This window comes from Streptomyces sp. QH1-20, from assembly GCF_041283565.1.
Lineage (GTDB): Bacteria > Actinomycetota > Actinomycetes > Streptomycetales > Streptomycetaceae > Streptomyces > Streptomyces syringius.
Genome location: NZ_CP166299.1, coordinates 740,503 through 1,201,875, shown reverse-complemented (window position 1 = coordinate 1,201,875; position 461,373 = coordinate 740,503). Strand labels below are relative to the sequence as shown.

At 71.4% G+C, this 461,373-nt stretch carries 373 protein-coding genes, 14 pseudogenes and 1 riboswitch (2 of these 388 cut by a window edge); of the genes and pseudogenes, 211 read left to right on the top strand and 176 right to left on the bottom strand.

Annotation, left to right across the window (positions count from 1 at the left end):
- The 3 genes from AB8O64_RS05405 to AB8O64_RS05395 all read left to right on the top strand — a co-directional run.
- Positions 1 to 511: the final stretch of an AAA family ATPase gene (locus AB8O64_RS05405; protein ID WP_370418122.1), read on the top strand. The gene continues 2,273 nt to the left of window position 1, outside the view; the window shows 511 of its 2,784 coding nt (coding positions 2,274-2,784); the start codon falls outside the window, past its left edge; its stop codon occupies positions 509 to 511.
- Positions 512 to 789: 278 nt separating this feature from the next.
- A complete protein-coding gene (locus AB8O64_RS05400) occupies positions 790 to 1,998 on the top strand; it encodes a cytochrome P450 (protein WP_370418121.1) in 1,209 nt (402 codons plus the stop codon).
- Between the two features lie 184 nt (positions 1,999 to 2,182).
- Positions 2,183 to 3,781 (top strand): GMC oxidoreductase, encoded by a 1,599-nt coding sequence (locus AB8O64_RS05395; RefSeq protein WP_370423799.1) that lies wholly within the window; start codon positions 2,183 to 2,185, stop codon positions 3,779 to 3,781.
- A gap of 78 nt (positions 3,782 to 3,859) precedes the next feature.
- Here the strand turns inward: AB8O64_RS05395 and AB8O64_RS05390 are convergent, their stop codons facing one another.
- From AB8O64_RS05390 to AB8O64_RS05380, 3 genes are all read right to left on the bottom strand, one after another.
- Positions 3,860 to 6,028 (bottom strand): PIG-L family deacetylase, encoded by a 2,169-nt coding sequence (locus tag AB8O64_RS05390; protein ID WP_370418120.1) that lies wholly within the window; start codon positions 6,026 to 6,028, stop codon positions 3,860 to 3,862.
- A gap of 406 nt (positions 6,029 to 6,434) precedes the next feature.
- Positions 6,435 to 7,115 (bottom strand): response regulator, encoded by a 681-nt coding sequence (locus tag AB8O64_RS05385; protein WP_370418119.1) that lies wholly within the window; start codon positions 7,113 to 7,115, stop codon positions 6,435 to 6,437.
- The gene (locus tag AB8O64_RS05380) at positions 7,112 to 8,359 is read right to left on the bottom strand and encodes a sensor histidine kinase (RefSeq protein WP_370418118.1); all 1,248 of its coding nucleotides are present in this window, start codon (positions 8,357 to 8,359) and stop codon (positions 7,112 to 7,114) included. The genes AB8O64_RS05385 and AB8O64_RS05380 overlap by 4 nt, the downstream gene beginning before the upstream one ends.
- 167 nt (positions 8,360 to 8,526) lie before the next feature.
- On the opposite strand from AB8O64_RS05380, the gene AB8O64_RS05375 reads away from it, so the two are divergent.
- Entirely contained in the window at positions 8,527 to 8,754 is a 228-nt protein-coding gene (locus tag AB8O64_RS05375; RefSeq protein WP_365207453.1) for a hypothetical protein, read from the top strand.
- Between the two features lie 106 nt (positions 8,755 to 8,860).
- Complete coding sequence (locus AB8O64_RS05370; RefSeq protein WP_370418117.1) at positions 8,861 to 9,253, top strand: VOC family protein; 393 nt, start codon at positions 8,861 to 8,863, stop codon at positions 9,251 to 9,253.
- A 78-nt stretch (positions 9,254 to 9,331) separates the two neighbouring features.
- Here AB8O64_RS05370 and AB8O64_RS05365 read toward each other — a convergent pair whose 3' ends face one another.
- Positions 9,332 to 10,258 (bottom strand): zinc-binding dehydrogenase, encoded by a 927-nt coding sequence (locus AB8O64_RS05365; protein ID WP_370418116.1) that lies wholly within the window; start codon positions 10,256 to 10,258, stop codon positions 9,332 to 9,334.
- Between the two features lie 252 nt (positions 10,259 to 10,510).
- Here AB8O64_RS05365 and AB8O64_RS05360 point away from each other — a divergent pair, with 252 nt between their 5' ends.
- Positions 10,511 to 11,545 (top strand): hypothetical protein, encoded by a 1,035-nt coding sequence (locus AB8O64_RS05360; protein WP_370418115.1) that lies wholly within the window; start codon positions 10,511 to 10,513, stop codon positions 11,543 to 11,545.
- Positions 11,546 to 11,800: 255 nt separating this feature from the next.
- On the top strand, positions 11,801 to 12,949 hold the full coding sequence (locus tag AB8O64_RS05355) for an alpha/beta hydrolase (protein ID WP_370418114.1): 1,149 nt from the start codon (positions 11,801 to 11,803) through the stop codon (positions 12,947 to 12,949).
- Positions 12,950 to 12,983: 34 nt separating this feature from the next.
- On the opposite strand, the gene AB8O64_RS05350 is transcribed toward AB8O64_RS05355, so the two are convergent.
- Positions 12,984 to 13,745 (bottom strand): SDR family oxidoreductase, encoded by a 762-nt coding sequence (locus tag AB8O64_RS05350; protein ID WP_356453166.1) that lies wholly within the window; start codon positions 13,743 to 13,745, stop codon positions 12,984 to 12,986.
- A 157-nt stretch (positions 13,746 to 13,902) separates the two neighbouring features.
- Here AB8O64_RS05350 and AB8O64_RS05345 point away from each other — a divergent pair, with 157 nt between their 5' ends.
- Genes AB8O64_RS05345 through AB8O64_RS05335 form a run of 3 tightly spaced genes read left to right on the top strand, consistent with a single transcriptional unit; the run spans position 13,903 to position 16,635 of the window.
- Positions 13,903 to 14,547 carry a helix-turn-helix domain-containing protein gene (locus tag AB8O64_RS05345; RefSeq protein WP_370418113.1) on the top strand — a complete coding sequence of 215 codons (645 nt, stop codon included), beginning with the start codon at positions 13,903 to 13,905 and terminating at the stop codon, positions 14,545 to 14,547.
- On the top strand, positions 14,544 to 15,980 hold the full coding sequence (locus AB8O64_RS05340; protein WP_370418112.1) for an MFS transporter: 1,437 nt from the start codon (positions 14,544 to 14,546) through the stop codon (positions 15,978 to 15,980). Before AB8O64_RS05345 ends, AB8O64_RS05340 begins: the two co-directional genes overlap by 4 nt.
- A 22-nt stretch (positions 15,981 to 16,002) precedes the next feature.
- Positions 16,003 to 16,635, top strand: a complete 633-nt coding sequence (locus tag AB8O64_RS05335; protein ID WP_370418111.1) for a GNAT family N-acetyltransferase — start codon at positions 16,003 to 16,005, stop codon at positions 16,633 to 16,635.
- 27 nt (positions 16,636 to 16,662) lie between these two features.
- Here the strand turns inward: AB8O64_RS05335 and AB8O64_RS05330 are convergent, their stop codons facing one another.
- Positions 16,663 to 17,565 (bottom strand): LysR family transcriptional regulator, encoded by a 903-nt coding sequence (locus AB8O64_RS05330; RefSeq protein WP_370418110.1) that lies wholly within the window; start codon positions 17,563 to 17,565, stop codon positions 16,663 to 16,665.
- A gap of 102 nt (positions 17,566 to 17,667) precedes the next feature.
- On the opposite strand from AB8O64_RS05330, the gene AB8O64_RS05325 reads away from it, so the two are divergent.
- The 8 genes from AB8O64_RS05325 (at position 17,668) to AB8O64_RS05290 (ending at position 34,436) form a co-directional block, all read left to right on the top strand.
- Positions 17,668 to 18,600 carry an NAD-dependent epimerase/dehydratase family protein gene (locus tag AB8O64_RS05325; protein ID WP_370418109.1) on the top strand — a complete coding sequence of 311 codons (933 nt, stop codon included), beginning with the start codon at positions 17,668 to 17,670 and terminating at the stop codon, positions 18,598 to 18,600.
- Positions 18,601 to 18,679: 79 nt separating this feature from the next.
- On the top strand, positions 18,680 to 19,600 hold the full coding sequence (locus tag AB8O64_RS05320) for an aldo/keto reductase (protein ID WP_370418108.1): 921 nt from the start codon (positions 18,680 to 18,682) through the stop codon (positions 19,598 to 19,600).
- A gap of 869 nt (positions 19,601 to 20,469) precedes the next feature.
- Positions 20,470 to 23,631 (top strand): amino acid adenylation domain-containing protein, encoded by a 3,162-nt coding sequence (locus AB8O64_RS05315; RefSeq protein ID WP_370418107.1) that lies wholly within the window; start codon positions 20,470 to 20,472, stop codon positions 23,629 to 23,631.
- Positions 23,632 to 23,639: 8 nt separating this feature from the next.
- Entirely contained in the window at positions 23,640 to 31,010 is a 7,371-nt protein-coding gene (locus tag AB8O64_RS05310; RefSeq protein ID WP_370418106.1) for an amino acid adenylation domain-containing protein, read from the top strand.
- A gap of 1 nt (position 31,011) precedes the next feature.
- Complete coding sequence (locus AB8O64_RS05305; protein ID WP_370418105.1) at positions 31,012 to 32,202, top strand: hypothetical protein; 1,191 nt, start codon at positions 31,012 to 31,014, stop codon at positions 32,200 to 32,202.
- 16 nt (positions 32,203 to 32,218) lie between these two features.
- Entirely contained in the window at positions 32,219 to 32,557 is a 339-nt protein-coding gene (locus AB8O64_RS05300; protein ID WP_370418104.1) for a nuclear transport factor 2 family protein, read from the top strand.
- 164 nt (positions 32,558 to 32,721) lie between these two features.
- On the top strand, positions 32,722 to 33,291 hold the full coding sequence (locus tag AB8O64_RS05295) for a TetR/AcrR family transcriptional regulator (protein WP_370418103.1): 570 nt from the start codon (positions 32,722 to 32,724) through the stop codon (positions 33,289 to 33,291).
- 23 nt (positions 33,292 to 33,314) lie between these two features.
- A complete protein-coding gene (locus AB8O64_RS05290; RefSeq protein ID WP_370423798.1) occupies positions 33,315 to 34,436 on the top strand; it encodes a GDSL-type esterase/lipase family protein in 1,122 nt (373 codons plus the stop codon).
- 33 nt (positions 34,437 to 34,469) lie between these two features.
- Here the strand turns inward: AB8O64_RS05290 and AB8O64_RS05285 are convergent, their stop codons facing one another.
- Entirely contained in the window at positions 34,470 to 35,627 is a 1,158-nt protein-coding gene (locus AB8O64_RS05285) for an FAD-dependent monooxygenase (RefSeq protein ID WP_370418102.1), read from the bottom strand.
- Between the two features lie 88 nt (positions 35,628 to 35,715).
- Between AB8O64_RS05285 and AB8O64_RS05280 the strand changes: the two genes are divergently transcribed.
- Positions 35,716 to 36,273 carry a TetR/AcrR family transcriptional regulator gene (locus AB8O64_RS05280; RefSeq protein WP_370418101.1) on the top strand — a complete coding sequence of 186 codons (558 nt, stop codon included), beginning with the start codon at positions 35,716 to 35,718 and terminating at the stop codon, positions 36,271 to 36,273.
- 177 nt (positions 36,274 to 36,450) lie between these two features.
- Positions 36,451 to 36,924, top strand: coding sequence for a carboxymuconolactone decarboxylase family protein (locus AB8O64_RS05275; RefSeq protein ID WP_370418100.1), 474 nt, complete (start codon positions 36,451 to 36,453; stop codon positions 36,922 to 36,924).
- 129 nt (positions 36,925 to 37,053) lie between these two features.
- Here the strand turns inward: AB8O64_RS05275 and AB8O64_RS05270 are convergent, their stop codons facing one another.
- Complete coding sequence (locus AB8O64_RS05270; RefSeq protein ID WP_370418099.1) at positions 37,054 to 37,527, bottom strand: hypothetical protein; 474 nt, start codon at positions 37,525 to 37,527, stop codon at positions 37,054 to 37,056.
- A gap of 160 nt (positions 37,528 to 37,687) precedes the next feature.
- Between AB8O64_RS05270 and AB8O64_RS05265 the strand changes: the two genes are divergently transcribed.
- Entirely contained in the window at positions 37,688 to 38,215 is a 528-nt protein-coding gene (locus AB8O64_RS05265; protein WP_370418098.1) for a hypothetical protein, read from the top strand.
- 565 nt (positions 38,216 to 38,780) lie between these two features.
- Here AB8O64_RS05265 and AB8O64_RS05260 read toward each other — a convergent pair.
- The 4 genes and pseudogenes from AB8O64_RS05260 to AB8O64_RS05245 all read right to left on the bottom strand — a co-directional run bounded on the left by AB8O64_RS05260 (position 38,781) and on the right by AB8O64_RS05245 (position 41,325).
- Positions 38,781 to 39,179: a hypothetical protein gene (locus AB8O64_RS05260; RefSeq protein ID WP_370418097.1), complete on the bottom strand. Its 399-nt coding sequence runs from the start codon at positions 39,177 to 39,179 to the stop codon at positions 38,781 to 38,783.
- A gap of 72 nt (positions 39,180 to 39,251) precedes the next feature.
- A pseudogene (locus AB8O64_RS05255) lies at positions 39,252 to 40,088 on the bottom strand (IS5 family transposase).
- Between the two features lie 40 nt (positions 40,089 to 40,128).
- Positions 40,129 to 40,734, bottom strand: a complete 606-nt coding sequence (locus tag AB8O64_RS05250; protein ID WP_370418096.1) for a GNAT family N-acetyltransferase — start codon at positions 40,732 to 40,734, stop codon at positions 40,129 to 40,131.
- A 93-nt stretch (positions 40,735 to 40,827) separates the two neighbouring features.
- The gene (locus AB8O64_RS05245) at positions 40,828 to 41,325 is read right to left on the bottom strand and encodes an N-acetyltransferase family protein (protein WP_370418095.1); all 498 of its coding nucleotides are present in this window, start codon (positions 41,323 to 41,325) and stop codon (positions 40,828 to 40,830) included.
- A gap of 327 nt (positions 41,326 to 41,652) precedes the next feature.
- Between AB8O64_RS05245 and AB8O64_RS05240 the strand changes: the two genes are divergently transcribed.
- From AB8O64_RS05240 to AB8O64_RS05220, 5 genes are all read left to right on the top strand, one after another.
- The gene (locus tag AB8O64_RS05240; RefSeq protein ID WP_370418094.1) at positions 41,653 to 42,171 is read left to right on the top strand and encodes a hypothetical protein; all 519 of its coding nucleotides are present in this window, start codon (positions 41,653 to 41,655) and stop codon (positions 42,169 to 42,171) included.
- Positions 42,172 to 42,281: 110 nt separating this feature from the next.
- Entirely contained in the window at positions 42,282 to 43,127 is an 846-nt protein-coding gene (locus AB8O64_RS05235; protein ID WP_370418093.1) for a DUF4097 domain-containing protein, read from the top strand.
- Between the two features lie 59 nt (positions 43,128 to 43,186).
- Positions 43,187 to 44,203, top strand: coding sequence for an ATP-binding cassette domain-containing protein (locus tag AB8O64_RS05230; RefSeq protein ID WP_370418092.1), 1,017 nt, complete (start codon positions 43,187 to 43,189; stop codon positions 44,201 to 44,203).
- Positions 44,200 to 44,988 carry an ABC transporter permease gene (locus tag AB8O64_RS05225; RefSeq protein WP_370418091.1) on the top strand — a complete coding sequence of 263 codons (789 nt, stop codon included), beginning with the start codon at positions 44,200 to 44,202 and terminating at the stop codon, positions 44,986 to 44,988. Before AB8O64_RS05230 ends, AB8O64_RS05225 begins: the two co-directional genes overlap by 4 nt.
- Positions 44,989 to 45,039: 51 nt before the next feature.
- Positions 45,040 to 45,564, top strand: a complete 525-nt coding sequence (locus AB8O64_RS05220; protein ID WP_370418090.1) for a hypothetical protein — start codon at positions 45,040 to 45,042, stop codon at positions 45,562 to 45,564.
- Positions 45,565 to 45,595: 31 nt separating this feature from the next.
- Here the strand turns inward: AB8O64_RS05220 and AB8O64_RS05215 are convergent, their stop codons facing one another.
- Positions 45,596 to 45,925 carry a branched-chain amino acid transporter permease gene (locus AB8O64_RS05215; protein ID WP_370418089.1) on the bottom strand — a complete coding sequence of 110 codons (330 nt, stop codon included), beginning with the start codon at positions 45,923 to 45,925 and terminating at the stop codon, positions 45,596 to 45,598.
- Positions 45,918 to 46,706, bottom strand: a complete 789-nt coding sequence (locus AB8O64_RS05210; RefSeq protein WP_370418088.1) for an AzlC family ABC transporter permease — start codon at positions 46,704 to 46,706, stop codon at positions 45,918 to 45,920. Before AB8O64_RS05210 ends, AB8O64_RS05215 begins: the two co-directional genes overlap by 8 nt.
- Here AB8O64_RS05210 and AB8O64_RS05205 point away from each other — a divergent pair.
- A pseudogene (locus tag AB8O64_RS05205) lies at positions 46,633 to 46,895 on the top strand (Lrp/AsnC family transcriptional regulator). The gene AB8O64_RS05210 and the pseudogene AB8O64_RS05205 sit on opposite strands and share 74 nt — an antisense overlap.
- Positions 46,896 to 46,903: 8 nt before the next feature.
- Here AB8O64_RS05205 and AB8O64_RS05200 read toward each other — a convergent pair.
- The gene (locus AB8O64_RS05200; RefSeq protein WP_370423797.1) at positions 46,904 to 48,031 is read right to left on the bottom strand and encodes a serine hydrolase domain-containing protein; all 1,128 of its coding nucleotides are present in this window, start codon (positions 48,029 to 48,031) and stop codon (positions 46,904 to 46,906) included.
- A gap of 194 nt (positions 48,032 to 48,225) precedes the next feature.
- A complete protein-coding gene (locus tag AB8O64_RS05195) occupies positions 48,226 to 49,122 on the bottom strand; it encodes an alpha/beta hydrolase (RefSeq protein ID WP_370418087.1) in 897 nt (298 codons plus the stop codon).
- A 251-nt stretch (positions 49,123 to 49,373) separates the two neighbouring features.
- On the opposite strand from AB8O64_RS05195, the gene AB8O64_RS05190 reads away from it, so the two are divergent.
- Together AB8O64_RS05190 and AB8O64_RS05185 are read left to right on the top strand one after the other, a co-directional pair.
- A complete protein-coding gene (locus tag AB8O64_RS05190) occupies positions 49,374 to 49,928 on the top strand; it encodes a hypothetical protein (protein ID WP_370418086.1) in 555 nt (184 codons plus the stop codon).
- Between the two features lie 685 nt (positions 49,929 to 50,613).
- A complete protein-coding gene (locus tag AB8O64_RS05185) occupies positions 50,614 to 50,934 on the top strand; it encodes a hypothetical protein (RefSeq protein ID WP_370423796.1) in 321 nt (106 codons plus the stop codon).
- A gap of 18 nt (positions 50,935 to 50,952) precedes the next feature.
- Here AB8O64_RS05185 and AB8O64_RS05180 read toward each other — a convergent pair whose 3' ends face one another.
- Complete coding sequence (locus AB8O64_RS05180; RefSeq protein ID WP_370418085.1) at positions 50,953 to 51,810, bottom strand: class I SAM-dependent methyltransferase; 858 nt, start codon at positions 51,808 to 51,810, stop codon at positions 50,953 to 50,955.
- 114 nt (positions 51,811 to 51,924) lie between these two features.
- Between AB8O64_RS05180 and AB8O64_RS05175 the strand changes: the two genes are divergently transcribed.
- Positions 51,925 to 52,512 (top strand): TetR family transcriptional regulator, encoded by a 588-nt coding sequence (locus tag AB8O64_RS05175; RefSeq protein WP_370418084.1) that lies wholly within the window; start codon positions 51,925 to 51,927, stop codon positions 52,510 to 52,512.
- 91 nt (positions 52,513 to 52,603) lie between these two features.
- On the top strand, positions 52,604 to 53,137 hold the full coding sequence (locus AB8O64_RS05170; RefSeq protein WP_370418083.1) for a DUF4396 domain-containing protein: 534 nt from the start codon (positions 52,604 to 52,606) through the stop codon (positions 53,135 to 53,137).
- A gap of 26 nt (positions 53,138 to 53,163) precedes the next feature.
- Here AB8O64_RS05170 and AB8O64_RS05165 read toward each other — a convergent pair whose 3' ends face one another.
- The 3 genes from AB8O64_RS05165 to AB8O64_RS05155 are packed head-to-tail and all read right to left on the bottom strand — an operon-like array spanning position 53,164 to position 55,822.
- Positions 53,164 to 53,910: an SDR family NAD(P)-dependent oxidoreductase gene (locus AB8O64_RS05165; protein WP_370418082.1), complete on the bottom strand. Its 747-nt coding sequence runs from the start codon at positions 53,908 to 53,910 to the stop codon at positions 53,164 to 53,166.
- Positions 53,907 to 54,899, bottom strand: a complete 993-nt coding sequence (locus AB8O64_RS05160; RefSeq protein ID WP_370418081.1) for an alpha/beta hydrolase family protein — start codon at positions 54,897 to 54,899, stop codon at positions 53,907 to 53,909. Before AB8O64_RS05160 ends, AB8O64_RS05165 begins: the two co-directional genes overlap by 4 nt.
- 2 nt (positions 54,900 to 54,901) lie before the next feature.
- Entirely contained in the window at positions 54,902 to 55,822 is a 921-nt protein-coding gene (locus tag AB8O64_RS05155) for a zinc-binding dehydrogenase (RefSeq protein WP_370418080.1), read from the bottom strand.
- A gap of 89 nt (positions 55,823 to 55,911) precedes the next feature.
- Here AB8O64_RS05155 and AB8O64_RS05150 point away from each other — a divergent pair, with 89 nt between their 5' ends.
- Positions 55,912 to 56,850: a LysR family transcriptional regulator gene (locus AB8O64_RS05150; RefSeq protein ID WP_370418079.1), complete on the top strand. Its 939-nt coding sequence runs from the start codon at positions 55,912 to 55,914 to the stop codon at positions 56,848 to 56,850.
- A 139-nt stretch (positions 56,851 to 56,989) separates the two neighbouring features.
- Here AB8O64_RS05150 and abc-f (AB8O64_RS05145) read toward each other — a convergent pair whose 3' ends face one another.
- Positions 56,990 to 58,636, bottom strand: coding sequence for a ribosomal protection-like ABC-F family protein (gene abc-f, locus AB8O64_RS05145; protein WP_370418078.1), 1,647 nt, complete (start codon positions 58,634 to 58,636; stop codon positions 56,990 to 56,992).
- Positions 58,637 to 58,944: 308 nt separating this feature from the next.
- On the opposite strand from abc-f (AB8O64_RS05145), the gene AB8O64_RS05140 reads away from it, so the two are divergent.
- Positions 58,945 to 59,904: an SDR family oxidoreductase gene (locus tag AB8O64_RS05140; RefSeq protein WP_370418077.1), complete on the top strand. Its 960-nt coding sequence runs from the start codon at positions 58,945 to 58,947 to the stop codon at positions 59,902 to 59,904.
- Between the two features lie 77 nt (positions 59,905 to 59,981).
- On the top strand, positions 59,982 to 61,589 hold the full coding sequence (locus AB8O64_RS05135; RefSeq protein WP_370418076.1) for an ankyrin repeat domain-containing protein: 1,608 nt from the start codon (positions 59,982 to 59,984) through the stop codon (positions 61,587 to 61,589).
- On the opposite strand, the gene AB8O64_RS05130 is transcribed toward AB8O64_RS05135, so the two are convergent.
- The gene (locus tag AB8O64_RS05130) at positions 61,586 to 61,711 is read right to left on the bottom strand and encodes a hypothetical protein (RefSeq protein ID WP_370418075.1); all 126 of its coding nucleotides are present in this window, start codon (positions 61,709 to 61,711) and stop codon (positions 61,586 to 61,588) included. The two genes, AB8O64_RS05135 and AB8O64_RS05130, sit on opposite strands and share 4 nt — an antisense overlap.
- A gap of 100 nt (positions 61,712 to 61,811) precedes the next feature.
- Entirely contained in the window at positions 61,812 to 62,159 is a 348-nt protein-coding gene (locus AB8O64_RS05125; RefSeq protein ID WP_370418074.1) for a hypothetical protein, read from the bottom strand.
- Positions 62,160 to 62,499: 340 nt separating this feature from the next.
- Between AB8O64_RS05125 and AB8O64_RS05120 the strand changes: the two genes are divergently transcribed.
- The gene (locus AB8O64_RS05120) at positions 62,500 to 62,694 is read left to right on the top strand and encodes a hypothetical protein (RefSeq protein ID WP_370418073.1); all 195 of its coding nucleotides are present in this window, start codon (positions 62,500 to 62,502) and stop codon (positions 62,692 to 62,694) included.
- A gap of 86 nt (positions 62,695 to 62,780) precedes the next feature.
- Here AB8O64_RS05120 and AB8O64_RS05115 read toward each other — a convergent pair whose 3' ends face one another.
- Both AB8O64_RS05115 and AB8O64_RS05110 read right to left on the bottom strand, forming a co-directional pair.
- Positions 62,781 to 64,262, bottom strand: coding sequence for a SulP family inorganic anion transporter (locus tag AB8O64_RS05115; RefSeq protein WP_370418072.1), 1,482 nt, complete (start codon positions 64,260 to 64,262; stop codon positions 62,781 to 62,783).
- A gap of 64 nt (positions 64,263 to 64,326) precedes the next feature.
- Positions 64,327 to 64,932, bottom strand: coding sequence for a carbonic anhydrase (locus tag AB8O64_RS05110; RefSeq protein ID WP_370418071.1), 606 nt, complete (start codon positions 64,930 to 64,932; stop codon positions 64,327 to 64,329).
- Positions 64,933 to 65,516: 584 nt separating this feature from the next.
- On the opposite strand from AB8O64_RS05110, the gene AB8O64_RS05105 reads away from it, so the two are divergent.
- The 3 genes and pseudogenes from AB8O64_RS05105 to AB8O64_RS05095 all read left to right on the top strand — a co-directional run.
- On the top strand, positions 65,517 to 65,726 hold the full coding sequence (locus tag AB8O64_RS05105) for a hypothetical protein (protein WP_370418070.1): 210 nt from the start codon (positions 65,517 to 65,519) through the stop codon (positions 65,724 to 65,726).
- A gap of 365 nt (positions 65,727 to 66,091) precedes the next feature.
- Positions 66,092 to 66,853, top strand: coding sequence for a hypothetical protein (locus tag AB8O64_RS05100; RefSeq protein WP_370418069.1), 762 nt, complete (start codon positions 66,092 to 66,094; stop codon positions 66,851 to 66,853).
- Positions 66,854 to 66,977: 124 nt separating this feature from the next.
- A pseudogene (locus AB8O64_RS05095) lies at positions 66,978 to 67,088 on the top strand (PhnA domain-containing protein); the annotation flags it as partial.
- A gap of 116 nt (positions 67,089 to 67,204) precedes the next feature.
- On the opposite strand, the gene AB8O64_RS05090 reads toward AB8O64_RS05095, so the two are convergent.
- The 3 genes from AB8O64_RS05090 to AB8O64_RS05080 form a co-directional block, all read right to left on the bottom strand.
- The gene (locus AB8O64_RS05090) at positions 67,205 to 67,636 is read right to left on the bottom strand and encodes a VOC family protein (protein ID WP_370418068.1); all 432 of its coding nucleotides are present in this window, start codon (positions 67,634 to 67,636) and stop codon (positions 67,205 to 67,207) included.
- A 216-nt stretch (positions 67,637 to 67,852) separates the two neighbouring features.
- Entirely contained in the window at positions 67,853 to 68,566 is a 714-nt protein-coding gene (locus AB8O64_RS05085; protein WP_370418067.1) for a response regulator, read from the bottom strand.
- Positions 68,563 to 69,756: a sensor histidine kinase gene (locus AB8O64_RS05080; protein WP_370418066.1), complete on the bottom strand. Its 1,194-nt coding sequence runs from the start codon at positions 69,754 to 69,756 to the stop codon at positions 68,563 to 68,565. The genes AB8O64_RS05085 and AB8O64_RS05080 overlap by 4 nt, the downstream gene beginning before the upstream one ends.
- Positions 69,757 to 70,022: 266 nt before the next feature.
- Between AB8O64_RS05080 and AB8O64_RS05075 the strand changes: the two genes are divergently transcribed.
- Complete coding sequence (locus AB8O64_RS05075; protein WP_370418065.1) at positions 70,023 to 72,242, top strand: MMPL family transporter; 2,220 nt, start codon at positions 70,023 to 70,025, stop codon at positions 72,240 to 72,242.
- A 106-nt stretch (positions 72,243 to 72,348) separates the two neighbouring features.
- Here the strand turns inward: AB8O64_RS05075 and AB8O64_RS05070 are convergent, their stop codons facing one another.
- The 4 genes from AB8O64_RS05070 to AB8O64_RS05055 all read right to left on the bottom strand — a co-directional run bounded on the left by AB8O64_RS05070 (position 72,349) and on the right by AB8O64_RS05055 (position 76,790).
- The gene (locus AB8O64_RS05070; protein WP_370418064.1) at positions 72,349 to 73,215 is read right to left on the bottom strand and encodes a TauD/TfdA dioxygenase family protein; all 867 of its coding nucleotides are present in this window, start codon (positions 73,213 to 73,215) and stop codon (positions 72,349 to 72,351) included.
- 15 nt (positions 73,216 to 73,230) lie between these two features.
- Positions 73,231 to 74,277: a pyridoxal-phosphate dependent enzyme gene (locus AB8O64_RS05065; protein ID WP_370418063.1), complete on the bottom strand. Its 1,047-nt coding sequence runs from the start codon at positions 74,275 to 74,277 to the stop codon at positions 73,231 to 73,233.
- Positions 74,271 to 75,050 (bottom strand): GNAT family N-acetyltransferase, encoded by a 780-nt coding sequence (locus AB8O64_RS05060; protein WP_370418062.1) that lies wholly within the window; start codon positions 75,048 to 75,050, stop codon positions 74,271 to 74,273. Before AB8O64_RS05060 ends, AB8O64_RS05065 begins: the two co-directional genes overlap by 7 nt.
- 357 nt (positions 75,051 to 75,407) lie before the next feature.
- Positions 75,408 to 76,790, bottom strand: coding sequence for an erythromycin esterase family protein (locus tag AB8O64_RS05055; RefSeq protein ID WP_370418061.1), 1,383 nt, complete (start codon positions 76,788 to 76,790; stop codon positions 75,408 to 75,410).
- A gap of 117 nt (positions 76,791 to 76,907) precedes the next feature.
- Here AB8O64_RS05055 and AB8O64_RS05050 point away from each other — a divergent pair, with 117 nt between their 5' ends.
- The gene (locus AB8O64_RS05050; RefSeq protein ID WP_370418060.1) at positions 76,908 to 77,735 is read left to right on the top strand and encodes a 3-hydroxybutyrate dehydrogenase; all 828 of its coding nucleotides are present in this window, start codon (positions 76,908 to 76,910) and stop codon (positions 77,733 to 77,735) included.
- Between the two features lie 80 nt (positions 77,736 to 77,815).
- Complete coding sequence (locus tag AB8O64_RS05045) at positions 77,816 to 79,747, top strand: helix-turn-helix domain-containing protein (RefSeq protein ID WP_370418059.1); 1,932 nt, start codon at positions 77,816 to 77,818, stop codon at positions 79,745 to 79,747.
- Here AB8O64_RS05045 and AB8O64_RS05040 read toward each other — a convergent pair.
- From AB8O64_RS05040 to AB8O64_RS05030, 3 genes and pseudogenes are all read right to left on the bottom strand, one after another.
- A pseudogene (locus tag AB8O64_RS05040) lies at positions 79,718 to 81,084 on the bottom strand (MFS transporter). The gene AB8O64_RS05045 and the pseudogene AB8O64_RS05040 sit on opposite strands and share 30 nt — an antisense overlap.
- 155 nt (positions 81,085 to 81,239) lie before the next feature.
- Positions 81,240 to 81,656 (bottom strand): annotated as a pseudogene (locus tag AB8O64_RS05035) (helix-turn-helix domain-containing protein); the annotation flags it as partial.
- 87 nt (positions 81,657 to 81,743) lie between these two features.
- Positions 81,744 to 82,109 carry a VOC family protein gene (locus AB8O64_RS05030; RefSeq protein WP_018091439.1) on the bottom strand — a complete coding sequence of 122 codons (366 nt, stop codon included), beginning with the start codon at positions 82,107 to 82,109 and terminating at the stop codon, positions 81,744 to 81,746.
- Positions 82,110 to 82,204: 95 nt separating this feature from the next.
- On the opposite strand from AB8O64_RS05030, the gene AB8O64_RS05025 reads away from it, so the two are divergent.
- From AB8O64_RS05025 to AB8O64_RS04980, 10 genes and pseudogenes are all read left to right on the top strand, one after another.
- Positions 82,205 to 83,170 (top strand): helix-turn-helix transcriptional regulator, encoded by a 966-nt coding sequence (locus tag AB8O64_RS05025; RefSeq protein WP_370418058.1) that lies wholly within the window; start codon positions 82,205 to 82,207, stop codon positions 83,168 to 83,170.
- Positions 83,171 to 83,382: 212 nt separating this feature from the next.
- Positions 83,383 to 86,613, top strand: coding sequence for a BTAD domain-containing putative transcriptional regulator (locus tag AB8O64_RS05020; protein ID WP_370418057.1), 3,231 nt, complete (start codon positions 83,383 to 83,385; stop codon positions 86,611 to 86,613).
- A 208-nt stretch (positions 86,614 to 86,821) separates the two neighbouring features.
- Entirely contained in the window at positions 86,822 to 87,334 is a 513-nt protein-coding gene (locus AB8O64_RS05015) for a hypothetical protein (protein ID WP_370418056.1), read from the top strand.
- Positions 87,335 to 87,500: 166 nt separating this feature from the next.
- On the top strand, positions 87,501 to 88,742 hold the full coding sequence (locus AB8O64_RS05010) for a hypothetical protein (protein ID WP_370418055.1): 1,242 nt from the start codon (positions 87,501 to 87,503) through the stop codon (positions 88,740 to 88,742).
- Positions 88,739 to 89,323 carry a hypothetical protein gene (locus AB8O64_RS05005; protein WP_370418054.1) on the top strand — a complete coding sequence of 195 codons (585 nt, stop codon included), beginning with the start codon at positions 88,739 to 88,741 and terminating at the stop codon, positions 89,321 to 89,323. Before AB8O64_RS05010 ends, AB8O64_RS05005 begins: the two co-directional genes overlap by 4 nt.
- A gap of 15 nt (positions 89,324 to 89,338) precedes the next feature.
- Positions 89,339 to 90,085: an ABC transporter ATP-binding protein gene (locus AB8O64_RS05000; RefSeq protein WP_370418053.1), complete on the top strand. Its 747-nt coding sequence runs from the start codon at positions 89,339 to 89,341 to the stop codon at positions 90,083 to 90,085.
- A 52-nt stretch (positions 90,086 to 90,137) separates the two neighbouring features.
- Positions 90,138 to 90,377, top strand: a pseudogene (locus AB8O64_RS04995) (transposase); the annotation flags it as partial.
- Positions 90,356 to 90,616 carry a hypothetical protein gene (locus tag AB8O64_RS04990; RefSeq protein WP_370418052.1) on the top strand — a complete coding sequence of 87 codons (261 nt, stop codon included), beginning with the start codon at positions 90,356 to 90,358 and terminating at the stop codon, positions 90,614 to 90,616. The pseudogene AB8O64_RS04995 and the gene AB8O64_RS04990, both read left to right, overlap by 22 nt.
- 445 nt (positions 90,617 to 91,061) lie before the next feature.
- Entirely contained in the window at positions 91,062 to 91,349 is a 288-nt protein-coding gene (locus tag AB8O64_RS04985; protein WP_370418051.1) for a terpene synthase family protein, read from the top strand.
- A pseudogene (locus tag AB8O64_RS04980) lies at positions 91,264 to 91,548 on the top strand (terpene synthase family protein); the annotation flags it as partial. The gene AB8O64_RS04985 and the pseudogene AB8O64_RS04980, both read left to right, overlap by 86 nt.
- A 111-nt stretch (positions 91,549 to 91,659) precedes the next feature.
- Here the strand turns inward: AB8O64_RS04980 and AB8O64_RS04975 are convergent.
- Entirely contained in the window at positions 91,660 to 91,956 is a 297-nt protein-coding gene (locus AB8O64_RS04975; RefSeq protein WP_370418050.1) for a hypothetical protein, read from the bottom strand.
- Between the two features lie 814 nt (positions 91,957 to 92,770).
- On the opposite strand from AB8O64_RS04975, the gene AB8O64_RS04970 reads away from it, so the two are divergent.
- Positions 92,771 to 93,013 carry a hypothetical protein gene (locus tag AB8O64_RS04970; protein WP_370418049.1) on the top strand — a complete coding sequence of 81 codons (243 nt, stop codon included), beginning with the start codon at positions 92,771 to 92,773 and terminating at the stop codon, positions 93,011 to 93,013.
- Between the two features lie 348 nt (positions 93,014 to 93,361).
- On the opposite strand, the gene AB8O64_RS04965 is transcribed toward AB8O64_RS04970, so the two are convergent.
- Positions 93,362 to 93,862 (bottom strand): hypothetical protein, encoded by a 501-nt coding sequence (locus AB8O64_RS04965; RefSeq protein WP_370418048.1) that lies wholly within the window; start codon positions 93,860 to 93,862, stop codon positions 93,362 to 93,364.
- 164 nt (positions 93,863 to 94,026) lie between these two features.
- A complete protein-coding gene (locus AB8O64_RS04960) occupies positions 94,027 to 94,554 on the bottom strand; it encodes a peroxiredoxin (protein ID WP_370418047.1) in 528 nt (175 codons plus the stop codon).
- A gap of 666 nt (positions 94,555 to 95,220) precedes the next feature.
- Here AB8O64_RS04960 and AB8O64_RS04955 point away from each other — a divergent pair.
- Together AB8O64_RS04955 and AB8O64_RS04950 are read left to right on the top strand one after the other, a co-directional pair.
- Entirely contained in the window at positions 95,221 to 95,445 is a 225-nt protein-coding gene (locus tag AB8O64_RS04955) for a hypothetical protein (protein WP_370418046.1), read from the top strand.
- 697 nt (positions 95,446 to 96,142) lie between these two features.
- The gene (locus AB8O64_RS04950) at positions 96,143 to 97,093 is read left to right on the top strand and encodes a hypothetical protein (RefSeq protein ID WP_370418045.1); all 951 of its coding nucleotides are present in this window, start codon (positions 96,143 to 96,145) and stop codon (positions 97,091 to 97,093) included.
- Positions 97,094 to 97,243: 150 nt separating this feature from the next.
- Here AB8O64_RS04950 and AB8O64_RS04945 read toward each other — a convergent pair whose 3' ends face one another.
- The 3 genes and pseudogenes from AB8O64_RS04945 to AB8O64_RS04935 form a co-directional block, all read right to left on the bottom strand.
- A complete protein-coding gene (locus AB8O64_RS04945; RefSeq protein ID WP_370418044.1) occupies positions 97,244 to 97,516 on the bottom strand; it encodes a hypothetical protein in 273 nt (90 codons plus the stop codon).
- 90 nt (positions 97,517 to 97,606) lie between these two features.
- Positions 97,607 to 97,864: pseudogene (locus AB8O64_RS04940) on the bottom strand (DUF1048 domain-containing protein); the annotation flags it as partial.
- Between the two features lie 181 nt (positions 97,865 to 98,045).
- A complete protein-coding gene (locus tag AB8O64_RS04935; RefSeq protein WP_370418043.1) occupies positions 98,046 to 98,237 on the bottom strand; it encodes a hypothetical protein in 192 nt (63 codons plus the stop codon).
- Between the two features lie 211 nt (positions 98,238 to 98,448).
- On the opposite strand from AB8O64_RS04935, the gene AB8O64_RS04930 reads away from it, so the two are divergent.
- Positions 98,449 to 98,808: a transposase gene (locus tag AB8O64_RS04930; RefSeq protein ID WP_370418042.1), complete on the top strand. Its 360-nt coding sequence runs from the start codon at positions 98,449 to 98,451 to the stop codon at positions 98,806 to 98,808.
- Positions 98,809 to 98,987: 179 nt separating this feature from the next.
- Here the strand turns inward: AB8O64_RS04930 and AB8O64_RS04925 are convergent.
- Both AB8O64_RS04925 and AB8O64_RS04920 read right to left on the bottom strand, forming a co-directional pair.
- Positions 98,988 to 99,701 (bottom strand): annotated as a pseudogene (locus tag AB8O64_RS04925) (alpha/beta fold hydrolase).
- Between the two features lie 231 nt (positions 99,702 to 99,932).
- Positions 99,933 to 100,868, bottom strand: a complete 936-nt coding sequence (locus AB8O64_RS04920; protein ID WP_370418041.1) for an oxidoreductase — start codon at positions 100,866 to 100,868, stop codon at positions 99,933 to 99,935.
- A 104-nt stretch (positions 100,869 to 100,972) separates the two neighbouring features.
- Between AB8O64_RS04920 and AB8O64_RS04915 the strand changes: the two genes are divergently transcribed.
- Positions 100,973 to 101,593, top strand: a complete 621-nt coding sequence (locus AB8O64_RS04915) for a TetR family transcriptional regulator (protein WP_370423795.1) — start codon at positions 100,973 to 100,975, stop codon at positions 101,591 to 101,593.
- Positions 101,590 to 101,832 (top strand): hypothetical protein, encoded by a 243-nt coding sequence (locus AB8O64_RS04910; protein WP_370418040.1) that lies wholly within the window; start codon positions 101,590 to 101,592, stop codon positions 101,830 to 101,832. The genes AB8O64_RS04915 and AB8O64_RS04910 overlap by 4 nt, the downstream gene beginning before the upstream one ends.
- 47 nt (positions 101,833 to 101,879) lie before the next feature.
- Here the strand turns inward: AB8O64_RS04910 and AB8O64_RS04905 are convergent, their stop codons facing one another.
- The gene (locus tag AB8O64_RS04905) at positions 101,880 to 103,919 is read right to left on the bottom strand and encodes an NACHT domain-containing protein (protein WP_370418039.1); all 2,040 of its coding nucleotides are present in this window, start codon (positions 103,917 to 103,919) and stop codon (positions 101,880 to 101,882) included.
- Between the two features lie 653 nt (positions 103,920 to 104,572).
- Positions 104,573 to 105,091 (bottom strand): DUF3515 domain-containing protein, encoded by a 519-nt coding sequence (locus AB8O64_RS04900; protein WP_370418038.1) that lies wholly within the window; start codon positions 105,089 to 105,091, stop codon positions 104,573 to 104,575.
- 350 nt (positions 105,092 to 105,441) lie between these two features.
- Between AB8O64_RS04900 and AB8O64_RS04895 the strand changes: the two genes are divergently transcribed.
- Together AB8O64_RS04895 and AB8O64_RS04890 are read left to right on the top strand one after the other, a co-directional pair.
- Positions 105,442 to 105,831: an RICIN domain-containing protein gene (locus AB8O64_RS04895; RefSeq protein ID WP_370418037.1), complete on the top strand. Its 390-nt coding sequence runs from the start codon at positions 105,442 to 105,444 to the stop codon at positions 105,829 to 105,831.
- Positions 105,832 to 106,273: 442 nt separating this feature from the next.
- Entirely contained in the window at positions 106,274 to 106,720 is a 447-nt protein-coding gene (locus tag AB8O64_RS04890) for a hypothetical protein (RefSeq protein WP_370418036.1), read from the top strand.
- A 167-nt stretch (positions 106,721 to 106,887) separates the two neighbouring features.
- Here the strand turns inward: AB8O64_RS04890 and AB8O64_RS04885 are convergent, their stop codons facing one another.
- Positions 106,888 to 107,094, bottom strand: coding sequence for a hypothetical protein (locus AB8O64_RS04885; RefSeq protein WP_370418035.1), 207 nt, complete (start codon positions 107,092 to 107,094; stop codon positions 106,888 to 106,890).
- A gap of 224 nt (positions 107,095 to 107,318) precedes the next feature.
- On the opposite strand from AB8O64_RS04885, the gene AB8O64_RS04880 reads away from it, so the two are divergent.
- Entirely contained in the window at positions 107,319 to 107,465 is a 147-nt protein-coding gene (locus AB8O64_RS04880) for a hypothetical protein (protein ID WP_370418034.1), read from the top strand.
- Positions 107,466 to 107,576: 111 nt separating this feature from the next.
- Here AB8O64_RS04880 and AB8O64_RS04875 read toward each other — a convergent pair whose 3' ends face one another.
- Entirely contained in the window at positions 107,577 to 107,687 is a 111-nt protein-coding gene (locus tag AB8O64_RS04875; RefSeq protein WP_370423794.1) for a PQQ-binding-like beta-propeller repeat protein, read from the bottom strand.
- A gap of 138 nt (positions 107,688 to 107,825) precedes the next feature.
- Here AB8O64_RS04875 and AB8O64_RS04870 point away from each other — a divergent pair, with 138 nt between their 5' ends.
- A complete protein-coding gene (locus AB8O64_RS04870) occupies positions 107,826 to 108,902 on the top strand; it encodes a hypothetical protein (RefSeq protein WP_370418033.1) in 1,077 nt (358 codons plus the stop codon).
- A gap of 399 nt (positions 108,903 to 109,301) precedes the next feature.
- On the opposite strand, the gene AB8O64_RS04865 is transcribed toward AB8O64_RS04870, so the two are convergent.
- Positions 109,302 to 110,234 carry a hypothetical protein gene (locus AB8O64_RS04865; protein WP_370418032.1) on the bottom strand — a complete coding sequence of 311 codons (933 nt, stop codon included), beginning with the start codon at positions 110,232 to 110,234 and terminating at the stop codon, positions 109,302 to 109,304.
- Positions 110,231 to 110,623 carry a hypothetical protein gene (locus AB8O64_RS04860; protein ID WP_370418031.1) on the bottom strand — a complete coding sequence of 131 codons (393 nt, stop codon included), beginning with the start codon at positions 110,621 to 110,623 and terminating at the stop codon, positions 110,231 to 110,233. Before AB8O64_RS04860 ends, AB8O64_RS04865 begins: the two co-directional genes overlap by 4 nt.
- Positions 110,624 to 110,728: 105 nt before the next feature.
- Here AB8O64_RS04860 and AB8O64_RS04855 point away from each other — a divergent pair, with 105 nt between their 5' ends.
- On the top strand, positions 110,729 to 115,624 hold the full coding sequence (locus AB8O64_RS04855; RefSeq protein WP_370418030.1) for a CHAT domain-containing protein: 4,896 nt from the start codon (positions 110,729 to 110,731) through the stop codon (positions 115,622 to 115,624).
- A gap of 267 nt (positions 115,625 to 115,891) precedes the next feature.
- On the opposite strand, the gene AB8O64_RS04850 is transcribed toward AB8O64_RS04855, so the two are convergent.
- Both AB8O64_RS04850 and AB8O64_RS04845 read right to left on the bottom strand, forming a co-directional pair.
- Positions 115,892 to 116,878, bottom strand: coding sequence for an alpha/beta fold hydrolase (locus AB8O64_RS04850; protein ID WP_370423793.1), 987 nt, complete (start codon positions 116,876 to 116,878; stop codon positions 115,892 to 115,894).
- Between the two features lie 503 nt (positions 116,879 to 117,381).
- Complete coding sequence (locus AB8O64_RS04845; RefSeq protein WP_370423792.1) at positions 117,382 to 117,852, bottom strand: MarR family winged helix-turn-helix transcriptional regulator; 471 nt, start codon at positions 117,850 to 117,852, stop codon at positions 117,382 to 117,384.
- A gap of 212 nt (positions 117,853 to 118,064) precedes the next feature.
- Here AB8O64_RS04845 and AB8O64_RS04840 point away from each other — a divergent pair, with 212 nt between their 5' ends.
- The 4 genes and pseudogenes from AB8O64_RS04840 to AB8O64_RS04825 all read left to right on the top strand — a co-directional run bounded on the left by AB8O64_RS04840 (position 118,065) and on the right by AB8O64_RS04825 (position 120,708).
- Positions 118,065 to 119,507, top strand: a complete 1,443-nt coding sequence (locus AB8O64_RS04840) for an MFS transporter (RefSeq protein WP_370418029.1) — start codon at positions 118,065 to 118,067, stop codon at positions 119,505 to 119,507.
- Positions 119,508 to 119,918: 411 nt separating this feature from the next.
- Positions 119,919 to 120,161 (top strand): hypothetical protein, encoded by a 243-nt coding sequence (locus AB8O64_RS04835; protein WP_209513636.1) that lies wholly within the window; start codon positions 119,919 to 119,921, stop codon positions 120,159 to 120,161.
- Position 120,162: 1 nt separating this feature from the next.
- Positions 120,163 to 120,351, top strand: a pseudogene (locus AB8O64_RS04830) (Clp protease N-terminal domain-containing protein); the annotation flags it as partial.
- On the top strand, positions 120,352 to 120,708 hold the full coding sequence (locus AB8O64_RS04825; protein ID WP_370423791.1) for a Clp protease N-terminal domain-containing protein: 357 nt from the start codon (positions 120,352 to 120,354) through the stop codon (positions 120,706 to 120,708).
- Between the two features lie 316 nt (positions 120,709 to 121,024).
- Here AB8O64_RS04825 and AB8O64_RS04820 read toward each other — a convergent pair whose 3' ends face one another.
- Positions 121,025 to 122,086, bottom strand: a complete 1,062-nt coding sequence (locus AB8O64_RS04820) for a PLP-dependent aminotransferase family protein (RefSeq protein WP_370423790.1) — start codon at positions 122,084 to 122,086, stop codon at positions 121,025 to 121,027.
- A gap of 165 nt (positions 122,087 to 122,251) precedes the next feature.
- Positions 122,252 to 122,500, bottom strand: a pseudogene (locus AB8O64_RS04815) (GntR family transcriptional regulator); the annotation flags it as partial.
- A 46-nt stretch (positions 122,501 to 122,546) separates the two neighbouring features.
- Here AB8O64_RS04815 and AB8O64_RS04810 point away from each other — a divergent pair.
- Positions 122,547 to 123,959 carry an MFS transporter gene (locus AB8O64_RS04810; RefSeq protein WP_370418028.1) on the top strand — a complete coding sequence of 471 codons (1,413 nt, stop codon included), beginning with the start codon at positions 122,547 to 122,549 and terminating at the stop codon, positions 123,957 to 123,959.
- 280 nt (positions 123,960 to 124,239) lie between these two features.
- On the opposite strand, the gene AB8O64_RS04805 is transcribed toward AB8O64_RS04810, so the two are convergent.
- Positions 124,240 to 124,524, bottom strand: coding sequence for a hypothetical protein (locus tag AB8O64_RS04805; RefSeq protein ID WP_370418027.1), 285 nt, complete (start codon positions 124,522 to 124,524; stop codon positions 124,240 to 124,242).
- A gap of 314 nt (positions 124,525 to 124,838) precedes the next feature.
- Here AB8O64_RS04805 and AB8O64_RS04800 point away from each other — a divergent pair, with 314 nt between their 5' ends.
- A complete protein-coding gene (locus AB8O64_RS04800) occupies positions 124,839 to 125,564 on the top strand; it encodes a trypsin-like serine protease (protein ID WP_370418026.1) in 726 nt (241 codons plus the stop codon).
- A gap of 184 nt (positions 125,565 to 125,748) precedes the next feature.
- Here the strand turns inward: AB8O64_RS04800 and AB8O64_RS04795 are convergent, their stop codons facing one another.
- Positions 125,749 to 126,030 (bottom strand): hypothetical protein, encoded by a 282-nt coding sequence (locus AB8O64_RS04795; protein WP_370418025.1) that lies wholly within the window; start codon positions 126,028 to 126,030, stop codon positions 125,749 to 125,751.
- 140 nt (positions 126,031 to 126,170) lie between these two features.
- On the opposite strand from AB8O64_RS04795, the gene AB8O64_RS04790 reads away from it, so the two are divergent.
- The 6 genes from AB8O64_RS04790 (at position 126,171) to AB8O64_RS04765 (ending at position 132,111) form a co-directional block, all read left to right on the top strand.
- Positions 126,171 to 127,982 (top strand): glycosyltransferase, encoded by a 1,812-nt coding sequence (locus AB8O64_RS04790; protein WP_370418024.1) that lies wholly within the window; start codon positions 126,171 to 126,173, stop codon positions 127,980 to 127,982.
- A complete protein-coding gene (locus AB8O64_RS04785; RefSeq protein WP_370423789.1) occupies positions 127,874 to 128,359 on the top strand; it encodes a glycosyltransferase in 486 nt (161 codons plus the stop codon). The genes AB8O64_RS04790 and AB8O64_RS04785 overlap by 109 nt, the downstream gene beginning before the upstream one ends.
- Positions 128,360 to 128,617: 258 nt before the next feature.
- Positions 128,618 to 128,971 (top strand): ArsR/SmtB family transcription factor, encoded by a 354-nt coding sequence (locus AB8O64_RS04780; protein WP_370418023.1) that lies wholly within the window; start codon positions 128,618 to 128,620, stop codon positions 128,969 to 128,971.
- Between the two features lie 21 nt (positions 128,972 to 128,992).
- On the top strand, positions 128,993 to 129,511 hold the full coding sequence (locus tag AB8O64_RS04775) for an N-acetyltransferase family protein (protein ID WP_370418022.1): 519 nt from the start codon (positions 128,993 to 128,995) through the stop codon (positions 129,509 to 129,511).
- 165 nt (positions 129,512 to 129,676) lie between these two features.
- Positions 129,677 to 130,159, top strand: a complete 483-nt coding sequence (locus AB8O64_RS04770; RefSeq protein WP_370418021.1) for an ArsI/CadI family heavy metal resistance metalloenzyme — start codon at positions 129,677 to 129,679, stop codon at positions 130,157 to 130,159.
- The gene (locus AB8O64_RS04765; protein ID WP_370418020.1) at positions 130,141 to 132,111 is read left to right on the top strand and encodes a ricin-type beta-trefoil lectin domain protein; all 1,971 of its coding nucleotides are present in this window, start codon (positions 130,141 to 130,143) and stop codon (positions 132,109 to 132,111) included. Before AB8O64_RS04770 ends, AB8O64_RS04765 begins: the two co-directional genes overlap by 19 nt.
- Here the strand turns inward: AB8O64_RS04765 and AB8O64_RS04760 are convergent.
- From AB8O64_RS04760 to AB8O64_RS04740, 5 genes are all read right to left on the bottom strand, one after another.
- Positions 132,069 to 132,872: a GNAT family N-acetyltransferase gene (locus AB8O64_RS04760; RefSeq protein ID WP_370418019.1), complete on the bottom strand. Its 804-nt coding sequence runs from the start codon at positions 132,870 to 132,872 to the stop codon at positions 132,069 to 132,071. The genes AB8O64_RS04765 and AB8O64_RS04760 overlap by 43 nt on opposite strands.
- Positions 132,873 to 133,206: 334 nt before the next feature.
- On the bottom strand, positions 133,207 to 134,445 hold the full coding sequence (locus AB8O64_RS04755; RefSeq protein ID WP_370418018.1) for a protein-glutamine gamma-glutamyltransferase: 1,239 nt from the start codon (positions 134,443 to 134,445) through the stop codon (positions 133,207 to 133,209).
- Positions 134,446 to 135,194: 749 nt separating this feature from the next.
- Positions 135,195 to 136,088 (bottom strand): hypothetical protein, encoded by an 894-nt coding sequence (locus tag AB8O64_RS04750; protein ID WP_370418017.1) that lies wholly within the window; start codon positions 136,086 to 136,088, stop codon positions 135,195 to 135,197.
- Between the two features lie 127 nt (positions 136,089 to 136,215).
- On the bottom strand, positions 136,216 to 137,118 hold the full coding sequence (locus tag AB8O64_RS04745) for a serine hydrolase (protein WP_370418016.1): 903 nt from the start codon (positions 137,116 to 137,118) through the stop codon (positions 136,216 to 136,218).
- Positions 137,115 to 138,017 (bottom strand): LysR family transcriptional regulator, encoded by a 903-nt coding sequence (locus AB8O64_RS04740; protein WP_370418015.1) that lies wholly within the window; start codon positions 138,015 to 138,017, stop codon positions 137,115 to 137,117. Before AB8O64_RS04740 ends, AB8O64_RS04745 begins: the two co-directional genes overlap by 4 nt.
- A 165-nt stretch (positions 138,018 to 138,182) precedes the next feature.
- Between AB8O64_RS04740 and bla the strand changes: the two genes are divergently transcribed.
- On the top strand, positions 138,183 to 139,109 hold the full coding sequence (bla, locus tag AB8O64_RS04735) for a class A beta-lactamase (protein WP_370418014.1): 927 nt from the start codon (positions 138,183 to 138,185) through the stop codon (positions 139,107 to 139,109).
- An 84-nt stretch (positions 139,110 to 139,193) separates the two neighbouring features.
- Here the strand turns inward: bla and AB8O64_RS04730 are convergent, their stop codons facing one another.
- Complete coding sequence (locus AB8O64_RS04730) at positions 139,194 to 140,105, bottom strand: hypothetical protein (protein WP_370418013.1); 912 nt, start codon at positions 140,103 to 140,105, stop codon at positions 139,194 to 139,196.
- Positions 140,102 to 140,434 (bottom strand): PadR family transcriptional regulator, encoded by a 333-nt coding sequence (locus AB8O64_RS04725; protein WP_370418012.1) that lies wholly within the window; start codon positions 140,432 to 140,434, stop codon positions 140,102 to 140,104. The genes AB8O64_RS04730 and AB8O64_RS04725 overlap by 4 nt, the downstream gene beginning before the upstream one ends.
- Positions 140,435 to 140,648: 214 nt before the next feature.
- Between AB8O64_RS04725 and AB8O64_RS04720 the strand changes: the two genes are divergently transcribed.
- From AB8O64_RS04720 to AB8O64_RS04700, 5 genes are all read left to right on the top strand, one after another.
- Positions 140,649 to 141,188 carry a hypothetical protein gene (locus AB8O64_RS04720; RefSeq protein WP_370418011.1) on the top strand — a complete coding sequence of 180 codons (540 nt, stop codon included), beginning with the start codon at positions 140,649 to 140,651 and terminating at the stop codon, positions 141,186 to 141,188.
- A 333-nt stretch (positions 141,189 to 141,521) separates the two neighbouring features.
- Entirely contained in the window at positions 141,522 to 141,800 is a 279-nt protein-coding gene (locus tag AB8O64_RS04715; RefSeq protein WP_370418010.1) for a hypothetical protein, read from the top strand.
- A 260-nt stretch (positions 141,801 to 142,060) separates the two neighbouring features.
- Entirely contained in the window at positions 142,061 to 143,584 is a 1,524-nt protein-coding gene (locus AB8O64_RS04710) for a peptidoglycan DD-metalloendopeptidase family protein (protein WP_370418009.1), read from the top strand.
- A complete protein-coding gene (locus tag AB8O64_RS04705; RefSeq protein ID WP_370418008.1) occupies positions 143,581 to 145,104 on the top strand; it encodes a hypothetical protein in 1,524 nt (507 codons plus the stop codon). Before AB8O64_RS04710 ends, AB8O64_RS04705 begins: the two co-directional genes overlap by 4 nt.
- A 68-nt stretch (positions 145,105 to 145,172) precedes the next feature.
- Complete coding sequence (locus AB8O64_RS04700) at positions 145,173 to 147,206, top strand: family 43 glycosylhydrolase (protein ID WP_370418007.1); 2,034 nt, start codon at positions 145,173 to 145,175, stop codon at positions 147,204 to 147,206.
- A gap of 45 nt (positions 147,207 to 147,251) precedes the next feature.
- Here the strand turns inward: AB8O64_RS04700 and AB8O64_RS04695 are convergent, their stop codons facing one another.
- Both AB8O64_RS04695 and AB8O64_RS04690 read right to left on the bottom strand, forming a co-directional pair.
- Positions 147,252 to 147,656: an isochorismatase family protein gene (locus AB8O64_RS04695; RefSeq protein WP_370418006.1), complete on the bottom strand. Its 405-nt coding sequence runs from the start codon at positions 147,654 to 147,656 to the stop codon at positions 147,252 to 147,254.
- A 1-nt stretch (position 147,657) separates the two neighbouring features.
- Entirely contained in the window at positions 147,658 to 150,216 is a 2,559-nt protein-coding gene (locus AB8O64_RS04690; RefSeq protein ID WP_370418005.1) for a SpoIIE family protein phosphatase, read from the bottom strand.
- 706 nt (positions 150,217 to 150,922) lie between these two features.
- Here AB8O64_RS04690 and abc-f (AB8O64_RS04685) point away from each other — a divergent pair.
- Positions 150,923 to 152,557, top strand: coding sequence for a ribosomal protection-like ABC-F family protein (gene abc-f / locus AB8O64_RS04685; protein ID WP_370418004.1), 1,635 nt, complete (start codon positions 150,923 to 150,925; stop codon positions 152,555 to 152,557).
- Between the two features lie 25 nt (positions 152,558 to 152,582).
- Here the strand turns inward: abc-f (AB8O64_RS04685) and AB8O64_RS04680 are convergent, their stop codons facing one another.
- Positions 152,583 to 153,131, bottom strand: a complete 549-nt coding sequence (locus AB8O64_RS04680) for a GNAT family N-acetyltransferase (RefSeq protein WP_370418003.1) — start codon at positions 153,129 to 153,131, stop codon at positions 152,583 to 152,585.
- A gap of 199 nt (positions 153,132 to 153,330) precedes the next feature.
- Between AB8O64_RS04680 and AB8O64_RS04675 the strand changes: the two genes are divergently transcribed.
- Positions 153,331 to 154,155, top strand: a complete 825-nt coding sequence (locus AB8O64_RS04675; RefSeq protein ID WP_370418002.1) for a hypothetical protein — start codon at positions 153,331 to 153,333, stop codon at positions 154,153 to 154,155.
- On the opposite strand, the gene AB8O64_RS04670 is transcribed toward AB8O64_RS04675, so the two are convergent.
- The 3 genes from AB8O64_RS04670 to AB8O64_RS04660 all read right to left on the bottom strand — a co-directional run bounded on the left by AB8O64_RS04670 (position 154,156) and on the right by AB8O64_RS04660 (position 157,846).
- A complete protein-coding gene (locus AB8O64_RS04670) occupies positions 154,156 to 155,526 on the bottom strand; it encodes an ATP-binding protein (RefSeq protein WP_370423788.1) in 1,371 nt (456 codons plus the stop codon).
- Positions 155,526 to 156,224, bottom strand: coding sequence for a response regulator transcription factor (locus AB8O64_RS04665; protein WP_370418001.1), 699 nt, complete (start codon positions 156,222 to 156,224; stop codon positions 155,526 to 155,528). Before AB8O64_RS04665 ends, AB8O64_RS04670 begins: the two co-directional genes overlap by 1 nt.
- A gap of 77 nt (positions 156,225 to 156,301) precedes the next feature.
- Positions 156,302 to 157,846 carry an alpha/beta fold hydrolase gene (locus tag AB8O64_RS04660; RefSeq protein WP_370418000.1) on the bottom strand — a complete coding sequence of 515 codons (1,545 nt, stop codon included), beginning with the start codon at positions 157,844 to 157,846 and terminating at the stop codon, positions 156,302 to 156,304.
- A 234-nt stretch (positions 157,847 to 158,080) separates the two neighbouring features.
- Here AB8O64_RS04660 and AB8O64_RS04655 point away from each other — a divergent pair, with 234 nt between their 5' ends.
- Positions 158,081 to 159,247 carry a GDSL-type esterase/lipase family protein gene (locus AB8O64_RS04655; protein ID WP_370417999.1) on the top strand — a complete coding sequence of 389 codons (1,167 nt, stop codon included), beginning with the start codon at positions 158,081 to 158,083 and terminating at the stop codon, positions 159,245 to 159,247.
- Positions 159,248 to 159,272: 25 nt separating this feature from the next.
- Here AB8O64_RS04655 and AB8O64_RS04650 read toward each other — a convergent pair whose 3' ends face one another.
- Complete coding sequence (locus tag AB8O64_RS04650; RefSeq protein WP_370417998.1) at positions 159,273 to 160,559, bottom strand: M14 family metallocarboxypeptidase; 1,287 nt, start codon at positions 160,557 to 160,559, stop codon at positions 159,273 to 159,275.
- Between the two features lie 334 nt (positions 160,560 to 160,893).
- Here AB8O64_RS04650 and AB8O64_RS04645 point away from each other — a divergent pair, with 334 nt between their 5' ends.
- From AB8O64_RS04645 to AB8O64_RS04595, 11 genes are all read left to right on the top strand, one after another.
- Positions 160,894 to 162,309 (top strand): chondroitinase-B domain-containing protein, encoded by a 1,416-nt coding sequence (locus AB8O64_RS04645; protein ID WP_370417997.1) that lies wholly within the window; start codon positions 160,894 to 160,896, stop codon positions 162,307 to 162,309.
- Positions 162,310 to 162,623: 314 nt separating this feature from the next.
- On the top strand, positions 162,624 to 163,982 hold the full coding sequence (locus AB8O64_RS04640) for a phosphatase PAP2 family protein (RefSeq protein ID WP_370417996.1): 1,359 nt from the start codon (positions 162,624 to 162,626) through the stop codon (positions 163,980 to 163,982).
- Between the two features lie 393 nt (positions 163,983 to 164,375).
- Positions 164,376 to 164,486, top strand: coding sequence for a keywimysin-related RiPP (locus tag AB8O64_RS04635; protein WP_130876455.1), 111 nt, complete (start codon positions 164,376 to 164,378; stop codon positions 164,484 to 164,486).
- A gap of 25 nt (positions 164,487 to 164,511) precedes the next feature.
- Positions 164,512 to 166,356: a lasso peptide isopeptide bond-forming cyclase gene (locus AB8O64_RS04630; RefSeq protein WP_370417995.1), complete on the top strand. Its 1,845-nt coding sequence runs from the start codon at positions 164,512 to 164,514 to the stop codon at positions 166,354 to 166,356.
- A 76-nt stretch (positions 166,357 to 166,432) separates the two neighbouring features.
- Positions 166,433 to 166,690 (top strand): lasso peptide biosynthesis PqqD family chaperone, encoded by a 258-nt coding sequence (locus tag AB8O64_RS04625; protein ID WP_365207048.1) that lies wholly within the window; start codon positions 166,433 to 166,435, stop codon positions 166,688 to 166,690.
- The gene (locus AB8O64_RS04620; RefSeq protein ID WP_370417994.1) at positions 166,687 to 167,121 is read left to right on the top strand and encodes a lasso peptide biosynthesis B2 protein; all 435 of its coding nucleotides are present in this window, start codon (positions 166,687 to 166,689) and stop codon (positions 167,119 to 167,121) included. Before AB8O64_RS04625 ends, AB8O64_RS04620 begins: the two co-directional genes overlap by 4 nt.
- A 75-nt stretch (positions 167,122 to 167,196) precedes the next feature.
- On the top strand, positions 167,197 to 169,077 hold the full coding sequence (locus tag AB8O64_RS04615) for an ABC transporter ATP-binding protein (protein WP_370423787.1): 1,881 nt from the start codon (positions 167,197 to 167,199) through the stop codon (positions 169,075 to 169,077).
- Positions 169,078 to 169,141: 64 nt separating this feature from the next.
- Positions 169,142 to 169,690, top strand: a complete 549-nt coding sequence (locus tag AB8O64_RS04610; protein WP_370417993.1) for a phosphatase PAP2 family protein — start codon at positions 169,142 to 169,144, stop codon at positions 169,688 to 169,690.
- 91 nt (positions 169,691 to 169,781) lie between these two features.
- Positions 169,782 to 170,216, top strand: coding sequence for a DUF3618 domain-containing protein (locus tag AB8O64_RS04605; protein ID WP_370417992.1), 435 nt, complete (start codon positions 169,782 to 169,784; stop codon positions 170,214 to 170,216).
- Positions 170,216 to 170,482 carry a DUF4235 domain-containing protein gene (locus AB8O64_RS04600; RefSeq protein ID WP_370417991.1) on the top strand — a complete coding sequence of 89 codons (267 nt, stop codon included), beginning with the start codon at positions 170,216 to 170,218 and terminating at the stop codon, positions 170,480 to 170,482. Before AB8O64_RS04605 ends, AB8O64_RS04600 begins: the two co-directional genes overlap by 1 nt.
- A 130-nt stretch (positions 170,483 to 170,612) precedes the next feature.
- Positions 170,613 to 170,747, top strand: coding sequence for a hypothetical protein (locus AB8O64_RS04595; protein WP_370417990.1), 135 nt, complete (start codon positions 170,613 to 170,615; stop codon positions 170,745 to 170,747).
- Positions 170,748 to 170,774: 27 nt separating this feature from the next.
- On the opposite strand, the gene AB8O64_RS04590 is transcribed toward AB8O64_RS04595, so the two are convergent.
- The 8 genes from AB8O64_RS04590 to AB8O64_RS04555 form a co-directional block, all read right to left on the bottom strand.
- Positions 170,775 to 171,809 (bottom strand): methyltransferase, encoded by a 1,035-nt coding sequence (locus tag AB8O64_RS04590; protein WP_370417989.1) that lies wholly within the window; start codon positions 171,807 to 171,809, stop codon positions 170,775 to 170,777.
- Positions 171,810 to 171,814: 5 nt separating this feature from the next.
- Positions 171,815 to 172,561, bottom strand: coding sequence for a class I SAM-dependent methyltransferase (locus AB8O64_RS04585; protein ID WP_370417988.1), 747 nt, complete (start codon positions 172,559 to 172,561; stop codon positions 171,815 to 171,817).
- A complete protein-coding gene (locus AB8O64_RS04580; RefSeq protein WP_370417987.1) occupies positions 172,558 to 175,698 on the bottom strand; it encodes an amino acid adenylation domain-containing protein in 3,141 nt (1,046 codons plus the stop codon). The genes AB8O64_RS04585 and AB8O64_RS04580 overlap by 4 nt, the downstream gene beginning before the upstream one ends.
- Before the next feature lie 54 nt (positions 175,699 to 175,752).
- Positions 175,753 to 176,202, bottom strand: a complete 450-nt coding sequence (locus AB8O64_RS04575) for a pyridoxamine 5'-phosphate oxidase family protein (protein ID WP_370417986.1) — start codon at positions 176,200 to 176,202, stop codon at positions 175,753 to 175,755.
- A 184-nt stretch (positions 176,203 to 176,386) separates the two neighbouring features.
- On the bottom strand, positions 176,387 to 176,752 hold the full coding sequence (locus AB8O64_RS04570) for a DUF488 domain-containing protein (protein ID WP_370417985.1): 366 nt from the start codon (positions 176,750 to 176,752) through the stop codon (positions 176,387 to 176,389).
- Positions 176,753 to 176,835: 83 nt separating this feature from the next.
- Positions 176,836 to 178,269, bottom strand: coding sequence for an NAD-dependent malic enzyme (locus AB8O64_RS04565; RefSeq protein ID WP_370417984.1), 1,434 nt, complete (start codon positions 178,267 to 178,269; stop codon positions 176,836 to 176,838).
- 68 nt (positions 178,270 to 178,337) lie between these two features.
- On the bottom strand, positions 178,338 to 179,810 hold the full coding sequence (aspA, locus tag AB8O64_RS04560; RefSeq protein WP_370417983.1) for an aspartate ammonia-lyase: 1,473 nt from the start codon (positions 179,808 to 179,810) through the stop codon (positions 178,338 to 178,340).
- A 65-nt stretch (positions 179,811 to 179,875) separates the two neighbouring features.
- Positions 179,876 to 180,883 carry an asparaginase gene (locus AB8O64_RS04555; protein WP_370417982.1) on the bottom strand — a complete coding sequence of 336 codons (1,008 nt, stop codon included), beginning with the start codon at positions 180,881 to 180,883 and terminating at the stop codon, positions 179,876 to 179,878.
- Positions 180,884 to 181,089: 206 nt separating this feature from the next.
- Between AB8O64_RS04555 and AB8O64_RS04550 the strand changes: the two genes are divergently transcribed.
- The 5 genes from AB8O64_RS04550 to AB8O64_RS04530 all read left to right on the top strand — a co-directional run bounded on the left by AB8O64_RS04550 (position 181,090) and on the right by AB8O64_RS04530 (position 184,885).
- On the top strand, positions 181,090 to 181,545 hold the full coding sequence (locus AB8O64_RS04550) for an Lrp/AsnC family transcriptional regulator (RefSeq protein WP_365208206.1): 456 nt from the start codon (positions 181,090 to 181,092) through the stop codon (positions 181,543 to 181,545).
- A 76-nt stretch (positions 181,546 to 181,621) separates the two neighbouring features.
- Positions 181,622 to 182,833: a cytochrome P450 gene (locus AB8O64_RS04545; RefSeq protein ID WP_370417981.1), complete on the top strand. Its 1,212-nt coding sequence runs from the start codon at positions 181,622 to 181,624 to the stop codon at positions 182,831 to 182,833.
- Between the two features lie 119 nt (positions 182,834 to 182,952).
- Complete coding sequence (locus AB8O64_RS04540; protein WP_370417980.1) at positions 182,953 to 183,552, top strand: 2'-5' RNA ligase family protein; 600 nt, start codon at positions 182,953 to 182,955, stop codon at positions 183,550 to 183,552.
- A gap of 182 nt (positions 183,553 to 183,734) precedes the next feature.
- Entirely contained in the window at positions 183,735 to 184,121 is a 387-nt protein-coding gene (locus AB8O64_RS04535; protein WP_370417979.1) for a VOC family protein, read from the top strand.
- A gap of 221 nt (positions 184,122 to 184,342) precedes the next feature.
- A complete protein-coding gene (locus AB8O64_RS04530; protein WP_370417978.1) occupies positions 184,343 to 184,885 on the top strand; it encodes an RICIN domain-containing protein in 543 nt (180 codons plus the stop codon).
- A gap of 113 nt (positions 184,886 to 184,998) precedes the next feature.
- Here the strand turns inward: AB8O64_RS04530 and AB8O64_RS04525 are convergent, their stop codons facing one another.
- Positions 184,999 to 186,321: a YhgE/Pip domain-containing protein gene (locus AB8O64_RS04525; protein ID WP_370417977.1), complete on the bottom strand. Its 1,323-nt coding sequence runs from the start codon at positions 186,319 to 186,321 to the stop codon at positions 184,999 to 185,001.
- A gap of 134 nt (positions 186,322 to 186,455) precedes the next feature.
- Between AB8O64_RS04525 and AB8O64_RS04520 the strand changes: the two genes are divergently transcribed.
- Positions 186,456 to 187,118, top strand: coding sequence for a MerR family transcriptional regulator (locus tag AB8O64_RS04520; RefSeq protein WP_370417976.1), 663 nt, complete (start codon positions 186,456 to 186,458; stop codon positions 187,116 to 187,118).
- Between the two features lie 22 nt (positions 187,119 to 187,140).
- On the opposite strand, the gene AB8O64_RS04515 is transcribed toward AB8O64_RS04520, so the two are convergent.
- The 4 genes from AB8O64_RS04515 to AB8O64_RS04500 all read right to left on the bottom strand — a co-directional run bounded on the left by AB8O64_RS04515 (position 187,141) and on the right by AB8O64_RS04500 (position 192,538).
- Positions 187,141 to 187,689, bottom strand: coding sequence for a hypothetical protein (locus AB8O64_RS04515; protein WP_370417975.1), 549 nt, complete (start codon positions 187,687 to 187,689; stop codon positions 187,141 to 187,143).
- A gap of 77 nt (positions 187,690 to 187,766) precedes the next feature.
- Entirely contained in the window at positions 187,767 to 188,771 is a 1,005-nt protein-coding gene (locus AB8O64_RS04510) for a response regulator transcription factor (RefSeq protein ID WP_370417974.1), read from the bottom strand.
- A gap of 95 nt (positions 188,772 to 188,866) precedes the next feature.
- Positions 188,867 to 191,530, bottom strand: coding sequence for a pyruvate dehydrogenase (acetyl-transferring), homodimeric type (gene aceE, locus AB8O64_RS04505; RefSeq protein WP_370417973.1), 2,664 nt, complete (start codon positions 191,528 to 191,530; stop codon positions 188,867 to 188,869).
- A 165-nt stretch (positions 191,531 to 191,695) separates the two neighbouring features.
- Positions 191,696 to 192,538 carry a dienelactone hydrolase family protein gene (locus tag AB8O64_RS04500; protein WP_370417972.1) on the bottom strand — a complete coding sequence of 281 codons (843 nt, stop codon included), beginning with the start codon at positions 192,536 to 192,538 and terminating at the stop codon, positions 191,696 to 191,698.
- Positions 192,539 to 192,638: 100 nt separating this feature from the next.
- On the opposite strand from AB8O64_RS04500, the gene AB8O64_RS04495 reads away from it, so the two are divergent.
- The gene (locus AB8O64_RS04495) at positions 192,639 to 193,613 is read left to right on the top strand and encodes a GlxA family transcriptional regulator (RefSeq protein ID WP_370417971.1); all 975 of its coding nucleotides are present in this window, start codon (positions 192,639 to 192,641) and stop codon (positions 193,611 to 193,613) included.
- A gap of 16 nt (positions 193,614 to 193,629) precedes the next feature.
- On the opposite strand, the gene AB8O64_RS04490 is transcribed toward AB8O64_RS04495, so the two are convergent.
- The gene (locus AB8O64_RS04490) at positions 193,630 to 194,283 is read right to left on the bottom strand and encodes a maleylpyruvate isomerase N-terminal domain-containing protein (RefSeq protein WP_370417970.1); all 654 of its coding nucleotides are present in this window, start codon (positions 194,281 to 194,283) and stop codon (positions 193,630 to 193,632) included.
- A 167-nt stretch (positions 194,284 to 194,450) separates the two neighbouring features.
- On the opposite strand from AB8O64_RS04490, the gene AB8O64_RS04485 reads away from it, so the two are divergent.
- On the top strand, positions 194,451 to 197,207 hold the full coding sequence (locus tag AB8O64_RS04485) for a discoidin domain-containing protein (protein WP_370417969.1): 2,757 nt from the start codon (positions 194,451 to 194,453) through the stop codon (positions 197,205 to 197,207).
- Positions 197,208 to 197,413: 206 nt separating this feature from the next.
- Positions 197,414 to 198,448 carry a helix-turn-helix domain-containing protein gene (locus AB8O64_RS04480; protein WP_370417968.1) on the top strand — a complete coding sequence of 345 codons (1,035 nt, stop codon included), beginning with the start codon at positions 197,414 to 197,416 and terminating at the stop codon, positions 198,446 to 198,448.
- 57 nt (positions 198,449 to 198,505) lie between these two features.
- On the opposite strand, the gene AB8O64_RS04475 is transcribed toward AB8O64_RS04480, so the two are convergent.
- From AB8O64_RS04475 to AB8O64_RS04425, 11 genes are all read right to left on the bottom strand, one after another.
- On the bottom strand, positions 198,506 to 199,198 hold the full coding sequence (locus AB8O64_RS04475) for an aspartate/glutamate racemase family protein (RefSeq protein WP_370423786.1): 693 nt from the start codon (positions 199,196 to 199,198) through the stop codon (positions 198,506 to 198,508).
- Positions 199,199 to 199,305: 107 nt separating this feature from the next.
- Positions 199,306 to 200,181, bottom strand: a complete 876-nt coding sequence (locus AB8O64_RS04470) for an alpha/beta fold hydrolase (RefSeq protein WP_370417967.1) — start codon at positions 200,179 to 200,181, stop codon at positions 199,306 to 199,308.
- Complete coding sequence (locus tag AB8O64_RS04465) at positions 200,178 to 201,773, bottom strand: ABC-F family ATP-binding cassette domain-containing protein (RefSeq protein WP_362216012.1); 1,596 nt, start codon at positions 201,771 to 201,773, stop codon at positions 200,178 to 200,180. The genes AB8O64_RS04470 and AB8O64_RS04465 overlap by 4 nt, the downstream gene beginning before the upstream one ends.
- A 167-nt stretch (positions 201,774 to 201,940) precedes the next feature.
- Positions 201,941 to 202,858, bottom strand: a complete 918-nt coding sequence (locus AB8O64_RS04460) for a cyclopropane-fatty-acyl-phospholipid synthase family protein (RefSeq protein ID WP_370417966.1) — start codon at positions 202,856 to 202,858, stop codon at positions 201,941 to 201,943.
- Between the two features lie 55 nt (positions 202,859 to 202,913).
- The gene (locus AB8O64_RS04455; protein WP_370417965.1) at positions 202,914 to 203,888 is read right to left on the bottom strand and encodes a diiron oxygenase; all 975 of its coding nucleotides are present in this window, start codon (positions 203,886 to 203,888) and stop codon (positions 202,914 to 202,916) included.
- A 144-nt stretch (positions 203,889 to 204,032) separates the two neighbouring features.
- Positions 204,033 to 205,232, bottom strand: a complete 1,200-nt coding sequence (locus tag AB8O64_RS04450) for an MFS transporter (RefSeq protein ID WP_370417964.1) — start codon at positions 205,230 to 205,232, stop codon at positions 204,033 to 204,035.
- A 253-nt stretch (positions 205,233 to 205,485) separates the two neighbouring features.
- Positions 205,486 to 206,370: a proline iminopeptidase-family hydrolase gene (locus AB8O64_RS04445; RefSeq protein WP_370417963.1), complete on the bottom strand. Its 885-nt coding sequence runs from the start codon at positions 206,368 to 206,370 to the stop codon at positions 205,486 to 205,488.
- Positions 206,363 to 222,541 carry an amino acid adenylation domain-containing protein gene (locus AB8O64_RS04440; protein ID WP_370417962.1) on the bottom strand — a complete coding sequence of 5,393 codons (16,179 nt, stop codon included), beginning with the start codon at positions 222,539 to 222,541 and terminating at the stop codon, positions 206,363 to 206,365. The genes AB8O64_RS04445 and AB8O64_RS04440 overlap by 8 nt, the downstream gene beginning before the upstream one ends.
- A complete protein-coding gene (locus tag AB8O64_RS04435; protein WP_370417961.1) occupies positions 222,538 to 229,788 on the bottom strand; it encodes an amino acid adenylation domain-containing protein in 7,251 nt (2,416 codons plus the stop codon). Before AB8O64_RS04435 ends, AB8O64_RS04440 begins: the two co-directional genes overlap by 4 nt.
- 505 nt (positions 229,789 to 230,293) lie before the next feature.
- Positions 230,294 to 231,664: a condensation domain-containing protein gene (locus AB8O64_RS04430; protein ID WP_370417960.1), complete on the bottom strand. Its 1,371-nt coding sequence runs from the start codon at positions 231,662 to 231,664 to the stop codon at positions 230,294 to 230,296.
- Between the two features lie 36 nt (positions 231,665 to 231,700).
- Positions 231,701 to 233,044, bottom strand: a complete 1,344-nt coding sequence (locus AB8O64_RS04425) for a condensation domain-containing protein (RefSeq protein ID WP_370417959.1) — start codon at positions 233,042 to 233,044, stop codon at positions 231,701 to 231,703.
- A 280-nt stretch (positions 233,045 to 233,324) separates the two neighbouring features.
- Between AB8O64_RS04425 and AB8O64_RS04420 the strand changes: the two genes are divergently transcribed.
- Genes AB8O64_RS04420 through AB8O64_RS04410 form a run of 3 tightly spaced genes read left to right on the top strand, consistent with a single transcriptional unit; the run spans position 233,325 to position 235,685 of the window.
- Complete coding sequence (locus AB8O64_RS04420; RefSeq protein WP_370417958.1) at positions 233,325 to 234,164, top strand: class I SAM-dependent methyltransferase; 840 nt, start codon at positions 233,325 to 233,327, stop codon at positions 234,162 to 234,164.
- Between the two features lie 22 nt (positions 234,165 to 234,186).
- Positions 234,187 to 234,456 carry an acyl carrier protein gene (locus AB8O64_RS04415; protein WP_370417957.1) on the top strand — a complete coding sequence of 90 codons (270 nt, stop codon included), beginning with the start codon at positions 234,187 to 234,189 and terminating at the stop codon, positions 234,454 to 234,456.
- Positions 234,457 to 234,464: 8 nt separating this feature from the next.
- A complete protein-coding gene (locus tag AB8O64_RS04410; RefSeq protein ID WP_370417956.1) occupies positions 234,465 to 235,685 on the top strand; it encodes a beta-ketoacyl synthase in 1,221 nt (406 codons plus the stop codon).
- A gap of 42 nt (positions 235,686 to 235,727) precedes the next feature.
- On the opposite strand, the gene AB8O64_RS04405 is transcribed toward AB8O64_RS04410, so the two are convergent.
- Positions 235,728 to 238,022: an NACHT domain-containing NTPase gene (locus tag AB8O64_RS04405; RefSeq protein WP_370417955.1), complete on the bottom strand. Its 2,295-nt coding sequence runs from the start codon at positions 238,020 to 238,022 to the stop codon at positions 235,728 to 235,730.
- A 211-nt stretch (positions 238,023 to 238,233) separates the two neighbouring features.
- Between AB8O64_RS04405 and AB8O64_RS04400 the strand changes: the two genes are divergently transcribed.
- Both AB8O64_RS04400 and AB8O64_RS04395 read left to right on the top strand, forming a co-directional pair.
- On the top strand, positions 238,234 to 239,304 hold the full coding sequence (locus tag AB8O64_RS04400) for a BTAD domain-containing putative transcriptional regulator (RefSeq protein WP_370417954.1): 1,071 nt from the start codon (positions 238,234 to 238,236) through the stop codon (positions 239,302 to 239,304).
- The gene (locus AB8O64_RS04395; protein WP_370417953.1) at positions 239,301 to 240,017 is read left to right on the top strand and encodes a DUF6585 family protein; all 717 of its coding nucleotides are present in this window, start codon (positions 239,301 to 239,303) and stop codon (positions 240,015 to 240,017) included. The genes AB8O64_RS04400 and AB8O64_RS04395 overlap by 4 nt, the downstream gene beginning before the upstream one ends.
- A 9-nt stretch (positions 240,018 to 240,026) precedes the next feature.
- Here AB8O64_RS04395 and AB8O64_RS04390 read toward each other — a convergent pair whose 3' ends face one another.
- Positions 240,027 to 240,959, bottom strand: a complete 933-nt coding sequence (locus tag AB8O64_RS04390) for a LysR family transcriptional regulator (protein ID WP_370417952.1) — start codon at positions 240,957 to 240,959, stop codon at positions 240,027 to 240,029.
- A 118-nt stretch (positions 240,960 to 241,077) separates the two neighbouring features.
- Between AB8O64_RS04390 and AB8O64_RS04385 the strand changes: the two genes are divergently transcribed.
- From AB8O64_RS04385 to AB8O64_RS04355, 7 genes are all read left to right on the top strand, one after another.
- Complete coding sequence (locus AB8O64_RS04385; RefSeq protein ID WP_370417951.1) at positions 241,078 to 242,253, top strand: FAD-dependent oxidoreductase; 1,176 nt, start codon at positions 241,078 to 241,080, stop codon at positions 242,251 to 242,253.
- Between the two features lie 121 nt (positions 242,254 to 242,374).
- The gene (locus tag AB8O64_RS04380; RefSeq protein WP_370417950.1) at positions 242,375 to 243,319 is read left to right on the top strand and encodes a VOC family protein; all 945 of its coding nucleotides are present in this window, start codon (positions 242,375 to 242,377) and stop codon (positions 243,317 to 243,319) included.
- Positions 243,320 to 243,666: 347 nt separating this feature from the next.
- Positions 243,667 to 244,911 carry a globin domain-containing protein gene (locus tag AB8O64_RS04375; protein WP_370417949.1) on the top strand — a complete coding sequence of 415 codons (1,245 nt, stop codon included), beginning with the start codon at positions 243,667 to 243,669 and terminating at the stop codon, positions 244,909 to 244,911.
- 39 nt (positions 244,912 to 244,950) lie between these two features.
- Entirely contained in the window at positions 244,951 to 245,568 is a 618-nt protein-coding gene (locus tag AB8O64_RS04370) for a pyridoxamine 5'-phosphate oxidase family protein (protein WP_370417948.1), read from the top strand.
- A 124-nt stretch (positions 245,569 to 245,692) separates the two neighbouring features.
- Positions 245,693 to 246,445 carry an alpha/beta fold hydrolase gene (locus AB8O64_RS04365; RefSeq protein ID WP_370417947.1) on the top strand — a complete coding sequence of 251 codons (753 nt, stop codon included), beginning with the start codon at positions 245,693 to 245,695 and terminating at the stop codon, positions 246,443 to 246,445.
- 89 nt (positions 246,446 to 246,534) lie between these two features.
- Positions 246,535 to 247,215 (top strand): restriction endonuclease, encoded by a 681-nt coding sequence (locus tag AB8O64_RS04360; RefSeq protein ID WP_370417946.1) that lies wholly within the window; start codon positions 246,535 to 246,537, stop codon positions 247,213 to 247,215.
- A gap of 164 nt (positions 247,216 to 247,379) precedes the next feature.
- Positions 247,380 to 248,003, top strand: coding sequence for a dihydrofolate reductase family protein (locus AB8O64_RS04355; RefSeq protein WP_370417945.1), 624 nt, complete (start codon positions 247,380 to 247,382; stop codon positions 248,001 to 248,003).
- On the opposite strand, the gene AB8O64_RS04350 is transcribed toward AB8O64_RS04355, so the two are convergent.
- A complete protein-coding gene (locus AB8O64_RS04350; protein ID WP_370417944.1) occupies positions 248,000 to 248,530 on the bottom strand; it encodes an ArsR/SmtB family transcription factor in 531 nt (176 codons plus the stop codon). The two genes, AB8O64_RS04355 and AB8O64_RS04350, sit on opposite strands and share 4 nt — an antisense overlap.
- A 57-nt stretch (positions 248,531 to 248,587) precedes the next feature.
- Here AB8O64_RS04350 and AB8O64_RS04345 point away from each other — a divergent pair, with 57 nt between their 5' ends.
- The gene (locus tag AB8O64_RS04345; protein ID WP_370417943.1) at positions 248,588 to 249,493 is read left to right on the top strand and encodes a S41 family peptidase; all 906 of its coding nucleotides are present in this window, start codon (positions 248,588 to 248,590) and stop codon (positions 249,491 to 249,493) included.
- 27 nt (positions 249,494 to 249,520) lie between these two features.
- Here AB8O64_RS04345 and AB8O64_RS04340 read toward each other — a convergent pair whose 3' ends face one another.
- Positions 249,521 to 250,492 carry a LuxR C-terminal-related transcriptional regulator gene (locus AB8O64_RS04340; protein WP_370417942.1) on the bottom strand — a complete coding sequence of 324 codons (972 nt, stop codon included), beginning with the start codon at positions 250,490 to 250,492 and terminating at the stop codon, positions 249,521 to 249,523.
- Between the two features lie 195 nt (positions 250,493 to 250,687).
- Between AB8O64_RS04340 and AB8O64_RS04335 the strand changes: the two genes are divergently transcribed.
- From AB8O64_RS04335 to AB8O64_RS04325, 3 genes are all read left to right on the top strand, one after another.
- Entirely contained in the window at positions 250,688 to 251,779 is a 1,092-nt protein-coding gene (locus tag AB8O64_RS04335) for an alpha/beta hydrolase (protein WP_370417941.1), read from the top strand.
- A 32-nt stretch (positions 251,780 to 251,811) separates the two neighbouring features.
- Entirely contained in the window at positions 251,812 to 252,657 is an 846-nt protein-coding gene (locus tag AB8O64_RS04330) for a hypothetical protein (protein WP_370417940.1), read from the top strand.
- Between the two features lie 62 nt (positions 252,658 to 252,719).
- Positions 252,720 to 253,868 carry a serine protease gene (locus tag AB8O64_RS04325; protein WP_370417939.1) on the top strand — a complete coding sequence of 383 codons (1,149 nt, stop codon included), beginning with the start codon at positions 252,720 to 252,722 and terminating at the stop codon, positions 253,866 to 253,868.
- 68 nt (positions 253,869 to 253,936) lie between these two features.
- Here AB8O64_RS04325 and AB8O64_RS04320 read toward each other — a convergent pair whose 3' ends face one another.
- Together AB8O64_RS04320 and AB8O64_RS04315 are read right to left on the bottom strand one after the other, a co-directional pair.
- Positions 253,937 to 255,031, bottom strand: coding sequence for a PP2C family protein-serine/threonine phosphatase (locus AB8O64_RS04320; protein ID WP_370417938.1), 1,095 nt, complete (start codon positions 255,029 to 255,031; stop codon positions 253,937 to 253,939).
- A gap of 125 nt (positions 255,032 to 255,156) precedes the next feature.
- Entirely contained in the window at positions 255,157 to 256,563 is a 1,407-nt protein-coding gene (locus AB8O64_RS04315; RefSeq protein ID WP_370417937.1) for a DUF2252 domain-containing protein, read from the bottom strand.
- A gap of 289 nt (positions 256,564 to 256,852) precedes the next feature.
- Between AB8O64_RS04315 and AB8O64_RS04310 the strand changes: the two genes are divergently transcribed.
- From AB8O64_RS04310 to AB8O64_RS04300, 3 genes are all read left to right on the top strand, one after another.
- Positions 256,853 to 259,585 (top strand): LuxR C-terminal-related transcriptional regulator, encoded by a 2,733-nt coding sequence (locus AB8O64_RS04310; RefSeq protein ID WP_370417936.1) that lies wholly within the window; start codon positions 256,853 to 256,855, stop codon positions 259,583 to 259,585.
- Positions 259,586 to 259,712: 127 nt separating this feature from the next.
- Positions 259,713 to 259,910 carry a hypothetical protein gene (locus AB8O64_RS04305; RefSeq protein ID WP_370417935.1) on the top strand — a complete coding sequence of 66 codons (198 nt, stop codon included), beginning with the start codon at positions 259,713 to 259,715 and terminating at the stop codon, positions 259,908 to 259,910.
- Between the two features lie 38 nt (positions 259,911 to 259,948).
- Positions 259,949 to 261,298 (top strand): hypothetical protein, encoded by a 1,350-nt coding sequence (locus tag AB8O64_RS04300; protein WP_370417934.1) that lies wholly within the window; start codon positions 259,949 to 259,951, stop codon positions 261,296 to 261,298.
- On the opposite strand, the gene AB8O64_RS04295 is transcribed toward AB8O64_RS04300, so the two are convergent.
- Positions 261,295 to 263,241 carry a hypothetical protein gene (locus AB8O64_RS04295; protein ID WP_370417933.1) on the bottom strand — a complete coding sequence of 649 codons (1,947 nt, stop codon included), beginning with the start codon at positions 263,239 to 263,241 and terminating at the stop codon, positions 261,295 to 261,297. The two genes, AB8O64_RS04300 and AB8O64_RS04295, sit on opposite strands and share 4 nt — an antisense overlap.
- Positions 263,242 to 263,355: 114 nt before the next feature.
- Here AB8O64_RS04295 and AB8O64_RS04290 point away from each other — a divergent pair, with 114 nt between their 5' ends.
- Positions 263,356 to 263,697, top strand: coding sequence for a hypothetical protein (locus AB8O64_RS04290; RefSeq protein ID WP_370417932.1), 342 nt, complete (start codon positions 263,356 to 263,358; stop codon positions 263,695 to 263,697).
- A 56-nt stretch (positions 263,698 to 263,753) separates the two neighbouring features.
- A complete protein-coding gene (locus tag AB8O64_RS04285; protein ID WP_370417931.1) occupies positions 263,754 to 266,813 on the top strand; it encodes a CHAT domain-containing protein in 3,060 nt (1,019 codons plus the stop codon).
- On the opposite strand, the gene AB8O64_RS04280 is transcribed toward AB8O64_RS04285, so the two are convergent.
- Positions 266,788 to 268,512 (bottom strand): protein kinase, encoded by a 1,725-nt coding sequence (locus AB8O64_RS04280; RefSeq protein ID WP_370417930.1) that lies wholly within the window; start codon positions 268,510 to 268,512, stop codon positions 266,788 to 266,790. The genes AB8O64_RS04285 and AB8O64_RS04280 overlap by 26 nt on opposite strands.
- Before the next feature lie 182 nt (positions 268,513 to 268,694).
- On the opposite strand from AB8O64_RS04280, the gene AB8O64_RS04275 reads away from it, so the two are divergent.
- A complete protein-coding gene (locus AB8O64_RS04275; protein WP_370417929.1) occupies positions 268,695 to 269,843 on the top strand; it encodes an FHA domain-containing protein in 1,149 nt (382 codons plus the stop codon).
- 26 nt (positions 269,844 to 269,869) lie between these two features.
- Here the strand turns inward: AB8O64_RS04275 and AB8O64_RS04270 are convergent, their stop codons facing one another.
- From AB8O64_RS04270 to AB8O64_RS04260, 3 genes are all read right to left on the bottom strand, one after another.
- A complete protein-coding gene (locus tag AB8O64_RS04270) occupies positions 269,870 to 270,529 on the bottom strand; it encodes an NADPH-dependent F420 reductase (RefSeq protein WP_370417928.1) in 660 nt (219 codons plus the stop codon).
- Between the two features lie 107 nt (positions 270,530 to 270,636).
- Positions 270,637 to 271,716 carry a YihY/virulence factor BrkB family protein gene (locus tag AB8O64_RS04265; protein ID WP_370417927.1) on the bottom strand — a complete coding sequence of 360 codons (1,080 nt, stop codon included), beginning with the start codon at positions 271,714 to 271,716 and terminating at the stop codon, positions 270,637 to 270,639.
- Positions 271,717 to 271,837: 121 nt separating this feature from the next.
- Entirely contained in the window at positions 271,838 to 272,074 is a 237-nt protein-coding gene (locus AB8O64_RS04260; protein ID WP_370417926.1) for a helix-turn-helix domain-containing protein, read from the bottom strand.
- A gap of 143 nt (positions 272,075 to 272,217) precedes the next feature.
- On the opposite strand from AB8O64_RS04260, the gene AB8O64_RS04255 reads away from it, so the two are divergent.
- Together AB8O64_RS04255 and AB8O64_RS04250 are read left to right on the top strand one after the other, a co-directional pair.
- A complete protein-coding gene (locus AB8O64_RS04255) occupies positions 272,218 to 272,838 on the top strand; it encodes a TetR/AcrR family transcriptional regulator (RefSeq protein WP_370417925.1) in 621 nt (206 codons plus the stop codon).
- Positions 272,839 to 272,870: 32 nt separating this feature from the next.
- Positions 272,871 to 273,692, top strand: a complete 822-nt coding sequence (locus tag AB8O64_RS04250; RefSeq protein ID WP_370417924.1) for an alpha/beta fold hydrolase — start codon at positions 272,871 to 272,873, stop codon at positions 273,690 to 273,692.
- A gap of 26 nt (positions 273,693 to 273,718) precedes the next feature.
- On the opposite strand, the gene AB8O64_RS04245 is transcribed toward AB8O64_RS04250, so the two are convergent.
- Positions 273,719 to 274,366: a class I SAM-dependent methyltransferase gene (locus tag AB8O64_RS04245; RefSeq protein WP_370417923.1), complete on the bottom strand. Its 648-nt coding sequence runs from the start codon at positions 274,364 to 274,366 to the stop codon at positions 273,719 to 273,721.
- 198 nt (positions 274,367 to 274,564) lie between these two features.
- Between AB8O64_RS04245 and AB8O64_RS04240 the strand changes: the two genes are divergently transcribed.
- Entirely contained in the window at positions 274,565 to 275,242 is a 678-nt protein-coding gene (locus AB8O64_RS04240; RefSeq protein ID WP_370417922.1) for a DUF4232 domain-containing protein, read from the top strand.
- A gap of 70 nt (positions 275,243 to 275,312) precedes the next feature.
- Here the strand turns inward: AB8O64_RS04240 and AB8O64_RS04235 are convergent, their stop codons facing one another.
- From AB8O64_RS04235 to AB8O64_RS04225, 3 genes are all read right to left on the bottom strand, one after another.
- Positions 275,313 to 278,057 (bottom strand): BTAD domain-containing putative transcriptional regulator, encoded by a 2,745-nt coding sequence (locus AB8O64_RS04235; RefSeq protein WP_370417921.1) that lies wholly within the window; start codon positions 278,055 to 278,057, stop codon positions 275,313 to 275,315.
- A gap of 85 nt (positions 278,058 to 278,142) precedes the next feature.
- Entirely contained in the window at positions 278,143 to 279,132 is a 990-nt protein-coding gene (gene egtD, locus AB8O64_RS04230) for an L-histidine N(alpha)-methyltransferase (RefSeq protein WP_370417920.1), read from the bottom strand.
- Positions 279,133 to 279,162: 30 nt separating this feature from the next.
- A complete protein-coding gene (locus AB8O64_RS04225) occupies positions 279,163 to 280,002 on the bottom strand; it encodes a class I SAM-dependent methyltransferase (RefSeq protein WP_370417919.1) in 840 nt (279 codons plus the stop codon).
- 394 nt (positions 280,003 to 280,396) lie between these two features.
- Between AB8O64_RS04225 and AB8O64_RS04220 the strand changes: the two genes are divergently transcribed.
- The 5 genes and pseudogenes from AB8O64_RS04220 (at position 280,397) to AB8O64_RS04200 (ending at position 289,211) form a co-directional block, all read left to right on the top strand.
- Positions 280,397 to 283,222: an AAA family ATPase gene (locus AB8O64_RS04220; RefSeq protein WP_370417918.1), complete on the top strand. Its 2,826-nt coding sequence runs from the start codon at positions 280,397 to 280,399 to the stop codon at positions 283,220 to 283,222.
- A 133-nt stretch (positions 283,223 to 283,355) separates the two neighbouring features.
- Complete coding sequence (locus AB8O64_RS04215) at positions 283,356 to 283,985, top strand: hypothetical protein (protein ID WP_370417917.1); 630 nt, start codon at positions 283,356 to 283,358, stop codon at positions 283,983 to 283,985.
- Between the two features lie 140 nt (positions 283,986 to 284,125).
- A complete protein-coding gene (locus AB8O64_RS04210; protein ID WP_370417916.1) occupies positions 284,126 to 287,068 on the top strand; it encodes an aldehyde dehydrogenase family protein in 2,943 nt (980 codons plus the stop codon).
- A 71-nt stretch (positions 287,069 to 287,139) separates the two neighbouring features.
- Positions 287,140 to 287,379 (top strand): annotated as a pseudogene (locus tag AB8O64_RS04205) (acyl carrier protein); the annotation flags it as partial.
- An 89-nt stretch (positions 287,380 to 287,468) separates the two neighbouring features.
- Positions 287,469 to 289,211, top strand: a complete 1,743-nt coding sequence (locus AB8O64_RS04200; RefSeq protein WP_370417915.1) for a fatty acyl-AMP ligase — start codon at positions 287,469 to 287,471, stop codon at positions 289,209 to 289,211.
- Between the two features lie 12 nt (positions 289,212 to 289,223).
- On the opposite strand, the gene AB8O64_RS04195 is transcribed toward AB8O64_RS04200, so the two are convergent.
- On the bottom strand, positions 289,224 to 289,484 hold the full coding sequence (locus AB8O64_RS04195) for a hypothetical protein (protein WP_370417914.1): 261 nt from the start codon (positions 289,482 to 289,484) through the stop codon (positions 289,224 to 289,226).
- Positions 289,481 to 290,251: an alpha/beta fold hydrolase gene (locus tag AB8O64_RS04190; protein ID WP_370417913.1), complete on the bottom strand. Its 771-nt coding sequence runs from the start codon at positions 290,249 to 290,251 to the stop codon at positions 289,481 to 289,483. Before AB8O64_RS04190 ends, AB8O64_RS04195 begins: the two co-directional genes overlap by 4 nt.
- Positions 290,252 to 290,445: 194 nt before the next feature.
- Here AB8O64_RS04190 and AB8O64_RS04185 point away from each other — a divergent pair, with 194 nt between their 5' ends.
- Together AB8O64_RS04185 and AB8O64_RS04180 are read left to right on the top strand one after the other, a co-directional pair.
- Entirely contained in the window at positions 290,446 to 291,852 is a 1,407-nt protein-coding gene (locus AB8O64_RS04185) for an NAD(P)/FAD-dependent oxidoreductase (protein ID WP_370423785.1), read from the top strand.
- A gap of 125 nt (positions 291,853 to 291,977) precedes the next feature.
- Positions 291,978 to 292,658 carry a hypothetical protein gene (locus AB8O64_RS04180; protein WP_370417912.1) on the top strand — a complete coding sequence of 227 codons (681 nt, stop codon included), beginning with the start codon at positions 291,978 to 291,980 and terminating at the stop codon, positions 292,656 to 292,658.
- 41 nt (positions 292,659 to 292,699) lie between these two features.
- On the opposite strand, the gene AB8O64_RS04175 is transcribed toward AB8O64_RS04180, so the two are convergent.
- Both AB8O64_RS04175 and AB8O64_RS04170 read right to left on the bottom strand, forming a co-directional pair.
- Positions 292,700 to 293,758, bottom strand: a complete 1,059-nt coding sequence (locus tag AB8O64_RS04175; protein WP_370417911.1) for a polyprenyl synthetase family protein — start codon at positions 293,756 to 293,758, stop codon at positions 292,700 to 292,702.
- 47 nt (positions 293,759 to 293,805) lie between these two features.
- Positions 293,806 to 294,852, bottom strand: a complete 1,047-nt coding sequence (locus AB8O64_RS04170) for a tetratricopeptide repeat protein (protein ID WP_370417910.1) — start codon at positions 294,850 to 294,852, stop codon at positions 293,806 to 293,808.
- 446 nt (positions 294,853 to 295,298) lie between these two features.
- Here AB8O64_RS04170 and AB8O64_RS04165 point away from each other — a divergent pair, with 446 nt between their 5' ends.
- From AB8O64_RS04165 to AB8O64_RS04135, 7 genes are all read left to right on the top strand, one after another.
- A complete protein-coding gene (locus AB8O64_RS04165; protein WP_370417909.1) occupies positions 295,299 to 296,006 on the top strand; it encodes an SDR family NAD(P)-dependent oxidoreductase in 708 nt (235 codons plus the stop codon).
- Positions 296,007 to 296,296: 290 nt separating this feature from the next.
- Positions 296,297 to 297,562 (top strand): MFS transporter, encoded by a 1,266-nt coding sequence (locus AB8O64_RS04160; protein ID WP_370417908.1) that lies wholly within the window; start codon positions 296,297 to 296,299, stop codon positions 297,560 to 297,562.
- Positions 297,559 to 299,376 carry an alpha/beta fold hydrolase gene (locus AB8O64_RS04155; RefSeq protein ID WP_370417907.1) on the top strand — a complete coding sequence of 606 codons (1,818 nt, stop codon included), beginning with the start codon at positions 297,559 to 297,561 and terminating at the stop codon, positions 299,374 to 299,376. Before AB8O64_RS04160 ends, AB8O64_RS04155 begins: the two co-directional genes overlap by 4 nt.
- 277 nt (positions 299,377 to 299,653) lie before the next feature.
- Positions 299,654 to 301,576 carry a RiPP maturation radical SAM C-methyltransferase gene (locus AB8O64_RS04150; protein ID WP_370417906.1) on the top strand — a complete coding sequence of 641 codons (1,923 nt, stop codon included), beginning with the start codon at positions 299,654 to 299,656 and terminating at the stop codon, positions 301,574 to 301,576.
- Between the two features lie 89 nt (positions 301,577 to 301,665).
- A complete protein-coding gene (locus AB8O64_RS04145) occupies positions 301,666 to 302,340 on the top strand; it encodes a DUF5825 family protein (protein WP_370417905.1) in 675 nt (224 codons plus the stop codon).
- A gap of 244 nt (positions 302,341 to 302,584) precedes the next feature.
- The gene (locus AB8O64_RS04140) at positions 302,585 to 304,198 is read left to right on the top strand and encodes a phospholipase D-like domain-containing protein (RefSeq protein ID WP_370417904.1); all 1,614 of its coding nucleotides are present in this window, start codon (positions 302,585 to 302,587) and stop codon (positions 304,196 to 304,198) included.
- A gap of 243 nt (positions 304,199 to 304,441) precedes the next feature.
- The gene (locus AB8O64_RS04135) at positions 304,442 to 305,365 is read left to right on the top strand and encodes a D-alanyl-D-alanine carboxypeptidase family protein (RefSeq protein WP_370417903.1); all 924 of its coding nucleotides are present in this window, start codon (positions 304,442 to 304,444) and stop codon (positions 305,363 to 305,365) included.
- Here the strand turns inward: AB8O64_RS04135 and AB8O64_RS04130 are convergent.
- The 5 genes from AB8O64_RS04130 to AB8O64_RS04110 all read right to left on the bottom strand — a co-directional run bounded on the left by AB8O64_RS04130 (position 305,335) and on the right by AB8O64_RS04110 (position 311,786).
- Positions 305,335 to 306,294: an alpha/beta fold hydrolase gene (locus tag AB8O64_RS04130; RefSeq protein WP_370417902.1), complete on the bottom strand. Its 960-nt coding sequence runs from the start codon at positions 306,292 to 306,294 to the stop codon at positions 305,335 to 305,337. The genes AB8O64_RS04135 and AB8O64_RS04130 overlap by 31 nt on opposite strands.
- 196 nt (positions 306,295 to 306,490) lie before the next feature.
- A complete protein-coding gene (locus AB8O64_RS04125) occupies positions 306,491 to 307,843 on the bottom strand; it encodes a wax ester/triacylglycerol synthase domain-containing protein (RefSeq protein ID WP_370417901.1) in 1,353 nt (450 codons plus the stop codon).
- A 92-nt stretch (positions 307,844 to 307,935) separates the two neighbouring features.
- The gene (locus tag AB8O64_RS04120; RefSeq protein ID WP_370417900.1) at positions 307,936 to 309,180 is read right to left on the bottom strand and encodes a glycosyltransferase; all 1,245 of its coding nucleotides are present in this window, start codon (positions 309,178 to 309,180) and stop codon (positions 307,936 to 307,938) included.
- Between the two features lie 104 nt (positions 309,181 to 309,284).
- A complete protein-coding gene (locus AB8O64_RS04115; protein ID WP_370417899.1) occupies positions 309,285 to 310,427 on the bottom strand; it encodes an amidohydrolase family protein in 1,143 nt (380 codons plus the stop codon).
- Positions 310,428 to 311,786, bottom strand: a complete 1,359-nt coding sequence (locus AB8O64_RS04110; RefSeq protein WP_370417898.1) for a glutamine synthetase family protein — start codon at positions 311,784 to 311,786, stop codon at positions 310,428 to 310,430. It lies immediately after the preceding gene.
- Positions 311,787 to 311,990: 204 nt separating this feature from the next.
- Between AB8O64_RS04110 and AB8O64_RS04105 the strand changes: the two genes are divergently transcribed.
- The 4 genes from AB8O64_RS04105 (at position 311,991) to AB8O64_RS04090 (ending at position 314,690) form a co-directional block, all read left to right on the top strand.
- Complete coding sequence (locus tag AB8O64_RS04105) at positions 311,991 to 313,001, top strand: TIGR04222 domain-containing membrane protein (RefSeq protein ID WP_370417897.1); 1,011 nt, start codon at positions 311,991 to 311,993, stop codon at positions 312,999 to 313,001.
- A 107-nt stretch (positions 313,002 to 313,108) separates the two neighbouring features.
- Positions 313,109 to 313,777, top strand: coding sequence for a lysophospholipid acyltransferase family protein (locus AB8O64_RS04100; RefSeq protein ID WP_370417896.1), 669 nt, complete (start codon positions 313,109 to 313,111; stop codon positions 313,775 to 313,777).
- A gap of 117 nt (positions 313,778 to 313,894) precedes the next feature.
- Positions 313,895 to 314,263 carry a hypothetical protein gene (locus AB8O64_RS04095; RefSeq protein WP_370417895.1) on the top strand — a complete coding sequence of 123 codons (369 nt, stop codon included), beginning with the start codon at positions 313,895 to 313,897 and terminating at the stop codon, positions 314,261 to 314,263.
- A 91-nt stretch (positions 314,264 to 314,354) separates the two neighbouring features.
- Positions 314,355 to 314,690, top strand: a complete 336-nt coding sequence (locus AB8O64_RS04090; RefSeq protein WP_370417894.1) for a hypothetical protein — start codon at positions 314,355 to 314,357, stop codon at positions 314,688 to 314,690.
- A gap of 71 nt (positions 314,691 to 314,761) precedes the next feature.
- Here the strand turns inward: AB8O64_RS04090 and AB8O64_RS04085 are convergent, their stop codons facing one another.
- Positions 314,762 to 315,574 (bottom strand): ABC transporter ATP-binding protein, encoded by an 813-nt coding sequence (locus AB8O64_RS04085; RefSeq protein WP_370417893.1) that lies wholly within the window; start codon positions 315,572 to 315,574, stop codon positions 314,762 to 314,764.
- A 181-nt stretch (positions 315,575 to 315,755) separates the two neighbouring features.
- Here AB8O64_RS04085 and AB8O64_RS04080 point away from each other — a divergent pair, with 181 nt between their 5' ends.
- On the top strand, positions 315,756 to 316,757 hold the full coding sequence (locus AB8O64_RS04080; RefSeq protein WP_356781756.1) for an ABC transporter substrate-binding protein: 1,002 nt from the start codon (positions 315,756 to 315,758) through the stop codon (positions 316,755 to 316,757).
- A 96-nt stretch (positions 316,758 to 316,853) separates the two neighbouring features.
- Here AB8O64_RS04080 and AB8O64_RS04075 read toward each other — a convergent pair whose 3' ends face one another.
- A complete protein-coding gene (locus AB8O64_RS04075; protein WP_370417892.1) occupies positions 316,854 to 317,987 on the bottom strand; it encodes a M20 family metallopeptidase in 1,134 nt (377 codons plus the stop codon).
- A gap of 168 nt (positions 317,988 to 318,155) precedes the next feature.
- Here AB8O64_RS04075 and AB8O64_RS04070 point away from each other — a divergent pair, with 168 nt between their 5' ends.
- From AB8O64_RS04070 to AB8O64_RS04060, 3 genes are read left to right on the top strand one after another with little or no spacing between them, the layout of a single operon-like run.
- Positions 318,156 to 325,382 carry an amino acid adenylation domain-containing protein gene (locus AB8O64_RS04070; RefSeq protein ID WP_370417891.1) on the top strand — a complete coding sequence of 2,409 codons (7,227 nt, stop codon included), beginning with the start codon at positions 318,156 to 318,158 and terminating at the stop codon, positions 325,380 to 325,382.
- Positions 325,383 to 325,386: 4 nt separating this feature from the next.
- Positions 325,387 to 325,587 (top strand): MbtH family protein, encoded by a 201-nt coding sequence (locus tag AB8O64_RS04065; RefSeq protein WP_184734298.1) that lies wholly within the window; start codon positions 325,387 to 325,389, stop codon positions 325,585 to 325,587.
- On the top strand, positions 325,584 to 327,014 hold the full coding sequence (locus tag AB8O64_RS04060) for a DHA2 family efflux MFS transporter permease subunit (protein WP_370417890.1): 1,431 nt from the start codon (positions 325,584 to 325,586) through the stop codon (positions 327,012 to 327,014). Before AB8O64_RS04065 ends, AB8O64_RS04060 begins: the two co-directional genes overlap by 4 nt.
- A 91-nt stretch (positions 327,015 to 327,105) precedes the next feature.
- On the opposite strand, the gene fes is transcribed toward AB8O64_RS04060, so the two are convergent.
- Complete coding sequence (gene fes, locus AB8O64_RS04055; RefSeq protein WP_370417889.1) at positions 327,106 to 328,341, bottom strand: enterochelin esterase; 1,236 nt, start codon at positions 328,339 to 328,341, stop codon at positions 327,106 to 327,108.
- A 130-nt stretch (positions 328,342 to 328,471) separates the two neighbouring features.
- Positions 328,472 to 330,748, bottom strand: a complete 2,277-nt coding sequence (gene fhuB, locus AB8O64_RS04050) for a Fe(3+)-hydroxamate ABC transporter permease FhuB (protein WP_370417888.1) — start codon at positions 330,746 to 330,748, stop codon at positions 328,472 to 328,474.
- Between the two features lie 338 nt (positions 330,749 to 331,086).
- Between fhuB and AB8O64_RS04045 the strand changes: the two genes are divergently transcribed.
- Positions 331,087 to 332,019, top strand: a complete 933-nt coding sequence (locus AB8O64_RS04045; protein ID WP_370417887.1) for an esterase/lipase family protein — start codon at positions 331,087 to 331,089, stop codon at positions 332,017 to 332,019.
- A gap of 71 nt (positions 332,020 to 332,090) precedes the next feature.
- Here AB8O64_RS04045 and AB8O64_RS04040 read toward each other — a convergent pair whose 3' ends face one another.
- On the bottom strand, positions 332,091 to 332,747 hold the full coding sequence (locus AB8O64_RS04040) for a hypothetical protein (protein ID WP_370423784.1): 657 nt from the start codon (positions 332,745 to 332,747) through the stop codon (positions 332,091 to 332,093).
- Between the two features lie 108 nt (positions 332,748 to 332,855).
- Positions 332,856 to 334,241, bottom strand: coding sequence for an APC family permease (locus AB8O64_RS04035; protein WP_370417886.1), 1,386 nt, complete (start codon positions 334,239 to 334,241; stop codon positions 332,856 to 332,858).
- 239 nt (positions 334,242 to 334,480) lie between these two features.
- Here AB8O64_RS04035 and AB8O64_RS04030 point away from each other — a divergent pair, with 239 nt between their 5' ends.
- Positions 334,481 to 335,617: an isoaspartyl peptidase/L-asparaginase family protein gene (locus AB8O64_RS04030; RefSeq protein WP_370417885.1), complete on the top strand. Its 1,137-nt coding sequence runs from the start codon at positions 334,481 to 334,483 to the stop codon at positions 335,615 to 335,617.
- A 162-nt stretch (positions 335,618 to 335,779) separates the two neighbouring features.
- Here the strand turns inward: AB8O64_RS04030 and AB8O64_RS04025 are convergent, their stop codons facing one another.
- Complete coding sequence (locus tag AB8O64_RS04025) at positions 335,780 to 336,985, bottom strand: ABC transporter substrate-binding protein (RefSeq protein ID WP_370417884.1); 1,206 nt, start codon at positions 336,983 to 336,985, stop codon at positions 335,780 to 335,782.
- 381 nt (positions 336,986 to 337,366) lie between these two features.
- Here AB8O64_RS04025 and hppD point away from each other — a divergent pair, with 381 nt between their 5' ends.
- The 5 genes from hppD to AB8O64_RS04000 are packed head-to-tail and all read left to right on the top strand — an operon-like array spanning position 337,367 to position 342,888.
- Positions 337,367 to 338,491, top strand: a complete 1,125-nt coding sequence (hppD, locus tag AB8O64_RS04020; protein WP_370417883.1) for a 4-hydroxyphenylpyruvate dioxygenase — start codon at positions 337,367 to 337,369, stop codon at positions 338,489 to 338,491.
- A gap of 2 nt (positions 338,492 to 338,493) precedes the next feature.
- Positions 338,494 to 339,678 (top strand): alpha-hydroxy acid oxidase, encoded by a 1,185-nt coding sequence (locus tag AB8O64_RS04015; protein ID WP_370423783.1) that lies wholly within the window; start codon positions 338,494 to 338,496, stop codon positions 339,676 to 339,678.
- Positions 339,675 to 340,613, top strand: a complete 939-nt coding sequence (locus AB8O64_RS04010; RefSeq protein ID WP_370417882.1) for a phytanoyl-CoA dioxygenase family protein — start codon at positions 339,675 to 339,677, stop codon at positions 340,611 to 340,613. Before AB8O64_RS04015 ends, AB8O64_RS04010 begins: the two co-directional genes overlap by 4 nt.
- On the top strand, positions 340,610 to 341,944 hold the full coding sequence (locus AB8O64_RS04005; protein ID WP_370417881.1) for a PLP-dependent aminotransferase family protein: 1,335 nt from the start codon (positions 340,610 to 340,612) through the stop codon (positions 341,942 to 341,944). The genes AB8O64_RS04010 and AB8O64_RS04005 overlap by 4 nt, the downstream gene beginning before the upstream one ends.
- Positions 341,941 to 342,888 (top strand): DMT family transporter, encoded by a 948-nt coding sequence (locus AB8O64_RS04000; RefSeq protein ID WP_370417880.1) that lies wholly within the window; start codon positions 341,941 to 341,943, stop codon positions 342,886 to 342,888. Before AB8O64_RS04005 ends, AB8O64_RS04000 begins: the two co-directional genes overlap by 4 nt.
- A gap of 55 nt (positions 342,889 to 342,943) precedes the next feature.
- Here AB8O64_RS04000 and AB8O64_RS03995 read toward each other — a convergent pair whose 3' ends face one another.
- Positions 342,944 to 343,300, bottom strand: a complete 357-nt coding sequence (locus AB8O64_RS03995) for a hypothetical protein (RefSeq protein WP_370417879.1) — start codon at positions 343,298 to 343,300, stop codon at positions 342,944 to 342,946.
- 170 nt (positions 343,301 to 343,470) lie between these two features.
- Between AB8O64_RS03995 and AB8O64_RS03990 the strand changes: the two genes are divergently transcribed.
- Positions 343,471 to 346,395 carry a BTAD domain-containing putative transcriptional regulator gene (locus AB8O64_RS03990; RefSeq protein ID WP_370417878.1) on the top strand — a complete coding sequence of 975 codons (2,925 nt, stop codon included), beginning with the start codon at positions 343,471 to 343,473 and terminating at the stop codon, positions 346,393 to 346,395.
- A 19-nt stretch (positions 346,396 to 346,414) separates the two neighbouring features.
- Here AB8O64_RS03990 and AB8O64_RS03985 read toward each other — a convergent pair whose 3' ends face one another.
- A complete protein-coding gene (locus AB8O64_RS03985) occupies positions 346,415 to 347,317 on the bottom strand; it encodes an MBL fold metallo-hydrolase (RefSeq protein ID WP_370417877.1) in 903 nt (300 codons plus the stop codon).
- 176 nt (positions 347,318 to 347,493) lie between these two features.
- On the bottom strand, positions 347,494 to 349,056 hold the full coding sequence (locus tag AB8O64_RS03980; protein WP_370417876.1) for a protein kinase: 1,563 nt from the start codon (positions 349,054 to 349,056) through the stop codon (positions 347,494 to 347,496).
- Positions 349,057 to 349,398: 342 nt separating this feature from the next.
- Between AB8O64_RS03980 and AB8O64_RS03975 the strand changes: the two genes are divergently transcribed.
- The 5 genes from AB8O64_RS03975 to AB8O64_RS03955 all read left to right on the top strand — a co-directional run bounded on the left by AB8O64_RS03975 (position 349,399) and on the right by AB8O64_RS03955 (position 353,164).
- Positions 349,399 to 349,584, top strand: a complete 186-nt coding sequence (locus tag AB8O64_RS03975; protein ID WP_370417875.1) for a hypothetical protein — start codon at positions 349,399 to 349,401, stop codon at positions 349,582 to 349,584.
- 79 nt (positions 349,585 to 349,663) lie between these two features.
- Positions 349,664 to 350,251 carry a MauE/DoxX family redox-associated membrane protein gene (locus tag AB8O64_RS03970; RefSeq protein ID WP_370417874.1) on the top strand — a complete coding sequence of 196 codons (588 nt, stop codon included), beginning with the start codon at positions 349,664 to 349,666 and terminating at the stop codon, positions 350,249 to 350,251.
- Complete coding sequence (locus AB8O64_RS03965) at positions 350,233 to 350,790, top strand: TlpA family protein disulfide reductase (protein WP_370417873.1); 558 nt, start codon at positions 350,233 to 350,235, stop codon at positions 350,788 to 350,790. Before AB8O64_RS03970 ends, AB8O64_RS03965 begins: the two co-directional genes overlap by 19 nt.
- Complete coding sequence (locus AB8O64_RS03960; protein ID WP_370417872.1) at positions 350,787 to 352,682, top strand: ABC transporter ATP-binding protein; 1,896 nt, start codon at positions 350,787 to 350,789, stop codon at positions 352,680 to 352,682. Before AB8O64_RS03965 ends, AB8O64_RS03960 begins: the two co-directional genes overlap by 4 nt.
- On the top strand, positions 352,679 to 353,164 hold the full coding sequence (locus AB8O64_RS03955; RefSeq protein ID WP_370417871.1) for a S26 family signal peptidase: 486 nt from the start codon (positions 352,679 to 352,681) through the stop codon (positions 353,162 to 353,164). The genes AB8O64_RS03960 and AB8O64_RS03955 overlap by 4 nt, the downstream gene beginning before the upstream one ends.
- A 29-nt stretch (positions 353,165 to 353,193) precedes the next feature.
- Here the strand turns inward: AB8O64_RS03955 and AB8O64_RS03950 are convergent, their stop codons facing one another.
- The gene (locus AB8O64_RS03950; RefSeq protein ID WP_370417870.1) at positions 353,194 to 353,799 is read right to left on the bottom strand and encodes a DUF4865 family protein; all 606 of its coding nucleotides are present in this window, start codon (positions 353,797 to 353,799) and stop codon (positions 353,194 to 353,196) included.
- Between the two features lie 32 nt (positions 353,800 to 353,831).
- On the bottom strand, positions 353,832 to 354,428 hold the full coding sequence (locus AB8O64_RS03945; protein ID WP_370417869.1) for a TetR/AcrR family transcriptional regulator: 597 nt from the start codon (positions 354,426 to 354,428) through the stop codon (positions 353,832 to 353,834).
- Positions 354,429 to 354,574: 146 nt separating this feature from the next.
- Between AB8O64_RS03945 and AB8O64_RS03940 the strand changes: the two genes are divergently transcribed.
- Positions 354,575 to 355,051 carry a hypothetical protein gene (locus AB8O64_RS03940; protein ID WP_370417868.1) on the top strand — a complete coding sequence of 159 codons (477 nt, stop codon included), beginning with the start codon at positions 354,575 to 354,577 and terminating at the stop codon, positions 355,049 to 355,051.
- A gap of 40 nt (positions 355,052 to 355,091) precedes the next feature.
- Here the strand turns inward: AB8O64_RS03940 and AB8O64_RS03935 are convergent, their stop codons facing one another.
- Complete coding sequence (locus tag AB8O64_RS03935) at positions 355,092 to 355,862, bottom strand: LysR substrate-binding domain-containing protein (RefSeq protein ID WP_370417867.1); 771 nt, start codon at positions 355,860 to 355,862, stop codon at positions 355,092 to 355,094.
- Positions 355,863 to 355,920: 58 nt separating this feature from the next.
- Between AB8O64_RS03935 and AB8O64_RS03930 the strand changes: the two genes are divergently transcribed.
- Positions 355,921 to 356,304 (top strand): DUF5997 family protein, encoded by a 384-nt coding sequence (locus tag AB8O64_RS03930; protein WP_356455390.1) that lies wholly within the window; start codon positions 355,921 to 355,923, stop codon positions 356,302 to 356,304.
- Between the two features lie 155 nt (positions 356,305 to 356,459).
- Here the strand turns inward: AB8O64_RS03930 and AB8O64_RS03925 are convergent, their stop codons facing one another.
- Positions 356,460 to 356,939, bottom strand: coding sequence for a nitroreductase family deazaflavin-dependent oxidoreductase (locus AB8O64_RS03925; RefSeq protein ID WP_370423782.1), 480 nt, complete (start codon positions 356,937 to 356,939; stop codon positions 356,460 to 356,462).
- A gap of 83 nt (positions 356,940 to 357,022) precedes the next feature.
- Entirely contained in the window at positions 357,023 to 357,466 is a 444-nt protein-coding gene (locus AB8O64_RS03920) for a YchJ family protein (protein ID WP_370417866.1), read from the bottom strand.
- 448 nt (positions 357,467 to 357,914) lie between these two features.
- On the opposite strand from AB8O64_RS03920, the gene AB8O64_RS03915 reads away from it, so the two are divergent.
- The 11 genes from AB8O64_RS03915 (at position 357,915) to AB8O64_RS03865 (ending at position 382,229) form a co-directional block, all read left to right on the top strand.
- On the top strand, positions 357,915 to 365,183 hold the full coding sequence (locus AB8O64_RS03915; protein WP_370417865.1) for an amino acid adenylation domain-containing protein: 7,269 nt from the start codon (positions 357,915 to 357,917) through the stop codon (positions 365,181 to 365,183).
- Between the two features lie 47 nt (positions 365,184 to 365,230).
- Positions 365,231 to 366,790, top strand: coding sequence for an argininosuccinate lyase (locus tag AB8O64_RS03910; protein WP_370417864.1), 1,560 nt, complete (start codon positions 365,231 to 365,233; stop codon positions 366,788 to 366,790).
- Positions 366,753 to 367,760 carry a kinase gene (locus AB8O64_RS03905; protein ID WP_370417863.1) on the top strand — a complete coding sequence of 336 codons (1,008 nt, stop codon included), beginning with the start codon at positions 366,753 to 366,755 and terminating at the stop codon, positions 367,758 to 367,760. The genes AB8O64_RS03910 and AB8O64_RS03905 overlap by 38 nt, the downstream gene beginning before the upstream one ends.
- A gap of 2 nt (positions 367,761 to 367,762) precedes the next feature.
- Positions 367,763 to 370,018 (top strand): pyridoxal-phosphate dependent enzyme, encoded by a 2,256-nt coding sequence (locus AB8O64_RS03900; protein ID WP_370417862.1) that lies wholly within the window; start codon positions 367,763 to 367,765, stop codon positions 370,016 to 370,018.
- Between the two features lie 67 nt (positions 370,019 to 370,085).
- Positions 370,086 to 370,304, top strand: coding sequence for an MbtH family protein (locus tag AB8O64_RS03895; RefSeq protein WP_362217777.1), 219 nt, complete (start codon positions 370,086 to 370,088; stop codon positions 370,302 to 370,304).
- A 33-nt stretch (positions 370,305 to 370,337) separates the two neighbouring features.
- Complete coding sequence (locus tag AB8O64_RS03890; protein ID WP_370417861.1) at positions 370,338 to 372,107, top strand: condensation domain-containing protein; 1,770 nt, start codon at positions 370,338 to 370,340, stop codon at positions 372,105 to 372,107.
- The gene (locus AB8O64_RS03885; RefSeq protein WP_370417860.1) at positions 372,104 to 375,295 is read left to right on the top strand and encodes an amino acid adenylation domain-containing protein; all 3,192 of its coding nucleotides are present in this window, start codon (positions 372,104 to 372,106) and stop codon (positions 375,293 to 375,295) included. Before AB8O64_RS03890 ends, AB8O64_RS03885 begins: the two co-directional genes overlap by 4 nt.
- 44 nt (positions 375,296 to 375,339) lie before the next feature.
- Positions 375,340 to 378,537, top strand: a complete 3,198-nt coding sequence (locus AB8O64_RS03880) for an amino acid adenylation domain-containing protein (RefSeq protein ID WP_370417859.1) — start codon at positions 375,340 to 375,342, stop codon at positions 378,535 to 378,537.
- Between the two features lie 37 nt (positions 378,538 to 378,574).
- Positions 378,575 to 380,152 (top strand): amino acid adenylation domain-containing protein, encoded by a 1,578-nt coding sequence (locus tag AB8O64_RS03875; protein ID WP_370417858.1) that lies wholly within the window; start codon positions 378,575 to 378,577, stop codon positions 380,150 to 380,152.
- Between the two features lie 30 nt (positions 380,153 to 380,182).
- Entirely contained in the window at positions 380,183 to 381,463 is a 1,281-nt protein-coding gene (locus tag AB8O64_RS03870; RefSeq protein ID WP_370417857.1) for an MFS transporter, read from the top strand.
- 91 nt (positions 381,464 to 381,554) lie between these two features.
- Entirely contained in the window at positions 381,555 to 382,229 is a 675-nt protein-coding gene (locus AB8O64_RS03865) for a hypothetical protein (RefSeq protein ID WP_370417856.1), read from the top strand.
- An 81-nt stretch (positions 382,230 to 382,310) separates the two neighbouring features.
- Here AB8O64_RS03865 and AB8O64_RS03860 read toward each other — a convergent pair whose 3' ends face one another.
- A complete protein-coding gene (locus AB8O64_RS03860; protein WP_370417855.1) occupies positions 382,311 to 383,510 on the bottom strand; it encodes a cytochrome P450 in 1,200 nt (399 codons plus the stop codon).
- A 534-nt stretch (positions 383,511 to 384,044) separates the two neighbouring features.
- Positions 384,045 to 384,221: riboswitch (cyclic di-AMP (ydaO/yuaA leader) on the top strand.
- A 3-nt stretch (positions 384,222 to 384,224) separates the two neighbouring features.
- Between AB8O64_RS03860 and AB8O64_RS03855 the strand changes: the two genes are divergently transcribed.
- The 3 genes from AB8O64_RS03855 (at position 384,225) to AB8O64_RS03845 (ending at position 386,877) form a co-directional block, all read left to right on the top strand.
- Complete coding sequence (locus tag AB8O64_RS03855; protein WP_130880869.1) at positions 384,225 to 384,698, top strand: C40 family peptidase; 474 nt, start codon at positions 384,225 to 384,227, stop codon at positions 384,696 to 384,698.
- Positions 384,699 to 385,042: 344 nt separating this feature from the next.
- A complete protein-coding gene (locus tag AB8O64_RS03850) occupies positions 385,043 to 385,453 on the top strand; it encodes a rodlin (protein ID WP_370423781.1) in 411 nt (136 codons plus the stop codon).
- A gap of 269 nt (positions 385,454 to 385,722) precedes the next feature.
- A complete protein-coding gene (locus AB8O64_RS03845; protein WP_370417854.1) occupies positions 385,723 to 386,877 on the top strand; it encodes an alkaline phosphatase PhoX in 1,155 nt (384 codons plus the stop codon).
- A gap of 21 nt (positions 386,878 to 386,898) precedes the next feature.
- Here AB8O64_RS03845 and AB8O64_RS03840 read toward each other — a convergent pair whose 3' ends face one another.
- The 12 genes from AB8O64_RS03840 to AB8O64_RS03785 all read right to left on the bottom strand — a co-directional run bounded on the left by AB8O64_RS03840 (position 386,899) and on the right by AB8O64_RS03785 (position 396,946).
- Complete coding sequence (locus tag AB8O64_RS03840; RefSeq protein ID WP_370417853.1) at positions 386,899 to 387,369, bottom strand: NUDIX domain-containing protein; 471 nt, start codon at positions 387,367 to 387,369, stop codon at positions 386,899 to 386,901.
- A 437-nt stretch (positions 387,370 to 387,806) separates the two neighbouring features.
- The gene (locus AB8O64_RS03835) at positions 387,807 to 388,550 is read right to left on the bottom strand and encodes a DUF6875 domain-containing protein (protein ID WP_370417852.1); all 744 of its coding nucleotides are present in this window, start codon (positions 388,548 to 388,550) and stop codon (positions 387,807 to 387,809) included.
- Positions 388,540 to 389,886 (bottom strand): MFS transporter, encoded by a 1,347-nt coding sequence (locus AB8O64_RS03830; RefSeq protein ID WP_370417851.1) that lies wholly within the window; start codon positions 389,884 to 389,886, stop codon positions 388,540 to 388,542. Before AB8O64_RS03830 ends, AB8O64_RS03835 begins: the two co-directional genes overlap by 11 nt.
- On the bottom strand, positions 389,883 to 390,476 hold the full coding sequence (locus AB8O64_RS03825) for a hypothetical protein (RefSeq protein ID WP_370417850.1): 594 nt from the start codon (positions 390,474 to 390,476) through the stop codon (positions 389,883 to 389,885). Before AB8O64_RS03825 ends, AB8O64_RS03830 begins: the two co-directional genes overlap by 4 nt.
- Positions 390,473 to 391,510: a hypothetical protein gene (locus AB8O64_RS03820; protein ID WP_370417849.1), complete on the bottom strand. Its 1,038-nt coding sequence runs from the start codon at positions 391,508 to 391,510 to the stop codon at positions 390,473 to 390,475. Before AB8O64_RS03820 ends, AB8O64_RS03825 begins: the two co-directional genes overlap by 4 nt.
- A complete protein-coding gene (locus tag AB8O64_RS03815) occupies positions 391,507 to 392,292 on the bottom strand; it encodes a hypothetical protein (protein WP_370417848.1) in 786 nt (261 codons plus the stop codon). The genes AB8O64_RS03820 and AB8O64_RS03815 overlap by 4 nt, the downstream gene beginning before the upstream one ends.
- On the bottom strand, positions 392,289 to 393,164 hold the full coding sequence (locus AB8O64_RS03810; protein WP_370417847.1) for a DUF692 family multinuclear iron-containing protein: 876 nt from the start codon (positions 393,162 to 393,164) through the stop codon (positions 392,289 to 392,291). The genes AB8O64_RS03815 and AB8O64_RS03810 overlap by 4 nt, the downstream gene beginning before the upstream one ends.
- Positions 393,152 to 393,901, bottom strand: coding sequence for a hypothetical protein (locus tag AB8O64_RS03805; RefSeq protein ID WP_370417846.1), 750 nt, complete (start codon positions 393,899 to 393,901; stop codon positions 393,152 to 393,154). Before AB8O64_RS03805 ends, AB8O64_RS03810 begins: the two co-directional genes overlap by 13 nt.
- Complete coding sequence (locus tag AB8O64_RS03800; RefSeq protein ID WP_370417845.1) at positions 393,895 to 394,782, bottom strand: DUF692 family multinuclear iron-containing protein; 888 nt, start codon at positions 394,780 to 394,782, stop codon at positions 393,895 to 393,897. Before AB8O64_RS03800 ends, AB8O64_RS03805 begins: the two co-directional genes overlap by 7 nt.
- Positions 394,772 to 396,502 (bottom strand): radical SAM protein, encoded by a 1,731-nt coding sequence (locus tag AB8O64_RS03795; RefSeq protein WP_370417844.1) that lies wholly within the window; start codon positions 396,500 to 396,502, stop codon positions 394,772 to 394,774. The genes AB8O64_RS03800 and AB8O64_RS03795 overlap by 11 nt, the downstream gene beginning before the upstream one ends.
- Positions 396,499 to 396,726 (bottom strand): hypothetical protein, encoded by a 228-nt coding sequence (locus AB8O64_RS03790; RefSeq protein WP_370417843.1) that lies wholly within the window; start codon positions 396,724 to 396,726, stop codon positions 396,499 to 396,501. The genes AB8O64_RS03795 and AB8O64_RS03790 overlap by 4 nt, the downstream gene beginning before the upstream one ends.
- A 64-nt stretch (positions 396,727 to 396,790) precedes the next feature.
- Positions 396,791 to 396,946 carry a hypothetical protein gene (locus AB8O64_RS03785; RefSeq protein ID WP_165451648.1) on the bottom strand — a complete coding sequence of 52 codons (156 nt, stop codon included), beginning with the start codon at positions 396,944 to 396,946 and terminating at the stop codon, positions 396,791 to 396,793.
- A 314-nt stretch (positions 396,947 to 397,260) separates the two neighbouring features.
- Between AB8O64_RS03785 and AB8O64_RS03780 the strand changes: the two genes are divergently transcribed.
- Positions 397,261 to 397,674: a hypothetical protein gene (locus AB8O64_RS03780; protein WP_370417842.1), complete on the top strand. Its 414-nt coding sequence runs from the start codon at positions 397,261 to 397,263 to the stop codon at positions 397,672 to 397,674.
- A gap of 27 nt (positions 397,675 to 397,701) precedes the next feature.
- Here the strand turns inward: AB8O64_RS03780 and AB8O64_RS03775 are convergent, their stop codons facing one another.
- Together AB8O64_RS03775 and AB8O64_RS03770 are read right to left on the bottom strand one after the other, a co-directional pair.
- On the bottom strand, positions 397,702 to 398,601 hold the full coding sequence (locus tag AB8O64_RS03775; RefSeq protein WP_370417841.1) for a LysR family transcriptional regulator: 900 nt from the start codon (positions 398,599 to 398,601) through the stop codon (positions 397,702 to 397,704).
- A gap of 69 nt (positions 398,602 to 398,670) precedes the next feature.
- Positions 398,671 to 398,946, bottom strand: a complete 276-nt coding sequence (locus tag AB8O64_RS03770; protein WP_356456466.1) for a helix-turn-helix transcriptional regulator — start codon at positions 398,944 to 398,946, stop codon at positions 398,671 to 398,673.
- Between the two features lie 87 nt (positions 398,947 to 399,033).
- On the opposite strand from AB8O64_RS03770, the gene map reads away from it, so the two are divergent.
- From map to AB8O64_RS03755, 3 genes are all read left to right on the top strand, one after another.
- Positions 399,034 to 399,801 carry a type I methionyl aminopeptidase gene (map, locus tag AB8O64_RS03765; protein ID WP_370417840.1) on the top strand — a complete coding sequence of 256 codons (768 nt, stop codon included), beginning with the start codon at positions 399,034 to 399,036 and terminating at the stop codon, positions 399,799 to 399,801.
- 152 nt (positions 399,802 to 399,953) lie between these two features.
- Entirely contained in the window at positions 399,954 to 400,472 is a 519-nt protein-coding gene (locus AB8O64_RS03760) for a hypothetical protein (RefSeq protein ID WP_356456470.1), read from the top strand.
- A gap of 185 nt (positions 400,473 to 400,657) precedes the next feature.
- Entirely contained in the window at positions 400,658 to 400,918 is a 261-nt protein-coding gene (locus AB8O64_RS03755) for an SH3 domain-containing protein (protein WP_365375467.1), read from the top strand.
- 49 nt (positions 400,919 to 400,967) lie between these two features.
- On the opposite strand, the gene AB8O64_RS03750 is transcribed toward AB8O64_RS03755, so the two are convergent.
- The 3 genes from AB8O64_RS03750 to AB8O64_RS03740 all read right to left on the bottom strand — a co-directional run bounded on the left by AB8O64_RS03750 (position 400,968) and on the right by AB8O64_RS03740 (position 404,040).
- Positions 400,968 to 401,138: a hypothetical protein gene (locus tag AB8O64_RS03750; protein ID WP_356456474.1), complete on the bottom strand. Its 171-nt coding sequence runs from the start codon at positions 401,136 to 401,138 to the stop codon at positions 400,968 to 400,970.
- 152 nt (positions 401,139 to 401,290) lie between these two features.
- Positions 401,291 to 402,862, bottom strand: a complete 1,572-nt coding sequence (locus tag AB8O64_RS03745) for an alpha/beta hydrolase (protein ID WP_370417839.1) — start codon at positions 402,860 to 402,862, stop codon at positions 401,291 to 401,293.
- The gene (locus AB8O64_RS03740; protein WP_370417838.1) at positions 402,859 to 404,040 is read right to left on the bottom strand and encodes a serine hydrolase domain-containing protein; all 1,182 of its coding nucleotides are present in this window, start codon (positions 404,038 to 404,040) and stop codon (positions 402,859 to 402,861) included. The genes AB8O64_RS03745 and AB8O64_RS03740 overlap by 4 nt, the downstream gene beginning before the upstream one ends.
- 244 nt (positions 404,041 to 404,284) lie before the next feature.
- Here AB8O64_RS03740 and AB8O64_RS03735 point away from each other — a divergent pair, with 244 nt between their 5' ends.
- The 5 genes from AB8O64_RS03735 (at position 404,285) to AB8O64_RS03715 (ending at position 408,117) form a co-directional block, all read left to right on the top strand.
- Positions 404,285 to 404,854, top strand: a complete 570-nt coding sequence (locus AB8O64_RS03735; protein WP_370417837.1) for a DinB family protein — start codon at positions 404,285 to 404,287, stop codon at positions 404,852 to 404,854.
- Between the two features lie 151 nt (positions 404,855 to 405,005).
- On the top strand, positions 405,006 to 405,404 hold the full coding sequence (locus AB8O64_RS03730) for a hypothetical protein (RefSeq protein ID WP_370417836.1): 399 nt from the start codon (positions 405,006 to 405,008) through the stop codon (positions 405,402 to 405,404).
- A gap of 66 nt (positions 405,405 to 405,470) precedes the next feature.
- Entirely contained in the window at positions 405,471 to 406,721 is a 1,251-nt protein-coding gene (locus tag AB8O64_RS03725; RefSeq protein WP_370417835.1) for a glycosyltransferase, read from the top strand.
- A gap of 51 nt (positions 406,722 to 406,772) precedes the next feature.
- Positions 406,773 to 407,270: a hypothetical protein gene (locus tag AB8O64_RS03720; RefSeq protein ID WP_370417834.1), complete on the top strand. Its 498-nt coding sequence runs from the start codon at positions 406,773 to 406,775 to the stop codon at positions 407,268 to 407,270.
- Between the two features lie 316 nt (positions 407,271 to 407,586).
- A complete protein-coding gene (locus AB8O64_RS03715) occupies positions 407,587 to 408,117 on the top strand; it encodes a DM13 domain-containing protein (RefSeq protein ID WP_370417833.1) in 531 nt (176 codons plus the stop codon).
- Between the two features lie 19 nt (positions 408,118 to 408,136).
- Here AB8O64_RS03715 and AB8O64_RS03710 read toward each other — a convergent pair whose 3' ends face one another.
- The 5 genes from AB8O64_RS03710 to AB8O64_RS03690 form a co-directional block, all read right to left on the bottom strand.
- Complete coding sequence (locus AB8O64_RS03710) at positions 408,137 to 408,952, bottom strand: BTAD domain-containing putative transcriptional regulator (protein ID WP_370417832.1); 816 nt, start codon at positions 408,950 to 408,952, stop codon at positions 408,137 to 408,139.
- 330 nt (positions 408,953 to 409,282) lie between these two features.
- On the bottom strand, positions 409,283 to 409,576 hold the full coding sequence (locus AB8O64_RS03705; protein WP_370417831.1) for a hypothetical protein: 294 nt from the start codon (positions 409,574 to 409,576) through the stop codon (positions 409,283 to 409,285).
- 33 nt (positions 409,577 to 409,609) lie between these two features.
- Positions 409,610 to 409,864 (bottom strand): hypothetical protein, encoded by a 255-nt coding sequence (locus tag AB8O64_RS03700; RefSeq protein WP_365375451.1) that lies wholly within the window; start codon positions 409,862 to 409,864, stop codon positions 409,610 to 409,612.
- 99 nt (positions 409,865 to 409,963) lie between these two features.
- Positions 409,964 to 411,637 (bottom strand): S8 family peptidase, encoded by a 1,674-nt coding sequence (locus tag AB8O64_RS03695; protein WP_370417830.1) that lies wholly within the window; start codon positions 411,635 to 411,637, stop codon positions 409,964 to 409,966.
- A gap of 171 nt (positions 411,638 to 411,808) precedes the next feature.
- Positions 411,809 to 412,090: a hypothetical protein gene (locus tag AB8O64_RS03690; protein ID WP_370417829.1), complete on the bottom strand. Its 282-nt coding sequence runs from the start codon at positions 412,088 to 412,090 to the stop codon at positions 411,809 to 411,811.
- Between the two features lie 346 nt (positions 412,091 to 412,436).
- Between AB8O64_RS03690 and AB8O64_RS03685 the strand changes: the two genes are divergently transcribed.
- On the top strand, positions 412,437 to 415,412 hold the full coding sequence (locus tag AB8O64_RS03685) for a BTAD domain-containing putative transcriptional regulator (protein WP_370417828.1): 2,976 nt from the start codon (positions 412,437 to 412,439) through the stop codon (positions 415,410 to 415,412).
- A 122-nt stretch (positions 415,413 to 415,534) separates the two neighbouring features.
- Positions 415,535 to 418,492, top strand: coding sequence for a BTAD domain-containing putative transcriptional regulator (locus tag AB8O64_RS03680; RefSeq protein WP_370417827.1), 2,958 nt, complete (start codon positions 415,535 to 415,537; stop codon positions 418,490 to 418,492).
- A 62-nt stretch (positions 418,493 to 418,554) separates the two neighbouring features.
- On the opposite strand, the gene AB8O64_RS03675 is transcribed toward AB8O64_RS03680, so the two are convergent.
- Positions 418,555 to 419,148 (bottom strand): hypothetical protein, encoded by a 594-nt coding sequence (locus tag AB8O64_RS03675; protein WP_370417826.1) that lies wholly within the window; start codon positions 419,146 to 419,148, stop codon positions 418,555 to 418,557.
- A 394-nt stretch (positions 419,149 to 419,542) separates the two neighbouring features.
- A complete protein-coding gene (locus tag AB8O64_RS03670; protein WP_370417825.1) occupies positions 419,543 to 420,466 on the bottom strand; it encodes an MBL fold metallo-hydrolase in 924 nt (307 codons plus the stop codon).
- Positions 420,467 to 420,588: 122 nt separating this feature from the next.
- On the opposite strand from AB8O64_RS03670, the gene AB8O64_RS03665 reads away from it, so the two are divergent.
- The 4 genes from AB8O64_RS03665 (at position 420,589) to AB8O64_RS03650 (ending at position 423,529) form a co-directional block, all read left to right on the top strand.
- Entirely contained in the window at positions 420,589 to 421,572 is a 984-nt protein-coding gene (locus tag AB8O64_RS03665; RefSeq protein WP_370417824.1) for an AraC family transcriptional regulator, read from the top strand.
- 199 nt (positions 421,573 to 421,771) lie between these two features.
- Entirely contained in the window at positions 421,772 to 422,098 is a 327-nt protein-coding gene (locus AB8O64_RS03660) for a putative quinol monooxygenase (RefSeq protein ID WP_356456511.1), read from the top strand.
- Between the two features lie 153 nt (positions 422,099 to 422,251).
- Positions 422,252 to 423,169 (top strand): hypothetical protein, encoded by a 918-nt coding sequence (locus tag AB8O64_RS03655; protein WP_365373826.1) that lies wholly within the window; start codon positions 422,252 to 422,254, stop codon positions 423,167 to 423,169.
- A 39-nt stretch (positions 423,170 to 423,208) separates the two neighbouring features.
- Positions 423,209 to 423,529, top strand: a complete 321-nt coding sequence (locus tag AB8O64_RS03650) for a hypothetical protein (protein ID WP_370417823.1) — start codon at positions 423,209 to 423,211, stop codon at positions 423,527 to 423,529.
- Positions 423,530 to 423,545: 16 nt separating this feature from the next.
- Here AB8O64_RS03650 and AB8O64_RS03645 read toward each other — a convergent pair whose 3' ends face one another.
- The 3 genes from AB8O64_RS03645 to AB8O64_RS03635 form a co-directional block, all read right to left on the bottom strand.
- Positions 423,546 to 424,712: a MalY/PatB family protein gene (locus tag AB8O64_RS03645; protein ID WP_370417822.1), complete on the bottom strand. Its 1,167-nt coding sequence runs from the start codon at positions 424,710 to 424,712 to the stop codon at positions 423,546 to 423,548.
- Between the two features lie 86 nt (positions 424,713 to 424,798).
- Positions 424,799 to 425,905: an amidohydrolase family protein gene (locus AB8O64_RS03640; RefSeq protein WP_370417821.1), complete on the bottom strand. Its 1,107-nt coding sequence runs from the start codon at positions 425,903 to 425,905 to the stop codon at positions 424,799 to 424,801.
- Positions 425,906 to 426,033: 128 nt separating this feature from the next.
- Positions 426,034 to 426,804: a hypothetical protein gene (locus AB8O64_RS03635; RefSeq protein WP_370417820.1), complete on the bottom strand. Its 771-nt coding sequence runs from the start codon at positions 426,802 to 426,804 to the stop codon at positions 426,034 to 426,036.
- Positions 426,805 to 427,034: 230 nt separating this feature from the next.
- Between AB8O64_RS03635 and AB8O64_RS03630 the strand changes: the two genes are divergently transcribed.
- Together AB8O64_RS03630 and AB8O64_RS03625 are read left to right on the top strand one after the other, a co-directional pair.
- Entirely contained in the window at positions 427,035 to 427,697 is a 663-nt protein-coding gene (locus AB8O64_RS03630; protein WP_370417819.1) for an HAD-IA family hydrolase, read from the top strand.
- Positions 427,698 to 427,755: 58 nt separating this feature from the next.
- Positions 427,756 to 428,505 carry a Mut7-C RNAse domain-containing protein gene (locus AB8O64_RS03625; RefSeq protein WP_370417818.1) on the top strand — a complete coding sequence of 250 codons (750 nt, stop codon included), beginning with the start codon at positions 427,756 to 427,758 and terminating at the stop codon, positions 428,503 to 428,505.
- Positions 428,506 to 428,523: 18 nt separating this feature from the next.
- Here the strand turns inward: AB8O64_RS03625 and AB8O64_RS03620 are convergent, their stop codons facing one another.
- On the bottom strand, positions 428,524 to 429,225 hold the full coding sequence (locus tag AB8O64_RS03620) for a B3/4 domain-containing protein (RefSeq protein WP_370417817.1): 702 nt from the start codon (positions 429,223 to 429,225) through the stop codon (positions 428,524 to 428,526).
- 193 nt (positions 429,226 to 429,418) lie between these two features.
- Here AB8O64_RS03620 and AB8O64_RS03615 point away from each other — a divergent pair, with 193 nt between their 5' ends.
- From AB8O64_RS03615 to AB8O64_RS03605, 3 genes are all read left to right on the top strand, one after another.
- Positions 429,419 to 429,610 carry a hypothetical protein gene (locus AB8O64_RS03615; protein WP_365206457.1) on the top strand — a complete coding sequence of 64 codons (192 nt, stop codon included), beginning with the start codon at positions 429,419 to 429,421 and terminating at the stop codon, positions 429,608 to 429,610.
- 161 nt (positions 429,611 to 429,771) lie between these two features.
- Positions 429,772 to 430,926, top strand: a complete 1,155-nt coding sequence (locus AB8O64_RS03610) for a response regulator (RefSeq protein WP_356456371.1) — start codon at positions 429,772 to 429,774, stop codon at positions 430,924 to 430,926.
- 183 nt (positions 430,927 to 431,109) lie between these two features.
- Positions 431,110 to 431,613 carry a DoxX family protein gene (locus tag AB8O64_RS03605; protein WP_370417816.1) on the top strand — a complete coding sequence of 168 codons (504 nt, stop codon included), beginning with the start codon at positions 431,110 to 431,112 and terminating at the stop codon, positions 431,611 to 431,613.
- 139 nt (positions 431,614 to 431,752) lie between these two features.
- Here the strand turns inward: AB8O64_RS03605 and AB8O64_RS03600 are convergent, their stop codons facing one another.
- The 3 genes and pseudogenes from AB8O64_RS03600 to AB8O64_RS03590 form a co-directional block, all read right to left on the bottom strand.
- Positions 431,753 to 432,238, bottom strand: a complete 486-nt coding sequence (locus AB8O64_RS03600) for a PLAT/LH2 domain-containing protein (RefSeq protein WP_370417815.1) — start codon at positions 432,236 to 432,238, stop codon at positions 431,753 to 431,755.
- 29 nt (positions 432,239 to 432,267) lie between these two features.
- Entirely contained in the window at positions 432,268 to 432,540 is a 273-nt protein-coding gene (locus AB8O64_RS03595; RefSeq protein ID WP_370417814.1) for a hypothetical protein, read from the bottom strand.
- Between the two features lie 245 nt (positions 432,541 to 432,785).
- Positions 432,786 to 433,549: pseudogene (locus AB8O64_RS03590) on the bottom strand (PucR family transcriptional regulator); the annotation flags it as partial.
- Positions 433,550 to 433,569: 20 nt separating this feature from the next.
- Between AB8O64_RS03590 and AB8O64_RS03585 the strand changes: the two are divergent.
- Positions 433,570 to 433,932: pseudogene (locus tag AB8O64_RS03585) on the top strand (hypothetical protein); the annotation flags it as partial.
- On the opposite strand, the gene AB8O64_RS03580 reads toward AB8O64_RS03585, so the two are convergent.
- Entirely contained in the window at positions 433,893 to 434,726 is an 834-nt protein-coding gene (locus tag AB8O64_RS03580) for a hypothetical protein (RefSeq protein ID WP_370417813.1), read from the bottom strand. The pseudogene AB8O64_RS03585 and the gene AB8O64_RS03580 overlap by 40 nt on opposite strands.
- A 328-nt stretch (positions 434,727 to 435,054) precedes the next feature.
- On the opposite strand from AB8O64_RS03580, the gene AB8O64_RS03575 reads away from it, so the two are divergent.
- Both AB8O64_RS03575 and AB8O64_RS03570 read left to right on the top strand, forming a co-directional pair.
- Complete coding sequence (locus tag AB8O64_RS03575; RefSeq protein ID WP_370417812.1) at positions 435,055 to 435,552, top strand: DUF1772 domain-containing protein; 498 nt, start codon at positions 435,055 to 435,057, stop codon at positions 435,550 to 435,552.
- A 152-nt stretch (positions 435,553 to 435,704) separates the two neighbouring features.
- The gene (locus AB8O64_RS03570) at positions 435,705 to 435,977 is read left to right on the top strand and encodes a hypothetical protein (RefSeq protein WP_370417811.1); all 273 of its coding nucleotides are present in this window, start codon (positions 435,705 to 435,707) and stop codon (positions 435,975 to 435,977) included.
- Positions 435,978 to 436,008: 31 nt separating this feature from the next.
- Here AB8O64_RS03570 and AB8O64_RS03565 read toward each other — a convergent pair whose 3' ends face one another.
- From AB8O64_RS03565 to AB8O64_RS03555, 3 genes are all read right to left on the bottom strand, one after another.
- A complete protein-coding gene (locus tag AB8O64_RS03565; RefSeq protein ID WP_370417810.1) occupies positions 436,009 to 437,130 on the bottom strand; it encodes a thioredoxin family protein in 1,122 nt (373 codons plus the stop codon).
- Between the two features lie 67 nt (positions 437,131 to 437,197).
- On the bottom strand, positions 437,198 to 437,809 hold the full coding sequence (locus AB8O64_RS03560; RefSeq protein ID WP_370417809.1) for a TIGR03086 family metal-binding protein: 612 nt from the start codon (positions 437,807 to 437,809) through the stop codon (positions 437,198 to 437,200).
- Positions 437,810 to 437,849: 40 nt separating this feature from the next.
- Positions 437,850 to 438,254 (bottom strand): YidB family protein, encoded by a 405-nt coding sequence (locus AB8O64_RS03555; protein ID WP_356456393.1) that lies wholly within the window; start codon positions 438,252 to 438,254, stop codon positions 437,850 to 437,852.
- A gap of 488 nt (positions 438,255 to 438,742) precedes the next feature.
- Between AB8O64_RS03555 and AB8O64_RS03550 the strand changes: the two genes are divergently transcribed.
- Complete coding sequence (locus AB8O64_RS03550) at positions 438,743 to 439,378, top strand: hypothetical protein (RefSeq protein ID WP_370417808.1); 636 nt, start codon at positions 438,743 to 438,745, stop codon at positions 439,376 to 439,378.
- Between the two features lie 44 nt (positions 439,379 to 439,422).
- Here the strand turns inward: AB8O64_RS03550 and AB8O64_RS03545 are convergent, their stop codons facing one another.
- The 6 genes from AB8O64_RS03545 to AB8O64_RS03520 form a co-directional block, all read right to left on the bottom strand.
- Complete coding sequence (locus AB8O64_RS03545; protein ID WP_370417807.1) at positions 439,423 to 440,589, bottom strand: glutamate--cysteine ligase; 1,167 nt, start codon at positions 440,587 to 440,589, stop codon at positions 439,423 to 439,425.
- A gap of 361 nt (positions 440,590 to 440,950) precedes the next feature.
- Positions 440,951 to 442,372, bottom strand: coding sequence for an MATE family efflux transporter (locus AB8O64_RS03540; RefSeq protein ID WP_370417806.1), 1,422 nt, complete (start codon positions 442,370 to 442,372; stop codon positions 440,951 to 440,953).
- Positions 442,372 to 443,397: a cysteine synthase family protein gene (locus AB8O64_RS03535; protein WP_370417805.1), complete on the bottom strand. Its 1,026-nt coding sequence runs from the start codon at positions 443,395 to 443,397 to the stop codon at positions 442,372 to 442,374. Before AB8O64_RS03535 ends, AB8O64_RS03540 begins: the two co-directional genes overlap by 1 nt.
- 35 nt (positions 443,398 to 443,432) lie before the next feature.
- Positions 443,433 to 444,821: a Y4yA family PLP-dependent enzyme gene (locus tag AB8O64_RS03530; protein ID WP_370417804.1), complete on the bottom strand. Its 1,389-nt coding sequence runs from the start codon at positions 444,819 to 444,821 to the stop codon at positions 443,433 to 443,435.
- On the bottom strand, positions 444,818 to 445,861 hold the full coding sequence (locus AB8O64_RS03525) for an ornithine cyclodeaminase family protein (RefSeq protein ID WP_370417803.1): 1,044 nt from the start codon (positions 445,859 to 445,861) through the stop codon (positions 444,818 to 444,820). The genes AB8O64_RS03530 and AB8O64_RS03525 overlap by 4 nt, the downstream gene beginning before the upstream one ends.
- 44 nt (positions 445,862 to 445,905) lie before the next feature.
- On the bottom strand, positions 445,906 to 446,898 hold the full coding sequence (locus AB8O64_RS03520; RefSeq protein ID WP_370417802.1) for a TauD/TfdA family dioxygenase: 993 nt from the start codon (positions 446,896 to 446,898) through the stop codon (positions 445,906 to 445,908).
- Positions 446,899 to 447,266: 368 nt separating this feature from the next.
- On the opposite strand from AB8O64_RS03520, the gene AB8O64_RS03515 reads away from it, so the two are divergent.
- The 7 genes from AB8O64_RS03515 (at position 447,267) to AB8O64_RS03485 (ending at position 454,877) form a co-directional block, all read left to right on the top strand.
- Positions 447,267 to 448,823 carry an ABC transporter substrate-binding protein gene (locus AB8O64_RS03515; protein WP_370417801.1) on the top strand — a complete coding sequence of 519 codons (1,557 nt, stop codon included), beginning with the start codon at positions 447,267 to 447,269 and terminating at the stop codon, positions 448,821 to 448,823.
- Complete coding sequence (locus AB8O64_RS03510) at positions 448,820 to 449,830, top strand: ABC transporter permease (RefSeq protein WP_370417800.1); 1,011 nt, start codon at positions 448,820 to 448,822, stop codon at positions 449,828 to 449,830. Before AB8O64_RS03515 ends, AB8O64_RS03510 begins: the two co-directional genes overlap by 4 nt.
- The gene (locus AB8O64_RS03505) at positions 449,827 to 450,672 is read left to right on the top strand and encodes an ABC transporter permease (protein ID WP_370417799.1); all 846 of its coding nucleotides are present in this window, start codon (positions 449,827 to 449,829) and stop codon (positions 450,670 to 450,672) included. Before AB8O64_RS03510 ends, AB8O64_RS03505 begins: the two co-directional genes overlap by 4 nt.
- Positions 450,673 to 450,719: 47 nt before the next feature.
- Positions 450,720 to 452,195 carry an ABC transporter ATP-binding protein gene (locus AB8O64_RS03500; protein WP_370417798.1) on the top strand — a complete coding sequence of 492 codons (1,476 nt, stop codon included), beginning with the start codon at positions 450,720 to 450,722 and terminating at the stop codon, positions 452,193 to 452,195.
- 118 nt (positions 452,196 to 452,313) lie between these two features.
- The gene (locus AB8O64_RS03495; protein ID WP_356456416.1) at positions 452,314 to 453,276 is read left to right on the top strand and encodes a hypothetical protein; all 963 of its coding nucleotides are present in this window, start codon (positions 452,314 to 452,316) and stop codon (positions 453,274 to 453,276) included.
- A gap of 7 nt (positions 453,277 to 453,283) precedes the next feature.
- Complete coding sequence (locus AB8O64_RS03490) at positions 453,284 to 453,976, top strand: hypothetical protein (RefSeq protein WP_370417797.1); 693 nt, start codon at positions 453,284 to 453,286, stop codon at positions 453,974 to 453,976.
- Complete coding sequence (locus tag AB8O64_RS03485) at positions 453,957 to 454,877, top strand: inositol monophosphatase (RefSeq protein ID WP_370417796.1); 921 nt, start codon at positions 453,957 to 453,959, stop codon at positions 454,875 to 454,877. Before AB8O64_RS03490 ends, AB8O64_RS03485 begins: the two co-directional genes overlap by 20 nt.
- Before the next feature lie 34 nt (positions 454,878 to 454,911).
- Here the strand turns inward: AB8O64_RS03485 and AB8O64_RS03480 are convergent, their stop codons facing one another.
- Positions 454,912 to 456,102 (bottom strand): SLC13 family permease, encoded by a 1,191-nt coding sequence (locus AB8O64_RS03480; protein WP_370417795.1) that lies wholly within the window; start codon positions 456,100 to 456,102, stop codon positions 454,912 to 454,914.
- 71 nt (positions 456,103 to 456,173) lie between these two features.
- Here AB8O64_RS03480 and AB8O64_RS03475 point away from each other — a divergent pair, with 71 nt between their 5' ends.
- Positions 456,174 to 461,373, top strand: partial view of a TIR domain-containing protein gene (locus AB8O64_RS03475; RefSeq protein ID WP_370417794.1) — the 5' portion only. It continues 782 nt past the right edge of the window; the window shows 5,200 of its 5,982 coding nt (coding positions 1-5,200); its start codon is at positions 456,174 to 456,176; its stop codon lies beyond the right edge, outside the window.

Sequence of the window (461,373 nt, the reverse complement as noted above, 5' to 3'; positions counted from 1 at the left end):
GGCGATCGGCCGCGCCCAGCGGGTCCGGGGAGCCATCGCCGAGGGGGAGCGCGGCATCGCGCTGCTGCGGGAGTCCGCCGAGACCCTGGAAGGCGGCATCAACGCCCTGGAGCGGGCCAGGACCGCCCTCCTGCTCGGCCGGCGGCTGGGCGCCGACGGGCAGGCCGAGGCCGAGACCCATCTGCGCCGGGCGCAGGAGGAGGCCGACGGCTGTGGTGCCACCTGGCTCGCCGAGCGGGCCGCGCGTGAGCTGGGGAACCTCTCCCGCAGCAGGAGCTCGGCGGCCGTCGCACATCTGACGAAGGCCGAACGCCGCGTCGCGGCCCTCGCCGCGGCCGGGGAGGCGAACAAGGACATCGCCGAGCGGCTCGAGGTGAGTTCACGGGCGGTGGAGAAGCACCTCACACACGCCTACCGCAAGCTCAATGTGACAGGCCGGGCCCAACTCGCCGACCTGGCCCATCTGTTGTCCGGCACCGCGGCCGAGCCGCCGGCCCCCGGGCGACCCTGACCACCCCCCCCGGGGAACGACCGCGCCGAACCGTACCGAACTCACCCGAACCAAAGAGTCCGGAACCGAACCGAAGCATGGCGTGAACCCTCGGTAACCCGTACCTCCCGGGGTGCTCACCACAGGGTTAGCGTCCTGCGGAATGAATTCGTTGACAGGCTTCGCACCGCGTCCATAACGTCCTTTTCCAACAGCCCTTCGGTCCGTGCGGAACACACCGCTCCGGGGGATGCGAATCGGCTCGCGGGCAGGTGAAGAGCGTCATCGAAAGGGCGGACATGACCGAACTCGCGTCGGTGTCTCTCCCCGCCGTCCGGGAGAGGGTCCTCGGCCCGTCGGAGTGCCCCCGAGGAGCGCGCGGGGAAGCGCCGATCACCCGGCTGACCTTCGAGGACGGCCGGCCGGGATGGCTCGTCACCGGCCATTCCACCGCCCGGGCGGTGCTCGCCGACCCCCGGTTCACCGCCAAGGGGGAACGGCATCACCCGCCGGTGCCCCGCGCCCCCACCCTCGGGGAATCCCCGGCCGCACCGACGGGAACGTTTAACCGGCAAGAAAATGCCCGCGAAAAACCCGAGGAACAGCATTACCGCAAGCTGCTCCTCGGTCAATTGGGCGACGAACGCATGCACCGGCTCACCGAGTGGATCGAGAAGAGCACCGAAGGGCTGCTCGACGCGATGGAGCGCCACGGCGCCCCCGCCGACCTCCTCGAGCACTTCGCGCTGCCGCTGCCCTCCCTGGTGCTCTGCGAGCTGCTCGGCGTGCCCGACGCCGACCGCGAGGCATTCCAGCGCGCGAGCGCCGTGTGGAGCGGCCTCGGGGAGACCACCGAGGCTGTGCTGGGCGCCTTCACGAGCCTGAACGCGTATCTGCACCGGCTGGTGCCGCGAAGACGCGCACACCCCGGTGACGACCTGCTGAGCGGCCTGATCGGCGCCGACGACGCGCTGACCGACGACGAACTGGCCTCGATCGCCTTCCTGCTGCTGGCGGCCGGTCACGAGACGGTGGCCCACCAACTGGCCCTCGGCGTGCTCACCCTGCTGGAGAACCCCGGACAACTGGCCGCGCTGCGCGCCGATCCGTCGCTCCTCGACGGCGCGGTCGAGGAGCTGCTGCGCCATCTGAGCGTCGTCCACCACGGGCCCACCCGCGCGGCCCTGGAGGACGTCGAGATCGACGGGCGGCTCGTCCGGGCGGGCGAGATCGTCATGGTCTCGCTGGCCGCCGCCAACCACGACCCCGAGCGGTTCGCCGCCCCCGCCACGCTCGATCTCACCCGGGACGCCACCGGTCATCTGGCCTTCGGGCACGGCGCCCACCGGTGCCTGGGCCGGCGACTGGCCCGCATCGAGCTGCGCGTCGCCCTCGGCGCCCTGCTGCGGCGTTTCCCCCGCCTGCGGGCGGCCGTGCCACCGCGGCAGATACCGCTCCGCCACGACGCTCCGGTCCGCGGCTTCCGCCGGGCCCCGGTGACCTGGTAACCGGCGGAGCCCACCAGGCCCGTGGACCGGCGCGGTCCACGCCCCGGGCCCCCGCGAGGGACCCGGACACCTCAGTGAATCCCCCTGTAAATCCCCCATTGATCCAGCACAGTGCAGTGCCGGAAAGGTCAGGTAAACCAGCGTGGTAGAAAACCAGCACCTGTCGCGTCGTCGGCTGTTCGGCATGGCGGCCCTCAGCGCCGCCGCCCTCGCCGGCGCGACCACGATCTCCTCGGCCTCCCGCGCGGTGGCCGCCGAGAAGTCCGTGGCCGGCGGCACGTTCGTGCCGGCCGTGGTGATCGGCACCGGCTACGGCGCGGCCGTCTCCGCCCTGCGCCTCGGTGAGGCGGGCGTCCCGACGCTGATGCTCGAAATGGGCCAGCTGTGGAACCAGCCCGGCCCGGACGGGAACGTCTACAGCGGGATGCTCAAGCCCGACAAGCGCTCCAGCTGGTTCAAGACCCGCACCGAGGCGCCGCTGGGCTCCTTCCTCTGGCTCGACCTCGCCAACAGGGACATCGAGCCCTACGCCGGTGTCCTGGACCGGGTCAACTTCGACCAGATGTCCGTGTACGTCGGGCGCGGGGTGGGCGGCGGCTCGTTGGTCAACGGCGGTATGGCGGTGACCCCCAGGCGCTCGTACTTCGAGGAGGTGCTGCCCCGGGTCGACGCCGCCGAGATGTACGACCGGTACTTCCCGCGCGCCAACAAGACGCTCCGGGTGGGCAACATCGACAAGAGCTGGTTCGAACAGACCGACTGGTACAAGTTCGCCCGGGTCTCGCGCGAGCAGGCGGCGAAGGCGGGCCTCGGCACCACCTTCGTGCCCAACGTCTACGACTGGGACTACATGCGGCGCGAGGCGGACGGCTCCGTCCCCAAGTCCGCGCTGGCCGCCGAGGTCATCTACGGCAACAACCACGGCAAGGTCTCGCTGGACAAGAGCTACCTGGCGAGCGCCCTGGGCACCGGCAAGGTCACCATCGAGACCCTGCACGAGGTCAAAACGATCCGGCAGCAGAAGGACGGCACGTATCTGCTGACCGTCGAGCAGAAGAACGTCGACGGCAAGGTGCTCGCCAGCAAGGAGATCACCTGCAAGCACCTGTTCCTCGGGGCCGGCAGCCTCGGTTCCACGGAACTGCTGCTGCGTGCCCGGGAAACCGGCACACTGCCCAACCTGAACTCCGAGATCGGTACGGGCTGGGGCCCGAACGGCAACATCATGACCGCCCGGGCCAACCACATGTGGAACCCCACCGGGACCAAGCAGTCCTCGATCCCCGCGCTGGGCATCGACGACTGGGACAACCCCGACGCCCCGGTCTTCGCCGAGATCGCGCCCATGCCGGCCGGTCTGGAGACCTGGGTCAGCCTCTACCTCGCCATCACCAAGAACCCCGAGCGCGGCACTTTCGTCTACGACCGGGCCACGGACCGGGCGAAGCTGCGGTGGACCCGGGAACAGAACGCGCCCGCGGTCAACGCCGCGAAGTCGCTCTTCGACCGGATCAACAAGGCCAACACCACCATCTACCGGTACGACCTCTTCGGCAAGCAGCTCAAGGCCTTCGCCGACGACTTCTGCTACCACCCGCTCGGCGGCTGCGTCCTGGGCAAGGCCACCGACGACTACGGCCGGGTCGCCGGTTACAAGAACCTCTACGTCACCGACGGTGCCCTGATCCCCGGCTCCATCGGCGTCAACCCGTTCGTGACCATCACGGCGCTGGCCGAGCGGAACATCGAGCGCGTCATCAAGCAGGACATCACCGCCTCCTGACACGGCGTGTGACATGAGTGGGGGGCGTGACCGGTGGTCACGCCCCCCACTCGTACGAGCGCCCGGGGACCGGGGTCCCTATGAAGACTGGAGGTCGCTCAGCGGCTTGCCGTCGTGGGAGATCCAGTCCACGAAGTCCGTCACCCCCGAGCCGCTGCCGCGGGTGCTGCTGAGCAGACCGTCCGAACCCAGGACCACAGCGACCGTCCGGCCCTGGGCGTCCTGGGTGATCCCGGCGGTGCCCCGGTGCGGGACGCCCGCCTCCTGCCAGGGCCCGGGGCGGCCCGAGCCCGTGGAGACCCGGACCAGGCCCTTGTCGTCGCGCGCGGCCAGCACGGCCGTGTTCCCGGCCTGTGCCATGGCCACGCGGCCGTAACCGCCGATCGGCGCGCACTCGGCCGACTGCCGCCAATTGCCCTTGTCCGCGGACCGGTCGGCGATCACCACGCGTGCCGTGCCCGGCCGGCGCGTGGCCATCCGCATGCCACCACCGGGCAGCGGGACCAGGGTCAGCGGGCCGGTGGTGGCGGGCAGCCGCGTCGGCTCGGACAGGTTCAGCGGGCCGTCGGCGTCCTCGGACATCCAGTGGTGGACGGTCTTGATGTCGGCGGCGACGACGTGCAGACGGCCCTTCTCGTCGAGCGCGGCGTCGAGGCCGTCCTCCAGCCTCAGCATCCGGCCCGGATCCGCCGGCAGGGGGGCCCACTCCGACCAGCCCCCGGCGGCGTGGGTGCGGAAGGCCACACCGCCCGCCCAGTCCTTGACGAAGACGTGGACCTTGCCGTCCTTGGCCGCGACCGCGACCGGGTAGCCCATCTCCATCGACCGCTGCGGGTCGTCCGCCTCCGGCGAGCCGAGGGACTCCCAGGGCCCGAACACCGGGGTGCCGCCCCCGGTGACCCTGCCGGTCTGGAGGGAGGTGACGAGCTCGCGGTGGTGCTCCTTGCCGGGCGTGGGGAGCACGGTGCGGATGGAGAACAGCCGAAGCGTGCCGTCCGGCAGGCGCACGGCCTGCACCTGGCCCTCCAGCATCGAGCCGCGGGCCGGGGCGGGGCCGACCGGGGCGGGCGTGGACCAGATGCCGCTGCCGGGCGTCCGTTCGGTCCAGCACTGCGCGGTGCCGTCCAGCACCGCGAACGCCGCGAGCCGGCCGTCGGGGAGCGGCTGCACCCAGCGCTGGGTGCCCGTCGCCCGGTGCCGGAGGTGATTGGACCAGGGGGAGTTCTTGGAACGGGCACCGACCTTGCGGTCGCCGCAGCCTGCCCGGTCGCCGCAGTCCTTGCCGTCCACCCAGCCGTAGATGTCGAGCAGCTCTATCTTGTGCGCGATGGTGGCCGCGTCGAGGTTGGCGGGCAGCTTCAGGTTTCCGACCTCGTAGCCGACGTAGCTCTCCACGGCGGTGGGACGGGCGTGCTTGCGGCCCCAGTACTCGGCGAGCGCCGCCTGCGCGAAGTGGGCGGAGGAGGTGTGGTCCTGGTGGTCGTAGTACGTCCCTATGCCCTGGAGCGCCGGCGGCGTGTTGGGGTAGTGCGGGTCCTGCGGCATATGGGTGGGGTTCGGGTCGAGGGTCCGCACGACGGTCGGCTGGTAGCGCTCCATCACGGCGGCGAGCGAGTCGATCAGCTGCTGGCGGCCGTAGTGGAAGGTGCGCCGGACCGGGCTGCCGGTGGGCTTGAGGGTCGTCAGCTTCGGGGTCGCCCCGAGCCACAGCCCGCGCAGACTGTCCTTGCGCGGCCCTCGCATCGTGCGGGCCTCTATGAGCTCCATGAAGATCAGCTGAACCTGGGGGGCGGCCCGCAGCGTCTGCAGCTCGACCTCGAAGCCGGGCAGGAGCGTCAGCGACTCCACGTCCCAGGGGCTGAGCCAGTTGCCGGTGGCCATCCGGGCGGTGGCCTCGCGGAAGCCGTTGAAACGGGCCCGGACGAAGTCACCGCGCCGCTCCGGCAGCTTCATGTAATGGGGGCTGTGCGTGAGGGCGTTGCGCCCGTCGGACTCCCCGCCGGTCAGACAGACCGTCACGGCCGGGGCGCCGCTGCGTATGGCCTGCTCCAGCTCCGGGTTCATGAAGTAGAGGGAGTCGTCGGGGTGCGCGATCACGTGCACGAACGACTCGGTCGCCCGGGCCTTCGCCTGGCGCGCCGGGAACTTGCCCTGCTTGGTGACCTGCTTCGCCTCGGGCGCCAGCCACTGCCAGGCACCCACCGCGCCCGTACCGACGACGAGCGAACCGCCGGCGATTTGGAGCATGCGTCGACGCGGTATGTGCCCCGGCACAGGGGTCTCCTATCTCCTGCGCCAAGTGCGCGCGGTAGTACAACGAAAGGGGCGAAGCGAACTAATCACCCATTGATCATGAGTTCGATCCTACGACCCTCAACGCGCTGTTTCCCCGCTGTTATGTAACAGCCGTGCGACGGCCGGGCATAGATTCCGAGGCGATTGCGCAACACGGTGCGCGGGGTACGCCGGTGATCACTGTGGGTCGCTTCGGGGTCACGCGGGGAGGGCCAAAGGGCCTGCCGATGCTGCGGGCGCACCGGCTCTGAGCTGGGTGATCGGGGCCGGCGCCGGGGGCAGCCGGACGCGACGGGGAAGACCCGGGGGAACACGCAGCGTGACGCCCTGCCCCGGGCGGCGGAGACCCCGCGACCGCTCAGGACTCCGCGTCGAGCCGCCCCGCGTCATGGGCGAGCAGTGCGATCTGCACCCGGTTGTTGAGGTCGAGCTTGGTCAGGATGCGCGAGACATGGGCCTTGACGGTCGCCACGCTCATGAACAGGGCGGCGGCGATCTCCGCGTTCGACCGGCCGCGCCCCACCGCGATCGCCACCTGCCGCTCGCGGTCGTTCAACCGCGCCAGCCGCTCCCGCGCCTCGGCGCCGCGATCCGGCCGCCGGTCCGTCACCCGCTCGATGAGCTGCCGGGTCACCGTGGGGGAGAGTACCGGTGCGCCGGCCGCCACCCGGCGCACCGCCTCGACGATCTCCGCGGGCGGAGTGTCCTTGAGCACGAAGCCCGCGGCCCCCGCCCGCAACGCCCGCAGCACCTGCTCATCGGCGTGGAACGTGGTCAGCACGATGACCTCCGGCGGACGCTCCCGGCGGCGCAGCGCCTCCGTGGCCGCCAGACCGTCCATCGACGGCATCCGGATGTCCATCAGCACCACGTCCGGGGAGTGCCGCTCGACCAGCGCGGCGACCTCCGAGCCGTCGGCCGCCTCGCCGACGATCTCGAGGTCGGGCAGCCCGCCGAGCATGAACGACAGCCCGGCCCGTACGAGCGGGTCGTCATCGACGAGCAGGACGCGGATCGGCGGGGTCTGCGGCACGTTCATGTCCGCCACGGTAGCCAGCCGTGCAGCCGGAAGCCGCCGTCGGCAGTGGGCCCGTGCGCGAGCCGCCCCCCGGCGAGGGTCGCGCGCTCGGACAAGCCGATCAGGCCCTGGCCGGAGCCGGGCACAGCCCCGCTCTCCTCCTTGGCCGCCGGATTGACCACCTCGATCGTCAGCCCCTCCCGCGGGTCACCGGCGGTCCGTACGGCCACCTCGGCACCCGGGGCGTGCTTCCGCGCGTTGGTCAACGCCTCCTGGACGATGCGGTAGGCCGTACGGCCCGTGGCGGGCGGCACGCTCCGCGGATCGACGACCCGGCTGTCGAACGTCACCACCATGCCCGCCTGCCGTGACTCCTCCACCAGATCGTCCAACTCCGCGAGGGTGGGCTGTGGCCGGCTCGCCTCGTCGCCGTCGGCACCGCCGGGGGCGCGCAGCACACCGATCACCTCCCGCAGATCCTGCAGCGCCTGATGCGCGCTGTCACGTATCACCCCGGCGGCCCTGGCCACTTCGGCCGGCGGCGCGTCCGGGCGGAACTCCAACGCCCCCGCGTGGACGCACAGCAGGGACAGCCGGTGCGCCAGCACATCGTGCATCTCCCGGGCGATGTCCTCCCGGGCGAGACGCTGCGCCCGCTCGGCACGGAGCCCGGCCTCGGCCTCGGCCCGCCGGGCCCGCTCGCGCAGCGACAGCACCAACTGGCGGCGGGAGCGCAGGAACATGCCCCAGCCGATCACCGTCAGCACCAGCAGCACCCCGGCCACGGCCGACACGACGAACGACAGATCGGGGTCGGGCCGGACGGCGGCCGAGACCGGGGCCGCGACCAGGGCCAGGGCCCCCACCGCGGCGACCGCCTTGAACGGCCGGTGCACCGCGACCGTGAAGACCGCCACCAGCATCGCCCCCGCCGCGCACGGTGCCACGACGGACAGCGCCACGAGGACGACCGCGAGCCCCACCGGCCACCGGCGGCGCAACCACAGCGCCGTGCAGGCCGCGGCCCCTATGAGCTGATCGGCGAGGAGGAGGGCGCCGGGGACGTCCGGATCGCGCCGCAGGGACTCCACGACCAGCAGCCCCACCACACCGGCGACGGCGAGGCAGCAGATGTCGACGACCCAGTCGCGCACGGTGCGCCGCGACTCCTCACCCGAGGTGCGGGGGTCGGCCACGGCGGACGGGAGCAGCCACGGATACGCCGGATCCGCACCCGCCGTGCCCTCTGCTCGCCTGCCGTCCATGCCGGTCAATCTACCCAGCCGTGCGGGGCGGCAGGGGCGTCGGCCGGTGAGCGGCGACCAAAGTCGCGTGGGGTCGATACTTTCGGACCGATGGACCGTCCGCGGGGCTACTTCGGTCTGAGGAAGCACAGCCCTTCGGGCGATGACCGGGGCGTGGGAGATGGGCGATGATCGGACACATGAAGAAGATCCTCGAAGTCCTCGGTTTCATTCTCGTCGTGCAGGGCGCCTTGGCCGTCCTGCACGAGGTCACCGACTGGTTCGGAAACTGGGGCGTGGTGCGGCACATCGGCTTTCTCGACGGCTATGAGCTGTACGCCGGTATCGTGCTCGCGGTGTTGGGCATAGCCGTATTGGTCGCCTCGGACCGGGGAAAGCGGCAGACGGGCGTCTGACGTCCGGGACTTGACCTCGCGGGGTGCCGGGTTTTCAATATCGTCAGCGTCGCGTGTCGCCGAGCAAGTGTGCCGGGGCATGGAGGCGTGGGGACATTGGATTTCCATGGCGGTTCAGCTCAATCACACCATCGTCGGAGCCCATGACAAGTGGGCGTCGGCACAGTTCCTGACCGAGATCCTCGGTCTGACGCCACCCCGGGCTGCCGGGGTCTTCGTAGCGGTCCAGCTCGACAATGACGTCACCCTCGACTTCGCGGAGCCGGGCGCCGACCACATCCGCTGCCAGCACCTCGCGTTCCTGGTGAGCGAGGACGACTTCGACGCGGCCTTCGCCCGGATCCGCGAGCGCGGGCTCATGTACTGGGCGGACCCGCGTCGGCAGTTCCCTGGTGAGATCAACACCAACGACGGCGGCCGGGGTGTGTACTTCCTCGATCCCAACGGTCATGCGCTGGAGCTGATCACGCGCCCCTACGGCAGCGGCGAGAGCGCCTGAGCTCCAGGCGCCGGCGCCTGAGTTCGCTCGGTGTGCCGAGCCCGGCCGGCCGTCGCGGATGACGGCGGCCGACCGGGCTCAACCCACGGTCAGTACGGCCTTGCCCGACAGCCGGCCGTGCGCCATGTCTTCCAGGACCGCCGCCGTCTCACCCCAGTGACCGCGGTGGCCGATCTCCACCCGCAGCCGGCCTTCCGCGGCGAGGTACAACAGGCCCGCCACCTCGCGTGCGTCCGTAGCCTCTCCCGCTGCGGGACGCGCGAAATGACGGAGCGTCAAGGGAGGTCCGCCATCGAGGAGGCCGAAGAAGTCGAGGGTGAGCGGCTCGCCCCCGGTCTGGCCGAACCACAGGATCCGTCCACCGGCGCGCAGGGCGCGGGAGGTCGTCGAGCCGAGTGCGCCACCGACGGACTCCAGCACGATGTCGAAGCCACCGGGCGGCAGGCTGTCCACGTCGTGAACCACCCTGACGCCCAGCGCGGCCAAGTACTGCCGGGCCGTTCGCTCCGTCACGACCGCGCTGACCTCGGCGCCGCCGGCCACGGCGAGTTGGGCGAGGAGCCCGCCGACCCCACCATCGGCCCCGGTGACCAGGAGCCGACGGCCCGTGAGCGGTCCGGCCTCCGTCAGCAGCCGGCGGGCCATGAGTCCCGCCAGTGGCAGGGCCGCGGCAGCCGGTGAGTCGACCCCCGCCGGAACGGGCGTCAGCCGCGCGGTCGGTGCGGCGACGAGTTGGGCCGCGGCCCCGCCGGACGGCAGATGGAGGACGACGCGCACCCCGGCAGCGGGCCCGCTTCCGTCGGCCGCCGGTCGTTCGACGTGCCCCACGGCGTCGATGCCCGGACGGTAGCGGGTGCCGGGCGCGCTCAGGCAGAGGAGGTCGAGCCGGCTGAGGGAGAAGGTGCGCACGCGGACGAGGGCCTCGTGGGCGGCGGGGCGCGGTGCGTCGACATCGGTGATCTCGGCGAGACGGCCGGGTCGCCCGGTGGGGGTGAGTGCGCGCATGACGGCTCCTGTGCGGTTCGCTCGGGTCGCTCTTCCACTGAAACGGCAGTACGGCTACCGGATTTCGACCGTAGCAGCGAAAACGGTGGTGTCACTACCGTTTTGCGAGGTCGGCCAGACGGACCGGTCCGGTTTGTCCGGCCTGAACGCCGATATCGCGCCAGCTCAAACTGAGCTCTGTCCTTCCTCGCGGCCATGGATAAGTTGGGACGCGGCGCGACAACTCGGCAACCATTCGATCGAGGAGTTTGCATGCCCGTCTCCACCGCACCCGGTACGAAGTGGGGCAACTGGACGAACCTGGAGGGCGGCATCTTCGCCGAGCCCTCCGCCGCCCTCAACTCCGACAATCGTGTCCAGGCATTCGTCCAGGGCGGCGCCAACGCGCTCTGGACCATCTGGGAAACGCGCGACCGCGGTTGGAGCCCCTGGAAGAAGATCGAGGGCTCACGCATCGAGGGCGTCCCCCATGCCCTCCGTGGCAGGGACGGAAAGATCCGCGTCTTCTACCGCACCCCGGACAACCACCTCGAGGTCGTCACCCAGACCGCCGTCAACGCCCACTTCGGCGCGCCCCAGCGGATCGTGACCAACATCGGCGGCGACCCCGCGGCGGCGCTCAACGGCGACGGACGCATCCAGGTCTTCTTCCGGGGTACCGACGGTGCCCTGTGGTACACGCGCAACCAAGGTCTGGCCTACGAGGCCTACACCGCGCCCACATCCCTCGGCGGTGGCATCCACGCCACCCCGTCCCCGGTCCTCGACGGCTCCGGCCGGATCGTCGTCGCCGTCAAGGGCGGCAACGACACGCTGTACACCATCCAGCAGAAGGCATCGAACGCCGCCGACGCGTGGGACGCCTTCCAGCAGCAGACCACCGGAGTCACCACCCGGCCCTCCGCGGTCATCGACGCCGCCTCCCGCGTCCAGATCTTCTACCGCGGCTCGGACGGCTCCGCCTGGCGCGTCGGACAGAGCGACGACTACGACGCCTGGCAGACCTCCGCGTCGCTCAAGGGCCAGATCATCGAGCGCCCCACCGCCTGCCTCGGGCAGGACGGCCGGCTCAACGTCCTGGTCAAGGGCACCGACAAAAAGCTGTGGGTCACGGTCCAGACAGCCGAGAACGCCGCCGCCTACGAAGCCTTCCAGACCCTGGAGGGCGTCATCGGCGACGTCCACGTCAGCCCCGTGATCATGAACCGGGTGGGGTTGCTCTACGTCTTCACCCAGGGCTCCGGCACCGCGCGGAACCTCTGGCTGCAGCGGCAGAACTGGGCGTGACGCCACCGGGGAACCGGTCGTGACACCACGGGCTTCCCAGGCCGCGCGCACTACGGGCATCCGCCGCCCGTAGTGCGCGCGGCGGCGTCCGCCCCGGTGGAGCGCGGCGGCGCATGCTGCCCCCGCGCGACGTCGAACCTGCCCCACCCCCTACTCGGGTATGACCCCCGGTTTGGCTCCGGGGTGTGACGCAGCGTCAACCGTCCTCTTCCTACCTTTCCCTCCTCCGCAGCACCGGAAGAGGGAGAGTCATCCATGCGCCGTTTCAAGCGCACACTGGCCGCCGTCGCGCTCATCACGACGGTCGTCGCGGGCACGGCGGGCTGGGCCACCGGCAGCGAGCAGACCGCCGTCACCGGCCCGCCGGCCGGTACCGCCGCCTGGCGCGCGGACGACTCCCTGCACCGCCCGCTGCCCGACCCCGCGACCGCCGCCCCCGCCGACGTCGCCCGCTTCTTCGCCTCCCTGACCGAAGCGCGGCGCGCCGAACTGGCCGCCCGCCACCCGCTGGTCGTCGGAAACCTCGACGGCGCGCCCCTGGCGCTGCGGTACACGGCCAACGCCCGGGCCATCGCGGCCGAACGCGCCAAGGAGCGCGCCCGGGCCGCCGACCCCGGCCTCCCGGAGTACGAGCGGCTGCGCGCTGGCGAACTGGCGGACCGCTACGCACGGCTCCTCGCCCCGGGCCGGCAGATCCTCGCCTTCGATCCGCGCGGCCGCGGCCAGCTCGCCGAGGTCTACGGCGACTGGACGGCGGCCAAGCGCACGGCGGTCGTCGTGCCGGGCTCGGACATCGACCTTGCCTCCTTCGACCGCACGCACGACCGGTACGGCGCCCCGGCCGGGATGGCCGCCTCGCTGCGGGCCGAGATGGCCCGTCAGGCGCCCGGCATCCCGACCGCCGTGATCGCCTGGGCCGGGTACACCACCCCCGTCGGCGTCGGACTCGACGCCGCCACCGGCCGTCTCGCGAAGGCGGGCGCACCGCGCCTGGACCGCTTCCTCGGTGGACTCGCGGCCGTCGGTTCCGCCGCGCCCGCGGTGTTCTGCCACAGCTACGGCTCGGTCGTCTGCGGCCTCGCCGCCCCCGCCATCGACCGCGCCGACGCGGCCGACCTCGTCGTCCTCGGCAGCCCCGGTGTCCGCGCCGACTCCGCGGCCGATCTGCGCACGGGGGCCCGGGTCTGGGCGGTCCGCCGCGACAGCGGGGACTGGATCGGCAACGTCCCCAACGTCCGGTTGCTGGGTCTCGGCCACGGAGCCGACCCCACCTCGGCGGAGTTCGGCGCCCGGGTCGTCTCCTCGGCCGGTGCCCACGGCCATTCGGGCTACTTCGCGCCGGGCACGCAGTCGCTGCGGAACTTCGCGAGGATCGCCCTGGGCGCGTACGACGCCGTTCGCTAGGACCGCCGTCCGCTAGGACATGCCCTCACGCGCCCTACCGCGTCGTGTAGCCGCCGTTGGCGAAGAGGGTCTGGCCGGTGATCCACCAGCCGTCGGTGGCCAGGAAGGTCACGATCGGCGCGATGTCCTCGATCTTCGTGAGCTGGTTGGCCATGGCCTGGGACTTGTGGAACTCGACGCGCTCGGGCGTCTCCTGGCCGTAGAAGAAGGGGGTGTCCATCGGGCCGGGGGCGATGTTGTTCACGGAGATGCCGCGCGGGGCGAACTCCTTGGCCGCCGCCCGGGTGAAATGCTCGACGGGGGCCTTGCAGCCCGCGTAGGTGGAATAACCGTCGGTGAAGGCCGCCAGCAGCGACGTGACGATGGTGATCACCTTGCCGTTGTCGTTGAGGTGCTTCCCCGCCTCGCGGATGAAGAAGTACGCGGCCTTGGCGTTCACGCCCGCCATCCGGTCGTACTCGGCTTCCGTCGTCTCCATGATCGGCTTGCGCAGCACCATCCCGGAGGTGTTGACCGCCACGTCGATCCCGCCGAACCGCTCCTTGGCGGTGGTGAACAGATCCTCCACGACATCGACCTTGGTCAGGTCACCCTGGATCGTCTCCGCCTGACCGCCGGCCGCCTCCACCGCTTTCGCGGTCGCCACCGCGTCCCCCTTGGTGCCGTCGGAGTGGTAGTGCACCACCACGTTCGCGCCCTGGTCGGCGACGGTACGGCTGATGAGGCCGCCCAGGTTCTTCGCCCCGGCGCCGACCAGGACGACCTTGCCCTTGAGGGACTGGTTGCTGCCGCTCATGTCACTGCCTTTCTCCGTGTCGCTCGCGGTCCGCGCGGGTGCGGGTCACGCCGACCAGCCTTGCCCACATGGGGGCACTTCGCAGCTCGAGGCGCGTCGAGGCGGAGATCGCGAAGACTTCTTCGCGAAGGAATGTTCGCGGTTTAGGCTGCTCGGCATGACAGAAGTCAGCAGGGAAGAACGAGAGCGGCCGGACGGCCCGCACCCCGAGACGCACGTGGTCCTGGACGCCAAGGGCCTGCGCGCCATGGCCCACCCGGTACGCGTGCAGTTGGTGGGACTGCTGCGCACGTACGGCCCGTCGACGGCCACCCGCCTCGCCGAACGGCTGGGCCTGGGATCGGGAGTGACCAGCTACCACCTGCGACAGCTCGGCACCGCCGGATTCGTCGAGGAGGACACCGACCGCGGCAACGCGCGGGAGCGCTGGTGGCGGGCGGTGCACCAGGGCACCTGGCTGACCGACAAGGGCCTCCCCGACCGCGAACCCGAGGCCGCCATGGCCTATATGCGCTCGGTGGCCGACGCCCACGCGCAACGTGCCCGGCTGGCCCTGGACGCGGTGGAGACCATGCCGCGCCCCTGGCGGGACAACCTCGATATGAGCGACTGGGCCCTCCGGCTCACCCCCGAGGAGGCCGCGAGCCTGGGGGAGGAGCTACGGGCCGTCGTCAACCGCTACCGCCGGGACGGACCCGACGGGCGATCCGGTGCGCCGGAAGGCGCCGAACGCGTCGTGCTGATCACGCACCTCCTGCCGGAGCCGGACGCCGTGGCCGAACCGGAGGGGGAGACGCCGTGACGAAGGCAGCCCCGCCGGCGGGAGGCATAACCGGCCGGCGCAGCCTCCGGCCGCTGGCCGCGGTGCTCGCCGCCACCGCCGTATCGCTGACCGGCACCCGGGTATCGGCCATCGCCCTGCCGTGGTTCGTGCTCGTCACCACCGGCAGCGCCACCCAGACCGGCCTCGTCGCGTTCTGCGAAATGACCCCGTACGTGGTCGTCAAGGCGCTCACCGGGCCGCTCGTCGACCGCGTCGGCCCGCGTGTCGTCTCCTGGACCACCGATTCGCTCAGCGCGGTCGCCGCGGGCCTCGTCCCGCTGCTGTACGCCGTGGACCTGCTGCCCTTCTGGCTGCTGCTGGCCCTGGTGGCCGTCATCGGGGCGGTACGCGGCCCCGGCGACCTGGCCAAGGAGATCATGGTCCCGGAGGCGGCCGAACGCAGCGCGGTACCCCTGGAACGGGCCACCGGCATCTCCGGCGTGACCGAGCGGCTCGCCTCCACCGTCGGCCCGGCGGCGGGCGGTGCGCTGGTGGCCCTGCTCGGCCCGCAAGCGGGTCTCGTGGTCAACGCCGCCTGCTTCGCCTTGGGTTCGGTCATCATCGGGCTGGCCCTGCCCCGCGACATGGGGCACACCACCGAGCCCCCCGCCCCACCGGAAGGCGGGAAGGAGCCGGGCTACTGGCGGCGCTTCGGCGAGGGCTTCACGTTCCTGCGCGGTGAGCCCCTGCTGCTCACCATCATCGTCACGGTCGGCATCACCAACCTGCTCGACGCGGCCTTCATGACCGTGCTCGTACCGGTCTGGGCCAAGGAGTCCGGCGGCGGCCCCGCCGCGATCGGACTGATCAGCAGCGTCGCCGGTATCACGGCGGTCCTCGGTAGTCTCGTCGCGGCCGCCGTGGCCCATCGGCTGCGCCGCCGACTGGTGTTCTTCGCCGGCTTCCTGATCGTCGGCGCACCACGGTTCCTGGTCCTCGCCTCCGGCGCGCCGATGTGGGCGGTACTGGTGGTCTTCGCCGTCGGTGGCTTCGGCGGCGGATTCCTCAACCCGATTCTCGGAGCGATCTCCTTCGAGCGGGTACCGCGCCAACTGCTGGGCCGGGTCCGGGCACTGGGCGACTCGCTGGCCTGGGCGGGCATTCCCCTCGGCGGCCTGCTGGCGGGGGCCGCGGTGGCCTCGTTCGGCCTCGTACCGGTGCTGGTGGCGGGTGGTGGGGCGTACTTCCTCACCACCACTCTGGCCGGACTGCGGCCCGAATGGCGGGAGATGGACCGGCTCCGCGGCGTCGGCCGCGCACCGGACGAGGTTCCCGGAGCGGATGGCCCGTCGCCGTCCCCCCATGCCGGTGGGTCGGTTCGACCGGATGCAGGTCGCGGTGCGACGGCGGGGGCGCGCGAAAAGGAGATGCCGCGCTCCGCCCCTGACGTAATGTGCGCTGCTGGACTGTGACTCTTACTTCGGGGAGGGCTCGATGATTCCGGAACTGGTCAGGACCTGGGGCGCCGGCTGGGCTGTATCGCGTGGCACGCCGCCACCGGCCGAACGGCCCTGGGGGCTCTACCTCGAGGTCGGCTACCCCGATCAAGTGGGACGCCATGTTCTGCCCGACGCACAGGAGTTCTCGGTACGCGAGGCAGCCGCCTCGGTGACCGTGCCGCACACCTGGCTCAAGGCGCCCATGGAACCCGAGGACATCGGGCCCTGGCTGCCCGAAGGCTGGGTGGTGGACATGGACGAGGCGGGATATCTGATGGCCGTGGATCTGACGGCCACGGATCCGGTGGTCCCCCAGGGCTACTCCGCGTCCGTGGAGACCCGCGACGGCGTCGACCACGTCCGGGTGCACGACGCCACGGGCGAGGTCGTGGCCAAGGGGCAGATGGCCGTTCTCGGCCAGGCGGCGGTGGTCGACCGTGTCGGGACCGACGACGCTCATCGCCGCCGTGGCCTGGGCGCCTTCGTGATGCGCACCCTCACCGACCACGCCGTCGCGCAGGGCGCGGTCCTCGGAGTGCTGGGCGCGACCCCCGACGGACGTGCGCTGTACGAGGCGCTGGGCTGGAAGGTGCACGCCCCGCTGGCAGCCTGCATCTACAAACCCTGAAAAGGCACGCCCGGGCCCGGCGCGCGGCTACGGCACCGACCGGACCAGGGCGGCCAGCAACGCCTCGACGTGCGGCTGGGGCCGACCGCGATGCCGGGAGGCGGTGGCCACCCCGATATAGCGCGCGGGGCGCGGCGGGTCGATGGGGATGACGACCACACCGCCGACCGACGGATCCAGGGCGACCCGCGGGACGAGGGAGATGCCGACACCCGCGGCCACCAGGGTCTGCGCGAAGAAGAAGTCGGTGGTGGAGGCCGAGACACGCAACTCGGAGCCGGCGAGTCCGGCATAGCGGTGCATGAAGGCCTGGGCCTTCATGCACCCCATCACCCAGCGCTCCCGCACGAGTTCGGCCAGGTCCAGGCTCGCCCGGTCGGCGAGACGGTGACCCACCGGCAGCACCGCCGACATCGGGTCGTCCATCAGCGGCACCCAGTCCAGCCCTGACCGGTCACCGGGCCGGACCGGCAGCGGTCCGTCGAAGTGATAGGCGAGCGCGATGTCGGCCCGCCCCTCGCGCACCAGCGGCAGGCTGTGCTCCGGCTCCTTCTGCAGCACGGTCAGCTCCACCTCGGGATGTTCGGCGACGAAGCGGGTCAGCACCGGCGGCAGCAGCCGGTGCCCCCCACTGGTGAACGTCGCCACGGTCAGCTTCGTACGCCCCGTCGCCAGCCGGTCGATCTGCTCCCGGGCGTGCGACAACTCCGCCGAGATCGCCTCGGCGGCCTCGACGAGGAGCCGGCCCGGCTCGGTCAGGGAAACACCTCGCGTGCTGCGCTCGACGACCTGGGCGCCGAGTGTCCGTTCCAGCGCGGCGATCTGCTGGGAGACGGCGGACGGCGTGAGCAGCAGGGCGGCCGCGGCCTTGTTGAAACTGCCGCTCCGGGCGACCTCGCGGAGCGTACGGAGCCGCTGGACATCGATCATCAGTCGTCCTTCATACGGGTTAAGCAAGTCACCACTTCTGCTGATGATCGCATTCCGACAGGCTCGTGCCCACAGCGAGACGAGCACTCCGGAAGAGGACACATGAAGCACGTGGGCGTCATCGGCGGCAGCCGTTACTTCGGCAGGCACGTGGTACTGCGACTCCGCGACGCGGGGGCCCGGGTGACGGTCGTCAACCGTGGCTCATCGGCCCCGCCGCCCGGCGTCGACCACGTGATGGCCGACCGCGACGACGAGAGGGCGCTCGGCGCGGCGCTGGGGAACCGCACCTTCGACGCGGTCATCGACCAGGTCTGCAACACACCGCGGCAGGCAGCCGTCGCCCGCCGCGTCTTTCACGACCGTACCCAGCGCTACGTCATGACCTCGACCATCGAGGTCTACGACCCGGCCTCCTCCGACGCCATCCACCCGACACCGCCGCGCGGCGGAGTCCCCGAGGAGGCGATCAATACCACGCACTGGCCCGTCCACCCGGAACTGCCCTGGCACGATGGGGAGTTCCGGAACCGGCACTACGGCGAGGGCAAGCGCCAGGCGGAAGCGGAGTTCGCGCGGGACCCGGCGTTCCCCTTCGTCGCCGTCCGGTCCGGACACGTCCTGGGCGGCGGCGACGCCGACTTCACCGGCCGGCTGCGCCACTACGTCGAGCGCGTCCGTACCGGCAGGCCCGTCGACATCCACCAGGTGAACCACCCGTCCTCGTTCATCGGCGAACACGAGATCGCGGACTTCCTGATCTGGGCGGCGGGAGCGGACTTCCTCGGCCCCGTCAACGCCTGCTCCCACGGCGAACTCGACGTGACCGACCTCTGTGCGCGCATCGCCGAGCACGGCAGCCGCCCACCGGTCCACCGCACGGTGGAGCCGGGGGCCGAGGCGTCGCCGTTCGCCTTCGACCGCTACTACGGCATGGACAACTCCCGCGCCGAAAGGCTCGGCTTCCGCTTCTCGGACACGGCCGACTGGCTGCCGGACGCCATCTCCGAGCAGATCGCCGCGCTGAAGCGCTGAAGCGCTGAAGCGTTGAAGCGTTGACGTGCTGGAGCCGCACTCCCGCCACCCCACCCGAATACAGAGAGAGGTTCCCCTTATGCGCGCACGCCGCCTGGGCGATGTCCACGTCAGCGCGATCGGCCTCGGCGCCATGCCGCTGTCCGTCGAAGGCAGGCCCGACGAGGACGCGGCCATCACCACGATCCACGCGGCCCTCGACGCCGGAGTCACCCTCATCGACACCGCCGACTCCTACCACTGGCACGCGGGCGAAACGGGCCACAACGAGTCGCTCGTCGCCCGCGCCCTGACCCGCTACGGCGGCGACACCGGACCGGTCCTGGTCGCCACCAAGGGCGGGCGCGGCAGGCCCGGCGACGGTTCATGGACCGTGACCGGCACACCCGAACACCTCAAGAACGCCTGTGACGCCTCACGCCGGCGCCTCGGCGTCGACACGCTCGGCCTCTACCAGCTCCACAAGCCCGACCCGCGGGTCCCGTGGGCCGAGTCCGTCGGTGCCCTCGCCGAACTCCTCGACGCGGGCAAGATCCGCGCGGCCGGCATCTCCAACGTCGACACCGAGCAGATCCGAGAGGCCCACGCCGTACTCGGCGGCCGTCTGACCTCCGTACAGAACCGCTTTTCCCCGGCGGTCCGCGACAGCGCCCCCGAACTGAGGCTGTGCGAGGAACTCGGGGTGGCGTTCCTGCCGTGGAGCCCGCTCGGAGGCATCTCCAGAAGCGTTCTGGAAGGCCCTGTGGCGGACGACCGACGTGCCGGCGGGACGGCGTACGAGCCGTTCCACGAGGTCGCCCGCGAACACGGCGTGAGCCCGCAACGCGTCTGCCTCGCCTGGCTGCTGGCCCTGTCCCCGGCCGTCGTCCCCATCCCGGGCGCGCGCCGCGCGGCATCCATCCGCGACTCCGCGGCCGCCGCCGACCTCGTCCTCAGCACCGAGCAGATCGCCCGCCTCGGGGACGCCTTCGGAACGCGGGGCCGCGCTGCGCATAGCTGAATACACGTCATCTCCGGCCACCGCGAAGGGGGTTGGCCGCTGATGTTTCTCCAACCATTCGACAAGGACGACGCACTCCGCTGTCCGAGGGAAGAAGGTCCCGCCATGAATCCTGCGGGACGCCGTGCCCTTTCGACGGCGAGATGATTGCGCAAACCGCCGGGAGGCGGCCAAGGTGCCTCCGCTCGCCCGAAGTGATGGCCCGCCCACGGTTTCCTGCTCGCAGAGGAAACCGGGAATGCCCCGTCCGATTGCTGACGACGGGTGAAGCTGTATCGCGGACGCGGCCCGCCCTTTGGCGGAACTGATAATTCCGATTCCGTTTTGTCGTGGACCACGGTGTAATCGCGATGCTCGTGTCAGGGCAAATCCCTTTCGGAATAAGCGCGTTGCGGCGGCTGAGCCAATCACAACGGCGCGGTGGGCGATATGTCATTGAGTGCGCCGCTCACCATGCACAATCCGTGTGTCCACCATCACATTGCGCGAACTGGTCCGGCTGCTAGTTTGATTGCGACTTCCGGGCGACTGAGGGGGCGCGTAAACCGTTGTCACGAAGTTCTTGTTGCCGTAACAATTGCGTACCGTGCACCTGATTTGCTGGAGCAGGTCAGCCGGCCCGGAATGAGGAACCGCACGGGTAATGCCGGGCATGCCTGTGCGTGCTCATATCCACGGCGTGTCCGTACCTCGCATGCGGCTGCTTTCCGCCCGCCACCGCGGTCTCCGGAGGAGCAGGCGCTTGTGACGCCCGTGTTCCGACATCACGACATCACTCACCAACACCCCACCATCACACCGACGTCCGGGCGATCCCCGGTCGCGTCGGCACGCGCTCCTACGGCGTGTGACGGGAAAGGTACTTCCGTATGACCACGGCGACTTCGCCGCACCATCCGCACCACCCTTTGCTGGAGGACCTCTTAACGGAGCAGATCGAACGCCACCCCGACGCCCTCGCCGTGGTCGACGGTGACACCCGGCTGACCTACCGCGAGATCCACCGCCGCGCGGGCAGGCTGGCGGCCGGGCTCATCGCCCGGGGAGTCGGTCGGGAGACGCTGGTGGCCATGGCCTTCCCGAGGTCGGCCGAGGCGATCGTCTGCACCCTGGCCATCGTGCTGGCCGGTGGCGCCTATCTGCCCCTGAACCCGGATTTCCCGCGTGAGCGGCTGGCTCACATGCTCGGTGACAGCGGTGCCTCCCTGCTGGTGTGCGATCCCGGCCTCGCGGAGGCGCTCGCCCCCGCGCTGCCCGCCGGGACGCATCTGATCACGCCCGAGGGCCTTGCCGCCGAGGGGTCCCGGGCCGGCGTGGCACCCCCGGCCGGCCCCGCACCCGTGCCCGAGGGACGATCACCGCTGGCCTACGTCATGTTCACTTCGGGCTCCACCGGACGGCCCAAAGGTGTGATGGTGGAGCAGGCCGGGATCGTCCGGCTGGTGAAGGACAACGGTTTCTTTCGTTTCTCCGAGCGGGAACGCCTGCTGCTGACCGGCGCCCTGGAGTTCGACGCGGCGACCTTCGAGATCTGGGGCTGTCTGCTCAACGGCGCGACGCTGTATGTGACGGACAAGGAGACGTTGCTCGTCCCGCCGGCGCTGAAGAAGGTCCTGCACGACAACGCCATCACCGTGATGTGGATGACAGCCCCGCTGTTCAGCCAGACCGTCGACGCCGACCCCGATGTCTTCGCGCGTCTGGGTGCCGTGGTGGTCGGCGGTGACGTGCTGTCGGCCCGCCATGTGCGCACCCTCCTGGCGGCCCACCCCACCCTGCGGGTGATCAATGGCTACGGTCCGACGGAGAACACCACGTTCACCACCGCCCACGAGGTCCGCTCCGAGGAGCCGGGTGCGGTCCCGATCGGCCGCCCGATCACGGGCACGACCGTCCTGGTCCTCGATGAGCGGCGCCGCCCGTTGCCCGTCGGCGCCACGGGCGAGCTGTACACGGGCGGCAGCGGCCTGGCCCGTGGCTACCTGGGCAACCCCGAGCTGACGAAGGAACGTTTCGTCATGATCGGGGGAGAGCGGTACTACCGCACCGGTGACCGCGTCAGCCTGGACGGGGAAGGACTGTTGCACTTCCACGGCCGGGTCGACGACCAGGTCAAGATCCGCGGCCATCGGGTCGAGGTCAAGGAAGTCGAAGCGGTCCTGATGACCTGCCCCGGCGTTCTCGACGCCTGTGTGGTCGTCGCCTCCGACGAGGCGGGCAGGCACCTCCGCGGCTATGTCGTGCTCGGCGAGGGCACCGCGGCCGGTGACGTCCGCGCCGCGCTCGCCCGGCGGCTGCCGGAATACCTGCGGCCCGAGAGTCTCCTCGTGCTGGACCGGCTGCCGCTCAACGCCAATGGGAAGGTCGACAAGGCGGCGCTGCCGGCCCCCGCTCCGGCCGGCCCGCCCGCCGGCACCCCGGACCGGTCCGGCCTCACCGCGGACCAGCGGGACCTCGCCGAACTCTGGGACGCCGTACTGCGCCTGAACGGCCGCGACCTGGGCCCCGACGACGACTTCCTCGCCCTCGGCGGCAACTCCCTGGCCGTCGGCGCGCTGATCGGACGGCTGGCCGTACGCGACGGAGTGCGGCTCTCCTTCTCCGAGGTGTTCGAGCACCGCACCCTGGCGCGGATGACGGACGCCGTGCGCCGGGCCGCCCGGACGGCACCCGTCACCAGCGTCGCGCCGGTCGACCCCGTGCCGGTCGGCGTCCCGTCGGCCTTGCACCCCCAGCAGCACGGACTCCACACCCACGCCCAGGTCGCCGCGGCGTCGGTCGCATACAACATCCCCCTCCGGCTGGACGTCCACGGCCCGCTGAACGCCACGGCGGTCCGCGGCGCCCTGGCCGAGCTGGTGCGCCGCCATGACGCCCTGCGCATCCGCTTCGTCACCACCGCCCAGGGCGTGCGGCAGGAACCGGTGCCCGTCCACGACGCGTCGGTGCCGCTGACCGAGTCGGACGTCTCCGTCCACGGCGACGACCGGGCCGTACTGGAGGCGTTCGTACGACCCTTCGACCTGGGGCGCACCCCCCTGATGCGCGCGCTGCTCGTCCGCGTCGACGACACCCACCACCGTCTGTACCTGGACATCCACCACATCGTCTTCGACGGGGTGTCCTTGCGCGTCGTCGCCGAGGAGCTGACCGAACTGCTCTCCGGCGTACCGGTGCCCGAACCCAAGTGGGGTTACACCGACGCCTCGCAGTGGTTCGCCGACCGGCTCGCGGACGGTTCCTTCGAGGCGGACGAACGCTACTGGCTGAGCACGCTGGCGGATCCGCCCCGCCTCGATCTGCCCACGGATCACCCCCGCCCGGCCGTGCGCGCGGACACGGGTGCCGTGTTGCGCCTCGCGCTCACACCGGAGCGGACCGCCGCGGTCGGGCGTATCGCGGACCGGGCGGGCACCACGCCGTTCGTCGTGTTCCTGAGCGCGTACAGCGCAGCTCTGATGCGGTTGTCCGGGCAGCACGACATCGTCGTCGGCAGCCCCATGAGCGGCCGGGTCCACCCCGACTTCGAGTCGGTCGTGGGCATGTTCGTCAACACCGCGGCCCTGCGGCTGACGGTCGCGGAACCGGCCACCCTCGCCGACCTGCTGGCCGCCACGCACCGGCGGCACCAGGAAGCCCTCCAACACCAGAGCTACCCCTTCGAGCGGGTCGTCGAACGGCTGGGACTGCCCCGGGACCCCTCCCGGCTCCCCCTGCTGGACGCCTTCTTCGCCCTGCAGAACATCGACTTCCACACCTTCGACCGTGACGGTCTGAGGGTGGACGTGAACCTCCTGCACGCGGGGTCCTGCCGTTTCGACCTGAACCTGCAGGCGTACCAGCGGCCCGACGGCATGCTGCTCGAACTCGAATACAGCACGGCCCTGTTCGCCGCATCCTCGGCGGAATATCTGCTCAACCGTGTGGTGGAGCTGGTCGACGACCTCGACGCCTCCCCGCACACCCTCTTGTTCGGCCCTTCGGCGTCCCAGGACGCGGTCACCCCCGCTTACGCCGATTTCTCTTTCTAGAAGGACCCATGATCAGCGCACTGCAGGCCCAGCAGGCACTCCGCAACCACCCGACCCAACACCAGTACTGGGACGCCCGCCGACAGGCGTGGACCGAGCCGGTCCAGGTCATCCGTGACCATCTGCGCCCGGACGCCGGTGGCCATCAGGTGTGCGGCACCGACCTCGACGCGACCACCATGGCCGCGCTCACCCGCATCACCTCGGGCGACCCGGTGCTCCTGCGTACCGTCGCCGCCACCGTGCTGGCGCTGCTCGCGGCCCGGGTCACCGACCGCGACGACGTCGTGGTCTTCCTGCCCGCCCCGCCGCAGGCCTTCGGCTCCGTCAACCGGGCGATCCCCGTCGAGGTGGCCGTTTCCTCCGGTGCCCAGGCCAAGCAGCTCCTCGGCGCGGTCCGCGCGGGTTACCTCCAGGCGGCGGCCCACCTCGACGTCCCCGTGTGGTCCGTCCTGGACCCCGCCGACTGCCGGCCGACCGACTTCATGGTCGCCGTCGACGGCGACCTCGGCCCCCAGGACGCGGACCGCGCCGGCACACCGCTGATGTTCTCGCTCACCACCGGGCCCACCGCCCGCCTCGGGCTGCGGTACGACCCGACGCTGTTCACGGACGCCACCGCGCACCGGCTCCTGGGCGCCTACCGCGATCTGCTGAACACCGTCACCACCGACCCGGCCACGACGGCGGACGCCTTGCGCGCCCCCAGCGCTGCCGAACGTGCGCTGATCACGAGCGGGTTCAACGACACCGACGCCGAATTCCCCGACGGGCGGCTGCTGCACTCCTTCCTGGAGGAGCGGGCACGCGAACACGGCGACCGCATCGCGGTCGTCGACGGCGAGGGCACGACCTACGCCCGGCTCAACGCGGACGCCAACCGGCTCGCCCGCACCCTCCGCGAGCGCGGTGTGACCGCCGGAAGCATCGTGGGCGTCTGCGTACCCCGGTCCGCCGAGATGCTCACCGCCATCTACGCCGTGCTCAAGGCCGGCGGCGCCTACCTGCCGATCGACCCGACCCTGCCCGGCAACCGCATCGAGTACCTCCTCGACCACAGCGGCACCGAGCTGGTGCTCGCCACCGCCCGGACCGCGCCCGTCCTCGGCTCCCGCACGACGCTCGCCCTGGACGACCCCGGCAGCTGGGCCGACGAGGACACCGACCTCGAACCCGTCACCGGCCCCGACGACGCGTGCTACGTCATCTACACCTCGGGTTCCACCGGCCGCCCCAAGGGCGTGGTCGTCGAGCACCGCGCCATCGTCAACCGGCTGTGGTGGATGCAGCGCGGCTACCCGCTCGGCGCGGACGACGTCATCCTGCACAAGACGCCCTTCACCTTCGACGTGTCGGTGTGGGAGATCTTCTGGTGGTCCCTGGCGGGCGCCTCGGTCGCCACGCTGCCCAACGGGGCCGAGAAGGACCCCGAGCGCATCGCCCGGCGAGTGGCGGACAGCGGCGCCACCACCATGCACTTCGTCCCCAGCATGCTGCACGCCTTCCTCACCTACACCCAGGCCTCCGGCACGGCCGGCAGACTGGGCTCGCTGCGCCGGGTGTTCGCCAGCGGCGAGGCACTGGCCGCGAGCCACACCGAGGTCTTCACCGCGACCCTGCCGAACGCGCTGCTCGTCAACCTCTACGGGCCCACCGAGGCGGCCGTGGACGTCAGCTACTTCGACTGCGACGCCGTGGACTCCACCCGCTCCGTACCCATCGGCCGCCCCATCGACAACATCAAGCTGATCGTGCGGACCCGTAACGGCGACCTCGCCCCCATCGGGGTGCCGGGTGAACTGTGCATCGCGGGCGTCGGCCTGGCCCGCGGCTACCTGCACGCCCCGGAGCTCACCGCCGAGCGGTTCGTGACCGGCCCCGAGGGCTTCGGCCGCGTCTACCGCACCGGAGACCTGGCCCGCTGGCTGCCCGGCGGCGTCCTCGAGTACCTCGGCCGCCTCGACACCCAGGTGAAGATCCGCGGCTACCGCATCGAACTGGGCGAGATCGAGCACCTCGCGAGCGGCTGCACCGGCGTCGTCGAATGCGCCGTGGCCGCCGTGGCCGGCGACCGCGGCGAGAAGGCACTGTGCGCCTACGTGGTGGCCGGCCCGGACTTCGACGAGTCGGCGCTGCGCGCCGCGCTGGCCGCCGAGCTGCCCTCGTACATGGTCCCCCAGTTCGTCGTCACCGTCCCCGCCATCCCTACCAACCACAATGGCAAGCGTGACGTGTCCGCGTTGCCCCGGCCGCGGCAGCAGGACGACGCGCAGGAGCACATCGAGCCCGCCACCGACGTCGAGCGCCTGCTCGCCGCCGTGTGGAAGGACGCCCTCGGCGTGCGACGGGTCGGCGCCCGCGACAGCTTCTTCTCCCTCGGCGGCGACTCCATCATCGGCATCCGCGTCGTGGCCGCACTGCGCCAGGCCGGATACGAGATCACCGTCGGTGACGTCTTCGCCCACCAGCGCCTGAGCGACCTGGCGGCCGTGGTACGCCCGGCCGAGAACCCGGCGGCCGCGGAACCCACGGCGGACGACGCCCGGTCCTGGCCCGCCTCCGCCCTCCAGCAGGGCATGATCTACCACAGCAGCGTCGAGACCGACGTGCCCGTGTACCACGACATCTTCCGCTACCACGTGGACGTCCCCCGCGCGGACCCCGACGCCCTGATCGCGGCCTGGCGGCAGCTGACCGAGCGACACCCCGTACTGCGGTCACGGTTCGACCTCACCTCCTTCGAACAGCCCCACATGGTCGTCGAGGACGCCCCGCCGCTGCCCGTGGAGGTCGTCGACCTGCGCGACGAGCGCGATCCCGCCGCAGCCGTCGCGGACTGGGCCGAGCGGGAGAAGCGCACCCCCATCGACCCGGCCACCGCCCCCGCCTACCGCCTGCGGATCTTCGTCACCGGCCCGCAGCGCGTCGTGCTCGGCCTGAGCTTCCACCACGCCATCCTCGACGGCTGGAGCGTGGCCACCCTGGTCGAGGAGTGGGTCCGCGCCTACGGCGACCGGCTCCACGGCCGGGCCCCCGCCGCCGCCTCCGTCGTGCCGCTGCAGAAGCTCTACGCCGACCTGGAAAGCCGCGCCGAGGAGGACCCGCGGCAGCGGGAGTTCTGGGCGGCGGAGCTGGACGGCGCCCAGATCGCCGAGGTGCCCCGGCTCGGCAGCGGCGCCCGCGCCCACGCGACGGCCGCCGAGGTCGTCGTGAGCAGCCGCGAGCTGGCCCCGGAACTGCTGGAGACCTTGCGCCGCCGGGCCCAGGAGTGGTCCGTACCCCTCAAGAGCGTCTTCCTCGCCGCGCACCTGCGCGTACAGTCCCTGATCACCAATCAGCGCGACATGACCACCGGACTCGTCACCAACGGCCGGCCCGAGGTGGACGGCGCCGAGCACGCGCTCGGCATGTTCCTCAACACCCTGCCGTTCCGGCTGGAACTGGACACCGAGCAGAGCTGGCAACGGCTCGCCGAGCGCTGCTTCGAGCTGGAACAGCGGCTCCAGCCCCACCGCTGGTACCCGCTGCCCGCCATCCAGAAGCTGCACGGCGGCCCGGCCTTCGACGTGCTCTTCAACTTCACCAACTTCCACGTCCACCAGCGGGACGGCGCCCGGCGGAACGAACCGGCCGTCGACGCGGTGGAGTACTTCGAGCAGACCAACGCGCCCCTCGTCGTCTACGTGGGCTCCGACGCCTACGCCGGCGGCTGGGAGTACCGCATCGGCTACGACCCCGGCCAGTTCACCGCAGACCAGATCGACCGTTACCTCGGCTACTACCTCGCCTGCTTCCGGGCGCTCGCCGACGCCGGCGAACAGCGCTGGGCGGACACCGACCTGCTGTCGGCCGACGAGCGCGCCGAACTGCTGCCCGCCGTCACCCGCCCCGTCGCGGCCGACCTCGAAGGCAGCCGCACCCTCGTCGACCGCTTCGAGGCCATGGCCCACAAACACGGCGACGCCACCGCCGTCTCCTGCGACGGCCGACGACTGACCTACCGCGAGCTCGACCGCCGCGCCAACGCCCTGGCCCACCACCTCGCCGCCGACGGCGTCCGTCCCGGTGACCTCGTCGCCCTCGCCCTGGAGCGCGAGCCGGAGATGGTCGTCAGCATCCTCGCCACCCTCAAGGCCGGCGCCGTCTATGTGCCGATCGACCCCGGGTACCCCGAGGACCGCATCCGCACGACCGTCGAGGACGCCGACGTCCGGCTGGTCATCGCCACGGCCGAGGTGTGCGCCCTCTTCCCGGAACGCGCCACCCTGACCGCCACCACGGCGGCGCTCGACGCCATCGTCGGCGACGGCGCCGACCACGGCCCCGACCACCGCCTGACCGCGGACTCCCCGGCGTACGTCATCTACACCTCCGGCTCCACCGGCAGGCCCAAGGGCGTACTGGTGACCCACGGCAACGTGCTGCGCCTGTTCGGCCGCACGGAGCACTGGTTCGGCTTCAGCGACCAGGACACCTGGACCCTCTTCCACTCCTTCGCGTTCGACTTCTCCGTGTGGGAGCTGTGGGGCGCGCTGCTGTACGGCGGCCACCTCGTCGTCGTCCCGTACTGGGTCAGCCGCTCCGTCGAGGACTTCGCGGACCTGGTCGTCGCCGAACGCGTCACCGTGCTCAACCAGACGCCGTCCGCCTTCGGCCAGATCAAGCAGGCACTGATGGACCGCACGGGCCCCGACGACGTCTCCCTGCGCCACATCGTCTTCGGTGGCGAGGCGCTGGACTTCGCGTCCCCGGCCGACTGGTTCGACCACTTCGGCGACGAGCGCGGCCCGCGACTGGTCAACATGTACGGCATCACCGAGACGACCGTGCATGTCACCTACCGCCCGGTGCGTGCCGCCGACACGGGTGCGCCGGGCAGCATGATCGGCGAGCCCATCCCGGACCTCGGCCTCTACCTCCTCGACGACCTCGGCCGCCCGGTGCCGCTCGGAACCCCCGGCGAGATCACGGTCACCGGCGGCGGTGTCGCCCTGGGCTACCTCAACCGGCCCGAGGAGAACGCCAAGCGGTTCGTCGACCTCGAACTGGGCCACGGCACCACCCGGGCCTACCGCTCCGGAGACCTGGCCCGCCGCCTGCCCGGCGGCGAAGTGGAGTACCTCGGCCGGGGCGACGCCCAGGTCAAGATCCAGGGCTACCGCATCGAGACGGGCGACATCGAGGCCGCCCTGGCCGCACACCCGCAGGTCGACTCCGCGCTCGTCCTCGCCTTCACCCGGCGCAACGGCGGCAAGGCACTGGCCGGCTACTACGTACCCCGGCCCGGTGAGCGCATCGACGGCACGCTCCTGCGCGCCCACCTCGCCGACCGGCTGCCCGGCTACATGGTGCCCAGCTTCCTCCTGGAGGTGGAACGCTGGCCCCTGACGATCAACGGCAAGACGGACCGCCGGGCCTTGCCCCACCCCGAGGACCGGACGGGCGGCGCCGGCCGCGAGCACACCGCGCCGCGCGACGCCACCGAGGCCCGGCTGGCCGCGATCTGGCAGGACGTGCTGGGCGTCGAGCGGGTCGGTATCGACGACCCCTACTACGACCTGGGCGGTGACTCGCTCCAGGGCATCCGGCTCGTGGGCGCGCTGCGCCGCGACGGCTTCGACGTGCCCTTGCACGAACTGTTCCGGGTGCAGACCATCCGCGCCCTGACCGACCAGAGGCTGGTGGCCACCGCCGAGGACCGCACGACGGCGGCCGGCGAGCCGTTCGACCTGCTGGAGCGCGAGGACCGTGCGCTGCTGCCGGCGGACGTGGTGGACGCCTACCCCGCCACCCAGCTGCAGCTCGGCATGATCTTCCACACCGACGTCGACCCCGCGCAGGCGGTCTTCCACGACCTCATCCGCTACCGCGTCGACCTGCCCCTCGACCAGGAGGTGCTGACCGGGCTGCTCACCGACCTGGTGGACGCGGACGGCCATGAGATCCTCCGGACCTCCTTCGCACTGGGCGGCCACAGCAGGCCCCTGCAACGGGTCCACGCCCGGGGCCGGGTCGACCTCACGGTGCACGACCTCTCGCACCTCGGTGAAACGCAGCGGACCGCACGGGTCGACGAGTGGTTCGAGGCGGAGAAGAGCACCGGCTTCCAGTGGAGCGCCCCCACCCAGATGCGCTTCTTCGCCCACCGGGCCGGCGAGGACTCCTTCTACTTCTCGGTCAGCTTCCACCACGCGATCATCGACGGCTGGAGCTTCTCCGGCCTGATGGCCCGCCTGCTGGAGGACTACCGCCGGAGCCTGGCCGGCGAGCCGCGCACCCGGCCGGCCCCGGCCCCGCTGGCCTACCGTGACTACGTACGGCTCGAGTTGGAGGCGCAGCAGGACTCCGCGGCCCGCGACTACTGGACCGGTCTGCTGGAGGGCGCCGCGTACACCAAGCTGCCCCGGCTGCCCGAGCCCGGGAGCCGCTGGGCGGAGGCGGAGCTGCTGCTGGAGGAGGAGCGCTACGACCGCCTGGCGCAGATCGCGGCGCGCCACCGGGTGTCGGTCAAGCACCTGTGCCTCGCCGCGCACGCGCGGGCCCTGTCGCTCATCACCCGCACCTCCGATGTGACCACCGGCGTCTTCGGCCACGGCCGCCCGGAACACCTCGACGCCGAGCGCATGGTGGGCCTCTTCCTGAACATCGTGCCCATGCGTGCCACGGCCGACGGCTCCTGGGACGAACTGATCGCCGCGGTCAACCGGGCCGATCACGAGCACCTGCCGTACCGCCGCTACTCCTACGCCTCCATCCAGGAGGCCATGGGCGGACGGCGACTGCTGGAGACGGCGTTCAACTTCGTCAACTTCACCGCCTACTCCGACCAGTTGGGAGACCGGGGCGGGCAGGTGATCGGCGATCTGAAGTGGTTCGAGCACGCGGACTTCGCCCTGCTCGTGACCTTCAACGCCGACCTGTTCACGCGCCGGATGCGGGTCACTTTCAACGCCGCCGCGCAGGTGCTCGGGCACGACGCCCTCGGCACGGTCCGCGAGATCTACCGGGCGGTCCTCGACGACCTCCTGGCGGAGAGCGGGGACGGCTCCGGCGCGGCCGAGCTGCTCGACCGGCTGCCTTCGGCGGACGACCGCGGGCCGGACGGTTACGACCGCGGCAATCCGTGCCTCCCGGCGACCGCCGCGGCGGTCGAGCGGATCGACACGGCGGCCCTGCGGGCCCTGGTGACCGGGATCCTCGCGGAGACCGCCGGCAGGGATGACAGGAGCAGGGCGGAGCTTCCGGGCGAGGGCGCGGCCGGGGTGCACCTCGACTCGCTGACCGCGCTGCGGATCGCCCACGCCGTCCGTGACCGTTTCGGTGTGCCCGTCTCCCTGCCGACGCTGCTCCACGGCGGCCTGGCCACCCTGGGGTTGTGAGATGCGCGCGATCTTCTCGACGATCCTGCTGAGTTCACTGGGCTCGACGGTCCTGTGGCTGCTGCTGGTCCCCAGCTTCTCGGCGCAGACACAGTCCGACGGGCTGGTGGGTCTGCTGGGCATGGAACGCCAGGTGCTCGGCGTGGTGGGTGCCCTGCTCGTCGGCGTCTGGGCCGACCGGGGCCTCATCGGCCGTAAATTCGCCCTGCTGCAAGGCGCGCAACTGGTACTGGCCGTGCTGTTCCTGGTGATGACGTGGTGGGGGACGGCCGGTCCGGAGTTCGTCCTGGTGTGGACGGCACTGCGGTTCGCCCTCGTCGGCGCGAGCTCGGTTCTGGCCTACCGGCTGCTCGCCGACGTCTCCGGATCCAACGCCCGCGGTGCGGTGCTGCAGATGGTGACCTCCCCGCAGGGAGCCATGGTGTTCGCCGCGGTCATCTGCGCGGCGGTGCCCGCCTGGACCTCGCACACCCTCGTCGTGGCGCTGCTCTTCGACATCGTCACGGCCGTGCTCGTCATCGCGCTGCTGATGGCCAGGCAGGAGGAGGGCGAGGGCGAGTTCGGCTTCGAGTGGCGCAACGTCCTCGGCCGCGGTGTCGACGCCGTGCGCAGCTACTGGCTGCCCGAGCTGTGGCCGTGGAACCTGATCCAGATCGTGTTCCTCGTGAGCCTGTCCGGAATGATGGTCTACGCCAGCGTGATCGCCGAAGCACAGGACCTGGTACCGACGGGGATGGCCTTCTCCGGGGCGTGGTTCTTCTACGGACTCGCCTTCTGGGTGACGGCTCCGCTGTTGCGCGACCACGAGCGGGCAGGGCGCTGGGCGCTGGTCTTCGCCGGGGTGCTGACCGCCTGCGGCGTGGCGGGCGTGCTGGCCGGGCACGGGGCCTTCCCCGTCCACATGGCTCTCTATGTGGTGCTGACCTTCGTCAACGCCTACTGGATCCACTTCACCAACGCACGGGTCCTCGAACCCGCCCCTGCCGCACGGATCGGCCAGATCAGGGCCAGTATGATCTTCTACCTCGGTCTGGTGTTCGGCGTCGGTGAGCAGCTCGTCGGCCTTCTCCTGGAGCTGAGGTCGGGCCTGCTGCTCCTGGGTCTGGCCCATGTGGCGGGCGGCATCCTGCTGGCCGGCTCCTTGCTCGTCATCCGCACACGTACCCGCCGCACGCTCGTGCCGGCCGGGTGAGAAGAGGAGTTATCCCATGTCTGCGCAGGACATCGTCGACGGCCAGCTCGCGGCCTACAACGCGGGCGACCTCGAGAAGTTCCTCAGCTACTACATCGACGACGTACCCGTCCACGCCTTCCCCTCGGGCGACATCCTCACCGACCGCTCGGGTCCGGCCTTCCGGGAGCGCTACGCCCGGCTCTTCGCCTCCAGCCCCGACCTGCACGCCGAACTCGTCTCCCGCGTCACGCAGGGCCGCATCGTCATCGACCAGGAGCGCGTGACCGGCTTCATGGGTGACGAGGTGCGTACCGCCGTGGCCATGTACGAGGTGGGCGAGGAACGCATCGAGCGCGTCTGGTTCGTCGTCTGACCCACCGGCCCGGACGACCGGCCGTATCGGCCCCGTGGCTCCCGCGATCGCGGGAGCCACGGGGCCGTTCGTATGCGGAGCGACCTTCGAATTTGCCTGAAGCCTTCAGGTGAATGCATGATGGTCTTCGTTGGGGAGTGGAACTTGAGCGGAGGGGCACCCACATGGCCCGAGCAGGACTGACCCCGGACACCCTGACCCGGTCCGGAGCCGAACTCGCCGACCGCATCGGCTTCGACCAGGTGACCCCTTCGGCCCTCGCCCGGCACGTCGGCGTCAAGGTCCAGAGCCTGTACGCGCACGTGGCGAACGCGCAGGATCTGAAGACCCGCATCTGCCTGCTCGCCCTGGAGGAGATGGCCGACCGGGCCGCCGACGCGGTGGCGGGGCGCTCCGGAAAGGACGCCCTGGCCGCGTTCGCCACCGTGTACCGCGACTACGCCCGCCGGCACCCGGGCCGCTACGAGGCCGCCCGTCACCCGCTCGACCCGCGGACCGCGGCCGCCAGTGCCGGGGTGCGGCACGCGCAGATGATGCGGGCCGTCCTGCGCGGCTACGACCTGCCCGAGCCCGAACAGACCCACGCGGTCCGTCTTCTCGGGTCCGTCTTCCACGGCTTCACCACCCTGGAGCTCGCCGGATCCTTCGCTCACAGCACCCCCGGCCCCGGTGAGTCCTGGGCCTGGACCATCGACTCCCTCGACCGCCTTCTCCGCACCTGGACCACCCCGTGATCACTACGCCCATCACCCCCGGCATGCTGCGCGGCGCCCTGGACACCGAGCGCACCGAGCGCGGCCTGCTTCCGCACCGCCTCCCCGAGCGGGCACGCCGGCAGATCCCCGACGGCCAGCTCGCCATGGCCGAAGCCCAACCCTCCGGCGTCCGCCTGGCCTTCCGTACAGAGGCCACCGTCGTCGAGCTGGAGACGCTGCCGACCAAACGCGCCTACCGAGGCATGCCCGCGCAGGCGGACGGCGTGTACGACCTGCTGGTGGACGGCCGCCTCACCTCGCAGGCAACGGCGAGCGGCGGCAAGCTCCTTCAGATCGACCTGTCCACCGGAGCCACCGAGCTCCACGAGGGTGAGCCCGGCACCGCACGCTTCACCACCCTGCCCCCGGGCATGAAGAACATCGAGATATGGCTGCCGCACACGGAGATCACCGAGCTGATCGCCCTGCGCACCGACGCCCCCGTCCAGCCTGCCCACGATGCCGGGCGGCGGGTGTGGCTGCACCACGGCAGCAGCATCAGTCACGGCTCCAACGCCACCCACCCCACCGGCACCTGGCCCGCCCTCGCCGCCCACCAGGCGGGTGTCGAACTGGTCAGCCTCGGCTTCGGCGGCAGCGCCCTCCTCGACCCCTTCACCGCCCGTACCATCCGTGACACCCCCGCGGATGTGATCAGCGCCAAGATCGGCATCAACCTCGTCAATGCCGACGCGATGCGCCTGCGCGCCTTCACCCCCGCCGTGCACGGCTTCCTCGACACCATCCGCGAGGGCCACCCCACCACTCCACTCCTGGTCGTCTCGCCCACCTGGTGCCCGGTCCAGGAAAACACCCCCGGCCCCCTCGCCCCGGACTTCTCCCGCGGCACGCTCACGTTCACGGCCACCGGCGACCCGGCCGACGTCGCCACCGGGCGCCTGACGCTGCGGGTCATCCGTGACGAGCTCGCCCGGATCGTCGAGGCGCGCTCCGCCGACGACGCGAACCTGCACTACCTCGACGGCCGCGACCTCTACGGAGAGAGCGACTACGCCGAGCTGCCCCTGCCCGACGAGATCCACCCCTGCCCCGCGGGACACCGGCGCATCGGCGAGAACTTCGCACGCCTCTCGTTCGGCGCCGGCGGCCCACTGGCTCGATGACCTCATGGTCGTCCACCGGCAGCCGTCGCACGGTCAACGCAACGCCGGGGGCGTCCAGTCGGCGTGGCGCAGAATGGCGCGGATGGTCACGCCCGACGGCGCCAGCCGCATCGCGGCGTTGCGCAGGGTGACGGCTGCCGGATGGGACAACTGCTGGCCCATACGGCCGGCCTGGCGGGCGGCGCGGGCGACGGCCTGACTGCGCGGGCGGCGTTCGGTGTCGTAGCGCGCCAGCGCCGCTTCGACGGTGGACTCGGTGGCGAGCGCGGCGGTCAGTGCGGCAGCGTCCTCCATCGCCTGGCAGGCACCCTGGCCGAGGTTGGGCGTCATCGCGTGGGCGGCGTCGCCGAGGAGGGCGACGCGGCCCACTGCATAGGCGGGCAGGGGGACGACCAGTTCCTTGATGTCATGGTGCAGTACGGCTTCGGGCCTGGTCGCCGCGAGCAACGCGGGAATCGGGGAGTGCCAGCCGCCGCACCGGCGGCGCACTTCCGCCAGGGGGTCGGGAAAGCGCACTCCCTCAGGGGCGTTGAGGACGGCGTGCCACTCCGCTCGGCCGTCCGCGAAGGCGATGTGGCCGAACTCGGCACCGCGGCCCCAGGTCAGCTCGAAGTCGGCGTCCAGGGCGAGGGGGCCCTCGGTGATGGCGCGTAACACAGTCGATCCGCTGTAGGCGGGGCCGGGATGGTCCGGGAACAGCTGGGCACGCAGCCGGCTGTTGACGCCGTCGGCGCCCACCACCAGATCCGCGTCGAGCTCGGCGTTCTCCAGACGCACCCGCGGCTGTTCCGGGTCGGAACGGTCGACGGACACCGCTTCCGCGCCGACCGACAGGGACTCGGGCGGTAGCGCGTCACGGAGCAGCCGGTGCAGCACGGCACGCGGAATGCCGACGATCGGTGTGCCGAGTGCGCGCTCCAATGCCGTGCCGTCCATCCGTGCCAGACGACGGCCGCGGGGAGTCCGCGTGGCCCCGGTGTACTGCGGGCGGGCAGCCGCGCGCACCGCGGCGCCGACGCCCAGGACGTCCAGCGCACGGATGCCGTTGGCGTGCAGGGAGATGCCAGCGCCCGCGTCGTCGAGGACCCGGGCGCGTTCCAGGACTGTCACCTCCCAGCCGATGAGGCGCAGGCCGATCGCTGTGGCCAGTCCGCCGATGCCTCCGCCGACCACCACTGCCTTGTTGCCCATACCGAGCACCTCCCGTGCCTGCGGCCGTTCCTTCTACAGATGTAGAAGGAGGTTAGTGCACGGGCTCTACAGGTGTAGAAAGGGGGGTGTGACCACAGACCGACGTACCGTGCTTGCCGATGCGGCCATCCATGTTCTCGCCGGAGAAGGGATGCGCGGGCTGACGCACCGCGCCGTGGACCGGGCCGCCGGTATGCCGCCGGGCACCACATCCGCTTACTACCGCACGCGTCAGGCGCTGCTCGCGGGGCTGGTACGGCGCCTTGTCGACCGTGACCAAGGCGAACTGCAGGCACTCGGAGAGGCGCAGCCGAGGCCTCGAAACGCTGGTGAACTGGTGGCCGGGATCGCCGCGTTCGCCGAGACGCGTCTGACGGGCGACGGGCGTGAGCGGTCGCTCGCGCGGTACGCCTGTGCTGTGGAGAGCGCGCGTCATCCGGAACTGCGGGAGATTCTCGTGCCGCGGGAGAACGCCGCGCGCGATGCCGTGCGTGACTTCCTGGCCGCTCAAGGCGTCAAGGACGCGGAGGGACGGACCCTCACCCTGCTGGCCTGCGTGGACGGTCTCGTCTTCGACCGGCTGGTCGGCGGAGGGTGCGTACCGGTGGAGGAGATCCAGGGGCTCGTCGAGGCCGCTCTGCGGTAGAGGCGAGAGGGGAGCGGGAGCCCGGAAGCGCGACCGTCGCCGCGCGGGGTTCTGCTGCCGGAGTGCAACAGACCGGAGCGCAGCAGAGTGACGCAGGTCGCAGTGCGCCCATGTCACATCCCGCCGAGCTGCCTCGTCGAACGTGTGTAACCGTCGGACAAGGCATTGGAGCGCATCATGGAAGCACGCCTGAACCCCTTCACCAACCCGGTCCTGGGCAAGGTCTTCAAGCACATCATCGCCGCGGGCAAGGTGCTCGATGACTCGACCTTGCCGGCGTCGACGCAGGAGCTGGTCAAGCTCCGCGCGAGCCAGATCAACGGCTGCGGCTTCTGCACCGACATGCACTTCAAGGACGCCGTGCACGCCGGAGAGTCCGCGGAGCGCCTCAATCTGGTCGCGGCCTGGCGGGAGGCCACGGTGTTCACCGAGGCCGAGCGGGCGGCGCTGGAGCTGACGGAGGAGGCCACCCGCATCGCCGATGCGGCCGGCGGCGTCCCGGACGCGGTCTGGGCGAACGCCGCTCAGTTTTACGACGAGGACCAGCTCGGCGCCCTGGTGGGTGTCATCACCGTCATCAACGCCTTCAACCGCGGGAACGTCATGCTCCAGATGCCCGCCGGCGACTACCAGCCCGGCCAGTTCGGATGACCGAAGAGCCCTGTCCGAGGTGACCGGGTCCGCCTCCGCCGAGGCGAGGACCACCGTCGCAGCGCTCGCGCACGAGCGCTGCGACGGTCCCGCGCGGAGCGCGCCGGCCCGCTGCCTGACGGCTCTGGCCTAGCGGCGTTCGCTCACCGAAGCGCGCGCATGGGGCCGAGTGGCCAACGCGATCCCGGCCAACACGGTCGTGCAGGCCACCGATGCCGCTGCCGTTACCCGAACCCCCTGCGGCACGTCGTCTACTGCTTTACGCTCTCCGTCTTCCATGACGCATACGGTGCGCAGGGTGAGGAACTGGACGTCATACCCCACCGCCCCCTTCAACTGAGCCCGGCACGGGTGGTTGTAGGGGAACGGAGCCGAGTCCGCCCCGCCGTCCTGTGCCACGGCCACGGTCGACATCAGATTGATGGCCCCCAACGAGTAGGAGGCAGTAGTCGTGGCTGCGCAGGCAAAGGCTGCGGCAACGACCACACGGCGCCATCCGACCCAGCGTCTGTTCCCCGGCAAAGCAACTTTGAGCGATCGGAGCAGGAAGAACATGACCAACACGATGGCGGCGAGGAATGCCACCGGTATGAGGAATATCATGACAGCCTTCTCTCCTGAGCTCGGCTGCTCACGGGCATCCGGCCTGCATCCATCCGAACCTGACGTCAATTATGCTGTGGATCAGTGGAGTTAAGGTACCGCAGAGGCCTCGGACAGACGCGCCGCCAATCCCGGCAGAGGTATCCGGTCACAGCACTAAATGATCGCAATGAAGCGCCGGGCTATACGTGCCGCTGCCGCCAGGCCTTGCCCTGACCGGCGGTTCCGGCTCCGTCCGGTCGATGAAGTTCGGCGAGAGGCAACCGTCTCCGGCGACAAGACCGGCACCATCGGGGTGACCGTCGTCCGCGTGGAGAAGGACAGAAACGCCGATCTCTCCGGGCTCGAGGACCCGTCGAAGTACTCGGACGAGACGCCGTACTACCTCCACTACAAACTCACGAAGACCGCCGAGGGAAAGAGCGACGACGAGTCCGCCCACTTCGAGGCGCCCCAGGGCGGGAACCGGCTGACGCACCTGATGGTCTTCACATCCTTCGACTCGACAGGCGATCCGGCCAATCCGCTGGTCACCCGCAGCTTCGACAGATGTAAGGGTGCCGATCACACCGAGTGGAAGGAGGTTGCCGAGGGGAAGTACGTCGAAGGCTGTGCGATCTTCCTCGCAGCCGAGGGAACCGGGGCCCCATCGACCCTGAAGTGGACGCGCCGCAGCAGGCTCTCGTGACCTGGGAGCGACCGTCCGGTAGTCGCCGCGACTGGCCCGCGCTTGCGGTCAAGGGGCCACCCGTGCGGGGCCGGTGAAGGCCGGTCAGTGCCCGGTGGCCTCGACCCCAGGGCCCAAGCGGAACCGGCCGGGAGTGGGTGCAGTCCCGCGCGATGGTGCCTGGCGCTTCGGCGGCCTCGATAGGCGTCTCGGCCAACTCGGCGGCGAGGCGGGCCCGGCGCGTGGCGCTCGACATCCGCTCAGCCTCAATAGCCCCTCCCGCCCCCAAGCGGCCGGACCCAGACCCGCATGGAACGGCTGCCGACCAAGGAGCCGCTGCACCGTGAAGAACCACATCACCAGCGTCTTCGGCAAGCTCGGCACCCGTGACGAGGCCCAGGCAGTGATCGCCACGTACGAGACGGGGCTGGTCAAGGTGGGCAGCGACCGGAGGTAGCTACGGCGGGTTGCCCGGCCGCCGAGCAGCTCGGCTCGCCGGAAGGTGCGCTGGTGAGGAGGAGTGTTCCGTTGTCCCGTTGGCTGGGGAATCTCGCGGAGTGGCGCCTTCGCAGCCGTCGCTGTTTCGTCAGCCGGTGAGGACGCCGCCGGAGGAGGGCACGGGGGTGACCTTGTCGGGGTCCGGGGCCACCGCCTCGACGGGCTTGCCGAAGTCCGCGAGGTTCATCGTCACGGTGACACTGACCGGGCCCATGGCACAGGAGAGCAGGGTGCGGGCCACCCGTCCGTTCCGGTCCACCCAGATATCCGCGAAGACGGGGATCTCACCGATCTGCTTCTTTCCGGCGGCCCACTGCGCCCGCATGTCCTGCGCCAGCCGGAGGGTGACCACGTTGTCCTCGAGGATGCCGCGGTAATGGACGGCGGGCATGCCGTTCACCTTCTCCTCGCCTACCTTCGAGACCTTGCGCATGCCGGCTGCCTGGCGCAGGACGTGCTCGGGGTCGTTCAGCGGTGCGCGAAGCAAGTAGTGGGCCTCGGCCTCGTCCCGGGCGGTCGAGCCCCAGGAGTCCCCGATCCCTAGGCCGTGTCCGCAAAGTCAGCTGGGGAGCCATAGTCGTAGGCAGGCGAGGGTGACCAGGGCGTTGTAGTGGTGGGCTCGTTTGTCGTAGCGGGTGGCGAGGGCCTTGTTCTGTTTGAGGCGGTTGAAGCAGCGTTCGACGACGTTGCGGCGCCGGTAGACGGCGTGGTCGAGGCGGCAGAGGCTTTCGCCGCGCCGTCGCCGTCCGCTGATCTGGTCGAGGCGTTCGGGAATGGTGCAGGCGATGCCGCGTTTCCGCAGGTAGGCGCGGATCTTGCGGGACGAGTAGCCCTTGTCTCCGACGACCCGGGCCGGTCGGGTGCGGGGCCGGCCGGCCCCGCACCGCGGGATGCTGATGCGGGCCATGGCCGGCTCGAACTGGGTACAGTCGTTGACGTTTCCGCCGGTGACCGTGAACGCGAGCGGCCGACCGTGGCCGTCGCAGGCGAGGTGGATTTTGGTGCTCAGTCCGCCGCGGGAGCGTCCGAGGGCTTCACCGGCCCAGGGCCCCCTTTTCGGGCCCCGGCGGCGTGCTGGTGGGCCCGCACGATCGTGGAGTCGACACACACGACCGACCAGTCGACCTCGCCGACCGCGTCCGAGTGCTGCTGGACACGGGCCAGGAGTCGGTCCCAGGTTCCATCGGCTGACCAGCGGCGGAACCGTTCGTAGACGGTCTTCCACGGCCCATACCGTTCCGGCAGGTCCCGCCAGGCCGCACGCCCCGGTGGACAGCTTCCAGAGAATCCCGTTGAGGACCTGCCGCCGGTCCCGCACCGGACGTCCCATCCGGGGCGGGGCCAGCAACGGCTCGATCACAGCCCAGGCCTGATCAGTGAGTTCATGACGACGCACCACGAACGGAGTAACGACCAACCGACTTTGCGGACACGCCCTAGCGGCGAACGTCGCCGCGCGCCTCCCGCCACATCGACCACAGCGTCGGTCCACCGCCGGGTACGTGGATCTCGCTCCGCACGGTGAATCCGAAGCGCTCGTAGAAGCCGATGTTGGCCTGCTTCGAGGATTCGAGGTGTGTCGGCAGTCCGGCCGCGTCCGCCTTGGCCAGGCCCGAACGCAGCAGGGCAGCACCGTGGCCGTGGCCCTGGGCCGCCGGGTCGGCGCCGAGCACCGCCAGGTACCAGTGCGGCTCCTGGGGAGCCGCCTTGCCGACCAGCTCCAGCATTTCTCCCAGCCGGGCAACGTGCTCGCCCAACAGCCCGTTGATGAGGGCCAGTGTCTCCTCGTCCGGGTGCTGCTCGGCGGTGCCGGGCGGTGTCCAGAACGCCGCTGCCGCGTCGGTGCGTTCACAGTGACCGAGTGGACCGTACTTGTGCGTGAGCATGACGTCGAACCACTGGGCGAGACGGCCCTCACGCCCCTCTTCGTCAGGGAAGAGCCACAGCATCATCGGGTCGTCCCCGAAGGCGCGGGCCAGGGTGTGCGTGATCTCAGGAGCGTCGCCGGTCTCGATCGGCTCGGGCGTGTTCGGTGATTGCATGCGGCCAACGTAGGTTCCACGGTCTCTCCGGCACATCGGTCGTTCTGCCGATGGCCCGGACCTCTTGGGGTACCCCGTCCGGCGTTGTCGGTATCAGCACGCTCGCTCGTACTCGACCTGGTCCAGGGGGTTCCCATCGCCGAAGTCGAAGGCGCGTGAGGTGCCGCACTCGGTGAAGCCGCACTTGCTGTAGAAGCGACGGGATCGCGGGGTGTCGCGCAGGGTCCACAGGTGTACCCGGGCGAACCCGTCGTCGCGCACGCGGCTCAGCGTCCCGGCCATCAATGCGGCAGCGACGCCGCCGCCCCAGCTGTCGGGGTGGCTGTAGAAGGTGTGGATCTCGGCCAGGCCCGGCCGGGTCGAGGACGGGCTGAAGGCGGACAGTGCCAGAGGGCGGCCGTCGAGTTCGGCCAGCAGGATCGTCGCTGTTCCCTGCGCGATCCTTTCGTGCCACCGTGTCCGCCTGCTCCGGACCGCACGCGCGGCGAACTCCGGAGCGAAGAAGGGGGCATAAGCCGCCTCCCAGGCCGCGGCGTGGATCTCACCGAGGACGTCCCCGTCGTACGGGCCGACGCTACGAACTTCGAACATTTGATCACTCTAGCCGTAACAGGGCTGAGAATGTTCGGAGTTCAGGCCCTTGGCCGACGGACGGGGGTGATCGTCGTCGGTGGGCCGCTTCTGGCGGGTGCCATGTGCGGCGCCATAGGGAACGCCGAACGGGTGCCATGTGGCGCCATTCGGTGCCACCTGGTGCCAGGTCGTCACCCTCGATGGCGCCTGAGTGCCCATGGTGCCGCAACGGCCTGGGCTGCCCGCGCCGTGATTGCGCAGTCAGGGCAGGTCGCCCTTGAGGTCACCCCCGCGAGGCGCCATGCAGGCTTGCGCGTGGTGCCATCATGGTGCCATGATGACGTCATGGACCTCACCCCGTATGTCGACACCCTCCGCCGTGAACTCGCGGTCGCCGCCGAGGCCGGCGGCGACGAAGCCCGCGAGCTGGCCGATCGGCTCACCGCTCCGCTGGAGTCGGCGACCCGGCTGACCATGCTCAATGTGCTCTCCGCGGCGATGGACGAGATCACCCGCGAGCTCGCACCCGGCTCGGTCGACGTACGGCTGCGCGGGTTGGACCCCGACTTCGTGGTGACGCTGCCCCCCACCGACGGCGGCGCCCCCGTGGGGCCGGCCGCGCCCGTCGAGCCGTTCAAGGCCTCGGCCCCGGCCGAAGGCGACGAGGGCGGCACCGCCCGCGTCAACCTGCGTCTGCCGGCCCACCTCAAGGCCCGCGCCGAGGAGGCCGCGAGTCGTGAGGGCCTGTCGGTCAACGCGTGGCTGGTGCGCGCCGTGTCGGCCGCGGTCGACGGCGGCCCCCGGCCGCGTGCGACGGAGAAGGCCCAGACCGTCGGACAGAGCATCACGGGCTGGGTGCGTTAGTCACGGCCCCACCGGCACCACTTCGCCCGCACCACTTCGCCCGCACCACTTCACTCACACCACGTCCCACCAGCGGGGACGAGCCAAAGACTCATGAGGACGGGACAGCCATGCCTTCTTACGACACTCCCGAACCGATCTCGGCCACGGCACACGTGGAGGCCGGTTCCATCCAGTTCATCGCGGGCGACCGCCTCGACACCGTCGTCGAGGTGCGGCCCCGCAACCCGAAGAAGGACCGGGACGTGCGGACGGCCGACCAGACCGAAGCCACGTACGCGAGCGGCGTCCTGACCCTCAGGACGCCCAAGCCCGTGTTCGGTCTCGGCCGCACCGGCATCGTCGACGTGACGGTCGAACTGCCCACCGGCTCGCGCGTCGAGGTGATCGGCGCCTGGACCCAGGTGCACGGCGAGGGCCGGCTCGGCGAGGTTCGCGTGAAGACCTCGTCCGGTGACGCCCGTCTCGACACCACCGGCCCGCTGAAGCTGACCGCCTCCCACGGCTCGATCGCCGTGGACCGGGTCGAGGGCATGGCCGAGATCACCACCAGCTCCGGCAGCATGCGCGTCGGTTTCGTCGACGGCCCCGCCGTCCTGAAGAACTCGCACGGCACCACGACCGTCGGCGTCGCGACCGGGGAGCTGCGCGTGAGCGGTGCCAACGGCGACATCGACATCGCGCGCGCCGAGGGCTCGGTCACCGCCACCACCGCCCACGGCACCCTGCGCGTAGGCGAAGTGGCCCGTGGCACCGTGCAGCTGGAGACCTCCTACGGCTCCATCGAGGTCGGCATCCGCGAGGGCACCGCTGCCTGGCTCGACGCCAACTCGGGCTCCGGCCAGGTGCGCAACACGCTCACCGCGTCCGAGGCGCCGGCCGCGAGCGAGGACACCGTCGAGGTCCGCGCCCGCACCCGGTACGGCAACATCGACATCCGCCGCGCCAAGGCCTGAGCGCAGCACCCTCGACCGGCCCCACCCCCACTCACTTCAGCCTTCGAATGGAGGGCTCCATGCCTTCTTTTGTCATGCCCACATCCAGTTGGGGTGGCGGTCGGCCCTCGCCGGCCGCCGTCTCCGCCGTCGGTCTGCGCAAGTCGTACGGTGACAAGACCGTCCTCGACGGCATCGATCTGCGTATCCCAGCGGGTTCGGTCTTCGCGCTGCTCGGCCCGAACGGCGCCGGCAAGACCACCGTCGTGAAGATCCTGTCCACGCTCATCACCGCCGACGCCGGGCAGGCCCAGGTCGCGGGTCACGACCTGGCCGCCGACCCTCAGGCGGTGCGTGCCGCGATCGGTGTCACGGGCCAGTTCTCCGCTGTGGACGGTTTGATCACGGGGGAGGAGAACATGCTCCTGATGGCGGATCTGCATCATCTGTCGAGGCGTGAGGGGCGGCGGGTCGCCGCTGAACTGCTGGAGCGCTTCGACCTGGTGGAGGCGGCGAGGAAGCCCGCCTCCACGTACTCCGGTGGGATGAAGCGGCGTCTGGACATCGCCATGACGCTGGTCGGCAGCCCGCGGATCATCTTCCTCGACGAGCCGACGACCGGTCTCGACCCGCGCTCCCGCCACAACATGTGGCAGATCATCCGCGAGCTGGTCTCCGACGGGGTGACGGTCTTCCTCACCACCCAGTACCTGGAGGAGGCCGACCAGCTCGCGGACCGTATCGCGGTGCTGAACGACGGCAGGATCGCCGCCGAGGGCACCGCCGCCGAGCTGAAGCGGCTGATTCCCGGCGGGCATGTGCGGCTGCGGTTCGCCGACCCGGCCGCCTACCGGTCCGCCGCCACCGCCCTGCGCGAGATCACCCGGGACGACGACGCCCTGGCCCTGCAGATCCCCAGCGACGGCAGCCAGCGCGAACTGCGCTCCCTCCTCGACTGGCTCGACGCCGCCGGCATCGAGGCCGACGAACTCACCGTCCACACCCCCGACCTCGACGACGTCTTCTTCGCCCTCACCGGCACCAACCACCCGAACCAGCCGAATCAGCCTAACCAGGCCAAGGAAGCAGTCCGATGAGCTCCCTCACCTTCACCCTGCGCGACTCGTCCACGATGCTGCGCCGCAACCTCCTGCACGCGCGCCGCTATCCCTCCCTCACCCTCAACCTGCTGCTCACGCCGATCATGCTGCTGCTGCTCTTCGTCTACGTCTTCGGCGATGTGATGAGCGCCGGCATGGGAGGCGGTGCCGACCGCTCCGAGTACATCGCCTACGTCGTGCCGGGTCTGCTGCTGATGACCGTCGGCAGCACGACGATCGGCACCGCGGTGTCCGTGTCCAATGACATGACCGAGGGCATCATCGCCCGCTTCCGCACGATGGCGATCCACCGCGGCTCCGTCCTCATCGGACACGTCATCGGCAGCGTGCTGCAGTCCATCGCCAGCGTGCTCCTCGTGGGCGCCGTCGCCGTCGCCATCGGCTTCCGCTCCACCAACGCCACACCCCTGGAATGGCTGGCGGCCTTCGGACTGCTCGTCCTCTTCGCCGTCGCACTCACCTGGATCGCCGTCGGCATGGGCCTGATCAGCCCCAACGCCGAAGCCGCCAGCAACAACGCCCTGCCACTGATCCTCCTGCCCCTTCTGTCCAGCGCCTTCGTCCCCGTCGACGGAATGCCCAGCTGGTTCCAACCCATCGCCGAATACCAGCCCTTCACCCCCGCCATCGAAACCCTGCGCGGGCTGCTCCTGGGCACCGAGATCGGCCACAACGGATGGCTCGCCCTCGCCTGGTGCGTAGGCCTCGCGGTGCTCGGCTACTTCTGGTCGCAGGCGGTTTTCAACCGCGACCCGAAGTAGCCGGGACGAACAATTCGCATTTCACGGGTGGATCATCGGAGGGGTCGGATCATGGGGACAGCACGGAGTCAGCAGCAAGCGGCACCCGGCGCCTTCACCGCCTTCGCCCGCTTCGTGCTCTGTGGCGGCGGGGTGGGCCTCGCCTCCAGCTTCGCCGTGGCGGCCCTCGCCTCCTGGATTCCCTGGGTCCTGGCCAACGCCCTGCTCACCGTGGTCTCCACGCTCCTCGCCACTGAGCTGCACGCCCGCTTCACCTTCGGTGCGGGCGGGCGTGCGACCTGGCACCAGCATGCGCAGTCGGCCGGGTCCGCGGCGGCCGCGTACGTGGTGACCTGCACGGCGATGCTTGCTCTGCGGCAACTGGTGGCGGCACCCGGTGCGGTGCTCGAGCAGCTCGTCTACCTCTCCGCCTCCGGACTCGCCGGCATCGCACGGTTCGCGGTGCTGCGCCTCGTCGTCTTCGCGCGGAACCGCTCGCAGGCCGTAGCCACGGTCCGTACCGTTCGCCCCCTGAACGCGGCCGTGGCCCGCGCCTCGGCCCCGACCGACCCCGCGGCGCTCTGCCGCGCCGCCTGACCGTTCCGTCGGACGGGGCGTCAGGCGGCGCTCAGGGCGCGAACAGCGTGCTGGCCAGGATCACATGGACGGCTGTGCCGCCGAGGATGCTCAGCAGCGCGTTGCGACGCCACAGATGCAGGCCGACGGTGACGGCGAGGGCCGCGAGCGGAGCCAGACCGCGCGTCTGGGTGAGGGGGAGGTCGCGCAGGCAGTAGGCGAGGAGGATCACCATGACGCCGGCGGGCATGCGGGTGCTGAGGTACTGGATGGTTCTGCTGGTGCGCAGGGGTGTGAGGGCGGCGAAGGGGAGCGCTCGCAGTCTCCGGGTGACTGCGGCGGCGACGAGGACGGCGGCGATGGCGTAGCGCGTGTCAGGCATGGGTCGGCTTCCTGCCGGTGGTGAGGTGGCGGGCCAGCAGAGCCGCGGTGAACAGGGCGAAGGCGGCCAGGAGCATCTGGCTGGGGAACAGGAGCCGCGCGGCCAAGGCACTGAACAGGGCGAGCGCGGGGGTGGGCAGATCGCCGCGCAGGTCCCGGACGGCGTCGAGGGCGAGGACCGTGGACATGGCGGTGAGGGCGAAGTCCAGGCCGGTGACGCCGTCCGGGATGAGGGAGCCGAGCAGGGCCCCGGCCACCGCGCTGCCCGCCCAGTACAGATGCAGGAAGAGCTGCAGCCACAGGATGCGCCGGCCGGACCAGGAACGGGCCTGCTTCCCGGTGGTCAGCGCGTACGCCTCGTCGCACAGGGCGAAGGTGGCGTACGTCCTGCCGAGACGGCCGGTCACGCGGTGCAGGGGGAACGACAGCGCGTAGAAGACGTGCCGGACGTTCACCATGAACGCGGACAGTGCGATGGCCGCCAGCGGGGCCGCGGCGGTGACCATGCCGATGAGCAGGAACTCGAACGATCCGCCGAAGGCGAGCGTCGCGGACAGCCCCGCCCACCACCAGTCCAGTCCCGACTGCGTCACGAGCGCCCCGAAGGCGAGACCGAGCGGAATGAATCCCAGACCGGCGCCCGCGGAGTCGTGGAACGCCGCACGCGCCTCGGACGGTCCGGCGGACGGAGGGACGGGTGCGGGCCGACTGGCCAAGCGGGTCGGCCTGACCTCGCCGCCCTGCCTGCGCCGGGTGAAGCGGCTGGAAGAGGACGGCGTCATCGCCGGGTACCGGGCCGTCATCAATCCCGAGGCCATGGGCCGCGGGCTGGAGGTCCTCATCGACGTCGCGTCGCCGTGGCCGACCACGCCGCTTACGAGGCCTTCCTCACCGGCAAGCTCAGCTGCCTGCCCGCCGTCCTCCGCCTCGAATCCCACTTGACCATGAAGAAGATCAAGACCGACCGGTAGGAGCCGGGCTACGGGGCGGACCCCGGCCCCGGCGAGGCATTCTCGGCCCGGTCGTTGTCACCGCACATGGCTTGCTGGTACAGCGTCGACAGCGCGTGGTCGATGGGGTGGGGCTGCGGCTTCCCCGAGGAGTCCGGCTTGTTCCACCTCTGCAGGTTGACCGCGACGGACATCTGGCGCTTGCCGTCGGCCCGGGTCAGGGACATCGTTCCGGACCCCCAGACCGTGCCGTCGTGGCCCCAGAAGGTGCCGCAGCCCGGCCGGGTGACCTTGTGCAGGCCGAGACCGTACTCGATCGTGGATCCGTCCAGGGCGATGACCGGGATCGTGCGCTGCATCTGCGCCAGCGAGGACCGGCTGACGATCTTGCCGTCGAGCAGTTTGCCGTAGAAGCGGTTGAGATCCTCCATCGTCGATACGAGAGAGGCCCCCGTTCCCGTCCAGGACATGTTGTAGACGCTGTAGTCGCGCGGCGGGTCGAGCAGTCCGTAGAAGGCCTCGTACATCCGCGAGTGCGGTCCCTCGATGCGCGGCCCGGTCGGAAACTCGGTGTGCCGGAGCCCGGCACGCTCGATGACGTTCCGCGTGATGTACTCCTCGGCCGGGGCACCGGTCACCTGCTCCAGGAGTTGGCCGAGGAGCAGGTAATTGGTGTTGGAGTACACCCCCTTGGGGCCGCCGGGCTCGCCGGTGGGAGGCGCCGCGAGCCCCAGCTCGATCAGCTCGGCGGGGCGGAACTGCCGGAAGCGGTTGTCGTCCAGGCTCTTGGGCGAGACATCCGGCAGAGACGGGAACGCTTTGAGAGAGGGGAAGGCGTAGGGGATGTAATCGGGGATGCCGCTGGTGTTGTTGAGCAGCATCCGGACCGTGATTTTACGGCCGCGTTCTCCCGGCACCAGATGCGGCAGATAGCCGCCGATCGGCGCATCGAGCCGGATCCGGCCCTGCTCGACCTGCTGCATGACGGCGGCGGCGGTGAAGGTCTTGGTGACGCTGCCGACACGGTGCCGCATGTCGGGTCCGACGGGGCGGCCGGTCCTCACATCGGCGACCCCGGAAGCGCCGCGCCATATCCGGCCTGCATCGCGCACCTCGCCGTACACACCCGGCACCCCCGCGCGGTGGACACCGTCCATGGCGGACTTCAGCTCCGCGGGATGGAAGCCGGGCGACGGGCTTGCGCCGCCGGCCGGCACGGCCTGTGTCTCGGTGGGTGCGGGAGCTGCCGTCACCGTGCCCGCACAAGCCATTAGCGCGGCCACGCCTGCGCAGAACACCAGTCGAATCTTCAAGACAACCGTCCTTTCAAGGGGTTCACGATCAGTACGAGCTAGGCCAGCGCGCGGCGCAGGGCGCCGGCGAGGTCGGTGATCTGGCGCTGCGAGACCGCGGCGGACAGAATCGCCTGTGACCCGTGGAAGGTGCCGGGCCACTGGTGCAGGTCGACCGAGACGCCGGCCTGCAGCAGACGCAGCGCGTAGGCGATGTCCTCATCGCGGTTCGGGCAGAACTCCGCGGTGGCGATGTAGGCCGGTGGCAGGCCGGACAGGTCGGTGGCCCGCGCGGGGGCGGCGTACGGTGTGGCGGGCCGGGAGCCCAGGTAATGCCGCCACGATGTGGCGATCTTGTCGCGATTCATCCAGGGCGTATCGGTGAAGTGCTGCCGTGACCAGGTCTGTTCCCGGTCGTCGAGCCCGGGCTCGTTGAGCAGCTGGAAGCGGATCGACGGCCCCTGCTGGTCCCGCGCCCGCAACGCCACCGCGGCCGCGATCCCCGCGCCGGCGCTGTGGCCGCCGACCGCGATCCGCTCCGGGTCGATGCCGAGTTCGGCCGCGTGTCCGGCCGTCCAGGTCAGTACGGCGTAGGCGTCGTCCAGGGCGGCCGGGTACCGGTGCTCGGGCGCCAGACGGTAGTTCACCGAAATCACCACCGCCCCGGAGAGGTCCGCGGTCCGGGCGGCCCACGGGTGCTCGGTGTCGAGATTGCCGAAGACGCCCCCGCCGCCGTGCATCCAGATGATGGCGCCCTGCGCCGCCTGGTGCGGACGGTAGATCCGCACCGCGACGTCCGGATCGGCGGGCACGATACGGTCCTCGACCTCCATGTTCGAGGTGTCCGGCGCCGGCGTCGCGGCAGCACGCTCGGCGAAGTCCTTGCGCGCGGTAACCGGGTCGTTCAGGTCGAGGTCCGGCAGGAACGGGATGAATGCTTCGAGTTCGGGATCCATGACGACCATCCTCACGGCCACCGCCCACGGACGTCCCCCGCCATCCGTCGCGCATCCCGCCCCGATCACGCACCGCTCGGCGCGCCGCCGTTCCGTATGCCTTCACTGGCGCGTCCGCCGCCGTGATGTCGGCGCCCCACGTTGTCCGCCGGCCCCCACCCGGACGGCACACCCGCTAGAGGAAACCGTGACAGCCGGCCGCGGCTAGGCTTTCACCGCGCAGCCGATATCGAGCAAGAGCGGGGGAGATCGTGCACCGACCACTGCTGTTTCTCGACGTGGACGGGCCGCTCAACCCCTATGCGGCCAAGCCGGAGAAGCGCCCCGACGGCTACACCACGCTCAGAGTGGCCCAGGACAGCGGGATCCACGAGGGACACGGGGGGCTTTCGGCCCGGCGGCGCCCCCTACGTGTGTGGCTCAACCCGACGCACGGGCGAGCCCTGCTCCGGCTCGGTTACGAACTCTGCTGGGCCACGTCATGGATGGACGACGCGAACCGGTGGATCGCCCCGGTGCTCGGCCTTCCTGAACTCCCCTTCGTCGACTTCGGCGACGCCCTGTTCCAAGACCGCCCCGACGGAGTCCACTGGAAGACCGGTCCGCTGACCGACTACGCCAACGGGCGCCCCTTCGCCTGGGTGGACGATGAACAGAGTGATCTGGACGAGGCGTATGTGACCACCCACCACCGTGGGCGTGGGCTTCTGCACCACGTCAACCCGCGGATCGGTCTGCGCGAGGACGACTTCCGCGAGCTCACTGACTTCGCCCGGGCCCTGGCCACTTCACGAGCCATCGGCTGAGCCCAATGCCGACCCATCAGGGCGTCAGGAGCCCGGTTCGACCTCGAGCCAGCGGTGCCGGCGGGAATCGCGGTATTCCAGTGCGACCCAGCCCAGCTTTCTGAGGGCCTGCGTGCACTGCTGAAGTGCCTCCCCCTGCTCGTGGGAGGCCCGACTTCCTGGCGGGCCGAGCCATTCGACGCGGGCCATCACCTCTGGCCGGCCGTTGCGGGGAGTAGCCCCCGATGATTCTGCTCGGCGGACGACGTACCCGGTGGAAAGACGCCGACCGTCGGCGTTCACGGCCGAGGGTGCGATGCCGGCTGCCTCCAGGGCAAGGGCGATCGCGCGTACTGGCTGCCGTAGTTCCCACTCTGCCGGGACGGCCGTCGGCTCGGCAGCTGTGCCATTCATCAGGCGGCGGATCTGCAGGAGAGCGTCAACGGCCTGCCGGACAGCGGCCGCACGCTCCTGCGGGCCTTCGGGGGCGGGCTCCTCGTCTCCCGTAGCCACGGGGAAGCCCGCCGTGCCGCCGGTCACCTTGCCTCCCACCCGGCAGTAGCCGTCCCCGGCTCCGGCCCACACCCGAACAAGCGGAGTACTTTGCGGTGCTCGTGTTTGTATCACGTTGTGGGTGCAGAGGTACCCCCATATGGTCACCGGTATGTCTGTACGTCTTCGTATGCGTCAAGCACTGCCGGAAGCGATGCGCGCCCGCGACAAGGTCGCGGTGAGTGCCCTGCGCTCGACACTCGCCGCGCTGGACCACGCCGAGGCGGTGCCTGTGGACGAAGCCGGGCTCCGTGGCGTGGCCCTTGAGCATGCGCCGGTCGGTGCCGGCGCCACCGAGGCGCCGCGGCGGGAGCTGAGCGAACGCACCATGGTGGACATCGTGCGTGCCGAGGCCGACGAACGACTGGAGGCCGCGGCGCAGTTGACCGCGCCCGCGCATGCCGACCGAGCCGAGCGGCTCCGCGCGGAGGCCGCCGTGCTGCTTCGGTTCCTCGACGGCCCCGGCACCGCATAGGGCGCGCGATACTGGCTGTCAGCGCCGCGCGCCCCCGCCGCGTACGGCCGTGACCAACCAGGAACTGCTCCGCAGCCACACAGCGCCGTCCGCCTCGTGACGGCGCAGCGCGGCCGTCAGTGCCTGACGCGCCCGGGCCTGCTCGGACGGGCCGACCTGGTCGAGCAGATGGCGTCCGGGGCCCGAGTCCAGCAGGAACGCCGCGGCATCCGCCGCGTCGACACCCCACCTCCCCGGCACCTCGACCCGCTGCACGTCCACTTCGGCGAACCCGCCCGCTGAGACGAGGTCGCGGAGACGGTCGGGATCGGTGAGGGAGAACATACCCGGGCCGCCGGGCTTGCCGAAGCCGCCGAGCGGCAGGATGCCCTTGAGTGAAGCCAGCGCCTCAAGCCATTCGTTGGCCTCGGCTTCCGCCGCGCAGATGAAGGCCAGTCGGCCGCCGGGCCGCAGCGCGCGGTGAAGGTTGGTGAACGCGGCGACGGGGTCGGTGAAGAAGGTCATGCCGTAACGGCTGATGACCGCGTCGAACCCCTCGGCGTCGAAGGAATGGACTTGGGCGTCGCCCTGAAGGAAGGAGACGTTCTCCACCCCTTCGCGCAGGGCGCTGTCGCGGGCCTTCTCCAGCATCGGGCCTGACAGATCCAGCCCCAGTGCCTGGCCGCGGCCGGCGCGCCGGGCAGCGAGGCGGGTGGTGCGGCCGGCCCCGCAGCCGATGTCCAGCACGAAGTCGCCTTCCGAGACGGCCGCGGCCTCCAGGAGGGGCTGATTGAAGCCGTCGTTGACGGCATCCCAGCGTTCCTGGCTGCGCGCCCACTGCTCGCCCTCGTAACCGTTCCACGCCTCGGCCTGTGCGGTGTTGACGAATTGACCCATGGGTGACTCCCTCCGACGCGGGACGCAAGTGGCCCCCGCCTCTAGTATGGGCAAGTGCCCAAACAATATGGGCGTTCGCCCATACCTGCAATGGGCCTGAGGAAAGGGGCTGTTGTGTCACCTCGTGGAGTGGCGATTCCCGACTTGCGTGAGCGGCTGTTCGCAGCCGCGGAGCGCGTGGTGGCCCGCGACGGCGCCGCCGCCCTGACCAGCCGCGCCATCACCGCGGAGGCGGACTGCGCCAAGGGCGTCCTGCATACGCACTTCGCCGGCCTGGACGAGTTCGTCGCCGAACTCGTCCTCGACCGGTTCGCGCGGAGCGCCCGGCAGGCCGAGGCGCTGGAAGCGAGGGTGGGGGAGGCCACGGTCGCGGACAATCTTCAGGAAGTCGTCCTCGCCCTGATGGACGCCCTTCCTGCCGCGGTGGTGGGACTGGCGATGACACGCCCGGCAGCGGCCCTGCACACCCGAGAGGGTTTCCGGTCCGGCGCGCCCGCGTTCGATGCGATCCAGCATGCCTTCACCGCCTATCTGCAGGCGGAGCGGCGCGGCGGCCGGCTCCCCGCCGACGCCGACCCCGCCACCATCGCGCTCGCGCTCGTCGGTACGACCCACCACCTGCTGATGACGCGCGTTCCCGGGCGCGGGGAGGGCGCGGAGGTGACCGTGAGGCGACTGCTGGACGTTCTGCTGCGTAGCTGACTTCGGGCCGGGAATACCCCAGGGGGGTACAGCGTTGTGCTGTGGGTCCGCGGGAGCAGAGCCACACTGGACGGGATGGGGGATGACAGCCATGGACCACAGCGCACACCACACCGCACATCACACCGGCACCGCTCACGACCAGGCCGCGCGCCGGCCGCACGTGGGCCGCACCGGGCACGAGAGGGACGGAGTGACCTGGGGAGCCGCTGCGAAGGCGACGCTGCACTGTCTGACCGGGTGCGCCATCGGCGAGATCCTCGGCATGGTCATCGGTACCGCCCTGATGTGGGGCAACGTGCCCACCATGGTCCTGGCGATCGCGCTGGCGTTCCTGTTCGGCTACTCGTTCACATGGTTCGCGGTCCGCAAGGCCGGCCTGGACTTCAGGGCCGCCGTCAAGGTGGCCCTGGCCGCCGACACCGTCTCCATCGCGGTGATGGAGCTCGTCGACAACGGCATCATCGCCCTGGTGCCCGGCGCGCTGGACGCCCACCTGTCGGACGCGCTGTTCTGGACGGCGCTGCTGGGCGGCTTCGTCGTGGCCTTCGTGATCACAACACCGGTCAACAAGTGGATGATCGGCCGCGGCAAGGGCCACGCCGTCGTCCACGCCTACCACTGATCTCCGCTCGCCGCACAGGCCTGCTGTCAGGCGGGTACCGCCCCCACCAGGCCGCCGTCGACGACGAGGTCCTGGCCGTTGACGTAGGACGCGTCGGAGGAGGCGAGGAACGCCACGGCCGCCGCGACCTCCTCCGGCAGCCCGAAGCGTCCGGCGACGATCCGGCCGGTCACCGCCTCCGCCTCCGCCTCGGTCAGCGCGGCAGCGGGATACATCGGGGTATCGATGTAGCCGGGGCTGACGGAGTTCACGCGGATTCCGCGTGGGGCGAGGCCCGCGGCGAGGGTGCGAGCCAGGTTGTGCACGGCGGCTTTGGTCGCCGAGTACAGGGTGAGGACGCTGTTGCCCCGGTGGAGCGTCCAGGACGCGGTGAAGACGATCGAGCCGCCGTCCACCAGCAACGGCAGCGCCTTCTGGACGGTGAAGAACACCCCCTTGAAATTGACGTCGACACCGTGGTCGAAGTCCGGCTCGGTGATGTCTTCGAACGGCAGGAACGTGCCGGTGGCCGCGTTCGCGAAGAGACTGTCCAGGTGGCCGTGACGGGCTCGGACCGTCTCCATCAGCGCGTCCACCGCGCCGAGATCGGCGGAATCGGCCACGGTTCCCCAGGCGTGAGGGCCGAGCTCCCGGACGGCGGCGTCCACGCGCGCTCGGGTGCGGCCGGTGATGATGACGTGGGCGCCCTCGGTGATGAGGCGATGTGCGGTCGCCAGGCCCATGCCGCTGGTGCCGCCGGTGATGAGGACGGTCTTCCCGGTGAAGCGGTTCACGCCGATGCTCCCGTCAAAGCGTGGCTGATGTGGTCGGTGAGATGAGGCAGCCAGTCGGCCCGTGCGTTGCCGAGGAGGTGGTCGCCGTGCGGGACGGACAGATAGGTGCCGTGGGGTGCCGTACGGGCCAGGGGCTCGCCGTTCGTCACGCCGGGGATGACGTCCTGGCCTCCGTCCACGACCAGCAGCGGGGAGGCGATACGGGGGGCCAGGGAGGCAAGGTCCACGTGATCGGCGAACGCGCGGGCGGCATCAGTGCCTCCGGTGCGTCGGCTCATGACGTCGCGGACCGGCGGGGGAAGTGCGTCCCAGTCGAGGCGGAAGGGGCCGCTGACGGTGGCGACAGCCGCCACGCGCGCCTCCAGCGCCGCGGTCCGGGCCGCGAAGTAGCCGCCCAGACTGAGGCCGACGAGGCCGATGCGTGCGACGCCGAGGGCGTCGATGACGTGCCCCACGATCTGCTCGTAGTCCGGCCTGAGGACTGTGGTGGCCGCGAGCACGCCCTGCCCCGGGCCGTCCATCGCGAACACGGCCAGCCCTCTGGCCAGCAGCGCGGAGACCAGGTCGAGGAACTCCTCCTTGGCCGAGTCCAGGCCGGGAACGACGACCACGGTGCCGGGTGCGTCGGAGGGGCCCCGCAGCCAGCCGGTGAATCCCTCGCCGCTCACACGCCGGGCGCCGGGCTCCAGCACCGTGATCGCCCTGCCCAGGGCGTGGTCCGCCGCGGCGGCGGCACGGCCGGCCTCCGCGTAGGGCGCCAAGGTGGCCAGATGGAACCACCGGGCCGCCATCAGCAGGTACTCACCCGCGGAGACCGGCGATCCCGCGTTGTCCGCACGCTGAAGGTAGGAGTGTCCGGTGCGCAGGAAGGACGGTCCCCAGTCGGCGACGGAGGTGAGGCCCTCGGTGACGCGACGGTATTCATGGGGGTCGACACCCGCGCCGGTGGCGCGTGTCCACTGGGCCGCGGCGAATTCAGTGGCGTTCACGTTCATCGTCCTTCTCCTGTCAGCAGAACGGCCTTGCCGCGGATCCGTCGCTCCCGCAGGTCGACCAGTGTGTCGGCGGTGTCCGCCCAGTCGGTGATCCGGCCGATCTCCGGGTGCAGCCTGCCCCGTTCCACCAGGCCCACCAGGGCCGCGAGATCGGGGCCGTAGGGAGCGCCCGCGTAGTGGAAGTGCTGGATCGTGACACCCTCGGACGCGCCCAGGAGCTCGAAGAAGTCGAGGGTCACCGGGCTGCGGCTCGCCTGGCCGAACCAGACGAGCAGGCCACCCGGGCGCACCTTGGAGAGGACGATCGGCAGCGTCGGCCCGCCTGTGGACTCCAGCACCACGTCGAACGGCCCCTGGGCCGCCGTGACGTCGTGCACCACCCGTGCGCCCAGCTCCGCGAGCCGCTCGCCGCGCACCGGCGTGGCCGTCACCGCGGTCAGCTCGGCCCCGGCGGCCACGGCCAGCTCGGTGACGTAATGGCCGACGCCGCCCGAGGCGCCGGTCAGCAGCACCCGTCGGCCGGCCAGGGAGCCGGCCGTGCGCAGCAGCCGCAGGGCGGTGATCCCGGCCAGGGGCAGGGCCGCCGCCCGTACGCTGTCGATGCCGTCCGTGAGCACCGCGAGGGAGTGCGTGGGCACGGCCGCGTATTCGGCCCACCCTCCCTGTGCCGGATGCCCCACCACACGGGTGCCGATGCCGGGGCCCGAGCCGTCGGCCGCGGCCTGCACGACAAGCCCTGCGATGTCCTTGCCGGGCAGCAGCCCCGGCCCCGGGCGTTCGAGGAGGAACGTCTCGCCCCTGTTCGGTGCGAACGCCTCGACCTTGATCAATGCTTCACCGGGCTCCGGCGTGGGCTGGGGAGCCTCGGCGAAGGCGACCGGACGCGCCGCGTCTCCCGTGGGAATCAGTCTTTGCATGCCGAGGATGCAACCCCCGCACCCGCCCCGCGATCCAACAACGTACGAGCGAAAGCGACAACTTTTGGTTGTCACCTATGGTGGGAGGCATGGATCTCGACCTGGCGCAGGTGCGTGCCTTCGTGCGCGCCGCCGAGGAACTGCACTTCGGACGGGCGGCCGGGACTCTCGCCATCTCTCAGCAGGCGCTGTCCAAGAGGATCGCGCGGCTGGAATCCCTGCTCGGCACCGAGCTCTTCCGGCGCGGCGGCAACGGCGTACGCCTCACCGAGGCGGGACGGCGTTTCCTCCCACCGGCCCGGCAGACCCTGGCCGCCGCCGACGCCGCGGTCGCGGCGGCGGTCGAGAAGGACCGTCCGCTGCGGGTGGACGTGTGGGGGCACCTCTACGCGCCGATGCGGACACTGGCCCAAGTCGCTGGAGAAGCAGGGGGGTTGGTGCTGGGGCACGGGCGCGATCTGCCGTCGGTGACGGTGGCGCTGCTGCACGGGGACATCGACGCGGCCTTCGGCCGGGTGCACCCCCCGCTGCACGCCGGGCTGGCACACCGTCTCGTCCGCCTCGAACCGGTGGACGCGGTACTGAGTGCGGACCATCCGCTCGCGACCGAACCGGCACTGCGCCCGGACCAGCTGCGCGGCAGCGTGCTGTGGGCGCCCGGCGCACTGGACCGGCTCGACTTCCTCCATCAGTTCGCCGAACGATTCGACATCCGCGACAGGGCCGCGAGTGTCAATCTGGGGCTCGCCCACTTCCTCGCGGAGGTGGCCGGCGACCAGCGACGCTTCTCGCTGCTGCCCGCCGACGTGCCCCTGCCGGACATCCCCGGGCTGCGCTCCGTCCCGCTGGTCGACCCCACACCGCTGTACGCCTGGTCGCTGCTGTGGCGCACCGGCGACGTGCATCCCGGGCTGAACCACCTGACCGCCGCCTGCGCCGCGGAAGCGGGGCAAAGCCGATGGCTGGAGTACAACCCGGCCCGCGACTGGCTGCCCGAGCCGCCGCAGGCGCCGGGGCCATCGGCATGAGGGCGACGCCGGGTTCCCGTGGCCGCCTCGGGATCGAGTGATGACGCTCCCGAGGCGACGGCCTGACGTTTGAGGGCGGGGGGCGAGGGCGGGGGCGAGGGTCGCGGGCCCGTCCGGGCCCGCGACCTGATCCGGTAGGTCAGCACCTCCGGCCGTCGCGCAACTCCAGTCGCCCGCCCGGGAACCGCTCCCGGAAGCCACGGTCGTGCGAGACCGCGACCACCGCTCCCGGGTATGCCGCGAGCGCCGCCTCCAGGTCCTCGACCAGATCGAGCGCGACATGGTTCGTCGGCTCGTCGAGTACCAGAAGGTCCGCGGGCCGGGTCACCAGGCTCGCGATCTGCAACCGCCGTTGCTGCCCTGCGGACAGCGCCGCGACCGGTACACGCAGATCCTCCTCGCGGAACAGGCCCAGCGCCAGCAGCTGTTCGGCGTACTCCTCCGGCAGCCCGGGCCGCCCGGCCGCGAAGGCGGCGAGCAGCGGCAGCCGCGTGGAACGCACGGGCAGCTCCTGCGCCAGGTACCCGATCCGGGCAGGGCGGCGAACCGTGCCCGCGTCCGGCTCCAGGTCGCCCGCCAGGACGCGCAACAGCGTTGTCTTGCCCGCCCCGTTCGCGCCCGTGACCAGCAACCGCTGCCCGGGCGTGATCGCCAGCAGCCCGTCCAGACGCAGCCGCTCACCGACCGCTACGCCGTCGAGCTCGGCGAGCGGGCGGTCGACAGGATGCCCCCCGTCCGCTGCCGACAGCGCCGCCGTGAACCGCAGCGGTTCAGGCGGCGCGGCCACCGGGTTGCGCCGCAGCTGCGCCAGCCGCTCCCGGACCGCCCGCACCTGCCCGCCGAGCTTCGCCTCGTGCGAGCGGCGGTGCTTGCCGAAACCCTGCCGAGGGTCCTTGCCGGTGGTGGCCAGCCGCTTCCCGGCGGCGTCGAGCAGTTCCTCGGCGCGGGCCACCTCCTGAAGCCAGTCCGCGTGGCCCTGCTCCGCGCGGCGCCGGGCGGCGGCCTTCGCGGCGCGGTAGCCGGCCCAGCCGTCGCCGTACCGGTACACCGTGCGCGCATCCCGGTCGACCTCGAGGATCGTGGTGGCGATGCGCTCCAGGAAGCCGCGGTCGTGGGTGACCGCGACGACCGTGCCGCGGTGCGCCCGCAGGTGCTCCTCGAGCCAGCGCACGGCCGGCGCGTCGAGGTGATTCGTCGGCTCGTCGAGGAGCAGCAGCTCGGGGGCCGCGGCCAGCACGCAGGCGAGCGCGAGCCGCGACTGCTCGCCGCCGGAGAGCGAGCCGAGCACGCGGTCGCGGGTGATCCCGGCGAGCCCGAGCCCGTGCATGGCGGCGTCGACGCGGACGTCCGCCTCGTAGCCGCCGCGCTCCTCGTACGCGCTCAGCAGCTCCCCGTACGCGGCGAGTTCGTCCGCCGACGCCTCACCGAGGCGCTGCTCGGCCGTGCGCAGCCGACGCTCCATGTCGCGCAGTTCGGTGAGGGCGAGGTCGACAGCGTCCTGCACGGTGCGGTCCGGGTCGAGGTCGAGGGTCTGGGCGAGGTGGCCGGTGCCGCCGGGGAAGCTGACGGTGATCTCCCCGGCATCCGGCGTCTCGGCCGCGGCGAGCAGCCGCAGCAGCGTGGACTTGCCGGAGCCGTTCTCGCCGATGACGGCGGCCTTCTCGCCCGGGCGGACGGTGAAGGAGACCTGGTCGAGGACGGTCCGGGTGCCGAAGGACTTGGTGACGTCCCTGACGGACAACTGCGCCACGGCAGTGGGCACAGCGGTATGGGCGCGTTCGCGCATGTGACTTTCCCTGGGAATGCGAAGTGTCTACGGGCAGCAGAAACGGCGGCATCGGCCGTGCCCGGACTCAGAGAAAGTAGAAGAAAGCCATACCTCCATCCTAGCAAGACGGTACGTCTCGTGTCTACTGATAAGCATCGAGGCGCTCTACTCGGCCTGCCGGCACCGAAGTTGTCGCCGAACGCCCCCTGGTAGGCTCCCGGCATCGATCCGCAGCCGTGGCCCCACGGCCGTGAAGGCCCCGGCAGAGGCCGTCCGGTTTCCGGGCCAGGTGCAAGATCTCCGCTCACGCGTGGAAAGGTCTTGCCGTGGACAGCTGCGAGCTGAATGAGAAGACGCCGGCAACGGAAGGCGTCTGTCTGCTGACCGTCGTCAGCCCGCGCAGGGATGAAGGCAACAGCCCGACCGGGATCGTCGGCCGGTGCCTGGCCCGGCACCTGCTCGCCATGGGCCGGCGGGTGCGGGTGATGGCCGAACCGGACCAGTGCGATGGCTGGCCCGACACGGTCGACGTCGTGGAAGGGTCCATCGTCCGGCCGCTGGAGTGTGCCCGAGCCTTCGACGGTGTCGAGGCCGTGTTCCTTGCCGGTGCCCACCCGTCGACGGTCCAGGACGCCCTCGCTCTGGCGCGAAACGCCGCCGTCGGTAAGGTCGTTCTGCTGTCGTCACACGGGCCGGAGTACGAAGAGGCCCATCCGCCGGAGACCTGGTTCTGGCTGGCGATCGAGAAGGCGGTGGAGCGCTCGGGGATCGCCTGGACCCACATCAGGCCGTCGGCTGTGATGGGTGCCGTCATCGAGGGCACCTACCCGGTGACAGGGACGGACTGGTCCGGCACCATACGCACCGACGGGGCGGTCCGGGAGGCCTTCCTCAGCGAGGGCCACTACCCCTTCATCCATGAGGAGGACCTCGCCGCCGTCGTGGCCGCGGCCCTGATCGGCGATGACCACACCGGGACAGTCATCGAGGCTGTCGGCCCGCCGTTGAGCACGCTGTCACGGATACGGAGCATCGCCGCCGCCCTCGGCCGCGACATCGTCGCGGTCGATCTCGCTGCGGACGAGAGCCGGGCGAGGTGGCGGCGCCTCGGCTGGCCGGAGGGTGCGATCGACGTGACGCTGTACGCACTTGAAGAGTACGGCGCCCACTTCGACGAACTCGTTCAGTGGACACTCGACCAGCGGCCGTCCGTCCAGGACATCATCGGCCGTCCGCTGCGTACTTATGGCGATTGGGTGAGGGAGAACATCGATTCATTCCGCTGACGGGAGCGTGCCGAGCGCTGTGCCGCTGCCGGAACCACGGCCGCCCCTTGTCAGTGGTGGGTGCCACGATGCGGGGCATGACTTCTCCTCGGTTACTCACGGCCTATCAGCCCGCCGGTGATTGCCCCTTCCCGCCCGAGTGGTGGTTCGTGCCGGCCCGGCTCTCGCACACCGCCGTGGTCGGTACGGGGCCGGACACCACGATCCTGCTGACCGGCTGGGAGGTATGGCCGGATTCGCTGGGCATCCGGCTGAGTGTCTTCAGGCGTCAGGCGCATGAGGACCGCGAGGGCGGTACGGACGGTCTGCGGTTCACCCTGGTGCTGGCCGACGGCCGCCGCGCCGGCACTCCGGACCCGGACGTGGGGGACTTTCCCGGGCAGGCGGAGTGGCCCAGCCTCCGCCTCCGCGGGGGATCGGGCGGCCTCTTCCACTACGGCATCGAGCTGCACCTGTCCCGGCTTCCACCCCAGGGCCCGCTCACCCTTGTCACCGAATGGCCCGCAGCGGAGATCCCGGAAACCCGGACGGAGTTCGACGGCACGGCGCTGCGCGCGGCAGCGGAGACGGCGGTGGAGGTCTGGCCGGACCTGCCGCCGGCTCCCGAGCAGGAGGTTGTCGGCTGGATGACCATGGGGCCGCAAGAGATCATGGCGCGGCCCCAGCAGTGGCTTCTGCCCAGGCCGCAGCGCCCGCAAGCCGTGGAGCGGGACCGTGCGGACTGGGAGGGCATGGGAATCGAGGGCTGGGCCGATCCGGAAGTGGTGCGAGCGCGTCTGGCAGCAGGAGCCGACCCGGACGACCCCCAGGAGCGGCCGCTGCACCGGGCCGCCGCCGACGGTGTCCCGGAGGCAGTCCGGGAATTGGCGGGGCTGGTCAGCGATGTCGACCAGGCTGACGACGAGGGCGTCACGGCTCTGTGGGAGGCCGTGTGCCACGGTGCCGAGGAGAACGCGGCCGTCCTGCTCGCTGCCGGGGCCGATGCCTGGACGCCACGCGTTGCCCGCTGGTCGCCCGGCCGGCTCGCCCTGACCACACGCCTGGCCCCGCTCTTCGCCAGTTCCGCGCCGCCCGGTGCACGGCTCACCGACGCTGAACTCGCCGCGTTCCGGGCAGCCGACGCCCAGGCCGCGGTCTTCGGAAAGGAGGTGCACACCGAGGGGATCTCGGTGGCTTTCGTCTCCGGCGTGGACGCGACGGAAGCGATGCGCCGGCTCGGAGCCGACCCGTACCGGGCCGGCTCCGAGGAGTACGACCCCTACGACGACTGGGACAACTGCTCCCGGGTCGTCGGGGTGACCGCGGCGCCGGGCGGTTGTGTGCTCGTTCAGCCTTGCTTCTACGGACTGAACACCGACGCCTGGCTGGCCGCCCTGACGAAAGACGGCGGACGGGCGTACGGCGTCTACTTCAACCCCAAGGGCGGCACCTTCGGCACGCTCGCCATGAACGGCCGGGCTGTCCACAGCGAGGAGATCGGCATGCCACCGGGTGAGGAACACCCTGAAGGGCACTGGACCCACCGCTTCTGGCTGTGGGATTCCACGGATCGGCTGTGGGAGGCGAACAAGTTGGCCTACGCCTGCGACCAGGCCCAGCTTTCCGTCGACGAGAGCCGTGCGGTGACCGGGCAGCCCGACTGGTGGGCCGAAATCCGGGAGGACAGCGCCTTGTCGGCGGACTAGGCGGTGTCCGGCGCGAGGGCTTCCGCGCTGTGGCCTCCCTCTTGGGCCAACCGCTCTGCCCGGGGTGCGTACGCGGTGGGGTCGACCGCGTACGCGTACCGGAAGTCTTCCCACTCGCCCACGTCCACATGGCCTTGTCGTATCCGTCGTAGCTCAGGTCCTCAGGGCCGGTCGACAGGCGACTTTGCAGTTGGGCCGATCCGGTACTCGGCTTCCACGACATCAGCTGTCCGCGCCGGGTCCGGCCGGCGCTGACGTGGCGGACAGCGATCCGGTCCGGTCACTCCGTCCCGGTACCAGCGGCCAGCGGACGACCTTGGGCTTTTTGCTGCGGTTGGGCCGGCCCCGGAATTCGTCGCCGTAGGCCATGATGCCGTTCTCGGCGTATTCGCTGACCAGGAGGCTGTGGGGCGTGGTCGTCCGGTCCACCGAGACGGCCGAGAAGCGCAGCCTGAGACCGGCGTTGTCGTACGCGCCGACCTGGGGGAGGACGTAACGTGTACCGGCCCGCGGAATCCCTGTAGGGCTCCACCAGCAGGACGTGGCGGTATCTCGGCTGCGCCCCGGCACCCCAGCTGATGATGCTGACCCGCATGCCGTGGTCCTGTCCGCCGCCGAGGCCGTGCCATGAGACGAACAACGTGGAGCCGGAACCGAAGTCGTCGTACGACGTGGTGATCCCCTGTGGCCGCCGTGATGCGTCGACCTGGTCATGGGCCACATCCCAGCTGAAGCCGCAGGCGTACTCCTCGGCGATGTTCGCACGGCCCTCGCCGGTCTCCACCAGCCCGCCGCCGCGGTTGGCGTCCGCCAGCACCCGGTCCGCCGACACCTTCGGCAGGATTCCGGCCAGACCTGCGATCGACTCCCGGTAGGAGCGGTTGCCGCCGCTGGGCAATACCGTAGAGGCATGGGCAGAAACCAGCACAGGACCGGTCCGCAGGCCGGACATGTCTGCCCGGTCTGCCGGCACCCCGTGGAGACGGTGGTCGAGCGGCACAGACGCTTCGGGATCTTCGTGCCCGTCTGGGGCCCCGGCCCGTGCCAGAACCCCGACTGCGCCGCATACGCGGCCGACCCGGAACAGAGGACACCCCGGCCCTGATCCCGATCCGAGGTGATGGTCGGGGGGCCGGAGAGGTGCGGGTTCCTCCACCGAGGCGCAGTGGCGCTGTGTGGCGGATCCGTACCTCAGGGTGCTCGGGACGTTGTCACCTCCGTGAGTGCTTCTGCCGGGGTGCTGCGGCGTTCCGCCCAGGTGTCGAGCGCGGTGCGGCACGCGTGGTCGAGGTGGTGCAGCTGTGAGAGATCGAGTTCGGCGTTCCGGTGGGCGGGGAGTTTTTCGAGAGTGTCGAGAATGTGCGGCAGGCGCAGGAAGGTGGCGTTGCCGGTGAGGGTGACGACGAGGGGGCCAGGGCCACAGGCCGGTTCGTGGACCTGAAGGTGAACGCGCGAGGTCTCCCAGGCGGCTTTGAGCACGGCGAGAAGCAGGCCGAGGAGGACGCCCTCGAACATGTTGGTGGTGACGATGGCGAGGGCGGTGACGGCCAGCACGACGGCTTCACCGCGTTCGTCGCGCCACAGGGGGATCAGTTCCTTGACGGGGATGAGTTTGCAGCCGGCGTGGATGAGGACGCCGGCGAGTGCGGCCAGCGGGATGATGCCGATCGCGGCCGGAAGGAGGGCGGCGAACAGCAGCAGCCACGCTCCGTGCAGGAAGCGGGAGAGTGCAGTCCTGGCCCCTGCCTGGACGTTGGTCGCGCTGCGGACGATGACGGCGGTCATGGGCAGGGCGCCCAGGGCGCCGCAGAGGGTGTTGCCCACACCCTGGGCCATGAGTTCCTTGTTGTAGTCGGTGCGGGGGCCGTCGTGCATGCGGTCGACCGCGGCGGCGCTGAAGAGGCTTTCCGCCGAGGCGATCAGGGTGAAGGCCAGCACCGTGCTCAGGGCGGCCAGGCCGATCAGTGAGGTGAAGGCCTCTGCTCCCGGCGGCTGAACGGCCTGGAGGAGTCCTCGGACTTCGACGTGGGCGACCGGCAGGCCGGCCAGCGCGGTCGTGGCAGTGGCCAGGGCGACCGCTGCGAGCGGCGCGGGCACCGTGCGCAGAGCGGCCGGGGCCTTCTGCCACAGCACGAGCACGACGATGGTTCCCGCGCCGACCGCGAAGGCGGTCGGCGTCCGGCTGCCGGTGGCGAGGTCGGCGGCCAGCTCCGGGATACCCATGATCTTCTCGGGTCCGGAACGCGGCTGCTTGACGCCGGCCATGGTGTAGAGCTGGCCGAACAGCAGCACCAGGCCGATGCCGGCGAGCATGCCCTGGACGACCGAGACCGAGATCGCCCGGAACCACCGGCCGATCCCCAGCGCCCCCAGGGCCAGCTGGAGCAGGCCGGTCGCCAGGACAATGGCCCCGAGGGCCCCGAGCCCGAATTTCTGGACGGCTTCGAAGACCAGGACCGTCAGGCCGGCGGCGGGCCCGCTGACCTGCAACGCACTACCGGGTAGGGCACCGACGACCAGGCCGCCGACGATGCCGGTGATCAGACCGAGTTCAGCGGGGACCCCGGAGGCGACGGCTATGCCGACGCACAGGGGCAGAGCCACCAGGAACACGACGAGCGAGGCCAGCACATCACGCCGCAGGGTGTCCGGGTCTTTGCGGAGGGAGAACATGGGGAGGGTTCCTCTCGCTGTGGGGGAAGAGAGGACCGGGAGGGCCCGTGGGGGGAGGGCGGCGTCACAGCGGAAGGAAGTGCCCGTACCCCGCCGACTCCGGCCGGTGCGCACGCACCGCGCCGGTGTGTACTTCGTAGTACCAGGCGTGCACCGACAGCTGCCCCTGCTCGACCCGCTCGCGCACACAGGGGTAGGCGCTGAGCCGTTCCACCTGGGCGACCGCGTTGCGCTGCACTGCCTCCGCCAGGTCGGGAGAACTGGCTGTCGTCTCCCGCACGGCCCGTGGCGCGGCCCGCTCCAGCCAGCCCCGCACGGCCGGCACTGCGGAGAGGTCATCCCCCTTGACCAGGGCGCTGACCGCGCCGCAGTGGGAGTGCCCGCACACCACGATGTTCCGGACCCCCAGCACGCGCACCGCGTACTCGATGGTGGCCATCTCCCCGGCCGGACGGTCGCTGCGGTACTCGGGCACGATGTTGCCCGCCGTCCGTAGCTCGAAGAGCTCACCCGGGCGCGCACCGGTGATGAGTGCGGGGACGACGCGTGAGTCGGAGCAGGTGATGAACAGGACGTCCGGGCACTGGCCGACCTCCAGCGCGCGGAATTCCTCGGCCCGTTGGGCTACGTGCATGGGGAACGATCGTGCGTTGTCTACCAGGGTCTTCATGGTGGCCTTCCTCCTGCGCTGCGCGGGTTTCCTGCGGGGCGCGGTGTGCTCAAGGTCATCATCGGGGGAGGTGCGGAAGCCCCCGTGGGGCTCCCGGCCGGCGTATGCACGCCGACGGTCCTGCGGTGCGGAGCGCCGGGGCGCGGGCTGTGGCCCGCAGCACCCTGAGGCGCGGTGGTGACGCGGAGACATCTTCGGTCCGGGCCACGCCACGCCGGATGAGTTGGCGCTCGCCTCGTGGTGTCAGGGGGTGCGGACAGCAGGGGTTGCGCGACGGCCGCGATGTCTTTGCCCGCACATTACCTGAGGGGATCGATGTCAAGGAATGGCCAAGTAATACTTTTGGATGGGTAATTGGCGCGTCGTGTTGGACGTGCCCCGGGGGCGTACGCCCCCGGGGGTGAGAAGAGCCCTTGGCAACCACGGGCCGTCGGCCGTCGACATCGATGAGGCGCGGGGCGGGAAAGGCTGACAGCAGCATGCGAGATGCCGGCCGACGTGCCATGTTCGGGCCCGGCGGTGAGATCGGCATGCCTGGCCGGCCCGGCAGGAGCCGGCCTACCGCACAACGGGGGGAGACCGCCGTGTTCGACCGCAAGGCTGAAGCAGACATGCGGCTGCACTCCGACAGGATGGCAGCCGAACTCGCACGAAAGCGCCGGGAGAAGGAAGAGCGCGAGAAGGCGGAACGCGAGAGGGCGGAGAGGGACGCAGCCGCTACCGATTCCCCGGCCCCGGCCGTCGAGGCGGACGAAGAGGACGACTCGGAGAACGGCGGCAGCGAAGGGCGATAACCCAAGGCAGGTGACGGTGTGGGCCGGGGGTGATGCGCGGTTTCGCGCCATCGTCAGCGACTTCGTCGCCACCCCGCCGGGCGTGTCGAGTCGGCGGACGGGTGGTCCGCCGGTGCGCACCCGGCGCGTGTCCACCCGACTGCCGGACGGTGCGCCCGTGCCCGCATCGTCGACGCCACCCTGGATGTCGAATGAAGGAAGTTGACGTAAAACCTTCGCTTTGCTGGTTTTTGACTTCTTCTTGAATGTTGATTGCCGGTAGCGTCCGGTCCTGATCGGGATCCCGATCAAGGCCGACTCGCGTCCGGGGCATCCCGTGCCGCTCGTCGGCTCCGCGTGAGCCGTTGGATGTCACAGGAGGATGCATGCCCTCTCGCATAGCCGCCGCGATCGCCACGTGTGCGCTGAGCCTCGGGGCCCTCGCCTCGGGCGCAGGCGCCGCCACAGCGGCGTCGCCGGCCCCCCCCGAGGGCGCGCCGTCGCTCCAGTCGGCGATCACCGCCCGTGCCGCGGCCGTGGACCGGTGCAGCTACCAGGTGGTCCGCTCCGACGACTCCCGCTACACGCACTCCGTGAGCGGAACCTTCGGTGGCACCGTCCGTGAGCTGCCGGTCCAGAAGGAGGACTTCGTCAGGTTCTCCGGCGAGTGGCGCAAGGTCGTCCAGGTCGACGCGTGCGCGGGCGGGCAGGGCCAGGCGCCCACCACGCTCCGGGTCACGGGGAAGCTGGAGAACCCGGAGCACTACGAACCGTGGGTGCCGCGGACGATCCGCAGCGCCGACCTCAAGCCCGCCGCCTCCTCGGTGATCCCGAAGGCGCCGGAGCTGACGTCCGTCGACCGCCTCGACGCCGCCACTGTCCGCGTCAACTGGAAGCCGGCACAGGGCAGCCCGGACCTGGTCGCCCTGATGGAGCGCAAGCCGTTCTACAGCAGCGAGGTCGGCATCTGGCACCCCTACACGTTCCAGCGGGACGTCCCGGTCGGTGCCACCTCGACGGACCGCAAGCTGGAGCGTGCCTCCGACATTCCCGCCTCGGTCCGCCCGCACTCCTACTGGATGCGTGTGGTCAAGGACGGCTACGTCAGCGACCTGCGCGCCGAGAAGCCGGTCACGGTCCAGCCGTAACCGTCTGCCGGTGCGTGCCGCGCGGTCTCCCCTCCCAGCGGTGACACCCTGCCGTGGGAAGGGGCCGCACGAGGCGCAGCGTAAGGCCCTCGGTCGGGCGGGCCGGTTCCTTGACCGCAGGCACCAAGTGCGCAACATCCGTCTCGTGGAGGGTGTGGACGGCCACGACATCGACTGCAAGGTCGACGGGTTCGGTCCCCTGCAGCTCAAGTCCAGCGTGGTCAAGAAGGCCTGACCCGGTGCCGCGCCGCTCGTAGCGGCGGCTCCCGGCATCCCGGAGAGTCCGCCGTGGTGGACCGGCGGGCGGGCCGCGGCCGGAGGGGGCCGGTCTCCCGCCCTCCGGCCCGGGGCTCAGCGTTCCGACAGCTCCGACGGGGCCTCCTGGACCCCCCAGCCGTTGCCGTCCGGGTCCTCGAAGGACATGAACGAGTTCCAGGTCTCGCCCTTGCCCTCCTCCCAGCCCGTCGCGCCGACGTGACGCACCGGGGAGACGTCCACGCCTCGCCCCACCAGCTCCTGGCGGGCCGCCTCGATGTCCGTGACACAGAGTTGGAGACCCTGCAGAGTGCCCGGCTCCATCGTCTTCATACCGGGCGCGGCGGGCATCCCCTGGAGCATCGCGATCGAGCAACGCGAGCCCGGCGGGGTCATCTGGATGACGCGCATACCGGGGGCGACCTCGTCGTCGAGGTCGACCTTGAAGCCGGCCTTCTCGGCGTAGAACTCCTTGGCCCGGTCCATGTCGGCGACAGGGACCGGAATGACTTCGAGCGTCCAGTTCATGGAAATCTCCTCAAAACTCAGCGGCTCCGACCGAACGGATCGCCCTTGGCGAAGCCGAAGACAACCGTACGGGCCGCGACCGCGAACACCAGGGCGGATCCACCGTCGCCCCCAGGAAGCCGTCGCGCACGTCGAAACGCCCAGGCCCGCCCCGAACTCGCCCGGATACCGACCGGCCAGGCCGCGCAGCCGCTGCCGCCCGCCCCTTGGCCGCCACTACCCCCGGCCGTGGCCCACCTCGACCAGTCCCGTCTCATACGCGGCGATCACCGCCTGGGCCCGGTCACGGGCACCGAGCTTCCCGAAGACACTGGTGATGTGGTTCTTCACGGTCGACACGCTGATGTCCATCGCGCCCGCGATCTCCGCGTTGTCGAGCCCCGTGGCCATCAGCCGCCATACCTCCAGCTCGCGCGGTGTGAGCTCGCCCGTGTTCGCGACGGGGGGCTTCGGACGGTGCGGGGCCCTGACGTAGGTGGAGATCAGCCGGGTCAGCAGCCGGGGCGCGACCGTGGCTTCCCCGGTGTGCACCACCCGGACCGCCGCGACCAGTTCCTCCGGCGAGATGTCCTTGGGCAGGAACCCGTAGGCGCCCGCGCGTAGCGCGGCCACTACGTACTCGTCCATGTCGAAGGTGCTCAGCGCCAGTACCCGGCACCCTGGCAGCTCCCGCGCCAGCTGACCGGTCGCGGCGACCCCGTCGAGCACCGGCATCCGGATGTCCATCACGACGACGTCGGGCCGTAGCCGATGGGCGAGGGCCACCGCCTCCGCGCCGTCCCCCGCCTCGCCCACGACCTCGAAGGCCGGGTCGGGCGCGAGGATCAGCGCCAGTCCGCGCCGCACCAGCGGCTGGTCGTCCGCGATCAGCACCTTGATCGTCCGCCCGCCCGTCGTGTCACCCATGCCGTCCACCGTCGCCTCGCTCATCGCAGTGCCCCCTCATCGGCCTTCAGCGGCAGCCGGGCCGACACCAGGAACCCGCCCCCGTCCAAGGGGCCCGTCTTCAGCGTCCCGCCGTGCAGCGCGACCCGTTCCCGCATCCCGACCAGGCCGTAACCGGAACCGGACCCGGGCCCGAATCCCGCATCCGCGCCCGCGCCGTCGTCCGTCACCTCCACCGCCACCTCGTCCGGCTCGTACGTCAGCCGTACGGACGCCCGCGACCCGCCCGCGTACTTGCGTGCGTTCGTCAGCGCCTCCTGGACGATCCGGAACACGGTCAGGCCCACACTCGACGGCAACGGGCGCTCCTCGCCCCGCACGTCGAGAGCGGTGGGCAGCCCGGCCCGGCACGACTCGGCGACGATCCGCTCCAGGTCCCCGACCCCCGGCTGCGGGGCGGTCGGCTCCTCCTCGACCTCCTCACCGGCCCGCAGTACGTCGAGCAGCTGCCGCATCTCCCGCAGTGCCATCCGCCCGGACCCCTCCAGGGTGATCAGCGCTTCCCTGGCCACCTCCGTGTCACGGGAGAGGTTGGCGCGGGCACCCCCGGCCATCAACTGCATGGTGGTGATGTGGTGGGCCACGATGTCGTGCAACTCCCGTGCGATGCGTCGCCGTTCGTCGGCCACGGCGCGGTCGGCGAGCAGCCGGCGGTTGGCCTCGATGTCCCTGTGCCAGCGGTTCATCACGGTCGCGGCGATGACGACGAGCAACCCGGCGGACCCGTTGCCCACCAGGTCGACGATCCTCGGCTGGGACCACGACGTCTGTCCCACCAGCGGCATCGTCACGGCAAGGAGCGTCGCCGGTGCCGCCACGGCCGCGCTCCTGGACCGTATGACCGTGTAGAGGGCGACCACGACCGTGGCGTTGAAGTGCTGCTCCACGGGCACGCTCAGGTTCAGCACCAGGCCGAGCAGCAGGACGGCTGCGAGCGTCAGCACCGGGGCACGGCGACGGGCCAGCAGGGGCAGCGCGGACACGACCAACAGCACGCACCCGGCTGCCGGGACGAACCCCCGCTCGACCTGGCTGGTGAGGGTGAAACCGATCAGGTCCACGGCCGCCGCCCCGACCGCGACCAGGCCGTCGTTACGGGTCCACGGCAGCGCGTCACCGCCCGGCAACCCCCCTGGGGCCCCGGCCGCCCCGGGTACAGAGCGCGTCGTCGACATCGTGGTCCTCCCCCCAGCCGCCCGCCGGCTGTTGCCGGGACACCACGACTGTCATCTCTTGATCCATTCTGGCACCGGCTCAGAGCCCCCGCCCCGGACCCCTGGGCCGATCCCCGGACCAGGACCACGGTCCTGGTCGGCGGCTCCTCCCGGCCCCCGCTCCCAGGCTCTTCTCGTCCCGCACCCGGACGTTTTCCGCCCTCGGCGCTGATGAGCTGGACAACGGCCGGGAGAACCCGGCGCTCCACCCACTGCCGGAGGAAAAAGTGATCCGCGCCCTGACCGGGTTCTCCACCCGCAACCCATGGAAGGTCATCGCCCTCTGGGCGGTGCTGGGCCTGGCCCTGACCATGCTCAGCCAGGTGCTGATCTACCGGGTCACCCAGACCCAGAGCGGTGACTTCCTGCCCGCGAAGTACGACTCGGCCGCCGCACTGAAGATCGCCGAGGAGCGGTTCGGGGTGAAGCCCGACGCCAACGCGGTGACCGTGCTCGTCGCCCGCGCCGACGGCAAGCCCCTCAGCGGCCCCGACCACCGCAGGATCGGCACCGTCGCCGAGCGGCTGGGCCACCGGCGCGTCCCGATGCCCGAGCCGAAGGAGGACGACGACCCCGCCTTCCTGCGCCGGGATCACTCCCAGACGCCCAAGGTCAGCCCCACCATGGTCGCGCCCGACCGCAGCTTCGAGCTGCTCTCCGTGCAACTGACCGGCAACTCCACGGACCCCGCCCTGCACGACCTCTACCGTGTCTTCCGCGACCGGGCGAAGGGCGACTTCGCGGAGGCCGGGATGCGCGCCGGCTTCACCGGGGGCCTGGCCGACCTCGTCGACACCGCCGAAGCCGAGGAGACCACCCAGAAGGTCGTCGGCGTCCTGATGGTCGGTCTGATCGTGCTGATCAACATCCTGGTGTTCCGCAGCGCGCTGGCCGCCATCGTGCCGCTGCTCGCGGTCGTCATCATCGGCGGCGCGGCCGCGGGCGCGGTCGTCGGCGCCGCGATGCTCACCGGCATCAAGCTCGACACCTCCACCCCGAACATGATCAGCGTCGTGCTGATCGGCATCGGTGTCGACTACTTCCTCTTCCTTCTCTTCCGCTTCCGCGAACAGCTGCGGGCCCGCCCCGACCTGCCCGCGCGCGTCGTGTCGGCCGAGGTCAGCGCACGGGTCGGCACGGCGATCACCTCGGCCGCCCTCACCATCGTGGCCGCCTTCGCCACCCTCGGCATCGCGACCTTCGGACAGTTCCGTGTGCTCGGCCCCGCCATCGCCGTCTCGGTGCTCGTCATGCTGCTGGCCAGCCTGACCCTGATGCCCGCGCTGCTCGCGGTCAGCGGACGCAAGATGTTCTGGCCGTCCCGCTCCCTCAAGCGTGAACCGCACGGCGGCACGGCGGCGCGCGTCGGCGACCTGGTCGCCCGCCGCCCGTTCACTCTCGTGCTGGCCTCCGTCGCCCTGCTCGGCGCGCTGGCGGCCGGACTGGTCGGCATCCGGATGGACTTCGGCCAGACCACCGGCACCCACGACACCCCGGCCGCCGCCACGTCCGCCGAGATCTCCCGCGCGCTGCCCGCCGGAGTGTCCGATCCGGCCACCGTCTACGTCACCGCCAAGGACGGCCGCACCCTCACCGCCGCCGGACTCGACGCCCTGCCCAAGGCCCTTGCCCAGGTCAAGGGTGTCGGCAGTGTCGGCAGGACCACCCTCAACGACGATCGCACCGCCGCCCGCATCGACCTCTACCTCACCGCCGACAGCCAGACACAGCAGGCACGTGACCTCGTCTCGGGACCCGTCCGTGACACCGTCACCCGCCACACCCCGGCCGGTTCTCAGGCCCACGTCGGCGGCACGGCCGCGATCTTCGCGGACATCTCCACCGCCGTCGACCACGACCTGAAGATTGTCTTCCCGGTCGCCGCCGTGCTGATCGCCCTCATCCTGCTCGTCCTGCTGCGCAGCCTGCTCGCTCCGGCGGTCCTCATGATCGCCGTCGGCCTCGGCTTCGCCGCCACCCTCGGCGCCTCGGCCCTCTTCTTCCAGCACCTGCTCGACAAGCCGGGTGTCAACTTCGTCCTGCCGCTGGTGCTGTTCCTCTTCGTCGTCGCCCTCGGCACCGACTACAACATCCTGATCAGCGACCGCATCCGCGAGGAGATGGAACGCCCGGGGCCGGCCCGCGCCGCCGTCGCCCGCGCCGTGCGCCACACGGCACCCGCCATCGCCACGGCGGGCGTCGTCCTCGCCGCGTCCTTCGGCAGCCTCGCCGTCAACGCGGAACCCTCCACCCAGCAGATCGGCTTCGCGACGGCGCTCGGCATCATGCTCTCCGCCTTCGTGCTCTCCATCGTGCTGGTGCCCGCACTCGCCGCGATCCTCGGCCGGAGCACATGGTGGCCGGTCCGCCCGGGCCGGGACCGGGGCCGCCACCACGCCGACTCCCGGGCCGGCCGGCCGCACCGGGACCACGTCACTGTCCCCTGACCGGCCCGGCGGGCAAGAGTGAGGCCAGGAGCGGTCCGGTGAGTCATCCAGGACTCATCGGACCGCTCCTGGCCACCATGCCGCTGCCTTACGGGAGGGGGCGGGCTCAGAGCGTCAGGAACGGCTTCTCGCCCGCGATGTTCATGCGGTGCATCAGGCGCTCGTGCGGGAAGTAATCCGCCACCGCGAGGTGCTGGGCGCAGCGGTTGTCCCAGACGAGGAGGTCACCCGTCGCCCAGGCGTGGCGGTAGATCAGCTCGTTGGTCTCGATGTGCCGGTAGAGGAACTCCAGGATCGCCCGGCTCTCGGAGTCGGTGAGCCCGTTGATGCGGGTCACGTACGGCGAGGAGATGTACAGGGCCTTCCTGCCGGTCACCGGGTGCGTGCGCACCAGGGGGTGCTCCACCGGCTCCTGGTCGGCGAACTGCTCGTCCGGGTCGATGCCCTTCTTCTTCAGCGACCGCTGGAGGTTGCCGTAGTCCGCGCCGAACGCCTTGCGCACGTCGTGTATCGCCGTGAGCTTGAGCAGCATCTCCCGCATGGGCTCGGAGAGCGTCTCGAAGGCGAGGTACATGTTGGAGTACAGCGTGTCGCCGCCGACCTTGGGCGTCGTCTTGGCGTGCAGCACCGTGCCGAGCGGGGGCTCGGCCCAGCCGCTGTTGTCGGTGTGCCAGGAGTTCAGGCCCGGCGGCTTCTGCTCGTTGTTGTGGAGGACCATGCACTCGGGGTGCCCCTCCACGGTCATGGGCAGCAGGTGGTCGTGCCTCAGAAGCGGACCGAACCGCGCAGCGAATCGTTTCTGCTGCTCGACGTCGAGGTCCTGGCCGGGGAAGACCAGCACGCTGTACTGGTGGAAGGCGTCGTGAACGGCCGTCCACACCTCGTCGGTGAGGTCCTGCGACAGGTCGATGTCGAGCACCCGGGCCCCGATGGCAGGGCTGACCGGCTCGATGGTGGGCAGGGACGTACTCATGCTTCTCCTCGGGATTTAGGAATGCTGTCCTGCGGGTGCGGCGAGGGAGTCGGTGGTGTCCAGGGACGCGGTGGTGGCCAGGATGCGCACGAGGACATTCGGGTCGATCACACCGCCGCTGACGATCGCGCACGGCCGGCGCCAGCCGTGCGCGGTGGCGTGCTTGAGCGCGGCCGCGTACGCGGCCGCGCCTGCGCCCTCGCAGACGATCTTGTCGGTGAACGCCAGCGACGCCAGCGCACTCGCGATCTCGTCCGGGGTCACGGTGAAGACCCCGGCCAGCTTGTCCTTGAGCCGTTGGAACTGTGCGGGGAGGACGAAGCTGGCGCCGATGCCGTCGACGAAGGACTTCTCGTACGGCACGTCCGTGGGGCGGCCCGCCCGCAGGGAGGCGGTCAGCGGCGCCCCCGTGCTGATCTCCACGGCGTACACCGGTATGTCCCTGCCCGACGCGCGCAGCAGCGAGGTGATGCTGTAGGCGAGGTGTCCGCCGCCGTACGGAACGAGCACGGCATCGACGTCGGGGAGGTCTTCCAGGATCTCCAGCCCGACCGTGGCGCAGCCCAGCGCGACGTAGGGGTTGCTCTCGGACGCCAGGAAGAATCCGGGGAGTTCGGGGTAGCGCGAGGTGGTCATGGTCTGCCGCCAGGTGGCGTACGGGACCTCGAGGATCTGTGCCATCGGGTTGTAGCGCGTGATCTGGTCCCGCTTGGCGCGCGGGATCCCCTCGGGCACCACGACGGAGTAGGCGAGGTCCAGTTCGGCGGTGGCGTGGGCGAGGCCCTGTGCGAAGTTCCCCGAGCTGCAGGTCACCACGCCGTGCCGGGCGATGTGGTGCCAGGTGTCGGGCTCGAACCGGCGGTATCCGTGCAGCGCGCTGAGCGCGCCACGGATCTTGAAGGAGTCGGTGAGCTGGAGATTCTCGCACTTGATGTACACATCGGCGGTGCTCTGTGCCTTGGAGCGCAGCAGCGGGGTGTGCCGGATGTACGGGCGGATGAGCTGCTGCATGTTCCGCACGGCCGTGGGCGAGACGGCGTGCATGTCGTGGGAGGTCAGCATGCCAGTTCCGCGACCGGGTAGAGGAAGTCCTCGGTCAGGCCGAGCTTGTGGGCCATGGAGATGCTGGCCTGCTTGTCCTCGGCGCAGGTGATGATGACCCGCAGGCCGTTCCTCACGCTCCAGCGGGTGACTTCGGCGAGCAGGAACGAGGGAAGTCCCCGGCCGCGGTAGTCGGGGTGGGCGAAGGTACCCAGTTCGGACAGGCCGCCGCCCAGCACGCCATGGGCGTCGGCGGCGATCCGCCCGTCCTTGCGCAACGCGAAGCCGATGGCGTGTTCGGCGTAGTCGGCGCCGGAGCCGAAGATGCTGCGGGCCATCGGCGAGTCGAGCCGGTCGAAGAGTTCGGCGTCGATGCGGACCAGTTCGAAACCGTCCGGCAGTTCCGGCTCGGGGGCGCTCCAGCCGACGAGCGGTTGGCTGAACTGCCGTCGCAGGGCCGGGGTGAAGCCGCTGCCGGCCGCCAGTTCGCCGATGCCCGGCTCGGACGGGTGGACGATCTGGACCGCGCCGCGTCCCTCGAGGAGGGTACGGGCCTGGTCGAAGAAGGCGCGGGTCAGGGTTCCCGCGGCGAAGCAGAAGGGCGAAAGGGTGGCGATCAGACAGGCGACCGGGACCCCGTTCTCTTCGTGCACCCACACACGGCCGGGTAACTTCTCGTCGAGGACGCCGTGCACGAATGCCAGATTCGGGTACTGCGGCCCGAATAATGGCTCGACGCGCGCGTAGTCCTCCTTCGCTAACTCGACCAGCACCGTGCGGTCCGCCTCTCTCACGCCTACTCACGTCAAACGCCAGGGATTCGTGTGTCATTCCTGCGGCTGGCCGGGCGGCAGGACAATTCAGCCTGCATCACGGCGACAGCCGCGCAACAGAATGCATCCGGTCATGATCGGTCATGTGCGTCCGGAAACCGCCCCTGGGATAGTCCGGGGCAGTGCCCTGTCGTTACGTGACGGTCTGGGCGGTGTTGGGCTGTGGATGGTGACGTTTTGCCCGGTCGACGTCTCCCCGGCGAGCAGGGGCGGATCGGCCGGAGCGCCGTTGGGCGGTGGGCGGCCTCCTTGACGCCGGCCCGCGCCGCAGGGGCCGCCGCCGGCTCGTCAGCGCATGCGGCAGCCCCCGAGCGTTCGTCACTCCGGCTGCGGCACCGGCACGGACGCCCCCACCGTGTGCAGATGCACCACGACGTCGAAGGCACGGCCCAGCGCGAGCGGCGGCGTCGGCTGGTTGGGGTACCGGCCGGGGATGACGAACGTCGGACGCGCCGTGTCCAGCCAGCCGGCCACCGCCGGATCGCGGCGCGCCGCGCGCAGGTCGACATAGAAGTCGCGGTAGCGCACCTTGTCGAGGGTGTACTCGTTGCTGCCGGGCGCGGCGGGACCGACGCTGTAGGTACCCGCTTCTCCCGTCGCCGTCTTGGCGCGGTAGTCGCCGCTGTTCAGCGAGGTGCCGACGGCGAGGTACTCCCGGCCCACGAGCTCACGCAGGTCCGCCCCCATCGTGACCGGGTAGGACTCGGGCACCGCGGACTCGTAGGCGGCGTGCCCGTTGTGCGCCGAGACCACGAGCCGCCGGCCGGTCTGCCGCTGCCACCACACGGCGGTCTCGGCCATGATCCGGTCGCGGTGGCGGCTCGCGGCCTTGGCCTGGGCCGGATCACTCCAGTCGACGGTGTACTCCGTGGCCATGTGCGAGATCACCCGGGCCTCCTGCAACACCCAGGGATCCTGCGTCCCGGCCTCGGACAGCAGCCGGTAGGCAGCCGCCGCGTCCTTCTCGATCGCCTTGCGTTCACCGAGCGGCAGGGCGTTGTACGCCGCCATGCGCGCGGCCACCCCGGTGGGCAGGGCGCGCAGAGTGGCGTAGCGGCGGCGGAGTTCGGGCACGAGAGCAGGCTCGTGGCCCTCTGCCCAGGTGAGGATGTGCTCGTACTGCTCCGGTGCGGCGTCGGAGAAGTCCAGGCCCAGGATCCGGACGGGCCGCGCACTGGTGCGGTTGTGCTCACGCACCCAGTTGAAGAGGTTCAGGAACTCCTCCGTGTTCAACAGGGAGTACCCGTCCTGGAACTCCTCCCGCAGGATCTGCCGCAGGTCGCCCTCGCCGGTACGGACGTACGCGTCGATCCGGGCGGCCGCCGACCAGCTGATCTCCATGGCGAAGGCGGAGAACCCCTCCCGCGTCACCAGCTGCCGGAGCAACCGGTCCTTCACGGTGAACAGTTCCTTCGAGCCGTGCGAGGCCTCGCCGAGCCCGACAATGTTCGCCCCGCGCGTCATCGAGGCGAACGCGGCCAGGTCGTTCCCGGACCCGCCGGGCTCGGCGGTGCGCAACCGGTGGGCGTACCGCTCCAGGCCGGTGACCACCTGGTGGTCGGAGGCCGAGAGGACGGGGGCCGGCCCGGCCTGCGGCCCGGCCGCTGTCGCGGTGGCGGCGGTAGCGCCCAGAAATGCCGTCAGGGCGAGCGTCAGGGACAGCGCCTGTGCCACGGGTCGGTGTATGGATGTGTGTGCCATGCAGGGATGTTATCCAGGCTGCTGGCCGGGTTTATGTGGCCGGTACCCATCCGCAGCGCGGACGCTACGTGTCCGCACCCCATCGATCCGCCGGCACCGCCTTCCTAGGCTTTCCGTATGACCGACCCCACGCCCGCCCCTCCTGACGTTCCCCTCAACGCTATTGATGTCGCGGGTCCTTGTGTGGATTTCGCCGGGCGCACCGCCCTCGTCACCGGCGCCGCCAGTGGCATCGGCGCGGCCTGCGCCCTGCGGCTCGCCGCCGCCGGGGCGACGGTGCGCGCCCTGGACCTCGACGCTGTCGGCCTCGACGCGCTCGGCCGGAGAGCGACGGGCCTGCCGGGCGGTGTCGAAGCCGTGGTGCTCGACCTCGGCGACCTCGACGCGGCCGAGCACGTCGCGGCAGCCGGGACCGACATCCTCGTCAACAACGCCGGCATCCAATGCGTCCGCCCCCTTGAGGACTTCCCGCCGGATGTCTTCCACCGGATCATCACCGTCATGCTGGAGGCACCCTTCCGGCTCCTGCGGGGAGCTCTGCCGCACATGTACGACAGGGGCTGGGGGCGGATCGTCAACATCTCCTCCGTCCACGGGCTGCGTGCGTCCCCCTGCAAGTCCGCCTATGTGGCCGCCAAACACGGCCTCGAAGGGCTCTCGAAGACCGCCGCGCTCGAAGGAGCGCCCCACGGCGTCACTTCCAACTGCGTGAGTCCCGGCTACGTACGCACACCGCTGGTCGAGAAGCAGCTCGCCGACCAGGCCACCGCGCACTCCCTGCCCGTCGGACGCGTTCTGACGGAGGTGCTGCTGGCCGGACAGGCACTCAAACGGCTCATCGAACCGGAAGAGGTCGCCGAAGCCGTCGCCTACCTCTGCGGGCCGCATGCCTCCTTCATCACCGGCAGCACCCTCACCATGGACGGCGGATGGACCGCTCGCTGACGGGCCACCCGGTGCCGGCAGGCCCGTCGACGGACCACCCGTCGTCGGCTCACGCATCGCCCGTCGGTCAGCCTGTGCCCATGTGCTTAGACGACATGTGCTCCGACGGCCACTGCGAAAGCCCCTCCGCCACCTATCTCGCGCTGCTCGCGGGCGGCGCGTCCGCCGAGGCCTACGAACGGCCCGTCCTGCGCGCCCGCGCCGACGGGGAACCACCGGCCCGCCTCGCAGCCGTGGAGCGCGCCAAACACCTCGCCCTGCGCGTGCGGGCCGAACTGGAGGACCGCCGACGACGTGAGGCCGAACTCTCGGCGCTCATCGCCACCGCGCACGACCTGGCGGGGCTGCGCGACGTCGACGCGGTGCTGCGGGCCATCGTGCGGCGAGCCCGTTCGCTGCTGGGCACCGACGCCGCGTACCTCACTCTCCACGACGCCGTCGCCGGGGACACCTATATGCGGGTCACCGACGGGTCGGTCTCCGCACGCTTCCAGGAACTGCGGCTGGGCATGGGGGAGGGGCTGGGCGGGCTCGTCGCGCAGACGGCACGCCCGTACGCCACCGACGGCTACCTGAACGACCCCCGTTTCCAGCACACCACAATCATCGACTCCGGTGTGCGCGACGAAGGACTCGTCGCGATCCTGGGCGTCCCGCTCCAGCTCGGCAGTGGTGTCATCGGTGTCCTCTTCGCCGCCGACCGGCGCTCCCGCGTCTTCGACCGGCAGCAGATCGCCCTGCTCGCGTCCTTCGCCGCCCACGCCGCCATCGCCATCGACACCGCCAACCTCCTCGCGGAGACGCGCTCCGCGCTGGCCGAACTCGAAGCAGCCAACGCGATCATCCGCGACCGCAGCGCCGCGGTCGAGCGCGCGGCCGACATCCACGACCGGCTCACCGAGCTCGTCCTGCGCGGCGGAGGAGTCCACGACGTCGCCGCAACGGTCGCCGAAGTCCTCGACGGCCACGTCGAGTTCCTCGCACCCGACCACGGACCGGCGTCCGCCGTGGAACGCTCCCGCACCGAAGGACGCGCCGTCCTACAGGGGGATCACTGGATCGCGGCGGTGTCCGCCGGCGACGAACTGCTCGGCGCCCTGCGCCTGCGTGACCGCCCCGGCCTCGACCCCGTCGACCGGCGCACCCTGGAGCGCGCCGCCATGGTCACCTCACTGCTGCAACTGGCCCGCCGCTCGGCGGACGAAGCCGAACAGCGTGTGCGCGGTGAACTCCTGGACGAGCTGCTCGACGCCCCCGACCGCGCCCCACGCCTCCTGCGCGAACGCGCTGTCCGCCTGCACGCGGACCTCGACACCCCGCACCTCGCCCTCGCAGCCCGCATCGCCGACGAACGCGCCGATGCACCGGCCGACCGGCAACGCCTGTGGTCGGCTGCCTCCCATCTGGCCGCCACCGGCCACGGCCTGGCCGTCGCCCGGGACGGAAGCGTCGTTCTGCTCCTGCCCCACGGCCCGTGCGACAGCGCCACCACGACCGCCCGGAACACCGCACGCCGCCTCGGGGCCGCGACGCACGCACCCGTCACGGTCGGCGCCTCCACGCCCGTCCCCGCACCGGCCGCCCGCCCCGGCGACGTCGCCACCGCGTACACCGAAGCACGCCGCTGCCTGGACGTGCTGCACGCACTCGGCCGCGGCGGCGAGGGCGCGGCGGCCGACGACTTCGGGTTTCTGGGCCTGCTGCTGACAGGCCCGCACGGGGGCACCCACGTGGGGGAGTTCGTCACCCGGACGATAGGTCCTGTCGTCGACTACGACGCCCGGCGCGGCACCGCGCTCATCCCCACCCTCAACGCCTACTTCGCCGGCGGCATGAGCCCGGTCCGCACCAAGGACGCCCTGCACGTGCACGTCAACACCGTCGCGCAGCGACTGGACCGCGTGGGCCGACTCCTCGGCGCGGACTGGCAATCACCGGCCCGAACCCTGGAGATCCAGCTCGCACTGCGCCTGCACGGGCTCTCACCGGCGCTCGGTGGTGGCCGCGGCTGAATGCCGATCGTGCCCGGCGGACTCCTCGGCACCGTCGGCGAGATCGCGGTTCCGGGTCTCCCGGGCACAGGCGACGGCGACCAGGGTGAGGAGCGCCGCGCCCATCACATACAGGGCGATCGGGGTCGCGCTGTCGTGCTCGGCGAGCAGCGCCGTGGCGATCAGCGGAGCCGGCGCACCGGCCGCAACGGACGAGAACTGGGCCCCGATCGACGCGCCCGAGTACCGCACCCGGGTCGCGAACATCTCGGAGAAGAAGGCGGCCTGCGGCGCGTACATCGCACCGTGGAGGACCAGCCCCACCGTGACGGCGACGATCAGCGACGGGAGTGACCCCCTGTCGACCAGCGCGAAGAAGGGAAACGCCCAGGCCCCCACCCCCGCGGCGCCCAGCAGATAGACGGGCCGGCGCCCGATCCGGTCCGACAGGGCACCCCACGCGGGGATGACCACGAAGTGCACGGCCGAGCCGATCAGAACGGCGTTGAGGGCACTCTGCTTGGACAGCTGTGTCTGCTCGGTCGCGTAGACAAGGATGAAGGCAGTGATGACGTAGTAACGATGTTCTCCGCCATCCGCGCCCCCATGGCGATCAGGACGTCCCGCCACTGGTCACGCATGACAGCCACGAGCGGCATCCGTTCGGCGACATCACCTTGCCTCTTCTGCGCTTCCGCCCGGGCGAGGGCGGCCTTGAAGACGGGCGACTCGTCGACGGACAGCCGGATCCACAGCCCCACCACCACGAGCAGCCCCGACAACAGGAACGGCACCCGCCACCCCCACGACAGGAACGCCTCGTCCGACAACGTGGCCGTCAGCGCGGACAGCACCCCCGTGGCGAGCAACTGCCCGGCCGGCGCCCCGGTCTGCGGCCACGCGGCCCAGAACCCCCGCCTCCGCGCATCCCCATGCTCGGACACCAGCAACACCGCACCACCCCACTCACCCCCGAGCGCAAACCCCTGGACGAGCCGCAGAACGGTGAGCAGCACGGGCGCGAGGCCCCCGACCGTGGCATGCGTCGGCAACACCCCTATGGCGCAGGTGGCACTCCCCATCAACAGCAGACTCACCACCAACAGCCGCTTGCGCCCCAGCCGGTCGCCGTAATGCCCGAACACCAACGCCCCGGCCGGCCGCGCGGCGAAGCCGACGGCGTAGGTCAGGAACGACAGCAGCGTGCCGACCAGAGGATCGGAGTCGGGAAAGAAGAGCTTGTTGAAGACAAGAGCGGCGGCGGAACCGTAGAGAAAGAAGTCGTACCACTCGATGGTGGTCCCGATGAGACTGGCGACGACGATGCGGGGGAGCGAGTTGGGGGCGGCCATGGTCATCACTTCCGGGTGCGGTAGGGCGTGGCATTGCGTCGCCCTACCGTAGGAAGTGGCGGGTGGGGGGCCTATGTTGTGGGGATCCATAGTGTTGGTCCGGGGTGTGAGTGTGGCAGCCATACCGAGGGGCGAGGGGTGGCGTCAGGAGCCCAACTCGCGTCCACGTGCACCAGCGAGCCGGGGTACGGGTGCTCGTAAGCGTGGATGGGTTCTCCAGTGGCACGGTCGAGATAGGACAGCCTGTTCAGCCGCGCCGCGGTGAGGATACGGTGGACTGTCGACGCGGCGATGCCGAGTCGTGTCGCGAGTTGAACTGGGCCCTCCCTCAATCGCCTCCGCAAGCTGACGCATCGCATCGATACTGCCGTGGGCGTCTTCTTCGGCGAGGTCTTCGGTCGGGACGAGCGGTCTGGCATTGACTCGCCGGCAAGGTGGCGGTCGACCCAGCGCTTCACGGTGGGCCAGGAGACCTGGAAACGGGCCGCGACTTCGCTGATTGGCCAGCCGTCGTCAACGACGAGTCGTGCGACTTTCAGACGGTGGCGCGGGGTGAGGGCAGCGTTCGGATGTGACATGTCTGAGCTCCTGGACAGGTTGAAGGGCCGGCCATCGTGTGTGGCCGGCCCTTCGAGAACGAACATAGTGGGTAGGGGTCGTGCAGCTCAGTCCACCGGGGAGACCCGGATGAGGTTGCCGTCGGGGTCCGTGATCACGAACGTGCGGCCGAAGACAGCGTCGTACGGCTCCTCCACGACATGGACTCCCTTCGAGACCCAACTCGTGAAGATCTCGTCGACTGCGGACGCTGCTCCTGGCACCATCAGCCCGACTTCGCTCGTGCGAGGGGTGGTCGGGACCGCGTGTTCGCTGCCCCCCGTCCACAACGCGAACAGGACGCCGGGGGCTACCTCGAAAGCAACGTAGTGGGGACTGGTGAAGGTCGGTTCGATCTCGAACAGGTCGCTGTAGAAGGCCGTAGCGGCCTCGGCGTTGCGGACGTAGATCAGGAACAGGTTGGGGGCGGGCATAGAGCGCTCCTCAGATCGTTGAATCCTCGGTACCGCTCCAGTTGATCGCCTCATCGCGACAGAACCTGTCACCTTTTCTGCGAGCATTGGTCAGTATGAAGGCTTCGAGGCTGTTGCACCTCTTGCTGCTCCTGCAGACACGTCAGCGCATCACCACCACCGAGCTCGCCGAGCGTCTGGAGGTGTCCCGGCGGACTGTGCTGCGGGATGTCGAGGCGATCTCCACAGCAGGTGTGCCTGTTTATGCCGAACGCGGGCGGAACGGTGGAATCGTTCTGCTCCCCGGTGCACGGCTCAACACATCCCATCTGGAACCACCAGAGCTGGAGGTCCTCTCCGTGGCTGGTTTGGACAGCGCGCAACTTGAGCGCATGGGCCTGTCCGCGGTGCAGGAGTCGGCCGCGCGCAAGATCGCCGCCCGCCAGGCCGCAGCACCTGAGTCGCCGAGCCTGCTGCGACTGGCGGACCTGGTACTGGTGGACAGCAACGCGTGGCTTGCTGACTCAAAGCCAGCGGTGGACGTATCGGATCTAGCCTCGGCCCTGCGCCACCGACGCCGGCTGCGAATCCAGTACCGGCGCAGCGCCGAGAAACAGGCCTCGGCGCGGGTGGTCGACCCGTACGGGATCGTGGTGAAATCAGGCCGCTGGTATCTCATCGCCGACGACCAGGGGACCGGTCGGCTGTTCGCTCTGGAACGGCTCTCGGCCTACGAACAACTCGACGCGCCAGCTGTTCTCCGACCAGATGAGACCCTCCGCACCAGGTGGGCTGCGTTGAAGGAACGCACCGAGAGGCCAGGTCGCGTGAGCGTGACCGTCCGTCTGCGAGAAAATGGCCTCGACCTGGCACGGCGCATCCTCGGCACCCGCATCCACGATGTCTCCGACACGGAAAACGGCTGGTGCACCGTCGTCGTCCGCTACCCCGACATCGAGTCAGTGCGTCAGCTCCTCCAGTTCGGCGACCACATCGAGATACTCACCCCGGAGACAGCCCGCAAACGCATGAGCCAGCTTGCCAAGGACCTGGCTGAAAGACACTCGGTCCCAGCCTCGTGACTGCTAAGCGGCACGCCCTGCTCTCGATCAATGTCCCCGGTCGGTACAGCTAGGCATCGGGCTCCGCAACAGGCCGTGTGACTGTGGCTCATTGCGTGCGGGAGCCGGCTTGCCTGGATCTTTCGGGCCGGTGGGCCGGACCCGGGCGGGGTTGGCAGGTCGCGTTCGTCGTGTTGACTGTGCCCACCGTGGGCCATTGCTTAACTGTTCTGATGGCTATTGAACTGATGCTGCTGTGTCGGGTTTCCTATCGCGATCAGGAGGTCACTGCGCCCAGGCTGCGCGGCCTGCTCGCTCTTCTGGCGGGCGAGCTGCGCACGGGGCGCAGCACGGCGTTCCTGGTGGACGGCCTCTGGGCGCACGGGAAGCCGCAGAATCCGGTGAAGGCGTTGCAGACTCTGGTCGCTCGGGCCCGGAGTCTCCTCGGCGCCGACGTGATCGCTAGCACTGCGACGGGCTATCGCCTCACGCTGGATGAGGAGCAGGTCGACAGCTCCGCCGTCCTGCTCCGCGCCGTGGCGGCTGCGGAGCGGCTACGAAGGGAGGACCTGGCAGCGGCGCTCACCGAAGCTGAGACGGGCCTGGCATTGTGGGAGGCCGACAGCATGCGGGGCGAGGGAGACGTCCCCAGCGATCCGGTCTCCGCGCTGCGTGCGCAGCGGGCCCCGGCGTACTGGTCGCTTGTACGGGTCCGTGCTCTGGCCCTGGCGCGGCTCGGCCGTCGGGCCGAGGCGGTCGAACCGCTCACGGACCTGGTGCGGGAGCTGCCGCGGGACGAGGAGGCGCTGCTGGAACTGGTGCGCTGCCAGGCGGCCACCGTGGGCCCCGCTACCGCTCTGGCCACGTACGACGGCTACCGCCGCAGCCTGCGCGAGGAGCTCGGCTCCGATCCAGGGCCCGCGCTGCAGGGCGTACATCAGGACCTGTTGCGGGGGGCAGCGCCCGCACTACGCCGCGGGGTGTCGCACGATCCCAATCCCTTGCTCGGCCGGGATGTCGACATCGTCGCGGTGGCGGAGCTGATGCGGACCTCCCGGGTTACCTCGATCATCGGGCCGGGAGGCTTGGGCAAGACCCGCCTCGCACACGTGGTGAGCCGCGAGGCGGAGCAGCGGGTGGTGCATCTGGTCGGGCTCGCCGGTATCACCAGCGATGCGGAGGTGGCCGGCGAGGTCGCCTCGGCTCTCGGAGCCGGCCAGTCACTGCGCCCCCACACGCTCCCGTCCGCTGCCCCCGCCGATGTACTTACCGGCATCGCGGGCGCGCTCGGGCCCGGGCCGACGCTACTGGTCCTCGACAACTGCGAGCACGTGATCGGCGGCGTTGCACAGCTGGTGCAGGCCCTGGTGTCGATGGTCCGCGACTTGCGGGTGCTCACCACCAGCCGGGCTCCCCTCGGCATCTCCGCCGAATCGGTGCATCCGCTGCCGGAGCTGGATCTGCCGACGACCGTCGAACTGTTCCGGCAGCGGGCCCGGGCCGCCCGCCCCGGTGTCGAGCTGCCCACCGGGACGGTGGCCGAGCTGTGCCGTCGTCTGGACGGGCTGCCGCTCGCGGCGGAGCTGGCGGCGGCGCGGGTGAGGGTCATGACGGTCGGTGAGATCAACCACCGGCTGGCGGACCGGTTCACCCTGCTGCGGGGCGGGGCGCGGGACGCCCCACAGCGCCATCGAACCCTGCACGCCGTCGTCGACTGGAGCTGGAACCTCCTGGACCCAGCAGGGCAGGCAGCGCTGCGCGCGCTGTCGGTCTTTCCCAACGGCTTCACGGCGGACGCCGCTCGGCATCTACTTGATGACGACGAGCTCTTCGGTGGCCTGTTCCGCGGCGGCGAGGTGCTGGGGGTGCTCACTGACCTGGTTGACCAGTCGCTGGTCAAGATGGTGGACACCGTCTCCGGCGCGCGCTTTTCCATGCTGGAGACGATCCGGGAGTTCTGCACAGCCCAGCGGGCGCGGTCCGGGGAGGACGGCTGCGTGACCCGCCAGTACCTGGCATGGGCGCGCGACTTCGGGAGGCGGCATCACGACGTGCTCTTCGGGACCGACTCCTTCGGGGCCTGGGACCGGATCAGGGCCGAGCAGGACAACCTCGTCCAGGCGCTTCGGCTCGGCCTCGCCCAGGAGGACGGCGCCACGGTCGTGGCCACCACCGCGGTGCTCGCAACCTTGTGGACCACGGAGGCCAACTACCCTCGCCTCATCCCGCTCGCCCAGGACGCCGGACCACTGCTCTCCCACTTCCGGCCCCAACCCGACTTCGTCGAGGTCACCCGGACCGCCGCGGCCATGTGCGCCACGGTCCTGTTCCTCGGATTCGGCCCCGGAGCAGCGCGCACCCTCGTCGCCCTGCGCCGACTGCCCCCTGCCTCGCCAAATTCCCTGGTCGGAGCTGTCTCGACCGTACTGTGCGCCCTACCCGAACTCCTGCGCCCCGATCACTCGGTGCTGAATACCTTGTGCGACCGGGATGAGCCGCTGCTCGCCGGCGCGGCCAACTGCGCGGCCAGCCTCGTGTGGGAGAACGCCTACGACCCGGACCGTGCACTGTCAGCGGCTCAGCGCATGCTCGATGCCTTCAAGGAGCTGCGAATTCCGTGGATCCAGGTCATGGCTCCCGCCCGGATGGCCAGACTGTGCCTCCATGCCGAGCAGGGACGCGAAGCACTGCACCATCTGCAGTCGGCACTACAGGTCCTGGAGGAGTTAGGCGTCCAGAGTGGTCCCCCGGTCGGCATCCGCTGGAGCATGGCGCTCGCCAACCTGCACACCGGTGACCTCGACGAGGCCGAGCACTGGGCAGCACAAGCGACGCTGCCCCAGCCGCAAGAGACACCGGACACCCTCTCGCCCAGCCTTGAAATACGCGCCGAGATCGCACTCGCCCGCGGCGACACCGAGAACGGGCTGCGCCTATGGCGCCAGGCCGCCGAAGGAGCACGAAGCAGCGCCGCCAGCCCAGTCTTCGACCTCGAACTCGACCTGGAGCCCTGGGCCCTGGAGATCCAGGCCGCCGCCGTGACCGCCCACGCGCGATACGGTCGGCTCGACCTCGTCGAGGACCTCACCACCGCCCTCCACGACCGGCTTCCGGCGCTCCTGACCCCCCGCGCCGCCGCGCCGTCCCGGACGGACAGGGAACTCGCGAGCCTTCCCGTCTGCGGTGCGCTGCTGCTCGCGCTCGGTATGGCCGACCTCCACCACGGTCCGAACACCAGCAACGCGCGCCGCACCAGGTCGGGAACGCGACTGGTCGCCCTGGCCGAACGCTTCCGCCACCTACGCGTCTTCCAGCCGACCATGTCCTCCGCGCGCTCCCGCCAGGCAGCCGAACAAGCCGACAGGGCCGCATATGCCGAGGCGGTATCGGCGTACGCCACCCTGAACGATGACGCACTGCGGGCCGCCGCGCAGACGGCGTTGCGAGAGCGGGACTGGCTCTGAAGCCGCTCTGAAGCCGTTCTGAAGCTCACTGACGGCAAGCTCTGCACAGACGTCGCGAGACGTTTCCATCCCGCGGCGCGCCATGAAAAAGAGATGTTCGATCAATGTCCATGAGTGGGGAGGATCTGTGCGTAGGCACGCAGACAAGGTTCGCAGTGGTGTTCTCGCGGCAGTGGTAGCCGCATCCTTGGTGGCGGGAGCTCAGGCGGTGGCCGCGGCTGAGCTGCCCGGGGGCGGTACGACTCCGTCGTCGCCCGTCGAGGTGGACCCGAGCGACGACACCGCTCCGGCCACGCCCGACGAGAGCGCGGTGTCGTTGCCGGTGGACGACCCGGCGGCCCCGTCGATCGAGGCGCTGAACTTCACCAGCGAACTCGGAGGAGTGCTGACGGGATTCCAGTCGCGCAGATGGAAGGACGAGTCGTACTCGCAGGTGCTGTTCACCGATTGCTGGGCCGGTACGGGCAGCCCGGGCGGACGTAAATACTCCACCCTCGTCGACCTGCGCCACGACAGGTCCATGCAACCGGACAGGTCGTGGGGGGCGAAGAAGTTCACCAACTGCTTCAAGGGTGACCACAAGACGAGCAACGGCCAGTGGCACAACCTGTCCAACGGAAAGCACTTCTTCCAGATCAAAGAGATCGGAGGCATCGGTGACAGCCTGCAAATCAAGCTGGGTGTGAGGAAGGTGTACGTGGATACCTCGAAGGCTGACTGATCACTGACCCGCATCATCACCACGCCACCCTTGCCGTTATGAGGGTGGCGTGGTCCGTTCGACTTCCGGAGCCGGTTTCGTGAGACCTCTTGCTCGATGGCGCACCAGCGGCGCCCTGTGGCTTGCACCCGTGTGCCTGGCCCTAGTCCTGCTGTACTTCAAGAATATGCATGAGGATCCCGGCTATACGGACCTGCTGGATGGCCCCGTATGGGCGCCCTCGCTGGTGGCCCAGGCGCTGGATGCCTACTACTGGTTCGCCTATGCCATGGCTGTAGCCCTGGGGGCCTGGGAGGCAGGACGGCTGAAGAAGGACCAGGTGTGGTTGCTGGCCCCGTCCCGGTCCCGGTACCGCGTCACGGCTGAGACGTTGCTGCCCGGCGTCCTGGTCAGCTGGATGGTGCTGTTGCTGCCCGTAGTCATGGCGCTGGTGGAGGCGGGCGTGTGGCCCACGCTCAGCGCACTGCCCCTGCTGGGCATGGGGTTGTTCCTCGTCTGTGCGCACACAGTGATCGGCTTCACCGTAGGCCTGCGGGTGCACCGGGCGATCTCGGCGCCGCTGCTCGCCGCCGCAGTGCTCTACCTCGTCGGCTGGTCGGCATCCGACAGCAAGCGGATGTGGCCAAGGCACATATCCGGCCAGTACACCGAGGGGCTTCTGTTCGGCGAACTCGTCCCTTTCGCCAGCTTGTGGCCGCACCTGCTGTTCGCCGGATCCCTCGCCGCCTTCTGCGCCCTTTCATGGGTCTCGCTGGCAACCAGCCGGTCAACCCGTATCGCACTGCGAGGCGTGGCGTGCGGCCTGACCCTCGCGGTGATGGCCGTCTGCGTGGCCCATGTGCACTCTTGGGGAGCCGTCAGCCCTCTGTCGGCGAACAATGCGCCGCTGGACTGTAGGGGTAGCCAGCCAAGGGTCTGCGTGCCCGAGGCCGCCGGCGCCGACGTGGCGGGACTGCGGCAGGACGTCACGAGCACCGTCGACGCACTGCGAAAGGCCGGGGTCGAAGCTCGTATGCCGGATACGGTCAACGACACCCTGGCCGCTGGGCGAGCCAATACACGCTCCACCCGCCAGGAGTGGTGGCTGCCGCTGTCCAAGTCGGCCCACTCCGAGACGGTGCGCTTGAGCGTCGTACTCAAGTCTGTCCGCTTTCCCTGTATGCGTACCGACCAGGTCAATTCCCGTTCGGCAGTCCTTTGGGCGGCCACGGTGGCAGGTTCCGGCCAACGTTATCTGGCATGGCAGCGGCAGGAGTTGCAACAGTTTCAGAATGCCGATGAAGTGATGGCCGTCATGAAGCACCGGGTCTCCAAAGCACGCACGCTGACCCCGGCCGGGCAGACCGCCTGGTACCAGCAGGAACTGGTCAAGGCGTGCAAGAACGCGGGCGAGGACACCCAGCCGTGATCTGGTGGTTCAAAGCCCGACGCGTCGCGGTCGTGCTGATTCCGTGCATGGCCGTCTTCGCCGTACTCGTCGCCGGGTTCCCCCGCGTCGCGGTGGAGTTCCCCTCACTGCTGGTCGGCGGATCCAACGACTTCCTGGTCATGCTGCTCGCACCTGTACCGATCACATCAGGGCTGCTGTTGAGCCTCACGGCTCGCCTGGTGGAAGGTGAAGCCGCCGCATGGCGGCTGGTTTCCCGCTACGACACCGCCCTGATCCTCGCAACGGGCACCTTCGCCGTCATGCTGGGCGCCCTGGTCGGACAGCTCTCCGGCAGCGACGATGCCTGGTCAACGGGGCGCAACACGCTGTTCCTGACCGGCTTGATGCTCCTCGTCCACCCCGTCGCGCCCCAGGGCGCGGTGGCTGTACCCGTTGGGTGGATCTTCACAGTCGTTTTCGTCGGCTTCGACCAGTTCCACCGTTCCTACGCGTGGACGGTCCTGCCCCGGCCTCCCGCAGATCTGCCAGCCCTCACCGCCGCACTCATCACCTTCGCCGCAGGGCTGGCCGCACACGCCCGCTACCAGCTCCGCCCGTAAGGAATTCTCTCTGCCATGCCGATCCAGCTCGATGCGTGCACCTTCGCCTACGGGCGCAGGAAGCCCCCGGTTCTCGACCGGCTGTCCTACACCGTTCCGGAGGGCTTCACCGTCCTGCTCGGCCCCAACGGCGCCGGGAAGTCCACCCTTCTCAAGCTCGCCGCCGGAGTCGCCCTCCCCTCAACAGGCCGCGTGCGCCTGGACGGCCTCGGCTCACACAGCCGGGAGTACAGGCAACGCGTGGCGTGGATGCCGCAGGCCATCACCGCCATGACAGGCCTCACTGCCCGCGAGCAGGTTGCCTACACCGGCTGGCTCAAGGGCATGAACCGCTCCGACGCCTGGACCGCCGCTGACAAGGCTCTGACCCGGGTCGAGCTCGCCGACCGGGCCGATATGAAGACCAAACACCTCTCCGGAGGCCAGCTCCGCCGTGTCGGTGTCGCCTCCGCACTCGTCCACGACGCCACCGTGCTCCTCCTGGACGAGCCGACCGCTGGAATGGACCCCACGCAACGTCGCATCTTTCGCGACCTGATCCTGACCCTCGCTACCGCAGAAGTACGGGTACTGATGTCCACACACGACGTTGGTGATCTGGCGGAAGAAGCCCATCACGTCACCGTGCTCACCGACGGGCGCATCAACTTCACGGGCTCCACTGGCGATTTCCTGGACCACGCCCCGGCAGAGATCCCCGAAGGACGCCGGGCCGAAGCCGCATACACCACCGTGTCCGTATCCCGCACCATGTCCGGCTAGGCAGTGTCCGGCGGATCATGCGACTGTCGGACTGCTGGCTCGTTTTGCCGGCATGGGGCGGGGCGATCTGACGAATGCCGAGTGGGTCCGGCTGGAGCCACACTTGCCGGCATCGGGACAGCGTGGCGGACGGTGGACCCACCACCGCAAGGTGATCAATGGGATCTCGTTCCGGGGGCGAACGGGCATACCGTGGCGGGATCTTCCCGAGCGTTTCGGCAGCCGGAAGACCGTCTACGAACGGCACCGGCGTTGGTCGGCGGACGGCCCGTGGGGCCGGATCCTGCGTGCCACTTCGAACACGACGGCGAGCACAACGGCCGCCCCGCCTACCGCCGAACGGACGGGACCATGTGGTGTGCCTGGTCACTGACCGACGGCTGGCACTGCGAGATCGCTGACGGCCTCGTCACCGCCCATCCCCTCAACAGTCACGCTGACGAACCCGAACCCCCTGCCACCATCTGGCGCAGCTTCAAGAACGACCGCTCCTATCCTTACGACCTCAGGCCCCTCGCCCCCGAAGTATGATCCGCCGGACAGTGCCTAGCGGTTCCACTCGCCGGGCGCGGGTCGCACAAACCTGGCCGCCGGGGCCGAACTGCCCGAGCTCGGTCATCAGCGCGGCGCCGGTGCCGATCTCATCCGCTGCCCAGCCGGTGATGTTCAGCAGGACGTCCAGACGAGTGCGGCGTAGGCCCGGATCGAAGCGAACAGTCGCCGGGGTGGCATCCTCTGACTTCGGGGCAGGCCGCGGATCGAAGTCGTACATCGTCGTCGTACCGGTCCAACGAGCGCTGGCGTCGGAGGCTCGCCTCCGTCCACAGCGCACCAGCGTTCGCCAGCCGGACAGACCGATCAGATCGATGCAGTAGTCGGCCGCCGCGCCGAATTTCGTGTGGTCTGTCCTCGGGACGCCAGCCGGCGCGCGGATACTCCAGCCGAACGGATCACTGCAGCTCGCACGGAGGACCTCATGCCGCAGGACATCGATTTCGGGCTTCCCTTCCCTTTACGCCTCAGCCCGGATCTGGATTTGTGCACGGATGTCATGGCGTTCTTCTTCGTCATCGACGATCAGCTCGACGGCCCTCTGGGCGCTGCCCCCGAGCGTGTGGCCCGGGTGTGCCAGGGCCTTATCGACATCGTCCACGGCACACCGCCCGCGCCCGGCGCCGATCCCTGCTCGGTGGCGTTCGCCGACCTCGGGAGACGCAGCACGGACGAGGCGCCCGCCCGGGTGGGCGGCGCGGGCCTCCCATGAGTGGGAGTACTACTTCGCCGCCCAGGCGCACGAGGCGATCAACCGGCGCCGCGGTGTGCCGGCTGACATGGAGCAGTACCTGCAGGTGTGCCGGGGCATCGCCGGTACGGGGCTGACCGTGTCGCTGGGGGAACGTGCTGCCGGGATCGCTGTTCCGGCAGCGGCCTTTCACAGCCCGCAGTTGCGGATCATGCGGGAGATCGCGGTGGACGTCCCGCTGATGTGCAACGACGTGTACTCCCTGAAGAGGGGCTCCGCTTCCGCGAGCCCCTGGCCATGTGTACAGGCCGGGCACCTGGTCCTGCCGGTGTCAGAGGTAGGAGAGCCCGTCGGTGTAGCCGGGGAGGTTTTTGATCTTTTCGGGGTTGCGGATGGCCTTTTTAGGGAGCTTGGCGGAGTTGACCGGCTTCCACCTCACGTGGACCAGGCCGTGCCGGACATCGCCGTTGAGTTCCGCGAAAGAGTCCTTGTTCAGGTCCAGGCCCTTGCCGCCGTTGTCCACGGCGATGACATAGACCGGGTGCCTGGGCCGCTTGGGGTTGGTCACCTCCAGCACGGTGCCGCACTCGGACTGCTTCAATCCCTGCACGGCGGTGACGTACTCCATGCTCACGTCCTTCGACGTGACGCCGCAGAAGAGCGGGTTTCGGTAAGCCTCCCGGCCGGACTTGAAGTCGTGAAACGAAACCTTCTGGTCCCCGGTGAGGACCCCGTCAGCAGCCATCCCGGAGGGGGAATGCGCTGCCCCGGAAGCCGGAGACGCGACAGCGAGAGGTGGCGTCGCGGGGCCGACGGCGGCCAGGGCCGTCAGCGCCGCCGCACCGAGAACGCGGGTGAGATACATGCCCCCTCAACGATCACGAGTGCTGGCAGCAACGCCCCCGCGCCGCTGCGACGTTTCGGCCTCTTGCGCGGTGCTGCTGTTCCTCTCGGGCGATCAGCTGCGCGAGCACGTCGCGGTCCATGTACGGGGCGACGCGGCGAGCACCAGGCGCTGGAATTCGGCCGGCTCCAGGGCCTCCACCTCCCACCGCACCGGGCGGCGGGGGTCGAAGCCGTAGCGGCGTGCGAAGGCCGGTCACCTCGGGTCGCTGCTCTTGCCCTTGGTAGCCGGGAGCCCGTACCCGCGCACCTGCTCGTAGGTGAGCAGCACCCTGGTCACCCAGCTCCAGCAGCCCGCCGCTCTACCCAGTCCCGCTTGATGCCCTCACCCGAGCAGTCGAAGTCGCCAACCACGAGGAGACAGGCTTCGCGCTGTGCTCGTGGGCGACGCGTTCCCAGCCGGGGACGTCTCCGGGTCGTCCTTCGTACCTGTTAGTGAGCCGGGCATACCAAGCGCACCTGTACGCCCTGGTCGCACGCCCTTGCGCTGAGCCAGGCTCGGTAGCTCACACGGCGCCCGTTTCGGTAAGGAGCACAGCGTGTCGATTGCGAAGGGGGTCGCCCTGCTGGTGGCCGCTGCAGGCATCGTTCTTGCCACAGGTACCGGGGCGTTTGCCGACGCCGATGTTGATGCCAATGTCGCTGGTCTCGCCAACGTTGACGCCGACGTCAACATCCTCCCGTATCGCTATGGCCCCCATGGGTACGGCAGCCTTCTCAACGCCGACATTGACCTAAATCTCCTTAACGGGTACGACCGCGGCTATCGCCAATCTCGGTAGGGGCACTGAGGTTTCAGGCGTGGCACCTGTCTGCGAGGCCAACCTGCTGGGGCCCCGTTTGCCAGGAGGACAGCGGTGATCGGGGACGGGTGCTTTGGTGGCCTCGAGGCCAGTTCCGCGCCGGCGTCCGCATCAAGCGCGTCCGCAGCGTGCCGGGCGTCTACGAGCTCACCTGGCCCAGCGACGGCCGGGCGACCTGGTCGTACGGACAGGAACGGATACGGGGTGCGCAGCACATCGTCTGGCGCCGCAACGGCGGACACGACATCTTCGGCAGGCCCAGAGGAATCGCCCCACCGGAGGGTATCGCCTCCAACAGGACAGACACTGCGCGGCGGCGTGGTGGGGTCAGTGCTCGGCGCGGTGGTCGTAGACCGTGAGGGCCAGGGCTCGCATCGCCGCCTGGGCACGTGCGGCGTCCAGACCCTGGTCGACGGCTTCCAGTGCTTCGGCCGCCGAGACCCGTACCGCGAGGGGGAGGCCGTCGTAGGCGGCGGCACGGTAGGCCAGGGTGCGGCGGGCCTGGCGTTCCGTTTCGCTCACCCCGTCGGGGGTGAGCGGGAAGACCGCGGCCTGGTAGGTCGCGATGCTCACGAGGACCGCGTCGGCGATCCCCTCCGCGTAGCCGTCGGCCCGGGCGGCACCGGGGTCGGGCGGGAAGAGGGCGGCAATCTGGCGGCGGGCGAGGAACGAGCCGATCCCCGCGCCCAGGCCGGCCGCACCCGCGGCAACCAGGGCCGTCGTCCTGCCGCCCAGGAGAAGACCGAAGCAGACTCCGCCGAGCACCGCACACGTCACCAGCACGAAGGTGATCAGCAGGTGTATGTGGGTGGCGAGCGGAGACGTCATACCCAGCAGTATGCACAGCATCTCCGGCACCTCCAGGGGGCGGACCGTAGAGCCCGGCCGCTGCTTACGGGCCCTGGACAGCTCTGCCGGTCCTTGTCCACAGCGGAGAGGGGCCGCCACCCCGGAAGGTGTGGCGGCCGTGTGGCGGCCCCTCGCCGGTTCAGTTACGCGTCGCTATGGTTTCGGAACCACTGCGCGACCTGGTCGGCATGGGTGTCCGGTGGGAAGACGGGGTAGAAGACGTGCTCGATCGTGGCACCGCGCAGTACGAGGGTGAGACGCCGGTAGAGCGTCTGGCCGTTGGCTTCGAACGTCGGGAGCTTCAGCTCGTCCGCGAGCGTGAGCCGGGGTCGGAGAGCATCGGGTAGGGCAGGTGCAGGCGGTCCACGAGCGCCTGCTGGTAGTCGGCTCGGTCCGAGGACAGGGCGAGAATACGGCCGACGCCTTCCGCCCTGAGCGCGTCTAGGTTGTTGCGGAAGCTCCACCGCTTCCTGGCTGCATCCGCGGGCGCCGGAGATCTCGTTCCAGCCCTCGGGGATGTCGGCGGCCGGGCCTCCGGTGAGCGGGTAGAGGAAGAGCACCCAGCGGCCGTCGGAGACCGTGTCCAGGCGGATGTTGCTGCCATCCGTGCCGCTGAACGACAGGGCGGGGAGCGTTCGGCCCGGCAGATGGGCGGCGATGCCATCGTCCACCGGGACCGGCAGGTCGGAGGGCAGGGGGCAGCCTTGGGCAGCATCTCGTCGGGCTCCTTCGATGGGTCGGTGGCGGAGGGAAACCTCGCCGGGCCGCCGCGTTCCGGCGGCTGATCAGCTGATCCCGGCTCTGCGTCAGCCGGGCGACGAGGAGGTCAAGTGCCTCGATCTTCTGCTGGTAGGCCGCCAGGGTCTCCGCGCAGTAGTCGCCCGCATCGTGTCCCGCGCGCAGGCAGGCAAGAAATGGCCCTGTCTCGAAGCGCACACCGTACGTGGGCCTGATCACCGCCATCGCGGCATCGACGAGCGCGGGTACGCACCGTGACCGGCGCGTGGGATTTCACCACCAGACATTCCTTCGATGGAAGGAATTCTCCATCTCCACGCCCTGGCTGGAGTCGCCGGATCCGCGCCTCCACTGTGGCTCGTGGTCGAACTCGAAGCCCTGCCCGGGGGGAGTCGGGGCGATGTACCGACGATGATGGAGAGGACTCCGATGACTGCTGAGCGTGTGCTCGCACCGACTCCCACGGCGGCGTACCGATGGCGATGGCTGGCGCTCACCGCCCTGCTGCTCGGTGAGGTCTTCGCCATCGACAGGGCCGTCGCCGCGCCTGGTACTACGCCAGTGCGGACTACCCCGCTTACTGGAACGCCTACGGCAGTGTGAGCAAGGGTGGTCAGTCGGGGTACTACCGCACGCCAGAGCCCGTCACGCAGGCTTCCCGCAATGGCACGGCCAGCGGTGGTTCTCTCGCAGTCCTCAACGGCTGCGGTGCCTACAGCGTCGACATGCGCTTCCAGCAGTACGGTCCGTACTGGGACGGCTACGAAGGCCATGAGCGAGTGACGATCGACCAAAACCGCACGTACATCAACGTGCCGTGCTAGCGACACGGTAATCCTGTTCGCCAGCCGCTTGGAGACAGGATCGGTAGTGGGTCGTTTCGGGTCCTGCGGGGCCCCGGAACGGGTGCAGAGTTCAGTGGGCAGAGCGCCCCGACCGTTGACAACGTGATTCCGAACCGGCTGGCCCGGTGTTGACGCTGCGTAGTGTCGGTTGGGGGAACCTCTGGACAAACCGCCGTGCGGGTCACGGCCGCGGACGACCATCAACGTAACCTCCTGCGCGTGCGCGTGGGACGGCTTCCAGCGGTCGGTGTCGTCCGTGCGGTCCGTCCTGCGGAACAGTCGGCGCCCCCGCTCGTGCCGGGCTCGGGCCTTGCTCCGTCGGAGGCGGTGCGGTCAGCTTGCGCCCGGTCCGTGGCCGAGCGAAGGGTTGGGCCGGAATTCGCCATGCCGAGCGGCGGAACCGGCCAGTCGGCACGCTGCCTGATGAGGAGTCGGCCAACCGGTCGTACTGTCGTCTGCCTGCGCCCCCAGGGGCACAAGGCTCTTCGGGGTTGTGCGGCAGAAAGCGGGGAGGATTTCCATGAGACCCTCGATGTGGCGTCACAGACGCCCGACTCTCACGACAGCCCTCACAGCCGCAACAGCACTCGCATTGATCCTGCCCGCCGCCGCCATGGCGGAGGCCGGAACCCCTGGCCCGGAGGCCCGGGGCGCGGCTGGGGCAGGAGCAGTCAGCTTGACCGTAGGCGCCCCGGCCGCCGACACACCTCTGACGATGGAGGACGCGGATGCGGCGGCCGCCGCCGACCCGAACGCCCCGAAGCCGGTGAGCTGCAGGGAGAGGTCCGCGAAACTCAACCGCACCTCACACTGCTACCGGAACGCCTTTCCGATCGAGCTGACGAACGATGCAACGGGGAAGGTTGAAGGGCGGGCCCGTATACACGTCCACGTGAAGGTGAAGCTCGACCCGCGCAACCGCCACAAGTGGCAGCACAGCGTCACACTGAAGATCACGGACCCCTGGGGTCCCATGGCGCTGGCGATCCAGGGCAACGTGGGCCTGAGGTGCAGGGCCTGTACCTCCAGCCGCCAGTGGCCGCAGCCCCTGCCGCCGAAGATCTCGAAGACGTTCACGATGACGGTCTCATCACCGCACGACGTGACCATCGAGGACAACATGCTGACGTTCGTCGCTCTCACGGCGCCCAACGCCAGCAACGTGCCGTCTCACTCCGTGGGCCCGGAGCTCAACGTCCGCTGCGACAACACCCCCTACGTCAGCCCGCAGCCGAAGGGCGGCTGCGTGTACAAGGACTTCAAGCCGACGTACTTCGTCTCGCGCAGCCACAGCGTGTACGGACCGGTCGCGAAACACATCACGGAGGCGCAGCGCCGCCTGAACCAGGCCTGGGGGCTGCAGGGCCGGGGTCCGGCGCTCCAGGTCACGAGGGACGGTACGCTCAACGATCTCAACCGCAGGGCGGCCTGCGGGAGGAGCCCGGCGGCTAGCTGTGACGAGTACCCCTTCGCGTCGACCTATCAAGGGGCGCACCGCAACAAGGACTTCTCGACGAAGACAATTCCTCTGACGCCCAACACCAACGAGGGCAACTACCGGCAGCGCTGGTACAACCGCAACCGGCTCCTGGAGAGCGACGCCTTCTGGGTCCAGCAGACACGCTGAGGCGAAACGGGCTGGCGGCGGCTGCGGCAGATTCGGATGGCCGACGCGGCCGTCGGCACTCAGTGGCAAGGACCGGGGACATGGTGCCGGGAGGGACCTACCCGCCGGAGCGCGCGCCGGGATTGCGCTGCTGGTGTCGAATCCGGGCCGTCACATGCTGGCCACGGCCGACGACAGGGCTTCGAAGCGGTAGGCCATGCGTTGAGAGCTGACGGTGCCGATGAGTCCTTCGGCTTGGTCGAGGAGTTGCCGTGCGTGGTCGCCGTCGCCGCACTGGTGGACGGTGTCGGCCAGGTCGAGCACGGCGTAGAGGTGGTCGCGCGGGTAGTCGGGTGCGGCCGCCTCGACGCGGTTGCGCAGGAAGGGTACGGCCCGTGATGGCTGGTCGCAGGCGAGCCAGGCGCGGCCGGTGGCGGCGTCCACGGAGTCCTTCGTGGCGAGGAGTGAGTGCGGGGGTACTGCTCGACAGTTACGCAGAGCCCTCGTTCTCGGCCCGTACCCGGGCGGCGGGCGTCACTTCTCGTCCGCGCCGGGTTCCGCGCTGATGGATGCCTGGTAGACATCCGCGTAGGTAGGGGAATCCTTGACCAGGTCGTCGCAGAACGCGGCGACGTCGGTGCCGATGAGTTCCACAACCCCCTTGCCTGCGGCGACGCCCTCCTCGAAGAAGTCGACGATCCCAGGGAGCAGGGGCCCTTCAGGCAGGCTGATCGGTCCGACCTTGAACAGGTACTTCTGCATCTCCTTGTAGACGATCTGGTAGTCCGGCGGGGTTCGCCGCCAGGCGCTCGACGGCGGCCAGGGCGTCCCGGCGGTTCCTGCTCAGCGCAAGGCCCGACGCGAGTACGAGAACCGCGTCACCGGCCTCGGAGTATCGGCCTGACCAAGATCATCACCTTGGCGTTATCCGCTGTACCGAGTTTCCCCGAGGCCGGTCACGGTGGCTGTGAGGTCAGCCGTTGGCCTTGTCTACAGCGGGCTTGATCTCGTTCGCCTGGTTGACCATGTCCTGCGTGATCGTCCCGCCCGGACCCGCCTTGATGATGCCGTTGACAAGGTTGCCCAAGGAGTCGGTCACGCCGCCCAAGGAGTTACCGACGGTGTCGCCGAGGCCGCCGGGGAGGTTTCCCAGATTTTCGGTCACGAGTGTTCCCTCTCATCGTTTTGGCGCATGCCCCCTTGACGAGGTGGCACGGTCGGACCCTGCTGCCCTACCCCACAGCTCGCCTGCCCGGCCCCTGGAGGCGCCAAGGCCATCCGCATGGAGCATCGGTGGCACCGTGGCCAGCTGCGCCCCGACCTACGGGGCACCCTTTAGCCGACCATGATCGTTCTCACCGATAACCGCTGTACCGATGTTCCCCCAGGCCGTGATCGACGGCATACGGTTCCGGGTTCGAACGGGCGTTCCGTGGCGGGACGTGCCCGTCGAGTACGGCCCGTGGGGCAGGATCTACGACTTGTTCCGCCGATGGCAGCGAAACGGCACCTGGCACCGGGTCTTCAGCCGGCCCCAGTCCCCGGCCGATGCGAAGGGTGCGATCGTGTGGGATCTGAGCGTCGATTCCACGGTGTGCCGCGCCCATCAGCACGCGGCTGGAGCCCGGAAGCAGGGTGACTTAAGAACCGGACAAGGTCGACCAGGCGCGCCACCGCAAACAGCGCGGCTCTCGCGGCGGCCGGCCGCTGAAGTTCGACCCGGTCGACTACCGTGAGCGCCACGCGGTCGAGTGTGGGATCAACCCGGCTCAAGAGGTACCGCGCCGTCGCCACGCGATACGACAAGCTAGCGGTCCGCTATGAGGCGACCGTCCTCATAGCGGCCATCGCGAATGGCTGTGACCAGCACACATCGAGCGCGGCCAAAAACCAGCCCGCAGGCATGGAGGTGCTCTCACTCCACGGCAGCATTGAGGAGAATCTGCGCCAGCTCGCGCGGCTGGGAGAACGTCGGCCATGGCCGGTGTCCATCTTGACCAGCCGCCAGCGCTTGCTGTTCAGCAGCTCAGCCACATCTTCGTCGGGCTCGGCGTCGTCAGGCTCGGCCCCTGGCATCATGCACAGGATGTATGCCGCCGGAAGTTCACCGAGCGGCCCCGATAGCACAGCGGGCTCGGTCAGCGTGGCACCTGGGGTGAGGCGTCGAGCCACGCACGAGGCGTGCGATCTGCTCATCGGTGAGACCCTCGCCGTCGTAATGAGCAGCTGACGCGAGCGGCCAAAACCCTCCGCTCTCGGCGATCGATGCCTCCACTGCCGCCCCGCCATCCGGCCAGGCGGAGGCAAACGACTCGCCGTCAGTTGGAACACTTGAGTCGACGAATACTACGCGGGCCAGTCGGTCACCGATCCGCTCCGCGGCCTGACCTACCGGGATGCCCGAGTAGCTGTGACCCACCAGGACTACGTCACGCAGACCCTGGCGTTCTACCTCGGCAACGATGTCCTGGACGTGAGTCGCTTGCCCCGCCGGTACACCCTGCTTGTCAGCAAGACCGGACAGTGTCAACGGATAGCCGCCGTGGCCGGCCGCGTGCAGATACGGCACCACCTCGCCCCACGCCCACGCCCCGAGCCGTGCACCTGCAACCAGCACGAGATTCACCATGCCCGCACCGTAGCCGGGCAACCTGACGACCTCTTAGGAAATCCTCTCGATACACGCCCTAGCGCCGGGCCTTCTCCGGCGCTGCTACGTGAGAGGTGGCGGCAGCTACACGAGAGCACGGCCTTCTCGTTGCGGAGCATGATGAATGTGGCTCTTCGACCCGCTAGCCAACCGTGATCGTTCTCAGCGCCAACGGGTGTACCGATGTTCCCCGAGGCCGTAAACAATCAGTTAGACAAGGGTTGGAAACACGAACGGCACGTCGGTCAGCTGTTCCGACAACTCCCACAGACGGCGGCCGGTCTCGGCATCGGCAGCCGCGGGGGACAACTGCACCCGCGTCGGTGCGCCGCGCAGCTCGGCCAGGCCGTCCGGCCCGATGAATTGCCCGCTCTCCACGTCGGGGGCGGTCGCCGCGTACAGCTGGGGCAGCGCTCCCTGGTCCGGGGACTGGGCGAGCGGAGTGAGGATGCGGCCGAACAGCACCTTCACCATGCCGACCGGCCCGCTCGTCTGCAGGTTGGTGGCGGTATAACCCGGGTGGGCGAGCAAGCTGCGCACCGGGCCGCCGGCTGCGGCCAGCCGCCGGTGGAGTTCCCATCCGAAGACAGCGTTGGCGAACTTCGATTGGTTGTAGAAGGCCATGGGCGAGTACTTGCGTTCGCCGGAGAGGTCGTCGAAGAAGAGGCGCCCCTGCCGGTGGTTGGTCGAACTTACCGTGACCACGCGGGGGTCGCGCCCGACGGTCAGCAGGTCGAGCAGCAACCCCGTGAGTGCGAAGTGGCCGAGATGGTTGGCGGCGAACTGCAACTCGTGGCCCTGCGCGCTGAGTGTCCGCGGCGGCGCCATCACGCCGGCGTTGTTGATGAGCACGTCCAGCCGCGGATGGTCGGTATGCAATTGATGAGCGAAGGCTCGGACCGAGTCGAGATCGGCAAGGTCGAGGTGGCGCACCTCGAGGCTGGCGCCCGGCTGATCGGCGGTGATCTCTGCGACCGCCCGGTGGCCCTTTCCTTCGTCGCGTACCGCAAGGATCACGTGCCCGCCCTGCCGGACGAGCGCCCGGGTGGTCGCCAGGCCGAGGCCGCTGTTGGCTCCGGTGACGACGAACACCCGCTTGGTCTGGTCCGGAATCTGCTCGGCAGTCCAGCGCTGATGCTGTGTCATGCGGCATACGGTGCCCCCAATGGCACTTGGTGTCAAGGTGCGCCTAGGTGCCACACGAGGCATGGCTTTACCATCGTCCGGTGACTACCCGCCCTGAAATCAGCATGGCCCAGCGCAAACGTCAGCTCGTCTCGCACGAACTGACCGAAGCGGCTCTGCAGTTGCTAGCGCTGGAGGGGTTCGACTCGGTCACCATCGACGAGATCGCGACCACAGCCGGCGTGTCCAAGCGAACGTTCTTCCGGTACTTCGCGTCCAAGGAGGACGTGGTCGTCCAGTTCCTGGCCGACATGGGCACCGGAATTCGCGCAGAGTTGGCAGCCCGCCCCATCGAGGAGCGACCCTCCGCGGCGCTGCGGCACGCCGTCTCGGTCCCCATCACCGCCTGCGCCGACCACTCCGACAGAGCACTGCGAGTGGTTCAGCTGATTCTGTGTACCCCCGCCCTGCTCGCACGCTTCCTGGAGCGCCAGGCGCAGTGGCGCGACGACCTGACGGCGGAGTTGGCTAGCCGCCTGGGGCTCGACCCCGACACCGACCTGTACCCGCAGCTAGCCGCCGGGATGACTCTGACCGCCTTCAACACCGTGCTACATCGGTGGAGTGACGGCGGCAGTGCCGAGGACCCCTCCGAACTGACCAACCGGGCCTTCGCCGTCATCGCCCCGGCGTTGGACGCCGTCGAACAGCGGTCCTCTCCCGCGCACGTGCATCGCGGTGGATGAGTGAGCTGCTTCTGCAGCCGTCAAGGGGCGTCTGCTGGTGGGCGGCGTCTACCTACGTGCCACTGAGGCAACGACTGCGCTGGCTGGCCGCGTCGATCAACAGACACTTTTGCGAGGCCGACGGGCTCGCCGACAGCACGGCGGTGCGCCGACTATCCACCCATTTTGAAACGATCAGTAAGACCGGCAGGAACCCGTCCGTCGCCTCGCTCTACCGCGCGCTCGCCGAGGCCGACTAGATCAAGATCATTCCGTGGCCCGTTTGGGCCGTATCTGGGTCACACCCCTAATCGAGCTCTTCGGCCTCCAGATGGCGTTGCAGATTGATGTGGCGGAACTGGTAGACGGCACCCGTCCTGCGGAGCACTCCGCGTTCGCTGTGCGCGTCGGCCAGGAAAGCCATGAGGTCGCGAGGGGTGCCCTTTCGTATCCGCAGGTAGACCTGGGTCAGGGTGAAGAGTCCCCAGGCGGTTTCCCCGAAGCCGATCGCCAGGCCCGTCACCACGCCCACCACGGGCGCGGCGACCACGGCGGCGGTCCGCCCGGCCACCAGGTCCGCGATCAGCCCCGCCACCGGGCCGGCGGCCAGGGCCCAGAGCAGCATGGTCCGCCGGGCCGTACGGCGGTCGTGGGCGAGCGAGCCGGAAGGACTGCTCCAGGCGGGGGCGTCGAGGGGCTCGGGACGCAGGCCGGTCATGAAGCCGACCACGAAGCCGATGGCGAGTACGGACACCAGGGCGAACCTGATTCCGGTGACGGGTCCGACGGCGAAGCCGGTCACCATCCCGGCAACGGTCCCGGGTACGACTCTGGAGTGCCGCCAGGACCAGCTGATCCGGCTGGCCGGGCTCCGCCGCTGCACGGTTGCCAGGACGGCGACGGCGCCGACCGTCAGGCCCGCGCCCAGCCCGGCGGCGGGCCCGGCGACGGACCAGGGCACGGCGGCGACCGCGACCGCGGCGCTGCCCGCCACCAGCAGCCGCGCCGACCTGGAGGGAAGCGCCCGGTGCAGTTCCCACCAGGCGATCTCGGTGCTGCCGGTGAGGTTGTCCCTCATGTGGTGGGCGAGGACGACAAACGCCCGCCGGGCCTCGACGTAGGTCCAGGGGCAGGGGCGCTGGGGTTTCGGCCGGTACGCGGCGCGGATGAACGCGCCGAACAGATGCCGCTCCACCTCCTCCCGGGTGGTGAGGGCGAGCAGCTCCGCAGGGCCGCGCGAGGAAGTGGGAGTCGGTGGCCCGGGTTCGCCCTCCGGGTTGTAGACCGCCCGGGCGAGAGAGACGCCGAGCGGTGTGGCGAGCGTGCGCGCCAGAGGACAGAGGCCGCCCAGGCGCCCGAGCACCTCGCCCCACCGTTCCTCGACGGCGGCCGCGGCTTCGGCCGTCCGTGCCCCGTCGCCATAGGCAGTGGCGCGCAGATACTCCCCGACCTCCGCGCTGTCGAGCGGGCGGAGTTCGATCGCGGCCGCGTCTGCGAGAGGGGCCGCGTGCTGCAGCATTCGGCGGTACTCGGTGGAGCGGCAGGAGAGCACCACCGGCTGGTCCAGCGGCAGTGAGCCGTTCACGACCGCCATCGCCCGCCTGCGCCGCTCGTCGGGCAGCTCGTCGAAGCCGTCCAGCACGGGAACGATCCTTTTGTTGTCCAGCAGCGCGCGGGCCAGGCTCACGTCGCCGTACGCGGGTGGGGCCGGATCGGCCAGTGTCCGGTGGTCCCGCTCCAGTTGGCCGGACATCCATGTGTACAGGGTGTCTTCCTGGCCGTGGAGCCCGTGCGGCCCCGGCTCGAGGCTTGCCACGGAGAAGAGGACCGGCACCGGGCCCCCGTCGGTGCCGCGCCGCTCGAGCAGGCCCAGCAGCAGCCGTACCAGGAGAATGGTCTTCCCTGAGCCCGGCTCCCCGAGCAGGACCAGCCGGCGGGTGGGGATCCGGTGCAGGAAGATCTCGGCGATCTCGTCTTCCTGCCCCTCCAGCCCGGCGGGTCCGGTGGCCCAGCCGGCGGGGTCCGAGGGCGGGCCGCCCGGCCACCTCCTGGCCGCCTCGGTCACTTCCCGCCACGGAACCGACAACTCCGCAGGTGCCGCGGCCCAGGAGACCGTGGGCGGAAGGGGCCGGACCAGCCGGCGCCGGCCGAGCTCGGCGCTCCACTGCACCTGCACCGCTCCGGCCAGTTCCTCGGCGACCGCCGGGAGCTCACGCCGTGCCGCCTCGCTGCGGTCGTCCCGGTAGGCGGCCCAGGTAAGGAAGGCCACCGCGAGCGTGGGCGGCAAAGCGGGCAGCGCTGCGTCCAGTCCGCCACTGCGGTAGGCCAGATACACCGTGGCTGCCATCCCACCGAAGGTGAGCAAGGCGTAGAGACGCCCGATACGCCGGACCCGGGCCCTCGTCCCGGCACCCCTGGCCCTCGACCGCGCTGCCGACCCCGGCCACGACCACATGTTCTGTCAACGACCCACCCGATAGCGGGACACGAAGGATGCGATGGGCGCCCGGGGTGGTCCAGCTCGATCGGAGTGAAGGAGAAGTACACTGCGGCCTGGAACGGCGGCATCAGCTCGCCGCCGGGCTGCGGCGCGGGGGCCGGCCACCAGTCGGGCGCGACCGACGCCCAGCCCTCGGGGCTGCGGGACAGGAGCTGCTCGTCATACGGGAACTGGTGCAGGACGTGCCCGTCTCGGGTGGCGAGCACTATGTTCATGCACGGCGCCGGGCCGACGATCGGCAGCTCCCAGGCGGCGGCGACCTCGTGGGTCTCCCAGGCGAGAGCGGCCTCGTCCGCGCCGGCCGCCGCCGCGATGTTCGCGAGCTCGGCGATCCCGGGGCGCCGGCCTGGCCGACCGCGTGCTCGCTCACCTGCAGGCCACCGGAAGCATCGCCCCGTAGTGCTGGGGCGCTGGCCCCTGGGGGGGCCCGCGCGGGTCAGGCGGTGTCGGCTGCGGGGGCACTTTCAGTTCGTTCGGTATGCACAGGTTGCGGTGTGGGTTCAGATCGTTCCGTAGGGCACTGTCTTCGCTACCACATCAGAGAGGCCTGTGAGCATGCCGAATTCGCCGCTATTTTTCGCGTACTTCGGTGTGGCTGTGACCTCAACCCATGCCTCTCGCTTTGAGGTTGTGCAGCGGACGCTGCCGTCCGGCTGCTCCTCCGGCAACCACTCGACACCACCAATCTCAATGGTGGGCGCATACGGGTTGTAGCGCTTGTATCCCGGTGTGACGATCAAGGGGCGCGACACGCCGCATTGCAGAGTGATCGTGGGTTCTCCCCAGGCGGCGATGAAGTCTGAGTCTGATTGGAGGGCGTGTCGCTTCATGCCCTCCAGGGTGGCTGGCAGCTTCGTGTGAAGTGCGCTGCAGTGCGCGGCCTGTTGACCAGTTGGTGTGGGTGCCGGCAGGTCACTCGCAGCCCTGTTAGTGGCCGAGCAGCCAACAGCAGCGAGCAGGGCAGCGATAACGGGCAAGCCGAGCCACCGGCGGGGGAGAGCCTTCACCAGGCTGATCATAGAGATACAAGCCCCCCTGGGTCGCTGCGGGCTTCGGAGAGCTTGCAGTGCTGGGCGCAGCTCCTCTGACCTTCACAGGGCAGTCGCCGGGGGGGGAGGAGGAGACCGGAAATCGGCTGGCCACCGAGTGCGCTCACCGATATATGATCTTGCTGAGCTGGGGGGCTCGTGAGGTGGGGGTGGGTGTGAACAGGACGTCCAGGGCTATGACCGGTGATGCTGACTGCGGCGTCCATTCTGGCGATCGATCCGAGGTAAAACCAGTTCGGATGGACCCGCAGTAAGTCTACCTCTTGCTTTGTGGCATGTTTCCCATTCCCGCTTAGTGAAGCTCGTACAACCCTGACACCTTGGTTAATAATTGGAACTGGAAGTGTCTGGAGATCGACGGCTCCAGCAAGAGCAATGGCGCCCGCGCTCAAATGTGGGACTGTCGGGGCCAGGCTGGAGCCGTTTGGCGGTTTGAGAACCAGGGTGGCTGGTACCGCATCATAAACGTCAACAGCGGAAAGTGCCTGGAGATCGCAGACTCCCGCACCGACAACGGGGCTCCGGCGCAGCAGTGGAGTTGCTCGGGTGGCGACACACAGTGCTGGGGATTCGCCGGCGGTCAGATCTTTAACAAGAACAGCCAGAAGGTTCTCGAGATCGATGGCGGGAGCGACGCCAACGGCGCCCGCGTCCAGCAGTGGCAGAACGCCAATAAGACCTGGCAGGCCTGGAGCTACGGCACTGGGTGAAATGCCAGGCCCAGGCTCGCTCAACCGGGAAACCCGCCCAGCGAGAAGCCGAGCAGGCGTAGTGGCGCCGAAGCCTTGGCGCTGAGGTGAGAATCGCCCCGCCCAGTGAGGGTGGGGCGATTCTCATGCTGTCAGCCGACAGAATTGAGCCACCCTCACCGCACGGCGCGTTCTCACCGGAGACGAATACCAGGACGCGGCTCAGCGTGTCCGCGCCCACGGCGACCTCGACGCCCGCGCGGTGACCACCGCGGTGCGCAGCGTCCGCAACAACAGCCCCCATCTCCTGGACGACACCCCCGGACCGGAAACCTGCGCCTGGCCGGTCGGCGCCTGGCCCACCAGCTCGGTGCACACAGTTCTATCGGGAGTCACACACGGGGGAGCCCCGGCAGGATAAAAGCGCTGGTAGGCCGGTCGTGGCGACCGTACGGTGGCGGTCATGACCAGTCTTCCCGTTCCCGTGCCAAGCGTTTGCGTGCGGGTGAAGCTGAACATTGGTGCCTGCGGGCCGTACGCGCACATCGTCGCGGACTTCGAACCGCCAGGCTCCGGCGGTGGGCTGGAGCTGCTCAACGCCGTGCCGGGGAAGCGGCTGCCCGCCGAGTACCTTCCGGCGCTGCGGGCGGGCCTGCTGGAGGGGCTAGGGGGCGTGGCGGCCACGGTCCTGCTGACGGACGGCTCCTTCCACGAGGTGGACTCCTGTGCGCGCGGCTACGAGATCGCCGGACATCAGGCAGGCCGGGCCGCGCTCATCGGCGCCGGCCTGCTGCCGCCGGAGGAGGCCGACACCCTGCGCTGGGCCACCTGGCCGGGTCGGCCGCGCCCGCGGCACCGTCCGCGCCAGCGGTCCGTCCAGGGCAACATCGTCGGGCATGGCGGCGGATGACGAGACAGGTGGCGCGGCCGGCGCGGGCGTCGAGAACCTCGAAGCAGTGCCGGGCCCGGGCGGCCTCGAGTGAGCCCCAGTCCACGACCTCCGGGTCACCGGGAAGCTCTTGGTGCGCGATGTCGAGCAGCCAGGGCACATCGCTCTGAAGGAACATGCGGCGTGGCTCAGGCGGCGTAGGCGCGGCCGGCGGGGCCTGGGCCGAAGCGCTCGGCGAAGCCCGCGGCATGCTGGCTGATGAAGGAGCGGGCGCCTTCGACGAAGCGGATCCTGGTCAGATCAGCGTCCAGCACCTGGCCTGCATAAGCCTCGGCGGCCACACGCTTCTCGGCAGCCGCGCGCTGCAGCTGCTCGCCGTAGCGGTCCGCCGCCACAGACGGCAGAGGAACGGACAGGGCGAGGCTGGCTCACCGAGACGATCTCCATCTGATCGGCACGGCCTGCCCCGGTAGTGGAGGCAGAGCGGTACAGGTCCTCGCGGACGGGCTCGCTCGGCGCCTGGTGGACCAGATGAGGCTGGCCGGACCGATCACGGATCCGGTGGGATGGCTGATCGTCCTGGGCCTGCCGCAGCGCCAGGAGTGCGCCGAGCCTCGGTGTGACGGACGATGGCGCGCTGCTCGACTCCGGCCGGGACTGCCCGCGCTGCGAGGACCGGCAGGTCGACCGCCCTGCCCTGCGCCACGCGATCGCAGCCGCTGTCGACGCCGCACGCCTGCGAAGCGGAGCGCCGTACGGCGGGTGACTGCACGAAACCGTGAGGGCTCGCTTTCTTGTGGTGGCGGAGCGCCAGGCATGCGTGTCACTCAACGCGATACCGCTGCTACCGCGTGGGGGGCGTTGATCGCGCCTGCTGTCACGTTCGCACCGCATACAGATTCCCATCGTCGCTGCCGACGTAGACGGTGCCGTCAGCAACTGCCAGTGACGAGCGCACCAGATCGCCGGCGTCAAACCGCCGGACCAGCCGCGGTAGGGCAGTAAGTGGCCGCCGTCACTGCCGGGAGCCCGGCGAGGGAGGCACCCAGAGGCGGCCGGTGAGCTCTTGTCAGTGCCGTATGGCAAGGTCTCTCGCACGAACACGGATCGGAATGAGGAGTTCGCGGTGGGGGCCTGGGACGAAGCGCGAGTGGTGGAGCTGGCACGACGGCTGAGGGGAGCGGAGACCGGCGGCTGGAGCGGGTCGGCGCTGCGGGCAGTGGTCGAGGGCCTCGGCTGGCAGTGGCAAGAGGGCGCCGCCGGACCGCGGCTGGCCACGGGGCCGGCGCCTGACACCTCCCCTCAGTGGACGCCCCGGCTGCGCCCGGTGGACCGCTTCGAGAAGGACTACGTGCACGGCGGCGAGGAGTACGTCGGGCTGTATGTGCCCGTTGCGTTGCACGAGGGCGGTGCCGTGGGGAAGGCGACGGCCTTCCGGGCGGTTGCCGAGGTGCTGACGCAGGAGTTCGGTCCGGCTTCCCTCATGGGCGCGTACGGCGACCCCGGCCCGTTCTACGACTCCGCCCCGCTGTGGGGCAGCCCCTTCCTCCGCTGGCGTGAGCGCGAGAACACGCTGGAGCTGCACGCCGGCGAGCACGGCCCGGAGCTGCTGCTCCAGCCGACGGACCCGGTGGAGAACTGGTTCTGGCGGCAGGGACACGGTGAGCACTACGCCCTCGGCGGGTTCTTCGGCAGCCGCCGCGACCCCGCCAACGCGGGCCTGGGCTTCCCAGGCCGCTGGCGCACCGACGACTGGGACGTCTTCTCCCACGCCCTCGGTGACTTCCTCGACACCCTCCCCGCCGAGACGCACGCTCTCGGCATCGAGCTTGACTTCGGCTTCCACGCCCTGGTGCCCGGTACCTACGGCCCGATTCTGTTCCACCTCCTCTGCGGCGACCGACTGGAGATCATTTACGACCCGGAGCGCCTCGGAGAGGGCGTCACCGATCCGACCTCCTTCGGCTGGATCCCGCAGGCCACCCGCCCCGCCGCCCTGGACCACTGGCACGAGGCCCCTTACCACTCGGGGGACTTCGGCATTGGCGAGGTGGACGGCCGCCGACTGGCCCGCATGATGGTCGCCACCCTGCGCGACCTTGGCGTCTCCTCACCGAAGGACCTCAGCTTGACCGACCACGCACAGAGTGTCGGGGACTACCACGTCGATTACTACGGCCTCACCCTGCAGGAGAACCCCTAGTCAGTGTCTGACGGCTGTTTGCCGAGGTCCCGGAGCCAAGCTGACTATGGGCCGTGGGCCGCGGTGGCCAAGGCGCAGTGGAAGGTGTAGTCGCTTGCCCACCGGGTGGCCATGACCCGGGGGGCTGGAACAGGCCTTGTGACCGCGAGCCCGGTCAAAAGCGTCCGGCCATCGGCTGCACCCTGCAGGCGGCACTGGGGGTGTGAGCACGACCGCTCGGCGCGTGAATCCCTGCCTGCCCGGATCCCTCGCGGGTGCCCACACCTTCTGCCCTGGACGACTCGTACCGGGTTGATGACGAATCTCCAACTCAGGTCACCACAGGGGGAACAGCCATGCCGAGCCCGGAGGTCAGCGGCCCTCTTGCAGGACCGCGGAAAACGTAACGGGGGTAGCCGTTCAGGGATCGCTGGGGGGCGTGAACGCGGGTTCCGGTGTACCGATCCCGCGGACCAGGTACTTCGTCAGGAGACGCCCGCTCGCTCTCTCCGCCACCGGATCGCCGGGCAACGGCCATCGGAGCTGCTTGTACAGGTCGATCCGGTGCAGGTCAATGGCCGCCTCGACGACGTCGGCGAAGCTGCGGGCCCGGGCGGGAAGCAGGAAGAAACAGGTGATCGTGACCGCCGCGGCGCTCACCGGCAGGGCCCATGGGGTCCAGACGGTGAAGACGGAGAACAGCAGGCCCCAGAGGAATCCGGCGACCGCGCCGTCCAGGGCCGTCCGTGCCGCGACAAGGTCCTGCCTCACCTGGCTGGGGAGAAGCAGCCACATGTGGGGCCAGACCGCGACCGGGTCCAAGCCGTACTTGTCCACCGGGCGGCTCTCCCCGGCGCGGAGGATGTTGCCCACACGGGTGGGCATGTAGCGGTCCGGCCGGCTGGGCCAGTCCCGGCGCCGGCGGTCGAGGTGCTGGAAGCGGGCTCGCTGGTCCGGCGTGGCTCGTCCTTCTGCGATCTCGACCGCGAGCTCTTGGAGCTCGGTGAGGACGCGCTGTGCCGAGCGTCGGGTCCACCGCAGCAGCAACGGCCGGAGAAATGCGACCGGCCGGGTCGGGTAGCCCTCCATCAGCCGCAGCGTGCCCTCGACCGCCCAGCCCACCACCACGCTGCTGGTGGCGATGCCGAGGAGCAGAGCGAGGAGTGCGGCGACCTGGCCCGCGGCGGACTGACGCTGAAGCCAGGTGCCGAGGTCGGTGAGCCGGTGCCAGCCGCCATGGCCGAGCAGCCACGCGAGTAGCCCGCCCACCCAGAACACCAGGGCCGGCCCCGAGGCGCCCGCCCACCGGTCGGCCAGTTTGCCGCCGACGGACTCCCAAAATCTGCCGATCACGCGGGGCCGGATTCCGCGGGACTCAGGCGCCCGCCATGGGTGGGGCAGTCCGGGATCTCTTCGCCGACGTCGAAGCGGTACCAGATCACGTCGCCCTCGGGGCACTGGTACCGGTCGATGTCGACGATCTCGCCGTCGCCCGAGAGCCTGACCTCACGGACGCGGGGCGGGCGGTGTTCGGCGTCGGTGAGAACGGCCGACGCGAAAGCGCGCAGTGTCGCGTCGGCCGAGAAGACTGCCGCGAGTTCCTCATCGACATCGTCGCCCTGTGCGGCCCGGACCAGCAGCGCGTTCAGGAGCTGGTTCATCCGCTCTGCTTCGTCGGCTCCGAGGAGTTCCTTGAGGTATCCGCGGACTGTCCTGGCGGTGATCAGAAGTTCTTCGCTCATGCTCACCCACCCCCCCCGGACGATTCAACCACAATGCCGTTTCAGCCATGGGTGGTTGAGGGACAATGAGGGCATTGTGTGCGGGGTCATCCACCGGGGGGAAATTTGAACGATCCCAGCCGTCGTGTGCCGGTGCAGTACGAGCCCGCGGCGGTCGCTGCGGTGCTCGCCGAGATGCTGGCACTGGGGCCGCACGACGTCGGCGACTTCGTCGCCGCCCACGCCATGCTGCTCGACCGCTACGACATGGACACGGCGGTCCGTCTCGCCTGCGGGCTCGATCCCGGTGCCGTTCTGGACTCCCTGACCGCCCGGCAATGGACCAACATGGGCCTGCTGCATCTCTACCGGGGTGACGGCGAGCGGGCGATCCGCGTGCTCGACCGCGCGCGAGTCCTGGGCACCACAGAGGAGCGGACCATCGTCGACATCTATCTCGGGGCCGCGTACCAGGCCCTGGGAGACGAGGCCGCGGCGGTCTCGGCCCTGGAAAGCGCGGTCGCCGGGGACACACGGGAATCCGGCTTCGCCGCCCAGGCGCTCGCGATGCTGCTGACGCACGACGAGCCGGACCGGGCCATCGAATTGCTGTCGTACGCGGCTCGCCACGAGGGCCCCGAGGGTGGTCAGGCGGCGTTCAGCCTGGCCGTGCTCCTGGCTCGCCGGGGCGATCCTGCCGGAGCGGAACGGGCGTACCGGACGGCGATCGCGGAAGCCTTACCCGCCACCAGAGCGTGGGCCGCCAACAACCTGGGCAATCTGCTCAAGAGGGCCGGCGACCCGGAGTCCGCCGAGCCTGCTTTCCGGATCGCCATCGCCGAGGGCCTGGCTGACTCGGCGGTCAATCTGGGTCTGATGTTCGCCGAGCTGGGCCGGGTGAGTGATGCACTCGCCGCGTACCGAACGGCCGTGGCCATGCCGGACCCCGATCAACAGGCGCGGTCCCTCACCAACATCGGTGAGCTGTTCCTCACCACCGGACGCCTGGCCGAGGCCGAGCACGCCCTCGAAGAGGCCCTCGCCACGGGCCATCCCGAGCATTCCTGGCGCGCACGGTTCGATCTCGGCTCGACCCTGGCCAACCTCGGACGGCGCCCGCAGGCGCGGCGTCACTGGGAGATCTGCCTGGCCGCTCCCGTGCCCCGGGTGGCGGAGATGGCCCGCGTCTGTCTGGCCGACCTCGACCGTGGTCTGGTGCCGACACAGTCCGGCGACGAGACGCATCCGGCAGGGCCCGAACCTGGACAGCTCGCCGAGTCACTCGCGCATCAACTGTGCGACACGGACACGTGGACCGATACGCGGGCCTTGTTGCTGGCCCATTCGGAGAACATGCGGGCCGTGGCGGAGGCACTGGCCCGGAACGCGGCGAAGGCCGAGGCGCTGGGGCACGACATCGACGCGTCTTCATGGCGCCAGCATCAGCGGCTCGTGGAAAAGTGCCTGGAGATCGGCATCGACGGGGCTTTCGCCGAGAAGTCCGGTGTCGCGGGCATGGCCGACGACGAGCTGGCCGTACAGTGCCTGGCTCTTGTGGACGCCATCGAAAGCCACCGTGCCACCGGTACGCGCGCCGAGAGCGCCGCACAGGCAGCGGCCACGCTTCTGGATGCCCCCCAATGGCCCGGCTCCTCCGAGGAGTTCAGGGCACGGGCCCTGGTGCTGGCCGCCGAGGCGACGAATCTCGGCGGACATGATCTCCCGTACGAACTGCGTCGGCGGATCATCGACGAGATGCGTGAGCTGTGGCAGCGCTGCCGGCCTCGGTTCATGGGTCTGCTGCCCCACAACCTCGCCGCCGCGCTGCTGACACACCGCACGGGCCGTGTCCCCCTGGAGGATGCCGACGAGGCGGTGAAGCTGCTGGACGCCCTCGAGTTCGCGGAGGACGCGGCCCCCGACGGACAAGCCCTGATCCACAGCCAGCTGGCGCAGGCACTCGCGTACCGGGCCCACGTGAGTGCCGAGACGAGAGCCGAGGACATCGGTCGGGCCCTCACCCTCGGTGAGGCCGCGGTCCGGCACCTCGCCGCGGCGCGTCAACTGGGCGGCGACGAGCGCTCCCAGGTCCGCGCCCGGGCGAGGGATGTGCTCGCATTCCACTACGAGACGACCCGCGACCGGAACTCCCTCAACAAGGCCATCGCACTGGGCCACGAAGTGGCCGAAGAGTGCGGCCCGGGAGGCCGGCTGGCGGCCGTCCACCACCTCGCCGGACTGCTCCTGGACCGGCGCAACGTCGGAGACACGGCCGCTGCCGTCACCTTGCTCAGCGAGGCGGCCGATCTCGCCCCCAGCGGCAGCGAGCTCCATGAACATGTCGTCTATCTGCTGTGCGAGACGCTGTTGGAGGACGGCTACGCCGCGGGAGTGGACTCCCTCCCAGCACGCCGCGTACATACACTCATCAACCGCAGGCTCACGGAGATCGACGTCGCCACGTGCAGGAGTCGCTGCCGCACAGCGATCCTGCTCGTCCGCCTCTTCGAGCACACCGGGGACGTCACCCTCGTGCAAAAGGCCGTACAGATCCTCGAGGAGACACGCGCAGCCGGGACCGACGGGACGGACCCGGCCCTGGCGGCTCAGGTCCACGGGATCTGCCTCGGCGTGCTCTACGAGGCGACCGGTGACGTGGACGCACTGCACCGATCAGCAGCGATCCTCAAGGAGCTGGCGGCCGGGAACCCTCCGGAACCGCAAACCGTCGAGCAGTACGGCACTGCGCTCTACACGCTGGGGATCGCGACGGGAGAACTCTTCTACTTCGACCAGGCGGTCGAAGTCCTCAGGGCCGGCTACGGGGAGCAGGCCGATCCTGAACTCGTCAGGCAGCTCGCCATCGCCCTGGAGAACCGGGGGCACCAGCTCCACGACGTCGGCGATCTCCAGGAAGCTGTTTCCCTCTATCGCGAGCTGCAGGAGGCGACCGACCCGCAGTCGGCCCTGCGGTGGCGCCGCGCGGCCGATCTGGCAACCGCACAGCTCAGGCTCGACGACCTGGCCCCCGACCCGGCCATGCTCGACAAGGTGATCACCTCACTGCGCGACGCTCTGCACGGCCGTCCTACGACGCAGGTAGGAACACGTCCCCTGCACAACCTGGCGTCCGTCCTTATGCACCGGTACGAGCAGACGCACGCCCCAGAGGCCCTTGACGAAGCCATCACCCTGATCGAACGGTGCGTTTCGCACGAGACCACAGCGTCGGCGCTGCTGCCCTCGTATCTGGCCGTCCTCGGTGAGGCACTGATCCTCAGGTACTCCCGGGACGGCTCGCAGGAGGACGCCGCGCGTGCGACAGCCACCATGCGATCAGCCTGCAGAACAGCGGTCGAACAAGGCTTCCGCCTCCGCCGAGGGGACCGGGTCTGGGCCGAGTGGGCAGGGGACCGCGGGGCCTGGGCCGAAGCGGTCGAGGCCGCCGAACTCGGACTGGCCCACCACGAGACCTCCGTGCGAAACCAGTTGGTGCGCGACCACAAGGAAGCCGCCGCCGCTGAGCTGGGCTGGCTCAGCTGCCTCGGCGCGTACGCGTGCGCACAGCTCGGCGACACGGCGACGGCCGCCGTCATCGTCGAGCGCGGACTGGCCGCGATGCTGTCCGAGGCGATGGAACGCGAACCGGCCGACTTGAGCCGGCTCGCCGACGCCGGACGCGGTGATCTCGTCCGCCGCTACCACGACCACACGCACGCCATCGCGGAGCTGGAGGCGCTCCTCGACCCTGCGAACGAGGGCAGCGTACGCCGGCCCGGCGCCCCGGCCGCAGCCGGCCAATGGGCAGAACCCCTCAAAAGGCGGCGCGAGGCGCTGAAGAGCCTCATCGACGAGATCCGCGAAGTCGACGGATTCGGCGACTTCCTCCAACCGCCGGGACTGCAGGACATCGACGCCGCAGCCGAGGCGCAGCCCCTCGTGTACCTGCTCGCCACGCCCTGGGGCGGGCTGGCCCTCACGATCGAGCACGGCAAAGACCGCCCCGGCCAAGTCCAACTGCCCTTGAACGAAGACATCACCAATCTTTTCGCGGCGCACCTGCTCAGCGCGAAGGGGCCGACCGTCATGCCCGTCATCGGCGCAACCACCGCCGCACTCTGGACGGCTGTCATGAAGCCGGTGCTCCTGGCGATGGCCGGCCACCGGGCCATCACGCTCATCCCTGCGGGGACGCTGTCGTTCCTGCCTTTCCACGCGGCGCGGGCATCCGCGAAGGTGCAGCCCACGCCGGGAGACACCTACGCTCTGGACCTGATCCGCGTCACCTACGCGCCCAACGCCAGGGCATTGTCCCAAGCCACGCGTCGCGCTCACAGCCGGCGGGGCCCGGCCACGAGGCTTCGCACACGACTCCTCGCGGTAGACGATCCGGAGCCGGACACGGCGCCGCTGCGCACGGACGCCGAGATGACCGCCGCGCTCCGGCGCTTCCCCGACCACATCCGTCTCCAGGGCGGCGAGGCCACCGTGGCCCGCACCCTGGAGCACCTGCCTGCCTGCGACGTGCTCCACTTCGCCTGCCACGGGGCCGTGTCGCTCTTCCGCCCTCTGGAGAGCTCACTGCGTCTGTCCGGTGGGGAACACCTCAGGCTCGGCACACTCATGGACACCCGGATCGACGCCAGGCTCTCCGTGCTGTCGGCCTGTTCCACCACCGTCTCCGGGATCCATACGTCCTATGAGTCGGTCAATCTGTCGTCGGCGTTCCTGGTCATCGGCGCCGCTGGGGTCGTCGCATCGCAGTGGCAGGTGCCGGACGATGCGACCAACCTGCTCATGGCGGCCTTCTACGACTACTGGGAGGAGGACGGGGAGCCGTCGGAAGCACTGCACCGGGCGCAGCTGTGGCTCAGGGACGCCACGAACCAGGAGCTTCAGCAACGTTTCCCGGACACGGTGGGCTCCGGTCCTTCCGGGACCGCCCCCCGGTTGCTGTGGGTGGGGACGAGGCCCTACGCGCACCCGTACTTCTGGGCCGGCTTCACCTACACGGGACGCTGAGCGAGGCCAGTTCCCCTCCGCCCGCCCGTCGCCTATGCCTCGCTTGTGACAACCAGGCTGCTTCGATCGTTTCCATTCACCGGTTCAGCCGGTCCCGCTTGTGACAACTCCTGAGCTTCGGCTCACCGGCTGAGCCGAAGCACGGTGGTTGTCACATAGGCAGGCTTGTTGTCACCGGTGTAGTGAAGTAAGCGCGAGTTTCCGGGGGAGTACTGACAGCCGGCCCGCCTGGAACACACCGCCAAGCTGCCCGGGCGGCCGCCTGGTTCAGCCCTGGATGGTGGCGAGCCAGCCGGTCAGCAGGCTGTTGACCTCGTCGGGGCGTTCCTGCTGGATCCAGTGGCCGCAGCCGTCCAGGAGGTGGGAGGCGGACAGGGCGGGGAGGGTGGTGGGGTAGGCGTCGATGGCGTCGGACATCCAGGTGGTGGAGGCGTCCAGTGCGCCGCCGATGAACAAGGCGGGCTGTGTGATCGGGGCGCCGCGGTGGGGAGCGAGGTCTTCCCAGTCGCGGTCCATGTTGCGGTAGCGGTTGAGGGCGCCGGTCAGGCCGGTGCGTTCGAACTCCCCGGCGTAGACGTCGAGGTCGTCCTCGGTCAGCCAGGCCGGGAGCGGGCCGGCGGGGAAACGGTCGCGCAGCTGACGGCCCGGGGTGACGAAGTGCGGGTCGGGCTCGCTCTCGGCCGGCATGGTGTCGGCGGACAGTGCCGCGTAGAAGCCCGCGAGCCAGCCCCGTACTTCGGGCTCGATCTCCGCCTCGGCGCGGCCGGGCTCCTGGAAGTAGGAGACGTAGAACTCCTGCTCGGGGCCGCCGATCCGGCCGAAGACGTCGGTGGGGCGGGGGCCGCCGGGCGGCGCGTACGGGACGCTCAGCAAGCCGACCGCGCGGAAGACCTCCGGGTGGAGGAGGGCGGAGGCGGCGGCGATGTTGGAGCCCCAGTCGTGGCCGACGACCACCGCGCTTTCCTCACCGAGGGCGCGTACGACGGCGACGTTGTCCTCCACCAGGTCGAGCATTCGGTAGGCGTCGGTCGCGGCGGGCTTGGAGGAGCGGCCGTAGCCGCGTACGTCGATCGCCACTGCCCGGTACCCGGCCGCGGCGAGGGCCGGGAGTTGGCGGCGCCAGGAGTACCAGGACTCGGGGAAGCCGTGCACGAGCAGGATCAGCGGGCCGGTGCCCTGCTCGGCCAAGTGCAGGCGCCCGGCAGGGGCCTCGACGGTGCGGTGGCGGAGTGCAGCGGTCGGCTCGGGTGGCATGGGTGGCATCGGGCTTCTCCTCGGTTCGCGGGCGGCCGACGGGTACCGATCGATCATGCGGCGCAACGCTCACTCGGCGCGAACATCGTTGCCATTCTGGCAAGTTTGCGGGACAGGGAGGTGAAGCGGCACGGCGGGAAGGAACAGGGACGGCGGCAGGGGGACGACGTGGCCCGGACACTGGCGGCGAGGGGGCTCCGGCTGCGGGTCCTGCGCGAGCGCCGCGGCGTCACACCCGCCCGATGTCAGCGGCGCGACCGGTATCTCGCCCGGTACGCCGTCGCGGATCGAGACCGGCCGGTGCAAGCCCACCCTGGAGGTGGTGAGGGGTGCTGCAGCTGGCGAACCACACCCGCCCCTGCGGCCGAGCCCGCTGCCCGACGCCGACCGCGACCCAGTGCTCAAGGCCGACGCACTGCTGGGCAGCCCGCACATACGCCCCGCACTTTCGTGGTCGCCACCCCGGACTCGCCGTCATGCGCGGCGCTGCCTGGATGCCGCATTCAGGCAGGGTCGGCGTTATTACGTTGCGTGTGCGTCTGGGTGCCCGGGGTTGACTTCGGGCGGGGCCATGGCATTCCGTGCAGTCGTTCGATGTCCGAGTTGAGGCGCTCCAGGTAGTCGGCGAGGGCTGCGACGTCCTCGTCCGCCCAGTCGGCCATGATGCGGTCCAGGCTGCTCACGTTGCTCGTGCGTTCCTCGTTGAGGCGCAGTTCGCCCTCGGGGGTGATCCGGAACTTGCGAGCCATGCCGCCGTCGGGGTCGGGGATGCGCTCGACCAGGCCGGCGCGCATGGCGGCCGCCGTCTGCCGGTTGAGGGTGGAGACGCCCAGGCCGAAGGCTTCCCCGAGCTGGCCGATGGACATCGGCCCCTGCACGTGGAGGCGGCTGAGGAGGATGTAGGCGCTGCGGTCCAGGACGCCCCCTTCCCGGCGGCCGTTGTTCCTGTGCAGGTGCATGCGTCGCAGCAGCATCTGCTCGAACTCCACCCGTCCTGTGGCCCTGTCCGTGCTGTTCACGTGCCTCTCCTTAGGTGGGGGCCACCCTGCGCCCGCTTGGGTCATTGTACGCGCTATGCACACTGTGAGCATGATGCTCACTATGTGCATGATGCACAATGCGTGTACGGTGCACATCGCGCCTGTTCCGGTGCGTACTCGCAGACCTCTCACAGAGGAGTTCCCTCATGGACGGCCCTCAGCCGACCTCGCGCCCAGGCGGGGTCGTCGCTACTCTCGCCCTGGCCGGCACCGTCGCGGCGGTGATGCAGACCCTGGTGACCCCGCTGATCGCGGAGCTGCCGGACCTGCTGAACACCACACCCTCGAACGCGGCATGGGTGGTTACCGTCACCCTCCTCGCCGCAGGAGTGTGCATCCCCGTCTCCGGCCGTCTCGGCGATCTGCTGGGCAAAAAGCGCATGCTCCTGGTCTGCGCCGTTCCCCTAGTGCTCGGCTCGGTGGTGTGCGCCCTCGCCTCCTCCGTCGTACCGATGATCGTCGGCCGGGCCATGCAGGGCATGGGCATGGGCATGGTGCCGCTCGGCATCGCACTGCTGCGCGACGTCCTTCCCGCGGACAGACTCAGCGGTTCCATAGCCCTGGTCAGCGCCTCCCTGGGCATCGGCGGCGCCATCGGTGTACCCGTCGCCGCCGCCGTGGCCCAGTACGCCGACTGGCGCGTGCTGTTCTGGGGCTCGGCGGCCCTGGCCGTCACGGTCGGCGCGCTCATCTGGTTCCTCGTGCCGGAGGTGCCGCCCGGGGCGAAGGGACAGCGTTTCGACACCCCCGGCGCGATCGGCCTCGCCATCGGCCTGGTCTCCCTGCTGCTCGCAATCTCCAAAGGAGCCGACTGGGGCTGGGGCTCGGGCCCCACGCTGGGCCTGCTGGCCCTGGCGGCCGCGGCGCTGCTCGTGTGGGGCTACTGGGAGCTGCGCACCCGTGACCCGCTCATCGACCTGCGCACCACAGCCCGTCCGCGCGTGCTCCTGACCAACATCTCCTCCCTCCTGGTCGGCGTCGGCATGTACTCGTTCATGTTGATCGCCCCGCAGCTGCTGCAGTTCCCCAAGGCCACCGGTTACGGGCTGGGGGAGTCGATGTTGGCCGCCGGCCTGTGGATGGCGCCCGGTGGCGTGATGATGATGGTCGTCTCCCCGCTCGGCGGAAAGCTGATCAACTCGCGCGGCCCCAAGTTCGCCCTGATCTGCGGGGCACTGGTGGTCTCGGTCGGCTACGGCCTCGCGCTTTTGCTCATGGGCTCGGCCTGGGGCCTGATGGTCGTTGGCATCGTCATCAACAGCGGTGTCGCCCTCGCCTACGGGGCGATGCCCGCTCTGGTCATGAGCACGGTCCCGCTCTCGGAAACCGCGGCGGCCAACGGCTTCAACTCCCTGATGCGCTCACTGGGCACCACCATCGGGTCCGCCGTGGTCGGCGTCGTCCTGGCACAGATGACCATCAGCCTGAACGGCGCCACCCTGACCTCCGAGGGCGGGTTCCGCACCGGGTTGCTCATCGGCTGCGGCGTGTCGCTCGTATCCGCCGCCGTCGCGGCGGCCATCCCCGGCCTGCGCACTGCCGGGACGGGACGGCCGGAAATCAAGCCCGCACCGGCTGCCCGTACCTGAGCCCCGGACTGCTCGTTGCGCAGGTCCACCGCGACCAGCGTGGCGCGCGGCCCGCCACCCGACGGTGCCCGACCTGCCCAGATCAGTGCCCTCAAGCTCTCCCCGGCCCGCCCCTTGTCCTCGGACACAGTGCCAGCGTAAGCCGCCTCCCGCTCTCGGGCCGGGGACCGGAAACACCCGCTGAGGGCATCGACGCCCCGTACGGCGGGGCTGATCGAGAGGACAGAGCCTCTCAGCCCTTCTTTGCGCTCAGATCTCGCTGTGTGCGTCCCGCTCCAGGCAGCGGGGCAGCAGCTCAGCGCGGGTGAGTACGGCGGCGCCATTGATTCGTCAGGACGGGCCCGTCGACCCCTCCTTGCTCTTTGTCAGGTTTCCTTGACATGCATCAGGTGTCAGGGCAGCCTGACGAGCATGGGAGCTGAGGACACACCGGCCTCGCTGGCCGGACAGGTCACCGACAAGGACCCCGCGGTGGGACTGCAGGCCGTCGTCGCTTTGCGCCGTCTCCTGGAGGAACTCGAACGGGTCCACGTCGACAACGCCCGCGACCAGGACTGGTCATGGCAGAGCATCGCCACGTCGCTCAACGTCAGCCGGCAGTCAGTGCACGAGAAGCATGCGAGCAGACGCAAAGCCGAAGGCAAGGAGAAATAGAGTGTTCGAATTTTTCACCGACCGCGCGAGGCACGCCGTGGTGCTGTCCCAGGACGAGGCGATCGCCCTCGGCCATGACTTCATCGGTACGGAACACCTGCTGCTCGGCCTGCTCGGCACCGACCGGAGCACGGCCGGGGACGTGTTACGCGAGCAGGGTATCGAGCCCGCGCGAGCCAGGGAGGAGACCGTGCGCCTCCTGAAGGCGGCCGGAATCGTCGCCACCGGCGGACAACCCGCGAAGGACGCTCTGTCGTCCATCGGCATCGACGTCGAGGAGATCCAGCGCCAGGCCAATGCCAACTTCGGCCCCGGCGCCTTCCAGTACCCGAGGCCCGCCTACACCCCGGATGCCAAGAAGGCACTCGAACACACCCTGAGCGAAGCGCGCGCACTGGGCCAGGAGAAGTTCGGTACTGAGCACATCCTGCTCGGCATGCTGGCCGCGGGAGAAGGCCGCGGCCTCGAGGTGCTGGCGGCCCTGAGGGTGGACCCCGACGGCCTGCGCGAGGCGGTGCTGAGCCGGGTGGCCAGGGACGCCTCATAGCTTGCGGGTAGGCGGGGCGGCACCCGGGTGGGTTGCGCCCTGCCACTCTCCGCGACTCCACCGGAAGACAGGGCCGGGCCGCCTCGCCCCAGCCGGTCGTGCCAGTGGTAGCGGCCCTGGGGCGTTTCCCGCGGCCCATACGGCGCCCCCTCGCGTGGGGGAATCGGATCATGCGCTGGCCTGATCCCCGCCGAGGCACATCCGCATGACCTCCACGTCAGCCCCCTCGAAAGCAGGGGCACCACGACCTGACGCAGGCGGTCACGTGGTATCTGATCCGCTGACGCCCCAGCCGCCACGGCTCGGCAAGATCGCGTCACAAGGTTTCAGGGGAGTCTCGCAGGCCGGGGCGGGCTGCAGGGATGCGACGCTCGGAGGCAAGGGTTCTGCGGATCCCGGCAAGCGTCCGGATACTGGTGGCCAGTTGGTTCGGCCGGGCCTGGGCCCAGCCGAGGACGAGGCCGGGAAAGCCTGAGTGGTGGTGACGGTAGGCGGTGAGGGCTGCGACACGGATGCCTGCCGTGGCCAGATGGTCCACCAGAATGCTGTCCTGCTCGTTCTCGGGCAGACGGATCACTACGTGCAAACCGGCCTCGATCCCGATGGGTGTGCAGTCGGGCAGGTGTGTGGAGACGCTCTCCAGCAGGTTCTCGCGTAGGCGTCGGTATCGCAGCCGGGTGGACCGAAGGTGACGGTCGTAGCCTCCTGTACCCAGGAACTCTCTGACTGCGGCCTGGGTGATGACGTTGTCGCCCCGGTCGCCGAGGTGCTTTCTGTTCCTCACGGACGCGCACAGCCATGCCGGTGCGGCAAGCCATCCGATACGGAGCCCAGGGGCCAGCGTTTTGCTGAGTGTGCCGAGGTAAGCAACGACAGTGGGGGCCAGCGTGCGTAGCGCACCGAGTGCAGCGCGGTCGTAACGGTACTCAGCGTCGTAATCGTCCTCGATCACCAGGCAGTCGCCTTTGATCGCCCAATCGATCAGGGCGCGACGTCGTTGGGGCGAGAGTTGCACACCAAGTGGGTACTGGTGGGCGGGCGTGACAAGGACGGCTCGGCAGCCGCTGCGGTCAAGTCGGGAAACGTCCAGTCCCTCTTCGTCCACAGCGATCGGGACCGGCTCCAGTCCATGGGTGGTGAACATCCGCAGGAGATGCGGGTTACTGGGGTCCTCGACGGCGATGGTCGAGTGTCCCGCTTCCCGAAGACAGTCGGCGATCACGGCCAGGGCGTCGAACGTCCCTCCGGTAATGACGAGATCGTCCGTCGACGTGGGCATCGACCGAACTCGTCCGAGATAGCTCGCGACTTCGCGGCGCAAGGAGAGGAGGCCCGCAGGAGGCGGATAGCCGAGGTCGGCGTCCGTCAGGGCGCTCAAGCCGGCCCGGTACGCAGCCAACCACGCGTTGCGCGGAAAAGCGGACAGGGAGGGAAATCCTGGGTCGAGATCACAGTGCAGGACCTGTTCCTTGCAGGGCTGGGGAGTTTCAGCAGGGGCGGGGTACGGAGGACGGGGAACGCCTCCGCAGGTCACTCGGGTCGCTGACCCTCGCTTGCTCTCCAGGTAGCCCTCGGCCACGAGCTGCTCGTACACGGCCAGCGTGGTTCCTCGGGAGACGTTCAGCTGGCGAGCGAGATCGCGGGTCGACGGCAGCCGTGCTCCCGGGACCAACCGACCACTGGTGATGGCGGTTCTCAGTTGCGTCTCCAGGTGACGGCGCGGCCTTGTGGCATCGAGCGACGCTCCATCCGGAAGGAGAAGCTCCCGCAAAGTGGCCCATGTTTCGCGCATGAAGGTGGATCATACTGCTGCACCACTTCTGGCTCAGGATCCAGATATGAAATCCAATTCCGGGCGCACCTCGTGGGCCGTCGTGGGCATGCTCAACCTTGTGTCGTTCACGATCGGCATGGAGAGCTACGCGATCAACCTTGCGGCGCCGACTCTGATCGACAGCCTTTCCCTGGGACTGACGACGCTGATGTGGGTGATCAACGCGTACATGGTCGCCCTTGCTTCAACCTTGGTGGTGGCCGGGCGGCTGGGGGACCGGTTCGGAAGCACACGCATGCTTCTTCTCGGTCTGGGCGTATTCGTCCTCGGCTCCGCGTCATGCGCCGTGGCCACGAACGGGGCGTTTCTTATCGGCAGCCGAGCCGTTCAAGGTCTCGGGGCGGGGCTGGTGACTCCTCACATCGTTTCTCTCACGTTCACTGTCACACCAGTCCACCGCCGTGGTTTCGCTTTCGGCCTCGGCGGAATGGTGGCCGGGGTCGCGGTGGCCGCCGGCCCGGCCGTCGGCGGGCTGCTGACGACGCTGTTCGGGTGGCGGTCGATCTTCTGGGTCACCGTCCCGCTCGGTGTCGTCGCCGGCGCCCTGCTCTGGCGCTGGGCCCCCCGGCCCGGCCCTCAGAAGGCCGCTGTCGACATCACCGGGGCAGCCCTGTTGACCCTGAGCATCGCCGGATTGGCCATCTCCCTGCTGCACGCCGGCCAAGGAAACATCGTCGCTGCAGCGGCGCCGCTCACGCTGGTGGCCTTCACAGCCCTGGCGTTCCAGCAGAGAGGCAGGCGGGATGGAAATGCCCTCCTGCCGTTCGAACTGCTGGGCCATCGACTGTTCTTGGCCATGACTGTGGTCGCGGCCTCCCTGCCCGCCGCTGTGACCGCCATGTTCTTCCTGTCTTCCTACGTCCTGCAACATGCTGGATTGTCGCCGGCTGAGGTCGGCCTGGTCCTCGCGATCGCCCCCGCGGTGTCGGTGCCTTGCGCCGTCCTCGGCGGACGCTGGACCGACCGGCCGCGTGGAGCCCGGCAAGTCAGCGTGACAGGGCTGATCTGCTTCCTGTTGGGCACGATCTGGGTCATGGCGACTCTCGGCAGCGGGCCGAGCGCGCTCGTGCCGGGCCTTGTGGTGTTCGGAATCGGGATGGGAGTCGTGTTCGCCGGCCCGGTCAACCTGGGACTGGCCACGCTGCCCGAGAAGTGGCTGGGCGCGGCCTCCGGCATCTTCTCCACCGGACAGAGGATCGGGTCGGTGATCGGTGCCGCACTTGTGGGCCTGACTCTCCAGGCGACCGACGATCTGGGCCCGCTCCAGGCGGCACGCTGGGCATTCTCCGCACCACTGGCCCTACTTGTGCTGGCACTGTCCATCGTCCTCGCCACCCGGCAGACAACGACCCACCTCGATGGTTCTCCCCTCCCGGGCAGCACACCGCGGCCGAGCCGACCTGAGAGCGTGAGCTGACGCGGCCACGCGGTCCTCCCCGGCGAGGGCGAACGCCCGCACGGGTGCCCCGCAGGCGTCGTCGCCGGCAACATCATCAAGGCGAGCTTCCAGCAACGCTACTGCCCGCCGGATCTCCTCGGCCGTCTCACCGCAAGCGCAGCATTCCGGTTCAACGCCGCGGCGACCGCCTGAGCCGCCGGACGAGCCCTAGTCACCTCTTCGACGCCCGCCGACCATCTCGACAGGCTGCTATCGCGCGTCGCCGCCCAGACCCTGTCGCTACACCTGGTCGATCAGATCACGGGGTGAGCAGTCCCTTGACGCCTGGGTGCCGATCTCCCTCAAGGTCCCTACCCTCCTGGTCGTCGCCGCGGATGGCTACAGTCCCGGCATCCAGGATGTCCTCAAGTTCATCCGGGCCTCCGGTCAGGACAAGCCGCCCACCAGCGCCCGTCTGCTTCCCGGGCCAGAAGGAGACCCGAAGGAGCGGTGACGGATGAGAGATCAGTCCCTCACCCGTGAACGCGCCGACGAGGAACCCGTAGCTCTCGATGATCCGGCGATCGATGATGTCCGGCTCCACGATGACGAGTCGGCGAACCCCCGTCCATGAACCGCCGACGACACAGTCGGGGTGATTGATCCGTACCGGGCGCGGGCGATCTGGCCGCTGATCGGGTGTCACTCGATCAACCGTCGTGGTCGTCTGGAAACACCTTCCGGTTCGACTGAAAACGATCGCCGGAGGACGGTTCTCCGCCCGTACTCACCTCGACAGGGTGCTCGGGGAACTTCTCCCGCACGTGTCACCGCATCACGAGAATCGCTACGGCTTCCGCCTTCGACCGGGAGCCGGAACCGGATCTGGAGGATCCTTTGAAGGCTGTTCTGGTATCCATGCCGAGGCTGAGATTTCTGCTGGCCGCGCTGATGACCGCACTCATGACCGGCACGTTCCTGGTGGGGACCACTCCGCAGGCCGAGGCCATCGACGGGGGCGCCGAGGCGGGCCAGCTGCGGGGGGCCGCGCAAGTGTGGCTCGACAACGGCTCCGGCACGAAGAAATTCGTCTGCACGGCCAGCGTGATCGACAGTCGGTGGCTCCTCACGGCCAAGCACTGCATCACCAACGCGGGGAACCCGGCCCCCGGACGCTTCTGGATACGTGCCGGGAACTTCGCCCTCGGAAGGGGTGAGCACCGGCAGGTCGAGGGGTACCGCGTCACGACGGTCAATGACCTGGCGCTGTTCCGCCTCGCCACACCCCTCAGCGGCTCGATCAGGACCAACTCCCTCGTCAGCAGCGGGTTCCTCCCCCGGACCGGCTCGGACATCTCCCTCAGCGGGTGGGGCTACACCGACCCCCGCAGCACGACGCCCGCGCCCAAGCTCAAGGTGTGCTCCATGAATGTGGAACGGGTGGACATGGGGAATCCGAGCTGGATCTGGGCCACCAGCAACAACGGCCATAACCTGCGGGGGGACTCCGGGGGACCGGTCATGCTCGGAACCACGCAGATCGGCATCATCAGCGCCTACATCGACCTGACCGGCCAGGCGCGCATCGTTCCGCTCGCCATTCCCGAGATCCGCGACTGGATCCGCCACCACACGGGAGTCTGACCCATGGCCGAGGGCGGGCAGGGCACAACGCCGACCGGCCTGCCCTCGGCCGGCACCGGGCCGGTCAGGTGCGGCTCGGGTGGCCGGCCTTGATGTCCGGTCACCCAAGGCGAGTCGCTTTCCCCCGGTAGAACCGGCCATTCGGCGTGATCCGCGGGCCCGGGTTCGGCCCCGGCCAGCACAGTCAATGTGCTCGGGCTGCGGGGCCGTGTCCGGCCGGGTGTACAGCCGGTACGTGCGTCGCTTCGCGGACATGGCCGTCGGCGATCGGTCCGTGGCCCTCGGGCATGGAGGTCGGCAGGTTGTTGAGGGAGTGGAGGACGACGTCGACCGTGCCGTCCAGGAGAGTGGTTTCCTGGTTGGTGGAGAAGGCGCTACCGCCGCTCGTCTTGGCGACAGCGGCGAGCGTGGCGGTCTGACGGTCCTCGTCGCCGCCTTCGAAGATGAACCGCTGCTTGAACTTCACGTGGGGGAATCGCGCGTACGGACCCCAGCCACTCCCGCACCTGCGCCCTGACCAGGCGGCTCGCTCGCGATCCGGCGATCACCACGGTCACGGCATCAACCTCCCTCTCACGAAGGGCCGCTGCCGGGGCGCTACTGCCGTTGAGCGACGCGGCGTCCTGCGTCGCGATATGGGTCAACTCCGTCGGAGCCGGCTACCTCCAGGGCTGTCGGAGATTCGCCGCACTCGGCTTCCTACGACTCGGTGAGGTGGCCGTACGGATCGCCGTCACGGCCGCGGCCGTCCTCGCCGGCTGGGGCGCCGCCGGGGCGGTCAGCGCTGTCGCCGTCGGTACGGCCGTCGCCTCGGCCTTCGGACTGCTCGCCCTGCGCCCCGACCTGGCGGGCGGACCGCACGCGCCGTCCGAGGGGCCCGGCGGTTCCGGGCTGTGGCGGCGGGCGCTGTCCGTGGGCGGCATCCAGCTTCTGTGCTGTGTGCTGTTCAACCTGGACGTGGTGGTGGCCACAGCCGTACGGAGCGGATCCGGCGACCTGGCGCCCTACCAGGCACTGCTCGTGCTCGCGCGGATCCCGCTGTTCCTCTCCACCGCTCTGGCCGCCGTCGTCTTCTCCCAACTCGTGGGCGTCAGCGCGCGGGACGGCGCCGGGCAGCTCCGCCCGGTGCTCCGGATGCACTGGATCGGGAGCATCACCGTCACGGTGCTCGTGGCGAGCTGCCCCGACGCGGTGCTGGCGCTCGTCCTGCCCCCGCAGTACGGCACCTCGGCCGCGCTGCTGCCACCGCTCGCCCTCGCCGGCGCGGCGAGCGCCACGACCGTGCTGGTCAGCGTGGTCTTCCAGGTGTGGGGCCCGGCCCGGCGGGCCGTCGCGCCGCTGGCCGTGGCCTGCCTGCTCGGCGGGGGTCTGTACGCCGTCGCGGCCGTCTCACCCCTCCGCCTCGCCTGGTGCTCGGCAGCCGTCACCGGCGCCGTGGCGGCCGCGTTGCTGGTACGGGCCCGGCGCCGCGTGTCGGACCTCGGGCCCCTGGCCGGCGCCCTCGGTCCGCTGGCGGCGGGTGCCCTGGCAGCCGCCGCGCTCTTCGCCCTGCGCCCCTACCCCCTGCCCCGGGCCGGGGCGGCCGTGCTGGTCCTGTGCCTGGGCGCGATAGCCGCCCGGCCCGTACGGCGCGGCCCCGGCCCGTACCGCGTGCTCCACCTGGGCTTCGAGGATCCCCGGCGACCCGGGGCGGGCGGCGGCTCGGTCCGTACCCACGAGGTCAACCGGCGCCTGGTCGCACGAGGCGTCGAGGTCACCGTTGTCTGCGCCCCCTGGCCCGGCGCCACGGCCACGGTCCTCGACGGCGTTCACTACGTACCGCTGCCTGCCCACCCCGGCCCTCTCGCCCTCAGCCGCTTCACCTCCCAACTGGCCTACTTCGCGGCGATCGTGGTGGGCCTGGGCCGTCTGGTCCGGCGCCACGCCCCGGATGCGATCGTGGAGGACTTCGCCGCACCCTTCTCGTCCGTCTGCGTCCCCCACCTGACGCGACGGCCGGTGGTCGGCCTCGTCCAGTGGCTCGCCGCGGCGGACAAGGCACGCGAGTACCACCTTCCGTTCCACCGCGTCGAGCGCCTCGGCCTCGCCTCCCACACCACGCTCGTCGCCGTCAGCGACGACCTCGGCGCGGAGCTGACGCGACGCAACCCGGTCGCGCGGGTCGAGGTCGTCCCCAACGGTGTCGACCCGGCCGCCTTCACCCACCGCACGACGCCGCGCGGCGACCACCTGCTCTACCTGGGCCGTCTGGAGACCAGCTCCAAAGGCCTCGATCTGCTCCTGCGCGCCTACGCCCGGGTCGCCCCCACATCACCGCCGACCTGCACATCGCGGGCGACGGGCCGCACGCGGACGTCGCCCGGGTACTGGCCGAAGAGCTTGGCATCACCGCCCGCGTCCACTGGCTGGCCCGGTTGACGGGCCCGGCCCGCTTCGACCTGCTCGCCACGGCGCGGCTGGTGTGCGTCCCCAGCCGCTACGAGACGTTCGGCATGGTCGCCGCCGAAGCCCTCGCCACCGGCACCCCCGTGCTCGCCTTCGACACCCCCTGCCTGCGCTCCTTCGTCACCGGCCACGTCGGCGTCCGCGTACCCCCGGAGGACATCGACGCCTACGCCGCCGCGCTCACCGCCCTCGTCACTGACCCGGCCCGCTGCGCCGCAATGGGAGCGGCCGGCCCCGGACACGTGCGCCACCTGGACTGGGACGGCGTCGCCGAGGCCCAACTGGCCGTGTACCAGGGGGTGTCCGGTCACGGGTTCGAGGGGGCGCCTACTGTCGTGGGGCACGCGTAGCGGCGCTGAGGTCTACGGGCTGATGTCTGCGTCTTCTGGGGTGGCTGGCGTCCGCGCCCGTCAAGGTCGGTGGCACAGTGCAGGCCGCGGGTGCGGAGAACGGGTGAGGTCACGGCGCATGCCTTGACGGCCTTGCGGGTGCGGACGGAGGCGATGCGTGTCGACCACGGGTCTGGCGGTGTGCCCGGGCCACGGTCGTGCCGACGATCCGTCGAGCGGACCGCTGCAACCTGGTTCGATGTGTGTCAACATAGATGTATGTCGAATACCAAGGTGCTGCCGCTGCTGGAGTCGGATGTGGCACCGTGCTGTCCGCCGCTGACCGAGCGCGCGATGAGCGCGGAGGAAGCCGAGCGGGCCGCGGTGATGTTCAAGGCGCTCGGCGACCCGATCCGGCTGCGGCTGTTCTCCCTGGTCGCCTCGCACAAGGACGGCGAGGCGTGCGTGTGCGACATCTCGGATGTGGGGGTCTCGCAGCCGACGGTCTCCCATCACCTGAAGAAGCTCAAGGACGCGGGCCTTCTGACCTCCGAGCGCCGGGGCACGTGGGTGTACTACCGCGTCGAGCCCTCGGTGCTGGCCGCCATGGGCCGCATTCTCGTCTCCGCCTGACCTTCGGGGAGCCGTATCACCGTGTCCGCCGAGACCGGGACGGCCGCTGCCGTCATCGCGCCGCTGACGCCCGTGCACGCCGATGAGGTGTTGGCGATCTACCAGGCGGGCATCGACGAGGGCAACGCCACCTTCGAGACGGCCGCCCCGACGTGGGAGGCGTTCGATGCGGCGAAGCTCGCGGAGCACCGCTTCGTCGCCCTCGGCCCCGCCGATGGCCGGGTGCTGGGCTGGGTGGCCGCCGGCAAGGTCTCCGACCGGTGCGCGTACGCCGGGGTGGTCGAGCACTCCGTCTACGTTCACCCCGACGCCCGTGGCCGGGGCGTCGCCCGGCTCCTGCTCGAGGCCTTGACCGCCTCGGCCGAGGCTGCGGGCATCTGGACGATCCAGTCCGGGGTCTTCCCGGAGAACACCGCCAGCCTGGCCGTCCATCAGCGAGTCGGATTCCGTGTCATCGGCACCCGCGAACGCATCGGCCGCCACCACGGTGTGTGGCGAGACGTCCTGCTCATCGAACGTCGCAGCCCCAAGATCAGCTGAGCTGAGCGGCGATCGAGGCGACGCCGGTCGGAGGGGCTGGGCCCGATCCATGGCGGACACGCAGGCCCGCTAAATCGAAGCCTGTCTATATTGACGTTCATCCAATCAAGTGGCAGGCTCGACAGTGCATCGACAACCGCCGATGCAGACTGTTGGGAGACTCTCATGTCCCGTGCCCAGCTCGCCCTGCGCGTCGCCGACCTGGAAGCGTCGATCACCTTCTACTCCAAGCTGTTCGGCACCGAACCGGCCAAGCGCCGCGACGGCTACGCGAACTTCGCCATCACCCAGCCCCCGCTCAAGCTCGTCCTGATCGAAGGCGAGCCCGGAGAGGAGACCCGCCTGGACCACCTCGGGGTCGAAGTCGACTCCACCGAGCAGGTCGCCGCCGCCACCAGCAGGCTCAAGGACGCCGGCCTGGCAACATTCGAGGAGAACGACACCTCGTGCTGCTACGCCCTCCAGGACAAGGTGTGGGTCCACGGCCCTGGTAAAGAGCCGTGGGAGGTCTACGTCGTGAAGGCCGATGCCGGCACCCTCGGCAAGAGCGCCGTCAACGACGGCGACGTCTGCTGCGGAACCGGCAAGCAGGCCGACAGCCCCGAGGAGCCGGCCACGACCGCCGCCGGATGCTCTTGCGGCAGCTGATCAGCACCCCGCAACCCCCCCGGTGCGGGTCACGGGCCGGGATCAGTGCCTCCGAGTGCTGCGGCAGCCAGATTCACATCGGCACCTCGATCAGCAGCGAGACGCCGACCGCATCACCGCGGGCCTGGTCCTGGCCGGCCGGGCGGCCCGGTGATGGCCGTCATGGCGATCTACGACACCATGCGGCACATCCGAGCGACGTCGTCACCATCGGCCCGGGATGCTGCGCCTCAACTGCCACCGCCGCCACCGGCGCGGAGGCGGGTTCGACGCCGCCCGGCAGGTTCCAGGGCACCATCCCCGTTCCGGGCCTGCCGCAGGTCGGCCGCGCGGGATACATCCAGCACCACCGCTGGGCGCACAGGTTCGCTGACTACGAGGTCTACTTCCTGCAGACCGACCGCATGGGCGGGCGCTACGAGGGCGGCCGTAACAACGTCGCCGTCGTCACGCAGCGCACACCGGACGAGGTGACCGCCGTGCCCAGCCCGATCGCCGACGGGCGGGCCGCGCTCGGGGTGCGGTTCGACGACGACTGGTACTTCACCTTCCACGCCCGGCCCACCAGCAGGAACAACCCGGCCAACGAGTCGGACGTGATGCTCGCCCGCATCGCGGCCTTCGTGAACCAGGTCCCGGGCCGGTCGTGGACCGTCGGGGCCGACTTCAACAACGAGCCGGGCAACTTCGCCCTGTCGCCCGGCGCCCACGCCTACGCCACCGGCCTGCCCACCCACGAGGGCCGCCGCGAGCTGGACTACGTGGTGGCGTCCGTCGATATCCCGAACCACCCGAGACGGCGGCTCAACGGCGCCTCCGCGGACCACTGGGCCGTCGCCGTCGGCGGCATGCGCGCGGGCGGCGAGCCGCAGCCCCTGTTCACCAGCCCCCGCCACATCGAGAACATGCAGAGCGGCGGGACGCTGGAGGCTATGGGCGGGGGCGTGCTCAACGGCATGCCCGCACTCACCAACCGGCGCAACGGAGGGTTCGCCCAGCGCTGGGACCTCGAATTCAACGGGACCGAAGCCGTCCGTATCCGGCTCCCCAAGGGCAGGTGCCTCAGCAGCCTGCTGGACCGCCGGGACCACGGCAAGCCCCTCATGTTCGACTGCGGAACGAGCAGCCTCCAACGCTGGCAGCTGCTCTCGTTCGGCAACGAGCAGTACCAGATCCGCAACATCCCGCTCGGACTCTGCCTGGACGCGGACACGGCGACCAGCCCGCGTGACCTCTACGGCCTCGAGCTGAACCCCTGCAAGGCGAAGGACAGCCAGCACTGGTTCCTCGGTCCCCCCGCCGACTCAGACCCCAGGGCCAACTTCTTCGTGGGCGACGTGTCCATCACCCACCCCGGCCCCTTCGGGCTGGAAAACGTCCGCACCGGCCGGATGCTGGCGGGCGAACCCCGCGGACTCAGCGGCACCCGCGTGCGCGCCCACCCGCACCGCACCAAGCCCACACCCAACAGGGAGAAATGGGTCCCCGAATGGGTCGACGCCGAGCGGCTGCGCATGCGCGACGGGGAGACCGGCCTCTGCATCGAGACGGACCCGAACGTCCCGAACAACGGGGCCCTCGGCCTCGACCTGCGGGCCTGCAACGGCTCCCGCGCCCAGACGTGGCACGTGGAGCCGGCCGCCGAGAACACCTTCCGGCTCCGCAACGAGCAGCGCGTCCCCGGCACTGAGCCCTGCCTGGACCTGGACCAACTGTCCGCCAACACCGGCACGGACATCGTCAACGTCAACCAGTGCGAACGCGGCCGCGCCTCCCACGCTGGTTCTTCGCACCCTTCGACTCCTCCGCCGGACCCGACGAGACGGGGGAGTGAAACCCGCGGTGCGTCTCCGTCCTCGCACGTGGTGCCAGGTCAGGCCGGAGGCGCCAAGTCACGCCTCGCTGGGGGTCATTGTGAGGACCACCAGGTCGACGAGGTGACGGCGGTGTAGCCCAGCGACTCATACAGCGGCCGTCCGAGCCGTGAGGCGGTGAGGGTCACCGGAAGGTCCGCCATGGGCGCGAGCGAGCCGAGCATCACGGCCCGCCCGACGCCCCGGGAGCGGTGCGCCGACGACGTGCCGACCCAGTAGTGACTGCCGACCCCGTCGTGGACGACAGTGACACCGGTTCCGGCCACCTCGCCGTCGAGGACGGCGAGAAAGACGTCCACGCCTGGCTGCTCAGTGAGTGACGTGGGGAACATCTCGCCGGGACGGTAGGGGATGAACCTGGTCAGCTCGAAGCCTTCGATCACGATCCGCTCGGCAGTCTGCAGCTCGTGCGGCCGCTGGACCCGGACCACCTCCATCGCGGGGGCGGGGACGGGGCCAGGCGGGCGCACCATGATCGGCATCTGCCAGTTGCGCATGCCCAGGTGACTCAGGTCGGTGGAACTGAACGGATCCTCGACATCCACCGGTCCGGTCGAGCGGCCGGCCAGCTCGGTCAGCTCGGCGAGCTCGTGCGCGTCGAGGTCGGGTTCCTGCAGCAAGACGCGTGTCCCGGCGCGCTCGCCGCCGAGCACGGCGAGAAAGCTGCGTCGGCGGAGCACCTCGTGGCCGCGGGAGACTCCGGTCGCGGCCCAGAACGCGGCAGAGTTGCGGGCCTGGCGTATCGCCGCGTCGTCGAAGGCCGCGGGGCGATCCGGATGGTCCTGCCTGCTTCGATCCTCGACACGAGCGTCGGGGGCGGTCTGCCAAGAGTTGGCCACGGATGGCTCCTGTTCAGTCACTGTGCTGTGATCCAGTCGAAGCGGCAGGCGGGGCCCGAGTGGAAGGCGACTCGGGACTTCGGCATGCCGCCGACCTAACGACGTAATGTCTCTGATCGTTGGGCCGATCTCAACTGAGTTTGCTGACCATTCGCCTTGTGTGATCCCGCCCGAGCCCGCATGTCGCTGTCGTGCTCGTGCGATCCGCTCTGGGGGGAGAGGTCGCCATGGACGAGGACGAGGCCGCCGAGGTCACCTGCGTCAGGCGACGAACCCCCGCCCGATGCGGCGGATCCCCGGTTTCACCAACCGGGGATCCGCCGCGAGCCAGAGCCTACGGCCAGCCTTGCTCCACCTTGTCGGGGGCGGTGTTCCAGCTCTTGGGTATGAACGTGATCACGTAGGTTCCGCGGTCGAAGTCCGCGTACCCGGCGGACCACTTCCGGAACTTGCTCTCGTGTACGTGCATGGGGCCCAGGCCGCTATTGGGCGCGTGATAGTGGTCGCCGTGGGTCCATGTTGTTTCGTCGGCGTCCGCTGCCGTTTGAGCCCCGAACCAACCGTAGTCAAAATTGACCCAACCTTCGCCAGGACGGGCCGGACTGCGCGGAATGTTTCGGTCCTTCGACATGTCGACCAGGCCGGTGCCCTGGTCGGGGCGGAAGGCTTCCGCGTCGCCGTACTTTCTCTTGTCGGCGGAGCCCCGCTGGTCCTGCCCGCTCCAGAAGTGCTTGGAGTAGATCACCGCCTTCATCTTCGACGGGTCGTAGTTGCCTCCGTCTCTTTCCCTGAAGGACGGTGTATTCCTCAGTGCCGAGTAGAAGTTCGAGCGGCTGTCCTCGTGGAGCAGGGCATCATTTTTGTTCGTGAGGTCCGTCTTGAGGTTCTTGAGGTAAGTCCCCTCGTCGTGGGCGTTTTCCAGGGCTTTGTTCATGATGGACGCCACATCACGCGCCCGCTTGAATCCCTTCCCCTCGTCGAAGCTGGCCTTGGCGATGCGGCCCTCGAACTCCGCCCGCGTCTCATTGGGCCGGGGGCTGGTGTTCTTCAGGTCGTTCTTGTACTTGTTCTCGTCGAAGAACGCGAACGCCAATTTGTTCGTCGGGTAGAAGCCCGAATTGATCCAGGTGACGCCGACGCAACCGTAGGACAGGTTCTCTCGCTGCTCTTCGGTCATTTGCTGCTTCTTGCCGTCGCGCTGACTGTAGACCTGCTGCCACTTGCGTATGTAGTTGTTGACGACCGTAGTGGCCCTGCCTCCGTAGGCCCGGTACGCGTCAGGCATCCTGTCGAGCGGCTCGGCGGGAGGGGTTTCCCTGTCGTCGACAAAGGCGGGGGTACGGAAGGGGGGCGCGCCCGCCGGAGGCTTGCCGGGCTGACCGACAGCCAGAGCCCTTTCGTTGAGCGCGTTGATGTTCCTGACGTCATGCGCCGTCAGGCCGTGCGTTTCGGCGTAGGACCCCTTCTCCGCCCCGCCGCCGTCGGCGGCCTGGCTGAGCGACGGAGTGAATCCAGCGGTGCATATGACCGCACCTACGGTGGCGAAGGCGAGAAATCTCTGACGTTTGTACATGGAAATCAAACTCCCTTTGTGGTGAAGCCTCGTGGAACGAGGGCATGCGAGAGCGCGACGTGTTGGAGGGGGCTGCGGCGAACAGCCGCTCAGGGCCTTGGCCGCGGAGTCCTGCGTCGCTGCGCCGACGGCAGGAAGGCGCCGCGGCCGCGAGGCGGAAGGAGATGCGATGAATGCGAGAGTCGGCGGTGGCGGCGCGGCGTCGCCGGGCAAGACCGTGGTGGTCGCCGGGCGGGCTGGGCACGACTCGGCCGCCCGGTCGGGCGGGGCCGGTGGCTCGCTACATCAGGGTCGTCGCTGAGGCGACGACGCGGGCCCGGTCCGGGTGGTCGAGGTCGCCGTAGCGGACCTCGACGCGCGGGCGGGAGCGCATGAACTCGGTGTCGACCAGGCGGACCTGGCCGGGTGGTCTACCAGTGGTGCGGTCACGGCGGTGGTGGTGAGGGTGCGGAGAGCGGTTCTGCGTATCACTTCTCGGCTCCTGGAAGAGTGATCAGGTTGCTACGAGCAGTGAGCATGTCCTTGAGTTAACTCCCCGGCAACATCATGGCTTTAAAACCGGCCACCCCGTTACATGGGGCGGTATTTGGCCATCCATCCGATTCGGGCCAGCGTTGGAGGCGGTGCGGTATTCAGCCCGCACGTTCAGCTCGGTGAGCCGGGTGTCGTTCCGGGCGAGACACCGGCGCCGGCGACCCTTGCAGGTCGAAATCTGACGCACGGAATGAAGGGCATCCGGCCCCGAAACGTCAGCGATCCAGGGGCAGTTGGTCGCCGGTGGCGCCGATTTCCAGGCGTGCGTAGTCGGGGTGGTCCAGGCGGTGGTGGACGTAGATCTGGTCGGCCCATGGCGGGTCGAAAGGCGTGAACGCACGCAGGCCCAGGACCCGGCCGATCGGCCGGTCCGGGTGGGTGGTGTTGAAGTCGGCGAGGGCCGCGGCTTCGCCGATCTGCTCGATGGTCCCGGGCAGGTCGTCGAGGTAACAGGTGACGCGGGGCAGCAGGTGCTCGTGCGCCGGGCCGCGGAAGAGGTCCAGGGCGGTCGTCGTCGAGGAGTAGTGGTCCAGGTCGAGGCAGACGAAGCCGACCGGGTGATCGCGCAGCAGGTCCGCGCGGCTGTCGAGATAGTCGTGCAGCGTCTCGGCGAGGTCACCGATCACCAGCTCGGCCGCGCCCAGGCGGGCGCGCAACCGGTCGTGGTCCATGGTGTAGAAGCCGGGGCCGAACAGGTAGGGCAGATCCCGGGGATCCTTGGCGGCGGGCATGCCCGCGCCGCTGTCGAAGCCGACCACCCGGACCGCCATGCCGGTGGCGGCGGCGTAGTACCGGGCGTGCTCGGCGAGGGCCAGCAGCCCGTTGCCCCCGGCCACCCCGAACTCCACCACCGTGACACCTCGGTGCCCCAGTCGCGCGGCCAGCTCGGTGGCCCGGCGTACTCCGTAGGCGTAGTGCGGCCGCTCAACGAGGCCGAACCGGTACGCAGCTGCGGAGCCGGCCCCGGGCAGTCGCCGTAACAAGCGGTTGCGGGCCACCTGTCGGGTGCCGGACTTCGACCAGTCCCACAGCACATCGGCCAGCCCACCGGAGGGCCGACGACCGTACGGATGACCCTTCTGCGCGGTCGTGCGTGAACCCCTGCGCACCACGACGCTCCCCTCTGAGCGACGGACAACGAACGGACTACGATCAGCGGCAGCCTTCCCGCCAGTCCACCCCGCCCAATCCCCAGGGGGTTCCTTCCCTGCCGGACCGGATCGTCCGCATACCTGGTCAATAGTGACGGAGGTGGTCACGAACGGCCCGGGCGACCTGGGCCATGAGGGCCTCGGCACCGGGCTGGGTGCCGGCCGGGACGACTGACTCGGTGAGGACGGCGATGGCGTAGGCCTGACCGTCGGAGTGCTCGACGACGCCGATCTCGTGGCGGAGATTGAGGAGCGTGCCGGTCTTGGAGGACCAGGTGGAGGCGTCGGAGCTGAAGTCCGGGGCGAGTCGCTGCCGGAGCACGTTGTGTGCCATGAGGTCGCGTACCCGCTCGGCCACCGTGGGGTGGATCTTCGACGGGGTCCACAGGGCTTCGAGCAGTTCGACCCAGGCACGCGCGCTTCCGGTGCTGGCGCGTGTGGTGTCGAGCTGGGGGACCCGGTGCCCGCGGCCGCTGGTGCCGGCGTCGATGGCCAGGGCGTGCGCGAGGTGGGCCTGGGCGGCATCGAAGCGTTCCGCGGGGGTGTCGGACAGCTCGTGGATGGTGTGGCGGAGGGTGATGCCACGGAGACCGAGCTCGTGGAGGATGTCGGCGACCTGGGCGGGCGGGGTGAGGTCGAACAGCGCGTCGGCGGCCGTTCCGTCGCTCAGGCAGGTGCTCAGATAGAGCAGGTCGTCGATCGCGATCCGGGCGGGGTGGCGGAAGCGGCTCAGCCCGGTGGGGCCGGGCGTGGTGACCCGCCCCGGCCGCACGTCGAGCGTTGTCGCTCCATCGAGTTCGCCCCGCCGGATGCGTTCCGCCGTCGCCAGCGCGAGCGGGATCTTGACCAGGGACGCGGAGGGCAGCGGAATGTCCGGCTCGATCCCCAGCTCGTCGCCCGTGTGAAGGTCCCGGACGAGCAGGTAGCCGTGCAGACCGCCGTCGTGCAACTGCCGGCGCAGGTCGCTCAGCAAGGCCTCGGTGTTCACTTCGTCGTTCCTTCCGCGGTTCCCGTCGGGGTGTCCGCGCCGAGGCAGCGGGCGATGGCGTCGCCCAGGCGGGCTTCGATGTGCTGGGGATTGCCGTCGGCGGCGACGGCGAGCGCGTACCCCCGGCGGAGCGTGATCTCGCCGATGGGACGCCAGCTGAGGGCGAGTTCCTCGGCCTGTGCGGGGGAGCACAACAGCAGGTCGCGGGTGCAGAGGACCTCCGCCGCGGCGGTCGTCAGGTCGGCCGCCACGACGAGCTGCGCGGGCCGGAGGCCGACCGCGTCGCGCAGTCGCGCCAACGGATCCCGGATGTGCGGCACGTCGTCCTCCGGCTGGAGCCAGATACGACGAGCCAGGTCGGCCGAGCCCCGTGGGACCCGCAGCGTCTCCAGGTAGACGCGCTTCACGCCGGTGCCCCGCGCGGTGGCGAGCCCGAGCGGCACGGACCACCCCGCCTCGTCCGACGGCACCGCGAGCAGGGCAGCACGTACCTGCTGCGCGTGGACGAGCTCCCTGCGCTGCGCGGGCTCCGCGCCGCGGACGTCGAGCGTGACACCGAGTCCCCGCGCGTCGGCGACGAGGCGCGCGAGATCGACCGTGGAGCAGATGCCGGGCACCGCCAGCCGCCACGGCTTGCTCTTGGCGGCCTCCCCCTCGTGGAGCAGCACATCGGCCGCCTGCACGAGCTGCCTGGCCACCGGCAACAGGTCCCGGCCGAAGGGGGTCAGGACGGCCCGCCGCGACGTGCGCTCGAACAACTGCTCCCCGAAATGTTCTTCAAGCGCCGCGACGCGACGGCTGGCCACCGACTGGGACATCCGGGCAGCGGACGCTCCGACGGTGAAGCTGCCGTGTTTGCTGACGCTGACGAACGCGCGACATGCCCCCACGAGATCCACGCCCCGAACTCTATGCCGGATCGGCATGGAACGGCGCATTAGCGTATTGGACCGCATGGTCGCCCGAAGGCGAGGGTGGTCGGGCAGTCATGACCACGTACCGGGACGGCCGCGTCACCCGTCCCCTACGCGCCCGCGCTGTGGGCGCTCCTGGAGGTTTGGACCATGCAGCACACTCGTGCCCGCCGCGCTGTTCTCGGCGCGCTCGCCGCGCTCGCCCTCGTCCCGCTCACCGCCTGCGGCCAAGGCGGCTCCTCCGCCTCGTCCTCCCCGTCTGCCGCGACGACGAGGACGGGCGCGGCCACGAAGCCTTTCGCGCAAGAATTCAAGGGCCTTGAGCGCAAGTTCGACGCGCGGCTGGGTGTCTACGCCATCGACACCGGCACCGGGCGCGAGGTCGCCTACAACGACGGCGAGCGGTTCGCCCATGCCTCCACGTTCAAGGCACTGGCCGCCGGCGCCGTGCTGCGAAAGTATTCGCTGAGCGGGTTGGACCGGGTGGTCAAGTACTCCAAGGACGATCTGGTCGACTATTCCCCCGTGACCGAGAAACATGTCGAGACCGGCATGACCCTGGGCGAGTTGTGCGACGCCGCCGTCCGCTACAGCGACAACACCGCGGGCAATCTGTTGTTCGACGCGCTCGGCGGCCCCAAGGGCCTTGACGCCGCACTCGAGAAGATGGGTGACCACGAGACCCGGATGGAGCGCCGTGAGCCCGAGCTGAACCGATGGGCCCCTGGCGGGACGCAGGACACCAGCACACCGCGAGCACTGGCCAAGGACCTGCGCGCGTACGTTCTCGGAGACGCCCTCGGCAAGGGCGAAAAGGCGCGGCTCACCAAGTGGCTGCAAACCAACACCACCGGGAACGAGCTCATCAGGGCAGGGGTGCCCAAGGGCTGGGTGGTCGGCGACAAGACCGGAGCCGGCCAGGGCTACGGCACCCGCAACGACATCGCCGTGGTGTGGCCGCCCAACGCTGCACCCATCGTCATGGCGATCATGTCCAACCGGACCAAGGAAGACGCCTCCTACGACAACAAACTGATCGCCGAAGCGGCTTCCGTGGTCACCGATACCTTGTCTTGACTTCCGGCCCCCGAGCCGCACCCGGACCCGAACGAAGGCCTGTAGCAACACGAACGCCCCCGGCTTGGCCGGGGGCGTTCACCGTCAACCCCGCTGCGCGGAGGCCCGGTTGGGGGCGGTGCGGGCGAAGAGAAACGCAGCAGTCAGAAGGAAGGAGATCGCGGGCACCGCAGCCTGGGCGGGGTGGTACCCGGTGATGGCGGCGTCATAGGCGACGACCGGCAACGCCGCCGTGACCATGGCCGCCAGCGCGAGCCGCGCACTGCCTCCTCCCCGCGCGAAGGCGCAGGCGGCGACCGCGAGGATCAGGCAAGGCCACATGTTTGATTCTGCCAGGAGCGGCAGTGCGATGCCGATGTGATCGGCGAAGAGCGTCCGCCACATGACGCAGAGAACGGCGAGCGGCGCCCAGATCGCGACGGCCGCACCGGAGGCCATGCGGCGCACCCGCCAGCCGGGAGCCATGTCCGGCGGACAGCCGACCAGAATCACGGCCGACAGCACGGAGAAGACGACGAGGGCACCAGGAGCCCCCAGCACTCCTCCTCGGCCGACGGTCGCCGCCAGCAACGCGCCCACCGTCAGAAGGGCCGCCAGGCACCAGCGGCCGACAGGCCACCGGCCCCCGAGCGCGACCCCCGCGGCGGCCAGGAGAGCCACCCACAAGCCGGTGAAGACCGCGTCGGCGGCTCCGAGATACAGCCCGTCGTCCCGGGTATCGAGCAAGAACGCGGCGAGCTTGAAGAGTTCGAGCCCCGCATGGGCGGCGAGGACGGCCACGACGAACGGTGCGGCGGCCGCGAAGAGCCGCCCGGCGCGACGGTCGGAGGAAAGCCTCAGCCGTATGCGCAGGGCGTGCGCGGCGAGGTCCGCCGCCTCTCGCGATCTGGCAAGCCGTCCGGCGCCGTCGACGGCTTGCCGGTAGACCTCGGCGATCTCATGCCCGTGCCGGGTGCGGTACTCGGTCGGATACAGGCGCATTACGGGGGTGGTCATGCCGTCACTTCCCCGAGGCGCAGGCGACGTACGGCTTCGCGGGCTGTCGCGGCCAGCCGCTCCGTCTCCTCGGCCAGCACGGCACGACCGTCCTTGGTCAGGGCGTACGTGCGTCGCGCACGGCCGTCCACGACGGTCTCTTCGTGGACATCGATCAGCCCTTGGCCGAGGAGGCGATCGAGGGCTCCGTACAGGGTGCCGGTGCGCATCTTCACCCGGCCCTGACTGATCAGCTGGACTTCCCGCATGATCGCGTACCCGTGCCGGGGCGCGTCCGCAAGTGCCGTCAACAGCAGAAGCGTGGGCTCCTGCACCACTCGGTTACTCATGTGATCAACATATGTCGGTGAACGACCTATGGGCAAGTGGCGTTCCGCCCAGCCGGTACGCGGCCCCCCCCGGACGGCCCGGATGGCACGGCCCCCTCGCGCGCCGAGCCCTCCGGCGCGGTGTCCGGTTCCCCTCTTGGGCATCGTGTGAAGAACGTGGAGAATCCCGAACCGTCGCGCCATACATCTCGGATCACGTCAGTGAGGAGACAACATGCGCTCGGTGAAGACGGTCCTCGCCCTCGGTGTCGCGGCGCTGGCCGTGACGGGAAGCACCATGACCCCGACCGCGGCAGCCGCGACCCCCTCCGTGCACGCCAACGGGAAGGCCATGACCTGGACTCTGCTCGCGGACGGCCCCAGCGGAACGGTCCAGGTGGGCGGCGGTGCTCTGAGCAACCCCTACCAGGGCGACACCGCCACGACCACGGCGCTGCCCGTGCTCTGCCTGAGAATCGACGGCCGACCGGCCCCCGCCGGCATCACGCCCGGCTTCTATGCGGGCTGGGCGCGCGGCGCGGTCGCGGCCACCGGCCCGATCCGCGGCACCCGCCTGACCAGCCGCGCGGTCGCCGACGGAGTCTGCGCGAACAGCTTCGGCGCGGGCTGGCGCATGGCCGAGTTCCACGACGGCAGATACGGCCCCGGCCTGGAGAACTCGGGAGGCTGGAGCTACTGGGCCTACGGCGACGTCCCCGCCGGCACCCGTTTCTGGACAGCCATCAACGATCAGCCGGCCAACCCCTGGGACTGACGGACACCGCCCTCGCCGGCGCCGGGCAGACCCGCGATATCCGCACTCTGTCCGACGCCCGAGCGGGGGGCCCGGCCGGCATTGGCCGGGAGCGGCTCAGGGGCGACGGGATCGACGCCGATACACATCTCGTAGTCCGGTAGAGGCCTCCTGTCATCTTCCCGATTGAGTGCAACTTCCCAGCAGCGGCTAGGATTTGGTCGTTCTTGAGAAGGGGCGCTGATGGGTACCAGATTTATTGAGGTAGACGAATCTCGGCAAGGCGAGCCGGGTGTGCAGAAAGGAGGCAGAACACTCACGGTGGGAGACCAGTCCTTCACCCAGGAGATATGGGTGAAGGTCGAAACCTACGACGACCTCGACCCGACCGTGACCGGGGACGTCCATCTGCACACGTTCGCAGTCCCGGGTATGGAAGTCCGGGCGGGGGCCGCGAAGAATGATGAGGACGGAAGCAGCGAATTCGAAACCAGATTGATCCCGTCTGTCCAGTATTACCAGATCGAGCTCGGGCCTGACTCGCTGAATAAGCTCCATGATGCGCTCAATCCCTTCATTGCGGCCGCGAAGGAATGTGAGCCGCCAAAGGGCCGCAAGGTGCGCGCCAAGTAGTCCACAATGTCCCCTCCCACGAGGGGACATTGCCATTTCGCAGACGGTAGGACCCGCTTGCCGGAACTGCCGCAGGCCCTTCTCCACCCCGTCCCGGTCGCCGTGGACGCCACCTTGTCAATCCGTAGCGTTCCCGGTGCCCTCGCCGGGCAGCCGTGGCTAGCGTCCACCCCGCCGGTGCGCGCGAGCCGTCGCTCAACGCGCCGCGACCGTACCCCACCTGCCCGTTCCGACATGACCCCGAGGGGGAAGGACGCCACGTGCTACACGGTCTTTCCAGACGTGCGCTGCGCCTCGTTCTCGCGGCGGCAGTCACCGTATTGCCGTCATTGGTGACGACGTCCCCGGCCGCCGCGCGAGCCCAGGCAGCCGGATACGCCGCCTCGTGCCCGACGGCCGGCTTCATATCCGATGGCTACGGCGGCGCTCGCGATCACGACGGCATCGACATCGCGAGCCCCCGCGGCACTCCGATCCACGCCGTGGGCGACGGCGAGGTCATCAACTCAGGACCTGCCGACGGCTACGGCCAGTGGATCCGCATCCTGCACCCCGACGGAACGGTGACCGAGTACGGGCACATGTACCACCGGGACGTGGCGGTGGGCGAGCGGGTGACGGCCGGTCAGCGAATCGCGCTCATGGGCTCCGAAGGCCAGGCCGACGGTCCCCACCTCCACCTGCGGGTGCGCCGCGACACCAGCATGTCCCATGGCATCGACCCCATTCCGTACCTCGCGGCACGCGGCGTGACCATCCCGTGCACCCCGGGCAAACGCCCCGGGCCCCCGCCGCTGGTGTATCCGGTGGAGTCGGGCCGGGCGGTGTCCGCGCGGTCGTCCGACGGCCGGCTGGAGATCTTCGCGGCCGGGGCCGACGGGGTGCACCACGCCTGGCAGACGCAGGTCAACGGCGGCTGGTCGGAGTGGGAGCGGCTGGGCGGCCCCGGTAACGCGCAGCTCGCGGTCGCTCCCAACGCCGATGGCCGGCTGGAGGCGTTCGCGGTCAACGGCGAAACCGTCCAGCACCGTTACCAGCTGACGCCGTCCGGCGCCTGGTCGGACTGGGAGGAGTTCGGTACCGGCGGCAGCAGTGTCGCTGCCGGAGTCAACGCCGACGGCCGTATCGAGGTGTTCGCCTCCGGTCCGGTGGGCGTCTTCCATCGATATCAGACCGCGCCCAACGGCGGTTGGTCGAAGTGGGAGCCCACGGGCGGTGGCCCCGCCGGCAGCCGGGTGAAGATGGAGAAGGCCCCTGACGGCCGACTTGAGGTGTTCGCGCTCAACGGGAGTACCTTCCAGCATCTGTATCAGAAGGCTGTCAATGGTGGTTGGTCGGAGTGGGAGGACTTCGGTGGTGGCGGTCATGACGTGACCGTCGACCACAACGCGGACGGCCGCCTGGAGGTGTTCGCTTCCGGTCCGGTGGGGGTGTTCCACCGCTACCAGACGAGCGCCACCAGTTGGTCGGGCTGGGATCCCGTGCGAGGCCCCGCCAACTCCCGGCTCACGAGTGACCGCACCGCTGACGGGCGTGTCGAGGTCTTCGCCATCAACGGTGAGACCGCCGCGCACATCTGGCAGAAGAACGTGAACGCTCCCTACAGCGACTGGGAAGAATTCGGCACCGGCGGAACCGAGATCACCGCCGCCACCAATGCCGACGGCCGCATCGAGGTCTTCGGCACCAGCCAGGCGGGGGTCCACCACAAATGGCAGACCGGGTTCAGCACCTGGTCGCATTGGACCTGGGTGAACAGCACCTCCGGTCCCCCCATGACATGACCGGCCACCTGAAGGGGCAGCAGTTGATATCGATCCCGGGCTCCCGGCGAGCGAGAACGGCCTCGCCGGCCAGAAGTACCTGCCGCCGTGTCGTCGTGTCGGTGCTGGCTCCGCTGCTCGCGGCGGCGGGCCTGGTCATCGGCGCCTCACCGGCACAAGCGGACGCCAGTGACCTGTGCGCCCAGGTCGGCTACAACGCGGGCTGGCGTGGCGAGGCTCTGGAAATCGCCGTCGCCGTCGCATTGGCCGAGTCGAGCTGTAACCCGTCCGCATTCAACAGGACGGGTAACACCCCCAATACGTCGACCGACCGCGGACTGTGGCAGATCAACGACCATTGGCATGCGGAGGTCGACGATGCCTGCGCCTACGACGCCCAGTGCAATGCGAATCAGGCCTATCGCATCTCCAACCAGGGGAAGAACTGGCAGCCGTGGTCCACGTACGTCATGGGCCATCACCGGCGGCACATGGACGTCGCACGCGCCGCGGTAGCGCGTCTCGGGCGGCCGGGCCCCGGCCCCGCACCCTTGGTGTACCCGCAGGAGTCGGGCCGGGTGGTGTCCGCGCGGTCGGCCGACGGCCGACTGGAGGTGTTCGCGGCAGCGGCCGACGGGATTCATCACGCCTGGCAGACGCAGGTCAACGGCGGCTGGTCGGAGTGGGAGCGGCTGGGTGGCCCCGGCAATGCGCAGCTCGCCATCGCGTCGAATGCCGACGGGCGTCTGGAGGCGTTCGCGATCAACGGCGACATGGCCCAGCACCGCTATCAGCGCTCCCCGTCCGGCGCCTGGTCGGACTGGGAGGAGTTCGGTACCGGCGGGAGCAGTGTGGCCGCGGGGGTCAACGCCGATGGTCGTATCGAGGTGTTCGCTTCGGGGCCGAAGGGGGTGTTCCACCGGTATCAGGATGCTCCGAACGGCGGTTGGTCGACATGGGAGCCTACCGGAGGTGGTCCTGAGGGCAGCCGGGTGAAGATGGAGAAGGCTGTCGACGGCCGTCTCGAGGTGTTCGCGCTCAACGGGAGTACCTTCCAGCATCTGTATCAGAAGGCTGTCAATGGTGGTTGGTCGGAGTGGGAGGACTTCGGTGGTGGCGGTCATGACGTGACCGTCGACCACAACGCGGACGGCCGCCTGGAGGTGTTCGCTTCCGGTCCGGTGGGGGTGTTCCACCGCTACCAGACGAGTCCGACCAGTTGGTCGGGCTGGGATCCTGTGCACGGTCCTGCGAATGCCCGGCTCACCAGCGACCGCAGTCCCGACGGGCGGGTGGAGGTCTTCGCCGTCAATGGTGAGACCGCCGCGCACATCTGGCAGAAGGGTGTGAACGCTTCTTATACCGACTGGGAAACCTTCGGAACCAGCGGCAGCGAGATCAGTGCCGCGGCGAATGCCGACGGTCGCATCGAGGTCTTCGGGATGAGCCAGGCCGGAGTACACCACAGGTGGCAGACCGGCTTCAGCACCTGGTCCGAATGGGCCTGGCTCAACAGCACTTCCGGCCCGCCCGTCAAGTGACCCCACACCCGCGGCCGGCCGGGGCGACGACTGCCCGGCCGGCCGCGGCACCCCTGCGGAAGGACTCCATGCATCCGATCAGCAGACGTCGTCTGCTCCAGGGCTGCGTCGCGGCCGGCGCACTGGCACTGCCGGGGGCTCTGGGCGGCGCGGTCGCCACCGCCGCTCCGCCCCCGCCCCACCGGTGGATCGGCGCGGGGCCCTTCAGGCACGTCCACGATCCGTCCACTTCCGGTGGGCGGCGCTACCTGAACGATCACACGCTGATCAAGGCAGCCGGCCGGTGGCACCTGTTCGGCATCGTCGGTGCCGGTGCGCCTCCCGGCCAAGCCCCCGACAGCGCCGCCGAGATCTCCTTCGCCCATGCCTCGGCCCCGGATCTGTACGGACCGTGGACCACGCACGCCGACGCGCTGACCGTCGACCCGGCCTACTTCGGAGAGGAACACCTCTGGGCGCCGCACGTCATCGAGGCGGACGGCACGTGCTGGATGTTCTATGCCGCCGGTGGCCGCAGTGGTGCCGCGATCAACCTCGCCACCTCGACCGACCTGTTCACCTGGACGCGGCACCCGAGCGGCCCCCTCTTCCGTGGGCGCGTGGCGCGCGACCCCATGGTGGTGAGGATCGCCGGCCAGTGGGTGATGTACTACACCGAACTGTCCGGCCAGGACGGCCGGCACACGGTGGCCTTCCGGCGCTCCGACGACCTGTTGCACTGGAGTGAACCAGGAATCGCGTTCACCGACGCGACCACCTCCGCGACGGTATCGGTCACCGAGTCGCCCTTCGTCGTCGAGCGGGACGGCTGGTACTACCTGTTCATCGGGCCCCGCAACGGCTACGACGGCACCGACGTGTTCGCGTCCCGGAACCCGTTCTCCTTCGGCCTCGACGGTTACGCGGGCCATGTGCCCGGTCACGCGGTCGAGGTGGTCACCGACGGACAGGAATGGCATGCGAGTGCCGCGGGCTGGTTCCACCAGGGGCTGTACCTGGCCCCCTTGCGGTGGCGGGACACACCACCGCCCTGGCAGAGCGCCGACAACCCCGCCGCCGGACTGGATGTCGCCGGGCGGCTGACCGTGTTCGCGCTGGACGCGAACGACGGTTCCCTGATGCGCCGCGTCCAACTCGACCCGCGGGCCGACACGTGGTCGCCGTGGGAGTCGTTCGGCGGGCCGGCCGGGGCGGTTCCCACGCTCGGCCGCGACACCGACGGCCGCCTGGAGGTGTTCTCCCTCGCCCCGGGCGGTGCCAACCTGCACCACCGGGTGCAGCGGCCGGACGGGGGCTGGCACGACTGGGAGGAGTTCGGCGGCCCGGCAGGCGCTGCCCCCGCCGTCGCCCGCAACGCCGACGGCAGACTGGAGGTCTTCGCGCTCGGCCCGGCCGGCACGGGCATCGCCCGGCGACGACAGGCCTCACCCGGATCACTGACCTGGGACGCGTGGGACGGCGGCTTCGGCGGGCCCGCGGGTGCGCCGCCCGTCGTCGCGGCCAACGCCGACGGCCGGTTGGAAGTCTTCGCCCTCGCACCCGGTGGCGCCGGAATCTACCACCGGTGGCAGGAGACACCCAATGGCGCCTGGGCGCAGTGGAACCGCTACGGCACCGCGGCCGGCACGGCGCCGCGCGTGGCACGCGACGGCAGCGGCAGGCTCACCGTCGCCGCGACGGCCCCGTCCGGTGTGGCGACGTTCTCCCGGCGTCAGACCGTGCCGAGCGGAGGCTGGGACGGCTGGCAGCCGATGTTCGGCTGGACCGCCACGGCCCCGGCGCTCGTCGCCGACGCCGACGGCAGGCTCGACGCCTTCGCCCTGTCTCCCGGCGGCGCCCGGCTCAGCCATCGTCGGCAGGTCACCCCCGGCGGTGGCTGGGATCCCGCTGACGACTTCGGCGAGCCCGGCGTCCGGCTCGTGGCCGTGCCCACGGCCACGGCCGATGCCACCGGAAGGATTCACGTCTTCGCCGTCACCACCCAAGGGCGAATACGCACCCGTGTACTGGACCGGCCCGGCAGCGGCTGGCGCCCGTGGACCGCATTCGGCGACCGCACCGTCGCGCCCGTCCCGTCGGGGAGTCCCGCCTACTGGGCTTGAACTCGCTTGTGGTGCGCGATGGCACCCTGACCGGCGGTGGGCAAGCTATCGAGGTGCGATCGCCTTGACCCTGTCGTCGACAGTGACAACATCCGCCCACTGCGGAAACAGTCGCTCGATGAGAACCCGGTGCACCTCCGGGTCGGTGTCCGGACAGGCATCGGAGAGGACGGTCAGGCCGAAGTCCAGGTCGTTCGCCTGGCACAGGGTGGACAACACCACAGCGCTGGTGGCGATGCCGGTGAGCACGAGGCTGTCGATACGGCGCGCCCTCGACGAATGGCCGGCCTGTGCGATGGCGCTGAGAGCCCTGTTGCGCGTGCCGACTTCCGGGAAGCCGGGACGTAGCGCGATGACCACAGAGATCACGGGGATGTCCGCCGCCCGGGCAGCGTCGATCGCCCTGCGCAGGCGTGGCAGATACCCGGAGTCGCCGCCGACGATGTCCACCTCATGTCGCCTCCAGGAACGAAGACGGTGCGGCGTCTGGAGCGGATGCGGGCAGGTGGATGTCCAGGAGGCACACGTCGTCCCCCTGCTCGTCCGGGAGGAGGACACGGGACAGCAGGGTGTCGAGCGAGCCGGGGCTGTCCGCGGACAGCTCGGTCTCGGCGGCGCGGGCGAGGCGGGCCAGGCCCTCGTCCAAGTGCTCCCCGGGGCGCTCGATCAGGCCGTCGGTGTACAGCAGCAGGTGGTCGCCGGGAGCGATCCGGCACACCGCCTCGCTGAAGGAGGGCCGCAGCGTGGCGCCGAGCAGAATGCCCTCGGGCGGGGAGAGGAACTCCGCCTTCCCGTCGCGCACGAGCAGGGGCGGTGGGTGGCCCGCCTGGACCCAGGTCAGGCAGCGCTCGGCGGGGTCGTAGCGGCCGAGCACGAGGGTGGCGGTCGCGTGGTGGTCGCGGGTGTGCAGGAGCAGGGTGTTGAGCCGCTGCAGCGCACCGGTGAGCGACGATCCGGTGACGATCATGCCCTTGGCCGTGAAGCGCAGCTGAGCCATCGTGGCCACCGCGTCGATGCCGTGTCCGGCCACGTCACCGACCGCGAAGAGGATGCCGCCGCCGGGCATTTCGAGGGCGCTGTACCAGTCGCCGCCCACATTGAGATCGTCGTGGGAGGGGAGGTAGGCGACGTCGACGCGCAGATCGCCCAGGTTCAGCGACTGTCCGGGCAGCGGCAGCAGGGCGTGCTGCAGACGGGCGGCGACGGTCCGTTCCGCCTGCAGGACGTTGCGCTGGGCCAGGACGGCCTGCCGGCTCGCCGTCAGGGCCAGTTCGGCGGTGCGTTGCGCTGTGACGTCCTGGACGAAACCGTGCACTTCGACGGGGGTGCCTTGGGCGTCCGGCACCGCCTCGGCGACGACCCGCAGATGCCGGACGCCGCTCCGCGTCGTGATCCGGACCTGGTGGTCGACGGGGGTGCCCGTGTCCAGGAGCTTCTGGAGCGCGCCGGTGAAGTCCGGGGCGTCCTCGGGCAGGACGTCCCCGGGGAAGGCGTCGAGGGGCAGCGGGCCCCATTCCGCGTCGCGGTCGAGGACGGCGTGGACCTGGGGCGACCAGGTGATGGCGCCCGTGACGAGGTTCCAGTCCGTCCAGCCGAGATTGCCGAGCCGTTGCAGATCGGCCAGGAGGGCCTGCTGCCGGGCGACGTCGTCGTGGCCCACCCAGGTGACCACGAGGGCGTCACCGAGTTTCACCGCGCGGACGGAATAGACGGAGCGCTGCCGCAGGCCGGCGGTGACCTCCTCGTAGGTGAAGGGCTCGCCCTCGTACGGCGTCCCCGTGGTGAGCGTTTGCAGGTAGCCCTGCCAGACGTCGGCGCCGGCCACAGTGGGGTAGCACTCCAGGACCCGCAGCCCGACCAGCCGACGGCCGCGTCGGCCGGCGACGTCGACGGATTGCGGCGCGGCGGCGTCGATGCGGAAGTCCTCGACCTCACCCGCAGGTGACCGCAGGGGGGTGAGGAGGATGGCGGGGCCCGGGAGGACGTCGAAGACGGCCTGGACGAGTGCGGCCGTGCCGGCTTCGGGGCTTCCCGGCCAGTCAGGCTGCCCGGCCGCCGGGAGGGAAGCGGATGCTTCCGGGGCCCCGGACCTCACAGGCCGCCTGGGTGGCCCGGGTCGTCTGTCCCGCCGGAGGGGAGCCGTGCGCGCGTCCCCTGTGCGGAGGCTCCCGGCGCACAGCTGGGCGACGGACCTCAGCAGCTCGCGCACGTCCTCGTCGAAGGGGGCGTCCATCGTGCGCAGGACGCCGAGGGCCGCGGTGACCCTGCCGCCGGTGGTGACCGGGAGCCAGGCGCGGGTGCGCCACTTCTGCGGCGGCTGCCCGATCAGGTGGTAGCGCTGTGCGTCCTGTGCCGGGTCCTCCAGCCATATGGCTTCGCCGCGGCGGACGGTGTCCAGGGCGGCGATGCCGCTGACGGGCGGCACGGACCGCCACTGGTCGGCGACAGCGGCTCCGACGCCCGCGTGCCCGGCGAGCTCCAGGGCGTCGTGCACGGTGCGGGAGAAGAGGAGGACGGCGTCGGCCCGGACCGGGGGTCCGGCCAGGTGGTCCAGCAGCCGTTCCGCGACATCCTGCGGGCAGGTGGCACCGGTGAGTGCCCTGCTGAGGTCGCCGAGGAGTGCGGGGCGGGAGGGCGGGTGCGGTTCCGTGCCGGATTCCGGCACCGGAACGTCCGTGACGCCCTGGGAGCGGAGGACATCCGTGCCGCTCTGGGCGGGGAGGAAGGGCGGGTGGGCCGCCTGCGGCGTGTCACCGAGGGCGATCCAGCACTCCTCGGTCAGCGTGCGCCCGTCGGCTCGCGCCCGCCGCGTCAGCTCCTCGTGTGCTTCCGCGGCGGAGCACCCCGACCGTGCCATCAGCAGGCCTGTGGCGCGCTCCAGTACGGCCGCGGTGGACGCCTGGTGGCGCAGGCGCTCGTTTTCGGCGCGTAGCGTGGCCACGACCTTGGCCAGCGCGACGACGTCGGGTGCGACGCCGGCATCCTCGTCCTTGACAGGTTCGCTCGTCACGTCACTGAGGATGTCACAGGCGCCGGCCGCAGGGACCGTGTGCGCAGGCGCCGGTAACCGGCTGGGCGAAGGAAGTCGTGCCCGGCTCGCGGCAGCAGGGACGGATCGTATACGTAGCGTACGAGCCGATATGCCGTCACTTCCACCGGCGAACCACACCATTCCGGGCTTCCGGACCGTAGGTGTTTCCCGCGCCGGGCTCCGCCCTGTTCGCAGATCGTTCGGGCTCCCACCTGCGGTGATGTGCCTCTCGGGTGTATCCGAGGAAGCTTCTCGAAGGGCCTGAAGGTCGCGTTCATGGCTCATTCGGTCGGGGATTCGATGAACCACCCACCCCGAGATTCATCACTTCGAGGTGCTGTCGTCCACAGCGGGAGATGCTGACGCCGGAAAGGCCGGGCCGCGGTCCTTCATGTCGGCGACCGCGGAGAAAAAGGCTTGCGGGCGACCGCGCGGAGCCTGATACGGTCGCATCGGCAGTGATCCTTCGTAGAGGAGTCCAGACATGGCGGGTGACGACGACATCTCCGGGTGATACCCGGATCCGATCGACCACCGGCAGGCGCGCCCTTGGCAGTGCCGCCGCTGTGGTCATCTCGTCGCACCCTCGTTCCTGTCTCAGGGCCAGCGCCTTTCGCATCACGATTCCCGCACAGCGGTTTCCTCGTGGAGCGGCCTGCCCTCTTTCCCTCATGAGGTCATCTCCATGTCCGACGCTTCCGTCATCTGCTCCCAGCTCACCTTCTCCTGGCCCGACGACACCCCGGTCTTCGAGGGCCTGTCCTTCACCCTCGGCGCCGGCCGCACGGGCCTTGTCGCACCCAACGGTTCCGGCAAGAGCACCCTGCTGAAGCTGATCGCCGGTGAACTGCGCCCCGCAGCAGGGTCATTGACCGCGCACGGCCTGATCGGCTATCTCCCGCAGAACCTCCCCCTGGTCGGTGAACCGACGGTGGCCGAGGTCCTGGGTGTCGACGCGGTGATCCGTGCCATCGACGCCGTCGAGTCCGGTGACGTGAGTGAGGAGCACTTCACGGCCATCGGTGACGACTGGGACATCGAAGAGCGCACTCGCGCCCAACTCGACCGGCTCGGCCTCGGCCATCTGGCCCTCGACCGGCGCCTGGGCACCCTCAGTGGCGGACAGATCGTCAGCCTCGGTCTGGCGGCCCAGTTGCTCAAGCGCCCCGACGTGCTCCTGCTGGACGAACCGACCAACAACCTCGATCTCGAAGCCCGCCACAAGCTCTACGACGTGCTCTCGGACTGGAACGGCAGTCTGCTGCTCGTCAGCCACGACCGCGCCCTGCTGGACCGCATGGAGCGCATCGCCGAACTCGACCGCGGTGACATGCGGCTGTACGGAGGCAACTTCACCCAGTACGAGCAGGCCGTACGAGCCGAGCGGGAGGTCGCGGAGAAGAACGTACGCAACGCCGAACAGGAGCTGAAGAGGGAGAAGCGCGAGATGCAGCAGGCCCGCGAACGGGCCGATCGCCGCGCGAGCAACGCCGCCCGCAACCTCAAGAGCGCCGGCCTGCCGCGCATCTTCGCCGGGAACATGAAGCGCGGTGCCCAGGAATCCGCCGGCCGGGCGGGCCAGATGCACGCCACCCGTGTCCACGAGGCACAGGCCCGGCTCGACGAAGCGGGACGCGCCCTGCGGGACGAGCAGCGGCTCGTCCTGGAGCTGCCCGACACCGACGTCCCCGCCGGACGCACCGTCATTCTTGGCGAGCGGATGCAGATCCGCCACGGCGAGCGGAACCTGTTCGCGGGGGCCGGTGTCGATCTCGCGATCCGCGGGCCCGAGCGCATCGCGCTCACCGGACCCAACGGCGCCGGCAAGACCACGCTGTTGCGCCTGATCGCCGGTGACCTCACCCCGGACAGCGGGAACATCAAGCGTGCCGACGGGCGGATCGCCTCCCTGTCACAGCGTCTGGATCTGCTCGACCCCGATCGCACCGTGGCGGAGAACTTCGCGGTGTTCGCCCCGCACCGGCCGGAGGCGGAGCGGATGAACCTGCTCGCGCGCTTCCTGTTCCGCGGTTCCCGAGCGCACCTGCCCGTGCGCGTACTCTCCGGCGGCGAACGCCTGCGTGCCACGCTCGCCTGCGTCCTGTGTGCCGAACCGGCCCCGCAGCTGCTGCTGTTGGACGAGCCGACGAACAACCTCGACCTGGTCGGTGTGGGCCAGCTGGAGAGCGCCCTCGCGTGTTATCGCGGCGCGTTCGTGGTGGTCAGTCACGACGAGCGCTTCCTGACACGGATCGGCGTCGGCCGATGGCTGCGGGTCGCCGCCGGCGAGCTGACGGAGACGGGGGCACCGCACGCCTGAGCCGGAGCTGCTGAGCGGACCGGACCTAGATCTCGGGAAGGGAAGGATCGGGCGTCCAGGGGGACGGCGCGGCGATGGACCAACGTTCGTGGTCGCGCCAGGCCCCGTTGATATAGAGATAGGCGGGTGACAGGCCTTCGTAGCGAAAGCCCAGGCGCCCGACCAAGGCCAAGGACGCCTCGTTCGCCGGTTGGATGCTCGCTTCCAGCCGGTGGAGCCGCAGGTCGTTGAAGGCGTGCCGCAAAGTGACGGTGAGTCCTTCGGTCATGTAACCCCGCCCGGCGGACGGGGCGAAGGCCGCATAGCCGAGGGACGCGCCCTGGTAACGGCCCCGGATGATCGAGTTGATGTTGACCATGCCGGCAGCCGCACCGGTCTCCCGAACGCGGACCACAAAGCCCTGGTTGGTGCCGTCGTCGAATCGGCGCATCCAGCCACGGAATTCCTCCGCGGTCGCGGGCAGTTGGATCCACGGCGCATGGAGCTCGGTGCTGGCCCTCACGAGCGAGCAGAACTCGTCCTGGTCGGCGAGGGTGAGCGGGCACAGTTCGACCCGTGACGGCAGGTTGGGCATGGGGCAATGGTAGAGGGCTCTCCGAACGGAAGATCATATGAGTGGTCCACTCGGTCATAGCCGGTGACCGGCCGTCACATCCGGCTGCCGCAGACCGCGGAGCATCACTCTGTGGTGTTAATTTCCTGGGCATCATGAGGCCCGAACGGGTGAATTTATGCGTCCATCTGCCGGTATCGGGCATGAAGCCGGTCCTGTCATGACGGCTCGGGAGGCCAACGTGAAGCTCACCCGGAAGACCGTAGGGGCGGCCCTCGCCGCAGTGGCCCTCACCGCAGGAATGACAAGCACCGCCGAGCAGGCCACCGCCAAGGCGCCCATGGCTCACACCGGTGTCCAGGGCGCCCCCGTCGTCGTGCCGGCGCATGCGACCAGGACGGCCACGGTGACCTGCCCGGCTGGTCAGCAGGTGAGCGGGGGCGGTGGCGTGGTCGACGGAGGTGGTCTGTTGCTGACCGGGTCGAACCCCAACGGCAGAGCCTGGGAGGCCAAGTTCAGTAACGACTCCAATGTCCAGCGCACAGGATCGGCCTTCGCCGTCTGCACCGATCTCACGCAGAGCGTCTTCCGGAGCAGCACGGTGATCATCACTCCGGGCAGCAACCAGGCCCAGGTCGTGCGGTGCCCGCCCGGGCAGAACCCCACCGGCGGCGGTTTCACGACGACCGGCACCGACGTCCCCGCCCGGATCATCTCCAGTACGCAGGAGAGCTGGCACGTCAGGGCGGTCAACAACGGCACCGCGACACAGGACATGCAAGCGGTCGTGCTCTGCTCCGGGGTCCCGCACGAGAACAGGCTCGGTACTCCTGTGACCGTCCCGGCCGGAGGGGAGGTCACCGCCACGGTGAACTGCCCCGCAAACCAGGTGGCCTCGGGCGGTGCGGGCCAAGGCAATGGCAACGCCACCTTCATCGCTGATTCCCGTGCGCTCCCCGACGTCCGCGGATGGCAGATCCGCGGGGTGAACCGGGACAACGTCTCCCGCACCTTCATCGCCCAGGTGATCTGCACAGCGCCTTGATCAAGGTCGCGGTGCTCTCCAGGAACGCCTCCGCGCCGTCGGGCCGTTCGGCCCGACGTGGCCGTGGGGCGGAAGATCGAAGCCGACCTCCGCGCCGCCGCCGTCCGCCGTGGTGGCGAAGACGGTTCCGGCGTCGGCGGTGATGATGTCGTGCACGATGGCCAGACCCAGACCGGACCCGGGCGTCGCCTGGGTCCTGGTGCCACGGTAGAAGCGGTCGAAGACGGCGTGCCGCTCGCCGGGCGCGATGCCCGGGCCCTGATCCCGTACGGCCAGTCTGCCGCCGCTGACGTGTACGGCGACGGGGGTGCCCTCGGGGCTGAACTTCACCGCGTTGCTCAGCAGATTGTCGATGCACCTCTGGAGCGCGCGCGGCCGGGCGCGCACCGGCACCGGCGGATTCGCGTCGTCCTCGACGACGATGACGGTGCGCCCGGTCCGCAGACGGAAGCGCTGCGCGCTGTCCTCCGCGGCGACGGCCAGGTCGACGGCCTCGGGCTCCTCTTCCGTGCAGCGGTCGGTGGCCAACTCGACGAGCTCGCGGACCAGGTCGTCGAGGGCGGCGGTCTCGGTGACCAGGGTGGTGAGGATCTGCTCCTCGTCCTTGGGGTCGAGCCTGCCGCGCGCCCGCTGGAGCAGCTCGGCGCTCCCGCGCACCGAGGTGAGCGGCGTGCGCAGTTCATGGCTGGCGTCCTGGACCAATTGCTGCTGCTGGGCGCGGGAGCGGCGCAGCGCGGCGAGCATGTGCGCGAAGCTGTGCGTCAGTTGGCCGATCTCGTCGGATCCGGCGGGTGGCAGCGGGGTGGTGAGGTCCTGCGTGGTGGTGATGCGCCGGGTGGCGCCGGCCAGCCGGCGGACCGGCCGCAGGACTCGGCCGAGGACGAGCCAGCCGAGGAGGGCCGCGAAGCCGATGGCGGCCGCTGTGGTCCAGGAGATCCGCCACAGGGACCGGTGGTCGACGCGTGCGGCGCCCTCGTAGCTCTGGCCGACCATCACCGCCCCGCCGCCGGGCAACGGCCTGGTCAGGATGCCGTACTCGGTGCCGGAGACGACGACGTCCGCACGGCTCTCGCCCTTCCCCGTCCGGGCCACGCGCAGCGCGTCCGCAGAGACCGGCAGGGCGTCACGGCCGGGCGCCAGGGGCCTGATCCCACCCCGGGCGGACACGACCTGCTCGATCATGTCCGGCCGGGTGGGCGGGGTCAGGTCGGCGGCGAGGAGGGTGACGACGGTGTTGGTACGGTCGTCGAGGCCCCGCTCGAGCTCGTCGGCGACCAGGTCGCTCACGCCCCGGTACGACATGAAGGCGGCGAGGGAAATGGCGAGCGCGGCGGCCGCGGCGACAACGGCGGTGATCTTCGTGCGGAGCATCACGCGGGCCGGATCGTGTAACCGACGTTACGGACGGTGTGGATCAGCCGGGGCTCGCCGCCCTGCTCGGTCTTCTGGCGCAGATAACCGATGTAGACATCGAGGGAACGGGACGTTGTGTCGAAGTCGAAGCCCCAGATGCGCTCGTACATCTGCGACCGGGTGAGGACCACGCCCACGTGGCACAGCAGCAGTTCCAGCACGTCGAACTCGGTCTTCGTCAGGTCCAGCCGCCGCTCCCCGCGGAACGCCTGCCGGGACGCGGGGTCCAGGGTGAGGTCCGCGACCGTCAACGCCCCGCTGTCCTCCGGCGGCTCGGTGCGCCGCAGCAGCGCACGGATGCGGGCGAAGAGCTCCTCGGTCGCGAACGGCTTGGCCAGATAGTCGTCGGCGCCCGCGTCGAGCCCCGCGACCCGGTCGCCGACCTCGTGCCGGGCGGTCAGCACCAGGACGGGCAGCCGGTCGCCGCGCCTGCGCAGCATCCGGCACAGACCGAGACCGTCGAGGCCCGGCATGACCACATCCACCACCGCCAGATCGGGCTGCTCCTGCTCCAGGAGGCCGAGGGCCTCCAGACCGTCGGAGGCCAGAAGCACCCGGTAGCCCTCGAAGCGCAGCAACTGGTCCAGGGTGCTGCGCACGCCCGGGTCGTCCTCGACGACCAGCACCGTCCGGCGGTGCCCCATGTCTTCAGTCATGTGATCATCTTCGTCGGTGGCGGAAGCGGGGCGACAAGGTGGCGCAATCGTGGTGTACGCGGCCACCACGTCGGCCGTCAGCCGCGGACCGGGGAGACGGTGATCGGCGGGAGAGTACGCAGGCAGGAGGTGTCGCCCGGCTCGCCGGTGCGGAGGAAGTGCGAGGAGACCCCGGTGACACAGCGGCTCAGCTCCAGCTCGGGAACGTGACCCATGTTGCGGACCGAGAGGAACCGGCTGTCGCGGAACTGCTCGGCGGCCTTCTTCCCACTCGCGTCGGGTGTGTTGGCGTCGAGGTCGCCGGAGAGCACGAGGACCGGGACGTCCGGCAGCTCGGGCTTCGTGGGCTGCGGGGCAGGGGTGTTCTCGCGCGGCCAGCCGATGCACACGTCGCCGGCGTCCGTGGTGCCCTCGGTGAAGCCCTTGGCGCTGAACGCCCCGTGCTCACCGGGGCGTACGGCGGCCAGCGCCGCGTTGTACTGGCGCCACCGCGCGGCCTGCGGTGCGTCCTTCGACCAGGCCTTGCGGTAGTCGTTGCAGGTGACCGCGATGTACGGCGCCTGGTCCACCGTGCTGCCCGTCTTCCCCTCCTCCTGCACCAATTTCCGCAGCGGCGCGGCGTCGCCCTTGACGAAGCGGTGGAGGGCGTGGGGCAGTCGGCCGAGCAGCGAGGGCTTCTCCGGCTCGAAGCCGACCTGGCTGCTGGCTGCCTCGAACAACAGGTTGGCGAGCTTGTCCTCGGTGAACTGCTTCGTGTAGACGCCGTGATCAGTGGTGATCGGCACGATGACGGGCCGGTCCCGCAGGCGTGCGGCCGTGGTGGCCAGGTCCTTCACGGCCTGCTTGCCGTCACACGCGACGGGGACGCTGCGCTCGCACACCCGGTGCAGGTTCAACGAGACCGCCTGGGCGCTGGGCCGCGCCAGCGGATCGAGCTGGAGGGGGTAGGCGCCGGACAGGACGATGGAGCGCACGCGCTCGGGGTGGCGGGAGGCGTACACGGGCATCAGGTACGTGCCGTAGGACAGTCCGTACAGGCTGAGCTTCCGCACGCCGAGGTGGGCGCGGATCGCGTCGATGTCGTCGGCGGTGGCCGCCGAGGTGTAACCGGCGGTCTTGGGACCGAGGTTCTCGGCGCACCGCTCGACCGCGGCCCGCTGCTGGGCCCGCGTTCCGAAGCGGTACTCGGCGTCGGTGACCCCGCACGGGATCGGCTGCGACTGGCCGGTGCCGCGCGGGTCGACGAGCAGCAGGTCGTGGTCCTTCAGCAGGCTCTCCAGGCCCCAGGCGAACGCCTCTGCCTTGTCGATCGAGGTCTCGCCCGGGCCGCCGGGGTTGACGGCGACGGTGCCCGTGGCGGGACCGGGCGCGCTGTGGCGTACGACCGCGTAACTCACCTCGACCGCGCCGAGGTCCGGCTTCCCCGCGACGAGCGGACGATCCAGCCGGCCGCAGTCCGCCTGGTGCCCGCCCACGGTCGGGCACCAGGCGGGTGCCACCGTGGCCGCGGGACCGCTCACGGGTGCGGACGCGGTGGCGGTCGCCGACGGCAGCACCGGGGCCAGCACCGCCGTCATGCTCACCACCAGACCCGCACGCCGCGCCGTGTTCCTGTACGTCATTTGCCTTCTCCTCTGCCATGCGTTCCTCAGGTGCGGGCACCACGTTGCCGGGCGCACTTCGCAGGCACGGCAGAGCGACGGCAAAAGCCTGTAAGAAAGGGAGCGGTGCGGGAGCGGCCGGTCGGTAGTGGATCGTCGACCGGCCTGGGGAATGCCGGTGTGTCGGGACGACGTTGGAGAACTCGCGGGTGCGTCCAGGCATCCGGAACCTGAGAGTGGGACCGGGCGGGAGCGATGACGGTGGCGATGCGGGCGGTTCCGCTGGTGGGCGGGCCGGTGGAGATACGGGGCGCGCTGGACCTGGAGACGACACAGGCGGGGGTGATGCCTCGCCGGTTGCCCGCGTGGACCAAGGAGCAGTACCAGGACCCGTCGGTCCACGGGGTGACCGTGATGCCCTCGGGGGTGCGGCTGGTGTTCCGCACGGACGCGCGTGAGGTGGAGTTCGACGTACTCACCTCCACGGGACAGCTCGACACCGATCCCCGGCCCCGCCCGACCGGGATGCTGGAACTAGTGGTGGACGGTGTGCCGGCCGGGCGTCGGCAAGCGCCGGTGGGCAACGTGGTGCGGATGGCGGGCCCCGGGGCCGTGCAGCGGGTGATCCCGGGCGAGCCGGGGACCGTACGGTTCGCAGGGCTGCCCGCCGGCATGAAGACGGTCGAGCTGTGGCTGCCGCAGCAGACCCCCACGGAACTGGTGGCGCTGCGGGCCGACGGCGAGGTGCTGGCGCCGTTGCCGGACGGGCGGCGCCGATGGGTGCACCACGGCAGTTCCATCAGCCACTGCATCGAGGCCGACGGACCGACCGGCACATGGCCGGTGGTGGCGGCCGGGCTCGGGGGAGTGGAGGTGATCAACCTCAGCCAGGCGGGTAACGCGATGCTGGATCCGTATGTCGCCCGGACGATCCGTGACATGCCCGCCGACCTGATCAGCCTCAAGGTGGGCATCAACATCGTGAGCCGGGCCGCCTTCCGGCTGCGGACGTTCGGCCCGGCGGTGCACGGGTTCCTGGACACGATCCGGGACGGGCACCCGGACACCCCGCTGCTGCTGGTGTCCCCGGTGAGCTGTCCGGCCCTTGAGGAAGCTCCCGGCCCGGCCGTGGAGGGCCCGGACGGGAAGCTCACAGCCCTGGGCGAGGTGGCCGAGGTGGCCGGTGGGGCGCTGTCGTTGACGGTGGTCCGTGCCGAGCTGGCCCGGATCGTGGCGGCCCGGCAGGCCTACGATCCCCGCCTTCACTATCTCGACGGACGCGAACTGCTCGGCCCGGACGAGGCGGACGACCTGCCCGACGGCCTTCACCCCACCGCCGCCGCCTACCGCCGGATGGGCAAGCGCTTCGCCGCCCGCGCCTTCGCGAACGGCGGGCCCTTTTCGCCGCATGACCAGGCCTGAGGAGCCGCCTGCCTGTGATCACGTATCAGCAGCGGTCGACGGGTTCGGCTCCGGTGAGTTCGTACGACGCCCTGGCATCCAGCAGCAGTGGCACCAGGGCCCGTAGGGGCTGGCGCAGCGGGACCAGTGCGCCGCCCGCGCGTGACGGGGTGGTCGCGATGCCGTGCAGGGCGAGTTCGTCCCGCGTGTCCGCGTACTGCTCGGCGGTCAGCCGGTAGGCACAGGGCGGGTCGGGCAGGGTCTGGTCAGGGGGTGCGGGTTCGTTGTCGGCGCCGCCGAGGTGGACCGGGCCCCGGTCGGCGAGGCCTTTGACGCGCGCCGCGGTCGTGGCCGAGGCGATGTGCCGACGTCGTTCGTCCGCGAAGGCGAACATCCCGTCGAGCGCGACGCGATGGGAACGCACACGACGCCGGTTGTTCAGGGCCGGGTCCGCTTTCTCGGCGTCCGTCTTCGGGTCGACGCGGCTCTCGATGAGCAGACCGACCGCGTGCTTGATACCGGAGGTGTTGCGCAGGATGCGCTCCTGCCCGTCGCCGGCGACCTGTTTGACGGGGTCGCCGGTGGCGGGGTCGGTCCAGATGCCGTAGGTGCCGGTGCTGTGCCCGGCGTCGTGCGCGGTGGGGCGCACATAGGCCGCCGAGAGGGCCTGCGCCTCCCGGTGCACGCGGGGGTCGGTGTTGAGGTTGCGGGGCCAGAGGTCGAACAGGTCCTTGTCGTAGTACGGCGGGGTGGCGCCGTACTCGTGCAGGTCGTAGACGATGTCGGGCCGGTGGTCCCGGATGACGGCGGCCAGGGCGCGGCTCTCGGCGGTCTTGAGGGCGATGTGGTCGCGGTTGATGTCGACGCCGTCCGCGTTGGTGCGCGTGTGCGCGGCGCGGCCGTCGGGGTTGACCGTGGGGACGACCAGGACGGTGGTGCGTTCGAGGAAGCGCAGCGTGGCCGCGTCCCTGGCATGGGCGAGGTCGCGGATGCGGATGAGGCAGGCTTCCCGGCCGGCGGGTTCGTCGCCGTGCTGGCTGCAGGCGAGAAGGATCGTTTCAGCGGTGCGATGGGCGGGGCCGATGCGGACCAGTTGGAGCGGTCGGCCCTGACCGGTGGTGCCGATACGGCGGACGGCGACGCGGTCGCTCGACCGGTCGAGGACGGCCAGGAGGCGCTGTTCCTCGGCCTGGGAGGTCCAGCGGGTCCCGTTGCTGAGTTCGAAGCCGGTGCGGTGCGGGGTGCGGGCGGCCTGGGCCGGTGTCTGGACCATCGTCAGGGCGAGAGCGGCGGTGGTGAAGCCGATGGCGAGGCTGCGGATGCGGGCCGTCATCGGCGGGCGCCTTCGGGGCAGGATCGGCCGGCCGGCCGAACGGGGCGGCATGCGGCCGCTGTTACGAGCCATCTGTACGTCATGCGGCTGCTGCGCGCGTATGCCCATGGGGCGGAAGGTACCCCGGTCCACTCCTGGGCAACAGAGCGCCGGACTTGTCGTCCCCGCCGCGCTCTTCGCCCCCTCACGGCAGGGGTGCGGAACGGGCTCGGAAGGGGCGGTGAGCGCGAAGGGCCGAGCGGCGGTTCCTGGTTACGGTCCGTCAGCTATTGCGCAACGTCACGGTGGGGCACAAGGATCAGCCCGGTACATTTCCGTTCTCTCAGGAGTCATCATGAAAAGACGTATGTTCCTCACCGGCGCCCTGCTGGGTGCCGCCGGACTCGCCGCTCTGCCGGCCGGCGCTTCGGCGGCCCCGGTGACGGTGAGCTCCCTGGACGGCCTCCAGAAGGCGATCGACCGCGCGGTGCCCGGCGATCGCATAGTCGTGGCCGACGGCACGTACACCGTCCCGTCGGGGGGTGCCCTTCGCGTCTCGGGGAAGAACGGCACCGGCGACGCACCCATCAGCATCGTCGCGGAGTCGCGCGGTGGCGTGGTGCTGCAGGGTGAGCGCGGCTTCGTCTTCAGTAATTCGAGCCATATCACGGTCAGCGGCTTCGCCTTCCGGCAGAGCAGCACCCTGGAGATTCCGGCGAATTCGTCGAACATCCGGCTGACGCGCAATGACTTCCGGTTCGCCGATGTCAGCGGTCTCGACTGGGTCGTCGTGCGGGGAAATGACGTCAAGATCGACCGGAACCGGTTCCACGACAGGACCACCGAAGGCATTTTCGTCGTCCTCGACGGCCCCGACGACAAGACCGTCGCTCAGAAGCTGCACCTGTTCAAGAACCACTTCTCCGGTCACAGCTTCGCCGGCGACAACGGCGGAGAGGCGGTCCGGCTCGGCGACAGCGCCCGGGCACTGCTCAGCGCCGGTGCGATCGTGGAATACAACCTGTTCGAGAAGTGCGACGGAGACCCCGAGGCCATCTCGGTGAAGACTTCGGACAACACCGTCCAGTACAACACCATTCGCAACAGCCGTGGCGGAATCGTGCTCCGGCACGGCAACAGTTCCACCGTGGCGGGCAACTACCTGCTCGGCGGCACGGAAGGCGTGCGGGTCTACGGGAACGACCATCTGGTCGTCAACAACTACCTCGGCGGTCTGTCGGGGCGTGCCCTGGTGATCGGCAGCGGCACCGTCCGTGACCACCACTCCGGCGAGTCGAAGAGCGAGAGGCGGGGCAACGACGCGTGCGACCGTGCGGTGATCGTGCACAACACGCTGGTCGGCAACAAGGGGACGCTCTCGGGCGAGGGGCGCGACCACGCGCCCCAGGATGTGGTCATCGCTGACAACCTCCTGGTCGCGAGCGCCGGCAGCCTGGTCGCGATGGGGAAGAGCACCGGATTCACCTGGCAGGGCAACATCCTGTGGGGCGCGGCGTCCGACGGCAACATCCCCTCCGGAGGATACCGCCGGGTCGACCCGCTGCTCCGGCAGGAATCCGACGGGGTGTTCCGGCTGTCGGCGGGCAGCCCCGCGATCGGAGCGGCGACGCTGAAGAGCACGTCCGTCGCCGAGGACATCGACGGTCATCCGCGCGGCAGCGCCCGTGACGTCGGCGCGGACCAGTACGCGACGTCGGCCCCGGTCCGCCGTCCCCTCGTGGCCGGGGACGTGGGCATGAACGCCTCGTGAGCGGGTGGCCGGGCGGCGGGTCGCCGCCGGCCGCAGGTGAAGGTCGTCACAGTGCATGAGTAGGCCCCGGGCCATGGGCGAGAGGATTCACTCCCGGCTCACGGCCCGGAGGCCTCGACTTCCGCACGCCCCGACGACCCTCGTGCCACCGGTGACCAGCGAGGCCCGCGCCGCTCGATGGCATGATCGGACTCTTGACAACCGTCCTCATCGCCCATACTTCACCGGAAAACAGAGCAAATCGTCACGAAGAGTGACCTCTCCGGCTAACGTCTAACAAATCGGTCAAACAATTGATACCTATAGTAACGCGGGTGTTTTCGCGAATAGACTGCAGAGCCACGTTCGCCGCGCGGCGTCGACCACGGGCGATCCTCTGGGCCACGGTCGGCGTGGTGACCCTCGGTTTCCTCATCACGCTGGAGATCGCCGCGCGTCGCTACGGCGGCGTACCGGGGCCGATGACCACCCAGGTGCGAGAGGTGATATTCGCCCCCAAGCCGGGGCCGCTGTATGCCGGTATGGCGTTGATGATGGTGGCGCTCACCTGGCGGGAGCGGTTCATCGCGGCCGGTGCCGCGATCGGCATCGACGTCGTCTTCGTGCTGGTGCGGTGGGCGGTCGACGCCGAGACGCCCGAGGGTCACTTCTTCGGCAACGGCGCGCTGTGGGTGATGCTGGGTTATGCCGTCATCGCTGTCACACGCCGCACCGGCCGGGAACGTGTCGTGCTGCTGCAGGCCGTCGGCCTGGGCCTGCTTCTGGTGGCCGGCCGCAAGACGGGCGACACCTGGCTGCTCATCACGGCGAAGACCCGCCCCGAGGTGCTCGACCCGTACCTGGCGACCGCCGATCACGCGCTGGGCAATCCGTCGTGGCTGGCAGGCCGGATCCTCGAGGCCACCGGCCCGATCGGCACCCATCTCCTCGACCTGGTCTACGCGCAACTCGCGGTGGCCGCGGTCGTCGTCGCGCTGTACCAGCTGCGCAATGTCGGGATCGAGCGCCGCTTTCCGAGCCATCATCTGGTGCGCACCTTTTTGGTGATCGGCCTCCTCGGGCCGGCCATCTACATGATCTTCCCGGTGGTCGGACCGATCTTCGCCTACGGCCCGGGCACCTCCGGCACCGGCGGCGTGCAGTGGGCCGTGGCCGACCTGTGGCCGAACACGCCGCCGCCGATCGCTGCCCCGCACCCGGTGCCGTACGACGGGATCACCCCTCGGAACTGCATGCCGAGCCTGCACACCGCCTGGGCTGTCGCGATCTTCATTCATTCCCGTAAGGGCCCGCGCGTTCTGCGCTACGCGGGCACGTTCTGGCTGATCGCCACGCTCGGCGCGACGCTGGGATTCGGCTACCACTACGGTGTGGATCTCGTGGCCGGAGTGGTCTTCGCGCTCACGATCGAGGCAGCGCTGCGCTCGCAGGAACGTGGCTGGGACCGGTCGGGAATCCAGCTGGTTGCCTACGGTGTCACGGTCTTCGCCGCACTCCTGGTGTCGTATCGCTATCTGCCGCTGGAGATGGCCGAGCACCCGTGGGTGTTCGGACCGCTTCTCCTTCTCGCGCCGGCCTCAGTGATCTACGGCTACGTACGGACCACCAGGCTGTGGGCGCCGAAGGCCGTACTGGTACGGCAGCAACCGGAACGGCAACCCGAACTCGTGTGAGTCAGGTTGTGGGCGAAGAGCGCGAAGGCCGGTGCGGTGGGTATGGCGGTGGCCGCGACGGCGGCCACCGTCGCGGCGGACAGGTCGAATGCGATATCCAAAAATGAATGCGCGTCCGTTTCTCTCTGCACTGGCGTGCGAGTTTTTCCTTCTCGCGAGAGATCGGAAATCACCCTGGCACCACCTGTAGCCGTCGATGGTATTGATTGGATTTATGGGAGGCCCTATTTCTCAGAGGGGTTGCGGCCCTTCTCGGGGGTGTGGCTAGTATGTTCATACGTTCAATGCCCTGGCTCGCGGATCCAATAGCGCGAGTTTCGCCGATTCGGGGCTTGAGTACGTGGTCCCCCCAATCGGTCAGGGCGACAGGTTCACCGACTCTGAGGAGACGTCATGAAGAAGGCGTACGAAGCGCCGACGCTCGTCCAGCTCGGCACCTTCCGCAAGAAGACGGGACTCCTGCGGTCCAGCGGTAACGACCGTCTGATCCTCAGCAAGAACTGAGGCGCCGGTAGGCAGATTCGACGCCATGCCACCGTCCTCTGAGACGGGGGGAGTGGGCCCCGGTGACGCGCACTTCGTGGTCCTCCCGGACTGCGCGGACGCGCTCGCCGCGGCCCGCTCCTTCCCCCGAACCGACTCCCGAACCCTCCCTCACGCTTCGGGGCGCCCCTGGCTGATCGGCCGGTGGAGCGACCAGGAGATCGTCACGGCCCGCGCGGGCCGGGCCGCGATCGCGGTCGTGGGCTGCTGCCCGGTCCGGCCCGCCGAGCTGGAGCGGCACGCGGCCCGCATGCGCGACCTCACCGAACTCGACACGCTGGCCCGGCGCCTGCCCGGCAGCTTCCATCTGGTGGCCACGCTCGACGGCCGGTCGCGCGTGCAGGGGACCGCGTCCGGCCTGCGCCTGGTCTTCCACGCCGTGGTCGGCGGCGTACACACGGCCGGGACCCGGGCCGATGTCCTCGCCGCCGCGATCGGCTCGGGGCTGGACGAGGAACAGTTCGCCGCCCGGCTGATGTGGCCCGTCCCCTACCCGCTGTCCGAGACGTCACTGTGGCGCGACGTCACCGCCGTCCCCCCGGAGGAAGCACTGGTCATCGCCCCTGACGGGAGGACGGCCAGGCGGTCGCGCTGGTGGACGCCGCCCGAACCGACACGGTCCCTGGCCGAGGGGGCCCCTCGGGTGCGGCAGGCACTGTCGGAGGCCGTCCGGGCCCGTACGGGCGAAGGCGGAGTGGTCAGCTGCGACCTCTCCGGTGGTCTCGACTCGACCTCGGTCTGCTTCCTGGCGGCCGCCTCACCCGCCCGCGTGGTGGCCAGCACCTGGCCGGGCCGCGATCCCGCGGACACCGACCTGCACTGGGCCCGGAAGGCCGCCGGTTTCCTCCCGGAGGTCGAGCACGTCGTCTGGGACCCCGACGAAGCACCGCTGGTCTACACCGACTTGCTCGGCATCGACGACCTCATGGACGAGCCGTCCATCGGGGTGATGGACCGGGCACGGGCGCTGCACCATCTTCCCGGGCTCGCCCGGCGCGGCAGCCGGCTGCATCTGACGGGCATCGGCGGTGACCATGTGGCCTGGTGTTCCGAGGCGTACTACCACCGCCTGATACGCACCCGTCCGCTGTTCGCCCTGCGGCAGCTGCGCGGTTTCAGAACCCTGTTCCAATGGCCGCTCCTCGATACCGCACGGGTCCTGACGGACTCCCGCCCGTACGGGCGGTGGCTCGCTTCCGCCGGCGAGCGGTTGCGTGACCCGCTCCCGCCCGGAGCCTGTGGAGCCCTGGGCTGGGGAACGCCGCCGCGCCTGTTCGACTGGGTCACCCCCGAGGCGGCACACACGGTGACGCGTGTCCTGCGCACGGCCGCCCGGGAGGCCGAGCCGCTTCACCCCGACCGCGGCATGCACGGTGACCTGGAACAGATCCGGCTCTGCACGCGGATCGTCCGCCAGTGGGACAGGATGGCCGCCCGGGCGGGGGTACCGATGGCCTCACCGTTCTTCGACGACCGGGTGATCGAGGAATGCCTGGCGGTCGATCCCGCCGAGCGCGTCACCCCCTGGACGTACAAGCCCCTGCTGGCCACCGCCATGCGCGGCGTCGTCCCGGACGTGTGTCTGGAGCGTTCCAACAAGGCACATGCCTCGATGGACGCCTCCAACGGTCTGCGCGAGCACCGGGGCGACCTGATGGCCCTGTGGGAGGACTCGCACCTGGCCCGCAGGGGGCTGGTGGACGCCGGCGCTTTGCGGGCGCTGGCCCAAAGACCTTCGACGCCGGGGCTCCAGGACGCCATCCTCTATTCCACGATCGCCTGCGAAGTATGGCTGCGGAATCTTCCGCAGAAGAAAGCCCTCGGTTTCTGACGGGACGGAATCTCCCCGGTGTCCCGTGGAAACCGTGCCCTGCGGAAACCGTGCCTCGCGGAAAGGGAAACGCTTCATGGCAGTGCGCTTCGCCAAGGATGTCTCCACTGCGAAGACCGATTACGGCACGGTCCTGCTCGATCAGCGCAGCGGCCAGTACTGGGAACTCAACCCCACCGGCACCCTGGTGGTGCAGACCCTGATGGACGGGGGCGGGGAGACGGACGCGGTCGACGCGGTCGTCGCGGAATTCGCGGTCGACCGGCCCCGGGCCGCCCAGGACGTCTCCGCCCTGATCGGCCAGTTGCGGCAGGCGGGGCTGGTCGTCCTATGACCACTCCGAGCGCGTTGCACCGGCCGACCGGTGTTCCTCTCGGACGGCGGCTGGCAGCCCGGCTCGTTCTGATGGCGGCCTTCGCCCTCTCCCTCCTGCCACCGCGCCGGATCCGGACCGTGCTCTGCCTCGTGCGCCGCGGAGCCGAGCCGGCCTCCGCCGCGCGGGCGAGGTCCGCGCGGGAGGCGGTCTGCGCGGTCAGCCTGTTCTGCGCCGGCCCGCGCGGCTGCCTCCCGCGCTCCCTGGCCACCGCCCTGCTCTGCCGCTTGCGGGGCACCTGGCCGACCTGGTGCACCGGAGTGCGCGTCGTGCCCCCCTTCACCGCGCACGCCTGGGTCGAGATCGACGGCCACCCGGTCGACGAGGGCGTACCGGACGACTACTTCAGCCGCCTCATCACCGTGCCGCCCCAGGAACGGGCGGCCCGGTGACGAACCCCGGGAGCGAAGGTGGACAGGAAGACACGGCACGAGGGCGACCGTTCGGCACGGGGTGCCGTCGTCACGATGTTCCGGCTCACCGCCGGCCACCGCTCCTCCATGACCGTCGCCACCGTGCTCACCCTCGTGGGATCCGCTCTGGGGCTGGCCCAGCCGCTGCTCGCCAAGAAGATCGTGGACGCGGCGGGAAGCGGCCGTATCGCCTGGCCGCTGCTGTTCCTGGCCTGCCTCTTCCTCGCCGAGGCGGCGACAGGCGCGGTGGGCCGCTTCGTCCTGGAACGCATGGGGGAGAGGATCGTCCGCGGACTGCGCCGCGGTCTGGTGAGCCATCTGCTGCGACTGGAGATGCGGGAGTACGACAAGCACCGCACCGGTGACCTCATCTCCCGGGTCACCGCCGACACCACCCTGCTGCGCGAGGTCGTCTCCCAGGCGTTGGTCGATCTGGTGACGGGCTTCCTCGTCGCCGTGGGAGCCGTCGCCCTGATGATCTGGATCGACCCCCTGCTGCTGCTCCTGGTGACGCTGACCGTCGTCACGGCGGCAGCGGTCGTCACCTCCCTGCTGGCCGGCATACGCGCCGCCGCCGAGCGGATGCAGCACGCCGTGGGGGAGATCGCCGCCGACCTCGAACGAGCCCTCGGCGCCCTGCCCATGGTGCGGGTCCACCGCGCCGAGGAGCGGGAAGCGGCGCGCATCGGACGGTGTGTCGACACGGCCTACGAAGCGGGGGTCCGGACCGCGCGACTGGCATCGGTGATGAGTCCGGCCGTCGAACTCGCGGTGCACGGCTCCTTCCTGCTCGTTCTGGTCATCGGGGGCATGCGGGTCAACGGCCACGCCAACTCCCTCGGCGACCTGGTGGCCTTCCTGCTCTACGCCACCTACCTGGTGGTGCCCCTCTCGTCGGTCTTCCGCGCTGTCGGGCTGATCCAACGGGGGATGGGCGCCTTCCAGCGCATCGAGGCAGCACTGGCGCTCCGGACGGAACCCACGGGGCCCGCGCGAGAGGCCGCACCCGCGGGACCCGCGCGAGCGACGGAATCCACGGGACCCGTGCAGGAGAAGCCGGCGCCTGCAGTCGAGCCCCCGGCCGGTCACGCCGAGGGCTCGTCCGCACGCCGGGCCACGCACCCCCGGACTCCGGCGGGGAAGGCATCGCCGCGGGACGGCGACGAGGAAGCCGCCCTCGCCCTGGAGGACGTGTGGTTCGGCTACGACCCGGGCCGCCCGGTCCTGCGAGGCGTCTCCCTGAGCGTGCCGCACCGGCGGCAGGTCGCCCTGGTCGGCTGCTCGGGCGCCGGCAAGAGCACGATCTTCGCCCTGGCCGCACGCTTCTACGAAACGGACTCCGGAACTCTGCTGTTCGACGGCCGGCCGGCAGCCGAGTTGAGCCGTGCGCAATGCCGGGCCCGCATCGCCGCCGTCGACCAGAACACCCACGTCGTCCACGGCTCGCTCCGGGACAACCTCACCTACGCCGCCCCCACGGCGAGCCCGGACGACGTGCGGCGCGTCATCGAACTCACCAACCTCCACCAAGTGGTCGACCGCCTCCCCGGCGGGCTGACCGGCATGCTGGGCGAGAGAGGAAACACCCTCTCGGCCGGCGAGAGGCAGCGCGTCGCCCTGGCCCGGGCCCTGCTCACCCGGCCCTCGCTGCTCCTGCTGGACGAACCCACCTCACATCTCGACGCCATCAACGAGGCCGCGCTGAGCCGCGTACTGAAGGACATCACCCAGGAATGCGCGCTCCTGGTGATCGCGCACCGCCTGTCCACGGTCCAGCACGCCGACCGGATCGTCGTCCTGGACGCCGGCCACGTCATCGCCAGCGGCCGGCACGAGGAACTCCTCGCCCGGAACGCCACCTACCGCGAGCTGGCGGCCGGCCAGACTCTGCGCACGACCGCCACGGGCCCGGCTGACCGGCTGCCCACACGCTGAGCGTCGCGCCGCACGCGCGAATCGAACAGGCGTGGCCTGTGCCGATGGCGGGAAGCTGACGACCATGCGCCTTCTCGACGACTTCCGCCGCCTCGACCGCCGACTGACCCGCCGGGTCGCCTCCTGGGACTCCGCCGGGGCGCGCCGGGTGCTGCCGGCAGTCGAGTCGGCGGCCGAGGGAACGAAACTGTGGTGGGGAACGGCCCTGAGCATGACAGCCGTCGGCGGACGTACGGAGCGCAAGGCAGCGGCGGCGGGGGTGGTCAGCATGCTCGCCTCGCAGCTGATCGCGAATGCGGTGTGCAAGCAGCTGTACGAGAGACGCAGGCCGCCCGCGGAGCTGATCCCCCACGATGACGTCGAGGACCGCCCGGATTCGTCGTCCTTCCCTTCCGGGCACACCGCCGCCGCCGTGGGCTTCACCGCCGCCGTGGCCGCGTCCGCCCCGTGGTGGGCAGCGGCTGCCGCGGTCCCCACGACGGTGGTGGCATTCGAGCGTGTCCACAGCGGCGCGCACTACCCCAGCGACGTCGCCGTCGGCGCCGCCATCGGACTGACCACTGCCTTTTTGGTCCACCGCGCGCCACGGCTGCTGCTCCGTGCCGCCCTGTGAAACTCCGGCGGCCCCGGCATCCAGCGGGGGGAATGGCCGGGCACGGCTCGGGTACGCGCCGTGACACGACCGCGAAGGAAAGGGCCCACCGATGACCATCAACCCGCAGGACAACGAGCCCACCCCCACTCCGGAGGAACTGCGCGCGCGGGTCGAAGGCACCCGCGAGGAGCTCGGCCGGACCGTCGAGGCGCTGGCCGCCGAGGCCGATGTGAAGAGCCGCCGGGCACAGCAGAAGGCGGCGAAGGTCAAGGGCCAGGTGCAGGACAAGGCTGCCCAGGCGCTGCACGCCGCACAGGAAAAGACTCCCGAGGCGGTACGGGCGAAGGCCGCCCACACGATGGGGCAGCTGTCCGGGACTGCCCATACGCTGGGAGAGAGGATCCAGGACGGTATGCCGGAACCGGTCCGTGAGAAGGCATACCTGGCGGCGGAAGCCTCGCGCGGGAAGCGCGGTCTGCTCGCGGTCGCCGGGCTGGGCGCGCTCGCCCTCACGTTCGTCGCCGCTCGCCGCAGGAGGTGCTGATGAAAGCGTCAAAGGTTGCCTACAAGCCGGTCGGCATGCTGCTCGGTGCCCTCAGCGGGGCAGTGGCCGGCGCGGTCTTCAAACAGGTGTGGACGGCCGTCGGGCACGACGAAGACGCCCCCGACGCCACGGACCAGGACCGCGGCTGGCAGGAGATCCTGATTGCCGCCGCCCTCCAGGGCGCGATCTTCGCGGTGGTCAAAGCGGCGGTCGACCGTAGCGGCGCCACCGCTGTGCACCGCCTGACCGGAACCTGGCCGGGCTGACGGCCTTCCGTGGGTGAATGCCGCCCGGCGCCTACGGGCGCCGGGCCGGGCCGCGTGGCCCCCTGGGTAGGGATGGCGAGCGGGCCCGGCCCACGGCTCGCTCGCCCCGAAAGGAGGCTCGGATGACGCCGTGCCCGAGAGGGGGTTCGCTCCCGAAGCGGTCGGCACGTGGCCCCGCAACTTCCTGCGGGCCTACCGCGACGGCCTGCTCGACTACTTCCTGATCACCGCGGCCCGGCCCGCGCCGGTGCGGCGGCCGGTATGACGGGAGATTCCGGGCCGGGTCCCGCCGTTACGCGGCGACCGCCTCGACGATCGACGTGGGGGACGGGGTGGCGACGATCCGGGTGCGGCGCAGGCCGGCTCGGGACAGCAGGGCGTCCAGGTCGTCGAGGGTGCGTTCCGCGCTGTCGAACAGCGTCATCATGGCCAGGTCCAGGGCCTTGCCGGGGTGTGGGTCGTTGCCCGGCGGGATGAGGGGGTCGATGACGAGCAGCCGGCTTCCGGGGGCCATGGCGGAGCGGCAGGAGCGGAGGATCCGCAGGCCGTCGGCGTCGTCCCAGTCGTGCAGGATCTGCTTGAGGACATACAGGTCGCCTCCGGTGGGAACCGAGGCGAAGAAGTCACCGGCCTCGACGCGCCAACGGCCCGCCACGGACGGGACGTCCAGGATGTGGTTTCCGGCGGTGACCCCACGGTCGAAGAGCACCCCGTGGAGACCGGTGTGGCGTTCGAGGATCTCCCGCAGCAGTCCGCCCCGGCCCCCGCCGACATCGACGACGGTGCCGGTGCCGGGGAAGTCGAAGACCTCCGCCACGAGCGCGTCGGCGGGAGCGGAGAAGGCGGCCATCCCCGCGTCGAACACCTCGCGGGCCGCGTCGTCGGACTCCAGGTAGGCGAAGTACGGGGCACCGTAGAAGCGGGGGAAGGACGGCTCGCCGGTCCGTACCGTCTCCGTGAGCCCGCCCGAGGTCCGCCGGTACATGTCGTCCGTGATCATGACGATGCCGGGGTGCTGGGAGCCGGGCACGCCGGTGCGCAGCTGCGCCGCCGCGGGCGTGAGGTGGAAGGTGCCCCCGTGGTCCTCGCGGAAGACGCCGCGGGAGGCCAGGAACCGCAGGACGCGGCCCAGGTGGTTGCCGCTGGTCCCGGTGCGGCGGGCCAGTTCGTCCGGGTGGAGCGGCCCGTCGGCGAGGTGATCGGCGATGCGGTGGTCAACGGCGGTGCGCAGGGCCGCCGACGCCAGGTGGCCCAGGGCCAGGTCGACCAGCAGCGCGGCGTCGGCCGCGGTGGTGGTGGTCGTGGCGGCGGTGTCTTCGCGGGGCATGGGGCTCAGCCCTCCAGTCGCAGGTCGGCCAGGTAGGTGGGCCAGGCCGTGGAGTCGTCCCGGTGGATGGAGTGCACGGTCCACGGGGTCTTGTGCGTGACTTCCTCCAGCCGGTCGGGCGGGCAGAACAGGAAATCGAACCACTCGGTGGCGGCGGTGCGGTGGCGTACCCGCATGCGGACGAACTCCTCGCCGCGGTGGGCACGGGCGGTGTGTACCCCTTGCGGCGCCTGGGGGTCGGCCCCGGCTTCCTCGGCGAAGGCCATATTGGTGCCCAGCAGCCGGGCGCCGGGGCGGGCGTGCCGGGCCAGGCCCTCCAGGATGCCGCGGCTGCGCTCCGGGTCGCCGAGCAGTCCCAGATTGGCACCGAGCATCAGGAAGGTGTCGAACGTGCCCAGGTCGTCGGGGAGTTCGGTCACGGAGGCCACGTGTGCCTCGACGCCACGCAGCCGTGCCACCTCCACGCCGCCGCGTGAGGTGTCGATGCCCACGACGTCCTTGCCGTCCTGGACCAGCACGGAGCCGTGGCGTCCCGGTCCGCAACCGATGTCCAGGATGCGGCCCGTGGCGCGCTCGCAGGCCAGCCGGTCCACCGGCAGCCATGTGTCGGGGCCGTGGAAGTAGTTCACGGCGTCCTCGGCGTAGATGTAGCCGTCCTCCATCTCGTAGATGAGGTGGGCGACGCCGGGCTGGGCGCCGCTTTCGTGGGCGCAGCGGTAGGCGTCGCCGAACGGGTCGTCAGTCGCGGTCATGGTGTTCCTCCGTGGTCGGCTCGCACCGCGGGGTGACGCGGCGTCGCCGGGCGGTCCAGGTATCCGGTGGACAGGAAATGGTGCAGGTAGAGGTCGAACAGCTCTGCGTCGACCGGGGGGCACTCCAGCCCGCTGCCGGCCAGGGCGGCCTCGGCGTTCTCCCGGCCGATGACGGGGAAGGTGCCCTCCAGGTACATCTCCTTGACGCTGATGCCGGACCCGTTGGCGCGGTCCACGCACAGGGAGACGAAGGGGGCGGTGGCGGCGGTGGGGTGCCGGGAGACGTGCCGGACGAGCTCGCCCACCCACTGGTCGTAGGGCAGGGTGCGGACGGGGAAGCCGGCCGCCCGCATCCGGTCGAGCATGTCCGCCAGCCGGGCCGGACGCGGGTTGGTGAGGTGCAGGACGCGTCCCGTCGCCTGTTGACGGGTGGCGATGTGCACCACGGCGTCCGCGAGATGGTCCACCGGCACGAAGTCCAGGGGAAGGTCGATGTCGGGGGCGACGCCGGTCTCGGCGATCGTCTTGAACAGGGAGCAGATCGCCGTCTCGGTGTTGCAGACGCCGCTGTGCCGCTCGCCGGTGACCTCGTACGGGCGGTGGATGGTCATCGGCAGGCCCTGGGCGGCGGCGTCCTGCAGGACACCTTCGGCCACCCACTTGCTCTCGCCGTAGCCCATCGTGATCCGGTCGGCGTGGGCCAGGGGCAGATCCTCGGCGACGTGCCGTACCCCCGCCGTGCCGAAACCGGCCACGACGGCGATGGTGGAGAGGAAATGCACCGGGACCCTGCGGGGCGCGGCCAGCGCGATGATCTCGCGGGTGCCCTGGACGTTCGCGGACCGCAGCGCCTCGTAGGGGTAGAGGAAGTTGACCTGGGCGCCGTTGTGCACGATCAGGTCGAGGGTGCGGGACAGTTCCTCGGCGTGCGCGGGGTCCAGGCCCAGGGACGGCTCGGTCAGGTCGCCGGGGAAGCAGGTGACCCGCTCTTCCAGTCCCTCGGTGGGCAGGCCGTAGCGCTCCAGCGCGCCCCGCACCCGGCGGTGGGCGTGTGCGGCGTCGCGGGCCCGCACCGGGCAGTGGATGCGGGCTTGTGTGCGGTGCAGCATCCGGTGGAGGAGGAAGGCGCCCACGAAGCCGCTGGCTCCGGTGAGCAGGATGTGCGCGGGTCGCTGCCACCGGGGCGCGGGGCCCTGTGCCGGCGGAAGGGTGAAGCCGAGGCGGGCCTCACGGGCGAAGTCGACAGTGCCGCCCGGGGCGGTGGCCCGGCCGGTGCCGCCGGTGTCGCGGATCTCCTGTACCGCCTGGGCGAAGTCGCGCAGCGTCGGGCGGTCGAGCAGGCCGCGGACCAGTGTGCTGCTGTGTTCGGCGGCAATGCCGAACACAGCGAGGGTGCGGGTGACCACCTGTGCGGCCAGCAGGGAGTCGCCGCCCAGGCCGAAGAAGCTGTCGTCCGCCGCAGGCCGTACGCACAGTGCCAGTTCCCATATCCCGGCCACGGCCTCCAGCGGACCGCCCGCCGCGGCGGGGGCGGGGGACTCGTGCGGCCGGACGAGCCCGCGGCGGTCCACCTTGCCGGTGGCGGCGACCGGCAGCCGGTCGTACTCCAGCAGCCGCGCGGGCACGGCCGGGGCGGGAAGCCACGCCGCCAGGTCCCGCCGTACCGAGTCCACCGGCACCGGGGCTCCGGCGACCGCACCGGTGACATGGGCGATCAGATGCCCGCCGCCCTCGGGGTCCCGGACCATCTCGACCGCGGCCTCGGCGATGGCGGGGTGGGCCCGGAGCCGGGCCTCGACCTCCTCCAGCTCCACCCGGTGGCCGCGCAGCTTGATCTGACGGTCCGTCCGCCCGAGGCACTCCAGGAGCCCGTCCGCGTTCCGTACCGCCCGGTCGCCGGTGCGGTAGAACCGGCCGGGCGGGGGAGTGTCCGTAGCGGGAAAGTCAGTAGTGGGGAAGTCCGTAGTGGGGAAGGAGGCCTCGACGAAGCGCTCGGCGGTGCGGTCGGGGTCGTCCACATATCCCAGGGCCAGACCGTCGCCGCCCACCCACAGCTCACCCTCCTCGCCGGGCGCCGCCAGGGTGCCGTCCTGCCGTACCACGTGGGCGGAGGCGTACGCGACGGCGCGCCCGATGGGCACGGTGACGGCGTCTGCGGGCAGGTCTCCGATGACGTGCGCGGTGGAGACCACGCTGTTCTCCGTCGGCCCGTACAGATTGGCCAGCACTGTTTCCGGGCAGACCGCCCGCACCTTGCGGACCAGGTCGGAGTCGAGGGCCTCACCACCGGCGGAGGCGTAGCGCAGCGTCCGCAGCGTCTCGGGCCGGGTACGGGCGATGAGGTGGAACACACTGGTGGTGAGGTAGGCGACCGTCACCTGATGCTCCAGCAGGACCTGCTCCAGGGCCGTGGGGCTCAGCAGCACCTCGCGGTCGACCAGCACCAGTTCCGCACCGCCCAGCAGCGCCGACCAGATCTCGATGGTGGACGCGTCCGAGGACAGACCGTAGGCGTGCAGGACCCGGTCGTCCGGGCCGGGCCGGCCCAGCGCCGGCTCGGCCAGTGCGAGCCGGGCCACTCCCCGGTGCGGTATCGCGACGGGCTTGGGACGGCCCGTGGTTCCGGAAGTGAACATCACATAGGCCGCGTCCCCGGCCGTGGGCCGTTCGCCCGGAGGTACGGATATCTCGGGCGTTCCCGCGGTGGAGGGTGTGGTGGACGGGCCGACGTCCAGGTCGAGCCGGGCCCGGAGACGGCGTAACCGGCAGGTGCTGCCCGGCAGCACGACCGCCACGCCTGCGCCGGCGTCCTCGGCCATGGCCTGGAGCCGGGCCGGGGGGTGGGTGTCGTCCAGCGGTACGTAAGCGGCACCTGCCTTGAGGACGCCCAGAAACGCCACCAGTGCCTCCGGCGAACGGATCCCGGCCACGCCCACCGCGTCTCCTCCGCGCACTCCGGCGGTGCGCAGCCGGTCCGCCAACGCGGTGGACCTGACACTCAGTTCACGGTAGGTGAGGCTGTGGTCGCCCTGCCGTGCCGCAAGGGCGTCCGGCCGTCGCGCGGCCTGTTCCTCGAACAGCTCGTGCAGGCAGCTGTCCCGCCACCTGGCCCCGCCCGTCTCGTCAGCCCGGACCATGTTCCTTGCCCTTCCGTCTCTCGTCTTCCCGGTCGGCGCCACTGGGCGGCCCGGTCAGGAGAACTGCGCGGCGAAGGCGGCGAAGTCCGCGGTGCGCCAGCGCTCGGGACGCATGCGGATGGTGATGTCGTCGTCCAGCTGACCGCGGTTGGAGTCCAGGTAGGCAGGGGCCGTCTGCGCGTCGAGGTAGCGGTGGGCCAGCGCGGACCACTCGTCGGGGTCCAGTCGGTCCGCCACGGCGGTCACCGGCCCCTCGACGCTCACATAGCGATAGGGCGCGATCTCGTGCTGGACGCAGAGGCTGAACCGTCCCGCCTGCTGGATCCTGCGCGCCTTCAGTGAGGTGCGTCCGGTCTGCACCACGACCTCACCACCCGGTTCGTACGCGTACCAGACGGGCACCAGCAGCGGGGCGCCGCCCTTGAGCGCCTCGATTCCCAGCACTCCGACGCGCGCCTCGGCCAGGAAGGCCTCACGCTTCTCGACACTCATGGCCAGTGACATGGCGTCCCTCTCCTGGTGATTGACCATTGCGAGAGACATGCTCATCGGTCGCGAACCGGACATTCCCTAGTCTTCTTCGTCCGCGCGCCCCGCCCCGGCGTACGCGTCGTGTCCCGGGGCGGGAGAACAGCGCCGCACCCGGTCGCTCCCCGGCTCCCCTCCCGGGGGCGACGGGATGCGGCCGTCACCCCCGCGTCAGCTCGGCCCGCAGTACGGCCGCCGCGCTGATCTCGCGGTCCTTGGTGGCGGTCAGCAGTGTGAGGGGCCCGTGCCGGGCCACCTCGCGCAGATGCCGCAGGGCCTGGGCGCGGGTCTCCTCCCGCAGTTCCAGGCGGTAGCGGCGGCCGAACTCCTCGAACCGCGCGGGATCGTGCCCGTACCACTTCCGCAAGTCGGTGGACGGCGCGACGTCCTTGCACCACTCGTCGAGGGCGGCCGCGTCCTTGCGCAGGCCACGCGGCCAGATCCGGTCGACCAGCACGCGGCTGCCGTCCGTCGCCTCGACCGGGTCGTAGACCCTGCGCACCTGTACGCGCCGTGACTGCCCCATGCCTCCCATCATCGGTCCGCCGCGCCGGGAACGCGGCCGCAACCCGCCGGGTGGCGCGTTGGCCCGTCGGCCGGATGTGCCGCTCAGGCGGACAGGTCCTGTGCGGGGGCCTGGCGCAGCGCGGACGCGGCCTGCTTCACCGCCGAGGCCACCGCCTCCGCGACTCCCGCATGGAAGACGCTGGGGATGATGTAGTTCGCGTTGAGTTCGTCCTCGGTGACGACGTCGGCGAGGGCGGTGGCGGCGGCGAGCATCATGTCGGTGTTGACCGTGCGGGACTGGGCGTCGAGCAGGCCGCGGAAGACGCCGGGGAAGACCAGGACGTTGTTGATCTGGTTGGGGAAGTCGGAGCGGCCGGTGGCGACCACGGCGGCGGTCTGGCGGGCGATGCCGGGCTCGACCTCGGGGTCGGGGTTGGCGAGCGCGAAGACGATGGCGCCCTCGGCCATGGCGGCCACGTCCTCGCCGCCCAGCACGTTCGGGGCGGAGACGCCGATGAAGACGTCCGCGCCGCGTACGGCTTCCTTCAGGGTGCCGGTGACGCCCTCGGGGTTGGTGTTGTCGGCGATCCAGCGCAGCGCGGAGTCGGGGCTCGCGGCGACGAGGTCCTCGCGGGCGGCGTGGACGACGCCGTGGATGTCGGCGACGACGGCGTGCTTGACGCCGGCCGCGATCAGCAGCTTCAGGATGGCCGTTCCGGCCGCTCCCGCACCGGACATGACGACCCGTACGTCGCCGATGCTCTTGCCGACGACGCGCAGGGCGTTGGTGAGCGAGGCGAGGACGACGATGGCGGTGCCGTGCTGGTCGTCGTGGAAGACGGGGATGTCGAGGGCCTCGCGCAGGCGGGCTTCGATCTCGAAGCAGCGGGGGGCGGAGATGTCCTCGAGGTTGATGCCCGCGAAGCCGGGGGCGATGGCCTTCACGATGGCGACGATCTCGTCGGAGTCCTGGGTGTCGAGGCAGATCGGCCAGGCGTCGATGCCGGCGAAGCGCTTGAAGAGGGCGGCCTTGCCCTCCATGACGGGCAGGGCGGCCTTGGGGCCGATGTTGCCCAGGCCGAGTACGGCGGAGCCGTCGGTGACCACGGCGACGGAGTTGCGCTTGATGGTCAGCCGGCGGGCGTCCTCGGGGTTCTCTGCGATGGCCATGCACACGCGGGCCACGCCGGGGGTGTAGATCATGGAGAGGTCGTCGCGGTTGCGAATGGGGTGCTTGGACGCCATCTCGATCTTGCCGCCGAGGTGCATCAGGAAGGTACGGTCGGAGACCTTGCCCAGCGAGACGCCCTCGATGCCGCGGAGCTTGCCCACGATCTCGTCGGCGTGGGCGGTGGAGGTCGCGGCGACGGTGACGTCGATCCGCAGCTTCTCGTGCCCCGAGGCGGTGACGTCGAGGCCGGTCACCGACCCGCCGGAGGACTCCACGGCCGTGGTGAGCTGGCTGACCGCGGTCCCGCTCGCGGGTACCTCCAGTCGAACCGTCATCGAGTACGAGACGCTAGGCGCCGTTGCCATGGCAGGCATCCATCCTTTCGATGGCCGCGCGCGGCGGTCCCGCGCGCAGGGGAGTGGGGTGGGGGGATTCAGAGGGTGGTGGCCGCGTTCACCCGGGCGTGCGGGCGGGCGAGGTTGTCCGGGTGGAGGATCCGCTCGAGTTGCTCCGGCGTGAGCAGGCCCTTGGCCAGGACGAGGTCGTGCACCGAGGCGCCGGTGGTCAGTGCCTCCTGGGCGACGGCGGTGGCCTGTTCGTAGCCGATGTGCGGATTGAGCGCGGTGGCCAGCCCGATGGAGCGGCCGACGAGGTGGGCCAGGTGCTCACGGTTGGCGGTGATGCCGCTGACGCACCGCTCGGCGAGGGTCAGACAGCCGGCCCGCAGATGGGTGAGGCTCTTCATCAGGCTGTGCGCGATGACCGGTTCGAAGGCGTTGAGCTGGAGCTGTCCGGCCTCGGCCGCGAAGGTGACGGTCACGTCGTTGCCGATGACCTCGAAGGCGATCTGGTTGACGACCTCGGGGATCACCGGGTTCACCTTGCCGGGCATGATGCTCGAACCCGCCTGCACGGGCGGCAGGTTGATCTCGGCGAGGCCCGCCCGGGGGCCGCACGAGAGCAGGCGCAGATCGTTACAGGTCTTGGAGAGCTTCACGGCGATCCGCTTGAGCACACCGGAGAGCTGGACGAACGCGCCCATGTCCTGGGTGGCCTCGACGAGGTCGCCGGCGACGGTGAGCGGCAGGCCGGTGTTCCTGCTCAGGTGGGCGCACGCCGTCTCGGCGTACCCAGGGTGAGCGTTGAGGCCGGTGCCGATGGCGGTACCGCCGAGGTTGATCTCGCGCAGCAGCGCGCGGGCCTCGTCCAGGCGCGCCCGGTCCTCGGCCAGCATGACTGCGTACGTGGCGAACTCCTGGCCGAGCGTCATCGGTACCGCGTCCTGGAGCTGGGTGCGGCCCATCTTCAGGACGTCGGCGAATTCCTCGGCCTTGGCGGCGAACGCCCGGCGCAGTACCTCCATGGCCTCCAGCAGGTCACCGGCGGCGAGCTGCAGGGCGATACCGACGGCGGTGGGGTAGACGTCGTTGGTGCTCTGCCCGGCGTTGACGTCCTCCAGCGGGTGGAGGTGCCGGTATTCCCCCTTGCCGTGGCCGAGGAGTTCCAGTGCCCGATTGGCGACGACCTCGTTGGCGTTCATGTTGGTGGAGGTGCCGGCACCGCCCTGGATGACGTCGACGACGAACTGGTCGTGAAGCCGCCCGGACCGGATCTCTTCGCAGGCCCGCACGATGGCGTCCGCCTTGCGGTCGTCCAGCAGCCCCAGGTCGCGGTTGGCCTGGGCCGCGGCCTGCTTGACGGAGGCCAGGGCGAAGACGAGGTCGGGGTACGCGGCGATCGGGGTGCCGGTGACGGGGAAGTTCTCCACGGCCCGCAGCGTGTGGACGCCGTAGTACGCGGTCGCGGGGACGTCCTTGTCGCCCAGCAGGTCGTGCTCGGTGCGGAACCGCGGCTGGTCGTGAGGCGAGGCGGGGACGGAGGAGAGGCCGGGAACAGCTACCGACATGGGGGTTCCGATCAGGTGCGTGAGGGCTGGAGCGGGGGAGGGAAGGAAGGGCAAAGAACGGGGTGTCAGGCCCGGGTGCCTGACGCTGCCGGCACGGCGCCGCCGACCATGTGGCGCAGTGCGTCGGTGCGTTCAGCCGGGTCGGTGGAGGAGAGGATCGCGGCGAGCACGGCGATCCGTGCCTGGCCGGCGCGCAGGGTGCCGGTCAGTACCGCTCCGGAGGCCGCGAGGTCCACGGCGCCGCCGTGGGTGTAGATCTCCGCGACCGGCCCGATGGGTACGCGTGTGGTCACGGCGACGAGCACGCCGCGGGAGACCGCCTCGTGCACCGCGGTGCTGATCTCGGGGGTGGCGTTGCCCGCTCCCGTCGCCACCAGGACGATGCCCTGGGCGCCCGCCTGCACGGCGGCCTCGAGGAACAGCGGGTCGGCGTCGCAGTGGTGCATGACGATGTCGACACGGGGCAGCGGCGTGGCGGCCGGGGGCGGGGGCAGCGGCGCCGGGCGATCGGGCCGCCGGAGGACGCGCGCCCCGTCGGTCCCCACGTCCGCGACCCGGCTGCCGGAGGGGTCGGCGAACGCGTCGGTGTCCAGGGTCCGCACCTTCACCGTCCCGCGCGCGGCGTGCACCTGCCCGTCGAAGACCACCACGACACCGAGGTCACGCACCGACGCCGCCGTCAGCAGCGCGTCGTGGAGATTGCGCGGCCCGTCGCCGTCCGCCGCTCCGAACGGGCGCTGGGCGCCGGTGAGCACCACCGGCCGGGGGTCGTCGTGATGGAGGTCGAGCAGGAAGGCGGACTCCTCCAGCGTGTCCGTGCCGTGCGTGACGACGATGCCGTCCACGGCGGGATCGGCCAGCACCTCGCGCACGGTGCGCAGGAGCGTCAGCTGCTGTGCGGTGGTGAGCCGGGCGCTGTTCACGCTCATCAGGTCCACGACCCGCACGGACAGGCCCTCGGGTACGACGGCCGTAGCCAGGACGTCACCGCCCCGCGCTTCGGCGGCGAACCCGGATCCCTGCCAGCGGCTGGCGATCGTCCCGCCCGTGCTGATGACGACGATCTGTTTCACGTCTGCTCGCTCCTCTGCCAGATGATCACTCCCGCGATGTGCCGCACCGTGGGTGCCTCCTGACCGGTGTGTGCTGTGGGCCGAGGAGCGCCCTCGTACGCCAGTTCGTGCGGGGGCGGGGCGGGAGCAACCATAGGACGATTCGCGCGCAATCGGGTCGCTGATTCGGGCGCTGTAGGCCCACGAGGGTGGTGGATAATTGCGCCATGGATCAGATTGACAGGAATATCTTGCGTGAGCTCCAGAGCGACGGTCGGCTGACCATCCAGGAACTGGCCCAACGGGTCGGCCTCACGTCCTCACCGTGCATGCGCCGCGTCCGCCAGCTCGAACAGGACGGCGTCATCCAGGGCTACCGGGCGGTCATCGACCCCGAAGCCGTCGAAAGGGGCTTCGAGGTCCTCGTCTCGGTCGAGGTCAAACGCGACCGGGGCGCGGTCGAGGCGTTCGAGGCGGCGCTCCAGGACATCCCCGACGTCATCGAGGCATACCGCCTCTTCGGCAGCCCGGGCTGTCTGCTGCGCATCGCGGTCGCCGACATCACCGCCTACGAGCAGCTGTGGATCGAGCGTCTCACCACGCTGACCGGTATCACCGAGGTCAACTCGCAGATCATCATGAAACGGATCAAGACACCGCAGGGTTTGCCGGTCGACCGCTGAGGGACCATGAGCCCCCGACGGGCACGGCGGCGACCGGGCAGGGGTGCGGAGAAGCGGACACCGCTAGCATCCGCACATGGATGCGAACACCGGTTTCGACCCGTGGTCCCCCCAACTCATCGCCGACCCCTACCCGGTGTACGAGCGGCTGCGGACCGCCGGACGAGTCCACTGGTTCGAGCCGAGCCGCCAGTGGCTGGTACCGCACCACGAGGACGTCCGGGCGCTGTTGCGCGACCGGCGGCTGGGCCGGACGTATCTCCACCGCTTCTCCCACGAGGAGTTCGGGCGCACCGCGCCCCCGGCGGCCCACGAGCCGTTCCACGTCCTCAACGGCAACGGTCTGCTGGACCTCGAACCGCCCGACCACACGCGCATCCGGCGCCTGGTGTCGAAGGCGTTCACCCCGCGCACAGTCGAGAATCTGGCTCCGGTCGTGGCGCGGCTGGCGGGCGAGCTGGTGGACGGGCTGCTCGCCGAGGGCGGCGGGGATCTCATCGACGCGCTCGCCGAGCCGCTGCCGGTGGCCGTCATCGCGGAGATGCTGGGCATCCCCGAGGCCGATCGGGGACTGCTGCGGCCCTGGTCGGCGGCGATCTGCGGAATGTACGAGCTCAACCCGGACGAGGAGAAGGCGCGCGATGCCGTCCGCGCCTCCCTCGACTTCTCCGCCTACCTCCGCGAGCTGATCGCCGCTCGTCGCGCCCGCCCCGGCGACGACCTGATCACCGCGCTTGTCCACGCGCACGACGAAGGAGATTGGCTCACCGAACAGGAAATGGTCTCGACCTGCGTCCTGTTGCTCAACGCGGGCCACGAGGCCACCGTCAACGCCACGGGCAACGGCTGGTGGGCTCTCTTCCGTCACCCGGACCAGCTCGCCGCCTTACGCGCGGACCCCGGCCTCCTGCCAGGAGCGGTCGAGGAACTCATGCGCTACGACACCCCGCTGCAGCTCTTCGAACGATGGGTGCTGGACGACATCGAGGTCGCCGGCACGGTCATCCCGCGCGGCAGCGAGGTGGCCCTCCTCTTCGGCTCGGCCAACCGCGACCCCGCCCGGTTCCCCGACCCGGACCGCCTGGACGTCACCCGCGCGGACAACCCCCACCTCAGCCTGGGCGCCGGCATCCACTACTGCCTGGGCGCCCCGCTCGCCCGCCTGGAACTCATCACCTCCTTCGGTGAACTGCTGCGGCGATCGCCTGGGCTCCGGCTCACCGCGGAACCGGAGTGGAAACCGGGTTTCGTGATCCGGGGGCTGCGGGAGCTTCTCGTCGCCTGCTGACGTACCTCACCAGGCGACGACTTGCGAAGACATGACGATTCACCCGTCCAGCCGGTGTCGGGCGCGGCACGTCGCCCGCTGACCGGTGGAATGCGGAAGCGGTCCCGGACCATGGACGTGTGGACGGGAACCGGGATTTCGGCGGGGCTGAGCCGGTGGACGCGCTCGAGGCAGCGCCGACGGCCCGGACGGCGGTGGCGTGGCTGCCGCCGCGGGAGCTCTGGCCGGTGATCCAGGACATCCGCTGGGAGCACGATCCGCAGGTACGCCGGTGGCCGCCGCATGTGAATCTGCTGTTCGGCTTCGTACCGGAGGAGGACTTCGAGCGGGCGGTGCCGCTGCTGTCCGCCGGGGCGGCGGAGAGCGCGGCGTTCACGGCGCGGCTGGCGGGCGTGCGGTACTTCCGGCACCGGAATGACAACACCCTGTGGCTCGATCCGGCTGCGGCGGGCCCGGCGCCGTGGGCCCGGCTCCACCGGGCGCTGGGGTCGCGGTTCCCGCTCTGCCGCGGGCGCGGCATCCGCTTCACCCCGCATCTGTCCCTCGGCCGCACACGGGAACCACGGCGCCTGGCCGCAGAGTGCGGCGCCCGGCTCGGCTCACTGTCGGCCGTGGTCGAGGAGGTGGTCCTGCTCTCCCGGCGGGGTGAGGAGCCCATGCGACCCCGAGTCGTGATCACGCTGGGCACGGGCGAGGTCCACCGCTTGCCGGAGTGGTAGGGCGTGTCCCGTCGATCGGACGACGTCACAGTGCCCCACCTGATAAACAGGGCGCCACACCTGTGGTGCCGGCCATCGCGGAGTGTCTCTGTCCGAGATGTGCGGACGGCCGGTGACCAGACTCGGAGCCCCTTGAGTTTGTCGTGATCCGATGGCTCAGGCCGATGCGTCGGAGAGCACCCATGAAGATCCACCTGGCCAGTGTCTTCGTCGAGGACCAGAGCAGGGCCCTGCGCTTCTACACCGACGTGCTGGGCTTCGTGAAGAAGCATGACGTCCCGGTGGGCGAGGACCGGTGGCTGACCGTGGTCTCGCCGGAAGATCCCGACGGGCCCGAATTGCTGCTGGAGCCCTCCGGCCATCCCGCGGCGCGGCCGTACATGACGGCGCTGGTCCAGGACGGCATCCCGGCCATCTCCTTCTCCGTGGACGACGTGCCTGCGGAGTACGACCGGCTGCGCGAGCTCGGGGTGCGCTTCACCCAGGAGCCGCTGGAGATGGACACGATCACCACCGCGGTCCTGGACGACACCTGCGGCAATCTGGTCCAGATCATGCACGGCGGGTGAGGGCCCCGGACACCATGTGGTGCGGCGACGGGAAGGTGCTGCCCGGGGGCAGGGGCAGCGTTGGCTTCCCGCCAAGTTGCCGGGGTGCCGTTCGGCGACTCCCCTTCCCCACACGGGGTCGGTAGCCTGCGGCGTGGCCGGAGCCCGTTCGACGGGCACCGGAGCGCACGGCATGTACGGCTCGTGACCCATGCACTCGCGTCGAACGACGGAGGGGACACATGAAGTCGCACTATCGCCTGCCGGGAATCCTGGCGGCCGCCGCAGCAACGCTCGTCACGTCGGGGATCGCCGACGCGTCCGCGGCGGCCCCGGACAGCAAGCCGGGCCCGAGCGGCGCCACCGCCTACGGCTGGGTACGCAACGTGAACAGCGCCCACTGCCTGGCCGTTCCCGGTGGCAGCACCGAGAACGGCATCGGGCTCATCCAGTGGGGCTGTGGCAACTGGCGCGACCACTACTGGCAGTTCGAGTACGCCTTCAACAGTGGAGGCCGTAGCTACTACCGCCTGCGAAACCTCAACAGCGGGCAGTGCCTCGCCGTACCGGGCGCCAGCACCAACCCGGGCACCCAGGTCATCCAGTGGCCCTGCGGCACCTGGAAGGACCACTACTGGGGCGTCGAGTACACCAACCGCGGTACGCGCCTGGTGAACTGGAACAGCGGCCAGTGCCTGGCCATCCCCGGTGCCAGCCGCGTTCAGGGTGAGAAGGCCATCCAATGGCCCTGCGGCACCTGGGCGGACCACTACTGGAACATCTGAGTTCCCGTACCCGGCCCTCACCACAAGCCCACCACGACGACGTGCCCGGCGAATCCACTTCGCCGGGCACGTCTTCGCGGTGCGTGAGGGGTGTCGCGTGGCCCCTACGCCTTTCAGGCCTTCACGGGTACCGGTGCGGCCTCGGCCGCCTCGTCACCCTCGGCGGATTCCACGGGGCGGGGGATGCGGTGCATGCCCTTGCGGTCGTAGAAGCGCGTGACGCCGAAGCCGAAGAGGACGGAGACGACCAGGGCGATGCCCATGGAGATCCAGGCGCGGGTGAGCCCGGCGTCGGCCTGGGCGTCGTAGTAGAGGATGGAGCGCAGGCCCCCGGTGATCTGCCGCAGCGGCTCGAACGCCGCGAGCGCGCGGAAGAAGTCGGGCAGTGCCTGCAGCGGGACGGTCGCGCCGGACGAGGGGACCGCCATGGCGACGAAGATGATGGCCGAGAGCAGCATGCCGGGGGTGCCGAAGACGGACAGCAGTGCCAGCGCGCTCACACCGACGACCGCGATGGTGCCCACGGAGTAGAGCCACAGCAGACCGAGGTGCGAGGCGTCCATGTCGAGGATGCCGACGGTGGCGGCCTGGACGAGCGAACCCATGACGACCGAGAGGCCGAGCATGAGGACGGTGCCGATGGCCAGGGTGCGCACCCGGCTCGTGTGCTGGACGGGCATGCGCTGGCGGAAGGGCCCGAAGTCGGTGTGCACGTAACCGAGGGCGGTGTCGACCTGCGAGCTGATCGCGTTGGCGCCGAGCATGCCGCAGACGACCAGGACCAGCGCGTAGTAGAAGGCGCTCAGGCCCATGGCGCTGTGCGAGCCCACCGGGTGGCCGTCGGCGACCTCGACGGTCGCGGGGTCGGCGAGCATCAGCTGGGCGGCCGGAGCGAGCTTGGCCCCCTGGCTCTTCGCCCGGTCCAGGAGGTCCTTGCCGATCTGGGCGGAGGCGGCGTGGGCGGCCTTCTGGGCCGCCTGGCTGGCCATCGAGGAACCGATGCTGCCGGCCGACTGGTTGGTCAGCACCGTCAGGGTCGGCCGGGCGGCCTGCTTCTGCTTCGGGTTGGTCAGCCCCGTCACCGTGGCGGTGAAGTCCTTCGGCACGACGAGCGCGCCGAAGACCTTGCCCTGGCCCAGCCGCTTGTCGGCTTCCGCCCGGCTGAGGACCTGCCATTCGATGCTGTGGTTGTCCGCGGCCTTCTTCTCGATGCCGGAGACGATCTGGTCGCCGAGGTTGGTGCGCTTGCCGCCCGCGTCGGCGCCGCGGTCGCTGTTGACCAGGGCGACCGGCAGGTCGCGCAGATTGCCCTTGGGGTCCACGTTGCCCCCCACATAGAGCAGGGCGAACAAGGTGGAGACCACCGCGAGGATGAGGCCCGAGCCGATCCACAGCCGCGGGCTGCGGAGCGCGGAGGAGGGCTGAGGGGAAGACATGACTTCTCCGTGACGATTACATAGAGTAGCTAGATACTTCAGGTATCCAGCTACTGGATAGTGGCAGTATCTTCCTTGGGTGTCCAGTCGTTCACCGGCCGGATGCCCGGCCGCACCACCAGCGAGGACGCCGCATGAAGATCTCGGAGCTCAGCCGCAGGACCGGCGTGCCGGTCGCCAGCATCAAGTACTTCCGGCGGGAAGGCCTGCTGCCCGCCGGCCGGGCGACGGCTGCGACGCTGGCCGAGTACGGGGAGGAGCACGTCCAGCGCCTGCGGCTGATCAAGGCGCTCACCACCCTGGGGGGCCTGTCCATCGCCGCCACCCGCGACGTACTGGCAACCGTCGACCAGGCCGAGAACACCGACAAGACCCTCCAGGCGATCAGCTACGCCCTGCCCGTACCGGTCACGGCGGCCTCGGCCGGAGACGCCGACCGGGACGCGGCGGCCGAGTCGGCTGCCGCGGCGGATGTCATGGGTCTGATCGCGGCCATGGACTGGCAGGTCCCCGGCACCTCCCCCCACGTCCGGGGGCTGACGACCGCGCTCAGAGAGCTCAGGCGGCTCGACGCGGACTACCGGCCGGAAAGGCTCGTCGCCTACGCGGAACTGGCCCATTCCATCGCCCGCCTGGATCTTGAACGCGCGGCCGCCTTCGACGACTCGCCGGCCCTGGCCGAACAGGCGGTCATCGTCCTCGCTCTCTCCGGCCCCATGCTCGAACTGCTGCGACGGCTGGCCCAGGAGGACCAGGTCCGCCGCCGGGCCGAAGTCGACCACCCCGACGCCGGGTGATCGTCAGGGGCAGCGCCCCTGATCAGGACAGACGCTTGGGCGTGGTGACGTAGCTGAACGGCGCGGAAACTCCGGCGCTGTGGTGACCGGCCGCCGCGAGGGCCAGGGCCAGTCGCTCACGGGGTTTGAGATACAGGTCCGCGGTGGCGTGGAGCGCGCCGAGAGCGAATTCGTCCCCGCACCCCACGGCCGCGTATCCGTCGGCGGGCTCGGCTATCTGATAGTCCCCGTAGACGGCGAACAGGCGGCTGTGCACACCGACGAGGAACGTCCCGGCCTGCTCCTGTTCGCAGTCCTTGCGTGCCCAGCCGCCGTCCTTGAGGCACTTGCGCAGCTTGTCGACGAAGACGGTGGTCATGAACCGGTCCAAGTCACCCTTGGGCTTGGGTGCCTTGAACGCGTGGTGCAGGAGCTGTCCCATGCGGAAGCTGGTGGTGAAGCCCATGGCGTAGGGACCGTTGCGGAAGAGCTTCGGATCCCGGCGGACGGTGAGCCTCAAGCCCGCGACACCGGCCGAGTCCCCGCCCAGATGCACCCGCCCGTTGTGCACGAGCCCGACGATCACGGTCATGCTCTCTCCCTCCGCTGTACCGACCTCTCGATACTGCGCCCGGGGAAGCGGGTGGAAACGCGGCACCGCGACAGGGATCAGGAGGCCGGTTCGAGGCCCCAGGCGACGGCTCGTCCCGCCGCGGCCGCGCGGTTGGGCACGTCGAGCTTGGCGAGGATGTGCTCGATGTGGGTGGCGACCGTGCGCGGGCTGAGGAAGAGACGGCCTGCGATCTCGCGGTTGGTCCGCCCCTGGGTGAGTTCCGCCAGTACTTCCAGTTCGCGCGGGGAGAGCGCCGAGGGGCGGGCGACGGTACGGCACACCGCGACCGTCCCGGCGTCCTGGCGGGTCAGATGCAGTTCGAGGGTCCACTGCCGGTACGGCACCAGCACGGTGGCCGGCGCCTCGCGCCGGGCGGCCGTCCGCCGCACCAGGGCCGCCAGCGGGGAGCCGGCGTCGGCGAGACCGGGCAGTGGCTCGCCGCTCAGCACGACCGGGGCGGTGTCCGCGTCCCGCGGCACGAGCACGGCGCAGGAGTTGCCCACGGCGTCGCCGGGCCCGCCGGGACCTCCGGAGGAGCGGGGCCCGAGCAGCGGGTCGGTGACGGCCGCGAGGCACTCGCCCAGCAAGGTCATCACCGCCCGGACGGCCGGCTGGTCGCACCGCTTCCCGGTGGTGCTGACATTGAGCATGCCCACGTATCTGCCGTCCGCGGCGAACAGGCACTGGGCCACGCCGTCCTCGACACCCAGCGGGTCGAGGACGGCCTGGAGTCCCGTCGAGCTCCGTCGTACCGGGCCGGGCACGTCGCGCCACCAGCGTGTGGTGTCCGCCGAGTACCGGATCAGCGAGAAGCCGGGGTCGTCGTGCAGACGGCTTTCGATGTACCGGGTGGCGTCGGCCGGGTAGCTGCCGGCCAGCGTGAGGTGACGGCGGCGCAGCGGATCCCACCGGGACAGCGACGCGTGGTCGTGGTCGATCACTGCGGACAGTGCGGTGAGCACGGAGTCCGCGCCGCCGGTGCCGCCCACGGCGCGGCGCGCGGCCTCCCGTACGTGCAGGGCAGCGCTCAGCACATCCGTCGTGCTCTGCTTCACTGTCATCCGTTCAGGATGATCATCCGGTGAGGGGCGGTCAAACCGGGGTCGAACGGGGGCGAACGGGCCGCCACCGGGGCAGCGCGAACAGGCTCAAGGGGTCAGCCCTCCAGGCCGTACCGCCGTGCGGCCTCCCGTACCGTCTCCGGCTTGACCTCGCCACGCCGTGCCAGCGCGGCAAGTGCCGCCACCGTCACCGACTCGGCGTCGACGCCGAAGTGGCGGCGCGCCGCCTCCCGTGTGTCGGAGAGGCCGAAGCCGTCCGTGCCGAGCGATGTCCAGTCCTGCTCCACCCAGGGGGCGATCTGGTCGGGGACCGCCCGCATCCAGTCGCTGACGGCGAGGACCGGGCCCGGTGCGCCGTGCAGTGCCTGGGTCACATACGGGATCCGGTCCTCGCCCTTGAGCCGTGCCGCGTCACAGGACAGGGCGTCGCGGCGCAGCTCGGTCCAGGAGGGCGCGGACCACACGTCGGCGGCCACACCCCAGTCGTCGGCCAGCAGTCGCTGGGCGTCCAGGGCCCAGTGGACGGCCGTGCCGGAGGACAGCAGTTGCAGGCGCGGGGCCTCGGCCGGGGCGTCGGCGGCCTCCTTGAAGCGGTAGAGCCCCTTGAGGACGCCCTCCTCCACGCCCTCCGGCATGGGCGGCTGGACCTTGGTCTCGTTGTAGACCGTGAGGTAGTAGAAGACGTCCTCGGCGTCTGGACCGTACATCCGCCGCAGTCCCTCCCGGACGATGACCGCGATCTCGTACGCGAACGCCGGGTCGTAGGAGACAGCCGCCGGATTGGTGGAGGCGATCAGATGCGAGTGGCCGTCGGCGTGCTGGAGGCCCTCACCCGTCATGGTGGTGCGCCCCGCGGTGGCGCCGATGACGAACCCGCGGCCCAACTGGTCGGCCAGGGCCCAGAACTGATCGGCCGTCCGCTGCCAGCCGAACATGGAGTAGAAGATGTAGAACGGGATCATCGGTTCGCCGTGGGTGGCGTACGAGGTGGCGGCCGCGGTGAAGTCGGCCAGCGCACCCGCCTCCGTGATGCCCTCGTTGAGGATCTGACCGTCCTTGGCCTCCTTGTAGTAGAGGAGCTGGTCGCGGTCGACCGGGTCGTAGGTCTGGCCGGCCGGGGAGTACAGGCCGGCCGAGGGGAAGAGCGACTCCATGCCGAAGGTGCGGGCCTCGTCGGGGACGATCGGAACCCAGCGCCGGCCGGTCTCCGGCTCCCGCATCAGCTCCTTGACCAGCCGGACGAACGCCATGGTCGTGGCGATCTCCTGGCGGCCCGAGCCCTTGTGCAGCGCCTCGAAGGGCCGGGCGGACGGCTCCGGCAGCGGCTTGGCGACGACCTTGCGGACCGGGGCCGGGCCCCCGAGCGCCGCGCGGCGCTCGCGCAGATACCGCACCTCCGGGGAGTTCTCCCCGGGGTGGGCGTACGGCACCAGCTCACCGTCCAGCGCGCTGTCGGGGATCGGGAGGCCGAGCAGGTCCCGCATCGCCCGGAACTCCTTCCCGTTGAGCTTCTTCATCTGGTGGTTGGCGTTGCGCGACTCGAAGCCCGGCCCGAGGGTGTAGCCCTTGACGGTCTGTACGAGGACGACGGTCGGCGCGCCCTCGTGCTCGACGGCGGCCCGGTAGGCGGCGTGGACCTTGCGCGGCTCGTGGCCGGCGCGGGAGGTCCGGAAGAGCTCCAGCAACCGCGCGTCGTCGAGGCCCGCGCCGAGGGTGTGCAGCGGGGAGCCGGGGCCCTCGGCGCCGAAGAAGTGCTCGCGGAGATAAGCCGGGTCCACGGTGGCGTACGTCTGGAACTGCGCGTCCGGCACCTCACGCAGCCGGCGCACCAGCGCCCCCTCGGTGTCCTGGGCGAAGAGCGCGTCCCAGGCTGTGCCCCACAGCGACTTGACGACATTCCACCCGGCGGCGCGGAACTGCGCCTCCAGCTCCTGCACGATCTTGAAGTTGGGGCGGACCGGGCCGTCCAGGCGCTGGAGGTTGCAGTTGATGACGAAGGTCAGATTGTCCAGCCGCTCCCGGCCCGCGAGGGCGAGGGCCGCGGTCGACTCCGGCTCGTCCATCTCGCCGTCGCCGAGGAAGGCCCAGACGCGCGACCGTGAGGTGTCCTTGATGCCGCGGTGCTCCAGGTAGCGGTTGAACCGCGCCTGGTAGATGGCGGAGAGCGGGCCCAGGCCCATGGAGACGGTCGGGAACTCCCACAACCAGGGCAGTCGGCGCGGGTGCGGGTAGGAAGGCAGCCCGCCGCCCGCGGCCTCCTGCCGGAAGCGGTCGAGCTGGCCTTCCGTCAGGCGGCCTTCCAGGAAGGCGCGTGCGTAGATGCCGGGCGAGGCGTGGCCCTGGATGTAGAGCTGGTCGCCCGAGCCGTCGCCTTCCTTGCCGCGGAAGAAGTGCTGGAAGCCCGTCTCGTAGAGCCAGGCCGCCGAGGCGAACGTCGCCATGTGGCCGCCCAGGCCCGCGCGCTGGTTGCCGCGGGTGACCATGGCGGCCGCGTTCCACCGGGTCCAGGCGGTGATCCGGGCCTCCAGTTCCTCGTCGCCCGGGTAGGCGGGCTCGGCGGAGGTCGGGATGGTGTTGAGGTAGGGGGTCTCCAGCAGCGGAGGCAGGTCCAGCCCGGTCCGCTCGGCGTGTTCGGCCATACGGCGCAGGAGATGTGCCGTCCGGTCGGCTCCGCCGAACCGGACGGCGGAGTCCAGGGACTCGCGCCACTCGGCGACCTCTGACGGGTCCTTGTCGGGCAGTTGGTCGAGCTGGGACACGGGTGGACCCTCTTTCGCGATCCCGGGGTGGGGGACGGGGGCGCCTTGGATGCGCCCGCGAGAACCTCTGATTCCGTGTGGCGGAACCTGGTTTCCGGCACACCACGCTAGGAGCGGCAAGTTGATGCGGTCAACACCTACCGGCGAGTAATGATCGATGATCGATCATTTTTCCCGCGTCGAGTTTCGGGGCCCGCTCAAGCGCTCGGTCAGAAACGCGAGGATCTCGTCCCTGGCCTTCCGTGTGGGATGTCCGTCCTCGTCGACGAGGTGGGCGGTGACGACGCTGTGCGGGGTTCCGACCACGTCGCGGAAGAACGGGGGTGGTGCGGTGTTGGCGGAACCGCCCGGAAGGACGCGGCCGTCGAAGGCGTCGCCGAGGAGTGCCCGATAGGCGGCGAAGCGCCGGCCGGTGCACCAGCGGTCGTTGTCGAAGCGGTAGGCGAGGACCTTCAGTTCCTCGCGTATGACGCGGTCCCGGACCGTGCGCGCGTCCTCGTCGCTGATCTCGAGTCCGGCGGGATCGTCCAGCGGCAGTGACGGGTGGTTGACCACGGGCGCGATGACGGCCGGCTCCATCGCCATCGTGAGCGCGAAGTTGCCGGTGAAGCACAGCCCGATCGCGCCGACCCCCGGGCCGCCGCATTCGGCGTGGGCCCGGCGCGCGAGCCCCCGCAGCCACGTGGTGACGGGACTGGTGCCGCCCCCGGCGAACGCACGGAACTCGGCACTGACGCACGCGCGACGGACGACCTCCCGGCCGGCCTCGACCGTGGGCCAGGCGCCGTCGGTCCCGAAGAGCGAGGGGACGTGGACGGTGAAGCCCGCATCCCGCACCCACCGCGCCAGGCGAAGAACGTCAGGGCTGATGCCGGGCATCTCCGGCATCACCACCACGGCCGGCCCCGAACCCGAGACATGGACCGTCTTCACCACCCCGTCCACGTCCACGAGCCGGCGGGAGAAATCTGTCATCGCGTCGTCATGACGTCTGTCGGCAGCGCTCATGGTGGACAGCGTGGACCGCATGCCCCGCGCGAGGTGAGCGGCCGGATCGCCATGTCCGGGGGTAATCTCGCCAGGGGAGTTGTGCGGTGAGGGGGCGAGCGTGAGCGCGCTGCGGATCGGTGTCCTGGCCTATCCGGGCTGCTTCGCGTCCGAGGTGTTCGGCGTACCCGATCTGTTGACGATGGCCACCCACGTCGCCGGCCCGGACCGTGACGGATACGAGGTGTCGATCGTCTCGCCCCGTCGTCGCGTCACCGCGTCGGGCGGTGCGGCGTTGGCCGTCTCCCCGCTGCGCGAGGCCGATGTCCTGGTGGTGCCGGGGTTCGAGCTGCCGCCGGGGCGGGACATGGACGCGCAGCTCGCGCCCCTCGCCCCGGAAATCGCGGCGATCCGCTCACACGCCGCTGCGGGCAACGGCGTCGTCTCGATCTGCGTCGGTGCCTTCCTGCTCGCCGAAGCAGGGCTTCTCCACCGGCGCCGGGCCACGACGGCGTGGCTCTTCGCGGACGAACTGGCCCGTCGCTGTCCGGACGCGGACATCCGGCCCGAGTGTCTGGTCGTCACCGACACGGGGGTGACGACGACGGCGGCCTTCAGCGCCATGTACGACTTCGCGCTGGAGCTGATCCGCCGGCACAGCGGGGCCGGCGTGGCACGGACCACCGCGCGGGTGGCGCTCGTCGACGACGCACGATCGTCCCAAACGCCTTACGTCGACACACGGCTTCTGCCGCGGCCCGGAAACGAGTTCTCCCACCGGGTCATGCGGTGGCTCGACCAGAACCTCGCCGCCCGATATGACCTCGCCGTGTTGGCGGGCACCTTCAATGTCAGTACGCGGACGCTGCTGCGGCGCTTCGCGGACGAGACCGGCCGGAGCCCGCTGGCCCACCTGCAGTCCGCACGCGTCCGCCGGGCCCGCCACCTCCTGGAGACCACGGACCGAACCGTCGCCGCCATCTCCACCGCGGTCGGGTACAGCGACCCCGGAACCTTCGCCGCCCTCTTCGCCAAGCACACCGGGCAACGCCCCAGGGACTACCGCACGACGTTCCGACGTGGCGGCAAGGGATAGCGGCCTTGCCGGACGATCAGCCGAGGACGAGGGGGAGTTTCGCGGCCCACTCGCCCAGTTGGGCCTGCTCCGCTTCCGACGGGGCACGCCGTCCGGTGCCGATCAGCAACGCGTCCTTGTCGGAGAACGACGCGGGAAACGCCGCACCGGCGATCCGCTCCAGCAACTCGCGTGACCGGGCGAGCCCTTCGGCGGGCGGTTCCGCCGCGTCCGGGAGGTGTGCGATCAGGTCGAGGTGGTGCAGCGTCCATTCCAGGACGTACGCGGAGAGGTAGTCGCCCGCTGTCAGCACCTGGCCCTGGGTGCCGACCCGGGCCGTGGGGTCCGCGAGTCCGGCGGCGCGGCCCGCGGCGGAACCGACGTCGTCGAGGTGGAACTTGAGCAGCCCCGGCTCTTCGTAGGCGGCGGCCAGGCGGACGATCAGCGCGTCGAGCGGGTCGTCGCCGGTCGGCGTCTCGACGATGTCCCAGTAGGTCACCGCGTCCCGGGTCGGTTCCGACGTGGCGGGGGTGACGAGAGTGATCAGGACGTCCTGGGCGTCGATGACCAGATGACACACCAAGTCCCGTACGAGCCAGCCGGTGCAGCCGGACGGCCGGGCGAAGTCCGCGTCCGGGAGTTCGGCGACCGCTGTGCGCAACGCTGTCCAGGAGCGTGAGAAGAGGTCCACGCCCGCAAGGTAGCAGCGTCCGGCCCTCGCCACAGGCGTGGGTCAGTCGGTCGTCGTGCGTCCCTTAGCCTTCGAGAATCTTACGAACAGCCAAGACTGTTGACGTTTATCGTTCACAAAATTTATGGTCTCGGGACTCTCGCAGGAGATCAAGACGACGGAGACCAATGACGCCCTCTCCCGACGCGCGGTCGCGCCCCGCCCGCCTGTCCGCACTACTGCTCGCCGGGGTGCTCGTCGCCTCGGTGCCGCCCGCGGCCGCCGTGCAGGCGCCACAGCCCCCCACCGCCGACCGTCCCCCCACCACCGCCTCCCCGACCGGCAGTTGCCGTACGGGCGACGGCTGGACACTCGAGAACACCCGTATCACCACGGACGACACCCATCACGCGTACGTGGGCAACGGCTACCTGGGGCAGCGCGTACCACCCAACGGCGCCGGCTACACCGGCAGTGACGCCAAGACCGGCTGGCCGCTGTTCACCCCGAGCTACGACGGCTCGTTCGTTTCCGGGCTCTACGCGCACAACCAGCGGACCGCCGACGACCGACAGGCCGTAGCGGCCGTGCCGACGTGGTCCGCGCTCACCGTCGGCACGGGTGGCGAACACGGGGATACGTTCAACTCTTTGACGAAAGCGGGCCGAATATCCCAGTATCGCCAGACTCTTTTCCTGCACTGCGGCATCGTCCGGACCTCACTGACCTGGACCGCCGTCGACGGACGGAAGACCGACCTGGTCCATGAGGTGCTGGCCGACCGCAACAACCCGCACGTGGGGGCCGTTCGGCTGCGTATGACGCCACGCTGGAGCGGTGAAGCCACCGTCACCGACCAGATCGACGGGCGCGGCGCCCGGCGCGTCCGGCAGACCGGCGGTGGTGATCGCACCGGGGGAGGCGGTCGGGACGGACAGACCATGGATGTGGCCTTCCGCACCGACGGCACGGACACCGACGGCGCTGTCGCCTCCACCCTGCGGGCTGGGCACGGCATACGTACGGCCGGAACCCGACGTGCCGACGGCGCCCGCGACTTGAGTGCGCGGCAGTCCCTCACCTTTCCTGTGCGCAAGGGCAACGCGTACGAAATCACCAAGTACGTGGGCGTCGACACCGCACTGACCTCGCAGTCGCCCCGCCGGGACGCCACCGCCGCCTCACAGAGCGCCGCCCGGCGTGGCTGGGACAGGCTGCTGCGCGCCCACGCCACCACCTGGGCCCGGCTGTGGCGCGCCGACATCGAGGTGCCAGGACAGCGCGAACTGCAGGCGTGGGTGCGCTCCGCGCGGTACGGACTGCTGTCCAGCACCCGTGAGGGCGCCGCCAACAGCATCAGCCCCGCCGGGCTCACCAGTGACAACTACGCGGGTCTCGTGTTCTGGGACGCCGAGACCTGGATGTACCCGGCCCTGCTGGCCACCGCACCCGAACTCGCCAGGACAGTCGTCGACTACCGGTACCGGACCCTCACGGGGGCCCGGGAGAACGCCCGCAAGCTCGGCTACCAGGGGCTCTTCTACCCGTGGAACAGCGGCAGCAAGGGCGACCTGGCCCGGGAGTGCCACAGTGTGGACCCACCGCACTGCCGCACCCAGATCCACCTCCAGTCCGACATATCCCTCGCCGCGTGGCAGTACTACCTCGCCACCGGCGACACCGACTGGCTCCGTGAGCGCGGTTGGCCGGTCATGAAGGGCATAGCCGAGTTCTGGGCCGGGCGCGTCCACCGCAACGCGGACGGCAGCTACTCCATCAAGGACACCGCCGGCCCCGACGAGTACAGCAACGGCGTCGACGACGCGGTCTTCACCAACGCCGGAGCTGTCACCGCGCTGCGCCACGCCACCCGTGCCGCGCGACTGCTCGGCGAGCGCGCACCGGGGGAGTGGACGACGATCGCCGACCGGATCAGGATCCCGTACGACGCGCGACGCAAGGTCTTCCAGCAGTACGACGGCTACCAAGGCAGCAAGATAAAGCAGGCCGACACGGTACTGCTGATGTACCCGCTGGAGTGGCGGATGCCGGAGGGCGCCGCGGCCCGCACCCTCGACTACTACGCCCAGCGGACCGACCCCGACGGCCCCGCCATGACGGACTCGGTCCACGCCATCGCCGCCGCCGGTACGGGTGAGGCGGGCTGCTCGACGTACACCTATCTGCAACGCTCCATCAGGCCGTTCGTCCGCGGCCCGTTCGCGCAGTTCTCGGAGGCCCGTGGCACCAAGGCGGGTGCCGAGGACCCGCTGGCCGGCTCGCCCGCGCACGACTTCCTCACCGGCAAGGGCGGCTTCCTGCAGATCTTCACCAACGGTCTGACCGGCATGCGGATGCGTGAGGACCGGCTCCGCCTCGACCCGATGCTGCCCCCGCAACTCAGCGGCGACGGCGTCACCCTGCGCGGTCTGCGCTGGCAGGGCCGCACCTACGACATCGAGCTGGGAGCCCGGCACACCACGGTCCGGCTCACCGACGGCCGGCCCATGACCCTCGACACCCCGCAGGGCGCGAAGGTGGTCACCAAGGCCGCCCCGGCCGTACTCGAGACCCGCCGCCCCGACCTCGCCCCCACCGACAACCTGGCCCGCTGTACCAACGTCACCGCCTCGTCCGAGGAACCCGGCATGTACGCGGACGCCGCTGTCGACGGCAACCCGGCCACGGCCTGGGTTCCGGACGGACGAAGCGGCAGCCTGACCAATGACCTCGGCAAGCCCGTGCGCGTCGCCGAGGTCCGCCCCACCTGGAGCGGTCCGGCGCCGGCGTCGTACGACGTACAGCTGTCCCTCGACGGACGGCACTGGCGCGACGTCACGGCCGACGCGGGTACGCCTGCCTCGGCCCGGTACGTACGGGTGGTGGTGCGCGGTGATGCCGACGCCAAGTCCCGCACGGGCATCGCGGAGCTCACGGTCTCGTAGCGGCCGGCAGGGGAAACGCCGACGCGTACGACGGCCTCGTCTTGAGGTCCCGCACACCGAAGGGCCGGGCAGCACCGAGCTGCCCGGCCCTTCGCCTGTGCGGTCTCGACACCCGTCCGGATCAGCCGACGTTCGTCGGGCATCCCGTCCGGATCACGCACCGGTCGGCGCCTTCCTCCTGCCGGGAAGAGCCCTATCCTCCTGGCATGGAGGCACTGGCCGTACGGCTGTCGCAATTGGACTCGGAAGCGGAAGGCGTGGTCCGTGTCGTCATGTTCTACGACACGCTGATGCGCCGACGGGTGGATCTCCCGGCGCTCGCCCGGGCCTCGGCGGGCCTGGCCGCCTGCGTGGCCGGGATCCGGCTCCACAGCACGGGGCGGGCGATCCGGATCTCGCCCGACGGCAGGGAGACGTCCGCGCCACAGCCACCCGCGTCCACCACGATGCCGATCACCCTCGACGAGGAGGAGATCGGCACGGTGTGGCTGGAACGCCCCGGAGCGCCCGGCCCTCTCGACGAGCTGCTGCTGGACCGGCTCGCCCTCGCCGTAGGGGCGGTCGTCGAGCGGTACGGCCCGGCCCGCACCACGATGGCCGACCCCGCCCTCCTCGAGCTGGTGATCAGCTCCGACAGCGACGAGGCGGCCAGAGCCCGGGCGCTACGGCTCCTGGGATTCGCCGCCGACCTGCCGGTCCACGTCGTCGCCGTGCGGTCGGGGCTTCCGCTCGACCGGCTCGGCGGCCTGGTCTGCCCGGACCGCCCGGTGAAGGCCGCACCACTCGCCGATGTGGGTGTCATCCTCGCCACCACCGTGGACCCGGCACGGTTGCCGGCAGGCGTGCACGCGGGCATCGGCGCGGCCGGGAGCCCCGACCGGTCGTGGCGGGAAGCGCGCACCGCACTCCGCTTCACCACCCCACGCCGGCCGGTCGTCCACTACGCCGGCCTGGGGTCGTTGGCGCTGCTCGCGGAGGTCCCCCGGGACGTCGCGCGGGACAACGCCGACGTGGCCGCGATCGCCCGGATGGCCGCCAACCCGGAGGATCTGGAGACTCTGGACGCCTACTGCGCCACCGGCTCCCTGCGCCGGGCCGCCGACGTGCTCCATCTGCACCACAGCAGCGTCGCCCGTCGGCTCGAACAGATCGGCAGGACGCTGGGTGTCGAACTCACCGCGCCTGCCGGGCTGATACGGGCCGAGCTCGCCCTCACCGCGTGGCGGCTGCTCGACGACTGAGGAAGTGTGTTCGCTCCCCGGTTCGCTGGCGATCCGCGGCACGGCGGCCGGCCGTCCTCACCGGGTCAGGGCCGCGTCGACCGCCGCCTCGGCGTGCAGGCGTGCGGTGGGGAAGACCGGTACGGGGCTGTCCTCGGGGCCGATGAGGAGCTCGATCTCGGTACACCCCAGGATGACGCCCTCGGCCCCCTCGGCGACGAGGTCCTCGACGACCCGGCGGTAGGCCGCACGCGACGCGTCGCGGACGACGCCCAGGCAGAGTTCCTCGTAGATCACCCGGTGCACGAGCGCGCGTCCCTCGGAGTCCGGGACGCGGACGTCGAGTCCGCCCGCCGCGAGACGGCCCCGGTAGAAGTCCTGCTCCATGGTGAACGCGGTGCCCAGCAGTCCCACGCGGCGCAGCCCCGCGGCGCGGACCGCGGCCGCGGTGGCGTCCGCGAGGTGCAGCAGCGGGACCGAGACCGCCGCCTCGACGGAGTCCGCGACCTTGTGCATGGTGTTGGTGCAGATGAGCAGCAGATCGGCGCCGGCCGCCTCCAACGACCGGGCGGCGGCGGCCAGTACCTCGCCGGCCTCCGCCCATCGGCCCTGGACCTGCAACTGCTCGATCTCCGCGAAGTCCACGGAGTGGAGCACGCAGCGGGCCGAGTGCAGACCGCCGAGCCGCTCCCGCGTCCGCTCGTTCAGGATCCGGTAGTACTCCGCCGTCGATTCCCAGCTCATCCCACCGATCAGCCCGATCGTCCGCATGCTCGTGCCCACGCTCATGTCCCCGCTCCTCGTGCGTCATGATCTGCGCACACCATAAGGCAGAGGGTCGGTATTTGGATATGTGTATAAGCGTTGCTTTGATGTCTTCATGTGACCAGCGAGCGCAGGATGGGCTCGGCGTGGGTCCACAGCAGCATGCCGCCCGCGTCGGCGACGACATGGCGGCGCGCGGTGGGCAGGGCGTCGGCGAGGGCGGTGCTCAGGCCGGGGGAGTGGAAGACGCTGGTGTCCTGTTCGCCGTACCAGAGGTCGACCGGGGTCGTGATGGCCGTCGTGTCGAACGGCCAGCGGCCCATGGTCAGTACGGTGTCCCGCGCGTAGCCGCCCGGGCCCCGGGCGAAGCCCTCGGTGACGGCCCGGCGGTAGGCGGCCGCGAAGGCGGGCTGCCGGAAGACCGCACGGTCGGGTTCGGCGCAACCCGTCGTCACCAGGGCCCACATCGCGTCCGCGTCGGCCGAGGCCGCGAAGGCCGCCTCGGCGGCCGACGGATCGGCCGCCACGGCCTCCACCATGCGCCGTACCTCGGGCGCGAGGGCGTCGGCCAGCTCCGGCGCGGCCGGTTCGCCGCTGCCCGAGACGATCGACGCCCCCGTCACCACGCCGCGCGCCGCGCAGGCGAGCGCGAAGGGCGCCCCTTGCGAATACCCCACCACGCGCAGCCCGTCGAGGCCGCGCGCCGTCGCGAGACTGCTCACGTCATCGGGCCAGTCACCAAGCGTCCGCCCGGGGGCGGGGTCGGAGGCACCGAGGCCCGGCCGGTCCACCGAGACCAGGCGGATGCCCAGCGCGTCCACCGCGTCCGCGCCGAAGCCCAGCCAACGGCTCGTGGCTCCGCCCGGGCACAGCAGCACCGGGAGCCCGTCGGCCGGGCCCCACTCCGACCAGGCCAGCATGCGGCCGTCCGGCAGACGAGTGCTGCCGAGCCGTTCGGGAGGCGCGATGCCCACGGGCTTCGAGGTCATGCGAGGGCCACGAGGTCGGCGTAGTCCGCGCCCCAGAGGTCCTCCACACCGTCGGGGAGCAGGATGATGCGTTCGGGCTGGAGGGCCTCGACGGCGCCTTCGTCATGGGTGACGAGGATGACGGCGCCCTTGTAGGTACGCAGGGCGCCGAGGATCTCCTCGCGGCTGGCGGGGTCGAGGTTGTTCGTCGGCTCGTCGAGCAGCAGGACGTTGGCGGAGGAGACGACCAGGGTGGCCAGGGCCAGCCGGGTCTTCTCGCCACCGGAGAGGACACCCGCGGGCTTGTCGGCGTCGTCGCCGGAGAAGAGGAACGAGCCGAGCACCTTGCGGATCTCGACCAGATCCATGCCGGGGGCCGCCGAGCGCATGTTCTCCAGGACCGTCCGGTCGCCGTCGAGCGTCTCGTGCTCCTGGGCGTAGTAGCCGCGTTTGAGACCGTGCCCCTCGATGACCTGGCCGGTGTCCGGCTTGTCGACGCCGGCGAGCAGGCGCAGCAGCGTGGTCTTGCCGGCGCCGTTGAGACCGAGGATGACGACGCGGGAGCCCTTGTCGATGGCCAGGTCGACGTCGGTGAAGATCTCCAGCGAGCCGTAGGACTTGGAGAGGCCCTCCGCCATCAGCGGGGTCTTGCCACAGGGAGCGGGCTCGGGGAAGCGCAGTTTGGCGACCTTGTCGGAGCGGCGCTCGGGCTCCAGGTCGCTCAGCAGCTTCTCGGCGCGGCGTGCCATGTTCTGGGCGGCGACCGCCTTGGTGCCGGCGCGCAGCTTGTTCGCCTGGTAACTGAGCGCGGCCGCCTTCTTCTCGGCGTTGGCCCGCTCGCGCTTGCGGCGGCGCTCGTCGGCGGCGCGCTGGGCCTGGTACTGCTTCCAGCCCATGTTGTAGACGTCGACGGCGGCGCGGTTGGCGTCGAGGTGGAAGACCTTGTTGACCACGGTCTCGACCAGATTGATGTCGTGCGAGATGACGACGAAACCGCCCTGGTAGGTCTTGAGGAAGTCGCGCAACCACAGGATGGAGTCCGCGTCCAGATGGTTCGTCGGCTCGTCCAGCAGGAGGATGTCCGCGCCGGAGAAGAGGATGCGGGCCAGCTCCACGCGGCGGCGCTGGCCGCCGGAGAGGGTGTGCAGGGGCTGCTCCATGATCCGGTCGGGCAGGCCCAGGCTGGCGGCGATGGTGGCCGCCTCGGCCTCGGCCGCGTAGCCGCCCCTGGCGAGGAACTCGCTGTCCAGCCGCTCGTACTTCTTCATCGCCTTCTCGCGCGTCGCGCCCCGGCCGGTGGCGATGCGTTCCTGGCACTCGCGGATCGAGCGGAGCACGGTGTCCAGACCGCGGGCCGACAGCACGCGGTCGAGCGCCAGCATGTCCAGGTCGCCGGTGCGCGGGTCCTGCGGCAGATAGCCGACCTCGCCGGAGCGGGTGACGGTGCCGTTCGCGGGCATGCCTTCGCCGGAGAGCACCTTGGTGAGGGTGGTCTTGCCGGCGCCGTTGCGACCGACCAGGCCGATGCGGTCGCCCTTGGCGATACGGAAGGACGCCGACTCGATGAGGACGCGGGCGCCTGCGCGCAGTTCGAGACCGGTGGCGGTGATCATGAGAAGTGGGGCTCCAGGGCCGTAGTTCGGGGGTGGTGCGGTGTTCGGGGGCCGGACCGACGGGGTCCCGGCGGGGGCCGGTGTGCTCGTGAGGGCTCGCCCGCAGCGCGCGGGCGGGTCCTTCTCGCCACCGGCCCCCGAGGGCCTGGCCCGTCAGGCCGTGGACGTCACTTGACCGCGGTGATGATGGGCAGGACGCCGTGGTCGTTGTAGCGGACCGCGTGCACGGTGAAGCCGGCGGCTTCGAGCTGGCCGCGCACCTCTTCCTCGCTGGAGAAGTTCAGATAGGTCGCCTGGACGATGTCGCCCATGATGGACAGCTCCCGGCGCAGGTCCGCCTCGGGGATGTCGTACTTCTCCCAGTCCGCGGCGTGCTCGGGCGCGACCCACGGCGGCGGGGGCGGCGGGGTGAGGAAGCTGAGCAACAGCCGGCCGCCGGGGCGCAGTGCCTGGTGGAAGCTGCGGTACAGATCCGTCAGCCGCTGCGGGTCCGACTCGTACATGTTCAGACCGTTGCTGACGATCAGGTCGAACTCGCCGTCCACGCCGAGCTTCCAGGCGTCGCGCACCTCGAAGGCGGTGTGCTCGGAGAGTCCGTGCTCCGCCGCGTTCTCCTTGGCGTAGCCGATGGACTCCTCGTCGATGTCGATGCCGACGAGCTTGAACTTCTCGACGCCGCGGTAGTCCTGCTGCAGCAGGTCGTCCATGACCCCGCAGGGTATGGACGCCAGGGTCGCTCCTTCGGCGACGGAGCCGGCGATCTCCTCCTTGAAGCGGTGGAAGCGCTCACGGGCCTGGCACAGCAGGGAGTTGTTGAGCAGCCAGTGCTCCATCGGCGTGGTGGGGCCGGCAGGGGTGTTGCGGAAGATGTACGAGGTCCAGTAGCCGTTGAGGCCCCGGTTGTGCAGCAGGAAACGGCCGAGCTCGAACTGCTGGAGCTGGTCGAGGATGTCCAGGGTCTCCTCCAGCGGCAGCACGAGCTGGTCCGCCCGGCGGAGCCGCTGCTCGATCTCCGCCGCGATCTTCTCGGTGCCGGCGTCGTCGGCGATCCGGGTGCCGGTGTGGTGCGAAATCGTGGATGTCATCGGTACTTCCTCACGTGTTCCTTGGCCGGGCGGGGCAGGGGCGGGCGGGTGGGGGTCAGACGGTCCAGCCGATCCGGGCGAAGCTGTCGCGGACGGCGGGGTGGCCGAGCATTCCCGCGTTGCCCAGAGCACGCAGGACGTTCTTCACGATCGGCACGTCCGGGGTGATCTCGAAGCCCGCGTAGAGGGCCTCGACGGACTTCTGCGCCTGTTGCCGGTTCCCGATGATGGAGTCGAGCAGCTCGATGTTGAAGAGCTTCTCCGACTCCACGGAGAGATAGAGCGTGGTGAACTCGGCCAGGTGCGTGCCGATCGCCTCCCGGTAGTCCTCGGGGATCTCCGCCCACAGATAGGTCATCAAGTCGTAGAAGAACGCGTAGTGCCGGGACTCGTCGTTCATGTGGTCGTTGACGTAGTACTTGATCGACGGGTGGACGCCGGGGCTGTTGAAGAATTCGACGAGTTCCCGCACGAGCGTGGTCTCGAAACAGCAGTTGGCGAGGATCTCGAAGATGTCGTGGTATTTGGGGTCGAGCTTCTTCTTGATCTCGGCGACCGCGCGCTGCGAGTCCGATATCGGGTGGTCGATCGTCCGCAGGTTCGGATAGTGGTTCCGCAGCTGCAGAATCATGTCCTGGGCGATGTAGACGTGGTAGTACTCGTCGATGATCACCGAGTGGGTGTTGAGCTTCGTCTCGGCGGAGAACTCGACCGGAAGATCCGAGTAGAGGATCTTCGAGCAGGCCGAGACGATTTCCTTGATCTCCAGGTTCACGATGTCGTGCAGATATTTGTAGAAGGACTGCACAAGGATCTCGTCCTTGCCCGCCCGGTCCAGCGAGGCGACCTCGTCGGCCAGCAGCAGCGGCTGCTTGTCCTCGGGGAAGAAGAAGCCCTCCTGCGTGAAATCGATGGTCTTGCGCGGGCGGGTGCGGACGGAAGCACGCGATTCCCACCTGGCGACGTACTCCGAGGTCAGGCTGGGCAGCTTCCGGTCGGCTTCGGTGTTCTCCTGGCCGATGACGCTCATGACGGGTCTCTTTCCGGGCGCGGGGCATGCCGGAGCTGCCCCGCGCCCTCGGTGCGTGGGCATCCGTGCGGCGGCGACCGGGCGTCGCCGCCGTGCTGACGGAGGGGAAGGAGAGAAAGGGCTGTGGCAGGTGAGGCGGACGGTTCAGCCGGTTTCGGCGACCGCTTCGGCCTCCACCCCGTCCGGGGCCGGCTTGGGCCTGAGGAAGGCCAAGGACGCGGCGACGGCCACGGCGGCGGCCATCACCCCGGCGGTCACGATGGAGTCGCCGGTGAACAGGCTGCTGGCGATGCCCGTGAGCAGCGTGACGAGCAGTGCCCGTCCGCTCATGGTCAGCGAGGAGGCCGCGCCCTGGAGCTCGGGGAAGACGGCCATGGAGCGCCCGAAGACGACCGGGTAGACCGTGGCGAAGCCGACGCAGAAGACGGCGATCGGGCCGGTGGTCGCCCAGGCGCCCTCGCCGAACGCCAGGAACAGGGCGATGCCGACGACCGTGACGGCGATGCTGCACACCACGGTGCGCTCAGGACCGCCCAGGAGGGTGACGACCTTCGAGGCGAGGAGGCTCGCCACGGCGAAGGAGGCCACGACGATCAGCAGATGGCCGGCGAACTCCACGGTGGACAGGCCGAAGGTGTCCGTGTAGAGGAAGGAGCTGGCCGCGATGAACACCATGTACGCGGCGAACAGCAGGCTGGGGACGAGCGACGCCGCGATGAATTCCTTGCTCGACAGGAGCTTGCGGTAGTCACCGACGACCTTCCTCGCGCTGACCTTCTCCAGCTCGCCCTTCGTCTCGGGCAGGAAGAACAGCATCAGCAGCAACGACGCCAGCGTGATGGCGAAGACCGTCGCGTAGTTGCCGCGCCAGCCGATCGCCCGGTTGATCAGACCGCCCAGTGCCGGTGCCGCCGTCATGAAGGCGGACATCGCGGCATTGGTGAGCCCGAACATCTTGAACAGTTGGTTGCCCCGGTAGACATCGCCGATGATGACGAAGACCAGGACCACTGACGTACTCGCTCCCACGCCCTGGACGAGCCGGGACGCGAGCAGGAATTCGATGCTCGGTGCCACCGCGCAGCCCAGTGCGCCGACGAGCATGATCGTGTTGCCGATCAGCATGACCTTGCGCCGGCCGTACCGGTCCGACAAGGGGCCGTAGGCCAGGGCGCCCAGGCAGTAGCCGAAGAAGTTGTACGTGATCGTCAGCTGTACCGAGGACCCGGAGGTGTCGAAGGCCTCGGCGATGTCCGGGAAGCTCGGCACGGACATGTCGAGTTCCATGATCGTGCCGATGAGGGTGATGACGAGCAGGGCAGGCAGAAATCTGTGTTTGTTCATGGCCTCATGAGGGACGGACCTGAAGGGACAGGGACTGCGGACACGCCGAGCCGAGTCCTGCCGCGGTCGGCAGGACTCAGCGATGCGCCGGCACCGGTCTTCGGACCAAGGGCCACCAGATGGTGTGGGCGTTCAGAGGCCTGCGGCTCGCCCTCGCACCACCTGCGGCAGATAACGCCGGTTGCACCGTGTCCCCTTCTGGGAGTCGAGGCTGTCGCCCCAACGTAAGCACGCGGCCACTTGGTCCCACAAGTCATTTTTGACCTGCGAAGTCACCGATGCGGGCCAGCAGTTCCTCGGCGAACAGCTTCGGTTCCTCCAGATGCGGCATGTGTGACGCATCCGGAATGATCACGGCGTCCGCGCCGGGGATCGCCCGCGCGTACGCCTGGCAGGCCCGCGGGGGCACGAAGTCGTGCTCCCCGCAGACGAGCAGGGTGCCGGGCCCCAGCCCGGCCAGCTGCCCGGCAGGCGCGTACGACCGCAGACTGCCCGTCAGCTGGAACTCCGTGCGGCCCCACATGGCGTCGCGCACGTGCGCCGCGGTGCCGAAGGTTGCGTCCATGAGTACGTCCGGCCAGTCGGTGCGGCACATGTGCCGCTCGGCGAAGACGATCGCCGCCTCCGCGAACGCGGGTGTGTCGTACCGCCCCGTCCGCAGGCCGTCGCTGAGTGCCTGGGCCGTCTGTGCCGGGAGCCTGAAGAGCAGCTGCCGCATGTCGTCCTCGTACTTGCGGACGTTCAGCACCGGCGAGAGAAGGACCAGCCGGTCGGGGCGGCGCGGACCGCCCCGCAGGACGAAGTCACAGGCGATCATCGTGCCGAAGGAATGCGCGAGCAGATGGAAGCGCTCCAGGCCCAGGGCACCCAGCAGTGCGTCGAGTTCGTCGACGAAGCGCTCCAGGCGCCACAGGCCGGGGTCCGTGGGCCCCGCCGAGCGGCCGCAGCCCAGCTGGTCGTACACGACGACGGGATGGCCCGGCAGCAGGTCCGCCAGCGGACGCAGATAGTCGTGCGGGGTGCCGGGTCCGCCGTGGACGGTCACCACCGGCGTTCCGGGGGCGCCGGCGTTGAGTATCTCGTACCAGATCCTGCCACCGGGGACGTCGCACATCGCGCCGGCCGTCTTCTCACTCACTGTGTTCTCCCTGGGTCTTCGCGAGGTGGGCGCCGATCGTCGCCACATGGGGCAGGCCGTTCATGCTCAGGTGGTTGCCGGACACCGGCACCTGCGTCCAGCCGCCGCGCGCCAGCTCCCGCCAGCGCGGGGCCTGGCCCGCCGGGAACTGCGGGATCTCCTCCTGGTGCGAGAAGAACACGAGGTCGCCGGAGTACGGGCGCGGGACGTACCCGTGCATGGCCTGGCTGTGCCGCTGCCAGGCGTGGATGTAGCGGGGCAGGAAGTCGGCGGAGAGCATGTCCTCGAACTCCGTGCCGCGTGCCTTCTCCGCGATGTAGCCGATCTTCCCCTCGACCGTGTCCAGGGCTTCGAGCTCCGCCATCGAGAAGTCCAGCCGTGCCAGGCCGTAGCGGAGCAGATAGTCGATGATGTCCTGGCCGGTCATGTCGGCGGGCAGATTGCCGCGGGCCGGGCTGTCGATGAGGGCCACCTCCGGCCGGTACCCGTCGCGGGCGTCGAGCTGTTGTGCCATCTCGTACGCGACGATGCCGCCGAAGGAGGAACCCCCGAGCCGGTACGGGGCCTTGAGACCGAAGTCCTCCAGCTGCTCCAGGTAATGGGCCGCCATGGCCTCGACCGTGGTGAACTCCGCGGTGCCGTCGAGCATCGGGGAGCGGACCGCGTACACCGCCTGGTCGTCCGGCAGGCAGGCCGAGAGATCCCGGTAGAAGTACACGTCGCCGCCGATCGGGTGCACCAGGACCAGGGGCGGGCGCGACTGCGGGTCGCCCTTCTTGATGACGACCACGGCCCCGGCGGTGGCCTCCGGCGTGTACCGGCCGTCGAGGTGCTCGGCCAGCCGCGACGCGAGGGCCTGCGGCGTCGGCTGCTCCAGCTCCATGAACTCCACCCGGATGCCGACCCGTTCCCGGATCCGCGCCACGAGCTGCACCGCGGCCAGCGAGTCCCCGCCCTGCGCGAAGAAGTCGTCGTCGGGCCGGACGTCGTCGACGCCCAGGACCGCGCGCCAGGCCTCCGCGACGACGTCGCTCACCTCGTCCTCGGCGCCGGGCGCCACCGGCTCCACCATCCGCGCCGGCGCCTGGGGCCGGTCCGCCGTTCCCGGACGGTCGATCCAGTGCTCCTGCCGGTCGAAGGCGTAGCCGGGCAGCCGCACCCGGTCCCGGGCCGTCAGGCCGTGGAACGCCGACGCGTCGACACCGACGCCGGCGGCCCACGCCGTTCCCAGCGCCGTCAGCGCCACGGCCGGCTCCTCGCCTTGCTGCCCGGCCCGGGGCATGGCCGCCACCACCAGGTGCTCGGCGCGGTCCGGGTGCCGGCGTGCCGGCCGGCTCAGGATCCGCCCGGGTCCCAGTTCGAGGAGGACGCCGCCCCGGGCGGTCTCCGAGCCGTACAGCGTGGTCAGCCCACGGTGGAACTCCACCGTCCCGCGCAGCTGCGCCGTCCAGTACTCGGGCGTGCGGACCCGGTCGGGGTCGGCCCAGTCACCGGTCAGGTTGGAGAGGTACGGGATCGTGGGCCTGCGCAGCTCGATCCGGCCCAGCACCGCGGCGAACTCCTCCAGCACCGGGTCGAGCAGCCGGGAGTGGAAGGCATGGGACACGGCGACCCTCCTGCCCGCGACACCGTCGGCCGACAGCTCCGCTGCCAGCGCGTCGACGGCCGACGGCGGACCGGAGACCACACAGCTGCCGGCGTCGTCGACCACGGCCAGGTCCAGGCCGAGCCGCCGCGCCCGCGGCAGCACCTGCCCGGCGGGCAGCGGCACGGCGAGCATCGCCCCCGGGGCGGTGCCCGCGAGCAGCCGGCCGCGCTCCAGGACCAGCGTCATCGCGTCCTCCAGCGAGAACACGCCCGCCAGACAGGCGGCCACGTACTCGCCCAGGCTGTGCCCGATCATCGCGGCCGGCCGGACCCCGAGGTCCATGAACCACCGCGCCAGCGCGTATTCGACGATGAACAGGGCGATCTGCGTGAACCGGGTGTCCCCCACCCGCGCGGTCCGGCCCAGCAGATCGGCTTCGTCGACCCCTTCGGGCAGATGCGGGCGGATGATCTGCAGACAGCGGTCGACGTGGGACCGGAAGGCGGGCTCCGCGTCGTAGAGCGCCTGCCCCATCCCCTGGTACTGAGCGCCCTGCCCGGGGAACATGAACACCGCTGGGCGGTCCGCACGCCACGCGATCGGCTCCCGCTCCTCGGCCGTCAGACGGTCGACGAGCTCCTGCCGGTCGCCGCCGACGACCACCCGGTTGTACGGGAAGCGGTGCCGGGCGGTGTGCAGGGTGTACGCCACGTGCTCGAGCGGGACATCGGGATGCTCGGTCAGGTATCCGGCCAGGGCCCGTGCCTGCTGCCCGAGCGCTTCCACGGTGGGCGCCGACACCGTCAGCAACCGCTGTGCCCGTACGGGATCGTGTCCCCGGGCCGGCGGTGCGGACTCCGGTGCCTCCTCCAGTACGACATGGGCGTTGGTACCGCCGATCCCGAAGGAACTGACGCCGGCCCGCAGCACCGGGTGCTCGCTCGTCCACGGTGTACACGCGGTGGTGACGTGGAACGGGCCCTTCTCCAGCTCGAGCCGTGGGTTGGGGGCGGTGTGGTGGAGGGTGGGGACCAGGGTGCGGTGCTCCAGGCACAGCACCGCCTTGATCAGCCCGGCGATACCGGACGCGACGTCGAGATGGCCGATGTTGGTCTTCACCGAGCCCAGCGCGACGCTCCGGGGCGTGCCGTCGTCCGGACCGAACGCCTCCCGCAGGGCGGCCACCTCGATGGGATCGCCGAGCGCGGTGCCCGTGCCGTGCGCCTCCACATAGCCGACCGTCGACGGGTCGATGCCGGCCCTCTCATGGGCGCGGCGGATCACCGCTGCCTGCCGCGCCTGGCTGGGCGCGGTGTACCCGATCTTGTTCTGGCCGTCGTTGTTGATGGCCGTCGCCTTGATGACGGCACGGATGGGGTCCTGGTCGGCGAGCGCCCGGTCGAGCGGTTTGAGCACCACGATGCCGACGCCCTGCCCCTCGATGGTGCCCTGCGCCGCCTCGTCGAAGGCCCGGCAGGCGCCGTCGGGGGAGAACACCATGCCCTCCTGATGGAGGTAGCCCTCCTTGCCCAGTTTGCCGATCGACACACCACCGGCCAGGGCGATGTCGCAGTCACCCGCGAGCAGCGCGACGCACGCCTGGTGCACCGCGACCAGCGAGGTGGAGCAGGCGGTCTGCACGGTCACCGCCGGGCCGGTCAGATCGAGCTTGTAGGCGACCTTGGTGGCCAGGAAGTTCGCCTGATTGTTGATCATCGCCTGGTAGCGGGTGGCCAGATCGGCATCGCCGAGGCCGGGCAGGACGTGACCGGTGGCGTAGTCGTTCTGCCCCGCACCCGCGTACAGCCCGATGTCGCCGCCGTAGGCGTACGGGTCGCAGTGCGCGTCCTCCAGCGCGTGCCAGGCGCACTCCAGGAACACCCGGTGCTGCGGGTCCATCGTCTCGGCCTCCCGGCGGGAGTAGCCGAAGAAGGCCGCGTCGAAGCCCTTGATGTCCCGCAGGGCGCTCTGGGCCCGTACGTATCCGGGCCGGTCGAGCTCGGACTCGGGCACACCGGCCGCGAGCAGGTCCTCCCGGCTGTAGTGGACGACGGACTCATGGCCGGCGGTCAGGTTCCGCCAGTACTCCTCCAGGGTGTCGGCATCCGGGAAACGCCCGGCCATGCCGATGATCGCGATGTCCCGGCCACCGGTCCCCGCGGCCCCGCGCACCTCCGGCTCGCGGCGCGGCCGGGCCTCGTCACGGCCTCCGCCGACGTGGGCGGCGAGGGAGGCGATGGTCGGGTGGGCGAACATCTCGGTCAGGCTGACCTGCCGCCGGATCTCCTCCGGCAGCCGGGCGTGCAGCTTGGTCAGCAGAATGGAGTTGCCGCCCACCTCGAAGAAGCGGTCGTGCACGCCCACCCGCTCCAGACCGAGCACGTCCTGCCACAGCCGGGCCAGCGTCAGCTCCGTCTCCCCGGCCGGGGCCACGGACGCGGTGGCACGCCCGCGGCGCGGCCGCGGGAGCGCCTTGGTGTCGAGCTTGCCGCTGTACGACAGCGGCAGCTCGGTCAGGTGCACCAGGGCACCGGGGCGCATGTACTCCGGCAGCAGACCGGCCAGATGGGCCTGGAGGGCCTCCTCGTCCAGGGCCGCTTCGGCGACGTAGTAGCCGATCAGGCTCTGTGCGGCGGCGGAGGTGTCCGTACCACCGTCCAACGTTCCGATGATCACCGCGCTCTGCCGTACGCCCGGGTGGGCCGACAGCGCGCTCTCCACCTCGCCCAGCTCGATGCGGTGGCCACGCAGCTTGACCTGGGTGTCGACGCGGCCGACGAACTCGATCTCGCCGCCGTCCAGCCGACGGGCCAGATCGCCCGTGCGGTAGAGGCGTCCGTGGCCCTCGTGCGGGCTCTCGACGAAGCGCTCGGCGGTCAGACCGGGGTCGCCGAAGTAGCCCCGGGCCAGCGCGCCGCCGCTCAGATACAGCTCACCGACCGCCCCCACGGGCAGCGGCCGCAGCCGCGCGTCGAGGACGTGCGCCTGCTCGTTCGGCAGCGGCCGGCCGATCGTCACCATCGGGTCGTCCGTCGCGCCCGCGACGTATTCCCGGGACGTGGACCAGATGGTGGTCTCGGTCGGGCCGTAGACGTTCACCACGCGCGCGCAGTGCTCCAACGCCGCGTGCAGCAGGCGCCGTTCGAGCCGTTCACCGCCCACCAGCAGCCGGGTGCCGGACAGGCCACGCAGCGCCTGGAGCTTCATCTCCAGCAGGCTGGGCGTCATCTGCACGAAGTCGTACGCCGCGCAGTCCAGCTCCTCGAAGAGGTGGTCGCCCATGACCACACTGCCGCCGCCGAGCAGCGTCAGCCCGTATTCGAGCCCGAAGATGTCGAAGACGTAGTTGGTCAGGCTGTAGGTGTGCAGGGCCCCGGCGTCCGGGAAGTGCCGTCGGCGCATGGCCGCCACCGTGGAGGTGAAGGCCAGGTGCTCGACCATCACGCCCTTGGGCTGCCCGGTGGTGCCGGAGGTGTAGAGGATGTACGCCAGTGCGTCCCCGCCGACCGCCACGTCCAGGTCGTCGCCGCTCTCCGCGGCGCATGCCGCCTCGGTCAGCGGGTCGTCCACGGCGATCACGGTCAGCGTGGGGTGGCACGCCCGCAGCCGCTCCCGGTGCCGGGCGTGGGTGAGCAGCAGCCGGGCACCGCAGCCCTCGACGATGCGCGCGGTGCGCTCGTCGGGGTAGCCGGGGTCGAGCGGCACATAGGCCGCTCCGGCCTTCAGCACCGCGAGCAGGCCGATCAGCGTGTCCACCCCGCGGTCGAGGAGCAGCAGGACGGGCTCCTCCGGTGCGGTCGGCACCTGCTGCCGGGCCACGCGTGCCAACCGGTTGGCGGCGGCGTTGACCTGCGCGTAGGTCAACGTCCGGCCGTCGTGGGTGACGGCCGGCGCGTCGGGGGTGCGGGCGGCCTGTGCTTCGAAGGCACGGTGGATGACGGGCTCGGCGGGCTCGGCGACGCCCGAGTCGTTCCACTGTCGCTGCGCGTCGGTCCCGCCGGCACCGGCCGGTTCCAGGTCCGCCGGGGAGCTCTCCGGGGCGCGGGCGACGTGATCGAGAACCGACTCCATCCCCCTCAGCAGCCGCTGCACCGTCGCGGGCTCGAAGAGCTCACCCGCGTAGTCCAGCGTGAGCACCACCTCGTCGTCCTTCTCCGCGACCGACACCACCAGCGGGTAGTCCCGCTTCTGGTAGCGGAACCGGAACCGCGGACGCAGCAGCCGCTCGTGCTCGGCATCTTCGACCGCGGGATAACTCTCGTTGATGAAGAGGCTGTCGAACAGCCGGCGACCGCCCGGCTGCAGCGCCGCGAGGTCGACGGTGCTGCGCCGTCCCACCTCGTGGATGTCCTCCTGCAGCCGCTGGATCTCCTCGATCAGACTGTCGGCACCGGTGTCGTGCCGGGCGATCAGCGGGACGGTGCTCAGGTAGAGGCCGACCGAGGTGTCGATCCCGTCCACCGGCAGATCACGCCCGGCCAGCACCGTGCCCACCACGGTGGTGTCGCAGTGGCCGTAGACGCTCAGCACCTTGTGCCAGGCGTACTGCAGCACGGCGTTCGAGGTGACCCCGAAGGTCCGGGCGACGGACCGCAGCGCCGCGAGCAGCTCCGGTCGCAGGGACAGCGAACGCTGCTCCTGGCGCTGTATGTGCTTGTAGGTGCCGAGGTCGATGTGGCGGGACCCGGCGGTCAGCAGCCCCCCGAGATCGCATCCTCCCTCGGCGTCCGCCACGTAGCCGCGCCAGAACGCCTCGTGGTCACGGGCGTGCCGGTGCAGATGGCGCTGGATCCCCGCGTAGTTCTCCGCCGGGAGCACCGCCGGCTCGCCGTCGCACAGCGCGAGGTAGCACGCGTGCACGTTCCGCAGCAGCAGCGGGCTGCTCCAGCCGTCGAGGATCGCGTGATGGGTGTTGAGCACACAGGTGAAGTGCTCCGGCCCCCGCTTGACCAGGTACACCCTGAACAGACCGCTCGTGCCGAGGTCGTAGGGGATGCCGCGGTCGCGCTCCAGCAGCTCCTCGAAGGCCGCGGCGGGGTCCGGGTGGTCGCCCAGGTCCACGAACTCCCAAGTCAGCCGGGACCGCCGGTCGATGACCTGCACCATCTCGTGCAGCCAGTCGAAACGCAGCCGCAGCGCGCTGAGAGCCTGCTGTGCCTGCTCCCACGCCTGCCGGAGCAGCTCGGGGTCGATGGCCCCGTGGTAGTCCCAGACAGCCTGGACGCGATAGGCGTCGTCGACGTCGCCCTGGCTCAGGGCATGGTGGATGAAGCCCTGCTGGAGGCTGCTGGCCGCGAAGACCCCGTCCAGCTCGCCGTCCGCCTGCAACCGGTCCAGGTGCTCCTGAGGCAGCAGGCCGTCGATGTCGCTGCTCGTCAGGTAGGTGCGCGGGCTGTGCGCCGTCAGCTCGACCAGCGCCGCCAGCCGCTCCTCGAACGCGCGGGCCAACCGCTCCGTGTCCTGCCGCGGCAGCCTGCTGAGCAGCGTGAACCGCAGCCGGCCGCCGACGACCATGCCGGCCGCGGAGACCGTGTACGGCAGCAGGTTGGCCTCGTGCAGCCAGTCACCACTGGGTCCGTCGACCGTCTGCCAGTCGCCGTGCTCGTCGGCGTCGAGCCGGCCGAGGTAGTTGAAACAGACCTGGGGAAGCTCGCGCGCGTACCCGACCAGCGGCCCGAAGCCGATGCCCTTGGCGGGGACCGCCCGCACGCTCTCCTTGACCGACTTCAGGGCGTCCGCCGGTGCGCCGCCCGCCTCCAGGCGCACCGGGTAGAGCGTGGTGAACCAGCCGAGAGTACGGCTGACGTCCGCGCCCGCGTCGAGTTCCTCGCGCCCGTGGCCCTCGACCATCAGATGACTGACGGACCGGCCGGTCAGCTCGGTCAGCGCCTGGCCGAAGGCGGTGAGCAGGAACTCGTCGATGCGGGTGCGGTACGCGCGTTGGCACTCGCCCAGCAGCAGCGCGGTGCGCTCGGCGTCCAGGGAGATCCCGATCTCGACGGGTGCTCCGGTGTCCTGTCGCAGGACCGGGGCCTCGTCCATGTCGGCGAGCAGGCCCTCCCAGTAGCCGCGCTCGTCCGCGTGCCGCTCGGCATGCGCGGCGACCGTGTCGGTCCACTGCCGGTAGCTGGTGCCCTTCTTCCCGAGCTGCTGTCCCTCGTACAGCGCGCGCAGGTCCTCGGCGAGTATCCGCCAGCTGACGGTGTCGACGATCAGGTGATGCAGGGCGAAGAACACCCGGCTGCTGCCGTCGGCGTAGCCGTGCAGAAGGCCGAAGGCGTACGTCGGCCCGCTCGCCAGGTCGAAGCCGCTCTGCCATGCGGTCAGAGCGCTTTCCACAGCGGCGTCGAACTCGGCGGTTCCCTCACCGCCGGGCAGGTCGCGCACGTCGAGCACCCGCACCCCGGGGAAATCAGCCGCGGTGTCGTAGTACTGCCGTGGCCCGCCCGGTGCGGCCAGGTCGTAGCGCAGTCGGAACGCGTCGTGGTGGGCCACCAGGGCGCGCAGGCTTTTTTCCAGCCGGGGGAGTGCCAGTTCGGGCGTGCGGACCAGGAAGGACTGGTTCCAGTGCCCGGGCCGGGGGAAGTCCTGGGCGAAGAACCACGACTGGACGGGCAGCAGGGGCGCGTCCCCCTCCAGGGTGCCCTGTTCGGTCCGTACCGCGGGCCCGGCGCCGGACCCGGCGGTGGCCACCACCCGGTCGTGGAAGCGCTCGATGGTGCGGTGGGCGAAGACATCGCGCACACTGACCCGCAGCCCGAGCTCCTTGCGCAGCCGGCTCACCAGTCGGATGGCGACGATGCTGTCCATGCCCAGGTGCATCAGGTCGACGGTGATGCCGAGCCGCTCCCGCGGCATGCCCAGCACCTCGGCCCACGCGTCGCGCAGCTGCCGCTCGCGCTCGGAGCGCGGCGGGACGTGCTCGGCGGCGTGTGCGGTCCCGGGGTCGGGCAGGGCCTTGCGGTCCAGCTTGCCGTTGGGGCTCAACGGCAGCTCGGGCAGGTGCACCAGCGCCTCGGGGACCATGTACGCGGGCAGGCTCCCGGACAACCGCTCCAGCAGGGGAGCGGGGTCGAGTGCGGTGTCGGAGACGTAGTAACCGACGAGAGCCTGCCGACGGCGATCGGCCGCGGTGTCGTACTCCTTGATGAGGACGACGCTCTGGGAGATGCGCGGGTCCTGGGAGAGGGCACTCTCGATCTCGCCGAGTTCGACGCGGTAGCCGTTGAGTTTGACTTGGAAGTCGTTGCGTCCGATGAATTCGATGTGTCCGTCGGGGGTCCAGCGGCCGAGGTCGCCTGTGTGGTAGAGGCGGCCGAGGGTGGGGTGTTCGGTGTAGCGCTCGTTGGTGAGTTTTTCGTCGTGCCAGTAGCCGAGGGCGACGCCGGTGCCGCCGATGTGGATTTCGCCGATGACGCCGGTGGGGCAGTGTTCGCCTTGGGGGTTGAGGACGTACATGCGTTGGTTGGGCATGGCGACGCCGTAGGGGATGCTGTTCCATGCGGGGTCGACGTGGTCGATCTCGTACCAGATGGACCAGATGCTGCCTTCGGTGGCGCCGCCCAGGCTCATGACGGTGGTGTGGGGGATGAGCCCGCGGATGCGGTCGGGGAGGCTGGTGGGGATCCAGTCTCCGCTGAGGAGGAAGACCCTCAGGGATTGGAGGTTTCCGCCTTCGTCGATGAGCAGTCCGGCGAGTTGGGGGACGCTGTTCCAGACGGTGATCTGGTGGTGTTCGACGAGGTGGGCCCAGTGGGTGGGGTTCTTGGTTTCTTCCTGTGCGGGGAAGACGATGGTGGCGCCGGCGGCGAGGGTGCCGAAGAGGTCGTAGACGGAGAGGTCGAAGCTGAGTTCGGACAGGGCCAGGACGCGGTCGTGGGGTGTGATGTGGAAGCGTTCGTTGACGGCGAGGAGGGTGTTGACGGCGCCGCGGTGGCTGATGGTCACGCCCTTGGGGCGGCCTGTTGATCCTGAGGTGAAGATGACGTAGGCGACGTCGTCCGGGCCCACCACCGGCAGCGATGACTCTTCCGCATTGGTGTGGTGTTCCAGGAGGTCCTCGATGACCAGCAGACGGCACACCGAACCCAGGGCCTGTATGTCGGCCCGCGCGAACTGCCCACGCGACACCAACACCGTACGCACGTCGGCCTGGGCGAGGATCTCCTCGATCCGGCCGGCCGGCCAGTCGACGTGCAACGGCAGATAGCCGAGGCCGGCCTTCATGACCGCGGCGGTGGCCAGCACCTGGCTGTGGCCCTTCTCCGCGAGGACGCCGGCGAGCCGCTCACCGGAGGCGTCGCCGAGCTCCGTGCGCAGCCGCAGGGCGAGCGTACGGCTCTGCTCGATCAGCTCGCCGTAGGTGTGCGTACGACCGGTCCCGGCGTCGATGACGGCCGTCGCCCCCTCCCGGCCCTCGGTGCGGCACCGCTCCTCGTAGAGACCGAACATCGTCTGCTCGCAGGCCTCGCCGTCGAAGGCGTTCGCCGCCGCGACCAGGGCGCGGTCGGTGTCGGGGAGATACCGGTCCCTGGGCAGCCCGGCTTCCCAGTCGCCGTCCGCGAGACGCTCGATGAGCAGGCAGTAGAGCCGGTTGAGGTGCTCGATGAAATCACGGTCGAAGAGCTGCTCGACGTACAGCCACTTGCTCATGAAGCCGCTGTCGACCTCGATCGCCTGGAGGTCGATCCATGCCTGCGAGGTCTGTGCGCTCCAGTGGCGCTCCTCGACGAATTCACTGTCGTCCAGGTAGGCCGCGCGTTCGAAGTCACGGGTCTCGTTGCCCATCACGCCGGTGAACACGATCGGCGAGACCGCTTTGGTCGTGTCCAGACCGTGCAGCCTGCTCAGATCACGCTGGACCTCCACGCCCGAGTACAGGGCGTGGCTGATGTCCTCCCACAGCGTGTCGTGGGTGCGGCGGGTCAGCGACGCGATGTCGGCGCCTTCGTCGACGTAGTGGAACAGCACGGTCGAGGTGAAGTTGCCGAGGAGGGAATCGATGTCCTCCAGGACCGGATGGCGGTTGAACAGCGTGAGGGTGAGCGGGAACTCACGGGCCCCGGAGAAGTAGGAGATCACGCTGCCGAACAGGCTCAGCAGGACGGACGACGTGGACACCCCGTGCTGCCGTGCCTGTTCCTTGAACCGGTCCCAGACGTCGGGGGCGACGTGGAGGGTGTGCTCCTCGAAGCGCGGGTGGTCGACGGCGTCCGGCGACTCCTTGAACGGCAGGGTGCACCGCAGCGGCATGCCGGCCAGCCGGTCCTGCCAGTAGGCGCGGTCGTCCGCGTACCACTGCGAGTTCTTCAGCAGGCCGGTGTAGTCCTGGTAGTCCTTGAAGCTCGCCCGCGGCAGTTCCGCACGCCGCTCCGCGCCCCGGTAGATGTCATCGAGGCGACGCAGGACGGCGAGCCTGCTCTGCACATCGAGGATGATCAGGTCCCAGCTGAAGTGCAGCACGCAGCGGTCCTTGAAGCGGCTCACCTCCAGGGTGAACAGCGGGAACCGCTCCGGGTCGTAGAGCCGGTGCGAGAGCCGCTCCCGGACGGCGGTCAGCTTCGACTCGTCGTAGTCGTGCGCGGTGAAGTCGTTGACCACGAGTTCGAAGGGCGGGACGTCCGCGGCGTCGAGCACCCGCTGCTGGAGCCGGTCGTAGGAGAAGACGGTGCGCAGTACGTCGCACTCGGCGACGAGCCGCCGGACCGAGTCCGCCAGCCGGTCCGTGTCCAGGTCCCGGTACAGGTACTCGTTGTAGACGTGGTTGGCGACGTTGCCGATCTCGTAGTTGCCGAGCCTGCCGACGAGATACGCCTTCTGGATCTCGGTCATGTCGAACCAGCCGCCCGGGTCCGCGCCGATGCCCGCGGGCAGGGCCGTCAGATCGGCCTCGCCGCGGACCTCGCGGAAGTCGCTGGGCGTGTAGAGCGTGGCCGTCCGGCCCGTGCAGTGGCCGACGACCTCGGCGAGAGCGGCTTCGAGGGCCCGGGCCAGCGCGCCGGTGTACTCGGTGGCCAGCCGGCTGTCGACACGGACCCGGAGCCGGTCCTCGGTCACGTAGGCGAAGACGGACAGCAGCGCGTCGGACGTGTTGCACGGCGGCATGGTCTCGCCGCTGTCCTCCATCACGAGCTGCCAGTCGCCGGCACCCGTCTGCTCGCCGTCGAGCCGGCCCAGGTAGTTGAACCAGATGTGGGGAAGCGCGTGGTCCCGGTAGCCGACGAGCGGGCCGAAACCGATGCCCTTGTCGGGCACCGCGCGCAGACTCTCCTTGACGCTCCGCACGCTCTCGCCGATGTCGTCGCCCAAGGGCAGCCGCACCGGGTACAGGGTGGTGAACCATCCCATGGTGCCGGTGACGTCGAGCGCGGGGCCGATGTCCTCGCGCCCGTGGCCTTCGAGCATGACGTGATGGGTGCGCCCGCCGCCGACGGCCTCCAGGGCCCGGCCGAGGGCGGTCAGCAGAAGGTCGTCGACGTGCGTGTGGTACGCGCGGTGCGCCGGTCCCAGCAGGTCCCGGGTGTCCTGCTCGCTCAGGGCGAACTGCTCGGTGTGGGCCGCCGTGGAGCCGGGCCGGTCCTGCTCGTCCGGCCGGAAGTCGCTGAGCAGGTCCTCCCAGTAGGCCCTCTGCTCCGGCCGCTCGTGCGCGTACGCGGAGACCGCGCCGGTCCACTGCCGGAAGCTGGTGCCCTTCTCGCCGAGCTGCTGCCCCTCGTACAGCGCGCGCAGGTCCTCGGCCAGGATCCGCCAGCTGACCGTGTCCGTGATCAGGTGGTGCAGGGCGAAGAACACCCGGCTGGTGTGGTCGGCGTAGCCGTGCAGATAGCCGAGGGCGTACACGGGTCCGTGTTCGAGGTCGAAGCCGCGCTGCCATCCGGTCAGTGTCCGGTGCAGGGCCTCGGTGAACTCGGGGGTGCCTTCGGCGCCGGGCAGCCCGCGCACGTCGAGGACGTTGAAGCCCGGGAACGGGGCGCCGGGCTCATAGGCTTGTGTGGTGCCGCGGTAGCGCAGCCGGAAGGCGTCGTGGCGGGCGACGAGTGCGCGCAGGGCGGACTCCAGCCGCGGCAGCGACAGCTCGGGCGCACGGACCACGAACGCCTGGTTCCAGTGCTCGGGCCGGGTGAACTCCTGGCCGAAGAACCAGGACTGGACGGGAAGCAGCTCCAGCTCGCCCGCCAGGGTCCCCTGCTCGGTGAGTACATCGGCTCGCGGCGCTGCCGCGGCGTCCTGGCGGCTTTCGACGAAGTCGGCGAACTGCTCGATGGTCGGCAGGGAGAACACGTCCCGGACGCTGATCGCCAGATCGAGTTGGCGGCGCAGCCGGCTCGCCAGCCGGATGGCGACGATGCTGTCCATGCCCAGCCGGGTCGCGTCGTCGCGGATGCCCACGTCGTCGGGGCGCAGGCCCAGGCACGCGGCCCACAGCTCGCGGAGCCGCTCCTGCAGGGCGGTGCGGGGTGCGATGTGCTCCTGGCCGGCGTCGGAGGGACCGGGGTCGGGCAGCGCCTTGCGGTCGAGCTTGCCGTTGACGGTCACGGGCAGGGACGACAGGTGTACCAGGGCGCTGGGGACCATGTAGGACGGCAGGCTCGCACGCAGCGCACCCGCCATGGCGGTCTCGTCCAACGGGCGGTCCGCGACGTAGTAGCCCACCAGGTACTTGTGTTCGGGCCGCTGCGGGTCGGGCTGCTGGACCAGGGCGATGCCCTGCTTGACGCCGGGGTACCGGGCCAGGGCCGCCTCGATCTCGCCGAGCTCGATGCGGTAGCCGCGGATCTTGACCTGGAAGTCGTCGCGGCCGATGAAGGCGATGGACCCGTCCGGCAGTCGCCGTACGAGGTCGCCCGTGCGGTACAGACGCCCGTCACCGAAGGGGTTCTCGACGAAGCGTTCGGCGGTGAGCTCGGGCCGGTTGAGGTACCCGCGCGCCAGACCGGCGCCACCCAGGTACAGCTCACCGATCGCCTGGACGGGCAGGGGCCTGCGGGCCGGGTTGAGCACGTACGCCTGCGTGTTGTCGATCGGCGTACCGATGAGCACGGTGTCGATCGCCGGGTCGGTGCAGGGGTGGTGCAGGACGTCGATGGACGCCTCGGTCGGGCCGTACAGATTGTGCAGACGCGCATCCGGCAGCAGCGCGTGCGTGGCGCGCACCTGCGCGAGCTTGAGCTCCTCGCCGCTGCAGAAGAGGTAGCGCAGGCTCGCCAGCCCCTGCCGGACGGGTCCGGCGGAGGCCTCCACCGTCTCCAGGAAGGCGCTGAACATCGAGGGCACGAAGTGCATGACGCTGATGTGTTCCCGCTCGACGAGCTCCATCAGCGCATAGGGGTCCTTGTGGTCCTCGGGCTCGGCGAAGACGACAGCCGCACCGAACCAGTTGGCCCACAACAGCTCCCACACCGACACGTCGAAGACATACGACGTCTTCTGCAGTACGCGGTCCGAGGGGTCGAGCGGGAACGCCCGGTTCATCCACTGGATGCGGTTGACCAGACCGCCGTGTTCGCACAGCACGCCCTTGGGCTTTCCGGTGGTGCCGGACGTGTAGATGACGTACGCGAGATCGGCCCCGGTGAGCGGCAGACCCAGGTCGCCGGAGGGCTGTGCGGCCAGCTCGTCGGCGGCGCCGTCGACGGACAGCACGGCCACCGGCAGTGCGGCGTCGTGGCAGCCGGCCGCGTTGCGCTCGTCGGTGAGCAGCAGCGGGCTGCCGGTGTCGGAGAGGATGAACCGGATCCGCTCGTGCGGTGAGCCGGGGTCGACGGGCACATAGGCGCCGCCGGCCTTCATGACGCCCAGAACCGCGATCAGCATGTGCTCACTGCGGTCGAGCAGCAGACAGACCAGACTGCCGACGGAGACCCCGTGCCGCTCGGTGAGCAGGTGGGCCAGCCGGTTGGCGCTCTCGTTCAGCTCGCGGTAGCTCAGCACCCGGTCGCGGTAGATCACGGCGGGGGCGTCCGGGGTCCGCCGCACCTGGCGCTCGAACATCTCGACCGCGGTCTGCACGGTGCCGTGGTCCCACTCGGTGCGGTTCCACTCCGCGATCTGCCGCAGCCCTTCGGGATCCACCAGGTCCAGGCGGTCGGTGACCTCGTCCGGCGTGGCCGCCGCCGAGCGCAACACGGTGAGGTACGTGTCGAAGAGCGCCCGCACGTAGTCGCGCTCGTAGCGCGCCTCGGCGTAGGTGACCGTGAAGGTGACCCGGTCGCCGTCCTCCTTGGCGATGACCGAGATGCCGAACTTCTCCGCGAGATCACGGTAGGGCAGCACGCGGTGGCCGGGGGCGGTGCCCGCCTTCTCCACCGGGGCGAAGTTGTGCATGGTGAAGAGGACCTGGAGCACGTCGGCCAGGTCCGCGGCGCCGCCCGGCAGGGCGCCGGTCAGCATGTCCAGATTGAGCTGGTGGTGCTGATTGAGGTCGATGACCGCCTCGTTGACCCGGCGCGCGTTGTCCAGGAAGCGGTCACCGCCCCGGAACTCCGGTATCAGCGGCAGTGTGTTGATGAACGGGCCGACAGCGGACTGGAAAGCGGGCGGCCGGTTCGCGACGGTGATGCCGACGGCGAAGTCGTGCTGGCCGCCGGCGAAGCTGCTCAGCGTCTGGTACAGACCGGTGAACAGCAGCGAGTACAGACTCAGCCCGTGCTGCCCGGCCAGCTCGGACAGCGCCCGGCGGGTCTCCGGTGCGAGCGCGTAGTCGAGGGTCCCGGCCCGGTTGTCGGCCCCGCGCGCGGGGTTGCGCCGCAGGCGCAGCTTCCCGGCGGCGGCCAACCGGTCGGCGAGCCTGTCGCGGGTGGCCGTGTACTCCGGCCGGGCCAGCTCGATCCGCTGCTGCGCCACGAGGTCGAAATAGTTCAGGGCCGGGGTGGCCTCGCCCACGCCGGTCGGGTCGGTGCCGCGCGCCAAAGCGTCGTGGATCGAGGCCAGCCGGGCGGCGAGCAGCTCCATCGAGTAGGCGTCCGACAGCATGTGGTGGTGCGTCAGGGCCACCGTCACCGTGGGGGAGTCGGTCAGCTCGATGACCTCGGGGCGGATCAGATGTCCGTCGGCGAGCGGAAAGACCGTACGGGCCCGGTCGTCCCGCAGGGCGTCCAGCTCACTCGCCGTGACCCGGGTGCGGGCGATCTCGTACGCGTCCCCCGGCACCAGCTCGTACGACAGGTCCTCGTGGACGCGCATCCGCAGGATCGGCTCCGCCGCGAGCAGCGCGCGGACCGCCCGCTCGGCCGACTCCGCGTCGGCGCCGGTCAGCTCGACGAACAGCGGGATGGTGTAGGTGCAGCCGAGCTCGTCGATCCTGCTCTGCAGGTACATGCCCTTCTGGATGGTCCGGATCGACCTGTCGTGCGCCTCGTCCGGCAGCTTGTAGTGCGTGGCCTGCCGGGCGCGCTCCTGGGAGTCGATGCCGGTCAGCTCCAGGACGCGGAGCAGTCGCTCCTTGTGCTCCTTCACCCGGTCCTTCAGCTCCGGGGGGAAGCCGGTGTCCTGGGGGAAGGAGAAGCCGAGCCGGTCGTCGCCCTTGTTCCAGATGAGAACGCGGGCGGACCGGAGGTCGTTCAGCAGTTCCAGCTCGGGGTTCACAGCTCTCCCTCTTCGCGCACGGCGTCCGCCTGGGCCGTGCCGACGTGCTCAGCAAGCTTGAGGATCGTGTCGTTCTGATACAGGTCCCGGAGCTTCAGCTCGAACCCCAGGTCCTGCTGGAGCAGGCGCACCAGCTTCATGGCGGCCAGTGAGTTGCCGCCGATGGAGAAGAAACTGTCGTTCGCGCTGATCGCCGTGACCGGCCGGCCGAGAATGTCGGACCAGGCCTCGGCCAGGGTGCGTTCGGTCCCGGGCGCGGGCTCGACGTGGACGCCGGCGAACTCGACCGGCGGGAGCCGGTCGGCGGCCAGCTTTCCGTTGGCGCTCAACGGCAGCGCGTCCAGGACGCCGTAACCGCTGGGCAGCATGTAGTCGGGCAGCGCCTCGGCCAGTTCCCGGGTCACCGCCTCCGTCAGCGTCTGCGGGTCGGCCGGGCTGTCCGGGGCCTCGCGTGCCGGCTCATCCACCATCCCGACGGCCATGGTGTAGACGCCGTGCTCGGTGATGCGCAGCCCCAGCGGGCAGGTGCCCATGCCGTCGGCACGCAGCCGCTCGCTCAGCCGCTGGAAGAGGAAGCCGGCCGACACCGCCTCGTGGACCCCGCCCCCGCCTTCCAGCGTCAGCAGGCACCGGGCGCGGCGGAGAATCGCGTACACATCACTGGTGCGGTCGAAGACCGGCAGTTCGTCGGCCGCGTAGCGGCGGCTGCCGTCCTGCTCGACGTAGTGCGTGGTGCCGGTCTCCCGCAGGAAGCAGGCCAGGTCGAGCCGGGCCGGCGCGAAGCCGCCCGTGCCTCCCAGGACGATGCGGCACACCATCGTGTGCTCGTCGTCGAGCGTCCGCTCGTCCAGCAGGACCTCGTACCCGATACCGCGTGCGTCCAGGGCCTCGGTCAGCAGGGCGAGCATGTGCCCGGTCTCCAACAGCGCCAGGTGCCGCGCACGCTCCCCGTAGAGGGGGGTGATGGCGGGCCAGTGGACCACCAGGTGCAGTTCGTCGCCCTCGGCCGCGGACGACGGACCGGCCGTCGCGGCGAGGTCGTGCGGACACAGTTCGCCGGTCAGCGGGTGATAGTAGTGGTCTCCGCCGACCGGGCCCTCGGCCCGGCCCGACAGATGGACGAACGTACGCACCGGATAGGCGCTGCCCGCCGACGGATACCGGTACTTCGGCAGCGCCCGGTCGGGCAGCGACACGGCGGACAACTGCCCCAGCACCGCGGACCAGTCCTCGAGGGCCGGCGTCGCCCGGCCCGTCGCGGGGCTGTGCGCTGCGGACGCCACCACCTCCGAGAAGTGCTTGTGCAGGGGCTCGGGCTCGATGTCGTCGTCCAGGAACTGCCGGTAGCTCTTGGCCCGGGCGTACGCGGCGGGATCGAGGCGGGGCTCCAGCCGGAACCCGGGCGAGGCCGTCTCCAGCACGCCGTGCCCGCTCAGGAGGAACGTCTGCTTGTCGAGGTCCGGATCACCGGCCCCGGCCAGAGAGACGTAGTCGGCGGAGGGAACCAGGTAGGCGACCAGCCGGTCGTGCTTGTCGCCCTGCTGGATCCTGGCCACGGCACGGTCGACCCCCGGCAAACGCGTCAGCTTGGCTGCTATTTCGCCGAGTTCGACGCGGTAGCCGTTGAGTTTGACTTGGAAGTCGTTGCGTCCGATGAATTCGATGTGTCCGTCGGGGGTCCAGCGGCCGAGGTCGCCTGTGTGGTAGAGGCGGCCGAGGGTGGGGTGTTCGGTGTAGCGCTCGTTGGTGAGTTTCTCGTCGTGCCAGTAGCCGAGGGCGACGCCGGTGCCGCCGATGTGGATTTCGCCGATGACGCCGGTGGGGCAGTGTTCGCCTTGGGGGTTGAGGACGTACATGCGTTGGTTGGGCATGGCGACGCCGTAGGGGATGCTGTTCCATGCGGGGTCGACGTGGTCGATCTCGTACCAGATGGACCAGATGCTGCCTTCGGTGGCGCCGCCCAGGCTCATGACGGTGGTGTGGGGGATGAGCCCGCGGATGCGGTCGGGGAGGCTGGTGGGGATCCAGTCTCCGCTGAGGAGGAAGACCCTCAGGGATTGGAGGTTTCCGCCTTCGTCGATGAGCAGTCCGGCGAGTTGGGGGACGCTGTTCCAGACGGTGATCTGGTGGTGTTCGACGAGGTGGGCCCAGTGGGTGGGGTTCTTGGTTTCTTCCTGTGCGGGGAAGACGATGGTGGCGCCGGCGGCGAGGGTGCCGAAGAGGTCGTAGACGGAGAGGTCGAAGCTGAGTTCGGACAGGGCCAGGACGCGGTCGTGGGGTGTGATGTGGAAGCGTTCGTTGACGGCGAGGAGGGTGTTGACGGCGCCGCGGTGGCTGATGGTCACGCCCTTGGGGCGGCCTGTTGATCCTGAGGTGAAGATGACGTAGGCGACGTCGTCCGGGCCCACCACCGGCAGCGAGGTCTCGTCCGCACCGGGCTGGTCCTGTTCCAGGAGGTCCTCGATGACCAGCAGACGGCACACCGAACCCAGGGCCTGTATGTCGGCCCGCGCGAACTGCCCACGCGACACCAACAGCACATGCGTGCCCGCCGATTCGAGAACCTCGCCGATACGCGCGCCGGGCCACTCCACGTTCATCGGCACGTACGCCGAGCCCGCCTTCATCACGGCGAGGGTGGTGACCACCTGGAGGTAGCCCTTCTCCGCCAGGACGGCGACGGTCTCACGCTCCTCGCCCAGCGTGCCGGGGGTGAGGAGCGCTCCCGCGAGCCGGACGGAGTCGCGGTGGAGCTGCTCGTAGGTGTAGGAGGTGCCCGCGGCCGCGTCGATGACGGCGGTGGCCCGGGAGCGGTCGGCCTCGTCCAGCCCGCTCTCGTAGAGGCCGAAGAGGGTGCGCTCGTCCGCCGGCCGGTCGTGCGCGTTGGCCGCCTCGATGAGCGCCAGGTCCTCGGCCGGGACGGGGAGCGACGGGAACGGGGCCGTCTCCCAGTCCAGCGCGGCGAGTTGCTCGATGAGACGGCAGTAGCCGTCGTGCATCGCGTCGATGACGGCGGTGTCGAAGAGCTGCTCGACGTAGTCCCACTCGGCGACGAAGCCCTCGTCGGTCTCGTACGCCTTGTTGTCCAGCCACACCTGCGGGGTCTGCGAGATCGAGTAGTCGACGCCCTGGTAGGTGTCGTCCAGGGGCAGCTCGAACATGCTCGCATTGCCCTTGGCGCCGAGCGTGCTGGTCAGGACGACGGGAGCCACGATCTTGCCGACCGGGATGGAGTGGTGCATCTTCAGCAGACGCTGGAAGTCGACACCGTCGAAGAGGTTGTTGTCGACGTCCTGCAGCAGATCGCCGTGCACCCGGCGGAGCTTGTCGGCGATGCCCAGGTCGCGCTCGGCCCGGTAGTCGAAGAGCTCCAGGACCGTGAAGTCGCCGATGACGCCGTTGATGTCGGGGTGCAGCGGCAGCCGGTTGAAGAGCGTGAGGTTCATGCACAGCCGGTCCTGGCCGCTCCACTGGCTGAGCACCCGGCTGAACAGCTCGACGACGAGCGCGGTCGGGCTGATGCCGTGCCGGGTGCACTTGGCGGCCAGCTCGCCCCACACCGCGGTGGGGATCACCCGGCTCTTGCGCCGGAAGACGGGGCTGTCGACGGCCGAGGGGCGTTCCTTGAGCGGCAGCCTCAGATCGAGGTGGTAGTCGTCGGCCTTGTCCTGCCAGTACTGCTGGGCCTGGAGCAGGAGCGGGCTCTCACGGACCTGCTCGTACCGCAGCACGTAGTCGCGGTAGCTGATGCCGAGGTCGGGCAGGCAGGCTTGCGGGTCGGCGTAGAGCTGGGCCCACTCGTCGAAGAGGATGTCGAAGCTGCCCATGTCGATGATGAGCGCGTCGAAGCTGATGTGCAGCCGGTAGACGCCGTCGAGGCGGCTGAGCACGATGTCGAAGAGCGGGTACTGCTCGGGGTCGTACAGCTTGTGGGAGTACGTGTCCCGGAGCCGCTCCAGCTCCTGCTGGTCCTTCAGCTCGTGGAAGGCGATGCGGTAGTGAGGCACCTCGGGCAGGAAGCGCTGCTGTCCGTCGGTGAAGACCGTGCGCAGCGCGAGGTGCCGCTCGATGAGCCGGTTGTAGGCCGCCTCGAGCCGCTCGTGGTCGATCCGGCTGTAGCGGAACTCGCTGTAGACGTGCGTCGACACGCTGCTCAGCTCGAAGCTGTTGAACCGGCCCAGGTAGTAGGTCTGCTGCACATTGGTGAGCGGGAACGGCTCGTGGAGGCGATCGGTGTCGATGCCGTCGAGCACGAAGTCGCGGTAGGCGAAGTCACCGAGGCTGGCCGCGACCAGGGGCGCCAGGCGCCGGATCGTCTTCTCGCGGAAGACGTCACGGATCCGGATGTCGGACCCGAGCTCGCTGTTGATCTTGTTGACGAGCTTGATGCCCAGGATGCTGTTGCCGCCGAAGCCGAAGAAGTCATCGGTGACACCGATGCACTGGCCGCCCTTCGCGGCGCTGCCGAGCACCTGGTCCCAGATGCCGCACAGCCGCGTTTCCAGTTCGGTCGCCGGCGCGACGTAGCCCCGGGTCAGGAACCGCGCGGGGTCCGGCAGGGCGCTTCGGTCGGCCTTGCCGTTGACGTTCAGCGGCATGCTTTCCAGGTGGATCAGCACGGCCGGAATCATGTACTCCGGGAGTGCTGAGGCCAGGTGATCCCGCAGCTCGTCGCTGTCGACCGGCTCCTCGGAGACGTAGTAGCCGACCAGGGAGCGGGCTTCGTCGCCCAGTGACGCGTCCGGCTGGTGGACGACGACGAGGCTCTGTTCCACGGCGGGGTGGGCGCTGAGCGCACTCTCGATCTCGCCGAGCTCGATACGGTGCCCTCGCAGCTTGACCTGGAAGTCGTTACGGCCGATGAACTCCAGGTCCCCGCTCGGCAGCGCACGGACCAGGTCGCCGGTGCGGTAGATGCGCTCTTCCGGTACGGCCGGACCACTGCGGCTCAGCGCGGGCGGCGGCGCGACGAACGCGTTCGCCGTCAGCTCCGGCTCGTCCAGATAGCCGCGGGCCAGCCCGCTGCCGCCGATGAACAACTCGCCCACGACGCCCGGGGGCAGGGGCTGCATGTCCTCGTCGAGGACATAGCAGCGGGTGTTGGCGACGGGCTTGCCGATCAGCGGCTCGGGGGCCTCGGGTGTCAGGAGACGGCGGGTGGACCACACCGTGGTCTCCGTCGGCCCGTAGACGTTCCAGCAGGTGTCGACGGACGCGGCCAGCACGGGGGCGAGCTGGGGGGAGAGCGCCTCGCCACCGCACAGTGCGCGAATGGGCAGCCGCTTGCCGTCCAGGCTCTGGGTGATCAAGTGCCACAGCGAGGGCGTGGCCTGGACGATGGACACGCCCTGCTCGATCAGGCCGATCAGCTTGCCGACGTCGAGCAGGTCGGAGCGGCCCGCCATGACGACGGTTCCGCCGTGCAGCAGGGGCATGAAGATCTCGAGCGTGGAGATGTCGAAGGCGATGGTGGTCACCGCCAGCATCCGCTCGCCCGGCCGGAAGTCGACGCAACGGCCGATGTCGGTGGCGATGTTCACATAGCTCTTGTGCTCGACGGCCACGCCCTTCGGCTTGCCGGTCGTGCCCGAGGTGTAGATGACATACGCGATGTCGCCGCTGGACACGGGCGCGCCGATGTCCCCGCCCGGGTACCCGGCCCATGCCTCGGCGATCGCGTCGGAGTCCATGGCGATCACGGGCAGGGTGCCGGGGATTCCGTCGAGCCGTGCGCAATGGGCGGTGTCACTCACGGCCAGGACGATCCGGCCGCCGGCCAGGATCCCGGCGGTGCGGTTGACGGGAGAGTTCAGGTCCAACGGCACGTAGCCGCAGCCCAGTTTGAGGACCGCCACCGCGGCGATCAGCAGATTCTCGGTACGGTCCAGATACAGCGCGATCAGATCGCCCGGCTCGGGTGCGTACCGCTCGCGCAGCAACCGGGCGAATCGGTTGGCCGCTTCGTTGAACTGCCGGTAGGTGAGGGAACGTCCCTCGTGGACGACGGCCGTGTGCTCCGGGTACCGCGCGGCCTGTTCCTCGATCAGACGGTGGATGGGCTGGTCGTCGCGGAACGGCGCGCGCGTCCGGTGCAGCTCGGCATCGAAACGGCGGTGCAGATCTGCGGGAAGGGCCAGCAGCTCACCCAGGGGGGCCGCGCCCTCGGCAAAACGGTGGAGCCCGGCGAAGAAGCTGTCCAGGTGCTCGCGCAGGACGCTGAAGAAAGGGAGCCGGCCGGTGGTGACGACGTCCAGGGAATCGCTGCCGCTGCGGTAACGCAGGCTCAGTACGGGCGCGCGGTCGGCGGCGGCTGTGCCCTCGGTGACGTCGAACTCCACGGTGACCCGTGGATCCCGGGCGTGATGATAAACGGCGTCGAAATCATGAAAAGCATTGGTGTACGCGCGATGGACCGGGTCGTCGAACTGCATTGCCAGATCGGCGGACCGAAGGCTCCGGCTCGCCTCCACATATTTGCGTACCCGGCCGGCGGAGGTGCTCACGTCGTAGCTGTAGAGGCCCGCCTTGCGGGAATTGAGTTGCATCTGCAGAAATAGGCAGAGCCATTCCAACCGGTCGACGGTGAGCGTCTGCGCGTGTTTGCCCAGACGGTACTCGAAGACATCGACGGAATGGTCCGGGTGATCGGTGCCGATCAGATCCGCGATGTCGAAGCGGTCCTCGCGTGCGTCCGCGGAACGGCAGCGCTCGGTAAGAGCGGCGGCAGTGGATTCCCAGGCGATCAGTTCGGCAAGGTCATGAGGGCGTTCCTGTCGGGAGTGGAACGCAAGGGACTCATGGCCTTCGCGGGAGAGGCGTATCAGCGCGTCGACGCAGGTGTCCAGAAGACCTGCGCGAAGGTCGGCCGCCGAGGGGCCGGTGGCGCTGCCGGGCCGGTGACCTGCGTCAGTGTTGCTGCAGAGGAGGGCCTCGCGATCGGGCGTCTGCAGGAAGCAGGCGAACATCGACTCGCCCTCGGATGCCCGGAGTTCGAGCGCCAGGACCGGGGCCGAGGAGCGGCCCGGGGTGCCTGCGGCGGCTAATTCGTAGTCGATGTGCCGAGTCGCCAACGCGTCTTCTTCGATGACGCTCGCGTTATGGGTGAAACGCTCACACCACACGCCGGAGTCGACCGACGGGTCGCTGTCCAGCGCATAAACAAAGTGGCCGGCATCCACAAGATAATCGGCAATGTCCTGGCCCAGCAGGCCCAGCTCTGCGCCGACCAGCACATGGAGAACCTTCACTGTCGCCCCCTGCTTCCACGATATGGCGGCACGCAGGGAGCGTCGTCGGCTCGTGCTCCCCCGTGCACGGGTGCCCTGTCAGCGAAAACGCCGGGTACCCGACTGTTTGCTTTGAACTCTCCTGTGCGTGACATGCAAAAGAGCGCAGGATGAATGGCGGGACGCGTCATTACGGTCGGACGTGCACCGAATGAGGGGTCCCGAGTTGTGCACCTGAAGGTGCGTCATTGTATTCGGACTTGGGTGTATCGGCCACGGTCAAGGAAACAGCTGCGGTCGTCGACTGTCAAGAGAAAGCTGGCCAGTTGATCGCGCAGAGGTCGCCGCGCTCTCGCGGCATAAGGTCGCATTGGGGATTCTGATAGCCGGACTTATATTCGGCGGGTCGCCGTCCTGCCGTGAGTTCCCGGGGGCTGGGAAGTCAAATGGCCGAGCGCGGCGACTCGATGCGTATGCCGGGGCCGGTTGCGGCGTCGCGGGCCTGTCGGTCGGCCCGCGCACCCCCTCAGGAGGCCGGGCGGGTGCCGGCCAGTGCGGTGAGCATGATCTCCCGCACCCGGTCGAGGTACTTCGGCACACCCGTCGCGGCCTCCGGGGTGTCCGGCATGCTGACCACCAAGTCGGCCCGGTCGGGGAACCAGTTGAACCACAGCGACACGCCACTGGCGTTGTCGGGGCCGGTCAGAACGGTCGCGTCGGCGCTCAGGTAGTCACGGGCGCCCGGCGCGGCCCGTCCGTCCACATAGGACGCCATGGGTGGGATGGCCGGGACCTCGCCGTCTTCGAGGAGCAGTTCAAGTGCGCGGTGCAGTGGTACGTCATATCCCGCGCGGGCGCGCTGGAAGCCTTGCTGTGCGGCGCCGATCGCGTCGGCGAGAGTCGGCGAGGCGGGCAACCGGAACATCAAGGGCGCGAGATTGACCAGCCAGCCGTGCACATGGAGCAGCCGGGGGTAGGCCCTGGTCGATACGGCGGTGAGTACGCGGTAGACGTCGTTGCCGGTGAACTCCCACTGTACGAGGGCCAGCGCGGCGAAGGCACCGGCGCCGAACCCGCCGCCGTGCCGGCCGCAATAGGCGCGGAACGCACGCGCCTCGGCACCGGTGAGCACCGGGTACTGCAGCCGCGTGCCGGTCAGCAGTTCATCGGCGTCGTTGCCCAACTCGACAGGGAAGCCGGGGAAGCCGCCGTCCCCCGCGGCCAGGAACTCCGACCACGCGGCAAGCTCCGGCGCGGCTGCCGTCAGCGACGCGGAGCGGTCCCGTTCGCGGCGGTTGCAGTCCAGATAGCCGGATGCCGGTGCCAGGTCGAGTGCGGTGCCGCCGCGGGCCGCGTCGTACCGGGCGCGGATCTCGTCGAAGAGCAGTGCCAGGGAGTGCCCGTCGGTGTAGGAGTGGTCGATCGCGAAGAACACTGTGGACGCCGTGTCCCGACGGATCACGCCGGCCAGCAGACCCGGCCGGCCCGTCGTCGTCTGCTCGTCGATCCGCCGGTGCACGTGGGCGCGCACGTCGTCCGCGCTGGTGAGGTCGCCCACGCGCGCCGGACGGACCGTGAGGGAATCGGGCGGCAGACGGAAACCGGTCAGGTTCTCGGACTCCGGCTCGTACCAGGTGTGGAACGCCTCGTGCCGGCGCACCAGCCCTTGCCACGCCTCGGTGAGCGCGTCCAGGTCGGCCCGGCCCACCAGGTCGAAGGCCACGGCCACCCAGGGCGACTGCTGTCGTCCGGCGGCGCGGTGGGCGGCCGCCGACCGCAGGTGCGACTCCTGGAAGTGCGAGGCGGGTACGTGATGCGGTACAGGTGCCCGGTCGGTGATGAGCTCGAACTCGACCACCTCACCCGGCTCGGGGCGCCAGTCGAGTATCTGGGTCATACGCACGGTAGGTCTCCTCCTCCATGGGGCGGCAGGTCAGACGGGCGCGGGCACCGCTTCGGCACGGTGGCTGTCCACGGCGCGGGCGGCGGCGTGCGCGGCGGCCATAAGGAAGCGTTCGACGTTCGCAAGCGCCACGACCGTGTCGGGGAAGCGTGTCGAGACGTGCACGCCGCGGTCGCTCCTGGTCAGCCACACGTACACCTCGGCCGGGCCGTGGATCCGGCTGCGCAGCATCACGTCCTCCTGCCGCGGCGGGGTGCCCGGCACTCGGCGTACGTCGAGATAGGACACGACGAACCGGGGGTGGATCTCCCGGCGCAGCATCCGGCTGATGTGCGGCAGGGAACTGCCCGGGCCCGGGCTGCGGCGCCGCAGTTCGGCGGCGGCGAGGGCGACGGTGTCGGTGAAGACCGCCCCGGGAGCCGTCGGGATCCGGACCGGGTGCAGGCCGACGAACCAGCCCGGTGCCGTCCGCCACCGGTCGGGCCGGGTGTTGGCCAGGCTCACCACGGACAGGTGCCGCTCACCCGCGATCTTCCCCGCGGCGAGCGCGAGGCAGGCGAGCAGCCCCGCGGCGGTGCTGCCCCCGCCGTGGCGTGATGCGGCGGCGAACCTGGCGGTCGCGGGTTCGTCGAGAAGCCAACGGTAGGCACTGCGCTGCGTGAGCCGGGCCTCGGACGCGCCGAGCGGCAGCGGGAAGGCGGGTGTCCTGTCGTGGGCGTCGCAGAGCAGGGTCCGCCAGTGGTCCGCGTGTGCGGACTCCACCGGCAGCCGGTCCACCAGGATCCGTTCCTCGGCGCCGAAGTCCAGGAAGGTCGGCCCGGGCAGGTGCTCGGCGCGGTCTGCCAGGAGGTCGCGGATCTGCCCCGGGATCATCGCGAGCGTGTAGCCGTCCACGATGCCGTGATCCGAGCCCGCGAACACCGTCACCCCGCCCGTGCCCTCGACCGTCGCGAAGACCACGTGCGGCCACCCCAGCGGGGCGGCGCGACGGTCGAAGAAGGCCTCGATCTGTCGTCGGACCGAGGCACCGTCGGCGAAGTCGCCGGCCTCCTCCCTCCGCAGCGTGACCGCGCTCGCGGGGAGCGTGCGGCGTACGCACCGCTCGCGGGTCGGCACCAGCCGGCTCCGCAGGTGCTCGTGACCGCGCAGCCAGGCCGAGAACGCCGCACCGATACGATGCCGGCTGACCCGGCCCACCCCGAACGACACCCCGACCCAGGCCGGATCGACGTGCCGCGGCCCCCGCGCGGCCGCGGCCCGCACATGGTGCTCGTGGACGAGCGCGGGCGCTCGTGGGTCGTCCGCCCAGGCCGAGTCGGGGGCGGTCGGTGTCCAGAACACCAGTCGGCCGGCGGGAACCGTGCTGTCACCCAATTCTGTGAACTTCAATGTCTCACCGAATCGACACGGTGCGACGCCGGCCTTGAATCACGATCACGATGCTCTCCTTATGACGCCTCGGTGCGGCGGCCGAAGCTATCCGGTCGCGATGAAAGAAAGATGAAATCGGGCTGTGTCCGCTGGTCACGCAGATCGGGGCACCGGCCCGGGGAAAACCGCTCTTGTTGCTCTTCGGACGCGCTGGTAGCTTCGGCCCCCGTCATTCATTCCGCACCGCGCCGATTCATTGGCCGCGCCGCTGGAGGGTCAATTCATGAACGCACGAGCAGACACCGGATCCTCCCGATTCACGGGCGGTACGGAACCGTCCACGGACTACGCCGCGCTGCGTCGCGACCCGGAATACGCCGAGTTGAACCGCGCGCTGCTCGACCTGGTCCCGGTCGGCTCCGGGCCGGCCGTCCTCGACCTGGGGTGCGGGGACGGAGCCGTCAGCGAGCAGTTGCTGCTGCGCGACCCGGCCATGTCCCTGGTCGGCGCCGACCCCGAACCGGACCTGCTCCACGCGGCACGGGCCCGTCTCGGCGACCGGGCCCGGTTCGTCGAGGGCGACGCGTCATCCGTCTCCCGGTTGTTCCCCCCGGCCACCTTCGACACCGTCGTGCTGGCCAACTGCGTCCATCTCGTCCCGGACCTCGACGAGGCGCTCGCCGCGATCGGGCAGGTTCTCACCGGTGGCGGACGCCTGGTGTTCAACTCCGCCTTCTACTCGGGCGCCGAGACCGCGGCCGACCTGCCCCTGTACGCCGACCTGGTGGGCACGGCCCGTAGTGTCGCCCGGACGCGTGGGCTTCCGCTGGCCCGGTCGGCCGCCGGCCGGCCCTCGGGGCTGCGCAGGAGCGTCCGGGACTACCAGGCCGCCCTCGCCGCCGGTGGTTTCACCGAAGTGGTGACCACCGAGCGGGCTTTCACCCTCGGTCCGCGCTTTCTCGCCGCATTGTGCTCGACCCCCATGTTCGCCACCGCCGCGTTGCCCGGGATCGACCGGCACACCGCCGCGGAACTCCTCACGGAGACGATGGAAAAGCAATACGAGCGCGCCCCGTTCACCATTACGCGGCACTGCGTGTACTTCTCCGCGATCCGACCGTGAAAACCTCAGAAAGGAATTCCACATGTCCGAGGCATTGAACGTGGTCACCCAAGCGATCATCGGTATCCGGCCGGACCTGGGCGAATCCCAGGTGGCCATCACCCGCGACTCCGCCCTCTTCTACGCCGCTGATCCCGGCCGGCCGGTGCTGGGACTCGATTCCATGGAGGCGCTGGAGCTCATCGCCGTGCTGGAGAAGGAATTCGGGGTCGAGCTGGCGGACACCAGTATCAGGATCTCCGACCTCCACACGGTCGGAGACGTGGCCGACGCGATGTCGGGCGCGCTGTGATGTCCGAGGTGGCGCGCCACCGCGTGCTGGTGACCGGCATCGGCGTCGAGTCGTGCGCGGGCGGCACACCGGACGAGTTATGGGACGCCCTGGCCGCGGGACGGCCCGCGATCTCGGCGCTGGAACTCGAGCAACCACTGCCGTGCCAGGTCGGTGGCGTGGTCAAGGGGTTCGACCCCCGCGAGCACATGTCCGCCCAGCAGGTCCGCCGTACCTCACGCTTTCAGCAACTGTTGTTCGCCGCGGCGATGAAGGCACGGGCGGACGCGAGGCTGCGCACGGCGCCGGGGGCGCTGTACGTCGGCACCGGCGGCGGTGGGCTCGACGAGACCGCGCAACTCGTGACGGTTCTGCGGGAGAGGGGGTGGTCGAAGATGAACCGGCTCGGCCTGCTCCGTCTGCTGCCCAACCAGGCGGCCGGGTTCGTCGCGCAGGAGCTGGACATCACCGGCCCGGTCCTCACCCTCTCGACCGCCTGCGCGTCCTCGACGGACGCCATCGCGGCCGGCATGCGCGCGGTGCGTGACGGCACCGCCGACGTGGTGCTCGTCGGCGGCGTGGAGAGCTGGCTGGACCTGCCGTGCCTGGCGTCGTTCTGCTTGCTGGACGCGCTGTCCCGGCGGCCCGCGGCCGAGGCGGTGCGCGCGTCCCGCCCGTTCGACCGCGACCGGGACGGCATGGTGCCGGCCGAGGGCGCCGCCGTGCTCGTGCTGGAGTCCGAGCGGTCCGCGCTGGCGCGCGGCGCGACCGTGCACGGCGAGGTGCTCGGCGCCGCGTCCACCTGCGACGCCCACCATGCCCTGGCTCCCCGGCCCGACGGCTCGGTGGCGGCCAGGACGATCGAGCTGGCCTGCGCCGACGCCGGCCTCGACACCACTGCCGTGGACCTGGTCAGCGCACACGGAACGTCGACACCGCTCAACGACCGGGCGGAAACCGCGGCCATCAAGCGCGCGTTCGGCTCTCACGCGCGGCAGGTGGCGATCACGGCGCCCAAATCGGTCATCGGCCACGCCTGCGGCGCGTGCGGGGTGCTGGAGAGCGTCGGCGTCCTGCTCGCCATGCGCGAGAAGTTCGTGCCGCCCACCGCGAATCTGGAGAATCCCGACCCCGACTGCGACCTGGACTACACCCCCCTTGTGGGCCGGCCCGCTTCGATCGACGTCGCCGTCAAGCAGAACTTCGGATTCGGCGGCCAGAACTCGGCGGTGGTGTTCGGCGCCGCGTGACACCACCGAGCTCCCGCCCGGGGCAGCCGGGGATCGTCGCTGTCACGGGGGAGGGGCACCGCCCGGCCCGCTCGGCTGTCGGGGGACGCGGGGTTCCCGGTAGGTGCGGGCGAGGTGGTCCTGCAGACGGGCGTGGCGGAACTGGTAGACCGCGCCTGCCTGGCGGAGGACACCCCGCGCGTAGGCGTCCTCGAGGAAGGTGACGACGGACCAGGGCAGCCGGCCGGTCAGCGGCAGCCAGATCCGGGAGAAGACCACCCACTGGCCCCACGCCGTCAGGCTGAGGGCGTAGCTGAGGGCGCCGCCGAGCCCGCTGATGAGGCCGAGCTTGAACGAGGACGTGGTGCTCCACACGATCGGGCCGAGGAGGGCCGGCGAGAGCCGCGTGACCACCTCGGCACCGAAGCCGACCAGGATGCCGAACGTGGGGAACCAGACGAGGAGTTGGGCGGCGACCGTGCGGAAGTTGGTGCGCAGCAGGCTGACCGGATTGATGGCGGACCCGATGTCGAGAGGCGCCTCGAGGAGACTCAGCAGGGCGAAGCTGGGGCCGGCCGCCAGCGCGAACACCAGCCCGTAGATGATGCCGTCACAGAGACCGGCCTGGAGGGCGTGCGGCAGCCCGGAGTGGCGGAGGACGCCGTTGTGCGCTCCGCGTACGAAGCCGTAGCCGAAGCCGAAGACGAGCCCGCCCAGCAGTCCGATCACGAGTCGGGGGACGGCCCTCCGCGCGGCCTTCCCCGGCCTGCCGGACATCTTCACGCGCACGCCGGACGGCGCGACCGCCGTGTTCCCGGCCGCGACCATGAACCAGTACGTGGTCCCGAACATGAGCCCGGCGATGATCCCTACGGCCAGCGCGTCCGCGAGCTGGAATCCGAGGGAATCGAAGAGGGTGCCGACGGCACAGTCGACGAGCCCGGTGACCAGACAGGTCATCAGCGCCGTCACCAGCGTGCGGGTGGAGCGGCGCAGCCCTGAACCGAGCCGCCACCACTCCAGGTTGGGGCTGTCGAGCCGGGCCAGGTGGTGGGCGAGGTAACCGAGCCAGTACCGGGCGCGGTCCGGGTCGACGTCGCGGCGCGGGCCGCTGCCCGGACGGTGTTCCGGCCGGGGACGGTAGACGGAGGCCACGAATTTGTCGAGAAGGTGCTCCTCCACCTCACCGGGACTGCCGAATCGCCGGGTGTCCAGCAGCGAGACCGGGTCGTGGCCGGGGGTGTCGCTGTAGACGGCACGGGCGAGCGTCACCATCAGCGGGGTGGTGAGCACCGCGGCGAGGTTGGCACCGGCCCGGCTGTGCGGTCGATCGCGCAGCTCACTCAGTACCGGGTCCCATGCGTTCCTCGCGGGGTCCTGGCCACGGGCCTTGCGGGTGGTGCGCGGCAGGTAATCGGCCAGGTCGTCCGGGGTGAGATCGGTCAGGTTCACCGCCGCGGCGGCGGTGAGCACATCGGTCTCCGCCACCGCGGCGGCGTACTCGGACGGCCGGCTCGTCAGCAGCAGGGGCAGAGTGGTGGCATTGAGCGCCTCCAGTGCGGGGCGGCGCAGACCGTCGGCGATCTCGTCGAAGCCGTCCAGCACGGGGAGCACCCGGCTGCTCTCGACCAGTGCGGCGGCCAGGCTCGGCCCGGCGGGTCCCGGAGCGGCGAGGCCGGGATGATCACGCGTCAGCTGCCGGGTGAGCCAGTCCCGGAACGTGAGGGCGGTGGGGTCCCACGAGCCGATGCTGAAGATCACCGGTACGGCATCGGTGCGGGTTCTCGACTTCAGGCGGTCCAGGACGAACCGCACGGCGAGGACCGTCTTCCCGGAGCCGGGGCGGCCCAGCACCACCAACCGCCCGGACGGGATACGCCGGTAGATGCCCCCGATCTCGTCCAGGCGCCCGCTGAGGTCCAGCGGGCCGCGCACGGACCCGGCGGGCAGACAGTGGATATTGGCCCAATGGTCGGTCAGCTCCTCGGGAGCCGGCCTCCAGCGCACCGGCAACGGGTAGGGGTCGTGGATCTGCCGGTGCTCCTCCTCGCGCTGCCAGCGAGCGGCCACCGCCTGCGCGAGCTGCTCGCCGATGCCGTCCAGGGCCTCCTGGAACACCGAGGCCGGCTGCCTCACGACCGGCGGGACGTGGCCGGCCGGGTCGTCCGGCGGGTGTCCCTGACCGGTCCGGCGGATGGCCGCGGCCAGCAGGTCCTCGCGCTCCTCCTCCGCCAGCCCGAGGGCGTCGGCCAGCAGCCGCACCGTGGTCACCCGGGGGTCGGTCCGCTCGCCGGTCTCCAGTCCGCGGAGGGTGCGCACGCCCACTCCGGCGCGTTCCGCCAGGGTCTCCTGAGTCATTCCCGCGTCGTGCCGCAGCCGCCGTAAGAGCGCGCTGAACTCACTGGCCACAGGTCACGGCCTCCCCCTCGAATGAGCGTTTCCCCAGGTGGCGGACTTTAGCGCGACCACCGGCCGGATACGGCCGGTCTTCTGGCCTGTCCGTAAAACGGCGCCGGGGCCAGCGTCGACGGCATCCGCAGCAGGAAGCAGCCCGGACCCGGGAGCCACCATGCCGATCACCGCAAGCACCGGCCAGCCGACCGTCACCACGCTCAGACATCAGGAGCGCGAGGTGCTCTACGCGGTCGGCTGCGGTCTGAGGGACGACGAGATCGCCGCTGCCCTCGCCATCCCCGAGGAGGCCGTGGCCCGGCACCTCGCACGGATCCTCGTCACCCTCGGGCTGCGCGACCGGGCCGCCGCCATCGTCCACGCCTTCGACTGCGGTCTGGTCGCCCCCGGCCGCGGCCCCCGCAGACGGGCGACCAGCCCGGTGCCATCGACGGCCACCGGCCACACGCCCGAACCGCGGATACGGATATCGATGCTCGGACCACTGCGCGCATGGCGCGACGGACAGCCCCTGGACCTGGGGCACCTGCGCCAGCAGGCCGTACTGACGGCGCTGGCGCTGGGCCCGGGCCGGACGGTCAGCCGGCAGGAACTGCTCGACGGGGTGTGGGGGGAGGAGCCGCCGAGCACGAACGTGGTACCGGTGTACATCTACCGGCTGCGCAAGCTCCTGCGCGTGGGAGGCAGCCCGGTCGCGGCGATCGAGCGCGACCGGTGCGGCTACCGGCTGCTCCCCGGCGCGGTCGCCGTGGACGTGGCACGCGTGGAGGAACTGATCACCGTGGCCGGCACCGCCGAGCGGTCGGGGGAACTGACCGAGGCGGTCCGCGCCTGCTCCCAGGCGCTGGACCTCTTCCGGGGCGAGCCCCTGGCCGGCCTGCCCGGGCCGCTGGCCGAGCTGGAGCGGCTGCGCCTGACCGCGCGCAGGGACGTCCTCGTGCAGCGGAAACTCGACTGGCAGCTCCGGCTGGGACGGCACTGCGAGGCGATCGCCGAGCTGTCGGCCCTGGCCGGGGAGCAGCCCCTGAACGAATCGGTCGCGGCGATGCTCATGCGCGCGCTGTACCTCAGCGGCCGGCAGGCCGACGCGTTGGCCGTCTTCGACGGCACTCGCCGCCGTCTGGCCGATGACCTGGGGGTCTCTCCGGGCCGGGTGCTTCGGCGGACGCACGGGATGATTCTGCGCGGGGACGAATCCTGCCTGGGCCTCACCGGGACCACGCAGTGACCGGACCGGCGTGGCGTACGCGCGGCGAGGAGCTGCTGCTGGCGAGGATCTCGGCAGCGGCCGGCCGCGAGCACCTCGGCAAGCGGCGTGCCACCTACGCGGCGGCCGCGCACACGACACATGCGAAGCCCTCGTGGGCCCGGGGAATCCGCGGTCTGCCGGCCTTCGTCCGGTACGGCAGGCTGTCCGCGACGAAAGGGCGCGACGACGCGCGACTGGACCTGTACGTGCGGGGAATGACGATTGCCGTCAAGGGGCGGATCCTGGTCGTCCGCTACGACACCACCTCCGTGTTCCGCACGGGCTCCCCGCACCCCCACGACCCGGCCCGCGCCGACACCTCCTGCACGCTCACCGGTGTCGGCGGGGAGCGGGTCGTGCTGAGCGGCAGGCCGGAACACGGCGACGCGGCGGAATGGCGCTCCGAGATCGAGCGGGACGTCACCCGCTCCCGACTACCGGCTTCGCTGGACGCACTTGACCGGGGTGAACGCCTGGCCTTCGGTGACATCTGGCTGACCAGGGAGAAGATCGGCTTTGGGGAGGTCGGTGCGTGGTGGCCGCAGGTCCGGCGACTCAGGATCCGTGAGGAGGCCGTCGAGCTCGACATCGACGGGAGGTGGCACGGGCCGGGCCCCGCGGTGTCCGGGATCCCGAACCTCTTCGTCCTCAGCGCGCTGGTCGAGCACCTCGGGGCGGACGGTGTGCGCTGACTCCGGCGGTCAGTGGCCGCCCGGTGTGCCGGCGCGAGGGCCGCCGAGCTGTTCCCCGACCCGCGTGACGGTCTCCCGGAGCCAGATGTGCGCGGCGTCCTGGGTGTGTACGGGATGCCACCACATGGCCTCCTGGACCGGTACCGCCGCGAAGGGGCACTCCAGCACCCGCACGGCTGCCAGGCTCGCCGCGCGCCGGGCCAGTCGTTCCTGGATCATCGCGACACGGCGGGTGCCCTCGACCAGGTAGGGCAGCAGCTGGAAGGTGTGCACGGACACCTCGACGTGCGGAGTGATGCCGATCATGCTGAGCTGCCGGGCCGCCGGTGCGTCGTAAGGGCGTTGGTAGACGGCCCAGGGCAGACGGGCCAGATCGTCCAGGGTGAGTTCCTCGCCGACTTCCGGATGGTCGTCGGCGACCAGGCACACCCAGCGGTCCTGGAAGAGGTGGGTGGCGGGGAAGCCGTCGATGATGCCGTGCGGCATCAGCAGGCCGTCGACCGTGCTCAGCACGGTGGCGGGGTTCTCCACGACGGCCGGCCCGGCCTGTTGGAAGGTGACGCGGATGCCGGGAGCCTCCTCGTGCAGGACACGGCTGAGCGGCGCACCGAAGACGGCCGCGCCGTAGTCCGATCCCAGCAGGGTGAACTCGCGTGACGCGGTGGCCGGGTCGAAGTCGGCCTGGCTGCTGAAGACGCGGTCCAGCAGATCGCAGGCGGTGGCGGTGCGGTCGCGCAAGGCGGCGCCGAGCGGGGTGAGCGCGTAGGTGTTGCCGACGCGGGTGAGCAGTTCGTCGCCGAAGTGCCGCCGCAGGCGGGAGAGGGCGGCGCTCATCGCGGGCTGGCTCAACCCGACGCGCTCGCCGGCGCGGGTGACGTTGCGTTCCTCCAGCAGTGCGCGCAGCGCGACGACGAGATTCAGGTCGAGCCGGGAGAGATTCACTGCGGCGGCATGCCCTCCAGGGGGATATCCACGTGGTGGATAGGAACCATAGGGAAGATTGATTTCCATGATTGTGGCGGCCGGGGCAGAGTAAGACCAATCCGTAGGAGGCAGCCCCGTGGCAGCAACAGCCCCGCAGTCGTCCGTAGTTCACCTGACACACCCGCATACGCCCACGCGCACTGTTCTCGTGATCGGTGGTGGCACGGCCGGCAGCACACTCGCCGTCCTGCTGCGCACAGCGGGCTTCGGCGTCGACCTCGTCGAGGCCAAGGCCGACGGGAACGTCCACGGTTCCGGTCTCGCCCTTCAGGGCAACGCCCTGCGGGTGCTGCGTGAGGTCGGCATCCTGGAGCGGGCGTGCGAGCTGGGTTACAGCAGCGACGGCGTCACCCTCCTCACGCCCGACGGAACGGAGATACTCACCGAGCAGGACGTACGAACCGGCGGTGAGGACCTGCCGGCCACCCTGGGAATGCGGCGCCCCGTACTGCAGAGGATCCTCATGGCAGCGGTCCGGGAATCGGGCACGCGGGTCCGGCTCGGCTGCACCGTGAACCGGCTGGCGCAGGATGCCACCGGTGTCGACGTGTCCTTCACCGACGGCACGAGCGGCCGCTACGACCTCGTGGCCGCCGCCGACGGCCTGAACTCCACCACCCGCGGGCTCATCGGCATCACCGACAGGCCCGCTCCGACGGGCATGGCGATCTGGCGCACCCCCGCGCCGCGCCCGGCAGGTGTCACCCGCACGCACCTGGTGTACGGCGGCCGTGCCTACATCGCCGGATTCTGCCCCACCAGCGACACCATGATGTACGCCTTCCTCGTCGAAGCCGCCCGTGACCGGGCGTCGATCGACCCGGCGTCGTACGCCGACGAGATGCGCCGTCTCGCCGAGGGGTACGGCGGCCACTGGCCCGGGATCCGTGCGTCGATCAGCGACCCCGCGCAGGTCAACTACACCTGGTTCACCCGGCATCTGGTCGAAGGCCCCTGGCACCGCGGCCGCGTCGTCCTCGTCGGTGACGCCGCCCACGCGTGCCCGCCCACCCTCGCCCAGGGGGCCGCCATGTCCCTGGAGGACGCCTCGGTCCTCGCCGAGCTGCTCAGTGCCCACGCCGTCTGGGACGACGCCCTGCTCACCGCCTACCGTGACCGCCGGATGCCGCGCGTACGGACGGTCGTCGACACCTCGGTCCGGATCGGCCAGTGGCAGCTGGACGGCGTACGGGACGCCGACGTCCCGGGTCTGCTGGGCCGCACCTCGGACGTACTGAAGGAACTTCCGTAAACGCTCACTCAGGTCCGCCGGAGCCGGGTGGCTGCTGCTCGGCTCCGACTCGCCCCGCCGGTACGGGCACCGACGACTCCCCGGCCGCCCTGCCGCACCCCGACTGAGGAGAACCACAGCCATGACAGCGAACGGACGTCTGCTCACCCACCTGCGCCACGTCGACCTCGCCGTACCCGACTACGACAAGCAGCTCGACTTCTACGCCGGCGTCTGGGGCCTGACCAAGGTCACCGAGGACTCCGGCATCTCCTTCCTCGCCGCCGAAGGCTCCCCCGAGCAGTACGTCGTGCGACTGCGCGAGGCCGAGGAGAAGCGCCTCGACCTCGTCTCCTACGGCGCCGCGAACCGGGCCGACGTCGACACCCTCGCCGAACGGCTCCTCGCCGCAGGAGTGCGGCTGATCTCCCGGCCGGGAAGGATCGACACCCCCGGCGGCGGCTACGGCTTCCGCTTCTTCGACGTCGACGGCCGCACCATCGAGGTCTCCGCCGACGTCGAGGCCCGCCGGCACCGCAGGATCGAGGAGAAGGAAGCGATCCCGGTCCGCCTCTCCCACGTCGTGCTCAACGCCCCGGATCCGGCCAGGACGAAGGCGTGGTACGAGCAGCACCTCGGCTTCGCGCTGAGTGACACCCTCAGCTCCCCGCACGCCGGCGACCTCATTCACTTCCTGCGGATCAGCTCCCGGCACCACTCCATGGCGCTCGCCAAGGGCCCGCACACCTCGCTGCACCACATCTCCTTCGAGATGCGCGGCCTGGACGAGTACCTGCGTGGCTCCGGCCGCGTGCAGCGGGCCGGCTTCCGCAAGATCTGGGGCCCCGGCCGGCACCTGGCGGGCGACAACGCCTTCACCTACTTCCTCGACCCGCACGGCAACACCGTCGAATACACCACGGAGCTGGAGGAACTCGACGAGGACACCTGGCACCCGCACGTCTACGACTTCTCGCAGCCCGAGGTCACCGACCAGTGGGGCACGGCCGGTCCCATGAACGAGCTGCTCGCCCGGGAGTCCTTCAACGACGTCGACCGTGGCTGCTTCGTCGCCCCGCCCGTCTGAGCGGCCCGGGTCGATATATACCTCAAGTCAGCACTCCGGCCGGGATCGGTCGGGGCAAGGCAACAAGAACTCGGCCCGAGTTCTAGTGGGTGCGGCCCTTCCTCACTTCGTACTCCTCATTCAGGATCAGGTGGCATCCGGAAGCACCCCGTCCGCTTCGTCGCCTTCGCACTCCAATGAGGACTTATGTTGGCCCCATGCGACTCCCATGCCGCTCCCTCCCGACGGGGATCCGGCGAAGGTCCCGCCGCCTGTGCGCCCCGGTGGCGAGGCGCACAGGGCGATGACACCTCGCGGTCTGCCCGGCGGAAGTCACGTCGGACAGCGGATGGGGGAGCGCTGGCCCCTTGAGATTCCGGATCGGTCGTTCAAGCAGCAACCCCGCACGCCCGGCCCCGCAGGACCGGGTACCTGCCCAGGCCGTACGCACCGGACAGCCACCGGCCGCCGAGCCGCCCTTGTCGGATCACGAGATAGGACTCATCAGGACGTCGCTGGCGGTGGTCGAGCCCCTCGCAGGGGAGATAACGGTCTACTTCTACGCGATTCTCTTCGCTCGCTACCCCGAAGTCCGACCGATGTTCCCGCAGGGGATGGATGCCCAGCGCGATCGCCTCCTGCGCGCGCTGCTGCGCATCGTGGACCTGGTCGACGACCCCGAGAACCTCGTCCGCTTCTGCGGGCACCTCGGTCGCGACCACCGCAAGTTCGGCACCCTCGCCGCGCACTTCCCGGCCGTGGGCGAGTGCCTCCTCGCCACTCTGGCCAGGTTCGCCGGGTCGGCGTGGACCCCGGACATCGCCGCCGCCTGGACGAAGGCATACGGCACGGTCGCCCAGGTCATGATCAGTGCGGCCGAACAGGACGAGGCGGTACGGCCCGCCGTGTGGCCCGCCACGGTGGTGCACCGCATCTCGCGCGGCCACGGCATCGCCGAAATCACGGTCCGTCCCCACATGGCCTACCCGTACGCGGCGGGCCAGTACGTGAGTGTCGAGACCCCTTGGTGGCCGAAGCGATGGCGCTACTACTCCGTCGCCAACGCGCCTCGTGAGGACGGCACACTCACCTTTCACGTACGCGCGGTGCCCGGCGGCTCGGTCAGCGGCGCGCTGGTGAACCGGGCCGTGGTGGGCGACGCCCTCCAGCTGGGGCCACCGATGGGCGACATGGTCCTCGACGCGGCGGCCCAGCACAGCGAACTGCTCCTCGTGGCCGGCGGCACCGGTCTCGCCCCGATCCGCGCGCTCGTCGAAGAGGTCGCCCGCAGAGGCGGACGCCGACAGGTGCATCTGTTCCTCGGCGCCCGGACCGGGGCCGAGCTGTACGGGGTCGACGACATGCTCCGGATGGCCCAACGGCACCACTGGCTGACCATCAGGGGCGCGGTCTCCCATGAATACACCCCCGGATTCCGTGGCTCCCTGCCGGAAGTACTGGCCGAGTACGGGCCGTGGTACCAGCACGACGTCTTCCTCAGCGGCCCGGCCCAGATGGTCGTCTCCGCCAGGGAGACGCTCACCCTCAGCGGCACCCGGCCCGATCGCATCCATTACGACCCGTTCGAGACTCCCGTCCTGTCCACTCCCTGAGCCGCACCCTCTCATCCGCCCCTGCCAGGAGAACCCCTCGTGACCTTGCCACCGCCGACTTTCGGATCAGCGGGTGAACACCACTTGCAGCAGCAGCTGGGCACCGCCGACCGTGCAGCCCGGTTCTACGATCAGCAGGTGCGCCCCCATCTCACGGCCGAGATGCGGGACTTCGTCGGCCGCCAGGCAATGGTCTTCCTCGCCACCGCCGACTCCCACGGCGAGTGCGATGCGAGCTTCCGGGCCGGACCGCCGGGGTTCGTCCACGTGCTCGACGCCCATACGCTCGCCTACCCGGAATTCCGGGGGAACGGTGTGATGGCCAGCGCCGGCAACATGATCGAGAACCCTCACCTCGGCATGCTGTTCGTGGACTTCACCCACCATCACGTGGGGCTGCACGTCAACGGCGTGGCCCACCTCTACCACGACAGCGACCTACGCCTCATCCATCCCGGTCTGCCCACGGATGTCGCGCCCGGGCGCGATCCGGAGATGTGGGTCCATCTCACCGTCGAGGAGGCCTACATCCACTGCTCCAAGTACATACCCCACCTGGAACCGGCCCCCCGCCCCGCCGGCCGCGACGCGGCCCGCCCCAAGGACGCGGACTACTTCACCCAGCCCCATGCGGCACATTGGCCGAACCTTCCGTAGGTAGCCCCCGCTCCGCGGATCGTCGAGGAGCGTCGAACAAATTTCTCGCGTCACGTTCGGGGTGGGCGTAGCGTCCCCACAGCAGACCGCTGTTGACGTGATCGTTTGCTGAGAAGGGGAAGTCATGACCGTTGTCTTCGTCCATGGAGTGCCCGAGACCGATGAGGTATGGGACGGGCTCCGGGCCCGTCTGCGCGGGGACTCGGTGGCACTGCGGCTCCCGGGTTTCGGCTCTCCCCGCCCCGAGGGTTTCACCTCGACCAAGGACGAGTACGTGTCGTGGCTCGAGGGGGAACTGCGGCAGTTCGACGGCCCGGTCGACCTGGTCGGGCACGACTGGGGCGCCCTGCTGGTCGCGCGTGTCGCCTCCCGAGGCGTTGTCGGCCTGCGGAGCTGGGCCGTGGATGTCGCCTCGGTCCTCCACCGCGATTACATATGGCATGACGCCGCCCGGCTGTGGCAGACAACGGGAGCCGGGGAGACGTGGGCGACGGAGTCGCTGGAGGTGTCCGACCCCGGCAGCCCTCTGGGCGTCGCCGGACAGCTCAGGGCGGCGGGCGTCGCCGATGAGCACGCGCGGGTCATGGGCAAGAGCTTCGACGAGACGATGGCGTCGTCCATCCTTGCTCTGTACCGCTCCGCGACCCCCAACCCGTTCGCGCACTGGGGCGCGGACCTGACGTCGGTGACATCGGCTCCGGGCCTGGTGTTGCACCCGACGCACGACCCGTACGACGGCGGCCCCGCGTCCGAGGCCGCCGCCGCGCTCGGGGCGCGCTTCCGTCCCCTGGAGGGGCTCGGTCACTGGTGGATGCTCCAGGACCCCGGTGCCGGGGCCGCCGCGCTGGAGGAGTTCTGGGCGAATCCCGAGCGATGACCGCCGGGTGAGGGCGCGGTGTAGGGGCGGCACACCGGGGCAGACGTATCGACGATCTTGAAGTCGAGACGTGAGGGGGATCGGCGGCCATGACCATTCCCGGCGCCGGGGAGCGACCCGGCCGGCAGTCCCCTTTCAGCCTGCGACACCTCGCGCTGTGTTTCGGGCTGATCGCTGCCGTCGTCTGCGGGGCGGGCCTGACGGTGCGCGCCCTGGCCGCGGAGGCCGCGGACCATCCCGTCAGCGCCCTGTTCACGGGGGCGGCGCTGTTCGTGACCGCAGCTGCTGTGCTGCGCCGGCGCCATCGTCTGATGCGGGCTGTGGCGGCCTCGGCGCCGGCCGCCGCAGCGCCCTGCCCGATGCCTGTATACGACCCGATACCTGCTTACGAGTCGATGAGCCCCGATGAGTTCGAGGAGGCGGTGGCGGAGCTGTGCAGGCGTGACGGATGCTCGGATGTGGGGGTCACCGGTGGTGCCGGGGATCTGGGCGCCGATGTCGTGGCCACCGCGCCCGACGGGAGGCGTGTCGTGATTCAGTGCAAGAGGTATTCCCCGGACCACAAGGTGGGATCACAGGACCTCCAACGCTTCGGCGGCACGTGCTTCGCGGTACACGGTGCCCACACGGCGACCGTGGTCACCACGAGCGACTTCACCCAGCCGGGTGCCGAATACGCAGCTCAGTGCGGGATCGGCTGTTTCGGTGCCGAGGAGCTGGCCGCGTGGGCCGCCGGAACCGGACCGAGCCCGTGGGACGCGCAGCGGTAGACCGGCCGTACGGGTGCCCAGCCGCTCGGCGGCGTCACCGGTGCCGTAGTCGTACGGCTCCGCGTATCCCGCGTGTCGCGTGAGCGCTGGGATTCGCTTCCGCTGGAGTCTGAGGGTGTGCAGGAGCATGCGCAGGACTCAGGAGCACGCGAGGAGCTCACGTCATGGCCAAGGTTTCACTGACGGAATTTCTGTCTCTCGACGGGGTCGTGCAGGCGCCCGGCGGCCCCGACGAGGACACCAGCGCCGGGTTCGACTGCGGCGGCTGGGTGGTGCCGTATGTCGACGAGGACATGATGCGGATCGTGGGGGAGCGGTTCAGGGCGGCGGAGGGATTTCTGCTGGGGCGGAAGACGTATGAGATCTTCGCCGCCCACTGGCCGCGGGTGACCGACCCGGACGACCCGGTCGCGTCGCGGCTCAACAATCTGCCCAAGTACGTCGCGTCGACCACTCTGGACAGGGTGGAATGGCACAACTCCACGCTGATTGCCGGGGATGTCGCCGAGGCGGTCGCGGAGCTCAAGAGGCGTGGTGAGGGGGAGCTGCAGATCCACGGGAGCGGGACGTTCGCGCAGTATCTGATGGCGCACGACCTCATCGACGAGTTCCGGCTGTGGGTCTACCCGGTGGTGCTCGGCAAGGGGAAGCGGCTGTTCGCGAACGGGGCCGTGCCCACCGCACTGCGGCTGACCGACTCCCGGACCACCGGCTCCGGGGTCGCCGTCCAGACCTACGAGCTGGCCGGGCGGCCCACCTTCGGGAGCTTCGAGCTGGGGGCGGACTAGGGGTTGACCGGCGGAGCCTGCTGATAGAGCGCCACCAACACACCGTGCACGGGCTGGTCCTCTGCGTTTTCCTCGGCGTCGTCGACCAGCTTGGCGAGGGTCTCGCCGAGTTCTCTTGCCTTCGCGGGGCTGAGACGCAGGTGGCGGAGTGTCAGGTGGGTCTCGGCGGGTGAGAGGTCGAGCTCCTGCGCGAACGCGGCGAGCATCGCGGCGGTGCCTGCCGCTCGCGGTTCGGCGACGACCATGCGGCGTGCCGTGCGCTGGTAGTGCTGCTCGGTGCCGCCGCGGACCTGGCGGGTCTCGGCCACGTGGACCAGCCCGGCTTCGCGGAGCACTTTGAGGTGGTGGGCCACGTTGCCCTTCTTCGCATCGAGCTGCGCCGCGAGCCGGCTGATGGTGGCGGGCCGGTGGCCCAGGGCGAAGAGCAACCGCTGGCGCAACGGGTGGGAGAGCGCCGCGAACTGCTCAGGCGCACCGATCTCCAGGACGTCCTCGGGAGGCGGCAGGTAGGAAGGCTGATCGCGCATACCGAAAGTGTCTAAATTCTTTGACGCTTTCGCAAGGGCAGTGCTCTACTCCCTGCCATGACGACTCCGACGAAACTTCGGCCGGCCCCTGTCATCGACGAGACGGCCCGGCTGCTGACCGAGCACTACGTCTTCCCCGAGACAGCCGAGCAGTTGGCCGGCCTGCTGCGACGACGCCTCACAGAGGGCGCCTACGACGTCGACGACGCCGAGGGGCTCGCCCGTCTGGTCACCGCGGACCTGCAGTCCGTCAACGGTGACCGACACCTGAGACTGAAGCACCACGCCGACCCGGTGACCCCGAAACAGGGGGCAGCCACCCAGGCATCCATGCGCCGGGAATTCGACACCTCGCTGGGCGGTGTGCCCCGGGTGGAGTTGCTCGGCGGAGGGGTCGCCGTGGTGGAGCTGGGACCGATGCTGTTTCCGCTGGAATGGGCCGCCGAACCGCTGAGTGCCGCGCTCACCCTGGCCTCCCGCGCCCGGGCGCTGATCGTGGACCTTCGAGCCAACCGGGGCGGCGACCCGGACACGGTCGCCTTCGTCTGCGGCTACCTGCTGGACGAGCGCACCCACCTCAACACCATGTACTGGCGCGGCGGCGAGCGCGGGGAACAGTCCTGGAGCCTGCCGCACGTTCCCGGCGCGTGTTTCGGTGGCAGCAAGCCGTTGTATGTGCTGTCCAGCAACGGCACCTTCTCTGCCGCTGAGGAGCTGGCGTACGACCTGCAGCAGCTCGGCCGCGCCGTTGTCGTCGGCGAGCGCACCCGCGGTGGCGCACATCCGTGCGACGGCTGGACGGTGCACCCACACCTGGAAGTCACCGTCCCCGTGGGCCGCGCCGTCAACCCCGTCTCCGGCACGAACTGGGAGGGCACCGGTGTGCAGCCGGACATCCCTTGCGCCGCTGCTGACTCCCTCGACCACGCGCACACGCTGGCCCTCGCCCGTCTGGCAGGCTGATCCACCGCGGCCCTGCCCCAGACGTCCTCAGAGCCAGCCGCGCCGAGCCGCCTGGACCCCCGCCTGAAAGCGGGTGGTGGCGCCAAGCCTGGCCAGGAGGGCGGAGACGCGGCGCACGACCGTGCGCCGGCCCACGCCCAGGTGCCGGGCGATCGCGTCGTCGGTGGCTCCGCTGGCCATGAGCGTGAGGATCCGGCGGTCCCGGGCGTCGATCTGCGTGCCGGTACCCGCCGCCGATATCGGAACGGCAAGTCTCCACAGGGACTCGAACACATTGGACAGCGCCTGGAACAGGCCCGACGGACGGATCAGGAGGGAGACGACACCGGGGTGGTCGTCGGCGGCGAGGGTGACCACCGCCAGGTCGTCGTCGCCGATGGCGAGCTTCATGGGCGGATCGTCCAGTGTCCGTGCCTGTTCCCCGGCCTCGATCATGCGCGCCATGTTGGGCCACGCGACGGGGTCGTCGAAGGCGGAGCCGTGATAGATGCTGCGGTAGACGACTCCGGCGGCCATGCGCTCGCGCTGCAGCACCTCCTGAGCGAGGTAGAAGTCGGACGTCCCGGAGTACGGAGGCACGTCGATGACCCGGATCTGGTGGCGCGCCGACTGCTGAATCTGTCGGCTCACCGCCAGGACGCGCGCGGGGTCCTCGACGACTTCCAGCGCGCCGTAGTGACCGGCGTCCCGCCTGGCGAAACGGTAGAGCCGTTCCAGCTCCGTCCCGGCCTGACGCAGCGATGTCCGCACGGCGGCATCGCGCTGCAGCAGCGCCTCGACGACCTCCGTGGGCGGTAACGCTTCCCAGAAGGGCTCCCCGGCCCCGGAATCCGTCGTCACGACGATGTCCTCGGCGGCGAGTTCCTTCAGCACCGCTCGGACGACGTCCTCGCCCAGCCCGGCCCGGGCCGCCAACTGGTCCAGGGACACCCGCGGATGACCGACCAGGCACCGATAGACCCGCCCACGGTCGGAGTCCGGGTCCAACACGTCGTGCACGACATCTCCTTCGCCGTACGGGAGCCGGCCCGACCGGCCCCCGGAGCCTGCGGCGCCGGTGGCGCACCTGGGCCGTTGGCGCAGGTGCGCCACCCGCAGAGTATGGCGTTACCCAGAGTGCTGCGATGAGATTTCCGGTGTCCGGCTGAACACCAGTCCATGGCACCCAGCCCCCGCCCAGTCCGAGGACAACTGATGAGATCAGTCCTGCCCACCCGGCTCCTGCGCGTGAAGGCAGTAGTCGCCACCCTGGCCGCCGCCCTCCTTCTGCTGGGGGCGCCTTCCGTGCGTGCCGAGGCCGCGTCGGGTCCGCCGAAGATGTCCGACGGTTTCGGTCTGACGCAGGCCGGCGGTGCCACCGGTACGGCCACCAACTTCGTGGTCACGGTCAACACGCTTCAGGTCGCCGGAGCGCACCGGATCCGGATCCTGCTGCCTCGTGACTACGCGGCCAACCCGGACAAGCGGTATCCGGTGCTGTACTTCCTGCACGGCGCGTCCGACGACCCGGGCAACCCGAACCTGGCCTACCCCGCCCTGGCCGCGGCCCAGTCGATGATCACGGTCATCCCGGACGGGGGCCTGCGGGGCTGGTACAGCAACTGGCTGGACCAGGGCACCGCCGCCGGTGCGCAGAACTGGGAGAACTTCCACATCAACCAGGTGATCCCGTTCATCGACGCGAATCTGCGGACCATCGCGACGAAGAAGGGGCGGGCTGTCGCCGGCCTGTCGATGGGCGGTTTCGGGGCCCTGCACTACGCCCAGCGCCACCCCGGCCTCTTCAGCCAGGTCGCCACGCTCTCCGGCGCCAATGAGTTCTCGCGCAACCACGCCGTCATGCGGGCCGCCGTCGTCGCCACGCTGACCAATATCGGCGCCCCGCTCTGCGGCACCTCCAGTCCTACCTGCTCGCTCAATTTCGGTCCCACGGTCTCCAGCGACGCGGTCTTCGGCACGCCGTATCCGGTGTTCAACGCCGACTGGCGGTGGAACGAGGCGGACCCGGTCGCGCACATGGACGTCCTGGCCCGGGCCGGTACGGGCGTCACGATCTACACCGGCAACGGCGGCGGCAACCCCGCCGAGCCCGAGTTCTGGGTCCAGTCCGCCTCCCAGCACGCCAAGGAACGCCTGGACGCCCTCAACCACCCCGTGCACTACGTGGACTACGGCAACGGCTCCGGCTGGGGCGAGAACTGCAACGGCGGCCACAACTACGGCTGCTGGGCACAGGATCTCGTGGACTTCGTTCCGCGGCTCGAAGCGGCATTCGCGTCCGCCTGACCTCCCGTTTCCCGACAGACAGGGTTCCACGCATGATCAAGAGACTGTGCACTTTCTTACTGAGCCTGACGGTCGTCTGGACCATGGGGGTCGGTGCCGCCCAGGCCGCCCAGGGCGAGGAGGGCAAGCGCGTACACAACGCGATGCAGATCATCTTCAGTCCGTCGATGCCCGATGCCTTCTGCACGATCGGCGCGGTGGGCACGGACAAATACGGGCACAAGATAGCCATTTCGGCCGGCCATTGCCTTCGTGATGCCAGGTACGCGGACCGCGAGATCCCCGACAACATCGCCCCCGTCTACGACCGGGCGGACGCCGGGTTCGGCCCGATCGGGCACGTGCGCTACTTCAAGGACCCCGAGGGTTCACAGACGGGTCATGTGACCAAGGACTACATGATCATCGAGCTGGTCCCGCAGGTGACGCTCTCCTCGCAGGGGCCGTACCTGAAGCAGACGGGCATGGTGAAGGTCCCCGGTGGTCCCGTCAGCCCGAACGCCCTGAACCCCGCACTCGACAACGAGCGACTGCTCGCTGCCGGCAGCAACGAGCTCATCACCTCGGGTCAGACGGGCGCGTGGTACGGGACCATCATGGAGAACTCTCTCGGCGTCTACCGATCGGCGGCCGTGAACATGAAGGGCGACTCGGGCGGGCCGGCCATCTGGCGCGTGCCCGGGAGTGAACTTCCCTCCCAGGCCAATGGCTTCAAGGCATCGGGCCCCTGGGCGGGCATCACCAAGGGGATCACCCTGGCCCTGCCGCCCTTCCTGTACACCAGCTCGGCGAACATCCTCGCCGACCTGCGGGCCCGGGACGCCGCCGCCCCCGCCGGCGTCTTCGGCGCCGGCTTCACGGTGACCGCCAACCCGTAACAAGGGCGGGTGGAGAGTTCCGCCAGCCTTCGTGACCGTAGTCGGACCTCCCATCCGGCTCCATGAACATCCTCGAGGAGGAGAAAGCCTTGCCCATCGGAAAGCTGGCGAGACGCACGAGAACCACCGTGCTCGGTGTGATCGGACTGGTGGCCGCTCTGCTCACCGCCGCGCCCCCGGCACGAGCCGATGTCCCCGCGTTCGAGCTGATCCCGATGGTCCCGGCCGGTGCCGACTATCAGCAGAAGCTCCGGTCCGAGGTGGAGTTCTGGACCCTGGAGAAGATGGCCGCCACCGGCCTCAACCACGAGGACCAGGACGCGACCCCGCCCCCCGGGGGCTGGGACGACCTCAGCAAGCCGTGGCCGCGGAAGGCCGGGCTGGTCTCGCGTACCGCGGGCAAGTTCTTCATCCAGAACAAGGATGTGGTCACCGGCGCCGTGTCGACGACCTCGTGCTCCGGCGACGTGGTGAACAGCGCCAATCAGAGCGTTGTCGTCACCGCCGCCCACTGTCTGCGCATCCACACCCCGATCAACGTGGGCTTCGGGAACACCATGATCACCAACATGGTGTTCGTACCGGGCTTCAACGGCGCGAACCTGGAGCGCCGTACCTCCAGCACGGCACTTCCCGGCAAGGACATCGCCCCGTACGGGGTCTGGGGCGTGACCCGCGAGTGGATCACCAAGACCTGGAGCCAGAGCGCGGACTGGCTGCTGGGTCACGACATGGCCGCGGTCCTGGTGGACAACCCCGATGACCCGCGGCCGATCGGCCAGGTCACCGGTGGCCAGCAGATCGGCTTCAACCAGCCGCAGAACCAGAACAACCACGTCTTCGGCTACCCGACCATCAACGAACGCAACTACTACCGCCCCGGCAATGTGTCCCGGCAGCTCCAGCGGACCTTCGACGGCCGGAGCCTCATGACCGCCCAGGGCACCACCCGCAACGACCCGGTCTACTACAGCGACGTGATGCGCGGCGCGCTGTCGCCGGGAACCAGCGGCGGGCCCCTGTTGCAGAACTTCGACCCGACCACCGGTGAGGGCGTCCAGGTGGGGGTCTTCTCCCGCTACGACGACCCCGGCCAGATCATCGGCCTCTTCGGCTGGGTGCAGGGTCCCAACCTGAGCTCCACCCACCTCGGTGACGAGGAGAAGGCCGTCTACGACGCCGCCCAGTCGGCGAGCCCGGCGGACAGCTGACCGTCGACGGGCACGTGAACGACCACCGGGCGTCGGCTTCGCCTGTGCCGACGCCCGGTGGTTTCGGCCTACGCACCCTGGTGCCGGTGCACGGCGAGAGCGGCGATGTCGTCGTCAAGGCCTCTGCTGCTGTAGTGCAGGAGGTCACGGTGGAGCCCGTCGAGCAGTTCGCGGGGCCGCGCCGGGGTCTGCCGGCTCATCCAGTCCGTCAGGGGGAAGAACTCGCCGTTGCGGGCGCGGGCCTCGGTGACGCCGTCGGTGTAGAGGAGCAGCTGGTCGTCGCGAGCGAAGGGGAAGGTGTCGATGCTGTAGTGATCGCCGATCAGGTCCGCGAGGTTGAGCAGCGGTGAGGGTGAGGTGGGATTCAGGACGCGGAGCCCCTCCCGGTTCAGGACCAGCGGCGGCGGATGCCCGCAGTTGAGAATCCTGATGAGGTCCCCCTCGTGCGGGATCTCGACGAGAACGGCGGTGGTGAACCGCTCCATCAGATCCTCAGGGGGAAACGCGGTGCTGTAACGGCTGCTGCTGGCCTCCAGCCGGCGTGCGATGCCGCCCAGGTCGGGCTCGTCGTAGGCCGACTCCCGGAAGGAGTTGACCACCGCCGCGGCCGCGCCCACCGCCGGCAGCCCCTTGCCCCGTACATCGCCGATGAGCAACCGGACCCCGTACTGCGTGTCGGCCACCTCGTAGAAATCGCCCCCGATGCGGGCCTCCGCGGCTGCCGCGAGATACAGCGACTCGATCTCGATGTCCCCGAAGCGGCGCGGCATCGGGCTCAGGACGACCTGTTGCGCCGCGTCGGCGACGAGCCGGACCTGGAAGAGGGACTGCTCCCGCTGGAGCCGTACATGGCTTCCGTACGCGGCCGCCACGGTGACCGCGACGATGCCCGCCACCGTGTACCACGCACCCAGGCCGGGGAACACGAGGCTGAGGCCGATCATGAGCAGGAAGCAGACCGTCCCCAGCAGCACGGTGGGCAGCACGGGCCACATGGCGGCCGCCAGAGCGGGGGCCGCGGGCAGGATGCGGCTGAAGGCCATGTCCGGGGGCGTGGAGTACGCGAGCCCGGCGATGACCACGGTCAGGAGCACCGGGGACAGCTGGACGAAGGACCACCGGCCGTTGGAACGGCGGAGTCGCGACTGTCCAGGCTTGACCATGATACATAGCTTATCCGCATAAAGTGGACATTTCGCATGTTCGGCCTGGCCGTGCCCGTCCGGGGGCGTGGCACCCGATACGACCAAGGCCCGAGCCCGGTCGGTCGCGGCCTTCGTCCGACGGCTCAGCCGGTCTCGGCTGTGATCCGACCGGTGCGAACGGCGTCGGTGAGGGCCTGGAAGTCGCGCTCGTTCTGGTCGGCGTAGGCCTCGGCGAATTCGGCCAGCGCCCGGTCGAAGATGTCACCGCCGCCCAGATAGGCGGCGATCGCGATCCGGTCCCCGGAGCGGGCATGGGCGCGTGCCAGCGTGGCGCCGCACAGGCCCGCGAAGAACCTCAGCTCGCTGGGCTTCATCGTCTCGGGCCGCGCGATGCCCTTCCAGTCGCGCAACTGGCGGATGTAGAAGTCACGCTGCTTTCCGTCGACACCCGTGACCCGGTCCCAGCCGAGGAAGATATCGCTCGCGGCCTGCATCAATCGCTGCCCGGCGACGACCCGCCGACCCTGGTTGTCGTACTCGCTCCGCCCGGCGTGCGGGGCGAGGACCGAGGCGCCGGCCTCCTTCGCCTGCAGGAGCAGCGGGTCCTCATCGTCCCTGCCGAGCATGAGCACGACCCAGCAGCGGGTGCCGACACTGCCGACCCCGACCACCTTCCGGGCGATGTCGACCATCCGGAACTGCCGGAGGAGATGTCGGCGGTCGGAGGTGAGACTGGTGCCGTACCGCTCGATGGCCTCACGGAGGTCCCGTTCGAACCCCGCACGCTCGGCTTCGGAGAGCAGGTCTCTCAGCGGTACGAGGAGCGGTGGATCGGAGGCGATCCGCCGACTGCCGCCCGCGACCGTGGTGAGCTTCTCGAAGGCCTGCAGATTGTCCCTGGTCCGAGCCGTGTCCAACGCGTGGGAGAGGCGTCGGCGGGAGCTCTTGGCCAACCGGTCACCGAGGAGGGCGCTGAGTTTCTCCGTGTCCGCCTGCGCGTACCAGACGTCGAGATTGCGCATCCCGGCGAAAGCCCGCATCGATTCCCGGTACGCCCGGACGGCTTCGCGGACGACGCCGGCGCGCTGTCCGGCCGAGAAGCCGTTGGCCCGGGCGGCGATCACGAGGCTGGCCGCGAGCCGTTTGACGTCCCATTCCCACGGTCCGGGCAGTGTCTCGTCGAAGTCGTTGATATCGAAGACCAGGCGCCGTTCGGGGGAGGCGAGCAGGCGGAAGTTCAGCAGGTGCGCGTCCCCGCACAACTGCGTCGTGATGCCGGTGTGGCTCAGCGCCCCCAGGTCCAGAGCCATGATCGCGGCCGCGCCGCGGTAGACGCGGAACGGTGATTCGAGCATTCTTCCGTAGCGGATCGGTACGAGTCCCGGGACCCGCTCCGCGGACTGCCGCTCGATGACCTCGACGGGATCCGGCCGGTCCTGCCGAGGCGCGAACGCGGCGTGGCCGGACCGCGGCACCAGGCCGCGGGCCGCTCTGCCACGCGCCGCCCTCTCCTCCGGGGGCGGGTGGCGATGCGGGGTCGTCGCGGTCATCACCAAGTCTCCTCGCTCGAGGTTCCTTCCCGCATGTTCCGGGTGGGACGACGGCATCGCATCACCCGGAGCGGGTGAGCCGCCGCTCGCACAGCCCGCACCGGGCACACCGCCGCGCGGCCGCCCCGCCCGCCGCGCAGCGCCGTCCCGCGTGGCAGCCGCCGGGAGGAGCAGGCACCATGGGAGTCGCGGGTTCGGAGCACGGCCCGGCACACGACGCGGCAAGCGCGCCCCGGCGGGGAGAGGCCCCGGCGTCGGCGCCCGAGACCCGCTCCCAGGTGGTGGTTGGATGCCCACGTCCGGATTCCCCGCTGTCACGGAAGAAGGCAAGGGATCCCACGGCGGCCGTGCTCCCGGCCGGCGTCCGGTCGGCACCGCCACCGAAGCAGCACTGGCCTGGTCCGGTGACCCACTGCTGACCTCGAAGGTCTCGGTGCCCGCACTCCCCGGGGCATGCGTCCCCCGACAGCGTCTACTGACCCGCCTCAGCGGCGGTGTCAACGGGCCGCTGACCCTGATCAGCGGCCCGGCGGGCGCCGGAAAGACGACTCTCGCCGTCTCCTGGGCCCACCTCGCCACGCCCCCGGGGCCCGTCGCGTGGTTGACCCTCGACACCGACGACAACGCCCCGGGCATCTTCTGGTCCTACGTCCTCGAAGCCTTCCGGCGTGCGCTTCCCTCGCTGCCCGCCACCATAGGAACACCCACCAGCCCCGACAGCATCGGCCGCTCCCTGCTCGTCCGGCTCGCCTCCGCCGTGGAACACCTGCCCCACCCCGTGGTGCTCGTGCTCGACGACATGGCCAAGGCGCCCGGCCGGGAGGTGGCGAAGGGGCTGGGTTTCCTCCTCGAACACGCGGGCCCGCAGCTCCGCCTCGTCCTGATCAGCCGGATGGACCCACGGCTCCCGCTCCACCGCTACCGCGCGGAGGGCCGGCTGACCGAAATCCGGAGTGCCGACCTGACGTTCACCTCGGACGAAGCGGCGACTCTGCTGCGACAGCACGATCCGGCCACGACGGACAGCACCGTCCGCACCCTCACGGGCCGCACCGAGGGCTGGGCCGCCGGATTGCGACTGTGCGCCCTGGCCATGCGGAAGTCCGACGACCCGGACGGCTTCGCCCGGTCGTTCGCCGCCTCCGAACACGCCGTGGCCGACTACCTGCTCGCCGAGGTTCTCGAGGCCCAGCCCGCCGCCACCCGGGAACTGCTCCTGCGCACCAGCATCCTGGACCAGGTGCACCCCGAGCTGGCGAACGCGCTGACGGGGTGGCAGGACGCCGAAGAGATCCTGACCCGGCTCGTCCGCGAGGGTGCCTTCGTGGAACCGGTCGCGGACACCCGCTGGTGCCGCTTCCGTCCCCTGTTCGCCCAGGTGCTCCGGGCACATCTGCGCAACCGACGACCCGGTCTCGCACCGCGGCTCCACGGCCGTGCCGCGCGCTGGCTCGCCGATGCCGGCCGTCCGGCCGAAGCCCTCGGACACGCGACGGCGGCCGGCGACTGGAGTTACGGAGCCGCCGAAGCCGTCCGCAACCTGATGGTCGGGCCCCTGCTCGCCGGCCCCGGCGAGGACCGTCTCCCGGTGCTCTTCTCCCGTATGCCCGACGACACCCCCGGCGTCGAGCCCGCCCTCGTCGCGGGAGCCTGCCGCCTGGCCCGTCGCGACCCCGACGGCTGCCGCGAGCGGCTCACGGCAGCCGAGCGGTTCATGAACAGCGGGAGCACACCGCCCGGCCCCGAGGCCGGGCTGACCTATGCCCTCCTGAAGCTGCTCTGCGAGTCGTGCGACCCGGAGCGCGGCGTCACCCCGGGGTCGGCGGCCGAGGCAATGGCCCGGAACGCCGAGGACCTGGCGGCGCGAGTGGCACGATGGCGCATCGAGGAGCATCCGGAGCTCACGGCCCTGCGGCTGCACGGGCTGGCCTGCGCGCTCCTGCGGTCCGGTCGCCTCGACGATGCCCGCCGTGCCTTCACCGACGCCGTCGAGGCCTGTGCGGACGACGCCACCCACCTCGTGCTCCACGCGTCCTTCGGCAAGCTCGCCCTGACCGAGAGCGCCGTAGGAGCCCTGACGGCAGCGGAAGACCACGCCGTGCGGTCCCTCGCGGTGGCCGACCGGCACGGTATGTCTCCCGCCCGCCGTTCAGGAGCCGGTCACCTGGCACTGGCCGCCCTCGCGTTCGAACGCGATGACCCCCGGGCCGCCCGTCACCACCTCGAACGGGCCATGGCGTGCCCCGACACCCACGACGACCCGGTCATGGTCGCGGAGAGCGCCGTCCTGCGCTCCCGCCTCGAACTGACGCAGGGGCGGTGGGAAGCCGCCCTGACGACCCTCGCCGAACCCGGGCAGCCCCCCATGGCATGGCCGGCCGAGCGCCTCGCCGTCGCCCGCTCCCACGCGGTCCTGGCCCACGGAGACCACGAGGCCGCTGTCGCCGCCCTGCACGGCGGCGACAGCGACGGACCGGCCCTCACCGTCGCCCTGGCCCACGCCCACCTCGCGGCCGGACGCATCGACCGCGCCCTGCGGCTCCTGGCGCACGCCGACCGCTCACACCGGTCGAACCTGGTCGACCACGTCCGTATCCGACTGCTGCGGGCCCGTATCGCGATGCTGGGCGACGATCCCCACGCCGCCCACGCCCCGCTGGCGCAAGCACTGGACGCGGCCCGCCCCGAACAGCTGCGCCGCCCCTTCACCGAAGCCGGGCCGTGGCTGCGGCACCTGCTCGAGCGGGCCGACGGCGAAGACGGGTCCCGCCTCTCCCGCTCCTGGCTCAGCCCCCGGCGACCGGACGGCCCGCACACCCCCGCCTTCGTCGAGCCGCTCAGCGGACGCGAGCGGGAGGTGCTCTCCTGCGTCGCGCGGATGCTGTCCACCAACGAAATCGCCGACGAACTCCACCTGTCCGTCAACACCGTCAAGACACACCTGCGGAGCGTCTACCGAAAACTCTGCGTCTCCCGTCGTCGCGAGGCCGTCGAGCTCGGCAAGGAGCTGCACATCCTGTGACCGGTCGGCCGGCTCCGCCGTGCGCCGCCCGAGGCCGACTCACCCGCGTAGGGGGATGCCCCCCACCCCGCGCGGCGCACAGCATGACGGAGGAAGAGTCCCCGGAGCAGGCAGGACCGGTGCGGGCATGCGCTACGAATTCCGTGTCACCGGCCGTGTTTCCACGCCGTTGGCCGACACCTTTCCCGAGCTCGACAGGGCGTCCGTCCCACGACAGACGCTGTTCTTCGGCACGGTGACCGACGAGGCCCATCTGTACGGGCTCCTCGTCCGCTTCCAGGACCTGGGGCTGCACGTCGAAGAGATGCGCCGCCTTCCGGACTGACCGGTCGCTTCCGTGATCTCGCAAGAACGGAGGAAACCATGGACCCGTCCGACGCCTCCGCCCCCCAAGGCCGCGGCCGCTCCGGGGCCGAACAACCCCTGAGCGCCGCCGAACGCGAGGAATACGAACGTCTACGGAGTACCGCCCACGCCCGCCACCGCCGTACGCGTTACGCGGGAGCCTCCGTCCTGCTGGTGCTGGCCTTCGTCCTTTCCCCGCTGGCCGTCGTGGCCACCTGGGTGAACGCCGAAGTCTCCGATACCGGCAGGTACGTACAGACCGTCGCACCGATCGCCACCGATCCCCCCGTGCAGAATCTGGTGACCGACCGGCTGACCGACCGGGTGGTGGGCAACGTCGACGTCAAGAGCATCACGGACGCCCTCGGCGGAGCTCTCGCCAAGGCCGGTGCCCCGCCCGGGGTGGTGGACAAGACGCCCCTGCTCACCGGACCGCTGCAGAACGCGCTCGACTCGGCCGTCCACGATGTGGTGGCCGGGGCGGTGAAGAGCGACCAGTTCGCACAGGCCTGGGACGGCGCGAACCGGCGCGCCCACGCCGCCGTGGTGAAGACCCTCACCGGAGAGGGGAACAGCGCCGTCGAGGCCAAGGGGGACACGATCGTCCTGGACATGGGGACCGTCATCGACAACGTCAAGGAACGGCTGGTGGACGCGGGCTACGAGAAGGCCGCGGACATCCCCGACGTCGACAAGACGGTCCCGCTGCTGAAGACCGACAAGCTCGACAACGCCCAGGACGCCATGCGCCTGCTCAACGTCGTCGGCACCTGGCTGCCCGTCACCGTGGTCGTCCTCGCCGCCCTCGGCATCTGGGCCGCGCCCTCGCACCGGGTGGCCCTGATGGCCACGGGCCTCGGCGTCGGCGTCACGATGGTCGTGCTGCTCGTCGGTCTCGCCGTCATGCGGCGGGTCTACCTGGATTCCGTACCCTCCGACGTCCTGCCACCGGACGCGGCGGCCCCCATCTACGACACGCTCATACGCTTCCTGCGGGCGAGCACCCTCACGGTCCTCGTCATCGCGGTGATCACCGTGCTGGCGGGCTATCTGTACGGTCCCGGACGCGGTGCCCGCGTCTTCCGCTCGGTTGCGGCCCGGGCCACCGGCGCCACGGGCCGGGCCCTGGCCCACTCCGGTGCGCGCACCGGCAGCACCGGACACTGGCTGGACACCCACCGTGGCTGGACCACCGGCATCGTCATCGCCGGCGGCGGGCTGGCCCTGATCCTGTGGAACTACCCCACCCCCGCCTCCGTGGCGCTGGTCCTCGGCATCGTGGTCGCCGTACTGATACTCCTCGGCGTCCTCGCCGCGGCCTCCGGCGACACCGCGACGGGCGATCGTCGCACGCGGTCCTCGCCCTAGACGGGTGAGGCGTACGGACCCCGGCTCGGACACGCCGGAACAACATCGGGGGAGACGACAGGAGGAGAGAGAACATGAACGCCTACGTGTATCTGGCCTACGACTACCCGGTCCTGGGCGCTTTCTGGACCGCAGTATGGATCTTCATGTGGGTCCTGTGGGTCCTCCTGCTCTTCCGGGTCATCGCAGACGTATTCCGCGACGACTCCCTCGGCGGATGGGCCAAGGCAGGGTGGCTCGTCCTCGTGATCGGACTGCCTTTCCTCGGCGTCTTCGTCTATGTGATCGCCAGAGGCAAGAACATGGGCCGACGCGAGCGGGACCATGCGCGGGCACAGCAGCAGGCAGTCGACGACTACATTCGCGAGACGGTCGGCAGCCCGGACCACACCAGCGATGTGGAAGCCCTCGCGAAGCTCGACGCCGTTGTCACGGCACTCGACGTACTCGCGGCCGTCCTCGTCCGTGCCCTGCTCGAAGTCGATACGGCCTGCGTAGGCGTACGACGCCTCTCGTGTCCGGTCCAGGTACTGGGTGCGGGCCCGGCGGTAGCGACACGCGTCCAGCGCGTTCTGGTAGAGCTCGCGGACGGCGAGGTCGCGGTCCTTGTAGAGCTGGATTCCCATGAGGAGGTCGCGGACGCGGCGCTCGTCGAGGCGGAAGGCGGCCCAGCCGGTGAAGGCGCCCTCCGAGGGCATCACCTCGTCGGCGGAGAGACGGGCGGGCAACCGCGGCATCGGCTGGGTGACGCGCTCGTGGGCGGTGCGGCGAACGGCTGCCAGGAGTTCGTCCGCGTGGGCCGTGTACTCGCGCAACCCCTCGATCACGGCCTCGTGCCGGCACTCCGCCCTGAGGACCGGCAGATCGTGGGAACCGCCCCATCCGGAGGAGTCCAGGGTCTGCCGCAGCTGTGCCAGGTCGACCGGGAAGGGGATCCCGACGTGCTCCACCACGATCCGCGGCAGTGCCGTGATCCCGCGGCTCATGCCGTGGGCCAGCGCGAGCAGGAGGCCGATGCGCTGATCCCGGATCCGCTGCTGTCCACCGCGGCGGATCCGGGCCGAGTCGTCCGCCGGGAGGGAATCGAGGTATTCGCGGTCACATACGCCGGGCCCGCGGCGCGGCCCGTGCAACAAGCGGCAGACGCGTCGTGGGTCGAGCGTCTCGCCGAGGGCTTCGGCGGACGGCCCGATGGCCCGCAGGAGCTGCTGGACGACGACGGGATCGGAGAACTCCTCCCGCTGCGCGAGCCAGCGGTGGAAGAGCCACCAGCCGATGGGCTCCGCCGCTTCGGGGCGCCGGCGTCCGCGCTCGACCAGGAGGTCGTGTCCCTCGGAGAACACCTCGAACGCGGTCCGCAGCGGAGGCGCCCCGGTGATCCGGCCGAGCCGGCCCGGTTCGACGACCGGTGCGAGCGAGGCCGTCAGACGGAGGCACTGCACACGATGGAGGAAGGGCATGAGCACCAGCAGGGCCGCCTCGGCCGGGTAGAGGTCCAGCGGCCGCCCGGGGTCGGGCTCGCCGAGCAGCCACTCCACGGCTTCGGCGAAGCACGGCACGAAGCCGTCGTCCCGCCAGGGGTCGGCAGTCGTCCCCGACTCCGCCGCCTCGCGCCACCGCGCCAGCGTGGCGACGGCCTCGGCGACGTGCTGCCGGAAGAAGTCGGCGTTGCGCCCGGCCGGGACGTGCTGCCACACGGTGGAGTCCGTGGCCGACTCGACCCACGGGCCGGCCGGGGCCGGGGCCAGGCCGTCGGGACAGCCGTGGAAGTTGACGGTTCCCGCTTGGATCAGGGCGCCCACCGTGGAACCCCACACCCCGTTGCACGTCCCGTCCTGCCGCATCCGCCCCCCTCGCACCGCCGCGACGGTGGCCCAGTGGAGGAGCCCGGCGTCCCCGGGCGGTGCGGATCGGCCGAGAACGGAGCCGCCGGTGATCGACACGGATCCCGCCTCAACTCCCCTGAAGATCCCGAACATTCGTGCCGCTGCCAACCAAGCCCCCTCGTCCTACGATGGCTTCGGATCGACCGGACCGTCAGAAGCGGGGGCTCGCCTGTGGACATCAGAGTCAGCATTCCCGACGCGGAGGACCCGGAGCCGCTGTTGTCGTTCCACAGCTGGCTGATGGACGACCGCGACATCCGCGGGCAGGCCCGGATCACCCTGGTCGAGGCACCGGCCCGGCCGGGCGACATGACCCCCGACATCGCGCTGATCAGCCTGCTGGTCTCGTCCGGCTTCAACCTCGCCGGACTGGGCATGGCGATCGTCAACTGGCGGGCCGCACGCAAGTCTCCGCCGCCCGTACGGGTCGAGATCAACGGTGTCCGCATCCTCGTCGACGACTCCGGCTGGACCATCCGGGAGGACGACACCCCGGGCGACGGGCCGGGCTGACACGGCGACCGGCCGCAGGGCACGACATGCGCGCGGATCCCGCACACTCACGTGCGGTGCTCATCGGGACCCACCACTTCGAGCACTTGGAGGACCTGCCCTCCGTCGCCGACAACCTGGACCGGCTGCTGCGCCTGCTGACCGATCCGGACGTCTGGGGACTGGCGCCGGAACACTGCGTCGTCCTGCGGCAGCCCACGAGCGCCGCGGAGGTCGCGGACGCGGTGGAGGCCGCTGCCGCGGAGGCCACCGACACACTGCTCGTCTACTTCGCCGGTCACGGCCTGACCGCACCGAGGACCATGGAACTGGGCCTCGCCCTCGTCGGATCCAGGGCCAACGCGCCCCACACCACGCTGCCCTTCGAATGGATCCGCCAGGCCGTGCTGGACGCCGAGGCACCCCGCAAGGTCGTCGTCCTCGACTGCTGCTACAGCGGGCGCGCACTGACCGGCGGCATGGCCGGCGTCACCGAGCTCGTGCAGGACGCCGAGATCGAGGGCACCTACATCCTGGTGGCCGCAGCGGAGACGAAGAAGGCGCTGGCACCGGTGGGCGAGCGGTACACCGCCTTCACCGGCGAGCTCATCGCCGTGCTCGAGACCGGTGTCGCGGGGGAGCCCGAGTACCTCAGCATGTCGGTCATCCATACCCAGGTGCACACCGCCCTGGCGCGGAAGGGCCGCCCGATCCCGCAGCAGCGCAACAGGAACGCGGGCGCCCTGATCGCGTTCGCACGCAACCAGGCCCATCTGCCGGCCGGGGCGGATCCACCGGTGGAGCCGCCCGAGGACACGGCACGGCTGAAGTCCCTCGCCGGGCTCGCGGACGCCCTGCGCCTCGAAGCGCAGTCGACCGGTTCCCCCGCCGCGCTCGACGACGCGATCGCACTCTGCCGCCAGGCCGTCGCCGGGTCACGTCCCGACTCCGCCGACCACGCCGTGTACCTGGCCGGCCTGGGGGACGCCCTGCGGCTCAAGTCGGAGACGGCAGGCGACCGGGAGGCGCTGCTGGAGTCCGTGACGGTGCTCCGGGACGCCGTCACCGCGGCACCGGAGGGCAGCCCGCACCGGGCGATCTGCCTGACGGCCCTCGGCAACGCCCTGCGCCTGAGAGCACATGCCACGGGCGACAGCGGCGCACTCTCCGAAGCCGTGGAGAACCTGCGGGCGGCGGTCGAGGCGAGCGGACCGAAGCCGCTCGACCAGGCGGCCTCCCTGCTCAGCCTGGGCGGCACGCTGTGGGGTGCCGCCCAGACCGACGGCGGGTCCACGGCACTCGACGGCGCGTTGGCCGCCTGGGAGCGCGCGTCGCGCATCGAGCAGGCACCGGCCCGTCTCCGCATCGAGGCGGCCGGCCGCTCCGGCCGCGCCGCGATCGAGTGCGGGGAGATCGCGCGGGGTGACGCCGGGCTGACCCTTGCCGTCAGCCTCCTGCCGGAACTGGCCTCCTGGCACATCGACCTGATCGACCGCGAACGGCTGCTCTCCGACTTCCTGGGCCTGGCCTCGGACGCCGCGGCGTGCAAGCTCATGCTCGACGAGCCGACCGCCGCGCTGCACATCCTCGAACGCGGCCGAGGGGTGCTGTTCAGCAAACTCCTCGAACTGCGCCCCGACCTCGGCGCGCTCAGGTCCACCGCCCCGGAACTCGCCACGGAATTCGAGGAACTGGCCCGTGACCTCTCCGTCGACTGGCTGACCCTCGGCGAGGAACCGCCACCCCCGCGCCTTGGCAGACCGCCGGCCGCCGAGGGGGAAGCCGCCGACTCACGGCACCGGGCCGCCCTGCGCCTCGAAGAGCTGATCGCCCGCATCCGTACGCTTCCCGGGCTCGGGGAATTCCTGCGGCCGCTGCCGGCCGACCGGCTCATCGAGGTGGGAGCCGAGGTGGGAAGGGACGCCCCGGTCGTCATCGTGAACGTCAGCCGGTACCGGTCCGACGCCCTCGTCCTCACCGCGGGCGGCCTCCGCGTCGTCCCCCTGCCCGACCTGGAGGCCCAGGCGGTCCACGACCGCGTGCACCACTTCCTCGGCGCGGTACGGATACCGGGCGGCCGGGACGCCGGGTTCGAGAGCCGGGTCGCGCGGCAGCGGACCGTCCTCCACACGCTCGAGTGGCTGTGGGACGCCATGGCCGAGCCCGTCCTGCGCGAACTGGGCCACGACCGTGCGCCCCGCGAAGGCGAACCCTGGCCACGTCTCCACTGGTGCCCGACCGGACTTCTCTCCCTGCTGCCGCTCCACGCCGCCGGCCACCACGGACCGGCGGCCGCCGGCGAACCGTCGAGGACCGTCATGGACCGCGTCGTGTCGTCCTACACGACGACGGTGCGTGACCTCCTCCTCGGCGCCGAGCGGACGACCGCACCCGACGGTCCGTCCGGCCGGGCCCCGGATCCGCTCGTCGTCCTGCCGAACGCCCCCGGAGCACCGGCCCTGCCGTGCGCCGAGCGGGAAGCACGGTTCCTCATGGCCCACTTCCCCGAGGCCCGTCTGCTCTCCGGCCGACAGGCCACCTGGGCCGCCGTCCGCCGCGCTCTCCCCACGCACCGCTGGGCGCACTTCGCCGGTCACGCGACGAGCGACCTCGACCACCCGCTGAACAGCGGCCTGCTCCTCACGGACCGCATGGTCGGTGTCCGTGACATCTGCCGGACGCCCTTGGACGCGGTCCGTCTCGTGGTCCTCTCGGGCTGTGGCACCAGCCAGACCGGTACGGAGCTGGCGGACGAAGCCATCCATATCGCCTCGGCGTTCCAGACCGCCGGGGCCCGGCACGTCATCGGGACGCTGTGGCCCATCGTCGACGACATCGCCGAGAGATTCGCGACGTTGTTCTACACCAGCCTCGCCTCCGGCACCACGGACCCGGCGTTCGCCCTTCATGTGGCGACCCGCGAACTCCGCGACGCGCACCCGGCCATGCCCGTGTTGTGGGCGTCGCTCACCCACCTCGGACCCTCACGCGCCACGGTCGGCGAATCGCTGACGGCGACCGTCCCGGACGACGGCGGGAGAGCGCACGATCAGGGGTCGACGCTCATCGGGCGTGGCCCCCTGCGGGGCGATCAGGTCTCCGGTGCCGTCATCAGCCGGGATACCTCCAGAGGGTGAGCAGCGTGTCGAACGCGGGCAGACCGTTCTGGTCGGTGATGTCCTTGATCTCGATCATCGCCAGGTTGCGCTCCCCGGTGATGGTGCACAGCACCATGCCCTGACGGAGGGTGGTGTGATCGACCAGGTCCTTCTTGGGGACGTCCGACGGCAGCACGTTGGTCTGTGCGCCGGCCAGGCACTGTTCGTACGTGGTGCCACCGCTCACCCCCGTGGCCGTGCGGAAGTGCATCGTCTGAGAGATCTCGGTCCCCCCGTTCTCGTACCGCAGTTCGGCGCTCGTCGACTTGGTGGTGTCGTTGCTGCTCTGCGGGGTGTCGAGGTCCACGAAGAGGTATCCGCTGCTCGGCGGGCGGAGCATCAACTGCCGTCCCGAGAAGACCGGGGCACCCGGCGTGCCCCCGGTGCCCGCGACCGCGCCGGCGGAAGGGCTCGCGAGGACGGCGGCGCTCGGCGAGAGGGCCGGCGACGGGCCCTGCGAGGGGCTCCGGGAGGGTGTGGTGTGCGGCGCGCTCACGCTCGACACGGGCTTCTTGTGCGCGGAAGGTGAGGTGCTGTCGCCGTCGGGCCACCAGTACAGGCCCGCGCTCAACCCGGAGACGGCGAGCAGGGCGACCGCGGCGAGCAGCGGTGTACGGCGGCGGCGTGCATCTGCCGTGGGCGTGGAGCCGGTCTCCGGGGGCGATGCCGCGCTTCCCGCGTCGGGAAGGCCGCCGGAGTGGGGCGGCAGGGTCGGGCCGTCGGGCCCGAACGCGTTCCCGGCCGGTCCGGACGCGCCCGCCGGGATGAGCGGAGTGTCGGGGAGAGCTCCGACCGCTTGCTCCCTCAGGGCCGTCTCGGCGGCGATCGGCGCGGGCAGCCAGCCGTCGAAGTCGCGGAGCTTGCGCCCGCACGCCTTCTCGCAGAGCGCTGCCAATTCCGCCGGGTCCGGCCGCCGTTCGGGGTCGCCGTCGAGACAGCGGTCCAGAAGCGGACGCAGTTCCGCTGGGTAGCGGCTCATGTCGGGCGGGTGGGAGACGGTGTTGCCGATGCGGTGCGCCAACGTGGTCGCCTGGCCCTCGCCGAAGGGGTGCTGCCCGGTGGCCGCGACGGCCGCCACCAGCCCCAGCGAGAACAGATCGGCGGCCGGGGTGAGGGGAAGCCCGGCGACCTGCTCGGGGGACATGTACTGAGGCGTGCCGACGACCCCGCCGCTGCGGGTGAGCTGCGTGGAATCGGCGGCCCGGGCGATACCGAAATCGATCACCCACGGCCCTTCGGAGCCGAGCAGGATGTTGCTGGGCTTCAGATCGCGATGGACGATCCCGGCCGCGTGGACCGCGCGCAGCGCCTCCGCCGCACAGCCCACGAGTTGCAGGACGGCCAGGGGCGGCAGCGGGCCGAAGGTGTCGATCACGGTGCTCAGCGGCAGCCCCGGAATGTAGGCGCCGGCGAGCCACGGTCTGGCGCCGGTGGTGTCGTGGTCGACGACGGGCACGACGTGGTAGCCGCGCACCTGGCGTGCGGCACGCACCTCCTGCTGGAAGCGCAGCCGGTACTCCTCCTCGTCCGCGAGCTCCCTGCGGATCACCTTGAGAGCCACCGGCTGATTCCCCCGGGTACGGGAAAGGAACACCGATCCCATGCCTCCCTCGCCGATCCGGGCCAGCAGCCGGTAACCCGCCACCTCGCGCGGGTCGTCCGTCCGTAACGGCTTCAAGTGCCCCTGCATACCCGAGATTTCGATGAGAATCCCTCCCCGGTCGTTCTGAGGGTGCGATGCTAGCGGCGGGACCCCGCCACGGTGACCGAAAACAGATGTACGACGCTCTGCGGCCCCCTGGCAGGTACGGTCCCGCCCCGCGAACACGACGACACGGCGGACGAACGGCCGGAGGGCTGATGGAGCACAACCTGCCAGGCGCGGCGGACCTGGCCGACTACCTGGTCGACCTGTCCAACGTGGTACGCGACCGGTCGCTCGGCCGACCGGGAGCCCGCTCCCTGGACCGGTTCCGGCTCGTGGTGCGGGCCCTGGTACAGCTCACCGGTGACCCCGACGTCCCCGTCTACCCCGTGGCCGACAAGAGCCTGCTCGGCGGAGCCCGCGAGTTCACCGACCCGGGGGATGTGGTGCTGCTCCGGCGCTGGGTCGCGGAGGGTCTGGTCGAGGAGGTCGACGACGCCGACCGGCGCATCCTGGAACTGATGGAAATGACCAGCGCCACCCGCACGCGGGCCGTCACCGGCGACCTTCTGACCGGCCATCGCCGCGACTTCCCCTGGATCCAGGGCAACACCGACCGGTTCCTCAAGCCGGTGGCCAGGACGTCCGGCTCGGTGCGGCTCCTCCCGCTGGACATGGGCGTCCGTACGGAAGCCGAGATCTCACGGAGCGACGAGCTCGCCGCGTTCAAGAAGCAGGGACTTCTGAAGAGCTCACAACAACCGCTGTCCGCTGTGATCAACCGGTTCTGGCGGTGTCCGGAGCGGCGCTGTTCCCTCTACGACCCCCGCAGCGGCCGTGTGTTGTTCCCCCGCATGCGACGGGGTGTCCCCACCTGCGAGGTCCACGGCCGGGCTCTGGCGGAAGCCGGCCCGCGTCCGGCCATGGCCCAGCTCAAGGCCATGGTCGGTGGCAGATGCGCGGGCCGCTACACCGTGGAGGAAGGCTCCCGGACCGGCGTCGGCCGCAACCCCGCCGGTGGTATCGCCCTGTACGACGTACTGACCCCCGACGTGGCGGCGCGCGTCAGCCGTGAGCACGTCGTCGTCTCCACCACCGACGGCATCCTCCTGGTCCGGGACGTCAGCACCTACGGCACCCGGATGCGTACCGCCGGCAGCCATGGCCGCATGGACCCGTGGAAGCGACTGCCCCCGCACGAGGACCGGCGCTTCGCACCCGGCGACGAGGTGGAACTCGCGCCCGGCGTGTTTCTCACCCGCAGCGGCCGGCGCTTCCCGGCGGAACTCGCGTCGGCCTGGCAGGACGGTGCAGCGGGCACATCGGCCCCGCCGGAGGCGTCCATGCCGACTTCACTGGCCTGAGCCACCCCGGGCGCCCGGCGCTCCCGCTACGCCCGGAACGCCTCCGGTCGCTGCGGGGACGCCTCGGCGAGGGCCTTGCCGACCGCTTCCGTGCCGGCTCGCAGGCCGTAGACGGGTGTGTCGGGCTGCTGGCGCCAGGAGTCGTCGATGCCGCCGACGTCGACGGTGTCGAAGCCGAGCTCGTCGATGAGGTCGCGGACGGCCTTCTTGGCGGTCTCGTCATCGCCCGCCACCGGCACGGCGATCCGCTCGGGGTGGCCCTGGGGGCGGGGCCTGTCGAGGATGTCCTGCGCGTAGGTACCGTTGAACGCCTTGATGACGGGATGGCCGAGGTGCTGCTCGGTCCACCGGCTCTCCGTCAGACCGTCCTCGATGGCGGCGATCCGGCCGTCCCTCTGCTTGGGGTAGTAGTTGCCGGTGTCGATGACCACGACGTCTTCCGCGGCCTCGTCGAGCAGTCCGGACGGCAGGTCCGGTACGGCCTTGAGGGGCACGGTGACCACGACGAACGCCGCGCCGCGCGCCGCCTCGGCCGCGGTGACCGGGGTGGCACCGGTCTCCTCGGCGAGTGCGGTGAGGGTGTGCGGGCCGCGCGAGTTGGCGACGGAGACGTCATGGCCGAGAGCGGTGAGCCGTCGTGTGAGGTTGCCGCCGATGTTGCAGGCGCCGATGATGCCGATCTTCATGGGAGTCCTTCCGGAGGCCTGGCGACGGGGTGTCGTGCCTGCCTGCCCACAACCTCGTGTGCGTGGTGGCTATTCCGGCTCCCGGCCCTTCGGGTGTCGGGCGGACGTCAGCTGCCGCCCGCCTCCCTCCGGTCCTTCTCGCTCCACTTGCTGGTGTCCCGGGGCTCGACGTAGGGCTCCTCGTCCTGGGGGTGACCACCGATGATCGCGCGCTCACGGGACAGCTCCGCGTCGAACTCCAGGCCCAGCAGGATCGCCAGGTTGGTGATCCACAACCACACCAGGAAGACGATCACCCCGGCCAGGGTGCCGTACGTCTTGTTGTACGAGGCGAAGTTCGCCACGTACAGCGCGAATCCCGCCGAGGCGATCATCCAGATCACCAGGGCCAGGAAGCTGCCCGGGGTCACCCACGTGAAGCCTCGGCTCTTCGCGTTCGGCGCCGCCCAGTACAGGATCGCGACCATGACGGTGACCAGCAGGACCAGGACGGGCCACTTGGCGATCGACCACACCGTCACAGCGGTGTCACCGACCCCCAGGGCGGTGCCGGCCTGCCGGGCGAGGCCGCCGGTGAACACCACGATCAGCGCACTGGCGCAGGCCAGGACCACCAGCACCACCGTCAGGACCAGCCGCAGCGGGGTGAGCTTCCACACCGAGCGGCCTTCCGGCATGTCGTAGACGGCGTTGGAGCTGCGGATGAACGCCGCGACATACCCCGACGCGGACCACAGCGCGCCCAGCAGACCGACCACGGCCAGGACGGAACCGACGCCCCCGGCGCCCTGCAACTGTTCGACCGCGTCCGTCACGATGTCGCGGGCCGGGCCGGGCGTGAGCTTCTTGAGATTGTCCAGGATGCTCTTCGTCGCCGACTCGCCCGCCACCCCGAGCAGCGACACCAGCACCAGCAGGGCGGGGAAGAGGGCCAGCACCGCGTAGTAGGTCAGCGCCGCCGCCCGGTCCGCCAGCTCGTCGTCCTTGAACTCCGCCACCGTCCGCCGCAGCACCGCCCACCAGGACTTCTTGCCCAGAGCGGTCGGATCGTCGGGGGCCTTCCGCTCCACCTGCGGGTCCGGTCCCGCGCCCTGGCCCGGCTCGGCGCTCGTCCCGTCGTCCCCGGATGTGTCCCGGCCGTCCCGGGGCTGTGCGTTCCCACGCTTGTGCTGCCACATCGGTGCCATGCCCGTACGGGTAACCGCTCCATGTTCCCGCTAACCCCGACGGACGAGACGCTGCCGCACCGTCACCCACACGGCGCACACGGCCCACGGGGGTCACCCCGACGGGCCCTGCCGACGGCTGTCAGGCCGTCACCCCGGCCCGGATCCGGGCGGCGTCCAGTATGTCGGGAAGCGGGATGGACAGGGCGTCGGCCAGTTCGGCCAGTTCCTCCCGGGTGGGACGCACGGGTCCCTGGGCCCCGTCCTGGGCGAACGCACGGATGCGTGGGGTACGGATACCCGTTCGGTCGGCAAGGCATTGCGCGGTCAGTTGGCGCCGGCGCATGGCCTCTCGCAGGAGTCCTTCAAGGTCTGCCATTGCCCTCACCTGCCCCGCCCGGGCACCCTTACGCCCCCCCGGCGGCCGTTTCCGTCGGCCTTGACGTCAGTACTTGACCACGTCCGGGCACGGCCCTAAAACTTAGAAGTCTCTCTAAGTTTTTCCGAAGGGGGTGCGCGCGTATGACGGCCGAAGGGGGCCTGCGTGAGCAGCACAAGGCCCGGAGACGGATGCGGATCCTCGAAGCGACGCGCGAACTCCTGCGGGACGGACCGGATTCGGTGATCAGTGCCGAGCGGATCGCCGAGCGAGCGCAGGTCGCGCCGGCCACCGTGTACAACCTCATCGGACCGCGCGAGAAGATCTGGCAGGCGCTCGCCGCCGGGTTCATGGACGAACTCGAACGTCGCCTGGCGGTGCTGGGAGCCGATGACCCGCGGGAGGTCGTCAGGTCCACGGTCCGGCTGTTCGTGAGCGACCCGGTCGTGTCGCGTCGCATGGTGCGGGAGTGGGAGGACAGCGGCCTTGTGCTCGACCGCAGTCCGCTCACCCAGCTCCGGCAGGCGATGGCAGGCGCACGGACCCAGGGTTTCCTGCGCGCCGACATCGACACGGACGCGTTGGCCGCCGTGGTCGGTACCTCGTGTGTGGGTGCGCTGCACCAGTGGGTCGCCGCCCTGATCGACGACGACCGGTTCCTCGCGCGTGCGCTGTTCGCGCTCGACGTCGCGCTCGCCGCGGCGGCCGCGGATCCCCACCGCGACCGGCTGCTGGCGCCGCTGCGAACCCGAGGTGCGCCATGACGGCCGGCGCACTGCCGCGGACCCGTAGCTTCGTGGGCCGCGACGGGATCTGGCTCACGGCGGATGTGTGGGGCGAGGCGTCGTCGCCCCCTGTTGTCCTGCTGCACGGCGGCGGCCAGACGCGGCACGCCTGGCATCGGACCGGCCCTCGACTGGCCACGCTGGGGTGGCGGGTCGTCGCCCCGGACCTGCGTGGCCACGGCACCAGCCAATGGTCAGCCGACGGTGACTACGACCTCGGCCTGTTCGCCGAGGACGTCCGGGCTCTCGTCGCCGCACTCGGCGGCCGGCCGGTACTCATCGGTGCCTCGCTCGGAGGCCTGAGTGCGCTGCTCGCCGCCGGAGAGGCACCCAGGGCGGCGATCCGCGCTCTGGTGCTCGTCGACGTCGCCCATCGACCGGATCCCCACGGTGCCCGCCGCATCGTCGACTTCATGCGCCACCGGCCGGACGGCTTCGCCAGCCCCGGGGAAGCGGCCGCGACGGTCTCCGCCCACCTGCCGCATCGCCCACGTACGGACGACGCCGAGGGAATCCGCAAGAACCTGCGACGTCACGGCGATCGCTGGGTCTGGCACTGGGACCCCCGGTTGCTGGACAGCTTCGAGGGCCGGATGGACCCGCCCGGCATGGCGGAACGTCTCCTCGCCGCCGCGCGCCACGCCGACGTGCCGATCCTGCTCGTGCGCGGCGGCATCAGCGATGTCGTGCGTGAAGACATCGCCGAGCAGTTCTGCGACAGGGTTCCCCACGCGCGGCGCGTCGATGTGGCCGGCGCGGGACACATGGTGGCCGGCGACCGGAACGAGCACTTCATCGATGCGATCATCCCGTTCCTGGAAGGGGTCGGGTGAGCGTGGGGCGTGAGTCCTCCCTGCACCTAGGCTTTACGGGCGAGGAGGTGAACCTCCCGGAACTGCCGTCGGTCGGTGGGCTGAGGCTCGCGAACCATCCGGGCCACCTCGGCCAACCCGGTCTCGCGCAGCATCGCGGCAAGGTGATCAGGCGACCATCGATAGGCCGGCGCGACGGTGTGATCGAAGACCTGCGTCGGGTGGGACGGATCGTCGGTGGCCGAAAAGCCGATCAGGAGATGGCCGCCGGGTGCCAGCACGCGGTGGAACTCCGTCAGGATGGCGGGGAGTTCTCGCGGTGGGGTGTGGATGATGGACCAACGGGAGAGTACGCCGCCCAGCACGCCGTCAGCGATGTTCAAGGCAGCCATGGAACCCACGTCGAACCGCAGGTCCGGATAGGCCTGCCGGGCCGACGCGATCATCGTGGGAGACGCATCGACACCACACGCCGCCAGCCCCAGCTCGTCCAGATGAGCGGTGATATGGCCGGGCCCGCACCCCAGGTCCGCGACCCGACCGTCCCCATGCGCACGGACGACCTCGGCGAAGGCGCCCAGGATCGCGCGGTCCAGGGGGCTGTCGCGCAGCGTGTCGCGGAACAGCTGCGCGTAGGTGTGTGCAACAGCGTCGTAGGCGTCGCGGGTGGTACTGAAGGCATCGTGTTCGACCATGCTGACGACAATAGTTCCTGGCGCTCGAGGCGAGCCGGGTGAGGGACCGCCCGCGACCGGCGGGCAGGACGTTAGTGGGAGGTTAGTACCGAAGCAGCAGGACGTGAGTGGTGGGCCCGAGACTCATGAATGTCGGCAGGCCGGGATCGGCTGCCGCAGGACGGACGTTGGCCGCACTATCACCACGAGGGAATGACCATGCGTAAATTCCGCAACCGCACCACCGGCCTCGCCGCCGTCACCACCGCCGTGCTCGCCCTGTCGCTCACCGCCTGCGGTGAGGACAACTCCGGCGTGAAGTCCTCGGGTCCGGCGGCCGACAGCGCCGCATCGGCCCCCGCCCCGGCGCAGGCCGAGAAGAACACCGACACCGCCAAGGGTGCCGCCAACGGGAAGAACGCCAGCACCGCACAGGGCGCCGGCGCCGCGAAGGGATCCACCGGACAGGCGGCCGCGAACACGCCCGTCTGCACCACGAAGAACGTCGCCATCAGCGCCGCCTACCAGGGCGGACCGCCCTACACGCACATCGTCCTGACGGCGAAGAACACCTCGGGGCACAGCTGCAAGCTGACCGGCTACCCGGAGATCGAGTTCCTCGAGAGCCACCGGGAGAACGTGCCGCCGGTCGCCAAGAGCAAGCCCGCCACCCCCGTCGTGCTCACCGCGGGCGCCCCCGCATACGCGCTGGTCAAGCTGTCGGACGGCGGGCGCACCGAGAACACCGAGCCCGTGACGGCCTTCTCCGTCACGCTTCAGGGCGGTGGCGGTATGACCGCGGTGAAGGCTCCCGGCGGCGGCATCGCCGTCGACCCGGCGAAGTGGGCCACCGGCTACTGGACGCCCGAGCTGCGCAACGGCGCGGACGACTTCTGAGCCGTCGAAGCTGCTTGACTCGTACCGGTGGAGGCGGCGGCCGGGACGTTCCTTCCGTCCCGCACCCGCCCTACCGGTTCGCCAGCGCCGACAGGACGACGCGCGCTTCGGTCTCGCCCTCCTCGTACGCGCTGGCCTGCGCCTCCCGGATAGCGTCGTCGAGCTGGCGTACGGCTTCCCCCGTGCGGCCCGTGGCGGCGAGCGCCCTGCCGTACAGGGTGCGCAGCACGATGCGCCGGGGGGCCGCGAGCGGGGGAGCGGCGAGGGCCAGACCGCGCAGGGCGTGGTCGGCGGCCTCCTGAGGGGCGCCGATGGCGAGGAAAAGGTGCGTGAGGTGGAGATGGGCGAGGGTGACGGTCTCGGTGAGACCGGCACCTTCGGCCAGGGCGAGGGCCCGGTTCAACAGATCCCGGGGCCGCTCCTGCTCGCCGTGCCGGATGAGTTCGACGCCCAGATTGATCAGGGCCGTGGCTTCCCCGGCCGTGTCGCCCACCCGGGCGGCGAGGGCGGGGGCGTGCTCCAGCTGGGCCAGGGCCTCCTCGGACCTGCCCTCCTCGGACAGCACCCAGCCCAGCAGTGCCCGCGCCCGGGACTGGGCCCGGGGATCGTCGTCGAGTTCCGCGGAGGCCAGACCCTGTTCGAGCAGCGGCACCCAGCCGTCGTGGACCTGCCACAGGATCAGGGGCCACTGGAGGATGACCAGACGCCAGGCACGGTCGTGCATTCCCGCCGCGGCGGCGGCCTCGACCGCGCCGCGCAACGTGTCCCGCTCGGTCGAATACCAGACGAGGGCGTCCTCCCGGCCCGTGAACGTCCGGACGGCGGCGGAGTGCCTCGCCCCGGGAGGAAGGGCGCAGCACGGCTCGCTGCCGGGCTCCGCGGCGGCGCACGCCGCGAGAAGGGTGTGCAGCCGGTGGTCGAGCAGCCGGAGCAGTGCGTCGGGGTCGTGCCCCGGTGCGAGGGAGCGGGCGTAGAGCCGTACGAGATCGTGCAGGACGTAGGAGCGTGGTCCGGTCTCGACGACCAAGTGGGCGGCGGCCAGCTGGTCCAGCGCGACGGTCGCCCGGCCGGGCGGGCAGTCGGCCAGTGCGGCGGCTGTGCCGGTGTCGAGGGTGGCACCGGTGTGCGGCCCGAGCCGGTGGAACATCTCCCGCGCCGGTTCGGGGAGGTGGTGGACGGTGAGGCCGAGAGCGGCGGAGACACCGGTGTCCTCGACATTCAGCAGGTCCAGCCTGCTGTGCTCGTCGGCGAGTTCACCGGCGAAGGCGGTCAGCCCGCCGTGCGGTCGGGTGGCGAGCCGGGCAGCTGCGACGCGCAGGGCGAGCGGCAGACCGTCGCACAGCTCGGCGAGCCGTGTCGCGGCCTCGGGCTCGGCCGCGACCAGGTCCGGGCCCAGCACGGCGGAGAGCAGCGCGGCGGAGCGGTCCGGCGGAAGCTCGGTGAGCGGGACGGGGCGGGCGGCGTCCGAGGCCACGAGCCCGCCGAGCCGGTCGCGGCTGGTGACGAGCGTGACGCAGTCCTCCCCGCCGGGCAGCAGCGGGCGGATCTGCTCGGAGCCGCGGGCGTTGTCCAGGACGATCAGCAGTCTGCGTCCGGAGGTCAGCTCGCGGTAGCGGGCCCCCATGGCGTCGGGCGAACCGGGCATCCGCTCGGCCGGGACGCCGAGCGCGAGCAGGAACTCACGGAGCACGGCGGTGGTGTCGCGGGCCGGTACGGCGCTGTAGCCGTGGAGGTCGACGAAGAGCCGGCCGTCGGGGAAGTCCGCGCGGTGGTGGTGTGCCCAGTGCACGGCCAGGGCGGTCTTCCCGACCCCGGCGCTGCCCGTGATCACAGCGATGGGGCCGGAGCCGGCTGCCGTGGCGCGGTCGAGCGCGGCCAGTTCGTCCTCGCGCCCCGTGAAGCCTCCGGGGCGTCGCGGCAACAGCTGCGGCACGGCGACGGTGTGGTGCGGTGCGGCGGGGGCCGGTGCGGGCGTTTCCCGCGGCTCCGGCGACTCCTGTGCCCTGGGCGTCTCCCGCGGCTCGGCGGCGGGGATCCGGGCCGGCGACGTTCCGGCCGGCGCCGGTGCGGCGGAGGGTTGTGGTGCGTCGGCCCTCAGGAGAGCGGCGTACGCGTCGGTGAGTGCCGCCCCGGGATCGATGCCGAGCTGATCGGCGAGCAGCCGGCGGGTGCGGTGGAACCAGTCCAGCGCCTCCGACCGCCGGCCCGCCCTGCCCAGGGCCAGCATCAATACCGCGATCAGCGATTCCCGCAACGGGTTCGCGATGGCCTCGGTGTGCAGCACGGCCGCCGCCGTGCCGTGCTCGCCGAGCCGCCCGTGGGCGTCCGCCAGCTCCTCCACGGCGGTCAGCCGCAGCTCCTGCAGCATGTGCGCGGAGGTCTCCAGCAGCGTGCTGTACACGGTCCCGGCGAGCGCGGGACCCTGCCACAGTGCGAGTGCCTCCCGGAGCATCGACACGGCGTCACCCGGATCGCGCTGCCCCCGGGCGAGCTGGAGCAATTCCTCGAACCGGTGGGCGTCCACCAGCGACTCGGGCAGTCGCAGGAGATAGGCCCGCCCCTGGGTGACGAGCTCGACGCCGTACGCGGGTGCCCCGTGTTCGGCGAGCAGGGCCCGCAGCCGGGAGACATGGCCCTGCAGGACGGTCCGGGAGTGCCGGGGTGGTTCCTCGCCCCACAGCGCCTCGGTCAGCCGGTCGACACCGACGGCCGTATTGGGGCGCAGCAGCAGCATGGCCAGCAGGCTGCGGCGCATGGCGGGACCGAGCGGGATCTGTTCCCCGCCGTCCGTCAGCGCGGAGACCGCTCCCAGCACGCGGAACTCCATATACCGGCCCACCCCCTGTCCCATCCGTTCGCGGCCCCTGTGGCCGAGGATACGTGGGGCCACTTCGGGCGCATCAGGGTGGTTCCGGACCTTCGGCGACCGAGGCGAGTGACACGGCGTAGCGGTGTGCGCTGTCGGTCCACCAGCGGTCCAGCCGCAGGCCCGCCGCCTCCAGCTCGGAACGTACCCCTTCCTGGCAGAACTTGGTCGATATCCCCACATACAGCCGCTCTCCGGCCGCGAAGGACACGACGCGGTCCAGCGCGGCAAGGGTGACGGTGTGGGAACGGCGGGCCCGCAGCGCGTTCTCGATACGCCGTCGGCGCGGATTCCAGGTGACGTCGTGGTCGAAGTCGCCGAGGCGGAAGTTCGCGCCGAGCTTCCGGTTGAGGACCGTCAGGCCGTTCTTGGCGAAGGCGGCGGTCACCCCCGCGCGGTCGTCGTAGGCGGCGGTCAGGACTGCCTCGTCCTTGACCAGGTCGGTGCCCAGGAGCAGCCCGTCGCCCGGCCGCAGCTGGGCCCGCAACGTCGCCAGCAGGCTGCGCCCCTCGTCGGGCCGGAAGTTCCCGTAGGTGGCGCCGAAGAGGGTGAGCAGGACCGGGGCGCCCCCGGGGTTCAGGCCCAGGGGCGTGGTGGTGAAGTCGGCGACGCGCGGGTGGATGGCGAGCCGTGGGTAGTCGGCGCGCAGGGCCCGCTCGGTACCGCGCAGAGCGGCGTCACTGATGTCGACGGGCACGTACTGCTCCAGGCAGCCCTCCGCGCAGAGGGTGTCGAGGAGCAGCCGGGTCTTGCGGCCGGAGCCCGCGCCGAGGTCCACCAGGGTGCGGGCGCGCGTCCGGGCCGCGATGCCGGCCCCGTGACGGGCCACGATCTCCCATTCGGCCTCGTCGAGGTAGTACTCGGGCTGCTGGGCTATGGCGGTGTAGAGCTCGCTGCCGCGGGCGTCGTAGAGCCATTTGGTGGCAAGGCGCTTGGGGGTGCCGGTCAGTGCGCGCAGCATCTCGCGGTGCTCGTTGGCGACTGCCGTGTCGCGGGCCGCGGTGCTGCTGGCAGGCAGGGTCATGCTGTCTCCCGTACGAGGACCGGGGCACCGTCAGGCGGTGTGCGCCCAGATCAGCCAGTGGTATCCGGAGTCGGAGGTGTCCGCCCTGGCGGGCACCGGCGGCATCCACGCCGCCGGCGGATTGCCCGGCCGGGGGCGCGCCAGGTCCTTGACCGTCCAGGTACGGCCCGCCCAGCCCGTCGCCGCGAGCCGGTCCACGGGGTCGGTCCAGCCACTGGCCCACAGCACCCCCAGCTCGTCGAGGCTCGCCAGGACCGGGGCGTAGTGCGCCGCGGTGAAGACATCGGGATGGATGTGGTCGCACCACAGCCGGCTGCCGGGGGCCGACAGGCCCCGTACGGTGCGCAGCAGGGTGTCGCAGGCTTCGGCGTCCAGGTAGGGGAGCAGCCCTTCGACGACCCACAGCGTCCGGGCCCGGGGGTCGAATCCGGAGTCCTCGAGCCGCTGCCTCCAGTCCCCGCTCAGGTCGGCGGCGACCTCGACCCGGCGGCAGCGCGGGCGCGGGGAGAGTCCGGCCTGGTCCAGGCGTTGACGCCTGGCTTCCAGAAGAGCGGGGAGATCGACCTCCATGTAGAGGAGATCAGTGGGCAGTTCCAGCCTGAAGACCCGGGATTCGAGGCCCGCGGCCAGCGAGACCACCTGCCGGATGCCGTCCTCGGCGGCCATCCGGACCGCCTCGTCCCCCAGCCGTGCCCGGACGGAGACGACGGGCGGCGAGTACCCGAGCACGGACACCACGACGTCCTGCCACTGCCGGCGTTCCGCGTCGGTGCACAGCGTCAGCGGATCCTCCAGGATGCGGTCCGCGCGCACGGACTCCAGCTCCCTGGCAGCCGCGGTCCACCCCGCGGTCGAACTGATGGTTTGCACAAGGCTCCTTGAGGGTGAGGAAGGGGTTTCCCGGGCCGGCCGACGGCGGTGCCACCCGCGCGGGCGCGGACACCAAGCGGCGCGTCGGCCGCCGGTGGTCCGTCCCGGGGTGGGGCGTGCCGCGGAGACGAACCCGCGGGAATACCGCCCTACGACGCCGGGCCGAGCCGGCGACGAGCGTCCCCGAGACACGGTCATCCTTCCTGCGGCGCCGGGCACCCACCATCGTGGGCGACCACGAGATCACGCGGCGAAAGCCCGCTCCCCGTGCTGCCGACCCCTCACGACTGCCCGGCCGCCGCCCCGTCGGGAACGCTCGAAGAAAAGACATACTTGGTGACATGTAGTCACCCGCCACCTGCACGCCACCCCATGACCGTCCAGGAGCTCTCCCATGACCGTCACATCACTCCAGGGCCACCTCCACGAGCACCCCGGCGCGCTGTGGGAACGCGCGGAACCCCTGGCCCGGGGCCGGGCGTTGCTCGACCGGGCCCGGGCGGGCGCCGGCGGACTGCTGGTGATCCGTGGCGCCACGGGCTCCGGCCGCACCGCCGTGCTGCAGACACTCGCCCGGGACGCGGCACACAGGGGGACGACGGCGCTTTGTGCCAGGTGTTCCGATCAGGAGTCGGACGCCGCCTTCGGCGTGGTCCTGCAGATGTTCGACGCCGTCCTCCAGGGGAGGAACGCCGTGCCGTGGGTGGCGGACGACACGCGTTGGGACGGCTCGTTGTACGCGGCGGATCTGCCGTCGCGGCTGTGGAGCGCTCTCCGTTCGCACACCGCGCGGGCCCCGGTCCTCCTCGCCGTGGACGACATCCACCTGGCCGACGCCTCCTCGCGGCGCTGGCTCGCGCAGGTGGCCAGACGGCTGGACCGATTGCCGGTCCTGCTGGCGGTGACGGAACGATGCCAGTACGACCTCGTCCTGCCGAGGCCCGCCTTCACCGACCACTGCGGCAGACCGGCGGACGCGCACTGCGTGCTCGGCCCCCTCGGGCCGGCGGCCTCCGCGGACGTGGTGCGGAGCGTGCTCGGCAAGGACGTACCACAGCCCCTCCTGGACGACTGCGTCCAGGCCGGCGGCGGCAACCCGCTGCTGTTGCACGCCCTGCTCGCCGACCTCCACGAGCCGGCCGCCGACGAGTCGGTCCCGCTCCGCCTCCCCGAACGCTGCGCCCCGCTCCACCACGGGGCCCTCAACGGAGCGGTGAACCGCTGGCTGCACAGCGCGGACGCCGGGACACGGACCGCCGCCCGTGTCCTCGCCGAGCTCCAGGAAGAGGAGGACGTCCTCACCCTTCTGCCCCGGGTCGCCGGATCCGATCCGTCCCGGACCGGCGGCTGGATCGATGAACTCACCCGTCAGGGCCTGCTGCGGCCTGCCTCGCCGGACGGTCGCCCGGCCTTCGCCCACCCCCTCCTGCGCGAAGCCGTGCGGAACACCGTGGACCGGCAGCAGCGGACCGACATCCACCGCCGCACGGCCGAACTCCTGCACAGCCGCGGAGACCGGGACGACGCGGTGGCGCGCCATCTGCTGGCCGTGCCCGCGGTGGGAGAACCCTGGGCCGTCGACGCGCTGCTGGCCGCCGCCGCGCGGGCGGTCCGCGCCGCCCGGACCGCCGAGGCCATCGCCTGCCTGCGGCGGGTACTCGAAGAGCCGCTGTCCGTCCGCCGCCGGGGTGAGGCACTGACCGAACTCGGCTGTCTGGAAGCACAGGACGAGCGCCCCTGCGGCGTACGCCACTTCGCGGAGGCGCTGCGCCTGCAACGGCACGTCGCCGGGAAGGTGCGCGCCGCCGCCTCACTCGGCGCGGCCCTGGTGGCCCGGGGCGAGGTCCATACGGCCCTCGACGTGCTCGGCGACCTGGCCGATGAGTTCACCGGCTCCGCGGACCTGGCGCACGCGGTCCAGGCGGCGACCGCCCTGGTCGCCTCGCACGACGGGGACAGCTGGCTGCGCGTGGTGGCGGAGCTTCGACGCATCGGGGCACAGGCCCCCGAAAGGCTCGCCCCGACCGCGCAGGCCCTGCTGACCGAATACGGAGCCACAGCCGGACACCTGTCGGCGGCCGAGGTCATGGGACGGGCCAGGGTCCTGATGACGGTGCCCCTGGACCCACTCCTCGAACCGTATCTGCTGGCGTCGACCGCGACGTTGGCACAATGGGCGGACGCGTTACCGGAGGCCGAGGGGTGGGTGGCCCGCGGGCTGGCCGCCCACCGGCTGCCGAAGCTGCACCCCGGCCGGCAGAGCCTGCTCAGTGTCCACGCGGAGACCCTGGTGATGCGCGGCCGGTACCGCGCACTGCTCGCCGACACATCACTGTGGGGCACCCGCACCGGATGGCAGACCGGGACCCTCTCGGACAACGCCCACCTCAACGCCCAGGCACTCATCGCCCTGACCGAGACCGGCCGGCTGACCGAAGCCGGCCGCCTCGCCGACGCCGTCACCGCGCGCGGGACGAACGGCTCCTGGGAATGGAGCGAATTCCTCTACGCCCGGGGCATGCTGCGCCTCGCGTCCGGCGACCCCGGCAGTGCCCTGGCCGACTTCCTGGAGTGCGGCAGCCGCCAGTCCGCCCGGCACGTGGTGAGCCCGGTCGTCACCCCGTGGCGCTCGGCCGCCGCCGATTGCCACCTGGCGCTGAGGTCCCCGGAGCACGCCGTCCCCCTTGCCACGGAGGAACACCGACTGGCCCTCATCTGGGGGACACCCCGCACCGTCGGACGCGCGCTGCGCGCCCTGGCCGCGGCACTCGGCGGGCGGCACGGCCTGGAACTGGCCCAGCAGGCGGTGACGGTGCTACGGAACGCGGCCGAGCCCCTCCCCGAACTGATCCCCGCGCTTCTCTCGCTCGGAACGGCGTACCACCACTGCGGACAGCGGCTGCAGGCCCGCGAGGTGCTGCGCGAGGCCGCCCGCCGTGCCGAACGCACGGAAGCGGTCCGCCTGCGGCCGGCCGCGCAGGAGGCCCTGCGCGGCTGCGGAGCACGGCCGCGACGGCCCCGGCACACCGGCAGCGTGGCTCTCACCCCCAGCGAGCACCGGGTCGCGCTGCTGGTCGTGGCCGGCCACAGCAACAGCGAGATCGCCGCACTGCTGCACGTGGCCGTGCGCACCGTGGAGACCCACCTGACCCACGCCTACCGCAAGCTCGGCATCCGAGGCCGCGCGGATCTGGCCGCCGCTCTCAAGGCATCTCCATGAGGACACCGGCTCCGCGATCGTGTGGCTGTGGCCGGACATGCCGTCACTCGTTCGTCCACCGGCGCGGTGCACCGCCACAGGCCCGGGGTGAGGATGGTGCGACGTGGCTACAGCCGTCAGGAACGGAGAGTTCATGCGCCGGACGCGAACCGTGGCGCTGGGCGTGGTGGCGGTGATGCTCCCCGTGATCACCGTGAGCGCGTACGCCTATGCCCCCACCGTGCTCAAGGTGACCTCCCTTGCCGGGGAGTGTGTCTATGTCTCGAAGGCGCCCGGGGTGACGTTCGAGGCGCGGACCCCGGGGAAGGACGCCACGTGGCCGGCGGTGGCGTTCACGGGGCGGTCGGGGCTGCTCAACCTCAAAGCCGACCCGGCCGCTGTGGTCGCCGACCCGGCTTCCCTGGCCAAGGCGATCGATATGCGCTTCCTCACCAAGGGAGCATTCGTCCTCAAGAACGCGCAGGGCAAAACGGTCGAGGTCCTCGACCCCGAAGCCACGCTCCCGACGGGCGGTGCCAGCGCTGTGGTGAAGTCCGCGGCCGACCCGGCGGGGGCCCGCATTCCCACCTTCGCCTACGCCGCGCCGCCCACGCTCGAGCCGAAACTTTCCCTCACGCCGCTGAAGGCGACCGTGCGGCTGCTGAATCTTGACGTGAACGTCACCCCCGAGTTCGCGAAGGTGCTCAACGACACCTTCGGCGCCGGCACCGTCAAGGAGGGCGACGCCTTCGGCGTGTGCACCGGGGAGCTCACCACCGGTTAGCCGGCGCCCGTGGAGCGCGCCCCGCGGGCGCCGCCACGGCACTCCCGGCGCGTCGCACCGGCGTTCACGAGCCGACAGGCATGAGTATGCCGATGGCGGCCGAGGCCGAAGCTCCCTCGGCTGAACGTGAGGTGACGAGCATGACCATCTCGGAAGACCACCCGTCCCCGTCCGTCGCACGGCCGGCCGCGCTCGTTCACGACTTCCCCTCGTTCGTCGCGGGAGAAGCGGTCCGCAACGAGGACGCCTGGACCTACTCCGTCCGGGCCACAGCACTCGTCGACGACCCGCTGGGTGCCACCGCGTACAAGAAGTCCCTGGACCGGGGAACGATGTCCGTCGCGGAGCACCCGGACGTGGTCCTCGGCCGCTGCGCCCTGGCACGCCCGGAACTGATGGAGGAGGCCCTGCGCGCGGCGGCGCGGGCCGTCCCCGCCTGGGCGCGGGTGCCGTTCGAGCAACGGATGAAGTTCGCCGAACTCTTCAGGGCGGGCGTCAAGGACCACGCCGCACAGGTGGTCGAGCTCCTGGTCGGGGAGGGCCACCCCCTGCGGCTCGCCAGGTCCGAGATCTCGAGCGTGCTGACGTTCTTCGGGCCGGAGACCACACGCTGGTGCGCGCAACAGATGCGGACCGAGGTGTCCGCGGGTGGCCGCCGGCTGATGCTCCGGCGCCGGCCCGACGGTGTGGTCTGTGTCCAGCCGCCCCTGAACACCCCCCTGGTCGGGGTCGCCGCCGCGCTTCAGGCAGCGATGGCCGGCAACTCTTTGGTGGTGCGCCTGTCCCGGCAGGCACCGCTGGCGGCCATGTACCTGTTGCGACACGTGGCGGCTCCCGCGCTCACGGCAGTGGGAGCACCACCGGGGACGCTCTCCGCCCTGTGCGCGGACCCGGACACGACACTCAGGACGTGGCTGGCGAGCCCGCTGGTCGACGACATCCTCTACTTCGGCGACAGCACACGGGGACTGCGCCTGCAGCAGGACTGTCTGGCGCGGGGCAAGAAGCCGGTGCTGGAGCTGGCGGGCAACGACATGGTCGTGATCTGGAAGGACGCCGACCTCGCTCCGGCAGTCGAGGCGCTGACCGAGTCCTTCCACGCGTCCGGGCAGATCTGCTGCGCGCCCAACATCGCCCTCGCGCACCCCGAGGTGGCGGACGAACTCCTGGACCGGCTCCAAGCAGCCGTCCGCGACCTGCGCCCGGGCCGTCCCGAGGACCCGGACGTCGTCCTCGTGCCCACACCCCACAGCGCCGGCTACGACGCGGCACTGGCCGACGCGCGTGAGCACGGCGCGCGCGTGCTCGCCGGCGGACGGCACTTGGACGTCCACGGCGAGGAATGCGACACCGGAGTCTTCCTGGAACCCGCCCTGGTGCGGGTGGACGGCATCCGGCGGGCGAACCGCCTGCGCGCCGTCCGGCACGAGACGTTCTTCCCCCTGATGACCGTGGTGGTGCCCGACCCGGGCGAAGACCGGCCTCTCCTGGAGAACATCCTGACGTTCGTCCGTGCCAACGCCTACGGGCTGCGCTGTTCGCTGTGGACGCGCGACGGTCATGTGGCCGAGCAGTTCCTGGAACGGACCACGTCGTACGGACAGCTGCGCGTCAACGACTCCCACCTCGCCGCGATTCCCTACCTGCCCCCGCACGGCGGCACCGGGCTCAGCGGTGGCGCTTTCGGGGAAGCGAACTACCCCATGCTGCGCACCAGCCATCTGCAGGCGGTCTCGGTGGCCGACGGTGTCCGGCCACGTCAGGCCCTCTGTGAAATCTTCGACCGGGAGATCGGACCCGGCAGCGTCACGGCGGGCCCCGAGCCGGTGGCGCGGGCGAAGCGGGCGCACCCTGCCGGGTGGCCGCCCGCCGATCTGCCGACAGGACTTCCGGCCCCCTTCACCGACCGGTTCCACCAGGACCCCCACCCGACCCTGCGGTGGCTGCGCGAGAACCGGCCCGTGAGCCACATCGTCACCCCCGACGGCCCCGGCTGGCTGCTGACCCGGTACGAGGACGTCCGCCGGGCCCACAAGGACCCGCGGGTGAGCTGCGACAGCAAGCGCACACCGGCCGGCATCCTGTGGGGTGGCGCATGGCCCAGCGAGCTCCGCGAGCGGTTGTTCACCCACCTCCTGGACACCGACGAACCACGCCACGGTGAGCTGCGGCGCCTGATGGCCCCCCTGTTCACCCCGCACCGGCAGGACCGATGGCTCGCACGGATCACCGACATCGTCAACGCACGCGTCGACCGGATGGCACCCCGCGGGCACGCCGACCTGATGGCCGAGGTCGCCTACCCGCTCGGGGCACAAGTCCTCTTCGCCGTCCTCGGTGCCCCGGTCCCCGACCTGCCCCAACTGCGCGCCCTGACCTGGCGACTGGTCGACTGGAACACCACCGTCCCCTACTTCCGGGCCCTGGCCTACCAGGCGGACGAGATGACGCGCGCCATCCTGTCCGACAAGCGCCGACGCCCGGGTGACGACCTGCTGTCACTGCTGGTGCGCGCCTGCGACGAGGAACGTCTCATCACCGAGGACGAACTGCGGGGCATGTTCCTGCTGATGCTGGTCGCGGGGCAGGACCCCAGCATCAACGGCGTCGGCAACAGCATGCACACCCTGCTGACCCACCCCGAACAGGCCGACCTCCTGCGCACCGACCCCACCCTGATCACGACGGCCACGGACGAGCTCCTGCGGTTCGACAGCCCCCTCACCTTCACCAGCTGGCGCGGCACGCTGGAACCCGTCGAATTCAGCGGCGTCACCGTCCCCGCCGACGCGTCGCTGATCGTCTCCCTCGGCTCGGCCAACCGGGACGCGTCCCACTTCCACCGGCCCGACGAACTCGACCTGCGACGCACCCCCAACCCCCACCTGGCCTACGGCCACGGCACCCACTACTGCCTCGGGGCCCGGATCGGCCGCCTCACCGCCGAAACAGCCATCGGCATCCTGCTGCGCCGCTTCCCCGACCTGCGCCTCGACGGGCCCGTGCGCTGGCGACCCGGCCCGTTCGAGCGCGGCCTGGAAAGCCTGCCCGTGACGTGGAACCCCGCCGACGTCCAGCCGTGAACCCCGCCGGAACCCCCGACCGCGGGAAGAACCCCGAGGTGACACACCATGACGAGCACGGAGTAATCAAGGTGACACGTTCTTCGACGACCAGGGAAGAGATCGTGCGGACCCTGAGCGAAATCCTGCGGGACGTCACCGACATCCCGGGCGAGCGGGTCGACGAGGACAAGGCCTTCATCGCCGACCTGGAGCTCGACTCACTGCGCATGGTGCAGATCGTGGTGGCGGCCGAGGACCGGTTCGGCGTCACCATCAGCGAGGAAAAGGCATGGGAACTGCGGACGGTCGCGGACGCCGTCAGCTGGATCCAGGACGCCCTGGAGTCCGGGGCCACGCACGAAGGACACCGCTCCCGCGCGACCGGCCCGGCGATGTCGCTCACGAACGGGGACGACCGATGAACAGCTTCGCGCACTGCCTGCGGGAGCAGGCGCGCCGGTACGCGGACACCCGCTGGTTCGCCTTCGTCGAGAGCCGACGGGGCAGCGCGGAGGAAACAGGCCGCCTGACCTACGCGGGACTGGAACAACGGGCCCGTGACATCGCAGCCCGGCTGGCCGGCGCGGACGCGACCGACCAGCCCGTCCTGCTGCTCTACCCGGCCGGACTGGAATTCCTCAGTGCCTTCTTCGGCTGCCTCTTCGCCCGGGCCATCGCCGTTCCCGCGCCGCTGCCGGCCACGGACCCGCGGGCGCTGGAGCGCGCGGAGGCCATCATCCGGGACAGGGGAATCCGGCTGATCCTCACCGACCGGGCCAACCAGGACGCGCTCCGCCAATGGCTGCGCGGCACCGACCTGCACGCCACCGTGAGCTGCCTGGCCACCGACACGTCCCCACCACCCGCCGCACCCCGCACGGCGCTGCCGGAGGTGACCCCACAGACCACCGCCTACCTGCAGTACACCTCGGGCTCCACCGGCGAACCGCGCGGCGTCGCCGTCTCCCACGCCAACCTGCTCCACAACTCACAACAGATCCACACCGTCATCGGCTCACCGAAGTCCGGCACCGGCGCCGGATGGCTGCCCCATTACCACGACATGGGCCTGGTCGGGCAACTGCTCCAGCCGCTGTACGCGGGCGGGAACATGGTCTTCACCTCACCGATCACGTTCGTCTCCCGCCCCGCCGTATGGCTGCAGATGATCAGCCGGTACCGGGCGGCCTTCACGTTCGGTCCCGACTTCGCCTACGCATGGCTGGTGCGCACCGTACGGGACGAAGACCTGCGAACGCTCGACATCTCCTGCTTGGAATGGGCACTCAACGGTGCGGAAACCGTCCGAGCCTCCACCCTGCGCACGACCGTGGAACGGCTCGGCCCCATCGGGTTCCGCCCCCAGGCATGGGCGCCCGCGTACGGCATGGCCGAATCCACCCTGCTGATCACCGGCAGCCACCGGGGCGCCGGCCCACGCACCCGTCATGTCGACGCCACCGCCCTGGCCCAGCACCGCGCGGTGAGCGTCCCGGACGGCACCGGCACCGAACTGGTCTCCAGCGGCCGGCCCGTCGACGTGGATCTGCGCATCGTCGACCCCCGGACCACCACGCCCCTCCCCGAGGGACACGTCGGTGAGATCTGGGTGGCCGGCCGCAGCGTCGCCCAGGGCTATCGGGGACACGAGCAGGCCACCCGTGACACCTTCCACGCCCACCTCACCGATGGCACCGGCCCGTTCCTGCGCACCGGCGACCTCGGCTTTCTGCTCGAAGGCGAGCTCTACGTCACCGGCCGCCTCAAAGAGCTCGTCATCGTCAACGGCCGCAACCTCTACCCCCAGGACATCGAGGAGGCGGGCCGCAATGCGCACCCCGCCGCGGGCGCCGGTGCCGCCTTCGGCGTGGACACCGGCCGGGAACACATCGTCCTCGTCCAGGAGGTGCACGAGAACAAGCTCGACGGTCTGACCCACCGGGAACTCGCCGGGCTCATCAAACAGGCCGTGAGGAGCACGACGGGCACCCCGTCCAGCCTCGTCCTCGTGCCACGCAACACCGTGCACCGGACCACCAGCGGGAAAATCCAGCGCACGCGGATGCGCGAGACCTTCCTGGCCCGCTTCCTCCGCCCCCTGCACACCGACGTCCATCCTGACATCAGCGCCTACCTCGAAAGCGTCCCCGCACGGCAGTAGGCACACACCACGCTACGCGTCGCCCGCGAGGTCGTTGGCTCGGCGGACGACGTGCCAGCACGCGGAGCACAGGTCGAGCCAACGTGCCCCGGCCGTCGTGGAGTTGACAATGACGGCGCAACGGGCCGGGCTTCCGCAGCCGAGGCAGGGGTGGTTCTCGTTGCGCGCGCGGTGGTCGAGGTCCGCTTCGCTCGCGTCGGCGCGGGCGGCGGCGAGCAGGGTCGGCTCGGCGGCGATGAGGTGAAGGAGCCCGGCGGCGGCCGTGGCGTTCATCGCTTCGCGAGTGCCGTCGCCGTGGCGTGCGCGAACGCCTGGGGGTTGTCCAGCATGATGTTGTGGCCGCAGTCCGGGACGGGGACCACGGACACCCCGGCCGCGGCGAGCGCGTCCGCGCCCGGCAGCGGGCCGTCTGCCTCGGGCAGCAGATAGGTGCGGGGTATCCCCAGACCCAGGAGGAGTTCGCGCATGGTGGGAACCGTCCCGCGTATGAGCTGCGCGGCGCTGCGGTGCAGGGCTTCCCGGCCGGCCAGGCGCATGGTGGACCACCAGTGCGCCCCGACCCTGTCACGGATCTCCTGCCACCCGTCCGTCAGGAACTCCTGCTCCGAGTAGGCGGCGATGCCACTGCTGCCGCCGGAGCCGGGGGTGCGCGGCAAGGGGTCGAGGTTGGCGTCCACCAGGACCAACCGGGAGACCAGTCGGGGGTGCCGGGCGGCCAGGACGATGGCCACCGAACCGCCCATGCTGTGCGCGATCAGCTCCGCGCCGTCGACGCCCGCGGCCGTCAGAGCCGTGGCGAGGGCATCGGCATGTGACTCCAGGCTGTAGTCGAAGCCCGTCGGCCGGTCGCTGATGCCGTGGCCCAAGAGGTCGATCAACAGCGAACGGTGGCCGGCCAGGGCGGGATGCACCGCGACCTCGGCGAAGTAGGGCGCCGACGTCGCACCCAGACCGTGCACGTAGACACGGGTCGGTTCCCGGCCCGGTAGCTCGACCCACCGGATCTCGTCGTCGTCAGCCGTCACCGTGGCGCTCCGCACAGCCTGCCCCCTGCAAGTGAACTTCGATCGGATTACGAGGGTAGTCACGGAGCAGTGGCGGACCGTGCCGGGGGCCCGTTCGCCTCGGACTTCGAAGTGCGAAATCATCTGACAGCCGTTCCGATCGGGTGTCGGAGCGGCGGTCGGTACGAGAGCGGACACGAGGAGCCCCAGTGGAAGCGCAGAGCACGCCCTTGACGAGTGACATCCCTGAGCGCACCTCACCCTCGGCGCGCCATGCCGTCGTCATCGGGGGGAGCATGGCCGGGTTACTCGCGGCCCATGTACTCGCCTCCCACGCCGACACCGTGACCATCGTCGAGCGCGACCGGTTCCCCGACGGCCCCGAACACCGTTCGGGCCTGCCGCAGGACCGGCACACCCATGTGCTGTTGGAGAGTGGCCAGCGGGCCCTGGAGGCGTTGCTGCCCGGGATCCTGGACACGATGCGCGAGGAGGGATCCCCCCGCGTCGGCATGCCCAGTGACGTCGTGCAGTGGCAGGGAGGCCGATGGTTCCGCCGTACCGCCGCCACCACGCACATCCTCACCGGCTCCCGGCCGTTGACCGACTGGGTCGTACGCCGGCGCGTCCTGAGCAACCCCCGGGTCACGACCCTCCAGGGCATGGAGGTGACGGGGCTGCTCGGCGACGCGAGGCGCGTACGAGGTGTCCGGCTGCGCGAACGCGGGGCCGCGGCCCTGCGGCAGGACGTTCGTACCCTCAAGGCCGACCTCGTCCTGGACGCCACGGGCCGCTCGTCCCACGCCCCCGTGTGGCTGGCCGCGATCGGCGCCGAACCGCCGCACGAGGAGTTGCTCGAAACCGGGCTCGCCTACTCCACGCGGTTCTACCGGGCACGCGACGACGACGCGAACGCGGACTTCCGGGGCATCTACGTCGTCCCGAACCCCACCCAGCCGCGTGGCGGCATTCTGCTGCCCATGGAGGGCGGCCGCTGGTCCGTCATCCTCTCCGGACTCCGCGGCTGCGAACCGCCCACCGACGAGGCGGGGTTCCTCGCCTTCGCCGCCGAGCTTCCCCACCCCGTCCTCCACGACTGGTTGCTGGAGGCCGAGCCGGAATCCGCCATCCACGGCTTCCGCAAGACCGCCAACCTCCGCCGCCGCTACGACCGGCCGGGCCGCCGTCCGGCGGGTTTCCTGGCCACGGGGGAGGCCTTGTGCGCCTTCAATCCCGTCTACGGTCAGGGTCTGTCCGTCTCGGCGTTCAGCGCCGTCGCCTTGCGGGACGCCCTCGACGACCCCCGTCGGACACCGACGACCGGCTCCGTGCAGAAGGCCCTGTTCGCCGCGGCGCAACAGGCGTGGGACGTCTCCGCCGGGGCCGACAAGAACATGCCGGGAGCCAGGGGCAATGCCCTGCGCCCGCGCGCGGTCGACCGGCCCGCCGACTGGTACCTGAACCGCGTCCAGGACCGCGCCTGCGGCAACCCGGAGATCGGCGCCGCGTTCCGGGGCGTGCTGTCCCTGACCGAGCCGGTCACGTCCCTCTTCAAACCGTCCATCGCCAAGGCCGTCCTCTTCGGCCCGCAGCCGGAGGCGCCGTCGGAGCCGCCCCTGCGGCGGGAGACCAGGTGAGCCCGCGGGCGCCTCGGTAATCGCGTCCCCGCCGACAGGCCGCAGCTCGCAGACAGATGGAACTGAGTAGCGGAGTGAGTACGAACACTCAAGCCGCCGCCGGGCGGGCGCCGCATGCTGGGGTCATGATCACGTCTTCGCCCGTCAGCCCGCCGCCGTATCCGCCCGGCCCCGCCCACCTGCCGTACGCCCCCGCCGCACCGGCGCGCAATCGCCGGGCGGCGGTGGCCGGGGTCGTCGCGGTGCTGGTTCTCGCGCTGGTGTGCGGGCTCGCCGTGACGTGGTTCATGACGAGGGAGGACGGCGGCCCGCTGGCCGGCCGGCCACGGGTGAAGGACGGTGCGGCAGGCATCTCGTACGCGATCCCGGAGGGCTGGGAGCGCAACGACAAGGGCGGCCTGATCAATGCCTTCACCTCATCGGTGGCCATGAAGAGCACGGCCTCCGACACCCGGACCGGCGACGAGGGAGGAGGCCGCACCGTGCTCGCCGGTCGGGCGGGCGGCATACCGCAGTCCTCCCTGCGGCCCCAGACCGAGCGCGCCGCCCGGTCCAACGCGGAGTTCTTCTACCCGGAGGGGCGGTCGACGATCGAGGAGTCCCGGGCGACGACGGTGAGCGACCGCCCCGCGCACACCGTGGTGCTGAAGGTGAACGACCGTCAGGGACACACGTCCCATCTCCGCATGACCCTCATCTCGGTGGACGACAGCCGCTCGGCCTTCCTCCTCGGCATCACCCAGCCGGCCGGCCCGACCGAGCGGCGGGAAGTCGACTCGGTGCTGGAGAGCGCCTCCTTGTTGTAACCCTTATCAGCAGCGGATTTCCGGTCACCTGGTGCTCGACCTCACAACCGACGGTCTATCAGGAACTCCGAAAGCGCCCGGAGTTCCTCCACCGTGCGCGGTACGAGCGGCACGCTGTCGAGGCAGTCGTGCGCGGCCGCCACATGGCGTCGGGCCTCCGCCAAGGTGAAGGCCCGGCCCCCGGCCTCCTCGACGAGCCCGGCAGCGCAGTACGCGTCCGCGGCGTCCAGAGGGGCATCGGAGTCGAGCAGCAGCGCCAGCCGGTGGCCCGCCGCGGAGTCCGAGGCGAGGGCCGCGAGGACGGGCAGTGTCTTCTTCTTGCGGTGCAGATCGCTGTGGACGGGCTTGCCAGTGGACTCCGGGTCGCCCCAGATCCCCAGCAGGTCGTCGACGGCCTGGAACGCGGCGCCCAGCTGCCGGCCCGCCTCCGCGAGCGCCGCCGACAGCAGCGGCGAGGCGCCGGCCAGCACGGGGCCCACCGTCATGGCGCAACCGAGCAGCGAACCCGTCTTGCGCAGGGCCATCGCCCGGTAGGCGGGTATGTCCACCGCTTGCGGACCCGTCCACGGCCGGTTCTCGAAGAGGAGGTCGTCGGCCTGGCCGTGCACCAACTCTCGCAGCGCGCAGGACAGATGACGTACGGCCTCGGCCCCCCTGTCGCCCCCGGCCCCGGCCAGGGTCTCGACCGCGAGGGCGAACAGGGCGTCCCCGGCCAGCACCGCGGGCCCCGTACCGAACGCCTTCCACGCGCTGTCCCGGTGCCGGCGCCGCTCGTCGCCGTCCATGATGTCGTCGTGGACCAGCGAGAAGGTGTGCACCAGCTCGACGGCCACCGCGCCCGCGACGGCGGCCTCGCTGGGCGCGCCCACGGCCTCGGCACCGAGGACGGCCAGGGCCTGGCGGACGCCCTTGCCACCGCCGTTCCCCGCGTCGGCGCCTGGCAGACCGTCGGCGTCGCACCACCCGAGGGAGAACGACGCCATCCGCCGCGGCCAGGGATGCAGGGTCCGCACGGCCGCTCTCAGCGCCGGTTCGACCAGTTCCCGGCAGCGGTCCAGGACGGGCGGCGGGGGTGCCTGAAGGCCGGTGGGAGACGTCATGGGTTTCTCTCTTCGTTCGGGGAGCGTGCGGGGCGTGGTGGCCGGGGTCAGCCGGCGGGCACCGCCCCGGCGGTCACGATTCCCAGTTCGGTCCGCGCCTTGTCGACCATGTCCCGGGCGTGCAGCAGCCCGATCCGGCCGAGAGTGACGTGCAGCTCGTCGAGGTCGGCGGCGGTCTCGGCGAGGTCCCGCCCCAGACGGGCGCGTGACTTGACCAGGCCGAGCCGGGAGAGCGCCTCGCCCCGGGGCTCGCCCATGGCCCGGAACTCCTCCAGGGCGCCGCTGTAGCACGCGCGGGCCTCCTCGTAACGGGCGGCGCGGAAGAGGACGTTGCCGCGCATCTTGTGGTTGTACGCCAACGCACTGGCCAGCCGCATCTCCCGGCAGGTGCCCTCCGCCTCGGAGAGCAGCTCCAGCGCCCGCTCGGTGTCGCCCCGCAGGGACAGCACGTCGGCTATGCCGCGCAGGGCCCAGGCGCGGCCGCGCGCGTCCTCCGCTTTCCCGGCTATCTCCGCCGCCTCCTCGAAGAGCGCGAGGGCGGTGTCGTACGAGCCGGTGTTGCGGTGCATCTGCGCGATGCCCTCCAGCGCCCACACCGTGTGCCGGGCCTCGCCGCGCCGTCTGGCCTCGGCGAGCAGCTTCTCGTGCAGCTCACCGACCGCCTCGTAGTCGCCCTGGATCCGTCCGGTCTCGGCCAGCCCGGCGAGCGAGTAGCCACGGGCGACGATGTCCCCACCGCGCTCGGCGAGTTCGGCGGCGGTGGCCAGCCAGCGCCGGGCCAGGGCGAGGTCACCCCGCTGCCGGGCCAGGGTGCCGCCGCTCCACACCGCCCAGGCCATCGCCCCCTCGTCCTCGGCCTGCCGCGCGGCCCGGTAGCTCGCCTTCCAGGCCCGTTCGGCCTCCTCCACCCGGCCCAGACGCCGGCTCGCCTCGGCGACGGCGAGCCCCGCGTGCGCCGACTCCAGCGCACTGCCCGAGAGTTCGGCCCGCCGCCGCTGTTCCAGCGCCTGCTCCAGAACGTCCTCGAGGGAGGAGTTCACCGAGAGCGCGCCGAGGGCACCGCGGTATTCCGGTGCGAATGCCTTGCCGTACATGCATGCCTCACTTCACGACCGATCGGCGGGCATGGCGTCGCACCACCGATGATCAAGAAACTAGGCCCTCGCCCAGGCATCTGGAATCCACCCGTGAGGCGGCTTTCCGTACATCTGCAGACCGGCTCGCGAGGCCGAGGTCATCCCGAAGTTGTACGGGACAGACACCGTGGGCCGACGGGCCGGAGACCGCGCCGGACGGAAAACCTGCGGTGCCCTGGCCGGAAACGATCGGGGCCACGCCTCCACGCGACGTAGTCACCGGAGGTGGGACGGTCGGCGCCTTCCTCGATGCCCATGACCTCAACTCTTCATACGAGTCCCGGAGCCGGGTGCGGGCGCCGGCCTGGGAGCATGAGGCGACCGCTGAAAAGTCCTCTCTTCACCCTGCCCGCGCTCCGACGGCATCCGTCGGAGCGCTTCGCGACGCGGAAGAACGGATCGCCATGCTGCTGGAGAACAAGGTCGCCGTGATCTACGGGGCGGGCGGTCGGGTCGGCCGCGCCGTGGCCCGTACCTTCGCCCGCGAGGGAGCCGAGGTCTTCCTGGCCGGCCGTACGCGCGCCGCGCTCGACGCCGTCGCCGACGAGATCCGTACCGCGGGCGGCACGGCCCTGACGACGCGCCTCGACGCCCGCGACGAGCAGGACGTCAACGCCTTCGTCGACGGGGTGGCCGGGCGGGCCGGGCGCATCGACATCTCGTTCAACCTCATCGGTTACGACATCACCCCGACGCTCCCGACGCCGCCGGCAGACCGCCCCGCGCGGGAGTTCGCGCGACCGGCCCCCACGGCCGCCACGTGGAGCCACTTCCTGACCACCGGCGCGGTGGCGCGGCACATGGCCGTGCGCGGGTCCGGGGCGATCCTGGCGTTGGGCGGCCCGGTCCCCGGCCCGGCCGCCGGACCGGGCGGCTTCGACGTCGCCCTGGACGCCCTGGAGGGGCTGCGCCGCCAGTGGGCCTCCCAGTTGGGCCGGTACGGCATCCGCGTCGTCACGCTCAAGGCGGCCGCCGGGGGGACGCCGGAGCCGGTCCGCACGGCGACGCCGGCCGACATCGCCGCCGCCGCGGCCCTCGTGGCGTCGGACCGCGCCCGCGTGCCGGCCTCCGCCACCGTGAACGTCTCCCGCGGCGCGCTGGTGGGCTTCTAGGGCCTTTCCGTGTGCACCCGGTGCGTTCCGCACCGGATATGGAACCGGCCCCTTCCATTCCATTCGCCGGGCATTGCCGCCGAACGGCCCTACCGCTCCGGAATCATTGGTGGAAGCGTTGCGCACCGTGAACCCCTCGGTTACGCTCCCCATCGCTCACCGAATTGCCCGCGCGTCCTCCCTTCTGCACCCTCTCGCGGCGAAGGAAGAAGGTCGGCCATGCCCGTGTGCCCGCTCCCGAAGTGTGCGTACCGGAATTCCCCGTCCGGGAAATCCGAGGCTGTGGAGAGATGAGCGGCAAGGAGAGCGAATTACGCACGACCGGTGCCGGAACGGGAACCGCGCCAAGGGATTTCCTGTATTTCTGGACAGCCGGCGCCGTCGACGGACTCGGCACCTACGCGTCCGCGCTCTTCCTCCCGCTGATTCTCCTGGCGTCGGGCAGCTCACCGGGGACCGTCGGGCTCGTGGCCTCCGTCTCCCTCGTCGGCGGGCTCCTCGTCTCGCCGTTCGCCGGGGTGCTCGCGGACCGCGGCTGCCGCCGCGCCCTGATGGTCCGCTCCGCCCTCGTGGCCGCCGGGGCCATGGGCTCGGTCTTCGTCGCGGTGGCCTGGGGCAGGGTCACCCCCGCCCATGTGCTGCTCGCCGCCCTCGTCGAACGCGTCGCATGTGCCCTCTACGCGGCGGCGGCACAGGGCACCGTCCGGGCCCTCGTGCCGCCCGAGCGGTACACGACCGCCATCAGCCGCCTCCAATCCCGTGACCAGGCCGTACAGATCGTCGGCCCGTCCCTGGGCGGTGCCCTGTTCCAACTCGCCCGCTGGGTGCCCGTACTCGCCGACGCGCTCTCCTTCCTCTGCGTCGCCGTCCTCACGCATGCGATCCGGGCCGACCTCACCCCCTCGCGCGCCGCGCGCCGCGACCGCTTCACCCGGGAACTGGCCGAAGGGCTGCGCTTCGTCCGCCGCGAGCCGTTCCTGCGGTTCGTGACGCTGTGGACCGCGGGGCTCAACGCCGTACTCGGCGTGCTGTACTTCCACGCCGTACTCGCCTCCCACGCCCGGGGCGCCGGGGCCGCCGCCATCGGGCTGATCCTCACCGTCAGCGGCCTGTGCGGGCTGGCCGGCGCGCTCGCCGGCCCTTGGGTGATCCGACGGCTGGGACCGGTCCGCGTCGTCGTGGCCGCCTCCTGGCTCATGGTCCCCGCCGCGGCCGGGCTCGGGTTCGTGACGCACACCTGGGCGTACGGGCTGCTCCTCGGCACCGTGAGCCTCGCCGCCCCCGCCGTGGGCATCGTGCTCCACGCGCGCGTGGTGCTCCTGACCCCCGACCGGCTCCAGGGCCGGGTGGGCACCGTCCTCGGCACGGCGGGCGAGACGGTGGCCGCACTCGCCCCGGCGGCCGCGGGCGCCCTCGTGGCCTGGACGGGCGGCCGGGCGGTCGCCTTCGGCAGCGCCGGCGCCCTCGTGGGCCTGGCCGGTTACTGCACCGCGCGGCGCGGCCTCGTCCATGGAGCCGGTGACCCGGCGCGGCGGCCCGAGGGCGTGGTCGGATGACCGCCACGCGCGCGTGGGGCGTCTACCGGCCCGTCCTGCCGGAGGTGTGCCCCACCCGGCCCGACCGGATGGTGTACGTCGGCGACGCCGGCGGCCGCTGCGAGGTGTTCACCTGGGACCGGGCCACCGGGCGCTCCCGGCAGGTGACGAAGAGCCCCCACGGCACCCTGCTCTGCGCCGTCGACGCCGACTGCGTCGTCTGGTGGTTCGCGGAGGGACAGGACGGTACCGGCATCTGGTGCACCCAGGACTTCGACGGCGGCCCGCGCACTCCCGCGTTCCCGGGCGTGCCACCCGGGCACTTCGCCGGGCTGGCCTTCGCCGAGGACGGCACGGTCGCGCTGGGTCTGCGACGGCCCGACGGCACGACCGTCCACCTCGGCCGACGCGGCGAGCGGCCGCGCGCCCTGTCGGGCCACGAGGGAGCCGTCCGGCTGTGCGACGTGGCCCCGGGCGCCGGTCTGCTCGCACTGACCCGGTCGGCCCGCGCGCCCGAGGCTGTCACCGTCGTTTCGGCCGACGGCCGTCCCGTGGCCGCCCTGGCGGGCGGCGAGCGACCGCTGTGGGCGCGGGGGTTCGCCCCCGGCGGCGGTGCGCCGCGCCTGTTGCTGATCCAGCAGTACGAGAGCCATTACCGCCTCGCCACCTGGACCGCCGACGGGGGCCTGTGCCCGCACCCCTGGTCGGCGCGCGACACCGAGTTCACCGCCCGCTGGTTCCCCGACGGCGAACGGGTCCTGATCCGGCAGGAACGGCACGGCCGGACGCTCGTCGGCGTCGCCGACCTCAGTCGGGGGACGCTCACCCCGCTGGCCACCCCGCCCGGCAGCCTCCTCGACGCCGCGCCCGCCCCGGACGGCGACCTCCATTTCGTCTTCACGGACGCGGTGACCCCCGCCCGGCCCATGACCCTCTCCGGGGCACCGCTGCCCGGGGGCGACGCCACCCGGCTGCCCAGCTTCGGCACCAGTGAGGAGCTGTGGACGGACGGCGGCCCCGACGGCCCGGTGCACACCTTCCTCTCCCGCCCCACCGGCAGCCGTGGCGCGCAGCCGTTGGTCCTGCTCGTCCACGGCGGCCCCGCCGACCACGACCGCGACGTCTACGACCCCATGGTGCAGTCCCTGGTCGGTTCGGGGCTGGCCGTGGCCCGGGTCAACTACCGCGGCTCCACGGGCTACGGGGCCCGCTGGCGCTCCGCGTGGAGCGAGGGCGTCGGGCACACCCAGGTGGCCGACCTCGTGCGGGTGCGGGCGGACCTCGTACGCCGCGGCGTCGCCCGGCCGGACGCGGTCGGGCTGTGCGGCACCTCCTGGGGCGGCTATCTGACCCTGCTGGCCGCGGGCACGCACCCCGGCCTGTGGGCGGCCGCGGTGGCCGTCAAGCCGCTCGCGGACTGCGCCACCGCCTACCACCACTCCACCCCGGCCCTCCAGGCGCTGGACCGGGCGCTGTTCGGGGGTACGCCCGAACAGGTGCCGGAGCGCTACGCGCACGCCTCGCCGCTCACTCACGCCTCGGCCATCCGCGCCCCGCTCCTGCTGGTGGCCGCCCGGCACGACACCAAGTGCCCGCCGCGACAGGTCGAGGTGTTCCTGGCGGCGCTGGAGACGGCCGGGGTCCCGCACGACGTCGGCTGGCTGGACTCCGGCCACGACGGCTACGACGGCGCCGAGCACGCCGCCGTCACGGAACGGTCGGTGCGCTTCCTCCTGCGGAGGCTGACGCGCCCGGCCGCTCCGTCCACAGACGCCCGGACGCCGCACGGTGTCCGGTCGGCCCCATCGGCACCTGCCACCACACCGAGGAGGTGAACGCCATGCAGAAGGACGTCATCAACAACGACCCGCTCGAGGGCGACGAGGAGAGCCGCAAGCCCAGCGTGGGCATCAGCATCACCGTGCCCTTCCGTTCCGCCGAGGAGCCCGAGGAGTAGCCGCACCCGGGGGCCGGGCCGCCGCGGCGGCCCGGCCCCTTCGCTCTGACGGCGCTCTGACGGCTCTGACGGATCTGTATTCGGGATTTTCCGCACCGGTGAAGAAGGCCCGGCGGACGAGTAGTTCGCACGGGATCCGATAAGAGAGGCCAATTGTGCGCGTAACCCTGGTCAACATGCCCTGGGCCCCCATCGATCTGCCCTCGCTGGCGCTGGGAATCCTGAAACGCAGCATCGACGAAGGGGTGCCGGGGGCACACGCCGATGTGCTGCACGCGAATATCGACTATGTCGACTGGATCACCGAACGGCGCGATGATTTCTCGCTCGCCGACTATGAATACTATTCATTGGCCTCCTACTTCCTCGGCTGCGGCGACTGGGTGTTCTCCTCCGCGCTCTACGACGACGACGCCTGGCGGGTGCCGGAGTTCGCGGACGCGATGGGCCGGAAGATCGGCGCCCGGCGCCTGGAGACCACCGTGCAGCTCCACGCGAGCGCGACCGCGTTCATACGGACCGTCGCCGAGCGCATCGTGGCGGCGGAACCCGATGTCGTCGGCTTCACCTCGACGTTCCAGCAGAACACCGCCGCCCTGGCCGCCGCGAAGTATGTGAAGCGGCTCAATCCGGCCATCAAGACCGTGATGGGCGGCGCCAACTGCGACGGCAAGCAGGGCGAGGCCGTCCACCGCAACTTCCCCTTCGTCGACTACGTCGTCCGCGGCGAGGGCGAGGAGTCCTTCCCCGCGCTGGTCGGCGCGCTGCGCGACGGCTCCGGCCTCGACGCCGTCACCGGGCTGTGCCGGCGTGACGCGGACGGCGGCTCGCACGCCAACCCGATGAGCACCAGGCCCCTGCCGCCCGCGGCGATCCTGCCACCCGACTACACGGGCTACTTCGAGCGGCTGGCCGCCTCCGCGGCCCACGCCTGGGTCGAGCCCAAGCTGGTCGTGGAGGGCGCGCGGGGCTGCTGGTGGGGGGAGAAGCACCACTGCACCTTCTGCGGGCTCAACGGCTCGTTCATGCAGTTCCGCAGCAAGAACCCCACGGTGTTCTTCGAGGAGATCGTCGGGCTCGCGGCCAGGCACCGGGTGCTCGACATGTACGTCGTCGACAACATCCTCGACATGGGATACGTGAAGTCGCTGCTGCCCCGCATTATCGACAGCGGCTACGACCTGCGACTGCACTACGAGATCAAGGCCAATATGCGCAGCGGTCAATTGCAGACACTCGCCGACGCCGGTCTCATCTACGTCCAGCCGGGCATCGAGAGCCTCAGCAGCAAGGTCCTCGGCCTCATGGACAAGGGCGTCACCGGCTGCCAGAACGTCCGTATGCTCCGCGACGGCGCGGCCGCCGGGCTCTCGGTGGCCTGGAACTATCTGCACGGGTTCCCCGGCGAGGAAGCGGCGGACTACGACGACATCACCTGCCAGCTGCCCGCCCTGGAGCACCTCAACCCGCCCGTCGACCAGTCCGCGCGCATCGCCATCGAGCGGTTCAGCCCGTACTTCAACAACCCCGGCATGGGCTTCAGCGACCTGCGGCCCGCCGAGCCGTATCGCATCACCTACGACCTGCCGGAAGCGGAGATGTTCGACCTGGCGTACGTCTTCGACGTACCGCCGCGCGGCGTCGGCGAGGACGTGGTGCGCAGGCTCAACGACGCCCTGACGGCGTGGAAGGGGGCCTACGCCGCCAGCCGGCTGACGCACTGCGATCTGGGCGAGCGGATCGTGCTGGTGAGCCGCCGCCGGGGCTTCGACTGGCGGACGCTGGAGCTGACCGACCCGGTGGAGGTGGCGCTCTTCCGGCTGCTCGACCAGCCGCACACCCTCGTCGCGGCGGCGCGCAAGCTGCGCGAGGAGCACCCCGGCTCGGACGCCGGCACGATCGAGGCGACCCTGCGCCGCTGGCGGGAGCTCGGCCTGGTCTTCGCCGACGGCGGCCAGTACGTGCACGTGGCACCGCCCGCGGTGAACGAGGAACTGCTGCGCCTGGACCACATGCGGCGGACCGAGGCGGAGGACGCGGCGGAGACGGAACCGGCGCTGCAGAGCACGGGAGCCTGATGCGGCGGGCCGGGTCCGCCCGGCGCCCGCCCAGCTCGCACGTCGGCACCGGGTCGGCACTCGACCCGGCACTCACGAAGGGGATTTCCATGACGGCAGCCGCCGCGTCCACGACGCCGGACGCGCTGAGGGTGACGCTGTGGCGCGACTACGACCGGGCCGCCTGTGCCGTGCCCGGCATGCTGATCGGGTCCCGGCACCTCGACGGGCCGGGCGCGGGGCACGCGCGCAGTCTCTTCGACGCCGGTGCCCGGCGGGTGGTCGTGGCGGACCCCGTCGATCTGACCGGCCCGATGGACGACGCGCGCGCCGCCCGGACGGTCCGGACACTGAGCCTCATCGGTGACCTCACCAGCCTCGCCCTCGCCGTCGACTGGACCGTACGGCCGGGGCCCGAGCCGCACGACTGGCGCCGGCTCGGCCATCTGCACCCGCCCACCGCCGTCCTCGGCGTCCCGGACCCCCGGGGTGTGCTGAGCGAGTGGCGTCGCGGCTACTACATCTGCAAGTGCGTGTACCGGCGCGGGCCGGGCTTCCTCCAAGTACGGGACCGGCGGTACCGCGAACTGCGGCGCTTCACCATCGACGAGCCCCATTACCAGGAGGCCATCGAGGCGCTGGCGGACGGCGCCCGGGCCGAGGACCTGCCGGCCGACGCGGTGGAGGACTTCCTGCGCGAGGACCTCGCGGTGCGGTTCGGCGATCACCTCTGGTGGGCACCGTACCGGGTGGGCCGCTGGCCGCAGGCCCAGATGGTCATCTGACCCCCTTCGCCCGGGCATCCGGACACCTGTCGGTCCGTCAGGAACCCGCTCGTTCCCCGACGTCCACGCTGTCCGGAACCCGACGGTCCGGGGGTGGGCCCGGGCGCCGGACGGGTCATTCACCTGGTAACTTCCAAGAGTTGATCATCTGTACACCTTGTCATGGGATGTACATGGGCCATACCTGGCCCAAATGTGTTATGTCGTTCAACTCTTTACTTCGCACTTTGTTAAGGAAGCAACAGTGGTCAGACTCAGCCGTGTCCGTCGTCTCGCGGGCTCCGTCACGGTCTCGGCGGTGGCCCTCGCCGTCCTGCCCGCCACCCCGGCCTTCGCCGCCGACCCGGCCACCCCGCACCTCGACGCCGTCGAGCAGACGCTGCGTCAGGTCTCGCCCGGTCTCGAAGGCGACGTGTGGGAGCGCACCACCGGCAACAGGCTGGACGGCTCGGCCGCGGACCCCTCCGACTGGCTGCTCCAGACCCCCGGCTGCTGGGGCGACGACAAGTGCGCCGACCGCGCCGGCACCAAGCGGCTGCTCGCGAAGATGACCGAGAACATCGGCAAGGCGACGCGCACGGTCGACATATCCACTCTCGCGCCCTTCCCGAACGGCGGGTTCCAGGACGCGATCGTCGCCGGGCTCAAGGAGTCGGCCGGCAAGGGCAACAAGCTGAAGGTCCGCATCCTCGTCGGGGCCGCGCCGGTCTACCACATGAACGTGATCCCGTCGAAGTACCGCGACGAGCTGACGGCCAAGCTCGGCAAGGCCGCCGAGAACATCACGCTGAACGTCGCGTCGATGACCACGTCGAAGACCGCGTTCTCCTGGAACCACTCCAAGATCCTCGTGGTCGACGGCCAGTCGGCCATCACCGGCGGCATCAACAGCTGGAAGGACGACTACCTCGACACCGCGCACCCGGTGTCGGACGTCGACCTCGCCCTGACCGGCCCCGCCGCCGGCTCCGCGGGCCGCTACCTGGACACGCTCTGGACCTGGACGTGCCAGAACAAGAGCAACATCGCCAGCGTCTGGTTCGCCGCCTCGGGCAACGCCGGCTGCATGCCGGCGATGCACAAGGACAGCAACCCCAAGACGTCCCCGGCCACCGGCAACGTCCCGGTGATCGCCGTCGGCGGCCTCGGCGTCGGCATCAAGGACGTCGACCCGAAGTCGACGTTCCGCCCCGACCTGCCGACCGCCTCCGACACCAAGTGCGTGGTGGGACTGCACGACAACACCAACGCCGACCGTGACTACGACACGGTCAACCCCGAGGAGAGCGCGCTGCGGGCGCTGGTCGCCAGCGCGAAGGACCACATCGAGATCTCCCAGCAGGACCTCAACGCCACCTGCCCGCCGCTGCCCCGGTACGACATCCGGCTCTACGACGCCCTCGCCGCCAAGATGGCCGCGGGCGTGAAGGTGCGCATCGTCGTCAGCGACCCGGCCAACCGCGGCGCGGTGGGCAGCGGCGGCTACTCGCAGATCAAGTCGCTGTCCGAGATCAGTGACACGCTCCGCAACCGCCTCGCGAACATCACCGGCGGCCAGGCGGCCGCCAGGACGGCGATGTGCTCCAACCTCCAGCTCGCGACCTTCCGCAGCTCCCCGAACGGCAAGTGGGCCGACGGGCACCCGTACGCGCAGCACCACAAGCTGCTCTCCGTCGACAGCTCCACGTTCTACATCGGCTCCAAGAACCTGTACCCGTCGTGGCTGCAGGACTTCGGCTACATCGTGGAGAGCCCGGAGGCGGCCAAGCAGCTCGACGCGAAGCTGCTCGACCCGCAGTGGAAGTACTCGCAGGAGACCGCCACGGTCGACTACGCGCGCGGGATCTGCAACGCCTGACCCTTCGCCCGGCACCCCTCGGGGGCACTTCGCGCCACTGCCGGCGCGGGGTGCCCCCGCGGCGCTTCCCGGGCGGTACCCGGCCATGCGCCACAGCAGCATGGCACGGCCGCGGGTACCGCCCGACGCCGTCCCGGCACGGTCACCCGTTAGTGATCTTCAATTTCGTCACGTCCGTCACCGGGTGCGAGCATGCGGCCCGCGACCCGAACTCGGGTCCCTTCATGAGGAATTGGAGCATCAATGCAACGATGTGGGGGAAGCCCGGCCCGTCGGTGGACCGTGGCCCTGACCGCGACGACGGCCGCCTTCGCCGTCGCACTCCCGACGGCCACCGCCGAGGCGACGGGCGGCCCGAAGGGGATCGGTGCGAAGGGCGCCTATCTGCTCGACGGCAGCGGCGGCAGACTCTGGGAGGGCAAGGCCGCCGACATCAAGCGGCAGATGGCCAGCACCACCAAGGTCATGACCGCGGTCGTGGTCCTGGAGACGCCGGGCGTCGACCTGAACAAGCCCGTTGCCATCAAGCAGTCCTACCGCGACTACGTCGCACGGACGGGCGCCAGCACCGCGGACCTGCGCGTCGGTGACAAGCTGACCGTGCGCCAGCTGCTGTACGGACTGATGCTGCCGTCCGGGTGCGACGCCGCCTACGCGCTCGCGGACACGGTCGGCAGCGGGGGCAGTGAGAAGGCGCGCACCGCGTCGTTCATCGGGAAGATGAACGCCAAGGCGGCCCGGCTCGGGCTGCGCGGCACCCACTACGACTCGTTCGACGGCATCTCCGCCCACGGCCGCAACCACACCACCCCGCGCGACCTGGCCGAGCTCGCCCGGCACGCCCTGCGCAACGCCACCTTCGACGCGGTCACCCGGTCGACCAGCACCCGGCAGAAGGCGACCAACGTCAACCGGACCTACACCTGGTACAACACCAACCAGTTGCTCGGCGCGTACCCCGGCGTGATCGGCATCAAGACCGGCACCGGCAGCGCGGCCGGCCCCTGCCTGGTCTTCGCCGCGAAGCGCGGCAAGCGGACCGTCGTGGGTGTCCTGCTCAACGACGCCAACCGCTACCCCGACGCGTGGAAGATGCTGGACTACGCCTACCGCACCCGCACTCCGATGAAGCTGCGTCAGCTGCCCTCGGGGGCACACGAGGACTGACGCTCCCCGCCCGTGCGGGGCGCGGGGAAGGGGCTCCGGCGGCCGATGTACTCCACGGGATGGCAGTAGTCCAGGCCGCCGAGGGACTCGCCGGAGAAGAACCGGGTCAGCAGGTCCGCCAGCTCCGTCGGGCGTTCCAGATGCACCAGATGGTCCGCGTCCTTGAACGTGGTGAAGCGGGCGTCGGCGCATCGGTGGGCCGCGTCGCGGCTCAGCGCCGGGGTGGTGAGCGGGTCGTGCTCTCCCGTCGCCACCAGGACCGGGACCCGGATCGTCGGGCCCCCGGGGTCCGGGTGGCCGAGCAGCCGGCGGCTGTTCTCGAGGAACTTCGCGAAGTCGTTGGCGGACAGATCGCCCAGCGCTCGGGAGAGACACCGGACGACCGCCGGACGGCGCGAGACCGTGACGCCCGGGGAGGAACACATCATGGAGTCGAGGACCGCGTCCTCGATTTCCGTGCGGCGGCCCTGTTCGCCGAGCCGCAGCACCCGCTCCATCCGGGCACGGACGTGGTCGGTCAGCTGTGCCATCGTGCCCATGAGCGCCAGTCGCTCGGTCCGCTCCGGGTGCTGCTGCACCCACTGGTAGGCGATGGCGCTGCCGTATGAGGCTCCGAGGATATTGACCGGGCTCGGTGCGGCCACGGAGAGGAAATCGTCGAGGGCACGGGTAAGGAAGTCGAAGCCGTACCGGGCGGGCAGCGCGTCGGCGGTGCCCGAGCCCGGCAGGTCCACGGTGATCACGCTGGCGGATCTCCGAAGGGCGCGTTCCAGCCGGCCCCAGGTGTCCTGGTACTGGAATGCCCCGCCGACGAGGACAACGGGTGCCATCCGCGCGTTGGGCTGGTGCACGACACGTCCGTTGTACGCGTAGCCGTCGCAGCTGAGCCTGATGACCTCTTCGTGGAGGGGGGCGAGCGTCGTCGTCACGATGGTCTCCGTTTCACGGTCGGTGTCGCGTCCGGACGGCTGCTCACGGCAGCTCGCGGCAATGCGTACGACCGGGAATCTCGTGGGGGGTTTCACCAGGGGCAACGACAGGTCAGCCCGCGCGTTACTGGCCGCCCGCCCGACAGGCGTGAGCGGTCACCCAACGTCGCCCCGTGCGCCCCGGGAGCCCGACGCCTCACAACCGCAACGCGTGGATCTCGTCGTGGATGAGGCCGGACAATCGCGGGGCCAGATTCCGGTGCTGGTGGTCGGTCACGACCGTCACCACGGCGTTCGCGTCGTGCAGGGACAGGGTCACCGCCACGGGGTGGCCGGTGCTGAGCGTGGGCAGGGCCGATACGGCCACCAGCGGCGCGGTGCCCAGGGCGAGCGGACCGGCGTAGGTCGCCAGGCTGCTGCACAGCAGGGAGGAATAGAGGGGTGAGGCCACATAACGGCCGAGGGCGTCGGTCAGGCGGCCGTGCCGGCCCCGGGTCCGGGACACCAGCAGGGCCTGCGCCTGCGCCCGGCCCTGCAGCGCGGCGCGCCGGGTGAAGCTGTCCACGGCCGCGAGCCGCCGCGCGGCGCGCCGGTGCGTGGGGAGCGGGACCCTGATCGTGGCGTAGTGGTTGCCGAGGACGTCGGCGTCCTCGGCGGTGCGCACGTCGACGGGGACCATCGCGCAGACCCCCGGCAGCCGCGGCCAGCGCCCGGCCAGGCCGGCGGTCCGCAGGGCGGCGGCGGTCGCGGCGAGGAAGACGGCGTTGGTGGAGGCCCGGCCCGAGGGCAGGGCGTCGCGGGCGGCGCTCAGGGTCGCCTTCGGTACCCGCTCGAAGGACAGCACCCGCCGGGCGTCCACGGGCCCGTGGAACGGCAGCGGGCGGGCCTTGGGCAGCACGTCGGTGAGCGCCCGCGTCAGTGCGCGGCGCGTGGGCGCGGCGGACGGCGCGTGCGCTCGCGATGCCGCGCTCCCCGGCAGCGGTGCCGCCGACGCGTCGAGCAGGCTCCGCAACAGCGTGACCATCGACTTGCCGTCGAGCAGGGCGTGGTGGACGCGGATCAGCAGGGCGAAGCCGCCGGGCGAGGGCAGCAGATGCAGCTGCCACGGCGGTCGTACGGGCGCGAGCGGGCGGGCCAGCAGCAGCGCCGTGTCCGCCTCCGGCGTCGCGTGTCCGCTGTCCGGCCCGGCGGTGACGTGTGCCGCGGTGTCGAACTCCGGGCCGGGCGTCCACCGCGGCCACACCGTCGCCGAGGACGCCGCGGGGGGCATGAGCCGCAGCCGGGGGAACGCACCCCAGCGCCGGCGGACCCGCTCCCGCAGCTCCGGCAGCGGTGGTGGGGGGCCTTCGAACCAGGCGAGCAGCCCGGCGGTCATGCAGAGGTGTTCGCTGCTCTGCTGCCCGTGGAACCAGGCGTCCAGCGGCGGCATGGCGATGCCCGCCGCATACGGCGCGGGCTGCGGACCGCTCGTGTCGCGGCGTGGCCGTGGCAGGCCGGTGGTGTGGTCGGCGAGGGCGTCCGGGGAGGTGTCCTGGGTGCGTTCCGTCACGAGAGGTCCTGATTCTGAACGGGGCGTCGGCGTCGTGAATGCGGGGCCGTCGGGCCGCAGGGGGAGAACCGGCGGGGGAGCGGACAGCGGGGTCAGGAGGCCAGGGCGGCGGCCGCCCGGGCGACGGCCCCCGCGCCGTCCTCCTGTGCCAGCCGCTTGGCGAACGCGGTGGCCCGCTCGGCGAAGCCCGGCTCCCCGGTCGCCCGCCGCATCGCGTCCGCCAGTCGGCTCGCGGTCAGCTCCCGGTGCGGCAACACCCGCGGGCTCACGCCCAGTTGCACCAGCCGGGCCGCCCACCAGGGCTGGTCGGTCAGCACCGGCACCGGCACGGCGGGCACCCCCGCGCGCAGCCCCGCTCCCGTGGTGCCCGCGCCGGCGTGGTGCACGACGGCGGCCATGCGCGGCAGCAGCCAGCCGTGCGGCACCATGCCCACCGTGATGACGTCGTCGTTCACCACGGACAGCCCCGCCCACCCGGACTGGACGATGCCCCGGAGCCCCGCCTGCCGCAACGCACGGGCGGTGATGGCGCTCAGCCGCTCGGGGGCGTCGGGCATATTGCTGCCGAAGCTGACGAGCACCGGTGGCGGCCCGGCGGCCAGGAAGTCCGTGACCAGCGCGGGCGGTGTCCACAGCGGGCACTCGTGCGGCCACCAGTACCCGGCGACGCGCAGCTCGGGCCGCCAGTCCGAGGGGCGCGGGACGACCGAGGGGCTGTACCCGTGCCAGATGGGCCAGCGGCTGGCCTCCCGCGCCCTGCGCAGCCGGTGGCCGCTGCGGTACGGCAGCCCCAGCCGGGCGTGCAGCCGCCGGTAGGCCGCGGCGTAGAGGGCGTCCATCGCGACGTTCACCGCCCGGCCCCGGAGCCGGTTGGCGTACCCCGGCTCCCGCCACGACAGCGCGCACGGCGAGAAGGCCGCCGTGGGGGCGTCGGGCTGGAGGAAGACCCCCATGCTCGGGATGTCGTGGTAGCGGGCGACGACCCTGCCCACCGGCGCCGCGATCGTCGAGAGCATCACCAGGTCCGCCGAGGGGTCCACCGCCGTGATGATCCCGTCCACGAGCCCCGCCGCGGCCCGCTCGGTGGCCTGCGCGAGCCGCTGGACCGCCCGCAGCGAGCGCCCCCCGTGCCGGAACCGGGTGTGCGCGCCGATCAGCTCCTCGAACGGGTCGGCGGGCAGCGGCCGCATGCGCAGGCCGCAACAGGTCACCAGTTCCTCGAACTTCGCGTGGGTGACGATCTCCACGTCGTGGCCCTCGGCCACGAGACGGTGGCCGAGACCGGTGTACGGGGCCACCGAACCCATGGTGCCCGCCGTGATGATTTGGATGCGCATGACCCGGCCCTCCCGCCCGCCGGGACACGGCCGGCGTCTGACGAACTGCCTCACCGACCCAACGAGGAGGAACCGGCCCGGATACGGCGGCGGCGGGACAGGCCCTACGGTGTGTCCGCCCCGCCCTCCCCGAGCCGGTAGACCCGCCGCGCGTTGCCCGCACCGATCAGATCGGCGACCCGCCGTGCGTCGTCCGGCGACCAGGCCCCGTCGTTCACCCAGCCGGTCAGCAGCCGGGCCAAAGCCCGGCGGAAGAGCTGGGCGCCCACGACATAGAGCTCCGGCAGCCCGTAGGCGTCACTGGAAAACATGATCTTGCCGAACGGGGCCAGTTCCAGCATCTCGCCGAGAACGGCCTCGGCCCGTGTCCCGGTGTGGGTCAGGGACAGGCCGACGTCGGTGTAGACATGCGGGAAGGCGTGGGCGAGGTAGCCGGCGCCCCGGTGGTACGGATAGCCGTGCAGCAGGACCAGTGAACAGCCCGTGGGGCGCACGGCTCGTACGAAGTCGGTGAGCAGGAGCGGATCGCAGCGGTCCAGGCGCAGATCCGGGTCGCCGAAGCCGGTGTGCAGCTGGAGCGGCAGGGCCGTGCGGGCGGCGGACCACAGCAGGTGGCGCAGCAGCACCGGGTCGGCCAGCCGCCCGCCCGGCGTCCGGCCGCCGAGCCAGCGGGCCGCCGCCGCCCGGACCTCGGCCGGGTCCGGAGGGGCGGGGTCGAAGTCGAGTCCGTACCGGTAGGCGACCACCGATTTGAAGCCCGCGGCGGTCCGGGCGGCGTCCCCCACGGCGGTGGCGAGGGCGTGGAGAAAGCCTTCGGTGGCATCGGACGAGCCGACGCCGTCGGCGACGCGCTCGGCGAGGGCCTCCAGACGCACGATCTCGTGCGCGGTCGCGGCTCCGGCGGCCGCCAGCTCCTGAGGGCTCGTCAGGTCGCCGGGGAGCCCGGTGTCCACCAGGTAGTCGGTGATCCCGGCGGCCCGCAGCAGCCGCCCGGTGACCTCCCGCGCGCCGAGTTCGCGTCGGCGGGCGAGATAGCGGGCCGGCGGGCAGTGCGCCGGGAGGTCCAGCAGCGGCGGGCACCAGCGGCGCACCGCGAAGCCGAGCTGGGTGTCGAAGAAGGTGGTGCCCGGCGCGGCGGGCGCGTCGGACTCGGTGAGGAAGGACGCGAAGTCCTCCGGAGTGAGATCGGCGCGGGCCACGCCGTGGCAGTGGTGGTCCACCAGAGGCGTCGCCGCCGAGGGGTGCACTCAGAACCGCCTGCGGGTGGCGTCGGCGATCTCCTGCGGCGCGGCGCCGTCGAACAGCGCCGCCTCGCCGCGGCGCACCGCGACGACGGCCTCGAACAGCGGATCACCGAGCGCGGTGCGCAGCAGCGCCGAGCGGCTGAAGCGCTCCAGCGCCTCCGGCAGCGAGGCCGGCAGCCGGGTCTCCCGGCCGGTGGCGACGGGGTCGCCCGTGACCGGCGGCGGGAGCGTCAGCCCGGCCTCGATCCCGGCGAGCCCGGCGGCGGTGACCGCGCCGACCACCAGATACGGGTTGGCCGCCGCGTCGAAGCACTTGACCTCGGCGTTGGCGCCCGAGGGGTCGTCCGAAGCGCCGGTGATGAAACGCAGCGCCGCCTCCCGGTTCTCCAGGCCCCAGCACTGGAAGGCCCCGGCCCACTGCGAGGGTGCGAGCCGTAGATAGCCGGCCGGGGTGGGGGCGCCCAGGGCGAGCAGGGCGGGCAACTCCCGGAGCAGCCCGGCGAGGAAGGCCTCGCAGACCTCCGTCATGCCGTACGGGCCGTCGCCGCCCCGGCACAGATTCCCGTCCTCGTCCCAGAGGCTCAGATGCAGATGCGCGCCGCTGCCGACGCTCCCCGCCTCCACGACCGGTGCGAACGAGGCGGTCAGCCCGTGCCGCGCCGACACCGCGCGGATGGTCTCGCGGACCAGGACGGCGAGGTCGGCGGCGCCGACCGGGTCCGCCGGCGCCACCGACACCTCGAACTGCCCGGGGGAGTACTCCGGGTGGATCTGCAGCACCTCGACGTCCTGGGCGGCGAGCGCTTCGAGGATGTCGCGCAGATAGTCCGACAGTTCGACCAGCCGAGTCATCCCGTACGCCGGGCCCGCGCACGGGTACCGGATCTCCGTCTCGGTGAGATCGCCCCGGGTGACGACCCATTCCGTCTCGAAGCCCATCCGCAGCAGCAGGCCGCGTGCCGCGGCCTGCTCGGTCATCCGCCGGGCGAACTGCCGCTGGCAGGCACCGTACGGGTCGCCGCTCTGTTCGTACCGGTCGACGGGCGCCCAGGCCCAGCCGGGCTGGGCGGCCAGCACGGTCAGCCGGTCGAGATCGGGGAAGAGCCGCAGATCGCCGTCCGGCCCGCCGATATGGGGGCTGGCGACGGCGGAGTCGTCCGTGAGATAGACATCGAAGGAGGGCGACATGCCCACGCCGCGCCGCGCGGCGTGCGGGAGCCGGGCGGTGGGAACGGCCTTGACCCGGGTGAGGCCCGCGACATCCACCCAAGTGAGGGCGACGCCGTGGATGTCCATCGCCGTGAGCCGCGCCGCTTCCTGCCGCGCAGCCGACTCCGCCCGCTCCCGATCCGGCCTCTCCATGGCTGCATTACACACCATCAGGTGGGACACGTGGGGGAGTTGTGCGGATCACCGCCCGTCCCGTGCGCGCCGACGCGCCGGGCGTCGCCAGGGGCGCCTGCGATGGGGCGGGAGGGGCGCAAGAGGTGGCGCGAATGACGCGGCCCACCGGTTAGCGTGTCCCCAATAGTTGATCTTGTTGTTGTTTCGGGGGGTCGGTCGGACATGGATGTGCCGCTGTTCTTTCTCGCGTACGGCTACCTCGTCGTCGTGCTCTGCGCGGCCCTCGGCGGGGCGGCACGTCTGGAGGCCGCCCAACGGCGCCGGGAGGGCGGGGATCCGGCCGACCCCGCGCCGCTTGCCGCGGACGCGGCCGGCGGCGCCGGCCGCGAGGTGCTGGAGGTCGCGTGGCTGAGCGGTGGTCCCCTGCGCGTGGTCGACACCGCGCTGGTCGCCATGGAACGCGACGGGCTGCTGCGGATATCCACCCGGCTCTCCGCCGGCGGCCGGGTGCATCTGACCCGGGGACGTGGCCCGCGGACGGCTGTCGAGGAGGCCATCGTGCGCACGCACGGGGAAGCGAGGGCGCGCGGGACGTCCGTCCCCGAGGTGCGGCCCTTGCGCCGGCTGTGCGGGCGCACCCCCGAAGTCCTCGACATCGGGCGTTCCCTGAGGGCCCGGGGGCTGGACTACGGCCTCACCTGGCGGTGGCTGTTCCGCGGCTGCGACCGTGTGCTGAGGATTCTCACCTACCTCTGCTTCGGCTTCATGGCGGTCGTGACCGTGGTGGGGTTCGTGCACTTCACCCGCGACCCGGCCTGGGGACCCCACATCCTGCTCTGCGACGCGCTGGCGGCGGTGGCCGCGCTGCTGTGCGGGCTGGTGCGCCACCACGTGCTGCCCCGGGCCGGTGACCGGACGACGGCGGGCGCTGATCTCGCGCGGGGCGTCCGGCGCGGTGGTTCGCCAGGAAGTGGTGCGGCCTCCTCATCGGCGGGGCTGATGCTGCGCGTGGCGCTCGACGGTGTGGGGTGTCTGCCGGACGCCCCGCTGCGGGAGCTGCTGACGGAGTGCGGTGCCGGATCCGACGGCGACACGTCGTGGAGCGACTTCTTCTCCGGCGGCGGCTCGGACGCGGGCTCCGGCGGCGACAGCGGTGGCAGCGGCGGGGACAGCGGTTCGAGCGGCTGTGGCAGCAGCTGCGGGAGCAGTTGCGGCAGCAGCTCCAGCGACTGAACGGGCTCATCCGCTCCGACCGCCCCCAGCCCCTTGAGTACCCGTACTCAGGTGCCCGGGCGTTCCGCCGGGGGAGCATGGCATCACGGATCGTCAAGGAGAGGCACGTGCTCAGCACCTTCGCGCATGCGGTCGTACCCGCCCTCGGCCGCTTCCGCGTCACCACCGACGTGGCGGCGGGGATCGCGCCGGGGAGCATCATCGCCCCCAACCACACGTCGCTGATCGACCCGGGGCTGGTCCTCGCGGCGGTCCGCCGGCTCGGAGCCGAGCCCGTCTTCCTGGCGGCCGCCGGTCTGTGGCGGATCCCCGTCCTGGGCCATGTGCTCGCCCGCGAGGGCCATGTGCCCGTCCGGCGCGGCACCGACGCGGCCGCCGGAGCGCTCGACGCCGCCGCCGAGGCGCTGGCCGACGGGCGGGTCGTGGTCCTCTATCCCGAGGGGCGGCTGCCGCGCCGCCCGGACTCCGGGGAGGCCGAGCCCGGCCCGTTCCGTACCGGGCTCGCCCGTCTGGCGCTGGCGACCTCGGCCCCCGTGATCCCGGTGGGGCAGGCAGGGGCCCGCCGGGTCACCTCCGGTTCGCACGCCAAGCAGATCACCGGACTGTTGACGGCGCCACTGCGCAGGCCCGCCCTGCACGTCCACGTCGGCGCGCCCGTGCATCTCGCCGGTGACGTGGCCGCCGCCACGGCCCACGCCCGCGCGGCCGTCACCGGAGCCTGGCGGAAGGCGGCCGGACGGCTCGGCCTGCCCGCCGTCGCTTCCCGCGAGGGCTAACGCGCAGGACATCGGGGGGAGTCGAGGGCCGGACGGTGACAGACCGTACCCATCATCGAAATCTTCACTCGTTCGACTGAGTGCACCCAGGGTAATCGGCCAACTACTCTTGGTGTTATGAGTGTGCGGGGTCGTGCTGTCCTGAGGTCCGCGTTGCGGGCCCTGGCCGTCGCGCTGATCTCCGTGCTGCTGACGCTCTCCGGATCGGCCGCGGAAGGCCTCGCCGCCAGCGTCGGCCGGGAGGAGACCTCCGGCTCCCTGTCGGCGGCGGCCTCCGAGGAGTACGCCGCCTGTGCCTCCGAGCAGCGGGGCTCGCGCTCCGGGCGGCGGTCGGGCCGTCCGCCCGGGAGGCTCGGCGGCGCGTTGCCGCCCACCGTGCCCCCGGGAGTGGACGCCGGACGGTCGCCGGATGAGCGGGCCGTGCTCCGCACCGACGCCGTCGCGCTCGCCGCCGCCCGCGCGCGGCACGCCGTCCTGCGCTGCTGAGCGGAACCGCGCCCTCGCCTCCCCGTCGGAGGCCGTGGCGCCGCGCGTTCACCTTTCCGCTCACCCGTAGTGCGACAGCAGGAGAGACGTCATGCCCCTCGACCCCGCGCGTGCCATGGACGCGTATCTGCGCGCCCAGGCCTACCGCACACACCGACCCGAGCCCGAGCCCGCCCCCATCGTCGTCGAGGAGTACCGCGACGTCCAGGACGGGCGGGACGACGAGAAGGACGACCACGAGGCCGGCGCGGCCCGCCGCGCCGACGGAGAGCCGGCCGAGCCGGCCGCGGAAGTGGCCACACGGTCCGGGCCGGCGCCGAACGCCCCGCCCGCCGCCCCGCGCCGGCCGGGGGTGCTCGCCCGGCTGCTGTCCCTGCGTCAGGGGCCGGTGAGCGACCACCACGGCAGGCCCGAGCCTTCCTCCTGAGCCGGTTCGCCGGGCCGGGTGCCCCCGCGTCAGGGCGCCGCCGGGCCGGGCCCGGTGGGCCGGGCCGCGGCTCAGGCCGTGGCGGAATCCCGCACGCCGGCTTCGGCCGGCGTGCGGGTGGCGGGCACCACCACGGGGGAGCCGTCACCCGGTGCCTGGAGGATGTCGGCCTCGATGCCGTACAACTCGCGCACCAGGGCCGCGTCCACCACGTCGCGGGGCGGGCCCTGGGCGACGACGGTGCCGCCCTTCATGGCGATGACGGTGTCCGCGTAACGCGCGGCGCTCGCCAGGTCGTGCAGGACCATGACGACGGTCCGGCCCGCGGTGGCCACCTGCTTCACGAGGTCGAGGACCTCCACCGCGTGGCCGATGTCGAGCGCGCTGGTCGGCTCGTCGAGGAGCACGATCGGTGTCTCCTGCGCCAGGACCATCGCCAGCCAGCAGCGTTGGCGCTGACCGCCGGAGAGCTGGTCGAGGCGGCGGTCACCGAGAGCGGACACCCCCGTGGCGAGCAGGGCCTCGTGCACGGCCCGCTCGTCGTCGCGGGACCACTGGCGGAAGAGGCCCTGGTGCGGGTGGCGCCCGTAGCGTACGAGTCCGGCCACCGTCACCGCCTCGGGGGCCAGCGGGGACTGGGGGAGCAGGGCGATGCGGTGGGCCGCCTGGCGCTGCTTCAGCTTCCAGATGTCGGCGTCGCCCGCGTGGACATGGCCCGACTCGGGTTGGTGCAACCGGGCGACGCAGCGCAGCAGGGTCGACTTGCCGCAGCCGTTGGGGCCGACGATCGCGGCGACCTGACCCGAGGGGATGGTCAGGTCGACGCCCGCCACGGCGCGGTGGCCGGGGTAGCCGGCGGTGAGCTGTTCGACGCGGAGCTCCACAGGTGGCAGGCCTTTCCAAGACGTTCGCCGCAATGTGGACCCTCCCGACGGAAGGGCCTTAAGGTAAGGCTAACCTAATGACTCATGGGTCCCACGTGGGGGTGATCTCCCACGCGGAACGCTGTCCCCTTTTCTGTTTTCCTGCCTTGTTCCTTTCCCCTTTTGACGCCCGGAGCACTCGATGACCTCGACCCACCGCCCTCTTCTGCCCGCCTCGCGCCGCGCGGCTCAGGTTCTCGCCGCCGTGGGGGCGGCCGCGTTGCTGGTGACCGGCTGCGGCTCCGACAACGGCTCGGACGACAAGGGTTCGGAGTCGACGTCGCAGGGTGCCGGTGGCGGTCAGACGCGTGAGATCAAGGACGCGACCGGCAAGCTCGTCAAGGTCCCGGCCCAGCCCAAGCGGATCGTGACGCTCACGCAGGAGGACCTCGACGCGGTGCTCGCGCTCGGCCTCAAGCCGGTCGGCATCACCAACGGGCAGGGCCTGAGCAAGCCGCCGGCCTACCTCGAGGACAAGGTCAAGGACATCAAGGTCGTCGGCAACCTGCTCCAGCCGGTGATGGACAAGGTCATCGCGGCCAAGCCCGACCTCATCCTGGCCGGCGACATGCAGGACGAGCAGGTCCTCAAGCAGCTCCGCGAGATCACCCCGGCCACGCTGGTCACCATGGCGCCCACCGACGACTGGAAGCTGTCCTTCCGGGGCATCGGCAACGCGCTCAACAGCATGGACAAGGCCAACAAGGTCATCGCCGACTACGAGGCCAAGGCCAAGAAGGCCGGTGGCGAACTGGGCGACAACAAGGGCGCCGAGGTCAGCATCGTCCGCTGGAACCCGGACGGCCCGAGCTGGATGGAGAAGAAGCAGTTCGCGAGCGGTGTCGCCCTGGACATGGGGCTGAAGCGCCCCAAGGCCCAGGACAAGGACGGCAACGCGCACACCCCGGCGCTGAGCCTGGAGAAGATCAACGAGATCGACGGCGACTGGCTCTTCCTGTCCACCCTCACCTCCGACGGTGAGAAGGCGCTGAAGGACGTGCAGAGCAAGCCCGCGTACAAGGACCTGAACGCGGTGAAGAAGGACCACGCCGTGACGGTGAACGGCTCGGTCTGGTCCACCCGTGGTGGCCCGCTGGCCAGCCAGGTCGTCATCGACGACATCGTCAAGGCGCTGAAGAAGTAACCGGGGCTCGACCCGGACCCCGGTCCTCAAAGCGCTGGACGGGCAGGCAAGCCCGTCCGGCGCTTTGAGGACCATGCGGTTTGAGGAAGCCCGCTCCTACGCCCGGCGCGCCGTCGCGAAGTCCGCCGCGGTCCAGGCCATGCCGATCGCCCCGTCGAGCAGCGCCCGCTCACCCATCGGTGACACCGCCGCCGCCACGAACTCCGCCTCGTGCGGCCCGCAGGCGCCGTCGGTGATGTCGAGCACCGGGTGGATCGAGGGGACGACGTGCGAGACGTTGCCCATGTCCGTACAGGCGAACGCGTCCCGCTGCTGCGGCTCCGGGCGGCCCAGCGCACGGGCGTTGTCGCGCCACAGCGTGATCAGCTCCGCGTCGGTGCGGAAGTCCAGATAGTCGGGCTCGGGGCGGGTCAGCTCCACCTCGCACCCGGTGGCGAGCGCACCGGCCCGGAAGCACGCCTCGACCCGCTCGCGCAGCTCCCGCAGGTCCTCGGCGGCCGAGGCCCGGATCTCGTACTCGGCGGTCGCCCGGTCGGGAATCGCGTTCGGCGCGGTGCCCGCGGCCGTCGTCACGCCGTGCACCTTCCAGTGCGGCGGCAGTTGCTGGCGCAGCAGCCCGAGGGCGACCTGGGCGACGGTGAGGGCGTCGGCGGCATTGCGGCCCTCGTGCGGGTTGAGGCTCGGGTGCGCGGCCTTCCCGGTGTACGCGACGGAGAGGGTGCCGAGCGCGAACGAGCGGAACTCGGCCACGTCGAACGGGCAGGGGTGCACCATCATCGCGGCGTCCACCCCGTCGAACGCACCGGCGTCCAGCAGCAGCGCCTTGCCCGCCCCGCGCTCCTCGGCGGGGGTGCCCAGGACCCGTACCGTCAGCCCGAGTTCGTCGGCGAACGGGGCGAGGCCGAGGGCCGCGCCGAGTCCCGCCGCGGCGATCAGATTGTGGCCGCAGGCGTGCCCGAGGCCCGGCAGGGCGTCGTACTCGCAGACGACGGCCACGGTGACGGGGCCGGAGCCGAAGCTCGCGGAAAAGGCGGTGTCGAGGCCGTACGCCGGGGCCGTGACGTCGAAGCCCTGCTCCCGCAGGAGTTCGGCGCACCAGGCGGCGGCGCGGTGCTCGGCGAAGGCCGTCTCGGGGTGCGCGTGGATGCGGCGGCTGAGCGCCAGCAGGCTCTCGCGGTGCGCGAGGACCCGCTCCTGTACGGCGGTCTTGAGGCCTTGGCCCGCGGTCATGTCCAGCTCCTGTCCGTCCGGCTGACGCGCCGGCTGTCGGTCCCTTCCGCGTGAGCGGGGGGTCACACTCACAAGGGATCAAAAAATAGCTTAGGCTTACCTAAGCTGACACGCCGGGGTATACACGGCGTGCCCGGAACGAAGCCAGATATCGGGAGTCCCCACGCCATGCGTCACCCTCAGGTCGAGACTGCTCCTGCCGAACTGCCGCTGCTCGCCGCGCAGTCCGGAATCCTGTACGCCCAGGTACTCGACCCCGGCAACCCCGTCTACAACACGGGTGACTGCGTGGAGATCGACGGAAACCTGGACGAGGAGCTCTTCGAGCGCGCCCTGCGGCAGACGGTCGACGAGGCGCAGACGCTCTCCCTGATCGTGGCATCCGAGCACGACGGCAGCGGTACGGCCGGGGACACCGCGCCCGCGCAGCGCGTCGAGACCGGCCGGCCATGGCCCCTGCACCGGCTCGACCTGCGCACCGCGGAAGACCCCGGGCAGGAAGCGGATGCCTGGATGCGCGCGGACCTCGCCCGCCCCGTCGACCTGACCGAGGGGCCGTTGGTCACCCAGGCCCTCATCCGCGTCGCCGACGACCGCTACCACTGGTACCAGCGCGTCCACCACTTCGCCGTCGACGCCTACGCCCTGACCCTCATCGGCCGTCGCGTCGCCGAGCTGTACACCGCGCTCGCCACGGGCGAGGAGCCCTCCGAGAACCCCTTCGGCACGATCCGGGAACTCGTCGAGGACGAGGCCGAGTACACGGCGAGCGAACGCCACACCGCAGACCGGGACTTCTGGCGTACCCGCTTCGCCGACCGGCCCGAGCCCGTCTCCCTCGCCGGTGACCCGGCAGCCTCCGCCGACTCCTCCGGTCCGACCGGTGCCGTGTTGCGGCACGCCGCCGGACTCCCGGCCGGCACCATGGCCCGACTGGAGGAGGCCGCCCGCGCGGTCAAGGCCACCTGGGCCGAGCTCCTCATCGCCGCCACCGCCGGATACGTGCACCGGACGACGGGCACTCAGGACGTCGTGCTCGGCCTGCCGCTGATGAACCGCCGCAGCTCCGTCGCACTGCGCACCCCCGCCATGGCCGTCAACGTCATGCCGCTGCGCATCGCCGTCCGCCCGTACGACACCGGTGCCGAACTGCTGCGCCGCGTCGTCCTGGAGGTGCGGGCCGTCCGCCGCCACCAGCGCTACCGGCAGGAGGACCTGCGCCGCGACCTCGGACTGAGCGGGGCGGAGCAGCCGCTGTTCGGACCGATGGTCAACATCAAGGCGTTCGAGGGCGACCTGGAGTTCGGCACGCTGCCCGGCACGGTGCGCAACCTCGCCGCCGGTCCCGTCGACGACCTGGCCCTCGCCATCACCCCGGCGCCGGACGGCTCCGTGGGCTTCGGCCTCGACGGCAACGCCGCGCGCTACGACGGCCCGTCGCTCGCCGGACACGAGCGCGGCCTGCGCCGCTACCTCGACGCGCTGACCGCGCTGCTCCTCGACGACCCCCAGCGGCCCGTCGGCGGCATCGACCTCCTGGACGAGGCGGAGATCCACCGCGCCACGGCGGGCCGCACCGAGGAGAGCGTCCGCCGGACCCTGCCCGAGCTGTTCGCCGAGCAGGCGGCCCGCACCCCGGACGCCGTCGCCGTCCGCAGCGGCGAAGCCGCACTCACCTTCGCCGAACTGGACACCGCCGCCAACCGGCTCGCCCGTGAACTGGCCGACGCCGGCGTCACGTCCGGGGTTCCCGTCGCGCTGGCCCTGCCCCGCTGCGTCGACACCGTCGTCGCGATGTTCGCCGTGCTCAAGGCGGGCGGCGTCTGTCAGCCGCTCGACCTCGGCCACCCCGAGCAGCGCATGACCGCGGTCCTGGAGGACACCCGGCCCCGGTGCGTCATCGGCACCGCCGACGCCGTGGCCGGTCTGCCCCCGCACGGACTGCCCGCCCTGCTCCTCGACGACCCGGCGACCCGGGCCCGGATCGACGCGCGGCCGGACACGGCCCTCGCCGCGCCGGCCCTCGGCCAGGACGCGTACATCATCCACACCTCCGGCTCCACCGGCCGTCCCAAGGGTGTCGTCGTCACCCACGCCTCCCTCGCCAATCTGCACGCCGGACACGGCACCGACCACATCGCCCCCGCCGTGGCACGCGCGGGCCGTGACCGGCTGCGGATCGGGCACAGCGCGTCGTTCGCCTTCGACGCCTCATGGGACCCGGTCATCTGGATGGTCCACGGCCACGAGCTGCACCTCCTGGACGATGCCGCCTACCGCGACCCGGCCGCGCTCACCGCGTACATAGTCGAGCACCGGCTGGACTACCTCGACGTCACCCCCTCCTACGCCGAAGCGCTCCTCGCGGAGGGCCTCCTGGACGCGGGCCGGCACCACCCGGCCATGGTCGTCGTCGGCGGCGAGACCGTGCCCGAGCCCCTGTGGCAGCGACTGGCCGCCACCGAGGGCCTCACTCCGCTCAACCTCTACGGCCCCACCGAGACCACCGTCGACGCCTACTACTGGGTGCCGGGCGAGAACGGCTCGGCCCACGGCAGCCCCGTGCGCGGCTCCCGCGCGTACGTCCTCGACAACTCCCTGCGGCCCACCGCCCCCGGTGTCACCGGAGAGCTCTACATCGCCGGTGCCTGCCTGGCCCGCGGCTACCTCGGCCGCCCCGACCTCACCGCCGAGCGCTTCACCGCCGACCCCTTCGGCGCCCTGCACGGCGAGCCCGGGGCCCGGATGTACCGCACCGGCGACCTGGTCCGCCGCCGCCCGGACGGCACCCTGGAGTTCCTCGGCCGCGCCGACGACCAGGTGAAGATCCGCGGCTTCCGCATCGAACTCGGCGAGATCCAGGCCGCGCTGGCCGGGCACCCCGACGTCGCGCAGGCCGCCGTGATCGCCCGCGACACCGCCACCGGCAAGCGGCTCCTCGGCTACGTCGTCCCCGCCGAAGGCGCCGGCGCCGACCCCGAGGCGCTGCGCGCCCACCTCGCCGGGCGGCTGCCCGAGCACATGGTGCCCAGCGCGATCCTCGCCCTGGACGCCCTGCCCCGCACCGCCAACGACAAGCTCGACGTCCGGGCCCTGCCCGCCCCCGACCCGGCCGCCGTGGGCGGCGCCACCGGCCACAGCGGCCCTCGCACCGCCCACGAAGAGATCCTGTGCGGTCTCTTCGCCGACACCCTCGGGCTGGACGCCAACCCCGCCCCGCAGGCCAGCCTCTTCGACCTCGGCGGCCACTCGCTCACCGCCGGCCGTATCGCCGCCCGCATCCGCGAGAACTTCGGCGCGACCGTCAGCCTCGCCGACGTCTTCCGCAATCCCACCCCGGCCGCGCTCGCCGCCCTCCTGCGCGAAGCCCCCGCGGCCGAGGGCGAGGAGCGCCCCGCGCTCACGCCCGTACCCCGCACGGACCGCATGCCGCTCTCCCCGGCGCAGAAGCGGCTGTGGTTCATGTACCGCCTCGAAGGCCTCAGCCCCACCTACAACATCCCGCTCGTGCTGACCCTGACCGGGCCGCTCGACCACGACGCGCTGCAGCGCGCCCTGAACGACCTGACGCACGCCCACGAGACGCTCAGAACGGTGTATCCGGCCACGGACAACGAGCCCTACCAGCGGATCCTCACCGCCGACGAGGCGAGCCCGCGCCTGCACACCGCGCCGGCGGGGGCCGACCTGACCGAGGCCGTCCGCCACTGCTTCGACCTCGCCACCGAACCGCCGCTCAAGGCGACGCTGTTCAGCGACGGCGGCGACCGCCACACCCTGCTCCTCCTCCTGCACCACATCGCCGGCGACGGCGCCTCCACCACCCCGCTGGCCCGCGATCTCGCCACCGCCTACACGGCCCGCGCCGCCGGCCGCGCCCCCGAACTGCCGCACCGGCCCGTGCAGTACGCCGACCACACCGCCTGGCAGCAGCGCCTCCTGGGCACCGCCGAGGAGCCGACCGCGCTCGCCGCCCGCCAGCTCGGCCACTGGAAGCAGGCCCTCGCCGGCCTGCCGGACCAGCTCGAACTGCCCACCGACCGGCCGCGCCCCGCCGTCGCGTCCTATGAAGGCGACACCGTCCCCTTCCATCTCGACGCGCGCACGCACGCCGCCCTCGAACAGCTCACCCGCACCACCGGCACCAGCGTCTTCATGGCCGTGCAGGCCGCCCTCGCCACCCTCCTCACCCGCTACGGCTGCGGCACCGACATCCCGATCGGCACCCCCGTCGCCGGGCGCGACGACGACACGACCGCCGACCTCGTCGGCTTCTTCGTCAACACCCTGGTCCTGCGCACCGACACCTCAGGCGCCCCCACCTTCCGCACCCTCCTCGACCGTGTCCGCGCCACGACGATCGCGGCGTACGAACACGCCGACGTGCCCTTCGACCGGCTCGTCGAGGAGCTCAACCCGCCCCGCTCGCTGGCCCGGCACCCGCTCTTCCAGGTGATGCTGGCCTGGCAGTCGCTGCCCGACGCCGAGTTCGCCATGGGCCCGGGCCTCGGCGCCCGTATGGGCGCGGTCCCCTCCGGCACCGCCAAGTTCGACCTCACCCTGAACGCGGGCGAGCAGCCCGGCGGCGGCATATCCGGCTTCCTCGAGTACCGCACCGACCTCTTCGACGCCGAAACGGCGACACGTCTCTCCACCCACCTCGCCGGACTGCTCACCGCGGCCGTCGCCGACCCGGACATCCCCGTCGGGCGACTGCCCCTGCTCGACGCCGAGGAGCTGCACCGCTCCGTCGTCGTGTGGAACGCCGGCACCACCACGCCCACGCCCTCCAAGCAGACCCTCGTCGAGCTGTACGAGGACGCCGCGCGCCGGCACCCCGGCCGTACGGCCGTCACCTGCGAGGGCGCCTCCCTCACCTACGCGCAGCTGTCCGCCCGCGCCAACCGCCTGGCCCGGCTGCTGGCCGCGCGCGGCATCGGGCCGGGGTCGATCGTGGCGCTGGCGCTGCCCCGCTCGCCGGAGCTGGTCGTGGGCCTGCTGGCGGTGGCGAAGGCGGGCGCGGCGTACCTGCCGATGGACCCGGACTACCCGGTCGACCGTCTCGCGTACATGCTCCAGGACGCCGCCCCCGCCGCCGTCGTCACCGACACCGCGACGGCCGCGCGCATCCCGGCGCACGACCTCCCCGTCGTCCTCGTCGACGGCACCGAGGCGGACGCGTACGCGCCCACGGACCTGACCGATGACGACCGCACCCGTGCCCAGCGCCCCGGCGACGTCGCCTACGTCATCTACACCTCCGGCTCCACCGGCCGCCCCAAGGGCGTCCCCGTCACCCACCACAACGTGGCCCGCCTCTTCTCCGCCACCGACCACTGGTTCGGCTTCGACGAGCAGGACGTGTGGACCCTCTTCCACTCCTACGCCTTCGACTTCTCCGTCTGGGAGCTGTGGGGCGCGCTGCTGCACGGCGGCCGGCTCGTCGTCGTGCCGCACCTCGTCAGCCGTGACCCGGCGGCCTTCCTGGGGCTGCTCGCCGACGAGGGCGTGACCGTCCTGAACCAGACGCCGTCCGCCTTCTACCAGCTCAGCGCCGCCGACCGGGAGAACCCCGGCCGGGAACTGGCCCTGCGCTATGTCGTCTTCGGCGGCGAGGCCCTCGAACTGGGCCGCCTCGACGACTGGTACGACCGGCACGCCGACGACGCGCCCACGCTCGTCAACATGTACGGCATCACCGAGACCACCGTCCACGTCTCCTACATCGCGCTCGACCGGGAGAGCGCTGCCGCCGGATCCTCCAGCACCATCGGCGTCAACATCCCCGACCTGCGCGTCTACGTCCTCGACGCATACCTCCAGCCCGTGCCGCCCGGCGTCACCGGCGAGATGTACGTCGCGGGCGAGGGCCTGGCCCGCGGCTATCTGGGCCGGCACGCACTGACGGCGGAACGATTCGTCGCCGACCCCTTCGCCCACCTCTTCGACGAGCGCGGCAGCCGGATGTACCGCTCCGGCGACCTCGCCCGCCGCCGCCCCGACGGCACCCTGGAGTACTTCGGCCGCGCCGACCACCAGGTCAAGATCCGCGGCTTCCGCATCGAACTCGGCGAGATCGAGGCGGTACTGGCCGAGCACCCGGACGTCGCCGACGCCGCCGTGATCGTCCGCGAGGACACCCCCGGCGACAAGCGCCTCGTCGGCTACGCCGTGCCCGCCCGCGAGACCACCCCGGCCCTGCTGCGCGAGCACACCGCCACCGAACTGCCCGTCCACATGGTGCCCTCGGCCGTCGTCCTCCTGGACCGGCTGCCGCTGACCGCCAACGGCAAGCTCGACCGCAAGGCCCTGCCCGCCCCCGACCTCGCCGCCGCCGTCACCGAGGGCCGCGCCCCGCGCGGGCCCCGCGAGGAGCAGCTCTGCGCGATCTTCGCCGACGTCCTGGGCCTGCCCCGGGTCGGCGTGGACGACAACTTCTTCGACCTCGGTGGCCACTCCCTCCTCGCCGTCCGCCTCGCCGGCCGGATCAAGGACGCGCTCGGCGCCGAGGTCGGCATCGGCACCATCTTCCAGGCACCCACCGTCGCCGCCCTCGACACCGCACTGGACGCGGCGGAAGGCTCCGACGCCCTCGACGTGCTGCTCCCGCTGCGCCCGGCGAAGGACGGGGACAGGGCGCCGCTGTACTGCGTGCACCCGGCCGGCGGCCTCAGCTGGTGCTACGCCGGACTGATCCGCCACCTCCCCGCCGACGTCCCGATCTACGGCATGCAGGCCCAGGGCGTCGGCCCGGCCACCGCCGCCGACCCGCTGCCGCGGACGATGGAAGAGCTCACCGCCCACTACGTCGACCGGCTCCGCGAGGTACAGCCGCACGGCCCGTACCGGCTCATGGGCTGGTCCACCGGCGGCATCATCGCCCAGGGCATGGCCACCCGGCTCCAGGACCTCGGCCAGGAGGTCGAGCTGCTCGCGATCCTCGACGCCTACCCGGCCGAGGGCTTCCGCACGCTGCCCGTGCCCGACCAGGCCGAGGCCCTCGAAGCCCTGCTCGCCATGGGCGGCTACGGACCCGACAGCCTGGAGGGCAAGCCCTTCGAACTCGCCCACGTCACCGAGGTGCTGCGCCGCGAGGGCTCCCCGCTGGCCAGCCTCGACGACACCACCATCGAGGCCCTCAACACCACCTACCTCAACACCAACCACCTGGTCCGCGGCTTCGACCACCGCGTCTTCCACGGCGACGTGCTCTTCTTCCGCGCCACCGTCGACACCATCGACGACGAGCTCACCCCCGACACCTGGACCCCCTATGTGACCGGGCGCATCGACAACACCGACGTCGCCTGCTCGCACAAGGACATGACCCTGCCCGAACCGATCGCGCACATCGCGAGCGTCATCGCCGACCGACTGCAGAACCTGGAGAACTGACCCCATGAGCGACGCACCCGCCAACCCCTTCGACGGCGACGGAGACTTCTTCGTCCTCGTCAACGCCGAGGGGCAGCACAGCCTCTGGCCGGGCTTCGCCGCCGTGCCGGAGGGCTGGACCACCGCCCACGGGCCGTGCGCCCGGCAGGACGCCCTCGACTGGATCACCGAGCACTGGACCGACCTGGCTCCGGCGGCCCGGTGAGCCGGCTCTCCCCGCGCATCGCCGTCGTGATCGTGTACACGGCGGCGATGTGCATGAACGGTCTCGACTCCACCATCGTCAACCCGGCGCTGCTGACCATCGCCCGGGACTTCGACGAGCCCGTATCGGCGGCCAACACCGTGGAGATCGCCTTCCTGGTGGCCCTCGCCGTGGCCCTGCCCGTCGCGGGCTGGCTCGGCGACCGCTACGGCACCAAGCGGGTCTTCCTCGGCGCGCTCGCCGTCTTCACCGCGGCCTCCGCGGCCTGCGGGCTCGCCCAGGATTTGCCGACCCTGGTCCTCGCCCGCGTCGTCCAGGGGCTGGCGGGCGGGCTGCTGACCCCGGTCGGCATGACGCTGCTCTTCCGCGCCTTCCCGCCGCACGAGCGGATGAAGCTGTCGAAGGTACTGATCGTGCCGACGGCCCTGATGCCCGCCCTCGGACCCCCGCTCGGCGGCTTCCTCACCGAGCACCTGTCCTGGCACTGGCTGTTCTTCGTGAACGTGCCGATCGGCGCCGCCGCCGTCCTGCTCGGCGTCCTCGGTGTGCGCGAGCACGTGGAGGGCACCGAGGGCGGCTTCGACCGGCGGGGCTTCCTGCTGGCCACCCCCGCGCTCGGGCTGCTCACCTACGCGCTGGGCTTCGGCCCCTCTCACGGCTGGACCTCACCGGCCATCGCGGTGAGCGCGCTGCTCGGCCTCGCCCTCCTCGTCGCGGCGTGCGCGCACCTGCTCCGGGCCGCGACACCGCTGCTGGACCTGAAGCTCCTCGGTGACAAGGTCTTCGGCTCCGCCACCGTCCTCGCCCTGGTCACCTCGGCCGGTCTGATGGGCGTCCTCTTCGCCTTCCCGCTGCTCTACCAGGCGGCCCTCGGGGCCTCCGCCCTGGACGCGGGACTCAGCGTCTTCCCCGAGGCGCTGGGCCTGATGCTGGCCTCCCAGGCAGTCGACCGACTGCTACCGAAGCTCGGCCCCCGGCTGCTCGCCGCCCCCGCGCTGGTCCTCGCCACGGGGGTCTTCGCGGCCCTGGCGGTGCCGGGCGTGGCGGAGAACGCCTGGGCGGTGCGGGCGCTGATGTTCTGCGTCGGCCTCGTGCTGGGCACGGCCGTACTCACCGTCCAGATCGCCGGGTTCGCGGACATCGCACCCCCGGCCATGGGACAGGCGATGGGGCTGTTCACCATCGTGCGCACCCTCGGCGGGGCGCTGGGCATCGCGGCCACCGCCGCGGTGATCGGCGCGGCCGGCGGCTCGGGCACGCACGACGCCGCCCCGGGCCCGTACCGGGCGGCGATCCTCACGACCGCGGGACTGGTCGCCCTCGGCACGCTGTTCGCGCTGCGCCTGCCCAAGGACGCCCCCGCGCCGCCGCCCTTCGACGACGAGCCGCCGGCGCGGCCGGAGGAAGGCGCGCAGGCCGCGGCCTGACAGGCACGGGCTCGATCGCTCCACACCTCGGCCCGGGACCGACAGCCGTCGGTCCCGGGCCGTTTCACGTGTCCGAGGGGGCCGCAGCCGGTCAGCCCCGGTCAGTGTCCCGGTCGGCCAGCAGCTCGGCGAGTCCGGCGGCGAGGCCGCCGCGCCAGCAGGCGTAGTCGTGGCCGCCGTTGAACTCCTCGTACGACACCTCGTAGCCGCGTGCCTGGAGCACATCGCGCAGATGACGGTTCTGGGGGAGGAGCATCCACTCCTGGAGGCCCACCTCCAGACGGAACCGGACCCCGGTGCGCTCGGCCACCGCGAACTGCCGGGTCAGCCACTCGCTGCCGCTGTCGAACTCGGTCCCGTCCGGCCACCAGAAGGAACCCGACTGGGACAGCACGTTCCCGAACCGCTCCGGCCTGCGGAACGCGGCGAACGCGGCCGTCAGCCCGCCCGCGCTCTGCCCCGCCACGACCGTACGCGCCGGGTCCGTCGTCGCCCCGTACTCCCGCGCGGCCCACGGCAGCAGCACCTCGGCGAGCCAGTCCACGAACTCCTCGCTGCAGCTGAGATCGGCCATCCGCCGGTCCCGCCCCATGGTGTCCACCAGCAGGGTGACCGTCGGCGGGATCCGGCCCTCCGCGAGGAGGTTGTCCAGGGCGTCACCGAAGCCCAGCACCGGCCCCCACATCTCGCCGTCCAGCAGCACCGCCACGGCGTACGGTCCGCCGTCGGCCCGGTGACCGGCCGGCAGGTGCGCGCTCACCCGTCGGCCGTCCACCTCGGCCTCGACGCGCTCGCCGCGCGGCACCCCGTCCCGGGGGTGGGCCCAGGGTTGGGCCGGGGCGTCGGGCAGCTCCATGACGGACGACGGGTGGCGCCCGTCGCGGGCCGGCAGCGGCGGCGCGCTGTTCAACGGGTCGGGCACCGCCGTGTCCAGGACCCGCAGCCACGACCGGCGGTCCGTGCGCAGGGTCTCCTCGCGGGGGCCGCGCGCCACGGAGAACTGGTACGAGGCCCGGTGGTCGGCGCGCAGCCGGTGGCTGATCGCCCACACGTCCGTGCCGGGCACCTTCTCCATCAGATGCCCGGTGAGGTCGTGCGCGTGCCGGTCCTTGTCGGTGACGGTGTGCAGCAGCGCCAGGACGTCGGAGGCCGGCTCCCGCGCGTCGTCCCGCCAGACGAACGTGACGAGCCGGTACGCGGGGTCGGTGGCGTCGGCCTCGACGAGCGGTGTGCCGGTGGCCGCCGCCCGCGCCCAGAACGTCTCGACGGCGTCGGGCTTGCCGGCCCGGACGGCCGCGGCGAGTTCGCTGAGTACCGGGCTCTTCATTTCCATGAGCTTCCTTTGCGATGGCAGGTGGGGCTGCGCCCCATACCGCGGACCGCGCTGCGCGCGGTGGCCTCGAACGCCGGCCGGGCTGGATTTCTGGGGCGGGGTGGGGAAGGAACCGCCGGAGGCACTACACCCGCGCGGCGGCCGACCGTCCCAGCAGCACCCACAGCAGGAACGGTCCGCCGAGAACGGTCGTGACGATGCCGACCGGCACCTCCGTGCCGTCGAAGATGATCCGGCCGACCGTGTCGGCCAGGACGATCAGAACGGCGCCCGTCAGCATCGACCCCAGCACGGGCACCCGCAGGGGCCCGGCGAGCCGTCCGGCGATGACCGGGGAGGCGAGGGCGACGAAGCCGACCGGCCCGCAGATGCCGACGGCCAGGCCGGCCAGGCCCACCGCGAGGAGCAGACAGATCAGCCGCACCCGGGCGGGGTTCGCACCGAGGGACGAAGCGGTGGAGTCGTCGAAACGCAGCACGTTCAGCTGGCGGGCGACGACGAGCGCGAGCGGCACCAGCACGGCCAGGCCGATGAGCACGGGGACGGCGACGGAGTAGCCGCGGCCGTTGAGGCTGCCGGAGGTCCAGACGTACAGCGAGCTGGCCGAGTTCAGCGAGCGGCGGGAGAGCACGACCTGGGTGACGGCGGAGGCGAGCGCCGACATGGCGAGGCCCACGACGAGGACGCGGTAGCCGCGCTGGCCGAGGCCGCCGGAGACGGCGGTGACGACGAGCACCGCGGCGAGCGCGCCGAGCGGCCCCGCCCACCAGGCGCCGAACGTGCCGGTGGCGCTGAAGGTCACCGACAGCAGCACGGCCGCCGTGGCGCCGTCGTTGACGCCGAGCAGCTCGGGGGTGGCGAGCCGGTTCCGGGCGAGGGTCTGGGTCAGCAGGCCGGCGAGTCCGAGGGCCGCGCCGGCGGCGAGCCCGGCGATGATCCGGCCGAGCCGGAACTTCTGCACCAGCAGCACATCGAAGCGGTCGCCCGAGCCGAAGACCGCGTTGAAGGTGCGGCTGATGCCCATCTCGCTCTGTCCGGCGTAAGCGGAGAGCACCACGGCCGCCACCAGCAGGGCCGCCAGGAACAGCGAGGCGAGCGTCGCCCTGCGCGGCACCAGCACGGACAGGGACCCGCGGCGCACGACGAAGCTCTCGCCGCGGTGCCGCTTCGGCAGCCGCTCGATCAGCCGCCGTGCGACGGAGGCGCGTCCGGCGCGCTGCCCGCCCTCGGCGGTGGCCGGGTCCGTCATGCCCATCGCGCCCAGCCGCTTGGAGCGGACGATGGCGATGAGGACGGGGGCGCCGAAGAGCGCGATGATCACGGCGACCGGTGCCTCGAAGGGCCGGGAGACGACCCGGGCCAGCACGTCGGCACCGGTCAGGACCCCGGCGCCGATGAGCCCGGCGAGCAGGATCTGCGCCGTGAGCCGGGGGCCGGTGACGGCCCGTGCGAGAAACCCGGCGAGCAGGCCCAGGAAGGAGATGGGGCCGACGAGCGCCACCGACGAGGCGGTGAGGAGGGTGACCGCCAGGGCGACGACGACGCGGATGACGGAGGGACGGTGGCCGAGGCCCCGGGCGAGGTCGTCGCCGAGCGCCAGGGCGGACAGGGGACGGGCGACGAGCAGCGCCACGACGAAGCCGACGGCGAGCACGGGGACGAGACGGCCGAGTTCGCCGAAGCCCTCGACGCCGGCCAGCGAGCCCAGCACCCAGGAGCGGAACCGGTCGTAGGTCTCGGCGGAGTTGACGATCAGGACGCTGGTGACGCCGCCGAAGGTGGCGCCCAGGGCGGAGCCGGCGAGGACCAGCCGCATCGGTGACCCGCCGCCCCGGCTGCCGGCGATGAGCAGGACGAGCGCGCTGGCGAGGACGGCGCCGCCGAAGGCCCACAGCAGATAGCTGTAGCTGTTCTGCGCGCCCAGGAACGTGATGCCGAAGACGACACCGAGCGAGGCCCCGGCGTTCACTCCGAGCAGCCCGGTCTCGGCGAGCGGGTTGCGGGTGACGGCCTGCAGAAGGCAGCCGGCGGTGCCGAGCGCCGCGCCGACGAGCAGGGCGGTGAGGGTGCGGGGGATGCGCAGGTCCCCCACGACGAGGGAGAGACGGGAGCTGTCGCGCGCGCCGTCACGCCCCAGGAGGTAGTTCAGGACGTCACCGGGACCGACCTCGCCCGCGCCGACGGACAACGAGAGGGCGGCGACCACGAGGACGGCCAGGGCGAGCGAGGCGGACACGAGCAGGAGGGTCCGCCGCCCGTGCGGACGGCCGGGCAGCGCCTCCTGGCTGACGGGGCGGTGTATCTCCGGGGCGTCCGGGGTGTCCGTGGTCTCCTCGGACCGCGGTTCCGCGGGGGCCTCCGGGGGGCCCGAAGTCGGGGGGCCCACGTGCGACAGAGTCATAAGGTAAGGCTAGCCTAAGAAGATTTACGGCTTACGCCCGGTACCCGGTGGCCCCCGTTCCGCTTCCTGGTCGGTCAACCGGTGGGATAAACATCACTCTTGAGCCAATCAACCATGATCGAGAATGGCTGGAAAATCAGGCCATAGCTCCCCAACCCGCCCGGCTGAGACGGCCTGCCGACCCACCTCGGGCCGCCCTCCGGAGCGGATCCCGGGCGGAGGGAGATATTCCGATTTAGCGGAAATGTGAGGTGAGGCAACCCGGGTGCGGGAACCGCTGTCTAGGGCGTTGAAGATCATCCGTACTTGATGAAGTCAACGGGGTTCACATGTCTTTGATGCGTCCTTTGCGTTCCCTCCTGCTGGCCGCCACCGCGGCCTGTGCCGTGGCCGGGCTCACCGCCGCCCCCGCCGCCGCGGCGCCCAGACCCACCGGTGCGATCGGTCTGGACCCGCAGACCCTCGCCGCCGTGGCCAAATCGCTCATCACCCCCGATGCCGCCCCGGAAGGGGCCAACGACTGGGACTGCAAGCCCTCGGCCGAGCACCCCCGCCCCGTCGTCCTGGTCCACGGCACCTGGGCGAACGCGCTCAACACCTGGTCCTCGCTGTCGCCCAAGCTCAAGAAGGCCGGCTACTGCGTCTACACCGTCAACTTCGGCGCCCCCGCGGGGTCCGTGATCAAGGCGAGCGGACCGGTCCCGGAGTCGGCCAAGGAAATCGCCGCCTTCGTCGACAAGGTGCTCGCCAGGACCGGTGCCGACAAGGTGGACATGGTCGGCCACTCGCAGGGCGGCGGCCTGCTGCCGCGCTGGTACCTGAAGTTCGAGGGCGGCGCGCAGAAGGTCAACCACCTCGTCGGAGTCGCACCCAGCAACCACGGCACCGACATGAGCAGCCTCCTCAACCTCGGTGAGTCGCTGAACCTCATGGGGATCGTCGGCAAGTTCGCCGGCCAGGCCGCCATCGACCAGACCCGTGGCTCGGAGGTCACGCGCAAGCTGGACGAGGGCGGCGACACCGTGCACGGCGTCACGTACACGACGATCGTCACGACCAACGACCGGGTGGTCACCCCGTACACCAACCAGTACCTCACCGCCGGCGCGGGCGCGAAGGTCACCAACCACACCATCCAGGACCACTGCCCGAGCAGCTGGGTCGGCCACGCGGGCATGACCCTGCACCCCGCCGCCGCGCAGCTGGTCCTCTCGGCCCTGGACCCGAACGACAAGGGCAAGCCCGAGTGCGGCGTCTCCCTGCCGTTCTGACCCGGAAAACAGTCCATTGAATGAGGAGTAAGGAGGCGGGAACGGCCCTGGCCGTTCCCGCCTCCGGTGTGTTACGGCCGGTCGGCTCTGTCTGTCGGTACCGGAGGCGGGCGTAGGGGCTCGCTGATGGACAGGTCCTCGTCGAGCTTGGCCGCCAGCTCGGCGCCGAGGGCGGGCGCGTACCGCTCGCTCCACCGCTCCACGACGGCCAGGAAGCCGGTCAGATCGTCCTGCACGGACCGCAGCAGCGCCGGCAGTCCGTCCTTCGCGACCTCGACGGGCCGCCCGGCGGGCGGGGCCGGGGCATCACGGCCGTCGGGCCACAGGCGGACGACCGGGCCCGCGTGCTCGACGCGCGGTGACGGATCGTGGCCCAGCCAGAGCTCGTCGCCGTGCAGCAGGTCGAGCCACTCACGCCAGTTCTCCAGGCCGCAACAGCAGCCGGAGGAGACCGACACCCCGCTGGCGGTGTCCCGCACCCGCAGACCGCCCGGCAGGAGGGTGCAGTCGGCCGCGATCGTACGGCGGATCAGCTCGGGTCCGTCCGGAGCGCGGGCGTCCTCCTCGGCGAGGGCCGCGCCGTTGTACCCCGCCCACACCGCGATCGCGGTACCGACCTCCAGGGGGGACAACCGCCCGGACAGCGGGAGAGCCGTGCCGGCCGACGGATCGGCCACGGGCCACAGCGTGAAGTCGGCGGAGTCGTAGGTCTCCAGGACGGCGTCCATGATCAGCACGGACTCAGTGTCACCCCGAACGGCCGTGCGCGCCTCCCCATTTCACGACAAGCCGAAACTCCCTGTGCAGCGTCCGCCGTCCTCCCGCGGCCCGTCTGCTCAGCCCCGGCCGGCCCGCCGCGCACCACCGAGCGCGATCCTGTTCACCAGCCACAGCGCGACACCGATCACGAGCAGCACCCCCGCCCGCACATAGACGTCCGCCGGGCGGTCGGCCAGCGGGCTCGCCAGGATGAGGGCGCTGACCGCCCCCAGCACCGGCAGCGCGGTGGGTGCGCGGAAGTGACGATGAGCCACCCGGTCCTTGCGCAGGACCAGCACCGCCACATTGACCAGCGCGAAGACACACAGCAGCAGGAACGCCGCCGTGTCCCCGAGCCCGGCGATCTCGCCCGTCGACGCCAGAGCGACGGTGAGCACGGTCGTGAAGACGATCCCGACGACCGGCGTGCGGCGGCGCGGCAGCACCCGGGCCAGGGCGCGCGGCAGGATGCGCTCGTTCGCCATCCCGTAGCAGAGCCGGGACGCCATCATCAGATTGATCAGGGCGGAGTTGGTGACGGCGAAGAGCGCGATCAGCGCGAACAGCCTCGGCGGGAAACCGGCCCAGCCCACTCGCACGACCTCCAGGAGCGGCCCGGAGGAGCCCTGGAGCGTGCGGTGGTCGACGAGCAACGAGGAGACGAGCGCGACCAGGACGTACACCGTGCCGGTGACGGCCACACCCAGGAAGATCGCGCGGGGAAAGGTACGGGCCGGATCCCGGGTCTCCTCGGCCATGTTGACGGAATCCTCGAAGCCGAGGAACGCGAAGAATCCCAGCGCCGTCGCCCCGAGCACCCCGGTGAGCGCCGCGTACCCGGAACCGCCGGTGTCGAACTCGCCGAGGCGCGCCGGCTGCCCGTCGCCCGCGAACACGGCGAACACGCCGATGCCGATGACGAGCAGCAGCCCGGACAGCTCCACGACGGTCAGCACGACATTGGTCCGCACCGACTCCGAGACGCCGCGCAGATTGAGCACCGCCAGCCCGAGCACGAAGACGACCGCGACCAGGGTCGGCGGCAGGTCCACGAACTCCGCCATGTAGTCACCGCCGAACGCGCGGGCCGCGGCACTCGCCGACGCCAGGCCCGAACACATCACCATGAAGGCGGTGATGAACGTCAGAAAGGGGACCTTGAACGCCTTGTGGGTGTAGAGAGCCGCTCCGGCGGCCCTGGGGTACTTGCCGACGAGTTCGGCGTACGACGCGGCGCTCAGGATCGCCACGAGGAAGCCGATGACGAACGGCAGCCACAGTGCGCCGCCGATCTTCCCCGCCACCTTGCCGGTGGTCGCGTAGATCCCGGTGCCGAGGATGTCGCCGACGACGAAGAGGAGCAGGAGCTTCGGGCCGATGACCCGCTTGAGCGGTGAGCCGTCCCCGTCGGCCGGGACCGGGGGAGGGGCACCGGGTGCCCCGGGAGGTCGAGGTATCCGCATGGCCCACGGCCTACCCGCTGCGGTGCGCGCCGTACCGCCCGTGCCGCACCGGACCGCGCGAGGGGAAGCGCAACACCGGGTGACCGGCCGATCGTGCGTCGTTCCCGGCCAACTCGCGCGTCGGTCGTTCCGCCCCGGCACCCGCCTGGGCACGGTGAGTCCGGCCCGTTCCCGGTAGAGAGGCGGCGGCCCTCGGCGGCGATTCCGCCGTGCCGCCGCGGAAGGCGAGGAGAGAGCCCATGCGCGTACGGCCGAGGCTGTGGATCGTCCCCGTGCTCACCGTGCTGGTGGCCGTGGCCGCCGCACTGCCCGCGTTCTCCCGGCCCGGTGCCGGGGAGGATCACCGGGTGGGCGCGGTGGCTCCCACGAAGGCGGCGGACGCGGGGCGGCCCGTCGCCCGCGACGTCGTACTGGCGGTGCACGGCGGCGCGGGCACCGCGCTGCGCAGGGAGACCACCGACCCCCGCAAGGAGAAGGCCTACCGTGACGGGCTGGCCGACGCCCTGAAGGCCGGCCGCCGGGTGCTGCGCGACGGCGGCGACAGCGTGGCCGCCGTCGAGGCGGCGGTGCGCGTCCTGGAGGACAACGAGCTGTTCAACGCGGGCCGGGGCGCGGTCTTCACCGAGGACGCGGGCCATGAGCTCGACGCGTCGATCATGCGCGGCTCGGACCTGGCGGCCGGTGCGGTCGCCGGGGTGCGCAGCGTGCGCAATCCCGTCTCCGCCGCCCGGCTCGTCATGGAGAAGACCAAGCACGTGATGCTGGCGGGGGAGGGCGCCGACGACTTCGCGGCCCGCAACGGCCTGCCGACCGTGACCCAGGACTACTACTGGACGCAGCGGCGGTGGGACGAACTGGTGAAGGCCAAGAACTTTTTGAAGGGCCCGAAGGCCGAGAAGGCGACGAAGGGCGGCAAGGGCACCGGCGCCGTGAGGGAGGAGATCACCGGGACCGTGGGGGCGGTCGCCGTCGACCGTGACCGGGACCTCGCGGCGGCGACCTCGACCGGCGGCATGACCAACAAGATGGCGGGCCGGGTCGGTGACTCGCCCGTCGTGGGCGCCGGCACCTACGCGAAGAACGGCACGGTCGCGGCGAGCGCCACCGGGCACGGCGAGGTGTTCATCCGCGGCGCCGCCACCGCCACCATCTCCCATCTGATCGAGTTCGGGGGCCGGGACGTGGCCTCGGCGGCGTACGAGGTCGTCGTCGGGCGACTGCCCCGCCTCGGCGGCACGGGCGGCGTGATCGCCCTGGGCCACGAGGGCACTCTTGCCGCGCCGCACAGCAGTGAGGGCATGGTGTACGGCTATCTCACCGAGGACGGCGACATCGTGACGCGGCTGTTCCCCGACGAGTCGTCGTCCGACGGGTGAGCGGCCGCGGCCGCGTCCGTGCCGCCTGCGGCGGCGAGCGCCCTGCGGGCGCGTCCTCAAGAGCCGGACGGGCTGGGTTGTTGTGGCGGGACCGCGCTCGGCTCAGCCGGTTGTGGCTGGAGTGAGCTCGGCGCAGCCGCGGCGCTCCACGGTGAGCTCGGCTCAGCCGCAGGGCGCCACGGTGAGTTCGGCGTCGAGGGCGATCGAGGGGAAGCGGGTGTTGGTGACCAGCGCGAGTTCGTGCCGGTGATCACGGCCGGGCTGCCACTGGCCGCCGATCAGCGGCAGCAGCGCGATGTTCGGGGTGGGCCCGGCGGTGAAGTCGATCAGTCCGGCGACGGTGGGCAGCCGGGTGCGGCCGACGGCCGCGGCGACGGCGTGCCGGTCGGTGGGGTCGTCGGCGGTGGCCAGGGCGTGCGCGGCGACCTCCACCAAGGCGTGGGCCAGCCCGAGGGGTTGCAGCCACGGCCTGCCGGTCTCGCGCTGGTAGGCGTCCGCCAGCTCCGCGGCGTCCGTGGCGTCGAGGGAGGAGGAGAACGGGTGGCGCGGCGTCCAGTAGACCAGGGTGGCGATGTCGGTGCCCGCCAGGGCGTCCGCCTGGGCCCGGTCGCGCGGGTAGGCGAGCCAGCGTGAACAGGTGACCAGCCGCGGCCGCAGTCCCGCCTGCCCGGCCTGCCGGTGGAAGAGCGTGAGGTCCTCGACGGTGGCCGCGCTGGTGACGATCTCCGCCCCCGCGTCGACGAACCGGCGGATGTGGTCGGCGAACGTGACGGCAGGCTCCCGGTAGCCGCCCGGATCGATCAGCCGGTGGCCGCGGGCGGCCGCCACGGGGGCGAAGCCGTGCACCGGGTGCCGGAGGAACTCGCCCTGCACGTCGTCGTTCCACAGGCAGCCCACCGTCCGCCGGTCGCCGACGCGCTCCCACATCTCGGCGAAGACCGCCGCGATGTCGTCCAGCCCCCACGCGAAGTGGTACGTCCATGGGAAGGGGTGCTCGGTGTCCCCGCCCCTGCCGAACACATAGGCCTGCCACGGGAACGTGGTGGACACACAGGGGATCCCCAGCTCCGCGCAGGCGTCGGCCACGGCAGGCAGCACCCGGGTGCCGGCCATGGTCACCACCACCTGCGCCCCCTCCTCGCCGACCAGCTCCCGGACGGCCTGCCGGGCGCCCTCGGGGTGCGAGCGGCTGTCACGGGCCGCGAGCTGCAGCGGGTACCGCCGGGAACCGTTGGTCACCGCCGGCAGCCGGGGTGCCAGGCGGTCCAGGACGAAATCGAGGGGATCCCCTAGACGAGCCAGCCGCCCCGACCGCGGGACGACCGCCCCGACGCATAGACCTTTCTCCGTGCTCCGCTGCGCGACCATCGAGTCGGCCTCCCGGATTCCGTGCCGCCGTCGGCTTCAAAGTCCCACGATCGCAGCCATGTTCACGTATGGGCGACCGATCCGAAAGGGGAGGCCCGAGGGCTCCGGTGCGCATCGTCCCCCGCCCCCGGGCCTCGGGCCCGGGTCGACGTGGCCGGAAATCACCCTTGCCCTGTTGTCGGGGCAATGACAAGGATGATCTTTGTTCGGCATTGGCGGCCCCCATCCCGTAATGCCGTTCGTGACCATCGGGCCGCGTTCTTGTCAAGGCTCCTCGGCCGACGGCCCGCGTCGGCGACAGGTCGTGCGGGGCGCAACGCCGCGTCCCGCACCCGTGCGGCGCCGTGCCCAGCCCCCCATCGCACGACAGAGGTGAAAGTCATGACAGTGCATGCTGTCGACCACGTCGGCCTGCAGGTAGCCGACGCCGCCGAGGCGGCCCGCTACTTCTGCGACGCCTACGGATTCCACATCGAAGCGGAGGCGGACGCCGGGACCGGCTTCGCCGACGGACACTCCCTCGTCCTCGCGCACGGCGGCGTCCGCCTCGTCGTGACGTCCGCCGGCCACCCGGAGCAGCCCGGCGCCGAGTTCGTCGCCCGGCACGGTGACGGGGTGCGCGACGTCGCCTTCTCCTCCACCGACGTCGCCGCCGACTTCGCCCGCGCGGTCGCCGCCGGAGCCGAGGCCGTCCAGGAACCCCAGGTCTTCGAGGAGGACGGGGCAGGACGGGTCGTCGTCGCCGTCATCGGCACGCACGAGGGCCTGCTCCACTCCCTGGTCCAGCGCGACACCCCGGACGGCGCCTTCCTGCCCGGCCGCTACCGTCCCCTGCCCGTGGCGGCGTCCGGCGAGCCGGCCGCCCCGCTGCTCCGCAGCGTCGACCACCTCGCCCTGTGCCTGGCGCCCGGATCGCTCGACACCTGGGTCTCCTTCTACGAGCGGGCCCTGGGGCTGCGCCACACCTACAACGAGTCGATCAAGGTCGGCGGCCAGGTCATGGACTCCAAGGTGGTCCAGGACGAGACCCGTGGCATCACCTTCACCATGGTCGAGCCCCGGGCGGAGGGCAAGCGCGGCCAACTCCACGACTTCCTCGACAACTTCGGCGGCCCGGGCGTCCAGCACATCGCGTTCGGCACCGATGCCATCACCGACGCCGTGCGCGACCTCGCCGGACGCGGCGTGGAGTTCCTCTCCACCCCGGCCGAGTACTACAACGGCCTCGCCGGGCGGGGCATCGACGTGGGCGTGGAGTCCGAGGTGCTCCGCGAGCTGAGCCTGCTGGTGGACCAGGACGAGTGGGGCCACCTCATACAGATCTTCACCCGGTCCCCCTACCCCCGGCGCACCGTCTTCTTCGAGCTCATCCAGCGCGTCGAGGCCCGGACGTTCGGCAGCGGCAACATCAAGGCCCTCTACGAGGCCGTGGAGCGGGAGCGCACCCGCGCGGCGGACTCCGACGAGGAGACAAGCCCGGCCCCGGCCATGACCGCGGCCCGGTGAGCATGCCCACCGAGTCCGGTTTCGTCCCGGAGTCCGCGGCCGCCCGGGCGGCACCGGTCACCCTGGACGACTACCGCACCGCCGCCCAGGCCCTCGTCGATCCCGGGGCCTGGGGCTACATCGAGGGCGGCAGCGGCGCCGAGACCACCCTGCGCGAATCCGAGGCCGCCTACCGCCGCTACCGGCTGCGCCCCCGGGTCCTCGTCGACGTCTCCCACTGCGACCTGCGCACCACCCTGCTCGGCAGCCCCGTCGAACTCCCCGTCGCCATCGCGCCCATGGCCTACCACGGGCTCGTCAGCCCCGAGGCCGAGCCCGGCACCGTCCGCGCGGCGGCCGCGGCCGGGGCGCTGACGGTCGTCAGCACGTTCTCCGGAACCCCGCTGGAGGAGATCGCGGAAGCCGCCGCGGGCGCCCCGCTGTGGATGCAGCTCTACGTCTTCCGCGACCGCCCCACGACGGAGGCGCTCGTACGGCGGGCCGAGGCAGCCGGCTACCGCGCGCTGGTCGTCACGGTGGACACCCCGCGGGTCCCACGGCGCGCCAGGGACCTGCGCAACGCCTTCAGCCTGCCGCCCGGCATGGCCCCGGCGAACTTCGACGACCGCCACGCGAGCGGACTCCAGCAGGCGCCCCGCGGGTCCTCCGTGATCGGCGCGCACGCCGCCCGGCACCACGACGCGGCGTTCGGCTGGGACGACCTGGCCTGGCTGCGCTCGCTCACCACGCTGCCGCTCGTCCTCAAGGGCGTACTGACCGGCGAGGACGCGGCCCGCGCCGCTGAGCTGGGAGTCGAGGGCATCGTGGTCTCCAACCACGGCGGCCGTCAGCTCGACGGTGCCGTCCCGGCCCTGGACGCCCTCCCCGAGGTCGTCGCCGCGGCCGCCGGGCGCTGTGAGGTCTACGTCGACGGCGGCGTCCGCCGTGGCACGGACGTCCTCACCGCCCTCGCCCTCGGCGCCCGGGCCGTCCTGGTCGGCCGCCCCGTGCTGTGGGGCCTGGCCGTCGCGGGCTCCGCCGGCGCCCGGGACGTGCTGTCGATCCTGCAGGCCGAACTGGAGGACGCCATGGCCCTGTCGGGCCGCCCCGACCTCGCGTCCGTCGACGCCGGTCTCCTCCGGCCCCACGGCACCCCCCTTCCCGCAGCCCCTCACCGCACCCCCAGCAAGGAGAGCACCCCCCGATGAGCACCGCCGAAGAGCTGACCTCCGCCGCCGCCGCTGCCTTCGACCTCGGCCCGGCCGACCGCGAACTCCTGCCCACCGCCGAGGACGTGGAGTTCTACCAGGAGCACGGCTGGTACCTGTCGAAGCAGCTGCTCACCGACGCCGAGGTCGACGAACTCCTCGAGGCCAGCGAGCGGTTCTACGCGGGGCACCGCGACCGCACCCTGCCCGTCCGCCCGCCGCGCCTCGCGTACTGGGAGCCCGAGCAGGGCGACGTGCACCGGCACAACGACTACATCTTCTACGAGGACGACACGATCCGGCGGATCCTGTCCAAGCCGGTCATCGCCGCCACCGCCGCGCTCATCGCCCGCACCGAGCAGATCCGGCTGTGGAACACCACCCTTATCTACAAGCCCCCGCGTCCCGAGGACGCCCGCAACATCGTCCCGTGGCACTTCGACCGCCACTACTGGCAGACCTGCAGCTCGGACGAGATGCTGACCGCCTTCATCCCGTTCCACGACTGTGACGAGGAAATGGGCACCATCACCATGGTGGACGGCAGCCACACCTGGCGCGAGATACCGGCCGGCGACTCCGTGACCCGTCACTTCGCCGAGCGGGACCGCTCCGAGCTGGAGGACATGCTCCAGGAGAACGCCGACTTCAACGGTGTCGAGATCCGCAAGATCCCCATGATCATCCCCAAGGGGCACATGAGCTTCCACCACTGCCGCACGTACCACGGCAGTGGGCTGAACACCAGCGACCGCCCCCGCCGCGCCATCAGCCTGCACCTCCAGGACGGCGCCAACCAGTGGCGTCCCTACCCGCTGTCCACCGGCGGCAACGTGGTCTACAACAACGACGTGCTGGTGCGCCCGGACGCCGACGGCAACCCCGACTACACCGACCCCGAGTTCTGCCCGGTGCTGTGGGAGGACAAGCGGTGACGGCTGCCGAGACCACCGACGGAACCGCCGGGGCCGTCCTGCCGCTCGGCGAGCTGCACGGCTCGCTGGCCGACCCGCTCATGGAGGTGATGAACTTCCTGAACGAGATCACCCTCCGCTACCCGGACGCCATCTCCTTCGGCCCCGGCCGCCCCTACGAGGGCCTCTTCGAGGTCGAGCGGATCGGCGAGTACCTCCAGGCCTGGACCCGGTACCTCACCGAGGATCTCGGCCAGGGGCCCGACCAGGTGCGCACCACCCTCTTCCAGTACGGGCGCACCAACGGCCAGATCCACGACCTGATCGCGCGGACGCTGCACAACGACGAGGGCATCGAGGCCGACCCGGCGTCCGTCGTCGTCACCGTGGGCTGCCAGGAGGGCATGCTCATCACGCTGCGGGCCCTGTTCGCCGGGCCCGATGACGTCCTGCTCGTCACCGACCCCAACTACGTCGGCATCATGGGTGCCGCGCGCGTGCTCGGCGTCGAAACCGCGCCCGTCACCGAGGACGAGGGCGGTGTCGACCTCGACGCGCTGCGCCGTGTGATCCAGTCGTTGCGGGCGGCGGGAAAGCGCCCCCGGGCCCTCTACACGGTGCCGGACTTCTCCAACCCCTCCGGCACGTCCATGCCGGTGGAGCGCCGCCACGAGCTGCTCGCCCTCGCGGACGCGGAAGACCTCCTCGTCCTGGAGGACAACCCCTACGGCTTCTTCACCCGCACCGACACCGTCCGGCCCACCCTGAAGGCGCTGGACACCCGGCGCCGGGTCGTCCACCTCGGATCGTTCGCCAAGACCTGCTTCCCCGGCGCCCGCGTCGGCTATGTGATCGCCGATCAGACGGTGGTCGCGCCCGACGGCCGCCGCACGCTCCTCGCGGACGAACTGTCCAAGATCAAGAGCATGGTCACGGTCAACACCCCGACGCTCAGCCAGGCGCTCATCGGCGGCATGCTCGTCACCCACGACTGCCGTCTGCGCGAGGCCAACGCACCGGCCATCGCGTTCTACCGCGACAATCTGGACGTGCTGCTGGAGTCGCTGGACACGCACTTCCCCGCCGCGATGCGCGAGCGCACCGGCATCCACTGGAACGCCCCCGAGGGCGGCTTCTTCCTCACCCTCACCCTGCCGTTCCCCGCCGACGACGCCCTGCTGGAGCTCTCCGCCCGCGAGCACGGCGTGCTGTGGGCCCCGATGCGCTACTTCCACACCGACGACTCCGGTGACAACCGGCTGCGCCTGTCGTGCAGTTACCTCTCCCCGGAGCAGATCCGTGAGGGCGTCGCCCGGCTCGCCGTCCTCGTGGAGAAGGGCCTGGCGCGATGAACGCCGTGCTCTACGCGGTGACCGTGGTGATCTGGGGCTCGACCTGGCTGGCCATCAAGGGCCAGCTGGGCGAGGTCCACCCCACCCTGTCCGTCTTCTACCGCTTCGCGCTCGCCGCCGTCCTGATGCTGGCCTATGCCCGGGCCCGCGGACTGCCGCTGAAGTATCCCGCGCGCATGCACGTCCGGTTCGCGCTCATGGGCGGCCTGATGTTCTCGGGCAACTTCGTGTGCTTCTACTTCGCGGAGCAGCACCTGGCGACGGGCCTGGTCTCCATCCTCTTCGCCATGTCCCTGCTGATCAACATCGTCTTCGCGCGGCTGTTCTTCCACCGCAGGGTGTCCCCGGTGGTGCTCATCGGCGGCGGTATCGGTCTGCTGGGCATCGGCACGGTCTTCTGGCCGGCGCTCGCGGACTTCGACCCGGACTCCGGCAACGGGCTCGGCACCGTGCTGTCCATCGCCGGAACCCTGGTGTTCTGCCTCGGCAATGTCGTCTCCGGCAAGGTGCAGGCCGAGGGCGTGCCGGTCGTGCAGAGCACCGGCTGGTCGATGGCGTACGGAGCCGTGCTCGTCGCCCCCTTCGCCGCCGTGCTCGGCCACGGCACGCTCTACGAGCCGACGTGGAAGTACACCGGATCGCTGCTCTACCTGGCCCTGCTCGGCTCGGTGATCGGCTTCGGCACCTATCTGACGCTGCTCGGCCGCATCGGCGGCGAGCGCGCCGCGTACGCGACGGTGCTCTTCCCGATCGTCTCGCTGCTGCTGTCCACCGTCTTCGAGGACTTCAGCTGGACGGTGCGGGACGGGCTGGGCGTCGTCCTCGTGCTCCTCGGCAACGCCGTGGTGCTGGCCGGCCCGAAGCTGCTGGCCCGCCGCCGGGAGCGCGACCCCGCGCCACCGGACCACAAGGCGGCGCAGACGAGCGCGAGCGGAGGCAAATGACAGCGGCGGCCCGAACGGGCCGCCGCTGTCCGGCTACCGGGCGCCGCGCGGCCGCTCAGCCCTCTTGCCAGCTGACGCTGCCGACGCCCGTGCCGCCGCCGCAGGTGGCGGAGGAGGTGCCGGAGCGGCCGGGGTCCAGCGTCCGCCACGCGCCGTACTGATCCGGCCACCACCCACAGACCACCACGACCCGGAAGGCCACCACGGAACCGGTGTTGTTGGTGCAGTCCGCCCTGCCGGTCCAGCCGTCGCTGTCGGTGGTGCACGAGAGGACCTGGGCCTTCGCCCGTGGTGCCGCCTCGGCCGCCGCCGCACTCGGGGCCGCCGCCACCAGCGGCAGCGCGGCCGCCGCCGCACCCGCGAGCGCCAAGGCCGCCGCGCCGGATCGCCTGAATCCGCAACGCTTGCTCATGGTTGTCTCTCCTGACTGACGGTGCGGCCCCCTCGGTGGGGAGACCCGCTGGAACGCCATGCTCCCGACTGGCGCTGTCGCGGCAGTCACTCCACGCTCACTCGACGTTCACGCCACGTGATGAGATGATGGCGTGGTGTGACGGCCGGGGGTCTCGGGGGAGGCGGAACATGCCGCAGGCACAGGACGGGACGAGCAGCACAGCACCGCGGACGGACTTCGCGTTCGGAGTCCTGGGACCGCTGGAAGTGCTGCGCGACGGCAGACCCGTGGAGCTCCGGGCGGCCAAACAGCGGGCCCTGCTGGCCTCCTTGCTGATCGACGCCAACAAGGTCGTGCCCACCGAGACGCTCATGGCCAGGCTCTGGGAGGAGGAGCCGCCCGAAGGGGCCCGCAACACCCTCCAGAACTACGTCCTGCGGGTCCGCCGCGCGCTCGGCCCCACCGGGAGCGGGGCCGGCGGCCCGGTGCTGACCTGCGCCCAGGGCTATCTCGTCGAAGTCCCCGCCGGAGCCCTGGATTTGCACCGCTTCGACGCCCTGGTGGACCGGGCCAAGGCCGCCATGGCCGAGGGCACGCCCGCCCAGGCCTCGACGCTGCTGGGCGAGGCGCTGGCGCTGTGGCGGGGCGAGCCCCTCGCGGACGTCCCCTCGGAACGGCTGCGCAGAGAGGTCGTGCCCGCGCTCACCGAGCGCCGGCTGGGCGCGATCGAGCTGCGGACCGAGGCCGACCTCCAGCTCGGCCGGCACGCCGACGTCCTGCCGCGACTGCGCGAGCTGACCGCCACCTACCCGTTGCAGGAGCGGTTCTGGGCCCAGCGCATGCTGGCGCTGTACCGCGCGGGGCGCCAGGGCGAGGCCCTGGACTGCTACCGCACCGTCAGCGAGCTGCTCCTGGAGGAGCTGGGTGTCGACCCCGGTGCGGAGCTGTGGAAGCTCCATCAGCGGATCCTCACCGCCGACCCGGCGCTGACCGTGGTGACCGCGGAGCGCGGCGGGGCGCGGGCGAGCGGCAACCTCCCCGCCGAGATGACGAGCTTCGTCGGCCGCGGCGGGATGCTGAGCCGGGCACGCCGGCTGCTGGAGGGCGCCCGGCTGGTCACCCTGACCGGCCCCGGCGGCGTGGGCAAGACCCGCCTCGCGCTGCGCACGGCGGCCGAGGTGTCCTGGGCGTTCCCGCACGGGGTGTGGCTGGCCGACCTGGCTCCGCTGGTCGAGCCCGGACTGCTCGACCGGGAGATCGCCGGGGCCCTCGGCATCCTCGACCAGTCCGCCCGCCCCGGCACCCAGGTGCTCGTCGATTACCTGCGCGAGAGAAACCTGCTGCTGGTCCTGGACAACTGCGAGCACGTCGCGGACGCCGCCGGCGAGCTGCTCGCCACCCTGCTGCGCGCCGCTCCCGGCCTGCGCGTGCTGGCGACCAGCCGCCAGGGGCTCGGTGTCCCGGGCGAGCACCTGCTGGTCGTACCGCCCCTGGACGTGCCCGCGCTCGAGGAGCCCGGGGGCGGGCTGCCGATGACGCGCAGCGAGGCGGTGCGGCTGCTGGGGGACCGCGCCGCGGCCTCCGCCCCGGACTTCCGGATCACCGAGGAGAACCACGCCGCCGTCGGCCAGTTGTGCCGGCGCCTCGACGGCATCCCGCTGGCGATCGAGCTGGCGGCCGTCCGCCTGAGCACCCTCTCCGTCGAGGAGGTGCTCGAACGGCTCGACGACCGCTTCCGGCTGCTGACCCACGGCGGCGCGCGGACCGCGCCGCGCTACCAGCGGACCCTGCGCGGGGTCGTCGACTGGAGCTACGACCTCTGCGGGGAACGGGAGCGGCTGCTGTGGGCGCGGCTGTCGGTGTTCGCCGGCGGATTCGACCTGGAGGCGGCCGAGACGGTGTGCTCGTCGGAGGGAGCGGACGGCGTGCCCCGTGAGGACGTCATCGACATCCTCGCCGCCCTGGTGCACAAGTCGGTGCTCACGGCCGCCACGGACGGCCACCGCACCCGCTACCGGATGCTGGAGACCATCCGTCAGTACGGGCAGCGCAGGCTCCGCGACCTCGGTCAGGACGTGGCGCTGCGCCGCCGCCACTGCGCGTACTACGAGGATGTCGCCGCGCGGGCCGCCGCCGACTGGTGCGGACCGCGCGAGGTGGAGTGGCTGTCACGGCTCCGGCGGGAACTGCCGAACCTGCGGGCGGCGCTGGACTTCTGCACCACCGGACCGGGTGAGGCCCGGGCCGGGCTGGTGATCGCCGCGGACCTCACCCGGGTTCGGTTCTGGTTCTTCAGCAGCTCCCTCGGCGAGGGCCGGCACTGGCTGACCCGCACCCTCGGCCTCGCCCCCGACGCCCCCGGCCCGCTGCGGGTCGGCGCCCTCGCGCTCGCCACCTGGATCGCGCTGTGCCAAGGGGACCAAGGGGCCGCGGAGCGCTTCCTCGCCGACTGCCGGGAGTCGGCGCGGCGGATCCCCGACGACGCGGCGGAGGGCGCCCTCGCCTATATCGAGGGCGCCCACGCCATGCTCGTCCAGCGGGATCCGCGCGCCATCGCGCACTTCGCGCGGGCCCGGGAGCGGTACCGCCGCGACGGCCGGCCCGGCGACGCCCACATGGCCACGATGCTCGGGGCGATGACATCGGCCCTGCTCGGCGAGCGGGAGGCCGCGCTGGCCGACTGCCGCGCCCATATGGCCGAAGCCGACGACTACCGGGCGGGCTGGGCGTACTCGTGGGGCCTGTGGGTGATGGCCCTGGCCGAGCTGCGCCACGGCGACCCCCACCGGGCCGCGGGTCTGATCGACGACTCCCTGCGCCGTCAACGCGACATCGGCGACCGCTGGGGCCCCTGCTGGGGCGTCCACGCCATGGCCTGGACCGCCGCCGCCCTCGGCGACCCGCACCGGGGCGCCCGGCTCATGGGCGCCTCCTACCAGCTCCGCGAGGCGATCGGCGTCGCGCTCGCGGGTCTGCGCCCCCTCCACGACGCCCACGTCGAGGCGGAGCGCATCATCCGTGGCGCCCTCGACGCGCGGGTCTACGCGGCGGCCTTCGCCGAGGGTGCCGCCGCCCGAGACGCCGTGGGGCTCGCCCTGGACACCGGTCGGTGAGCCGCGACGGCCCGGGCGCTCACCATCGGATGGCGGTGAAATCGACGGGCCGGGGCCGCAGCGCCCGGGTGCGGACCGTCAGCCGTTCGAGCCGCCGGGACATCTCCGCCGCCGGGAGCTTCTTGCGGTCGCCATGGCCCGGCAGCAGCCACTCGAAGCGCAGCCGGGCCGCGGTGCGCGACAGGGAGGCGGCCAACTCCTCGATGGAGTACCAGGTGACGGTGTCCGCCACCTCGATGTCCGCCGTCGTGCGGGACCAGTAGAGACTGTCGCCGCTGAAGCAGTACCGCTCGTCCGCGACGTAGAGCACGCTGCCCGCCGTGTGCCCGGGCAGCGGGTACGCGACGACGCCCTCGGCGATCGCGGCCGGATCGGTGCCGCGCAGCACGCGGTCGGCGTCCGGCGCGGCGTCGAGGTCCCCTTCGTGGATCCACAACCGGGCCCCGAAACGGTCGGCGTAGCGCCGCCCGTGCGCCACATGGTCCCGGTGGGTGAGCAGGACGTCGGTGACCGGGCCCAGCGCCTCGTACCGCGCGGCCAGCGGCTCGCTCCAACGGGGTGTGTCCACCATCATCCAGGTGCCCGAAGGGCGGCGCAGGAGATAGGCGTTGGCCCCGGCGGTGTGGTTGGAGTTGTGCCCGCACAGCAGGACGTCCTCGTCGAGGGCCATCGGGAACGGATCCTGCGCCGGGTCCAGCCGACGGGCGGTGCGGCGGATCGAGCGGGTGGGGCAGGCGTACGCGGCGGCGTGCAGCAGACCCTCCTCCGCCGCGTCGCGCGGCTGGCGGAGGATCTCCGAGCGGCCGTCGACCTCGACGATCAGCGTCGGGGCGAGCTGCCGGGCGACGTCGCAGTTCGTGCAGCGGTCGTCCACGTACCAGCCGTCGTCGTCCTTGGGTGTCCCCGACGGTGCGTTGCCCATGGTGAGGCTCCTTTCCAGGGTTCCAGGCAGGTGCGGGCGGCCCATGGTTCGGCCGCCCGCACCCAGAGGTATCCCGGGTCGCGAGAGGAAAGGAAGGGGGGAGCGTTCTTGTGGTTTGGCGCCGGATCGCATCTCTCCGCCGGCGAAGGCGCGGAGCGAAATGCACTGTATGCGTCTTATGGGCGGGTGCAACGGCCGGTGCTGTTGCCCGCCGTGCCCGTCGCGGGAAGGCACAGGGCGTCCCGGTCGCCCGCGCTGTGGCTCACGTACCGGCCCACGCACGCGTTCCTGGTGGTACGGCCGCGCTCCGCGCACCAGTTGACCGCCTCGGACCCGTTGGCGAACGGCCCGGGGGCGTAGAAGACCCAGTAGCCGGGTTTGAGCGAGGCGTAGTCGTCGCTGCGCAGCATGACCGCCTCGGGGATGCTCTCGCGGACGATCGCCAGCCGCCGGTCCCGGGTGGCGGTGCCGGTGGAGACGGGCTCGGAGTGGAGCTGGGCGATCCAGGTGCCCGCGGGCCCGGCCGGGGCTGGCTCCACGGCGCGCGACGGGGTGGGCGAGGGTGAGGGGCGCTGCGGTGCCGGGCTCCTGGCGCCGGAGGCGCGCGGGGTGGGGGTCCGCTCAGCCGTGCCGGGGGAGACCCCGGTGCCCGGACTGCCGGCGGCCCGGGCGCCGTCGCCGCCGGGCTTGATGGCGAGATAGACGCCACCCGCGAGCAGCACCGCGGCGACGGCGGCGGCCACCACCGCCAGCGGTCCGCGCCGGGAGCGCGGTACGCCGGGCGCCATGGGACCGGTGGGTCCGGTGCTCCCGCTGGAGCCGTTGGTGACCGTCGGCAGGGAGTGCGGGGGCGTGGCCGGCGGACGGGGGCTGTCCCACCGGGTCGGCGGATGGTCGGGTGCCGCTTCCGCCCGGGCCAGCAGCTCGTCCAGCCGGGCGCCGTCGGGCCGCGCGGCCGGGTCCCGTACCAGCAGGGCCGTCAGCACGGGTGCCAGCGGCCCGGACCGCACGGGCGGTGGCACCGGGTCGTCGAGAACGGCGGCCAGGGTGGCGAGCGTGGTGGCCCGGCGCAGCGGACTGATGCCCTCCACAGCCACGTACAGCAGCATGCCCAGTGACCAGAAGTCGGAGGCCGGCGTCTCCTCGCCGCCGCGGATGCGCTCGGGGGCGATGTACTCGGGCGAGCCGATGAGCTCGCCGGCCGCCGTGAGGGCGGTGGAGCCCTGGAGCGCGGCGATGCCGAAGTCGGTGAGGACCGCCCGGCCGTCGGCGCGCAGCAGGACGTTCGCCGGTTTCACATCGCGGTGGTGGATGCCGGCGGCGTGCGCCGCGCGCAGCGCGGAGAGCACCTCCCGGCCGACGCGGGCCGCCTCCTGCGGCGGCAGCGGACCGCCGTCGAGCCGGTCCTGCAGGCTGTCACCCGGCAGCAGTTCCATGACGAGCCAGGGATGCGGGTCCTGGGCCACGATGTGATGGATCGTCACCACGTTGGGGTGGGACAGCCGGGCGAGGGCCCGCGCCTCGCGCAGCACCCGTTCCCGCAGGACGCGCGTGGCCTCGGAGCCGGGGGCAGCCGACCACGACTCCGGCGCTCGCACCTCCTTGAGCGCGACCTCGCGGTGCAGCGCCAGATCACGCGCCCGCCACACCGTCCCCATTCCGCCGCTGCCGAGCCGCTCCAGCAACGCGAAGCGCCCGTCGATGATGCGCCCGCTCTGTCCACTCGCGCCCCCGGTCATGGCGCCAGGGTAAGGGCTGCGCCCCACCGCGCACCCGCCGACCGCCGGGTAACCCCGGCCGGTGGAACAGCTCTTGGGCGGGGACGGCGCCGTCCCGGAGGCGGTGGCCGGAGGCGGGACCCCGTGGAGCGGTCGCCTCCGGCTCCGGCCGCCGCTCGGACGAGGGGCGGACGACATCCGGACAAGGCTCTGACCGGCCCGGACAGCCACACCTTGTCCGGGACGGCCGTCCGCTGTTCCGGGCTCGGCCGCGCCGGGACACGCTGTGTCTGCCCGGCCGGTCGAGGAAGTCGCCTCGACCACGGCCCGGGACACCACGACCCGACGAAGGGACATCGCAGCATGAAGACCATGCGTGGGTTCGCCGACCGGATGCTGGAACGCCTGGTGCCGCAGGAGACCGCGGGCGCGTGCTACTGGTACCCGGTCTGCATCAGGAACCAGCCGTGCGCGAACTTCTCCCAGTACACCCAGCGCCGCAACTCGTGCACCGGTGAGAGGCAGTACCTGTTCTGCGGCTGTTCATAAGTCCACCGGATGACCGCCGTGGCCCGGCCCGCCTCCGACCGGGGGCCGGCCGGGCCACGGACCTCGCACGGGAGAACCTGTGGAATTCCTCTCGGCAACATGCCAGGCCCTGCTGCTCGTCGTCTTCGGGGCCGCCGTGGTCGGCAAGGTCCAAGGCGCCGCGTCGTTCGCCGCGTTCACCGACGCCGTGGCGGTGCTGGGCCGCGTACCCGCAGGGCGGGCCGGGGCCCTGGCCGCGGCGCTCGTCGGCGCGGAGGCGGCGACCGCGGTCCTCCTGGCCGTACCGCGGTCGCGGGGCCTCGGGCTGCTGGCGGCGGCCGGCCTGCTGAGCGCGTTCACCTACGCCGTCGCTCGCGCCCTGCGCTCGGGAACACCGGTGTCCTGCCGGTGCTTCGGCGCCTCGGCGGGCCCGGTCGGACCACCCCAACTCCTGCGCAACGCCGTGCTGCTCGTCGCGGTGACGGCGGCCCTCCCGGGGGTGCCGGGTTCCGACGGGCTGCCTTGGCAGGGGCAGTTCGCGGCGTGGCTGGCCGGCGCCACGGCCGCACTCGTCCTCGTCGTCGGGGACGAACTGGTGTCACTCCTGCGGCCGCGCCCCGCCGCCCCCGGGAACGGCAGTCCCCGACCCCTACCGGAAGAGGCCCCGCCATGGTTTACCTCGCCATAGCCCTCGCGGCGGTAGCCGCCCTGTGCGCACTGGACCTGCTGCTGACCCTCGCCGTCCTCCGCAGACTCCGCGACCGTCCCGCCGGCCCGGCCCTCACCGAAGAAGGCGGCATCGCCGTGGGGGAGGCTGTGGGAACCTTCGCGACGCGGTGCACCGAAGGCGCCCCGCTCACCGAGAAGGACCTCGGTGACGGTGCCGTGGTGTCGTTCTTCTCCCCGGGCTGCTCACCGTGCCGGCGCAAGCTGCCCGTCTTCGTCGAGCGGGCCGCCGCGCTCCAGGGCCACCGCCAGGTGATCGCCGTAGTCGTGACGGCGAGCGGCGGGCCGGACGAGGAGGCGGAGGCGCACGCCATGACCGAACAGCTCGCCGCCGTCGCCCGCGTGGTCAGGGAGGACACCGAAGGGCCCTGCACGGCCGCCTTCGGAGTCCAGGCCTTCCCGTCCCAGTTCGCCGTCTCGGCTCCGGACGGCGCGTCGCCCACGGTGGCGGCCGTCGGGGACGCCGCCCTCGCCACCGCCCTGCCCGTCGGGTCGGCATGAGCCCCGCCCCCGCCGGCCCGCCCGGGCGGCAGCGGACCGTCCGCGCGGTGGGACCGGCCCTCGCGCTCGCGTTCCGCGCCGCGCCCTGGGTGCTGGTCGGTCACCTGGCACTGACCCTGCTCTCGGCCGGCGCGCCGGTCGTCCTCACCTGGCTCGTCAAGGGCGTTCTGGACAGCCTCGCCGACGGCGCCGACGTGCGGGAACTCACCCGGCCGGCGTTCTCCCTCGCCGTCACCAGCGCGATCATGGCCGTCGCCCCCCAGATCACCGGCTACCTCCAGGCCCGGATGACCCGGGCGACCAGCCGGCTGGTCAAGGAACGGCTGCACGCCTCGGTCGACACCTTCAGGGGACTGCGCCGTTTCGAGAACCCGGAGTTCATCGACCAGCTCAGACTGGCCCAGGAAAGCGGCGGACTCGCTCCGTTCCAGGTGGTCCAGGGAGTGGCGGGCATCACCCGCAGCAGCATTCTGCTCGTCGGTTTCATCGGTTCCCTCGCGGTCCTCCATCCGCTGCTGGCCGTCGCCGTGGCGCTCTCCGGCATCCCCGTCCTCTGGGCGGAGATCACCCTCAGCCGTCGACGCGCCCGGACCTTCTGGATCATCAGCCCCGCCCAACGCCGGGAGATCTTCTACGCGACGCTGCTGTCCAGCGTGGAGGCCGCGAAGGAGATCAGGCTCTACGGCGCCGGGCGCTTCCTGCGGGACCGGATGCTGACCGAACGCCGCAAGGCCGATGCCCTTCAGGACACGCTGGACCGCAGGGAACTGCGCATTCAGTCCGTACTCCAGATCGCCTCGGCGGCGCTGGCCGGAGCCGCCCTGATCTGGGCGGTCGGGCGCGCCGCTCAAGGAGCCATGACGGTCGGCGACGTCTCCATGCTCCTGACCGCGATCCCCGCGGTCCAGAGCGGCATCGGCGGCCTGGCCGGTGAGATGGGCCAGGCGCACAACTCGCTGATGATGTTCCACCACTATCTGACCGTCATGGGCCTCGGCCCCGATCTCCCCGTGCCCCCGGACCCCCGCCCCGCCACACCGCTGCGGGACGCCATCGAGCTCCAGGACGTGTGGTTCCGCTACGAGGAAGGACTGCCCTGGGTGTTGCGGGGCGCCAGCCTGCGGATCGAGGCGGGGAAGGCGACCGCGCTCGTAGGGGTCAACGGCTCCGGAAAGTCGACGCTGGTCAAGCTGCTCTGCCGGTTCTACGACCCCACCCGCGGCCGCGTCCTGTGGGACGGCACCGACCTCCGCGACATCCCGCCCGCCGAACTCAGGGCGCGCATCGCCGCCACCTTCCAGGACCCGATGCGCTACGACCTCACCGCGCGGGAGAACATCGGCATCGGGGAGATCGCCGCGCTCGACGCTCCCCACCGCTGCGAGGAGGCGGCCCGGCTGGCGGGGCTGCACGAGGACCTCTCCCGGCTGCCGCACGGCTACACGACCTTGTTGAGCCGCGCGTTCTGGGACGGCGACGACGAGAACGAGACCGGGGTGCAGTTGTCCGGCGGACAGTGGCAGCGCATGGGACTCGCGCGGTCCTTCCTGCGTACGGACGCGGATCTGCTGATCCTGGACGAACCCAGCTCGGGCCTCGACCCGGCCGCCGAGCACGAGATCCACACCCGGCTGCGGGCCCGCCGCGCCGGACGCACCAGTGTGCTGATCTCCCACCGGCTGGGCGCGGTCAAGGACGCCGACACCATCGCGGTGCTGGAGGGCGGGCGCATCACGGAACGCGGCGACCACCGACGGCTCCTCGCCCACGGCGGCACCTACCACCGGCTGTTCACCCTCCAGGCCCGCGGCTATCTCGACCAGCCGAGGGAGACGGAAGCGGCGGAGGGGGAGGCCGCCCCGGCCACCTCCGGGTCGGGACACGGCTCATGAGGCCGCACGGACCCACGGCGAACCCCTTCGCGCGCACTCCGGTGACGGTCGCCGCCGTACCCGCGGCCCTGACCCTGCTGACGGCGTTCGTCGTCCGCAGCCGCTGCGTCCTGCTCGACGTCAGCGGTCCCAGCATGCTGCCCGCCTACCGCGACGGAGACCGGCTGCTGGCCGCCCGGGTGCCCGTGCGGCTGGTGCGCCGGGGCACGGTCGTCGTGATCAGACTGCGACCGGTGCCGGCTCCGTCCGGTCCGGACGGCCGGACCCCGGACCGGACGGTCCCCACCACCATGGTCAAGCGGGTCGCGGCCCTTCCCGGCGAGGCGACGCCGGGGCTCCCCTCCGCCGCGGAGGTGGTTCCCCCGGGGCATCTGTTCGTCCTGGGGGACAACCGCGAGGTCAGCTACGACTCCCGGCACACCGGGCCGGTGCCGTTCGCCCGGTTCGCCGGGGTGGTGCTGTGCCGGGTGCGCCGTGGCTGACGGGTACCGGCTGTCCGCCGCCCGTCCCCCTACCAGTGCCGGCCCGTCGGGATCGCCGCCAGGTGCGGCGACGACAGATGCAGGACCTCGTAGCGCTCGGTCTCGGCGGTGGGGGATTCCGGGGTCCCGGGGACGGAGTCCGCCCAGAGGGTGAAGCGCATCAGCTCCCAGTGGTGGGGGTCGAAGGCGAGGGCCGTGGTGTGGACGTCCGCACGGCGGGCCCGCACGCGCAGTTCCGCCAGGGCGTCCTCGACCAGGGCGGCCGGGTCGGCCCCGGCGGGCAGCGGGGTGACGCTGCGGGAGGCGGCCCGGGGCGTGCTCGCGCGGGCGGGACCCGCCTCGCAGGCGATGCCCGCCCACTGGCGGACGCCGGGGCGCCCGAAGTCGGCGATGATGCCCTGGAAGCCCCCACGGCCGACGAGGAAGTGGCTCATCGCCCCGATGTCGTCCCACAGATAGAACGGGGCGTACTGATTGACGGGTGAGCCGTCCACGCCGCGCTCGCGGATGACATAGGCCTTGAGCCCGAGACCGGGCCGGTCGTCGAGGGCGTGGCCGCGGGTCGCCACCCGCTCCCGGATGATCCCCATGTCGTAGTCGGCGGGCAGGGTGATCTCGTATTGCATGGCGTACATAAGGGGTTCCTCGGCTCGTCCCTGGTCTGCGGTCACCGGCTGGCGGAGTGCGGGCGTGGGGGCCCGGCGGCGGAGTGCGCGGCCAGCAGGCCCAACGCGCCCCTGACGGCCCGGTCGTACGGCGTGCTGGACCCGGCCGCGCGGGCGAGGACGTAACCGCCCTGGAGCACCGCCATGACGGCCGAGGCCGTGTCGGCGGGGTCGAGGTCCGTGGCGAGTTCACCGCGCTCGCGGCCCTCCGCCAGGACCTCGGTGAGGCGGGTGCGCAGCCAGTCGAAGGTCTCCTCGACGGGCCCGCGCAGCACGGGGTCGGCGAGGACGTCCGGGTCCTGGGTCAGACGCCCGATCGGGCAGCCCTTGAGGACGTCCCGCTCGCGCAGCAGATAGGCGGAGATCCGCTCGACGGCCGTACCGGGGGCGGAGAACTGCCGCTCCGCCTGCTCCCGCAGCTCGGCGGCGGTGCGGCGGATCGCGGCGAGCGCCAGATCCGGCTTGCCGCTGAAGTGGTGGTACATGCTGCCCTGCCCGGCGCCCGCGCGCTGCTGGATGGCCTTGGGGCTGGTGCCGACGTAGCCGCGCTCCCAGAGGAGTTCACGGGTGCTCTCGATCAGGCGTTCCGAAGTGCTCACAAGATCACTGTACATACCAGTAGGTACAAAGATCGAATGCGTGGGACGAGGTGAGCCCTACGGCCTAGCATGAATGCGTCACCTGCGTGGAAATCATCCGATACGTCGGCCAGGGTCGGTGCCGACCGTAGGAAGGGCGCGCACTCATGCCGGACACCTCCGCGTCAGGCCCGCAAGGCGCCCCCGGCTGGGGCGGACCGTCGGCGGCGGGGCATCCGCATCACGCGCCGCCCGGGCACCGCAGACGCCGGAAGTGGCCGTGGGTCCTGCTGGTGCTGCTGCTGTTGATCGTCGGCGGGTGCGCCGTCCTGTTCGCCGTCGTCTCGGAGGAGTCCGACAAGACCGTCACGGTGAAGTACGAGGTGACCGGCGACGCCAAGGACGTGACGATCGTCCACACGACCTGGAGCAGCGGAAACCGCTCCGAGAATCTGCAGAAGGTGCCGTCCCTGCCGTGGCGCAAGCAGATCGACACCAAGGGTTTCGCCAAGGGCGGTCTGCTCGCGGTCACCACCGGCCCCCGGGGCGGCTCGGTGACCTGCAGCGTCACCGTCGGCGATGGCAAGCCGACCACCGCCACGGCGTCCGGCGCGGGGGCCACCGCCACCTGTGAGGGCTTCTGACCGCGCCGACGGCCCCCGCGGGCCGCGGCGCGTCAAGGCGCTACGACCGGCGGCGGGGCTTGCCGCGCTTGGCGCTCTTCGTGCCGCCGGATCCGCCGCGCGGGTTCTTGCCGGTTGCCTTGCGGGCCGCGGGCTTGCGCCGGTCGCCGGCCGGCTCGGGGCGCTTGCGCTTCGGCTGCGCCGCCGGGGCCGGGGCCGGGGAACGGCCCCGTGAGCTGTTGACGGTCCGCCCGCGGACGATCCCGATGAAGTCCTCGACCAGGTCGGTGGTCCGCTTCTCGGGCCACGACAGCGCGACGCGCGACTCGGGGGCGTCCGAGAGCGGGCGGTAGGTGAGGTCCTTGCGGTGGTGCAGACGGGCGAGTGACTGCGGGACGACGAGGAGCCCCACGCCGGCCGCCACCAGTTCGACGGCGTCCGCCGTCGTGGCGGGCCGCTCGAACGCGGGCCGCCCCGGCGGACGCTCCCAGCCGAGGGTGTCGTCGAGGGGGTGCAGCACGATCTCGTCGGCCAGGTCCTCGGCGGACACCTCTTCCACCGCCGCCACGACGTGGTCCTTCGGGACCACGACCACCGTGGTCTCGGTATAGAGGGGGATCGCGCTGAGGTCCGTCCGGTCGACCGGCAGCCGGACGAAACCCGCGTCGGCGCCGCCGCCCCGCAGCACGTCGAACGCTTCGGCGGGGGACACCGCGACGAGGGTCAGCGGGACGTCGGGCAACCGCTCGTTCCAGATCCGCACCCACTTGGTGGGCGTCACTCCCGGGACATACGCGAGCCGGAACGAAGGGGAAACATCCGAGCCTGTCACTCCGCCAGGTTACCGGTCGTGGTCAGAGGTAGCGCACACGCTCGATACTCTTGACACCATGACGTCGCACAAGACCACCCAGACCATGAAGCCCGCGACCGCGGCAAAGAAGCTGGGTGTGTACCTCGAGGCCACCCCCGCCGAGTTCCAGGAGGGTGTCGTCTCGCGCACCGAATTGAACGCCCTGCAGGCCGACCCGCCCGAGTGGCTGCAGGAACTGCGACGCAATGGCCCGCACCCCCGCCCTGTCGTCGCGGCGAAGCTGGGCGTCTCCATCGCGGGCCTCGCCCGCGGCGGGGTCACCGAAGCCCTCACCACGGAGCAGATCGAGGCGCTGAAGGACGAGCAGCCCGAGTGGCTGCTGCGCGAGCGCGCCACCCAGGCCGAGGTCCGCAAGGAAGCGGTGCGCATCAAGGAGAAGAACGCGGCGCGAGGCGAGTAACCCCGCCGACCGCGTCCCCGCCCGGCGGCCTCGTGCTTCGGCCACGCCGGCTCCGGGCGGGCCCGCCGTCCCTCGTGATCACCTACGCCTGACCTGACCCGGTGCGGGGCCCGTCCCCCGGGAGCGCGTCATGCGCTTGTTTCTCGACCCTGCCGTCACAGAGCGTGATGCGTGGTGTCCGTCGGCTCTGCCCCGTGCACAGGTTCCAGCACGAAGACGGGGATCACACGGTCGGTCTTCTCCTGGTATTCGGCGTACGGCGGATACGCGGCCACCGCGCGCTCCCACCACTCGGCCTTTTCGCTCCCGGTGACCTCACGGGCCGTCATGTCGTGACGTACGGCCCCGTCCTGGAGCTCCACGTGCGGGTCGGACTTGACGTTGAAGTACCAGACGGGGTGACGCGGGAAGCCGCCCTTCGAGGCCACGGCCGCGTACCGCCCCTCGTGCTCCACGCGCATCAGCGGGATCTTACGGATCCTGCCGCTCTTCGCGCCGCGCATCGTCACGATGACGACGGGCAGGCCCGTGTCCCAGAGCGTCGTTCCCCGCGTGCCGCCCGAACTCTCGTACAGCTCGACCTGCTCGCGCACCCACTGCGCCGGACTCGGCTCGTACTCGCCCTCAAGAGGCATCGTGGTCACCCCATCGTCGCTCACGCCTGGTGTTGCGCAGTCCGGCACAAGACTCCCACGGAACGCACGGACCCGGGCGGGGTTCAGTGTGTCCGGGCTGCCCCGTCCGGCTCCGGCATAGGGCTCACATACACCCACTGGCCGTTGTCGCGGAGGAAGCGGCTGTTCTCGTGCTGGCTGTCCGCGTGCCCCCGCTCGCTGTAATGCGCGACGAATTCGACCGAGCCCTCGCTGTGGAAGGCGCTGCCCCCCGTCGTGCCGAGGATCTCAAGCCCCGTCCACCGCTGGTCCGGGTCGAAATCGAGGTCGGCCGGCCGGGTCGCCGGGTGCCAGGTGCGCAGCAGATACGCGGCGTCGTGGACGACGAAGGCGCTGTAGCGGGAGCGCATGAGCCGCTCCGGGGTGGGAGCCGTCGTCTCCCCGCGGTGGAAGCTGCCGCAGCAGTCGCGGTAGGTCGCTTCGCGCCCGCAGGGGCAGGGTGCGGAATCGGTGATCGCCGGCTGTCGGCGTGCGCTGTATCGGGCCACCCCACGATTGTGCCCGCTCCGTCGGGTGCCCCTGACCCGCGAGGGCGTCCCGGCCGGCGTCACGCGAGTCGATTCCTTCTGCCGTGACAATCTCCGGCGCCTTATAGCGGGTATTCCGTGATTTTAAAAGTCACGTGATCCAGGTACCGATTACCGAAACTGTCAAGGGTTTTCGGGAAAATTCCCGAACCGCTATTGACCGGTCCGTGAAACGCTCGCTACGTTGATCAAGGAACGAAGGGGACCCGACAGGAACTGGCGTCCCGGGCAGGCGTGATGGCCGTCCGGGCGGACCGCCGGCCTTGCCTGCGCAGCGTCTCCGTATTCTTCGGGGTATTCACCCGAGTCGTGCTCCGAACAGCAATCAGCAGACGTGCGTGAAATAAAGAATTTCACGCTGTTCACTTGCGCTGCGCGTTGACCAGACACGCGGCCGGGGGAGTTTATCGTGGCCAGTGACGAGCGGACCGAACCCGCATTCAGCACCACCGGGGACCCGGCGGCCGACGCCTTCGCGGCATCCCGCGCCCAGCAGCGGATGTATTTCCTCCAGGAACTGGAGGAGGGCAGGCCGACCTATCACATGCCCGTCTTCTACACCCTCGACGGCCCGGTGGACGCCGAGGTGCTCGCCGGGTGCGCGCGACGGCTGACGGACCGCCACGAGGCGCTGCGCACCAGGTTCGCACTGCGCGACGGCGAGCTGCTCCAGGTCATCGACGAGCGGGCGCGGTGGGAGTGGCGGACGGCCACGGCCCACGACGCCGGCGACGTCACACGCTGGCTGGAGGCCGAGCACCACCGGCCCTTCGACCTGCACCACGGGCCCTTGTTCCGCGCCGGGCTGCTGCACACCCCGCAAGGGGGCGCCGTGCTCGTGCTGAGCATGCACCACATCATCGCGGACGGCTGGTCGGCCGGTGTGCTGCTGCGCGAGCTGCTCACCGACTACGCGGCGCACACCGGGGACCCGGCGGCGGCCGCCGTGCCCCCGCTGGAGGCGCCCGGCTACCAGTACGCCGACTACTCGGAGTGGCAGCAGGACTGGCTGGAGAGCTCCGCCGCCCGCCGTCAGCTCGACTACTGGGCGAGGCAGCTGTCCGGGGAACTGCCGGCGACCGCCCTGCCCAGGGACCACCGGGCCCCTGCCCAGGGGCACCGGAACACCGACGCGACCGCCGCCGTCCATGAGTTCCCGCTGTCCCCGGAAGCCCTCGACGGGCTGCGGCGGCTCTGCCGCGAGAGCGGGAGCACCCTCTACTCCGGGCTGCTCGCCGTCTTCCAGGTGCTGATGAGCCGCTACACCGGGCTCGACGACGTCATCGTCGGCACTCCCGTGGCCAACCGGAACCGCAAGGAGTTCGAGAACACCGTCGGGCTCTTCGTCAACACCGTGGTCATCCGGTCCGACCTCTCCGACGACCCCTGCTTCCGCGACCACCTGGGGCGCGTCCGGGACGCCGTGCTGGACGCCCAGGACCACCAGGACCTGCCGTTCGAGCGGATCGTGGAGCACCTGGGCCCGGAGCGGACCGCCGACAGCGCCGCCCTCTTCCACGTCATGTTCGGCTTCCACGACGAGGACGACATGACGGCCGGTCTGCCCGGCCCGCGCGCCCGCCTCGTCGACGGCCCCGCCGGGAGCGCCAAGTTCGAGCTGACCTTCGACGTCGTCCGGACGGGCGAGACGATCCGCTGCCGACTGGAGTACCGCGCCGACCTGTTCGAGGCGGCCACCATCGAGCGCGTCGCCCGGCACTACGAGCGGCTGCTGGCCGAGGCCACGGCCCGCCCGGAGCTGCCCGTTTCCGCGCTGCCCATGCTGTCGGAGGCGGAGCTGCGCGGCATCGTCCCCGAGCTGCCGCCGGGCGCCGGGGTGCCCGACCGCTGCGCCCACGAGATCTTCGCCGGGCACGCGGCCGCGACCCCGGACGCCGTCGCCCTCGTCCACGGCACCACCCAGGTCACCTACCGGGACCTCGACCGGCGCGCCAACCGCCTCGCCCACCGGCTGCGGGCGCAGGGCGTCGGCCCCGACACGCTCGTCGGGCTCTGCCTGCGACGCTCGCCCGACCTGGTCGTCGGGCTGCTCGGCATCCTGAAGGCGGGCGGCGCGTATCTGCCGCTCGACCCCGACAACCCGCCCGAGCGGCTGCGTTACATCATCGGCGACGCCGGGCTGACCCACCTGGTCGGCGCCACGGACACCCTGCACCTCTGGGGCGATCTGCCGCTGCACGCCGTCGACCTGGACCGGGACGCCGCCTTGCTCGCCGCCGAGCCGGACACCGCCCCCGGGACCGGTGTCACCCCGGACCACCTCGCCTACGTCATCTACACCTCCGGCTCCACCGGCCGCCCCAAGGGCACCCTCGTCCCGCACCGCAACATCACCCGGCTGTTCTCCGCGACCGACCACTGGTTCGGCTTCGGCCCCGACGACGTCTGGACGCTGTTCCACTCGGTCGCCTTCGACTTCTCCGTCTGGGAGCTGTGGGGCGCGCTCGCCCACGGCGGCCGGCTCGTGGTGGTGCCGTACGAAACGAGCCGGTCCCCGGAGGAGTTCCACCGGCTGCTGCGCGCCGAGCGGGTGACGGTGCTCAACCAGACGCCGTCGGCCTTCTACCAGCTGGCCCGCGTCGACGAGGCGCACTCGGCGGCCGGGCGGCGGCCGGAGGACGGCGAACTCGCCCTGCGCTACGTCGTCTTCGGCGGCGAGGCACTCGACGTCGGCGCCCTCGGCCCGTGGTTCGAGCGGCACCCGGACGACGCGCCGCGGCTGGTCAACATGTACGGCATCACCGAGACGACCGTCCACGTCACCTACCGGCCGCTGACCGCGCGCGACGCGCGGGAGGGCCGGGGCAGCGTCATCGGCGTACCGATCCCGGATCTGCGGCTGCACCTGCTGGACCGGCGCGGGAATCCCGTACCGCCGGGTGTGGCGGGCGAGTTGTTCGTCGGCGGGGCGGGTCTGGCCCGCGGGTATCTGCGCCGGCCCGGGCTGACGGCCGAGCGCTTCTGTGCCGATGCCTTCGGCGACGGGCGCGGCCCGGTCGGCGAGCGGCTGTACCGGACCGGTGACCTCGCGCGCCTCCTGCCCGACGGAGACCTCGAATACCTCGGCAGGATCGACGACCAGGTCAAGATCCGCGGCTTCCGGGTGGAGCTGGGCGAGGTCGAGGCCGCGCTCGCCGCGCACCCGCTGGTCGACGCCGCGGTCGCGCTGGTCCGGCCCGACGCCTCCGGCGCCGACACCCTGGTGGGCTATCTGGCGGCCGCGGGCGAGGCCGGCGGCCCCAGCGTCGAGGACCTGCGCGAGCACCTGGCGCGGCGCGTCCCCGCGTACATGATCCCCGGTGCGTTCGTCAGCCTGCCGGAGTTCCCGCTGACCGCCAACGGCAAGGTGGACCGCCGCAAGCTGCCCGCGCCCGGCGCCGGGACGGCCCTCGCGCACACCGCCTACGAGCCGCCCCGGGGTCCCGTCGAGACGGGCCTCGCCGAGATCTGGCAACAGGTCCTCGGCCGCGAACGGGTCGGCGCCCACGACAACTACTTCTCCCTCGGCGGCGACTCGATCCGCAGCATCCAGGTCCTGGCGCACGCCCGTGCGCGGGGGCTGGACTTCGCGGTGAGCGACCTGATGCGCCACCAGACCGTCCGCGACCTCGCCCCCGTCGTCACGACCACCGCGGGGGCCGCGAAGGAGGCGGCGTACGAGCCCTTCTCGCTGCTCGACCCGCGCGACCGGGCCGCGCTGCCCGACGGGCTGGAGGACGCCTACCCGATGACCCGGCTCCAGGCGGGCATGCTGTTCCACAGCGACCTGCCGACCGCCGGGACCATCTACCACAACGTCGCGAGCTACCACATCCGCGCGCCCTACTCCGAGCGTGCCTGGCGCGAGACGATCGCCCTCCTCGCCCGGCGGCACGAGATGCTGCGCACCGCCTTCAATCTGCACGGCTTCAGCGAACCCCTGCAACTGGTCCACGCCGGCGCGGCACCGGAGATCACCTTCGAGGACCTGAGCGCCCTCGACGAGGACGAGCGGCGCGCCGCGGTCACCGCCCGCTACGACGCGGAGCGGGCCCGCCCGCTGGACTGGGAGCGGGCGCCGCTCATGCGGTTCCACGTACAGCGCCGGTCGGCCGACACCTTCCAGCTCTTCCTCACCGAACACCACGCCGTCATGGACGGCTGGAGCGAGCGGTCGCTGTTCACCGAGCTGAGCGAGACCTACCTCCGCCTTCTCGCCGACGAGAGCCCGTCGGCGCACGGGCCCCGGTCGCGGTTCGCCTCCTTCGTCGCCCTGGAGCGCGCCGCCGTCGCCAGCGACGAACAGCGCGCGTTCTGGACCGAGCAGATGGCGGGCATGGCCGTCACCCGGCTGCCCCGGCGGATCCCGGCGACGGGCCCGGCGCGGATGTCCTGGCATCTCGCCCCCCTGCCGGACGGCCTCCACGACCGGCTGGCCGCGCTCGCCGCCGAGCTCGGGGTGCCGCTGCGGGTCGTCCTGCTCGCCGCGCATCTGCGGGTCATGGGACTGCTGGGCGGCAGCGACGACGTCACGACCGGCGTGGTCCACAACGGCCGCACCGAGGAGAGCGACGGCGACAAGGTCGTCGGCGTCTTCCTCAACACCCTCCCCTTCCGCCTCTCCCTCCCCGACGGCACCTGGCGCGACCTCGTCCGCGCGGTCGCCGCGCTGGATGTCCGCGTCCACGAGCACCGCCGCTTCCCGCTGGCGGAGATCGTGACGGCGGCGGGCGGCGGCGCGCTCTTCGAGACGTTCTTCAACTACACCCACTTCCACGTCGAGCGGAACGCCCCGGACCCGGACGCCTTCGCCGTGCTGGAGGAGGACGGGGAGGCCGGCACGGACGTCGCGTTCGGCGCGGAGTTCTCCCGCAACCCCGACGGCGACCGGCTCGAACTCGGTCTGCGCTACGACGCGGCCCGGTTCACCCCCGAGCAGGTCGCGGACATCCACACCCACTACGCCGCCGTGCTCGGCCTGCTGGCCACCGACCCGGACGGCACCGCCCACGACGCGGACCTGCTGACCGAGGACGAACACCGGGCGTACGCACGGTGGAACGACACCCGCGTCGACTACGAGCAGCCCCACGTCCTGCACGAACTGATCGAGCGCCAGGCCCACGCGACGCCCGGCGCCCCGGCCGTGCGCTTCGAGGGCACCGAGCTGGACTACCGGCAGCTGAACGAGGCCGCCGACGGCCTCGCCCGCGCCCTGCGCGAGCGCGGCGCCCGCCCCGGGGCCTTCGTCGGAGTCCTGCTGGACCGCTCGGCGGACCTGTCGGTCACGCTGCTGGCGATCCTCAAATCCGGTGCGGCCTACGTCCCCCTGGACCCCGACCACCCCGCGCAGCGGGTGACGTCCCTGCTGGCCGAGGCCGGCATCGCGCTGGTCGTCACCGACGAGCGCTGGGCAGCGCCCCTGCGCGCCGCGGGCATCGACGCGATAGGGCCGCGGACGACAGCAAGCCCCGGGGACGCTCCGGCCACCGTCGGCGCCGGCCCGGACGACCCCGCCTACATGATCTTCACCTCGGGCTCCACCGGAAAGCCCAAGGGCGTCGTCGTCTCCCACCGCGCCATCTGCAACCGGCTGCTGTGGATGCAGGACGCCTACGGGCTGCGCCCCGGGGAGCGGGTCCTGCAGAAGACGCCCTACACCTTCGACGTGTCGGTGTGGGAGCTGTTCTGGCCCCTCCTGACCGGCGCGACCCTGGTGCTCGCCCGTCCCGGCGGCCAGCGCGATCCCGCGTACCTCGCCGCGACCGTCCAGGCGGAGCACATCACCACCGTGCACTTCGTCCCCTCCATGCTGAGCGTGTTCCTGGAGGACCCGGCCGCCGCGGACTGCACCGGGCTCACCCGCGTGGTGTGCAGCGGCGAGGCCCTCCCGCACGATGTGCAGAGCAGGTTCTTCGAGCGGCTGCCCGGGGTGGAGCTGCACAACCTCTACGGGCCGACGGAAGCCGCCGTCGACGTGACGTCCTGGCGCTGCCACGACGACGGCACGGGCGTGGTCCCCATCGGCCGTCCCATCGCCAACATGCGCGTCCACGTCCTCGACCGGCACCTGGCCGAGGTGCCCCTGGGCGTCACCGGCGAGCTGTACCTCGAAGGCGTCGGCCTGGCCCTGGGCTACCACGGGCAGCCGGAGCTGACGGCCGAGCGGTTCATCGAGCACACCGGCCGGGACGGGGTCGCACGCAGGCTGTACCGCACCGGCGACCTGGCCCGGCACCGGCCCGGCGGCGAGCTGGAGTACGCGGGCCGCACCGACCACCAGCTCAAGATCCGTGGTTTCCGGGTCGAGCCCGGCGAGATCGAGGCCGTCCTCGCGGACGACGACGCGGTGCGCGAGTGCGCCGTCCTGCCGCGCGGTGACCGGCTGGTCGGCTACGTGGTCGCCGCCGCCGGACACCGGCCGTCGGCCGCCGGCCTCGCCGAGTCCGCCCGGCGCCGGCTGCCCGAGTACATGGTCCCCGGCGCCTGGGTCCTCCTCGACGCGCTGCCGCTGACCGCCAACGGCAAGCTCGACCGGGCCGCGCTGCCCGCACCGGAGGCCACCGACGCGCGGGGCGGGCGCCCCGCGGCACCCCCGCGCGACGAGCTGGAGTCCCGGCTCCTGGGGATCTGGGAGCGGCTGCTGGAGAGCGGCCCCCTCGGCATCCACGACGACTTCTTCGCCGCCGGGGGCCACTCGATCGCCGCACTGCGGCTGATCACCCGGATCAACGAGGAGTTCGGCGAGCGCCTCGGCGTCGGGACCGTCCTGGAGAACGCGACCGTCGCCCAGCAGGCGGAACTGCTGCGCGACACCCACCGGGCGGCCCCCGACGAGGGCGTGGTCCGCATCCAGCGGGGCGGTGACCAGCCGCCGCTGTTCCTCCTCCACCCGATCGGCGGGCACGTCTTCTGCTACCGGGCACTCGCCACGGCCCTGGGCCCGGACCGGCCCGTGTACGGCCTGACCGCCCCCGGCCTCGCCGAGGGTGCCGCGCTCGCCACGGCCCGTACGGTCGAGGAGCTGGCGGCCGGGCACCTCGAAGCCCTGCGCCGGGTGCGGCCCACCGGCCCGTACCACCTGGCGGGCTGGTCGTTCGGCGGACTCCTCGCCTTCGAGATGGCCGCCCGGCTGCGCGCGGACGGAGAGCAGGTCGCCACGCTCGCCCTGCTCGACACCGCCTACCCGCGGCCCGCGGGCCCCGAAAGCCCCGAGAACCCCGAGAACCCTGAGAACGAAGTCGAGTTGCTGGAGTGGTTCTACGAGGACCTCGCGCGGGCGGCCGGTGCCGCCTTCGACGACGACTCCCGGGCCGCCCTGCGCGCTCTGCTGGCCACCGCCGGGGATTCAAGCACCCGCCTCAAGGCCCTGGCCGAGCAGGTGGCCGAGGACCGGCTCGCCCCCGGCCTCGACGCCGAGCGGCTGGCCCGCCACTACGAGGTGTTCCGCACCGGCGTCCACGTCGCCGCGGCCTACCGCCCGCCGGTCCTCGACGGCCCGGTGATCTTCCATCAGAGCACGACCGGCGCGGGCCAGGACGCCGCCCGGCAGTGGGCCGGCCGGGTCCGGGGCACGTTCGACGTCCACGACACCGAGGCGGACCACTACGACCTCATGCGTCCCCCGCACATCACGGCGGTCGCCGCCACCCTCACCCCGGCCCCGACCGGCCGGTGAGCGCACCCCCCACCCGCAGACCTCTTCGCAACGGAACGGAAGACCACGTGAGAAGCGAACACACCGGCCCGCCGGCCGCGCTCAGCGGCCGGATCGGCAGCGGGCCGAGCGAGCTGCTGCACGACGAGGTGCTGGACCCCCAGTTCAGGTTCGAGTCCCGGCACCTGATGGGCCACTACGTCGCCATCGAGAAGGTGCTCGCGGCCGAGTACGCGCGGATGGGGCTCGTCACCACCGACGAGGCCCACGCCATCGCCACCCTGCTCGACGGCGTCGGCCCCGACACCCTCACCGCACGCCCCGGCGCCAACATGTCGGACATCGCCTTCGCCCTCGAACGCCACGTCGAGGAGGGCCTGGCGAAGCCGGTGACGCGCTGGCACGTCGACCGCAGCCGCAACGACCTCCAGTCGTGCGCCCAGCTGATGTTCGGCCGCGCCCGCCTCGCCCACTTCGCCGAGGCGCTCCTGGAATTCGGCACCGCCGCCCACCGGCTGGCGGAGTCGACCCGCGAGCTGCCCATGCCGGGGTACACCCACTTCCAGGCCGCGCAGATCATCACCCCCGGCTTCTACCTCGCCGCCGTCAGCGAGCAGGTCCTGCACACCCAGCGGCGGCTGCTGGCGACCTACGACGGCCTCGACGCCTGCCCGCTGGGCGCCGGAGCCATGGCCGGCCAGGAACTCGCCTGGGACCGCGACCGGATGGCCCGCCTCCTCGGCTTCTCCCGCCCCCAGCCCAGCGCGCTGACCTCGGTCGCCTCCCGGCGCTGGAGCACGGAGATCACCGCGGAGCTCAGCCTCCTCGGCGCCGCCCTCAGCCGCTTCACCACCGACCTGCTCACCTGGGGCAGCAGCGAATACGGCTTCATCGAACTGCCCGACGACCTGTCCGGCATCTCCTCCGCCATGCCGCAGAAGAAGAACTACCCCGTCCTGGAACGCGTCCGCGGCCGCACCGCGCACCTCGCCGCCTTCCACATCGACGGCCTCCTCGGTCAGCGCAACACCCCCTTCTGCAACCTGGTGGAGGTCTCCAAGGAAGCCGGCACCCACCTGCTGAACGCCTTCGAATCGGCGCACGGCACGGTACGGCTGTTCACCGAGGTGCTGCGCCGGCTGACCTTCCGGGCGGACCGCATGCGCGAGGTGTGCGAGCGGGAGTTCCTCGGCGGATTCAGCCTCGCCAACTCCCTCACCCTCAAGCGCGGTGTGCCGTGGCGCACCGCCCAGGTCGTCGCCGGCCGGTACATCGTGCTGGCCGCCGCCGCCGGGCTCGCCCCCGCGCCGGGCGACGCGGACCTGCTGCGCGAGGCCGCCGCCGAGAAGGGCATCGCCCTGGAGGACCCCGCGGAGCTGCTCGCCGAGGCCTTCGACGTCCGGCGCGGGCTGGAGCGCATGGCGTCCGCCGGATCGGCCCACCCCGAGGCCGTGCGCGAACTGCTGGGCACACAGCAGGAGGAGTACGACCGGCTGCGCGAGCAGTGGGCGCGGCGGTCGGCGGCCCTGCGGGCCGGGGCGGACGAGACGGACCGGGCGCTGGGCCGGGAAACGGAGCGGGGTGAGAGCCATGTCGGTACCGATGGTGACGAGCGCGGACCGCGCTGAACACGCGAGCGGGCCGGGCGCCCGGAGGGGTGTCGGAAAGGCCTTCGGAACGTTCGGGGAACTGCTGCAAGGGGCCCTGCCCGAGCCGCGCGGCGAGTTCCTCGTCACCTTCCCGATAGCCCGCTGGGCCACCGCCGTCTTCCAGCACGATCCGGACGCCGACGCGATCGTCGTCCGCCCGGCGCACAAGGGCAAGTCCCGCCGCGTCGCGGCCCAGGTCCTCGCCTCCCTCGGGGTGCGTGGCGGCGGGCGGCTGGACATCAGCGGCGAACTGCCGGAGGGCAAGGGCCTGGCGAGTTCGTCCGCCGACCTGGTGGCCACCGTACGAGCCGTCGGCGCGGCCTGGGACGTGACGTTCACCCCGGCCCAGACCGAGGCGTTCCTGCGGGGCATCGAACCCGCCGACGGGGTCATGTACGACGAGATCGTCGCCTTCCACCACCGCGACGTGCGGCTCGCCCACCGGCTGGGTGCCCTGCCCCCGCTCACGGTCGTCGCCCACGACGAGGGCGGCCAGGTCGACACCGTCACCCACAACCGCAAGGCCAAGGTGTTCGACGCCGAGGAACGCCGCGAGTACGCCGCCCTCCTGGCCCTGCTGACCGACGCGGTCGCCTCCCGCGATCTGCGCACCGTCGGCGCCGTCGCCACCCGCAGCGCCGAGATGAACGCCCGGCACCGGGCCCGCGGCGGATTCGAGGACCTGCGCCGCCTGTGCCACGACGTCGACGGCCTCGGTCTGGTCCTCGCGCACAGCGGCACCATGCTCGGCGTCCTCCTCGAAGCCGCCGACCCGGGCCTGGCCGGCAAGGCCGAGCACATCCGCGCCGGCTGCGCGCCGCTCGGCGGCGAGGTCTCCGTCCACCGCGCGCTGGGCACCGGTGACCGCTGGAACCCGGCGACGCCGCCCACCGATTCCCCCCTCGGTGCCCACCCGAGCGCCCACCCGAGCCACGAGCTGGAGACCTGAGCATGCTGTTCGACACCATGACCGACGCGATCGGTCACACGCCGCTGGTACGGCTGCGGCTGGGCGAGGAACGGGGCGTGGAGGTCTACGCCAAGCTGGAGCTGCAGAACCCCTTCGCCATGAAGGACCGCGTCGCCCGCAACATCGTCCTGGAGGCCCGCCGACTGGGCACCCTGCTGCCCGGCGCCCCGATCATCGAGAGCTCCTCGGGCACCATGGCGCTCGGCGTCGCGCTGGTGGGCCGCTCCCTCGGCCACGCCGTGCACATTGTCACCGACCCGCGCATCGACCCGATCACCCTGGCCAAACTCCGCGCCCTCGGCTGCGAGGTGCACATCGTCGAGGCCATGACCAGCCACGGCTGGCAGAGCGCCCGGCTGGAACGGCTGGAAGAGCTGATGCGCGACCTGCCCGGCGCGTTCTGGCCGCAGCAGTACACCAACCCCGACAACCCCGGCGCCTACCGCACCCTCGCCGACGAACTCCTGCGCGACCTCGGCGGCTTCGACGTCCTTGTCGGCGCCACCGGCAGCGGCGGCTCGCTGTGCGGCTCGGCGCGCGCCCTGAAGGAATCCCTGCCCGGGCTGCGCGTCGTGGGGGTCGACTGCGTCGGCAGCGCCCTGTTCGGCCAGCCGGACGTGCCCCAGCGCCTCCAGAGCGGCCTGGGCAACAGCCTGCTGCCCAAGAACCTCGACCGCTCGCTCATCGACGAGGTGCACTGGCTCAACGACCACGAGGCCTTCGCCGCCGCCTGGGACCTCGCCCGCGAGCAGCAGATCTTCGCGGGCAACACCTCCGGATCCGTCTACCGCGTCCTCGGCTCGCTCGCCGCCACGGCCGCGCCCGGCACCCGCGTCGTCGGCATCTTCCCCGACCGCGGCGACCGCTACGCCGACACCGTCTACAGCGACGAGCACTGGGCCCGGCACGACCTGAGCGAGCTGCCCACCGCACCCGCGCCCCGGGCCGTCCGCCCCGGCGACACCGCCCTGACCTGGTCGCACATGCCCTTCCAGGCCCCCGGCGAGCTACGCCGGCACCTGCTGTTCGTCGAGTCCAACACCACCGGCACCGGCATGCTCGCCCTGGGCCTCGCCCGTGAGCTGGACACCGTCCCCGTCCTGCTCACCGGCGACCCCCACCGCTACGCCGGGCTGGCGGACACCGGCTGCGAGACCCTCGTCTGCGACGCCAACTCCCAAGCCGAGCTGCGCCGGGTGATCCAGGAGCGGTTCCGCCGCGAGGAGATCGCCGGCATCACCACCACCAGCGACTTCTACGTCCCCGTCGTCGCCGAACTCGCGCACTGGCTCGGCCTGCCGGGCAACCCCGCCGAGGCCATGGCCACCTGCCGCAACAAGGCCACCCTGCGGGAGACCCTCGCCGCGGCCGGGGTCCGCCAACCGCGGTTCGCGGTCGTGCGCGAGGCCGAGGAGGTCGCGGCCGCCGTCGCCCGGGTCGGGCTGCCGTGCGTGGTCAAGCCCGTCGACGACTCCGGCTCCACCAACGTCCTGCTGTGCGCGGACGAGGCGACGGCCACCGCCCACGCGGCCCGGATCCTCGCGGTGCGCACGAACGTACGCGGCCTGCCCACTGCCGGGAGCGCGCTGGTCGAGGAGTACGTGGACGCGCCGGAGTTCAGCGTGGAGATGTTCTCCTGGGACGGCGGCACCGAATGCGTCGGCATCACCGCGAAGACCGTCACCGACGGACCGCACTTCGTCGAGCACCGGCACATCTTCCCCGCCGACCTGCCGCCCGCCACGGCCGAGGAGATCACCGAAACCGTCCGCGCCGCCCTGGACGCGGCCGGCGTACGCCTCGGCGCCACCCACACCGAGGTCAAGCTCACCGCGGCCGGCGCGAGCGTCATCGAGATCAACCCCCGGCTGGCCGGCGGCATGATCCCCGAACTCGTCCGCCGGGCCGGCGGCGTACGGCTCCTGGAGCAGCAACTGCGGGTCGCCGTCGGCCTGCCGCCGGAGCTCAAGCCCGACACCCACGGCTACGCCGGCATCCAGTTCCTCCTCGCCCCCGCCGACGGGCTGCTGACCGCCGTCGACGGCACCGACGCCGTACGCGCCATGGACGGCATCGAGGCCGTCACCCTCACCGCCGCACCCGGGGACCCCGTGCGCACCGCGCGCGGCGCCACCGACCGGCTCGGCCACGTCATCGCCCGTGCGGACTCCGGGCCACAGGTGGCCGACGCCCTCGACGCGGCCCTGCGGCACATCGCCTTGACCGTCGAGAACTAGCGACCCCTTCCTCCTGCCGCCGCCCGCCCACGGGCGGCGGCCCCCACCACCACCGAGGTGACCCACCATGAGCAACCCCTTCGAGAACGACGCCGCCACCTACCTCGTGCTGAAGAACGACGAGAACCAGCACTCCCTGTGGCCCGCCACCAACCCCGTCCCCGCCGGCTGGACGACGGTGCACGGCGAGGACACCCGGCAGGGCTGCCTCGACTACGTCGAAGCGCACTGGACGGACATGCGCCCCGCGAGCCTCGCGGCCGCCATGGGCGACCCGCGTCCGTGACGACGGTGACAGGCGAGCCCGAGGAGATCCACCATGTTTGACGCACCGCGCCGGGGCACCACGCCCGTGCGGACCGGCCACGAAGAGATCCTGTGCGCGCTGTTCGCGGACGTCCTGGGCGTCCCGCGGGTCGGCCCCGACGAGAGCTTCATCGGCCTGGGCGGCGACAGCATCCTGGCCATCCAGGTGGTCAGCCGCGCCCGGCTGGCCGGGCTCGTCGTCAGCACCCGCGACGTCCTGCGCAAGGACACCGTCCGCGCGCTGGCCGCCGCCGCCCGCGAACCGGAGAGCACCGCCCCGCGCGTCCCCCCACGCCGCACCGGCCCCCTCCACCCCACCCCGATCATGCACTGGCTGCGCGAACTGGGCGGCCCGGTCGACACCTACAACCAGTCGCTCGTGCTCCGCACACCCCCGGGCCTGGACACCCGGGCGGCCGAAACGCTTCTCCAGGCCCTGCTCGACACCCACGACGCGCTCCGGCTGCGGCTGCCCGCCGGCACCGACGCGCCGGTGTGGGAACCGGTCATCGAGCCGGTCGGCGGCGTCCGCGCGGCCGACCTGATCGAAAGCCTCGACGCGCGCGACATCGCCGACGACGCCCTGCCCCGACTCACCCGGGACCGGATGCGCCACGCCCGGCGACTGCTGTCACCGCGTGACGGGGTCATGCTCCGGGCCGTCCTGCTCGACCGCGGGCCCGACCGGCAAGGACGTCTCGCCCTCCTCGTCCACCACCTGGTCGTCGACGGGGTCTCCTGGCGCATCCTCCAGGACGACCTGCGCACCGGCTGGCAGACGCTGTCCCGGGGCGGCGAGATCGGTCTCGACCCGGCGCCCACCCCCTTCCTCCACTGGTCGGGTGTGCTGCTCACCGAGGCCGCCCACGGCCGCCGGATGGCGGAGGCCGACACCTGGCAGCGCACCCTGCGCGGCGACCCGGGACCGCTCGGCGGCGTCTCGGCCCGCGCCCTGGGCCCCGAGACCGAGGAGTGCCGGCACACCCTCACCCTCCCCCCGGAGATCACCGGCCCGCTGCTCACCGCCGCACCCGCGCTCGTCAACGGCACCGTCAACGACGTCCTGCTGACCGGTCTGGCGCTCGCCGTGCTCGGCTGGCGCCGCGACGAGGGGAGTGACGAGAGCGGCGCGGTCCTCGTCGACGTCGAGGGCCACGGCCGCGAGGACATCGTGGACGGCCTGGACCTCTCCCGCACCGTCGGCTGGTTCACCACCGTCTACCCCGTCCGCTTCGCACTCGGCCGCCCGGACCTCGCCGACGCCCGCTCCGGCGGGCACACCATCGGCACCGCCCTGCGGCTGGTCAAGGAGAGCCTGCGGGCCGTGCCCGACCACGGCATCGGCTTCGGCATGCTGCGCCACCTCAACTCCCGCACCGGCCCCGGCCTCGCCGCACCGGGCATCCCGGAGATCGGGTTCAACTACCTGGGCCGGTTCCCGATGGGCGACGCCGCCGACTGGGCGGCCGCCCCCGGCCATGACTTCGCCCTCGACGACGCCGACGAAGGCCTGCCCATGGCCCACGCCGTCGAGGTCAACGCCGCGGCCCACGAAGGCCCCGACGGCCTGACCCTCAGCGCCACCTGGACCTGGGACCGCGACGCCTACCCGGCCGCCCGGGTGAAGGCCCTGGCCGACGAGTGGTTCGCCATGCTGACCGCCATCGTCGCGCACACCGAACTGCCCGGCGCGGGCTGTCTGACCCCCTCCGACGTGTCCCACTCCGAGATCAGCCAGGCCGATCTCGACGACTTCGCATCCCAGCTCGGGGAGTTGCTGTGATCCCTCTGTCCCACGCCCAGCAGCGGCTGTGGTTCCTCGACCGCACGGGCGACGGCGCGCTCTACAACATCCCCGTCGGCCTGCGACTGCGCGGCACCCTCGACCACGAGGCGCTGCGCACCGCGCTCGCCGACGTGATCGCCCGGCACGAGGCGCTGCGCACCGTCTACCCCGACCACGACGGGCGCCCCCACCAGCTCGTCCTCGACCCCGCCCAGGCACCGCCGGCCTGGACCGTGACCCACTGCCCCGCCGCCGCGCGCCAGAAGCACGTACGGGCCGCGGCCCGGCACACCTTCGACCTCGCCACCGAACCGCCGCTGCGCGCCGACCTCCTCGTCCACGGCGACGACGACCACTACCTCCTGCTCGTCCTGCACCACATCGCGGGCGACGGCCGGTCGCTGGAACTGCTCGTCCGCGACCTCGCCACCGCCTACACAGCCCGGCTCGCGCACACCACCCCCCAATGGCCCGAACTCCCCGTGCAGTACCCCGACTTCGCCCTGTGGCAGCGGGACCTGCTGGGCGAGCCGGGCGACCCCGAGAGCCTCGTCTCCCGGCAGCTGGGCCACTGGTCCAAGGTCCTCGCGCAGCTGCCCGCGGAGCTGACGCTGCCCACCGACCGGCCCCGGCCGGCGCTGGCCACGCACCGGGGCGCGGTCGTCCACGCCACCCTCGACACCCGGGCGCACACCGCCCTGGCCGGCCTCGCCCGCGACCGGCGGGCCACCCCCTTCATGGCCGTACAGGCCGCGTTCGCCACGCTGCTCACCCGGCTCGGCGCGGGCACGGACCTGCCGCTCGGCTGCCCCATGGACGGCCGGGACGACGAAGCCCTGCAGGACCTGGTCGGTTTCTTCGTCAACACCCTCGTCGTCCGCGCCGACACCACCGGCGACCCGTCCTTCGAGACGCTGCTCGACCGGGTCCGCGACACCGTCCTGGAGGCCCACGCCCATCAGGACGTCCCCTTCGAGGCCCTGGTGGAGCAGCTCAACCCGGCCCGTTCCGCGTCCCGGCACCCGCTGTTCCAGGTCGCCGTCGCCGCCCAGAGCACCGGCGGGCCGGCCCCCCGGTTCCCCGGACTGGACCTGGTGATCGAGCCCGTCCGCACCGGCACCGCCAAGTTCGACCTGACCCTGGAGGTCGACGAGCACACCGACGCGGCCACCGGCGCCCCCAGCGGGATCGGCCTCGCCCTGGAGTACGCCACCGACCTCTTCGACGAGGACACCGCCCGGCGGCTGCTCGACCGCCTCGTCCGCATCCTGCGCGCGGTCGTCCGCGACCCCGCCGCGCCCATCGGCCGCCTCGACGTCCTCGACCCCGCCGAACGCCACGACGTCCTCGAAGGCTGGCAGGGCCGGGCGCCCGAGGCCGGCGCGCACACCGTGCACGGCCTCTTCGCCGAGCGGGTCCGCGCCCACCCGGACCGGACCGCCGCCGTCAGCGGCGCGCGGGAAGTCAGCTACGGCGAACTCGACGAGCGGGCCGCGCGGATCGCCCACCGGCTCACCGACCTCGGGGTGCGGCCGGGCGACGCCGTCGCCGTCCTCATGGAGCGATCCGTCGAGCTGATCGCCGCCTGCCTGGGCATCCTGAAGGCCGGCGGCGCGTACGTCCCCCTCGACGCCCGGGCCCCGCACGCCCGGACCGCCGCCGTCGTCGCCGACACCGGTGCGGCCGTCCTGGTGACCGACGCGGACCTCGACCGACGACTCGCCGTCCGGCACACCCTGCGGCTCGGCGACGACGCCGGGCCATTGCCCGCGCCCGCCGGGGCGCCGGACGCCGTCGGCCACCCCGACGCCCTCGCCTACGTCATGTACACCTCCGGGTCCACCGGAGTCCCCAAGGGCGTCGCCGTCCCGCACCGCGAGGTGACCGCCCTCGCCCTGGACCGGCGCTGGCGCGGCGGTGCGCACGAGCGGGTGCTGTTCCGCTCGCCGCACGCCTTCGACGCCTCCACCTACGAGATGTGGGTGCCGCTGCTGACCGGCGGCCTGGTCGTCGTGGCCCCGCCCGGCGAGCTCGACGTGGAGGAGCTGGCCCGCCTCATGGCCGACCAGCGCGTCACCGGCACCTTCCTGACCGCCGCCCTGTTCAACGTGCTGGCCGACCGGTGCCTGCCGCGACTGGCCTCCCTGCGCGAGGTCATGACCGGCGGCGAGGCGGCCTCGCCGCCGATGGTCCGCCGGGTGCTGGCCGCCTGCCCGGACACCACGGTGACCAACGCCTACGGGCCCACCGAGACCACCACCTTCGCCGCGACCTTCGCCCTGCGCCCCGGCGACGAGGTCGCCGCCGACCAGGTGCCGATCGGCCGGCCCCTGGACGGCACCCGCGCCTACGTCCTCGACGACCGGCTCACCCCCGTGCCCCCCGGCGTGACGGGCGAGCTGTACCTCGCCGGATCGGGCCTCGCCCGGGGCTATCTGAACCGCCCCGCCCTGACGGCGGAACGCTTCGTCGCCTGCCCGTTCGGCCCGGCGGGGGAGCGGATGTACCGGACCGGGGACCGCGCCCGGTGGAACGCGCACGGCCAGGTGGAGTACCTCGGCCGCGCGGACCGCCAGGTCAAGATCCGCGGCTTCCGTATCGAGCCCGGCGAGGTCGAGGCGGCCCTCGCCGCCCACCCCCGCGTCGGCCAGGCCGCCGTCACTGTCGTCGACTCCGGTGCGGGCCGTTCGCTGGCCGGCTACGCCGTACCCGCCGACGGGCAGCCCGCGCCCACATCCGGCGAACTCCGCGACCACCTGGCCCGGGAACTCCCCGACTACATGGTCCCCGCCGCCCTCCTCGTCCTCGACCGCTTCCCCGTGACCCCCAACGGGAAGGTCGACCTGCGGGCGCTGCCCGCCCCGGACCCGGTCACGGCCGCCGGAGACCGCACCGCGCCGGAGACCGAAGGGGAGCGGGCCCTGTGCGAGATCTGGCAGCGCGTGCTCGGCCGTGACCGCGTCGGCACCCGCGAGAACTTCTTCGACCTCGGCGGGCACTCCCTGCTGGCCGCCCAACTGCTGTCGGACATCCGCTCCACGCTCGGCGCGGTGGTGAGCGTCCGGCAGTTCTTCGCCGGCCCCACGATCGCCGAACTGGCCGCCCTCCTCGACGCCGGCACCACCGGCACGGACGACGGGGAACCCCCGGTCGTCCGGCGCGCCCGCCGCCGCCGGCCGCTCTGACCGGCCCGCCGCCACCCCCACCCGACTGCGAAGGAACACCCGCTGTGAGCCAGTCCCGCATCGAAGACGTCCTGCCGCTCGCCCCCCTCCAGGCCGGCATCCTCTTCCACGCCCAGTACGACGAGAGCGAACTCGACGTCTACGTCGCCCAGTTGGCCCTCCACCTCGACGGCCCGCTCGACGCCGCCCGGCTGCGGCAGGCGGCCGACGCGGTCGTGGAACGCCACGCCAACCTCCGCGCCGGTTTCCTGCGCCGCTCCAACGGCGACCCCGCGCAGGTCGTCCAGAAGGGCGTGCGCGTGCCGTGGGAGGAGGCCGACCTCACCGGCCTGGACGAGGCGGCGCGCGAGGCCGCCACCGACGGCCTGCTGGACGAGGACCGCAGGCGCCGCTTCGACCTGACCCGCGCCCCCCTGCTGCGCTTCACCCTGATCCGCACCGGCCCCGGGCAGCACCGGCTGCTCCTGACGTACCACCACATCCTGATGGACGGCTGGTCCTGGCCGGTCCTCGTCCGCGAGATGCTCGCCCTCTACCACGCGGCCCCCGGCACCGACCCGCTGCCCGCGGCCACGCCCTACGCCTCCTTCCTCACCTGGCTCGGCGACCGCGACCGCGAGGCGGCGCGCGAGGCGTGGGGCCGGGCCCTGTCGGGTCTCGCCGGCGGCACCCGCACCGCGCCGACGGCCACCGGCCCCGGCGGCGGGCTGCCGGACCGGGTGGAGACCGAGCTGACCGAGTCCGCCACCGCCCGCCTCACCGAACTCGCCCGCGGTCACCGGCTCACCCTCAGCATCATGATCCAGGGCGCCTGGGCGGTGCTCCTCGGCCAGCGCACCCGCAGCGACGACGTCGTCCTCGGCGCCATCGTCAGCGGCCGCGCACCGGAACTGCCCGGCGTCGCGGACATCGTGGGCCTGCTCATCAACACCGTCCCCGTCCGGGTGCGCATCGACCGCTCCGAGCCGCTGACCGGTCTCTTCGGCCGCCTCCAGGAGGAGCAGGCCCGGCTCATCGACCACCACCACCTCGACCTCGTCGAGATCCAGCGGCTGGCCGGGGCCGGTGAACTCTTCGACTCCTGCGTCGCCTTCCAGAACTACCCCGTCGACCCGGCGGGCCTGGCCGCGCTCTCCGACGGCGAACTGCGCGTCACCGGCGTCGACCCCTACGACGCCGCGCACTACCCGCTCACGCTGACCGCCATTCCCGGGCCGCGCCTGTGCCTCCAGGTCGACTACCGCCCGGACGTCTTCGACCGGGACGAGGCGGACGCCATGCTGGCCCGCCTCGTCCGGATCCTCGACGCCGTCGCCGCCGACCCCGCGCTGACCGTGGGCCGGCTGGACACCCTCTCGCCCGCCGAACGGCACCGGGTCCTGGTGGAGTGGAACGACACCGACCGGGACGAGGACTACACCGAACTCGTCGAGCGGGTCCGGGCCGTCGCCGAGCGCACCCCGGACGCGATCGCCGTCACGGACGCCGCCGAAGAGCTCACCTACGGGCGGCTCGTCGCCCGGGCCGACGCGCTCAGCCACCGGCTGCTCGCCGCCGGCGCCGGGGCGGGCTCCCTGGTCGCCGTGCTGTCCGAACCCACCGCCCGGGTCCCCGTCGCCCTGCTCGGCATCCTCGGCGCCGGCGCGGCCTACATCCCCCTGGACCCCGAAGGACCCGTGGGCCGTACCAGCGACCTGCTCGCCACCGGGGGAGTGGGCTGGCTGCTCGCCGCCCCCGCCCAGCGCCCGCGCGCCGACGAGATCGCCGCCGCCGTCGGCGGCACCGTCCGGGTCCTCACACTCGACGACACCGAGGAGTCCGGTCAGCGCCCGCCCCTCGCCGGTGGCCGCGACGCGCTGGCCTATGTCTGCTTCACCTCCGGCTCGACCGGCAAGCCCAAGGGCGCCATGGTCCACCGCCGCGGCATGAACAACCACCTGCTCGCCAAGATCGAGGACCTGCGGCTGGCCGCCACGGACCGCGTGGTGATGAACGCCCCGCTCACCTTCGACATCTCCGTCTGGCAGATGCTCGCCCCGCTGATCGTCGGCGGCCGGGTCCACCTCGTCGGGCGCGACGTGGCACGCGACGCCGCCGCGCTCTTCGACGAGGCCACGCGCACGGGCATCACCGTGCTGGAGACCGTCCCCTCCTTCGTCCGTGCCGCCGTGGACCTGTGGGACGGCGGCGCCCCGGCGCCCGCACTGCCCGCGCTGCGCTGGTTCATCGTCAACGGCGAGGTGCTGCCCCCCGAGCTGTGCGAGCGCTGGTACGCCCGCTACCCGTCGGCGGCTCTCATCAATGCCTACGGCCTCACCGAGTGCTCCGACGACAACACCCACGCCTTCATCACCCACGACGTGACCGCCCAACTCGACCAGGGACGGCTGCCGGTGGGCAGGCCGCTGCGCAACAACCGGCTCTACATCCTCGACCAGGGTCTCGCGCCGGTGCCGCCCGGCGTCCCCGGTGAGCTGTTCATCGCCGGCACCGGCGTGGGGCCCGGCTACCTCGGTGACCCGCGCCGCACGGCCGAGCGCTACGTCCCCGACCCCTTCGCCACCGAGCCCGGTGCGCGGATGTACCGCACCGGAGACCTGGCGCGGCTGCGCGCCGACGGCCAGCTCGACTTCCTCGGCCGCCAGGACCACCAGGTCAAGATCCGCGGCAACCGCATCGAGCTCGGCGAGGTCGAGACCGCGCTGCGCGCCGTGGACGGCGTCACCGAAGCCGTCGTCGCCGTGGACCGCGACGGCGCCGGCGGGCAGCGCCTGATCTCCTACTTCACCGGCGCCGCCACGCCCGAGGAGGTACGGGCCGCGCTCGGCGCCGCACTGCCGAACTACATGGTCCCGTCCCTGTTCCTGCACCTGGCGACGTTCCCCCTCACCACTAACGGCAAGCTCGACCGCAAGGCCCTGCCCGCCCCCGGAGCCGTCCACCGGACGGTGGGCCGCGCCCCGGGCACCGAGCGCGAGCGGACCGTCTGCGCGATCTTCGCCGAGGTCCTCGGCCTCCCCGAAGCCGGCCTCGACGACGACTTCTTCGCCCACGGCGGCCACTCGCTCCTCGCCACCCGCCTCGTCGGCCGGATCCGCACCGCCCTCGGCGCCGAGGTGAGCATCCGGGACCTGTTCGAGACGCCCACCCCGGCCGGCGTCGTGGCACGGCTCGCCACGGCCACCCCCGCACCCGCCCGCCCGGCCCTGCGCCCCCGCGCCCGGCAGACCGCGACCGGCTGACCCGCCGCCGCACCCCGCCCTTCGAGAGGAGACCCCCATGACCCCGACGGACACCCCCGTCCCGCTGCGCATCGCACGGCAGGCGGCCCGGACCCCCGACGCGATCGCCGTCAGCGGCCCCGGCCAGGAACTGACCTACCGCCAACTCGACCGCCGCGCCCGCGCCCTGGCCCGCGACCTGCGCGGTGCCGGAGCCGGCCCCGAGGACACCGTCGTCCTCGGCGTACGCCGAGGCGCCCACTGGGCCGTCGGCCTGCTCGGCATCTGGTACACCGGAGCCGCCCTGCTGCCCGTCGACCTCGGCGCCCCCGACGAACGACTGCGCACCCTCGTCACCGCGGCCCGCGCCCGGCACGCCGTCGTCCCCTCCCGCGCCGACGCCGCCGAGCTGCGCACCCGCTGCGACACCGAGCTGTTCTGGGCCGCCACCGACGAAGCGGCCGCCGCCGGGGGAGCCGACCACGGCCCCGTCGCCGACATCACGCCGGGCTCCCTCGCCTACGTGCTCTTCACCTCCGGCTCGACCGGCGCGCCCAAGCCCGTCGCCGTCCCCCACGCCGCCCTCACCCACCAGGCCACGGCACTCGCCGGACGCTACGCCCTGACGGCCGACGACCGGGTGCTGCAGTTCGCGGCCCCCGCCTTCGACGTGTCGCTGGAGGAGGCCGTACCCACCTGGTGCACCGGCGGCGCCGCCGTGTTCGTCGAGGACAACGTCCTCTCGCCCGCCGAACTGGAGCCGTTCCTCGCCGACCACCACGTCACGCTCGTCAATCTGCCCACCCCCTACTGGGCACAGTGGGCCCGGGACGTCGAGCGGCGTCCCCGGCCCCTGCCCGGGGCGCTGCGCCAGGTGGTGATCGGCAGCGACGCCGGCCGGGTCGCCGACCTGGTCCGCTGGTTCGCCGCCGGCGGCCCGCCGGTCATCAGCTCCTACGGGCTCACCGAGACGACGATCACCGCCACCACCTACGAGCCGCACCCCGCGGCACTCGCCGGGCGCCCAGGCGACGAGGTGATCCCCCTCGGCGTACCGCTGCCGGGTGCCCGCGCCTACGTCCTGGACGGCGAACTGCGCGAAACAGCCCCGGACGTGGCCGGCGAGCTGTACATCGGGGGCGGCTGCCTGGCCCGCGGCTACCACGGCCGGCCGGGCCCGACGGCCGAGCGGTTCGTCGCCGACCCCTTCACCACCGAGCGGGGCGCGCGCATGTACCGGACCGGGGACCGCGTGCGGCGCGGCACCGACGGGACGCTCGCGTTCCTCGGCCGCTCCGACGACCAGGTCAAGATCCGCGGGCACCGGGTGGAGCTCAAGGAGGTCGAGGCGGCCGTCGCCGCGCACCCGGCGGTCGAGGAGGTGGTGGCCCGCGCCCTGCGCGACCGGGACGAACACCGGCTGGCCGCCTACGTCGTGGCCGCCCCCGGCACCACCGTGGAGCCCGACGACATCCGCCGATTCCTCGGTGACAGAGTGCCCGGCTACCTCGTACCGTCCCATGTCGTCGTACTGGCCGAGCTGCCGCGCACCCCCGGCGGCAAGCTCGACCCCCGGGCCCTGCCGGACCCCGCGAGGTCAGCGGACCGGCCGCTCGTCACCGCCTCGTCCCGCTAGACCGACGACCCACACGTAAGGAAAACCCAGGTGTCCGTCTCCACCGCGGAACTCGCCGCGCCCGACCGCCGGCGCCGCCGCGACTTCCGGCTGTTCATGTCCTCCCACATCTGCAACGAACTGGGCAGCAGCATCACCTACGTCGCGCTCCCGCTGATGGCCGTGCTCACCCTGCACGCCTCGCCCTGGGAGGTCGGCCTGCTGGCCGCCGCGGAACAGGCGGCCGCGCTGGTGCTCGGACTGCCCGCCGGGGCGTGGGTCGACCGGATGCGCCGCCGCAACGTCATGATCGCTGCGGACGCGGTGCGCGTCGTGCTGTTCACCGCCGTCCCCCTCGCGTATCTGCTGGACCTGCACTCCATGGCCCTGCTCTACACCGTGGCGCTGCTGCTGGGCTGCGCCCGGCTCTTCGGCGATGTCGCGGACCAGAGCTATCTGCCCACGCTGGTCGGGGAATCCGAGCTGATCAACGGGAACTCCAAGCTGCAGACGGTCCGTTCCGCCGCCGAACTCGGCGGGCCCGGCATCGCCGGATTCCTGGTCCAGGCCTTCGGGGCGGCCGGGACGATAGCCAGCCAGGCCGTCACCTCGCTCGCCTCCGTGATCCTCCTCGGGCGGATCGGCGCCCGCGAGGAGAAGCCCACCACGGCCCGCGAGGGCGGGCTGCTCACGGACATCCGCGAGGGCCTGTCCTACGTCCTGCGCCACCGGGTCCTGCGGCTCATCGCCCTCAACACCGCGGCGACCAATCTCTTCCTCAGCGCGACCATCACTCTCGAGGTCCTGTTCCTGACCCGGACCGTCGGGCTGCCGCCCGCGGCGATCGGGTGGGTGCTCGCCACGTCGACGATCGGTGCGATGCTCGGCGCGGTCGTCGTCGGCCGGCTCTCCAAGACCATCGGCGCCGCCCGCCTCACGTGGCTGTCCCTGCTCGCCACCGCGCCCTTCGGACTGCTGCTGCCGCTCGCGGAGAAGGACTGGCGGATCGCTCTGTTCGTCCTGGGCGCGGTGGTGCAGTCGGCGGGCATCACCCTCTACAACATCTGCCAGGTGACCTACCGCCAGACGGAGTGCCCGCCGCACCTGCTCGGCCGGATGACGGCCACCATGCGCTTCCTGGTCCAGGGCGTCCTGCCGCTGAGCGGTCTGCTGGCCGGCGTCCTCGGTGAACTCATCGGCGTCCGGGAGACGCTGTGGATCTTCGCGGCCGGACTGGTGCTCGCCCCGCTGGTGCTGCTGTGCTCACCGCTGCGCAAGATGCGTGACTTCGAGCCGACTTCGCTGTCTTCGGAGCCTGTGGAAGCGGCATAAGAGCGCACGATCGAGCAATAGTGCGATCATTTCGGGTCAGGTCTGCGTGGCTTGCCCCGGATGCGGGCCCGGATTGCGGAAATATGTTCGCATGATTCGTTCCTTGCGTTGCCCGGCACTCTCCGCGGCCCTGCTGCTGCCTCTCGTTCTCACCATCGGTGGTGCGGCCCAGGCCCAGGCCGGGGACCGGCCCGGGCGGCCCGCGAGCCCCGCGGCCGCCCCGACGGCGGCCCCCGTCGACCGGGCGGAACTCGAAGCCCGGGCCCGGGCCATCGAGACCGCGATCGAGCTGATCCACGTCACGAGCGTCCCGGGCTTCGAGCCGGCCGCCCAGTCCGTCGGCGTCATCGGCGACGACGGCTTCTCCCTCGCCTACGCCAAGGGCGGCGCGGTGCTGTGGCTGACCGTCGACCGAGGCACGCTGACCGAGGCGAACTGCGCGGAGGGCTCCGTCTTCGGTACGGGCGGCGGAGAGGTGACCTGCGAGCGGGAGGGCCGCACGTGGTACCGCTCCACGGCGGGCTCTCATGAGTACGCCCTGGCCCGGGACGGTTACGTGGTCCGGCTCAGTGCGGCCCGCGACGCGGTGAGCCGCGACGTCCTGCGCGGCGCCGCCGAGGCCGCCCACCCGGCGAACGACCAGGAACTGGACGCGGTGCTCCCGCCGCTGCGCGAGCGGGGCGGCGTGCAGCCGGACGAGCGGGGCGACATCTTCCCGGGCCGCGAGGTGCCCGACAGCCGCCCGCCCGCCGGTGCGGGCGGCTGAGGCGCCCGGCACGGCAGTGGCCCGGACCCGTCGGTCTCCGACGGGTCCGGGCCATCCGTATGTCCGCCCCGGGAAGCCGCGCTACCGCTGCGGCGTGAACCTCACGGGCAGGGTGAGCAGCCCGCGCAGCGCCATGCTGGGACGCCAGGTGAGAGCGGCGGGGTCGATGTCGAAGGCGAGGTCCGGGCAGCGCTCCAGCAGGGCCTTGAGGGCGATGGCCGCCTCCATCCGGGCGAGCGGGGCACCGATGCAGTGGTGGATACCGTGGCCGAAGGCCAGGTGCCCACGGGACTCGCGGCGGATGTCGAAGCGGTCGGGCTCGGGGAAGTGCCGGGGATCGCGGGCCGCCGCGGCGAGCACGACGATCACCGGTTCCCTGGCGGGGATGGTGGTGCCGCCGATCTCCACCGGCTCGGCGGTGTAGCGGAAGGCGCACCGCTCCACCGGGCAGTCGTAGCGGAGCATCTCCTCGATCGCGCCGTCGAGCAGGGACCAGTCGGCGCGCAGCGCCGCCAGCTGGTCGGGGTGGCGCAGCAGCTCGTGGACGCCGCTGGAGATGAGGTTGACGGTGGTCTCGTGGCCGGCGACGAGCAGAACGAAGGCCATGCCCAGCAGTTCGTCGGACGAGAGCCGGTCGCCGTCGTCGTCCGTGGCGGTGGTCAGGGCGCTGAGGAGATCGTCGCCGGGGTCCTGCCGCTTGGCCTCGATGAGCGACACGAAGTACGCGGTCATCGCCTGGGCGGCGGCACCGGCGGCCTCCGGGCTGCTGGGGAGGACGACCTCGTTGGACCACTCGCGGAAGGCGGCGCGGTCACCGACGGGCACCCCGAGCAGTTCGCAGATGACCGTCAGCGGCAGCGGCAGCGCGAAGGAGTCCACGAGGTCGGCGCGGCCGAGCGGCAGCATCGCGTCCAGGAGTTCGCCGGTCCACCGCGCGATGCGGGGGCGCAGCTCCTCGATGCGGCGCGGGGTGAATTCCTTGGCGACGAACTTGCGCAGACGCGTGTGGTGCGGCGGGTCGACCTGGAGCATGTTCAGCCCGATCGCGTAGCCGCCGTCGTCCTCCCAGTCCGGCGAGTAGCGGATGTCGTTGCGCAGCCGGGGGTCCGTCAGGGCGGCCCGGGCCTCGTCGTTGCCGACGATCAGCCAGGACTCGCGTCCGTCGGGGGTCCGCACCCGATGGACGGGACCCCGCTCCCGCAGGCTCGCGTAGAGCGGATACGGGTCCTTGGTGAAGTCCGTGCCGGCGGGTGTGAGGTCCTCGAGGGTTGGCGTGGACACAGGCGTTCCCTTCGTCGTCCGGGGCATGACCGGAGATCAAGCGGGGGCTGTTCCCCACTTAATGGGTCGACCGTAGCATCAAGTGGGGAGCTGTCCACGCTTCGGGGGTGAGTGAAGGATCCGTGGTCGCCACAGTCGAACGCGAGGGCCCCGGCCGCTCACCACCCGTCAGTCCGCCCTGGCCGCGGATAATGCGGAGGCTGTCATTCAGTCATCGGGCGGGGCGGCCCCACGGAACCGGCGGGCGTGCGCGTGGGACCGCCCTCCCGGTGCCCGGCGGGTATCGGCCGCGACCGCCGGTAACTCCCTTGATATCCAGCCGCTTTCAGGCGTCGATCGACGCCGATTTCCGCTGTACGGGGGCTGTTGACAGGGGTTCGGGCGGGGTGAAATCAGCCCCCGGTTCCTTGGGGCGACGCGAAGTGAACAAGTTCACAGAAGGCCGTTTGGGCTCTGATTTTCAGCTGTTGATGATGCAGGATCTCTGCTCGAACACAAGAACCCGTCACAGAGGCGGGCGACCCGGGCGGACGCCGAGTCCTGCCGCCGTCCGGGTGCAGATACAGATCAAGGATCGGCAGGAGCGGGAGACCCAAGCACGACGAACCACGATGGCAGTGGTTCTTGGGGTGAAGCCACGTATGTGGCCGGGCAACTTTGTCAGCCCGAACCCGACAGGTCACCTTTCGTAGGCGGATGACGAAGGGCTTTGGCATGTCTGCGTTCCCTGGCATACCTGCACTGCTTTCCCGGGCCGGAACCGCATCGGTTCTGACCGCAGCCACCGTCACCGCGTCGATGCTGATCCCGACACTGGCAACCGACGCACAGGCGGCGACTCCGGGAACGAAGGCGCTGCAGATCGCGGCCTCGAAGAAGGGGTCGCCGTATCAGTACGGCGCCACCGGTCCGAACCGTTTCGACTGCTCGGGCCTGACGCTGTACGCCTTCAAGAAGGCGGGCAAGGCACTGCCGCGCACCGCGGCTTCGCAGTACAACAAGACCAGGCATCTTTCGGCCGGCTCGCGTCAGCCGGGCGACCTGGTGTTCTTCCACTCGGGCAGCAACGTCTACCACGTGGGGATCTACGCCGGGAAGAATCAGATCTGGCACTCTCCGAAGCCGGGCAAGTCCGTGCGGCTGGAGAAGATCTGGACGAACAGTGTCTGGTACGGCCGCGTCAAGTAGCCCTTGAGGCTGTTCAAAAGCCCGCCCGGACGCTCTTGTGGGGGCACAGTCCGGGCGGGCTGACGGCTGCGGAGGCACCGCTGCGCGCAGCACGCTACCAGCCGAATCCGAAACACCCGGGTGCCGTCACCCCATTGGTCGCCCCGGAAGTGCGCCACGCGTGCGTGCGCAATTACCTGCCCGCTCTCCCGGGCGGGTCGGTGGCCGTTTGCCGCCTGCCTTTCGATGGCGCCGCTCATGATCCGGCTGGCTCAAATGAGTGAATGTCCGGAACTTCTTAAATCGACCGGAGTTACTCAGGTCGCTTCCTTGTGAGGGGCGCTAATCGATCGAAAGGCATGGACGTGCTCAAGAAGGTACTCGCCACGACCGCGATGACGGTTTCCGCGGTCGGCGCCATCACCGCTCCCGCGATGGCGATCGGCAACGACAACGGTGACGTCGCCAATGGCAACGCCGCGAAGACCGGTTACGGCAACACCAAGACCGGCGGCGAGCAAAGCCCGCAGATGAGCCTGATCCAGGGCACGCTCAACAAGCCGTGCCTGGGTATCGGCAAGATCGGTGTCCAGTCCCTCATCGCGCTGCTCAACATCGGTATCCAGGACATCCCGATCCTCACCTCGCAGCAGCAGCAGCAGTGCACCGACAACTCCACGATCAGCGACGGGGACGACCAGCTGTCGCACATCCTGGACGAGATCCCGATCCTGTCGGGCAACGGTTCCGGGAACAGCGCGCACGACGGGCACTGACGGCCCAGAGCCTTTGGTGTTCATCCCCCTGCTCCGGGTACGCGGGATCCGGAGCAGGGGGATTCCCGTGTGCCGAGGCAATTGATCACCTTGTCCAACGGGCGGATTATCGCGGGTACTCCGGGCGACGTCGCGGATCGGCCCGGAAGGGGATCACTCCGGATTCACCTTTTGTTGATGTACTGTCAACTCTGCGCTTTTATGGTCCGGGAGACCAGGCCTCGCCGCCGGTCGGTGACGAGGCACCCCCCAACTCCCCTGGAGTGACCGTGGAACGTCGCACCTTCCTGCGCGCGGCCGTCGTCGGCACCTCGGCCGCCGCGCTCGGCGGCTCACTGTGGAGCGCCGCCTACGCGAGCCCGGCCCAGCCGGGCGCCGGCCCCTACGGACCGCTCGGCGCCGCCGACGGCAACGGCCTCCGGCTGCCGAAGGGCTTCACCGCCCGGGTCGTCGCCCGGTCCGGACAGCGGGTCCCCGGCACCTCCTACACCTGGCACAACGCCCCGGACGGCGGGGCCTGTTACGCCGACGGCGCGGGCTGGATCTACGTCTCCAACTCGGAGATCAACCCCTCCGGAGGGGCGAGCGCGCTGCGCTTCGATGCCGCCGGGTCCGTCGTCGCGGCGTACCGCGTGCTCTCCGGCACCCGCCAGAACTGCGCGGGCGGCAGGACGCCGTGGAACACCTGGCTGTCCTGCGAGGAGGTCGACCGCGGCTACGTCTACGAGACCGACCCGTGGGGCGTGAAGGCGGCGGTGCGGCGGGAGGCCATGGGCCGCTTCAAGCACGAAGCGGCCGCCGCCGACCCGGTCCGCAAGGCGGTCTATCTGACCGAGGACGTCACCGACGGCTGTTTCTACCGCTTCACCCCCACCACCTGGGGCGACCTCTCGGCCGGGAAGCTCGAGGTGCTCACCATGGGCTCGGGGACCTCGGGACCCGTCACCTGGGGGGCCGTCCCCGACCCGTCCGGCGCCCGCACGGCCACCCGCAACCAGGTCGCCGGGGCCAAGCGCTTCAACGGTGGCGAAGGCTGCTACTACGCCGACGACACCTGCTGGTTCACCACCAAGGGCGACAACCGTGTCTGGCAGTACAACGCGGCGGCCGGAACCATCGAACTCGCCTACGACGACTCGCTGGTGAGCGGCAGCGCACCGCTCACCGGCGTGGACAACGTCACCGGCACGTCCTCCGGCGACCTCTTCGTCGCCGAGGACGGCGGCAGCATGGACATCTGCCTCATCACCCCGGACGACATCGTCACCCCCTTCCTGCGGATCGACGGCCAGCCCGGCTCCGAGATCACCGGGCCGGCCTTCTCGCCGGACGGCAGACGCCTGTACTTCTCCAGCCAGCGGGGAACCACGGGAAGCTCCTCGGGCGGCATCACCTACGAGGTGACGGGCCCGTTCCGCGCGTAGCCCGCCGGGTGCCCCGCGGTCTCATCCCGTACCGCCGGGCGCGTCGTCCCAGCCGGGGACCGACAGCAGCGCACCGGAGGTGAACTGCGCCAGCAGCGCCGCGGCTTCCGCGTCACAGGCGGCCGGAGGCGGCACCGGCTGCGCCCACACCAGCGTGGAGTAGGCCGTGGGCTGCTGGATCCGGGGCTCGCCCGACCAGCGCCGGGCGGTGAAGACGAAACCGAAGCGCCCCCGGTGGTCCGGGCTGTGCTGATGGACGAGGTGACAGAACTCCATGTCCCCGGGGGAGACGATGACCCCCACCGCGTCGTCGGCGGTGCGCAACGCGGTGGCGAGCACGCTCTCCTCGGAGGTGAGCCCACCGCCGGGCGGCGCGAGCCGGCCGCCCGTGGCCGTACCGGCGGCGCGGCGCAACAACAGGACGCGCCCGTCGTCGCGGTGCAGCAGGACCGTCACGAGACCCGACGGACACGAGTGGTCGACGGCGCTCATGCCCGCCGCCCCTCGACGGCGCGGCACGGCCTCGCAGCCGGTCGTGGCGGCCTCTCGTGTTCGATTGGCGGATGGGCCGCGACGGGGGTCGTACGGCGGGCTTTCCGATACTGCACTGCGCCTCCTCGTTGACGCCGGATCGGACGAGTGATCGGAAAACGACGCCCGATGGGGGCGGTAACGGCCCCCGAAGAGCGTTCTCTCGCGCTGAATTTCGAGCGGGCGTCAAGCGCCCCGCAGCCGTCGGTCCGGGTGCCCGCCGGGCGGTGTGCGATTCACTCCGCCGTGGTGACTCACCCGATCCGGGGGTTGCGTTGCGGCTGGGAACGATCACTTCGCGGGGCCGGCCGAGGAATCGCCGCCATGCCGTGGAGCGGGCTTTGCAGTGCGGTGGGCAAGACGGACAAGGCACCGGCACCCGGGCCGGACGGGCCGGCTCAGGGGGTCAGCCCGTGCTCGCGGCACGCCTGGTTCCACCGCTCGGCGGCTTCCTTCGTCCGCAGTCTCGTACGGCGTGCCTCCGCCGCGTGCAGGCGGTGGTACGCCGGGAACATCTGCCGTACCCGCAAGGACAGTTGGAGATCGGCGGGGATGATCCTGCGCAGCACGTAGAAGGGGGCGGGCGCGGTGAAGTAGCGGGGCTCGGGATGGTGGGCATCGTCGGGCTCGGCGGGGTCCTCGTGGAAGAGCGCCGCCGTGCACCCCCGCGCGTACACCGCGGGCAGCACCGCGCGGTGCGCGGCGGCCACCACCGGCAGCAGCGGGGCGGGCGGGCCGGGGAAGGCCACGACCAGCCCCGGGTGCTCCGGCGTTTCCCGCTGGGAGGCCCGGTCGAACCACGCCAGATAGCCGACCAGCGCCCGGGCCACCGCGCGCGGCGCCGTGTGCCCGGCCACGCGCAGCTCCGCGTAGTGCATGACGCCGGCCCGCAACGCCCCCCGGACGAAGGGGCAGATGGCGTTCGAGGGGCCCGCGCGTCCGATGGAGTCACCGATGTAGTCGCGCAGGTAGGGGCGGAAGACCGCGCCGAGCTCGGTACCGCCGTCGCCACCGACGTCGTCACTGTCGCCGTCGCGGAAGACGACGGGAGCGGGCCGTACCAACTCGCCCCGCCGCACCTCGCCGGGATCGGGCGGGAGGGACTCCTCGGCCGGTGGCTCGGGGTCCGGCTCAGGGGACACGGGCACCATCCTCCTCGGCCTCCTCGGAAGCTCCCCCCACCACGGGGGAATCGACCGCCACGCTCGCGGGCGGCGTACGCAGGGACCGGACACAGAACCAGGCGGCTGCTGCCCCGAACAGTGTCGTACCGGCGGCCGCGGTGGTCCACACCCCGGTGACGTCCGCGAGGCCGACGCCGAGCCCGCCCATCACATAGAGGCCGAGTCCGGTGGCCAGGGAGTTGAACAATCCGCCCGCGGACAGCATGGTGGCGCGCGACCGGGCGGGCACCCGCTCGTTGAGAGCGGCCTTGAGGCCGGGCATGCACAGACCGCCCGCCATCACGAAGCCGATGTACAGCGGCACGCCGACCCAGCCGGAGGACGCGAGGGCCGAGCCGCCGAGGAAGAGCCCGGCGGCCACGGCGGCCAGCACGATGATCCGGGCCCGCGCCCCCGGGTCCTGACGCACCTTCCGGGCGACGACCTCCAGCAGCGGGATCTGCAGCAGGTCGCCGGTGCACCGGGCCGCGGCCAGGGCGATCAGCGAGCCACCGGTGAGCACGTCGAAGTGGACGGTCCACTGCACGCCCGGCAGCCCCCGGAAGAGGCACAGCGCGGCCGCGCACAGCAGCAGGCCGGTCAGAACACGGTCGGTGCCCAGCGCCCGGCGGCAGCCCCGCAGGGCCTCCAACGAGGCGGCGGCCAGCTCGCGGCGCACTCCCGCCCGGTCCGCCCCGGCACCGGCCCCGTCCGCCACCGGTGCGCGCCCGCGCAGCAGCACGGTCGTGCACACGGCCCCGGCCAGACAGGCGGATCCGGCCAGCAGTTGCGGCACGGCCAGCCCCAGGAACTGCCCGGCCGCGGCCCCGGCGACGGTGCCGGTCACGATGCCGGCGTTCTCGGCCATCCGGCCCCGGGCGAAGAGCGCGTCGAGGCTCGCCGAGGGGTCCTCCCGCTGGAGCCGGTCGACGGCCCAGGCGTCCAGGCTGCCCGAGGCGAACGGCGTGCCCACGGCCGCGATCAGCGTTCCGGCCACCGCCACCGCGGGGTCGGCGGAGAAGAACAGCATGCCGTAGCCGACCGCCCGCACGGCGAAACCCACCACGACGGAGGCACGGCGCCCGATGGCGTCCGCGAAGACCCCCGTCGGCACCTCCAGCAGCGCCTCCAGCAGCCATACCGAGGCGATGAGCCAGATGATGGTGCCGCTGCTCAGACCGCGCTCGCCGAGCAGCAGCACCGACGTGACCGTCAGACACATGTCGCCGAAGAAGTCGAGGCCGGTCAGCAGCAGATACAGCCGTACCGTCGCGCGCCGCGCGGAGCCGTCCGGCGTCGTCGGGCCGCCCTTCACCGCTTCTCGTCCCCGGGGCGCAGCACGGGGACGACGCCCATGTCATAGCGGTACGGCCGCCCCGCCTCCTCGAAGGCGTGCCGGATCCGGTCCCGTACCTGCATGGGAATGCCCCCTGGGTGTCTGCGGGAGAACGCCGACTCGTGTTGGAACAACAGGAAGAATCCCTCCGCCTCGAACGCGTAACGGGTGTGGTCCGGCCCGAAACACGGGCCGAAGGCAACAGTGAACAGCCGGTGGCCGTCGAAGGGGAACCACCATGCGGGGTCCTCCAGGTCGGCCATGGTGACGTGGGACGGGCTCGTCGAACGGCCGGCGAACCACGTCAGTACCGTCAGCGACGACGCCCGCAGCGTCGCCACGTCCGCCCCGAGCCGCGCCGGGAGGTCCAGCACGAATCCGTCGGCCTCGCCCGCGGTCACCTGCCGCAGGGCCTGCCGGAAGCGCGGCAGGGCCCGCTCGAGGTGGTCCTCGACGGGCGCCTCGTCACGGGCGGGCTCGGAGACCGGCCAGGTGGAGGCACGGGCGTACGGGCAGTGGGTGCGGTCGATGACCGGCTGGAACCGGGACCGCCCGGCCGGCTCGCTCATCGCGCCGGACCGTTCGACGACGGCCCGGCGGGCCCAGCCGTCAGCTGCTCGCGCAACTCTCGCCAGCTGCCCGCCTCGTCCCACCAGCGCTCGCCCCACCGCTCGGTGAAAGCGGCCACCGTTCGGTCGGCGAGGGCGTGTCCCTCGAAGACCGCGCTCCAGTACCCGGCCCGCTCCGTCTCCTCCCGCACGTGCCGCGGGTCGATCAAGTCGCCCGCGGTCCGGGCCACTTCCTCCTCCAGCCGTTCGGGGCGGGCGGCGCAGCGCAGGATCAGAGCGGCCAGCGCCCGGGTGTAGCGGTCCTCGTAGCGGCAGTGGGCCGCCACCCGCTCCGCGGTGTCCGCCGGGACGCCGAGCGAGACCAGCCAGGCGACGGACAGACCGAGGGTCTCCACGACGAGGGCGCCCCACTCCGCGATCACGGGCGGGCGGCGCCAGCGCTCGGCCAGTGGCAGGCCGGGGGAGCGCCAGGCCAGCTCCATGGCGTGCCCCAGTTCGTGGTGGACGTACTGGGCGCACAGGGGGGCCGGACGGTCGGGCAGCGCCACCGCGGACCGGTCGGGGATCCGGACGGGGAAGGTGACGGAGGGCCGGTCCCGGGTCCATACGAGCGACAGCCGGTGGTCCTCCGGCAGGGCGGCCAGGCCCCGCAGCCGGGGCACGGCGGCCCGCACCAGCGCGCGCGGGCAGAGCTCGACACCGGCCAGGTCACCACGGAGGAAGGCCCTGCGGTCCGCGCGGAAGGCCGCCTCCGTGACGCCCATGGCCCGCGCCCACTCCCGCACCACGCACGGCAGTCCGTCAGAAACGTCCGTGACGTCAGTAACGTCCGTGGCGTTCGTGACCTGCGGGGCGGGCGCGATGTCCGGCGGCCCGGCGGGTGCCGGGCCGCCCGCGACGGAGCGCAGCAGCGCCGCGAGCCGTCTGCCGTTCTCGTCCAGGCCGGGCAGGCCGAGATCGGCGGCGCGCAGCAGCTCGATCGCCCGCTCCACCACCGCCTCGTCGTCCGCCGCCCGCACCGGGGCCTGCGTCACCCGGTGCCCCCGTCCCGCACCAGGGCACCCACCTCGACCAGCCGGCGCAGCAGCTCCTCACCCGGTTCCCCGGCCGGCACGCGCGCGTGCTCGCGCGGGGTTTCGGTGAGCCAGGCGAGCGCCGCCGCCTCCTCGTCGTGCAGGACCAGCGGACGCCCCGCGCCGGGCCCGGTGCCCGGGACCAGGATCGCGGTGCGGCGCTCCACCGGGCGCACCGTGTCGAGGACCAGGTCCCACGGCATCCGCTGCTTCTTCAGGGCCGTCCGACGGGCGAAGTCGGCGGTGTCGTACGGGCTGATCCGCAGCCGGGTGCCGGGGGCGGGCGACAGCCCGGCCCGACGGGCCGCGGGTGAGGGCACCGGTGGGCGGTAGGCCAGGTCGGTGTCGGCCGACGCCAGCTCCCACTGCCAGCCGGGGCGGCCCTCGGGCCATCCCTTCTCCAGATACTCCGCGAAGGCGCGGGCCGTGCTCGGGCCCGGCGGGAAGTCCTCGCCCGGTTCCCGCTCGCGCGCCCGCCAGGCGTCACTCGCCACGAACCGTCCGATGCCCGGGGTGCCCTCCCCGGCGAAATAGAGGAAGCCGGCGGTGGGCAGCCGCGCGGTCACCGCCGTGGCCACGGCCGCCAGCCGCCGGGCCCGCTCCAGCCGGAAGCCCGCCGCGTTGCGCACCTCGGGCGGCACGGCGGTGGTGTCCTCGGTGTCGTACAGGGCCGCCCACACGCCGCGCACGGCCCGCTCGTACGCGCTCTCGCCCCCGGTACGCGGGGGAACGACTCCCGTCATCGGTCCTCCCCGCGCCAGATCCGCACCTCGGCGGCCATCCGGCCGACCTTGGCCACCAGGTCCTCCCCGCGGATGCCCTCCGACTCGGCCACCATGGCGCGCAGCGCCGTCGCGGCCGGAAGGTGACGCCGCGCCAGCAGCCACAGCTCCTCACGGATCGGCGCGGCGTGCTGGTCGTCCGCGGTCACCCCGTCATCGGCGGCCAGCACCGTCACCCCCGACACATGCCCTTCGACGACGCGGTCCCACGCGAAGTCGTCCGGCATCAGCGCGTCGGTGGCGATGCCGCTGACCTCGGAGGCGATCAGATGATGACCGACGTCGTAGACCATGAAGGCATCGGCCCGCCGGGCGATCTCCGACTGGAGCGCGAACGGATTGGCGTCGCCCACGACATAGGCGTAGGCGGAGTTCTCGACCGCGACCCGCACACCCAGCAGCTCCTGCATCCGCTCGACGCGGGGGACCACGTAGTCGACGGAGTCCTCGATCCACGGCATCGGGACCAGCGCCTCGACCAAGGACTCACCGTCCTTGGTCCACATCGCCAGATCCGTGGTCACCCAGGAGACACCCAGCCTGCGCACCGCGTCCCCGAGCTGCTTCACCAGCTCGTCGTCGACGGGGTCGAGACCGCACAGATCGAGGTCGAGGGTGTGCAACAGCGGTACGAGGCCGTGCTGTTCGCAGAACCGCACGGCCTCGTCGACGGTCGCGGCGTCCCGCGCGTAGGGCCCCACCATGAACGCCCGGTCGTCGCCCGCCAGCCGCTCGGCGAACGGCGCCAGCCGCTCGTGCTCGGAGGTCATGTCCCAGCTGAAGCCCACCAGGGGCCGCGCCCCGGGCGGGGCGGCCTCGCTCACCGTACGCATGGCACCACCAGTCCTCGTCCCAGGGCGGCCGTCAGGGCCCTGCCGTCCGTGTCGACCGGGCCCGCCTCCTCGTCCCACAGCGGGCGCAGCGCCTCGCAGGTGGCGTCCCGCAGATGTGTGCGGCGCAGCCCGGTGGGCGTGCGCAGGGTGAGGGTCGCGAACGGGCGGGCCCGCGGGCGGGTGTGGCGCACCGCGTCCGGCCAGGGGTAGGAGGCGCAGGCCTCGCGCAGCCGGACCGCGTACTCGGGCACGTCGAAGACGCACCGGGCGACCCACGCGCCCTCCGGCAGCCGGACCCCCGCCCGCAGTGCCGCCGCCGTGGGCCCGGCCGCGGCACCCCACAGCACATCGCACTCGTACCGCGCGATCTGCCGCGCCCAGGGGTCGGCCGTCGGCAGCCACGCCTCCTCCAGGAAGGCCGCGAACGTGGTGACCGTGGAGGCCGCCTCGGGGAAGAGGGATCCCTCCTGCGCCCGCCGCCCGTGCCAGTGCTCGCTGCCCAGATAGGCATCCATGGCATCCGGGACCAGGCCGCAGTAGACACGGGTGGTGGCCGGCAGGGCGCCCGTGCACCGCTCCAGCACCATGGCCTTGCGGGTCGAGCGGTCCACGGCCATGCCGGGGTCGGGCGGCCCGTCCACGGGCGGGGGCCCGTAGAAGCCGCGCCACAGCTCGGTCACCTGTGTCACATACGGGTGGGGGGCCGGCGTCGGGCCCGTCGTCCCGGTCGTCACCACGACACCGCCTCCAGGCAGTCGTCCATCCGCTCCAGCTTGACCACCAGATCGTCGATGCCCATGCCCTCCGACTCCCCGATCAGGGCCTGGAGTCGCGTCATCCTCGGCATCAGCAGCTCCGTGGTGCGCCACACCGGGTCGTCGACGGGCCATCGGTGCTGGTCCTGTACGAGCTGGTAGGCGTTGAAGTCCCGGCAGGTGATGCCGGAGATGTGCGCCTCCACCACCCGCTCCCAGGGGAAGTCGGCGTCCTCGGGCCGCTCGATCGGCTCACCGCGCTGCTGCCGCAGGATGTACAGGTGCCCGATGTCCATGCACAGGCCGCAGTCGGCCCGTTCGGCGATGCCGGCCATCAGGGTGAGGATGTCCAGGTCCCCGGCCAGCACCGGGTAGGGCGGGTTCTCGCCGACGATCGGCAGCTGGGCGATGTCCTGGATCCGCTTCGTCCGGTCCGCCACCCAGTCGACGGCCTCCCGGGTGAGCGGCACCGGGAGCATGTTCTCGATCAGTTTCTCCCCGCGCAGCACCCACATCGCGAAGTCGGTGGTGATCCACGGGGAGCCCAGCGCCCGCGCGTAGTCGGCGATCTGGCGGACCATGCCGGGGTCCACCGGGTCGATGCCGGCCAGGTCGAGATCCAGGGCGTGCAGATAGATGGACAGACCGTTGGCCTTGGCGAAGGAGCCCAGCTCGTCGACCAGGTCGTCCTGTCCGCACAGGGCCGCGGCGCTGAAGGCCGTCACCGGCGGCCGGGTGCGGCGCACCGCCTCCGCCGCCAGATCCCGCTCGGTCATGGAGTCCGTACTCAGCCCCAGCACCGGCCGGCCGGTACGCGCGGGCAGGGGCTGGTTCACACCGGCGACAAGGGTTTCAGGAGCCATCGGCGGCTACTCCATTCACGGTGGCGACAGGGGGTGCGGTGCGCAGCAACGCCCGGGTGCGGCGCATGACCTCGCCCGTCCCTCGGGAGGCGAGGGCGTCGATACGGGCCGCCGCGCGCAGCAGCAGACCGTCGAGTCCGGGCGAACCGGTGCCCGGCCGGGGCAGCAGCGCGGCGAACTCCTCAGGCGTGCCGGGGGCGTCGGGCGCAGGGCCGCCGCCCCGGCGTTCGCAGTCGTCGAGGACGTTGTCGAAGAAGAGGTTGGGGGCGTGCCGCGCGGCCACGACATCGAGCTGCAGGGCGAGTTCGTCCGGTGTCACCGGATGCCGCTCGCGATGGCGCGCCCGGGACTGGAGCAGCGCCTCCGCCTCGGCGAGCACGAGATCGACGGCGGGCTGGTAGGCGGCGCGGAACCACACGAGGGCCGCGTGCGCCCGGGCCGTGGCCGCGTCCTCGATCAGGGTGTCGATGGGCGGCAGTTCCGACATCCCGAAAGTCGTGCCCCGGCGCTCCTCGTAGTACTCCCGGATGGGGGTGCCCGCGTAGAGCACGAGGTGGGTGTACAGATGCTCGTGCGGTACGTAGTCGTAGAAGCCGCCCGCACGCAGGAACGCCTGATTGGCGCGCAGGTCCTCGATCGTGGTCTCCGGGTCGATCATGATGAAGTCCAGGGACACCCCCAGCCCGTGCCGCTCCAGAAGCCTGACCGCGCCGAGGTTGTCCGCGGGCTCCACGCCCTTGGCGAGCCGTTTGAGCACCTGCGGCGAGGCGCTCTCGATGCCCAGCTCGACGAAGCGCAGCCCGCACTCCTTGAGATCCGGGATGAAGCTCCGGTGCTTGATCAGCTGATTGACGCGGGTACCGAAGCTGAAGGTGATCTCGGGGTCGTAGGCGTGCAGGGCCTGCACGATCAGCAGCGCCCGCTTGGGATAGACGTAGAAGTTCGCGTCGCTGAAGTAGACGTGCTTGTAGTCCAGCCCGTCGGCGGCCCGGAAATGGGCCATCTCCGCGACCACCGACTCGCCCGACCGCATCCGGTACTTGCGCCCGATGGTCAGCACACCGCAGAAGGAACAGTTGTACGGGCAGCTGCGGCTGGAATTGACCGCGAGCGCGGGCAGCAACGTGCCCCGCGCGGAGTCGAAATAGGTCAGCGGCGGATATCCGGAGTCGGAGACGAACGGGAAGTCGGGAAACGGCAGTGCGTCGAGGTCGTCGAGGAAGGGGGAGTCGATGTTGACGCGGACCTCACCGGACGGCAATCGCACGGTGGTGCCGGGGATGTCCAGCCAGGGGTCCTGGCCGCGGCGGGCCAGATCGAGCATGGGCTTCTCGCCCTCGCGACGGACCACGACGTCGATGTCGGGGCAGTCCCGCATGATCTCGGTGTGCACGGCCGTCGCGTGCGGTCCGCCGAGCACGATGCGCGCCGTGGGATTGCGCCGCTTGATCCACGCGGCGTGCTCCAGGGTGGCGTCCAGCGACTCGTTGTAGACGGAGAACCCGACCATGGCGAACCGGTCGAGGCCGTGGCGGGCGGAGAGGTCCCCGGGCGCCTCGGGGCTGTCCCCGAAGTCGAACCCGGACGCCTCGAAGCCGTTGTGCCGGAGATAGGCGCCGATGTAGGCCAGGCCGATCGGCTTGGACTTCCGGCGGTCCGAGTACCCCACGGAGGGGTTGACCAGAGCGATTCCCGACGGCTGCGGACCGGTCGCCGTCATCGGTCCCGCCAGGTGAGCACGCCCCGGGCCAGCAGATTCTCCAGGAACTGCCGGGACGGCTCGGGCAAGCCGGCCACCGCGGCCTCGTCCAGGGAGCCGACCGCGCCCCGCCACAGCCGCGAGGCCGAGGCGTTCAGCCGGAGGCACTCGCCCGCCGGGCCGCCACCGGCCACATACACATGTCCGCATTCGTCGAGCACGGGAAGTTCGCTGCGCAGCACCATCGCGCCCCTTCTCATACGGGCGCGGCGGCATGCGGAGCACGCCGCCGCGCCGTGCCCCGAGTGATCAGGACCAGATCCGGCCGAGCATCTTGGTGTAGCTGGCGTCGCCCATGCTGACCACGTCGGCCTCGGGGTTCTCGATCTCCTCGAAGCCGAGCAGCTCTTCCTGGCCGATGCCGTCGTCTACTTTGTTATCGGGGGAGTTGAGTGACTCGTTCATATTTCCTACCTCCAGCGCTCGACGTGTCGGACAACAACGGACCGACCGGCCCCGTGGGGCCGTTGTGCCGGTCCGGGCTTCGAGGCCGCCGCCGCGGAGACCGCGAGCGGCGCGACGTGCAGGAGCAGGGCGGGGGCGGCGGGTGCGGGTGGTGCGGAAGACGAGATGGGCCGGCCCGGGCCGAATGGACAGGCCGGGTCGGTCGGGTGATGACGAAGGCGATGAAGATGACGTCATGGGCCCCCTACCACAGAGCACCCTAGGTCTGTACCTGAAAGCTGGTCAATACACGTGCACAAGGAGGGATTTGGCCCATGATGGACGGCATGGCGGCAGAGCGGGACGACGACGACACGATCCGGCCGTGGGGGCCGGAAACCTCCGGATCTCCTGGCGAGCAGGTGGCGGCCCAGGAGCGCGCCTTCTGGGAGGCGCGCCGGCGCTTCGAGGACCTCGCCGACGAGGACGGCGAGGACGGTGAGGGGGAGAGCGAGGGGGCCCGGCGCGAGCGGCGGCGCTTGAGCAAGCAGGCCCGGCGGCTGCACCTGAATGTGCGCAGTCACCGCTACGCCCGCGCGCTGGACGACGGCCCGGTGCCCGGCGATCTGCGGCTGCCACCGCTGCCGGGCCGCGATGACGATGTCGAAGCCGATGTCGAGGGTGACTTCGACGGGGACTTGGAGGGGGAGGCGGAGGACCGGGAGCCGGGGCAGGGGTCCGGACGCTGACGCCGTCCCCTCCGTCCCCCGGGCCTCTCAGTGGTCGGTGGCGGGCTCCGCCAGGTGGGCCCGGGCGTGGCGGACGACGGCGCGGGCGGCCGGGCCGACCGGACCCTCGGTCCGCCAGGCCAGCGCGAGAACCCCGCGCAGCGCCGGGCGGAAACCGACCGTGTGCAGCTGGGCCGCGTGGGCCCGGGCGACGGACTCGGGCACGACGGCCACGCCCAGACCGCGCGCGGCGAGCTGGGCGAGCATGTTGGGGTCACCGGCCTCGAAGGCGACGTGCGGCCGGAATCCCGCCGCGGCGCAGGCGTTCTCCACGGAGGCGCGCAGGCCTGTGCCGCGCGGCAGGCTCATGATCGGCCGGTCGGCGAGGCCGCCGAGTGCCATGGTGGTCCGGGCCGCCAGCGGGTCGTCATGGCTCACGGCCACGACGAGTGCCTCGTCCACGACGATCTGGACGCCGACCCCGGGCGGCGGCTCGCCCGCCAGTCCGACGACCGCCAGGTCGATCCGCCCGCCCGCCACCGCTTCCAGCAGCCGGTCGGAGGTGTCCGCGGTCAGGCCGATCTCCACGGCCGGATGGTCGTGATGGAAACCGGCCAGCAGTGCGGGCAGATCGATGGACGGTCCGAGCGAGGTGACCGTACCGAGGGTGACCTGCCCGCGCAGCAGCCCGGTGAGTTCCTCGACGGCCTGCCGGGCGCCGCTGACCGCGCCGAGCGCGGCCCGCGCGTACGGCAGGACCGCCTCACCGGCCTCGGTGGGCCGCACGGTCCGCCCCGACCGGTCCAACAGGTCCTGGCCGAGCTCCCGTTCGAGCTTGCGGATCTGGGCGCTGATGCCGGGCTGGGCGACGTGCAGTGCGGCGGCGGCCTTCGTGAAGCTCGCTTCCTCCACGACCCTGACGAAGTACTCCAGCTGGCGAAGCTCCATAACCGCCGATGCTAGCAATCGGGAAGTCGGGCGCTTCGCCTTATGGAGGCCGGGGGCCGGGGAGCACGGTCAGGCGGACATCGGCTCGTGTCCGTCGTCCGCGACTTCCCCGCAGACGTCGGCCAGTTCGTCCAGGGACAGGCCCAAGGTGCCCGCCAGGGCCGCCACGGTGAAGAAGGCGGGAGTCGGCGCCCGGCCGGTCTCGATCTTGCGCAAGGTCTCGGCGGACAGACCGGCGGCCGCCGCCACCGCGACCATGCTGCGCTCGCCGCGGGCCCGGCGCAGCAGCGCGCCCAGCCGCTCGCCGCGCTGCCGCTCCCAGGGGGTCAGAGGGGTTCTCACCATGACCGTGATACTAATACCGGTATAAGAATTGGTTGACGGCGGGGCCGGGCATGCCCGGCCCCGCCGGACGAGGTGGGGAGTCGGAACATGGTGGAGATCAAGACGGATGCGGCACTGGAGGCCATGCGTGAGGCGGGACGCGTCGTGGCCCACGCGCTCGCCGCGGCTCAGGGCGCGGCGGCCGTGGGGGTGAGCCTGCGGGAGCTGGACGAGGCCGCCCGCACCGTGCTCGACGAGGCCGGGGCACGCTCCCCCTTCCTCGGCTACCACCCGTCCTTCGCGCCCACCCCGTTTCCCGCGGTGATCTGCGCCTCCGTCAACGACGCCGTCGTCCACGGCATCCCCGACGACTACCGGCTGCGCGACGGCGACCTCGTCAGCATCGACTGCGGCGCGGAACTCGACGGCTGGACGGGCGACGCGGCCGTCAGCTTCACCGTCGGCACCCCCGCCCCTGCCGACGTGGCCCTGATCGACGCCACGCGGCGAGCCCTCGAAGCCGGCATAAAGGCAGCCGTCGTCGGCAACCGCATCGGTGACATCTCCCATGCCATCAGCACCGTCGCCCGCGCGGCCCGCTGCGGCATGCCCTCCGACTTCGGCGGCCACGGCATCGGGCGCCGGATGCACGAGGACCCCTCCGTCCCCAACCACGGCCGCCCGCGCCGCGGTTATCCGCTCCGCCACGGCCTCGTCCTGGCCATCGAGCCGATGCTCATGGCGGGCGGCCGCAACGACTACCGCACGGCCCCCGACGGCTGGACGCTCCGCACGACCGACGGCACGCGGGCCGCGCACATCGAGCACACGGTCGCCATCACCGAGGACGGCCCCCGGATCCTCACCCTGCCGTGATCACCGGGCAGCGCTGCCGCTGACCTCGGTGCTTCCCCCGGGGCGGGTCGCATCGACCGAGTGGTGTGAAGGCCTCGGGCAGGTGGCGTGTAAGGTCCGCTCATTCACTGAAAAGCCCTGGTGAGGGGCTTGCTCGGAAAGAGGCGGAGGACATGGGCGAGGCAGTGCCGGCAGGCAGCTCCTGGAAGCTGAGCGCGAAGGAGGGCGGCGCCCTGGCGGCACGCTGGTGGCAGTGGGCCCTCTCGGCGCCGGACGACCACGATCCGGTGCGGGACAAGACCGGGGAGTTCGCCGACTGGCAGCAGCCCGACGATCTCTGGTTCCTCGCCGGTACCTATGGCGGCCGGGTGGAGCGGCGCTGCTCGATACCGGCGAACCGGCCGGTCTTCTTCCCCGTCTTCAACACCCAGCACCCCGTCCCGTGGCACTCGAGAAAGCCCATGCTGATGGGGGTGGCCGAGGCGACGGCCCACCTCAACGGCACCGCGTTGCCGCTCGAGGAGTTCACGTCCCGCCCGTTCCGGGCCGAGGGACGCCGCCGGGTCGCCTGGGGCCTGTGGGCGGGCCTCGCTCCCCTGGTGCCGGGCCAGTACGTGCTGGAGATCAACGCGAGCACCACCGGTGGTTTCTGGGTGGACACCACGTACCACCTGACGGTCGAGGACCGCTGAGCGCGCTGCGTCCGGCTGGAGCCTGCCGGGCGCTCCCCTCCGGCGCGGTGCCGCTAACGGCCTAGCCGTTCGGGCCTGCGCCGCAAGCCTCCGGCTCTTCCGTGACCGGGCGATTTAGTCTGCGATCACCTCGCCCGCACCCTTGGGCGAGGTTTTCGCGGCACGGCTATCACCTGGAGGAAGAAATGGCGCCGCAGCAGCCTTTCGGCACCGTCGTCAGCTCCATCGGGATCAACCTGCGCAGATATCCCAGCACCGATTCCGCCATCCTCGGAACACTCAACAAGGACGCCCAGGTCGGCCTGCGGAGCAAGGTCCACGCCCAGGACATCGACGGCAACAGCATCTGGTACCTGCTGAGGGACCAGGCGGTCTGGGTCGCGGCGCGGCACGTCGCCAACACCGGACAGGTCCCCCTCTCCAAGGACGCGGACGGCGCGGGCTGAGGGGAAGCGCCCCGCGCCGTCGTCGACGGGTCGTGCGCGATCCGCAGGATCAGTTGTGGCCGAACTTCCGCGGCTGCTTGTGCGCGACCTGTTCCGGAGTCGGACGTCCCGTCTCCTGGGCCGCCGATGTCTTTTCCTGCTTCTTGGTGTCCGTGGTGGCGCCGTGGTCGTGGCCGCCCGTGCGGGCGCCGCGGTTCTGACGCGTCTGCTTCTTGCCCACGATCGTGCCTCCTGCAGCGGATCTCGGATGATGAGCTGCTCCCAGGCTCGCACGCACGTACGAAGCGTGCATGTCGGGCGCCCGGGTGTGAGCGCGCAGTCAAGGAGCGGACGCTGAGCGTGATGCCGCCTCGGGCCGGTCGGGCGCGGTGGTCAGTGGGTCTGCTTGACGCACGTCCCGTCGGCCGCCGGGAGTTCGCCCGTGGCCAGGTAGGCGTTGACCTTCTCGTCCACGCAGGTGCTGCCGTAGTAGCCGTAGACCCCGTGCTGGTTGGCGCCCTCCAGGGTGATCAGCCTGGAGCTGGGCAGCAGGCCGCGCAGGGCCACGGCGCCCGTGTGGGGGGTGCGGGGGTCGCCGGTGGCGGACACGATCAGTGCCGGGGCGTCCTGCCGCACCTGTGTGGGCTCCTCGCGCGGACGGTCCCAGAAGGCACACGGGCCGATGTTGTTGGTCAGCGGGCCGAACAGCGGGTGCGCGGCACGGCTGCGCTCGATGTCGCGCCAGTAGCGCTCGGGGTCGCGCGGTGCGGCGACGTCCCCGCACAGGATGGCTGTCTGCACACTGCCGGTGGGTGAATTCGCGCCGGTCACCACCGCTTTCAGATACTCCTTGAACTCCGGTGAGAGCCGGGTCGGCATGCCCTTCGCGGCCCTGGCCATCACGGACAGGTGCTCACCGACCGCCGCCCGCGCGGAATCCGTGTCCTCCGAGATCCCACCGAAGATCAGGGTCGGCACCTGGGTGTCGTCGACCCGGAAGACATCGGGGGCGGTGCCGAGGGCCAGTCCGCGCGCGGACGCCTCGACGACACGGTCGACGGTGGCGAGCACCTGGGCGCGGGTGCGGCCGAGGCCGTAGGTGGCGTGTCTCTTCGCCGCCCAGACCGCCCAGTCGGCGAGCGCCCGCTCGTTCTCCCGCTCGACGCCCCGCATCAGCCGGGGGTTGTAGCGGCGCGGGTCGGGCGCCCCGTCGAGAACCACCCGGTCGTGGCGGCCGGGGAACATCTGGGTGTAGACGGTGCCCAGATAGGAACCGTACGAGTAACCCAGGTAGGAGAGCTTCCGCTCACCGAGCGCGCCCCGGATGACGTCCATGTCGCGGGCCGTGTTGCGCGTGCTGACGTGCGGCAGCACAGAGGCGTTCGTGGCACGGCACCTCGCGGCCAGGCCCTGGTGGAGGGCGACCTGCCGGTCGAAGCCGGCCCGGCCGAGGCCGGCCGAGAAGACGGAGTGGCCCACGGGCCAGTGACAGTCGAGTGGGGTGCTGCGGCCGACGAAGCGCGGGTCCATGCCGATGATGTCGTAGCGTGCGCCGACGTCCTTCATCGCTTTGCGGAGGGCCGGCGGCTCGCCGAGGGCGGTCCCGCCGGGGCCACCGAAGTTGATCAGCAGCGGACCCACGCGACGGCGTGTGTCGGTGGCTTTGAGCCGGGACATCGCGACGGTGATCGTACGGCCCCGGGGATCGGCGTAATCGAGCGGCACGGTCACCTCCGCGCACTGTGCCCCGGCCTTCTCCAGATCGCGGCCCGTGGTGTCGTCGGGCCCCTGGACGCAGCTGCCCCAGTCGAGACGCTGCCGGTAGTAGCGGTCGAGACCGGCCCCGGGCGTCGGCTCGGCGGAAGCGAAAGCCGTGGGGGTCGTGGGGTTCGCGGTGAGACAGGCGACGAGGGCGAGTCCCACGGCCGAGGCGCGGCGGGCGGCGACGGAGCCGATGACGGTCACGGAGCCTCCTTGACGTGGTCGGTGCGCTCGGTGCGGTCGGCGCAGAAGGCGGTGCTCACGACGGCACGGAAGTCCTCTTCGGCCTGTGCGGTGCCGGGCACCTCGTTGAGGGCGAGGGAAATGCTCCGGCCGCCGGGGCCGACCGCGCCCAGCGCTTGGTGCCCGCCGGGCGTCGTCCCGCCGTGCCCCCACCACCAGCCGCCGCACTCCAAGGGAGAGCCGACCAGGGCCAGCCCGTACCGGGCACCGGGCCAGAGCCGTTCCGGGTCGGCGGGGACGGTGCGCTTCATCTCGGCGAGCCACCGCGCCGGCAGCAGCTTGCCGCCGAACAGCGCGCCGAAGAACCGGTTGACGTCGGAGGGCGTGGAGACCAGCGCGCCACCCGCGCCACCAAGGGTGACGTTCCACTCGGTGCCGTCGACCCGGGCCGGACGTGTGCCGTCCGGTGCGTCGGCGCCCCTGAAGTAACTGCGTGAGTGCGGGCCCCGGATGCGGATGTCGTCGCCCGGCCAGTAGGTGTCACGCAGGCCGAGCGGCTTGATGATCCGACGGGTCACCTCCGCCTCGACGCCACGCCCGGTGACCTTCTCGACGATGAGCCCGGCGATCAGGGTGTGGGTCGTGGAGTAGTGCCACTTCTTGTCCGGGCGCGGCAGCTTGAGCGCCGTCGCGATCAGTTCGCGGGGCTCGAAGTGCCGGTAGCGCCACTCGTTCACGGGCCGGTTGGTGAAAGCCTTCATGTGGTCGGCGATTCCGCTGGTGTGCTGGAGCAGTTGCCGCACGGTGATCGTGCGACCGTCATGGCCGTTGCCCCGGATCAGCCCCGGCAGATAGCGCTCGACCGGCGCGTCCAACCCGATCCGGCCCTCCGCGGCGAGCTGCACGACGACCGTGGCTACGAATGTCTTGCTGACGCTGGCGATCCGCAGCCGGTCCGTGGCGTTCATCGGCCGCCCGGTGCCCAGATCGGCCACGCCCCGGGCGGCCCCCCACGTCCCGCAGCGACCGTCGACCACTTCGACGGCCGCGCCCGCCAAGCCGTGGCGCTGTGTGAGGACGCCCAGGGACTCGACGACCGCGCCGCGCGCGGTGTCGCATCCGGCGGACGAGGTGCGCGGGCCGCGCGGGCCCGCCGCGTCGGCGGAGGGGGCGGTGAGTGTCAGGACGACCGATGCCACGGCGAACGCCGCCGCGCCACGCCCGCGCCTGCCTAAGGAGGCTCTTCTTTCGCTGTGCCGTAGGGATGTCATGCGTCCAGACGCTAGTGACGCGCCCGTCCGTGAACCCTCCGGCTGTCCCCCGTATCCCTGCGGGGGCCTGCTCCACCAACGGTTCTTGTGTGCGGGTGGGGCCAACTGCCCAGTGGCCGACGGATCATGGGCGTTTTTCGCTGGTAGCGAGCTGGTGCCGGGGCGGACAAAGATGGAACGCATGAGTGACCAACCCGCGCGATGGAGCCAGGCGACCGTCCACCCCGACATGTGGGCCGATCCGGACGACGACCCCCGCAACAGCGAAGGTCCCAGTCCGGACGGTGAGCTCGCCACGCTGCAGGACTTCCTGACGAACTACCGCTTCACCCTGCGGATGAAGTGCGAGGGCCTGGACGCGGAGCAACTGGCCCGTCGGTCGGTTCCGCCGTCGACGATGTCGCTGCTCGGCCTGATGCGGCACCTCGCCGAGGTGGAACGGGACTGGCGCAACTGGATCAGTGACGGTGACCCGCTGCCGAAGCTGTACGGCGAGCGCGACGCGGACTTCGACGCGGCTGTCGCCGAGCAGGCCGTGGTCGACGCCGCGTATGCCGATCTGGAGCGCGAGCAGGCCGCGACCGACGCCGCGCTGGCCGAGCACCCGGACCTGAGCGAGCGGGTGGGGAAGGACGGGATCGCGGTGCGGGAGCTGATGGTGCACAGGATCGACGAGTACGCCCGTCATTGCGGGCACGCCGACCTGTTGCGCGAGCGCATTGACGGAAGGGTGGGCCAGTGATGGGCGGGTGCCTGATGCTCTGGACTCGTTGTGTGGAGAAGGGCCACTGCTGAGATCGGGTGACGGCGGTGCGTGGCCGTCGGTCGGCCGGGGCGCTCGTCTCCTAGCGTGACGGGCCCTCTGGCGCGATCAGCGGCAGATCCTTGAGCGAGTGCGGCGGACCGACACCCTGGTGGTGCGCCTGACACTGGCCGGCCTCGGCGCGGTGGCGCTGCTGCCGTTCCCCACCGCCTTGCTGTCCGAGTGCGGTGGTGCGGAGCCGGAGGCCGTGGCCGTCTACGCCGCCACCATCGCCCTGATCAGCCTGCTGCACCTGGCGCTGTTCCTCACCCTCTGGCGGCGCCCGCGCCTCCAGGCCCGGCCGGTCCCTGACCACATCGGCTGGACCACCGCCATCGAGCTCGGCGCGGTCGTGGTGATCTGCGCGGCGTCCGCGGTGCTGGCCTTCGCCGTCTCCCCCCGGGCAGGACTGGTGACCTGGCTTCCGTCGATCCCCCTCAAAACACGTCGTCCGCTGGGGCAGCCGGGCCTAGGCCGCGAGTGTCGATGACGAGCCCCGAACAGCTGTACTGCCAATCCGCTGACGCCAGTTGCCGGGTGCGACATACTGCCGCGCATGAGAGTGGCTCTGTTGACCGCTGGTTCGCGTGGTGACGTGGCTCCCTACACCGGGCTGGGGCACGCCCTGGAACGGGCCGGGCACCGGGTCACCCTGGTCACCCACGCCCCCTTCGCGCCCCTCGCCGAGGAGGCGGGCATCGGGTTCCATCCGCTGCCGGTGGACCCGCGGGCGGAGATGGACAGTGCGCGGGGGCGCGCGCTGCGGCGCAGTGCCAACGATGTGGAGCAGCGGGTCCGGGCCTTCGCGCTCGCCCGGCAGGGCGCGGGGCAGATGGCGGACGGCCTGCTGGCGGGCGCGGAGAAGGCCGATGTCCTGCTCGTGTCGAGCTCGCTGCAGCTGCTCGGGCACACCCTCGCCGAGGGGTTGGGACTGCCCGCCATGGGCGTCTACCTCCAACCCCTGCACCCCACCCGCGAGTTCGCCCCGAGCGTCATGAGCTGCCGCTCCTTGGGTCCGGTCGGCAACCGCATCGCCGCACGGGCCGCGAACGTCGCCATTGACGCCGTCTACTCCGGCACCGCCCGCACCCTGCGGGACCGCCTCGGCCTGCCGCCCAGCAGCACCCGCGCCGCCCGCCGCACCCGCGAACGGCAGCGCTGGCCCGTCCGGCACGGCTTCAGCCCCCTCGTCGTCCCCCGCCCCCGCGACTGGCGCCCGGAACTGACCGTCGACGGCTACTGGTGGCAGCACGACCCACCTGGCGCCGCACTGCCCCCGCACGTCCAGGACTTTATGGCCGCCGGTCCGCCGCCCGTCTTCGTCGGGCTGGGCAGCATCCCCGTACCCGATCCGGCACGGCTGGGCGTGACCGTGGTGCGGGCCCTGCGCGCGGCCGGGCTGCGCGGGGTGATCCAGCGCGGCTGGAGCGGGCTGGAAGCCGACGGCGACGACATGCTCACCGTCGGCGAACTCCCGCACGCCGCGCTCTTCCCGCACACCGCCGCCGTGGTGCACCACGCCGGAGCGGGCACCACGGCGGCAGCCCTGCGCGCGGGCGTGCCCGCCGTGCCGCTCCCCCTCCAGCTCGACACCGGATTCTGGGCAGCCCGCCTCACCGCCCTGGGCGTCGCACCCCGGCCCGTACCGCTGCGCCGCATCACCACGGACGCCCTGACCGCCGCACTGCTGCGCGTCACCACCGATCCCTCCTACCGGGAACGGGCCCGTGCCCTGGGCACCCGCATCCGCGCGGAGGACGGGACGGCCCCGGTCGTCACCGCCGTGAACCGGTTGGCCGGGGCCTGAACTGCCGCCTGGGTTGAACCGTGGCCATACCGATGGGGCCATACTTTCCAGATGCCTATAGCCGCAGAGACCTTAGCGCCCGTCCCTCGTCCGAAGCGCCGCAAGGCGCTGTGGCTCGTCGCCTTGGCCGCGACTGCAGCCGTGGGTGGCCTGACGTACGCCTTCACCGGGGGCGAGGACACCGTTCACGAAGGTTTTCAAGAACGCCCGATGGCCTGCACGGAGGCCATGTACGCCATGGGCTGGGTGCTTCCCGACCACGCGGGCGACCAACGGTGCACCGAGCTCAGCGGCGGCCTCGCGGGCCACACCCAGTCGGGTACCTTCCGCATGCCGCGCGCCGATGCCCGCCCCTGGCTCGCTTCGCTCTCCGGAGAGCGGGATCAGCCGGGCGGGGTGGAGTCCGACAGCGTGGTGGAACGGAAGGAAGGGCTCACCCTTGACATCCTCAGACCGCCGGGCAGCCTTCAGGCAGACAAGGTGAAGGTGGACGTCCGCTGGGAAGGCGAGGACACCGCAGTCGTCACCTTCGAGACGTTCAACCACTGAGGCTTGTCCGACGCCGACAATTCTGCTCACCCAACGTGTCGCATGCCTTGGTCCCCGGCCGAGCATCAAGGGGAACCGGGTGGGTGGGCACCTACGTTCACCTCAGCCAGAGCTGCGCCAGGTAGATCTCCACCCCGTGCGGAATTCCGCTTGGCCGCGGCCACGCGCGGAGGAACCGGCCTGCGCCGGCGCGCTGGAGCCGAGGTCACCACCCCTCGCGATGCCGCCGTAAGACTTTCGTCATCGAAATCCAGGAGGTCCACGCCCCCGCAGGCCGTTGAATGGATGAAGGCACAGCGGGTGTGAGGAGACGGACATGGGACGCATACGGCGCGTCATGAGCAAGCGGGTCGTGATCGGGGTGCTGGTCGCCGGGTTGGTGGCGGTCGGGGCGGGGGTTTTCTGGTTTCAGCCGTGGAAGCTGTGGGTCGACGAGACCGTCCGGGAGGCGCTGCCCGCCGTCGCGGACGCACCGGCCGCCGGGGCGGCGACCGCGCGGACCCTCGCCTCCGGGGAGCTGATCAGCCACGAGCACGCGACCAGCGGCAGCGTGCGGATCCTGCGCCTGGCCGACGGGACCCGCGTGCTGCGACTGGAGAACCTCGACACCAGCAACGGACCCGATCTGCGGGTCCTGGTCGCCGACGCGCCGGTGAAGAAGGGCACGGCCGGGTGGCGGGTCTTCGACGACGGGGCGCACGTGAGCCTCGGCAAGCTCAAGGGCAACAAGGGTGACCAGAACTATGTCCTGCCCGCCGGGCTCGACCTCGACCGGTACACCAGCGTGAGCATCTGGTGCGACCGTTTCGACGTCTCCTTCGGCGCCGCTGCCCTCAGCCGCGCCTGAACCCTGTGCGCCGGGGCGCTCAGTGCGGATGGCTCAGCCCCCGCCGTCGTACCCCCGGTGGGCGGCCCGCGAGCAGATCGCTGGTCGCCCGGGTGGGGCGTACGCCCAGCTCGCGGTCGAGGACGTGCACACATGTCTCGTACGCACGCCAGGCCTCGCCGAGGTTGCCCTCGGCGAGGTGGACGCGCACCAGCACCCGGTGCGCGCTCTCACGCAGCATGTCGGCGCGCAGCACGGTCAGCGCGACCTCGATGGCGAGGCCGTAGGAGCCCGTCTCGCACAGCCGCTCGGCCACGGTCTCCATGACGTGCAGGCGCATCTGGCGCAGCCGCTCGCGGGCGTCGGCGAGCCATTCGTCCTCCCAGTCCGGCAGCAGATCCCCGGCGTCCTCGCCCGGGGACCACGCCGTCGCATCCACCTCGCCGCCGTGCAGCACCCGCAGCGAACGGTCGACCACGTCGCGGACGTCCACCTCGGCGCGCGTGTGCAAGGCGATCTCACCGACGGCGGTGACCACCAGCTCCGGGGCCGCCTGGTTGACCCGCCAGATACCGGTCCGCAGCCGGGCCAGGGCGCGGTGCTCCTCGGTCTCCGGCCAGAGCGTCCCGGCCAGTCGGCTGCGGCTCATCCGACCGCTCAGCGCGAGGGCCGCCACCAACCGTTGCGCCCCGCCCGGCAGTTCCACATCACGGCCGTCGAGGGTGAGCCGGAATCCGCCGAGGAGGGCGACCGTGACCCGGCCCGGCGTCCGCTGCGCCGGCCGGTGCGCGGGCGCGTGCCGCTCCCCGGCGGTCAGCTGGCGTGGGACGTCGGAATTCCCCCGTGTATCGGTCATGGCTCCCCCCACCGGGCGCCCGCGGCACGTGCCGCGCGGCGGCCGCGTCCTGGCGCTGCCTGACTGGGGGGCGGTCGGCGTGACGAACCCGGTCTGTGCCCGTCGGTCCCGGTCCCCACGACGAGGATGCCCGAGTTTGGGGGCACATGCCAAGGGACAGTCGGTGACGTGAGAGGCCCGGGAACATGCGCCTTACGGCTGGTCGGCCGACAGGTGACGGTGAGCCGGGCGCGCGGGACCCGTGCCCGGGGCGGACGGCGGGGGTGCGGGGCAGTCGTCCGTTCCGCCACCGCCCCGCACCCCTTTTTCCTTTCCGTTCCTGTCCCCGGGTCAGCCGGAGACAGGTGCGGCACCCGCGTCCTGGCTGCCCGCCTCCTGGCCGGGGCCCGCGGGGGCGTCCGGCCGGGGCACCCGACCGGCGTCGGCGAGCCGGACGAGGTCGGTCAGCCAGCCGGGGGCCGCGCCCCCGTCGGTGCCCTGACCGGCGGCGCCCGCGGCCGGCTCCCCGGCCGTCGCGCCGGGTGCGGCCCCGGCATCGGTGGCCTCCGGGCCGGTGGCCGGGGTGGTGACCGCCGCGGTGCCCGGGGGCCCGCCGTCGTCCGCGACCGTGATGTGCACCTTCATGGAACGGCTCCCTGGGTGAGACGAGGCTGAGGACTAGTTGAGGACCGCGTAGCGGCCTTCGAAGTTGATCTGCGCGCCACTGATGTTCTTCACCGTCAGCCAGTAGGTCACCGCCGTGGCGGACGCCCGCTCCACCGTGGTCTCCCACTCGATCTGCGGGGCCCCGGACTGGGGCGACGTCGGCATGAAGTACCAGATCACATGCCACTCCTGGGGCCAGCTGTGGGTGAACCAGCGTCCGGTCTGCCCGGGGCCCAGCGTTCCGGTGAACTGCGTTCCTACTCGCATCGTTGCTTCCTCTCCCGATCCCGTATCTCCCGATCCCGCATCCCTTGATGCCGACGTTCCCGGCCTGACGTGTCCGGTCCGGCACTCACCGGCCGGCCGTCACCAGCCGAGGACCGCGAACCGGGCCTCGAAGTCGACCGGGTCGGCCACGAGGTTGGTCACGTCGATCCAGTACGTCGCATACGCGTCACTGGCCCGCTCGACCCGGACCCGCCAGCGGACCTGGGGCGCACCGGGGCGGACGCTGGTCGGCTGGACCGTCCACACCACGTGCCAGTGGGCGGGCCAGTTGTAGGTGAACCAACGGCCGGTCCGGTTGCCCGCCAGGGTGCCCCGGAACTGGACGCCGACCCAGGTGGCCGTCTGCAACGCGGCCGGGATCAGCTGCCGCAGGTCGGGACGGTTGCCGATGCGCTGGGTGGCCGGACGGCCGGGCGCGTCCTGCTGCGGCGAGCCGGTTGCGCGCAGCAGCTCCCTGGCGCGCGCCGGGGACAGCGGGATCCGGCCGTGGGCCCGCAGGACCCCCTGGGTGGAGGCCAGCGCGCCGACGACGATCGGCGAGGCACTGGAGGTGCCGCTGAACCGGTCGGTGTACCACAGGTCCTGGTTGGTGCCGCCCTGCAGATCGCCGTACCCGGTGGTGGTCACCTCCCGCCCCCAGCCCTGGGCGTCCACACACGCACCGTGGTTGGAGAAGTCCAGCCGCGACCGGTCGGGACCGTGGTTGGCGCCGTGGGTGCCCGGTGGTGGTGCCCCGGCGCCGACGATCACGGCGCCGGCGTCCAGCGCGGTGCGCCGGAAGGGGTTGCGCCACCAGGCGGGGAAGCCGGGCTGCGGGGTGTCGTAGACGGCGGCGTCGAGGTTCTCCGCGCCGTTGCCCGCGGCCTCGACCACGACGATGCCCTTGTTGACGGCGTAGCGGATGGCCAGGAAGTCGTCCGGCCACCACTCGACGGCGATGAAGCCCTGCTGGCCGGAGCCGGTCGCGTTGGGACCGGGCCGGTGGATCTCCAGCAGGATGATGTCGCCCGGGCCGAGCCGGTCGGCCGCGTTGCGGATCGCGGTGGAGGTCGCGATGGAGAACGCGGAGGCGCTGGTCACCGCGTCGGGCGAAATGCCGGTGACACCGATTGTGTTGACGTCCCCGCCGATCTCGCCGAGGACGGCCGTGCCGTGGTTGACGAACGCGGTGTCGGTGCTGCCCGTGCCGGAGACGATGCCGCCCTGGTTGTTCAGCAGGTCCTCGTGGGTGAAGCGCCAGCCCCACTCGCAGTCGATGACCCGGACCCCCGCGCCCCGGCCGCCCGGCCGCGTCCAGGCGTAGCGGGCGTCGATCCCGCCCGGTGCGGCGTCGAGATAGCCCTGGCGGGCGGTGAAGTCCGGGGTGACGGGCGGGGCGTCCGCCGCGGCGGGAACCATGTCGTTGAGGGGCGGGACCGCTTCGCTTCCGGTGCCCGCTCCGCCGGCCGTACCCGATTTCTTCGACGCCTTGGCCGTGCTCTCCCGGGTCGCGAGCTGCGCCCCGGGTTTGACGTAGGCGGCTTCGACGGCGTCCGAGGAGCGCAGCCGCTCGGCCAGTTCCTCCAGCCGGTCGGCCGGGGCGGACACCTGGTAGAAACGCGCCATCCTGTCGATGACCTCGCGCGCGTCGTCGTCGAGGGGCGGTGCGTCCGCCGCCCGTTCCGCCTGGGCGAGCAGCCTGTCCTGGTCCGCGCCGAACAGCGGACTGATGACGACGTCCGCTTCGGCGGCCACGGCGTGCAGAGCGCTCACCGAGACATCCGAGTCGGCGCTCGCGCCGGTAGGAGTGATCCGTACACCCGCACCGGCGCGCGTCACGCACACCAGCTCGGCGCGCCCGGAAGGCGATTGGGGCGGAGGGGCCGTGCCGCCCCCGCCGTTTCCCGCACCTGTTCGCTGTGCCACAGCACTCTCCTTCGCCCGTTACGGAAGGTCTGCCGGTGGTTTCACATAGGCGGCCTCGACGTCCGGGCGGGCGCGCAGGGCCGCCGCGACGGCCTCGGCGTCCGCGCCGGCGGGGACGCCGACCCTGAGCCACCGTGCCGAGTCCGGGTCGCCGCCGCCCGGGTGGAGCGGCTCGGCGGTGACGCCGAACCGCCCTGCCAGCCAGCCGTGCAGGTCCGCCGGCCGCGCGGCCCCGACGGGCCCCGCGAGCTCGGTGGGCGACTGCGTACGAAGCTGGACGACGATTTCCGCCTCGGCCATGGGCAACCCTCCGCGTGCCCCTGGTTCCGTGCCTGCTGCTCGGCCACTGGGCCCGGCCGAGGTTAGTGAGGACCTCGTCACCCGCCCGTCACGGCGGCGTCACCGTGGCGGCCGAGCGCTGCCGGAGAGGACGGCGGGCCCTGTCCGCATGCCGGACCCTGGCTGAAAACGCCCCTCTGAACCCCCGTGACCTGCGCTTTCCCATGTCGTCCAGCGCTCGTCGAACAGCACGGAGTTACGATTCGCCCCTGAGCGCGTGCCGGGGGGAACCGCGTGCAGAGCACTGAACGGGGAAACGGGTGCTCGGTCGGGAACGGCCCGCGTCCGGCGGTTTTGGGGGACAGGCATGGTCAACGACGGTGGCGGGCTGACATTCGCCGTACTCGGCCGACTGCGGGCCTGGCGCGACGGCGAGGCCCTGGAGCTCGGCTCCCCGCAACAGCGGACACTCCTCGCGGAATTGCTGCTGCGCCAGGGGCACGCCGCCTCGGCCGCCGAGCTCGTGGACGCGATCTGGGGCGAGGACCCGCCGCCCCGCGCCGTCGGAGCGCTGCGGACGTACGTCTCCCGGCTGCGCAAGCTGCTGGAGCCGGAGCGGGGACCGGGCGTGGCCCCGCGGCTCCTGGTGTCCGTGTCCGACGGCTACGCCCTGCGGATACCCCGGCAGGCGCTGGACGTGGCCCGGTTCGAGGACCAGGTGGCCGCCGCCGCCCGCGCGCGGGCCTGCGGACGGCTCACGGAGGCCCGCGACCTGCTGAGGTCGGCGCTCGCGCTGTGGACCGACGAGCCGTTGCTCGGTCTGACCGGCGCCCAGGTGCGTTCCCGCCGCGACCGGCTCGCCGACCGCAGACTGATGGCGCTCGAGACCCGCCTCGAACTCGATCTGGAGCTGGGCGCCTCCGAGGCCGTCCTGCGGGAGCTGGCCGAGCTGACCGCCCGGCACCCGCTGCGCGAGCGGCTGTGCGCGCTGCGCCTGATCGCCCTGCACCGCGCCGGCCGCAGCGCCGAGGCGCTCGCCGTGTACGAGGAGACGCGCACGGCCCTGTCGGAGGAGCTCGGCCTCGAACCCGGCCGTGAGCTCGTCGGGATCCAGCGGCGGATCCTGGCCGCAGCACCGGACGGGCCGGCCCCCGACACCGGCCCGGTCACCCCGGAGGAGCGGGCCGTCCCCGCCCAACTCCCCGGCGACCTGGCGGATTTCACCGGCCGCGGGGAGACCGTCGCCGAGCTGTGCCGCGCCCTCGTCCCCGAGCGTCCGCAGGCGGTCGTCACGGTCGCGGTCTCCGGCATCGGCGGGGTGGGCAAGAGCGCCCTGGCCGTGCACGCCGCCCACCGGGTCCGTGAGGACTTCCCGCACGGGCAGTTCTACGCCGATCTCCAGGGCACCGGGCAACACCCGGCGGACCCGGCCACCGTCCTCGGCTCCTTCCTCCGGGCGCTCGGCGTGGACGACGCGGCCGTACCCGACGGACTGGCCGAGCGGGCCGCGTGCTTCCGCACCCAGCTGGCCGACCGCCGGGTGCTGATCCTGCTGGACAACGCCCGGGACGCCGACCAGGTCCGGCCCTTCCTGCCCGGGACCCCCTCGTGCGCCGTGCTGATCACGAGCCGCGCCAAGCTGGGCGACCTGCCGTCCGCACGCCTGCTGCACCTCGACGTCATGACCGCGCGGGAGGCGGTCACCCTCCTGGGGCGGGTCGTGGGTACGGACCGGACCGAGGCGGAGCCGGAACCGGCCGCCCAACTGGTCTCCGCCTGCGGCTTCCTGCCGCTGGCCGTACGGATCGTGGCCGCCCGGCTCGCCACCCGCCCCACGTGGACCCTCGCCACCCTCAACGACCGGCTCGCCGACCGGCAACACCGGCTGGCCGAGCTGCGCGTCGCGGACCTGGCGGTCGAGGCCGCCTTCGCCCTCGGCTACCACCAGCTCGACGAGCGTGCCCGGCGGACCTTCCGGCTGCTGTCCCTCCCCGACGGCACGGACATCTCGGCGGCCGCCGCCGCGGCGGTCCTCGGCCTCGTGGAGCGGGAAGCCGAACCGCTGTGCGAGGCGCTCGTGGACGCCAGCCTGCTGGAGTCCCCGGCGCCCGGCCGCTACCGCTTCCACGACCTGCTGCGCCTCTTCGCCCGTGTGCGCGCCGAAGCCGAGGAGTCGCCGCGGCAGCGGGCCGACGCGCTGCGCCGCCTCATGGAGTTCTACGTCGCCACGGCGCGCGCCTCCCATCTGCTCACCAGCCCCGGGTCGGGCCGCCGCGACGTCGCCTCCCCGGCCCCCGGCCTCACCTTCGACAGCGCCGACGCCGCCCGCGACTGGCTCTTCGCCGAGGCGTCCTGCCTGTTCGCGGCGGTGGGCCAGACGGTCGCGGACGCGTCCCCCGCCGTCGGCCCCGCCGCCGACCTGCTGCTCATGATGGACGGCCTGTTCGAGTACGGGGCACACGGGCACGAGTTCGAGCAGGCCGCCCGGGCGGTGATCGCCGGGGCGCTGCGGGCGGCCGACCGGCGCAGCGCCGGCCGCGCCTATCTCGTCCTCGGCTCGGTGTACTACCACGCCGACCGGCTCGTCGAGCTCGTTCCCGTCTGCCGGGAGGCGCTGGCGCTGAGCCGTGCCGCCGACGACCCGCTGACCACCGCCGACTGTCTGGTGCAACTGTCCCGGTGCGACCACCACATGCGCCGTCACGATGCGGCGCGCGAGCGGCTGTCCGAGGCCCTGGCCGTCTTCCGCGCGAACGGTGACCGGTTCGGCGAGGCGAACGCCTTCGGCGCGCTCGCCCGGGTGTATCTCGCTCTCGGCCACCGGGAGCCGGCCCTCATGGTGGCCGAGGAGGGTCTCGCCCTGCACCGCGCCCTCGGCAGCACCCACCTGGTGGGCCACGCGCTGTACCAACTGGGCATCGTCCTGTCCGGCACCGGCCGGACCGAGGAATCGGCGGCCCGGCTCACCGAGGCGCTGACCCTCTTCGGCGCGCACCGCAACCGGCTGTGGGAAGGGCTCACTCTCTTCCGCATGGCCGAGAACGACCTGGCCGCCGGGGCCCCGGAGCGGGCCGTCCGCCATGCGGAGCGGGCCGTCGCCACGCTGGAGGAGGTCCGGGACGCATGGGGCCTGGCCAAGGCGTTCGCCGTCCTCGGCCAGGCGCTCGATCTGCTGCACCACCCCGACCGGGCGCGGGCGAGCCGGCTCGCCGCCTACGAGATCTTCCTGCGCCTGGGCGTCCCGGAGGCCGACGACCTGCGCGTACTCCTGGCCCGTGACAGCGCCCGCGAGAGCGCCGGTGACAGCGCCCGCGAGGAAGCGGCCGCGCGGCCCGTCGACTAGCGACAGCGCCCACGGCCGAGCGCCCCCCCACGGGACTCCCGGCTTCCCCCATCGAACTCCCCGGCTCGCTCCCCATCGGACTTCCGGCCTTCCCCGGGCTGTCCCGAACCACGGAGAACACCATGACCGCGCCCCCCACCCCGGATCCCGCCCCGGGCGGCCCGCCCGCACTCCGCTTCGCCGTGCTCGGCCCGCTCCGGGCCTGGCACGGCGAGCACGATGTGCCCCTGAGCGCACCCCGCACCCAGGCCGTGCTCGCCGCACTCGTGCTGCGCGCGGGCAGACCCGCGTCCGCGCGGGAACTCATCGGCGCCGTCTGGGGAGACGACGCGCCACCCCGCGCGGCGGGCGCGCTGCGCACCCACATCTCCGGGCTGCGGCGCCTGCTCGAACCCGGACGCGGCCCCCGCGGCCGGGCCCGGGTCCTCGTCTCGGCCGACGGCGGCTACGCCCTCCGCCCGGAGCCCGGGGCACTCGACCTCGCCGTCTTCGAACAGCGCGCCGCGGACGCCGGGCGGGCCCGCGCCGCCGGACGCCTGGAAGAAGCACGCGAACTGCTCGACTCGGCGCTCGCCCTGTGGGCCGGGGCGCCCCTGGCGGGTGTCCCCGGCCCGTACGCGCACGCCGAGCGCGGCCGGCTCACCGAGCGGCGGCTGACCGTGCTGGAAGAGCGCTGGGAAGTGGAGACCGAACTCGGCGGGCACACCGCGGCGATCGCCGCGCTCGGCGTGCTCGCGGCCGAACACCCCTGGCGGGAGCGGATCCAGGAACTGCTGATGACCGCGCTGTACCGGGCCGGCCGCCAAGCCGACGCGCTCGAGGTCTACGCCCGCGCCCGCCGCTGTCTGGCCGACCAGCTCGGGGTGGAGCCGGGCCCCGGCCTGGCCCGTCTGCAACGACGCGTCCTGGCCGCCGAACCGGGCCCCGCGGACCCCGCCGGCTTGCTGCGGCTCGCCGCCACCTCCCCGCTTCCCGCCCAACTTCCCTACGACACCGATGACTTCACCGGGCGCGAGGAAGGCGTCGCCCGCCTGTGCGCGGCCCTCGACAGCGGCCGGATCGTGGCGCTGAGCGCCATCAGCGGCATGGGCGGCGTCGGCAAGACGACCCTCGCCGTCCACGTCGCCCACCGGACGCGGGACCGATTCCCCGACGGCCAGCTGTACGCCGACCTGCGCGGCACCGACCCCCGGCCCGCCGAACCCATGCACGTACTCGACCGGTTCCTGCGCGCCCTGGGCGTCCCCGCCGGCCATGTCCCGGCGCTGCCCGACGAGCGGGCCGCCCTCTACCGCTCCCGGCTCGCCGGCCGCAGGGTGCTCGTCGTGCTGGACAACGCCCGCGACCTGGCCCAGATACGCGACCTGCTGCCCGGCTCGCCGGGCACCGCCGTGCTGCTGACCAGCCGTTCACGCCTCGCGGGGCTCACCGGCGCCACCCTTGTGGACCTCCGTCCGATGGTGCCCCGGGAGGCGCTGGCGCTCCTCGCCCGCATCGTGGGGGAGGAGCGGGTGCACGCCGAGCCGCAGGCCGCGGCGGAGGTCGTCGAGTCCTGCGGCGGGCTGCCGCTCGCGCTGCGCATCGTGGCGGCCCGGCTGGTGGCCGGCCCGGACCGCACCCTCGCGCAAACCGCCGCGCTGCTGGCCGACGAGCGGCGCAGGCTCCGCGTGCTACGGGTCGAGGACGCGGCGGTGGAGACCACGTTCCGGCTGGGCGCGGGCCTGCTCGACGGTGAACAGTCCCGTGCCTTCCGGCTGCTGGCCCTGCCGGACGTACCCGAGATGACGCTGCCCGAAGCGGTGGCGGTCCTGGACCGGCCGTGGCGGGTCGCCGAGGAGCTGTGCGAGGCTCTGGTCGACCTGAACCTGCTGGAGTCCCTCTCGCCCGGCCGCTACCGCTACCACGACCTGCTGCGGCTGTTCGCCCGCCAGGCCGCCGCCGAGGAGACACCGGAGAGCGAGCGGACGGCGGCGCTCACCCGGCTGCTCCACTTCCTCCTGTCCACCGCCCGCAACGCCCACCGCACGACGATGCCGGACGATGTGTTCCCCGGTTTCTCCGGCGACCTGGCCCCGCCCCCCTCCGCCGGACTCGCCTTCGCCACCCAGCAGGAGGCCACGGGCTGGCTGGTGGACACCCAGGCGTCCCTCCTCGGTGTGATCGAACAGGGCGCGCGCGACGGGCGGGTGCCACTGGCCGTCTGCGCCGATCTGCTGGTGGCCGTGGACCCGCTCGGCCGGGTGGGCGCCCGGCCCTACGGCCTGGAGCGCGCCGCCCGGGCCGTGTGCGAGGCCGCCGAACGGGCGGGTGACACCAGGGCGGAAGCCCGCGCCCGGTACATGCTGGGCGGCGCGGTGAGCCAGCGCTTCGAACTCGGCCCGGCCGTCCCCGAATTCGAGCGGGTGATCGAGCTGTGCCGGGCCGCGGGGGACCGGGCGCTGCTGGGCCCCGCGCTGATCGCGCTCGGCGGCTGCGCGCTCGCCCGCCGCCACTTCACCGCCGCGCACGACATGCTCACCGAGGCGCTCGCGCTGAGCCGGGCCGTGCACAGCCGTGGCAGCGAGGCCTACGCCCTGGGCTTCCTCGCCCTCGCACAGCTGGCCACGGGGGAGCCGGAGGAGGCGGTGACCACCGCCCGGGAAGCGGTCGCCCTCACCCGGGCGACGGGCGACCGGGCCGGGGAGGCGAACGCGCTGCACAACCTCTCGCAGGTCTGCCTGTGGACCGGCCGCACCGAGGAGTCCCTCGACTGCCTCCACGAGAGTCTGCGGCTGTGGCGGGAGACGGGCTCCCTGTACCGCGAGTCCCTGCTGCTCGGGGCGCTCGCCCAGGCGTACAACTTCGCGGGCCGGCCGGCCGAGGCCGCCGAGTACGCCGAGACGGCCCGTGACATCGCCGAGCGGCACGGCGACGGCTATTTCCTCGGTCGCGCACTCGCCCAGCTCGGCCACGCCCACGCGGCACAGGGGCGGACCGGCGAGGCGACGGTCTGCTTCCGGAAGGCGCATGGCATCTTCCACGGCCTCGGCCTGCCCGACGCCGACGACCTGGCCCCGCGCCTGACCACCGGGGCGGGGTGAGAAGGGCCGCGCCCGGCATGGGGCTCCTGCCGGGGAGGAGCCCCGCCTGTGGGCCGGCGGCCTCAGCCCAGCAGCCCGCCCACCAGGCCGGTCAGCAGTCCGGTCACCGTGCCCACCAAGCCGGTGACGGTCCCCAGCAGTCCGCTCACCACACCGGTGACGACGGAGAGCAGACCGCCGACGGCGTCCGTCGCGCCGTCCCTGCTGCCGTCCTGGGGCCCGCTCTTGGGCTGGCGGGCGAGCAGCCCGTTCCTGGCCGCGTCGGCCAGCTCCACCGCCTTGATGATCACGCCGCGGTCCGGGGCCGGTTCGGCCGCCTGCTTCTCCAGTTCGGCCCGGGCTCTGAGGAGGGAGTCGTGGTGGTGCTCGGTCTCGACGCAGTCCCGCCCCGGTTCCTCGGGGAGGGCGGGTGCCGCGGAGCAGCGCCGCACGGTCTCCGCGGCCTCCTGGAGGGTCTCGTCCTCGTCCATGGCCTTGAGGGCCTCGCCGGCGGCCTTGCGCAGTTCGTCGGCGGTCGGGGCGGACGCGGCGGTGTCCACCGCGCCCGGGGCAGCCGATCGTGCGGTAGCGGCCGCGGTGCCGCCCGCCGTTCCGAGGGCGAGCGAGCCCAGGACGGCACCGACGACGAAGAGGCTGGTCCCGCGAGTAGCGCCCATGGAGAACTCCTTAAGTTGGGGATCTTGACGCCACCCTGCGTCGGGCCCCCGTCCCCCGCAATCGGGAGTTTTCTCGTGCGTCATCCGGGCGCCACGGCGGTCTGTGAGCCGTCCGGGTGGCGTCGGCCCCGGCCGGCGCAGTCCCGTGGCGGCCGGGACCGACGCCGGGAAATTCATCGTCAGCATTCGTCCAGGAAGGTGCCGTTGCCGCACCTGGCTGCGCGTCAGGTGACGGACAGTCGGTGAATGGAGTAGCCCCCGGCCCGGTGCCCGCCCTCGCCGCCGTCGGGGCCCGCGCGGAGCCGGGCCCGGCCCCGGAAGGGTGGCTCGGAGCCGGGTCCGTCGCCCCGTCGCGGCCCGTGCGGGACCCCCGCGGAGCACCGTGGCGCGGGCTTCAGCGGGTCCGGTCGAACGCCGCCCAGCGCTCCAGTGCGAACTTGCTGCCCTCGCGGCGGATTTCGGCCGCACCGTGGCCCGGCAGATGCGCCGGGAACACCAAGGAGCGGGTGTCGGCGGCCTGTTCCAGGATCCGGCGGCGCGATCGGATGGCCTCCTCCTGGTCCTCGCTCAGGCAGGTGTCGCAGTCGGGTTCGACGAACTGCAGCGGGCTGTGCACGAGGTCGCCGATGAACAGGGCGCGCTCCGTGCCCGACGCCAACTGCAGTACCGACGACCCCGGGGTGTGCCCGGGGGCGAGCCGCAGACTCAGATGCGCGTCGATGCGGTACTCGTCCTCCCACAACAGCGTCTGACCCGCCCGGTGCACCGGCGCGACGCTGTCCTCGAACATGTCACCGCCGGCCAGCGCCACGCCGACACCGCCGAGAGAACCCCGCTTGGGGTGGTTGTTGACCGGATTCCAGTAGTCGAAGTCGGCCTTGGCGATCACATAGGTGGCGTTCGGGAAGGTGGGCACCCACGCGCCGTCCACCAGCCGGGTGTTCCAGCCCACATGGTCCGAGTGCACATGGGTGTTCACGACGATGTCCACGTCCTCGGGGCGGACCCCGACGGCGGCCAGCTGCCCGAGGAAGTCGGTCCGCAGGTGTGACCAGGCGGGCATGTGCGGCCGGGCCTTGTCGTTGCCGATGCCCGTGTCGACGAGGATCGTACGGCCCTCACTGCGCAGCACCCACGTCTGCACGTTCGCCACGAGTTCGTCGGTCCCGGGCGTCCAGAAGTCCGGAACCAGCAGCGATTCGTTCTCCCGCCACATCTGCGGGGTGCTGCCGGGGAAGATGGCGGAGGTGGGGGCGACCGGGGCGTGCCATTCGACGACGCGGGTGATGTCCACCGCGCCCAAGGTGATTGTCTGCATGCCCTCGACGTTAGAGAGCGAGCGCGAGACGGCCAATAAGTGATCGTGCCCGATCTATACGCCATCGTCTCAGTGGCTGCCGGGTGGGCGGAGCGCGACGCGGTCTTCCGCATACTCACCTCATGGACGTACTCAGCGACGCCGTCGCCGCCCTGCGCACCGGGCGGCCCTATTCGGCGCTCTCCGGCAGGCAGGGACGATGGCGGACGGACATCGAGCCCTTCGCGGGCGCCGGATTCCACGTGGTGCTGCGGGGGAGCTGTCTGATGCTGCCCCACGGCGGCGGCGAGCCGATCCCGCTCGCCACGGGTGACGTGGTGTTCCTGCCGCACGGCACGCCCCACGCGCTGACCGGCTGCGACGACCCGGCGGACATGCCGTCCGACGCGGTGGCCGTGTCCTGCGGCGACCCGCAGGCCGACCCGTCCCACGCCCCGCTGGTCCTGCTCTGCGGCGCCTACCGGCTGGACCAGACCCGGGCGCACCCCCTGCTCGCCGACTTCCCCGAGGTCATCCACCTGCCCGCCCACCAGGGACGCCACCCGTCGCTGCGCGCGACTGTCACCCTGCTCGGCGACGAACTGCGGTCACCGGGGCAGGGCACGGACGCCACTCTGCCCGCGCTGCTGGACCTGCTGCTCATCTACCTGATGCGCGCCTGGTTCGACGAACGGTCCGCCCGGCCGGGCACCGGCTGGTGCCGGGCCCTGGCCGACCCGGCCATCGGCGCCGCGCTGCGCACGGTCCACGACGACCCGGCGCTGCCGTGGACGGTGGCGGACCTCGCCGGCCGGGCGGGACTGTCCCGGGCGGCGTTCGCCCGCCGGTTCACCACCCTCGTCGGCAGGCCCCCGCTGACCTACCTCACCTGGTGGCGGCTGACGCTCGCGGCCAGCCTCCTGCGCGAGAGCGACGCACCGCTGGCGGCGGTGGCCCAACGGGTCGGCTACACCTCGCAGTTCGCCTTCGCCACGGCCTTCAAGCGCGCCTACGGTGTCTCCGCGGGCCGCTACCGCCAGGAGCGCCACGACGACCACCGGCACATCAGCGACTGGGCGATGACCACGACCGCCACCACCGAGGCACTGCGGCTCGTCCCGGCGTGAGCCGCGGCCGGGGCCCGATTTTCCGGCAGGGCCGGAATCCCCGCCCTTCCGCTGCGCGGTCCGGCGACCCTCCCGGCAGGATGGTGGAGGTTGTGGCGGGGACGTCCCCGCCACGACGCGGCGGGGCGGCCCCGGGTCACGCGCGTGGCCACCCGGCCCGGCCGCCGAGCCCACCGTCCGGAAGCAACGGGAGCACTCCATGATCTTCATCGTCGTCAAATTCACCGTCCGCCCCGAGCGCAGCGACGAGTGGCTGACGCTCGTCGACGACTTCACGCAGGCCACCCGGCAGGAGCCGGGCAACGTCTTCTACGAGTGGTCCAAGAGCGTGGACAACCCCCACCAGTTCGTCCTGGTCGAGGCCTTCAAGGACGCCCGGGCCGGCGAGGAGCACGTGAACTCCGAGCACTTCAAGACCGCCATGGCATGGATGCCCGACGTGATCGCCAAGACGCCCGAGATCATCAACGTCGAGGTCCCGGGCACCGGCTGGGGTCCGATGGCGGAGCTCACCCCGCGCGGCTAGGACAGACGTCACCCGGCGAGGGGGCCGGTCCGGGGAATCCCGGGCCGGCCCCCTCGCCCGTTCGGCCCCCGAGCACGGGCCGCATCCGCCGCGCCGCCATAGCGTCGAGGCGGAGCGGGACGCCGAGGACGAAGGAGACGGATGATGTTGCGGGTGGATGTCGATATCTTCTCCGGCCGTCCCAACCCCGCCTGGGTCGTCTCCGACGAGGACGCGGCGGGCGCGCTGCTGGAGGAGATCGCGGCCGTGGCCGACGAAGCGGTCGGCCTGTCCGGAGCGGGCTACGGCGGTCTCGGATACCGCGAGGTCGTCATCTCCTCGATGAGCGACGACGAGTCCTGGCCCGACTCCCTGCCCCGCACCTTCACCCTCGGCACCATCGGCGCCCCCGACCCCCGGCGCTCGGCCGAGCTGGCGCGACGGATCGTCGCGGACATGCCCCGGTACCGCGCGTTCAAGCTGCCCGGGCACGCCGAGACGCCCCTCGACGACACGACGCGCGACCTCGTCCTTGAGCAGATGGACCGGTTCTTCCAGGACCCGCCGGAGTGGTTCCGGCCGCCGCTCTTCCCGTCGAACTCGCTGCGCTCCACCATCAGGGAGGACGAGCCGATCGACGCCGGCTGCTTCTACGAGGTCAGTGAGTTCAACCCCGACTTCTGGAACCGCCCGGAAGTGCAGCCCTACAACAACTGTTACAACTACGCGCGCAACTACCGCACGGACACCTTCGCCCAGCCCGGCCGCGCCCATGGCGCCCAGACCGACGTCATGGCCTGTCCGGACGTCACCCAGGCCGCACTCGCCGACGGCCTGGTCCGCCGCTTCGACTGCCTGCCCGACAGCGAGTACCCGCGCCGCCTCATGGCCCTCGTGATCTGGCCCGGCGTGGACTACCACTGGTACCGCGAGCAGCGCGGTGACTTCTGGGGGCACAAACCCGGCTCCACGGCCGCGCGGAACTACGACAACAGAGGCGCCCTCATCACCGATCCCGAGACCTGCGACCGGGGCGGCTACACCGACTTCTGCGGGTACTTCTACGCGGGCAAGTCCGTCGTCATCAACTGAGCCGGTGGACGCCCCGACCGATGGGAGCGGCACGCACCGGTGATCGTGGAACTGCACCTCTTCAGTGGTCGCCCCGATCCGCGCTGGCCGCTGGACCCCGGCGCGGCGGCAGCCTTCCGGGCACTCCTCGCCGGACTCGCCCGGGTGGACGCGAAGCCGCCCCCGGCCCCGGGCCTCGGATACCGGGGGTTCACGGTCAGGGATTCCGAGGCGGTCCGGCACGTCTTCAGCGGCTGGATCACCATGGGCGACGTGACGCTGGCCGACCCCGGAAGAACCGTCGAGCGCCGGCTGCTCGGCACGCTCCCACCGGAATTCGCGCACCTCGGGCCCGTCGTGGCCGCCGCGCTCGACGACTGACGGACAGCGGCCCGCCTCACCCCCGGTCGAGCGCGGCCGCCATCCGCCGTACGGCCTCCGTGATCACTTCCGGTGACGTGGCGAGGTTCATCCGTACGTGCCCGGCTCCTCCCGTGCCGAAATCGGCGCCGCCGATCAGCGCGACCCGCCCCCGTTCCAGGAAGACGGCGGCCGGGTCGTCGCCCAGGCCGAGCGCCCGGCAGTCCAGCCACGCCAGATAGGTGCCCTCCGGCGGCGTGTACCGCACGTCCGGCAGATGCCGCGCCAGCAGGTCGGCGAGCAGCCGCCTGTTCTCGTCCAGGCCGGCCAGTACCGCGTCGAGCCACTCGCCGCCGTACCGAAGGGCCGCGGTGTGGGCGATGATGCCGAGGTGGCCCGGGCCGTGGCTCACCTCGTAGGGCAGCCGGGCCAGGTCGTCCGTGGCGGCGGGGCCCGCGATGGCCAGCGCCGCCTTGAGCCCCGCCAGATGCCACGCCTTCGACGCCGACATCAAGGAGAACGCCCCGTCCGCGCCGGGCACCGACAGATACGGCACGAACCGGGTGCCCGGCGGCACGAGGGGTGCGTGGATCTCGTCGACGACGACCCGCACGCCGTAGTGGTTCGCCAGCTCCGCCAGGGCTGCCAGCTCCTGGCAGGTGTGTACGGTGCCGGTCGGGTTGTGCGGACTGCACAGCAGATACGCCGCGCGCCGCCCACCCGCCACCGCCTCGCGGAACGCCGCCCGCAGGGCAGCAGGGTCGAGCCGGTGCCCGTCGCCCAGCGGCGCCTCGAGCACCCGCCGGTCCATATTCTCCACGAACGGGAAGAACGGGGGATAGACCGGAGGACTCACCACCACCGCGTCCCCGGGCCCGGTCACCAGCTTCAGCATCTCGACCACGCCCAGCATCACGTCCGGCACGATCGCCGTCCGCTCCGCCACCACCCCGTCCCAGCCCCACCGCTCCCGCGCGAACGCGTCCAGCGCCTTTGCGTACCCCGTCCCCACCGGGTATCCCGTATCGCCCAGCGAGACCGCGTCCACCAGCGCCCGCGCCACGGGCTCGGCGACGGGTACGTCCATCTCGGCCAGCCACAGCGGCAGCACGTCCGGCGGGTACGTGCGCCATTTGGCGCTCGTCCGCAGGCGCAGTTCGTCGAGCGAGAGTTGGCGCAGCGGGTTCTTCTCGTCGTACGGCATGGGGACATTGTGCGCGGCGCCCGGCGGGAGGGGAACGTGACCGCGACCCTCCCACCGCCGACGCCACGTCGGCCCCACCGATGGGATCACCCCGCCCGGCACACCTGCGGGGCCGTCTCCTTCATGCCGAGCAGCCGGAAGTAGTTCGCTCCGAGAGCGATGCCGCGGAACGCCTCGTCCCCCAGGGCCTTGTTGATGCGGCTGGTGACCTCGAGCTCTTCCTCGTAGACCTGGTAGTCCTTGTTCCCGGCCGCTACGAAGTCGGTTCCCGGGATGGCTCTGGTGGGGTACCGGTCGAAGAATGCCGCGTACTTCTGCCTGACGCCCGGCTTGCTGAAGTACTGGTCCTCCAGCACGCGCCAGCTCAGATCGAGGGTCAGCCGGGGATACGTGTCGAGGAGCCGCTTCACGATGCGGATGTGCTGGTCGGGATCCATGGCGGACAGTTCCTTGGAGAGCCCCATGTGCGCCCACACGATCTCGTTCCGCGGGTAGCGCCGAAGGGTCTCCTCCATCAGGTGGAGGTACTTCGTCGGCTCCCGGTCGCTCCCGATGTCCGAGTGGATGGTGATCGGCATGCCGCGGTCCCGCAGCACCTTCATGAACGGCGCCCAATTCCTGATGTTCTCGCTCGACGCGGGCTCATGGCGGTTGGGGAACAGCGCCTGCTTGACGAGGTTGACCTCTCCCGCCCACCGGAACATGCCCGGGAATTCCTTGTCGTAGAGGGAGATCCCGGGTGGGACGGTCTCGGGGTGGTTGAGGTCCATGAAGGTCATGGAGAGCGTGAGGCCGGGGTCCTTGGGCTTCGCCTCCATGTAGTTCCCGGCGTTGACGAAGTCGTTCTTCATGCTGGGCACCACGGGCGTTCCGGGGCAGTCCAGGTAGTAGGTGCAGTCGGAGTTCACGGGCAGCGTCTGCCCGATGCCGTACATGCTCGCGTGGCGGACGCCGCTCTTGCGCAGATAGCCCGTGAGTTCGTCGAACGAGATGGCCCGGCCGCCGAAGGGGCGGAAGTGGAGGTGGCTGTCCACCACTGAGGTGTACGGCTTTGTCTCGCGGTCGAAACAGTCCGGCGTCGCCAGCGCGGGTGTCGTCCCCGCCGAGGCGACGACGGCCATCGCCGCCAGAGTCGCGCTGGTGATCCCGATCCGCCTGCCCATGCTCCAGGTGCCGCTGATGGTGGCCTCCACTGATCCGACGTGCCCGTGATCGATAGGACCGCAGCATTGCCAGAACGCCCGTCGCCAAACGACCCGCCCGGGTGAAGGGGGGACGCACACGCGAAATCGTGGGGGCGACGGCCGCCTCAGACGACAGCTCAGACGGCGCGTCCCTCGTCCCCCTCGGCCGGGGCGGGGCCCGCCCGGTCGTCGAGGACGATGACCACCTGGGGCCCGTAGCGGTCGGCGGAGTCGGTGTGCTCCAGCGCGTCGGCGCTGCGCTCGTACAGCTCGGCGGCCATGGCAAGGTCGCCGAGCCGCTCGATGTCCTCTTCCTGGGACGTACGGAAGAGGGAGAGGAGCACGGCGATGAGGCTCCGGCCCGAGAGGGTGACCTCCACCCTCCCCTCGTGCTCGTCGTCGACCGGGCCGGGCGCGCGGAAATGCGGGTCGCACGCGGTCTGTTCGAGGAGGAAGGCCCAGGTGTCGCGGTGACAGACGAGCCTGGCGGAGGAGACACCGGCGGCCCGACGGAGCAGCCGCCGGAGCCGCGCGGCATCGGGGGCTTCGGTGTGTGTCGTCCCGTCAGGGGTGGTCGGGTGACGGGGGAGGGGCTGCGCTGCGGGAGGGACGGTCTGCCGCTCGACGGTTTCGGCGGGCGGGGTGGTGCGGGCGTCGACGAGGTCGCTCAGGGCCGCGCAGTCGGCGCGGAGTTGCTCGATCTCCTCGAGGGCCCGGTCGAGTTTCCTGTGCAGGGCTCCATGATTCTCGCGCAGCCAGGTCCCGCCGGCGGCTATGGCCTCCGACAGTCCCACCAGTGTGGCCAGAGTGGTGCGCACTTCGGTGAACCGGGCGCCGAGGGTGCTGAGGATCTCCTGGCGCGTCCCGTGGGCGTCGTTCAGGATCGTGGCGGTCTTGACCCAGGCCATGACGCGGACGTCCCCCTCCTGTATCCGCTGATGTCGCCCACATCTCTATCCGTACGGACCGGTCCGGACACGCGGCGTCCGTCCCGAATCCCCCTCACCCGCGTCACTGCCCGTCACTCCACGTCGGTGGGGCAACGGGGGTCCCAGGCGTCGTTGACGCGGGTGGCGACGGCCCACCACGATCGGGCACACAGCGTGAACGAGGGTTGTTCCAGGGTGAGGAGCCGCACATGTCCACTCCGCCGTCCGGTCCCGGGGCCACGCCGCCGGGCAAGGGCCTGATCCTCGACTTCGGCGGGGTGCTGACCACCTCCGTCGCCGCCTGCACCCGCGCCTTCTGCCTGCGCGAGGGACTGGCCCCGGACGCCTTCCTGAACGCCGTCTCGGTGGATCCGGTGGGACGCGAACTCTTCGCGGACCTGGAGCGCGGGGTGATCACCCAGGAGGAGTGGAACGAACACACCGCGCCCCTCCTCGGAGTCGACCCGGTCAACCTGCTCGGCCGGGCCCTCGCGGACCTCCGCCCCGAGCCGACGCTGACCGGCGCCGCGCGGGCCGCCCGACGGGCCGGGGTGCGGGTCGGCGTCCTGTCCAACAGCCTCGGCTCCGAACCGTACGACCCGTACGCCGGGTACGAACTCGACACGTCCTACGACGCGGTGCTGCTCTCCGGCCGCTACCGGATGCGCAAGCCCGACCCCGGGCTCTACACCATCATGCTGGGTCTGATGGAACTGCCCGCCGAGGCCTGTGTGTTCGTCGACGACTCTGCCCGCAACCTCACCCCCGCCCAAGAGCTGGGGATGGCCGTCGTCCGCGCCACCGAGCCCGCCGACACGGTGGCCGGGATCGAGGCCCTGCTCGGCGTCGACCTCACGGGCCAGGTCCGTTGACCTCCGGCGGGCGACGCCCGACCGCCGGCGCGCACGGCGCGAATGGCATCCTGAAGAGGTGAACGGACCCGAGATCCACATCAGCGTCGCCCCGGAACTGAAGCTCTTCGTCGCCGCCGAGCGGCGCGGCGAACGGGCGGCCGTCGTCACCGACGGAGTGTCGACCCTGGGACACGTCGTCGAATCGCTCGGCATCCCGCTCACCGAGGTCGGCCGGCTGCTCGTCGACGGCCGGGAGGTGCCGGTGGCCCACGTGCCGGGCGCGGGAGAGTCCGTCGAGGTGCACGCCCCCGCGCGCCCGCAGCCCGTGCCGGGAGCACCGCTGCGGTTCCTGCTGGATGTGCACCTGGGGACCCTGGCCCGGCGGCTGCGACTGCTGGGGGTGGACGCGGCGTACGAGGCCGAGGACATCGGCGACCCGGCGCTGGCCGCGCTGTCCGCCGCCGAACGGAGGGTGCTGCTCTCCCGGGACCGGGGCCTGCTGCGGCGCCGGGAGATCTGGGCGGGGGCGTACGTCTACAGCGACCGCCCCGAGGAGCAGCTGCGGGACGTGCTCGGCCGCTTCGCGCCGCGTCTGGAGCCGTGGACCCGGTGCACCGCGTGCAACGGCGAGCTGCGGGACGCCGACAAGGAGGCCGTCAGCGAGCTGCTGGAGCACGGCACGCAGCGCACGTACGACGTCTTCGCGCAGTGCACCGCCTGTGACCGCGTGTACTGGCGGGGAGCGCACCACGAGCGGCTGGAGACGATCGTCGAGGACGCGGTCCGGGAATTCGGGGCCGCCGCGGCCGGACTCGGGGCGCCCTAGCCCGGCCTCACCCCGGGCTCACACCAGGCGGGAGCAGGTCCGCACACCCGGGTCGTCGGCGACGAGCGCCGCCACGAGGGCCTCGCCGGCCTCCGCCAGGGCCTCGTCCGACAGCGGGGCGAGCGCGTCGAGGATGAAGACGGCCCGGGTGGTGTCGTGGGTGAGGCGGGTACGGGTGCACTGGCGCCAGTTCCAGCGGCGGCAGGTGACGCCCGCGTCGTCGCGCCACACGACCTCGCCGGGTTCGGGGTGCTCCACGACGGCCTCGCCCGCCGCGGTGGTCCCGAAGGACTCGGTGCCGTCGGCCCGGGTGAGGAAGGCGGGCCCCCGGTAGTGGTCGAGGTCCTCGCCGCCCAGCGGAATGCCGTGGGCGACGGAGATCGCGTTGTAGATGTCCGTGAGGCGGTCCACCCGGGGCAGCCCGGCGGGCACGCGGCGCAGCAGCCCGTCCACGCTGGGGCGGGTGCGCTGCGGCTTCGCGCCGAAGTCGCGGAACGCCTCGCGCCAGGCGGCCACGTGCGGGTGCCCGGCTGCCCCGTCCCCGGTGCGGGCGAGGGCGCTCGCCTCGGCGGCGGCGAGCAGTTCCTCGCTGAAGGCGTCGCTCGGCCCGGGCCGCAGCCCTTCGGCGACGATGACCAGCGCGCGGTAGTCGGGCCGCAGCTCCCGCACGGCGGGGTCGATGGTGACGGTGTCGAGCCATGTCTTGATGTCGGGGGTCACGTCTCTCCTAGCCTGCGCGTCATCGTTCATTGCAATGTACCAGTAGGTCATTCTGCTGAACCACCCTCTTCTGTTGCCGCTCCAGGTGTTGCCGCGCGCAACACCCGCCCGGTGTCCCACGCTGTGCTCGTCCCGGCCGGTCGTCGTGCCCGGGCCGAGCCGGGCCGGTGCCCGGCCGTGGAACGGGAGGTCCGTGGTGAAGGGTTCGCTGTTGACGCCGAGGGCGGCACTGGTGCTGTTGCTCGGGGTGCTCGCCGGGGTGGGGGCGGGGGTGCTGTCGGCACTGGCCGGGGTCGACTCCGCGCGGTGCGTCCTGTGCGGCGGTGCCGTCTTCGGTGCGGCGGTGTCGTTCTTTGATCGCTTGGTGGCTGATTCCGATGCCTGAACGGAGATGGGACCGTTCCGGCGGGGCCGCGTGGGAGGGTGGTCAGCACGGGTCGGCACGAACGGCACGGATGGTACGAACGGTACGGACGGCGGTGCCGGTGGCGACGGCCGTGCGGGAGGAGCACGGGAGGCCGCGGCGCGGCGGGGACGGAGCGGGGCATGGGTGAATTGCGGCCGCTGGCCGACGGACTGACCGAGGAGTGCCGGACATTCGCACAGACACTGCGCGAACTGTTCTCCGGACTCGGGGTGTCGGTCCGCCGGTACGCCGCGCGCCGGTTCCGGGACGCGGGCACCATCTCCCGCTATCTGAGCGGTACGCGCATCCCGCCCTGGGAATTCGTCCTCGACCTCTTCGCCGATCTCGCGGAGTCGCGCGGCACCGCGGTCACCCCGGCCGCCATCGAGCGGGTCCGGGAGCTGCACCGGGCGGCCGTCCGCACCAGCGGATCCCCCGCGCACGCCATGGAACTGCTGGAGCACCAGCTGGCGGACGCCGACCGGGAGTCGAGGCGGTCCACTGTGCAGGAAGACGTACTGGGCGACGCGCTGCTCGACCGTCAGCACCGGATCGCGGACCTCGAGGTGCGGCTGAGCCAGCTGGAAGGGGCGTGGGCGGCGGAGCGCACCCGCGCGGACGAGCTGGAGATGAACGTCCCCGACCGCGAGGAGCTGGTCCAGGAGCGCGACAAGCTCCGCCAGGACGTGCAGCGGCTCACCGAGGAACTGGAGGACGTACGCCGGCGCGGGCTGCTGGCGGAGGAGCGCTGTCTGCTGTTGGAGCGGCAGTTGGCCATGGTGGAGGCCCAGCAACCGCCCCCGGCGCGGGAGGACCGCCACCCGCCCCACGCCGAACCCGCCCCGGTCACCTTCCCGGAGACCTACCCCGGCCCCCGCCCGAAGATCCTCATCGTCGACGACCAGCACAACAACCTGCTCGCGATGACGGCCGCCCTGTCCACCCTCGACCAGGAACTGGTGGCCGCGTCCTGCGGGCAGGAGGCGCTGAAGGCCCTGCTCGATCACGACGACTTCGCCGTCATCCTGCTGGACGTACAGATGCCGGAGATGGACGGCTACGAGACGGCCGCACAGATCAAGCGCCGCGCCCGCAACCGGGACATCCCCATCATCTTCGTCACCGCCATGGGCATAGACGCCGAACACTCCTCGCGCGGCTACGCCGCCGGGGCCGTGGACTACATCGCCAAGCCCTTCGACCCCTGGGCCCTGCGGGCCAAGGTCTCGGTCTTCACCGAGATCTTCCTCGAACGCCGCCGCTACCACCGGCGGGAGTACGCCCGCGAGCACTGACGCGGGCGGGGTGCGGCCGGACGCGTGGTAAAGCCGGGGAAGTACGGTGCCATTCGCCTGTCGTACGACGCCTGTGCGAGGAGAATGGGAACTCTGGCAACAGACGCTCGCTCTCGCCTCGCGGCCGGGACACGACGGACGGCTTCGGGGCTACCGGACATCACTCGACCGAGGAGCCCGATCATGCCCCCGTCTCTGCCCACGTCCCGCACTGCCGCCGCGTCCTCCCCGGCGGGCACCCCCGCCCCGGCTCCGGCCGCCCGGCTCGGCGAGCGGCTCGACGCCGCCCGCCCCTATGTCCTGTCCCTCTTCCGCGTCGTGGTCGGCCTGCTCTTCCTCTGCCACGGTGCCGCGTCCCTCTTCGGCGTCCTCGGCGGTGCGGTCGGCGCGGACGGCGGCACGATCGAGGCGGGCACCTGGCCGGGCTGGTACGCCGCCGTCATCCAACTGGTCGGCGGCGCCCTGGTCCTGCTGGGCCTCGGCACCCGCACGGCGGCGCTGATCTGCTCGGGATCGATGGCGTACGCGTACTTCGATGTGCACCAGGGCACCGCGCTGTGGCCGTTGCAGAACGGCGGGGAGGCGTCGGCGATGTTCTGCTGGGCCTTCCTGCTGCTCGTCTTCACCGGCCCCGGCGCGCTCGCGGCGGACCGCGTCCTGGGCCGTGACGGCCGACGCGAGGTGTAGACCCGTACGGAGTCGCCGGCGCGGCCGCGGGCCCCTTGGGCTTGACGGCGGCGGGCCCGCTCGGCAGCTCACCGGCCACGGCACCGGTCTCCGCGACGAGGTCGGGGCGCTGGGCGTGGTGCTCGCCGCCGTCCGGCGGTCACACGTAGTTGAGCAGTTTCATCTCTGGAGAGTAGTGGTTGCACCGCATGACATTGTTCGAGTCGACCTGGCACCTGTTGTATTTGTCTTCGCCGGTGAACCAGGTGTAATTCCCCCGCATGTATGCCGCTTTGCTGTAGTTGTCCGGGCCCTTGATGATGATGGGCGTGGCAACGGCCCAGTCATCGGACCCTGCTTTCCATAGCTGGAAGTGTGTGGGGGTGCCGAATGTGCTGGGGACGGTGATCGTGTAGGTGCCCGTATCGTTTCGTTCGAAGTCGTTCCCGGAGTTGTCGAAATAGGTCCACTTGCCGTTCTGCTTGTTGAACAGCTTTCCCTTGACGGTGCTGTCCGTCCCGCCCAGGTAGACGTCTGCGGTCCTGATGGTGACCGTGTACTCGACGGTTTCCGCGTGGGCTGCGGGTGCCCCGGCGGTGAGGGCGAGGACGGTTGCCGATGCCAGGCAGGCAAGAGTGCGGAACATGCGATTCCCTCCGGGGGTGTGCACGGCGGTCAGCTGTCGGCGGAGGCCTCGGGGCCGTTGACGGCTCCGTTGGCGGTACCGGCGGAGCAGGTGACGATTTCAGTGACAGCGCTGACGGCGCCGTTGGCCTGGGCGACGGTGTCGTTGACGATGTTGCCGGTCGTCTGGACGGGCGCGGCCGTCTTGCAGGAGGCGGCGGCAGCGGTGCCGGCCGACATCCCGACAAGACTGACGGCGAGCAGACCGGCCGCGCCGGCGAGCACGCCGATCTTCTTGAACCCGTCCACCATCGTGTTGATCATTTGAGTCCGTCTCCTAGTCTGGGGAATGGCCGAGCCGTGTCGCGGAGGATCCGGTTGATGCAATGAGCCCGCCCCGGCGATCATCTCGGCATCAGGAATCCCCTCATCACCGGCGCCGTGAACGCCGGGGTGATTTCTCGTGGAAGCTCGGAAGGGCGTACCTGCTTCCACGTGCATGAGCCTTCACCCCAGCGCGCCGTTGATACGCGGGCCGAGCTGTGCGTCAGAAGTGCCGGGCCTGCCGGCTACAGCTCCTTGGCCGGCCAGTCCAGCAGCCGCGCGCCGATGACGGCGGTCTGCAAGGTGTACCGGTGCAGCGGATCCGAGGGATCCACGCCGGTCAGATCGTGGATGCGCGCCAGGCGGCAGGTGAACGCCCGGACGCTCAAGGACAGTCTGCGGGCCGCCTCGGCGGCCACGCAGCCGGAGTCGAAGAAGGCGGTGAGCGTCGCCAGCAGCGGTTCGGCGCCCCCGCGCGCCTGCCGCAGCGGGCCCAAGGCGGAGCGCACCAGGCCCGCCATGGCCTGCCGGTCGCGGGTCAGGACGGGGAAGACCAACAGATCGGCGGCGCGCAGCACAGGGGTGTCGAGGCCCATCTTGCCGGCCAGGTCGAGGGCGCTGAGCGCCTCCTCGTAGGACTGCACGACGCCACCCGGGCCCGGGTGCGGGCGCCCGACCGCCACCTGCCCGCCGTCGGTGACCTGGTGCGCCCGCTGGGAGAAGAAGCGCAGGACGTCGTCCTGGTCGCCGGGCGCGACGCAGATCAACCGCCCGTCCTTCGTGGTCAGCGGGGTGTGGCGCTCCCCGAAACGCCCCTGGAACGCGGTCGCCAGACGCCGCGTCACCGGGTGCGCGTCGTCGTAGGCCGGCCCACGGCGACGGCCACCGCGTGGGCGTGGGCGAGCCGCAGCCCGAAGCGCTCGGCCCGCTCGGAGAGCCGGCCCGGATCGCTGCGCCCGTGGAGCAGGTCGTCGATGAACTCGCGGTGCGCGGCCTCCTCCCGGCGCAGCCCTGGCGGACCTCGTCCGGGCCGCCGAACTCGCCGCCGTCATCGACGACCACTACGCCGGCGAGGCCCAGACCCTGACCAGCGACACCGAGGCGAACCTTCTCAAGCTCGCCGAACTGCGCGGCACGCTCACCCCCGAACAAGCCGCCCGCCGCGCCACCATCACCTCGGCCTACCTCCGCACCCAGGCCCTCGGCGGCCCCGACGACGACCCCCTCACCCGAGCCGTCGCCGCCCTTGGCCTGCTCGCCGACCGCGTCGCCGCCGTGGAGACCGCCATCACCCGGGCGAGCACCCCGGCCGCCGCGCCCGCCGCGATCGGCCCGTCACCGGACGGGAGCCGTCAGACGGGGGAGGGCCGCGACTCGTACAGCCGGGTGTGATAGCGGCCGTCGGCCTCCAGCCCGGCGGGGTCGTCGCCCGCGAGAAGGACCCGCTCCACGGCGGCACGCTGCTCCGCCACCGTGGTGAACAGCCGCTGCGGGTACGTCCGGGAGGCGTCCGTACGCGTCGTCAGACCACGGGCCGCCAGAGAGGCGGCGACCTGCTCGTAGGGGAAGATGCGCAGCACGAACGCGCTCACCCACACCGGACGCCGCGTCCACTCCAGCAGTGCCTCGAAGGTCCGGTGGGTGACATAGCCGACGCCCCCGGTGACCGTGATCAGCCCGGTGCGGGCGAGGGCCTGGCGCAGCGGGAGGCTGGGGGAGGCGCTCTCCAGGTCCTCCGCGTACGCCTCGTCGAGCAGGCCGACGGCCAGGGCGTAGCGGACGGCGTTGTCCGAGGCGTCGAGACCGATGGTGGGTGACGCGTCCGACCGGCGCCGGGAGGCGTAGAACTCCTTGTCGCGCCCGATGAGTTCGGTGGTGGTGAGGGACTCCGCCTCCGGGCCGGTGTAGTGGGCGTAGAGGTCGGCGAGCGAGACGTCGTGGTTGAGGAGGGCGGCGTTGATGCCGTAGGAGCAGCACACGTCGAGCACCGTGACCGGGCCCTCGTCGCCGTCCGTGTCGAGCGCGGCACGCTCGGCACGGGTACGGCGGAAGACCTCCTGGGCATGGTGGGGGATCTCGTATTCCAACGGGGCGAGCCGCCGGAAGTAGGCGCGGGGATCGGGCTCGTTGTAGATGTCGTGGAACCGTGCCTTGCCCGTCGTGTCGCTGCTCCGGCTTTCGGCCATGCGCGTACCTCCGGGGGATGGGGGGACAGTTCTCCTGCGCGTGCCTAACGGACCCGTGGCACGGGCCGATAGGCCGCAGGGCTGGAACCGGTCAGGACACATGGTCCGCGCATCGACGGCCGGACACTCCGAAGTGTCCGAAACATACCTCGTGTGGGGTACAGCGAAAGGGTTCCGCGGGCCGCACCGTGCTGCGCACACGAGCCGGACGGCGACAGCGGTGCGGCCCGCCGCCGGTGATCACACCCGTACGAGCCGCCGCGGGGCATACCTTGGCCGACAACCGCCGCGCCCCTTCGGGGCCGGCCGACCGGAACGGACATCACCCATGGGAACACTTCAAGCCGTCGCCCTGATGGCCGCCACGCTCACCGTCGGACTCGTGGCCGGGCTGTTCTTCGCCTTCGCCTGCGCCGTCATGCCGGGGCTGCGCCGGTCCGACGACCGGGCTTTCGTCGAGGTGATGCGGCGGATCAACGTCGCCATCCTCAACGGGTGGTTCCTCTTCTGCTTCCTCGGAGCGCTGGTGTTCACCGGCCTGGCCACAGCGCTGCACCTCCGCGCCGACGGGCGGGCGGCGCTGCCGTGGACCGTCGCCGGGCTCGTCCTCTACGCGGTCGTCCTGATCGTCACCGCGGCGGTGAACGTACCGCTCAACAACCGGCTGGAGGCGGCCGGAGCGGCCAAGGGCGGCGCCGACGCGGCGGCCGTCCGCGAGCGCTTCGAGGCCATGTGGGTCCGCTGGAACCTCGTCCGCGCGGTGGCCTCCACGGCGGCGTTCGGCACTCTCGCCTGGGCCCTGGTGCTGCACGGCCGGGCGGCCTGATCCGGGCGGCGCGCCCACGGACCGGACTTCCCCGGGCGGACGGGCGGTGGTAAACGGTGGGACGAGGCACCGCCCGGTGCGCCTACCGCCCGGTGTGGACCCGTGTGTCCCCTGCGAACCCGTGTGACCCCGCTGTCGCGAAGGAGCGCTCCATGCGCAAGGCCGTCGCACCACTCGCCACATTCCTGCTGACCTGCGCCGCCGTCCTCTCGGTCGGCGGCGGCGCCTCGGCGCACGACAGACCGACGCCGGCCGCCGCCCCATCGGACGGCGGCCGGGAGTGCGCGGACGTCTGCTTCACCGTTTGGCTGCCGGTCCGGTGTGTGTTCTCGAACGGCTATACAGCCCAGTTCAGCAATCGGTGCTTCGCCGAGATGCACGCCTGCCGGCATCATCTCGAGATCGTGAGCTGCCACCGGGTGTGAACCCCGCCGGTGGCGTCCCTGCCCGGTGTCCTTACGTGGGGACGTGGATCCCCGCGGCGGCGAGCCACTCGGTGATCCGCCGCGGCGGCCAGGCGCCGCTGAAGCGGAAGACCTCCGAGCCGTCCCGCATCAGGACGACAGTGGGAACGCTCAGGGCGTCGAACCGTTCCTGCGCCCACTCCGCCTCGTCGACATCGATCTTCACACCGGCCAGGTCGCCCCCGCACGCGTCGACGATGTCCTCGAGGACGGGCGTGAGCAGCCCGCAGGGACCGCACCACGGCGCGGTCAGATCGATCAGTACCGGCACGGGCCCGGCCAGCAGCTCGTCCAGGTCCGCCTCCCGGACGACGTCGCGGAGCACCCCGCCGCGCTCCTCGGCGACGGCCTCCAGTTCCTCGTCCATGTCCTCGTCCAGGACCGCGGCGTCGGCGGCGGCGCGGGCGAAGACGGCGGCGTTCTTCGGGGGCGCGGAAATGCCGTTGACCGCGAGCCCCGTGGACAGCAGGCGCTCCAGCACCGCGAGGTCCAGGTCGTGGCCGGGGCGTTCGGCCACGGACAGGTCGGTCAGCGGGGGAGCGAGCGTGAGCACGGCGTCGGCCAGCGCGTCGTCGACCGGGGTGTTCTCGACGGTGAGGGTGCCCAGATTGTGCCGGCCCGCGAGCTGCCGGAGGGAAGCGGGCTCGAAGGCGCCGCCGCCGCAGAGCACCAGGGAGTCCAAGGAGGCGAGGGTCTCGGACCCGGCCAGCGCGGCCAGCCCCGCGCCGGTGAACCGGGGGGAGTCCAGGACGAGGTCGCCCAGCGAGGACAGACCGCCGAGCGCCCGCACGCCCTCGTCGGTGAAGTCGCCCGCCACGACGAGGGTCCGCAGCCCGCTCAGCTTCCCGACCGACCGGAGCGTCTCGTCCGTCGCGCCGCCCAGGTCCACCACGACGAAGGTGTCGGGCGGCAGCTGGGCGAGGTCGGCCAGGCTGTGTCCGTCGGCGTCGGCCGCGTAGACGAGCTGGGCCTCGGCCGGGACCTCGACCGCGCCCCGGGGCGCGACCTCGACCGGGCCGCCCTCTCCGTCGGCCTCGGGCGCGGAGGGTTCGGTGTAGTAGACGACGGTGCCGGGCAGACCCTGCTCGGGAAAACGGACGACGCGTGTGCTCATGGGCCCCATGCTAAACAGCCGACCCACCCTTCCCGGAAGGGCGGGTTCCGTGGCGGCCGAGGGTGCGTCACGGTTCGGGCCGCCGCCACGCGGGATCGCGTCCGCTGAGCCCGATCACCCGGTCGAGGAGCGGGGCGTCGGCGGGAACGTCGACGACCGGGCCGAACGCGTCGCCACGGGAGTCCTGCTGGTCCGGCCCGGACATCGCGGAGACGAACGACAGACACGCCTCCAGCTCCCGCGCGTCGGCCTCGTACGGCCGCCCCATGGCGCGGGCGACGTCCCAGCCGTGCACGACCAGCTCATTGAGGGCGATCCGCCCGGCCAGGTCGGCGGGCAGGTTGAGACCCCCGGCACGGGTCGCGCCCGCCCAGGCGTCGGGCGCGCGCCAGGCGTCGGCGAGCGCGGCCAGCCGGGCGGGGATACGGGTGCGCCAGTCGTCGTCCAGCCGGGCGGCGTGCCCGGACGGCCCCTGGGACGTCGCACGGGCCCCGGCCTCGGTGGCGTCCTTGGTGGCGGCGGCGGTGAAGGCCAGCGACAACCCGTTCACATGCTCGATGAGGTCGCCGAGGGTGTACCTCTCGCAGGGGGTCGGTGCCGTCAGCAGGCTGTCGGGGACACCGTCCACGAGGTCCGCCATCCGCCGGGCCGCCGGCCCCAGGTCGCACATCACGGTCATCGTCGGCTCCTTCGGCGCTCGTGCACGCGGTGGCGGGTCCTCAAAGCCGCGCTTTGATCAGGTCCTCCAGCGAGCCCTGCGGCACCACGCCGTCGGGAGTGAGCTTGTCGACCGCTTCCGGCAGGGCCGCGGCCAGCTGGTCGGCGGCCTCCTCCGGGGCGATGCCCGCCTGCTGCGCGACCCGGTCCAGCGTTTGGTACGGCAGGGCCTGGGCGACCTCCGCGCCGGTGATCGGTTCGTTCGCGCCCGAACCCACCCAGGACTGTGTCTTGCCCTCGAGACCGCCGTCCCGGAGTTCGCTCAGCAGTGCGGCGAGCGGGTTTCCCCCGCCCTGCCCGCTGTCGCCGAGCGTGCCCAGGAGAGCGGCCAGCAGATTGCCCGTCCCGCTGCTCCGCCCGCCGCCGAGCAGCCCGCCCAGCAGAGTTCCCAGGTCGTCATCCGCCATGTCCCATGCCTTTCGCGGTAGCGGGCCGGGTGTCGGCGTGTGGAACGGCCGCCACCCGGCTCCTGTCTTCCGAGGCCTACCCGTGGCGGCGGGGTCCGGCCTGGTGACCGAGGCATGTTCACCCGTACGAACCCGCCGGGTCTCCCCCTTCGCTATTCGGCCGGCACGGGGACGGTCGAAGGGCTCCGGGAGCAGCGCCATGGGCCACGTGTCCTTCCTGGCGCGAAAGCGCCCCCGAGCCCCGTGGAATCGTCCCTCCCGGCGGGCGCGTTGCGCACTGTCGAAGTGAACCCGGGGACCCATGAGGGCAGTTGGCCCGACCATTCAGCTGCCGTCGGCGGTATCAACCCTTTTCGTCCGTGCCAAGTCGCCCTGTGTACCAGCTCCGTATGCCGCCGTGTAACAACTCCGTATAAGCCACCGCGCGACCCCCGCCGCACAGTATTACTGGTGCCTCACAGCGAGCGGTACGACCCGGAGGAAGCCCTATGGGTAGGCACAGGCAGCCCAACCGTGTGATGCGTGCGCATGCCACGGCGATCAAAGCGGCCACCATGATGGGCGTGGCGGGGGCGCTGGCCTTCACCTTCCAGACGACAGGCGGCAACACCGCCGCCGAAGCACGGTCCGAACCCCGTTTCGAGCCGATGCCCGACCCCGCCGACGACATGGCCGAGCCCACCGCGGCCACGCACCGGGACAAGAGCGGGAAGCCGGCCGAGGCGAAGCCCGCCGGGCCCTCGGACGTCACCTTCTCCGCGGAACCCAAGGTCCGGCACACGGTGCGACAGCCGACGGGGGCCGTGGCAGCGCCGCCGCGGGCGGCCGGGGCCCCTGCGGGCCCGTCCGTGACCGATGTGCCCTCCCTCCCGGCCGTCGCCACCGACGCCGCCGCGGATGCCGTCTCCGGGGTGGCATCCGGGGTGTCCGGGGCGGTCTCCGCACCCGAGCGGGCCGTGGCCCCGCCGCCGGCGCCCGCGCCCGGTGCGCCCACCACTCCCGCCGCGCCGGCGGCACGGCCGACGGGCGGTGAGTCCGCCCAGCGGCAGGCGCCGCTGGGCGGGGTGGTCGACGGGCTGCTCGGTGGCGTCACCGGCGTCACCGGCGGTCTGTTGGGCCGCTGAACGCGCGGCCGGGCACTCACGGGTGGGCGGGCGTCGCCCGGCCGTCAGCTCCGGTCGGCGGTCACGGTGAGCACGTCCACGACGTCGCGCAGGTCGCCACGTCGGCGGAACGCCTCCCGCTGCCGGTCGGCGCCGCCGCCCAGCACACGCCGGCGTTGCCACAGGTCCCGGACGAGGGGCAGATCGCCCGCCGCCTCCAGGGCGGGCGCGGCGCGGCGCAGCAGCCGGTCGACGGTTTCGGCGGCCGGGTGGTGCCCCCCGGTCGCCGGGTCGACGCCGCGCCCGGTCAGGCCGTCCCGGGCCGCCCGCCAGTGCGCCGCGCGCAGCAGGGCGTCGGGGACATCGGGGGCCGGGATGCCGCGCCGTACGTCGGCCAGCAGCACCGCCGCCAGTGCGCGCGCCAGGCCGGCCAGGAGGATCACGGTGTCCACGTCGGCGTTGACGTCGGCCACCCGGATCTCCACGGTGGGGCAGTGCTCGGAGGGGCGGGCGTACCAATAGACCATCCTGCGGTCCACCAGCAGGCCGGAGGTGACGAGGGAGTCCACGAGCGTGTCGTACGCCGTGGCGTCGGGGAACAGGGGGGCGGGACCGGCGCCCGGCCATTGGGCCCAGCGCATGGTCCGCCAACTGGCGTATCCGCTGTCCCGGCCCGCGTGGAAGGGCGAGTTGGCGGCGAGTGCCTGGAGCGCGGGCAGCCAGGGCCGGAGGTGGTTGGCGAGCTGTACGGCCTGTTCCCGGCCCGCGACCCCGACATGGATGTGGCAGCCGCAGACGCCGGTGCCCTGGTCCCCGCTGACCAGCGGACCGTATTCGGTGGCCATCCGCAGATAGCGGGCGTGGTCGGTGACCTCGGTCGGGCCCCTGGAGGGAACGATCACGGTGCCGGACGCCACCGCCCGGCAGCCGTACTCGGCGGCGGCCGCCGCGACGCCCGCGCGCAGCCGGTATAACTCCTTGTACAGACCGTCGAGCGTGGTGACGGGGTGGGTGCGTGTCTCGACCATGGTCGGGAAGATCTCGGCGCCGATCTGGTCGCCGAGGACGCCCTGGGCGCCCTTGATGACCACCGGCGCGCAGTTGACCGCGGCTCGCGAGTGGCTGTCGACGAGGACGAACTCCTCCTCGACACCCAGGGTGGGTATGTCGTCGGACGTCAAAAGCGGCGGATCACTCGAAGAGCCGATGTGCCGTATCGTCCCATCGCCCATCGCGCCAACTCCTCCTGCTGGTAGGTGTGATGATGGACTTGCCGGGCCGGACCGTTTCGCTTTTCCCGAGGGCGCCGTACCGTTCGCCCGGCTTCCCGGCGGCGGTCCACGCGCGTCGCCCTCGGCCGGCGGAGGAACGGAATCGTCGAGCTGTTCGCCCCTGCGGGCGAGGAGTCCAACCCGCCGAACGTCATCAGCACTCCCTCGGCGCCAGGGGGGAAACCCATGGTGATGGGCGCCGGTCAAGCCGTCAATATGGGTCGGACCCGGTCAGGACGGGGACGGAACCGGTGCCAAACAGACAAAGCCCCGATCCGGGCGGCCGGGGCCGCGCCGGGATCGGGGCCGGTGCCGAGCAGCTCTAAGCTGCGGTGACGGTCTCCTGGGCGAGCGTGCGGGCGCGCAGCCCGATGCCGTAGCGGCGCAGCAGCAGGACCGCCGTCGTGGCGAGGCCGACGAGCAGACCGAGCCAGATACCGAGGGTGTCCAGTCCCGCCGCGTACCCCAGCAGCCAGGCGGCGGGCAGGCCGACGAGCCAGTAGCCGATGAGGGTGATGCGGAAGCCGCTCTTGGTGTCGTCGAGGCCACGCAGCAGACCGACGCCGATGTTCTGGGCGCAGTCGAAGAACTGGAGGAAGGCGATGACGAAGAGCAGTTGGGTGGCGATGGCGACGGCGTTGTCGTCGCCCGCGGCGTCGGCGTCGAGGAACGGCCGCAGCACCAGGTCGGGCAGCGTGGCGTAGACGACGGCGACCACGGCCATGACCGCGGCGGCACAGGCCAGGGCGGTGTTCTTGATGCGCCGCGCGGCGTCGGGGCGGCCGAGGGCGAGCTCGCGGCTGACGTTGATGGACGCGGCGTGGGAGAGCCCGACGGCGACCTGGAAGACGATGTAGACGAGCTGGTTCACCGCGGTGTGGGCGGCGAGGGCGGCACTGCCGAAGGAACCGGCCATCAGGGCGGTGACCGAGAAGAAACCGGCCTCCGATCCGTAGGTCGCGGCAATCGGTACGCCCAGCCGGACGAGTTCGCGCACGGTCGCGCGGTCGGCTGCCAGGATGTTGAGGCTGAGCAGCGGGGCGAGCACGGTGTCCCTCTTCGCCGAGAGGTACAGGGCGAGGAAGGAGAGGAGGTAGACGGTCGAGGTGGCCACGCCGATGCCGGGCAGGCCCAGTTCGGGCAGCCCCCAGGTGCCGTGGATCAGCAGCCAGTTGAGGCCCGCGTTGACGGCGACCGAGGCGATGGTGATCTGCAGCAGCGCCTGCGGTCGGCGCATGCCGACGGTGAACTGCCGGATCGCCTGGAACCACAGACACGGCAGCAGCCCCGGGGCCAGCGCCAGCAGCATCGTCTGCGCGCGGTCGGCGACCGCGGCGTCCTGGCCGAGCCAGGTCAGGGCCTGCCCGATGAGGATCATGAGGACGGCCCCGGCCAGTCCGGCGAGCGTGGCCACCGCCAGGCTCGCGCGGACGATCCCGACGACCTCCGCGTCCGCCGCCGCCGGGTCGGCGCCGTCGGCGTCGGCCCGCTCGGCCCGGGCCGCGGCGGCCGCGATCCGGTTGCCCACCGAGGTGACCAGGCCCACGCCCATGGTGCGCAGCTGGTTGAAGATGACGATGGCCAGCCCGCCGGCCGCCAGGGCCTGGGTGCCGAGCAGTCCCATCATCACCGTGTCGGTGGTGGTCAGCGCGACCTGGGCGAGTTGGGTGAGGACGAGGGGGACCGCGAGGGTGGCCAGCGCACGGCTGTCGCGGAGGAGGGTGAGCGGCTGCATGGACGGCATCAGTTCCTGCGGAGCTTGGTCAGCGTTTCGTCGATCTCGCGCTCCACGGCGGGGTCGATCAGATTCCGGGCGTTCATCCAGTCGTCGTTGAAGACGGTGTCCATGTACTTCTCGCCACCGTCGTTGACCAGCGCGACCATGGTGCTGCCCGGCGGCAGCGACGGCAAGCGGGTCAGCGCCTCGTGCACGACGCCGCCCGCGGAGCCGCCGATGAGCAGGCCGGTGCGGGCTACGGCGCGGGCGGTCGCGAACGCCTCGACGTCCCCGACCTTCACGCCCTCGTCGATCAGGTCGAAGTCGACCAGCGCACCGATCTCGGCGCCTTCGGGGGTGCCGGTGCCGGACTGGTAGTAGTCGTGGGCTGGGCCGCCGAAGGCGATGGAGCCCTTGGGCTCCACGCCGATCGTCCGCACATCGGGCACGAGCTTGCGCAGCTCACGGGTGGTGCCGCACAGGGCGCCGCCGGTGCCGACCGCGCCGATGAGGACGTCGATGCGCCCGTCGAGGGCCTGGTGGAGCTCGTGGGCCACGGGGAAGTAGCCGACGCCGTTGCTGGGGTTGTTGTGCTGCTCGGTGAAGATGGTGTTGTCCTGGCCCCGCGCCATCTCCTCCGCGAGCTCCTCGCGGGCGGCGGTGGCGAGCTCCTCGGTGCCGTCGTCGACCACGTAGACGAGTTCGGTGCCCAGTGCCTTCATCCCGCGCAGCTTGTCCACGCAGGCGTGGTGGTCGACGACGGCGGTGAAGGTGTAGCCGCGCTCGGCGGCGATGACGGCCAGTCCCAGGCCGGTGTTGCCGGAGGTGGACTCGATGATGCGCCCGCCGGGGCGCAGCTCGCCGCGGGCCTCGGCGTCGAGCACCATCTGACGGGCCATGCGGATCTTGGCGGTGCCGGTCGGGTTGTACATCTCCAGTTTGAGGAGCAGCCGGCTGCCGTTCTCGGTGCGGCACAGCTCGAACAGCGGGGTGTATCCGATGAGGTCGGATATGCGGGAGACCACGGCGGGGCGCGTCAGAGCCTCGTTCATGGGGGGAGCTCCTGTGGCAGGCGGGGCGGGGGAGATCAGCAGGCGGGGCGGCGGTCCAGGCGCCAGCGCGGTCGCCCGCCGGTGTCGTCGAGGACGACCTTGGGCGGCAGCGGCAGATCGTGGAACGGTGACTCGTTGGAGTCCATCTGGTACCCGGCGGTGTTGGGGTAGACCAGCAGGTCACCGACCGAAGGACGGGCGGGGAAGGGGATCTTGCGCCAGGTGAGCAGATCCGACTCCAGACAGCTCGCACCCCCCACGGACGCGGGGAAGGCGGCGGTGCCGGCCGGGCCGGGCAGCGCCCGCCCGTCCGGGGTCACCAGCACCGGGTCCGGAAGGTACTCGCTGTTGAACCACTGCTCGGACAGGCTGAGGCTCGTCCCGTCGACGGTGAGGATCCCGTACCCGGCGCGGTCCTTGACGCCCTGGACGCGGAAGACGGAGGCGCCGGCCCGGTCCAGCAGCGCCCGTCCGGGCTCCATCAGCAGGAGGGTGCCGCTCGCGCGGAGTCTGCCCGCCAGGCTGTCCCGGCCGCCCTCGGGGACGGCGGCCAGGACGGCCCGCAGGGCGTCCGCCCCGGCGACCGGCGAGTGGTACGGGTAGAAGTCGGGGGCCGAGAAGGCCTTGCGCGCGTGGTAGTGCTCGGGCCGCTGCGCTGCCAGGAAGGCGTGCCAGTCGTCGGCCGCGGCGTAGTCGACGGCGAATCCGCCGCCGATGCTGATCCGGTCGGCCTGGAGCCCCATGACACGGGCCTTGAGGCAGAGGTCGACGAGCTGCCCGGCGAGGTCGGCGCGCGGCTGGGTGGCATAGCCGGACAGATGGAAGCTGAACCCCTCCATCCGGACGGCGTCGCCCGCCCGTACGCACCTCTCCAGCGCCTCGGTGAGCTCGGCCTCGTCCAGGCCGAAGCGGCTGTGGGGCTGTGCCGGGGGGAGCCGGCGCAACAGCAGCCGGGCGGGGCGGACCGCGCCGGCGCGCGCCAGCGCGATGAGCCGGTCCAGCTCGTCGAGGGAGTCGACGGCGGTCAGGGCGCCCTGGAGGACGACGATCCGCAGCAGTTCCTCGTGCTTGGCCGGACCGGTCACCACGACGTTCTCGCCGCGCACTCCGTGGCCGAGGACCTCGCGGAGTTCGCCGAGGCTCGCGACGTCCACTCCGGCGCCGGTGGCCGCGCAGCGTTCGATCCAGGCGGCGGCCTTGTTGGCCTTCTTCGCGTAGTACACGCGCCCGTCGACCCCGGCCTCGTCCAGCGCCGCCCGGAACGCGGTGAGGTTGTCGTCGAAGCGGTGGGGGAGCAGGAAGTGGAAGGGGCCGCCGAAGGCGTGGGCCAGCTCGTGCAGCAGACCGCTGTCGAGGATCGCGTCCGTCTGGAGGTCGGGGTGCGCGGGCAGCGTCGGCAGCGCGGGCACGGGGCGTACGGTCACCGCCACAGCGGCACCCGCGTTCCCAGGCCCAGCTCGATGGCGAGCTGCGCGAAGCGGTGGCCGAGGGCGATGTCGGTGACGACCAGGCCGCTGTTGTAGGCGAAGATCCGCTGTTCCGGTGCGGTGCGGCCGGGCGCGACGCCCGCGAGGACCGGGGGGAACTCGGTGTCCACGGCGGGGAAGTTGCCGTCGGCGTCCGCCATGTCGGTGCCCGTGACCTTCATCTGGGCCTCGCTGGTGGCCACGACGCGGTCGGCGCGGAGCAGGGTCGAGGGGGCCAGCCCGTGGCCCACGAGGATCGACAGCGCGCCGGGCTTCAGATCGTCGGCCTCGACGGCCGCGGGCGTGTGGGCGCCCGCCGTGGCCACGATGACGTCGGCGTCCGCCGCGGCGGCCCGCGCGTCGGTGACGACCTCGACGTCCCGGTCGGGGAAGTGGGCGCGCAGCTGTGCCCGTACCGCCTCGATTCCCTCCGGGTGGGTGCCGAAGAGCATCAACCGGTCCAGGTCGGGCAGCGTGGTGAGCAGGAACGGCAGAGCCAGCCGCCCTTGCGTGCCGGTGCCGATCACCAGCGCGCTGCGCGCCCCGGGGGTGGCGCACTCGCGGGCCAGCAGTGCGGAGACGGCCGGGGTGCGCAGCGAGCCGATGCGGCCGCAGTCCATCATCGCCACGGGCAGGCCGGTGAGGTCGTCGTAGAGCGTGAGGGCGGTGTAGTAGTGCTGCTCCCCGCGGCCCTTGTCCAGGCCGTGCTTGTACGAGGTCTTGATGGCCACGACGTCGCGGGAGCCGTCGCGGCCGAGCATCGCGTACGACACGGAGTGGCCGTCGGAGGGCTTGACGGTGAGCTTGCGGGGGTTGTCGGACCGGCCGGCGGCCAGGGTGCGGTAGGCGCCCTCGACGGTGTCGACGACATCGGTGAGGCTGATGTCGATGCCCGCGAGGTCGCTGGTGGACAGCAGGCGCAGGGTCGTGTCGTCGGTGGGGGTGCCGGCCGCGTCGGATATGCAGGGGTCGCCGGTGGCGGCGGTGGTGTCGGTCATCTCTCGCTCCTCGTCTGCTGGTCGTCGGGAAGGGGGGAACGGGGTCAGGCGGCGTGGGCCTCGACGGCGGCCTGGCCGTAGCCGTGTTCGGCGGCCTCGGCCGCAGGGCGGGTGTCGCGGCCGGGGACCCGTACGGAAGCGCGCTTGAGCCAGCGGTCGGTGCCGTCGTAGCGGGCCGTGAAGGGGACCCGGCCGTGTACGACGAGGTCGTTGTCGACGACGAGCACCTCGCCGGGGGACAGGCTCACCGCGACCGAGACGCGGGCGAGTTCGGCCTCCAGGCGCCCGTAGGCGGCTCGGTACTCGGGCGTGGCCCGCTCCAGCGGGGTGTACGCGGGGTCGAAGCGCAGGGTAAGGCCGTCCGCGGAGCGCCACAAGGTGGGGACGTCGGGCGGGAGCCCCTCGAAGCCGCGCGCCTCGGTGTAGGCGTCGTCGGGGAGGATCGGCAGCGTGGGGCGGGTGAGCGAGGCGAGGTCGGCGTCGTCCAGCCGTACCTTGCGGATGCTCGCGGCGGTGGTGGCGATGTGGTCGTGGTTGCGCATGCAACCGAGCATCAACAGATGGGCGCGGCCGGGGTGGAAGGCGTCCTCGGTGTGCGGGCTGAGGAGGACGTCGCTGCTGGCACCGGTCTGCTCCTGCTCGTGGCCGGGGGCGGGGACGATGTTGTGGACGAACCGTCCGTTCTGCTGTCCCTGCCAGGCGATGGGGACGCCCATGACCGTGGCGAGCAGCAGCATCACGATGTCGTGGACGGCTCCGCTGTCCCCGGCGGTGGCCCACCCCGCGGGCGTCGGGCCGATGTCCGCGTCGTCGACGCTCAGGCCGCGCAGGACGAACAGGCCGTCGTCGGTGTCGACGGGCCGCAGCTCGTGCCGGATCGGCTCGCTCAGGTCGGCGGCCGATTCGGCGACGCGGGCGAGGAGTTCGGGGGAGGTGGCGGAGGTGCCGAATTCGGTGAGGATCTTCGCGGCGGCCCCGTGCAGTTCGGCGGCCGAGGCAGCGTCGAGCAGGCGGACGGGTGCGGCTCCCGTGCTCATGGCGAATTCATCCGTTTCGTGAGGTGGGGGCTTCGTCGGGTGGGGCGGAGGTTCCGATTCCGGGCACGGTGCGGGAGGTGCCGTGTGCAGGGCGGAGTGCGCTCGACGCCCTGGGAGGGGGGTACGGCACGTGGCGGAAACGCGGCAGTCGGCGTCAGCGGTCGCCGAGGAAACTACCATCGAAATTAGGTAAGGCAAACCTTACCGAACAGTAGTCCACTTCGCCCGATTTTCTTCAATTCGTGGGCGTGAAGCGGAGGTTGAGACCGATTCGTCTTTCGTTTCATTGCTCACGCACAGTTGCGATCAGGGCTCGTTTTAGGGTAGCCAAACCTAAGTAAGTACAACTGCAGCGGAACGAGGACCACGTGAATTGGACAAGGCGCCAGGCGCTGTGGGCCGGCGGGGGCGTGGGCGCTGCCGCGCTGCTCGCCGCCTGCGGGGGCGGCAAGGACGACACGGCCTCCTCATCGGCGGACTCCGCCGGTGGTACACCCCGCAAAGGCGGCACGCTCCGCATAGGCGCGCTCGGCCGCGCCTCCGCAACCACCCGTGACCCGCACGGAGTCCAGGGCAACGAGAGCGACTACCTGATCATCGCCCTGGTCCATGACACCCTCACCGCACCGGGCCTCAAGGACAACACCGTCGGCCGCCTCGCCTCCGGCTGGAAGTCCTCCGACGACCTCAAGACCTGGCGCTTCACGATCGCCAAGGGCGCGACGTTCCACGACGGTTCGCCGGTCACCGCCGACGACGTGGTGTGGTCGCTGCGCAGACTCCGCAACACCCCCGCGGGCGCGGGCCGGCTGCCGGGCATCAAGGCGGAGAACATCACCGCCGACGGCAAGGACACCGTCGTCCTCGTCTCCGACGACGCCAACGCCGATCTGCCCCTGCTCACCCGCCTGTCGACGTTCGTCCTCAAGAAGGACACCCCCGACAAGGAGATCGCCAAGGCCCCCGGCACCGGCCCCTTCAAGCTCGACTGGTTCCGCGGCGGCAACGCCCGGCTGCTGCGCAACGACAAGTGGCACGGCGGACCGGTGCACCTCGACGCCATCGAGGTGACCATGTTCGAAAGCCCCCAGGCCATGGCCAACGCGCTGCTGGGCGGCCAGATCGACCTCGCCTCCAACGTGGGCGCCGTCGCGGCCCGAACCGCCGCCTCGCGCAAGGACATCCAGGTCACCCGCCGCCCCAACGACATGGCGATGCCCATCGTCATGCGGACCGCCGAGGGCCCCTTCGCCGACCCCAAGGTCCGCGAGGCCATGAAGCTCGTCGTCGACCGCGAGGCCATGGTCAAGCAGGTCCTCTCCGGCTACGGCACCGTGGCCAACGACATCCTCGGCACCGGCGACCCCGCCTACGCCAAGGACATCCCCCAGCGCCGGCGCGACCTCGACAAGGCCAAGAAGCTCCTGGAAGAAGCCGACTTCGACTTCTCCAAGACCTACGAGCTCGTCACCACCGAGGACATCTCGGGGCTCGCCGAGTCCGCGACCCTGTTCGCCACCCAGGCCCGCGAGGCCGGCATCAAGATCAAGGTCGTCAAGCAGGAGTCCGGCGCCTTCTACGAGAAGACCTGGCTCAAGGGCGACTTCTACACCAACTACTGGGGCACCAACGACTCCGTCGTCTTCTTCGCCTCGAAGACGATGGTGACCGGCGCCGGACAGAACGAAGCCGGCTGGTCGGACAAGACCTTCGACGAGACCTACCGCAAGGTCATCGGCACCGCCGACAAGAAGGCCCGCGCCACGTCCCTGCGCGAGCTCCAGAAGATCGTGCACGAGAAGTCCGGTTATCTGCTGTGGGGCATGGCCGACGGCATCGACCTGGCTTCCCCCAAGGTCCGCAACCTTCCCAAGCTGCCCGGCTACGGCCGGGTCCAGCTCGAGAACGTCTGGCTGGCGCGTTGAGCGAGCCGGAGATAGCACGGGCCGGGGCCGCCACCGACGAGGTGGCGGCCCCGGCCCCGCGCCGTGCCGCGTCGCTGGCCGCCCGTATCGGTGTCGTGCTCGCCAAGCGGGCCGTGCTGCTGTGCGTCCTGCTCGCCGTCGTCTTCGCCGCGATCGAACTGCTCCCCGGTGACGCCGCGTCCGCCGCCGCCGATCGGGGCGAGAGCGCCGAGGACACGGCGGCCCGCCGTCATCTGCTCGGCCTGGACCGGCCGTTGTGGGAGCGGTTCGGTGACTGGATGACGGCGCTGCCCACCGGCGACCTGGGCACCTCCGCCAGCGGGGAGCGTGTCACCGACCTGCTGTCCGCGCCCCTGCCCAATACCCTCCTCCTCGGCGTCGCCGCCTTCGCCCTGACCCTCGTCTCGGCCCTCGCCCTCGGCTGCTGGGCAGCGGCCCGGCCCGGCGGCCCGGTCGACCGTGTCATCGGCCTCGCCTCCACCGTCACCCTGGCGTTGCCCGAATTCGTCGTCTCCGTCGGCCTGTTGCTGCTCCTGTCGCTGTGGACCGGCTGGCTGCCCGCCGCCACCATGACCACCGCGGACGGCTCACCCGCCTCCTGGACCATGCTGATCATGCCGGTCCTGGCCCTCACCGTCCCCCAGGCCGGCTGGAACGCCCGCATCGTCCGCGGCGCCCTGGCCGACCAGGCCACGGCCCCGCACGTGATCGCCGCCCACCTCGACGGACTGCCGGCCCGCCGCGTGCTGCTCCGCCACGCCCTGCCCGGCGCCTGGCCCGCCATCGCCACCGGTCTCGCCACCTCCACCGGCATGCTGCTGGGCGGCGCGGTCGTCGTCGAGACCCTCTTCAACTACCCCGGGCTCGGCACCGTCCTCGCCGGATCCGTCGCCGACCGCGACACCCCCGTCATCGCCGGGGTCGTCGCCTGCACGGGAGCCGTCATCAGCCTCGTCCTGCTGGGCGCGGACCTCGTCCGCGCCCGCACCCTGGGAGCCCGCCCATGAGCGCCGACGCCCTCGCCACGCCCCGGCCCCGCCGCCCTGGGGCGCGCGTCCTGGTGCGGGTGGCGCCCGGCCTCCTGCTGACCCTGCTCGCCCTCGCCGGGCCGCTGCTCGCGCCGCACCCCCTCGACCGGCCCGTCACCGCCCCCTACGCCGGACCCGGCGGCCAGGCCGCCCTCGGCGGCGACCAGCTCGGCCGTGACGTGCTGAGCCGGATGCTGTACGGCGGCAGCGAACTCATCGGCAGCGCGCTCGTCGTGGCCCTCCTCGTCACCGCCGTCGCCACCGTGCTGGGCTGCTTCGCCGTCCTGCGGCCCACCCTCGGCAGGCTCCTCGAGCGCGGCGCCGACCTCGCCATGCTGCTGCCACCGGTGCTGGGCATGATGCTCCTCGCGCTGGCCTGGCCCGGTGGCGGACGCCTCGCCGTGATCGTCGCCGCCGTCGCCCTGGGCGTCCCCTACGCGGTGCGCATCGTCGCGAGCGCCGCCGCCCCCGTCGCCGCCTGCGGCTTCATCGAGGCGGCCACCGCGAGCGGGGAACGGCTGTGGTACCTGGCCCTGCGGGAGATCCTGCCCAATCTGCGCGCCACCGTCCTCGCCCTGTTCGGGCTGCGCTTCGTGGCCGCCGTCTACGTCATCGCCATGGCCGGCTTCCTCCAACTGGGGCCCCAGCCGCCCGAAGCCGACTGGGCCCTGATGATCCGTGAGAACGCCGCCGGCGCCCTGCTCAACCCCTGGGTCGTCCTCGCGCCCGGCGCCGCCATCGGCCTGCTGGCCGTCAGCGTCAATCTCGCCGCCGACGCCCTCGCCCCCACCGCCGGCCGCACGGCGGTGGGCGCCCGATGACCCCGGCCGACCCCACGCCCCGTACCGCAAAGGAACCCCGCCCGGCCATGACCGACCACGCCACCGCGGTACGGGTCACCGACCTGGCCGTCCACCTGCCCGACGGCCCGCAGCTGCTCGCGCGGACCACCCTCACCCTGCGCCGCGGCCGCGTGAGCGCCCTCACCGGGCCCTCCGGCTCGGGCAAGACCACCCTGCTGCGCGCCGTCATCGGCGACCTGCCCGGCGGCGCCCGGATCACCTCCGGCACGGTCGACGTGCTCGGCGACGACGTCTTCGCGCTCCCCGCGGACCGGCTGCGCCAACTCCGCCGCCACCGGGTGGCCTACGTCGGTCAGGACCCCGGCTCCGCCCTCAACCCCCGTATGCGCGTCCGGCGGCTCGTCGCCGAGACCGCCGTCGACCCCTCCCCACGGGCCGTCCTGGACCTGCTGGCCGAGTGCCGTCTGCCCACCGGCGCCGGGCTGCCCGACCGCCGCCCGGGAACCCTCTCCGGCGGCCAGCAGCGCAGAGTCGCCCTCGCCCGGGCGCTCGCCCGCGAGCCCGAGGTCCTCCTCCTCGACGAGCCCACCGCGGGGCTCGACACCGCCCTGCGCGACGAGATCGCCGACCTGCTGTGCCGCCTCGCCGCCACCCGGAACCTCGCCGTCGTCCTCGCCTGCCACGACCCCGAACTCGTCGAGCGCTGCGCCGACGACGTGATCGACCTCGGCACCGCCCGCGCTCCGGCCGCCCGTCCGGCCGTCCCCGCGCCACGGCGGCCCGGCACGGAGCGCCCCGCCGCCGACTCCGCCGCCGCGCCCGGCTCCGGCCTGGCCGCCCACGGCATCGAGGTGGGCTTCACCCAGGGCCGGCGTACCCACCGTGCCCTGGCCGGGGTCGACTTCGCGGCGGCAGCCGGTACCGCCGCCGGAATCGTCGGCCCCTCCGGCTCCGGCAAGACGACCCTGCTGCGGGTGCTGGCCGGACTGCAACGCCCGGCCGCCGGAACCCTCACCCTCGACGGGCGCCCCCTGCCGGCGACCGCCCGCGCCCGCGACCGCGACCGACAGCGCCGCATCCAACTGGTCCCGCAGAACCCCCTCGGCGCCCTCAACCCCACCCGCACCATAGGAGCCACCCTCGCCCGGCCGCTCCGTCTCCACCGGACCACGCCGAAGCCGGACATCGCCGGGCGCGTCACCGGACTCCTGCACGGCGTCGGCCTGCCCGCCGACTTCGCCGGCCGCTACCCCCATGAACTCTCCGGCGGACAGCGCCAGCGCGCCTCCATCGCCCGGGCCCTGGCCGCCGAGCCCGACATCCTGCTGTGCGACGAGGTGACCTCCGCCCTCGACCCGGACACCGCCACCGCCATCATGGAACTGCTCACCCGGCTCAGGGGCGAGCGCGGGCTGACGCTCGTCCTCGTCAGCCATGAACTCCACCTCGTCGCCGCCTACACCGACACCGTCCACATCCTCGGCGAGGGACACGTCACCGCCACCGGCCCCACCGGGGAACTGCTGTCGGCGAACCGGTGAGAACGCCGGGCGGCGCCGCGAGGCGATGGCGCGGAACGCACCCGCGGGAAGCGGAAACCTGGTCGCCGGGCTCCGTCCCCTCCTACCATGACCGGTATCCGGGGGAGAGGGTGGAGCAGTGGCGCGCAGAACCACGGATCCGGGGGGCCGGGTCGAGAAGGCCGTCTCCTGGACCATCAAGAACCTCGACGGTGTGGTCGCCACCGGCGCCGCCCTCATCATCGGTCTGCTGGACATCTTCGACCAGAACGTCGACGACAACGTCACCTCCGGCGCGACCCTGCTGGTCCTCGCCGCCCTCGTCTTCGGGACGCTGACCGAGCGACGGCGGCGGATCGCGGACATCCGCGAGGCGACCACCGGCACCCGGCACGCGCTCGAAGACCTCACCATGGTGCGGTCGTTGTCCGGCGCCGAGCTCGAACGCGCCCTGGAACAGGCGCGCCAGAACACCGACCACTGGATCTTCAAGGGCGGCACCGGCACGTATCTGCGCGCCGTGACCCTCCCGGTCTGCGTCCGGGAGGCGCAGCGCCAGCGCCGCTCCCTCTCCATGAAGATCGACATCGTCAACCCGGCCGACGACCAGGCGTGCGCGGCGTACGCCCGCTTCCGGCAGACCTTCGCCCACCGGCTGGACGTCGTGCCGCCCGACGCCTGGAGCGCCGACCGGACCCGCAAGGAGTCCTTCGCCACGGTGCTCGCCGCCTGCTGGTACCGGCAGCGGCTGGACACCCTGGAGATCGGTGTCCATCTCTCCTCCGTCGTGCCCACCCTGCGCTTCGACCTGTCGGCGTCCTGCCTGATCATCACTCAGGACGACCCCCGCCGGGTCAATCTGCTGGTCGAGCGGAACCGGCCGCTCTACGACTACTACGTCACCGAACTCCACCAGAGCCGGGAGCAGGCGGTCACCCTCGACCTGATCCGCACCGAGCCCCTCGGCGAGGAGCCGACGGTCGACGAGGTGTACCGGCTCTTCGACGGGCTCGGGCTGCCCCTCCCCGCCGCGTTCACCGACCGGGACGTCAGCGACATCATCGACAAGGCGCTGCACCCGGAGAATCCGTACCGGAGGTGAGCTTCGCGTGCGCAAACCCGTGGACTACCGGCTGTTCGAACGAGCCGTGGACGGAGGCGAGGCGGTGGCGGGGCTGTTCGACGCGGCCGCCTCGGCCCTCGACGAGATCGCCTCCGGGCGGCGCGAGCTGTACGCCGTCCGCCACCCGCTCGGCTTCCTGTGCCTGCCCGTGGAGCGCGACGGCGACCGCGGCGTCTGTCTGCACGTCTTCGGCAGCGGCGTGCCCGGCACGACGACCGGTCCGGACCCGGCGCCGACCGCCCCGCCCGTCCACTCGCACAGCTGGGAACTGACCAGCTGTGTGCTGTACGGGAGCGTGGGCAATCTGCGGGTGCGGGTGCGCGAGCGCCCGGAAGTCCCCACCCACCGGGTCTTCGAGGTGCGCAGCGATCCCGCCGGGGTGGACGACATCAGGCCGACTTCGCGCCTGGTGAGCTGCGAGCCCGGCCCCGAACAGACGGTCGTCGGAGGGGAGATCTACACCCTCCCGGCGGGTGAGTTCCACACCTCCGTCATCCCGCGCGGCACCGCCGCCGCCACCCTGCTGCTCGGCCGTTCACGACCCGGGCGCTTCGACCTCTCCCTCGGGCCGGTGCATGGCCGGGGCCACCGGGTGGTACGACAGACATGCGACGCCGCTCAGACGGCCCGGACAGCCCGCACTGTCCTCAGGAGGATCGATGCGCCTCATCCCCGATAGCACCGGAAGCCGGGCCGCGGCCCATGACCCGGACGTCCTCGACGGGGAGTTCGCGGGGCCGTTCACGGCCGAGCGGCGACTGGCCGTCGCCGCCGCGCGGGAGGCGGGCGCGCTGCTGCGCTCGCGCTTCCAGGACGACTACGACGTCCGGACCAAGGGGGACCACGGCGATGTGGTCACCGAACTCGATCTGATGGCCGAGCGCCTGGTCGTCGGGCGGATCAGGGACGGCTTCCCGCACGACCGGATCCTCGCCGAGGAGGCCGGCACGCTGGACGGCGACGCGATGGGCCAGGCCCCGCGCCGCACCTGGCTGGTGGACCCGCTCGACGGCAGCAACAACGTCGTCATCGGGCTGCCCGCCTACGTCGTCGGCATCGCCCTGTGCGTCGACGACGCACCCGTGGTCGGCGTCGTGCACGATCCGGTCACCGACCGGACCTGGACCGCCCTGACCGGCCGCGGTGCCTACGGGCCGCACGGGCGGATGCGCTGCCCCGCCCGCCCGCTGTCGCCCGCTGGGCCCCTGCTCGCCTGGACCCAGGGCCACGGCGTGGCGCGCGACGACCGGGCCGCGCACGGTCTGAAGGAGGTGCTGGAGGCCCGCTCACGGCGGTTGCTGCAGCTCTGGGCGCCGTTGCTGACGTGGTCCATGCTCGCCCGCGGCGACATCGACGGCTTCGTCGGCTACCGCGCGGAGGCCATCGACCTGCCCGCCGGCGCCCTGCTGGCCGCCGAGGCGGGGCTGGAGATCCGGGCCCTGGACGGGGGGCCCTTCCGGCCCGGGGTGACGGGCCCGGACACCGACCGCAGCTTCGTCGCGGGCCGGCCCGGGGACCTCCCGTACCTCCTGGACCTGGTCGGGCGGGTCGGCGCGAGCACGGCCGACGGCGTGCGCTGAGCGGCACCCCGGGATCCCCGGTGGCGCCCGCGGTTCAGCGCGTCGCCGCGAGCGCCGCCACGGACGCCAGGACGGCACCGGTCGCCAGCACCGCGCCGGTGCCGAGGAACACCTTCAGCGAGACCTTGACCCCCTGGGCATGGCAGCGCTCGAACCACAGCAGAGTGGCCAGTGAGGCCCAAGGGGTCACCACCGGGCCCACGTTGGTGCCAATGAGCAGGGCCAGCAACTGATCGTGGTTGCCCACCGGCACCGCCGACTCCGCGGCCAGGTACACCGGCAGGTTGTTCAGCACATTGGACATCCCGCCGCCGACCGCTCCCGCCCGGAACAGCCCCAGCAGCCCGCCGTCCGTCCCCATCGCCGCCGACAACGCGTCGTGCAGACCATTGACGTTGACCGTCTCCACCACCAGGAACAGCCCCGGCACCAGGACCAGCAGCCGCCACGGGATCAACGACACCCGCAGCGCGGACCGCTGCCGCACCGCGAAGGCCGCGGCCGCCACCAGGGCCGCCGCCGCCGACGCCATCCACAGCGGGATGTCGGCGAGCAGTATGGCCAGCAGGAAACCCGCACAGGCCAGCGCGCAGACCCGGAAGAGCACCCGGTCGGCGGGCCGGTGCGCGGCCGGTGGCACGTAATCGTCCGAGCCGCGTCTGCCGCGCCGCCAGAAGAACAGCCACAGACAGGCCATCGTCACCGCGATGGAGACCAGTTGGGGCGCCCACATCCGCGCGGCCAGACCCGCCGGGGACAGCGCCACCCGGTCGGCGGCCAGCAGATTCGTCAGATTGGACACCGGCAGCAGCAGACTCGCCGTATTGGCCAGCCAGACCGTGGTCATCGCGAGCGGCACGGCCGCGATCCCCACCCGCGAGGCCAGCGCCAGCATGACCGGCGTCAGCAGCACCGCCGTCGTGTCCAGATTGAGGGTGATGGTGGTGACCGAGGCGAACACCACGCACAGGACGAACAGCGCCGGATAGCTCCCGCGCCCGGCGCGCGCCACCGCCGATGCCACGACGTCGAACACCTGCGCCCGGCTCGTGAGTTCGGCGAGCACGATGACCGTACCGAGGAACGCCAGCAGCGGGGCGATACGGACCATCGCGTCCCCGGCCGGCTCCGTCGGCAGCAGTCCCGTGGCAAGGCAGAGCAGACCGCAGGCCAGCACCCCCCCGGCCACCCAGTCCAACGTGTGCAGACGATGTATGGCGCGCACGGACAAGAGCATCGCACACACTTCGCACGAAAGCGGTGACCAGGAGTGACCTGACGCATAAGATGGGGTCCATGGTCCTACGCCAGGAACTCGCGGGACAGCAGCGGCCGTTGGACTTCTTCATCAGTTATTCGCCGGCCGACGAGCGCTGGGCGGCCTGGATAGCGTGGACCCTGGAGGAAGCCGGGTACCGCACCGTCATCCAGGCGTGGGACTTCGTGCCGGGGACGAACTTCGTCGACTTCATGGACCGCGGCGTCAGCGAGTCCGTCGCCGTCATCGCCGTCCTCTCCCGTCACTACGAGCGCTCCCGCTACGGCCGGATGGAGTGGCAGGCCGCGCTGCGCGCCGACCCCGACGCCCCCGAGCGCAGACTGATCACCGTCCGCGTCGAGGACATCCCGGTCGAGGGACTGCTCGCCACGATCACCTACGTCGACCTGGTCGCCGTCCACGACACCGCGGCCGCCCGGGATCTGCTGCTCACCCGCGTCGGCCAGGCACTGGACGGGCGGGCCCGGCCCGCCGAGCACCCCGGCTTCCCCGGCGGCCCGACCGCTTCCCCCGGGGCCCCCGGTAGTACTCCCGGGGCCATCGCGAGCATCCCGCGTCCGCACTCCGACCGGCAGCTCGGCAGCCCCGGCTGGGCGGGCCGCCGGCGCCCCGCCAGCCCGCCCGGCTATCCGCAGGCCGCCGAGGAGAACCACGCCAGGGAAGCCGTCTCCGTGCTCCACCTGGCCGGCCCGGGCTTCGGCCGCGGAGCCGACCCCGCCGAACTCCAGGCCGCCGTCTGGGGCGACCTCGTCGAGCTCACCGACGCCGGCGCCCCCGCGCCCGACCTCCTCGTCGTCACCGGCGACCTCACCGCCTCCGGCAGCCCCCGCGAATGCGACCAGGCGCTGACCTTCCTGACCGGACTGCGCTCCCGGCTCGGCCTCGCCGCCGACCGGCTCGCGGTCGTACCCGGCGGACAGGACGTCAGCCAGGCCGCCTGCCGCGCCTACTTCAGCACCTGCGAAGCCGACGAGATGCAGCCCCGGCCGCCCTACTGGCCCAAGTGGCGCCACTACGCACGGCTGTTCCAGGAGCTCTACCAAGGCCTCGACGCCGTCTTCGACAGCGACCAGCCCTGGACCCTCTTCCCCGTCCCCGCCCTGCGTACCGTCGTCGCCGGGATCAACTCCTCGATGGCCTACAGCCACCGGCCCGACGACCAGTACGGCTGGCTCGGCCCGGAGCAGGCGGCCTGGTTCGCGCAGGCCCTGCGCCCGTACGAACAGGAGGGCTGGCTGCGCCTCGGCGCCCTGCGCCACCCGCCGGGTGCCCTCCGGCCGCTCGACGGCGCCGCCCCGGGCGGCCCCCGCCGGGGCCAGGAAGGCGGCATCGGCGGCCGCCGCCCCGGCACCGCGCCCCTGCGCGACAGCGACGTGCTCGCCCGGCTCACCGGCCCCCGGCTGCATCTGCTGCTGCACGGCCCCGCCGGCGACCCACGCGCCGCCGACGCCTCGCCCACCGCCGCGGCGCTGCCCCTCGCCTCCGGGGAACTGCCCGTCCTCGGAGCCGCCGCCCCCGCCCGGCACCAACTGCTCCGTCTCACCCGCGACGGCCTCACCCGCTGGCCGGAGCGCCCCGGCCGGGAGCCCTGGAACCACCCGTCCGAGTGGCGCGGCGCCCGGCGTGCCTTCGGGCCGCCGCAGCCACCGCCGGCCCCCGGCACCGAATCACCCCCGACCGCCGGGACCGCCCCCGGCACACCGGTCGACGAGGACGGCGCCCGGCAGACCGGCACCGGACCGGAGGCCCGGACCGTCGAGGGCCCGCTCGACGCCCTCGTCGCACGCGTCGCCGACGTCTGCCGCATCCGGCACGAGGGCGTCCAACTGCGCCGCATCCCCGGCGAGGTGCCGGGACTGCTGGCCACCTGGACCGAATCCGGCTTCGTCCGCCAGCAGCGGGTCGCCGTCTGCGTCGGCACCCCCCACGCGGAGGAGGTCGACCGCTTCATCGACCACATCTACGCCTCCGACACCGAGCCCGACGCCGAGCTCGTCCACGACGGCCCACCACCCCCGCGCGAACTGCGCGAGCGCGCCCGCCGCCGGGGCGTCCTCATCCGCAGCTTCACCGAATTCCAGGGACTGCTGGACCTGCGCGGCTACGTGGCCGCCCAGACCGAACGGCTGAGCACCGACCTCCAGTACCAGCCGGGCCTCTACCTCCCCCAGCGCTACCGCGAGATCGAGCGCCTCGGCGGCGCCGAGCGCGACGGGCTCGTGGAGGACCTCCTGCGGCTGCTCGAAGCCGACCACGGCCGCTTCGTGTTACTCCTCGGCGACTTCGGGCACGGCAAGACCTTCGCCCTGCGCGAGCTGGCCCGCCGCCTCCCCCAGGAACTGCCCCACCTGGTCCCGCTGCTGATCCAGCTGAGCGCCCTCGACAAGGCCCACACCCTCGACGGGCTCGTCGCCGCGCACCTGGCGAGCCACGGCGTCGACACCATCGACCTGCGGGCCTTCCGCTACATGCTCCGCCAAGGCCGCATCGTCCTGCTCTTCGACGGATTCGACGAACTGGTCAACCAGGTCAGCTACGACCGGGCCGCCGACCACCTCCAGGTGCTGCTCGACGCCGCGGTGGACAGCGCCAAGATCGTCGTCAGCAGCCGCACCCAGCACTTCAGATCCCAGGCCCAGGTGCTCACCGCGCTCGGCGAGCGCGTCGGGCTGCTCCCGCAGCGCCGCGTGCTGGCCCTGCAGGAGTTCTCCCCGCAGCAGATCCGCACCTACCTCGTGAACCGCTACGGGGACGAGCACGCCGCCGACCGCCGGGTCCGCCTGCTGGAAGGCATCCCCGATCTGTTCGCCCTCTGCCGCAACCCCCGCCTGCTCAGCTTCGTCGCCGACCTCGACCACGAACGGCTGCGCGCGGTCGCGGGCGCGGGCCGCGCCCTCAGCCCCGCCGGGCTGTACGAAGAGGTGTTCACCTCCTGGCTCCAGTTCGAGGAGCGGCGCGGCCAGGGAAACCCCGGCAGCCTCCCGGGCCTCAGCCTGCGCGAGCTCTGGCGGGCGGTGACGACCCTTGCCCTGCGCCTGTGGGAGAGCGGCGAGGACGCCCTCCGCCTGGACGAGCTGACCGATGTGGCGGAGGCGCTGAGCGGGCTGGCGGACAGCAGGCTGTCGGTCGGGCAGGCCGCGCACGCCGTCGGATCCGGCAGCCTTCTCGTGCGCACCGACGAAGGCCTGTTCCAGTTCATCCACGGCTCCGTCGTCGAGTGGCTGGTCGCCCGCGAGGCCGCCACCCGGCTCGGCCACGGCGACCGCGGCGAGGTCGGTCTGCTCGCCCGCCGCCCGCTGAGCCAGCTGGCGGTCGAGTTCCTCTGCGACCTCGCCGACCACCGCGCGTGCCAGCAATGGGCGGAACGGACGCTGGCCGACGGCACCACCCAGGACGCGGGGGGCCGCGCCTGCGAGGACGACGAGACCGCCAGGGCCAACGCCGTCAAGATCCTCAGCAGGCTCCGGGTGCCCGCCCACACCGATCTGCGCGGCGCCCTCCTCGCCGGCGAGGACCTCTCCTACCGCGACTTCTCCGGCGTCGACCTCACCCGCGCCGACCTGACCGACGCGAGCCTCGTCGGGGCCGACCTCTCCGGAGCCGTCCTGCGCGACACCCGCCTCACCGGCGCCCGGCTCGACGACGCCCATCTCACCGGCGCCGACCTGCGGGGTGCCGACGTCCGCGGCGCCCGGCTGATCGGGACCGATCTGCGCGGCGCCCGGCTCGACGGCAGCCGCTGGCACCAGGCGGCCCTGATCAACGCCGAGTTCGACCCCGCCGCCCCGGCCACCCCCGAGCTGAGCACGGCCGCCATCGCGCCCGGCCTGTCCGCGGGCACCGGCTTCCGGCCCGCCGCGGTCGGTGTCCCGTACGGCTTCGACATGCGCACCAGCCGACTGCCCGAGCCCGTCTCCTACAGCCCCGGCGGTGAACTCCTCGCCCTCGGCAGCGAGGACGGCGGCGTCCTGGTGTGCGACGCCGCCACCGGCACCGCCCTGCGCACCCTGCAGGGACACATGGGTCGGGTCTACGCCGTGAAGTTCCGCGGCCGGGTGCTCGCCACCGGTGGCGCGGACGGCGTCGTCCGGCTGTGGGACCCCATCGCCGGAACCTGCCGCCACCGGCTGGAAGTCCACCCCGACGGGGTGTGGCCGGTCTCCCTCGACCCCTCCGGCGACCGCCTCGCCACCGGTGACGCCGAAGGCACCGTGACCCTCTGGGACGCCGCCGACGGGACGGTGACCCACCGGCTGCCCGGCCACCGGGCCCCCGTCTACACCGCGGTCTTCAGCCCGGACGGCGGCCTCCTGGTCACCGGCGACGCGGCCGCGTCCGTCCGGCTGTGGGACACCGGATCCGGCCGCCTCCTCGGCGAGCTCGAGGGCCACCGCGGAGCCGCCTACCGCGCCCGCTTCAGCCCGGACGGCACCCTGGTGGCCACCGGCGACATGGGCGACGACGACCACGGCACGGTACGGATCTGGGACGTGGAAACCCTGCAGCTGCGCCACGAACTGACCGGCCACACGGGCCGCGTCTACACCCTGGACTTCCACCCGGGCGGCCGACTGCTGGCCAGTGGCGACACCGAGGGGCGGGTCCGGCTGTGGGACCCGGTGACCGGCACCCCCGCCGGAGCACCCCTGGAGGTCGCCGGGGCCGTGTACCAAGTGGTGTTCGACCCCGAGGGCACGGTGCTGGCGGCGGGCGGCAGCGACGGCGCCGTCCGCCTGTGGCGGGTCACCCAGCGGCCCGAGGGCTGGTCCATCGTGCCGCTGCGCCAGCGCCCCCCGGACCACCAAGGGTCCGTCTGGGCCTGCCGGTTCCGCCCCGGCGACGGGACCGGCGCCCAGGACTCCGGCCCCCTGCTGGTCACCGTCGGCAACGACGGCGTGGTGCGGCTGTGGGACACCTCGACGGGCCAGGGGCGGCGGATCCTGCGCGGCCACGGCCGCAAGGTCGCCAGCCTGGCGTTCAGCGCCGACGGCACCCACCTGGCCGCGTGCGGCAACGACGGCCTGGTCCGGCTCTGGGATCCCGCGACCGGCCGGCGCGTGCGCGAACTGGCCGGCCACAACGACCGCCTGGTCTCCGCGGTGTTCAACCCCGCGGGCCCCGTCCTGGCGACGTCGAGCAGCGACGGCGACGTCTATCTGTGGAACGCCGTTACGGGCGAGTACCAGCGCGAGATCGACGCCGAGACCGACCATGTGT

Excerpts from the sequence above, each read along its gene's own strand:
- AB8O64_RS04620 (WP_370417994.1), top strand. The coding sequence starts at position 166,687 with ATGACCACTCCGAGCGCGTTGCACCGGCCGACCGGTGTTCCTCTCGGA.
- hppD (WP_370417883.1), top strand. The coding sequence starts at position 337,367 with ATGACAGTGCATGCTGTCGACCACGTCGGCCTGCAGGTAGCCGACGCC.
- AB8O64_RS03555 (WP_356456393.1), bottom strand. The coding sequence starts at position 438,254 with ATGGCGGATGACGACCTGGGAACTCTGCTGGGCGGGCTGCTCGGCGGC.
- AB8O64_RS05400 (WP_370418121.1), top strand. The coding sequence starts at position 790 with ATGACCGAACTCGCGTCGGTGTCTCTCCCCGCCGTCCGGGAGAGGGTC.
- AB8O64_RS04680 (WP_370418003.1), bottom strand. The coding sequence starts at position 153,131 with ATGCCCAACCTGCCGTCACGGGTCGAACTGTGCCCGCTCACCCTCGCC.
- AB8O64_RS05350 (WP_356453166.1), bottom strand. The coding sequence starts at position 13,745 with ATGAGCGGCAGCAACCAGTCCCTCAAGGGCAAGGTCGTCCTGGTCGGC.
- AB8O64_RS05285 (WP_370418102.1), bottom strand. The coding sequence starts at position 35,627 with ATGGGCAACAAGGCAGTGGTGGTCGGCGGAGGCATCGGCGGACTGGCC.
- AB8O64_RS03895 (WP_362217777.1), top strand. The coding sequence starts at position 370,086 with ATGAGCAACCCCTTCGAGAACGACGCCGCCACCTACCTCGTGCTGAAG.
- AB8O64_RS03865 (WP_370417856.1), top strand. The coding sequence starts at position 381,555 with ATGATTCGTTCCTTGCGTTGCCCGGCACTCTCCGCGGCCCTGCTGCTG.
- AB8O64_RS05290 (WP_370423798.1), top strand. The coding sequence starts at position 33,315 with ATGCTGCGCGGCGCCCTGGACACCGAGCGCACCGAGCGCGGCCTGCTT.
- AB8O64_RS05090 (WP_370418068.1), bottom strand. The coding sequence starts at position 67,636 with ATGAACTGGACGCTCGAAGTCATTCCGGTCCCTGTCGCCGACATGGAC.
- AB8O64_RS04040 (WP_370423784.1), bottom strand. The coding sequence starts at position 332,747 with ATGGACGCCGTCCTGGAGACCTACGACTCCGCCGACTTCACGCTGTGG.
- AB8O64_RS05115 (WP_370418072.1), bottom strand. The coding sequence starts at position 64,262 with ATGTTCTCCCTCCGCAAAGACCCGGACACCCTGCGGCGTGATGTGCTG.
- AB8O64_RS04405 (WP_370417955.1), bottom strand. The coding sequence starts at position 238,022 with ATGACTCAGGAGACCCTGGCGGAACGCGCCGGAGTGGGCGTGCGCACC.
- AB8O64_RS04145 (WP_370417905.1), top strand. The coding sequence starts at position 301,666 with ATGACGGCAGCCGCCGCGTCCACGACGCCGGACGCGCTGAGGGTGACG.
- AB8O64_RS03610 (WP_356456371.1), top strand. The coding sequence starts at position 429,772 with ATGGGTGAATTGCGGCCGCTGGCCGACGGACTGACCGAGGAGTGCCGG.
- AB8O64_RS04530 (WP_370417978.1), top strand. The coding sequence starts at position 184,343 with ATGAAGTCGCACTATCGCCTGCCGGGAATCCTGGCGGCCGCCGCAGCA.
- AB8O64_RS04035 (WP_370417886.1), bottom strand. The coding sequence starts at position 334,241 with ATGCGGATACCTCGACCTCCCGGGGCACCCGGTGCCCCTCCCCCGGTC.
- AB8O64_RS04420 (WP_370417958.1), top strand. The coding sequence starts at position 233,325 with ATGAACGCACGAGCAGACACCGGATCCTCCCGATTCACGGGCGGTACG.
- AB8O64_RS04675 (WP_370418002.1), top strand. The coding sequence starts at position 153,331 with ATGACGGCTCGGGAGGCCAACGTGAAGCTCACCCGGAAGACCGTAGGG.
- AB8O64_RS05050 (WP_370418060.1), top strand. The coding sequence starts at position 76,908 with ATGACCGACCCCACGCCCGCCCCTCCTGACGTTCCCCTCAACGCTATT.
- AB8O64_RS03825 (WP_370417850.1), bottom strand. The coding sequence starts at position 390,476 with ATGAGCGAGCCGGCCGGGCGGTCCCGGTTCCAGCCGGTCATCGACCGC.
- AB8O64_RS03800 (WP_370417845.1), bottom strand. The coding sequence starts at position 394,782 with ATGGCTCCTGAAACCCTTGTCGCCGGTGTGAACCAGCCCCTGCCCGCG.
- AB8O64_RS04480 (WP_370417968.1), top strand. The coding sequence starts at position 197,414 with ATGGAGGCACTGGCCGTACGGCTGTCGCAATTGGACTCGGAAGCGGAA.
- AB8O64_RS03540 (WP_370417806.1), bottom strand. The coding sequence starts at position 442,372 with ATGCCGTCCATGCAGCCGCTCACCCTCCTCCGCGACAGCCGTGCGCTG.
- AB8O64_RS04180 (WP_370417912.1), top strand. The coding sequence starts at position 291,978 with ATGATCACGTCTTCGCCCGTCAGCCCGCCGCCGTATCCGCCCGGCCCC.
- AB8O64_RS04570 (WP_370417985.1), bottom strand. The coding sequence starts at position 176,752 with ATGGGGCAGTCACGGCGCGTACAGGTGCGCAGGGTCTACGACCCGGTC.
- AB8O64_RS03525 (WP_370417803.1), bottom strand. The coding sequence starts at position 445,861 with ATGACCGACACCACCGCCGCCACCGGCGACCCCTGCATATCCGACGCG.
- AB8O64_RS05390 (WP_370418120.1), bottom strand. The coding sequence starts at position 6,028 with ATGCTCCAAATCGCCGGCGGTTCGCTCGTCGTCGGTACGGGCGCGGTG.
- AB8O64_RS05245 (WP_370418095.1), bottom strand. The coding sequence starts at position 41,325 with ATGTTCGAAGTTCGTAGCGTCGGCCCGTACGACGGGGACGTCCTCGGT.
- AB8O64_RS03485 (WP_370417796.1), top strand. The coding sequence starts at position 453,957 with ATGCGCCTCATCCCCGATAGCACCGGAAGCCGGGCCGCGGCCCATGAC.
- AB8O64_RS05025 (WP_370418058.1), top strand. The coding sequence starts at position 82,205 with ATGAAGGCTTCGAGGCTGTTGCACCTCTTGCTGCTCCTGCAGACACGT.
- AB8O64_RS05310 (WP_370418106.1), top strand. The coding sequence starts at position 23,640 with ATGATCAGCGCACTGCAGGCCCAGCAGGCACTCCGCAACCACCCGACC.
- AB8O64_RS03665 (WP_370417824.1), top strand. The coding sequence starts at position 420,589 with ATGGACGTACTCAGCGACGCCGTCGCCGCCCTGCGCACCGGGCGGCCC.
- AB8O64_RS03875 (WP_370417858.1), top strand. The coding sequence starts at position 378,575 with ATGACCCCGACGGACACCCCCGTCCCGCTGCGCATCGCACGGCAGGCG.
- AB8O64_RS04155 (WP_370417907.1), top strand. The coding sequence starts at position 297,559 with ATGACCGCCACGCGCGCGTGGGGCGTCTACCGGCCCGTCCTGCCGGAG.
- AB8O64_RS03700 (WP_365375451.1), bottom strand. The coding sequence starts at position 409,864 with ATGCGAGTAGGAACGCAGTTCACCGGAACGCTGGGCCCCGGGCAGACC.
- AB8O64_RS03645 (WP_370417822.1), bottom strand. The coding sequence starts at position 424,712 with ATGCCGTACGACGAGAAGAACCCGCTGCGCCAACTCTCGCTCGACGAA.
- AB8O64_RS03840 (WP_370417853.1), bottom strand. The coding sequence starts at position 387,369 with ATGAGCGCCGTCGACCACTCGTGTCCGTCGGGTCTCGTGACGGTCCTG.
- AB8O64_RS04265 (WP_370417927.1), bottom strand. The coding sequence starts at position 271,716 with ATGGCACCGATGTGGCAGCACAAGCGTGGGAACGCACAGCCCCGGGAC.
- AB8O64_RS04415 (WP_370417957.1), top strand. The coding sequence starts at position 234,187 with ATGTCCGAGGCATTGAACGTGGTCACCCAAGCGATCATCGGTATCCGG.
- AB8O64_RS04860 (WP_370418031.1), bottom strand. The coding sequence starts at position 110,623 with ATGAGCGAAGAACTTCTGATCACCGCCAGGACAGTCCGCGGATACCTC.
- AB8O64_RS05020 (WP_370418057.1), top strand. The coding sequence starts at position 83,383 with ATGGCTATTGAACTGATGCTGCTGTGTCGGGTTTCCTATCGCGATCAG.
- AB8O64_RS04475 (WP_370423786.1), bottom strand. The coding sequence starts at position 199,198 with ATGCGGACGATCGGGCTGATCGGTGGGATGAGCTGGGAATCGACGGCG.
- AB8O64_RS03570 (WP_370417811.1), top strand. The coding sequence starts at position 435,705 with ATGCGCAAGGCCGTCGCACCACTCGCCACATTCCTGCTGACCTGCGCC.
- AB8O64_RS04780 (WP_370418023.1), top strand. The coding sequence starts at position 128,618 with ATGTCGAATACCAAGGTGCTGCCGCTGCTGGAGTCGGATGTGGCACCG.
- AB8O64_RS05010 (WP_370418055.1), top strand. The coding sequence starts at position 87,501 with ATGCATGAGGATCCCGGCTATACGGACCTGCTGGATGGCCCCGTATGG.
- AB8O64_RS05225 (WP_370418091.1), top strand. The coding sequence starts at position 44,200 with ATGAGCTCCCTCACCTTCACCCTGCGCGACTCGTCCACGATGCTGCGC.
- AB8O64_RS04455 (WP_370417965.1), bottom strand. The coding sequence starts at position 203,888 with ATGAGCGTCATCGGCCAGGAGAACACCGAAGCCGACCGGAAGCTGCCC.
- AB8O64_RS04465 (WP_362216012.1), bottom strand. The coding sequence starts at position 201,773 with ATGATCACCGCCACCGGTCTCGAACTGCGCGCAGGCGCCCGCGTCCTC.
- AB8O64_RS04215 (WP_370417917.1), top strand. The coding sequence starts at position 283,356 with ATGCGCCGGACGCGAACCGTGGCGCTGGGCGTGGTGGCGGTGATGCTC.
- AB8O64_RS03670 (WP_370417825.1), bottom strand. The coding sequence starts at position 420,466 with ATGCAGACAATCACCTTGGGCGCGGTGGACATCACCCGCGTCGTCGAA.
- AB8O64_RS04260 (WP_370417926.1), bottom strand. The coding sequence starts at position 272,074 with ATGGCAGACCTTGAAGGACTCCTGCGAGAGGCCATGCGCCGGCGCCAA.
- AB8O64_RS05375 (WP_365207453.1), top strand. The coding sequence starts at position 8,527 with ATGATCGGACACATGAAGAAGATCCTCGAAGTCCTCGGTTTCATTCTC.
- AB8O64_RS04535 (WP_370417979.1), top strand. The coding sequence starts at position 183,735 with ATGAAGATCCACCTGGCCAGTGTCTTCGTCGAGGACCAGAGCAGGGCC.
- AB8O64_RS05120 (WP_370418073.1), top strand. The coding sequence starts at position 62,500 with ATGGGCAGAAACCAGCACAGGACCGGTCCGCAGGCCGGACATGTCTGC.
- abc-f (WP_370418004.1), top strand. The coding sequence starts at position 150,923 with ATGTCCGACGCTTCCGTCATCTGCTCCCAGCTCACCTTCTCCTGGCCC.
- AB8O64_RS05355 (WP_370418114.1), top strand. The coding sequence starts at position 11,801 with ATGCGCCGTTTCAAGCGCACACTGGCCGCCGTCGCGCTCATCACGACG.
- AB8O64_RS04845 (WP_370423792.1), bottom strand. The coding sequence starts at position 117,852 with ATGCTGCTGCGACGCATGCACCTGCACAGGAACAACGGCCGCCGGGAA.
- AB8O64_RS04600 (WP_370417991.1), top strand. The coding sequence starts at position 170,216 with ATGAAAGCGTCAAAGGTTGCCTACAAGCCGGTCGGCATGCTGCTCGGT.
- AB8O64_RS05085 (WP_370418067.1), bottom strand. The coding sequence starts at position 68,566 with ATGAGCGAGGCGACGGTGGACGGCATGGGTGACACGACGGGCGGGCGG.
- AB8O64_RS04800 (WP_370418026.1), top strand. The coding sequence starts at position 124,839 with ATGCCGAGGCTGAGATTTCTGCTGGCCGCGCTGATGACCGCACTCATG.
- AB8O64_RS04160 (WP_370417908.1), top strand. The coding sequence starts at position 296,297 with ATGAGCGGCAAGGAGAGCGAATTACGCACGACCGGTGCCGGAACGGGA.
- AB8O64_RS03950 (WP_370417870.1), bottom strand. The coding sequence starts at position 353,799 with ATGTACGCCATGCAATACGAGATCACCCTGCCCGCCGACTACGACATG.
- AB8O64_RS04255 (WP_370417925.1), top strand. The coding sequence starts at position 272,218 with ATGACGGCCGAAGGGGGCCTGCGTGAGCAGCACAAGGCCCGGAGACGG.
- AB8O64_RS05155 (WP_370418080.1), bottom strand. The coding sequence starts at position 55,822 with ATGCAAAGACTGATTCCCACGGGAGACGCGGCGCGTCCGGTCGCCTTC.
- AB8O64_RS03575 (WP_370417812.1), top strand. The coding sequence starts at position 435,055 with ATGGGAACACTTCAAGCCGTCGCCCTGATGGCCGCCACGCTCACCGTC.
- AB8O64_RS04975 (WP_370418050.1), bottom strand. The coding sequence starts at position 91,956 with ATGGAGTACGTCACCGCCGTGCAGGGATTGAAGCAGTCCGAGTGCGGC.
- AB8O64_RS04515 (WP_370417975.1), bottom strand. The coding sequence starts at position 187,689 with ATGACCGTGATCGTCGGGCTCGTGCACAACGGGCGGGTGCATCTGGGC.
- AB8O64_RS03635 (WP_370417820.1), bottom strand. The coding sequence starts at position 426,804 with ATGGCCTGGGTCAAGACCGCCACGATCCTGAACGACGCCCACGGGACG.
- AB8O64_RS04200 (WP_370417915.1), top strand. The coding sequence starts at position 287,469 with ATGAACAGCTTCGCGCACTGCCTGCGGGAGCAGGCGCGCCGGTACGCG.
- AB8O64_RS04655 (WP_370417999.1), top strand. The coding sequence starts at position 158,081 with ATGACGGTGGCGATGCGGGCGGTTCCGCTGGTGGGCGGGCCGGTGGAG.
- AB8O64_RS03990 (WP_370417878.1), top strand. The coding sequence starts at position 343,471 with ATGCCGCAGGCACAGGACGGGACGAGCAGCACAGCACCGCGGACGGAC.
- AB8O64_RS04220 (WP_370417918.1), top strand. The coding sequence starts at position 280,397 with ATGACCGTCACATCACTCCAGGGCCACCTCCACGAGCACCCCGGCGCG.
- AB8O64_RS04300 (WP_370417934.1), top strand. The coding sequence starts at position 259,949 with ATGGACCCGTCCGACGCCTCCGCCCCCCAAGGCCGCGGCCGCTCCGGG.
- AB8O64_RS05000 (WP_370418053.1), top strand. The coding sequence starts at position 89,339 with ATGCCGATCCAGCTCGATGCGTGCACCTTCGCCTACGGGCGCAGGAAG.
- AB8O64_RS04210 (WP_370417916.1), top strand. The coding sequence starts at position 284,126 with ATGACCATCTCGGAAGACCACCCGTCCCCGTCCGTCGCACGGCCGGCC.
- AB8O64_RS05180 (WP_370418085.1), bottom strand. The coding sequence starts at position 51,810 with ATGGGTCAATTCGTCAACACCGCACAGGCCGAGGCGTGGAACGGTTAC.
- AB8O64_RS03545 (WP_370417807.1), bottom strand. The coding sequence starts at position 440,589 with ATGGGCGATGGGACGATACGGCACATCGGCTCTTCGAGTGATCCGCCG.
- AB8O64_RS04245 (WP_370417923.1), bottom strand. The coding sequence starts at position 274,366 with ATGGTCGAACACGATGCCTTCAGTACCACCCGCGACGCCTACGACGCT.
- AB8O64_RS03855 (WP_130880869.1), top strand. The coding sequence starts at position 384,225 with ATGTCTGCGTTCCCTGGCATACCTGCACTGCTTTCCCGGGCCGGAACC.
- AB8O64_RS03790 (WP_370417843.1), bottom strand. The coding sequence starts at position 396,726 with ATGGTGCTGCGCAGCGAACTTCCCGTGCTCGACGAATGCGGACATGTG.
- AB8O64_RS03905 (WP_370417863.1), top strand. The coding sequence starts at position 366,753 with ATGTCGGTACCGATGGTGACGAGCGCGGACCGCGCTGAACACGCGAGC.
- AB8O64_RS03900 (WP_370417862.1), top strand. The coding sequence starts at position 367,763 with ATGCTGTTCGACACCATGACCGACGCGATCGGTCACACGCCGCTGGTA.
- AB8O64_RS04325 (WP_370417939.1), top strand. The coding sequence starts at position 252,720 with ATGAACATCCTCGAGGAGGAGAAAGCCTTGCCCATCGGAAAGCTGGCG.
- AB8O64_RS03725 (WP_370417835.1), top strand. The coding sequence starts at position 405,471 with ATGAGAGTGGCTCTGTTGACCGCTGGTTCGCGTGGTGACGTGGCTCCC.
- AB8O64_RS05055 (WP_370418061.1), bottom strand. The coding sequence starts at position 76,790 with ATGGCACACACATCCATACACCGACCCGTGGCACAGGCGCTGTCCCTG.
- AB8O64_RS04665 (WP_370418001.1), bottom strand. The coding sequence starts at position 156,224 with ATGACTGAAGACATGGGGCACCGCCGGACGGTGCTGGTCGTCGAGGAC.
- AB8O64_RS05110 (WP_370418071.1), bottom strand. The coding sequence starts at position 64,932 with ATGAAGACCCTGGTAGACAACGCACGATCGTTCCCCATGCACGTAGCC.
- AB8O64_RS04835 (WP_209513636.1), top strand. The coding sequence starts at position 119,919 with ATGGGAGCTGAGGACACACCGGCCTCGCTGGCCGGACAGGTCACCGAC.
- AB8O64_RS04625 (WP_365207048.1), top strand. The coding sequence starts at position 166,433 with ATGGCAGTGCGCTTCGCCAAGGATGTCTCCACTGCGAAGACCGATTAC.
- AB8O64_RS05330 (WP_370418110.1), bottom strand. The coding sequence starts at position 17,565 with ATGATCGATGTCCAGCGGCTCCGTACGCTCCGCGAGGTCGCCCGGAGC.
- AB8O64_RS03980 (WP_370417876.1), bottom strand. The coding sequence starts at position 349,056 with ATGACCGGGGGCGCGAGTGGACAGAGCGGGCGCATCATCGACGGGCGC.
- AB8O64_RS03500 (WP_370417798.1), top strand. The coding sequence starts at position 450,720 with ATGACCGACCACGCCACCGCGGTACGGGTCACCGACCTGGCCGTCCAC.
- AB8O64_RS03680 (WP_370417827.1), top strand. The coding sequence starts at position 415,535 with ATGACCGCGCCCCCCACCCCGGATCCCGCCCCGGGCGGCCCGCCCGCA.
- AB8O64_RS04605 (WP_370417992.1), top strand. The coding sequence starts at position 169,782 with ATGACCATCAACCCGCAGGACAACGAGCCCACCCCCACTCCGGAGGAA.
- AB8O64_RS04045 (WP_370417887.1), top strand. The coding sequence starts at position 331,087 with ATGCGTCCTTTGCGTTCCCTCCTGCTGGCCGCCACCGCGGCCTGTGCC.
- AB8O64_RS03520 (WP_370417802.1), bottom strand. The coding sequence starts at position 446,898 with ATGAGCACGGGAGCCGCACCCGTCCGCCTGCTCGACGCTGCCTCGGCC.
- AB8O64_RS05235 (WP_370418093.1), top strand. The coding sequence starts at position 42,282 with ATGCCTTCTTACGACACTCCCGAACCGATCTCGGCCACGGCACACGTG.
- AB8O64_RS04135 (WP_370417903.1), top strand. The coding sequence starts at position 304,442 with ATGCAACGATGTGGGGGAAGCCCGGCCCGTCGGTGGACCGTGGCCCTG.
- AB8O64_RS03685 (WP_370417828.1), top strand. The coding sequence starts at position 412,437 with ATGGTCAACGACGGTGGCGGGCTGACATTCGCCGTACTCGGCCGACTG.
- AB8O64_RS04000 (WP_370417880.1), top strand. The coding sequence starts at position 341,941 with ATGAACGCCGTGCTCTACGCGGTGACCGTGGTGATCTGGGGCTCGACC.
- AB8O64_RS04930 (WP_370418042.1), top strand. The coding sequence starts at position 98,449 with ATGTTCCCCCAGGCCGTGATCGACGGCATACGGTTCCGGGTTCGAACG.
- AB8O64_RS04460 (WP_370417966.1), bottom strand. The coding sequence starts at position 202,858 with ATGACATCCACGATTTCGCACCACACCGGCACCCGGATCGCCGACGAC.
- AB8O64_RS04890 (WP_370418036.1), top strand. The coding sequence starts at position 106,274 with ATGACCAGTCTTCCCGTTCCCGTGCCAAGCGTTTGCGTGCGGGTGAAG.
- AB8O64_RS03630 (WP_370417819.1), top strand. The coding sequence starts at position 427,035 with ATGTCCACTCCGCCGTCCGGTCCCGGGGCCACGCCGCCGGGCAAGGGC.
- AB8O64_RS04360 (WP_370417946.1), top strand. The coding sequence starts at position 246,535 with ATGACCATTCCCGGCGCCGGGGAGCGACCCGGCCGGCAGTCCCCTTTC.
- AB8O64_RS04905 (WP_370418039.1), bottom strand. The coding sequence starts at position 103,919 with ATGGCAGCCACGGTGTATCTGGCCTACCGCAGTGGCGGACTGGACGCA.
- fes (WP_370417889.1), bottom strand. The coding sequence starts at position 328,341 with ATGAAGAGCCCGGTACTCAGCGAACTCGCCGCGGCCGTCCGGGCCGGC.
- AB8O64_RS04355 (WP_370417945.1), top strand. The coding sequence starts at position 247,380 with ATGGCCAAGGTTTCACTGACGGAATTTCTGTCTCTCGACGGGGTCGTG.
- AB8O64_RS03810 (WP_370417847.1), bottom strand. The coding sequence starts at position 393,164 with ATGCGTACGGTGAGCGAGGCCGCCCCGCCCGGGGCGCGGCCCCTGGTG.
- AB8O64_RS03775 (WP_370417841.1), bottom strand. The coding sequence starts at position 398,601 with ATGGAGCTTCGCCAGCTGGAGTACTTCGTCAGGGTCGTGGAGGAAGCG.
- AB8O64_RS05185 (WP_370423796.1), top strand. The coding sequence starts at position 50,614 with ATGCGCGCCCGCGACAAGGTCGCGGTGAGTGCCCTGCGCTCGACACTC.
- AB8O64_RS04850 (WP_370423793.1), bottom strand. The coding sequence starts at position 116,878 with ATGCCACCCGAGCCGACCGCTGCACTCCGCCACCGCACCGTCGAGGCC.
- AB8O64_RS03560 (WP_370417809.1), bottom strand. The coding sequence starts at position 437,809 with ATGACCGTGATGTGCGACCTGGGGCCGGCGGCCCGGCGGATGGCGGAC.
- AB8O64_RS05200 (WP_370423797.1), bottom strand. The coding sequence starts at position 48,031 with ATGGACGGTGTCCACCGCGCGGGGGTGCCGGGTGTGTACGGCGAGGTG.
- AB8O64_RS03785 (WP_165451648.1), bottom strand. The coding sequence starts at position 396,946 with ATGAACGAGTCACTCAACTCCCCCGATAACAAAGTAGACGACGGCATC.
- AB8O64_RS05210 (WP_370418088.1), bottom strand. The coding sequence starts at position 46,706 with ATGACGCCGTCCTCTTCCAGCCGCTTCACCCGGCGCAGGCAGGGCGGC.
- AB8O64_RS04305 (WP_370417935.1), top strand. The coding sequence starts at position 259,713 with ATGCGCTACGAATTCCGTGTCACCGGCCGTGTTTCCACGCCGTTGGCC.
- AB8O64_RS04275 (WP_370417929.1), top strand. The coding sequence starts at position 268,695 with ATGGAGCACAACCTGCCAGGCGCGGCGGACCTGGCCGACTACCTGGTC.
- AB8O64_RS03580 (WP_370417813.1), bottom strand. The coding sequence starts at position 434,726 with ATGGCCGAAAGCCGGAGCAGCGACACGACGGGCAAGGCACGGTTCCAC.
- AB8O64_RS03705 (WP_370417831.1), bottom strand. The coding sequence starts at position 409,576 with ATGAAGGTGCACATCACGGTCGCGGACGACGGCGGGCCCCCGGGCACC.
- AB8O64_RS04430 (WP_370417960.1), bottom strand. The coding sequence starts at position 231,664 with ATGACCCAGATACTCGACTGGCGCCCCGAGCCGGGTGAGGTGGTCGAG.
- AB8O64_RS04525 (WP_370417977.1), bottom strand. The coding sequence starts at position 186,321 with ATGTCTTCCCCTCAGCCCTCCTCCGCGCTCCGCAGCCCGCGGCTGTGG.
- bla (WP_370418014.1), top strand. The coding sequence starts at position 138,183 with ATGCAGCACACTCGTGCCCGCCGCGCTGTTCTCGGCGCGCTCGCCGCG.
- AB8O64_RS05275 (WP_370418100.1), top strand. The coding sequence starts at position 36,451 with ATGGAAGCACGCCTGAACCCCTTCACCAACCCGGTCCTGGGCAAGGTC.
- AB8O64_RS03535 (WP_370417805.1), bottom strand. The coding sequence starts at position 443,397 with ATGAACGAGGCTCTGACGCGCCCCGCCGTGGTCTCCCGCATATCCGAC.
- fhuB (WP_370417888.1), bottom strand. The coding sequence starts at position 330,748 with ATGACTCTGTCGCACGTGGGCCCCCCGACTTCGGGCCCCCCGGAGGCC.
- AB8O64_RS04090 (WP_370417894.1), top strand. The coding sequence starts at position 314,355 with ATGCCCCTCGACCCCGCGCGTGCCATGGACGCGTATCTGCGCGCCCAG.
- AB8O64_RS05150 (WP_370418079.1), top strand. The coding sequence starts at position 55,912 with ATGGATCTCGACCTGGCGCAGGTGCGTGCCTTCGTGCGCGCCGCCGAG.
- AB8O64_RS04565 (WP_370417984.1), bottom strand. The coding sequence starts at position 178,269 with ATGGCAACGGCGCCTAGCGTCTCGTACTCGATGACGGTTCGACTGGAG.
- AB8O64_RS03760 (WP_356456470.1), top strand. The coding sequence starts at position 399,954 with ATGGGCGAGGCAGTGCCGGCAGGCAGCTCCTGGAAGCTGAGCGCGAAG.
- AB8O64_RS04615 (WP_370423787.1), top strand. The coding sequence starts at position 167,197 with ATGTTCCGGCTCACCGCCGGCCACCGCTCCTCCATGACCGTCGCCACC.
- AB8O64_RS05325 (WP_370418109.1), top strand. The coding sequence starts at position 17,668 with ATGAAGCACGTGGGCGTCATCGGCGGCAGCCGTTACTTCGGCAGGCAC.
- AB8O64_RS03690 (WP_370417829.1), bottom strand. The coding sequence starts at position 412,090 with ATGGCCGAGGCGGAAATCGTCGTCCAGCTTCGTACGCAGTCGCCCACC.
- AB8O64_RS04965 (WP_370418048.1), bottom strand. The coding sequence starts at position 93,862 with ATGACGTCTCCGCTCGCCACCCACATACACCTGCTGATCACCTTCGTG.
- AB8O64_RS05315 (WP_370418107.1), top strand. The coding sequence starts at position 20,470 with ATGACCACGGCGACTTCGCCGCACCATCCGCACCACCCTTTGCTGGAG.
- AB8O64_RS04030 (WP_370417885.1), top strand. The coding sequence starts at position 334,481 with ATGCGCGTACGGCCGAGGCTGTGGATCGTCCCCGTGCTCACCGTGCTG.
- AB8O64_RS03550 (WP_370417808.1), top strand. The coding sequence starts at position 438,743 with ATGGGTAGGCACAGGCAGCCCAACCGTGTGATGCGTGCGCATGCCACG.
- AB8O64_RS05170 (WP_370418083.1), top strand. The coding sequence starts at position 52,604 with ATGGACCACAGCGCACACCACACCGCACATCACACCGGCACCGCTCAC.
- AB8O64_RS05195 (WP_370418087.1), bottom strand. The coding sequence starts at position 49,122 with ATGGATCCCGAACTCGAAGCATTCATCCCGTTCCTGCCGGACCTCGAC.
- AB8O64_RS05230 (WP_370418092.1), top strand. The coding sequence starts at position 43,187 with ATGCCTTCTTTTGTCATGCCCACATCCAGTTGGGGTGGCGGTCGGCCC.
- AB8O64_RS04165 (WP_370417909.1), top strand. The coding sequence starts at position 295,299 with ATGCTGCTGGAGAACAAGGTCGCCGTGATCTACGGGGCGGGCGGTCGG.
- AB8O64_RS04770 (WP_370418021.1), top strand. The coding sequence starts at position 129,677 with ATGTCCCGTGCCCAGCTCGCCCTGCGCGTCGCCGACCTGGAAGCGTCG.
- AB8O64_RS03595 (WP_370417814.1), bottom strand. The coding sequence starts at position 432,540 with ATGATCAACACGATGGTGGACGGGTTCAAGAAGATCGGCGTGCTCGCC.
- AB8O64_RS04985 (WP_370418051.1), top strand. The coding sequence starts at position 91,062 with ATGCCGCAGGACATCGATTTCGGGCTTCCCTTCCCTTTACGCCTCAGC.
- egtD (WP_370417920.1), bottom strand. The coding sequence starts at position 279,132 with ATGACCCTGCCTGCCAGCAGCACCGCGGCCCGCGACACGGCAGTCGCC.
- AB8O64_RS04765 (WP_370418020.1), top strand. The coding sequence starts at position 130,141 with ATGCTCTTGCGGCAGCTGATCAGCACCCCGCAACCCCCCCGGTGCGGG.
- AB8O64_RS04900 (WP_370418038.1), bottom strand. The coding sequence starts at position 105,091 with ATGATCAGCCTGGTGAAGGCTCTCCCCCGCCGGTGGCTCGGCTTGCCC.
- AB8O64_RS05395 (WP_370423799.1), top strand. The coding sequence starts at position 2,183 with ATGGCGGCCCTCAGCGCCGCCGCCCTCGCCGGCGCGACCACGATCTCC.
- AB8O64_RS04310 (WP_370417936.1), top strand. The coding sequence starts at position 256,853 with ATGCCCACGTCCGGATTCCCCGCTGTCACGGAAGAAGGCAAGGGATCC.
- AB8O64_RS05305 (WP_370418105.1), top strand. The coding sequence starts at position 31,012 with ATGCGCGCGATCTTCTCGACGATCCTGCTGAGTTCACTGGGCTCGACG.
- AB8O64_RS03770 (WP_356456466.1), bottom strand. The coding sequence starts at position 398,946 with ATGGTGAGAACCCCTCTGACCCCCTGGGAGCGGCAGCGCGGCGAGCGG.
- AB8O64_RS05300 (WP_370418104.1), top strand. The coding sequence starts at position 32,219 with ATGTCTGCGCAGGACATCGTCGACGGCCAGCTCGCGGCCTACAACGCG.
- AB8O64_RS04545 (WP_370417981.1), top strand. The coding sequence starts at position 181,622 with ATGGATGCGAACACCGGTTTCGACCCGTGGTCCCCCCAACTCATCGCC.
- AB8O64_RS04320 (WP_370417938.1), bottom strand. The coding sequence starts at position 255,031 with ATGGTCAAGCCTGGACAGTCGCGACTCCGCCGTTCCAACGGCCGGTGG.
- AB8O64_RS04080 (WP_356781756.1), top strand. The coding sequence starts at position 315,756 with ATGACCTCGACCCACCGCCCTCTTCTGCCCGCCTCGCGCCGCGCGGCT.
- AB8O64_RS04725 (WP_370418012.1), bottom strand. The coding sequence starts at position 140,434 with ATGAGTAACCGAGTGGTGCAGGAGCCCACGCTTCTGCTGTTGACGGCA.
- AB8O64_RS05380 (WP_370418118.1), bottom strand. The coding sequence starts at position 8,359 with ATGGACGGCAGGCGAGCAGAGGGCACGGCGGGTGCGGATCCGGCGTAT.
- AB8O64_RS05240 (WP_370418094.1), top strand. The coding sequence starts at position 41,653 with ATGGACCTCACCCCGTATGTCGACACCCTCCGCCGTGAACTCGCGGTC.
- AB8O64_RS03930 (WP_356455390.1), top strand. The coding sequence starts at position 355,921 with ATGACGTCGCACAAGACCACCCAGACCATGAAGCCCGCGACCGCGGCA.
- aspA (WP_370417983.1), bottom strand. The coding sequence starts at position 179,810 with ATGTCGGTAGCTGTTCCCGGCCTCTCCTCCGTCCCCGCCTCGCCTCAC.
- AB8O64_RS04510 (WP_370417974.1), bottom strand. The coding sequence starts at position 188,771 with ATGACAGTGAAGCAGAGCACGACGGATGTGCTGAGCGCTGCCCTGCAC.
- AB8O64_RS04630 (WP_370417995.1), top strand. The coding sequence starts at position 164,512 with ATGCCACCGTCCTCTGAGACGGGGGGAGTGGGCCCCGGTGACGCGCAC.
- AB8O64_RS03505 (WP_370417799.1), top strand. The coding sequence starts at position 449,827 with ATGAGCGCCGACGCCCTCGCCACGCCCCGGCCCCGCCGCCCTGGGGCG.
- AB8O64_RS03710 (WP_370417832.1), bottom strand. The coding sequence starts at position 408,952 with ATGACCGATACACGGGGGAATTCCGACGTCCCACGCCAGCTGACCGCC.
- AB8O64_RS04105 (WP_370417897.1), top strand. The coding sequence starts at position 311,991 with ATGGATGTGCCGCTGTTCTTTCTCGCGTACGGCTACCTCGTCGTCGTG.
- AB8O64_RS04670 (WP_370423788.1), bottom strand. The coding sequence starts at position 155,526 with ATGCTCCGCACGAAGATCACCGCCGTTGTCGCCGCGGCCGCCGCGCTC.
- AB8O64_RS04075 (WP_370417892.1), bottom strand. The coding sequence starts at position 317,987 with ATGACCGCGGGCCAAGGCCTCAAGACCGCCGTACAGGAGCGGGTCCTC.
- AB8O64_RS04720 (WP_370418011.1), top strand. The coding sequence starts at position 140,649 with ATGCGCTCGGTGAAGACGGTCCTCGCCCTCGGTGTCGCGGCGCTGGCC.
- AB8O64_RS03715 (WP_370417833.1), top strand. The coding sequence starts at position 407,587 with ATGGGACGCATACGGCGCGTCATGAGCAAGCGGGTCGTGATCGGGGTG.
- AB8O64_RS04240 (WP_370417922.1), top strand. The coding sequence starts at position 274,565 with ATGCGTAAATTCCGCAACCGCACCACCGGCCTCGCCGCCGTCACCACC.
- AB8O64_RS04910 (WP_370418040.1), top strand. The coding sequence starts at position 101,590 with ATGAGTGAGCTGCTTCTGCAGCCGTCAAGGGGCGTCTGCTGGTGGGCG.
- AB8O64_RS03995 (WP_370417879.1), bottom strand. The coding sequence starts at position 343,300 with ATGAGCAAGCGTTGCGGATTCAGGCGATCCGGCGCGGCGGCCTTGGCG.
- AB8O64_RS04070 (WP_370417891.1), top strand. The coding sequence starts at position 318,156 with ATGCGTCACCCTCAGGTCGAGACTGCTCCTGCCGAACTGCCGCTGCTC.
- AB8O64_RS04350 (WP_370417944.1), bottom strand. The coding sequence starts at position 248,530 with ATGCGCGATCAGCCTTCCTACCTGCCGCCTCCCGAGGACGTCCTGGAG.
- AB8O64_RS04755 (WP_370418018.1), bottom strand. The coding sequence starts at position 134,445 with ATGTACAAACGTCAGAGATTTCTCGCCTTCGCCACCGTAGGTGCGGTC.
- AB8O64_RS03795 (WP_370417844.1), bottom strand. The coding sequence starts at position 396,502 with ATGACGGCGACCGGTCCGCAGCCGTCGGGAATCGCTCTGGTCAACCCC.
- AB8O64_RS05045 (WP_370418059.1), top strand. The coding sequence starts at position 77,816 with ATGTGCTTAGACGACATGTGCTCCGACGGCCACTGCGAAAGCCCCTCC.
- AB8O64_RS04575 (WP_370417986.1), bottom strand. The coding sequence starts at position 176,202 with ATGTCACTGGCCATGAGTGTCGAGAAGCGTGAGGCCTTCCTGGCCGAG.
- AB8O64_RS05030 (WP_018091439.1), bottom strand. The coding sequence starts at position 82,109 with ATGCCCGCCCCCAACCTGTTCCTGATCTACGTCCGCAACGCCGAGGCC.
- AB8O64_RS04840 (WP_370418029.1), top strand. The coding sequence starts at position 118,065 with ATGGACGGCCCTCAGCCGACCTCGCGCCCAGGCGGGGTCGTCGCTACT.
- AB8O64_RS05335 (WP_370418111.1), top strand. The coding sequence starts at position 16,003 with ATGATTCCGGAACTGGTCAGGACCTGGGGCGCCGGCTGGGCTGTATCG.
- AB8O64_RS04110 (WP_370417898.1), bottom strand. The coding sequence starts at position 311,786 with ATGGAGAGGCCGGATCGGGAGCGGGCGGAGTCGGCTGCGCGGCAGGAA.
- AB8O64_RS05070 (WP_370418064.1), bottom strand. The coding sequence starts at position 73,215 with ATGAGTACGTCCCTGCCCACCATCGAGCCGGTCAGCCCTGCCATCGGG.
- AB8O64_RS03890 (WP_370417861.1), top strand. The coding sequence starts at position 370,338 with ATGTTTGACGCACCGCGCCGGGGCACCACGCCCGTGCGGACCGGCCAC.
- AB8O64_RS04335 (WP_370417941.1), top strand. The coding sequence starts at position 250,688 with ATGAGATCAGTCCTGCCCACCCGGCTCCTGCGCGTGAAGGCAGTAGTC.
- AB8O64_RS04920 (WP_370418041.1), bottom strand. The coding sequence starts at position 100,868 with ATGACACAGCATCAGCGCTGGACTGCCGAGCAGATTCCGGACCAGACC.
- AB8O64_RS04660 (WP_370418000.1), bottom strand. The coding sequence starts at position 157,846 with ATGACGTACAGGAACACGGCGCGGCGTGCGGGTCTGGTGGTGAGCATG.
- AB8O64_RS04520 (WP_370417976.1), top strand. The coding sequence starts at position 186,456 with ATGAAGATCTCGGAGCTCAGCCGCAGGACCGGCGTGCCGGTCGCCAGC.
- AB8O64_RS03955 (WP_370417871.1), top strand. The coding sequence starts at position 352,679 with ATGAGGCCGCACGGACCCACGGCGAACCCCTTCGCGCGCACTCCGGTG.
- AB8O64_RS05295 (WP_370418103.1), top strand. The coding sequence starts at position 32,722 with ATGGCCCGAGCAGGACTGACCCCGGACACCCTGACCCGGTCCGGAGCC.
- AB8O64_RS04810 (WP_370418028.1), top strand. The coding sequence starts at position 122,547 with ATGAAATCCAATTCCGGGCGCACCTCGTGGGCCGTCGTGGGCATGCTC.
- AB8O64_RS04650 (WP_370417998.1), bottom strand. The coding sequence starts at position 160,559 with ATGACGGCCCGCATCCGCAGCCTCGCCATCGGCTTCACCACCGCCGCT.
- AB8O64_RS04330 (WP_370417940.1), top strand. The coding sequence starts at position 251,812 with ATGATCAAGAGACTGTGCACTTTCTTACTGAGCCTGACGGTCGTCTGG.
- AB8O64_RS03815 (WP_370417848.1), bottom strand. The coding sequence starts at position 392,292 with ATGACGGGAGTCGTTCCCCCGCGTACCGGGGGCGAGAGCGCGTACGAG.
- AB8O64_RS04345 (WP_370417943.1), top strand. The coding sequence starts at position 248,588 with ATGACGACTCCGACGAAACTTCGGCCGGCCCCTGTCATCGACGAGACG.
- AB8O64_RS05250 (WP_370418096.1), bottom strand. The coding sequence starts at position 40,734 with ATGCAATCACCGAACACGCCCGAGCCGATCGAGACCGGCGACGCTCCT.
- AB8O64_RS05270 (WP_370418099.1), bottom strand. The coding sequence starts at position 37,527 with ATGATATTCCTCATACCGGTGGCATTCCTCGCCGCCATCGTGTTGGTC.
- AB8O64_RS04065 (WP_184734298.1), top strand. The coding sequence starts at position 325,387 with ATGAGCGACGCACCCGCCAACCCCTTCGACGGCGACGGAGACTTCTTC.
- AB8O64_RS04915 (WP_370423795.1), top strand. The coding sequence starts at position 100,973 with ATGGCCCAGCGCAAACGTCAGCTCGTCTCGCACGAACTGACCGAAGCG.
- AB8O64_RS04485 (WP_370417969.1), top strand. The coding sequence starts at position 194,451 with ATGACGCCCTCTCCCGACGCGCGGTCGCGCCCCGCCCGCCTGTCCGCA.
- map (WP_370417840.1), top strand. The coding sequence starts at position 399,034 with ATGGTGGAGATCAAGACGGATGCGGCACTGGAGGCCATGCGTGAGGCG.
- AB8O64_RS04705 (WP_370418008.1), top strand. The coding sequence starts at position 143,581 with ATGACCGGCCACCTGAAGGGGCAGCAGTTGATATCGATCCCGGGCTCC.
- AB8O64_RS04590 (WP_370417989.1), bottom strand. The coding sequence starts at position 171,809 with ATGCCCCGCGAAGACACCGCCGCCACGACCACCACCACCGCGGCCGAC.
- AB8O64_RS04550 (WP_365208206.1), top strand. The coding sequence starts at position 181,090 with ATGGATCAGATTGACAGGAATATCTTGCGTGAGCTCCAGAGCGACGGT.
- AB8O64_RS05370 (WP_370418117.1), top strand. The coding sequence starts at position 8,861 with ATGGCGGTTCAGCTCAATCACACCATCGTCGGAGCCCATGACAAGTGG.
- AB8O64_RS03965 (WP_370417873.1), top strand. The coding sequence starts at position 350,233 with ATGGTTTACCTCGCCATAGCCCTCGCGGCGGTAGCCGCCCTGTGCGCA.
- AB8O64_RS03925 (WP_370423782.1), bottom strand. The coding sequence starts at position 356,939 with ATGCCTCTTGAGGGCGAGTACGAGCCGAGTCCGGCGCAGTGGGTGCGC.
- AB8O64_RS03600 (WP_370417815.1), bottom strand. The coding sequence starts at position 432,238 with ATGTTCCGCACTCTTGCCTGCCTGGCATCGGCAACCGTCCTCGCCCTC.
- AB8O64_RS05065 (WP_370418063.1), bottom strand. The coding sequence starts at position 74,277 with ATGCTGACCTCCCACGACATGCACGCCGTCTCGCCCACGGCCGTGCGG.
- AB8O64_RS04120 (WP_370417900.1), bottom strand. The coding sequence starts at position 309,180 with ATGCGCATCCAAATCATCACGGCGGGCACCATGGGTTCGGTGGCCCCG.
- AB8O64_RS04645 (WP_370417997.1), top strand. The coding sequence starts at position 160,894 with ATGAAAAGACGTATGTTCCTCACCGGCGCCCTGCTGGGTGCCGCCGGA.
- AB8O64_RS04010 (WP_370417882.1), top strand. The coding sequence starts at position 339,675 with ATGAGCACCGCCGAAGAGCTGACCTCCGCCGCCGCCGCTGCCTTCGAC.
- AB8O64_RS04380 (WP_370417950.1), top strand. The coding sequence starts at position 242,375 with ATGACAGCGAACGGACGTCTGCTCACCCACCTGCGCCACGTCGACCTC.
- AB8O64_RS04730 (WP_370418013.1), bottom strand. The coding sequence starts at position 140,105 with ATGACCACCCCCGTAATGCGCCTGTATCCGACCGAGTACCGCACCCGG.
- AB8O64_RS03960 (WP_370417872.1), top strand. The coding sequence starts at position 350,787 with ATGAGCCCCGCCCCCGCCGGCCCGCCCGGGCGGCAGCGGACCGTCCGC.
- AB8O64_RS03975 (WP_370417875.1), top strand. The coding sequence starts at position 349,399 with ATGAAGACCATGCGTGGGTTCGCCGACCGGATGCTGGAACGCCTGGTG.
- AB8O64_RS03565 (WP_370417810.1), bottom strand. The coding sequence starts at position 437,130 with ATGAGCACACGCGTCGTCCGTTTTCCCGAGCAGGGTCTGCCCGGCACC.
- AB8O64_RS04315 (WP_370417937.1), bottom strand. The coding sequence starts at position 256,563 with ATGACCGCGACGACCCCGCATCGCCACCCGCCCCCGGAGGAGAGGGCG.
- AB8O64_RS04365 (WP_370417947.1), top strand. The coding sequence starts at position 245,693 with ATGACCGTTGTCTTCGTCCATGGAGTGCCCGAGACCGATGAGGTATGG.
- AB8O64_RS05135 (WP_370418076.1), top strand. The coding sequence starts at position 59,982 with ATGACTTCTCCTCGGTTACTCACGGCCTATCAGCCCGCCGGTGATTGC.
- AB8O64_RS05100 (WP_370418069.1), top strand. The coding sequence starts at position 66,092 with ATGCCCTCTCGCATAGCCGCCGCGATCGCCACGTGTGCGCTGAGCCTC.
- AB8O64_RS03605 (WP_370417816.1), top strand. The coding sequence starts at position 431,110 with ATGCCCCCGTCTCTGCCCACGTCCCGCACTGCCGCCGCGTCCTCCCCG.
- AB8O64_RS05385 (WP_370418119.1), bottom strand. The coding sequence starts at position 7,115 with ATGAACGTGCCGCAGACCCCGCCGATCCGCGTCCTGCTCGTCGATGAC.
- AB8O64_RS03755 (WP_365375467.1), top strand. The coding sequence starts at position 400,658 with ATGGCGCCGCAGCAGCCTTTCGGCACCGTCGTCAGCTCCATCGGGATC.
- abc-f (WP_370418078.1), bottom strand. The coding sequence starts at position 58,636 with ATGCGCGAACGCGCCCATACCGCTGTGCCCACTGCCGTGGCGCAGTTG.
- AB8O64_RS04170 (WP_370417910.1), bottom strand. The coding sequence starts at position 294,852 with ATGTACGGCAAGGCATTCGCACCGGAATACCGCGGTGCCCTCGGCGCG.
- AB8O64_RS05265 (WP_370418098.1), top strand. The coding sequence starts at position 37,688 with ATGATCGCAATGAAGCGCCGGGCTATACGTGCCGCTGCCGCCAGGCCT.
- AB8O64_RS04400 (WP_370417954.1), top strand. The coding sequence starts at position 238,234 with ATGCCGATCACCGCAAGCACCGGCCAGCCGACCGTCACCACGCTCAGA.
- AB8O64_RS04580 (WP_370417987.1), bottom strand. The coding sequence starts at position 175,698 with ATGGTCCGGGCTGACGAGACGGGCGGGGCCAGGTGGCGGGACAGCTGC.
- AB8O64_RS04015 (WP_370423783.1), top strand. The coding sequence starts at position 338,494 with ATGCCCACCGAGTCCGGTTTCGTCCCGGAGTCCGCGGCCGCCCGGGCG.
- AB8O64_RS03735 (WP_370417837.1), top strand. The coding sequence starts at position 404,285 with ATGGAACGCATGAGTGACCAACCCGCGCGATGGAGCCAGGCGACCGTC.
- AB8O64_RS04195 (WP_370417914.1), bottom strand. The coding sequence starts at position 289,484 with ATGAACGCCACGGCCGCCGCCGGGCTCCTTCACCTCATCGCCGCCGAG.
- AB8O64_RS04025 (WP_370417884.1), bottom strand. The coding sequence starts at position 336,985 with ATGGTCGCGCAGCGGAGCACGGAGAAAGGTCTATGCGTCGGGGCGGTC.
- AB8O64_RS03720 (WP_370417834.1), top strand. The coding sequence starts at position 406,773 with ATGCCTATAGCCGCAGAGACCTTAGCGCCCGTCCCTCGTCCGAAGCGC.
- AB8O64_RS05365 (WP_370418116.1), bottom strand. The coding sequence starts at position 10,258 with ATGCGCGCACTCACCCCCACCGGGCGACCCGGCCGTCTCGCCGAGATC.
- AB8O64_RS04635 (WP_130876455.1), top strand. The coding sequence starts at position 164,376 with ATGAAGAAGGCGTACGAAGCGCCGACGCTCGTCCAGCTCGGCACCTTC.
- AB8O64_RS04700 (WP_370418007.1), top strand. The coding sequence starts at position 145,173 with ATGCATCCGATCAGCAGACGTCGTCTGCTCCAGGGCTGCGTCGCGGCC.
- AB8O64_RS04175 (WP_370417911.1), bottom strand. The coding sequence starts at position 293,758 with ATGACGTCTCCCACCGGCCTTCAGGCACCCCCGCCGCCCGTCCTGGAC.
- AB8O64_RS03780 (WP_370417842.1), top strand. The coding sequence starts at position 397,261 with ATGATGGACGGCATGGCGGCAGAGCGGGACGACGACGACACGATCCGG.
- AB8O64_RS04450 (WP_370417964.1), bottom strand. The coding sequence starts at position 205,232 with ATGAACAAACACAGATTTCTGCCTGCCCTGCTCGTCATCACCCTCATC.
- AB8O64_RS05215 (WP_370418089.1), bottom strand. The coding sequence starts at position 45,925 with ATGCCTGACACGCGCTACGCCATCGCCGCCGTCCTCGTCGCCGCCGCA.
- AB8O64_RS03660 (WP_356456511.1), top strand. The coding sequence starts at position 421,772 with ATGATCTTCATCGTCGTCAAATTCACCGTCCGCCCCGAGCGCAGCGAC.
- AB8O64_RS04470 (WP_370417967.1), bottom strand. The coding sequence starts at position 200,181 with ATGACCTCGAAGCCCGTGGGCATCGCGCCTCCCGAACGGCTCGGCAGC.
- AB8O64_RS04610 (WP_370417993.1), top strand. The coding sequence starts at position 169,142 with ATGCGCCTTCTCGACGACTTCCGCCGCCTCGACCGCCGACTGACCCGC.
- AB8O64_RS05345 (WP_370418113.1), top strand. The coding sequence starts at position 13,903 with ATGACAGAAGTCAGCAGGGAAGAACGAGAGCGGCCGGACGGCCCGCAC.
- AB8O64_RS04500 (WP_370417972.1), bottom strand. The coding sequence starts at position 192,538 with ATGAGCGCTGCCGACAGACGTCATGACGACGCGATGACAGATTTCTCC.
- AB8O64_RS04585 (WP_370417988.1), bottom strand. The coding sequence starts at position 172,561 with ATGACCGCGACTGACGACCCGTTCGGCGACGCCTACCGCTGCGCCCAC.
- AB8O64_RS04270 (WP_370417928.1), bottom strand. The coding sequence starts at position 270,529 with ATGAAGATCGGCATCATCGGCGCCTGCAACATCGGCGGCAACCTCACA.
- AB8O64_RS05080 (WP_370418066.1), bottom strand. The coding sequence starts at position 69,756 with ATGTCGACGACGCGCTCTGTACCCGGGGCGGCCGGGGCCCCAGGGGGG.
- AB8O64_RS03940 (WP_370417868.1), top strand. The coding sequence starts at position 354,575 with ATGCCGGACACCTCCGCGTCAGGCCCGCAAGGCGCCCCCGGCTGGGGC.
- AB8O64_RS03985 (WP_370417877.1), bottom strand. The coding sequence starts at position 347,317 with ATGGGCAACGCACCGTCGGGGACACCCAAGGACGACGACGGCTGGTAC.
- AB8O64_RS03675 (WP_370417826.1), bottom strand. The coding sequence starts at position 419,148 with ATGGGCGCTACTCGCGGGACCAGCCTCTTCGTCGTCGGTGCCGTCCTG.
- AB8O64_RS05220 (WP_370418090.1), top strand. The coding sequence starts at position 45,040 with ATGGGGACAGCACGGAGTCAGCAGCAAGCGGCACCCGGCGCCTTCACC.
- AB8O64_RS04095 (WP_370417895.1), top strand. The coding sequence starts at position 313,895 with ATGAGTGTGCGGGGTCGTGCTGTCCTGAGGTCCGCGTTGCGGGCCCTG.
- AB8O64_RS05360 (WP_370418115.1), top strand. The coding sequence starts at position 10,511 with ATGCCCGTCTCCACCGCACCCGGTACGAAGTGGGGCAACTGGACGAAC.
- AB8O64_RS05320 (WP_370418108.1), top strand. The coding sequence starts at position 18,680 with ATGCGCGCACGCCGCCTGGGCGATGTCCACGTCAGCGCGATCGGCCTC.